Raw genomic sequence first — 460,200 nt, forward strand, 5'->3', positions numbered from 1 at the left:
GTCACCCAGGCGCTCCGCGACCTGCACGAAGCCGGTTGCGAGCTGATCACCATCACCCAGTACCTGCGCCCGACCCCCCGCCACCACCCGGTGGAGCGCTGGGTCAAGCCGGAAGAGTTCGTGGAACTGTCCGGCGAAGCCGAGGAGATCGGCTTCGCCGGAGTGATGTCCGGACCGCTCGTACGGTCCAGCTACCGCGCCGGACGCCTCTACAAGCAGGCCGTCGAAGCACGCGGCAGTATTTAGCGCTTTCAACCCCCGGACCGGGCTGTCCTTCCGGGGGTTGGACACGACTATCCTTAGGGTTATGTCGAATAAGCCCACGGACGGGGCCCAGGAGCGTCCGGGCCGCATCAAGCAGATCCGCATGGTGGCCCAGGTGCTTCGCCAGGCGGACCCCAAGGCCCTCCCGATCGTGTTCGCCTCCGCGATCGGCACCCTGGTCGTCGTCATCCTGATCGGGCTGTTGATCGGCCAGTTGTGGTTCTTCATCCCGCTGGGGCTGCTCGCGGCCGTGGCGGTCGGCATGATCGTTTTTGGCCAGATGGCGCAGCGCGCGCAGTACAAGGTGATCGCCGGGCAGCCCGGCGCCGCCGCCGCGATCCTGAAGAACATGCGCGGCGGCTGGACGGTCACCGAGGCGGTGAGCGGCAACCGCAACCTCGACATGGTGCACCGCGCGGTCGGCCGCCCCGGCGTGATCCTGGTCTCCGAGGGCCCGCGCAGCCGCGTCGGCCAGTTGCTCGGCGCCGAGAAGAAGCGCATCTCCCGTGCCGCCCAGCAGGTGCCGATCTATGACGTCCAGGTCGGTGACGACGAGGGCCAGATCCCGGTGGACAAGCTCCAGCGCCACCTCATGAAGCTCCCTCGCAACCTCACCAAGGGCCAGGTCTCCGAGCTGAACGACCGGCTCCAGGCGCTGCCCCGCTCGATGCAGATGCCGAAGGGCCCGATGCCCAAGGGCGCCAAGATGCCCAAGGGCCCGAAGCCCAAGATGCGCTGAGCGTCGACACGTACATAAGAAAGAGGCGCGTCCCCCAGGATCGGGGACGCGCCTCTTTCTCTATGTATAGAAGGTGTCAGATCGCGACGACGACGGTGTTGGCCGCGCGGTCGTGCATGCCGCGGTAGTCGCGGTCCCAGATCATGGCGGGCACCACGAGCAGCACCAGAACGGCGCGGGCCAGTGCCCAGACGGGGCCGACCGGCTTGCCGTCCAGCCGTACGACCCGGATGCCGCAGATCCGCTTGCCGAGGGTGATGCCGATCAGGCCGGTCGCGATCCACGTGTAAAGCCCGAAGATGACCAGCGTCCAGAGGCTGCGCTGCTGCGGCGACCAGTCGAACGCGCGCGTCAGGAAACTGGCGACCAGCAGGGACAGGCCCCAGTCGATGAACAGGGCGAGCAGCCGGCGCCCGTAACCGGCGATGGAGCCGCTGCCCTTCTCGGGCAGTCCGAGCCGTTCACCCGGATAGCCCAGATCGGCGCCCGCAGCGCGCGCGCCGCCCAGCCAGCTCTGCGTCCACCGGGGGCCCGCAGGCTGCTCCTTCTTACCGCCGCTCATGGCTCATACGCTATCCGGTTGCGGGTAGGAGTCGGACTCGGGGCGTGGCGAGCCCCGCACGGTGTGGTGACCTGCTCCACACTGTGATGCGTAACACAGCCGAAACATACGGGACATGGCCGGGAAACGGCCCGGTCCTAGCGTCGGAAGCCAAAAAGCGCCCCAAGGAGGCTGGATGTTCAGCAGCGCCGATGAGGTCCTGAGCTTCATCAGGAACGAAGGTGTGCGATTCGTCGACTGTCGGTTCGTGGACCTCCCAGGGAAGATGCAGCACTTCACCTTCCCCGTGGAGAGCTTCGGCGAGAGCGTCTTCACCGAGGGGCTCATGTTCGACGGGTCGTCGGTCCGCGGGTTCCAGGAGATCCACGAGTCCGACATGCTCCTGCTCCCCGACCCGGCCACCGCGGTGGTCGACCAGTTCCGTCAGCACAAGACGCTGAACATGAACTTCTTCGTCCACGACCCGCTGACGGGCGAGCCCTACAGCCGCGACCCGCGCAACGTCGCCAAGAAGGCCCAGGACTACCTGCGCGGCACCAACATCGCCGACACCTGCTACTTCGGCCCCGAGGCCGAGTTCTACATCTTCGACGACGTCCGGTTCGAGACCAAGTCGCAGGCGGGCTACTACTACCTCGACTCGATCGAGGGCGCGTGGAACACCGGCCGCGAGGAGCCGGGCGGCAACCTCGGCGCCAAGCCCCCCTACAAGGGCGGCTACTTCCCCGTACCACCGATGGACCACTACACCGACCTGCGGTCGGAGATGGTCGCGCAGCTGCTCGAGTCCGGCATCACGGTCGAGATGCAGCACCACGAGGTCGGCACGGCGGGCCAGGCGGAGATCGACTTCCGCTTCGACACGCTGCTGAAGACCGCCGACAACCTGATGCTCTACAAGTACATCGTCAAGAACGTCGCGCGCGCCGCGGGCAAGACGGTGACGTTCATGCCGAAGCCCATCTTCGGCGACAACGGCTCGGGCATGCACTGCCACCAGTCGCTGTGGAAGGACGGTTCGCCGCTCTTCTACGACGAGGTCGGCTACGCGGGCCTGTCGGACAACGCCCGCTACTACATCGGCGGCCTGCTGAAGCACGCGCCGTCGCTGCTGGCGTTCACCAACCCGACCGTCAACTCCTACCACCGCCTGGTCCCCGGCTACGAGGCCCCGGTCAACCTGGTCTACTCCCAGCGCAACCGCTCGGCGTGCATCCGCGTGCCGATCACGGGCTCCAACCCCAAGGCCAAGCGCATCGAGTTCCGCGTGCCGGACCCGTCCTGCAACCCCTACCTCGCCTTCTCGGCGATGCTGATGGCGGGCCTGGACGGCATCAAGAACAAGATCGAGCCCGCCGAGCCGGTCGACAAGGACCTCTACGAGCTCCCGCCGGAGGAGGCCCGCGCGATCCCGCAGGTCCCCGGCTCGCTCGAGGCGGTCCTGGAGTCCCTGGAGAACGACCACGACTTCCTGCTGGAGGGCGGCGTCTTCACCCCGGACCTGATCGAGACCTGGATCAGCATGAAGCGCGAGTTCGAGATCGACCCGATCCGCCTCCGCCCGCACCCGCACGAGTTCGAGCTCTACTACGACATCTAGTCCGCGGAGCAAGGCCCACGGCGCCCCGTCACCCTCCGGTGACGGGGCGCCTCCCGTTTCGGGCGGCCCCGTTCTCGATGGCGCCGTTTCGGGTGGCCCCGTTCTCGGTGGCGCCGTTTCGGGTGGACGCCGTTTCAGGTGACTCTCATCGAGTCCTGGACGCGGCCGAGGTGGCGTGTGGCGCGCCGGATACCCGGCACGCCGACGACGGCGGCCACGACGCCGAACGCGAGCATGTACGGCGCCTGCTCGGTCTGCTCGTCGCGCTCCCGTTCGAGGTCGTCACGCGTACGGGGCCCGTTGCCGGTGAGGCACATGTACGGGCTGTCCTCGGGCATCGCCTTGCCGCCGCACGTGACCGGCCGCCCCGCCTCGTACAGGTCCTGGACCCCAACAAAGATCATGACCGCGGCGGCCCCGATCAGCAGCAGGAAGACCGGCCAGAGCAGCAGCGCCGCGACCGCCCTCGGCCGGCCGCCCGGCGGCGGGGGCGGCCGGGTCCAGCCGGACGCGCCGGAGGTCACGGGCGAATGCCGACCGCTTCGAGTGCGCGGCGCTGGGCGTGGGTGAGACGGGTCGGGAAGTAGAGGTAGCAGACGCCGCCGGTGCCACTGCCGGTCGTGCCGTCGGCCTTCTTGCGCTTGGTGCGCAGCCAGATGTTCTCCCACTGGCGGCGCTTGTAGACGTGGCGTACGGCGTCGTCGCTCGGTGAGGCCGGGTCGTTGGCGATGATGTCGCCGTCCTTGGTGAACCCGATGACGGTCATCAGGTGGCCGGACGTGCCGTAGCCGGCGCCGTCCAGCTCCGACTCCAGGAACGACTGCGAGGTGATGAGCGGGATTCCGGCGCGGACCAGGGTCTCGGCGTCCGACAGCGAGCCGAGCCGGGTGATGACGCCCTGCATCTCGTGGTAGGTGGCGGCGTAGGCGGCGTTGAACGGCCAGTTGCCGCAGCCCTCGTACTGGTAGTCGTAGGTGAAGCGGGCGGCGTGGCAGACCTGCGGGTCGGCGTAGTCGGGGTTGACCCAGGCCAGGTCCTTCTTCGTCGGCTTGCGGCCCCAGTACTCGATGATCATCTGGGACGAGGTGGGGCTGCACCAGGCCTCTCCCCCGTTGTCGTACTCGGGGTACTGGCCGTGGTGGATCGACTGGGAGTAGCGCGGCACCTTGAGCTCGTGGCCGCTGGCGACGCCGGGCTTGGACGCGGGGACCTCGAAGCGGTCGGGGATGTCGGAGCCCATCGCGCCGAGGCGCCAGACCGTCGGCCCGGCATGGCTGCCCGGCTTGCGGTAGAGGGTCAGGCGCAGCCGGTACGAGACCAGGCGCAGGCCGCTGGCCGGCGTGTCGATGGAGAACGTGTCGGTCCAGATGCTGCTCTTGCCGTCGGTCTGGTCGTCCACGGAGGTGCGCCGGATGTCGCCGTCGCCGGCGGCCCACCGGCCCATGACGTACCACGGCGTCTGGGTCGCGTCGCTGTAGGTGCCGCGCAGCTCGATCTGGATCCACGTCCCGGCGGGGACGTCGGCGTTCCACGACGCGATGGCCTCGGTGGAGGGCACGCGGAGCTTGTGCGTCGGCGAGGTCCAGGTGGCGTACTCCCAGGTGGACGTCTTGCCGGTGTGCGGGTCCTTGTAGTCGAACGTGCCGAGCGGGCGCTTGATGGTGACGCCCGCGCGGTGCCCGGACGCGGGCCTGGTCCCCTCACCGTGGCCGTGCGCCCAGTCGGCGTGGCTGAGCCAGGTGTGGTCGTCCACGAGGGGCTTGGCCTTTCCGGCGCCCGGAGCGAAGGGTGACGTGGGCGAGGCGGGTGACGTGGGTGATGCGGCGGCGGCCCGGACGGGCAGTGCGGAGCCTGCCACGACGGCGAGTCCGGTGGTCAGCACGGTGCGCCGAGATACAGAGTCGGTCATGGGAGCCCCCTAGTCGGATGCGCGGCGATCAACAGTGTCCGCTCTGATCGGCACGGCGACAAGACAATCGGTGGGTCTGTCGGGGGCCGGTGGCATCATGTGCTGCGGCGAGTCGTACGGGAGGAAGCGGGCGCGATGGCGCGGGGGGAGCCGAAGGAGCTGCTGCGGCGCGGGCATGGCCTGCGCGACGCGGCGCGTACGCTGCTGGGCGATCACCGGCGCACGGTGGCCGGGGTGCAGGAGGCGCTGGCGCCGCTGCGCAAGCGGGCCGCGCGGGAGCAGCTGGCGACGATCCCGGTGGCGCGGATCAAGGACGTGACCGGCGGGCGGCTGCGGCTGTCGGTGCTGGAGGGCGCCGAGCTGGACACCGTTCAGCAGATCCTCGACACCACGCCGTACGAGCTGCAGACCCTGCCCGGCGTCGGCCCGCAGACCGCCAACCAGGTGCACGCGGCGGCGCGGCAGATCGCCGAGGCGGCGGAACGGGCCGCGACCATCCGGATCGACCCCGACCGGCGCGACACGGCGGCCGCGGAGCTGGTGCGGGCGCTGCACGTGCTGGTGAACGCGGGGCCCGACCTGCCGAGAGCGCGCGAGGCCGCGACCGAAGCCGACGAACGGCTGAGCCCGCTGCTGGCCGACGCGCGGCCGGCGATCGGCTGGCGCCGCTGGTTCACGAGCCGCACCCGGCGCGAGCAGGCGCAGGCGGCACTCGGCGAACTCGCCGAGGCGCTGCGGGAGGAAGAGGCGCGCGGCACGCCGGAGCTGATCCCGCAGGCGTCGGTCGACCTGCTGCGCCCGCGCGTGTCGGCGGACGCGGCGTGGATCGACTTCGAGCTGCGCGCCTCGGACTACTACGCGCTGCTCGCCGAGCTGGCCGCGCTCGACCCCGAACGCGACGGCGCCGAGGGGTATCTGCCCGACGAGATCTCGCGGCGGGTCAGGGAGCAGCCGCTGGACGAGACCCATCTGCGGGTGTCGCTGCGCGGCTACCAGTCGTTCGGCGCCCGGTTCGCGCTGGCGCAGGAACGCGCGATCCTCGGGGACGAGATGGGGCTCGGTAAGACCGTGCAGGCGATCGCGGCCATGGCCCACCTGGCGGCGGAGGGCGCGACGCACTTCCTGGTGGCGTGCCCGGCGAGCGTCCTCATCAACTGGATGCGCGAAATCGACGCGCGCAGCGCGCTGTCCTCGCATCCCGTGCACGGGTCCGACCGCGCCAAGGCGCTCAAGGAGTGGGCGTTCGAGGGCGGCGTCGCGGTGACGACGCTGGACGTTCTCCACACGCTGGAGGCGCCGGAGGGCGTCACGGTCGCGATGCTCGTCGTGGACGAGGCCCACTACGTGAAGAACCACGAGACCCGCCGGGCCCGAGCGGTCGCGGCGTGGTGTGCGCGGACGCAGCGGGTGCTCTTCCTGACCGGCACGCCGATGGAGAACCGCGTGGACGAGTTCCGCAACCTGGTCGCCCATCTGCGGCCCGAGCTCGTTCCGGCGATCCGGCGCAGCGACGCGGCGATGGGGCCGCGCGCGTTCCGGAGCGCGGTGGCGCCCGCCTACCTGCGGCGCAACCAGCAGGACGTGCTGGTGGAGCTGCCCGAGGTCGTGCACGTGGACGAGTGGGAGGAGTTCAGCCGGGCGGACGCGGCGGCCTACCGGCAGGCGGTCGCCTCGGGCAACTTCATGGCGATGCGCAGCGCCGCCTACGCCGATCCCCGGCGTTCCAGCAAGCTCAAGCGCGTGGTGGAGCTGATCGACGAGGCGGCGGCGAACGAGCTCAAGGTCGTGGTGTTCTCCTATTTCCGCGGCGTCCTGGCGGCGGTGCAGTCGGCGCTGGGTGAACGGGCGCTCGGCCCGATCTCCGGCGACGTCCCGCCGCCGCGCCGCCAGCAGCTGGTCGACGACTTCACCGCCGAGCCGGGGCACGCCGTCCTCCTCGCGCAGATCCAGGCGGGCGGCACCGGCCTCAACCTCCAGGCCGCCTCGGTCGTCATCATCTGCGAGCCGCAGGTCAAGCCGACGCTGGAGACCCAGGCGATCGCGCGGGCGCACCGCATGGGCCAGGTCCGCACCGTTCAGGTGCACCGCATCCTCACCACCGACAGCGTCGACCAGCGCATGCTGGACCTGCTGCGCGGCAAGGACGCCCTCTTCGACGCCTACGCCCGCCGCAGCGACGTCGCCGAGGCAGCGCCCGAGGCCGTCGACATCTCCGAACGCGAGCTCGCCCGCCAGCTCGTCGAGCAGGAACAACTGCGGCTGGAGACGGCCACAGGCTGACCGCGGCCGCCGCGAAGGCCCCCGGGGAAGATGTGGGGTGATCATCGTGTTTCGATGGAGCCACATCGGACGATCAAAGGGGACCACGATGGCGAACGTGCGGGTCGAGCGCACCGAGGACGGCTTCCAGGCGACCAACGACCGCGGCGCCCAGGTCGCGATCGGCGACGGCGACACGCCCGGGGGGTTCACGCCGGTCGAGTTGCTGCTGGCGGCGCTGGGCGGCTGCGAGCTGGTCACCGTGGAGCCGCTGACCGCCCAGCGCGGCCACCGGATGGTCCGGCTGGCGGCCACCGTCGAGGCCGAGAAGATCGCCACCAGCAAGCTGGGCACGATCACGATCACCTACGACGTCGAGCTCCCCGAGGGCGACGACAAGGCCGCCGACGTGCTCACCAAGGTCGCCCACCGTGTCCACGACAGCTACTGCACCGTCGGCAACGCCCTCAGGGAGCCCATGAAGGTCGACCAGGTCGTCCCGGTCGACTGAGACGCCGCCTAGGGGCAGGTCGATCCGTTCTGCGGGACCTTGCCGTCCAGGAGGTAGGCGTTGACGTTCTTCTGTACGCACGGGTCGCCGGTGTCGTAGGCGCCGTGGCCCTCCCCCTTGAGGGTGAGGAGCGAGGCGTCGCCGCCGAGCTCGCGGGTGAGGGCGGGCGCCCAGGCGTACGGCGTCGCCGGGTCGCCGGTGTTGCCGACGACCACGATCGGCGCCGCGTCCGGGGCGCTGACCTCCTTGGCGGCGTCGTCGCCCTTGACCGGCCAGTTCGTGCACTGCAGCAGGCTCCACGCCATGGACTGCCCGAAGACCGACGAGGCGTTCTGGAAGCGCGGCAGGTTCTTCTTGACGTCGTCCACGGTGTAGCGGTCGGTGGTGTCGGCGCAGCTGATGGCCGTGTTGGCGGCGATCAGGTTGTTGTAGCGGCCGTTCTCGCTACGCCCCTGCTGCAGGTCGGCCAGCGCGAGCAGGGTGGTGCCCTCGCCGCCCTCGACCGCCTCGTCCAGGCCCTGCGCCAGAACGGGCCACAGCTGCTTGGAGTACAGGGCAGCCGACACGCCGGTGAGGCCGAGGCTCTGGGTGAGCTCGCGGCCGCCGCTCTGGGTCGGCAGTGGATGGGCGTCCAGGTCGTTCAGGAGCTTGCCGACCGCACCCACCACCGCGCCCGAGTCGGTGCCGAGCGGGCAGGACTGCGGGCCGAGCTTGGCGCAGGCCGTGCCGAAGTTGCCCAGGGCGCGCTGGAACGCGGCGGCCTGCTGGAGATCCAGGTCGATCGCGTCGATCTTGGTGTCCACGGCGCCATCGAGCACGGCCCGCCCCACGTTCTTCGGGAGCTGGTGGGCGTAGTTGCCGCCCAGCCAAGTGCCGTAGGAGATCCCGAAGTAGTGCAGCTGCTTGTCGCCGAGGGCACCGCGGATCACGTCCATGTCGCGGGCCGCGCTCAGCGTGCCGACGTAGGGCAGGACCTTGCCCGACTTGGTCTGGCAGGCCTGGTCGTAGGTCTTCTGCTCGTCGGTGTAGGCCTGCTCCTCGGCCGCGTCGTCCGGCGAGGAGTCCATGGCCGACAGCTCGTCCATCTGCTTGTCGTCGACGCAGGTCACCGGGTCGCTGCGGCCGACCCCGCGCGGGTCGAAGCTCACCAGGTCGTAGCGGGTGCCGAGCGCCTTGTAGCCGTTGGCGGCCTGGGCGAACGTCTCCACGCCCGACCCGCCGGGCCCGCCGAAGTTGAACACCAGCGAGCCGATGCGCCGGCCCGGCTCGGTGGCCCTGGTACGGATCAGCGCGAGGGAGATCGCCTCCCCCTGGGGCTTGGAGTAGTCGAGGGGAACCCTGACACTCCCGCAGTCGAACCCTGAGGCGGGCGCGGGTTGCCCCGGTTGAGGCGACGGAAGGCCCTTGCACGGTCCCCAGGCCACGTGCTGTGACGTGATCGTCGTGGGCAGTGACACCATCCGGGCCTCGTGCGCGCCCGACGCGCCGCACCCGGCGAGACCGAATCCGGCCATGACCAGGCCAGTTGCCGCCCTCGTGACCGCCATTGGCACTGCCTGTGCCATTTGTCCCCTCCGTTCATCTCGAGGGGGGCGGTGCTGACCTACCCATCGGCTTCTATGCTGACTCCCCTGATCGATCTCCCTGTTCTCTCCCGATCGATCTCCCGTTCTCTCACCCCTGAGGGGTTGCCCTCACCCAAAAGGTCCGGGTGGCGCATGAGGGTCGTACTACTCAAGTCTGAGACGAAGACCATTCGTCGCGGTGATCTCAAAGAGGTGGCCGCACGGCAAAGATAGGTAGCATGGCCCAAATCGCCCCAGCAGCCCCCCGTGGCCAGACCCAGGAGGCCGCATCCGCCCCGAGGCGGCAAGCCGCACGCCTGCCGAAGCGGCTGACCGCGCCGCCGGTGTGGCGTGAGCTCCTGTTGATCGCGCTCTTCTACTCCGCCTATACGTTGACGCGCATCGTGCTGGTTCAGGACGGGACGGGGCCGGCGTTCCGGCACGCGGACTCGATCCTCGGCCTGGAGCGGTTCCTGGGGATCGACGTCGAGCTGCCGATGAACCAGTGGCTCCTGCAGGAGCCCTGGCTGGCCAAGGCGGCCAACGCCTTCTACGCCACCGCGCACTTCGCGGTGACGCTGGGTGTGGTGATCTGGGTCTACCGATATCGCCCACAGGCCTACCGCTGGGCCCGTACGGGGATCATGGCGGCGACCGGCGTGGCCCTGCTGGGGTTCTGGCTCTACCCGCTGGCCCCGCCGCGCTTCTTGCCGAGCTACGGCTTCGTCGACCCGGTGACGGCGCTGCACTCGTTCGGGCTGTACGCCAGCGACGCCTCCGGGAGCCTCACCAACCAGTACGCGGCGATGCCCTCGATGCACGCCGGCTGGGCGCTGTGGTGCGGGTTCCTGCTGGTCAAGCTCACCACGCAGCGCTGGGCCAAGCTGCTGGGCGTGATCTACCCCGCGACCACGGTGTTCGTGATCCTGTCGACCGCCAACCACTACCTGATGGACGCGGTGGCCGGGGTCGCGGTGATCAGCGCGGCGATGGGGCTGTCCTACATCCTGTATTACCGCTGCCCGGAAAGGGCGGCGCGGCTGTGGAGGCGGTTCACGTCCCCGCTGGTCCAGGTGTTCTACCGGGCCCTGGCGGCCGTACGCGGCGATTCGGGGGCTCCCGGTGCTGCACGCAAATCCAGCATTTGAGATCCTATAGCTCATGGCCAGGCCAGCCGGGGTGTCTCAGACCGGCGATCAGCCGGCCCGGGAAGGCCAGGAGGCCCCAGCCCGGGCCAAGGCCGTGCGGCCTCGCCTCTGGCCGGAGCTGCTGCTGATCGTGGTCGTCTACCTGGCGTACGAGATGGTCCGCAACCTCGTGCCCGCCGACCACGCGACCGCCGCGCACCGCGCCTACGAGATCCTGAACCTCGAGTACTCGCTGAACATCGACGTCGAGTACACGCTCAACCGGATCTTCACCGCGCACACCTGGCTGGTGCTGCCCGCCAACTACTTCTACTCGACGATGCACTTCATCATGACCGTCGGCGTCATGGTGTGGCTCTACTGGCGCCATCCGGACCGTTATCCGTTCTACCGGTCGCTGCTGTTCTTCACGACCCTGGTGGGCCTGGCGGGCTTCTGGCTCTTCCCGCTGGCGCCGCCGCGGATGCTGCCCGGCTTCACCGACACGGTGATCAGCTTCGGCACGTGGGGGATCTACGACTCGGGCCCGACGGGATCGGTCTCCAACCAGTACGCGGCGATGCCCTCGATGCACACGGCCTGGTCGCTCTGGTGCGCCGCCGCGATCATCGACATCACCCGGCGCCGCTGGGCGGTCGTGCTGGCGGCCCTCTACCCGGCCACCACCATCCTGGTGATCATGGGTACGGCCAACCACTACATCCTGGACGCGATCGGCGGCGCCGTCGCGCTGGCCCTCGGCTGGGCCCTCAGCCGCGGCGCCTTCCGCGCCGCCGCCCTCGCCGTCCAGCCCCGCGGCCACCCCCTGCCCTGACCACTCGCCGATCTTGCTCTGAGCGCCCTCAAACCCGTCGTCAAGGGCGCTCAGAGCAAGATCGGCGCGTTAGTCGGCGCCGTAGAAGACTCGTTCGACCACGGCTCTGGCGCGTCTGGCGTGGCGGCGGTAGTCCTCCAGCAGGTCGCCGGTGCCCGGGTAGCCCAGCAGGAGGGTGACGGCACTGCGTTCCTTGTGGTGGTCGGTCGGGAGCAGGTCGGAGGCGCGGCCCCGCACCAGCATGATCGAACCGCGGATCCGGGTGGCCAGCTCCCAGGCCTCCGACAGCACGGCGGCGTCGTCCCGGTCCAGCAGCCCCTCCCCCGCCGCGGCCTCCAGCGTGGCCAGGGTCCGGGTGGTGCGCAGCGCCGGGACGTCGTTGGCGTGCCGGAGCTGGATCAGCTGGGCGACCCACTCCACGTCCGACAGCCCGCCCGGGCCGAGCTTGGTGTGCAGGCGCCGTTCCACGCCGCGCGGCAGCCGTTCGGACTCCATCCGCGCCTTGATCCGCCGGATCTCCCGTACGGCGGTCTCGTCGACGCCGCCCTCGGGCCAGCGGACCGGGTCGATGAGGGCCCGGAACCGTTCGCGCAGCTCGGGGTCCCCGATGATCGGGTCGGCGCGGAGCAGCGCCTGGCTCTCCCAGGGCTCGGACCAGCGCGCGTAGTAGGCGGCGTACGAGGCCAGGGTGCGGACCAGCGGGCCCTGGCGTCCCTCGGGCCGCAGGTTCGGGTCGATCTCCAGGGCGGGGTCGGGCGCGGGCAGCGACAGCAGCCTGCGCAGCTCCTCGGCGACGGCGTGGGCCGCGCGGCTCGCCTCACCCTCGTCGGCGCCCGGGAGCGGGTCGTGCACGAACATCACGTCGGCGTCGCTGCCGTAGCCGAGCTCGTGCCCGCCGAACCGGCCCATCGCGACCACGGCCATCCGGGTCGGCACCGCCTCGCCCCGGGCGTTGCCCACCTTGGTCATCGCGACCCGCAGCGCCGCCTCGATCGTGACCGTGGTGATGTCGGTGAGCGCCTCGCCGACGGCCCGTACGTCCACCAGGCCGAGCAGGTCGGCGACCGCCACCCGGAACAGCTCGCGGCGCCGTAGCCCGCGCACCGCCGCGACCGCGTCCTCGGCGGCCTTGCCGCCGTTCTCCTTGGCCGCGCCTTCCCCGGCGGGCGGTTCCTTGGGGGTCCCGTCGCCGCGGCGCCCGACGGCGGCCATGGCCTCGGTACGGAGCGTCTCGTACGAGCGGGGCTTCAGCGCGCCGTCGTCGGCTCCGCCGCGGACCCGGCCCGTTCCGGCGTCCACCGGGCCGCCGAGCATGGCCACCGCGTCGGGGGCCCGCAGCAGCAGGTCGGTCGCGTAGCGGCTGGAGCCGAGCACCCAGGCCATCCGTTCGGCCACCGTGACGTTGTCGCGCAGCAGCCGCAGGTACCAGGGGGTGGTGCCGAGGGCGTCGCTGACCTGGCGGAAGCCGAGCAGGCCCGCGTCGGGGTCGGGCGCGTCGGCGAACCAGCCGAGCATCACCGGCAGCAGGGTCCGCTGGATGGCGGCACGCCGGGAGACGCCGCTGGACAGGGCCTCGATGTGGCGCAGGGCGCCCGCCGGGTCGTTGTAGCCGAGCGCCACCAGCCGGGCCCGCGCGGCCTCGGGCGTGAGCCGCGCCTCCTCCCCTGGCAGCCGGGCCACGGCCCGCAGCAGCGGCCGGTAGAACAGCTTCTCGTGGATCCGCCGGACCTCACGGGCGTGCCGGCGCCACTGCGCGGTGAACTCGCGGACCGGGTCGGCGCGCAGGCCGAGGGCCCGGCTCAGGCGGCGCAGGTCCTCGGGGTCCTCGGGCACCAGGTGGGTGCGGCGCAGCCGGTGGAGCTGGATGAGGTGCTCCACGCGGCGCAGGAACTGGTACGCCGAGGAGAGCGTGGCGGCGTCGTCGCGGCCGACGTACCCGCCGTGCGACAGGGATTCCAGCGCCTCCAGCGTGTTGGCGCTGCGCAGCGTGGCGTCCGCGCGACCGTGCACGAGCTGGAGCAGCTGAACGGCGAACTCGACGTCGCGCAGCCCGCCCGGGCCCAGCTTGAGCTGGCGTTCGGCGTCGTCGCCGCGCTGGTTGAGGTGGGCCTCGACCCGCCGCCGCATCGCCTGAACGTCCTCGACGAAGCTCTCGCCTGCGGCGGCCTGCCACACGATGGGGGCGATCGCCTCGACGTAGCGGGCGCCGAGACCTGAGTCCCCGGCGACCGGCCGGGCCTTCAGCAGGGCCTGGAACTCCCAGGTCTTGGCCCAGCGCTCGTAGTAGGCGCGGTGGCTGGCCAGGGTCCGTACGAGCGGCCCGGCCTTGCCTTCCGGGCGCAGCGCCGCGTCCACCTCCCACAGCGCGCCCTCGACCGTGCTGGCCGAGCAGGCGCGCATGACGCCGGAGGCGAGCCGGGTGGCGGCCCGCAGGGCGGTGTCCTCCGGCTGCCCCTCCTTGGCCTCCGCCACGAAGATCACGTCGACGTCGCTGACGTAGTTGAGCTCACGGCCGCCGCATTTGCCCATCCCGATGACGGCGAGGCGGCAGGTGGCGTGCTCGGGCACCTCGGCGCGGGCCACGGCGAGCCCGGCCTCCAGCGCGGCGGCGGCCAGGTCGGCGAGCTCGGCGGCGACCTGGCCGACGCCGGCCGCGCCCGTCAGGTCGCGTCCGGCCAGCCTCAGCAGGTGCCGCCGGTATTCGGCGCGCATCTCGACCAGGGTGTCGGGCGAGGCGTCGGTCGCGACCGGCTCGGGGCGGCCCGGATCGGCCCCGACCGCGCGGAGCAGGTCGTTCCGTACGGTCGCGGCGGACGGCGCTTGGAGCGCTCCATCGCCGCGCAGGACCCGCCAGTGCCCGGGGTGGCGGGAAAGATGATCACCAAGGGCGGCACTGACCCCGAGGACCGCCAGCAGGCGCGCCTGGGTCTCCGGCTCCTTGTCCAGGGCCGTACGCAGGTCGGCGGCCTGATCATCGCTTTCGGCGGCCGCGAGGAGCCGCAGGAGGCCGCTCAGGGCCAGGTCGGGGTCGGGCGTGGCGCCGAGCGCCGCCAGCAGGCCGTCGCCGATCCGTTCGCCGGGGTCCTCCTCGACGAGCATCCGCTCGGCCCGGCCGGCGTCGGTGAAGCCCAGCCTCGCCAGGCGTCCGGCCAGTGTGGGACGGCGGTCGGGAGACCCGCGATCAGGAGTCCACGGCTCTGTCACGCCTCCACCGTAATCGGGCCGCCCCGCCAGGGAAGGCGAAGGCCACAGCCGGAAGATCTCGATTGCGTAGAGACCGGCGGCCGCTTCGTCCGCGGCGTCCCATTGGCCCACTCACGACACGGAAACGTCACCGATCTCCGAAAACCACGGCGAACGACCGGTAAACCCTGAATGATCTTGGGGCGTCCTCCCTGCATCATCGATCTTCACTGGAGCTCCCCCTTCATGGCCATCAAGCATCTCCCCGTCATCGGCGCCGCGACCGGCCTCGCGGTCGCCCTCGGCACCGTCGCCGCCGTCGGCGCCACGGGCGATGACACCCAGAAGGCGGCGCCCGCCTCGGCTCCTTCGGCCGCGCTCGGCAAGGCCGCCAAGCCCGGCGACTTCAACGGCGACGGCCGCCCCGACACCGCCGGGACGACCCAGCCGGGGAACCCGGGCGGCCCGGACAAGCGCCCGGTCGGAATGATCAACGTGGTCTACACCGGCGCCAAGGGCCCGTCCCCGGTGGGACGGCAGGTCCTCACCCCCGCCGCGCTCGGCTTCCGCAAGCCCGAGGCCTACAGCGCGACCGCGCCGCTGTCGGCCGACTTCGACCGGGACGGCTACGCCGACCTGGTCGTGGCCGCGCGCGACGTCCCGAAGTCGAAGGTCGTCATCGTCTACGGCGGGCCGAAGGGCCTCACCGGGCGCAAGGTCGTCCTCACCACGCAGACCGTCGGCACCCAGTTCGAGGGCGACTCGATGGCCGTCGGTGACTTCAACGGCAACGGCAGGCCCGACATCGCCGTCCTCGGCAGCGGCCACACCTTCGTGACGTTCATGGACCCGGTCAAGCGCGCCGTCCGCGGCGTGACGACGACGGTGAAGGCCCCGAACAGCAAGGGCCTCTACCAGCTGCAGGCGGCCGACTTCAACGGCGACCACCGCGACGACCTCGTGCTCGTGGTGGCCAAGGACTCCGGCGACGGCGACGACATCCCGAACTGGGGTGAGCTGCGGCTCGGCTCCCCCAAGGGGCTGGGCCCGGGCAAGGTGTACGGCAAGAAGGGCCTCGGGTTCACCGCCGCGACCGGAGACGTCAACGGCGACGGCAAGGCCGACCTGGTCAACGAGGACCGCCCGGCCAACGTCCTCACCCGCAAGCTGGCCGTCCGCCTCGGGACCAAGACGGGCTTCGGCCCGGTCAAGACCATCACCCTGGGCAGGGACCTGGGCGGTCACATGTCCCTTGCCGACGTGAACGGCGACGGCAAGGCCGATCTGGCGACCGAGGTCCTGTCCAACGCCGTCGCCGTCCTCTTCGGCGCCAAGGGCGGCCTCACCACCAAGGGGATGCAGGCGCTGGGCCGCAAGACGCCCGGAGCCCCGAAGGGCGTGTTCGCCCGCGGCTACGTCCTCGCCGACCTCGACGGCGACCGGCTGGCCGATCTCACCGCGGGCGGCGTCCCGCCCGGTGACAGCGTCGGCACCCTCAACTTCTTCCGCGGCACCCGTTCCGGAATCACCATGCGCGGCGTCGTCACGCTGAACGGCAAGCAGCTCGACCTCGGCGCGTGGCAGATCCAGCTCGGCGCCGGCCTCATGGACTGACCCGGCTCCAAGGAGTGCTCGTGAACAAGCACATGGCCACCACGACCGCCGGAGCCGCCGCGGCCGTCGTCGCCCTCGGCGGCGTGGCCGTCCTGACCGTTCAGCAGAACAGCGCCGCCCAGCACGTCGCCCAGGCCGCCGCCACCAAGCGCAAGCCCGCGAGGCCCGGCGACTTCAACGGCGACGGGCGGGTGGACCTGGCGATCGCCGCGCCGGAGGCCACCGTCGCGGGCAAGGGCGACGCGGGCCTCGTCAGCGTCGTCTACGGCTCCCCCGCGGGCGCGGACCCCGCCCGGCACCAGCTGATCACGCAGGACTCCCCCGGTGTCCCCGGGGACGCGCGCTACCAGGCCGAGTTCGGCGCGTCCCTGGCCGGCGCCGACTTCGACCGCGACGGCTACGCCGACCTCGCCGTCGGCACCGGCCGCGCGGCCCGGTCGATCGTGATCGTGTACGGCGGGCCCCGCGGCCTGACCTCCCGCACCGTCACGCTGACGCCGCAGGGCCTGCGGTACCGCGTGCTGAAGCTGCAGGCCGGCGACTTCGACGGCAAGGACGGCCCGGACCTGGTCGCCTCTCAGGGCGGGTCGTTCTGGACGTTCGCCAACGTGCACGCCAAGGCCGTTCCCGGCGTCCGGACGGTCGTCCAGAAGGACGTCGACGAGGAGAACGGCGCGGTCGCCAACATCGTCGCCGCCGACTACAACGGCGACCACCGCACGGACCTGGTCGTGACCACCGGCATCCACAACGAGGGCTCGATCTCCAAGGCCCGCGCCGAACTGCGGCTCGGCACCCCGACCGGGCTGGGCGCGCCGAAGGTCTTCGCGCGCGGCTGGACCAGCGAGGGGTCGGGCTTCGGGGTCGGCAACGGCGCCGCGGCCGGGGACGTCAACGGGGACGGCCGGGCCGACCTGGTCGTCAACCGGGTCACCGGCGACACCAGGACCGTGGGCCTGGGCGTGTTCTTCGGGACCGGAACGGGGCTCGGCAAGCCGCAGAACGCCGTGCGGAGGACACCGGAGACCGCGACGGTGGCCGTCGGGGACGCCAACGGCGACCGGATGGCCGACGTGGCGCTCGGCGACGACCATGCCGCGGTCTCCCGGCACCCCATGGCCGGCAAGGTCACGGTGCTGAACGGAAGCAGGCGCGGCCTGGTCGCCAAGGGCGCGAAGGTCCTCACCCAGGATTCCAGGGGAGTCCCTGGCAACGCCGAGAACTACGACGCCTTCGGCTCCGCCCTGTCGTTCTATGACGCCAACGGCGACGGTAAGGCCGACCTCACCGTCGGCGTCCGCGGCGAGAACGAGACCGACGGCTGGATCTACGCCTTCCCCGGCTCGCGTGCGGGTATCACGGTGAGGGGCGTCCGGAACTTCGGCCCGCGATCCCTGGGCATCGCCAAGCTCAGCCCGGTGATCGGCGGCTACCTCCTGCCCTGAACCACACCGAAGCGGGGAGACATGAAGAAGAGAACCCTCGGGTCGGCGGCGGCCGCCGCCCTCGCGCTCGGCGGCGTGGCGGCCCTCGCCATCACGCAGAACGGCGGTGCCGGGCAGGCGGCCCAGGTCGCCCAGGTCGCCGCCGTCAAGCCGGCGCACAGGCCCGCGCTGCCCGGCGACTTCAACGGCGACGGACGCCGCGACACCGTGGCGCCCGACATGTCCGCCTTCGTCGACGGCAAGTGGGACGCCGGGCTCATCGCCGTCGTCTACAGCGGCCCCGGCGGTCCCGACCGGCGCAGGCGGCAGGCGATCACCGCGAACAGCCCCGGCGTCCCCGGGACCGTGCGGACGAACGGCTCGTTCGGTCAGGACATCGCTTCGGGCGACTTCGACCGGGACGGCTACGCCGACCTGGTGCTGACCACCGGCACCCGGTCCGCGCCGATCGTCATCGTCTACGGCGGCCCGCGAGGCCTGACCGGCCGCACGGTGACGCTCAAGATCCCCGGCAGGCTCTGGGCCGGCGCGCCCGCCGTGGGCGACTTCGGCGGCAACGGCGCGCTGGACCTGGTCGTCGCGGACGAGAAGGGCTTCTGGACGTTCCGCGACATCGGCAGGAAGGCGGTCAAGGGCACCAGGACCGCGGTGGCGAACAAGGGTTCCGAGTACGCGCCGAAGCCGATCGCGGCCGACTTCAACGGCGACCACCGCACCGACCTGGCGATGATGGTCGGCGTCTATGGCGACGGTGACTACTTCGACTCGTGGGGCGAGTTGCGGCTCGGCACCGCCAAGGGGCTGAGCACCAAGAAGACCAGGTTCGGCAAGGGCTGGCTCGGCCTCGCGGGCGCGGCGGGCGACGTGAACGGTGACGGCCGGGCCGACCTGGTGGTCGACAGCGCGAAATCGGCGGGGATCTCGGTGCTCTACGGCACCGGGACCGGCTTCGGCAGGCGTCAGCAGGTCGGCCGGACGCTGCCCGACGGGATCGGAGCGCTGGCCGTCGGCGACGTCAACGGCGACCGCAAGGCCGACGTCGCCCTCAGCACCGGCGAGGAGAACGCCGACACCGGGCAGGTGCAGCTGCGTTACGGCGCCAAGGGCGGCCTGGCCGCGAACGCGGCTCAGACGTTCTCCCTGGCGACCCCGGGCGTCCCGCACCCTCCCCGCACGGGGAAGGCGTTCGGAGCCGCCCTCACCCTCACCGACCTCACCGGCGAGGGCCTGGGCGATCTCTCGGTGGGCCTGCCCGCCGCCGACAGCGACGGTGTCGGAAGCGTCGTCTTCCTGCACGGCACCCGCAAGGGCGTGACCACCGCCGGTGCCCGCGGCGTCAGCGGAGTGGGCCTCGGCCTCGGCGGCGCGAAGCTCCGCGCCTGGGACCTCGGCGAGACCCTCCTGGACTGACCCCGTTGAGCGGCCGACCCGTTGGGCGCTCCCGTCAGAGGACGGCGATGAGGCGCTTGCGCTCGTACTCGGTGACCTGGCGGCGGAAGTCCTCCCACTCCGCGCGCTTGTTGCGCAGGAAGAAGTCGAAGACGTGCTCGCCGAGGACGTCGGCCATGAGCTCGCTGCGCTCCATGGCGTGGATGGCCTCGTCCAGGTTCTGCGGCAGCGGCTCGATGCCCAGGGCGCGGCGTTCGGCGGGGGTGAGGGCCCACACGTCGTCCTCGGCGCCCGGCGGGAGCTCGTAGCCCTCCTCGATGCCCTTGAGGCCCGCGCCCAGGATCGCCGCGAACGCCAGGTAGGGGTTGGCGGCGGTGTCGAGGGAACGGAACTCGATGCGGGTCGCGTGGCCCTTCTGGGGCTTGTACATCGGCACGCGGATGAGCGCGGAACGGTTGTTGTGGCCCCAGCAGATGTAGGAGGGGGCCTCGCCGCCCGCGGCGGCCGTCGAGCCGACGCCGCCCCACAGGCGCTTGTAGGAGTTCACCCACTGGTTGCAGACCGCGGTGATCTCGGCCGAGTGGCGTAGCACGCCGGCGATGAACGCGCGGCCGACCTTGGAGAGCTGGAACTCGGCGCCCGGCTCGTAGAAGGCGTTGCGGTCGCCCTCGAACAGCGACATGTGGGTGTGCATGCCCGAGCCGGGATGGTCGGTGAACGGCTTCGGCATGAACGAGGCGAACACCCCCTGCTCGAGGGCCACCTCCTTCATGATCAGCCGGAAGGTCATGATGTTGTCGGCGGTGGTGAGCGCGTCGGCGTAGCGCAGGTCGATCTCCTGCTGGCCGGGGGCGCCCTCGTGGTGGCTGAACTCCACCGAGATGCCCATCGCCTCGAGCATCATGATCGCGCTGCGCCGGAAGTCGTGCGCGGCGCTGTGCGGGGTGTGGTCGAAGTAGCCGCCCGAGTCGACCGGCACCGGCTCGCGGCCGTCCTCGGGCCGCTCCTGGAGCAGGAAGAACTCGATCTCGGGGTGGGTGTAGAAGGTGAACCCGAGGTCGGCGGCCCTGGCCAGGGCGCGCTTCAGCACGTAGCGGGGGTCGGCGAAGCTCGGCGTGCCGTCCGGCATCAGGATGTCGCAGAAGATGCGGGCCACGCCCGGGCCCTCCGAGCGCCAGGGCAGCACCTGGAACGTCGAGGGATCGGGCTTGGCGATCATGTCGGCCTCGTACACCCGCGCGAAGCCCTCGATCGCCGAGCCGTCGAAGCCGATGCCCTCGGCGAAGGCGCCCTCGAGCTCGGCCGGGGCGACGGCGACGGACTTCAGGAACCCGAGCACGTCGGTGAACCACAGCCGGATGAAACGGATGTCCCGCTCCTCCAGCGTGCGGAGCACGAACTCCTGCTGACGGTCCAAAGCCTTCTCCCTACACGTTCGCCTTGCCGATGCCATGCCGGCCGTCGATTTACGGGAGTTTCCGCTGGAAGCGACAGGTCCGGCTACCTTGCAGTATGCCCCGGCGCTGTTTCGTGGACGTTACAGGGCCGATACCCGGCCTCCCCGAGGGAAACCGGGCATGCTCGTACGACTGTTCCTACTGGGGTTCCTACTCCTCGCCGACCTTGGCCGGGTTGAGCACGCGGGCCAGGAACGACCTGGTCCGCTCCTGGCTCGGATTCGCGATCACCTGGGACGGCGGGCCCTGCTCGACGACGACCCCGCCGTCCATGAACACCACCCGGTCGGCGACCTCGCGGGCGAAGCTCATCTCGTGGGTGACGACGAGCATGGTCATCCCGTCCACCGCCAGCTTGCGCATGACGGCCAGCACGTCCCCGACCAGCTCGGGGTCCAGGGCCGAGGTCGGCTCGTCGAAGAGCATCACCTCGGGCCCCATCGCCAGCGCCCGCGCGATCGCGACCCGCTGCTGCTGGCCGCCCGACAGCTGCGCCGGGTAGGAGTCGACCTTGTCGGCCAGCCCGACCCGCTTCAGGTTGTCCCGGCCGATCCGCTCGGCCTCGTCCTTGTCCCGCTTCAGCACCTTGCGCTGGGCGATCGTGACGTTCCCCAGCGCGGTGAGGTGCGGGAACAGGTTGAACGACTGGAACACCATCCCGATCCGCCGCCGGGCCGCGTCGATGTCCACGTCCGGGTCGGTGAGCTCGGTCCCGCCGACCCGTACCGTGCCCGAGCTCGGCTCCTCCAGCAGGTTCACGCACCGCAGCAGCGTCGACTTGCCCGACCCGGACGGCCCGATGATGCAGACCACCTCGCCGGGCTCGACCTTGAGATCGATCCCCTTCAGCACCTCCAGGTCGCCGAACGACTTGTGCAGACCTGTGACCTCGACATCGGTGCTCATCGCGCCACCCGCTCGCTTCCGGCGCGCCTCAAGGCGCGCGCTTCCCTCGTCGCAAGCTCCTCAGTCCAGCGCACGCCGCACGCCTCCAGCTCGCTCACAGCGCCACCCGCTCGCTTCCGGCGCGCCTCAAGGCGCGCGCTTCCCTCGTCGCAGGCTCCTCAGTCCAGCGCACGCCGCACGCCTCCAGCTCGCTCATCGCTGGCCCCTCCGCTGCCGTGCCTCCAGGCGCCGGGCCAGGTAGCCCAGCGGGATGGTGATGACCAGGTAGCAGACGCCGGCGACGACGATCGGGGTGGTCGTGCCCTTCTCGTTCGCCAGGTCCTGCCCGAACTTGGCCAGCTCCCGCTGTTGCAGGGAGACGCCGATGAACAGCGCCAGGGACGAGTCCTTGAACAGCAGCACCAGTTCGTTGGTGAGCGGCGGGATCACGATCCGCAGCGCCTGCGGCAGGATGATCGACCGCATCGCCTTGCCCTGCGACATGCCGAGCGTCCGGGCGGCCTCCATCTGGCCGCGCGGCACCGCCTCGATGCCCGCCCGGATGGTCTCGGCCATGTAGGCGGCGGCGACCAGGCCGAGTGCGAGCCCGGCCTGCCCGTACACCCCGCCGGGCAGGTTGGTCCCGGGGAAGGCCAGCGGGACGCCGACGCCGACGAAGATGAAGATCAGCAGCGCCGGGAGGCCGCGGAAGATCTCGATGTAGGCCATCGCGAACCAGCGGTAGGGCAGCACCGACGACAGCCGCATGAGGGCCAGCACCAGCCCGGCGGCCAGGCCCAGCGCGAAACCGGTGACGGTGTAGATCACCGTGTTGCGCAGCCCGACCGTGATGATGTCGGGGAAGAGCTGCTTGATCTGGTGCCAGTCCAGGAAGTTGCGGTGGATGCTGCTCCAGTCGGCCAGCAGCACCAGGACGACGATGACCGCGACGAAGATCGCGTACTCGCCGCCCATGATCAGCCGGCGGCGCTGCCGGCGGGTCATACCGCCGCCGGGCGCCGCCTTGACCTCCTGAGCGGTCACGACTGAGTCTTCGGCATCGGTCCGATCCACTTCTCGTAGATCGTCTTGTACGAGCCGTCCTTCTGGGACTGGTCGATGACCTGGTTGATGATGTCCAGCAGGCCCTTGTTCTTGTCCTTGCGGACCGCGAAGCCGTACTTCTCACCGGTGTTGAAGTTGGCGACCACGGCGTAGGCGGAGTTCGCCGGGTCCTTCAGCCAGCCCGTGACCACCGGGTAGTCCTCGATGATCACATCGACCTTGCCGGTGCGCAGGCCGTTCAGAAGCGCCTGCGAGTCCTTGAAGGAGACCGAGTCGATCTTGTTGTCGTGCGCGTACTCCTCGCCGGTGGTGGAGCTCTGCGAGCCGACCTTCAGCTTCTTGGCCTTCACCTCGTCCAGCGAGGTGAACTGCTGGCCCTTCTTGCCCATGAGCGCCTGGGTGGCGTCGAAGTAGGGCTTGGTGAAGTCGATGAGCTTGGCCCGGTCCGGCTTGATCGTCATGCCGGCCGCGGCGAGGTCGCACTTGCCGGCGTTCAGCGCCGAGCCGGTCTTGATCGTCTCGAACTGGGTGTCCACGACCTTCTGGGTGACGCCGAGCTTCTTGGCCACCAGGTCGATCAGATCGACGTCGAACCCGACGACCTTGCCGCCCTGGATGGACTGGAACGGCGGGTAGGGCAGGTGGGTGCAGGTGGTCAGCTCACCCTTCTTGATGAGCTTGGCACCCTGGACCGTCACGCCGGAGTCGCCGCTGCCGCAGGCCGACGCGGTGAGCGCGAGCGCCGCCAGGCCGGCCGCCGCCAGCGCGAGGCGGCGGGGAGATCGTCCGGACACGTTTCCTCCAAAGTCGATCGAGATCACCGAATCATGCCATGTCAGCGGCGGCTCGGGGAGTCGCCGGGTCCCCCCAAGGGTCATGCCCGTTTCCCCAAAATTGACGTGGCGATCATCGGATCGTGTCCGAATCGATCACTACCGTGATGTTCATCGTGGACGTCTCTCTCCTGCTCTCGCTGACCGACCGGGTCCCCGCCCTGGGGGCGCCGTCGGTGCTGCATCCGGACGCCTGGCCGCTCGGCGAGCGGCTGGAGGCGTGGTCGCGGGCGCGCGGGCTGGTGCTCGGCGACCCGGACACCTCGCCTCTGGGGCGGGCCCGGTTCGAGCGGCTGGCGGCGCGGGTGTTCCCGACCGCCGAACTGGACCGGGTGGAGCTGTTCGCCCGCTGGCTGACCTGGGCGTTCGCGCTGGACGACGCGATCGACGAGGCGCCGCTCGGCACCAGCGCCACCGCCGTGGACGCGCTGTTCGAGGACCTGCTCAAGGCGGTCCGCCGGGGCCACGCCAGGCCCGGCGCGATGCCGCTGGAGGCCACCGGGGTCGAGCTGTGGCGGGCGACCGTGCCCGGGATGAGCCGTGACTGGCGGCGCCGGTTCCTGATGCACCTGGAGGAGCACCGGGCCGGCTGCGCCGAGGAGGCCGTCAACCGGCGGATGGGCCAGGTCCCGGGGCTGGACGACTATCCGGCGCTGCGGCGGCGGGCGGCGGCCCCGTTCCTGTTCGACCTGATCGAACCCGTGCTGGGGGTCGAGCTGCCGCCGAGCCTGCGCGGAACGCCCTCCTGGAAGGCGCTGCTGGAGGGCACGGCGGACGTTCTGGCCTGGTGCAACGACGTGGCCTCGCACGCCCGGGAGTCCGCGCGCGGCGACGTGCACAACCAGGTGACCGTCCTGGCCGAGGCCTACGGCTTCGAGACGCCGCAGGCCGCGGGCTGGGTGATCGACCATGTCGCGCACCGGGTCGGCGACGTTCAGGCCGGGGCGCGGATGATGGGCGACGACCTGGACCGGCTGCGGCTGTCGCCGGAGCAGCGGTCCGCCTCCGCCCGGGTCGTACGGGCGCTGCTGGACGCGCCCCGCGCCCACCTGGACTGGCTCACCGAGTCCGGCCGCTACCGCCCGCCGGGCAGCGATCTGAGCATCGACGGCATGCCGATGCTGGTTCCAGGACAGCGCAAGCGCCTGGACGGCCTGGCCTCACTGCGCTGAGACCAGCTTCACTCCGCTGAGGAGGCGAGGGCGTCGCCGGCCTTGGTCCGTACGTAGAGGACGCGGCGGCCTAGCCGGTGGCCGATGACCAGGCCGTTCGCCCGCAGCACGCCCAGATGCTGGCTGACCGCGCCCGGCGTCACGTTGAGGCGGCGGGCCAGCTCGGTCGTCGAGGTCGGGCTGCTCAGGACGGCCAGCAGCGTGGCCCGGCTGCGGCCGATCAGCGCGGCCAGGGCGTCCGGCGGGGCTGCCGGGGCCGACTCCCAGAGCGTCGCGACGCCGAGCGGCGGGTAGCTGAGCATCGGCTGGTACGGCGGGGCCATCACCGAGACGTTCGGCCAGACAAAGGCGCTCGGCACCAGCAGCAGGCCGCGTCCGCGCAGGTCGCTCCGCAGGTCCCAGCTGCGATCGATGTCCAGCGTGTCCTTGTGCCAGACCACCCCGGGGTGCAGGTCGGCGAAGACCCCCTCGGCGCCCTGCGCCGCCAGGCCACGGGCCCGGCGCAGCACGTCGCCCTCCAGCAGGTCCCTGATCCGTTCCCAGTACGGCTCCAGCGCGGCCGTCCAGAACGCCTCCATCTGCTCGGTCAGCAGGCGCAGGGCGGTCTCGGGACGGTCGGACATCACCGAACGGCCGCTGGCGTGCTCGAAGACCTCCAGCTCCTGCGCCACGACGTCCAGTGGGGTGGCGCGGACCGTCTCCAGCTCCATCGCGAAGTCGGGCAGCGGGGTCTCGGGCGGCGGGGTCAGGAAGTCGGCCACATAGCCCGTCGCCGGGACGCACTGGCGCAGCAGGTCCAGGTCCAGGCCGCGCAGCCGGGGCCGTACGAGATGGACCCAGGGCAGGTGGAGCGCCCGGCTGGAGGGCTCGGCGATGACGCGCAGGGCATGGATCACCTCCCACTGCGGCGAGAAGGCGAAACGCAGCCTCGCCATGTCGTCGGCACCGAACCTGAACTGGATCATTTAGCCCAGGCTAAATGAGTTTCGGCGCCTCGCGACCCGTATGAAGATCGTAAATGTGACCGCTCTGGACGACACCTCCCCCACCACCGCCACCGAGCCGTCCTCCCGCGTCGCCGCGTTCCTGCAGCCCCGGGTCGGCGGCTTCCCCCGCTCGTTCTGGACGCTCTGGGCCGGAACGCTCCTGAACCGCCTCGGCACCATGGTCGAGCCGTTCCTCGGCCTCTACCTGACCACCGCGCGCGGCCTCTCGCTCGGCGAGGCCGGCATCGTGATGGCGATCTTCGGCACCGGCTCGATCGTCGGCCAGCTGATCGGCGGCAGCATGGCCGACCGCATCGGGCGGCGTGCCACGCTGTCGTTCTCCATGGTCGCCACGGGCCTGTCGATGCTCGCGCTCGGCTACGCGCAGAGCGTGCCCGCCGTCGTCGCCGCGGCGGTCGCGCTCGGCCTCACGATCGACATGTACCGGCCCGCCTCGGACGCGATGGTGGCCGACCTGATCTCGCCCGCCGAGCGCCCGCGCGCGTACGGGCTGCTCTTCTGGGCGATCAACCTGGGCTTCACGTTCTCGATGGTGCTGGGCGGCACGCTGGCCCGGCAGGGCTATCTCACGCTGTTCTGGATCGACGCGGTCACCTGCGTGCTCTTCGGCGTCCTGGTGTGGCGGGCGCTGCCCGAGACGCGCCCGGACAAGAGCAAGGACGACGGCGAGCCCGGCGGGTTCAAGGACGTGCTGCGCGACCGGCTGATGGTCGCCTGCACGCTGACCATGCTCGCCTACACGTTCGTGCTCATGCAGTGCATGACGACGATGCCGCTGGCGATGAAGGAGCAGGGCCTCGGTCCGGCCTCGTACGGGGTCGTGATCGCCGTCAACGGCATCGTGATCGTCACTGTGCAGCCGCTGGTCGGCGCGTGGCTGTCGCGGATGAACCACAGCCTGGTGCTGTCGGTCGGCATGGCGGTCGTCGGCGTCGGGTTCGGGATGTTCGCGTTCGCCACCAGCCTGTGGGCATACGCGACGATCGTCCTGATCTGGACGATCGGCGAGATCACCGTCGCGGCGGTGGCCAAGGCCCTGGTCGCCGACCTGGCCCCGCCGCACCTGCGCGGCCGGTACGGGGGCCTGTGGGGCATGGCGTGGTCGGCGGGCTTCCTGCTGGCGCCGCTCGGCGGGACCCGGCTGCTGGAGATCGGCGCGCCCGCGCTCTGGCTGACGTGCGGCGCCCTCGGCCTGGTCGCGGGGCTGTCCCAGTGGATGCTCGCGCCGGCCATCCGGCGCCGCGCCGACTTTTCGTCACATTGACGAAACCCCGGGGTCGTCCTTTACTCTGGTGAACGTGGCTCAACTCCGGATCGCGCTCGCACAGGTGAACTCGACCGTCGGCGACCTCGACGGCAACGGCGACGTCATCGTGGAATGGTCCAGGAGGGCCGCCGAGGCCGGCGCCCACCTGGTCGTCTTCCCCGAGATGATGCTCACCGGCTACCCGGTGGAGGATCTCGCGCTGCGCAAGTCGTTCGTCGAGGCCTCCCAGCGGGCCCTCGAACGCACCGCGCGCCGCCTGGCCGACGAGGGCCTAGGCGACCTGCCCGTCATCGTCGGCTACCTGGACCGCCGCACGGTCAGCCTGGTGCGCGCGGGCCAGCCCGCCGGCTCGCCGCTCGACGCCGCCGCCTGGCTGCACGACGGCAAGGTGCTGATCCGTTCGGCCAAGCACCACCTGCCGAACTACGGCGTCTTCGACGAGTACCGCATCTTCGTGCGCGGCGACCGGCTGCCCGTCGTCCGGGTGCACGGCGTGGACGTCGCCACCGTGATCTGCGAGGACCTCTGGCAGGACGGCGGCCCGGTCAGCGTCACCGAGACCGCCAACGCCGGCCTCCTGCTCTCCCTGAACGCCTCCCCGTACGAGCGCGACAAGGAGGACTTCCGCCTCGGGCTGTGCGCCCAGCGCGCCCGCGAGGCCGGCTGCGCGCTCGCCTACGTCAACATGGTCGGCGGCCAGGACGAGCTGGTCTTCGACGGCGACTCGATCGTCGTCGGCGCCGACGGCTCGCTGCTGGCCCGCGCCCCGCAGTTCACCGAGGAACTACTGATCGCCGACCTGGCGCTCCCGGCCGCCGACCCCGCCCTGGAGCCCGGCCACTTCCCGGTGAACGCCATGGACGGCACCACGATCACCATCGACCGGCAGATCCTCTCCGAGGACCCGGGGCCCGCGTACGACGTTCTGCCGCAGCCCGTCACCGAGCCCCTCGACGATCTCGCCGAGGTCTACGCGGCCCTGGTCCTCGGCACCCGCGACTACGTGCGCAAGAACGGCTTCCGCTCGGTGATCCTCGGCCTGTCCGGCGGCATCGACTCGGCCCTGGTCGCCACGATCGCCTCCGACGCCATCGGCCCCGAGAACGTGCACGCCGTCCTGCTGCCCAGCCGCTACTCCTCCGAGGGCTCGGTCACCGACGCCGAGGACCTGGTGAAGCGCCAGGGCCTGCACTCGCGCATCGTCCCGATCGCCGACATGGTCGAGGCGTTCGAGAAGCACGTGGACCTCACCGGCCTCGCCGCCGAGAACCTCCAGGCCCGCATCCGCGCCAACGTGTGGATGGGCCTGTCCAACGAGTACGGCCACCTGGTCCTCACCGGCGGCAACAAGAGCGAGCTGGCGACCGGCTACTCCACCCTCTACGGCGACTCGGCGGGCGGCTTCGGTCCCATCAAGGACCTGGTGAAGACGATGGTCTGGAACCTGGCCCGCTGGCGCAACACCCAGGTCGGCTCGGACCTGCCGTTCCTGCACCCGTTCGAGCAGGAGCCGATCCCCGAGGTCATCATCACCAAGGAACCCTCGGCGGAGCTGCGCCCCGACCAGCGCGACAGCGATTCCCTCCCGGCCTACGACATCCTCGACCCGCTCCTCATCGACTACGTGGAACGCGACATGGGCCGCGACGCCCTGATCGCCGCCGGCCACGACCCGGCCCTGATCGAACGCGTCATCCGCCTGGTCGACCTCGCCGAGTACAAGCGCCGCCAGTACCCGCCCGGCCCGAAGATCACCCCGAAGAACTTCGGCCGCGACCGCCGGGTCCCCATCACCAACCGCTGGCGCGAACGAGCCACCGAGGACTAGCCGAGCGCTCCGCGCAGCGTCATCGCGAGGTCATTCGCGGTGGTGGTTCTCGCCGGGCCAGACGGCGGTGGGCTCGCGGGGGTCGGGGTCGACACCGGGGACGATCTGCTCGCACCAGACGACCTTGCCTGCGGCGGTGCGGCGGGTGCCCCAGCGGTGCGCGAGCTGGCTGACGACCAGGAGGCCGCGGCCGTTCTCGTCGTCGTCGGCGGCGCGGCGCAGGCGGGGCAGGGCGGCGGAACGGTCGAGGACCTCGCAGATGACGGTGCGTTCGAGGAGGAGGCGCAGCTCGATCGGGCCGGGCGCGTAGCGCAGGGCGTTGGTGATGAGCTCGGAGGCGAGCAGCTCGGTCGTGTAGGAGAGGTCGTCCAGGTCCCACTCGGCGAGCTTGGCGCGGACGAGGCCGCGGGCGCGGCGTACGGCGGCCGGGTCGGCGGGCAGCGTCCAGGAGGCGCACTGTTCCTCGGGGAGGCGGCGCAGCCGGGCGATGAGGACGGCGATGTCGTCGCGGTGCTGGTCGGCGTAGACGCCGGCGAGGGTCGCCTTGGCGAGGTCCTCCATGGGGCGGTCGGCGGTGTCCGCGCCGAAGATGCCGCGCAGGCGGGCCAGGCCGTCGTCGATGTCGCGGCCGCGGTTCTCCACCAGGCCGTCGGTGTAGATGACGAAGACGCTGCCGTCCTCGACGGTGAACTCGCGGCTCTCGATGGTCGTACCGCCGGAGACGCCCAGCGGTGGGGCGGGCGGGACGTCGAGGTAGTCGTTGGTGCCTTCGGGGCCGACCAGCAGGGGTGGGAGGTGGCCCGCGGAGGCCACTTCCAGGGAGCCCGTGGTCGCGTCGTAGACGGCGTAGACGCAGGTGGCGAAGTGGGGTTCCTGTTCGCCCAGCTCGATCATCAGCTCGTGCATGACGTGCAGCGCGTCGGCGGGTGGGAGTTCGAGGTTGGCGAGGGTGTGCAGGGCGGTGCGCAGGCGGCCCATGGTGACGGCGGCGCGCACGCCGTGACCCGCGACGTCGCCGACGATGAGGGCGACGCGGGCGCCGGGCAGCGCGATCGACTCGTACCAGTCACCACCGACCTCGACCAGCTTGCTGCCGGGCAGGTAGCGGTGCCGCACCTCGACCGAGGAGGGCGCGGACAGGCGGTTGGGCAGCAGGCTGCGCTGCAGGGTGAGGGCGGTCGCGCGCTCGCGGCTGAACAGCCGCGCGTTGTCGATGACGATCGCGGCGCGGGAGGCGAACTCCATGCCGATCTCGACGTCGTAGGCGTCGAACTTGCGGAAGCCGGGCACGCGGGTGCAGGCGATGAAGCCGAGCAGGGTGTCCTTGGCGATCAGCGGCAGCAGCACCATCGACACGCCGTTCAGCAGCTTGCCGACCGGGCTGCGCCGCCACTTGGTCGCGATGTCGTCCGCGACCTGGATGTCCACGTGCGGCAGGTGAACGGGGCGGGCGGTGTCGAGCACCTCGCGGTACGGCGTGCCCTCGGGGAACACCAGGACCTCGCCGACCGGGAACGTCGCGGTCCATGCGGGGTTGCCGTCGTCGGAGGTCACCGCGATGCGGCGCAGCACGGCCGAACCGGTCTCGCTGTGCACCTCGTCGGCGGCGACCAGGCTCTCCAGGACGAGCACGGACGCGGTCGTGCAGAAGTGCGGGACGATCACGTCGACCAGTCCCTTGGCGGTCTGGTCGAGGTCGAGCGAGGCGCCGAAGCGGGCCAGCGGATCGTCCATCAGCGCGCGTCTCATCAGCGCGGGGTCCTGATAGCGCTCGCTCGGCGGCAGCGCGACGCGCACGAACAGCAGCGCGACGGGGGTGTCGGCCGCCTCGCCGCCGACCAGCGGCTGCGCGGTCACCACCGCGTCGTCGGTCGTGTCGTCACCGCGCCGCACGCTGAGCACGGCGCGGCGTTCCTGGCCGCCCGCGACAGCCTCCAGCAGGCCCTCGAGATCGGCCTTGGAGTCGTCGTCGACGAGCGCCGACGCGGACCTGCCGATGAGATCGCCAGGCGCACGGCCGAGCACCGCCTCGGCATTCGGCCCGCACTGCACGATCTGTCCGGCGCCGTCGATACCGAGGACGAGCGTGCGCGACGCCGAGTCGGCGGCGGTCGCTTCGCCCCGCGGCGCCATGATGGATGTCACCTCACGCGCTCCAGACAGCCGATCGTTCCAACCGGTCCCCTCGCGCCAGTATGGAGCATGAAGCGGGATTGAGGGGAGAAGATCACCCCTACCACGCCGAAAACGGGGCTCGTTCGCCGCCTCCCCGTTATTCGGCGTGTCATCCGGCGTCGGTGGCGATCCCGCGCAGGAGCACCTCGACGACCGTGTCGGGGTAGTCGGCGGGCAGCTCGTCCTGCGGGGTCTTGGTGCTCATCGAGCCGGTCAGCATCGCGATCGCCACCTCCAGGTCGAGGTCGGCGCGCACCTCGCCGCGCTCGACGCCGCGGCGCAGCACCTCGCGCATGATCTCGCGGCGCGGCTCGATGACGTGCTCGCGGTAGCGCGCGTACAGCTCGGGATGCTTCTCCGCGCTGCCGACGACGTTCCAGAAGCACTTGGCGTGCTGGCGGTGCCGTTCCGAACGCATCGACCGGGCGATGGCCAGCAGGTCCTCGCGCACCGACTCGCCCGCGGGCCGCGTCAGCGGCGCCTTGACCGAGGCCAGCGCGTCGACGATCAGCGCCTCCTTGTTGGACCAGCGCCGGTAGATCGTGGTCTTGCCGGCCCCGGCACGGGCGGCCACCGCCTCGATCGACACGCCGGCCACCCCGGACTCCTCGGCGAGCAGGTCGAGGGTGGCCTCGATGATGGCCTTCTCGGCCTTCTCGCTGCGCGGACGCCCAGGCGACCGGGTGCCGCCTGGGCGTTGCGTCGTCTCAGTCATGGCTGCTCACGCTTTCACACCTCGGCGGGAGTGCGCTCGTCCTGCGGCACGGGAACGGCCGTCTCGCCCGCGGGATCCACGCTACGCCCCGGCATCCACTTCAGAACCACCATGGCGCCGAGGAACGCGATGGCGGCGGCGGCGATCGCGGCTGCGTGCATGCCGTTCATGAAGCCCTGGTTCGCGTGGTCGACCAGCGTCTGGCCCGCCGGGCCGAGGGCCTTGCCCACGTGGTTGCCGCCTTCGACGGACTGGCCGGCGGCGTCGCGCGCACCGGCCGGCAGCGACATCACGTCGTTCTTCACGCCGTCGCGGTAGAACGAGGCGACGACCGAACCGAGGACCGCGACGCCGAGCGCGACCGCGACCTGGCGTGCGGTGTTGTTGATGGCCGAGCCCGCGCCCGCCTTCTCGCGGGGAAGCGCCGACATGACCGACTCGGTCGCGGGCGGCATGACGTTGGCCATGCCGGTGCCCTGGATGAAGAAGATGACGCCGAGCACCCACAGCGGGCTGTCCACGTTCACGAACTGGTAGAGCACCAGCGCGAGGGTGACCAGGAGCAGGCCGACGGTGCAGACGGCCTTGGCGCCGAAGCGGCGCACCATGCCCGCGCTGCGGGTGGAGAAGATGAGCTGCGCCGCCGCGAACGGCAGCACCATCGCGCCGGACTCCAGCGGGCTGAGGCCGCGCACCGACTGCATGTAGAAGTTGGTGAAGAAGAACACCCCGGCTGCGGCGAAGAAGCACAGCGCGATGGAGGCGACGGCCGCCGACATCCGCGGGTCGCGGAACAGCCGTACGTCGAACGCGGGGTGCTCGGTGCGCGCCTCGTGCCAGACGAACAGCGCCAGCACCATGAAGCCCGCGGCGATCGGCCCGAGGACCGCCGGCGACAGCCAGTCGCCCTTGTCGCCGCCCTGGATGATGCCGTACGAGAGGACGACCAGGCCGACGATCGACAGCAGCACCCCGGCCGGGTCCAGGCCGCCGTGCTGCGGGTTGCGCGACTCGGGGACCAGGAACGCCATGAGCGCGAGGCCGACCGCGATGACCGGCACGTTGATCAGGAAGACCGAGCCCCACCAGAAGTGCTGCAGCAGCAGGCCGCCGGTGAGGGGGCCGATGGCGACGCCGAGGCCGACCGCGCCGGCCCAGATGCCGATCGCGCGGCCGCGCTCCTGCGGCTCGAAGACGTTGGTGATGATGGACAGCGTCTGCGGCATGATCGCGGCGCCGCCGAGGCCCATCAGCGCGCGGGCCCAGATGAGCTGTTCGGGGCTCTGGGCGTAGGCCGAGGCCAGCGAGGCGATCGCGAACAGCACCATGCCGCCCATGAGCACTCGCCTGCGCCCGAACCTGTCGCCGAGGACGCCGAAAGTAAAGAGAAGCCCCGCGAAGACCAGCGTGTAGGAGTTGATCGACCACTCGAGCTGGCTCTGCGTGGCGCCGAGCCCCTTGTCGGGGTCGGCGATGGTCTTCAGCGCGACGTTCAGGATGGTGTTGTCGAGCACCACGACGAGCAGGCTGAAGGTCAGCACGCCGAGGATGTACCAGCGTCGCCGCTGGATTGCCTGTTGATCCACTGCACTCCCCCGGAACCCCCGGGCCCTCGTACGGGCGGCCGGGAAGAACCTGCGATACGGATTCGTTTCGTAATGAAGGTACGCCCGAATTCTGCGATACGCAACCGTATCGTTTCGAAATGCCATGGCCGGTGGAGTGATCTACGGCACCCGGGTCCACAGGGGAATCCGATGGGCTATCGCAATCGTTGTGTCTATGGCATCGTCGATGCAGTCCGGGTACGCCGCAGTGGCGCCTCGAGACGTGGAGGTTTGCCGTGTCTTCTTCTGTTTCCCCTGCTCAGCCGACCGCGCTCTACGGCGGCAAGAGCAACAGGCGAGTCACCGTACGCGACATCGCCGCCGCCAAGGAACGCCACGAGAAGTGGCCCATGCTGACCGCCTACGACGCCCTCACCGCGCGGGTGTTCGACGAGGCCGGGATCCCCGTGCTGCTCGTCGGCGACTCCGCCGCGATGGTCGTCTACGGCTACGACTCGACGATCCCGGTGACCGTCGACGACCTCATCCCGCTGACCGCCGCGGTCGTCCGCGGCTCCCAGCGCGCGATGGTGGTCGCCGACCTGCCGTTCGGCTCCTACCAGGCCAGCGTCACCGAGGGCCTGGCCACCGCCACCCGCTTCCTCAAGGAGACCGGCGCGCACGCCGTGAAGCTCGAGGGCGGCCGGCGCGTGCTGCCGCAGGCCGAGGCGATGGTCGCCGCCGGCATCCCGGTGATGGGCCACCTCGGCCTCACCCCGCAGTCGGTGAACGTCTTCGGCGGCTACCGCGTGCAGGGCCGCGGCCAGGCGGGCGACGAGCTCATGGCCGACGCCAAGGCGCTGGAGGCCGCGGGCGCGTTCTCGGTCGTGCTCGAATGCGTCCCCGAGGACCTGGCCGCCAAGGTCACCGCCTCGCTGTCGATCCCGACCATCGGCATCGGCGCGGGCCCCGACACCGACGCGCAGGTGCTCGTCTGGCAGGACATGGCGGGCCTCACGCCGCACACCGCCAAGTTCGTCAAGAAGTTCGCCGACATGCAGACCGTGCTCGGCGACGCCGCTCGCGAGTACGCCGACGAGGTCGTGGGCGGGGCCTTCCCGGCCCAGGAGCACACCTACCACTGACCCACCAACACGCCGATCTTGCTCTCAGCGCCCCTTACCGCACCGAAACGGGGCGCTGAGAGCAAGATCGGCGTTTTATGTGCCGTCGGGGCGGGAGCGGGCGTGCTCCACGCGGGCACCGCCGTCGCCGTTCACCTCGTTCGGCGGCTCGCGCCGCGGCTCGGGGATCGGGATCGCCGGGGTCGTCCGGATCTCCTCCCCCAGCGCCTTCACGGCCTCGCCGACCACGTCGGGACCGGCCACGTTGATCAGCAGCAGCCCGAGGTTCAGCGCCTTCTGCCGGTCGGTCATGTCGTCGCCGCTGCCCGCCAGCGCGTCGACGGCGGTGCGCAGGTCCGCCTGCACCTCGGCCGACACGTTGGCGAGCAGCCCGAGGCAGTACGTCGGCAGAGCGAGGCGGGCCTTGGCGAACGAGATGTCCCGCATGATCTCGCTGGCCTCCTGCGCCCGGATCCGCGCCTGCATCCGGTCCACGCCGCGGTCGGCGGCCGACAGCAGCGAAGTCAGCAGCGTGCTCGGGCCGACCGCGACGTCCTCGTCGCCGACCCGCACCGTGAACACGGCACTGCGGAAGATCATCATGGAGCCGAGGCTGGCGGCCAGCACCTGGGTGGCGGCCGCGGTCGCCGCCGACTTCACCCCGAACTCCCAGTGGAAGGTGTGGAGCAGGAACAGCGAACCCGCCGCCGCGCCCCCGTTGATGAGAACGTACGCCCAGGTGCTCGGGACGCGCACCAGCTTGGCCGGGTGATCGCGGTAACGGCTGATGAGCTCGGCGACGCCGACCAGGCAGCTCAGCAGCACCGCGACGACGTATCCGATCATCAGGTCCGCCGGACCACCTCGTCGACCTCGCGTTCGACCGTGACCAGGCCGCGGTCGCGCAGCGCCTCGACGGCGTCGGCGACCTCCAGCAGGCCGAGGCCGGTCGCGTGGTGGATCTGCTCGACCGAGCGCGGGCCGCCGTCCAGCTGGTTCAGCACGCGGCGGCAGTCGTCGGGCAGACCGGCCAGGTCCCTGCGCTCAGGCTCGATGTGCGGGTTGCCCGGGCCGCCGCCCCGTCCCGAGGTCGTGAGGAACGTGCTCCACGGGTCCGCCGAGCGGCTCTGCCTCATGTCCCACCTGCCCTGTCGAATTCAGATGATACGACGCGGGGCGGGACGTTACCGTTCCTGCGGCTCCACAGTCTCGTCGTCGTCACGGGAGCCGTGGAAGCCGTGGGAGTCGTGAGCGTCGTTGTGGCGGGACTTCACGACCACGAGCCGGTCCCCCGCCCGCAACCGCGCGCACTGCTCGTCGTCGTAGGGCAGCGTCCGGCCGTCGCGGACGACGGCGAGCACGGGTTCGGGGACGGCGCGGATCGGCTCGCCGGCCTCCTCGGGGCGGATCGCCCGTTCGGCCAGGTCCAGGCCGGTGCCCTGCTCGATCAGGTCCTCGATGACCTCGCTGACGTGCGGCTGGGTCGCCGAGACGCCGAGCAGGCGCCCGGCCGCCTCGGAGGAGGTGACGACGTGGTCGGCGCCGCTCTGCCGCAGCAGCTGGAGGTTCTCCGACTCGCGCGCGGAGGCCTGGATGCCCGCCGTGGCGTTCAGGTGCCGCGCGGAGAGGGTGACGAGCACGGCGGTGTCGTCGCGGGGGGTCGCCACCACGACCTCCCTGGCGCGGTGCACGGCCGCCTGCCGCAGAACCGAGTTGCGGGTCGCGTCGCCGACGACCCCGGCGAACCCCGCCTCGGCGGCCTCGGCGACGACCCGCGGGTCGGGGTCGACCACGACGATCGCGTCGCGTTCGACGCCGCCGGCCAGCAGGGTCTTGATGGCGCTACGGCCCTTCGTGCCGTAGCCGACCACCACGATGTGATCGCGCACCCGGGTCCTCCAACGCGACAGCCGCCAGTCCTGCCGGGTGCGCTCCGCGAGCACCTCGAGGGTCGTGCCGACGAGGACGATCAGGAACAGCACCCGTACGGGCGTGATGAAGATGGTGTTGACCAGCCGGGCGGACGGGCTCACCGGCGCGATGTCGCCGTAGCCGGTCGTCGAGATGGTCACCGTGGAGTAGTAGAAGCAGTCGAGCAGGCTCAGCGGGCCGCCCGCCGAGTCCTTGTAGCCGTCGCGGTCGAAGTAGACGGCGAAGACCACGGCGAGCAGCAGCGCCGCGGCGAACCCCAGCCGGTAGAGCACCGAGCGCAACGGCCCGATCTTGGGTGAGGGCAGCAGCACGCGCGCCCGCCGCGGATCCACCCCCGTCCTCACGATCACCCACCGTACGCGTCACCGCGTGCCCGGCGGCGGATCCACGCCGAACGGCCGCGATCACACACCGCGGCCGTTTCACGCGTCGGCCCTGCCGTCACACGCAGAAGCCGCGATCACACGTCGGTGATGCGGAGGCCCGCGTGCGCCTTGTAGCGGCGGTTGATGGAGATCAGGTTGGCGGTGAACGCCTCGACCTGGTGCGCGTTGCGCAGGCGGCCGCCGTAGATGCCGCGCATGCCGGGGATGCGGGCGGCGAGGCCGCGCACGAGGTCGGTCGCGTCGCGGTCGTCGCCGAGCACCAGGACGTCCAGTTCCATCTCGTCGACCTCGGGGTCGAGCAGCAGCTTGGCCGAGACGTGGTGGAACGCGGCGACGACGCGGCTCTCGGTGAGCACGGCGGCGGCCTGCTGGGCGGCGCTGCCCTCCTCGACCGGCAGCGGGAAGGCGCCCTGCTTGTCGAAGCCCATCGGGTTCACGCAGTCGACGACGATCTTCCCGGCCAGCTCGGCGCGCAGCGACTCCAGCGTGGCCTTGTGGCCGTCCCACGGGACCGCGACGATCACGACGTCGGCCTCGCTCGCGGCGGCGTGGTTCTCCGCGCCGCGGACCGGCAGGCCCTCCCCCAGCGCGTCGGCGGCCTGCTGGGCGCGCTCGGCCTTGCGGGAGCCGATGATGACCTCGTGGCCCGCCAGCGCGAAGCGGCGCGCCAGGCCGCCGCCCTGGTCGCCGGTGCCGCCGAGGATGCCGATCTTCAGCCCGGTCACGTCCGGCAGGTCGTGGGGAGTCTTCTGCTGCTCCTGAGTCATGCTCTTGAGTTTGCCAGGTAAGGCCGAACGGGATTCCGCTGCCCTCCCCGATGCCCGTGCGGCACCATGGGTCTGGTGGACGCCGACCAGGTGACGATGCTGCGAGAAGTACTGGCCGCAACCGGCTGGCTGGAGCGGACCGGCGAGTTCGGGCGGGCGCTGCGGGCCAGCGCGCGGACGCCGGGCGGACTGCTCCTGGTGGGCACCCCGGCCGAGGACCCCTGGCATCTGGCCGCCCATCTGGACGACGAGAGCCGGCTGGCCTCGCTCCCTGGCCTGGCCCCGACGCTGGTCCGCTGGAAGCCGCCGGAGGACGCGCCGCCGCACCTGCGGATCGGCCTGGACCGGCTGGAGGCGGCGCGGCGCGGCGAGACGCTGTTCGTGGTCGCCGAGGAGGCCGCGCCCGATCCCCTGCTGGAACGGGTGGACGACGCCCGCCGCACCGGCGCGGTCATCCTGGCGCTCGAGGGCGGCGACAAGGAGTTGCAGGGGCTGGCGCACGAGGCCCTGACCGTGCCCGCCGCCGAGCCGCTGGTCTCGTTCGACGGCGCCCAGCACCTGGTCAGCATGGCCGCGGGCGACCAGCAGGAGCGGGTCAAACGCGGCGGGCTGCGCACCCGGCTGGCCCGGCTGCTGGACACGATCAGCGGGCCGGGACCCGACCGCGACGCCCCCTAAGACCGACGAAGTCGGCCCGGGGGGCGTGGGGGGTCGCCCCCCCTCGGGCAAAAACTGACCAACCTGGAAAAATGCCCGATATGAGCACATCTGAGGACTATCGGGTCCAGTTCGACGCCGAGCTGACGTTCCGTAACGGCGGCGGCCTGCGGGTCCAGGAGTTCCGGCTGGACATCCCCGGCGACGACATCTCCGACGAGGACCTCGGCGCCCTGCTCGTCCGCCACCTGGGCCTGCTCATGGTCGACAAGGTCGCGATCTCCGGCAAGACCTTGCTGCGTGAGCCCCACAAGGGGTCGCGCGGCGTCGCCCGGAGCACCGCCGGGAGCGAGGCCGCCGAACGGCGCGTGATCGACCTGAGCCACGTCCTGCGGGACGGGATCATCACCACCCCGGGGCTGCCCGGCCCGGAGATCGGCGACCACCTGCGGCGCGAGGACAGCGCGGGCAGTTACGCGCCCGGGACCAGCTTCCAGTTCGACCGGATCTCGATGATCTCGGGCACCGGCACCTACGTGGACAGCCCCAACCACCGCTTCGCCGAGGGCGCCGACGTCGCGGGCCTGCCGCTGGCGCGCCTGGCCGACCTGGACGGACTCGTCGTGCGCGTCACCGACGGCCGCCGGCCGGTCGACCGGAACGCGCTGCTCCCCTACGACGTGCGCGGCCGGGCCGTCCTCATCCAGACGGGCTGGGACCGGCACTGGAACACCCCGGACTACGCCTCGGGCGAGCACCCGTTCGTCACCCTGGACGGCGCCGCGTGGCTGGCCGCCGAGGGGGCCGTGCTGGTCGGCATCGACACGATCAACATCGACGACACCACCGACCCCGACCGCCCCGCCCACACCACGCTGCTGGCCGCCGGCATCCCCATCGTCGAGCACCTGACCGGCCTGGCCCAGCTTCCCCCCGACGGCTTCCGCTTCCACGCCGCGCCGCCCGCCGCCGAGGGCATGTCGTCGTTCACCGTCCGCGCCTACGCGGTGGTGAGCTCCTAGTCGCCGTCGAAGGCCTCGTCCTGCTTCTTCCAGGCCTCGTTGCGCTCGCGGGCCGTCGCCAGGGCGCCGGCGGCCTCCGCCTCGCTCCGGTACGGCCCCATGCGGTCCTTGTTCGGGCAGCCGGCGCCGTGCTCCACCTTCATGTGGCGGAGACAGAACCACCAGTCGCCGTCGTTGTCCAGATCGCTCATCGAAATCCTCCGATCTTGGTCATGCCTTCGGATTCGTGCCCCGAACCGCCTGACTACACTCCAGGTATATGACGACCCAACTACTCCGGCCCGGCCACGTCTCGCCCATGCGCAAGGTTCCCGCCCACATTCCGCGCCCGGAGTACGTCGGCAAGAAGCGTCCCAAGACCGGTGAGCCGGACGTCAAGACGCCCGAGATCATCGAGAAGATGCGGGTGGCCGGCAGGATCGGCGCGCAGGCGCTGGAGGAGGTCGGCAAGAGCATCAGGCCCGGGATCACCACCGACGAGCTGGACGTGATCGGGCACGAGTTCCTGCTCGACCACAACGCCTACCCCTCCACGCTGGGCTATCGCGGCTTCCCCAAGTCGCTCTGCACCTCGATCAACGAGGTGATCTGCCACGGCATCCCCGACGACACCGTGGTGCGGGACGGGGACATCATCAACATCGACATCACCGCGTTCATCGACGGCGTGCACGGCGACACCGACGCCACCTACCTGTGCGGTGACGTGGACGAGGAGTCGCGGCTGCTGGTGGAGCGCACCCGCGAGGCCATGATGCGCGGCATCAAGGCGGTCGCCCCCGGCCGCGCGCTGAACGTGATCGGCCGCGTGATCGAGTCGTACGCCAAGCGCTTCGGCTACGGCGTGGTCCGCGACTTCACCGGCCACGGGATCGGCACCACGTTCCACTCCGGCCTGGTCGTGCCGCACTACGACGACCCCTCCGCCACCACGATCATGCAGCCCGGGATGACGTTCACGATCGAGCCGATGCTGACGCTGGGAAGCTTCGACTACGACATGTGGAACGACGGCTGGACGGTCGTCACCAAGGACCGCAAGCGGACCGCGCAGTTCGAGCACACGCTGCTGGTGACCGAGGACGGCCACGAGATCCTGACCCTGCCATGACACCTGCCTGACCGAGTGTCCACATAACCCATACCGGCTCGGGAGATCACCTCCGATGAACGCCCCAGCGCCGTACGAACCGCGGGTCCCCTCCGACAGCATGCCGCCCGGCCGCGCGGCGCTGAGCGTCACCTGGGCCGCGCTGCCCTTCCTGAGCCTGGGGTACGCGACGCCCTTCACCTTCGCGGCGGCGGCGCTGTGGCGGCGCAGCGCGCATCTGGTGCTGGCCTCGCTCGCCTACATCGGGATCTTCACCCTGCTGCTGGTGCTGCTGCCCGACATCGACCAGCCGAGCACCCGCCGGGCCATCGGCATCCTGACGTTCGTGCTGGCGGTGGTGGGCTGCGGGCACGCCTTCCTGATCCGGCGCCGGGTGTTCGACCCCGACGGGCTGTCGGGCGTGGACAACGACGCGGTGATCGAACGCGTCCGGCGGCAGCGCCTGCTGCGCGACAAGGCGCGCAAGCTCGCCGCCGGCGATCCGGGCCTGGCCCGCGAGCTGCGCATCGGCCGCCCCGACCTGCCCCGGCAGTACAAGGACGGCGGCCTGATCGACGTCAACCACGCGCCCGCCGAGGCGCTCACGCTGCTGCCGGGGATCACCCCGGCGCTGGCCGTCAAGATCGAGCGGGTCCGCGCCGAGACCGGCGGGTTCGTGTCGGCCGAGGAGATGTCGGCCGTGGTCGGGCTGCCGCCCGCGCTGACCTCCGACGTGGCCGACTACGCCGTGTTCCTCCCCTGATCGGGGTAGGTGACAGGGTGTGGCCGCACCGAAGAAGGACGCCTCGAAGAAGGACGACAAGCTCGCCGACTACCGGCGCAAGCGCGACGCCGCCAAGACCCCCGAGCCCGTCCCGCCGGACCAGGCGCTCCCCAAGGGCGACGACGACACGTTCGTGATCCAGGAGCACCACGCGCGCAGCCTGCACTGGGATCTGCGGCTGGAACGCGACGGCGTGCTGGTCTCCTGGGCCGTTCCGAAGGGCATCCCGCCCGACCCCAAGGTCAACCACCTGGCCGTGCACACCGAGGACCACCCGCTGGAGTACGCCGCGTTCGAGGGCGACATCCCGCAGGGCGAGTACGGCGGCGGGACGATGCACATCTGGGATCGCGGCACGTACGAGACCGAGAAGTGGTCCGACCGCGAGGTCATGATCGTCATGCACGGCAGCCGGGTCTCGGGCAAGTACGTGCTGTTCAAGACGCGCGGCAAGAACTGGATGATCCACCGGATGGACCCGCCCGCCGATCCCGGCTTCGAGCCGCTCCCCGGCAAGCTCCAGGCGATGCGACCGGCCCAGAACAAGAGGCTCCCCCGCGACCAGGACGCCTACGGCTTCGAGTTCGCGTGGGGCGGCCGCCGGCTGCTGGCCTACATCGAGGGCGGCCGTACGCGCTGGACCGACGGCCGGGCCCGTGCCGTCGACGGGCCCGCGGGCATCGGCCCCAAGCTGGGCGAGTCGATGGGCGCCCGCCCCGTCCTGCTGGACGGCGAGCTCGCCCAGGTGGAGGGCCGCGAGACCTATCTGATCTTCGACCTGCTCCACCTGGACGGGCACCCGCTGCTGGACGAGCCCTACGAGGAACGCCGCCGGCGCCTGGACGAGCTGAAGGCCAACGGTCCCCGCTGGCAGACGACGCCCTGGTTCCCGGGCGATGGCGAAGCGGTCCGCGACGCCGCCCACGCCCAGGGCCTCGACTACCTGGCCAAGCGGCTGGACTCCCCGTACGAGCCGGGCGCCGAGAGCGACGCCTGGCGCCTGATCAGTAGGCGACGGTGATCCGGCGCCCGATCGCGGCGCCGTTCTCCAGCTCGTCCACGAGCGCGACGGAGTAGTCCTCGGCGCTGATCTGGCTCCTGCCCTTGGCGTCGAGGAGCAGCTGGTCGCCGCCCAGCCGGAACGTGCCGGTGCGCTCGCCCGGCTCGATCACCCCGGCCGGCGAGACGTACGTCCAGTCCAGGTCGCCGGCCTCCTTACGGATCACTTCGAGCAGCTCGGCCTGGGCCAGCGACTCGGCCTTGTAGATCTCCGGGAAGTGCGGGTCGTCCACGTGCCGTACGCCGGGCGCGGTCTCCAGGCTGCCCGCGCCCCCGACCACGATGAGGCGGCGCACCCCGGCCCGCCGCAGCCCGTCCAGGACGGCCCGCCCGGCGGCCAGCAGCGGCCCCTCGGCCTCCGAGCCGTCCCGCGGCGGCGCGATCGCCAGTACGACGGCATCGACGCCTTTGGCCAGGTCGGCGACGCGCGCCGCGTCCCCGGCGTCCAGGCTCTCGGTCCCCTCCTTGCCGCTCCGGGTCGTTCCGACGACCTCGTGCCCGCGTGCCCGTGCCTCGGCCGCGACCCGGCTTCCGATCATGCCGGTGGATCCGATCAGCAGCAGCTTCATGGTTCTGACCTCCAAGAACGTGTCCTCGCGATGGACAGTATCCGTTGGATACTGGTTACCTCAACGGCATTTGGTATCATTTGGAAACTATGCTGGACGGCGACGCTTTCGACCCGAACTGCCCGACCCGGCTGATCCTTGATCGCATCGGCGACAAGTGGTCGGTCCTGGTCGTGCTCTCCCTGCGCGACGGACCCCGGCGCTTCACCGAGTTGCGCGACAAGATCGGCGGCGTCACTCCCAAGGTCCTTACCCACACGCTCCGGGTCATGGAACGCGACGGCCTGCTGACCCGCCAGGTCTTCCCCGAGATCCCGCCCCACGTGGAGTACGAGCTCACTCCCCTGGGCCAGTCCCTCCAGGGGCCGATCCAGGCGGTCACCGACTGGGCCGAGGCCAACGTGAACGAAGTGATCGCCGCCCGCGAGGCCCACGAGGCCCGCGCGGCCGACAAGGGGCGCGCTCTCAACGCCACGGGAACCTGACGCCCCCGCCGCGACTCCAATCAGGTGATACCGGCGCGCCTGCGCCGGTACCGATCGTGATCAGGCTAAATTTCGGCCGTGTCGCAGAAACAGGTGAATACGCGGGTGCTCGCCGCATGATGGGTCATACGCACGCACTCAGTGGTGCGCTGGTCTGGATGGCCGCGGTTCCGGTCATCGCGCAAGAGCGGCTCCTCGGGGAGCACGCGGTCCACCTGTCACCGCAGCAGATCATGGCCGGAGCCGTGGTCTGCGCGGGTTCGGCGCTGCTGCCGGACATGGACCACCACAACGGGCGCATCGCCAACACGATGGGGCCGATCAGCCAGCACTTCTGCAAGTGGGTCGGCAAGATCTCGGGCGGGCACCGGCATGCCACGCACTCGATCCTGTTCGCGCTCGGCATCGGCTACGCGTTCGACTGGCTGGCCACGCACTACGTGTACGGCTGGTGGGTGGCGCTGTTCGTCATCGTGGGCTTCGGCCTGCGCGGCGTCGGCCTGGACTTCGAGGGCAAGGAACCGCAGTCCGCGCTCGCCGACTGCGCCCTGGCGCTGATCGCCGTCTGGCTGATGCACGGCCTGGACATGAGCTTCGTCGGCTTCGCGGTGACGCTGGGCTGCCTGGCGCACGTGGCCGGAGACTGCCTGACACCGAGAGGGTGTCCGGTCTTCTGGCCGATCCAGTGGCGCGTGGAGGTCCCGGTGATCCCTCGTACCGACGGCAACGTCGAACGCTTCGTGGTCGCGCCCCTGCTCACCATCGGCGTCGCCGTCCTGGCCGTACGGTCCGCCCTGGGCGACGAGGCCGTGAAGTGGCTCAACAAGGGTTAGCGCAGGTCGTCGAACTGGTCGCAGGTCAGGTCGCTGCTCATGGTCACCTTCACGATCTCCTCGTGCTTCCCCGGCGACACCCGCTGAACCTGGGGGCTGAGCACCACCTTCCTGATCCCTGGAATCGCCGCCGCGGTGCAGGCGAGCTGCGCGTGCGCGCGCCTGGTCCAGGCGGTGGTCTCCCTGAGCTGGACCACGAGCCGATCGGCCCCGTTGTCGGGTGCCTCGACATTGGTGAGGGTGTAAGCCTCCCTGATCTCGTCCGGCACTTCGGTGTGCAGCCCTTGACGCCGTTCGCCCTCGGTGGGCTGGACGGCGAGTTGGTCCACCGCGATATAGGGGTGCCCCGGCAGGCCCGCGCGCAGCACCGGGACAAGGTGCCCCTTGTCGTTCAGCAGGTACACCGTGATCCTCGCGACCGCGCTGGGAGAGGCGCTCGGCGGAGCGCCCGCGTCGACGATCCCCGTCTCCCGGACTCCGCAGCCGGTGAGGGTGAGGACCAAGGCCACCATGGCCGTGAGCGAGCGCAGGGGCCGGCGTCTCATCGCAGATCCTTGAACTCGTCGCAGGTCAGCTTCCGTGTGCCGTCCACGATCGCCACGACGCGCGTCGTGAGGCGCCCGGGCGGCCGGTACCTGTACCAGGGGCTCAGTATCACGCCGGCGATGCCCGGAACACCGGCCGCCGTGCACGCCAACTGCGCCAAGGCCGCCCTGGTCCAGGCCCCCCGTCCGTTCACCATGACGACCAGATCGACGCCCGCCGTCCGGCCGTCGCGGACGTCCTGGGCGAGGTGGGCCGATTCGACGGCGTCGGGCACCTCGGTTCGCAGCCCCGATCGGCGTTCGGACCCCACCGGCCGCACCGCCAGCTGGTTCAGCGCGATGTAGGGGCGGCCGGGGAGCCCGGGACGCGTCACCGAGACCAGACGGCCCTGGGCGTTCAGCAGGTACACCGTGATCCTCGCGACCGGGTTGGCGGCGTCCGGCGCGCCCCCGGCGCCGGCGATCCCGGTCGCCCGCACTCCGCACCCGGCGACGGCCGCGGTCACGGCCAGCGCCACCACGGCGGCGAACACCGGGCGGGGGGTCATGCCCCTTCTCCCTCGGCCGCGTCCTCGCCGATGGGCAGCCACAGGCTGAACACCGCCCCGCCGTCCTCGCCGTTGTCGCCCCGCAGGACGCCGCCGTGCAGCGCGGCGTTCTCCCAGGCGATCGACAGGCCGAGCCCGCTGCCCTCGCTCCGCGACCTGGCCGCCTCGACCTTCACGAACCGGTCGAAGATGGACGAGAGCACCTCGCCCGGAATGCCTGGCCCGCGGTCGGCCACGGTGACCTGGAAACCTTGCCTTCCGTGGCGTTCGGCGGGGCCGAAGTCCAGCGTGACCGGCGGCCGGCCGTGCTTGAGCGCGTTCCCTGCGAGGTTGGCCACGATCACGTCGAAGCGGCGCGGGTCGACCCGCGCGACCAGGTCCGCGGGCCCGGTCACCGCCAGCTCTCCCGTCCAGCCGCGCGCCGCCAGCGTCGCCGCGACCGCGTCGGCGATCACTACGTTGTCCGGCACCAGCGTCGCGGCGCCGGAGTCGAAGCGGCTGATCTCGATGAGATGCTCGACCAGCTGCCCGAGGCGCCGGGTCTCCTCCACGATCAGCCCGGTGGCGACCGGCGCGTCCACCGCCCGCGCGTCGTCCTCCGCCAGCAGCTCCGCGACCGCGATCATCGAGGTGAGCGGGGTGCGCAGCTCGTGCGACACGTCGGCCACGAACCGCCGTGAGGACGCCTCCATCGCGCGCAGTTCGGTGACGGTCTCCTGGAGTGTCCCGGCCATGTCGTTGAAGCTGCGGGCCAGGTCGGCGAGCTCGTCGCGCCCCTTGACCTCGACCCGGGACTGCAGCCGCCCCTCGCCGAGGTCGCGGGTCGCCGACGCCAGCCGCCGGACGGGGCGCAGCACCCCCCGGGTGGCCAGCAGGGCCAGCACCAGGGCCGCCACCACGGCGGCGCTGTCGGCCACCGTCACGGCCCAGCCGAACGAACGCAGGTCGGCGGCCTCCTTCTCCAGGCTCACCGAGACGATGACCATCGGCGGTGTCTGGCGCTCCGGCTCGTTGATCGTCGTCTGGTAGGCGGTCGGCCGCGCCGCCACGAGCAGATACGGCCGCCCGTGGCTGACGACCCGCTGGTAGACCATCGTGTCGGCGCTGCCCTGCGCCTTGGCCAGGAAGGCCGCGGCCGGTCGTACGTGCAGCCGGGACAACCCCGGCAGGGCGGGCGGGATCGGGCCGTACAGCGGCAGCGGCAGCGCGAACGCCTTGACGCGGCCGTCGGGAGAGGTGAGCGCCTGTTCCAGCTCACCGGCCAGCAGCGAGCCGGTGTCAGGCGGCAGTTCCGCCGGCACCATCCGGGAGACCGTCTGCCGCACTTGAGTGATCATCGCGTCCTGGGTGCGCTGCAGCATCGCGCGCCGCACCAGCACGTACGCGATGCCGGACGCCAGCGCGGAGGACAGCAGCGCCACGGCGGTGAACGCGGCGATCAGGCGGATGCGCAGCGGGATCACGGCGCGGTGAAGCGGTAACCGAAGCCGCGGACGGTCTGGATGAGGCGCGGCTCGGCGGGCTCGTCCTCGATCTTGGCGCGGACCCGCTGGACGCAGGCGTCCACCAGGCGCGAGTCGCCGGGATAGGTGTGCTCCCAGACCGAGGCGAGGAGGTTCTGCCTGGTCAGCGCCTGCCCGGGGCGGCGGGTCAGCTCCAGCAGCAGCCGCAGCTCGGTCGGGGTGAGCCGCACGTCGGTGCCGGCTTTGGTGACCTTGAGCGAGGTGCGGTCGATGACCAGGTCGCCGTAGGAGGAACGGTCGGTGTGGCTGCTCTCGGCGCGGCGCAGCACCGCGCGGACCCGGGCGTCCAGCACGCGCGGCTCGACCGGCTTCACCACGTAGTCGTCGGCGCCCGCCTCCAGGCCGAGCACCACGTCCAGGTCGTCGCCGCGCGCGGTGAGCAGGATCACCGGGAGCGTGTCGTCGCGGCGGATCCGGCGGCACACCTCGATCCCGTCGATGCCGGGCAGCATCACGTCCAGGACCGCGATCTCGGGGCGCCGCGAGCGCACCCGGTCCAGGCCCTCCTCCCCCGTCGCCACCGCCGTCACGCCGTGGCCCAGCCGGGTGAGGGCCAGCTCCAGCGCGACGCGGGCCGAGGGGTCGTCTTCGACGAAGAGGATGCTCGCCACCCGGCCATTATGCGGGAGCTGGTGATCTTCGCCCCGTTTGTCACGAGATCGGGACATCGTCACGAGACGCGGACATGGTCACGAGACCTGGACGGCAGCCGGACATGACGGCGACAGGGCGTCACGACGGTGGGGCTCATGTCGCTCGTGATCGCCGCCCCTTCCCCCGAAGCGCCGCCCGTTCCCGCATTGCCCACCCCGCGCCGCACTATGGCCTGGCTGCTCGCCCTGGGCTGCGTGGCGCAGGTCCTGATCCGGCTCTGGTTCGCGCAGGCGCGGACCGGCCCGGCCGCTAACCCGGACGAGACCGGCTACCTGCTCGCCGCCCGCTGGCTGGCCGGAGGGCCCGGCGGTGACCTCTCGCGCAACACCTTCTACCAGGGCGGGTACTCGCTGCTCCTCGCCCCGGCGTCCTGGGTGAGCGACGACCCGAACACCGTCTACACGCTGGTGATGGTCATCAACGCGGTGGTGGGGGCGGCGGCCTTCCCGCTCGGGGTGATGCTGCTGCGGCGGCTGGGCGTCTCCGGGCGGGCGGGAGCGGCGCTGGCCTGGGCGGCGGCGCTGCTGCCGGCCGCGACCTTCTTCGGCGGGTACGCGCTGGCCGACGCGATCCTGCCGGTCGTGGTGCTCGGATGGCTGCTCGCCCTGGACCGCTTCATTCGGGACGGCGGGCCGTACGCGGCGGCGGGGTCGAGCCTGATCGCCTGCTACGCGGACGCGGTGCACTCGCGCGGGCAAGTGCTGCTGTGCGTGCACGTGCTGGCGTTGCTGGCCTTGGTGGTGTCCCGGCGGCGCACGGATGTGGTGGGTCTGGGCACGGTGGTCGCGGGCTTCCTGGCGGTCTCGGCGCTGAACGGCGCGATGCGTTCGGCGCTGTACCCGGAGGGAACGCGGGATCTGACGGCGATCCTGCTGGCTCGGCTGACCACGTTCGACGGCCAGCTGTGGGCGCTCTCGGGAGCGGCAGGCCAGATCTGGTACCTGATCGTCTCCACCTGGGGCCTCGCCGGGGTAGGTCTGGTCGCGACGGCGGTGATGGCGGTGCGGCGATCGCCGATGGCCGCCGTGCTGCTGGTGAGCACCGCGGGGATGGCGTACGCGTCGTCGGCGGCCCTGCCCGACGAGCACCGGGTGGGCAACTTCGCCTACGGCCGCTACCTGTCGTGCGTGGCACTGGTCTACGCCCTCATCGGAATCGCCGCCCTCATGCGTTCGACCAACCGGCAGCGGGCGGTGCTGGCCGCATCCGGCGTGGGCGTTCTGGCGGTCTCCGGGCTGTGGGTGACGGCGTACGCGGGCGACCGGCTCAGCACCTACAACTACATCGGCTTCGACTTTCCGGAGACCTCGTTCCTCACCGGCGATCGTTCGGAACTCCACCTCACGCAGGCGTCGCTGGTGGCGGCGGGCCTACTGATCGCCTTCGCCGGGCTGCGGTGGCTGGGCCCGCTCGCGGTCGCCGCCGGGGTGCTCGCCCTCAGCCTGGCCGCGACCGTCTTCCTGAACGGATCTCACCCGCGGCGGGTGATGCCGGTCGCGCCGATCTCCGGCCACGGGGGCGTCGCCGTCGCCCACTCGGTGAACTGGATGGACTACACCAAGATCCTCCATCCGGTCGCCTGGACGCGGATTAGCTGGATCAACCCGACGACCGAGAGGCCCGCGCCGGGGATCTGCACCGTGGTGGTGAACCGCCCCGCCGGAACGAGTCCGGAGGCCTCCTGGCCAGGGCATCCGGCCGGCTGGCGCCCGCTTCCCGCCACCTGGCCCGCCGCCTCCTGGACGGCCTGGCGAGATTCAGCCTGCGCCTAGCCGGGTAGCGTCCGACCAATGACCAGCGCACAACTTCTCACCGACGCGTTCGAACGCATCCGAGGCGTGGTCCACGGGGCCGTGAAGGGCCTGTCCGCCGAGGATCTCGCCTACCGGGTCGACGGAACGTCCAACTCGATCGCCTGGCTGGTGTGGCATCTCACCCGCATCCAGGACGACCACATCGCCGACGCCGCGGGCCTGGACCAGGTCTGGATCGCGGGTGGCTGGGCCGAGCGGTTCGCACTGCCGCTCGACCCGCACGACACCGGGTACGGCCACGACGACGAGCAGGTGGCCTCGGTACGAGTCGAGTCCGCCGACCTCCTGACGGGCTACCACGACGCGGTGTTCGAGCAGACCGTTCGGTATGTCGGCGGACTGACCGAGGAGGACCTGCCCCGCGTCGTGGACCGGCGCTGGGACCCGCCCGTCACGCTCGCCGTGCGGCTCGTCAGCGTGGTGTCCGACGACCTCCAGCACGCGGGCCAGGCGTCCTTCGTCCGGGGCCTCCTCTAGCCGGGGACCCGGCTACGGGCGGATGACCTCGGTCGTCTCACACGCCACGAAGGTGTCCGGCTTCTCGTTGTCGCCGAAGAGGCGGATGTCGGACACGCAGTGGTCGGTGCCGGCGCCGCCGTTGATCGTGCCGCCGCCGGGCGCGGTGAGCTGGTCGTCGCCGCCCATGCCCTGGATCTGGTCGTCGCCGTTGGAGCCGCCGCTGATGACGTTCGGGCCCGCGTTCCCGATCAGCACGTCGTTCGCGGTGGTGCCTTCCAGGTTCTCGACGTCGGAGGCGATGGTGTCGCGCGCACCGGCCGGTCCGTCGTCGCTGCCGCCGTCGTCGCCGGTCGCGCCGTCCAGGTCGGCGGTGACGCCGACGCTGGTCGCCGCCCCGCCGTAGGACACCGTGTCGGACCCCGCGCCGCCCTGCATCACGTCGGCGCCGGACTCGCCGACGAGGGTGTCGTCGCCCGAGCCGCCGACCAGCTTGTCGTTGCCGGTGCCGCCCGCGAGGCGAGACGGCAGGGACGTCGCGTTGGTGATCGTGTCGTTGCCGTCCAGGCCGCGCACCGCGATCGAGAAGGACGTCGAGCACTGCGCCTGGTGCGGGGTCACCATCGTGCACCCCGGGCCGGCGGTGAACGTCGCGGTGGGGTCGGTGACCGTCATGCCGGACGCGTTGGTGGCGATGGTGATCTGGTCGTCCACGCCGACCGGGGCGTCGTACTTGAGCACGCCCGCCGTACGGACTACGCCGGGTTGGCAGTCGCCGTAACAGGGCTTGGCCATCGCGGGCGCCGCCGCGATGAACGTGGGCACGAACGCCAGTGCCGCCGCGCCTCCGAAGACGCGCATCACACGAGTGGACATCTCCCTCTCCTCACACGATCGATGCGGGGGAGTTGCATTTCACGTCACACCACGACGGCGGGAGGCGGCCGGTTCAGCGCGCGATCCACTCCAGTACGGAAGCCGCGTTGCGGAGGACCGAAATATGGCCGTCGCCCGGAGCGACGCGGAGCTCGGCCGACCGGCAGCGCTCGGCGAGCCAGCGGCCGTGCGCGACGGGCGCGATCCGGTCGGCGTCGCCGTGCAGGATCAGGACCGGCGCGGTCACCTGAGCGGGGTCGAATCCCCACGGGGCGACGTAGGCGAGGTCGTCGGCGATCAGCCCGCCCGGACCGGCCTCGATGGCGGGCCCGACGACCGAGTCGAACCAGGACCACTCCCCCTTCAGCGCGGCGTGGTCCTCGGGCGTGAACATCTCCGGGTCGAACTCGGCGGCGGCCTCGTGCCGTTCCTTGGCCTCGCGTCCCTGTGCGGCGGCGCGCAGGGACGCCTCGCCGGCGGGCGCCATGCCCGCGAACCAGTCGAGGCCGTCGGCGTCGTAGGGGGCCAGGCCCGACATGCTGAGCACGGCCGACACGCGGCCGGGCATCAATGCGCCGCACGCGAGCGCGTGCGGGCCCCCGCCCGAATGGCCCATGACCGCGAACCGTTCGATGCCCAGCGCGTCGGCGACCGCGGCGGTGCAGGCGGCCGCGGACGCCACGTCCCGGCCCGGGCAGGGGGTCGAGCTCCCGTACCCGGGCCGGTCGAAGGAGACCCAGCGGACGCCGAGCCGGTCCGCCGCGGGGAACAGCGGCGCGGGCGGCGCGCCGAGGTTCGGCGTGCCGTGGTGCCAGAGGACGACCGTCCGCCCCTCGCCCCCGGAGTCGTAGACGTGCAGCGTGCGCCCGTCGGCGAGGACGAGGTCGGTTTCGATCATCCGCTCACCGTAGCGGCGGAATGTTCTGGTTGATGTGGAAGGTGTTGTCGGGGTCGTAGTGGCCCTTGACCCTGGTGAGCCGGTCGTAGTTGTGCCGGTAGGACGCCTTGACGCGCTCCTGGCCCTCCTCCATGAGGAAGTTCACGTACGCGCCGCCGGCCGACATCGGGTGCAGCGCGTCCCAGTAGGCGCGCGCCCAGTCGGAGATGAGGCCGGCGTTGGCCGGGTCGGGGTCGACGCCGACGATGATGCCCGCCCAGCCGCCGTCCCGGTAGGCGAACGCGGTGCCGTCCGCGGGCACGCGGGCGGCGGCGCCGTCGATCGGGTAGAGGTGCATCGTGGAGTGCCCGGTCGGCAGCTGCTCGCCGAACTTCAGGTGCACGTCGATCGAGGCGTCGGAGATCTCGTTGAAGAAGTCCGCCCGCCAGTACCACTGGAGCCCCGCCGGGTAGAGGCCGTCGAACGCGCTCTGCAGCATCGTGAACGGCATCTCGTGCAGCCCCATGAGCAGCGGCGAGCCGAACGTCTTGACCGGCTCCAGGATGCGGTCGGCCTGGTCGTGCGCCCCGGTGTAGCACCACACGATGACACTGGCCTTGCGTCCCCACAGCTCCTCGGGGAACGGCGGCGCGGGCGGCACGGTGATCAGCCCGAACCAGCCGCTCAGCTCCTCGGGCAGCGTCGGCAGCAGCTCGCGGTACCAGCGCAGCACGTCGGGGGTGTCGGCCAGGTCATAGATGACCGGGCCGCCGATGATGACGCCGTTCTCCCCGATGTCGTGGCAGCGGAAGGTGAACGAGGTGACCGCGCCGAAGTTGCCGCCGCCGCCCCGCAGCGCCCAGAACAGGTCGCCGTGGGAGGTCTCGCTCGCGGTGACGAACGAGCCGTCGGCGAGCACCACGTCGGCGGACAGCAGGTTGTCGACGGTGAGGCCGAAGCGGCGCGACAGGTAGCCGATGCCGCCGCCCAGCGTCAGCCCGGCCACGCCGGTCGAGGACAGGAAGCCCGACGGGGTGGCCATGCCGAACCCGACGGTCGCGTGGTCGACGTCGCCCCACGTACAGCCGGCGTCGACGCGGACGGTCCGGGCGACCGGGTCGACGGTGGTGCCGCGCATCTCCGACATGTCGATGACCAGCGCGCCGTCGGCGACCCCGAGGCCGGCGGCGTTGTGGCCGCCGCCGCGTACCGCCAGGTCGATGCCGTGCTCGCGGCCGAACCGCACGCAGGCGATGACGTCGACGGTGTCGCGGCAGCGCGCGATCGCGGCGGGACGCTTGTCGATCATGGCGTTGTAGACCGCGCGGGCGTGGTCGTAGGCGAGGTCTTCGGGCAGGATCAGGTCGCCGCGCAGGGCGGCGGCCAGCGAGTCGTACGGCGCCACGGTCACGCCGTCCGAGGTGGTGCTCATGGGTCCCCCTCCAAGTGCGTCGCCGGGAAATCCCGGGCTTGACGCACGCTAGGAACCGCAGCGTTCGCGGAGCGTTCGCGCATGGAACGACCGCGTTCGGCGAGGTCGCGTTCGCAGCGCCGCAGCAGCGCGAGGCTGCCGTGCGCCGAGGCCAGCTGCGCGGCCGAACGCAGCCGCGAGACGGCGGAGCCTTCGTCGCCGAGGGCCGCGCGCATCCTCAAGGCCTCGGGCAGCCACCACAGGTCCTCGCGCGCCTGGCCGCCCGCCAGCGCGGCGTCAAGGGTCGCCAGCGCGACGTCCGGCAGGCCGTGCCGGGCAGACAGGTCTGCCAGCAACGACAGCCAGTACGGCATCCGCACCAGCGACCCCTGCTCCCTGAGGTTGCCGATGCCCTGCCGGGCAAGGCGAAGTCCGTCCTCACCCGAACGGCACCAGCCGTCCAGGATCACCCCCCACTCGCGGTAGTAGGCGAAGTCGTGCCGTTCGCACAGCTCTCGCAGCTCACCGGCCGTCTCGCGCAGCTCGGGCATCGCGCCGCACATCTGGTACGTGATGGCGCCATAGGCCAGCGCCACGGCCAGGCTGTAGGGATGCCGCAGGGCCCGGGCGTTCCCGATGGCCTCCCGGCAGGCGGCCAGCGCCTCGTGGTCGTGCCCGAGAAGCCAGTGGGCGTGGGCCGCCCACGCCACGCCCTGCACTTCGGGCCGGACCCCGACGCTCAGCGCGAACGCCCCGCCCGTGACGCGGTCGAAGTGCCGCAGCGCCTCCGCGGGCCGCCCCAGGCAGAACGCCGACCCGCCGACGGCGAAGTGGGCCGTGCCGCTCATCTCCGTCCCCGGATCGACCAGCGCGAGGGCGCGTACGGCCGTGCGGTAGGCCTCGGGCACGCGCCCCTGGACGATCCGCGAGGTCCACAGCGCGACCAGGCCGGTGCTCAGCGACTCCTTGCGGTCCAGCGACTCGGCCAGCTCGACCGAACGCTCCAGAGTCCGCTGCAGCTCGGGCGAGGCGAACCCATGGCGGGCGTTCAGCGGCGCCGCCATGGCCTCCAGCAGGGCGAGCTCCTCCAGGTCGCGGCCGCTGCCGGGCGGGCGTTCGCGGACGAGGGCGAGGGCCAGCCGGTTGAGCCGTACGGCCTCGGCGTGGGCGAACAGGCCCGCCGCGACGTCGGCCGCGCGCCGGTAGTAGGCCACCGCGCGGTCGGGACGTCCGCCGCGCAGGTACTGCTCGGCGAGCTGGGCCGAGACGGTGCCGGTGTCGTCGGCGTGCATCAGCTCCAGGGCCTGCGCGACGCGGCGGTGCAGCAGCCATCGCTTGGGCGGGCTGACCTGCGCGTACGCCGCGTCCCGCAGCAGGTCGTGGGAGAAGTCGTAGCCGTCACCCAGCTCGTGCACGATCCGGCGGCGCCACAGCTCGTCGACGGCCTCCACGACGGCCCCGGCCTGCAGGTCGCTCGCCTCGGTCAGCAGGTCCAGGGAGAAGTCGGTGCCGACGGCCGCCGCGAGACCGGCGACGTCGCGGGCGGGCGCGGTCGCCGCCTGCAGCCGTACGCGCAGCACCGAGGCCAGGTCGCCGCCGGGACCCGGCCGGGCGCCGCCGCGCACCGCCTCGATGACGTACAGCGGGAACCCGCCGGTCGCCGCCTGGAGCAGGTCCGCGTCGTCCGCGCTGAGCGGGCGCCCGCGGATCGCCTCGGCCAGCTCGGCCGCGTCGCCGGCCTCCAGCGGGCTGAGGCGCAGCTCGGTGAGCAGCCCGGCGGCCCGCATCCGCGCGGTCCAGCCGGCCAGGTCGGCGTCCTCATCGCCGTCGTCGTCGCGGAGGGTTCCGGCGACCATGAGGCGGGCGCCGGGGTCCAGCCGCAGGCAGAACGTGACGAACGCCAGCGTCTCCAGGTCGCACCACTGCAGGTTGTCCAGGACCAGCAGCACCGGCCGCCCGACCCCGATCAGCGCCCGCGCCAGCCCCTCGAAGAACCGGTGCCGCTGCCAGGGGTCCTCCATCGCGTCGTCCGGCCCGCTCTCGGCCGCGTGCACCGACGGCGCCGACCGGGCCGACCGGGCCGACGGCACCAAGCGGTCGACCTCGGCGCGCCAGGCCGCGTCCAGCCGCGGAACGCCCGCCTGAACGGCCGGGTCGCGCATCCAGTCGGCCACCGGGGCGAGCGCGAGCCGTCCCGAGGCCCCGAAGCACTGGCTGACCGCGACCACCGCGCCGTCCCGCCGCGCCGTCTCGGCCAGCTCGTTCACCAGCCGGGTCTTGCCGACGCCGGCGCCGCCCCACACCAGCGCGAAGCCCGGCCGTCCGTCGGCGGCGGCCCTCCAGACGTCCTCCAGCGCGCCCAGCTCCGCCAGCCTGCCGACGAGCCGGTGCGCGGCGAACCCCGACCGCCGGGCCGCGGGCCCCTCGGCGCGGGCCATCAGGCGCTGGAACAGCCGCCGCGTCGCAGGGTCCGGGAGAACCCCGAGCTCGCGTTCCAGGACCGAGGCGCAGTGGTGGTAGGTGGTGACGGCGCCCGCGCGGTCGCCCAGGTCGGCAAGGACCTGCATCAGCGTGCGGTAGCCGACCTCCTCCAGCGGCTGGAGGCGGACCCGGCGGCGCGCGGAGGCCACGGCTCCGGTCAGATCGCCGGTACGCGCCCGCGCGGCGGTGGCCAGGTCGCACATCTCCACGCACTGGCGCTGGAGCTCGGCCCTGGCCTCCAGCAGCCAGTCGTCGTAGAGGCCGGGCAGCAGCTCGCCCTTGTAGAGGTCGATCGCGGCCGTGGCGTGGATCAGGGCCTGCTCGCCGTCGCCGGTCGCCATCGCGTCCAGCGCGGCGCCGCGTTCGACGTCGAAGGCACGCGCGTCCACGTGGCACGTCGGGCTGTCACGCCAGCACAGGTCCCTGGAGGTGACCACCAGGGACGGCTCCTGGCCGAGGATCTGGCGCAGGTGGTGAAGCTCCCGGCGCAGGTTGGTCAGCGCCTGCGCGTCGCTGGAGTCCGGCCAGAACAGCCCGGCGATCCGCCGCCGCGCCTGGGGCGAGCCCTCATGGACGGCCAGCAGCCCAAGGAGGGCGACCGTACGCGGCGACCCCGTCTGGACGCCGGTCCCGTCGTCGCTGATCGTCTGCTCGCCCAGGAGCGACACATGCAGCATGTCGACATGGCCTCCTGCCCCACCTCAGGTTAGACCGGGCGGGGCCGAAGGCCGTGCCGAACGTCAGGCCGTGCCGAACGTCCTTGCCGCAACCGCGCCACAACCGCTTAGAAGCGGGTGACGAGCGCGATCCGGTCGTGGTCGACCAGGAAGCCGTCGGACACGAACGTGACCTCGCCGCCGTACTCCAGCGCGGTCTCGATGATGTTGTCGACCACGTCGTCCACCACGTCGGCGCCCTTCAGCGCGCCGAGCGGCCCCTCGACCGGGACCAGTTCGCCGTCGGTCTTGACCGCCGGGGCGTAGTAGCCGCGCTCGACCACCAGGTGCTCGCCGCGGCCCTCCTCGACCAGGGTCATGACCTCGGTGACGCCGGAGGCGTAGCGCTGGATGCTGCGGGCCGCCTCCAGCTCGGTGAGCACGGCGACCTCGCGGAAGTCCTCGTAGGCGTGCAGGACCGGCCGGGCCAGCTCGGCGAGCTGGGGCCCGGTGGCGCCCTCGTAGCTGCCGTCGACGCGGCCCGCGACGGTGACGCCGTTCCCGGCGACCTCGTCGAAGATGGCCTGGTGGCGGGTGACGCCCGCGACGATCACGGGCCGCCGGTCGCGCTTCAGCACGGTGGTGAGGGCGTCCACGACCTCGCGCATCAGCTGCCGGTGCTGCTCGTCGCCGTGGCGGGCGCCACGCGCCGAGGACCGGGGCGTGCGCTCGTCCTCGTGGGCGGCGGGCTCGATCGGGAAGCCGCCGCGCGAGATCTCGGTCAGCTCCTCGCCGTGGCCGTCCCACAGGCGCGTGGACAGGTCGGAGATCGACAGCAGCCAGTAGCGGGACGTGCGGGTGTAGGCGGCGACCAGGTCGCGGGTGGCGAACGTGGTGTCGACGATCACCCGTTCGTCGATGTGCTGGTCCACCATGAAGGCGTGGTGTTCGCCGTCGGGCGCCGCGAACAGGACCAGTCCGTCCTCGGCGTGCCGGAGGTCGACCTCCTGCGCGGCCCGTTCGAGGCCGCGCACGACCTCGTCCACGGCGGCGGGCGCGACCCGGGTGTCCTCGCGCAGCCGCTTGCGCACCTCGGCGAGCAGGTTCCGCAGCCGGATGGGGTCCTGCTTGTTCTCCGGGGCGCGGCGGAAGGTCGGCATCAGCACCGAGACCGCCGGGAAGGTGCGCGGCTTGCGCAGTTCGGACAGAGTGACGGCGTCCATGATCCCCCGATCAGTTGGCTTGTCCCTGCAGTCCCATTCATAACGAATCGCAGGTAAACGAGGCGTAAGACGTGATTGAGATCGCGGCCTGTTAAAGCCAGAACCAAGATCGTGAACCTCCCGCGCGGCGGGGGATGTGGAGCGCGTCACAGGGGGAGAACCTCCTCGCGGAGGTGAGCTTCGGTGAAGCTGATTCACGGTTCGGTGTACGGTGCGGCGGCCGCCACGGCCGGGATCCTGCTCCTGGCGGGGTGCAGCGGCGGGGGCGACGACAAGGACGCGACCAAGGCGGCGGCGACGGTGAGCCCGACCGTCGACTCCGGCGGGGCCGCCGCCCAGACCGAACAACAGTTCGAGAAGGTGGTCAACAGCGTGCTGCCCTCGGTGGTCCAGATCCAGACCGACCAGGGCGAGGGCTCGGGCGTGGTCTACGACGACCAGGGCGACATCGTCACCAACGCCCACGTCGTCGCGGGCGCCAAGAAGATCGAGGTGACCGCGGCCAGCGGCGGCACGCCGCTCCAGGCGACGCTGGTGGGCGCCTTCAACGCCGACGACATCGCGGTGGTGAAGGTCTCGGGCGGCAACCTGCGGCCCGCCGCGTTCGGCGACTCCAGCCAGCTGAAGGTCGGCCAGATGGTGCTGGCCATGGGCAACCCGCTCGGCCTGACCGGCAGCGTGTCCGACGGCATCGTCTCGGCGCTCGGCCGCACGGTCTCCACCAAGCAGGAGGGCGACTTCCCCGGCTCGACGGTCGCCAACGCCGTCCAGACCAGCGCCGCGATCAACCCGGGCAACAGCGGCGGCGCCCTGGTCAACCTGAACGCCCAGGTCATCGGCATCCCGACCGCCGCGGCCTCCGACCCGCAGATGGGCGGGGCGGCCGTCGGCATCGGGTTCGCCACGCCGAGCAACACGGTGAAGTCGATCGCGCCGCAGCTGATCCAGACGGGCAAGGTCTCCAACTCCGGCCGCGCCGCCCTGGGCGTCAGCGTCCGCACGGTCGTGGACCCGAACAGCGGGCAGCAGACCGCGGTCGGCGTCGTCGAGGTCACCAAGGGCGGCCCGGCCGACAAGGCCGGGATCAAGCCCGACGACCTGATCCTGTCGGTGAACGGCACCCCGACGCCGAACCAGACCGCGCTGTCGGAGACGCTCGCCAAGCAGAAGCCGGGCGACGTCGCCAAGGTGCAGATCCAGTCGCCGGACGGCTCGAAGAAGACCGTCGACGTGACGCTGGGTCAGCTGCCGGGCTGATCGGGACGCGGTTCGGCGGTTCGGCGGTTCGGCGGTTCAGACGAGGACGCCGGGGTTGAGGATCCCGGCCGGGTCGACCGCCGCCTTGGCTCCGCGCAGGGCGGCGGCGAACGGCTCGGGCCGCTGCCGTTCGTACCAGGGACGGTGGTCGCGGCCGACGGCGTGGTGGTGGGTGATGGTGCCGCCCGCCGCCAGGATCGCCTCCGACGCCGCCCGCTTGATGGCGTCCCACTGCTCGATCTCGGCGCCGCGCCGGGCCGGGGCGAGAACGGTGAAGTACGGGGCGGCTCCGTCGGGGTAGGCGAACGCCAGCCGGCAGGTGACGATCCCGCCGCCGTGCAGCGCGTCCCGTGCGGCCCCGATCACGGCGGTGTGGAACGCGGCGAACCGGTCCCAGGTCACCGCGGTCTCGAATGTCTCCGCCACAAGGCCGATCGACGGGTAGGCGTTGCGCAGGTAGGGCATGCGCAGGAACGCGTTCCGCCAGGCCCCGCCCTGTCCCCCGGTGCCGTGCTCGCCGCCTCCGCCGCCGTTCTGGATCTCCTCCCAGGCGCCGCCGCACAGCCGCGCGAGCTCCAGCGCCCGGTCCAGCAGAGCGTCCACGGGGTGATCGGCGGACTCGAAGGCCAGCATGAGCAGCGCGTACGTGCCGTCGCCGCCGGAGGTCAGCCACGCCTCGGTCGGGTCGAGCAGCCGGCAGTTGGAGGGGTGGAGCCCCGACTGCGCGATCGCCAGCACCGCCTCGGCGCCGCGCTCGAACGAGGGGAACGTGACGGTCGTGGAGACGCGGAAGTCCGGGCGCGGCCTGACCCGCATCCACGCCTCGGTGATGACGCCGAGCGCGCCCTCCGAGCCCAGCAGCATCCGGTCCGGTGACACCCCGGCACCCGAGGCGGGCAGCCGCCGCGACTCCCAGACGCCGCGCGGGGTGACGGCGCGGATCGACTCGACGTGGTCGTCGATGTGCGTTCCCAGGGTCGCGAAATGCCCGCCCGCGCGGGTGGCCAGCCAGCCGCCGAGCGTCGACAGCTCGTAGGACTGCGGGTAGTGCCGCAGCGTGAGGCCCTCTTCGGCCAGCCGCCGGTCGATCGCGGGCCCGAGCATGCCCGCCTGGATCCGGGCGGCGCGCGAGAGCGGATCGATCTCCAGGATCTGGTCCAGCCCGGTCAGGTCGAGGCTGACGACCGGCCCGAGGTCGCGCGGCTCCACTCCCCCGACCACGCTCGTGCCGCCGCCGTACGGGACGACCGCCACGCCCGCGTTCTCCGCCCACTCCAGGACGTGCATGACCTCGCGTTCGTCGCGCGGCCTGGCGACGACGTCGGGCGGCGAGTCGAACCGGCCGCGGAAGGCGCGCACCAGGTCGCGGTAGGCCTGACCGTAGGTGTGGGTGATCCGCGCGTACGGCTCGGTCGTGCAGCACTCCAGCGGCGGCGGCTCCACCCGCGGCGCGGGCAGTTCCACCGCGTCCAGCGGCACGGGCTCCTCGATCTCGCCGTCGAGCCGGAACCCGGTGACCGCCGTCATCAGCTCGGCGGTCGCGGCGAGCTCGTCCGCCGCCGGTTCTTCGTCGGCGTACCCCCAGGCCCAGTGGCTCCGCCGCCGCACCCCGTCCATGCCCACCGTCCCCATCGTCCCTAGCGCAGCCGTTCGATCACGGGCCCGAACACGTCCAGGAACGGCCCGTGCACGGTGAAGTAGCTGAACCCGAAGCGTTCGCGCGCCGCACGGATCTGCTCGGCGATCTCGGCCTCGGTCCCGATCAGCAGGAACGGCGTCTCCAGGATCTCCTCGACGCCGAGGTTCGGCATCATCGCCGCCATTTCCTCCGCCGCCGCGCGCCGGTCCCTGGTGACCACGACCCGCTGGACGAGGACGTTCCATTCCAGCTCGTCCGCGCGTTCACCGGCATGCTCGCGCACGAACGCGACCCGCTCCGCCGCCTGCTCGGCGGTGCCCAGCAACAGCGTGCCGGGCGGCTTGCCCTTGGCCTGGTAGGTCCCCGCGATGCCCACGATGCCGGCGTGCGCGGCCGCGAGCCGCAGCACGGTGTCGCCCGTGCCGCCGATCAGCAGCGGCGGCCCCGACCCGTTGAACCCGATCCGCTGCTCCGGCGCCAACGGAGCGAGCCCGTAGTGGTCGCTCACCGGCTTGCTCTGCTCGTAGCCGTCCGCGGCGAAGAGCCGCCCGAGCTCCTCGATGGTCGCGGCCAGCCGGTCCACCCTTTCGCCGAACGGCTGCCACGGGATCCCGGCCTCGTCGAACTCCCACTTCATGTGCCCGGCGCCGAGCCCGAGCTCCACCCGACCGCCGGTCAGCCGGTCGGCGGAGGCGACCTCGCGGGCCAGCAGATGCGCGTTCCAGAACCCGGCGTTCAGCACCAGCGTGCCGACCCGCAGCCGCTCGGTCGCGTCCGCCGCCGCGACCATCGTCGAGAACGGCGCCGGAACGCCCAGGTGATCGGGAACCAGCGCCACGTCGAACCCGAACCGCTCGGCGCGGCGGCACCGCTCGGCGAAGTCCTCACGGGATCGGAGATCGAAGAAGTTGAACCCGAAGCGGAAGTCCCTCATGCCGATCATCTTCTCCCGCGCGCCCCCGAACCTGAACCCCGTTGCGCGCCGGGCGAAACCGCCGGCCGAAACCGCCCGGTCGGCTAGCCGGGGGTGATGAAGCCGGTCTCGTAGGCGAGGATGACGGCCTGGGTCCGGTCGCGGGCCTGGAGCTTGCCGAGCACGTTGCCGACGTGGGTCTTCACGGTCTGCGGGCTGACGAACAGCTCCTGGGCGATCTCGGCGTTCGAGCGGCCCTTGGCCATCAGGCGCAGCACGTCGGCCTCCCGCTCGGTGAGCTGGCCGTGCCAGCGGGCGCCCGTTCCGCCGCCCGTGCCGCCGGTCCCGTGCTCGGCGGCCAGCGCGCGGATCGCGGCCGGGAACAGCAGCGTGTCCCCGTGGGCGACCATGCGGATGGCCTGGAGGATCTCCTCTGGCCGCGTCCGCTTGAGCAGGAACCCGCTCGCGCCCGCCTTCAGCGCGTCGTAGACGTACTCGTCGTTCTCGAACGTGGTCACCACGATGATCCGCGGCGGCTCGGCCATCGTCTCGATGATCCGGCGGGTGGCCTGGATGCCGTCCAGCTTCGGCATCCGCACGTCCATGAGGATCACGTCCGGCCGCAGCCGGTTGACCTCGGCCGGCACGTCGGCGCCGTCGGCCGCCTCCCCGACCACCGCCAGGTCCGGCTCGGCGTTGATGATCGCCGCCAGCCCGGCCCGGATCAGCCGCTCGTCGTCGACGAGGAGAACGTTGATGCTCATGAGCCGGACCTTAGCGGGAGCGAGACGTCCATACGCCACTGGCCGTCGTCGGGGCCCGCGGTCATGGCGCCCTTGAGGACGGTGACGCGCTCGCGGATCCCGCCGAGGCCGCGGCCGCCGCTGTGGTGCCCGGCGGAGGCTCCGCCGAGGGGGTTGCTCACGTTGATCTCCAGCCGGTTGTCGCGGATGCGCACGCGCAGGCGGACCGGGACCTTGCCGGCGTGCCGCAGGGCGTTGGTGAGGGCCTCCTGGATGATGCGGTAGGCCTCGCGGGAGACCGACGCGGGGACGTGGTCGATGCCCGCGTCCGCCTCGGCGTCGAGCTTCACGCCCGCGATGCGGGTCTGCTCCAGCAGGCGGTCCAGGTCGGCGAGAGTGGGTTGGGGCGCCGTACGGGAGGCGTCCTCGCGCAGCAGGCCGAGCACGTGGTCGAGGTCCTCCAGGGCCGAACGGGCCGACTCCTCGATCGCGCCGAGGGCCTCGCGGGCGAACTCGGGATCGCTGTCCAGCACGCGGCCCGCGGCCCCGGCCTGCAGCGTCACCACGCTGAGGGCGTGGCCGACCGAGTCGTGCAGCTCGCGGGCCAGGCGGTTGCGCTCGGCGAGGCGTACGGCCTTGCTCTCCAGCTCGGCGAGCCTCTCGTCGGCGGACGGGCCGAGGAAGCGGGGCGCCAGGCGGCTGAGGCCCTCACCGGCCAGGATGATCAGCCCGACGAGGACGATGAGCATCAAGAGGCCCGCGGGCGGGCCGAGCCATGAGGCCCAGCTCTCCTTCCATCCGCGCAGCGGCGAGTGCTCGTTGGTGAAGCCCCTCCAGTTCACGATCGGGAGGAGCATCAGCGCGGCGGCGAACGGCGGGATCGCCAGGCTGAACGCGGCGATCACCACGCCGGCGTGCAGGTGGATGGCGAACCAGGCGCCGGTACGGGTCCTGGACTCCCAGGAGGCCGACGGGAGCGGGTTCAGGTCGCTGCTGGAGCCGCGCAGGAGCTCGCGTGCCGCCGCGCCCTCCAGCGGCCGTACGGTCGGGACGAGGCCGGTCACGAACGCGCCGGCGATCGGCAGGACGATGACGAACAGGCCCGTCAGCAGGCCGTTGGGGAACAGGTTCGGGACCGTGACCATGCCCAGGAACCAGTACGGCATGAGCAGCGCGCCGCCGACGACCAGGTAGGACCACCGCTGCCAGGTGGTCTTGCTGATCAGCAGGCGCAGAATCTTGGGCACATCCCGATAATCCCAGACCGCCCCTGGTCAGGGCTCCCTCGCAGGTCCGGAACCTCTCCCCCGTTCGGGTGAGATCGGCTCGGCCGGCGCCGAGATCAGCTCGGGCGGCTCTTCTCGTCCCGTTCGGCGAGCTTGGCCAGCCGCGCGTTGTAGGCCGACAGCTCGTCCTCCTCCTGCCGAGCTTCGGCGGCGTCGGCCTTGCGGTCCTCGCGCTTGGCCAGGCGCTGGTCGTCCAGGAACCACTGACAGGCCAGCACGATCAGCACGATGAACGTGGGGATCTCGCCGAACGCCCAGGCGATGGCGCCGCCGGTGTGCTGGTCCTTCAGGATCGAGGTCCCCCAGGGCGGCAGCACGGCCCGGTACCAGCCCTCCGCGATCGGCTGGCTCATGTTCATCAGGGCGATGCCGAAGAACGCGTGGAACGGCATCGTGACGAACAGCAGCAGGATCCGCGCCGGGTACGGGAGCTTCTTCGGCGCCGGGTCGACGCCGATCAGCACCCAGAAGAACAGGCTCCCCGACAGCAGGAAGTGCAGCATCATCGCGATGTGCCCGAGGTGGTTGCGCATCGCGGACTCGAACAGCGGCGTGAAGTACAGCACGAACGTGCTGGCCACGAAGATGATCGTCGCGACCGCCGGGTGGGCGATGACCGCCAGCGTCCGGCTGTGCAGGGTCGCGGTCAGCCACTCGCGCGGCCCGCGGTCGCCGCGGATCTTGGCGGGCTTCAGCGCCCGCAGCGCCAGCGTCACCGGCGCGCCCATCACCAGGAAGATCGGCGACAGCATGGACAGCACCATGTGCTGGACCATGTGGACGCTGAACAGGATCGGCGCGTAGCGGGCGACGCCGGTCTCGGTCACCGCGACGATCGTGAGCAGGCCGAAGAACCAGGCGGCGGTCCGCCCGGCCGACCAGGAGTCGCCGCGCCGCCGCAGCCGGACGACCCCGGCGATGTAGAGGCCGGCGAGCGCGACCACGAGGGCGGCGAAGAAGAGGTCGAACGTCCACAGCGACGCCAGCCGCGCGGGCGTGATCTTGGCGGGCAGGTCGAAGCCGATCAGGCCCTTGATCGGCGATTCCTCGGTGGTGGGCGGCGGCGGGGCGGTCCGGGCCAGCGCGACCGCCAGGCCCATCGTGGCTGCCATCACGGCCACCTCGACCGTCGCCAGCCGGGCGAAGGCCAGCGGCTTGCGCTCGGCGACCGCCGGGAGCGTCCGCTCGCGGTGCATCCAGCCGAACCAGCCCAGGATGCCGAACGCGACGATCTTGCCGAGGGCCAGCCGCCCGTAGTCGGTGTTGACCAGCTCGGCCGGGTCGGGCAGCCGGGAGATCACGTTCACCAGGCCGCTGGCGCCGACGATGATGTAGCACCACAGCGCCATCCGGCTGAACCGGCTCGCCATGATGTCCAGCCGGCCCTTGCCGAGCGAGGCGTGCACGACCAGCATGGCCAGCCCGCCGACCCACGGCGCGACGGCGGCGACGTGCAGGGCGACGCCGGTGACGGCGACGGAGTGGTTGGCGGCCGAGGCCGAGTGCCCGGTGAGCGGCGCGGGCAGCAGCGCGATGCCCGCCATCACCATGAGCCCGAACGCCGCGCCCGGCGTGGTGGTCGTACGGGCGAGCAGCGCGACCACGACCGCGAGCAGGACGACCAGCATCAGCGCGGTGCCCTGCGGCAGCTGCCCGACGTAGCTGCTCAGCTCGCTGCCGGTGATGATGTCGCTGACCGGCTGCCCGAGCACGTCGGCGACCGTGTAGACCAGGGTGGCCGCCGCGGCGGCGGCCCAGGCGGCGGCGCACCAGGAGGCGGCCCGCAGGTAGCCGATCGCGTCGTCGGACAGCCGCAGGGCGTTCTTGCCGCCCTCGATCGGCAGCAGCACGACGGCGGCCAGCAGCGCCCCGACCGTGACCGCGCCGCCGAGGTCCATCAGCATCCGGGAGATCGGCAGTCCCCACCGGGTCACGACCCCGGCGTCACCGAGCCCGGGGATGACCTTCTCGGCGACGGCTCCGCCGAGCACCAGCCCGGCGACCAGCATGGCGACCGAGGCCGCGACGGCCAGTGCCGCCGTGCGCAGTACGGCCAGCGTGCCCTTATTCACCGCAGTTCACCGTCACTTACCGCCGGATGCCGGCCCGTGCTTGCGCTTGGCCCGCCACACGATGCCGAGCCCGATTCCGATCCCGATCAGCAGGCCGACCACGATGATCACCCAGGTCGCGCCGCCGGAGGAAGAGGAGGAGGACTTCTCCGCCGCAGGCGAGGCCTTGACGACGTCGGTCGCGGTCGCCGCGGGCGCCGAAGCGGAAGCCGGTGACGAGGCCGACGCGGCCGGGGACTCGGTCGCGGCCACCACGAACTTCAGGTCGTCGCCCGTGATCCGGTGACCGTCCTCGCCCACCACCGCGTACTTCACCGTGTAGTTCCCGGCGGGGAGGGCGCCGTCGAGCGCCTGGGTCACCTTGGTGCCCGAGTGCTCGGCCTTGCCCTTCTGGAAGTCGTGGTTCTTCTCGTCGACGACCGCCACCTCGGCGAAGCCGATCTTGTCGCTGAACACCAGCTCGACCTTGCCGACCGGGGGCGTCGTCGCGTCCTTGCCCGGGTTGCTGCTGACCAGCCGGGTGTGCGCGAGCGCGGGCGCGGCGAAGACTGCGCCGAGCGCGACGAGCAGGGCGGTGACGACGCCGAGACGCCGGATCGATTGGATCATCATGCGGGGCCGGGATTCTCCAGGGTGTGCGGAACGGGGCCTCCATCACCCTACTGACGCTTTCCCGTGGCCGTGTCGCGGGTCAATAAAGGACGTGGGCGCGCCCGTTCGCGGTGAATTCGGCCTTGAGCGCTTCGGCCGCCGAGGCGTCCAGCCGTTCGTAGGCCAGATCCCGCCCCGGACGCCGCCAGACCTGGTCTTGCGTGTCCCAGCGTTCCCGCCGCAGCGGCTTCTTGTCGACCTTGCCGGTGGCCGTCAGGGGCATCGACGGTACGACGCGGACGAAGCGCGGCGCCCATTTGGTGCCCAGGTCGGGCTGGGCCGCCAGGAACGCCGCCAGCGCGGCCGGGTCGAAGTCCCCGGCGACCTCCAGGGCGGCCATCACCTGATCGCCCGTACGGGGGTCGGGCACCGGGAAGACGGCGCACATCACGACCGGCTCCCAGCGCGCCAGAATGCGTTCCACGGGGGCGGCGGCGAAGTTCTCGCTGTCGACCCGCAGCCAGTCGGTGCCGCGCCCGGCGAAGTAGAAGAAGCCCTTGTCGTCGCGGTAGCCGAGGTCGCCGCTCCAGTACTTGCCGTCGCGGACGCGTTCGGCGTCGGCCTCGGGGTTGTTGTAGTAGCCCTCGAACGCGGCGGCGACGTTCAGGCCGACGATCTCGCCGATGGCCTCGTCGGGGTTGGCCAGGCCGCCGTGCTCGTCGAACCGCACGCGCGGGCACTCGGCGCCGGTCTCGGGGTCCAGAACGGCGATCTCGACGTCGGGCGGGGCGACGCCGAGCGCGTCGGGCGGGGTGTCGGGCGTCTTGCGGAGCGAGATCGCGCCCTCGCTGGAGCCGTACCCCTCGATGATGTGGCAGCCGAAGCGTTCGCCGAACCGGGCCATGTCCTGCGCGGACGCCTCGGTGCCGAAGCAGGCCTGGAGGGTGTTGCGGGCGTCGTCCTCGCCCCTTGGCGTGGCGAGGATGTAGGCCAGCGCCCGTCCCACGTAGTTGAAGTAGGTCACGCCGTACCGGCGCACGTCGGGCAGGAAGCCCGAGGCCGAGAACTTGCGCCGCAGGACGACGGTCGCCCCGGCGTGCACCGCGAAGGAGAAGTTGGCCATGACCGCGTTGCCGTGGAAGAGCGGCATGGCGACGTAGGTGACCGAGTCGCGGCCGATGCCCATCATCGCCGACATGCACGCGATGGAGGCCAGTCGTCCCTGCCCGCAGGCGACCGCCTTGGGCGCGCCCGTCGAGCCGGACGTGAAGAGCAGCAGGAGCCGGTCCTCGGGCCGTACGGGCAAGGGCTCGGCGGGCTCGGGCAGGACGTAGTCGGCGGAGTCGACGCGCAGCACCCGGTCGACGCCCAGATCCAGGCCGTGCAGCAGCGAGGCGTGCGCGGTGTCGGTGACGATCAGCTCGCAGTCGGTGTGCCGGATGTCGGCGGCCAGCTCGGCGCCGCGACGGGTCGGGTTGATCCCCACCACCGTGGCGCCCGCGAGCGCCGCCGCGCCGATCCAGAAGACGTACTCCGGCACGTTCTCCAGCAGCACCCCGACATGGGGCCGGCCCGCGCCGAGCAGCGCGGCCCGGCGCCGGGCCGCCTCGACGACCTCGGCCCAGGTGTAGGTCTCGTCCTCGAACCGCAGGCCCACGTGATCGTCGTCGGCCCGCTCCAGCAACAGCCCCGCGAAGGTCTCGCTCGCCACCCCGCGAGGGTGTCACCCAAGCGATCGCTTGGTCAAGGCCCGTCAGCAGTCACAGCCACAGTCGCAGCAGTCGCAGTTCTCACAGCAGTTGCAGCAGTCACAGCACGAACTGTCGCAGCACGAACCGTCACAGCCGTTGTCACAGGCGCGCGTGCACCAGCACCGGTCGCTGCAGCCCTTGCCCGCGTGCTCGCTCCAGTCGGGCTGGTAGACGCCGCAGCTGGCGCAGACGCAGGCACCCGCGATGCACGGAATCGGGAAACCGGGACGCCCCCGCCTCCCGTTCCCGCCGTGACCACCGAACCCGCCACCGCCACCGTGACCGCCATGGCCTCCATGACCGCCGAAGCCGCCGTCCTTGCCGCTCGACATGACCCACTCGCCGCCACCCTGCGGCGGCGGACCGTACGGCCCCTGCTGCCCCTGCGGGCCATACGGGCCCTGCGGCGGCGGGCCACCCGGGTACGCGGCGAACACGGTGTCCACCGACCGGCGGACCTCGCGGCCCAGCAGCGCCCGGACGAGCCGCCGGTTCTCAAGATCCAGGTCGGCGACGGCCAGCCGCAGCCCGTGCAGCGCGTCGTCGCAGTGCCGGCGGGCCTCGGCGGGCGAGGTCCCGGTCGCCAGCAGCGGGTTGTACGCCCCGGCCTCCCGGTCCTCGGCCAGGTCCTCGACGGCGTCGATGAGGTGCGCCAGCCGCCCGAAGAAGCGGCCCGCCTCGGCGAGCGCCTCGGCGTTCTGCTCCTTGGCCGCCAGGACGGCGGTGTGCGCGAAGACGGCCGCGACGGCTGTCTCGGCCGGCTCGGTCAGCTCCAGCAGGCCGAGCCCGCCGGCAGCCTCCAGCTCGGGCTGGCGCGCCACCGCGTCCCGCAGCACGCGCGGGTCGAAGCCGACCTTGGCGCCCGTACGGGATCCGGCCGAGTCCCAGCGCTCGGCCATCCGCCCGGCCGCGGCGGCCACCAGCCGCCGGCCGTACGGCCCGTCGCCGTCGGAGACGTGGTCGCGGGTCTTACCCGCCGCGAGCAGCAGCGAGGCGGCCGCGGCGAGCTGGGCGCCCTGCGCGCGGGCGTCGACGACCTGCGCCGGCTTCATCCCGCGCAGCGCGCACGGCCCGGCCTTGCGGCGCGGCGACAGCTCCGGGCTCTGGGCCTCGACCAGGACCGAGACCAGCAGCCCGTCGTAGTTGGTCACCAGGCGCGCCGCGTGCCCGTGCTCGGCGCGCAGCGTCAGGCAGAGCCCGCACAGGTGCGCCAGCCAGTCCTCGAACAGCGACCCGCACAGGACATGACGGCATGGCCGTACGACACCGAACACTCAGCCACTCGCCTCTCAGCTTCTCTCGAGGGGGGACGACCCCCCACGCCCCCCGGCCGACTTCGTCGGACTCATACGCCGGCGCAGGTGAGGGCGCGACGGTAGGCGGCCAGCCGGGGCTCTTCGGCGGCTCCGGTCTCGGCGAGCAGCTCGGCGAGGTCGAACCAGGCCTGGGCGGCCTCCCTGGTGGACTCCATGTCCTCCAGGTGGGTGGCGGCCCGGGTGAGGACGTCCACGGCCCGGTCGCGGCGGCCGAGCCGTACGCAGGCCTCGCCGAGGACGGTCAGCGCGGACGCGGTGGCGCGCCGCGGCGAGTCGCCGAGCAGGTCGAGGGCGGCCTCGGCCAGGTCCACCGCCTCGCCGGGACGGCCGACGGCGGTCTCGGCGCGGGCCAGCTCGGTGAGGCACCAGGCGACGTCGATCTCGCCGGCGGCGCTGGTGTTGATCTCGTCGCGGACGCGGCCGAGCAGCTCGCGGGCCTGGCTCGCCTGGTCGGGGCGGGCGCGCAGCAGCAGCCCGGCGTAGGCGATGCGCAGGCGGTGCACGTTGCGGGGGTCGGTCGCCGGGCCGACGGCCTCCTCGCCCGCGAGCGCCAGCGCGCGCTCGGCGAGCGTGACGCCCTCCTCGTACTCGCCGCGCACCTCGGCCACGTAGGCGGCCTCCCAGTAGGCGGCCATGCGGGCGCGCGGGCTGCCGATGCGCTCGGAACGTTCGATCAGCTGGTCGGCGAGCTGGCGGGCGCGCACCAGGTCGCCGCGTTCGATGAACGCGGCCAGCAGCGCGGCGCCCAGGTGGACGGCGGCGTCGGTCGAGTCGGCGCCGATCGCGATGAGGTGCCGCAGCGCCTCCTCGGCGACCTGCACGCTGGCGCTGATGTCGCCGCGCTCGCGCAGGCAGCGGCTGAGCGCGACGTGCACCTTGGACCAGTGGTCCAGGTCGCCGTCGGCGGAGGCCTCGGCGGTGAGGTCGCGCAGCCCGGCGATCGCCTCCTCCAGCTCGCCGGCCGCCTCCAGGGCCAGGGCGTGGCCCCAGCGCGCCTGGTGCAGCATGTCGGGCAGCGCGACGGCGTCGGCGTTGGCCAGCACGTCGGCGAACCGGGCGCGGGCCTCGGCGGCGGCGCCGTTCTGCAACGCGATCTCGGCGTAGTCCAGCGTGACGCGCAGCTCGTCGACCACGTCCTCGCTGACCCCGCTGACCAGGTAGGTCGGCGAGCAGCTGAGCTTGGCGGCCAGCAGCTCGATGACGCTCGGCGCGGGCACCCGCTTGTCGCTCTCGATCAGCGAGATGTAGCTGTCGGACAGCTCCGGAAAGGCCAGCTGGGCCTGGCTGACGCCCTGCCTGATGCGCAGGGCCCGGATGCGCTGCCCCAGTGTCTCCCGATCCATCGTGTGACCACCTACCGCCTACGCCGTTCTCACCGCTGCGTCGCGCGCAGGGCGAGGAAGAAATCGACCCGATCTTCCAGTGTGCCCAAATCCCGACCCGTAAGTTCCTCGATTCGCCTGATCCGGTACCGAAGCGTGTTCACATGGACATGCAATCGGGTTGCGGTCCGGCTCCAGGAACCCGAACAGGCGAGGAACATCTCGAGAGTATGGACCAGATCGGCGCGCTTGTCCGAGTCGTACTCCTCCAGCGCACCGAGCATGCGATCGCGGAACGACCAGCGCATCCGCTCGGGCACCGAGGCCAGGAGCAGCGCATACGAGTCCACCTCGCCCGCCAACTCTCGCATTCGCACCAAGGCAGGCTATAGCGGACGCGATCCGTCGCACCAGAAGGGGGTACCGGTTCGACCGCAACGAGTAACGGGAAGTTAGTCTGTGCCGACTTCACATGATCACAGACCCGCCAGGTCCTTGCCCGCACAGGGAGCGCACGCCATGTCCCATCCGACGACCGGAGCGACCGCAGACACACCGCCCGGTGGTGCACGCGGCCCGCTGGACCGCTTCTTCGACCTGACGGGGCGCGGGACCACCGTGCCCCGGGAGCTGCGTGGCGGCGTCACCACGTTCTTCGCGATGGCCTACATCATCCTGCTGAACCCGATCATCCTGGGCGGGGCGAAGGACGTCACCGGCGCCCAGCTGTCGGTGCCGCAGCTCACCACGATGACCGCGCTGTCGGCCGCCATCGCCACGGTGATCATGGGTCTGGTCGGGAACGCTCCACTGGCGGTCGCGGCGGGCCTGGGCATCAACGCGGTGGTCGCCTTCCAGGCGGCGCCCCAGATGACCTGGCCGCAGGCCATGGGCCTGGTGGTGCTGGAGGGCATCATCATCGTGCTGCTGGCCATCTCCGGCGTGCGAGAACGGATCATGAACGCGATCCCGCTGGCGCTGAAGCACGCGATCGCGGTCGGCATCGGCTGCTTCATCGCCCTGGTCGGCCTGGTCGACTCGGGCTTCGTCACCTCCAGCAAGGAGAGCCCGCCGCTCGCCCTCGGCACCGGCGGCCACCTGCAGACCTGGCCGACCCTGGTGTTCGCGCTCTCGCTGCTGCTGATGATCGTGCTGTACGTGCGCAAGGTGCCCGGCGCGATCCTGATCAGCATCGTCGTCGCCACCGTGGTCGCGGTGATCATCCAGGAGAACGCCGCCATCGCCAAGGGCGGCTGGGGCATCGTCACCCCGGACATGCCCGACAAGCTCTTCGCCAGCCCCGACTTCGGCCTGTTCGGCGAGGTCGACATCTTCGGCGCGTTCGGCAAGGCCGGGGTCATCACCACCCTGGTCGTGCTGTTCACCCTGGTCCTGTCGGGCTTCTTCGACGCGATGGGCACGATCCTGGGGATCGCCGACGAGGCCGGCCTGGTCAACGAGCGCGGCGAGGTCCCGCGCCTCGGCCGCATCCTCACCGTGGACGGCCTGTCGGCCGCGCTCGGCGGCGTCACCAGCTCCTCGGCCAACACCGTGTTCGTCGAGTCGGCGGCGGGCGTCGGCGAGGGCGCCCGTACGGGCCTGGCCAACATGGCGACCGGCCTGCTGTTCGCGGTGACGCTGTTCCTCACCCCGCTCGCGGCCACGGTCCCGGCCCAGGCCGCCGCGCCCGCCCTGGTCCTGGTCGGCGCGCTGATGATGACGCAGGTCGCCAAGCTCAACTGGGACGACCTGGAGATGGCGATCCCGGCGTTCCTGACGATCGTCTTCATGCCGTTCACGTACTCGATCACGACCGGCATCGGGATGGGCGTGGTGAGCTACGCCGTCATCAAGGCCGCGCGGGGCAAGTGGCGCGAGGTCTCCATCTGGCTCTGGCCGGTGGTCGTCCTCTTCGTCATCTTCTTCGCGATCTCCCCGATCGAGGACTGGCTGGGCGTGAAATAGCCGATCGGGTGCGAAAGGAGCACCTTTCTGGGGCGCGTCCTTCGATTTTCAACCGTCGCGGGAGTTTGTGGGTGTCAAATAGTGCCTTCATGGCGTAAGGAGAAGGTAGAGCCTTACCCCCGGCATTGAAAGGCGCGTGACAGCGGTGTCCGCGGACTCTCCCCCCGATCCACCCCTGCGCGGTCACGTCCTGCTCGCGCCGGACCGGTTCAAGGGGTGTCTGACCGCGCCCGCGGTGGCGCGGCATCTCGCCACCGGACTGCGCCGGGCCCGGCCGGACGTGCCCGTGCTGGAGCTGCCGATAGCGGCGGGCGGCGACGGGACCGCCGAGGCGGCGATCGCGGCCGGCTGGCGGCGGGTCGAGGTCGAGGTGTCCGGGCCGACCGGCCAGCCGGTGAACGCGAGCCTGGCGATGGACGGCACCACCGCGCTGGTCGAGCTGGCCGAGGCCTCGGGGCTGCGGCGGCTTCCGGGCGGCAAGCCGCGGCCGCTCACCTCGACCAGCCTCGGTGCCGGGCAGCTGATCGCGCACGCGCTGCGGCTCGGCGCCCGGCGCGTCGTCCTCGCGGTGAACGACGCCGCCTGCACCGACGGCGGCGCCGGGCTCGTCCAGGGGCTCGGCGGGCGGCTGCTGGACGGCCTCGGCAAGGACCTGCCGCCTGGCGGGGCGGCGCTGCGTTCGCTGCACGCGCTGGACCTGCGCGCGCTGCCCGACCTGTCGGGCGTCACGGTCGTACTGTCGGGCGACGGTCCCGGCGGGCCCCTGCTCGGCCACAACGGCGCCGCCGCCGTCGGCCCCCGGATGGGCGCGAGCCGGGAGGAGGTGCGGATGCTGGACGCGGGGCTGCGCCGCTGGGCCGATCTGGCCGAGGCGGCGTCGCGTACCTCGGTACGGGACGAGCCCGGCGCCGGGGCGGGAGGCGGCGTCGGATTCGCCGCGCTGGCCTTCCTCGGCGCCCGGTTTCAGCCCGGCATGGGCCTCCTGCTTGACCTGCTCGGCTTCAGCGAGAAGGCCCGCGGCGCCAGCCTGGTCGTCACCGGCGAGGGATCCCTGGACGTTCAGACCCTGCGCGGCAGGCCGTCGGTCGCGGTGGCGCGGGCCGCCGCACGCGCCGGGGTGCCGGTCATCGCGGTGGCCTGCCGCCGCGGCCTCACCGGCGAGCAGGTGCGCCGGGCCCGCATCCAGGCCGCCTACGCGCTGGCCGACATCGAGCCCGATCCGGTGCGCTGCATGCAGCTGGCCGGGACCCTGCTGGAGCAGCTGACCGTCGCGATCGCCGACGAGTGGCTGCCCCCGAAGAGGTTCTAGGTCAGGTGTTGAACGAGAAGAGGGTGGCCGCCAGCAGCAGGCCCATGACCACCGGCAGGTAGAAGATCTTGGGCAGCAGGTTGCCCCGCCGGCCGAGGATCCCGCCCGCGAACCGCGTCGACATCAGCAGGGCGTTCAGCGCGACCAGCACGATCACCAGGTAGAGCGCGGCGTAGAACCACTCCAGATAGACGAAGCCCGACTGGTCGCCGGTCGCCTCGCGGACGGAGTTGTGCTGAACGGTGATGACCAGCAGCATCGACACCGCCGACCCGATCACGCCGCTGACCGAGAAGCCGGTCAGCCCGCGCCGCTCGGCGTGCAGCGTGACCGCGAACAGCGACGCGAAGATCAGCAGCGCGATGAACGCCACCGGGACCAGGCGGGAGATCAGCGGCTCCACGAAGTCGCGGCTCACGCCGAGGTTGAAGTACAGCTCCGGGGTGGGCCGCTCGTCGCCGTAGCGGGCGGTGCCGAAGCTGGAGGTGTAGTCGTTCGGCACGTAGCTGAACGCGGTGTACTTGGTGCGCCAGCCGCCGTTCACGAAGCCGGGGTCCAGGCCGTACTTGCGGTCGGTGCGCCAGGGCGGGTAGGAGGAGAAGTCGGGCACGACGGCCGCGTCCTGGGTGACGTCGGCGGGCCGCATCCGCAGCCAGACGCTCTGCGCGTCCAGCGGGTAGCGCTCGTAGTCGAACCGCTCGCGCAGCGTCGCCTGGAAGTTCCAGCCGATCGTCTCCACCCCGTTCCGCTCGGTGCGGTAGACCTCCTTGGCCGACCACGAGTCGCCCGCCTCGGGGAAGGCCACCCCGCGCCGCAGCGCTCTGGGCACGTCAGGGGCGTAGCGCTGCCAGACCACGCCGGTGACGTCCACGTCGTTGGCGCCGCTGAACTTCACCGACTGCATGAACACCCCGGTCGGGATGCGCGGCACTCCCCCGGACTGCGGCCCGAGCGCGCCGTCGAGGTAGCGCGAGGCCTCCGCGTCGTTGTCGACCCGTACGCCGGGGACCGCCTGGAGCCCGTCGTTGCGGAACTCCAGCGCCCAGACGGCGGTGGTCCCGGCCAGGCAGAGCGCGGCGAACAGCGTGCTGCTCGCCCAGATCCGCCAGGTGGTCCCCTTGTGAGGCCGGATGAGCATGTTGCCGAGGGTGGAGGCGAGCACGACCGCCGAGCCGAGGATCCAGGCCAGGCCGCCGATGCCGCCGTGCAGGTCGAGCTGCTGGTGGTGGCGGCCCAGGTGGTGGAACGTGGCGCCGGTCAGCACGCCGGCCGCCCCGATCGCGATGATCACGTTCAGCAGCCGGGCGCGTCGCCGCCACATCCGCAGTCCCGGCCGGGGCCGCGGCCGGCGCGGGCCGCTCCGTCCGGCGGGTTCCCGCGCGTCCACCGGCGTCCGCGGGCCGGGCACGGTCGGCGGCGCGATCTGCTCCAGCTTCATGATCATGAAAGTTAGCCGACCCTCGGTTACATGATCATCATTCTCTGTGATCATGCGTGTCGGCCGCGCGAGGGCCGGAGCGCAGGGAACAACCGCCCCGCCTGGAGCGCTTTACATAGTGTCAGCAATACTGAAGACACCTGTACACCTTGCACGTAGCAGGTGGTCGCCGCCACACCGCACCCTGTAGGCGTACATCCTGGTCATACCCCTGGTCAACGGAGACCCCGGGCACTGTCGGAGGACATCGTGAAGGTCGGCGTTCCGCGCGAAATCAAGAACAACGAGTTCCGGGTGGCCATCACCCCGGCAGGCGTGCACGAGCTCTCCCGCCACGGCCACGACGTGTTCGTCGAGCGCGGGGCGGGGCTGGGGTCGGCCATCCCCGACGAGGAGTTCACCGCCGCCGGGGCCAAGATCCTCGACGGCGCCGACGAGGTCTGGGCCGAGGGCGACCTGATCCTCAAGGTCAAGGAGCCGATCGCGCCGGAGTTCCACCGGATGCGCCGCGGCCAGACCCTGTTCACCTACCTGCACCTGGCCGCCTCACGCGAGTGCACCGACGCGCTGCTGAGCTCCGGCATCACCGCGATCGCCTACGAGACCGTCCAGCTGCCCAGCGGGTCGCTGCCGCTGCTGGCCCCCATGTCCGAGGTGGCCGGGCGGCTGGCCCCGCAGGTCGGCGCGTACAACCTCATGGCCTTCAACGGCGGCCGCGGCGTGCTCCCCGGCGGCGTTCCGGGCGTCGCCCCCGGCAAGGTCGTGATCATCGGCGGCGGGGTCTCGGGCCTGAACGCCGCCCAGATCGCCGTCGGCATGGGCTTCGACGTCACGATCCTGGACGTCAACGTCGACCGGCTCCGCCACATCGACGCGATCTACCAGGGCCGGCTGAAGACGCTGGTCTCCAACGCGTACACGATCGAGCAGGAGGCGCGCGCCGCTGACCTGGTCGTCGGCGCGGTGCTGATCCCGGGCGCCAAGGCCCCGACGCTCATCTCCAACGAGCTGGTCTCGCGCATGAAGGCGGGCTCGGTGCTCGTCGACATCGCCATCGACCAGGGCGGCTGCTTCGAGGACTCCCGGCCCACCACGCACGCCGACCCCACCTACAAGGTGCACGAGTCGGTCTTCTACTGCGTGGCCAACATGCCGGGCTCGGTGCCGAACACCTCCACCTACGCGCTCACCAACGTGACGCTCCCCTACGCGGTCGCGATCGCCGACAAGGGCTGGAAGAACGCCCTCTACGACGACCCGGCGCTGACCCTGGGCCTCAACACCCACGACGGCAGGCTCACCTACGACCACGTCGCCGAGGCGCACGGCCTGCCCTACACCCCTGTCGAGTCCGTCCTGGTCTGATCTTCCGTCGGAGGCCTCCCGTAGAGTTGGCCTCATGGGGGAATTGATCATCCTGAGGCACGGCGAGACCGAGTGGAGCCGGGCCCGGCGCCACACCGGGCGGACCGACCTGCCGCTGACCGAGCGCGGCGAGGAGCAGGCCCGCGCGGTGACGGAGCTGGTGGCCCGGCGTTCCATCGTGCGGACCATCAGCAGCCCCGCCGAGCGGGCCCGGCGCACCGCCGAGCTCGCCGGCCTCACCGTGGACGAGGTCGACCCGAACCTGTGGGAGTGGGACTACGGCGGCTACGAGGGGATCACCACCGCCGACATCCAGCGTGAACGCCCGGGCTGGTACCTGTGGACCGACGGCGTGGTCCCCGGCGACGCCGAGCATCCGGGCGAGTCCGTCGAGCAGGTCGGCAAGCGCGTGGACGCGGTGCTGGAGCGCGCCCGGCCGCTGCTGGCCGACGGCGACGTGGCCCTGGTCGCGCACGGCCACCTGCTGCGCATCCTGACGGCCCGCTGGCTGGAGCTGGAGGCCGCGCAGGGGCGGCTGTTCGCGCTGGACACCGGTACCCTGTCCACGCTCGGGACCGAGCACGACCGGCCCGTCATCACCTCATGGAACGTCCCCCCGGGCTGAGCCAAGGGGAATATCCAGGGCACCGGATACGATACCCCTAGGGGGTTGGACGGGCGCCGGCGAAGCGGCTCGGACCCCCTGATCGAAGGCGAGGACGACGATGGCGACCAGCGAGACGCCCACCCGCGGCTACACCGCGACCAAGGACCAGCTCCAGACCCGCCTGCGCCGCATCGAGGGCCAGGTGCGCGGGGTCGAGCGGATGGTCGACGACGACCGCTACTGCATCGACGTCCTGACCCAGATCAGCGCCATCCAGGCCGCGCTCGACAAGGTCGCCCTCGGGCTCCTGGACGGGCACGTGCGGCACTGCGTCGCCGAGGGGGCCGAGGAGGGCAAGGGGGACGTGATGTCCACCGAGCTCATGGCCGCGGTCGGTCGCCTCATGCGGCGGGGATGATCTCGCCCGCCCCAAGTCCCGTTATGTCTTGAAGTGCGGTAGGGCCCCGTGATGCACTGCCAGTGAGCGGATCGGGGGTCCGGGGAGCACCGTCTCGAGGCAAGGGGTCCTGAGCATGACCGAACGTTCTCCCGTTACGCCCTCTGCGACCGCGGAAGACCAGAAACCCGTCGACAGCGCGCCACCGCCGCAGGGGCTCGACCGCGAGATCATCATCCTCGGCCTGGTCATCGTGTCCGGCACGGTGATGGCGATCCTCGACACCACCATCGTGAACGTGGCCCTGCGCACGCTCGGCACGGACTTCACCGCCCCGCTCTCCACGATCCAGTGGGTCGTGACCGGCTACATGCTCGCGATGGGCTCGGTCATCCCCCTCACCGGCTGGGCCATCGACCGGTTCGGCGCCCGCCGGATCTGGATGACCTCCATCGTGCTGTTCGTTCTCGGTTCCGCACTGTGCGGCGCCGCCTGGAACATCGAGAGCCTCATCGCGTTCCGCGCCCTGCAGGGCGTCGGCGGCGGCATGCTCATGCCGACCGGGATGTCGATCCTCACCATGGCCGCGGGCCCGCAGCGGATGGGCCGCGTCATGAGCATCATCGGCATCCCGATGCTGCTCGGCCCGGTCCTGGGCCCGGTCCTCGGCGGCTGGCTGGTCGGGGTGGACTGGCGCTGGATCTTCTTCGTGAACCTGCCGGTCGGCGCGATGGCCCTGGCGCTGGCCTGGTGGAAGATCCCCGGTGGCCGGGCCGAGGGCGCGTCCACCGCGCTGGACCTGCGCGGCCTGGTGCTGCTGCCGCCCGGCTTCGTCCTGATCATCTACGGCATGTCGCAGGCGAGCAGCCACGGCGGGTTCGGCAAGCCCTCGACCATCGCGTGGATCGTGGGCGGCATCGCCCTCATCGCGCTGTTCGTCGTGCACAGCCTCCAGCGCCGCGAGAAGGCGCTGATCGACGTGCGGCTGTTCGCCAACAGGACGTTCGCGGCCGCCGCGATCGCGGTGTTCTTCGTCGGTATCGCGCTGCTCGGGTCGCTGCTGCTGCTCCCGCTCTACTTCCAGGTCGCCCGCGGCGAGGACGCCCTGGCCGCAGGCCTGCTGCTGGCGCCGCAGGGCCTCGGCGCCGCGACGGCGATGCCCGTCGCCGGTTTCCTCACCGACAAGGTGGGCGCGGGGCGGGTCGTGCCGTTCGGCATCATCATCCTGGTGCTCGGCACCGTGCCGTTCACGATGGTCGGGTCCGACACCTCGTACTGGTTGCTCGGCGGCGCGCTGTACGTGCGCGGCCTCGGCCTCGGCTGCACGATGATGCCGACGATGTCCGCGGCGATGACCACGCTGACCAGGTCGGCGGTCTCGCGCGCCACCAGCTCGCTCAACATCATCATGCAGCTCGGCGGCTCGTTCGGCGCCGCGCTGCTGGCCGTCGTGCTGTCCCGCGAGATCTCTTCGCAGCTGCCCGCCCAGGCCAAGGGCGGCGGTGGCGGCGGCGGTCAGGTCTCGGAGATCCCCGAGGCCGTACGCCAGAAGGTCGCGCCGATGCTGGCGGACGCGTTCGGCAACACGTTCTGGGTCGCGCTGGGGCTGACCGCCGTGCTCATCATCCCCGCGCTGTTCCTGCCCAGGAAAGGCACAAACAGCAGCCCCCCACCCCCCGTGGGCTGACCACCACGCCGATCTTGCTCTCAGCGCCCTTCCCGGCACCGGGACAGGGCGCTGAGAGCAAGATCGGCGTAGTAACTAGGACGCGATCGAGAGGTCGACGTTGTTTTCCTGGTGCGCGCGGGTCAAGGCCCGCGCGCGCTTGGCGTCCGGCGTGTAGCGCAGGCGTTCGGGCAGGACGTGCGTGGTGCGGTAGAGACCCTTCAACGTCAGTGTCGCCGCCAGATCCGAGGTCGGCAGGCCCGGCATCCCGTACATGCGGCGCGCCCAGCGCGGCAGCGTCGAGACCACCAGCAGCCCGATGCCCGGGGCCGCGAGCTTGAGCGGCAGCATCTGCCGGGGCACGTTCGGGTTGAACATGCGGCGCAGGCCGACGCGGGCCTCGCGGCACGCCCAGATCTTCGGCCGCATCTCCTCGTAGTAGGCCTTCATCTCGGCGACCGAGGACGGCACGCCGGCCGGGTCGAGGCCGACGACCTCGGCCGCGCGGCGCTGCTCGTCCACGAAGGCGTCGGCGTCGGCGTCCGAGAGCCGCACGCCGGCGCGCCGCGCCACGTCCAGGTAGGAGTCGACCTCGCCCATGTGCACCCAGAGCAGGTTCTCCACCTCGTCGACGCGGAACGTCTCGCCGGTGCGCATGTCGAGCCCGGTCAGCTTGGAGTGCAGCTTGCGCACCCGGCGGCCGACGCGCTCGACCTCCTCGTGCGTGCCGTAGGTCCGCACGCGCACGAACTCGACGGTCCGGCCGAGGCGGGCCCAGGCGGCGTCGGGGTCCATCAGCTCGGAGTTCTGCGCGGTCCCCCACATCGACCGCGGGTGCAGCGCCTGGAGCAGCAGGGCACGGATGCCGCCGACCATCAGCACAGGCTCGCCCATGACCCGCCAGGTCACCGAGCCGGGCCCGAACAGCCCATAGTCCTCGTCACGCACCGTGCATACCCCTTAACCATCCGCAGGGTCCCCCACTCAGGTCAACACGGGACCGGGGCCGAGGGAACCACATCCACCGATGTAATTACATACTTATTGCCCGCTTATGGGCAGGGTCACACGGAACGCTTGCTCAGTCGACGGCGGCGTCGTCGACCGCCTCGTCCATCTCGGCGGGCTCGGTCTGCTCCGACATCCAGGCCAGGTAGTCCATGCTGCCCGCGACGACCGGGGTCGCGATGATCTCCGGGGTGTCGTAGGAGTGCTCCTCGGAGATCAGGCTGGCCAGCTCGTCGAACCGGTCGGCGGTGGTCTTGAAGACCACCATCCACTCCTCGGCCGACTCGATCTCGCCCTCCCACCAGTACGTGCTGGCGATCGGGCCGACCAGCTGGGCGCAGGCGGCCAGCCGCTCGGCCACCGCGGCCTTGGCGAGCTCCGCCGCCTCCGCCCGTGAGTCCGTGGTGGTGGTCACCTGAACGTAAGCCTGTGCCATGGCACGACTCCTTCCCCCCACCACGATCGTAGTCTCGGCCATCGGCGCTATCTGGCCGGGCGTACGACCAGGGCGGATCCGCCGCCCCTGCGGGTGGGTTCGGCCACCGCCTGGACCAGGCCGGGGGCCAGGAACTCCAGGCCCGCGGCGGCGCCGATGGTGCCGACCGGCGGGCCGGGGAAGAGCTGGAAGGTGTGGCCGCGGGCGGCCAGGTCCTTGCCGTACTTGTCGATGAAGGCCTGTTCGGCGAAGACCTGCGGGGTGTTGCGCTGGGTGGCGCGCGGGGCGGCGAGGGCGGCGGGCAGGTCCATGCCGAGGTCGAGCCGGTTGAGCAGGATCTGCAGGACCGTCGTGATGATGGTGGAGCCGCCGGGGGTGCCGATGGCGAGCATCGGGCGGCCGTTCTTCAGCACGATCGTCGGCGCCATGCTGCTGCGCGGGCGCTTGCCGGGCGCGGGCAGGTTCGGGTCGGGCGTCGCGCCGGGCGCGGGCGGCTGGAGGGTGAAGTCGGTCAGCTCGTTGTTGAGCAGGAAGCCGCGGCCCGGGACGGTGAGGCCGCTGCCGCCGAACTGCTCGATCGTGACGGTGTAGGAGACGACGTTCCCCTGCTTGTCGGCGACGACCATGTGCGTGGTCTGCGGCCCCTCGTAGGCGAGGGCGCGGGTGCTGTGGCCGGGCGGGATGCACGGGTCGTACCGGCCGTCGGGCGAGCCGGGCGCGACCGGCGCCGTGGCGGCCTCGGTCGGCTTGATCAGGCAGGCGCGCTCGCGGGCGAAGCCGCCCGACAGCAGCTCGTCGGTGGGCACGTTCACCTTGGCCGGGTCGCCGACGTAGCGGCCGCGGTCGGCGTAGGCGAGCTTGCTGGCCTCCAGGTAGTAGTGCAGCGCCCGGACCGGGTCCTTCGGGCTGAAGTGGAAGTTGCCGAGAATGTTGAGCGCCTCGCCGACGGTGGTGCCGCCCGAGGAGGACGGCGGCTCGCCATAGACGTCCAGGCCCCGGTAGTTCACGTGCGTCGGCTTCTTCTGCAGCGCCCCGTAGGCGGCCAGGTCGCGCGTGTCCATCAGGCCCGGCCGCACGTTGCGGGTCGCGGCGGGGTCGACCGGCGGCTTCTTGACCGTCTGGACGATCTCCCTGCCGAGGCCGCCGTCGTACAGCCAGCCGGGGCCGCGCTTGGCGAGTTCGCGGTAGGTGCGGGCCAGGTCGGGGTTGCGGAACGTGGAGCCGACGGCGGGGAGCTGCCCGTTCGGCAGGAAGAGCTCGCGCGTCGGCACGATGTCGCGGAAGCGCGCCTCGTTGACGGCCGTCTGGTCGCGGAACTCCTGGTCGACCGTGAAGCCGTGGTCGGCGATCTTGATGGCGGGCTTCAGCAGCGTGCGCAGGTCGCGGGTGCCGAACCGGCGCAGCCCGAGCTCCCACTGGGAGAGCGTGCCGGGGACGCCGACGCTGAGCCCGCTGGTCACGGCCTGGTCGAACGGCAGCGCCTTGCCGGTCGCCGGGTCGACGAAGGAGTCCTCCTTCATCGCGCCGGGCGCGGTCTCGCGGCCGTCGAACGCGTAGACCTTGCGGCTCTTGGCGTCGTAGTAGGTGAGGTAACCGCCGCCGCCGATCGCCGCGACGAACGGCTCGGTCACGCCGAGGGTGGCGGCCGCCGCGACGGCCGCGTCCATGGCGTTGCCGCCGCGCTTCAGGACCTCCAGGGCCGTGCCGCTGGCGCCCGGGTCGACGGTCGAGACCGCGCCCCCGTAGCCGGTGGCGACCGGCTGACGATCCGGTTGTCCCGCCGTGGGCACGGCGATCGGACTGGACGCCGAAGCGGCGTTTGTGACCGATTGACCGGTAACGGCCAGGGAAACGGTAGTGAAAGCGGCGGTGGCCAGCGCGACAATGCGACGGGGCACGCGATGTGACACGAAACCTCCTGAAGGCGGAACCTCCTGAAGAGCGGGGCGGCCCTACCGTCCCATCGATCTACGCCGCCCGCCAGCGTCTCGGCCGACCCCGGCCGGTGGCACCGGTGAACGGGGCGGCGAAGGGGAACGTCGATGCGTCCGGTGCAGGACCGATATGGAGCTAATCAAGGGAAAACGTTGCGGTTTTACCTAAACGTGGTGAATTCTTGGGGACTTCGACAAGTTCTGTCTCGCGAACAGCGGCGCGGGTTCAGGCCTGGGGGAGTTACCTATGACCTGGGACATCCGCATGCGTAACGACATGTTCCGGCGCCTGCCGGTCGAGCAGGCCACCGGGCAGCTCTATGGAGGACGGCACCGGCTCCGCGTGGTCTACCGGACCCGCGACCTGATCGTGCTCGGCCTCGGCGTGATGATCGGCGCGGGGATCTTCAAGATCTCCGGGCAGCAGGCGGCCGGTTCGGCCGGCCCGGCGGTGATCATTTCGTTCGTGGTGGCCGGGATCGTGTGCCTGCTCGCCGCGCTGTCCTACGCCGAGCTGTCGTCCATCGTGCCGGTCGCGGGCAGCGCCTACTCCTTCAGCTACGTCGCGTTCGGCGAGATCTGGGCGTGGGTGGTCGGCTGGGCGCTGATCCTGGAGCTGCTGCTGGCCGCCTCGGTGCTGGCCCGGGCCTGGTCGGCCTATCTGACGCAGACGCTGGTGGACTTCCACGTCAAGATCCCCTCGTTCCTGGCCGACATCATCGGCCAGCAGAAGGGCTTCGACCTCTTCGCGCTGCTGATCCTGCTCCTGGTCGTCGGCATGCTGGCCACCGGCAGCCGGATGGGCCTGCGCACCCTCTGGTACATGGTGCTGGCCAAGCTGATCGTCATCGCGCTGGTCATCGCCACGGGCCTGAAGTTCTTCCACCCGGCCAACCTGACCAGCCCGTTCATCCCGCCCGCGCAGTCGGCCGCCGGCACCGGCAACCAGACCGTGCTGGACGCCATCTGGGGCGCGCTCACCGGCGGCGACCCGAAGGTGTTCGGCATCTGGGGCATCCTCGCCGCCACCCCCGCGATCGCGTTCGGCTACATCGGCTTCGACCTCATCGCGACCGCCTCGGAGGAGACCGAGGACGCGCCCCGCAAGGTGCCGCGCGGCATGATCTCGGCCCTGCTCATCACGATCGTGCTCTACATCGGCATCGCGATCGCCTCGCTCGGAATGGTCTCCTACAAGCGGCTCGATCCGCAGAACGCGCTGCTGGCCTCAGAATTCGGCAAGGTCGGCGCGGACTCGATGGGCAAGATCATCGACGTCGGCGTGGTGCTCGGCCTCACCACCGTCATCCTGGTGCTCATCATCAGCCTCACCCGCGTGATCTTCTCGATGTCGCGCGACGGGCTGCTGCCCCGCCCGATCGCCGGGATGAGCCGGTTCAAGGTGCCCTCGCGCGCGACGCTGGTCGCGGGCGCCGCCGCGATCCTGATGTCGCAGACGATCGACGTGCTGACGCTGGAGCAGATGGTCGTCATCGGAACGCTCTTCGCGTTCCTGTTCGTGGCCGCCGCCGTGCTGGCGCTCCGCCGCGACCGGCCCGACCTGCACCGCCCCTTCAAGGTCCCCGCGGCGCCGCTGACCGTGCTGCTGACGATCCTGGCGACCGGCTGGCTGATGCTCAACCTGCAGGTCAAGACGTGGGGCTACTTCACGATCTGGATGGCGTTCGGCGTCGTCGCCTACGTCGCGTACGGGCGCCGCAAGAGCCAGCTGCGCGACCTGCTCAAGCAGGCGGCGAACGGGCCGCGCCCGATGGCCTCGGTCGCGCTGTCGGCGCCGCCGCCCGGGACGATGCCGCCCGGCACCATGGTCCAGGGCACGATGCCGCGCAGCGCGCTGCCGCCCGGCGTCGCCCCCCTCGGTCCCCCGCACGGCGCGCCGCCCGGTCCCCCGCCGGCGCGGCAGTCGACCGGCGCGTACTCCAGCGGCGCCTACTCCCGCGACCCGTACTCGTTCAATCCGCCGCCGCAACAGCCGCAGGATCCCTACCAACAGCCTCGGCAGCAGCAGCCGCCTCAGCAACCGCAACCGCAACCGCAGCCACCGCAACCGCAGGAGACGGGCCAGTTCCCGGCCGGCCGCTACTCGACCGGGCCGACCGGGCGCTTCCCCAGCGGCCAGTACCAGCGCGACCCGAACAGCCCGTACGACCCGAACGGGCCCTACGGCGACAACGACCCGTACGCCGATCCCTACGGCAACCGCTACGACGACGACTGGCCCGACCAGCCGAATTCCGGCGGCCGTCACCGCCGCTGAGGCTTCCGCGTCCACTGACTGTCGGTCATATTGCCGACTGCTCACGCGGAGGCTTGATCCCTACGCTCGGCCATGTCCACCGGGAGAAGGGATCAAGCGCATGGACGTGACCGTGGCCAGCTCCGCGGAACACCTCACCGCCAGCCGCGACGACCTGCTCGCGCCGGGCGAGATGGTCGAGCTCGCCATCTCCCCCGGCCTCACCACCTCGTGCGTGGGCGGGCACTGCACCTGCGCCGCGGTGTCCTCATGGGACGACATCGAGGCCCCTGGCACGCCCGAGGGCGACGCCACGGCCTGATCGCAACCTCCGCGTCACCTGCCTTCTTCCTGCCGGGGCCGGTGGCGCGGTCCCATGCCGGGAGACCGCCGGGAGGCGCTTCATGTCCGATCCGGAGACCTGGACCGACCCGTTCCAGCGGGCGATCCTGGCCAACTCGCTCATCTCGGTGGACCGGGCGTTCGAGTCGACGGGGTTCCGTACGGCGGCCACCCGCTACCGGGCCGGGACGACCTCCGCGCAGGACCAGCTGGCCGACCTGTTCCTGCTGAACACCGGCATCGAACGGCACGACCACGAGGCACAGGCGAGCGTGCGGGGCTACTTCATCGACTCCGGCCTCACGATGCTGAGCCACAACGGCCGCGAGGCGATCGATGCGGTCGTGCGCGTTCCGCTGCCCGACCCGAGCCCCCTGGACGCGTCGCTGGCCGACTGCCTGCGGCGGCGCCGGAGCAGGCGCCGCTTCTCCGGCGGCAGCGTCGGGCGGGCCGACCTGTCGGCGCTGCTGTGGGCCGCCGCCGGGATCACCGCGCGCGCCCGCGTCGAGGTGCCGGGCAGCGACGACACCGTGGAGATGCTCTGGCGCACCGCACCCTCCCCCGGCGGTCTGTACGGCGTCGACCTGCACGTCGCGGCGGCGAACGTCGAGGGCCTGGAACGCGGGCTCTACCGCTTCGACCCGCGCGGCGGCGCGCTCTGGCTGGTGGACGGCGAGGCGGCGATGGAACGGGCGCTGGAGGCGTGCTGCTTCAGCGAGGAGATGATCTCGGTCTCGCAGGCCGGGGCCGCGCTGTTCCTGTGCGGGCGCCCGCCCAAGCTCTACCGCAAGTACGGCGACCGCGGCCTGCGCTACCTGTTCCTGGAGGCCGGGGAGATCGTGCAGAACGTCCATCTGGCCGTGACCGCGCTCGGCCTCGGCGACGTCGAGACGGCCGGGTTCTACGACCAGGAGGTCAACGAGGCGCTGGGCCTCGACGGCCTCACCGCCACCCTCGTCCACACCGTCGTCGTGGGCGTCCTCGAGGAGCACCGTGACCGCACCGAGTGAGGCAGTGCCGGAGCCCGGCGACCGGCCCCGCGTGAAGACCCAGTACTCCGTCGTCGTGCACGGCCCGGACCTGGTCGAGCTGCGCGAGGGCGTCTGGAACGCCACCTCGGTGACGCTGACCGACGACGCGGGCGGCGGCCGGCTGCTCGCGGTGATCGACGCGCTGGACGGCACCTCGACCGTCGCCGAGATCGCCGCGCGGACCGGGGTGCGCGTCGCCGACGTCCAGGACGTGTGCGCGCGGCTGCTGTCGGCCCGCGCGGCCGAGCTGGCGCCCTCCAGCGCGCTCGACCACTACGTGGCGACGCTGATGGCGGGCGACGAGCTCGCGCCCGTCACGGCCCGTACGGCACTCGTGCTGGGCGACGGGGAGATCGCGGCGCAGACGCATGAGCACCTGGCCGCCTCCGCCGAGGCCGCGTCGGTCGAGCGTTTCGCCGACGACGCGCTGTGGCGGCGGCTCTGCCAGGACAACCTGGCCGGGCGCGAGGGCGACGCGCTGCACGGCGAACGGCTCCTCGACGAGTTCGCGACGTTCCGGGACACGCTCCTGGTCGCCGCGCTCGACGTCGTCAACCCGATCCTGCTGCGCAACCTCAACAGGATCGCCATCGGGCTGAACGTCCCGTGGGTCCACGCGGCCTCCGACGGCCCCTTCCTCGTCGTCGGCCCGACCGTGGTCCCGGGACGTTCCCCCTGCTACGAGTGCTTCGAGCGGCGGGTGGCGCTCAACATGCGCGAGAGCGACTCCTACGTCCGGTACAAGCGCGCGCTCGCCCAGGGGCAGGTGCGGCTCGGCCGCCCGGTCCTGCCCGCGCCGGTACGGTCACTGGTCGCCTCGCTGGTCAGCCTGGAGGCCGTCAACCACCTCGTGGCCGGATCGACGTTCACGATCGGGAAGGCGCTGACGGTGTACCTGCCGACCATGGAGTTCTGCTACCACGACGTGCTGCGCCTGCCGAGCTGCCGGGTGTGCGTGCCGCGCCGAGAGGCGGTCCAGCGGCAGCTCCATTTCGACGTGCGCACCTACCTCAACCAGGTGGCCCGATGATCGCCTCGGTGGCCCATCGCGGCGGGCTGGAGCCGGGCGCGCAGGAGTACCTGGAACGGCTGGTGAGCCCGCTGACCGGCCTGCAGAAGAACCTGGTCGTGTCGTTGCGGGACGAGGTCTCGCCCAAGGTCGCGGTGCTCACCGGGCAGCTCACGAACGTGCACCGGCTGCTCGGCATGGAGAAGGCGCTGTCGTACCACATCGGCGGGTACGGAACGAGCGTCGAGGAGGCGATGATGCGGGTGCTCGGCGAGACCGTCGAGCGCTACGCCCACATGGTCCATCCGGTCGACCGGAGCCGGCCCGCCGAGCGCGGCACGCTCGCCGAGATGGTCGAACGGCACGGCGCCGAGCAGGTGCTCGCGGTCGACGGCCTGCGGTTCTTCTCCGACGAGCAGCTCGCGCGGCCCGGCTTCCCGTTCCGGCGCTGGCGCCCGGACGCCGAGCTGGGCTGGACGTGCGGCGTGGACGTCGCGACCGGCGAGCCGCTCTGGATCCCCGCCCAGCTCGCGATCGTCGGCTACCTGCCGCCGCGCCCCGACGTCGAGCCGCGCATCGTCCCCGGCATCACCACCGGGACCGCAGCGCACACCAGGCCGCCGCTCGCGCTGCGTTCGGCGCTGTACGAGCTCGTCCAGGGGCACGTGACGACCGGCCACTGGTACTCGGGGCGGGTCGCGCCGGAGATCGTGATGGACGAGCGGACGCCCGCGCTCGCGCGCATCGTCCGCCGGACGCTCCCCCGCAACCGGGCCCGGCTGCGCTTCCACCATCTGGGCGGGCAGGAGTTCGGGCTGCACGTCATCGCGGGCGTCATGGAGAGCACGCTGGAGGGCGAGGTCCCGGCGGCCGTGGTGGGCAACGGCGCGGACAGCGATCTTGAGGCCGCGATGTACAAGGCGTTCATCGAATGCTCGGCGATGCCGCACATGGCGATCGTGAGCTTCGCGCAGGAGGGGCGCCGGGCCGAGGGCGGCGGGGAGGGCATCGACAACCTCGACGACAACGTCTTCCTCTACTCGCTGCCCGAGAACCGCAAGGTGCTGGACGAGAAGTTCACCCCGGACGTGCGCGTCCCCGCCTCGCTGCTGCCCGACTTCTCCCGCACCGACGTGGCCTCGGTGACGCGCGCGATCCTGCAGCCGCAAGGCACGCGGGGCGGGCAGGGCACGCAGGGCGCCCGGCTGGCGCTGCTGGACATGACGAGCCCGGAGATCGCTGACCTGGGCTTCTGCGTCTTCCGCTTCTACACGCCCGACCTGCTGCCGTTCGGGCTGCCGTCCTACCCGCCCGCCGCGCACCCGGCGTTCGCCGCGTTCGGCGGGCTGACCCACGAGCGCCCGCACCCCTACGCCTGAACGGTCCTACGCCTGAACGGTCCGGCGCCTGAACCGCCCGGCGCCTGAACGGTCTCACCACTGATCGTTGCGCAGTATCCCCACGGCGGCGGCCCGCGAGTGCAGGCCGTGTTTCTTGAAGATCCGTTCCAGGTGGGTGCGGACGGTCCGCCGCGAGATGCCGAGGGTGCGGGCGATCTGGTCGTCCGTCATCCCCTCGGCGACGCGGCGGAGCACTTCGATCTCCCGGGGTGAGCACGAGGTCTTCGCGTTCCGGCGGTCGGGGAGCATCCGGTGGTCTCCTCTTCGAGGGCCCGTTGTGCGGGTCTTGGAGTACTTTCTGTGCTTGATCGCCGACTGTCAAGCCTCTGTCAATGAAGTGCGGGTGGACATCTCCCACCCTCCTGGCGTACGTTCTTCTCAGAACGAGATTTACTCAATATGAGACCTTCTCAGGAAGAGGGCGACGTGATGACGCCGGACCCGCAGCGGGACGAGCAGGAGTTCCTCGCGAACTACGATCCGCGCGACTACGACCCGGTCTCGGTGACCGTGGACGTCGTGGCGCTGACCATTCGCGACGGCGCCCTGCACGTCCTGCTGGTCCGCCGCGGCAACGCGCCGTTCGCCGGGAGCTGGGCGCTGCCCGGCGGCTTCGTGCACAGCGTCCGCGACGCCGAGGACCTGCCCGACGCGGCCGTACGCGAGCTGGCCGAGGAGACCGGACTCAGCGCCAAGGGCGGCGCGCTCGGCCGCGTCCACCTGGAGCAGCTCGGCACGTACGGCAGGCCCGGCCGCGACCCCCGGATGCGCGTCATCTCCGTCGCCTACCTGGCGTTCGCGCCCGAGCTGCCCGACCCCGAGGCGGGCGGCGACGCCGCCGACGCGGCCTGGGTCCCGGTCGAGGCGCTCGGCCTCACCGAGGACGCCGGCCAGCGGCCCGGCACGACCCGCAGGCTCGCCTTCGACCACGCGCGCATCCTCAGCGACGGCCTCGAGCGCGCCCGCTCCAAGCTGGAGTACACCCCGCTCGCGACGGCGTTCTGCACGCCCGAGTTCACCGTCCCCGAGCTGCGCGCGGTCTACGAGGCCGTCTGGGGCGAGGAACTGCACGCGGGCAACTTCCATCGCAAGGTCCTGTCGGTCCCCGGGTTCGTGGAGTCGACCGGGACCACCTCCGACCGTGGCGGCCGCCGCGGCGGCCCCCGGCCCAAGCTCTACCGCGCGGGCGACGCCCGCCTGCTGCATCCCGCCCTGCTCCGGCCCAGCCGGGAGGAGGAGATCAGGCCAACTACCTGGCTCTGAAGGAGTCCGAGTTTGCAGCTCATGACAATCCCTGACGAGAGGACGGTGACACGGCCGCATGGGGCATGTTGACGAATACCCACGCCACTCGTGCCCGTGTTCGCACGTTCACGGCGGCGATGTGGTCGGCCGGGCCGGCGAGCCCGCAGACCACGCAGCAGAAAGTGTCCCTGGTGGGACGGTTCTTACGGGAGACGTGCCCGCAGCGCGGGCATGTCTGGGATGTGTAGTGGGCGTCCACCGTCACCATGGGCACTCCCGCGCGCAGAGCCTTGTAGGTGAGGTGCTGCCCGAGTTGGTGGAACGGCCAGGACGAGTGGGTGGCCCGCTGGTGCCGTGGAACCCTTGTCCGGTCACGAATGCCCTGCAGATCTTCCAGGGCGATTCCGCGTCCGGTGCGTTCGGCATCGGCCACCACGCTCTTGGCGATCGCGTGGTTGACGTGCGTGGCGTGCCGGGCCTCCCGGCGCGCCCGCTTCTTCAGCTTGCGCTTGGCCGAGCGGGTGCCTTTGGCCTGCAACTCTGCCCGCACACGGGCCATCCGCCGCCGATACCTCTCCAAGCCCCGGCCCTGATAGTTCGTACCATCGGAGGTGGTAGCCAAGTTGACAATCCCCCGATCCACTCCAACCCAGTCGCGCGGCTCGTACGGCTGAGTCTCGGGGATCTCGCAGGTCGCGACCAGAAACCACATTCCGTCGCGGACCAGCAGATCCGACTCGCCTCGGCGATGCTCGGCCAGGGTCTTCAGCTGCATAGCCGACCCGGTGAAGGCCACGCCCTTCAAGCGACCGTGAACGGTCCAGATCGACACCGTCCGCGCGTCGTACCGCCAGGACAGGATTCGGTCGTCATAGGCGTGCGCAGCGTTCGAGCGGAACGTGACCGACTTGGACTCTGCCTTGGCCCGACGTGGCGAGCCCTCCTTGCCCAGCCGCCCGGCGCTAATGGCGGCTCGCAACGTGGCATAAGCGTCGACGACTTTCTTGATCGCCCGAACGGCGGCCTGCGCACCCAGCCCCCGCGACCTCAACTCGGCGTACACGGCGCGATGCAAGGGGACTTGCCTGGCCTTCAGCCCGAACTCGCGGAACGCCACCCCCGACGCATAGTTGGCCGCCGCGTTACAGGTATGCAGGGTCGCCGCCAGAGCCGCCGCCTGCTCGGGCGTCGGCAGCAGCTTCACCTGCACCACGATCTTCACACTCGGAACGTTAACCAACAGCACCGACAAAACCACTCACCGCAACCATCCCGAAGGGTGATGACCATGGTGCACCGCGCCGCGTTTCCTCGCTTCCCTGAAGGACGGGGTCCCGACGCTGTAGGCATCAGATGAACGTTCTGGAAGGCGACCTGGCCGACCTCTACCGCGTGCCGAGCACTGGCTCGCGCTCGCGCGACGCCTTGGTCAAGCTGCCGCGCGACCCGCGCGACAGCGACCTCATCGAACGCGAGGCGGTGGCGCTGCGCCAGCTGCCCAAGGACGGCGACGGCCGCTACCTGCCGTACGTGCCGCGCCTGTACGAGTCGTTCGAGCATCGCGACCCGGCCACCGGCGAGCGCCGTACGGCCAACGCGATCGGCGCGCTGGACGGCTTCCACAGCCTCGCCGAGGTGCGCGCCGCGCACCCCGGCGGCCTCGACCCGCGCGACGCCGCGTGGATGTGGCGGCGGCTGCTGGTCGGGCTCGGCTTCGCGCACCGCGCGGTCGTGCTGCACGGCGCCGTCCTGCCCGACCACGTGCTCATCCATCCCGGGAAGCACGGCGTGGTCCTGGTCGACTGGTGCTACTCGGTCCCCGGCTGCTACGCCCGCGTCGACTCCAGCGGCCGCGTCCCGGCCATGGTCAACCGCTACGCCGACTGGTATCCGCCCGAGGTTTCGGGGCGGCGGCAGGCGAGCGCGGCGACCGACCTCTACATGGCCACCCGCTGCATGACCTACCTGATGGGCGACCAGGCGCCCAAGCCGCTCCAGCTGTTCGCCAAGGGCTGCCTGCTGTCGGCCCAGAACCGCCGCCCGAACGACGCCTGGCGGCTGCTCGGCGAGCTGGACGAGGTCCTGGAGCGCCTCTACGGCCCGCGCCGATTCCGTCCCTTCACGATGCCGGCCCCTCGGTGACAAAGGAGAACACCATGGGAAGCGGAAACTGGTCCACCAACGTCTACGACGCCGCCGCGCACTACCGGGCGGCCAACGGTGTCAGCGCGTTCGCCTACAGCGACAGCGGCGCCACCTCCGTCCACCCCGACCTCGACCCGCGCGGCGTGCGAGCGCGGGAGAGCAGGGACTCGGTCGACCATCCCGAGTCGCTCGCGATCGCCGTGCTGTTCGACGTGACCGGCTCGATGGGCACCGTGCCGCGGCGGCTGCAGGAGAAGCTGCCCGACCTGCTCGGCCTGCTGCTGCGCAAGGGCTACGTCGAGCACCCGCACGTCATGTTCGGCGCGGTCGGCGACGCCACCTGCGACCGGGCGCCGCTGCAGATCGGCCAGTTCGAGGCCGACAACCGGATGGACGACGACCTCGGCAAGATCTACCTCGAGGGCGGTGGCGGCGGGCAGATGCGCGAGTCGTACGAGCTCGGCATGTACTTCATGGCCCGCCACACCTCGATCGACTGCTTCGAGAAGCGCGGCAAGCGCGGCTACCTGTTCATGATCGGCGACGAGCTGGCCTACCCGAAGGTCAGCGGCCGCCAGGTGCGGCACGTCATCGGCGGCGAGGGCGTGCCCGAGGACATCGGCGTCGAGCAGATCCTGCGCGAGCTGCAGCGCATGTACGAGGTCTACTTCATCATCCCCGAGGGCGCCTACCACTCCGGCAACCGCAAGCTGAAGGACTTCTGGCAGGGCCTGCTCGGCCAGCACGTCCTCTACCTCGACGACCTGAACGCCGTCAGCGAGACGATCGCGCTGACGATCGGGCTCGCCGAGGAGGCCATCGACCTGGACGAGGGCCTGGCGCACCTCGACGAGGTCGGCTCGGACGCGGGCGCCTCGGTCTCCCGCGCGCTCTCCCCGATGAACGCCGCCGTCACTCGGTTGTAAGGCGATGGCGCACACGATCGTCGTCGACCTCGGCTTCGGGGACGCCGGCAAGGGCACGGTGGTGGATCGGCTCAGCTCACGGGGGCTTGAGCCGGTCCACGCCGTGGTCCGCTTCAACGGCGGCGCCCAGGCGGCCCACAACGTCGTCACGCCGGGCGGGCGGCACCACACGTTCGCCCAGTTCGGCTCGGGCACGTTCACGCCGGGCGTCCGCACGCACCTGTCGCGCTTCATGATGGCCGACCCGCTGGCGCTCGCCGCCGAGGCCGCCCACCTGCGCGACGTGGGCGTGCCGGACGCCCTGGACCGCCTCACGGTCGACCGCGACGCGCTGCTCACCACGCCGTACCACCGGGCCGCCGGCCGCGCGCGTGAACTCGCGCGCGGCGCGGCCCGGCACGGCTCCTGCGGCATGGGCGTCGGCGAGACCGCCGCCTACGCCCTCGCCTACGACGACGCCCCGCGCGCGGGCGACTGCCTCTCCCCCGCCCGCCTGCGCCGCCGCCTCACCGCCCTCCGCGACTGGTGCCGGGAGGCCTTCCCCGAGAGCGAGCTTCCGCCGGTCGAGGATTGCGCGGATGCGTTCGTGGCGTTCGGTGAACGGGTGCGGATCGTGGACGGGACGCACCTGCACGGGCTGCTGCGGGCCGGGAACGTGGTGTTCGAGGGGGCGCAGGGCGTGCTGCTGGACGAGTGGCACGGCTTCCACCCGTACACGACCTGGTCAACGACCACGTTCGCCAACGCCGAGACCCTGCTGGCGGAGGCGGGCGAGAGCGCGACGCGGCTGGGCGTGCTGCGGGCCTACGCGACGCGCCACGGGCCCGGCCCGTTCGTCACCGAGGACAAGGTGCTGACGGGCGCGCTCCCGGATCCGCACAACGGCACGGGACGCTGGCAGGGCTCGTTCCGCGTCGGCCATCTGGACCTCGTCGCCCTCCGCTACGCCCTCGACGTCGTCGGCGGCGTGGACGAGCTCGCGGTCACCCATCTGGACGTCGCGCGGGCGCGCCCCGACCTGATGGTCTGCCGGGCGTACGAGGGCATGGGCCCGCTCCAGGCGGGCCCGCCCGGCGATCTGGCACGCCAGGAGGCGCTCACCGGACGCCTCCTGACCGCCCGGCCGGTGCTCGAACCGCTCGGCGATCCGGTCCGGGTGATCGAGGAGGCGTCCGGCGCGCCGGTCACCCTGGAGTCCTACGGCCCGACGTCGTCCGACAAGCTCCTGACCCTGCGCAGCACCGCGTAGAGGACGGCGGCGATCACGAACCCGACGGCGAAGGTGATGTCGCCGAACGAGGGCCAGTGGTCGGGCACCGGCCCCACGTACTTCTGCTGGTTGGAGAACAGCCACACCGAGATCACCACGCCGGCGGCCATCGCGATCGGCCCGGCCCAGTCGCGGTGGCGCTTGTCGAACAGCATCGCCTCGCTCGGCGGCGTACCGCGCCGCAGCCACTGGTCGGTCAGCACCACGCCCAGCCAGGGACCGATCCAATAAGCGATGACCAGGAGGAACGACTCGTAGGAGTGGCCCGCGTCGTCCAGCCCGAAGTAGGCGACCACCAGCCCGATGATCCCGAACGCCAGCGCCGCGACGGCCCGCTGCAGGTGCACCGGCAGCCGGATGCCGAGCGTGACGAACGACATCGCGCCCGAGTAGATGTTGATGGCGTTCGCGCAGATGGCGCCGAGCGTGATGGCCAGCAGCGTGAGCTTGGCGACGACGGTCGGCATGTGCCCGGTGAACGCGCCGGTCGGGTCGCCGAGGGCGTCGCCGCCGATGGTCGCCGACGCCGATCCGACGATCTGCAGGAGCGTGCAGCCGAGGAAGACGCCGAGCCCCGCGTACAGGCCGGTCGCGCGCTTGTCGGTGTCGGGCGGCAGGTAGCGGGTGTAGTCGGCGGCATAAGGATTCCAGCCCGCCGCGTAACCGAACGCCGCGGCCGTGGCGATGATGAACGCCCCGAGCCCGCCGCCAGGCCCGCCCGCCGACCCGAAGTGGGCCTTGCCGAGGATGATGATCCCGCCGATCGCGAAGACCACCGCGAGCACGGGAAAGGCGTACCGCTCGACCGTGTGCACCAGGTTGTGGCCGAGGTAGGCGATCGCGACCTGCGTGATCACCACCGCGACCAGGCACAGCGGCTTGGGCAGGTCGGTCAGGGTGGAGAGCGCGAACGTGGCGCTCACGCTGTTGACCGCGAACCACCCCACGCCGCCCGCGACGGTGTTGAGACCGGCGGGCAGGACGTTGCCCCGGAAGCCGAACGGGACCCGGCTGAGCACCATCTGCGCGACGCCGTGTTCAGGTCCGCGCGCCGACAGGATGCCGTGCGTGATCGCGCCGAGCCCGGAGCCCAGCGCGGCGGCCGCGACCGCCTGCCAGAAGTTCAGCCCGAACGCGGCGACGGCGAGCACGCCGAGGAAGACGGTCGCGAACTCCAGGTTGGGCGAGGTCCAGGTCCACAGCAGCTTCAACGGAGTGCCGTGCCGCTGGTCGTACGGGATGAACTCGGCGCCGCCGGGCTCCACGGCGGCCAGCCGGTCGCCGTACTCCTCCTCGCGGACGAGAACGCCTTCCGGCGGGTCGGGACGGTGCTGGCTGTCTTCAAGCGAGGTCATGGGGGGCTCCCGGTCAGCCGATCGTGATGGCGTCGAGGCGTTCGAGCAGGAAGTCATGGGCGCGCACGGGCTGGTGCGCGACCCGGCCGACGGGCGGTGCGAGCGACTCGATCAGGGCGTCCGGGTCGCATTCGTAGAAGAAGATGAGCGACACCAGTTCCTCGTCGGGTGCGCTCGGGTCGGGCGGCAGCACGCGGTGCCGGTTGGACTTCCACCGGTCGCCCGACCAGCGGGCGAGCAGGTCGCCGGTGTTGATGGTGAACGAGTCCTCGACGTAGGGCGCGTTCACCCAGCCGCTCTCGTCGGAGTAGACCTGCAGCCCGCCGACGCCGTCCTGGCGGTCGAGCACGGTCACCGTGCCGAAGTCGGTGTGCGGCCCGATGCGGAACTGCCCGGGCTCGGGCGCGCCGAGCTGCGACATCGGCGGGTACCGGTTGATGTTCATGGTGTACGAGGCGTTGCGGGTCCGGGAGGTGAAGTAGCCCGCGTCCAGTTCGAGCGCGGCCGCGCACAGCTTCAGCAGGTCGTCCGACAACGCCCGCATCCGCGCCAGGTAATCAGTCAGCAGCCCCTCCAGTTCGGGGACCTCCCCCGGCCACACGTTCGGCAGGAACCACTCCCGGTCGAACAGCTCGTTCCCGATCGGCCGGTCCGCCCCGACGGCGAACGTCTCCTTCAGATCGGGCGGCGTCTCGGTCCCCTCCGCGTACCCGTTCGCCTCCACGCCGGGCGGCAGCCACCCCCGTTCACCGACCGTCACCGCGTACGCCCGCTTGACGTCCTCCGGGAGCGCGAAGAACCGCTTGGCCGCCGCCCGTATCTTCGTCCGAACGTCGGCCGGAACCCCATGTCCCGTCACCACGAGGAACCCGATATCGGTCAGCGCCTGATCGACACGTTCGGCCACCTCCCGGCGGTCGCTGGCGTCACCCTCTGACCACGGGGTGAGATCGATGATCGGAACGGAGTCCATGTCGCGTGCCTTCCGACGATGACGCAGGTGACGCGCTCACTATCCATCGAGATCGGAGGCCGGGAAAGACCGCGAAACCGACTGGAAACGCGGGACCGTCAGATTTAACGAGCGTGGAATGAACGCTCTGTGACGGCTGGCTGACCGGGCGGGCGGTGAACGCCGGGTGTCTGAGATGATCCGGGCATGTTGCAGGTCTGTCCGAACGGCTCGCGCGAGAAGGGCGTGCCGCTCTCCCCCGCGGAGGTCGCCGCGGCGGTGCGCGAGGCCGTGATCGCGGGCGCCGAGGACGTCCACCTTCATCCGAAGGACGAGGACGGCGCCGACACCCTTGAGCCGCGCCAGGTGGCCGCGGTGATCCAGGCCGTGCGCGAGGCCGCGCCGGGGATCCAGGTCGGCGTCACCACCGGGGCCTGGACCGAGCCCGACCCGCGCAAGCGCGCCGCGCTCGTGCAGTCGTGGAAGGTGCTGCCCGACCACGCGTCGGTGAACTGGCACGAGGAAGGCGCCGAGCTGGTCGCCGACGCTCTTCTTGACCACGGGGTCGGGATCGAGGCGGGCATCTACTCCGGCACCGAGGCCGCCGCGCGCTTCCTGGCGTGGGCCTCTGGGAAGCGGGTGCTGCGCGTTCTGGCCGAGGTCGTGGACACCGATCCGCAGACGGCCGCCGTGACCGGCGCGGCTCTTTTGGAGGAGCTCGGCGAGGCCCATGGGCGGCCGATCCTCGTGCACGGGGAGGAAGGCGGCGCCTGGCCGGTCCTGCGCCTCGCGGCCGAACGCGGGCTGGACGCGCGCATCGGCCTGGAGGACACGGTCTCGCTGCCGGACGGGGAACCGGCGCCGAGCAACGCCGCCCTGGTCAGGGCCGCGCGCGAGATCCTCAGCCGGCCTCGGAGTCCGGAGGACGGTTGAGCATGACGCTGTAGACGACCATGTGCAGTTCGAGGCGCTGCCCGGGGTCGGCGATGTCCTTGCCGAGCAGCTCCTCCAGCTGGCGCATCCGGTAGCGGATCGTCTGCGGGTGGACCTGGAGGCGGGCGGCGACCTCGGTGGCGTTGAAACCGCATTCGATGGCCGCCAGAAGGGTTTCGGCCAACCTGTAGCGGCCCGCGGGACGGACCTCCATCAGGGGGGCCAGGCGTCGGGCGGCGACGCGTTCGACCAGCTCGCGGTCCTGGGTGAGCACAAGGACCGGCATGTTGTCCTCGGCCACGACCAGGCCCGAGCCGTCGATGAGACCGCGACGGGCCAGGTCCAGCGCCCGGCGGGCCAGGCTCAGCGACTTGGCGGACTCGGGCGGCGAGACGGTCGGGCCCACGGCGGCGATCCAGCCGCGCAGTCCTGTCTCCAGGAGGTGGCGGCGGCCGGGTCCGTCCGGGTCGGGCAGCACCAGGCACGGCTCGTCCAGGTGCAGGCCGATCAGCGCGTCGGGCGGCAGCACGGGCCGTCCGGTGGTGCCGCCGCGTTCGACCAGCGCCACGGCCGCGACCGACTCCGGCACCCGCCACTGCGCCTCGTCGGCCCGTTCCCTGATCGCGCGCGGCTGCGGGGCCGGGTCGCCGATCAGCAGCTCCAGCAGGTCGCGGCGGCGGCCCTGGAGCATCCCCGCGGCACGCGAGGACGCCTCGGCGTGGCCCTCGGCGACGGCGATCGCGATCTGGTCCAGGTAGGCGAAGACCGCCTGGGCGACCATGCCGGTGGCGGCGGGCGTGAAGCCCTGGGCGGCGCGTTCGGACTCGGCGGTGAGGCGCTGTACCGCGACCCCGGCGCCGATCCGCATCGCGGCCTGCCAGGTGTCCAGGCTGCGGCCCTCGCGCGCCTCGCCCATGCCGATCCCGCGGAAGAACAGCAGGATCTCGTCGGAGGAACGGTCCGGGTCCATCATCAGGTCGATGAAGTGCCCTATCACCCACTCGACCGCCTGGCCGATCACCTTGCCGTAGCGGGGGTCGTGCGGGCGGACGTAGTCGGGCAGCTCGCGCTCGATCTCGCGCACCGCCTCCTGGGCGATGCGCGGGACATGCCTGCGCAGCGCCGCGGCCTTCTCCGGGACGCCGTCCACGGGAAGCCGCAGCTCGATCAGCCGATCGGACGTACCCACGAGATCTACTTGTAACGGACGTGACAACCGGCACTCAAGGGATACGGCGTACTCCATTCGGTGATCAGGCGTACTCCATTCGGTGATCAAGGCCCGTCACGGTCGTCAGCGGGCCAGTCCGGCCTTGCGCCAGAGCCCGCCGGCCGCCCCGGCGACCAGGCCGAGCTCGCTCAGGAACGGCACGATCTTCTCCCCCATCCACAGCCGGGTCTCGCGGTAGTGCGGGTTGGCCAGGGCGATCTCCCGGCCGGTCCTGGGCGGGAGGCCGACGCAGCGGTAGACCTCCGGGTCGATCATGAACTCCATCGCGGCGGTCGCCCCGAACGCGGTGACGAACCGGTGCAGCCCGCGCCGGGCGGCGGCGAGCCGTTCCTGGCCGAGCCCGGCCATGCTCCGCGCGATCTCCTCGCGGGCGTACCGCACGTGCCGCGCCTCCTCGACCACGTGGATGCGGCTGATCTCGCGGACGATCGGCTGGACGCGCTCGTCGTCCATGGTGGCGCGCTGGAACCGGTCGAACAGTTCCTCGCCGACCAGGAAGATCGCCCACATGGAGGGGCCGCCACCGAGCGCCTTGAACGCCCGCCCCACGTTGTGCACCGCCCTCGGTACCCCGTACGACGGCGTCCCGAGCTTGGTGAGCAGGCGGCCGAACATGATCGAGTGCCGGGTCTCGTCGCCCACCTCGGTGAGCGCGAACTGCGCGTGCGCCGTACGCGGGTCCAGGTCGTAGATGTGCCGCATGAACAGCTGCATCAGGTTGAGCTCCAGCCAGATGCCGACCGCCGTCAGGCTGGCGAGCTCGTGCTTGGACAGCTCGATGCGCTGCAGCGTGCTCAGCCGGTCCCAGGCGGCGGTGCCGTACAGCGAGACCCGCTCGAGCGGCATGTACGGCATGGTGGGATCGAACGGGGCGTCCCAGTCGACCGCGATGTCGGGGTCGAAGGACGCCCGCGCGGCTGAACGCAGCAGCCGGACCGCGGTGACCTCGCGGTCCTTGATTCGGCCGGCGGGCACCATGGGCGTCTCCTCGGCGTGGCGTGCACGGACAGATCTGACATACGGATATGTCAGACGAACTGACACGTCACGATGTCAGTTGGCCCGCGAGGGTCTCTACTCACTCTTTGAAGGGAGCCGGCGGTGGCCGACGCAGTTCCGGACAACTCCCGGCGGTACCGGGGCCTGAACGCCGGGCAGCGCCAGAGCGCGCGGCGCGGGCAGCTGCTGGCGGCCGGGCTGGAGCTGTTCGGGACGGCCGGGCAGTCGGCCGTCTCGGTCAAGCAGGTCTGCCGCCAGGCCGGGCTCACCGAGCGGTACTTCTACGAGTCGTTCAAGGACCGCGAGGACCTGCTGCGAGCGGTCTTCGAGGAGCAGATCCGGGTCGTACGGGAGGCCACGTTCGGGGCCGTCGGGGGCGCGGCGAACGACATCGAGGCGCAGGCGAGGGCGGGCATGAACGCCTTCATCCGGGCCGTCGCGGGCGACCCGCGCATCGCCCGTGTGATCTTCCTTGAGGTCGTCGGCGTGAGCCCGGCCCTGGAGGAACGGCGGCGCCGCGCGATCCACGAGTTCGCCCACTTCAACGCCGAGCTCGCGGCGGGCCATCTGGGAATCGAGGCCACCCGGCGGCTGCGCATGGGCGCGCTGGCGCTGTCCGGCGGGATCATCGAGGTGATGGTCGACTGGACGCTCGGCTACCGCGAGGCCACCCTCGACGAGATCGTCGACCTGCTCACCACCCTCTTCATGGCCGCCTACCGGCAGTTCGCAAGCGAGGTGGGCTAGTCACTACGCCGATCTTGCTCTCAGCGCCCTTTCCGGCGCCAAGCCGGGGCGCTCAGAGCAAGATCGGCGCATGGACGAGCCCCGGGGCCGGACACCGGCCCCGGGGCTGCTGTGCCGTGGGAAGGGGATAAGGGGAAGGGGATAAGGGGATGGCGATCAGAGGGGATCCTGACCGGGGGGCCGGTTAGAAGACGTGCATCCCGTACGCGGAGAGGGGTTCGGTGACCGGCTGGAAGAAGGTCGTTCCGCCGCTGGAGCAGTTGCCGCTGCCGCCGGAGGTCAGACCGAGCGCGGTCGAGCCGGAGTACAGGGAGCCGCCGCTGTCGCCGGGCTCGGCGCAGACGTTGGTCTTGATCAGGCCGGAGACGGTGCCCTCGGCGTAGCGGACGGTCTGGTTGACGGCCTGCACGGTGCCGCTGTGCACGCCGGTGGTGCTGCCGCTGCGGCGGACGGACTGGCCGACCACGGCGTTGCCGGACGTGGTGATGTCCTGCGAGCCGCTGTAGGTGTAGACGGTGCCGCTGGCGGTGACCGAGCCGGTGTAGCGCACCAGGCCGTAGTCGTTGCCGGGGAAGCTGGTGCCCGCCCGGCTGCCGATCACGGTCGTGTGGCTGGAGTTGGTCCACCAGGTGGCGCCGATGTTGGTGCAGTGCCCGGCGGTGAGGAAGTAGTTCGCGCCGGCGCTGTTCTTGACGTTGAAGCCGAGCGAGCAGCGGGCGCTGCTGGTGTAGATGGCCTGGCCACCGGCGATGAGCGTGCGGAACGTGCCGGCGACGTGCTCCAGCCGTACCGCGGAACCCTGCTTGGCGGCGGCGGCGCGGACCTTGGCGAGCGCGGAGCCGGTGACCGAGTCGTCGTAGGACAGCACGACCTGGTTGGACGCCGCGTCGACGCCCCAGGAGGTGCCGGAGACCTTGACGGAACGGTTGATCGCCGAGCTGACCTTGTTCAGGGCCGCGCCGCTGCGGGCGACGGTCCTCGGGGTGGCGCCGGCGGCACGTACCGTGGCGGCCGCGCCGGTGTCCGACACGGTGACCACGAGTTTGCCGCCGGACAGGTAGGAGCCCGCGCTGCGCGTGCCGAGCTTGGTGGCCAGCGCCGTCGCCACCTGCCCGTTGTCGGACTGGATGGCGGGGGCCGCGGCCTGGGCCTGCGCGGCGGGAGCGGCGGACAGCGCGGCCGCGGCGGTGGCGGCGGTCGCACAGATGACAGTGGCGGGGCGGATGGGTCGCATCCTCACTGTTCCTCCAGTGAGTCAAGCCGCGTCCGGATGACGCGCCCTTGAGTCACCGTGAATCGTGAAGATGCCTCAGAAACACCACAAGACCGAGAAGTTGCCCAATTCTCTGACCGACCCTGGCAAACCTGCGCAAGAGCCAAGTCAGAGCGGGGTGATCACAGTCGGCGATGGCCGGATCCGGCCACGCCGTCAGGGAACTCTCACACCGATTTCTCACCTTCGGGCGGCCCGGCTCACTCCCGGGCGGACTCGATCCGCCCCCGCACCATCCGCGGATGGAAGTAGCTGATCGGCATCTTGCCCGCCTTGGTGACGCAGAAGATCTGGTAGCCGTTCCGGCCGTCCTCGTCCGGATCGGCGAACTCGACCGGGTCGAAGACGCCGTCGTCCACCATCGAGCGGAACCAGCGCCCGAGCGCGAACTCGTCGGTGAAGGCCTCCTGCCCGGAGCCGCGGCGGCCGAGCTGGTAGTGCACCTCGTAGGTGCAGCCGTCGGGAGGGAACCTCATATCACGCCCGATCCGTGGCACACGCCGCAGTCGCGCGCACCGTCGTCGCTCTTGCCCGAGCCCTTGCAGAACGGGCAGGTCTTCGTTGGCGGCGGGCTGTGCTTTCCCACGCGAGCACCCCTCCTGGCCGGTCCGTCAGGCCCAGATCGTAGGGCCTCCACGCCGATGCCACAGCCGCAACGCCACCGTTCGGACCTGACGCGTCCGGGCGCGGCGGCCTACGGCTCAGCCGGGCGCGGCTAGGGTCGCGGTCATGAGTCAACGCGAGCGGCTGCTGGAGGCGGCCAAGCGCTGCCTGGAGGAACGCGGCTTCGCACGGACGAGCTCGCGCGACATCGCGGCGGCCGCCGGGGCCAATCACGCCGCGATCAACTACCACTACGGCTCCAAGGACGGGCTGCTGATCGCGGCCCTGATGGAGACCGTCGAGGCCTGGGGCGACACGCTCGTGAAGCCCGGCACGGACGAGCCCGCCGAGGCGAGCCTGCGGCGGACGGTCGAGTCGTACCCCGAGAACCGACCCATGATCGTCTCGGCGCTGGAGTCGCTGGCCCAGGCCGAGCGGATTCCGGAGGTGCGGGAGGCGACCGCCGAGGCGTTCGAGCGGCACCGCGTCCAGCTCGCCCGGGACGTCTACGGCTACGAGGGCGATGAGCGGACGGCGCGGGCCATGGGCTCGATCCACATGGCGCTGACGGCGGGCCTGGCGGAGCAGTTCCTGATCGATCCCGAACGCGCGCCGACGGGCGAGGAGGTCGCACTGGGACTCCGAGCGATCTTTAACCAAATGGTTTAACCAACTGGATGGTATGAGAGTAGGGTCGGCGCCATGCGCTCCGCCCTTCCCTTCGCACACCTGCACGTGCACACCGAGTACTCCCTGCTCGACGGCGCCGCCCGGCTCGGCGACATGGTCCGCGCGACCGGCGACCTCGGCATGTCCGCGATCGCGATGACCGACCACGGCAACCTGCACGGGCTCTACGACTTCCACACCCGCGCCGCCGAGGCCGGGATCACGCCGGTCCCGGGCATCGAGGCGTACGTGGCGCCCTCGCATCGCGGCCATCAGAAGCCGGTGCGCTGGGGCACCCCGGCGCAGAAGCGCGACGACGTGTCCGGGGCGGGCGCGTACACCCACATGACGATCTGGGCGTACAACGCGACCGGCCTGCACAACCTCTTCCGCCTCCAGTCGCGGGCGGCGCTGGAGGGCCACTTCCGCAAGCCGCGCATGGACCGCGAGCTGCTCGCGCAGTACGGCGAGGGCCTCATCGCCACCACCGGCTGCCCGTCCGGCGAGGTCTCCACGCGCATCCGGCTCGGCCAGGCCGACGAGGCGCTGCGGGCGGCGGGCGAGTTCCAGGACATCTTCGGCAAGGACAACTTCTTCGTCGAGCTGATGGACCACGGCATCGACATCGACCGGCGGGCGCGCGGCGGGCTGGAGGAGATCGCCGGGCGGCTCGGCGCTCCGTTCGTGGTCACCAACGACTCGCACTACACCTACGAGAACGAGGCGACCGCGCACTCGGCGCTGCTGTGCGTGCAGACCGGCTCCACGCTGGACGCGCCGGCGTTCGCGTTCGAGGGGTCGGGCTACTTCCTCAAGTCGCCCGAGCAGATGTACGCCGTCGACTCCTCGCGGGCCTGGCAGGAGGGCTGCCGCAACAGCGCGCTCATCGCCGAGCGAGTGGACACCGGCGGCATGTTCGCGCGGCGCGACCTGCTGCCGCGCTTCCCGGTGCCGGACGGCGAGACCGAGGAGAGCTGGTTCCGCGCGGAGGTGTGGCGCGGCCTGCGGCGCCGGTTCCCCGGCGGCTACGGCGACGACTACCGCGAACGCGCCGAGTACGAGATGGGCATCGTCGCCGAGATGGGCTTCCCGTCGTACTTCCTGGTCGTGGCCGACTTCATCATGTGGGCCAAGAACAACGGGATCGCGGTCGGCCCCGGGCGGGGCTCGGCGGCCGGGTCGCTGGTCGCGTACGCGATGGGCATCACCGACCTCGACCCGCTCCCCCACGGCCTGATCTTCGAACGGTTCCTCAACCCCGAGCGCGTCTCGATGCCCGACATCGACGTGGACTTCGACGAACGCCGCCGCGGCGAGGTCATCCGCTACGTCACCGGCAGGTACGGCGCCGACAAGGTCGCGCAGATCGTCACGTTCGGCGTCATCAAGGCCAAGGCGGCGGTCAAGGACGCGTGCCGGATCCTCGGCCACCCGTACGCGCTCGGCGACCGCATCACCAAGGCGATGCCCGCCGACCTGGGTGGCAAGGGCATCCCGCTGTCGGGCATCACCGACGCCGCGCATCCGCGGCACGCCGAGGCGGGCGAGGTGCGGGCGCTGTACGAGAACGAGCCGGACGTCCGCACGGTCATCGAGACGGCGCGCGGCATCGAGGGCCTCATCCGGCAGACCGGCGTGCACGCGGCGGGCGTCATCATGAGCGCCGAGCCGCTCACCGACCACGTCCCGGTCTTCATGCGCCCGCAGGACGGCGTCGTGATCACGCAGTTCGACTACCCGACGTGCGAGACGCTCGGCCTGCTCAAGATGGACTTCCTCGGGCTCCGCAACCTCACGATCATGGACGACGCGGTGAAGGCGGTCGAGCGGCGCCGCGGTTCCCCGCTGAACCTGCTGGACATCCCGCTGGACGACGGGGCGACGTACGCTCTGTTCGCGCGCGGCGACACGCTCGGGGTGTTCCAGTTCGACGGCAGCGCGATGCGGTCGCTGCTGCGGCTGATGAGGCCGGACGAGTTCGCCGACATCATCGCCGTGAGCGCGCTCTACCGGCCGGGCCCGATGGGCATGAACTCCCACACCAACTACGCGCTCCGCAAGAACGCCCAGCAGGAGATCACGCCGATCCATCCCGAGCTGGAGGAGCCGCTGCGCGACATCCTCGGCGAGACGTACGGGCTGTTCGTCTACCAGGAGCAGGTGCAGCTGGCCGCGCAGAAGCTCGCGGGCTACTCGCTGGGGCAGGCCGACCTGCTGCGGCGGGCGATGGGCAAGAAGAAGAAAGAGATCCTGGACAGGGAGTTCGTCCCGTTCCAGCGGGGCTGCCGCGAGCACGGCTATTCCGACGCGGCGATCCAGACCGTGTGGGACGTGCTCGTACCGTTCGCCGGCTACGCGTTCAACAAGGCGCACGCCGCCACCTACGCGCTCGTGTCGTACTGGACCGCCTACCTCAAGGCCAACCACCCGGCCGAGTACATGGCGGCGCTGCTCACCAGCGTGCGGGACGACAAGGACAAGATGGCCGTCTACCTGGGTGAATGCCGCCGCATGAACATCCAGGTGCTGCCGCCGGACGTGAACGAGTCGGACTCCGGCTTCACGCCGCAGAGCGACACGCAGATCCGCTTCGGCCTCACCGCCGTGCGCAACGTCGGCGCGAACGTCGTCGAGTCGATCATCGCCACCCGCGAGGCCGCCGGCTCCTACGGTTCGTTCCCCGACTTCCTCGACAAGGTCGAGGTGGTCGTCTGCAACAAGCGCACCATCGAGTCGCTCATCAAGGCCGGCGCGTTCGACTCGCTCGGGCACACCCGCAAGGGCCTCGCCGAGCAGCACGAGCAGGCCGTCGACGCGGTCATCGGCGTGAAACGCAGCCGGGCGTACGGGCAGGACGACCTGTTCGGGCTCGGCACGGCCGAGGGCGACACGGCGGACGGCGACGGCGGCCCCGCGTTCGGGCTGGGCCTGGAGTTCTCCGGCGAGGAGTGGGACAAGCCGTACCGGCTCGCACAGGAACGCGACATGCTCGGCCTGTACGTCTCCGACCACCCCCTCAAAGGCCTCGACGGCTTCCTCCAGGCGCGCGCCGACCATCCGATCGCCGCGCTCACCACCGACGACTCGCTGCCGGACGGGATGACGCTCACGATCGCCGGCATCGTCTCCGGCCTCCAGCGCAAGATGACCAAGCAGGGCAAGCCCTGGGCCATCGCCACGATCGAGGACCTCGCCGGAACGATCGACTGCCTGTTCTTCCCGTCGGCCTACCTGCTCGCCGGGTCCGGCCTGGCCGAGGACACCGTGGTCCTGGTCAAGGGGCGCCTGGACAAGCGCGAGGACGTGCCGCGCCTGATCGCCATGGAGATGCAGGTGCCCGAACTGCCGGACGGCGACTCCCCCGCGTTCACCATCACGCTGCCCGAGCACCGCGTCACGCGGCCCGTCGTCGACCGCCTCAAGGAGATCCTGCTCGCGCATGCCGGCACGACCGAGGTGCGGATCGCGCTCACCATGCCGCGCAAGACCGTGCTCATGCGCATCGACGCCCGCTACCACGTGACGCCGACCACCGCCCTCAAGAGCGAGCTGAAGGCCGCGTTCGGTCCGGACGCGATCTGAACAAGCGCGATTGAGGCGAAAGCACGCATCCGCTCGTACCCCTGGGCATGACGGAGACGGGAACTCCCTACCGGCGGCGGCCGCTGACCGCCCTCGCCCTCGGCGCGACGCTCGGTGCCACGCTGGTCGTGAGCAGCGCCTGCAACCTCGACGTGCAGAGCTCACGGCCCGCCTCCGCGAACGGTGCCGGCCCCGCACCGGTCGAGACCACTCCCGCTCCGCCACCGCCGCCGAAGCCGCTCGGCACCAGTGCGCCGGTCGGCTTCAACGAGACCGAGTTCCGCGACGACATGAACACCGCGGTCAACGTGGTGGACGCGTTCTGGCGACGGCACTGGACCAAGCTGTTCACCGGCTCCTACACCTCGCCGCACGTCCTCGGCCTGTACAACGGGCGCAACCCCGCCACCGCCCCCAAGTGCGCCGGCAAGCCTCTCAGCAGGGACAACGCGGAATACTGCCCGGCGGGCGACTTCGTCGCCTGGGATTCGCACCTGATGCGCACCGGCTACGCGCACGGCGACGCCTGGGTCTACATGGTGATCGCCCACGAGTGGGGGCACGCGATCCAGAACCGGCTGACCCGCGAGCTGGTCTCCCCCGCCGCCGAGTTGCAGGCCGACTGCCTGGCCGGTGCCGCGCTGTACGGTGCGGCGGCCGACGGGGACCTGCGTTTCGAGGCGGGCGACCGGCAGGAGATCGTGACGGGCTTCCGCGTGATCGGCGACAGCTCACCCTGGACCAAGCCCGGCGATCACGGCAGCGCGGCGCAGCGGCTGGGCTCGTTCGGGCAGGGACGTGACGGCGGTGCACGGGCCTGCTTCCGGCGTTGAAGTCACCGCTGTTGCCCGAGATTCAGAAAGAATCTCCGGCGTAAGGGCTTGGCAACCATGAGTACTCGCGCGATGCTTCTGTGTTACCGGACGCACAAGCGAGGGCAGCCATGAAGGACACCGTCGTCGACATGGTCGTCGTGGACAGCGAGCGCCACATCACGGTGCTGCTGAGCGGCGAACTCGACCGCGCCACCGCTCCCGGGGCGCGGGACCGGCTCATGGACCTGGCGAGCACGGCCGACCGCCCCCTGCTGCTCGATCTGGGCGGCATCTCGTTCTTCGACGCCGAGGGCATGCGCGCGATCTCCGCCGTGGCCCGCGCCTGCGAGCGGCACGGCCTCGCCGTGGTCGGCCTGCGCCCGTTCGCCGCGAAGATGTTCCGCATCCTGCACCTGCACGAGTCGATCCCGCTCTGCGCGACCCAGCAGGAGGCCCTGTGGTGCCTGCTCCCCCGCACCGACACCGAGATCGCCGACTGGCTCAACTGACGAGGCAGAACGCCGGGATGTCAGTCCTGCGCCAGGTGGCGTTCGATGGTCTCGACCTTGGCGGTGAGCGCGCCGGTCGTGCCGGGGCGGATGTCGGCCTTCACGACCAGGCTGACCCGGGGCGAACGAGCGGCGACGGCGTCGGTGGCGGCCTTGACGACGGCCATCACCTCGTCCCACTCGCCCTCGATCGTGGTGAACATGGCGTCGGTCCGGTTGGGCAGGCCGCTGGCGCGCACGACGCGCACGGCCTCCGCGACGAGCTCTCCGACGTCCTCCCCCGTGCCGAGCGGGGTCACCGAAAAAGCGACGAGCATCCCTCACACCTCCTGGTCGGGCTTGACCACCTCCCGCACAACGATCTCATCCAGGCGGCGCTCGACGATCGTGCCGGGGGGCCAGTCGCGCACCAGGCAGCGCAGCTCGGCGGCCTCGTGGTCGGCGTAGGAGGCGTCGTAGCCCTGCTGCTCGAGGCTGGAGCGGATCGCCAGGACGTAGTCCTCGTCGGTGAAGCCCGGAACCTCCCGGACGATCGCGGTCGTGGTGGCCCGGTGCGAGTTGAGGCCGGCGAACGCGCGGCCGCAGCCGCACCCGCCGTCCGGGTCGTCCTGGTCGCGGGCGCAGACGACGCCGATGTGCACCAGCTCGCCCTCGACGCACCAGTCGAAGTCGGTCTCGCGGAATCCCTGAGTGTTGGTGGTGGCGGTCAGCAGCTTCAAGGGCACCCCTTCGAGTAGCGGGACCCGCCCACGGTACGACGCGGGTCCGACATTCACCCCGGGTTCGGCGTAGCGTCGGTGACATGAGTGATGTGCTGGTCCAACGCGACGGCCCGATGACGACGATCACCATGAACCGGCCGCAGCGGCGCAATGCCCTCTCGCGGGAGTTCTTGCTGACCCTGACGGAGGCGTTCCGCGACGCCGGGGACACGGACGCGCTCGGGATCGTGCTGGCGGCGAACGGGCCCGTCTTCTCGGCGGGGCACGACTTCGTCGACATGGCCGGGGCCTCGCACGCCGACGTGCGGAGCCTCCTGCAGACCTGCACCGAGCTCATGCGGACGATCCAGTCCGTTCCGCAGATCGTGGTCGCGCGGGTGCACGCGCTGGCGACGGCGGCCGGGTGCCAGCTGGCGTCCACCTGCGACCTGATCGTGGCGGCCGAGACGGCCGGGTTCGCCACGCCCGGCGGGAAGGGCGGCTGGTTCTGCCACACGCCGATGGTCGCGGTGTCGCACAACATCGGCCGCAAGCGGGCGATGGAGATGGCGCTCACCGGCGAGATCGTGGACGCGCGGACGGCGCAGGAGTGGGGCCTGGTCAACCGCGTCGTTCCGGAGGCCGAGCTGGACAAGGCGACCCGGGACCTGCTGGAGCGCGCCACGCAGGGCAGCCCGCGCAGCAAGGCGCTGGGCAAGCAGGCGATGTACGCGATGCTCGACCGGACCGAGCAGGACGCCTACGCCTACGCCATCGAGGTGATGGCCGCCTCCAGCCAGACCCCGGAGGCGCAGGAGGGCATGCGGTCGTTCCTGGAGAAGCGCAAGCCGGAGTGGCCCGCCTAGCGGGCGTCAACCATCTCACCTGGGCTGACCTGGGCGTCTCACGGGCAGTGCGCGGTGCCGCACGCTGGGCACCTTCAAGATTGTCCAAAAACGGGAACGCCCGCGCCGCGTCCGGACAAGACCATTACGCGGATGTGCCAGGGTTGGTCGAACGGGGCGAAACGCCCAAAGTGGGACGGGATCGGGGGATCTTGTGCGGGTGCTGGGTGCTGTCGCGGGGTTGGCGCTGGCCGCGACGGTGGCGACGGGATGCGGCGAAACGTCACGGAGCGTGCACGGCCAGGCGGGCGGCGGCAAGGTCGATCCGCCCAAGACGGGACACGAACCGGGACACGAGACGGGCCGCCCGGCCGCGGCCCCCGCGTCCACCATCGACTGCTGGGCCAAGGGCGCCAAGTGCATCGCGCTCACCTTCGACGACGGTCCCGGCCCGTACACGGCCAAGCTCCTGGACACGCTCAAGCAGCAGAACGTCCGGGCCACGTTCTTCGTCGTCGGCAAGAACGCCAAGGCCGACCCCGACCTGGTGAAGCGGGAGGCCGCCGAGGGCCACGAGATCGAGAACCACTCGATGTCGCACCCCGACCTGGCCAAGGAGTCCAAGACCGGTCTCACCGAGCAGATCGACGGCACCAATGACGTCGTCAAGCAGCTCACCGGCGCCACGCCCCGCTACCTGCGCCCGCCCTACGGCGCGACCGACGGGCAGGTCGCCGCGCACGTCAAGAAGCTCGGCATGACGCAGATCTTCTGGGGGATCGACGCGTTCGACTGGAAGCACCCGGACGCGTCCTACGTCTCGGACCAGATCGTGAGCGACGCGGCGCCGAAGGGCATCGTGCTGCTGCACGACATCCACCCGACGAGCGTGGACGCCGTGCCGAAGATCATCGAGGGGCTCAGGGCCAAGGGCTACACGTTCGTCACCGTCTCCGAGCTGGTCGGCGCGCACGTCCCGGTCGGCGGCCGCTACGGCGGCGCTCCGGGGCGTAAGGAGTAGCCGCGGGATAGGGTGATGGACTGTGTCCGATCGCCAGATGCTCATCCTCAAGGCGGCCGTCCGCATGATCGCCAAGAAGGGCGTGCGGGGCCTGCGCGTGGAGGAGCTGGCGGCCGAGGCGGGCGTGTCCACGGCGCTCATCTACTACCACTTCGGTGACCGCGCGGGCCTGCTGCGGCGCACGCTGGAGTACGTCAGCGAACGCGCCGAGCGCTACACCGCCGAGGCCATGGAACGCTCGGACGACGCCCGCACGCAGCTCACCGACATGCTGCTGCTGGAGCTGCAGGACGACCCGGCCATCATCGAGAACTCCTCGGCCTGGGGCGAGCTGCGGGCCAGCGCGATCTTCGACCCGGACCTGCGCGCCCAGCTCGGCGACTCGACCCGCACCTGGGTGGACGACCTGTCCGAGCTGATCGACCAGGCCCGTTCCGACGGCACCGCGCACGAGGACACCGACGCCCGCGCGAGCGCCGAACGGCTGACCGCGCTGATCGAGGGGCTGAGCAACCGCTGGCTGAGCGGCTCGACACCGCTGGGGCGCGCCCAGGACCTGGTCCGCCAGGCGGTCTCGCTGGAGCTGGACTCCAAGCGATAGAACGACCCCTGACTGGTTTTTCAGTCAACCCCCGCCGCGAGGCCCGCCCGTCACCCCTGGTTAGGCTGGCGTCACGTACACGGATCGGGGGAACGTGTCCGGTAGACATCGCGCGCCGGCGCCCGCGCTGGGGTCGGCGCTGGGGGCGGCTTTGGTCCTGGCGCTGGTCGCCGCCGCCTTCGTCGCAGCCCAGGCGGCGATCGGCGACCTGCGCGTCCCGCTCGACCTGGACGAGGCCGTCTACTCCAGCCAGTTCGCCTCGGACGTCCCCCATTTCGCCTACGCGGCTCACCGTTCGGTCGGCCCGGGCCTGGTCGTCGCCCCGATCACGGCCTTCACCTCGTCCGTGACAGCACTCCGCGTCTATCTGGCCGTCCTTTCCGGCGTGGCGCTCTTCTTCGCCTTCTTCCCCTGGCGGCGCCTCATCCCCGGCACCACGGCCGCCCTGGCCGCCGCGCTCTTCGCCTTCTCCTGGGTGGCCCTCCGCTTCGGAGACACCGTCCTGCCCAACTATCTGGTCGCCCTGGGTGCCGTGGCCGCGATCCCGCTCCTCTTCCGCGACAAACGGCTGCCCCTCTTCCTGCTCTTCGCGGCGTTGTCCCTCATCCGCCCCACGGACGCGGTCTACCTGGCGATCCCCCTGCTGGCGGCGGCTCTCCTGCGGAAGAAGCACTACACCGCCCTGTCCCTCGCCTTCGGCCTGGCGGCCGGCTGGCTCTACTGGGTGGTCGAGTCGTTCATCCGCTTCAACGGTCCCCGCGCACGCCTGTCGGCCATCGCCCACGTCAACGACGCCAGCGGCCTGCACTTCGGCCTGCCGCGCTACCTGGCCGCCCTGAACGGCAAGGAGACCTGCCTGCCCACCGCGTCCTGCGGCTCCATCACCCCGACCGTGGCCACCTGGTGGCTGATAACGGCGGCGCTGGTCGCGTTCGCCCTCTACACGACCCGCAACAAGGCTCTCCTCCTGACCACCGTCATCACAGCGCTCTTCTTCGCGGCCTCCTACCTCCTGCTCTCCAACTGGGCAGTCCCCCGGTACGTGCTCCCCACCATCGCCCTGCTATCAGTTCCCGCCGCCGTCGGCCTGATGACCCTGGTCCGCCAGAGCAGGGTCCTGGCCGTCGCGGCCTTGGCCCTGGTCGCCCTCTACATCGGCGTTCAAACGACGACCGCCGCCCAGGCCGCCACCAGAACGTCTCGTTCGCTAACTCTGCCCCTGAATTCAGCGCGCGCCCTCAGCCGCGCCGACATCTGGGGCAACTGCGCGGTGGTCGGCCGCTTCGCCCCGCAGATCGCCTACCTGCGCCGCTGCGTGGCCGCGGACATGCGCGACGGCCTCCACGACGCGTACGGCAAGACCACCCTGGCCAACCTGACCCGCCTCCAGCGCCAGGGCCTGCGCGTCATCGTCTCCACGAGCACCCGCAAGCCCCGCCCCGACCTGGCGTCCTGGCGAACCGTCACCGTTCCGGGCCCGGGCCACCTCCGCCTGTACCTGTCCCCCGGCCACGCAGCCCGTTCATGAGGCCGCGGTACCAGTGCGCGCTCTGCTTGAGCGTGCGCCGGCCGGAGGCGCGATCGACGGAGACCAAACCGAACGTCGGGCCGTAGCCGTGGGCCCATTCGAAGTTGTCCAGGAGCGTCCACACGAAGTAGCCGCGCACGTCCACGCCCTGGGCATGGGCCTCGGCGACGGCGGCGATGTGCGCGCGCAGGAACTCGCGCCGTGTCGCGTTCGGGCCAGCCGCCCGCGTCCTCCAACTCCTGCGGCAGGTCCCAGTGGTAGAGCGTGATCCACGGGTCGACCCCGGCTGCCAGCAGCTCGTCCACGAGCCGGTCGTAGAAGTCCAGGCCGGCCGCGTTGACGGGACCGCGCCCGCCCGGCTGCACCCGGGGCCAGGACACCGAGAAGCGGTAGTTGTCCACGCCCAGGTCCGCGATCAGGGCCACGTCCTCGGGCATCCGGCGGTAGTGGTCGCAGGCGACGTCGCCGGTCGCGCCGCCCGCCACGGCGCCCGGCCGGCGGCTGAACGTGTCCCAGATGGAGGCCGTGCGGCCGTCCGCGTCCGTCGCGCCCTCGATCTGGTACGCGGAGGTCGCGACGCCCCAGCGGAAGCTGGGCGGCAGCCCGGAGATGTCGGTCACCGGCCTCACCCTAGAAAGCCGGCGCCGCCCTGTCTATAGAACGTTCTAGTTGGCGTTCAGCTGGACCGCGAGCGCGATCATCGGACAAGGGCGCCGAGGTCGCTCACACGTTCAACACCGGGAGGAGGTAGATTGGCTCCTCGCATGGTCAGGGGTGTCGGGGACGTGACAAGAAGGCGGTCGTCGCTGTGACGCAGACGGGTTCGGCCGGCAAGGAGCGCAGGGCGACCATCAAGGACGTCGCGGCGCGGGCCGGCGTCTCGCCGTCGGCGGTCTCGATCGCGCTGCACGACCGGCCGGGCGTCTCGGCCTCGACCAAGAAGCGCATCATGAAGGCCGCCGAGGAGCTCGGCTGGCGCCCGAACCTGGCCGCCGCCTCGCTGTCGGGGCACGCGGTGCACACCGTCGGCCTCGCCATCGCCCGGCCCGCGCGGCTGCTCGGCCTCGAGCCGTTCTACATGGAGTTCATCTCCGGGATAGAGAGCGTGCTCAGCCGCCGCTCGTGCTCGCTGCTGCTGCGCGTGATCGAGGCGGACGAGGAGATCGACGTCCACCGCGAGTGGTGGCAGGGCGGCCGGGTGAACGGCAGCATCCTGGTCGACCTCAAGGTGGACGACCCGCGGATCCCCGCGCTCGCCGAGATCGGGCTGCCCGCGGTGGTCGTCGGCCATCCCTCGCTCGCGGGCCCGTTCGCGTCGGTGTGGACCGACGACGCGGCGGCCATCGGCGAGGCGGTGCGCTACCTGGCCGCGCTCGGGCACCGGCGCATCGGCCGGGTGAGCGGACCGGCCGAACTCGGCCACTCGGTCATCCGCACCGAGGCGTTCGACCGGGTGACCGCCGAGCTGGGGATCCAGGGCACGACCGCCGTCGCGGACTTCTCCCCCGACCAGGGCGGACGCGCCTGCCGGAGCCTGCTGCTGGCGCCCGAACGGCCCACCGCGATCATCTTCGACAACGACATCATGGCGGTCGCGGCGCTCGGCGTCGCCGACGAGTTCGGCCTGTCGGTGCCGGGCGACCTGTCGCTGCTGGCCTGGGACGACTCCCAGCTCTGCCAGCTCACCCGGCCCGCGCTGTCGGCGATGCAGCACGACGTCTACTCCTTCGGCGCGGACGTGACCAGGGCGCTGTTCGAGGTCATGCAGGGCGACGGCCATCCCTCGCACGCGACGCAGTCGCCCAGCCTGGTCCCCCGGTCCTCCACCGGGCGCGCAGCGAACTAATTCGTTTTAGTAAATCTATTGACACTCTCGTAGCACGCCCTTAGCTTCCTGGGCATTGGACGCTGCCATCCCGTGATGCAACGTTCAACCTCACAACCCGCCCCAGCCTGAGGAAGTGGTATGCCGTGCGAGGAACACGCGTGACAGCAGCAGGGACGGCGGCGGCGACGGCCCTGGCACTCGGCCTCACCGCCTGCGGCGGGACCGGCGGCGGATCCAAGGACTCCAGTGTCGTGCCGGTCCCCACCGACCCGGCCACGGTGACCGGATCGATCACCGTGCTGACCAACCGCACCGACCAGGTGCAGGACGGCACGCTGAAGGGCTACGCGGCGGCGTTCAACAAGATCTACCCCAAGGTCAAGGTGGAGTTCCAGGGCCTCACCGACTACGAGGGCGACGTCAAGATCCGCATGAACAGCAAGGACTACGGCGACGTCCTGTCCATCCCGAACGCCGTGCCGACCAGCCAGTACCCCTCGTTCTTCTCCCCGCTCGGCACCGCCGGCGAGCTGTCGAAGAAGTACGACTTCACCGAGAAGGCCACGGTCGGCGGCAAGGTCTACGGCATCTCCAACATCGAGACCGCCAACGGCTTCGTCTACAACAAGGCGGTCTGGAAGCAGGCCGGGATCACCGCCTGGCCGACGACGACCGCCGCGTTCCTCGACGACCTCAAGGCGATCAAGGCGCGCACCGGCGCCACCCCGTACTACACCAACTACAAGGACGGCTGGCCGATGACGAACTGGGGCAACGCCCTCGGTTCGCCGAGCTGCGACTCCACCGCCAACGACAAGCTCGTCTCGACCAAGGAGCCCTGGGCGGCCGGCCAGGACCTGAACGTCGTCGACACGCTCCTGCACGACATCGTGCACGACAAGCTGTCGGAGGCCGACCCCAACACCACCAACTGGGAGAACTCCAAGAACCTCATCGGCACCGGCAAGATCGCCACGATGTGGCTCGGCTCCTGGGCCGTGGTGCAGATGCGCGAGGCCGCGCAGAAGGCCGGGCGCAACCCCGACGACATCGGGTTCATGCCGTTCCCCCAGCAGGTGAACGGCGCGTTCTGCACCGTCGTCCGGCCCGACTACCAGTACGCGATCAACGCGCACAGCAACGCCAAGCCCGCCGCCCGCGCCTGGATCGACTGGTACATCAACAAGTCCGGCGACGCGCAGAAGTCCCTGTCGATCTCCTCGGTCAAGGGCACTCCCCTGCCGTCCAGCCTGCAGCCGTTCAAGGACCAGGGCGTCCGGTTCATCCAGCTCAGCTACGCCAAGAACACCCAGGTCAACGACATCGACAAGGCGTCCGAGGTCGGCCTGAACGCCCAGGACTACCCGCAGCGCATCGTCGACGTCGCGCGCGGGGCCGCCAAGGGGAACCTCCAGGACGTCTTCAAGGATCTCAACGGCAAGTGGTCCGAGGCCCAGGGCACGATCGGCGGCTGACGGCATGCGGTTCCTGGCCGGCCTGCGCGCCTGGCCCTACCTGCTCGCGCCGATGGTCCTGCTGGTGGCGTTCACCTACATCCCCGTCGTGAACATGCTCCTCTACAGCTTCACCGACTGGGACGGGCTCAGCCCGACGCGCGACTACGTGGGACTCGACAACTACGTGGACCTGTTCAGCAGGCCGCAGCTCTTCCAGGTCTTCACCGTCAGCCTCTTCTACCTGGCGGGCGCGGCGGTCCAGATCGTCGTGGCGCTGTACTTCGCGACAGTGCTGAGCTTCCAGACCCGCTTCCGCAACCTGTTCAAGGGGATCCTGTTCTTCCCCTACCTGATCAACGGCGTCGCGATCGGGTTCGTGTTCCTCTACTTCTTCCAGCCCGGCGGGACGCTCGACTCGGTCCTCGGCGCGTTCGGCGTCGGGCCGCAGCTGTGGCTCGGCGATCCCGACCTGGTCAACACCTCGCTCGCGGGCGTCTCGGTGTGGCGGTTCATGGGCCTGAACATGGTGCTGTTCATCGGCGCGATCCAGTCGATCCCGCCGGAGCTGTACGAGGCCGCCGAGCTGGACGGCGCGAGCCGGTGGCAGCAGTTCCGCTACATCATCGCGCCGGGCATCAGGCCCATCATCAGCCTGAGCGCGATCCTCGCGGTGTCGGGCGCGCTCTCGGTCTTCGAGATCCCGTTCATCATGACCGGCGGCTCCAACAACAGCGAGACGTTCGTCATCCAGACGATCAAGCTCGCGTTCACCTTCAACAAGGTCGGCCTCGCGTCGTCGGCGGCCGTCGTGCTGCTGGCGATCGTCCTGCTCGCGACCTGGCTGCAGCGGCTCCTGGTGCCCGACGAGAAGGTGCGGCTCACATGAGGGCGATCACCGTGCCCGCCCGTCCCCGGCACGCCGCGGCCGACCGCCGGGCGCCGGCCCTCCGCGGCGCGCTCGCCACGTGCCTGAAGTACGTGTCGCTGGTCGCGGCGAGCGCCGTCGTGGTGGTGCCGCTGCTGGCGGTCCTGCTGACCTCGCTGCGCACCGGCGCGGAGATGGCGGCCGACCCGAGCCCGCTGTCGGCGCCCGGGCACTGGTTCAACCTGCACAACTACCGGGTCGCCTTCAGCAACGGCCACATGCTCCGGGCGCTGTGGAACACCTCGTTCATCCTGGTGTTCTCGCTCACCGGAACGGTCTTCATCGGCTCGATGACCGCGTACGCGATCGACCGGTTCGACTTCGCCGGCAAGCGGCTCGTGCTCGCGCTGTTCCTGGTCGCCGCGCTGGTGCCGAGCGTGACCACCCAGGTCGCGACCTTCCAGGTCGTCAGCGAGCTCGGCGTGATGAACACCCGGTGGGCGCCGATCCTGCTCTACATGGGCACCGACATCGTGTCCATCTCCATCTTCCTGCAGTTCATCCGCTCCATCCCGATCTCGCTGGACGAGGCGGCGCGGCTGGACGGCGCGAACTCGCTGACCATCTACTGGCGCGTCATCCTGCCGCTGCTGAAGCCCGCGATCGCGACCGTGGTCATCGTCAAGGGCGTCGCGATCTACAACGACTTCTACATCCCGTTCCTCTACATGCCCTCCGACCACCTCGGCACGGTCTCCACGTCGCTGTTCCGCTTCAAGGGGCCGTTCGGCGCGCACTGGGAGGTCATCTCGGCGGGCGCGGCCCTGGTGATCCTGCCGAGCCTGGTCGTCTTCATCGCCCTCCAGCGCTTCATCTACAACGGCCTGTCCTCCGGCGCCACTCGATAAGGAGTCACGGTTGAGCAAGCAGAGCACGCCCCTCGCCTCGGGATGGACCCTTCACCTGGCCGACGGCGGAAGCATCCCCGCCACGGTTCCCGGGTCGTCCCACATCGACCTGCTGGCCGCCGGGCTGATCGAGGATCCGTACGCGGGGCGCAACGAGCTCGACGTGGCCTGGGTCGGGCGCGCCGACTGGCGCTACGACACCGTCCTGCCGAACGTTCCGGAGGGCTGCGAGCAGACGGACCTGGTCTTCGAGGGCCTCGACACGGTCGCGACCGTGACGCTGGACGGGGTCGAGCTCGGCCGGACGCGCAACATGCACCGCTCCTACCGCTTCGACGTCACCGGGCTCGCACGCGGGGGCACCCCGCTGTCGGTCTTCCTCACTTCGGCGTACACCGAGGCCGAGGCGCTGCGGGAACGGCTCGGCCCGCGGCCGAACGCCTATCCCGTGCCGTTCAACTACATCCGCAAGATGGCGTGCAGCTTCGGCTGGGACTGGGGCCCGACCCTGGTGACCGCCGGGATGTGGCGTCCGGTCCGGGTGGAGAGCTGGAACACCGCGCGGCTGGCCTCCGTACGGCCGCTGGTGACCGTCGCGGACGGCGTCGGCCGGGTCGAGGCGCACCTGGCGGTGGAACGGACCGAGCCCGGCGAGGCTCGTCCCCTCCTGGTCACCCTGGAGGTCGACGGTGTCCTCGCCACCACGCGCGTCCCCGCCGGATCGACGTCTTCGACCGCCGAAGTGCAGGTGCCCGACCCGGCTCTGTGGTGGCCGCGCGGCTACGGCGACCAGCCGCTCTATACCTGCCGTGTGGTCCTCGCCGATGCCGGGACGGGCGCCGAGCTGGACGTGTGGGAGCGCCGGATCGGCTTCCGTTCCGTACGGCTGGACCAGAACGAGGACGCCCACGGCACCGCGTTCACCATCACCGTGAACGGAACGCCCGTCTTCGCACGCGGAGTGAACTGGATCCCCGACGATGCCCTGCCCGCGCGCGTCACCCCTGACCGTTACCGGCATCGCTTGCGCCAGGCGGCCGAAGCGGGCGTCAACCTGGTGCGCGTCTGGGGCGGCGGCATCTACGAGGACGACGCCTTCTATGACGCCTGCGACGAGCTGGGACTGCTGGCCTGGCAGGACTTTCTGTTCGCCTGCGCCACCTACCCCGAGGAACAGCCCCTGCGCGGTGAGGTGGAGGCCGAGGCCCGCGAGAACGTCGTCCGCCTCATGCCGCACCCAAGCCTCGTCCTGTGGAACGGCAACAACGAGAACCTCTGGGGTTTCCGCGACTGGCAATGGGAGGACGAGCTCGCGGGCGACAGCTGGGGTGAGGGCTACTACCTCGGGCTGCTCCCCCGGATCGTCGCCGAACTGGACCCGACCCGCCCCTACTACGCGGGCAGTCCCTGGTCCGGCTCATGGGACCACCACCCCAACGACCCCGCCCACGGCACCTCCCACTTCTGGGAAGTGTGGAACCGCCGCGACTACACCGACTACCTCAAGGACGTTCCCCGCTTCGCCGCCGAGTTCGGCTGGCAGGCGCCGCCCGCCTACGCCACCCTGCGCCAAGCCCTTCCCGACGAGGACCTCGCCCCTGACTCGCCGGGCGTTCTCCATCACCAGAAGGCCGAGGACGGCAACGGCAAGCTGAACCGCGGCCTCGCCCAGCACTTCTCCGCACCGGCGACCTTCGACGACTGGCACTACCTGACCCAGGTCAACCAGGCCCGGGCCATCGCCACCGGCGTCGCGCACTGGCGTTCCCACTGGCCGGTGTGCGCGGGCACGGTCGTGTGGCAGCTGAACGACTGCTGGCCGGTCACGTCATGGGCGGCGATCGACGGCGCGGGACGCCTCAAGCCGCTCTACCACGAGCTGCGCCGCCTCTACGCGGATCGCCTGCTGACCTTCCAGACCCGCGAGGGCGCCCGCGTTCTGGCCGTCGACAACCAGTCGCCCGAGCCCTGGGCCGGCAACGCGAACGTCCGGCGGCTGCAGGTGGACGGCACAGCGCTCGCCGAGGAGACGATCGCCTTCACGGTCCCGCCTCGTTCCGTCGCCACGTTCCCCGTGACCACCGAGATCAAGGACCGCCACCGCGAGCTCCTGGTGGCCGACGCGGGCGAGCTCCGCGACATCGCGCTCGACTGCGAGGACCACGAGTTCGCCTATCCCCCCGCCGAGATGACCCTCGTTCCCGCCCCGGCCGCCGACGGCTTCACCCTCGCCGTCACCGCCGGCACCCTCGTCCGCGACCTGCTCCTTCAAGCCGACCGCCTGGCGCCCTCCGCCCAGGCCGACACGGGCCTCATGACGCTCCTGCCAGGCGAGACCCGCACCCTCACGGTGACCGGCGTCAGCCTCTCCGACCTGACTCCCGGCGCGCTCCGCGCAGCCCTCTTCACCGTGAACGAGACGTAGCACCCAAGCCTCGGGGGACAGCACCGATTGGAGAAGGAACCGTGCACTCGATCCGCATGCGCAGAATCCAGGCCGTCCTCGCCACCGGACTGGCGGCCCTCGCCCTCACCGCCGCACCCGCGCCCGCCCACGCCTTCCCGGCGTCCTCCAATCAGGTCGTCCTCAACTACCTGAACTCCATCACCGGCCGCTACGTCGTCTCGGGCCAGCACAACAAGGAGCCCGCCGACCAGCCGAGCCAGTACACCGCGCAGGTCAAGGCGGTCACCGGCCAGTACCCGGGCCTGTGGGGCGGCGACCTGATGTTCCTGCCCGCCGACGTCGCGAACCGGCAGCGCGTCATCGACCAGGCCAAGCTCGAGTGGTCGCACGGCTCGCTGGTCGCGTTCACCTGGCACGTCTGCACCCCGACCGGCGGCAGCACGTGCCAGTTCGACGGCGGCGTGAAGACGAGCATCTCCGACGACCAGTTCAGGCAGATCGTCACCGACGGCACCGCTCTCAACGCCGCGTGGAAGCGCCGCCTGGACGAGGCCGTCCCCTACCTCACCCAGCTCAAGAACGCCGGCGTCCCGGTGCTGTTCCGCCCGCTGCACGAGATGAACGAGTCGTGGAACTGGTGGGGCCACCGACCGGGCTCCTCCGGCAGCGCCCGGCTCTACCAGATCACCCACGACTACCTGCTCGGCAAGGGCCTCACCAACCTGATCTGGGTCTGGAACGTCCAGGACAACCCGGCGGGCGGCTGGTCCTCCTACTACCCGGGCTCCTCGTACGTGGACGTCGTCAGCCTCGACGCCTGGTACAAGAACTACCCGAGCCAGGCCGACTACCAGCAGATCCAGAACATCGCCGGCTCCAAGCCGATCGCGATCGCCGAGATGGGCAAGGTCCCGAACGCGTCCCTGCTGGAGAGCCAGACCCGCTGGACGTACTTCATGCTGTGGTCGGAGCAGCTGCGCGGCAACAACACCAACGCCGAGATCCAGGCCTGCTACTTCCACCCCCGCGTCCTCAACCAGGGCGAACTGGCCCTGCCCGCGAGCCTTCATCGCCCGCTCATGGTCCGTCCGGCACCATCGGGGTTCGCCCCCTCCGGAGGACGGCCATGATCACTCTCGCGCTCGACATCGGCGGGACGAAGTTCGCCGCCGCGCACATCACTCCGGACGGCGCCCTGCTGGCCCACGCCGAGCGCCCGATCGGCCCCGACCCGGCCGCCACCCTCGGCGACCTGGTCGCCGACTTCGCCGTCCCCGGCCTCACGGCGGTCGGCATCGGCTCGGCCGGTCCGCTGAACGTCCTGGCGGGCACGGTCTCGCCCGTCAACATCCCCGCCTGGCGCGGCTTCCCCCTGGTCGACACGGTCTACCGGGCCACCGACCTGCCCGTGTTCCTGGCGGGCGACGCCCAGTGCATGGCCGCCGGCGAGTGGTGGCTCGGCGGCCACGACGTCTCGTCCCTCCTCGGGATCGTCGTCTCCACGGGCATCGGCGGCGGCCTGGTCCTGAACGGCGATCCCCTCCTGGGCGCCACCGGGAACGCCGGGCACATCGGTCACGTCATCATCGACCGGGACGGCGAGCCCTGCCCGTGCGGCGCCCGCGGCTGCCTGGAGACCATCGCGAGCGGCCCGAGCATGGTCCGCTGGGCACGCGCCCACGGCTGGAACGGCCAGACGGCCTTCGACCTGGCGGCCGGCGCCCGTTCCGGCCACATCACCGCGCTGTCCGCGTTCAACCGTGCCGCCGACGCCCTGGCGACCGCCATCTGCAACACCGCCGCCGTCCTGGACGTCCACGACGTGGTGATCGGAGGCGGCGTCGCCGCGACCGGCGACCTCCTCCTGTCGCCCCTGCGCCGGGCCCTGGCCACCCGGGCGGGCATGGACTTCCTCCAGGACATCACCGTCACCGGCACGACGCTGGGCAGGAACGCAGGCCTCTACGGCGCCGCCGCCCTGGCCCTGCAAACCGAGGGCGCGCCGCCGGCCACCCGGTCACGTCCGGCGGTTGACGCGGTCGAAGAGAGCGTCGCCGCCGGTGGTCTCCAGGGCCTCGTCTCCGATGAGCCTCCCGTCGTGGAGCATGACGATGCGATCGCAGCAGGCGGCGACCTCAGGGTTGTGCGACTCGCGCAGCCGCAGCAGCAGGTCGGCGCGTCCAAGACCGGCTGATGGTCAGATGGCCTTGCCGACGTCGTTGACGGCCAGCTGGGTGCAGGCTCGTTCGGCCAGGGCGGCGATGGTCATCGAGGGGTTGCAGGCGGCGGTGCTGCCCGGGACCAGGGCGCCGTCCAGCACGTAGAGGCCGCGATGGCCTTGGACCCGGCCGTCCAGGTCGCAGACGGTGCCCATGGGCGCGCCGCCGAGCGGGTGCCAGGTCGAGGGGACGACGGAGTTGGTGTCCAGGAGGAGGGACGACGGCCCGGCGATCTTCTCCGCACGTTGCTGGATGCGTTGGTAGAGGGTGGCGTCGCCGTTGGACGGCCAGTGCGGGACGGCGTCGTCCTTGTTCGGGTCGTACACGAAGCGCCCGCGGCCCTCGCTGATGCCGTAACCGACGAGCATGGTGGAACGCAGGTTGGCGGGCAGCGGCGGCAGGGACGCCTGGATGAGGGTGTTGGCGGTGGCGGGGTCGTCCCACTCCTTGCTGCCGTAGACGACCGGACCCCCTTGTGGAGTGCCGAAGTCGTCGGCGAAGTCGGTCCAGGTGTAGATGCGGTCGCCGTTCGTGCCGAAGCCCGAGCCCAGACCGTCGGGCAGGTCGGGGATGTCGCCGTGTGCGGCGGCCCGCATGAGGAGGCGGGTGGTGTTGACGGTCCCGGCGGCCATGACCAGCGCCCCGGCCGTGATGACCTTCTTCTCCAGGACGGTGCCGTCGGTGGCGATGCGGTCGGCGTGGACGTTCCATGAACCGTCGGGATTCATGGCGACGCGGGTGACGTTGTGGCGCGTCGCGACCTCGACGAGCCCGGTGGCCTCGGCGGCGGCGATGTAGGTGACGTCGACGGAGTGCTTGCCGCCGTTGTTCACGCCCAGCGCGCAGTCGCCGTTGGTGTACGACGCCTTCATCTCGCCCCTGAGCTCGCGCTGGGCGAACGTCCAGTCGATCGGCATCGGGATCTTGGAGACCGCGTAGCCCTCGCGTTCGGCCTGGCGCTTGAAGATGCGCGAGGGAAGGTAGGTCGGGCTGCCGATCACCTCGTCCGGCGCGGCCTGGACCCCCAGCATGCGGGCCACCCGCGGGTAGTAGACCTCGGCCATGCGGGTGTAGTCGATGCCCTTGGGCATCGTGGCCTCGAACAGCTCCCGGGTGGGCTGCAGCGTCATCCCCTGGTAGACGAGGGAGCCGCCGCCGACGCCCGCCGCGCAGACGATGTTCATGCCCTCCCCGCGGACGAGCTCCAGCAGGCCGGTGTACGGGTCGTGCGGCGGTACGGGCATGCCGAAGATCTCCGGGGCCAGTCCCATCCAGAACGCGCGCTCGTCCAGGTTCGCGGCCGTGGGGAACGTCGAGGCGTTCGGCCCGGTGCGCCAGCGGATGCCACGTTCCAGCACGAGCGAGGGAACGCCGACCTGGGCGAATCGCAGCGCCGCCACGCCGCCGCCGAAGCCCGAGCCGACGATGACCAGGCGGCGTTTCTCCCGGCGCACGCGCACGCTCCCGCGCACCCGGGCCCGAGCACGGGCGGTCCCCGCCCCCAGGGGTGACAGTCCTGCGGCCATGCCACAGGCAAGGACGGTACGGCGAGGGATCGCGGACATGACACTCCTGGGGGTGCGGCGGGGCAGGCCGGTCGGGGGCGGGTCAGGGCTGGCGGGGCAGGGAGGCGCAGGTGCCGGCGGCGGGCTTGCCGTTCAGGCGGTCGGTGAGCCAGGCGATCGCGTCCGTCTGGTCGGTGAGGAGCGGCGCCAGGTGGTTGGTGAGGATCTTGTTGCCGAGGTTGGGGAGCTTGACCGGCACGTACGTGACGTTCGCGCCCTTGGCGCACCAGTCGACGGCCAGCCGCCGCGACTGCGCGTGCACGACGAGGTCGTCCTGAACGCCGGTGGTGACGCGGACCGGGCCGGCGGGCCTCAGCGAACCGAGGCGCTCGCGGGCCAGGACCTTGCGCGCGACCGGGCTGGTGGCGATGACCTCCGAGATCGAGCGCCCGTCGGTGGTCCACTGCTTGCTGGTGGCGAACGCGTAGCCGAAGATCGCGTCGCCCACGCACATGGTCGACAGGTCCTTCAGCGCCGCACGCCCCTTGGCCGCGATGTGCGCGTCGACGACCCGCTTGAGGGCCGGGTAGGTGCGGGTCAGCGCGTTGATCGACCAGCCCGCGGCCGCGGCGAGCGCGCTGCCCTCGGTGCCCTTGAGGACCACGGTGAGGTCGGCCGGCGGCGCACCGGCGTAGGTGCCCGACAAGTGGAGCTCGGGAGCGTAACGAGGCTGGAGCTCGACCGCCGACGCCGTGGCGCCGCCGCCCTGGCTGTAGCCGTACAAGCCGACGCGCGACCCGGCGCGCAGCGACGTGCCGCGCAGGCGGAAGGCGGCCCGGACCGCGTCGAGCACCGCGTGCGCCTGGTCGAACCGCTCGACGTAGGTGTGCACGCGATCGGTCGTGCCGAGCCCGATGTAGTCGGTGACCACGACCGCGACGCCCTCGCTGAGCAGCCGGTAGATCCCGATGTCCTCGTAGCCGACGCTGATGGTCTGGCCGTTGAACGCGATCGGGTTCTGGAGGGCGAGCGAGGGCGCGCACTGGTCGCCCTGCCCCTGCGTTCCGGCGGCCAGCGCGACCAGCGGACGCGGGCCGCGCCCCTTCCACGCGGCGGTCGGCTCGATGTACGCGCCGGTGACGGCGACCGGCCCGCCGTTCGCGTCGGTGGACTTGTACATCAGCCGGGTGGCGCGGCCGGGCAAGGGCCCCTTGGTGTCGGACAGCGTGATCGCGAGCGGCAGCGGCTCGGTCCGGATCAGCGCGCCGTTCTGCTTCGGCAGGTGCTTGGGCGGGTCGTAGAACGGCGGGATCGTCACGCCACGGGACACCTCCCGGGGGCTCGCGGACGCGCCGGCCGCCCCTGGCACTCCGGACGCGGCGAGCACCGCCGCCGCGCCGGTCACCGACAGGACCCGCAGGCCGCGCCGGCTCCACACGGTCTCTCGCACCATCGACACTCCTCCATCACTGGTTACCGACCAGTAGGATAAGTAGCCGATTACTCGATGGCAAGATAGCCGATCGGCTATTTTCCGGCTAGCCGATCGGCTACCTCGGCGCGTTGCTAAGATCGGCGGATGACCCAGCGGAGCCGGCCTGGGGAGGCCCGTCGGCGGGTTCTGCACGCGGCCCTGGAACTGTTCGCCCGGCACGGCGTCGGCGGCACCTCGCTGCAGATGATCGCCAACGAGATGGGCGTCACCAAGGCGGCCGTCTACCACCAGTTCCACACCAAGGACGACATCGTCCGCGCCCTCATCACCCCCGCGCTGGACCGGCTCACCCAGCTCACCGACCTGGCTGAGCGCAAGCGCACCCGGACCGCCCGCGCCGAGGCCGTGCTGTCGGGCATCGTCGACCTCGTCGTGGCCAACCGCGACCTCACGGGCCTCCTCCAGTCGGACCCGGCCATCCTCGACATGCTCCGCGGTACGCCCGAGATGCAGGCGATCGAACGGCGCGTCTTCCACCTGCTCGCCGGCCCGGACCCCGAACCCGAGATGCTCGTGGCGGCGGTCATGGCGAGCGGCGCCCTCATGGCGGCCGCCACCGGCCAGCGCCTGGACGGTTTCGACGACGAATCGCTGCGCCGCCACCTCATGGCCAACGCCCGCCGCCTGCTGCGACTCCGAAATCCGCGTGAGGCCTGAGGGGGCTCCCCTTCCGCTTGTGGCCACGGTGCAGACGCAGCTCTCCGGACACGTTCTACTACTGGCGGTAGCCGAATCCATGCGCCGAAGGGTCACCGATGAGACCGTTCCTCAGAAGCCTGTGCCTGCTCGCCAGCGCCGCCCTCATCCTCTGCGGGCTCTCCATACCGGCGCTGGCGGATCCGCCCGAAGTGGAGGTCACCGCCTCCAGAACGACGGCCTCGCCCGGCGACACCGTCACCGTGACCGTGAAGGTCACCAACGTCCACAGCTTCACGATCCTCGGCGCCCACGCCCAGCTGCTCAGCAACCCCGGCCCCCTCACCTCGCAGACCACCCTGGAGGGCTGCACGGGAGGAACGGGCCCCTGCACCACGTTCAACAACGGCAGCGACCCCGTCGGCTATGAGGCGCCCGTCGGCAGCATCTCGGGCGGCGGCTCGGCCACGGTGGTCTTCACACTGAAGGTCGCGTCCGGCGCCACCGCGGGCGCGCAGGTCCTGCAGGGAGCGATCTCGGGCAGCAACTACGGGACGTTCCCCTTCGACGGCCCGACCCTGAACGTCATCACCGATGCCGACGCCGCCGTCCGGCTGACCGCGGCGCCGCGCCTGGGCATCCTGGTCCCGCGCATCGACTTCACGGTGAAGGTGACCGGCAACGGCCCGGCCGACCTGAACTCCGCGCAGGTCACCACCACGCTTCCGCCCGGGACCTCCGGATCGGGCTGCACGCCCGCCGCGGGCAAGGTGACCTGCTCGTTCGGTCACATCGCCGTGGGTTCGAGCTCGAGCTCGTCGTTCAGTGTCCCGCTCGGACTGCTGAACATCGGCGTGCCCTACACGTTCACGGCGACCCGCACCGCCTCAAGCCCGCACGACCCGACGCCGGGCAACGACGTGTCGACCGTCCAGTGCACGGTCGTCACCCTGCTCCTGGTCACCTGCCAGCCCTGACGCAGGGGCGCTCAGCCGGAGGGGGCGGCGACCGTGGCCACGAACTCGCGCAGGATGGTCGCCGCCACCGCCGAGGGCACCTCGCTGGCCGCCTTCTGGGCCAGGTCGCGCGCGTGCCGGCAGGCCTGCGCGGCGGCGGTCAGGGCTGCTGAACGGCGGCGCTCGGTCTCCAGGTCGGCGACGGTGAGCTCGGGTTCTCCCAGCAGGCCGGGCAGCGCGCTGACCCGGCCTTCGAGGAGTGCGGGCAGGGTGATGTCGAGGCGTGTCCGTTCGCCTCGCAGGGCGAGGATGTCCTCGGCGTGCAGGAGTGCGCGGCCGCACTGGCCTCCGAAGTTCCGTACGGCGTGAACGGTGGCCGGATCGGCGCCTCCCAGGGTGGCGCCGATCCGGGCCGGGAACTCCAGCAGCGCGGCGAAGACCTCGGCCGCCTCCGCCGGGCGGTCGGGGTCGAGGCGTTCGGCGCGCAGCCTGGTCAGCTCGCCGAGCCACTCCGAGAACGCCCAGGACGCCTCGGGCGCCGACTCGGCCACGAGCCTGGAGGCCTGGGCGAGCAGGAAGTCGCCCGCGAGGACCGTGGTCGCCGAGGCCCAGTCGACGCCGCGCGGCGCACCGGGCGACGGCCGGGCCGGCGGGCCGAGGAAGGCGAGCGCGCCCAGGGTGGCCAGCTCGATCGCGGCCCCCACGGGCGCGTACTCGACCTTCGGCACGGTGCCCGCAGCGGCCATGGCGGCGAAGAAGAGCGTCGCGGGCCGCAGCCCGCGGCGCGTCGCCCCGGTGATCGCCAGCCGCGCCAGGAACGGCCATTCGTTCCGTACGGTCGCCACCGAGACCTCGTCGCACGCGGCCAGGAACGGCAGCAGCACCAGTTCCTCACCGCCCGGCAGCGACGGCTCGTCCTCGCTCCCGAGCCCGGCCAGGCCGCCGGGCAGCAGGATGGCCCGCCGCCCCTTGGCATAGAACGGATGCGGGCTGCCGGAGGTCGCCGCCAGGATCCGCCAGGCCAGGTGGTAGCGGCGTGAGGCGTGCCGCGCGCTCTCGAAGTAGCCGACGAACGCGCGGGCGAGGGCGCCCCTGTAGTCCTCGCGTGCCGCCTCGGGTTCGCCCGGGTGCGCGCCGATGGCTTCGGCCGCCAGCAAACCGCTCTGGATCGCGTAACTCAGCCCCTCTCCGGTGAACGGATTGACCAGCCCTGCCGCGTCCCCGACCAGCAGCGCGCCGTGATGCAGGGCCCGGTCAGGTGTGAACGCCCCGCTCACCAGGCCCGTGGCCTCCGGACCGGCCGGTCGCAGCGCGCCCAGCCCCATCGCGGTGAGGAGCTCGGGAAGGTCGGGCGGTGTCCCGCCGAGCCGAGCGGCCGCCACGGTGCAGGTGCCGTCCGTGCCGGGCAGGATCCAGACCGGCGTTGGCTGCGCCCTTGGCGAGTTGCTCTCCGGAGTGGGAAACCACAGCCGCATCCGCGGTCCGATGTCGCCCAAGTAGCGCCTGGCCCGTACGACTCCGGTGGCGTGCGAGGCAGGCTCGGGCGTCAGCGGTCCGCTGCCGCCCGAGGCGACGACGACATGATCGGCCGCGATCGCGTCGCCACCGGCCAGCACGGCACCGCCCGGATGCACGGCCGTCACCTCGCTTGAGACGAGCCGTACACCGGCCGCGTCGAGCAACCGCCGCAGCGCGGCGATCAGGTCGGCACGATCGCACACCCCGCCGCCGAGCCCGGTGTAGGTTTCCCCCTCCCCCGAGCCGAACCGCACCTCCAGACCGTCCAGCGGCCGTACGAGCGAACGATCCCAACCCGGCAGCGTGTCCAGGGCCTGCAGTGCCGGGCCGGTGAGCACGATGTCGTGGTCGCCCTCATCCGGCCGCGGCAGATCCGCGACCGTCACCGGCACGCCGCGTGCGGCCAGGGCCAGCGCCGTCACCGCGCCCGCAGGACCGCAGCCCGCCACGAAGACCCCGGTCATGCCGCCGGACTCCATGCCGAATCGGCGACCTGGACCAGCGTTCGCCGCGCGGGGCCGTACGGCATCCCGTCGAGGATCTCCATGGCACGCCGCCGGTGCCGTGCGGCCAGCTCGTACGCCTCCGCCAGGCCTCCCCGCTCGGCCACCAGCAGGCGCAGCCGCGGCAGGTCGCCGATGCCGAACGAGGGTGACAGCAGCAGTTCGGTCAGCTCACCCGAACCGTCGCGGCGCAACGCGCACAGCGTCGGCGCCCCGAACAGGCCGAGCAGGTGGTCGGTGCCCAGCGGCTTGCCCGAGGAGGCACCGTCAAGGTCCAGGCAGTCGTCCAGGATCTGGAACGCCATGCCGAAGCCCATCCCGAAGTCACCCAGAGCGCGTACGGCGTCGATGTCCAGCCCGGCCACGGCGGCGCCCAGCGCGCAGCCGAGCCGGAAGAGCTCCCCGGTCTTGCGGGCGATCAGTTCCTCGTAGTCGGGCAGCGGCAGGCCGGTGTCGAAGGCCCGCTCGACGTCCAGCAGCTCGCCGTACGCCAGCTCCGACACCGTTCGGCTCACCGCAAGCTCGAGACCCTCGTCGGCCGCGCGGGTGCCCGCGAGCGCCAGGCACGCCAGGCCGGACAGCATCGCGACGTCGCCGCCCACGACCGTGTGGGCGGCGGGACGGCCGCGCCGTTGCGCCGCCCGGTCGATCACGTCGTCGTGCATGAGCGTCGCCAGGTGGATCAGCTCGACGAGCGCGCCCAGGCCCGCCGTGCGTTCAGGATCGGGCGGGCCGAACCCGGCGCACGCGGCCAGCAGCGTGCCCCGCAGGCACTTGCCCGGGTTGCCGGCCAGCTCCCTGGCCGGCCCGCCGAGCGGCTCGGGCAGCCCGGCGGCCAGCTCGGCCAGCCGGGCCTGCATCCGGTCCCGCGCCCTCGGCAGATCAGTCACCGAGACCCGGCGCGATCATGTCGAGGGTCGTGATGTTCTTCAGCCCGGTGTAGACCTTGTCGTAGACGGCCGGATCGTTCATGTAGGCGAGGAGCTCGTTGTAGCCCATCCCGACCGTCTTGGACAGGACCGAGGCGTACAGCGCGCGGAACCCGGTGACCTCGGCCGGCAGCAGCCGCTGGAACTGGCCCAGCCCGTTGAGCGCCATCAACGTGTCGTTCAGGTACTTCTGCTGGATCTTCTCGGTCGAGTGCTCCGGATCGGCCATGATCCTGGTGAACAGGTCGTGGTAGAGCGTGTAGTACTGGCCGGCCCCCGACTTCTCGCTGCTCCCGGCCGCTCGCTTGGCCCGCTCGGTGATCAGGTCGAGGTTGGCGTACGTGGCGCGGATCAGCAGCCGGCCGACCTTGCTGCTCGTCAGGAAACCGTCGCGCGCCTTGTCCACCAGCGCCTGGTCCTGCGTCACCGGAAGGTCGTAGAGCCCCTGAACGGTCGACAGCAGCTGGCACTGGGCCGGGAGGTAAGGGCCGCCGACATTGCCGTTCCCACCGAGGAGGACGGCGGCGCCGTGGTCGGGGCCCGGGCTCGCGAACCCCAGGTCTACCTGGACCAGATCGTCGAAGTAGTAGCGAGTGCCATCGACTCTGACCGGAGTCACCCCCATCGCCACGATGGGCCGGGAGGTGTATTTGGAGAACGAGCTCACCTTCTCGACGTTGTCGTTGAAGTCGGAGAAGCCGATCGCGTCCTCGTTGGGGCAGTTCAGCAGCTTGACGTTGAGGTCGGCCAGCACCCGCTCGATCCGCATGTAGAGCGCCGAGCCGTCACTCGAGGTGGCGAGCAGCATCCCCACGATCTGGTGCTGCGCGGAGATGGGCTTGTCGCCCATCAACCCCAGCGCGATACGGGTACTGATCCCGAGGTCGGGCTTCAGCTCGACGAGCCCGGCGTCGACCCGGTTGAGGACGTCGGGATTGTCAGGGCCGACCATCGGAATGAAACGCTTGAGCGTGCCGATCTGATCGGCCGGATCCTTGGACCCGTACGGCTGGGCGATGGAGTCGCCGACGCCCCCGCCCTTCCCGAAGCCCACGGCCCTGCCGGTCGTCAGCGCGCACAGCTTGCCGTCGGTCTTGTCGATGACCAGGCAGCAGAAGGTCCCGGACGACCCGACGCTCGGGTTGCCGAGACGGCAGCCCTGCAGCATCGGGCGAAACCGCCCGCTGATGGTGGGATCGTCCGCCGCCTGCGCCGCCGGGTCATCGAAGGTGAATCGCGCGGCCTGGATGACGTCGATCCCGTAGGCGCGGCCCTCGGTATGCACGGTGGCAGGCAGCAGGCGCCTCGTCGAGACATAGCCCTGGGGCCGTTTCTTGGCCACCGATACGATCACCACGGGTTCGTCGGTGATCTCGCCGCGGCGCCTGCGGAAGCCGTACCCGACCGTGGTGACGTCCGGATGCGCGCGCAGGTCGTCGAGCAGGCCCGACTTGGCCTGCCGCAGTCCGGGCAGATGCTGTGCTTCTAGCTTCATGACCGTCCCTTGTCAGCTCTCGGGCCTCAGCCGTCCGACGGCACGCGGACGTTGCCGTTGCCGCCGAGGAGCACGGCGGCGCCCTGGTCGCCCGCGAGCACGAACCCGTTGTCGACCTGCACCAGATCGTCGAAGTTGTAGTAGGTGTCGCCGATCTGCACGGGGGTCGCGCCCATGCCGACGATCACGCTGGAGGTGTAGCGGCTCGCGGCCCCGACCTTCTCGACGTTCGCGCCGAAGGTGGACTGCCCGATCACGTCGGTGTTCGGGCAGTTCAGCAGCTGGACGTTCATCTCCTGGAGCACCCGCTCGATCCGCATGTACAGCGCCGAGCCGTCCGAGGCGGTGTACAGGTGCAAGCCGACGATCTTGTGAGCGGGCGTGAGCGGCGCCATGAGGTCGAGCGCGATCAGCTCGGTCGCCCCGATCTGCCCGGGCAGCTCGACGAGCGCCGCGTCCACGGTGTTGACCCGGTCCGTGCGCAGGGTCGTGATGCGTTTGATCTTGCCGATGAAGTTCTGGCCGTTCGGCTGGAGGACCTGGCCGCCGGGCCCGGCACCGGTGCGCGAGCCCAGGGCGATGCCCGCGGTCAGCAGGCAGAGGGTGCCGTCGGTCTTGTCGATGACGACGCATCCGGCCGTGCCCGCCGCCGTGGTCGGGTTGTTCGTGATCATGCAGCCGGGCCGGACCGGGCGGATCACGTCCCCGATCGGGTCGACGGCGGCGGCCTTGGCCGAGGCCGAGGCCGCCGCCGAGCCGCTGAGCTCGAACCGGGCCGCCTGGATGACGTCGACGCCGTGCTGCTCGCCACCGACGGTCACCGTGCCGGGTACGAGCCGGCCAGCGGGGACCTGATCGCGGGGAAGCTTGCGTGCCACCGACACGATGACCACGGGCTCGCCCGTCACCGCGCCGCCTCGGCGGCGGAACCCGTACGCCACCGCCGTGCAGTCGGGGTTGGTGCGCACGGTGGTCAGCAGGGTCCGCTTGCCGCGCTCCAGGGTGGTGCGCTGCCGCGCGGTGAGCGGCCGCGGCTGGTTCTTCGTCAGCATTGGGCCTCTCCTGCCTGAGCGGGCACGTTCACCGCGTCCCACGCGTCCTTCACGGCCTTGTATCCGGCACAGCCGTCGGTGGACGCCCAGATGAGCGCCGCCTCCAGCGACGCACGGCGCACGTCCGCATAGCCCCAGTTCTGGAACTTGCGATTGAGCGTCTCCATGAAGATCTGTCCGGCGTGCCGGATCCCGACGCCCTTCACCTGCTTGCCGTTGCACGTGGGGCTGTTCGGCCTGTTGTGCGCGGCGTCATCGGGATTGGATCCCTCCGCCAGCAGGTAGAACCAGTGGTTCTGGACGCCGCCGCCCGCGTGCGGCTCCATGTACGGGACGTCCGCGGAGAAGCAGTCGGGGTCGCCGAGCTGGGACGGCTTGAACATGCTGCGGATCGGGCCGGGACCGACCAGGTCGACCTGCTCGGCGACCAGGTAGTCCGGGGTGTCCGGGGACGGCGGCGAATCGCCGTACCACTCGGTCAGCGTGCCGAAGATGTCGGCGGACGACTCGTTGAGCGCATGGGTCTCGGTGGTTCCCAACGCGCCGCCCGGCGTCTGCTGGTAGACCGCGTGACCCAGCTCGTGGGCGATCACGTCGATCGCGGTCGCCTGCTTGGTGCCGGCGCTGTTGTGGCCGAACGCGGCGTAGCCGATGTCCCAGTAGGCGTTGGTGTCGTTCAAGCCGACCCGCATGGGGAATCCGCGTCCTTCCCCGTCGTGCCCGTCGCGGCCGAGCCAGTCCCGCAGCATGTTCCATTCGCGTGCCGCCGCGTACATGGCGTCCGTGCAGGCCGTCTCCAGGTCCGTACCGCTGCCGTTGCCCCAGACGTTGTCGGTGCCGGAGTAGGTGCGGCCGTCCATCCCGCCGCAGCGCACGCCCGGCCGCAGCGGGTCCGACAGGCCGTAGCTGCGGCCGGAGAACGTGGTGTCGATGATGCGGGGCCCGTTGTAGAAGGTGTTCGCGGTGCCCTTGGCCGGGGTCGAGTCGGCGAGGACCTCGTCCCAGCGCATCAGCTCCTTGCCGGTCTGGGCGTCCACCAGCACGTGCGGGCGGCTGGGCATCCCGCTCCGGGTTCCGGCGAGGACGGTCTCGTACGCCAGCCGACCACCTTGGCGGTCGTGGTCGGCCAGGACGACGAGCCGGGGCTGCACGGACACCGCGAGCCCCTTCAGGCCGCGGGTCCTGGTGCGGGTCGTGGTGAGCGCGGCGGCGGCCGTGACGTTCGGGGCGGTGGCGACCGACAGCGGCGCGGACTGGCCGCCGCTGACATCGGTCACCTGGCCCGTCTTGTCGGTGACCACGACGAAGTCGCCGCCGTAGACCTTCAGGCCCGCGTACGTCCGGTCGTAGGCGACGTACTGGGTGCCGCGGGCTCCGGACACCACGCCCAGCCGCCTGATCTGATCGTGGGGCGAACGATGGATCCGGCCCGGTTGAGTGGCGATGAGATGGTCTGCGGCGTTGACGGCGAGCGTGCGCGGCGCAGGCTCGGCCCGTGCCACGGGGGCGGTGAACGCGACGATCAGACCGGCGGCCGCCAGGGCCGCGCTCTCGCGCCTCATCCGCGGACCCGGGAGGCGTTCGGGCAGTCGAGCGGCTCCTGTCCCTTGGCCGGGACGGCGACCGCGTTCCATGCCGCGCGGACGGTCTCCCACTCGGCGCAGGAGTTCGGGTACAGCTGCGCGGTCGCCTCCAGCGAGAAGAACCGCGCGGTCGGGTAGTCCCAGTAACTGAGCTTGCGGTTCAGCGTCTCCATGTAGATCGTCGCCGCCTTCCGCCGGCCGAGGCCGGTGATCGTGCTGTTGTCGCAGGTGGGGCTGTTCGGCCTGCCGTGCGCGGGATCGTTGGGCTTGGAGCCCTCGGCCAGCAGGTAGAACCAGTGGTTCTGGGGTCCGGCGGCGGTGTGCTCCTCCATGCCGGTGACCGAGTCGCTGTAGCAGTCGGGGTCGGGAACGCCGCTCCGGACCTTCTCCGAGGGCTTCCACATGTAGCGGTCCGCCGAGCCGAACTGCTCGAACATCATGTAGTCGGGCGGATCGGCCGGGACGCCCGCGTACCACTCGGTGAGCGTGCCGAGGATGTCGCCGGTCGACTCGTTCAGCGCCTGCTTCTCGGAGTTGTAGTGCTCGTCGCCGCCCGGCGTGTACTTGAAGACCGAGTGGCCGAACTCGTGGGCGACGACGTCGATGGAGGCCTGCCAGCCGGTGCCGCCACGACCGAGTTCCACCCGCCTGTCGTCCGACAGCCAGTGCGCGTTGGACTGGTCCCAGCCCACGCGGACGGGGAACGCGCGGCCGTGGGCGTCGAAGCCGTTCCGGTTGAACCACTCGCGGAGCAGGTCCCATTCGCGTTCGGCGCCGAACATCGCGTCCGCGCACGCGGTCTCCAGGCTGGAGGCGCTGCCGTCGCCCCAGGCGTTGTCCGGGCTGACGAACGTGCGGCCGTCCATGCCGCCGCAGCGCAGCCCGGGGCGGGTCGCGTCGTACAGCCCGTACTGCGTGCCGTCGAACGTGGCCTCGATGTTCTGCGTGCCGCTGTAGTGGGTGTTCGCCGAGCCGAGCGCGTCGCTGACCTCGCCCGTCCAGCTGCCCGCCGTCGCACCCGTGCGCGCGTCGGTCAGGACGTGCACGGTGGTGGGCGCCGCGCCGCGCCCGCCACCGTGGACCGTGGTCTCGTAGACGAGACGGCCGCTCCCGGTGGCCAGCACGGTCAGCCGCGGCGCCGAGGTGCCGGCGACGTCACCGGCCTTGACCTGCGCGGCCTTGGCCTGCGCCGCCCGGGTCGCGTCCGCCGGTGTGATCTTCGGGGTGGTCGGCGCTGACAGCACGGCGGCCTGGTTCACCGACGTGCTGAGCACCGTGCCCCCGGCGTCGGTGACGACCACGAAGTCACCGCCGATCACCGGCAGGCCCGCGTAGGTCCGCTCGTACGAGACGTACTGGAGGCCGGACGTTCCGGAGACGACGTCCTGGCGCACGAACCCGTCCCGGGACGACCGGCGGATCCGGGCGGGCTGGGTGGCGATCAGCCGTTCGGCGGCGGCGACCGCCAGGCCCTGCGGGCCCGGCCCGGCCTCCGCCCGCGCAGCCGGAACGGACATGAGGGCGGCCACGACGGCGGGCAGGGCCGCGACGGCGGCGAGATCGCGCCTGTTCACGGCCGCCGCCGCTGGGCCGCCAGGTCATGGGCGCCGCGGACGACGTTGCACCACTGTGCCGCGATCCAATCGTCGTCAGGCGCGAAGTGCTCGCAGATGACCGACACGGCCAGCGCCACGACCGCGACCAGGTCCGGGGGCGCCTGCTTCCCGGTCTGCTCGGCGACTCCGTCGAGGAAGCGCTGCCCGGTGACGCCCGGCAGCCCGGCCGTGATCAGCCGCCGCGCACCGGCGCGGGCCAGCTCGGCGCGGGCGGTCGGCAGCCCGTTCGTCGCCGTGTCCATCCGCGCGCTCGTGGCTCGGCCGGTCGCCGGGCCCGACTCCCAGTACTCGGGGAACGCGACCGGGAAGACCGCGACGGCGCGGGCGAGCTGCAGCACCATCGCCGACTCCTCGGCGGTGAACTCGCCGGTCGCCGCCGTCGCGGACGCGGCGGGCACGGCCGTGGCGGCGGTGGCGGCGAGCGTGACGGTGCCGGTCACGCCGGTCGCGCGCAGGAAACTACGCCTGGAAATGCCTCCGGGGAAAGGCACGCCAGGCCTTTCAGACTCACTCATCCGAACTGACTCCATTCCGGACCGAACAGCGCAGCGAGAAGAACTGTGTGCGTAGGGTGGGCGTTTCTCGCATCAGAATTGCTGGGACGGCGCAGGTGACTGCCGTTCAGAACAGGGGGTGACTAGCCGTTTCTCACCTTAACCCAGCTGATCCACAACGGCCCCGATGAACATTTCGAAGTTCATTGAACTGTAGGGACGCCGATACGAATAGCGACGCGGGGCCGCTCAGGCGGAGAAGAGCTCCACGAGTGCGGAGCCGCGCCCGGTTCGCTGCACATGGATCTCGCGGCCGTCCCGGCGGCGCGCGATGAGCCCGGCCGACTCCAGCCGGTCGCAGTGATAGGTCACCACGCTGGGCGCGTACTGGACGCGCCGCGCCAGAGTCCCCATCGTGAGCGGCCGGTCCAGCCCGGCCAGGATGCGGGCGCGCACCTCGCCCATGACGACCGCCAGCATGTCCTGCCGGGGCGTGGGCGCGGCGTCCGGCACGGCATCGGCCAGGGCGCCGGCCAGCCCCGGCAGCGGGTAACCGATCCACACCGCGTCCGGGCTGTCGAGGCGGGCGATCAGTGCGTCCGGGCCCGCGAGCATCGGCATCAGCACCAGGCCGCGCGACCCGATCGTGAACCTCTCGGGCTCGAAGTCGGGGAAGCTGAAGGTTCCGTCGCGGAAGCTGCAGCCGCCGTGCAGGTCGTCGAGCACGACGTCCAGCGACCTGCGGGCGGTCGCCACGGCCACGCGCTCGACCTCGCGGTCCAGCAGCGGCCGCATCCGCGTCCACAGCGGGCACAGCGCCGTCCAGGTCTCCTCGACGAGGTCGGCGTAGCCGTGCAGCCAGCGCTTCGGGTCGTCCACCGCCTCCCGCCAGTGCACCGGCGGCGTGCCGCGGGTGATGACCTCCAGCTCGGCGAGCAGCGTGTCCGGCGGCGCCTCGTGCAGCATCGCCACCTGCGAGGGGACGTCCAGGTCCTGGGTGAAGTCGCCCGGCAGCACCACGTCGGGCAGCACGCTGAACCCGGGCCAGGCCAGCGACCGCACCACCATGTCGTCCTGCGCCGCGGCGGTCGACCGCACCAGCCGCCGCCAGCTCTCGGGAGCGCCGCGGGCACGCCCCGACAGCGCATCGGTGATCAGCGCCAGCATCGACAGCGCCGGCGTCAAGGTGATCGACACGGGGACCCGTTCAAGCCGTTCCATCACCAAGCTCGTCCGCATCACACATCCGCGATACTAAAAGGGTGAGCCGCCCCCGCAATCATCAAGGATGAATGGCCATTCATGCCACCCCGATGAGCGTCTATCCGCGCGGCCTGCGGTCGTGGAACGTGCGGCGTAGGTCGCTCACCCACTCGCCGGGAATCTCCCAGGGGATGAAGTGGCCGCCATGGTCGTGGGCGTTGACGTTCACGTGGTTGAACCAGCCGGCCTGCGGGCCGCCCTCGAACGCCCGGACGCGTTCCTCGGTGCCATGGACGCCGGGCGGGTTCTCGTAGGTGACGAACGTGAGCCCGACCGGCGCCTGCACGACCGGGCTCCGGTCATGGGCGGGCGCCCACGGGTACCGGTTGGCGTTGGCGTAGTAGCGCATCGACGTGGCGATGGAGTTGTTCACCCAGTAGATCGTGGCGTGGGTGAGCAGGTCGTCCTTGGTGAAGACCGACTCGACGTCGCCACCGCTGTCGCTCCAGGCGTTCCAGCGCTCCAGCAGCCAGGCGAGCAGCCCGGCGGGCGAGTCGCTCAGCCCGTGTGCCAGGGTGGCGCCGTCGAGCATGTGCACGTTCAGGTGCGACGCCGAACGGCGGTCCATCTCGATGATGCGGGCCCGGATCTCGGCGGGCTGGTCATCGGTGAGGGGCCGGTTCCGGGCGAAGTCCCAGGCGCGCGGCCCGTTGAAGAAATCGAGCGGCAGCCCCGAGCCGATGTGGATCCCGTACAGCTCGCCGGGGTACTTGTGGCCGAGCTGGCTGGAGACGATCCCGCCGATGTCGCAGCCCCCGGCGGCGTACCTGTCGTACCCCAGGATCTCGGTCATCAGGCTGTGCCAGAGGTCGGCGACCTTCCAGAAGTTGACGTCGGGGAAGCCGGTGAGCGGCCCGGGGAACCCGAAGCCCGGCAGCGACGGCACGATGACGTCGAACGCGTCGGCGGGGTCGCCGCCGAACGCCGCCGGGTCCGCGAGCGGGTCGATCACCTTCGACCAGTGCCAGAACGTCCACGGCCATCCGTGCGTGAGGATCAGCGGGATCGGGCGCGGCCCGCGACCGGGTTTGCGCATGAAGTGCACCGGGACACCGTCGACGCTCACCCGGTAGTGCTCGTAGGCGTTGATCGCGGCCTCGGCCTTGCGCCAGTCGTACTCGTCCCGCCAGTACGCGACCAGCTCGCGCAGGTAGGCGGCCGGGACGCCGTACGACCAGTCCTCGTTCCCCTCGTCCAGCGGCGGACGAGTCAGCCCGAGCCGGACGCGCAGATCCTCCAGCACCTCGTCGGGCACATGGATCGGCGTCGGCTCCAGCGGGAAGGCGCGTGAAGTGCTCATAGAAAATGGATCATATGCCCGCCTGGGGGTGAACCATGAAGTACCGATCGGTATCCGTCAGCGCCGTCGCCACGTTGCTTCTATCCGGATTTGCCGAACTCTGCCCAGCTGACGGTGAAAGGTGATTCTTTGTGTCATGTGACCGGTCCTACGGGGGCTTCTGCCAGGACCATGGCCACCATCACGGAACCATCGACGAATGGATCGGAACGACGACATGCCACTAGGAGATCGCGCGCGCTCATCCAGCGCGGTCGCGGCCCTTCTCGGGCGGAACCGCGAGATCGCCGGCAGTCCTTCCCTTGTGACCATCGAGCGGAAATCCCGGAACTGGAACGAGCAGGGGATCGTCGTGCGCGGCGTCAAGGTCACACCGGTGGCGAGGTCGACTGCTCACGATCTCCTTCGGCAGAAGACCAGGCGCGTGAGCCGGGAGTTCGCCGAGTCGTTCTGGGCCGTCCTCTACCGGATCGCCGACCAGGACCCTGAGCTGGACACCGCCACCATGCACTCACTGCGGGAGCTGCGCGCCTGCTTCGCCCAGGCCCGCACGGCGGATGCCGACACGCCGCCCGGCCTGATGCACAGGTCGGCTCCGGGCGATGACGACGACCCCGAGTCGTCCCTGTGGACGGGCCTGGGCCTGCGGAAGGTGGACAGCCCCGGCCAGCACGACCGCGTCTACCAGGCGACCGTGCGGATGCTGATCCGCGCCCACCTGGCCGATGCCTGGTGGCGCGACCACGAAGACGCCATGCCCGCGGGGTTCGGCGCGTACCTGACGCTGGAACGGGAGGCCAGCGGCATCCGCACCCATGCCCCCGACCACATTCCGGGCCTGCTGCAGACCGAGGACTACGCCCGGCATTCCATCCGGCAGAACTTCCCCGGCCTCGACGAACCGACCAGGGAGCGACGGGTCGAGCTGCAGATGATGCGGAGGCAGGTGCTACGGCGTTCCGACCCGCCCGCCTACTGGGCCATCATCGGCCCGCGCGCACTCCGTGACCGGACCGTGCCGGCCCAGGTCATGCGCCGCCAGGTGGAGCATCTGCTCACCATGGCGAACTTCACCAACGTCAGGGTCCAGCTCGTCACCGATCCGGACGCCGACCGCCTGCTGCCGTCGGCGACGACGATCATGCGCTTCTACGAGCAGGGCTATTCGGACCTGGTCTATCAGGAACACGACGATTTCGGCACCTACCACGTCAACGGTGCGGAGGTCGCGGATTTCCAGCTCCGGTACAGCAGGCTCCTGATCAAGGCGCTGCGGCCCGAGCAGACGCTGCGCACGCTCCTTGAGATGCGCGCCCGATTCCGGTCATGAGGTCGTTGATACGTGCGCCGTTGCCGGATGTTTGGTGTTATGTGAATTACCGCACCTGGCCGCCTGGCACGGAGGATCGAGATGACCACCGAGAATCCCGGGAAACCAGAAATCGACACCACCGTGCCCCACTCGGCGCGGATCTGGAACTACTGGCTGGGGGGAAAGGACAACTTCCCCGTGGACCGCGAGGCCGGCGACAAATACGCCGAGACCTTCCCCGGCATCTTCGACATGGCCCGCGCCTCCCGCGAGTACATCGGCCGCGCCGTCACGTTCCTGGCCGCCGAACGGGGCGTCCGCCAGTTCCTGGACATCGGCACCGGGCTGCCCACCGAGAACAACACCCACCAGGTCGCCCAGCGAGCCGCGCCCGAGTCCCGCATCGTCTACGTCGACAACGACCCGCTCGTCCTCGGCCACGCCCGCGCCCTGCTGACCAGCAGGCCCGAGGGCGCCACGTTCTACCTCGACGCGGACCTGGAGGAGCCCGAAAAGATCCTCGAGCAGGTGACCGAGCTGCTGGACTTCTCCCAGCCCGTCGCCCTCATGCTCATGGGGATCCTCGGCCACATCCGTGACTACGAGAAGGTCACCGCCATCGTCGGCCGCCTGCTGCAGGCCCTGCCGCCGGGCAGCTATCTGGCCGTCTACGACGGGACGGCCACCGACCCCGACCTGCTCAAGGCCCAGGAGGACTACGACGACACCGGAGCCGAGCCCTACCGCCTGCGCTCCCCCGAACAGCTGACCGCGCTGTTCACCGGGCTCGAACTGGAAGAGCCCGGCGTCGTCCCGATCACCCACTGGCACCCGGAGCCGAGCCCGCTCCCGCCCCTGGAGGTCAACGCCTACGGCGGCGTGGCCCGCAAACCCTGAGAGTCACCGGCGAACGGGAACGGTTGATGAAACCCGACGGATCACACCGTCGGTCCCCCATACAGGGCCTTTGACGCTAGGCTTCAAGCCTTGCCCACTTCCCGTCGAAACCGCCAGCGTGCCACCGAAAGAGCTCACCGGCCTCATTTCTTCGAGGCTTGCACATAAGCACCGGGTGAGTGAGGCCGCCGAGGAGCGGTACGGGAAATGGGCAGCGACACTTCAAAGCGTGACAAACCGTGAAATATGACCGCGAATTGGCGACGCCTCCGCGTGACGGTGACCCGGATCGTCAACAGCAGTCAATGAAACGAATTACACGCGTGTGACCTGCTAGTTTGGCCACAACGGACACATGAACCTGGCGGCCGGGTCATTGAAAATGACCATGGAAAATGCCCATTATTGAGACAGTGGTAGACACAATTCGCAGACCTAACGGCCATTGCTTTAGACCAATTCCTTGATAGCTCTTGCCGATCGACACGCCCATCTGCCTATAGTCCCGAGAACAGGCCACGACACCCGAACGCAAGGTTCGGCTCCCACTGTCGGGCCCAGATTCTCGAGGGCGGTGAAATGGGCTCAGTACGCCGTACGCGGTCAGCGAAGCGAATGATTGTGTCCCTGTTGGTCCTGCCATTGACGGCTCTGCTGCTGCTGTGGGGATTCGTCGTTGTCTTCGCGATCGGCGACAGTATGCGGCTGGTCAATGCGAACACCTTCGACAGCAAGGTGGTGCGGCCGACCGAGTCGCTCATCTCCGAGTTGCAGAACGAGCGCCGGATGTCGCTGGCGTTCCTGGCCGACGACCCGTTCATCGGCCGGGTCGGCTTCGACGCCCAGCGGGTGCGCACCGACCAGGCGCGCGACCGGTTCGCCGCCGCCGCCAAGAGCGGCGACCTGGACGGGGCGACCACCGAGGAGACCCGCCAGCGGATGCGGACGCTGGTCGCCAAGCTCGGCGACCTGCCGCCGGTCCGCCAGAACGTGGACAACAAGCGGGTCTCCAGCCCCGAGGTGCTGAACGACTACACCGGGCTGATCGAGGCGGCCGGAGCGATCTATGACGCGGCCTACCCCGGTGAGCCCGACATCGGCCGTGACACCAGGACCCTGATCGGCTTCCAGACGGCCCGCGAGCACATCAGCTACGAGGACGCGCTGATCACCGGTGCGCTCGCCAGGAACCGGCCGACCCCGGGCGAGCAGTCCGAGTTCGCCCGGCGGGTCGGCGCCCACCGGCTGCGCTACGCCGAGCTCGCCCAGGCGCTGCCGGCCGCGGACCGCCGGCGGCTGGCCGAGCTGGTCGGCAGCCCGGCCTACCGCGAGCTGTCCGCCCTGGAGGACCAGGTGATCGCCTGGCAGGCGGTCGACATCGGCGCCTGGCACGACCGGTCCGACGCGGCCGTCAAGGCCATCGACGCGTTCAAGAACCAGATCCGCAGCCGGCGGCCGGGCGACATGGAGGCCTGGCGCGAGAAGTCCGAGGCCGCGGTCAAGTCCATCGACGAGATCGGCAAGTTCCGGCAGCAGACGATGGAGCGGCAGCCGGTCGACCTCGGCGCCTGGCACGCCAAGTCCGAGGCGGCCATGAACGCCATGGTCGACTTCGAGGACCAGACCCGCCACGGCATCTCGGGCCGTGCCGCCGCGCACGCCCGCGGCGTGCTGATCCGGCTCGGCCTGGCCGGCGGCATCGGCCTCGCGGCCGTGATCGTCTCCGCGATCGTCGGGGTTCGGCTGGGCCGCCGCCTGGTCGCGGAGAACCGCGAGATGGTCCACACGGTGGAGAACTTCGCCACCAAGCAGCTGCCCGCCCTGGCGGGACGCATCCAGAAGGGCGAGCACGTCGATCCCGACGCCGACTCGCCCCCGAACAGCTTCGAGCTGCGCGAGATCTCGCAGGTCTACGAGGCGTTCGCCGAGGCCAGGCGCGCGGTCGTGCAGGCGACCGTCGCCGAGGCCGCGACCCGGCGCGGGCTGGGCGAGGTGTTCGTCAACCTGGCCCGCCGCAACCAGGTGCTGCTGCAGCGCGTGCTGAAGCTGCTGGACGGCATGGAACGCCAGGCCAAGAGCCCCGACGAGCTGGCCGAGCTGTTCACCATCGACCACCTGGTCACCCGCATGCGGCGGCACGCCGAGGGCCTGGTCATCCTGGCCGGCCGTTCCGCCGGACGCACCTGGAACGCTCCCGTCCCGATCGTCGACGCGGTCCGCGCCGCGGTCTCGGAGATCGAGCAGTACCAGCGGGTCAAGGTCCAGCCGATGCCCGAGACGCACGCGCTGTCGGGCACCTCGGCCGCGGACGTCATCCACCTGCTGGCCGAGCTGATCGAGAACGCGGTCATGTACTCCCCGCCCGGCACCCAGGTCACCGTGACCGCCCAGACCGCCGCGCACGGCGTCGCCGTCGAGGTGGAGGACCGCGGCCTCGGGCTTGACCCCGACAAGATGGCGATGCTCAACCAGACCCTCTACGAGGCTCCCGACTTCGACCTGTTCGACAGTGCCCGGCTCGGCCTGTTCGTCGTCGCGCGGCTGGCCGCCAAGCACGACATCCGGGTGCTCCTGCGGGCCTCGCCGTACGGCGGCACGACCGCGATCGTCCTGCTGCCCGACAGCATGCTCGCCGACCCCGACGCGGACACCGGCGTCGAGGTGGACGCGCAGGGACCCCTCGTTCAGGTGCCACTGCCCTCCCTCCCGCCCGAGCTCGAGTCCGACCGGCAGCCCCTCCCGCTGGAACAGGGCGGCGGCGAGCGGCCGCGGCTCCAGCTCGACCCGGTGGACGAGTCCGTCGGGACCGATGACGACGAGCTCCCCCAGCGGACCAGGCAGCAGAACCTGGATCCCCGGCTGCGGGACCGCCAGCCCACCGCCCAGGAGGCGATGCCGGTGCCCGCCGCCGCGGATCGCCCGACGGAGCAGCTCCGCAGCCGGCTCTCGGCGATGCAGGACGGCTGGAAGCGCGGGAGGGAAGCGGCAGAGCAAGAACGACGGTCAGGCAAATGACACTGAGGAGGCCGAAGATGACCGGTAAGACCACCACCAACCGCGAGCTCAACTGGCTGCTCGATTCGATGCTCGACCGGGTCGTCTCGGCCCGGCACCTCGTGGTCCTGTCAGGAGACGGGCTGCGCATCGCCTCCTCGTGCGGCATCAGCCGGGAGGACGCCGAGCACCTGTCGGCCGTCGCGGCCGGGTTCCAGAGCCTGGCCCGCGGCGCCGCGGAGCATTTCCACGGCGGCGGCGTGCGCCAGACGATCGTGGAGATGGACCACGGTTTCCTGTTCATCACCGCCGCCGGCCAGGGCGCCTGCCTGGCGCTGCTCGCCCACGGTGACGCCGACGTCGGGGTCATCGCCTACGAGATGGCGCTGCTGGTCAGCCGGGTCGGCGAGCACCTGTCGGTCGGCAGCAGGGTGCTGGGCGGCTCCTGATGCCCGGGCCGTCGCACGAGGAGGACCCAGATGCCCGAACCATTTCGCGAGGAGGACCCAGGCCCGATCGTGCGTCCGTACACGCTGACCGGGGGCCGCACCCGCACTGACGCCGAGGAAGCGTTCGACCTGGTCAGCCTGATCGAGACCACCGCCGACCCGGTCCTGCCCACCATGGACCTCGGTCCCGAGCACCTGAAGATCCGGGACATCTGCGCCCGCCCGCTCTCGGTGGCGGAGGTCGCCTCCGACCTGGATCTGCCGGTCGACGTCGTCCGGGTGCTGCTCGGCGACCTCCTGGGGCACCACTTGATCCGTTCGCGCCGGGCGGCGGCCGGCTCCCAGGTGCCGGACGACCGACTGCTGAAGGAAGTCATCGATGGACTCAATGAGCTCTGATCAAGAGGATCAGATCGCCATCAAGATCATGATCGCGGGCGGCTTCGGGGTCGGCAAGACCACCCTGGTCGGCGCGATCAGCGAGATCCGCACCCTCCGCACCGAGTCGTCCATGACCAAGCGGAGCGAGGGGGTGGACGACACCGGCCTGGTGCCGGAGAAGACCACCACGACCGTGGCCATGGACTTCGGCCGGATCACGCTGCGGGAAGGGCTCAGCATCTACCTGTTCGGCACGCCGGGACAGGACCGTTTCTGGTTCATGTGGGACGAGCTGGCGACCGGCGCGCTCGGCGCGGTGGTGCTCGCCGACACCCGCCGGCTCACCGACTGCTTCCCCGCGGTCGACTACTTCGAGCAGCGGGGCCTGCCCTTTCTCGTGGCGGTCAACCAGTTCGACGGCGCGCGTACTTACGACCCGGAGAGGGTGAAGACCGCTCTCGACCTGGAGCCGCACGTGCCGGTCCTGATCTGCGACGCCCGCGAGCGCACGTCGGCGAAACAGACCCTGGTCTCCCTCGTCAAGCACGTCATGAAAGAGAAGGAGCGGACGGCATCATGAGAACGACCAGGGCCATCGCCCTCGCCCTGCTGCTGGGACTTCCCCTCGCGTCCTGTTCCGCGCAGAGCGAGGTCGCCGTGAAGGAGGGGACGCCCGGGATCACCGAGAAGGCGTGCCCGAACGCGGTGAACAAGAACCACGGCTGCATCTATCTCGGCTTCGTCACCGACCAGAGCAGCGCCAACTTCAAGGCGCTCGCCACGATCGCCACCGAGGCCCAGCGCGCGTTCTGGCACCGGGTCAACCTCCAGGGCGGCATCGGCGGCTACGACATCGACGCCACCTCGTACGTGCTCGACAACGGGTACGACCCGGCCAAGAACCTGAGCGACGTCCGCGCGACCGAGAACAAGGTGTTCGCCTACGCCCAGATGTTCGGCTCGGTGCCGATCGCCAACGCCCTCCCGGAGCTGAAGCGGGAGAACATGATCGCGGTGCCGGCGAGCTTCACCTCGGGCTGGGTGTTCTCCGAGAACGTCCTGGAGACGGCGGCGAGCTACTGCATCGAGGCCATGAACGGCGTCGACTACGCGGCCGACACCTTCCCCGGGAAGGGCTTCAAGGTCAAGAGCGTGATCGCCGTCCACTATCCGGGCGACTACGGCGGCGACGCCGCGGGCGGCGCGAAGCGGGCCGCGCAGCAGAACGGGCTGAAGTTCGAGGACGTCCCGGTCGCGCCCGGGCTGAAGCCGGACTCCCCCGCGATCCAGAAGATCATCGATGAGCAGCCGAGCCTGGTGATGCTCTCGGTCGGGGCGCCGGACACCGCGATGGTCGTCGGCGCCGCGAGCAAGGGCGGCTACCGCGGCCGGTACATCGGCAGCAACCCCGGCTGGTCGCCCGCGCTGCTGCAGACGCCGGCGGGCCCGGCCTTCGAGAAGCAGTACTGGCAGGCCACGGTCGCGCGCGAGTTCGCGACCGACTCCCCCGGCCACGCGGCGATGCGCAAGGCGCTCAAGGATGTGGAGCCCAGCGACAACTACGTCAGCGGCTGGATCCTCTCCTATCCGCTCAAGGCCGCCCTGGAACAGGCCGCCGCGAGCGGGCAGCTCTCCCGCGAGAGCCTCATGGAGGCCGTACGCCATCTGAAGCCGGTCGACTACGAGGGCATGCTGCCTCCCAATGACCCCGGCTCACGGCGCGGGCGGCGGGAGAGCACGATCGGCCACGCCGACCCGAGCCAGTACTCCGGCATCCGGTCCGACGCCGACTTCTTCGAGGGCCCCACCTCCAAGAAGTTCTCGTTCGACAAGCCCTGCTACCAGACCTGATCGCGCTTCAGCGCTGTGGCCTGCCGCGACCGAGTCGCGGCAGGCCACAGCGCATCATGGCGTCATGGCGTCATGGCGTCAGACCATCTCCCTGTCGCAGCCGGTGCCGGTGTCGCAGTCGCTGTCATCGGCGTCCGCGTTGGCCTTGGCGCCGGCGCACTTCAGCGTGAAGACCAGGCTGACCACGCACGGGTCGGTGCGCTTGGTGGTGGTGGCGCCGAGCCGCGTCATGAACGTCACGGCACGGCGGTTCTCGGCGACCACGTGTGCCATGACCCGGTCGAAGCCCGCCTCCCGGGCCGCCTTCAGCAGCAGCTCGCAGACGGCCTGGCCGATGCCGCGTCCCTGCCACTCGTCGGCCACCAGCAGCCCCATCTCGACGGCGCACGCCTCGTCGGTGAACGCCAGCCCGCACAGGCCCACCATCTGGCCTTCGGGTTCGTGCACCGCCAGGTAGAGGCCCTTCGTACGGTCGGTCATGTTGACGAGCATCGACGGAGTCGGCTGGATGAGCCCGCAGTGGTAACGGCGATAGCGGGTGGCGTCCGAGCACCGCAGATGCAGGTCACGGATCTCGTCGTGGTCGGTGTCGGCGGTCGGCCTCGCGACGACCACGCCTCCCTTCACCGGAACCCGCGCGGCGGGAGTCCGGCCGAGCGCCGCCCGCCGCGGATCGACCGCCACGGCGTCGTCCGCCGGGGGCCGGGTGGCCGGTATCCGGCCGAGTGCCTCTTGCCGCGGATCGGTCATCGTGCCTCCGCACTCTGGAATGCCGGCGCCGGAACGAGGCGGACGGCCGCGCCCTCGACGAGCCCCGACTTCACGCCGTCGACGGTCATCAGCAGGTCGCCCCGCACCATCGGGTACGGGTCGCCGGTGACCTCGGTGACGAACAGCTCGCACTCGTACAGGCGGTTGGCGGGGATCGCTTGGTCCCGGAACCTGACCTTCATCGGCTGTTCCGGCACGATGTCGAACTCCCAGTCCTCGCGCCCCGCGGTGTGACCGAGCGCGGCGAGGTAGAACGACGCCGCCTGGAAGCCGTACTGGCACATGAGGTTGCCGGGCATGACGGGGTCGTCGGGGAAGTGCGCGTCGAAGTACCAGTCGTCGGGCGCGAGCGGGAACGCGGCGCGCAGGTACCCGCGATGCGGATCGAACTCGGGCACCTCGCGGAGCACGCTCAGCGGTCCGCGCCGCAGCATCGGCAGGTCGAACGCGGCGATGCCCGCCTGGCCGAACGCACGCGAGACGCCGGGCCTGCCACCGGGCTTGGGCTCCCAGACCAGGCCGCCGCCCATGGCCTCCCCGGTGCGCGCGAAGACGGCCACGCGGCCCTTGCGCAGGCTCATCCGCAGCTCGTCGCCGACGTAGGACTCGCCGCTGACCGCGACCAGGATCATGCCGTCGTGCTCGAAATGCTCCTCGACCCGGGTCACGTGCCGCAGGGTCTCCCCCACGCGCGGGCGGGGACCGTGGTAGACGACCTCCTGGTCGAGCAGCCGCGCCGACTGATCGCCCGTTCCGGGGTCGAGTCCGAGCCAGCTGATCAGGGCGAGTGCGCCCTGCTGTGCCTCGGCCATGAGCCCGGCGGGCATCCGCCCGCCCGCGTCGAGGAACCAGCTGTCGGCCCGGACGTCGGTCTCGGAATGGATCGTTCCACTGCCGCGTGACATCGGCACCGCGTGCACCGCCGTCACCCGGTCGAGCAGGAGCATGCGGTCTCTGGGCAGCCGGACCCGGTGGCGCAGGCCGTCCAGGTGGGAGTGGTCGGGGCCGAACGCCGCCGACGGCCGGCCCTGGGCCAGCTCGTTCAGCCCCGTCCGGTCCAGCACCGGGCCCGGCTGCGGCAGTACGGGAGGCGGCGCGGGCGGCGGCACCATCACCTGCCGTGCCTGCGCCGAAATCCGTGCCTGCGCCGAAGCCCGCGACAGTGCCCGGGCCACGGCGGCGGCGTCGACGTCGATCCCGGCGGCGATCAGGTCCGCGACCGTGCGCCAGAGCCGTTCAACGCCGCGTCCCGGCTCGTCCATCGCCACCGCGACATGGTCACGGCCCTCCAGGATCCGGTCGATGAAGCCGGTGCACTGGCGGCGCGGGCCCATCTCGATGAACGTGCGGACCCCGTCGGCGTAGGCCCGTTCGATCAGGGCGGGGAAGTCGACCGGCCGCAGATGCAGACCGGTCATCGCCTCGGCGATCCGTTCCGGGCTCACCTCGTAGGGCCGCGCGGTCACCCCGCTGTAGAAGCGCGGGCCACCCTTCATGGGGTGCACGGGACCGGTGAAGCCGCACCGCACCCGGTCGGCGATACCGGCGAGCTCCGGCACGTGCGCGGCGAGCTCGTGGTCGATCGGCAGCGCGTCCTCGCCGAACAGCCCGCCCGTTCTGGCGGTCGCCGCGGCCTCGCCGCCGATCACGAACAGGCCGGGTGCGCTGACCAGCAGCAGATGAACGGCGGGTTCGGCGCCGATCGCCGCGTCCAGCCGGGCTCGGTCGTCCGTGCGGACCAGGAGACTGGCCCAGCGGTCGCCCTCGATCCCGGCGTCACGCCAGGCCGTACGGACCGCGCGGAGTTCCCCGGCCATGTCGCTGGTGTAGAGGCTCCCCCCGCACAGCCCGGCCATGAGCCGTTCGGGGTCCTGCCAGACCTCCAGGGCGAGCAGCGCGACGGTCTCGCCGAACGAGTAGCCGATCGCGGCGTCGGGCCGCAGCCCGAACAGCGTCCGCACGATCGCGGTGTGCAGTGAGCCGAGCCGGGCGCAGTCCAGGAGCTGGCCGAGCACGCCGGACTCTCCCCCGTCGCCCACGGACGTGCTGGTCAGGCCCGGCAGCGCCGCGCGGAGTTCCCGTCCCATCCCGTCGTAGAAGGCGGCCCCGTTGGTGTAGACGAAGGCGACCTCGCCGCTGATCGGCGTCTCCCGGAAGGCCACGCCCCGAGGCTGTGGCCCTCCGTTCCGCAGCCAGCGCGCGGCCCGTTCGGCGTCGGCGGACTCGATGAGCACCAGCCGGGCCGGGCCGGTGTCGGACTGCCGGCCCGCCTCCAGTGCCGCCAGCACCCCGGCACGGTCGGTGCCGGAGAAGACGCGGAGCCTCATGACGGCCTCAGCACGAGCTCAAGGTCGCGGAGCTCCGCGAACGGCTCACCGTCGCCGGTCGCCAGCGCGACATGGCACTGCGCGTGGTCCCCGTTCGCCGGAACGGCACGGACCGTACAGCTGAACCCGCCGTCGGCCGAGCCGACGCGGTACGCGCGGAACTCCCCCAGCGCCATCGGCAGGGTCGCGCCGCCGAGCAGGGCCTCGGCCCACACGACCGCGAGCTGCAACGCGCCGTCGATCGCCGCCGGGTCGGTCTGCCAGTCGCCGTCCTGCCAGCCCAGGTCGCCGAGACCGATGACCGAGCCGCGAGCACCGGCCGACGACATGCCGTCTATACGGGTCAGCGACTGGAACAGCGGCCCGTGGAACAGCGTCTCGCCGTCGTAGATCTCTTCTCTGCGCGAGGGTTCGAGACCTTCCAGCGGGTGCTGTGCCTCCATCGGCTGGGGCTCGGGCTCGATCCGCGCCCGGTAGTGCGGGTGCTTCCCGTCGCCGTGCAGTTCGGCGACGGCTCCGCCTGCGGACCCCGACAGGGTGAAGCCGTGCCCGGCCTCGTTCAGCTCGGGCAGTGGCGCGCCGCGCAGCACCCGGACGTCGCGCAGCACGACCTGTGCGGCGTCGGGGTGCCAGGAACGCGCCGCGCCGGTGAGCCACTCCAGCGCCTGCGCCATCGGCAGGACCGGAGTGCCCGCGATCACGTGGTCGGCCAGGTGCGGATGGCTCCGCGCGGTCACCGTGATCTGGGCCCGGATCGGCTCGTCCGGACGGCCGAGCGCCTCGGCGGAACGAGGCGAGCCGTCGGTGGCGCTGATCAGCACTCGGGAGCCCCGGCCGGCGGTGAGTTCCGCGACGAAGGCCTCCGCGCCCTCGGCCTGCGGCAGCAGCGGTACGCCCGCGCGGGTGAAGTGAGCGGCCAGCGCCGGTGTGACCATGCCGCCGTCCCACGGCCCCCAGGCGATCGAGCTGACGTGGCATTCGGGACGACGCGCCGCCTCCGCCGACGCCACGTGGGCGAGGACCTCGTTGGCCATCGCGTAGTCGCTCTGGCCCTGGTTGCCGAACGTTCCCGCGACGGAGGAGAAGACGCACAGGGTGGTCAGCGGGTCCTTGGAGGTGGCCTCCAGCAACGTGGACAGGCCCACGGCCTTGGTGTCGAAGACCCCGTCGAACTGGGCGTCGGTCTTCTCCGCCATGTAGCGGTCGGCGAGACGGCCGGCGGCGTGCACCACGGCGGTGATCGGCCCCCAGTCGGCCCGTACCTCCTCCAGCGCCATGGACAGTGCCCCGGCGTCGGTGGCGTCCACGGACAGGTAGCGGGCGGGCGAACCCGCCTCCGCGAGCGCCGCGAGCGTGCCGCGGATCTCGCGTACCGCCATGATCTGGCGCACCCGCGCGGCCAGCTTCGCGGGCGACACCGGCCCGTCAGCGAGCCGTGCCAGCTCTCGGGTGAGGGTCTGCTCGTCCGCGTCCTGCGGCAGGCCGGGTGGCTCGTCCGCCAGTTCGGTCCTGCCCAGCAGGGCGAGGCGGGGCTTGCACACCCGGGCCAGTTCGATCAGGGCGGCGGCGGTGACGCCTCGCGCTCCGCCGGTGACGACCATCACCGAGTCCGGCCCGATCCTGCCCCGGCCGGCCGGCTCGGGCTGGGCGGGCTCCAACTCTGCGGGCCTGGGACGCGGCGTCACCCGCGTACCGTCGGAACGCAGCCCGACGTCCAGCAACGGGCCGCCCCGCAGCAGTTCCGCCGTGATGGCCTCGGCCAGTTCGCCGGAGGTACGTTCCGCCCTGGCGCAGTCGATCGCCTTGACCGCCGCCTGCGGCCACTCCTTAGCGGCGGTCCTGGCCAGGGCCGCGAACCCGCCGACCCAGGCCCGCTCCCCCGTACCGGCCAGCCCGAAGTCACCGCCGGTGTCCTGAACGGTGACGAACAGGCCGCCCGCGCTGCCGAGCGTCGGCGCGAGCCGCCGGGCCAGCTGGAAGGCCGTGCGCTGGTGCCGGAACCCGTCCGCCGGTTCGGCGACCCGGGCCATCCCGCCGAGCAGCACGACTCCCCCGGCGTCGTCGGGAACCTCCTCGCAGTAGCCGATCGGCATCGCCGACACGCCCTGTGCCTGCAGCAGCTCGGCGAGCAGACCGGCGAGCCCGGCCCCCTCGTCCACGATGAACAGCCGGGCGTCGCTCAGGCCGTACATCGTCAGCCCGGTGGGCGGTGCCGGGGCCGCGACCATCTCCTGCCGGAGGACACGGTCGGCGGCCGGGGTCTCCGCGGCGCGTTCGGGCTGCGCCGCTAGGGGGCTTTTCCCGGCACCACCGCCGTCTGGAGCCGGTCGATGATCTGCCGCAGGGTCCGCAGTGAGCCCAGCTCGGCCGCGGGGACGTCCAGGTCGCCCAGCTTCCCCTTGACCCCGGAGAAGATCTCGACCCGCTTGATCGAGTCGATGCCCAGGTCGGCCTCCACCTCCATGTCCGGGTCCAGCATCTCCACCGGGTAGCCGGTCCGGTCGGCCACCACCGCCATCAGCACGGCCGCCGGATCGGGGCCGTTCTTGCTGGTCCGCACGGGCGGGGCCGGCGCCTCCGAAGGCGCCGGTGGCGCTGGAGCGGGGATGGCGGGCGCCGATACGGCCGGAGCCTGGACGGCCGGTGTCGCGGTCTTGGCGGCGGGCGCCGGAGCGAGCATGTCGGCGGCGGGCCGCGGCGGCTGCGCGGGTACGAGCGGCGCGAGCACCGTCTCGTCGCTGAGCGCCTGCTGAGAGAACTGAAGGAACGCCAGGTGGGCATCCGTCATCAGGCGTTGGTAGTCGGCATGCGTGTCGCCGGCGCGACGCAGAATCTCATCCCGGGCAGTCATCGGTTCTCCTTCGGTGGCTTCCAGGTCCGGGGCCGTCTCCCGCTGCTCGGGGACGGGCTCCGGTGTGACGCTTGGGTCCGGCACGGGCGGCAGCGTCCCGATGGCCGGTGGGTAGGGGCGGTCGCGGTTGCCGCCGTCGATCCTGACGGCCAGCCTCGGCGCCGGCGCGGCGGGCCGAACGGGCCCGTACGGCTGCCAGTGCGCCGCCCAGTCGAGCGCGAGACCGTGCACGGCCAGCCGGCCGAGCCCCTGGTACAGGGCGTTCATGCCGTCCCGGCCCGCGCGGTCGAGCGAGACCGCCAGGTGGGGCCGGTCCGCCAGGACCCGCTTGACCAGGCCGGTCAGCGGGCCGGACGCGCCGACCTCGACGAAGGTGCGGACGCCCGCCGCGTACATCGCCTCGATCTGCTCGGCGAACAGCACGGGCGAGGCGAGGTGGCCGCTGATCCGCGAACGGATCTCGTCCGGGTCGGCCGGGTAGAGGCTCGCGTCCGCGTTGGCGTAGACGTCGAGCGCGGGCGCACCGACCTCGACCGTGCCGAGGAAGGCGGCGAACGGCTCGCAGGCCGAGGCGACCAGCGGGCTGTGGAACGCGGCCGCGGCGCGCAGCTTGGTGGTGGACACCTGACGGCGTGCCAGGTGCGCCGCCATCGACTCCAGCCCGTCGAGCGAGCCGGACAGGATCGTCTGCTCGGGTGCGTTGCTGTTGGCGATCCACACCTCGGGCACGCCGCTCGCGGCCAGCTCGGCCTCGGTCTCCTCGCGGGAGAGCGCGACCGCGAGCATCCCGCCCGGACGCTGGGCGGCGTCGCGCATCAGCTCGCCCCGGCGGCGCGCGATCCGCATCAGGGTGGCGGCGTCGTACGCCCCGGCGACCTGCAGCGCGACCAGCTCGCCGAAGCTGTGGCCGCCCACGCAGTCGGGCGTGAGGCCGAGCTCGGTGAGCACCGCGTACAGGGACAGGCTGTGCGCGGCGAGCGCGGGCTGCGCCCACTCGGTGGCGGTCACGCGGTCCTGCTGGCCGGCTCGGTCCTCGGGCGTGAACGCGGGCGGCGGGAACACGACCCGGTGCAGCGGCTCGCCGCCCAACTCCAGCGTGCCGAGCTCGTCCCAGACGCGGCGGGCGGCGGGCAGTTCGACCGCGACCGAGGCGCCCATGCCGGGATACTGCGCGCCCTGGCCGGGGAACAGGAACGCGACCTTCCCCCGGTCCGGCGTGCCGGTGGCGTAGTGCACACCCGGGCCGCCCAGGGACGCGAGGCGTTCGCGCAGGGTCTCCAGGCCGTCGGCCACCACGGCCAGCCGGTGCGCGGCGGCCGGGTCGAAGCTCTCCTGGCTGGCGCGCGCGAGCGTCACCAGATCGTTCGCCTCGCCGGCCTCCCGCATCCGCTCGCGCAGCCGGGCCTCAGACTCGGCGCTCAGCAGCACGAGCTCGGCGGGCGAGGTCCTGATCCGGTACGGGCGGCGGCCCTTCTTGCCCGCGTACTCCTCGACGGTCAGGTGGTAGTTGCTGCCGCCGAACCCGAAGCTCGACACCGCGGCGCGGCGCGGGTGGGCGGCGTCCTGGATCCAGGGCCGGGTCTCGGTGTTGACGTAGAACGGGCTGGTCTCGACGGCGAGATCGGGGTTGGGCCGGTCCACCTTGATCGTGCCGGGCAGCACCCCGTGGTGCAGCGCGAGGATCGCCTTCAGCAGCCCGGCCGCTCCGGCCGCGCCCTTGGCGTGGCCGATCTGCGACTTGACCGAACCGAGCGCGCACCACTGACCGGAGCCGGTTTCCGCGGCCGCCTCGGAGAAGACCGAACGCAGCGCGGAGAACTCGGCCTTGTCGCCCGCCCGGGTGCCGGTGCCGTGCGCCTCGACCAGCCCGACGGTCTCCGGCCCATACCCGGCGAACTCGTAGGCGCGGCGCAGCGCCCGCTGCTGGCCCTCGGGAAGCGGCGCGTAGATCGCGTTGCTCCGGCCGTCCGAGGACGTGCCGAGCCCGGTGATCACCGAGTAGATCTGGTCGCCGTCGCGTTCGGCGTCGGCCAGCCGCTTCAGCGCGAACATCACGATGCCCTCGCCGAGGATCGTTCCGTCGGCGGCGTCGGAGAACGGGCGGCAGTCCCCCGTGCGCGACAGCGCCGGAGTCTTGCTGAAGCACAGGAACAGGAGTTCGTCGTTGACCGTGTCGATGCCGCCCGCCAGGACCAGGTCCGCGCGGCCGACCGACAGTTCGTCCACCGCGGTCGACAGCGCGGCCAGCGAGCTGGCGCACGCGGCGTCGGTGGTGTGGTTGGTCCCGTGGAGGTCGAACCGGTTGGCGATCCGTCCGGCCGCGACGTTCGGCAGCAGGCCGGGGAAGCTCGCCTCCTGCCACGGCACGAACGTGTCGGAGATGTTCTGGCAGACCTCCTGCGCCTGCGATTCCGGCACGCCCGCCGCACGGAGTCCCGCCAGCCAGTGCGGGCGCGCGTTCCGAGCCGCCATGTGCGCGGCCAGCGGCAGGTAGCCGGTCGCCCCGAGGATCACGCTGATCCGGTCCCGGTCCAGCTCGCCGGTGCCGCCCGCGTCCGCCAGCACCTGGTCGGCGACCATCAACGCGAGCAACTGCGAGGAGTCGGTGGCCTGCATCGTGCTCGGCGGGATGCCGTACGCGAGCGGGTCGAAGTCGACCCTCGGCAGGAAGCCGCCGCGCTTGGCGTAGGTCCGGTCGGGCGCCTGCGGATCGGGGTCGTAGTAGTCGTCGACCAGCCAGCGGTCGGCGGGCACCTCGCGGATCTGGTCCGTCCCGGCGAGGATCATCCGCCAGGACGCTTCCACGTCGGCGGCGCCGGGCAGGATCGCGCCGACGCCCACGACGGCGATCGGCTGTGGTCTGGGCTTCCTCGTCATGACCGGCTCCTTAGTCGAGCGGGCGGGGCTCGTAGGCGAACGCCGCATGAGGGACGGCCACGCCGTGGGTGCGCAGCTGCTGGGCGCGGGTGATCACCGCGGCGCCCTCGAGGAGGTTGCGGGCGATCTGCACGACCGACCGGTCGGCGGGTTCGGCCAGGAAGCCGCCGGCCGCCCAGTCGTTGAACGCCCCCATCGCCGGTCCGCACCAGATCTGGTAGTCCGTGCGGCGCGTGCCGTCGTTCTGGACCGCCCAGCGGCTGGACATCCCGAGGTACCAGCGGAACACCAACGCCATCTGGTGGCGCGGGTCCCGTTCGGCCTTGGCGATCTGCTCGGGCTCGCGGTCCAGCCAGAACGCCCTGGTCCCGGCCCACACGTCGGCGTAGGACGCGCGGAGCTGGGTGCGTTCGATCTTGGCCCGGGTCTGTTCCGGCACCTCGTCCCAGGACCCGTAGGAGGTGTAGACCTGGTGCAGCTGGGCGGCCCTGAAGGCGAACATCGTGCCCCGGCGCAGCACCTGCAGCTTCACGCCGAGCTCGAACATGTCGGCCGCCGGGGCCATCACCACGTCGGCCATGCCCGCGCCGCTCAGCATGGCCTTGCCGTCCTCGGACATGCCCGACTCGACGCTCGCCTGGTTGATCGAGCCGGTGACCACGTACGCGGCGCCGAGCGCGAAGGCGGCGGCGACCGCGCCCGGCGTTCCGAGCCCGCCCGCCGCGCCGACCCGGATCGGCCGGTCGTAGCGGTGCTCCTTCGCCAGCCTGGCGCGGAGCGCGAGCATGATCGGCAGCACGACGGTGAGCGCGCGGTTGTCGGTGTGCCCGCCGCTGTCGGCCTCGACCGTGATGTCCTCGGCCACCGGCACCGACGCGGCCAGCTCGGCCTCGGCCTCGGTGAGGTGGCCGCGTTCGACGAGGGCACGCAGCAGGTGCGCCGGGGCGGGCCGCATGAACTGCTCGGCCACCTCGGGCCTGGACACCTTGGCGAACAGCCGGGTCCTGCGCCGCACCCTGCCACCGGGATCCCGGGTCAGACCGTGCGCGGCCAGCCGTACGACGGCGGGCGTGAGCTCCATGAACGCCGACGCCGACACGGCGGGCACCTCGGCCGCCAGCAGCAGCGCGGCGACGGCCTCTTCGGTGGCGGGTTCCGCCGGGGAGTGGATGAGGTTCACGCCCCAGTTGGTCCGGCCGGGCAGGGCCGCCTTCAGCTCGGCGACGGCCTGCTCCACCCGTTCCACGGACAGCCCACCCGCGCCGAAGAAACCGAGCATGTCCGCGCGAGCCATCGCGATGACCATGGCCGTGGTGGCGATGCCGCCCGCCATCTCGCCCGCGACATAGGGGAACCGGGCGCCGTGCGCCTCGTTGAAGGACCGGTCGCCCAGCCATTCGGGGTACAGCGCGGGAAGCATCCCGACGAGCCGGTGCCCTTCCGCGCCGTCGCCGGGTCCCTCCGCGGCGATTCCGGCAGTGATCGTTCCGCCGATGCCGACCCCGATGCCGTGGCCGGTGGTCGAGGCCACCAGGTGCAGCGGCTCCCGGATCCGTGCGGCGTACGCGGTGATCTGATCGCCGCGGAACACCGCGGGCCTGCCGTCCGGAACCCAGACCGTCGTCGTCCGGGCCGGTGATGGCGCGAGAACGTCCGTGCCCATCGTCCCCCTCACTTCTGGAAGTCACGATGAGGCTGTCATCAGGGCGCTGAAATGCCTCTGATCAGCGGCTGACGAAACGCTGATCGAGATCGTCCAATTCGGAGGACTGGGTGAGGATGGCCTGCACCCTGCTCTGGATGCCCGGCCCGGGCACGATGCCGAGCCGTTCGGCCAGCTGGCGCCGGAGCCTGTCGTACACCGCGAGCGCCTGCGCCTGCCTGCCGCTGCGGTACAGAGCGAGCATGAGCAGATCCTGCAGCGCCTCTTCCAGCGGGTGCGCGGTGGCCAGTTCCTGCAGGTCCGGAATGACCTCCGCGTGCTCGCCGCGCCGCAGTCTGAGCTCGTACAGGTAGGTGACGGTGAGCAACCGGAGGTCCATCAGCACCGAGGCCGCGGCGGCGCAGATCGGTCCCTCGGCCGCGTCGAGCAGCGCCGGTCCCCGCCACAGCCGCAGCCCGCGTTCCAGCAGGTCGATCGCCTCTGACGGACTGCGCGACGGTTCGTAGGCCTGCCGCCGCAGCTCCTTGAACCGCAGGACGTCGACCTCGTCCGGAACGACCGCGAGGGCGTAGCCGCCGGGGGTCGCCGTGAGCCTTTCGCGTCCGGCGTCCTCCGGCTCCCAGGCGTCCAGGTACTTGCGCAGCCTGGACACGTGCGCGTGCAGCGCGTTCTCCACGTGGGCCGGCGGCTCCTGCGTCCAGAGCTCCTCGACCAGTTCGTCGAACCTGACCCCGTCGCCCGCCCGCAGTACGAGGACGGCGAACAGCCTGCGCAGGATCGCGCTCAGCCGGTCCCCCCGGCCTGGTCCGCCGACGATCTCGACGGGTCCGAGCAGGCGAATTTCGAGCATGACCTCTCCCAAAACAGAAGGTGGGGTTCGCTCGGGACGGCACACCGAGTCGGCAAGATCATATAAGTTTCTACGATCTCTGTTCAGGACGACACCTGGAACCGGCCGTCAAGCCTGCTCAGACGCCGACGACATTCTTCGCACATTTATCGAAGGCCACATTTTCCATTGACGCGGAAGCGCGATTATGTGGCCGACCGGAAAGACCTTCAGAGACGAGGGATTCCCTGGCATCGTCGGTGGCAAGGATGGGGTGTGACCCCCGGCCGGAGGAGGACCCCCATGCTCAACCTGGCGACCGTGCTGGAGGACAGCGCGCGCGAGGCACCGGACCAGGCGGCACTCGTTCTCGGCGAGACCCGCTACCCGTACTCGTTGGTGAACGCGGTGGCCTGCCAGGTCGCCAACCTGCTGGTCTCGCGCGGCATCGGCAAGGGCGACAAGGTGGCGCTGGCGTGCCCGAACGTGCCGTACTTCCCGTTCGTGTACTACGGCATCCTCAAGGCCGGTGCGACGGTCGTCCCGCTGAACGTCCTCTTCCAGCCGCGCGAGATCACCTACCACCTCGACGACAGCGACGCCAAGGCGCTGTTCTGCTTCGAGGGCACCCCTCAGCTGCCGCTGGGCGAACGCGGCAAGGCGGGTTTCGCCGAGGCCGCCACCGAGCACTTCATCGTGCTTCCCGCGACGCCGGGAGCGCTGGAGTCGGAGTACGGCGAGACCCTGTGGGCCGCGCTCGATGGCATGTCCCCGGAGTTCTCGACCGTTCAGACGTCGGGCGACGACACGGCCGTCATCCTCTACACCAGCGGAACGACCGGCCAGCCCAAGGGCGCCGAGCTGACCCACCAGAACATGCTGCTCAACGCCATCATCTCCGACGAGATCTTCCCGCGCTCTGAGGCTTCGGAGCGGGACACCTACCTGGTCACGCTCCCGCTCTTCCACTCGTTCGGGCAGACCACGCTGCTGAACGGGGGGTTCCGCCGCAGGGCGACCCTCGTCCTGCTCCCCCGCTTCGATCCCGCCGCGGCGCTGGAGCTCATGCGCCGCGAGAACGTCACGATCTTCGCGGGCGTCCCGACGATGTACTGGGCGATGCTGACCTTGCTCCACACCGACGGCGGCGAGGTCCCCACGTCCGTGCGGGGCGCGATCTCCGGAGGCTCGGCCGCGCCGGTCGAGCTGCTCAAGGACTTCCAGGCCACCTTCGGCCTGCCGATCAACGAGGGCTACGGCCTGTCGGAGACCTCACCGGTCGCCAGCTTCAACCAGCCCGGCCGCCCCGGCAAGGCCGGTTCGATCGGCTGGCCGGTCTGGGGCGTCGAGATGAAGCTCATCGACGACAAGTGGAACACCGTCGAGGGCGAGGGCCCCGGCGAGATCGCCATCCGCGGCCACAACGTCATGAAGGGCTACTACAAGCGTCCCGAGGCCACCGACGAGACCATGCGCGACGGCTGGTTCCGCACCGGCGACCTGGCGACCCGCGACGGCGACGGCTACTACTTCATCGTCGACCGCGCCAAGGACCTCATCATCCGCGGCGGCTTCAACGTCTACCCCCGCGAGATCGAGGACGGCCTCACCACCCACCCCGAGGTCTCCCTCGCCGCCGTCGTCGGCATCCCGCACCCCTCGCACGGCGAAGAGATCAAGGCGTACATCATCCGTACCCCGGGCGCCTCGGTCACCGAGGACGAGCTGCTCGCCTGGTGCAAGGAGACCTTCGCGGCCTACAAGTACCCCCGCTCCATCGAGTTCCGCGACACCCTCCCCATGACCGCCACCGGCAAGATCCTCAAACGCGAACTCCGCTAGCCCTCCACTCGGGAGCAGTCCGCCCCGACCGCCCGCGCTAGGTGTCGAAGAGGTTGGGGAGGCCGGTGCGGAAGCGTTGTGCGTCCAGTTTCTTGAGGCCGTCCAGCTCCGGTGGCTGGTAGAGCTTCCACAGGTCGGCGGGCTTGGCCGGGGAGTCCGCGGCGTCCAGGAGGGCGTTGGCGGCGGCGCGGCCGGACTCGTTCGCGCCCTCCATGGTCGCCAGGTCCATGTTGGTCTGGACGTAGTCGCCCGCCATGAAGAGGTTGGGGATCCTCGTGCGCGAGCGCGGACGCTTCGCCCAGCTGCCGACGGTGTTGACCATGAGGGGCTCGTCGTTGGTGTTGCGGCGGGTGGCGGCGTTCCAGGCGATCGCCGGGTCGAGGAACCAGGAGTGCAGGAGGCCGTCGGGCAGGACGGAACGGCCCGTGTCCTCCAGGTGATCCTTCATCTGCGCCCAGCATTCCTTGGCCACCTCTGCCGGGCTGCACTCCTTGGCGGGGCGGCCGGTGACGATTCCCGGGGTGTCCCAGTCGGAGATGTCCAGGGACAGGCAGTCGGTGACCTGGCCGTCGCCGTAGTCGCGGGGGAAGTCGCGGTTCCAGAGGCGGCTCTGCAGAACGGCGGTGAGCTGCCAGGGAGAGTCCATGAAGTTGACCTCCTGGTCGATCCCGTGCGGGCTCTTGCGCAGGAAGAACTGCAGGCCGTTCATCCACTCGGTGTGCAGGTCGTTCATGCCGGCCAGGGAAGGGTCCAGGGCCAGGATCGCGGGAGACAGCAGGGCACGGGCGCGTTCGACCGGCATCGCGCAGACGAACCAGTCGGCCTCGGCCGTGCGTCGCTTGCCCTGAGCGTCGATGAGGTGCGCGGAACGGATTCGGCCGGAGGCGACGTCCAGGGCTTCGACCGTCTGGCCTACTTCGAAGCGGACACCTCGGCTGCGCAGATAGGTCACCCAGGGGTCGATCCACGCCTCGTTGGTGGGCGCGTTCAGCATCCGCGCCAGGCCGCCGTCCGCGCCCAGGCCGAGGCCGGACAGGAGGAACGCCTGGCCCATCGCGCCGACGGTACGCGTGCTGGCGACCTCTTCCTTCACTGCGACCAGGCCTCGGGTGAGAAAGCGCGCCACGATCGCGCGGTAGTCCTTGGACTTGCCCTCGGCCTTGACGTAGTCCCACCACGGCAGGCGCTCCCACTGGCCGAGGCGGCGTTCGTCGCTGCTGGTGAGGTAGACGATGAAGCGGTTGACGAAGAGGGACAGCTCGGAGGCGGGGATCGCGGCGACCTGTTCGGTGAGCCCGGTGAGGGTCTCCTTGAGGACGTCGAGGTCGAGCCCCGTACCGCCGGGCCTGGTCAACTCGGGAACGATGATGTCCGAGCGTCCGGCGTTGCGGGAGATCCGGGTGGACGTCAGGTCGATCATGTTGTCGTGTACGCCGTTGGCGTTCCCGGGCACCGGGATGCGGCGCATCGTGTCGGGGACGTTGCGGTAGAAGCCCGGGAAGAAGCGGAACCCGTGCTCGCCCTGGAGGTCGCGCCTGCCCTGCTTGCCCGTGCCGGGGACGGGGATGCTGCGGGCCTTGCCGCCGAGGGCCTTGCGTTCGAAGACCGTGACGTTGAAGCCGCGTTCGATGAGCTCGTGCGCGGCGGCCAGTCCCGACATGCCGCCGCCCAGGACGACGACCGTCTTCTTACCGGCCGACTTCGTGCCGGCCGCCGCGGCGCGTGCGGGTTGGAGGGGAAGGAGCGTGACCGCCCCTGCGGCGGCCGTGCCGTAGAGCACCTGGCGGCGGGACATGCCGGGGCGCGGGTGACCGTTGATGGGCTGCTCGTTGGAGGGCTTGTCGTCGTCTGAACGGGACATCGGCGCCGTCCTTAGGAGTGCGGCAGGCGGGGTGGGAGCGTGCGGATGTGCTCGATCAGGCCGAGCGAGCCGGGGACGGTGCGGCCGAGCGATTCGGGCAGGGCGAGCAGGCCGGTGTCCAGGATGAACGGGTCCACGACGGTGAAGGTCTTGTCGAGCCCCGGCCTCTTGCCCTTCAGGCCTTGCGGCGTGGCCAGCAGCGAGGACGGGCAGGTCAGCCTGGTGGTGTTCGGATAGGAGAAGAGCCCGGAGACCTTCCAGTCGGAGAGCTTGACGGTGCTCATGCATCCGTACGTCTCGCGCTTGGTCACCCGGCCGACCACGCCCTGCCAGGTGCCGTCGCCCTTGACCACGCCGCCGAGCAGTGTCGCGGTGCCGTCGGGCTCGTGGGAGACGCCCCACTCCCAGCCGGAGTACCGCTGGTCGATGACGCTGAACTTGCCCCAGTTGTGGTCGTGGTAGCCGCGCCAGCCGTTCACGTTCAGCGGGGCGGACGAGCCGGGCGGCTGCACCCAGCCCGTCACGCGGCTCGTACCGACGGGCGCGCTCCAGTACATCGTCTGGTCGCCGTCGTAGCGGATCGGCCCGCCCGTGACGCCGGGCAGCGCGTGGTCGAACCAGATGTCGGCCTTGGCGAAGAGCCCGTGCCAGGTGAGGTGGTAGGCGCCGCGGGCCTTGTCGTACACCAGGCTGCCCGCGCTGCTGGTGACCGTCGGGCCGGCGGACGCCTTCACCTCGGCGACCGGCTCCGGCAGAACGAGCTTCTGGCCCTTCTCCGGGTACCAGAAGATGACGCCGGTGGGGACGGGCGCGGTGAAGAGCATCGCGATGAACGTGCGGTGGGTGGCCGGGTCCATGACGTGCGAGTACCACCATTCGGTGGTGGAGCCGGGGTGCGGGCCGTCGTCGGAGGGCTCGGCGAGCTTGCCGGGCACCGGGGTGAGATCGGACCGCTTGACGTCGGTGTGCGGAATCCCGGACCCGGGATCGTCGCGTACGGCCGAGACCTGAGCACCCGCGCGTGAGGTGGTGGCGGAGGTCCGAGCCTCTGCACGCGGGGTGGTGGCGGAGGCCAGCGCCGCGACCACCAGGGTCAGCACGGCGATGGCCTTGCGATGACGGACCACGTTGAGCCTCCTAGGCCGAGCCCCCGTGACGTCCTGTGCTTGTCGATGAGCAGTGGACCGAGTGTGATTCGGTTGTTGGCGATATGTCAACAGAGTGTCGACACTCTGTCCGATCAAGGCCCCGGCGGGGTACCCTGCGGCCATGCCATCCACCACGACGCAGGCGCGCAGGAAGGTCCGGGAGCGGCGCGAGGACGTCCGGCGCCGCGTGCTGCGGACGGCCACGGAGATGATGGCCGACGGGACGCCGTACACCGAGCTGCCCATCCAGCGCATCGCCGAGCGCGCGGAGGTCGCGCGCTCGACCTTCTACCTGCACTTCCCGGACAAGAGCCACCTGCTCATCGCGCTGGCGGAGGAGGCGGTCGACGCGCTCTTCGCGGAGGCCGTCATCTGGTGGCGCGCCGACCACACCGGCGGCGAGGAGGGCGTCGCGCACGCCATGCGGCAGATGCTCGCCGCCTATCGCGAGCATCGCCGCGTCCTGAACGCACTGGGAGAGGTGGGCGGCTACGACCCGGACGTCGCGGCGTTCTGGCGCGGCCGGATGCGCGGCTTCTCCGACGTCGTTCAGGAACGGCTCAACGCCGAACAGCGCACGGGCACGGTCGAGGCCGCCATGGACACGGCCTCGACCGCGCAGGTCCTGATCTGGATGGTGGAACGCACCATCTCGGCGCACTGCCGCCACGACGAAGGCTCGCGAGACGAGCAGATCGCGCGCACCCTGGCCCATTCGATCTGGCTGACCGTCTACGGCACGTCACCCGAGGCGCCCGTCCACCGCCACCGCCCCCGCGCCTGATCGCGGGCGGCGGGCGTCAGGCTCCGCAGCGGCCGGACGCGGGGAGCCTGCCGGTGATGAGGTAGTCGCTCTCCACCTGGCGCGCGCAGGCGGAGTTGAAGTACGCGGTGTGGCCGATGACGTCGGCGACGAGCAGTCCACTGCCCTTGATCTCGCGGTGCAGGCCCTGTGCCCAGACCAGCGGGGTGGACGGGTCGTCCTTGGTGCTGGCCACCAGGATCGGCGGCGTGCCTTCGATCTTCTGCGGGCCCCACGGATCGGTCGGGGGAACGGGCCAGTCCGCGCACAACAGCGTCATCAGCCACGCTTCAGAGGCCCCGCCGGTGTGCGGGGACAGTGCGCGGACCTTCTTCAGCCGGTCGGCGATGTCACCGTAGCCGTGCAGCTGGGGCGGGAAGTCCTGGCAGCCCACCGCGGCGTAGGCGTCCTGAGGCTGTCCGACGGAGGAGTTGTCGGCCAGCAGTGACGCGTCGCCGGCCTGCGCCTGGGCGAGCGCCTTGCCCAGCTCCGGCCAGGTGGAGGGCAGCAGGGAGCTGGTCGGACCGAACAGCAGCAGGTTGGGCAGGACCATCCGGATCGCGTCCGCGTTCACCGTCGTCGGGCCGCCCGCAGCGTGCGGAGCCGGGATCGGCGTACGCGCGGCCCGGGCCAGCAGCTTGTCCCAGACTTCGGTCACGTTCTTGCCGTGCAGGGCGCACGACGTCGACGCGCCGCACCACCGGGCGAACTCGCCGAACACCTTCGACAGCGCGGAGGCCTCCTGGTTCAGGAACGTGCGCGGCCCGACCGCGTGGTCCATCGCCCCGTCGAGCACCATCGTGCGGACACGGCGCGGATACAGCCGGGCGTAGGTCTGCCCCAGGAACGTCCCGTACGACACGCCCAGGAAACTGATCTGCCGTTCCCCGAGCGCGGTGCGGATCGCCTCCATGTCACGCGCCGCACTCACGGTGTCGACGTTGGCGATCAGACCGGCCTGGGATCCCTTGACGCACGAAGCGCCGTACGTCGCGCTCTGCCGCTTGATCGCCGCGAACTCCGCCTTGGAACGGGGAAACACCGGGACCTGGGGAGACAGAGCCGCGCCCGAGCACTTCACGGCGGTGCTGTCTCCCACGCCGCGCGGGTCGAAGCCGATGATGTCGAACCGCTGCTGTACGGCGGCGGGCATCAGTTCCCGCCCCCTGAGAGCGATCACCGCGGCACCCGCGCCGCCCGGCCCACCCGGGTTGAACAGCATCGACCCGATGCGGTGCCCGCCGTCCAGAGCGCGCAGCCGCGACAGGCGCAGCGAGATCTTCGGCCCCTTCGGATCGGCCCAGGACAACGGCACCTGAATGTCCGCGCACTCGGCCGGGCTCGTCTGTCCCTCGTAAGAGCACGGGCCCCACGTGACCGGGCCCGTCTCCCAGACCGCTGACGGCACCGCCGCCGCGGCGTTCCCTCCGAGGAGGCTCGCAGCAACGGCGAGCCCGGCGATCCCACACGCGACCCAACGCGATCTCAGCATGCACCGACGCTATCCAGCCCGCCCCGCTTGATCATCACTCCACGGTCGTATCGCCGCTCATCCGATCAGATGACGCCGCGCGGGCGGCGTCTCCCCGGACGCCCGGCCCGCCATTCGCAATCGCCCCAAAATGAATCCGCAACACAATCGGACGCTAGTTCCGTGCAGGTCAGGACAGGAGTACGTTCACCTGATAAGGAAGATCACAAGCGGAGAAAGGGCGGCTGCGACACCCAACAGACCTCGTTCCACGCCTCGCCGAACAATTGGCCCGCTACGGGCTCCGTTCGGCCAGGAAGGAGACGGATCATGGAAAACAAGATCCGATGGCTGATCGGAGCGATCATCCTCCTCGTCAGCCTGCTGGTGGGCATCTGCGGAGGCGTCATCTATTGGGTGACATCCCACTCCATCCCCAATGCGATCACGACCGGAGCCGGCGTGTTCGCCGCGACGGCGCTCTTCATCGCGGGCTTCATCTCCTACGTGAAGCAACTCTGACGGCGGGAGGCACGGCTCGGCCGGGGCCAAATTGGTCCTTCACCAGACCCCGAGATCGGACCTCAGGGTGTGTACCGATTCCTGTCAGGCTGAGTGGCATGACGACGACAACGACAGCGACTGCGACCCGCTTCGCCGGCCAGGTCCTCACGCCCGGTGACGCCGACTACGACGCCGCCCGTACCGTCTGGAACGCCATGATCGACCGGCGTCCACGCATGATCGTCCGCGCGGCGGGCGTCGCCGACGTGGTCGCCGCCGTACGGCTGGCCCGGGACCTGGACCTGGAGATCGGCGTCCGCTGCGGCGGCCACAACGCCGCAGGCTTCGCCGTGCCCGACGGCGGGCTCATGATCGACCTGACGCCCATGGGCGGCGTCCGGATCGACCCGGCCCGCCGCCGGGCCCGGGTGCAGGGCGGGGCACTGCTCGGCGCACTGGACCGGGCCGCCCAGGCGTACGGCCTGGCCACCACCGCCGGCAACGTCTCGCACACCGGCGTCGGCGGGCTCACGCTCGGCGGCGGCATGGGCTGGCTGGCCCGCCAGTACGGCCTGGCCTGTGACAACGTCGTCTCGTACACGGTGGTCACCGCCGAGGGAGACATCGTCACCGCGAGCCGTACCGAGAACCCCGACCTGTTCTGGGGCCTGCGCGGCGGTGGCGGCAACTTCGGCATCGTGACCGAGTTCGAGTTCCAGCTGCACCGCACCGGCACGCGAACGCTGGTCGCCGAGTTCGACTTCCGCGCCGAGGACGCCGTCCCGGTCATGGAGGGCTGGCGCGACCTGAACGCCGTCGCGCCCCGGCAGGCGACGTTCACCGCCGAAGTCGGCAGCGGTCCCACCGGCCCGATCGCCACACTCGGGTTCGTGTACGTCGGCGACCCGGAGCAGGGCCGCCGGCTGCTTCCGGCGATGCGCGCCCTCGGGCGTCCCCTCGCGTCGCGCGTCACCACGCCGTCCTATCTCGACCTTCAGCAGCGCAACGACTCCACCGGCGGCCACGCCTACCGCCGCTACTCCAACGGCCACTACCTGCGGCGCTTCCCGACCGTGGCGATCGAGGCGTTCCTGCTGCGCGGCGGCACCGACCTGAGCTCGGACCCGTACCTGCCGAGCGTGGACCTGCAGGCGCACGGCGGCGCGATCGCCGACGTCCCCGAGGCGGACGCGGCGTTCAGCCACCGCGGCACGATGTTCGAGTTCGGCGCCGGCTCCCGCTGGACCGACCCGGCCGAGGACGACGCCAGGATGAGCGCCGCCCGCACCGCCGGTGCCTCGCTGGAGCCCTACGCGAGCGGGGTGTACGTCAACTCGCTGACCGCCGACGAACTGGCCGACGGACGGCGCGGCGTACGGCGCGCCTACTCGGCCGCGAAGCTGGCCCGGCTGACCGCGCTGAAGACCGCGTACGACCCGGCCAACGTGTTCCACCTGAACCAGAACATCCGCCCGGCACGCTGACGCGCATGCGCACTGCGAGTGACCCGCATGCGCCGCCGCGCCGGATCAGGACCCCACGGAATCAGGCCACGCGGGATCAGGCCACGCGGGATCAGGACCCCCGTACCTCCCGGATGGCCCTCGCCAGCAACGCGACCCCCTCGCCGATGGCGCTCTCGCCGAGGATGGCGTAACCGAAGATGAGTCCGCCCGGTCCAGGACCCGCGATCCTGTACGGGCCGACGCCGTTGATGCCGAGCCCGTGCCGGGCGGCGGCCGCAACCACCGCCGCCTCCTCGAGATCGGGCGGGAGCCAGGCGACCACGTGCTGCCCGGCGGCGACCCCGGCCGGTTCCAGATCGGGCAGGCGAGTGCGCAGGGCGTTCAGCAGCGCGTCACGGCGGCGGCGGTACACCGGACGCATCCGGCGCAGATGGCGGTCGAACTCGCCGCGCATGAGGAAGTCGGCGAACGTCAACTGGTCGATGACCGGCGACCCCCGGTCGGCGAGCACCTTCGCCGCGGTGACATCGGCGACCAGGTGGGGAGGCAGCACCATCCAGCCGAGCCGCAGCCCCGGCGCGAGCGTCTTGCTGGCCGTTCCGCAGTAGACGATGTCGTCCGGCGCCAGGCCCTGCATGGCGCCCACCGGCGACCGGTCGTAGCGGTACTCCGCGTCGTAGTCGTCCTCGACCACGATCGCGCCGCGCCGCCTCGCCCAGCGGATCACCTCCGCCCTCGCGCCGGCCGGCAGCACTCCCCCGGTGGGCCACTGATGCGACGGCGTGAGCACGACCGCGTCCGCGTCGGTCTGATGGAGCGCGTCGACCTGGACCCCGTTCGGGCCCACCGGGATCCCGACCACGTCCAGACCGGCGGCGCCGGCCAGCACCCGGGCGTCGTCGTTGGCCGACGGGTCCTCCAGGGCGATCCGCCTGGCGCCGTGCCGGACGAGCACCTGGATCAGCAGCGAGATGCCCTGCCCGTAGCCGTTGCAGATCACCATGTTGCCCGGGACGGCCGACGTGCCGCGCACCCGGTTGAGGTAGTCGCACAGAGCCTCGTGCAGCTCCGGCACCCCCCGCCCGTCAAGGTAGGCGAACCGGTCGTTCGGCGCAGTCGCGAGCACGGTACGGACCGAGCGCAGCCAGGCCGCCCGCGGGAACTGCGACACGTCCGTACGCCCGTACCCGAAGTCGATCCTGAGACCGGTGCCGCGCGCGACCGGCCGCGACGCCGGAGCCGCGTCGGGCGGCATGGACGCGGCGACCTGCGTGTAACCGCCCGACCGGCTGGTGAGGTAGCCCTCGGCGACGAGCTGCTGGTAGGCCTCCACGACCACCCCACGAGAGACCCCGAGACCGGCCGCGAGCGTACGAGTGGGCGGCAGCGAAGCCTCCGCCCGCAGCCGTCCCGCCCGGATGCTCGCCCGGATGGACATCTCGATCTGCCGATGCAGAGGCACCCCGCCATCGCGATCCAGCTCGATGAGCAGGTCCTCCGCCGGCCCCGAATTCGTCCTCGATCGGCCCACAGAACCGGACCCTATCCGCGCACGCTCACAACGGCTCGGGAAGCTCGGGCTTCCCGCTCAGGCGGGGCGTCCCAGTTCTTTGCGGAAGAGGTGATGGACGTTCTCGCCCATGATCTTCAGGATGTCGGACTCGGGGTGGCCGCGGCGGAGGAGTGCCTCGGTGACCAGGGGCATGCCGCGCGGGCCGTCGAGGCCGGGGACGACGGCGTTGGTGTCGAAACCGGCCAGGGCGCTGAGGTCCTCGCAGCAGGGCGGGGTGAGCTCGAGCTTGACCTCGCGGATGAAGTCGGGGCCGAGGCCGACGTGGTCGATTCCCGCGACGGAGGCCACGTGCTCGATGTGGTCGACGAGGCGGTCGATGGTGTAGCCGCCGGGATCCTCGCTGAGGAAGCCCGCGAGGAAGTTGACGCACACCACCCCGCCGGTCGCGGCCACACCTCGGAGCTGGTCGTCGGTGAGGTTGCGGTGATGGTCGCGCAAGGCCCGGGCCGAGGAATGCGTCGCCATGACCGGACGCGTGGCCAGCTCCAGGACGTGCGCGACGCCGGACGCCCCCAGATGCGAGACATCGAAGATCACGCCCAGCCGTTCCAGCTCGGCCAGCGCCTCGACCCCGGCGCCGGTCAGGCGGCTGCCGGTGGCGTCCTCCCCGCTGCCGTCGGCCAATGGCGTACGGCCCCAGTGCGCGATCGAGGCCACCCGCACGCCCAGCCGATGCAGAGTGGAGAACAGCTCCACGTTCGCGTCCAGGCCGGGGGCGCTCTCCAGGGCCAGCACCAGGGCGATCTTCCCCTCCCCCAGCGCCCGGTCGATCTCCTCCCCGTCGCGGCACAGGCTCACCTCGTCGGCGTTCCCCTCGGCGAGCACATGCGCCGCCTCGACCATCCGCAGCGTCTCGCGCAACGACCCCTCAGGCCGGAACTGCTCGTCGATGAAGACCGGGAGAACCTGCAGGTCCACGCCTCCGTCGCGCAGCTGAGGCAACCAGCGTTCCCGAAAGAACTCGGCCCACTGCGCAGGCGGGCGGGCGGCCACGACCATCAGCAGGTCATTGTGGGTGTCGGCCACGACGGCCCGGCGATGCAGCTCAGCGGACATCTCAGTTCCCTCCTCTACCGGCGAGAGGCAGCCTATGGCCGCCGGCCGCGGCGGAGGTAGGTCGAAGATCGCGGATGGCCACGTGCGCTGCGCGCCGTGCGGCACCCCGGCCAGAGGTGATCAGTGGAGTGCCGGACGGCCCGAACGTCCTGGCGGAACGGGACGTCCGCCCTACGCTCCGCCGTCGGCAGGCCCGTCCGGCAGAGGCTTCCGCACCTGCCGCACCCTGTTCGGCCCTGCCTACCGTCGTCTCGGAACGTTCGGGAGGAGCGATGAAGCGACCGAGAACTCACAGGGCTTGGAAAAGGCTGGACCGAGTCCGGCGCCGCCTCGGACTCGACCGCAACGAGCTGCGGCGGGAGATCGACCACACCCAGTGGACGATCGGCTTCGTGATGCTGGTCGTGTACCTGGCGGTGGCGCCGCCGGTCTCGGTACGGGCCGGCGAGGCGGCCTACCACGCGGGACTGCGGTCGGAGCGAAACCAGGCGGCCACCCGCCACCAAGTCCTCGCGACCGTCGCGCGGATCAAGACGTCGAACGGACCGTACGGGCAGGACGACACCTACCTGACCTGGACGGCGCCCGACGGCACCTCCCGCACCGCCGCGACGGCCGTGCAGCCGTCCGACAAGCCGGGCTCCCAGCGACTCGTCTGGGTGAACGAGGCGGGGCGGCCGACGACCAAGCCGAAGGTCGGTTCGCAGACCGTCTCTGACGCCGCGTTCGCCACCGGCACCGTCGCCGGGGTGACCGGGGCACCGTTCCTGGTCGTCTACCTGCTCGTGCGGCGCCGCTGCGACCGCCGCCGCGCCGAACTCTGGGAGCAGAGCTGGGAACGGCTCGATCGGCGTCGCATCAACTGACGGCACGCCCCGCCTGCCTCGCGGGGGCGATCGTTCTCGGCACCCCGTCGTCGCCCCCAGACCGAACGTCCCGCTCGGTGAGGACGTTCGACCGGCTGACCGTACGGCCGGTCCGGGCGACGCTGACCGGGAGAAGCGGACGTCCCGATCGCGACTACGCGAGCCGGACAAACTGAACCTCATCACCCACCCGCACCCCTGGCAAGACCACCTCGGCGTCCACCTTCCGCCACACTGCCACCGGCGGGGCCACCGGCTGGGTCACCGGCAGAGCCACCGGCGCCGAGCCGCCCGAGTCGAGCCGGAACGTTGCCCGGGTCGAGCGGCAACGGTCGCCCAGTCGGGCGGGAACGGTCGCCCGGTCGAGTGGGAACGGTCAGGGCGCCTCGAGGACGGCCGACACCGGCCGGCGCGGCGAGGAGGGCGCGGGCGGGCCGTACCCGAAGCGGATCATCGCCTGGAGGTGCAGGTCGTGCTCGTTCTCCGCCCAGGGCAGGCGCATGTCCTGCAGGTCGAGCGGCTGGGTGAAGAGCGAGGTGGCCACCCCGTTGGCCGTGGCCGTCAGCAGAACGCGCTGGAGCGCCTGACCGGCCGCCAGCCAGATCGCGGGCCCCTCCCCCATCGTCGCGAGAGACGCCAGCTGCGGCGTCCGTTCGAACCGGACGCCGGGACGCTCGGTGTGCCACCAGTCCAGCCCGAAGTCACGCATCGGCGGCTCGCCGGGGCCCGGCCGAGGACCGAACGCGTACCGCGGCACCCCGTCGAGGCGGTGCCGGTCGGCGGTCCACAGGTCCAGTTCGTTCCGGTAGTCGGGGTCGGCGACGAGCTCCTGCTCAGCGTTACGGATGACGTCCTGCAGCTCGCGGGCCACATCGCGGTCGGCCGCCCACAGCTGGGCGCCCTCGGCGATCGCGGCCTCGATCATCTCCTTCACGACCGTGTCCGGCACCTGGCGTTCCTCGAACGGCAGCCTGTTGCTGCGCCGCCGGGCGATGGCCGTGAACAGCCTGGCGTCCTCCTCCGACCGCTCGGCCGGAACGCCCGAACGCACCTCGGCGAGCAGCGTGCCGCCGCCCTCGCCGGCGGTGACGGTCACTTCGGGCCGCCGGCCCGCCGCCACCATCGCCAGCCGGAGGTTGAGCAGCGCCGCGCCGCAGCTGATCAGCATCGCCCTCCCGCGCGGGTCCAGCACGTTCAACCGCCGATCCGGATCGCTGTGCAGCTCCAGGACGGGGCCGGACCGCAGAACGAAGCGCCACGGCTGGGTGTTGTGCACCGAGGGCGCCAGGATCGCCGCTGACAGCAGGCTCCGCACCGATGCGTGATTCTCCAGAGGATTCGACATGACGCGTCTCCTTGTCCTGAGCTTCCGCCCGCCGCCGGCGGACCGTCACCGCCGCCGGCGGACCGTCATGAGCCGCTACCTGAAGGTCTTCGCCTCACACCTGCCTGGGGGCCTTACCGGTCCAGGTGGCCCAGCGGCGCAGGACCTTGTGCCCGGTGTCGGCGGTGGGGTCGAACATCAGCGGGCATCCGCCGTCGATCACCGTCATCCCGTGCTGACGCCCGTACTCGACGGCCGTCGCCGAAACGCTCCCCGCCCCATAGAGGCGGTGCATCCACACGTGCCTGATACCGAGGTCGGCGCATTCGCGGACGGTGTCGTCGGCCGTCTCGGGTCTGGTGCCGATCACCACCGCGTCGACGCCACCGGGGACCGACTTCAGGTCCGAGTAACACCGGTCGCCCTCGACCTCCGCGGCGTTCGGGTTGATCGCGAACACCGTGTGGCCGCGAGCCCGCAACCGCTGGTACACCATGTTGGCGCCGTGGTCCTTCGGGCTCCGGGACACCCCTGTCACCGCGATGCGCTTGTTGGCCAGGAACTGCGCCGCGGCCTGCTTCATCGTGATCATGGAATCGTCCTCTCCTTTCCGGAAGGCCTCCGACGTCGCGTCCGCACGTGGCAGCCGGAAATGTGGACCGGATCGATGCGCACGCACACGTCATCGCGGCCCGGAGGCCACGGCTTGATCAGGTCGTCCAGCAACCAGACCGTGGCGGGCTCGGCGACGCGTTCGGCCATCCCGGTCACCTGCACGCTCCAGTAGTCCCGGTCGGCCTCGGCGACGCGTTCGACCTCGAAGCCGATCAGTCCCGCACCCGCGACCGAGGCGAGCTCCGACCCCTCGGGCGCGCGGAAGACGATCGCATCGCCGAACATGACGAAGTGGACCGGGATCGCCGCCCGGCCGTGGGCCGTCGAGACCAGGACCCGGCCGGCCCCACCGGGCTTCAGCAGTTGGCCGCACTCCTCCGCACCCAGACCGCGGACGGTCCTCAGAGCGGAATCGCGCGGCCGTTCCAGGCTGGCGAGATTCTTCATCGGACTCACCTCTCAGCCCGAGCATCTCGCCCACCCACTGCTCGGTCAGTAGGCCGAACGGCCGCTTCTCGACGTCCACAAGCCCTCTGACCAGGGGCGAAAGTCCCTAGGGCTGTCACACCGAGCCGAGGGACCGTGGAGTCATGAAGAAGAAGCGGATCGTGATTCTTGGGGCGGGGACCGGCGGCACACTCGTCGCCAACCGGTTGCGGCGCGTCTACACCGAGGACGAGGCGAAGATCGTCGTGGTCGACCAGGACGACGACCACGTCTACCAGCCGGGCCTGTTGTTCGTGCCGTTCGGGCTCGCCGAGCCGGATGAGATCGTCCGGCCCCGGCACCGCCAGCTGCACGACGGGATCCTGTTCCGCCGGTCCGCGGTCGACCGGGTGGATCTGGAGGCCCGCAACGTGCGCCTGGCCGATGGGACGATCTTCAGCTACGACGTGCTGGTGGTGGCCACCGGTTCCGTCCTGATGCCGGAGGAGACCGAGGGCCTGACCGGGCCTGGGTGGATGGAGAAGGTCTTCACCTTCTACGACCTCCAGGGCGCGGTCGGCCTGCACGACGCCCTCAAGGCCTTCCGTGGCGGCCGGCTGGTGGTCAACGTCGTCGACATGCCGATCAAGTGCCCGGTCGCGCCGCTGGAGTTCTGCTTCCTGGCCGACTGGTACTTCCGGCGGCGCGGGATCCGGGACCGGGTCGAGCTGACCTACGTGACGCCGCTGGACGCCGCGTTCACCAAGCCGGTGGCCGCCAAGACCCTCGGTGGCCTGCTGGAGGCCAAGGACATCCAGCTGGTGACCGAGTTCAACACCGGCACCGTGGAGGTCGGCGGTGGCGGCGACCTTCAGGGGCGGCTGATCTCCTACGACGAGCGCGAGGTGGATTTCGATCTGGGAGTCGTCGTCCCCGTGCACGGCGGTGCCGCCTACATCGAACGCTCGCCGGGACTCGGCGACGAGCTCGGATTCGTTCCGGTGGACGAGCACACGCTGCAGTCGCACGTCAGCCCGAACGTCTTCGCCATCGGCGACGCCGCGGGCGTGCCGACCTCCAAGGCCGGCTCGGTCACCCACTTCGAGGGCGAGGTCCTGGTGGAGAACGTGCGGCGCTTCCTGGCGGGAAAGCCGCTGGACGCCTCGTTCGACGGGCACGCCAACTGCTTCATCGAGACCGGCTTCCACAAGGCCCTGCTGATCGACTTCAACTACGACACCGAACCGCTGCCCGGTCACTTCCCGGCCGCGGCGGGGCTGCCGTTGCTGCGGGAGTCGCACCTGAACCATCTCGGCAAGCTGATGTTCCAGTGGTTCTACTGGCACGGCCTGCTGCCCGGCCACGGGATCCCCGGTATCGGCTCGGCGATGCCCGAACGCGGCAAACACCACGAGCCCGCCTGACGGCCATCCCGCCTGACGGCCATGGCGCCCCGCCGCAAAGACCCGACAACGAGCCGCCCATAACGAGTCGCCCGAAAGGAAGGTGCCCCCATGCCGACCGCCAGCTACTCCCACAAGACCGTCAGCCTCACCGACGACGGCTTCTTCGAAGACCCCGCCCAGTGGACCGAGGACATGGCCCCTGAGATCGCCAAGACCGCCGGCATCGACGAGCTCACCGAGCAGCACTGGCAGGTCATCAGGTTCATGCGCGCCAAGTACGACACCGACGGCACCGGCCCCAGCGTGCGTGCCCTGGGAAAGACGTCCGGGGTCACCGTCAAGGAGCTCTATCAGCTCTTCCCCAAGGGCCCGGCCAAGCTCGCCGCGAAGATCGCCGGTATCCCCAAGCCCCGCGGCTGCATCTGAGAGGAGCGTCTCGTCATGAGCATGGAGAAGATCTCGATCATCGTGTCCAAGGGCTCCCTGGAAGGGATCTACCCGGCACTGATCATGGCCAACGGCGCGCGCGCCGAAGGCATCGAGGCCAACCTGTTCTTCACCTTCTTCGGCCTGGACGCCGTCTCCACGAAGCGCAGCGGGCACGTCAAGATCGGCGCCGTCGGCAACCCAGGTCTGCATCTGGCCACGTTCATCGGCGCGCTGCCCGGCGTATCGGGCCTGATGACCCGTTACATGGCGCGCAAGATGGACCGGCTCGACATTCCCCCGATCCCCGAGTTCATCGAGATGATCTCCGACACCGGTGCCGGGCTCTACGCCTGCAAGGCGGCCTGCGACCTGTTCGGCCTGACCAAGGACGACCTGGTTCCCCAGGTCAAGGACATCATCACGGTCGGAGAGTTCTACGAGATCGCGGAAGGCGGGCAGATCGTCTACACCTGACCGCTGGTCACGGCACCCGGACAAGGAGGCCTCAGCGTCACGCCGACGGCGTCGGCGCCATGCCGACGATCCATCGTGCGCCATGCCGACGATCCGTCATGCGTCATGCGTCATGCGTCATGCGTCATGCCGACGATCCGTCATGCCGACGATGCGTCAGAATACCCAGACCGGGTATGGCATGGCCTTGCGTGAGCTGGAGGCGAGGTGGTCGTGATGGGCGAGGTCGGGCGGGCCCTGGCGCTGGCCGGGTCGATGACCTGGGAGATCCTGTGGGCGCTCATCCTCGGTTTCGCGCTGTCGGCGGTCGTGCAGGCGGTCGTACGGCGGGCGGCGATCGTGCGGATGCTGGGCGATGACCGGCCCCGGACACTGGCGGTCGCGACCGGGCTGGGGGCGATGTCGTCGTCGTGCTCGTACGCCGCGGTCGCGCTGGCGCGGTCGCTGTTCCGCAAGGGCGCGAGCTTCACCGCGGCGATGGCGTTCGAGATCGGCTCCACCAACCTGGTCATCGAGCTCGGCGTCATCCTGGCGCTGCTGATGGGCTGGCAGTTCACCGCCGCCGAGTTCATCGGCGGCCCCCTGATGATCGTCTTCCTCGCCGTGCTGTTCCGGCTCTTCCTGCGCGAGAGACTGGTCAGGCAGGCCCGCGAGCAGGCCGAACGCGGGGTCGCGGGCTCGATGGAGGGGCACGCCGCCATGGACATGTCGGTCCAGAGGCGGGGCGGCTTCTGGACCCGGCTGGCCTCTGGCGAGGGCTTCACCTCGGTGTCGCACGTGTTCGTGATGGAGTGGGCCGCGATCCTGCGCGACCTGGTGATCGGCCTGCTCATCGCCGGTGCGGTCGCCGCCTGGGTGCCCGACTCGTTCTGGAACGGGCTCTTCCTCACCGGTCACCCCGCGCTGGCCAAGCTCTGGGGACCGCTGATCGGCCCGGTGGTGGCGGTGCTGTCGTTCGTCTGCTCGATCGGCAACGTCCCGCTGGCCGCCGTGCTGTGGAACGGCGGGATCAGCTTCGGCGGCGTGGTCGCCTTCATCTTCGCCGACCTGATCATCGTGCCGATCATCAACATCTACCGGAAGTACTACGGCCTGCGGACCGCCCTGTTCATCACCGCCACCTTCTACGCCTCCATGGTCGCCGCCGGATACGCCGTCGAGCTCCTGTTCGGCGCGGCCGGCCTCATCCCCACCGAACGCTCCGCGACCGCCGTGATGGAACCGCACATCTCCTGGAACTACACCACCTGGCTGAACCTGGCCTTCCTGGCGCTCGCGGCCCTGCTGGTGGTCCGGTTCGTGCGCACGGGCGGCGTCCCCATGCTCGAGATGATGGGCGGCTCCCCCGACGACGACTCGCCCGACGGCGACTCGCCCGACGGCGGCGACTCGCCCCACGGCGGGCACGGGGCCCATGAGGCGCGCGACCCTCACTCCTCATGAGCACTCGTCTTCGCCTGACATATCAGCCCGCCAGCATCCGTTCCAGGCGAGCCGGGTCGTTCAGGTAGACCTCGCCCGCACCGGCGGAGGCATCGTCCGGCCAGATCGTCGTGTCGCCGCGGGCGACGCCTGCCACGATGCGGGAGGCCACCACGCGCGGATCGGCCTTCTCGGCCTCGACCCCGGCGAGCATGTCGGTGTCGATTCCGCCCGGGTAGGCGCCGACGACCTGGACACCGTCGCCGGCGACAGCCGACCGCAAGGCCTGGGTCATGGAGTGGGCGGCCGCCTTGGAAGCGCTGTAGCCCGCCATCGGACCGGCGGGCGCAAGTGCGATCAACGTCAGGACGTTCACGATCGCGGTGTCCCCACCGTGCCGCAGAGCGGGCAGGAACGCCCGGGCGACCCGCAGCGCGCCCATGTAGTTCGTCCGCATGTCGCGTTCGAACAGATCCAGATCACCGTCGAGCACCGAGCCGAACCCCAGCACACCGGCGTTGTTGACCAGCAGGGTCACATCCGGTGCCGCTTTGGCGGCCGCCTCCACGCTCTCGGGCTCGGTGACGTCCAGGCTGATGACCTGGACGCGCGGGTCGTCGACGGTGACCGGGCCGCGCGAGGCCAGGTACACCTTGCTCGCTCCCTGGCGCAGCAACTCATCGACCAGGCAGGCGCCGAGACCGCGATTGCCGCCGGTGACCAGCGCAATGGAACCGTTGATGTTCATCGATCCTCCATGGACTAGCTCGTCTCCTCACCGTAGAAAGCCCAGCCGCGAAGATCGATGCCCGTCAGTCCCATTCTCTTGTCCCAGAAGCTCACACACGAGCCGCGAGATACCTTGGCCTCATGGATCCGCTCACCGATGCGCTGGACGTGGCGCAGGTACGCGGCACGGTCGCCGCGACCGTCCATGCCGGGGACGCATGGGGACTGGACATCGCCGACATCCCCGGCGCCGCCTTCCACGCGGTCACCGAAGGCACGGCCTGGCTCTGCCTCGACGACCGCGAACCGCTCCGGCTCATGCCCGGCGACCTCGCGCTGCTCCCCGCCGGGACACCGCACCGGCTGGCCAGCGACCCCGGCCGGCCCTGCGACCCGTTCGACCACGTGGCCGCCCGGCAGGCCCTGGGAACGGGCGGGCGCCTCACCGTCGGCACCGGCCCGGCACGCACCCGGATCCTGTGCGCCTCGTACCACCAGGAAACCGCGCTGGTGCTGGGCCTGCTGCCGGACCTGGTCCACCTGCCCGCGGACCCCGAAGCACCGATCGAGCACGTCCTGCGGCTCCTCGGCCACGAGATCCGCCGCCCTCGGGTGGGCGCCCCGACCGTCCTCGACCGCCTCCTGGACGTCCTGCTCGTCCACATCATGCGGACGTGGCTGGAGAGCGAGGACGCCGGCCGAGTGCCACCCTCATGGCTGGCGGCCCTACGGGACCCGACGGTCGCCGCCGCACTCACCGCACTGCACACCGAACCGGCCCGGAACTGGACCCTCGAAACCCTCGCCCGGCGCGCAGGCGTCTCGCGCGCCACCCTGCTCCGCCGGTTCCCCGCCCTCGTCGGCCAGCCGCCCCTGGCCTACCTCGCCCGCTGGCGCATGGAACTGGCCGCGCGGCAGCTGCGCACCACCGACGACGCCATCGGCCCGATCGCCCGATCGGTCGGATACACCAGCGAGTACGCGTTCAACCGCGCGTTCAGCAGAATCCGCGGCACCACACCAGGCCGATACCGAGCCCACCACCGCCTATAGCCTCCCCGACGGCCTCGCGATCGTCTGCGACGAATCCATCGACCGCACCGTCTTCGCCGCCTGACGCAGCCGCCCCATAGACCGCTGCAGGAGGCGATCAGAAAACCATTGCGAGCAGGTCGGCGAACAGCTCCTGTTCGTCGACCTCAAACCCGCGGTTGGTGAACCACGTGGCCATGTTGTGGCAGTCGCGCATCAGAAAGTCCATGCCCTGAGGGTTGCCGACGACGTCGACGACCTGGGGCAGGTCGATCATCACGATCCGTTCGGCCTGCGCGAGGACGTTGTACGGCGACAGGTCGCCGTGCGCGAGCCCCGCGCGCGCCAGTTCACGCATGCCATCGCGGAGCTGCTCGAAGTACGCGCCCAGCAGCTCTTTGGCCGGCCGGACCTGGGCGAGCCGGGGCGCGGCACCGCCCTCGCCGTCGTCGATGAACTCCATCAGCAGCTCGGTGCCGTCCACCTGCACGGGATAGGGCACCGGAACGCCGACCTGCCACAACATGTTGAGGGCATCCCATTCGGCGTACGCCCACTGACCGGCCGCGACATTCCGACCATGCGCGGTCTTCTTCGCCATCGCCCGGCTATCGCGGCTGTTGCGAGTTCGGCGGCCTTCGACATACGACGTACTGCGGTGGAAAGACCGGTGTTCCTCGCCGCGGTACCGTTTCGCGGCCATCAGACATGACTTCGCCGGATTGTCGCCGATCGCCTCCACGGCCCGTTCCAGCAGGAAGACATCGGCTTCCTTACCGGTCTTCAGGACGCCGAGCTCGGTGTCGATCGCGGCCTGTTCCGTCACCACCCACGACGGTCGTGGTTCCGGTCCGCGCGAACCACGCTCGACCTCCAGCCAGGTGGACCATCGCTGATCCGGGCCCAGCTTCTCGCCGACCGATTGGAACGCGAAGACGAAGTCGTCGCCTGCCGAAGCCTCATCAGCAGAGGCATCGGACCGGCGGGAGTCAAGGTCGGAGTAGGTCTCGGAGAGTTCGTACTCGGAAGACAACGGGTGTGCTCCTGAACAAAGAGGTGGGACTGATGCGGACATGCCGCAGCACAGTGATGGCCATCCGTCAGCCCTCCTTAGTCCAGGCAGCGCTCTCCGCCGCTCGATCGACCAGCATGCCCGCCCCGTCCGGCCCTCGCAACGCATTTAAAGAGAGCCAGGAGCCCCCGCTTCCGGTCAGTCCAGCGCTCGGCCTCAGGACAGTTTCGCTTCAGGGGCGAAGGCGGGCAGCTTCTCCAGACTGCTGCGCACAGCCTCGGCGCCGTACTCGAACATCTGCCGCTCATAGTCGCCGACCGCTCCGAGCAGATCCTGGCGGCCCTCATCTACGTCGATCAGGCAGCGACGCAGCAGGTCGGCATCGCGCAACGCGGTGTTCGCGCCGTTGCCGCCGGTCGGAGACGTGGCGTGGATCGCGTCGCCGAGCAGCGTGACCGGACCAGAGGCCCAGCGCTCGCCGGGCTTGACCACCCGGATGGACAGCAGCGTGCTGTTGTCCGGGTCGGCCTGCTCGATCAGCGCGCGCAGCTCCGGATGCCACCCGCCCATCCTGGACAGCACGGCCTCCTGCGCGGTCAGGTCCTCCAGCGAGCCGTTCGGCGGAAGGATCATGGCCCAGCGCACGTAGTCGCCGATGTCGGGCAGCGTGACCTCGGGCGCCAGCTGCTCGGCGGCCTGCTTAGGCGGCATACGAAACCGCATCGCGCCGAGCAGCAGGCTGACGCCGTCACCGGCGATCTTCGAGCCGTACGCCTTGGACAGACCGGCGAACTCGTCGGTCAACGGCGTGCGGCCGATGACGAACCGAACGCCGGTGTCAGTCGGCACAGTCTCCGGCGACAACACCCCGCGCACCGCCGAAGTAACGCCGTCCGCCCCCACAAGCAGGTCAGCAGCGACCGAATCCCGTTGGCCGAACCGCGCCCGAACACCACCGTCGCCCAGCACGTCGTAGCCGGTCAGCGCGGCATCGGTGTGCACCGTGAGGCCGGTCAGCAACAAGTGCCGCAGCACCTGCCGGTCGACCACGATGCCGGTCCGCCCCGCGCCGAGCCTGCCGATCTCGTTCAGCTGCGGATCCAGAACGAGCTGCTCAGCGGAGGCGTCCATGACGATCTCGTCCAGCAGCGGGTGCCAGCGCACCGGCAGGCAGTCGCGCACAGCCTGGAACCCGATCGGATTCAGCACGAGCCGGTATCCCTGGAAACGCGCCGCGATCCCCGGATCGCGCTCGAACACCTCGGCCTCGATCCCGGCCCCACGCAGACCCTGCGCGAGAGCCAGACCCCCCAGACCAGCCCCAACAACAGAAACCCGCATCCCACACCCCCGGACGATCGATGAACTAAGTTCTTCCTACTGAACTAAGTTCTATCAACCGAACTTAGTTCATGTCAACTGACACCGCTCCGAGGATGTGACCGAGGACCAAGAACACGCTCGCCAGCGAGATGGCCGGCAGACCCTGGACGTCGTCAAGGAGCCGTGCCGTAGGGCCCGGGTCGAGCCCAATGCGTGCGGCCGGCACGCCGATCGCGATCGTTCCCGGCATCAGCGTCAGCATGGCGACAAGGGTGAGCCAGACCACGGCGCCTTGGGGCCCTGGTGAGCGGCGACCTTGCCGGCGGAGTCGTCGGTGGTGGAAGAGGGCAGGACACCGCGCAGGATCGCGACGGCCAGCGGGCCGATGGGAATGAGCAGCGCGAGCACCGCAGCGGTACGGCCACCGCACGAAGCCTCAGCCCGCACCGTACCCAGACACATGCGCCGCGGCCGTCGGCGGCCGGGAGATCCTCCCGGGCCTCGTGGGAGCCCGCACCAATAACGAACGCGGGGCAGTCGCGTCGCACCTCAACCGGCATCTACGTGCGGGCTGCCCGCCCTGCCTACCGGGGTCATCTGCGAGCAAGAGCAGACGCAACGGCATGCCGAGGTGGAGCGGTGGCGACAGCGGGTCTGGAACGTCGAGTTGGGCCTGGCCGGCCAGCTCTTCGGCCTTACGGAGTCGGAGTTGAGGCCCCTCCGTGCGCTGCGCGACTTGGTAAAGTCGGAAATGCTCAACCCGGACGCCTGTCATAGATCTTGGTTGCGCCACCAAGCAGAAATGGCAGGCCATTCGCCTGAGGGAAAAGCAGGTGGAGCGTCGACTAAGAGGGGCCAACGTGGACCCCCTCTTGAGCGATGAGAGCTAGGCGATGCGATCTGCCACGGATCGTTCTGGCTGCCCTGGGACTGCCCGTAACGGGTACGGGAGACAGGGCCTACCTGGCAGAAGGAGGGGCAGGGTGACCGTATGCGTGCACCCTCGGTGGTGTACGCCTAGCTGGGATCCCCGGCCTGGCGTCGAGTGCAGCAGCGATCAAGGGGAACACCCCCGTGGCGATCACTGCACTAACGATTGCGATCACCTATGTCGGCCTGATCGCGTGGGTCGCCTTCAAGGCGAACCGCACCAAGGCCACCCCAGCCGCCCGCAAGGCGGCCCTCGAAACACTTCGGATCTTGACAGGCCAGACTCAGCCTCCGGCCCCTGATCCCCCACCGGCTCAGCCCGCGGTCGATCCGCCGGCTCAGCGGGGAGGGGGTTCGCCGTGAGTCCTGGCCGAAGTAGTCGGGCCCCACCCTGAAGCCCAGGCCCCCGCGTTACCGGAGGCTTCTTCATGCCTGCGGGCACCCCACGCGGCAGCGCCAGCTCTGCCAGATGGTCAGCCACCGCCCGCTGCTGAACGATCAGGTGCCTCTACCACCCACGGGAGGGCCAAATGACCAGTTTGAGTCCCCGACTCCCCTAGTCATACGGCCCCAATTGGGAGGCCTCGGGACTAGGTGATCCGGAGTTTCGCCTGGTGGAAGCGCGTTTGGTAGGGCGGGCGGGACTCGAACCCGCGACCCAGGGATTATGAGTCCCCGACCCAACCTCACCTCCGCCAGGCTCCAGATCACCAAGACCCAAAACCCTGACACTTACCCGGAACCTACCACCCGACCTGCAACTTTGCCGCTCGCAGAGCGCTCCCTCACACACTCTAAGAACGTGTGAGAAGTCTCGGAGTCCCTCAGCCGTCCAGCGCCTGAGTTCCCCAGTCGGCAAGGTCGGACCCCACGGCGCGCGTCGTGATCTCCGAAAAGATCGGGCGCTTACTCATACCGGCTCGGCGACGCCGCCACCGGCGTGGTTCTCCCCCTCCACAGCGCCAACGACTCGCCCTCACCCAAAACCGCCGCCTGGCCAGCGTGACCCATGCTCCGATTCTGGGGGCGAGTCAGGTCGTGCCGACGCGTTGCAGGGTTAGCCGGAGATACCTGGTCCGGGTGAACGCCTGCCAGAACTGGAGTGCATTACCGGCCGGCTCCACCTCTAACCATGCGGTATCGCCAGGCAGTACCGAGAACGCAAGGGCAGGGCGCCCGCTCCAGTCGATGTGAGCTTGCAAGCTGTGGGTTCCCGGATGGACGTCGATGGCTTGTCGCTCCCCGGCCTTGATCACGGCGACACGGTGACCATTCAACTCGATCCGGTACTTGCGAACAGCGTCTCGGTACCGACCACCTGGTCGACGAACCACAACCCGGGAGGGGGTAATCATGCGCGTCATGGTCTCAGACCAGTTTGCTCCGACCACCCTTCGACCATCGACCACTGCGGCGGTCGTTCGTAGCTGACCCGGTCAGTGGTAGCCGAGTTCGCGGCGTCGCTCGCCGAGGAAGCTGGCCGCCTCCTCCTTCAGTTCCTGCCGGAGGCGGCGTGGCCCTTCGCGGTGAAGTCGTGGAAATGCTCTAGAAGTTGGTGTTCGAGCCCGATGAACACGTCGTAGCGTACAAGGCGTATCGCAGCTTCAAGAACCCGAGCTGCTGGAACGGGACGTGGTGCTCGTGCACACGTGGTCAGGCGCCGCTCGTCCTCACCGTCTACACCAAGAAGAGCCGGTACCCGAAGGTCGGCATGTTCATCGTCGCCCGGTAGACGTTGACGCTCGAACCGGATGACGAACGGTCCGTCCACCTGATGGCCAGACCGTTCGTCGCCGAGCCACATCCCGCTGGCGGTCACGCTAGTCCAGGTCACCCACGGCGGACCGTGTTACAGACCTTCAGATAGAGAGCCTCGCCATTAGGATAGGTATTGCCCATCAGCTTGCCACCTTTGAGCAGATCATCACAGGAAAGACTCTTTGGCATCTGCGATATCACCTTACGAAGCGCCGCCACGGTGACATCATTTCCTGCAGCCTCGTCGTGATAGACGACCAACTCTTGAGCGGGGCTCGAGGGACTGACACGCGCGACGATAGTTCCGCTGGACACCGGTGACCCTGAGGTGCTTTTGCCGTCCGAGCTTCCACCACACCCAGCGAGAGAGGTGGCAGCCAACGTCAGCGACAAAATAGTTAGAGATCTCAGCAAATTGAATTCCCTTATAAAGAAACTCTCGATGACGATGCTGTTAGTTGAAAGCGAAGGCATTTCCCTGCCCAGCAATCAGCAGCAGTCAGCGCTCCACTCGGCCTTCCCTGTAACCAGATTTACAGCAAGGAATCATATCCATATATACAGCCGAACAGCAATATCCACCCCAAACGCCCCTCCATTTAGAGAGCAGCCGTTGACTGGCTCACACATTTAGCAGTCAGGTTCAGTCATTAATCCGTTCGGCCGCTTCAAGCAATCGCCGAGGCAATTTTGAATCGGCACCCAGGACCTCTATGCCAATGAGCCTTCCATCTTCGTCAAAGTCAAGATTGATCATCCCCTCGACTTCGACTGGATCACATGGATACATGCGCGCCACCCGGGAATTACCTTCCGGGTCGGCCAGATAGATGTATGCGGCGTTCGCCTTCTGGTCATAGGTAATTTTGAGATCCGCCACGGTTAACCCCCCGCAAGGCGATCGATATAGGCTTGAGTCACATCAACCATCACTGTGTTCACATTTCCATCGATCGTCTTCGCCACAAATACCTTGGTCCCAGGATCATAGTAACCAAGTTTCCACTGCCCGTCATGGCGGTAAGAGAAGGGATCTCTACCAAGCACAGACTGTGCATCTTCCGCCGAAACCCCACGGTTCTTCAGACGCTGCGTAGCATGGCGCGTAAAATCATCGACCTCAGTAGCGTCTGGAACTGGCGGCTCACTGAGAACGGGCTCTTCACCTCGGGCGCAGAGACAGCTCGGATGGTGTCCGTCAATCCAGCCCGCACAGTTATGCACGAGCACAGGCGTTGAGCCCGCAAGCACATAGAAGGTGTGCATGTCCGCAACGGTGAGATCGTAAACGACTGGCAGAGAAAGACTGTTGGCGGTCTGCGTAACCCGGATCGATCGTCCGCTTGGGGTGCGAACGGACTCACCCTGTCGAAGGCTGTCGGCACGGATCCAGCTGTGGCGGTCGGGGTCCCAGAAGAGGTGGTGTTCGGTGGCGCTGACGACGCCGGTGCCGATGGTCAACTGGACGACGTTCTTGTAATGCTTGCCAGAGAATCTGGCTGTGACGATCTTGGCTGTGGTCTTGCCGGTTCTGGGGTTGGTGGAGAGGACTTTGTCACCGGGTTTGACCTCACTGATGGGTTTCGATTTGCCATTGGCCAGCAGGACTCTCGTGTTGGGTGTGAAGCTGTTGAGAGCGCATGAGCCGGCGGACTCGAGGGCTTCTTCGGCGACCTTGAGCTCTCGGCGGGCTTTGATCCAGTCCTTGATGCCGGCGACGACTTCCTTGGTAGCGCTGTAGAGGCTCTTGACCAGGCGCGCCGCCTTGCGCCATTTGAGACCGTATTTGGCGACGAGCTTGCCAGCGAGGCCTCCGGCGAAGGAGGAGATCACGTTGAGGGCGGTTTCACCGCAGGAGCTGAGGTCGCCGGTGGTGAGGCAATCGAGGCCCGCGGTGATGCCGAGTTCGTCTGCAGCGATCTTGGCGATCACTTGGGCGGCGTTGGCCAGGCGTGACTGTGCCTTGGCGACCCGGGCGCGCATGGCTCTGGCGGCCTGTTCCAGCGCTTGACGGCGAGCAGCAGCCGCTTCGGCGTCCGATGATCCGCCGCGACCTGTCCAGTAGGCGTTGCCATTGCGGTGGTCACTGTTGCCCTTACGGAGTGTCCATCGGTCGGACCCGGTCTGGGAGTTGGCTCCAGTTCCGTTTCCGGGGCTGCCGGGGTATTCGCACTGGCTTCCGTCGCGGTGGCACGGGGAAAGGCCGCTGGGATCGGACAGGGTTTCGGGGTTGTTGTTGGCGTAGGCGTAACCGTTCATCTGCGCCGGGTCGGTCGGGTCGAAGACCGGGTCGGTGGAGGCGAAGCGGCCGGTGTCGGGGTCGTATTCGCGGGCCCCGAGATGGACCATCGAGGTGTTGGGGTCGGGTGTTCCACCGACGAAGGACTTGGTGCCGGGCCAGCTGTCGGGGTTGGTGCGCAGCTGGCCGAACGGCAGGTAGCGGCGCCGGGTGATGTTCTGTGTCTTGGCGTCGATGGCGATCTGGGCACTGCCCTGACGCTCGGGGATAAGCCAGGAAACACCCTTGGCGGTGCGGACCGCGATGGTGTTGTCGCCGTGGCTGTAGTAGCGGGTGGCTGCCACCGTGCCCGCTCTGTCCATGGCGAGTTCCTGGCCGTCCAGGAAGAGGGTCTTGGAGCTGTTGGCGTCACTGCGGATCAGCAGGTTGCCGTTGGCGTCGTAGAGGTAGGTGCTGGTCTTCGTACCGCCGCTGCCGTCGGGTTCAGTGACCTTGCTCAGGCGGCCCTCGGCGTCCCAGCTCAGTTTCTGGTCGTCGCCGCCGATCTTGCGGGTGGTGGTGTTGCCGACCTTGTCGTAGCCGTAGGTGTTCTGGGCGGTGCCGCTTTCGGGGATGCCGTCGCCGCCCCAGCTGGTGGTCATCGAGGCCAGCGTGTGGGGCTGGCTGGAGGTGTTGTAGTCGTAGGTGCTGTTGTGGTCCTTGGTGGTGTCGCCGGTGACGTCGTGATCGGCGCTGGCGGTGCGGTTACCGATGTTGTCGTAGGAGTAGGTCTGCCAGTACGGCTGGGCGCCGCCGATGATCTGCTTGGCGTTGTCCTTCGTCGGGGCCTGCGCGCAGTTGTCGGTGGCGGTCCACGCCTGGGTGAGGCGCTGGAGGTTGTCCTGCTGGAAGCACTGGACGTCGGCGGCTGCGCTGGTGGGGGTGTCGGCGATTTTGGTGATGTTGCCGGCGGCGTCGTAGCTGTAGTTGACGTCGTCGTCGCCGACGGGCTGGTCCTGCCGGTCGGTGCGTGAGCGTTGGAGGCGGCGGGTGCCGTCCTCGTAGTAATTGGTGAGCCAGACCCGCTTGGAGGTGAACGTGCCGAGCGACAGCTGGGAGAGTTCACCGAAGTCGGTGTAGGCCGCGCCTTGAGCGTAGGCGTCCAGGCCGCTGACTGTGGTGGCCTGGCCGAGGGCGTTGTAGTTGCTGGTGACGGTCTCCTTGGCCAGTCCTCCGGCCGCGGGCATGGTCAGGGTGTCGACACTGCCGTCGGGGTCGTAGGTGAGGCTGGTCTGGTAGGTCTTGCCGAGGTTGCCCTCGGTGGTGGGGATGGTGACCTGGCTTTCCAGCGGCCGGTACGCGGCGTCGTACTTGGTGACCTCCTGGGTGTAGGCCTGCCCGCCCGACCAGCGGATCGACTTGGCGGGCATCCCCTTGCCGCCGGTAACGGTGTCGTAGGTCCACTCGGCGAGCTTGGTCTCGGTGCCGTCAGTGGCGACCTGGTGCTCGAAGGTCCTACGGCCGAGCGCGTCGTAGGTGAACTTCAGCGTGCGGTTCTCGGCGTCGGTGGTCTTGGCGATGCCGCCTGCGGCGTTGTAGTCGACCTTGGTCAGACCCTTGTCTGGGTCGTCGAGGGTCTTCTTGTTGCCGTGCAGGTCGTAGGTGTACTTCCACTGGTTTCCTGCGGCGTCGGTGACCGCCGACAGTTCACCGGCGGGGGTGTAAGCGTACTTGGTGGCGTTGTAGTCGGCCGGGTCGTCGCTGACCGTTCCGTTCTTGTACTGCCGCTGCTCGACCGTCTTCCCGCGCGCATCGGTGATCGCGGTGGTCATGATTCCGCCCTTGGGCGGGGTGACGGTGGTGCGGTCACCGCCATAGGCGGTCGTGGTGTGCCACTGCTCGGTCGCGTAGCTGTAGAGAGTGCTGACGACCGGGCGTTCTGCACCGTCGTAGGTGATGATCGTCTGGCCCGGCACCGAGTTGTCCTGGGTCGGCGTCAGCAGGGTGGTGCCCGGCGTTCCGGTCTTGTCGACGTAGGGCTGGTTGGTCTTCCAGACCAGACCGCGGCTGTCGTAGTAAGTGTCGGTGACAACTCGGTAGGTGGAGGCGCTGGGTTCCTGCGTCTGACGCGGCCGGAGCAGACCGTCGAGCAGCTGGTAGCTGGTCTTCTGCTGCCCGTTGGGCATCAGCTCTTTGGTGGTGATGGCCGTCGCCGCGTTCTGGGTCATCTGGTAGGCGAACTCGGCGTTCGGCGTCTTGTCGGTCGTACGGCCCGGCCCCCAGGCCTTCACGACCCGGCCGAGGGAGTCGTATTGGGTCGTGGAGGTGTTGCCGTTGGCGTCCTTGGTGGTGACCGGCAAGCCCCAGGACGGCTCGATCGTCTGGGTGGAGGCCTGGTTGAGCGCGTTGGTGACAGTACGGCCGGTGACCAGGCTGGTCCCGGTGTAAGTAGTGCTGGTCTTGTTATTCAACCCGTCGAAGGTGTCCTTGGGACGGCCCAGCGAGTCGTAGGTGGTCTGCGTCGTGGTGACGTAGGTCGGCGTCGAGCCGGAATAGGAGTCGGCCTCTTCAGTCTTGGTCGGCTCGCCGTAGCTGAGGTCGTAGGTCGTCTTGGTGTCCGAGACCGCGTCATCGGGATACTTGGGATCCTGGCCACACGGCTTGGCTACTGTCCACACCCGTTCGGGCAGGGACGTGATGCCCTTGGCGGAGTTGCCGGTGTAGGTGGTCTGGGTGCATTTATCATCGCCGTCACCGACCGCAGAGCCCGTGTCGCCCTTGTCCCACTGCTGCTTGACCGTGCCGTCGTCGTTGAATTCCTTGACGAGTTCGGTGCGCTGGTACGAGCCGGGCGCGTTCAGCGCGGTCCGCGACCTGGTCCGGGCCGTGTCGATCATCCACGCTGTGGTCTTGCCCTGGGTGGAGGTCGGGCCGTGCTCCCAAGGGGTGTTGATGGTCCCGGACAGCTCTCCGCCCGAGACCTCCTTGTATTGGATCCGCTCACGCAGGTAACCCTGGAGCCGTTCCCGGTCGTCGAACTCAGTACCCTCGGAGTCAACGATCTTCGCCGTCTTGGTCTGCGTGCCATCGGCGTTGGCGCGGTCTCCGTCCATTCCACGGAAATACAGATAGTCGGTTCGCGTCTGCTTTCCGGACGGTGAGCCGTGCAGGACGCGCACCTGCGAGTAGCCACGCCACTGCGACCAGGTCCGCAGCCGGGCTGGCACCAGAGCGTCATCGTCGGCATAGTGCCAGGCAGGCTTGTCCAGATACTTGTAGTGCGTATCTTCAGCGGAAGCGCCACCGACGTAGTCGGCGTTACTGACGTCGGTGACGACGTACTTGTGCATCCAGTCGGTGATCAGGTCTTTCGGGTCGGTGGCTCCCGGGCGGATGATCCGCTGCGGGAAGCACAATCGCGTATTGTCCTGCGGCGACGGCAGCGAGTCCTTGGTGCAGTCGCTCGGCGAGTAGGTGATGTTGGTGCCGCCACCGGACTCGTTGTCGATGTTGACCAGACGCCACTTGAGGAACGCGGGCAACGAGTCCCCGATACCGTCCACCCGGTTGGGCATCTGGGTGTACCCGAACTTGACCTTCGGCAGCGAAATGGCACCGCCGACGACCCCCGTGCCGGTCGCCTTGCCGGTATGTGTGATCCCGTTCAACCGCAGCGACGGGTCGGAGGTGTCTCCAGCGGCCACGATCGACTGGTCGAACGCCCAGGTGTCGACCGGCTTGTAAGTCGTCCCGTTCAGGATCTGCGTGGTGATGCCGGCCAGCCGCTTACGCGTCCAGAACGTCGGAGAGAACTTGTTGCTGCATGTAGCGTCCTTGGCGCAGTTCTGGTCGACCGGGACGTCCGGCCAGTTGGCACGGTTGGCCACGGTGAACTTGGCGTCGGCGCACTCGGTAGCACCCTTGAAACAGCGCTCCTGAACATCGAATACGACCTGCTGCGGCGCCTTGGCCGTGAAGAGATTGTCCTTGGCCAGGCCATAGTCGATCCGCGACAAGTAGCCGCCCCGGGTGTAGGGGCTGGCGGGACTGGCGGTCTTGTTCTTGGCGTAGTAGTTGGTCTCAGCGCCGTACCACAGCGACATCGCGTTGCCGCGCGGGTCGACGACATAGTCCAGGTTCCACCGCCACGCCTGGTTGCAGAACGAATCCTTGAAACCGGTCGATGCGTAGCAGGGCTCCCCAGAGTCGTCACCGGCCACCGGGACCGTCCAGGTCGAGTTCGTCTCGGTCTTGCCCGAGGCCCAGCCCGGCAGATGGTTGAGTCCGAAGTAGTACTGGGTGCCGTCCGCGGTGGTGACCCGCCAGTGCTCACCCACGTCCCACGAGCCGCCCTCGTCACCGTTCGCGGCACCGGACAGCCATTCGATCTTGGAACCGTCGTCGTCCTTGGGGCGCCACTTGCCGGTCGAGTCGTCCCTCACCAGCTCGAGCGACGAGCCGTTCAACGAGAGGGTGGCGTGATAGTCATCCCAGCACTGGTCGCCCGGCGGCGGAGTACCGGTCTGACCATCGTCCGAGCAGGACTTGAACTTGCGCTCGACATAACCGGGCCAGTAGTCGAAGCCCTCCCCCAGCCAGGACGTCTGGTTGTTGGTAGAGGACGTCCGGCCATCCACGGCACCCGAAGAGTAGGAAAGACCGATGGTGGGGGTGGGACCCGCCAGAGACGGCGGGACCCGCAGAGGATAAGACCAGGAGAACGCGCCGGACTGGTTGGAGACCTGCCACGTAGACGACGGCGACAACGACGAGGCCGAGTAGTCACCGGCCGGGCCGGAGGAACCCGCCACCGCTGCCAGGAGCATCGGCTGCTGAGTGGCGGCGGGAACGTCCAGATCCGCACTGAGCCGGCTGGCGCGCGCGTCATTGCTCGAACCGGCCAGCGGTTGCGGCTGGCATCCCGTACGGCGCGGGCTGGTCAGCGCACACTCGGGAAGTTTCACCAGGTGGAGGCGCTGCGCCCAGCCGGCACCGCCCATGCCACGAAAACCCGAATAATCCAGCGACAGCGAAACCCTGCCCCCGGCCGCCGCGGCGGTGGCTCCCGTCTGAGCGGTCGCGGAAGCATCGGCTCCGACCTTCATCACCACGCCGTACAGCCCGGCGCCTGTCGCAGTCTTAGAGTCCAACACCTGAACCTTCACGCGGCCCGGCATGACAGCGCCCGAAGGCAGCTTGGCCTGCTGCTGCGGACGTCCGATCCAAACCGGCAGGGACCCGGCTCGCACTGGTTGCTGCGGCGCAGCCACCTGGGAAGTCGGCGCCGTCCGGGCAGCAGGGCTGGGGGACGTCGCTGTGCGAGGGCTTGATGCTGAGGCACTGGGGCTGGACGTCGCCTGTCCCTGCTCCTGGTCCTTCTGCGCGTTCACCGATGGAGCGAAGTCGACTACCGCGCTGCCCGGCTTGGGCCAGCTCCCGCGCAAGTCGGGACGCGCACCCTTTGACGTGTCGATGTCGTGCGGCTTCGCTCTCACCTTGCGGGTCTTGACCGCATGCTCTTTCTGCGTCTTGGGCCGTTCACCGGTCTGCGGCTTGGCCACCGCGGACGCCGGCAGCGCCGCAACCACCTGAGCAGTCACCGCGACAGAAACCACCATGGCCAGAAGTGCCATCAAGCGACCCGACCACCAGGGCTTCATCAACCACCCGCGCACGATTCCTCCGAGCCCATACCACGTCGAGTTCTCGTCAAATGGGCGCGGAGGGGTGGCAAGCGGGCCGCGCGCCCGGCGGCCCGCCCACATCAGTTGCGTTGTCGTCAGGGATTCGGCACTGGCAGGCGAATATTGCGATTCGCGTCCGCCAGGATCATTCCGTCCGACGTCGTGGTGAATGCACCCGGGTAGATGTGCAGATCCTGGATAGAACCATCCAGATAGTCGGTGTACTTGTCGTTGTACCAGTTCCGGCCCACCTGGAGGCTGCCGCCTGCTGTCCAGCTCGCACGGAAACCGTTGGTCTCCACGACGTCGGTCTCACCCACGCTCTTCCCGTTCATGTAGAGATTGAGCGTTCCCTTGCTGGATTCGTAGACAGCGGCCAGATGAGTCCACGTGTCCTGTTGCGCGGGATAGTCACTGTTGGAGATCGAACGACGTGAGACGTACTTCGGATCGGACGGCAGCACGTCACTCTTCGTCATCAGGAACGACCAGTATTTCTCGGTGTCGCTGATGTATTTGTAATAAAGCGAAAACCCGGGACCGTGGTTACCGCTTTGGCTGACCACGACCATGTTGTGCTTGGGGAGACTCCTCAGGTTGACCCAGGCGGTCACGGTAAAGCTCAGGTCGGTTCGTATGACCGGGACCTTGTTGGTGGTGTTATTGCTGTTCGGGCAGGCGACCACGGCGGTGTTGGTGTTGCCGCAGGCGCTCAGACCGTCGAACCCAATGGCCTTGCCGAGGTCCGGGCGGCCATCGGTCCAGTACGCAGGTGCGCCGAACATCAAAGTGTGATTGTTGCCGGACTGGTCCTGGCTGACCGCGCCGGTGCCCTCTCCGAGTGACCAGAACCCGGCACTGATCTGGGGACAGACGATGTAGGCGTTCTCTCCACAGCTAGGCGCCTGAACAAAGAAGGTCTTTGAGAACAGGGACTTCTTGTCGTCGGTGTTGCCGACCGCGTCATAAGCCTTGACATAGAGCACCGTCGGCCCGAACGTCGGGGGCGTGATCTGAACCCGCGCGGTACGGTCCGCATCGGTCCCCGCAGTCACCTGAGCGGTCGGCTGATCAGTGCCGATGGAGTATTTGTAGTACGCGACGTCATTGGTCGCGCCGACCTGCGGGGCCTTTAGCTCGAACCAGCCCGGTTTGTTGATGGCACCAGCCCATGTGTCGTCCGGGTATACGGGAGCAGACTCGCCAGGTCCTGCCACCGGATTGATCGTCACGACCTCGTCCGGGATCGTGGTGTCGACTCTGAAGAAGCACGGGTTGCTCCAATAGCTGACCCCCTGCTCGTCGGTCTTCCAGGTGTCGTAGGAGCGAGCCTTGACGTAGTAGGTCCCGTCCGCCAACGACCGGGTGTTGTCCTGCGGGATGCGGGTACTCCAGGTTCTCCCCGAGGCGTACTGATGAGGGTCGATCGGGGAACCAATCTTGGTCATCACCTTCGTAGTGGGGTCATACGATCCCCACTCGAACTCCATCGACGTCAGCTGCTGTCCCTTGGCGCCGTCGGGGTCCGTTCCCACGGCCGTCACCTCGGGAGCCTCACGATCCGAAATCTTCCCGATCAACGGCCACGTCGTGGCCGAGCAGGTCTTACCACTGACCTTCAGCTGGGACGGCTGATCCGGACGCTGGTTGTAGAAGATGGTCAGCTTCGGGTCGAGCTTGAACCGCATCCACGAACTGTCGCTGCCCTCACTGTCGCTGGGCGCCTTCAGACCAAGAGCCAGACTGTTCCATCCGCCTGAAGACGCCCGGCGGGCCGCGGCCAGGGCGTTGAACTCCAGCTTCTTCTCGCCGCAACCGGTGTGCCCGAGGGAGGCGTTCTGGGTGTCCTGCCGGACCAGCCAGTGGTCGGACCCGGTGAAGTTGTTCCAGGTCTCGTTGCCGTTGATGGTGTAGGTCTGCCACAACTCGACATCAGGCGTGGCCGTGCATGACCAGTCAGACGTCCAGGACCCAGTGATAGTGAAGGTCGCCTCTCCAACAAAGGCACCCTTGGGTAGCGGATCCACGTCCATCAAGAACATCGACCGGATCGGGCCCGCGCCACCGTAGCTTCCCGAACGCGGTGGGTACGGCGTCCCGTTGGAGTACTTACACGAGTTGTCCCAGCAGACATTGCTCGGATAAGCCTTGTCGATGTAACCCCAGTGGTTACGGTTCCCAGTGAAGTCGGGATCGATGTACACGGGATACTTCGTCGCGGGGTCCTTCAACATCTCCTGATCAGGCGTGATGGTCAGGGTCCCCGCGCCGACCTGGGTCGGCATCTCTACGGGAGGTTTCTCAACCTGAGATTGCTCGCTTCCCGAGGGCATGCTGTTGCGCGGCTGAGCCGACTGCGAGCCAGCGGCTTCCTTGTTCGAGTCCCACATCGTGGGGGTGTTGGCGTGAAAGACACGGCGGCCCACGGTGTCGACCGCGTCCACTCCGTTGTGGCTGTCGGTTCGCAGCGTCACGCCGGTCGTCTGCGTGGTGAACTGGATCTTCGCAAGCGCTGGGTTCTTGGCCGCCTCAGGAGTCTTGACGACCAAGACCTCGCTGTAGCCGAACATCGTTGCAGTGATCTTCAGGTCCACGTCCGGCAGAACCGCGGCATAGGTCGCCGTCGGCCCGTTGACCGTCGGCTTCGGGAGACTTGCCTTCCAGCCAAGACGCAGCGATCGGCTACGGCTGCGGTCGGTGAAGCTCACCAGCGGAGCGGCTCCCCCACCCGAGAAGACCACATCGGCGGGACTGGCCGCGGGAGCCAGTGAACCGTCCGCTCGCTGCTTGAGCGTCAGATCAATGCCGCTCCACGTGCCGTCTGCCCGGCGCACCCGCTGGGGCAGGGCGGTGATCTCAAGCTTGGCGTTGCCGTCTGGATTGACCCAGGTCGTCGACGTTTCCGTCCGCAACAACGTGGCCTCGACCGGCTTCCCGGTCTTCTTCGCCTCCAAAGCAGCCGCCGTCTCGGAGCCCTTCACCGGCGCAGGCGGGCCGTCCGCCTTGGCAGGGGTGCCGCCGATCGTCTGAAGTCCCACTGCGGCCATGACGGTCACCACAGTTCCAGCGATGACCTCACGCCCAAGCCGACGAGCCGCGCCCCGTCGCGGGGTGTGGAACACGCCCTGGGGTTCAGATCCGGGACTGCGCAAGCGGGCACGAAGGGGCACAGACGCTCCTGAGAGGGGGTAAGCCGAATCAAAGTCGGCTTAACGTAGCGTCACCATCTTCCGTTAGGGAAGTTAACAGTTCCCAGAAATAATGTGATCTACAACACTCTCAAGTGGCGTAAACCAGGACACCTGGGCACCCGTCTTTCCTTTCTGGCCCAGAGACCCCGGCGGCCAAGCCAGGGGTCGATTACTCAGCGCAACATCTCGAGAAGGAACAGACCGCGTGCCGACCCCCCGCTCCCTCGCATGCATCTCGGTAATGGCCCTGCTCACCTCGGGCGCGCTCCCGCCCGGGTCGGCCACCGCGAACGCCCGACCGGGTTTCCGAGTCAACGTCCTGCCTCAGCGATTCGTGATCGCGCACCGGGGCTCCGGATCGTTCATGGCCCCGGAGAACACCCAGGCCGCGCTGGACCGCGGAGTGAGCGACCCGAACGCCGACTTGCTGGAGTTCGACATCCAGGTGCTCAAGGACGGCGTCGGCGGGGTCTGGCACGACCCGACGGTCGACCGCATCTCCACCTCGTCAGGGCCAGTCACGGCTCTCGACAGCACAGCGTTTAAGAAGCTGGTGATCGACGCCCCCGCCTGGTTCGGAGGAAAGGGCGCAGCGAGCCACCCGCTGCTGCTGGACGAACTGCTCGACCAGTACGCCGGGCGCAAGCTACTGCTCGCCCACCCCAAGGACACCCAGGCCATGCAACTGGCCATCGACACCCTGACCCGGCGTGGCCTGCAGGACGTCGTGCAGATCCAGACCTTCTCCCGCTCTGACGCTGTCCTGGCCAAGAACGCCGGCTTCGTCGTTCAGGTGCTGGTCGGATCCGCCAACCAAGCGACCATCGACACGCCCCAAGCCATCCAGGCCGACGGAATCCAGCGAGTCTCCATCTGGCAGGGCCTACCCGACGCCACCATCCGCAGTTATGTCGCGGCGGGCCTGACCGTGGCCGCCTATGACGTCAACCGGCACTACCGCCGCGACCAGCTCTACGCCCTCGGGGTACACGGCCTGGACACCGACGACCCCACCTACATCCGCGGCGACTCGGCCCGCTACCGCCGCACCAGTGATCCTTTCGGCTACCAGACCTGGTGGTACGGACACCTCGGCCAAGTCCAGACCCCCTCCCGCCTCGCCGCCGAGCACCCAGACCGGGGATCCTTCATCGCCCCCAACTGGTGGACCGTTCCGCGCGGGAGCTATCCCCTGTTCGTCCGGCAAGGCTGGGCCCAGCTGAACAAGACTCAAGAGCTGCGCGTCTGGATGCAGGCCACCGCACTTGGCGCCGACACGACCCGCTGGGCAGGCCTCTACTTCTCCGCGCAACGCGACAACGCCTACGCCGACGCCAGCGCTGACCCGCTCAACGCCGGATACTCCCTCATCCTCCGCCAGAACGGGCAACTCCAGCTCTACCGCAAGGACCCCACTCGCACCGTCCTGCTCAAGACCATCAACACCCCGGCACTCCGAACCGGAACCCTCGCCAAGATCCAAATCAAGATCACCAGCACCGGCATCTACATCCGCCGATACGACATCACATCCACAGGCGCCACCATCCGCGACACCCACTACCGCGGGACCTACCTCTACCTCGGCCGTTCCGCCTACACCGGACACCAAGGCCCAGGCATCGCCTTCCGCGTCTCCACCCGGTAAACAAGCAGCACCGTCGGCCAGTACCTGTGCGACGGATCCGGCCCGCTCCCTCTGCGTACGGGCAAGAAACAGAACCAGCCAAGCGGTGGGCAGCAACAAACGGCGACTCGCCCCGGACCTCCGCCCGGGGCGGGCAGCTTTACTCGCAGCAGCCTCTCCCAGCGGTGCGGCGGCACAGCCGGCGTCCAGCAGGATCCGCCACCACGGCTCAGCCGACCTGCACACCAACCTGCCGCTACGACCCCCATCAGCGCGATCGTGCTTGTGCGGCCCGTCACCGACAACAGGTCCACCGCGATTCACAGACGCTCGCCTTCATCGACCTGCGCGACTGCCCGACGGATCAAGGTCAGCGGATCTGGCAGTAGGGGTAGGTCCCTCAACGGCATGAAGTCGCCGCCAGCACCAACTCGGCACACGCCAAGGTCGTCTCTCCAAGGCGGCCGTCCAGACTGGCCCGGGGTCGATCCTCCCCCAGCCCCAGCAGGTGGAGTCTCCTCCTGCTGAGCGACTTCCACCCCCGCGGTGCCAGGCCCGGGCACGACCTCCGCATGGCAGGGCAACACCAGGTCGCAGGTCCTCTAGGCTCGGATCGAACGTCTCGGTCGGCACCAATCGCAGCACCACACATTTCCTCAGCGCTCGCGAGCTGAGCCGCCCGCGCACCGCGGAGACCGCGAGCTAAGCGGCCATGAGCACGCACAAGACCGACCGTACGGGTGTCTTCCCCCTCCGGAGTTCCACAGCGGAAGCACGGGCATTGACCTGAAGACGCAGGGCTTCACTCCCCAAGTATTTGTCGGCCTACAGCGGGGTCACCGACCTCGGTTGGTCGTGGGCGGCTAGCGAGGTGGTCGTCCCGGCAGAAGAGCGCGACCACCTTCGAGTCGCAGTGGGCCTCCATGCCCTACCTCGGCAGCGCCTCTGGTCTGACCGCTGCCAGCCCCATCGTTAGAGTGCGACTCTCCCCGTGGGCCCCGACCGCACGTGGTCTGCCAGGCTCCAAAGGTCTTCTCATTAGACCGAACCTTACGGACCTGGCAGAGGGGCTCTCAGCGCAGAGCTGACAAGGGCCTGGGTAGCCGGCCACACCGGCTTCCGGGGTTTCAGACTTCGCTCTCAAGGCCCGGGAGGAGCATCCGCGGGCATGGACGAAAATGCCCGCCCGAGGGCCTTGGTTTGGGCCGTGTCAGTGCGTCGAATCACGAACAGGGTCGCCAGAGCAAGGACGCTCGGGCCCGCGAACAGGCCAGCCAACCAGACCTGATTATGTAGCCCTAGGACGACCGCGCCGCCCAGCATCCCAAGGACGATCACGAACCCCGCATACAGCCCAGTCATGTAGAGCCTGTGACTGTTCTTGAGCTGCATCATCCGGTACTCGTGTTCGCGGGCGAGTTGAGGATCAAGAGCCCGGAGCGCGATCTCAAGGTGTTCGGGCGGTAGCTGAGCCCACTGCCTTGCCAGGTCGAGTGCACTTGGTACCTCTGGCCTGCCTTCAACATCCTCAGCCATTAGAAGCGCCCGCTCTCGTCTACGCGGGATGCGCTTTGCGTAGCGGGGGGTGAACCGAGCCGCAGGAATAGGTCATTCAATCCCACGACCATCCCAAGGGCGGCATCCGGGACATCGGGGGAATCGGGCAGACCTATAAAGAGAAAGCGCGACTGCGGGGCAGAGATCCACGCTCGCTGATAAGGACCCATATAGACGTCCTCTACGTAGGCAATGGCATCTCTTGACAGCCTAAATTTCTCAACTGCCTCTCTCGCGAAACTTCTTCGCTCGATACGTCGTTGCCGAATGACAAAGCCAGTGATCCAAACACATGCAATAAATGAACTAGCTACTATCCATACGAAAGGGGACCCTGGATGGTTTACTAGGGCCGTCACCAATCCCAGGAGCAAAATGCCAGCAGCGGATGTGAGGGTGAGGAGATGTAGCCAAAATTGCCTTCTTTCTCGCCTCTCTCGCTTCACAAGTTCCACCACCTTCCAGAGTTCCACCGGTTGGTGATTGTCTGGTGACCGCTCCCAAGGAAAACGACGCTCCTCGTCTGCATCCACCTAGACTGCCGTCCTTCCCGACTTAGCCGAACTGGCCTCTCCAGGGTAGCGGGGACGGAGGCGCTTTGTCTTTGCCAAACTTTACGGAGTCTGTCGATGCGGGAGAACCCAGTCTGGCCTTGCCAAAACACCCTGCCACCTTGGGCCTGGCTCTACCCTCCAACCAGGTGCTTTAATTCGAGAATCCGGCGAGATCCCCTGCACCACAGGAGTTTCAGTACAGCGGACCCAGTCGGCGCTTGGCGGACATGGCACGCTGCTCGGCCTTCTCCTTGGCGTAGATCTGCCCCATGGCGGTCGGGTCGGCTCATCCGTTGTGTTCGCCCAGGTCGTTCAGAGATCCGCCGTTGTCCAGGAACAGGTGCGAGAAGGTGTGGCGGAACATGTGCGAGGTCGCGTGGTCGCCATAGCCGAGGCGCTTGCAGCGGCGTGTCAGCATCAGGCGCAGCCCGTTGTACTCCAGCGGTAGCGGGGAATTGCCCAGCCAGAGCCGGCCAGGGTGCTCATCCGCGAGCGGATGCTCAGCACGGACGCGCAGATAGGCATGCAGCGCCCGAACAGTGTCGATCTCCAGCCAGATCTGCCGCCCCGATTCGTCGTCCCACTGGCGAGCGCCCTTCTTGGGCGTCACGGTGATGATCGGGTTGTCGAGCGGCGGCACGTCTTCTGGGGCCATGGACAGCACTTCCGCGGCCCGCATTCCCTCCAGAAGGCACCCGATCAGCGCCTCGTCCCGGTAATCGGTGAAGGTCCGCTTCTTGCCCGTAGGACGGCAGGAGTCGATCAGTTCCCGCAGGAACGTCACCGGGAGCACCTTGGGCCGGGTCTTGCGGGGCACATAGAGGTTCACTTCCCCGGCCGTGATGGGATTGGGGGCCCCGGTCTCCTTCTCGACCCATTTGAAGAAGTTGCGAAGGTTGCGCCGCAGCACGATGGTGCCGTTGGTGCCGTGGGGCTTGCCGTTATTGGGGTTGGACGCATCGTGATACCAGCGCAGAAACAGGTTCAGCGAGGCGTCATCGCAGGTCAGATCGCCCGGAAGCTTGGATTCGTCCATCCTTTTCGACAGGATTCCGACAGTGCGCATCTAGGCCCGGATCGTGGCCGGGTCGAAGGGGCGGCCGTTACGGTTCGTGGCAACCTTCAAATACTGCTCGTAGTGGTCGGCCATCAGCTCTCTGGCCCTGGCTCGCTTGCGCTTGGCCTTGGTGGGCTCGACAATGTCTTGAGCCCCGTGTCCGAAGATCGACTTTCCGCCCATGGCATGCCCCTCACGGCCTGGGGGATGACCGGTTTAGTCCACAAGTCACCTGGTCACCTGCCCCGGATTGCGACCGAGATCCCCAGCGACATGCCAACTTTGCCCAGGTCAGACCATGTGTTGTAGGGCGGGCGGGACTCGAACCCGCGACCCAGGGATTATGAGTCCCCTGCTCTGACCAGCTGAGCTACCGCCCCAGGCGTCCCTGTGAGAAGTGGTAAGGCAAACCGGGGCGCGCCGCGGCAATGATAGCGGCGTGGTCTTTGGCGGGGCCACCTTGAAAGGCGGGGTCACCCGGCGGGTGAGGGCTTGTCCGCCTTGCGGATGGCCGAGATGTCATACCTGGTGGCGAGTGACGGGGACGGTGACCGGTCGGTAGGGTCCGCCTATGTCCAGACGACGTGTACGTCTCGTCGCGATCGCTCCGGTGGCCCTTGCGCTGACCTTGAGTGCGTGCAACGGCGGGGATGACAAGGGTTCCAAGGTGTCGGCGAACCAGCCTCAGGGGCAGGCGACGCTCCAGCAGGCGTCGACGGCGATGGCGGGGCTCAAGAGCATCGCCTTCACGCTGTCGACGGAGGGTAAGCCGTCGATCCCGGTGAAGAGCGGGGACATCAAGCTCCTCAAGAGCGGTGACGCCGAGGGGACGCTCACGATCTCGCAGCTGGGCAAGAACCTGGAGATGAAGGTCGTCGCTCTGGGTGACCAGTATTACGTGAAGGGCCTGACCGGGAACTGGCAGAAGTTCTCCAAGGCGATGGCCTCGACGGTCTTCAACTATGACCCTTCTGCGGTGCTGGACCCCGATCGTGGGATTCCGAAGCTTTTGAATTCGGTGTCCGCACCTACGACCGAGGCCACCGAGAAGGTCAATGGGAAGGACGCCTACCGCATCAAGGCGACGCTGACCAAGGACGCGGTCGGCGGGCTGATCCCGGGTGTCGACTCCAATATCCAGGGGCTCATCTGGGTGGGGAAGGCCGATCATCGGCTGCTGAAGGTCAAGGGCGACCTGCCCGCGGGACCGGACGGGGACAAGGGGTCGGTGATCATCAACTTCACCGAGTTCGACGCCCCGTACCAGATCAAGGCGCCGCAGTAGGCCATGGGCAATCGCCGGATCGCGATCGGGGTCGGCGGCGCGGTGGTGCTGCTGGCCGCGCTGGACGCGTATGTGATCACGACGATCCTGGTCACCGTTGTCGATGACCTCGGGATCCCGATCAATCACCTGGAGCGGATCACGCCGGTTCTGACCGGGTTCCTGCTCGGGTATGTGGCGGCGATGCCGTTGCTGGGGCAGCTGTCGGATCGGTTCGGGCGGCGGGCTGTTCTGCAGGCTTGTTTGGCGTTCTTCGCTGTGGGGTCGGCGGTTACGGCCTATGCCAAGGGTGTGCCGCTGCTGACCACCGGGCGGGTCATTCAGGGGGTCGCGGGCGGCGCACTGTTGCCGGTGACGATGGCGCTGGCCGGTGATCTTTGGGAGGAACGCAAGCGTCCGGTGGTCTTGGGCGCGGTGGGTGCGGCGCAGGAGCTCGGGAGCGTTCTCGGGCCTCTGTACGGGGTGGGGATCGCGGCCGCATTCGGGTGGCGCTGGATCTTCTGGATCAACCTGCCGCTGGCCGTGGCGGCGATGGTGGCGGTGCACTTCACCGTTCCGGGCGGACGCAAGGAGGGCGAAGAGCGGCCGGGCGTTGATGTGGTGGGCGGGGCGTTGCTGGCGCTTGGCCTGGGATTGCTCGTGACGGGGCTTTACAACCCGCATCCGGATGAGACGGCCATGCCCTCGTGGGGGCTGCCGACGATCGCGGGCGGGGTGGTCGTTCTGATCGCCTTCGTGGTCTGGGAGGCACGGACCCGGACGAAACTGCTCGATCTGAGTGGCGTACGGCGTGGGCCGCTGTTCGCGACGCTCGGCGTGAGCCTGCTGTCGGGCGCGGCGCTGATGGTGACGCTCGTCGACGTCGTCCTGGTCGCCCAGACCATCCTCGACAAGAGCTCGACCGAGGGCGCGCTGATGCTGACGCGCTTCCTGGTCGCGCTGCCGATCGCCGCGGTGGCGGGCGGGTTCGTGGCGCACCGGTACGGCGAGCGCTGGCCGATGGTCGCGGGCATGCTGATCTCGGCGGCCGGCTTCCTGCTGATCGCGGGCTGGCCGGCGGACCTGGAAAACGCCTCGTACGGGCCGATCCCCCGCATGGACGCCGACCTGGTGCTGACCGGGCTCGGCCTGGGGCTGGTGATCGCGCCGGTCTCGTCGGCGGTGCTGCGATTCGTTCCGGCGGCGCAGCACGGGGTGGCGTCGGCGGCCGTGGTGGTCGCGCGGATGATGGGGATGCTGCTCGGCATCTCGGCGCTGTCGGCGTGGGGCTTCTACCGCTTCCGGTCGCTGACCGAGAACCTCCAGATGCCGCTGCCGTTCGACTCCGGGTTCAAGGCCAAGCTCGCGGCGTACGAGGCGGCGGTCAAGGACGCGCTGCGGACCGAGTACCAGGAGATCTTCTGGGTGACGGCCGCCCTTTGTGTGCTGGGCGCCCTGCTGGCGCTGGCGATCTCCACTCACCGCGATGACAAGAACAGCGTGGAGACTCAGTCAGAACGAGCCTTGACGCAGTGATCAACGGAATGCGAAATTGACCTCCGGGGGTAACAAGTGACCGCTCGGTAAGGGCCGTCCACGCACCATCGGGGAGGCGCCGCAGATGGGCCCTGTCATCGAAGCACGCCCTGGCACGACCATCCGTGCCAGGCTCGCGGCCCGGGGGCTGAAGACCGCCGTCCGGCCGATGCTCACGTACTGGCCGCTCAGCTACCGGAGCCTGCGTCCCGCGTTCGCGATCGATCTCGCGGCGCCGCTCGCGCTGCCCGCGCCGCGCTGGGCCGATGTGGAACGCGTGCCCTTTCGCGACTTCCGCGCCGAGTGGGTACGGGCGCCCGAGTGCGCCGAGGACCGCGTGGTCCTGTACTTCCACGGCGGCGGCTTCTTCTCGTGCGGGCTGCGCACCCACCGGCGGATGATCGCCCGCATCGCTTCCACCGCGGGCGCGCCCGTGCTGTCGGTCGCCTACCGGCAGCTTCCGGCGGCGCCGCTGGCGGTGTCGATCGCCGACTGCGTGCACGCCTACCGCTTCCTGCTGGAGAAGGGGTACGACCCGGAGCGCATCGTTCTCGCGGGCGACTCGGCGGGCGGGTTCCTGGCGTTCGCCGCCACACAGCAGGCACTCGCCGAGGGGCTGCCGTCGCCCGCCGCGATCGTCGCGCTGGCGCCGCTCACCGACCTGGACCACACCGCCAAGGTCGCGCACGCCAACGCCAAGCTGGACGCCTACCTCCCGGCCCGCCGGGTGGAACGGCTGGCACAGCTGCTCACTGACGGCGACGTCCCGCTGGACCCGATGGTCTCGCCGGTGAACGGCGATCTGTCCGGCCTGCCGCCGGTGCTGATCCAGGTCGGGTCGACGGAGATGCTGCGCGTGGACGCCGAGTTGATGGCCGAACGGCTGGAGGACGCCGGCGTGCCGTGCCGCCTCCAGGTCTGGGAAGGCCAGGTGCACGTCTTCCAGGTGTTCGCCGACCTGGTGCCCGAGGGCCTGGCCGCGCTGCACGAGGTCGGCGCGTTCATCCGCGAGCACTCCACGCCGCGCGTACGCCCGACCCGGCGCCGCTTCACCCGCCGCAAGCCCAAGTCCATCGCCGCATAAAGCACCAACGACCATCGCCGCCTGAGCGCCCGGACCATCGTCGGCTGAGCGCCCGGACCATCGCCGCCTGAGCGCCCGGACCATCGTCGGCTGAGCAAGGTGACCATGTCATTTGCTCACTAGCCGCGTCCCCGTATTGCCGCCGAATCCGATTGGACGGAGCATCGGCGGGAAGCCCTTAGGACTTCCCCCGACGACGGACGACGGACGGACGGACATGGAACGCATGAGCGGCCTGGACGCGGGCTTCTACTTCGCCGAATCCGAGAACAACCCCCTGCACATCGCGTCGGTGACGGTCTTCGAGGGGCCGGTTCCGACGTACGGCGAGGTGATCCGGGCGATCATCGCCAAGATCCCGCAGGTGCCGCGCTACCGCCAGCGCGTCCGTACCGTTCCGCTGCATCTCGGCCGCCCGATCTGGGTGGACGACCCCTACTTCAACATCCTCTACCACGTGCGCCACACGGCCGTTCCGAAGCCCGGCGGCCCCGAGGAGCTGCGCAACCTGGCCGGCCGCGTGCTGTCGCAACGCCTGGACATGGACAAGCCGCTCTGGGAGATCTGGCTGGTCGAGGGCCTGGAGGACGGGCGCTGGGCGCTCATCAGCAAGGTCCACCACAGCGTCGTGGACGGGGTCGGCGGCGTGGACCTGATGACCTCGCTGTTCGACCTGTCCGCCGACGTCGAGCATCCCGTCATGGTGGAGATCCCCAAGCCCGAACCCGAGCCCTCCGCCGTGGACTTCCTGGTCGACACCGCGCAGTCGGCGATCGGCGAGCCGCTGCGCGCGGCGGCCGGGCTGCCGGGCGCGGCCCGCCGCCTGGCGAGCACGGGCACGCTGCGCACGCTCGGCGTCGAGCTGCCCAAGTTCGTCGGCCGCCTGTCGCGCCCGACGACCGGGTCGCTGAACGGGACGATCGGGCCGCACCGCCGCTGGATGTGGACGCACGCCGACCTCGACGAGATCCGCCAGGTGCGCAAGGCGTTCGGCGGCACCGTGAACGATGTCGTGCTGACCGCGGTCGCCGGGGGCTTCCACGCGTTGCTGGAGTCGCGCGGCGAACTGGAGGAGGACACGCGGGTGCGCACCCTCGTTCCGGTGTCGGTGCGGGCGCGGGACGAGCGCGGCGACGTCAACAACCGGGTGTCGGGCGTGCTGGTGACGCTGCCGGTGGGCGAGGCCGACCCGCGCCGCCGCCTCTTCGAGATCCGCAGCCAGATGAACGACGTCAAGCGCACCCACCACGCCGCGCCCGGCGAGGCGCTCGGCCGGCTGGCCGGGTTCGCGCCGACGCTGATGGCGCTCGGTTCGCGGTACGCGCTGAGCCACAGCCAGCCGTGGGTGCAGACGGTGGTGACGAACGTGCCGGGGCCGCCGTTCCCGCTGTACGTGCTGGGCCGGCGGCTGACGGGCCTGTATCCGTTCGTGCCGCTGGCGGCGGGCCTGCGCGTCGGGATCGCCGTCTTCTCCTACGAGGGCCGCTTCACGTTCGGGCTCACGGGCGACTTCGACGGGATGCCCGACCTGGACGTGCTGGCGAGCGGGATCCGCGGCGGCTTCGACGAGCTGGTCGAACAGGCCTCGTAAACCGACATGGTCAGAGGTGGCCGGATCCGGCCACTCATCCCAAAGAACGTCGTTCACAGCGACCGCACTTGTCACTTGGGTGACACATCGCCCGGTTAGCGTGACTTTTCGACCCCATCGAACGTTCACCGGACTGAGGACCGATCTCGTTCCGGTCGGCCGAAACAGCGGTCAAGTGAGTCAGATGGTTTGTCAGGGATGGCCCCCGGTGTTACCTCTATCCCCATCAGCCCCCTGCCCCTCCCCCATCCCCCGAGAACGAAAGACGGTGAGGCCGTGCATCGGATGAGCGGACTGGACGCAAGCTTCTACCTCCTGGAGAACGAGAACACCCCACTGCACGTGGCCTCGGTGGTCGTCTTCGAGGGCCCCGCGCCCTCCTACGGCGACCTCGTGCGGGCGATCGTCGCCAAGCTGCCGCTCGTCCCGCGCTACCGGCAGCGCGTCCGCTCGGTGCCACTGCATCTGGGGCGGCCCGTCTGGGCCGACGACCCGCACTTCCAGGTGCTCTACCACGTCCGTCACACCGCGCTTCCGGCACCGGGCAACGACGAGCAGCTGCGCAACCTGGCGGGCAGGGTGCTCGCGCAGCGGCTCGACCCCGACAAGCCGCTCTGGGAGATCTGGCTGGTCGAGGGGCTGACCGACGACCGCTGGGCGATGATCGCCAAGGTCCACCACTGCATGGTCGACGGCGTCGCCGGCATGGACCTGGCGACCGTGCTGTTCGACCTCGGCCCGGACTACGAGCCGCCGGGCGAGCCCGAGGAGTGGGAGCCCGCGCCCGAGCCGTCGGCCCTGGAACTGCTGGCCGACTCGGCGCAGCGCAGCGTCACCCAGCCCGTCCGGCAGGCCAACGACGTCGTACGGGGGCTGAGCTCGCTCGGCACCTCGCTCGGGCTGGGCAACACCTGGGGCGTGTCGGTCGCCGAGACGCTCGGGGCGGGGCGGGCGCGCGGGCTGCGCGACTTCGCGATGGGGCTCAGCCGCGTCGCCGGGCGCTTCACCCATCCCTCGGCCGGGTCGCTGAACGGCCCGATCGGGCCGCATCGCCGCTGGTGCTGGCAGCAGCTGTCGCTGGACGACGCCAAGACGATCCGCAAGGCGCTCGGCGGGACGATCAACGACGTCGTCCTCGCCGCCGTCACGGCCGGCTACCGCGACCTGCTGAACGCCCGCGACGAGCTCACCCACGACACCTGCGTGCGTTCGGCCGTGCCGGTCTCGGTCCGTTCGACCGACGAGCAGGGCGAGCTGAACAACCGCGTCGCGGCGGTCTTCGTCAACCTGCCGGTCGGCGTCGACGATCCGCTGGAACGGCTCCGCCGCATCCGCGAGCAGACCGACGACGTCAAGGGCAGCAACCAGGCGACCGGCACCAAGGCGCTGACCCGGCTGACCGACACCGCGGTCGCGCCGGCGCTGCTGTCGCTGGCGGCGCGCCTGCCGGTGCGGCTGCGCCAGGACCTGGTGCAGACGGTCACCACCAACGTTCCGGGCCCCGGCTTCCCGCTCTACATGATGGGACGCCGCGTTCTGGAGCTGCACCCCTACGTTCCGCTCACGGGAGGCATCAGGGTCGCGACCGCGATCATCTCCTACTGCGGAGCACTGCACTTCGGCATCACGGGCGACTTCGACGGCATGCCGGACCTGGACCTGCTCGCCAAGGGCATTCAGGCCGGCTTCGACGAGCTGCTCACCGAGGCCGGAAAGAGGTGACGGCGGGGCGGGTGCGGTGACCGGACCCGGACATCGCACCCGCCCGGACGTTCCGCCCACCGTTTCCAACAGCCCGTTCGGCGAAAACCTGAGCCTGGCCGGTGCCCGATCTCCTCGCAGAGGAATATCCTGGGAAAAGATGGCTAAAGGCCTCTTACCGGGAGGGCACCCCCTCCGGGGAGGTGAAGAACGATGCGCAAAACCCGCGTCGGCAAGGATTGCTCGCGGCTCAGGCGGCTGTGGCGCCGCTGTGGGCTGGAGCGGAACGAGCTGCGCAGGCGCATCGACCGCATGCAGCGCTTCTTCGCGTTCGCCTTGCTGATCTTGTTCCTGGCCGCCGCCCCGCCCGTCGCCGCCTACTGCACCCACTGGTCGTACGACTCGGGCATGAAGGCCGAGCAGCAGGAGCGCACGCACCGGCACGCGGTCACCGCGACCGTGCTGTCCACCGGCGGCATCGGCTCCTCCGGTGACCGCTACGTGCACGAGACCGTGCGCGCGCAGTGGGTCTGGCCGGCCGGAAAGACCCACGTCGACTCGCTCCCCGCCTGGAAGAACGCCAAGATCGGCTCGGCGCAGCGGATCTGGGTCGACGACGCGGGCAAGGTCGCGGTCCGGCCCCGGCCGCACAGCCGTACGGTGACCGACGCCGTCTACGCGGCGGGCGCGGCGGTGCTGGGCGTGGCGTTCCCGATCCTGGTGGCCTACGGCCTGGTCAGGCGGCGCTGCGACCGGCGGCGCGACGACCTGTGGGAAGCCGACTGGGCGCGCATGGACGCCGACGCGGGCCACAACCGCCCGTCCTGACCCCAAGAGCCCCTGCCCCTGCCCCTGCCTGCCCCTGCCTGCCCCTGCCTGCCCCTGGCCCTGAGCCCCCAGCTCGGGTGTTCCCGGAGCCACGGATCGGCTCTCCTGAGCCACGGGTTACATCACCCCGGCATGTCAGTGTTTACTTATTCGCATGGGTGATCCACGGGTGGTCATCGTCGGCGCGGGCATGTCCGGCCTGTGCATGGCGATCAAGCTGAAGCAGGCCGGCCTCCACGACGTCACGCTCTACGAGAAGGCCGACGCTCTCGGCGGTACCTGGCGCGACAACACCTATCCCGGCCTGACCTGCGACGTTCCGTCGCGCTTCTATCAGTTCTCGTTCGCGACCAACCCCGGCTGGACCCACCTGTACTCCCCCGGTCCCGAGATCCGCGACTACCTGGAACGGATCGCCGACCGCTACGGCATCCGCGAGCAGATCGTCTTCGGCACCGAGGTCACCGCCGCCCGCCACGACGACGGCCGCTGGCGCATCACGACCTCGCGCGGCCCCGACGAGGCCGACTTCCTCCTCACCGCGACCGGTGTGCTGCACCACCCGCGGCTCCCCGACATCCCTGGCCTGGACGCCTTCGAGGGCCCGACGTTCCACTCCGCGCGCTGGGATCACGACGTGCCGCTGAAGGGCAGACGCGTCGCCGTCGTCGGAACGGGCTCCACCGGCGTGCAGATCACCTCCGACCTCGCCGGGACCCCGAGCAGGCTGTTGCTCTTCCAGCGCACCGCGCAGTGGATCCTGCCCGCGCCGAACCGTGAGTACGGCCGCCTGACCCGTGCCGCCCATCGCCGCATGCCCGTTCTGGACCGCCTCGGTTACCGGTGGCATGAGGCCGTCATCAGCCACGTGCTCTCCCAGGCGCTGATCAAGCCCGGCTGGCAGCGCCGCCTCATCGGCGCGCTGTGCCGCCGCAACCTCAACAAGGTCACCGACCCGGACCTGCGCGCCCGCCTGACCCCGCCCGACGAGCCGATGTGCAAGCGCCTCATCGCCTCCGGCGGCTTCTACGACGCCGTCCAGCGGCCCGACGTCGAGGTGGTGACCGACGCGATCGACCACGTCGAGGCGCGCGGCGTCGTCACCGCCGACGGCCGCCTGCACGAGATCGACGTCCTGGTCCTGGCGACCGGCTTCGACGCGCACGCCTACGTTCGCCCGATGGACCTGACCACCTCGGACGGCCGGACGCTGGAGGCCGCCTGGCAGGACGGCCCGCGCGCCTACCAGACCGTCGCGCTGCCCGGCTTTCCCAACTTCTTCATGCTGATGGGCCCGCACAGCCCGATCGGCAACTACTCGCTCATCGCCATCGCCGAGGCGCAGGCCGACTACATCCTCGGCTGGATCCGCCGCTGGCGGGCGGGTCTGGTCGCCAGCATGGCGCCGACGGCCGACGCGACCGAACGCTTCAACTCCGACATGCGCGAGGCGCTCCCCCGGACGATCTGGACCTCGGGCTGCGCCAGCTGGTACCTGGGCAAGGACGGCCTTCCCGAGCTGTGGCCGTGGACGCCGCGCGAGCACGCCTCCATGCTCCGCACCCCGGTCTTCGACGACTTCGAAACGACCGGCTAAGGCCGCGGGGCCACAGCGCTGAAGCGGCGCCGTGGCTAGGGCGGCGCCGTGGCTAGAGCGGCGCCGCGAACGACCAGCCGCGGGCGAGCAGTTCGTCCACCGCGCCGGCCGCCGCCGCGAGGCGCCGCTCGTGCGGGCCGGTGACGACGATGAACGGCCCGCCGCGGCGGTCGAGCTCGGCGCGGAACCGTTCGGACATGCCCTCCCGGATGGCCTCGCCGTCGCGCCAGCCGTCCTGCTCGAACGGGACGCCGGCGTGGTCGGTCACGATCCACAGGTCGTGCCGCGCCCGCGCCGGGACCGGGCCGAGCTCGCCCAGGTAGCGCTCCTGCCAGAGCGCGGTGGCGAACGCGTCGGTGTCGCAGATCAGGACGGGTGAGCCGACGCGGGCGGCGGCGTCCTCCCAGTCGAGCTGGCGTTCGGCGATGAGCGCGAAGTCGGCGGGCGTCCACTCGATGTCGTCGAGCCAGGCGCCGGGGCGGCCGAGGGCGGCGAGCCGTTCCTCGCAGTAGGTCCGCCCGTACTCCGGCACCCAGCGCGTCGCGGCGAACGGGCCGCCCCGCCCGGCGTAGTGCTCGGCGAGGGCACGGGCGAGCGTGGTCGTCCCGGTCGACTCCGCTCCGACGACCACGACCCGCCGGGCGAGCGCGGCACGTACGGGCGGAGCAAGAAAGCCCCAGGTGGCGACGGGATCGGCGCGCACGGCGGTGCCGCTCACGGGGAACCGGTCGCGGGGCTCGTCCACGTCGTGCGCGACGGCGCCGAACCAGCGGGCCAGTTCCTTGCCGTACGCCTCGGAGCTGAAGACCACGTCGATCTTCGGGTCCTCGCCCCACAGCTGCCGCAGCCCGTGCCGGAACGCCTCGACGTGCAGCCGCCACACGTCCTGGTCGGTGTAGTCGATCTCGTGCTCGTCCGTCACCGGCGCGAAGTTCACGTGCGGCTGCGGATGCGTCTCGCGCAGCCAGGCGACCCGGTCGGCGAGCGGGACGCTCTCCACCGACGAGGCGGCGACGACCACCGACAGCCGGTCGCAGTGCGCGGCGGCGGTGTCGATCAGGTGGTGGTGACCGGCGTGCGGCGGATAGAACTTGCCGACCACCAGACCATGCCGCCCGCTGCTCATGCGCCGGCCAGCGCGGCGTCGCCGCCGCGGGCGGCCAGGTCGCGGCGCCAGGCGACCAGCCCGGCGACGCACAGCGCCAGGAAGACCACGTACAGCGCGGAGGTCAGGTAGAGCTCCTTGTAGGAGTACAGCGGGATGTAGATCAGGTCGGCCGCGATCCAGAGCCACCACGACTCCACCAGCTTGCGGCACTGCCCGTAGGTCGCGGCCAGCGAGATCGCGGTGGTCAGCGCGTCCCAGAACGGCACGGTCGACGCGGTCCAGTTGACCAGCACCCAGTACATGACGGCGGTGGCGGCGAACCCGGCGACCGCGATCGCGGCCCATTCGCTGCGCCCGGTGCGACGGACGACCTCGGCGGTACGGTCGGTGCCGCCATGGAGCCAGGCCCACCAGCCGTACACCTGGAGCACCACGTACACGACCTGCAGCGACGCGTCCGCGTACAGCCCGCTGTCCAGGAAGATCAGCCCGAGCAGCACGACGTTGGCGATGCCGAGCGGCCAGTTGAGGATGTGCTGGCGGACGACCAGGGCCACGTTCGCCGCGCCCGTCGCGAACCCGAGCAGCTCGCCCCACGAGGTGGGCGTGCCGCCGATCGTGAACGCGGGCTGCAGCAGCGGGTCGATCAGGTCGTGCGGCGTCACGGGCGTCTCCGGGGTGATCGTCGAGCCAGGTGACGATATAGCAGGCTAGGAGTCCTCGACCATACGGGCCACAATGCGGTCGAGCGCGGCCAGGTCCTCGGGCGGCAGCTCGTACACGATCGGCGGCGGGCTGCCGAGGATGCGCTCGGCCTCGGCCACCACCTCGGCGCCCGCCTCGGTGAGCGTCACCAGCTTGGAACGGCGGTCGGCCGGGTTGGGCGTGCGCTCGACGAGGCCGCGGGTGGCCAGGTCGTCCACCACCAGCGAGGTGTACGGGCGGTCGGTGAGCAGCAGCTCGGCCAGGTCGCGCAGGGCGATCGGGCCCTTGGCGATCCGGCGCAGTGCCTTGATCCGGAAGAAGCTCATGCCGAGCGCCTCGGTCACCTCGCGGCGGTAGTCGCCGCGTTCGTGCAGCAGGACGCGCAGGTTCTGCCAGGCGCGGCGGGCGGCGTCCTCGCGGGCGACATCTTCGTCAGTGCTCATGGTCAGACCGGGACCTTGTTCTCTCCGGGCTCGAACAGGGCGGCGGTGTGGGCGGCGGTGGCCTGCGCGCGGCGGCCGGTGGTGAGCGTACCGAGCACCAGCACCGCGACGCCGCAGCCCGCGATGATCCAGTACGCGGGGCGGCTCGCGTCCGCGTACGAGGTCGTCGAGAGGGCGGAGGCGGCGCTGGAGCTGAGCACGGCGCCGATCACCGCGACGCCGAGTCCCTGGCCGATCTGGCGGCTGGTGGAGGCGACCGCGGCGGCGACGCCGGCCTGGGAACGCGGCATGCCCGACACGGCCGTGTTGGTGATCGGGGCGTTCACCATCCCGAAGCCGATGCCGAACAGCACGTAGGCGACGAACAGCAGCGGCGTGCTGGTCTCGGCCTCGAACACCGCGAACATCAGCCCGCTCGCCGCCATCCCGACGCCGGCGATCTGCAGCGAGACGCGGGGCCCGTACGAGCCGATCATGCGTCCCGAGAGCGGGGCGCAGATGCCGGCCATCGCGGCCATCGGCAGCATGTAGAGCCCGGCGTGCAGCGCCGACAGGCCCCGGACGTCCTGCAGGTAGAGGGCGTTCAGGAAGAGGAAGCCGCCGAGCGAGGCGAACGCGCAGACCGCGATCAGGGTGGCGCCGCTGAACGGCGTGCTGCGGAAGAAGCGCAGGTCGATGAGCGGTTCGGTGCGGCGGCGCTCGTACGCGACGAACCCGGCGAGGGCGAGCGCGGCCAGCCCAGCGGTGGTCAGGATCACCGGCGTGGTCCAGCCCTTCGACGGCCCCTCGATGATCGTGTACGTCAGCGACGCGAGCAGCACGATCATCAGCAGCTGCCCGACAGGGTCGGGGCGGCGCGGGCGCGGGGCGCGGGACTCGGGCACGTAGAGCGCGGTGAGCACGAGCGCGGCCAGCCCGATCGGCAGGTTGATCCAGAAGATCGAGCGCCAGCCGACCGTCTCCACCAGCAGCCCGCCGACGACGGGCCCGGCGGCCATGCTGAGGCCGACCACGCCGCCCCAGACGCCGATGGCGCGGGCCCGCTCGCGCGGGTCGGTGAACACGTTGGTGATGATCGACATCGCCACCGGGTTCAGCATGCAGCCGCCGATCGCCTGCACGATCCGCGCGGCGATCAGCCAGCCGAGCGACGGCGCCAGGCTGCACAACAGCGAGCCCAGAGTGAAGATCGCCAGCCCGGTCTGGAAGGTGACGCGGCGGCCGACCCGGTCGGCGGTCGCCCCGGCCAGCATCAGCAGCGAGGCGAGCACGATGAGGTAGGCGTCGATCGTCCACTGCAGGCCGGAGATCGAGGAGTGGAACTCCTTCTGCATCGACGGCAGCGCGACGTTCAGGATCGTGTTGTCCAGGCTCACGATCAGGAGGCTCATGCAGCAGATCCCGAGGATGAGCATCCGCCGCCGGTAGGTGAGCTCGGGCACCCGTGACCCTCCTCACATAGTTGTACTAATAAAACGATTGTAACTATACAACGATTCCGAAGTTCAGCAACCAGTGGGCGAATCGCCCCTGTCCGGTAACCCGCCCCCCTTAGCGTCCGCAAGGGCTCGCCCGCGTCCAGCGCGCTGGCGACCGAGAAGACCGTCTACGCGGGCACGTGGGACGGGCGGCTGCTCGCTCTCGACCGCGCGACCGGCCGTGTCGTCGGCTCGTACGACCTCGGCGGCGGCGTGGCGTCCGCACTGACCATCGACGGCGGGCGGCTCTACGCCCTCACACCGACGGCACGATCCACGCCCTCAGCGCTAGGGCGTGACCCAGGATCGGGGCGCCGCGGGAATCACCAGCGGCGTCCCGGTCTCCGGGCAGTCGATGACCCGGCAGGGCAGCCCGAAGACGTCCTTCACCAGGTCGGCGGTGACCACCTCGCCCGGGTCGCCCTCGGCCACGATCCGCCCCTCGCGCATCGCGATCAGGTGGGTGGCGTAGCGGGCGGCGTGGTTCAGCTCGTGCAGCACGGCCACCACCGTGCGGCCCTCCTCGTGCAGGCGGGCGCACAGATCCAGGATCTCGATCTGGTGGGCGATGTCGAGGTAGGTCGTCGGCTCGTCCAGCAGCAGCAGCGGCGTCTCCTGGGCCAGCGCCATCGCGATCCACACGCGCTGCCGCTGCCCGCCCGACAGCTCGTCGACGTAGCGGTCGGCGAGGTCCTCGACGCCGGTCGCCTCCATCGACTCCCGTACGATCCGCTCGTCGTCGCGCGACCACTGCCGCAGCAGGCCCTGGTGCGGGTACCGGCCGCGCGCCACCAGGTCGGCGACGGTGATGCCCTCGGGCGCGATCGAGGTCTGCGGGAGCAGGCCGAGCGTGCGCGCCAGCTTCTTGGCCGGCCACGCGCCGATCTTCTCGCCGTCCAGCAGTACGGAACCGGCGGCGGGCTTCAGGATCCGGGCGAGCGCGCGCAGCAGCGTCGACTTGCCGCAGGCGTTCGGCCCCACGATCACGGTGAACGACCCGTCCGGCACCACCACGTCCAGGTCCTCGGCGATGGTGCGGCGGTCGTAGGCGAGCGTGAGCCCTTCGCCGCTGAGGCGCGCGTCCGTGTTCACCGTCGGCTCCGTCTTCACAGTCAGATCCGTCCCGTCTTGCGTTCCGTAGCGAGCAACCAGATCAGGTAGCCGCCGCCGAGCAGTCCGGTCACCACGCCGACCGGGAGCTGGTGGCCGGGGAAGAGCCGCTGCCCCGCCCAGTCCGAGGCGATCAGCAGCACGGCGCCCACGCACATCGCGGGTGCCAGGTTCGGGCCCGGCGTGCGGGTCAGGCGGCGGGCGAGCTGCGGCGCGGTCAGCGCAACGAACGACACCGGCCCGGCAGCGGCGGCGGCGAACGCGGCGAGCAGCACGGCCGCGCCGAGCAGCACCATCCGGACCCGTTCGATGGGCACGCCCAGGCCGTGCGCGGCGTCGTCGCCCATCTCCAGCATGCGCAGCGCCCGGCCGCAGCCGATCAGGACGAGCGGGACCAGCACCGCGAGCGCGATCAGCACCGGCGCCGCGTCCGCCCAGTCGCGCCCGTCGACGCTGCCGGTCAGCCACAGCACCGCGCGGGCCGCCTCGGTGATCTTCGCCTGCGTGATGAGGTAGCCGTTCACGCCGGTGAGGATCGCGGCCACCCCGATGCCGACCAGCACGAACCGCTGGCCGTGCGCGCCGTTCCACCCGGTCAGCGCGAAGATGATGACGCCGGTCACCACCCCGCCGACCACCGCGCCGAACGCCGCCAGGGTGCTGCTCGCGCCGAAGAGCACGATCGCGGTGAGCACGCCGGTGGAGGCGCCCTGGGTGAAGCCCAGCAGGTCCGGGCTGCCGAGCGGGTTGCGGGCCAGCGACTGGAAGATCGCCCCCGCCAGGCCGAGCGCCGCGCCGACCGCGAGGGCGGTGACCGCGCGCGGCAGCCGCACCTCGTTCACGATGAACGCGTCGGCCGGAGCGCCGTTGCCGAGCAGCGTCCGCACGACGTCGGCCGGGCTCATCGGGAAGTCGCCACTGCCGCTGCCGATCACCACCACGGCCAGGCCCAGCGCCAGGACCGCGCAGCCCACCGTGACCAGGATCGCCCGCGGCCGGAACCGCAGCGACCACCCATCGCCCCGCATCACACCGTTCATCCCGTGCATGCCGTTCATGCCGCCGCAATCCTTCGCGCCCGTACGAAATAGAGGAAGAACGGGCCGCCGAGCACGACCGTGATGACGCCGACCTGGACCTCCGACGGCCGCGCGATCACGCGTCCGATCACGTCCGCGCCCAGCATCAGCGCGGGCGACAGGACCGCGCAGAACGGCAGCATCCAGCGCAGGTCGGGACCGGTGACCGCACGCACCATGTGCGGCACCATCAGCCCGACGAAGACGATCGGCCCGCAGGCCGCCGTCGCGGCGCCGCACAGCAGCGTCACCGCGACCATCGCCCCGGCGCGCGTCCACGCCGGGTTGGACCCGAGCGCACGCGCCGACTCGTCGCCCATCGCCACCGCGTTCAGCGGCCGTGCGAGCAGCAGCGCCAGCACGAGCCCGACGGCGATGAACGGGAGGACGCGCACGACGGTGCCGGACTGGGCCGCGCCGAGCGAGCCGACCGACCAGAACCGCATCTTGTCGAGCGAGGCGGTGTCGAGCAGCGAGACCGCGTTGACGTAGGAGTAGAGCGCCGCGTTCACCGCCGCTCCCGCGAGCGCCAGCCGCGCGGGCGTCGCGCTCCGGCCCCCACCGACCGCGTACACCCCGACCGACACGATGGCGGCGCCGAGAAAGGCGAACCACACGTACCCGAGGAACGAGCCGACGCCGAGGAACGAGATCGCCGAGACGACGGCCGCCGCCGCGCCCGCGTTGATGCCGAGGATCCCGGGGTCGCCGAGCGGGTTGCGCGTCGCCGACTGCATGACCGCGCCCGCGAGGCCGAGCGCCGCACCGGCCAGCAGCCCCAGGAGGGTGCGCGGCAGCCGCATGTCGTGGACGACGGTGTGGCCGGACGAGCCGGAGTCCGTCAGTCCGCTCCACACCTCGCCGAGCGAGAGCGGTTTGGCGCCCACGGCGAGGCTGAGCAGGAGAACGCCGATCAGGAGCGCCAGCGCACCGATCAGCCAGGGGGCCTTCTTCAGCATGATTAGGTTAGGCTAACCTACCTGGCGAATCAGGTCACCCAGGGCCCCTTTGCCACAGGAGCGTACAAAAGCCATGTCTGCACTGCATCTCTCCCGCCGCGGCCTCCTCTCCGCGGGCGGCGCCGTCGCCCTCGGCGCGTTCCTCAGCGCCTGTGGCGGAGACTCCGGCTCCGGATCGGCGAAGGCGGAGAGCAGCGGCGGCGGCAGCTGGACGTTCACCGACGACCGCGGCAAGGCCGTCTCGGCGAAGAGCAAGCCCAAGCGCATCGTCGCCTACGCCGGCTCCGCTGCGGTCCTTCAGGACTACGGCCTCGGCGACCGGATCGTCGGCACCTTCGGCCCGACCAAGCTCAAGGACGGCAAGCCCGACCCCCAGGTCGGCGACGTCGACGTGAACAAGGTCACGATCATCGGCAACGCCTACGGCGAGTTCAACATCGAGAAGTACGCGGCGCTGCGCCCCGACCTGCTCGTCGCCCACATGTTCGTCGGCCAGGACCTGTTCTACGTCCCGGCCGAGAGCAAGGACAAGATCTACGGCCTGGCCCCGCAGGTGGGCATCTCCACCGGCGCCTCCCCGTTCCCCAAGCCGCTGGCGCGCTACGCCGCCCTCGCCGCCTCGCTCGGCGCAGACCTGAACGCCCCCGCCGTCACCCAGGCCAAGGCCCGCTACGACAAGGCCGTCGAGGCCGTGAAGAAGGCGGCCCAGGCCAACAAGGGCCTGAAGGTCCTGGCCTGCTCGGCGACCCCGGACCTCTTCTACGCCTCCAGCCCGAACAAGAACAGCGACCTGATCTTCTTCAAGGAGCTGGGCGTGGACATCATCCTTCCCAACAAGCTCGACAAGGACGACTACTTCGAGGGCCTGAGCTGGGAGAACTCCGACAAGTACAAGGCCGACCTGCTGCTGCTGGACGCCCGTACGCAGGCCCTGCAGCCCAAGGACCTGGCCTCCAAGCCCGGCTGGAAGCAGCTTCCGGCGGTCAAGGCCAGCCAGGTCCTCGGCTGGCAGGCCGAGCCGCGCTTCTCCTACGCCGGCTTCGCCCCGATCCTCGAGCAGCTCGCCCAGACGATCACGTCCGCCAAGAAGCTCGCCTGAGCTGAAGAAAGCCCGCCTGAGCTGAGAAGCCCGCCCGACAGGAGGCCCGGTGTTCGACTTCTTCGACCTGCAGGTCGTGCGCACGCAACGGATCAGCCCCAGCCTGATGCGCATCACCTACGGCGGCGACCTCGACACGTTCGTCACCGGCGGCCGTGACCAGCGCTTCAAGCTGTTCCTGCCGCATCCCCACCAGGAGACCCCGGTCGTTCCGCGGTCCGAGGACTGGTTCGCCGAGTGGCGCGCGCTCGACCCGGCCGAACGCGGCGTCATGCGCAGCTACACCGTGCGCGAGGCCCGCCCGGGCGAGGTGGACGTCGACTTCGTCCTGCACGGCCCGGCCGGGCCCGCGGGCACGTGGGCGGCCGAGGCCAAGGTCGGCGACCGGGTCGTGATCCTCGGCCCGACCGCCGAGGAGAACGGCGGCTTCGACTTCCACCCGCCCGAGGGCACCCGTACGGTCCTGCTCGCCGGGGACGAGACCGCCCTCCCGGCCATCGCGGGCAACCTCGCCTGGCTTCCGTCCCAGATGCGGGCGCTGGTGTGGATCGAGGTCCCGCACACCGGCGACCACCAGAACCTCCCCACCCGGGCCGACGCCGACATCACCTGGCTGCCGAGCGGGAGCCTGCTCGACACCGTCCGCGCCGCCGACCTCCCGGACTCCGGCCTCTACGCGTGGATCGCGGGCGAGGCGAGCACGATCCGCGCGCTCCGCCGCCACCTGGTGAACGAGCGGGGCATGGACCGCAGGTCCGTCACGTTCACCGGCTACTGGCGGCGCGGCGCGGCCGAGGAGGACCTGCTCGCCGAGGTCATGGAGGGCAAGGACCCGCACACCGGCGAGGACTGAAATCGAGATGAGCGCCGGCCCGCCCCGATGACATGATCTTCGAATGGACGGATGTGTGATCGTTACGGGGGTGCCGGGGGCCGGGAAATCCACGGTGACGCCGCTGGTGGCGGCCCGGTTCGCGCGGGCCGCCCACATCGACGGGGACGTGATCTCCTACCTGGTGACGCGGGGCCGGGTCTCGCCGATCGGGCGGCCGGTCGAGGAGTCGCGGCGGCAGACGCGGCTGCTGTTCCGCAACATGTGCATGCTCGCGGCCAACTTCGCCGGTGAGGACATCACGCCCGTCATGGAGTACGTCGTTCCGGACCGGTGGACGCTGGACTTCATGGTCGAGCAGCTGCGGCCGCTTCCGGTGATGTTCGTGGTCCTGGCGCCGCCGCTGGAGGTGTGCGAGCGCCGGAACGCGGGGCGGTCGGAGCGGGAACGGGTCGACTACGACTTCGGCGACCTCTACCGGTCGATGCGGGAGGAGCTGGGCGAGGTGGGCTGGTGGCTGGACACCGCGGACCTCACCCCCGAGGAGACCGCCGCCATCATCGCCGAGGGTGCGCCGGACCAGGCTTTGGTGTGACGCGGGTGATGTGAGTGTGACGCGGGTGATGTGGGTGTGACGCGGGTGTGACGGATCACAACGGGCGGCCGTAAACGCGTTCCGAAGAGACAGCCGACGGGCCGCCCGCGCAGGCTTAGCATCCACGGCATGCGCCTCATCCACTTGGGACCCCGTCAGCTCACCCGGCCTCACGACGACTTCAGCCTCTTCGAGGTACGGCCCGTGACCGGGCTCATCGGCGCCGAGATCCACGGCGTCGATCTCGCCGAGCCGTTCGGCGACGATGTGGCGGCCGAGCTGCGCCGGGCCCTGCGCGAGTGGAAGGTCGTCTTCTTCCGCGACCAGGACCTCACGCCGGACCGGCACCTGGAGATCGCGCGGCTCTGGGGCGAGCCGGAGTCCAACCCGTTCTTCCCGGCCGGCGACAAGGTCGGGATCTCGCGGCTGGCCAAGGACTCCCAGGCCATCGGCATGGAGAACATCTGGCACTCCGACCACTCGTTCCTCGCCCAGCCCGCCCGCGGCTCGGTGCTGCGCGCGATCGAGGCCCCTCCGCACGCCGGGGACACGATGTGGGCCGACATGGCGGCCGCGTACGACAACCTCCCGGCGGACGTGAAGTCGCGGATCGACGGGCTGGAGGCCGAGCACGACTGGGTCGCCTCCTGGGGCCTGCTGATGAACGAGGAGCAGATCGCCGAGCTGCGCGAGCGGCTGCCGACCGTACGGCACCCGATCGTGAAGAAGCACCCGGAGACCGGGCGGCCCACGCTGTACGTCAACGAGCCGTTCACCACGCGGATCGTGGGGATGCCGGAGGCCGAGAGCGAGGAGCTTCTGGAGTTCCTGCGCGCGCAGGCACGTGTTCCGGAGTACCAGGTCCGTTTCCGGTGGGCGCCGGGCTCGGTGGCGATCTGGGACAACTGGGCCGTCCAGCACTACGCGATCAACGACTACCACCCGCAGCGCCGCGTCATGGAGCGGGTCGCGATCGCGGGCGACGGCTGGGACTGACGGGGCCTGGCGGAGCCTGGGGGACCTGAGTCGGCGGACCCTGGGGCGCGGCTGGACTGACACTCGACCGGCGAAGTACCTATACGTGACAGATTCGCCCTCCGGGCTGCGGTTCTAGCGTCAGAACCGTCAGTCGAACGGGAGGTGCTGATCATGTGCGGACACCGACCCACGTGCCCGTCAGCCGACTCCCCCGCGCGTGGAGCAGCGCGAGTGAAGTCGGCCCATCCCGAACAGGGATGGAGCCTGCTCTGCAATGGCGTGGTCCTTTTCGAGGACACCGGCGCACTGCTGCCCTCCGGGCGTAGTGTCGCTCCTCGGGAGGGTTCGCGATGCGTCGTCAAGTGAGGATCCGCAAACCGAAGAAGTCCACTCGGACGCCGCTGGACCTGCGCACCCCTTCAGGCAAGGCCCTGCCCTACTAGGCGAGGGCGGCCAGGCCCTGCGAGGTGAGGGCGGCCAGATCCTTGCGGGACTGGACGCCCAGCTTCGGATACGCCTTGTAGAGGTGGTATCCGATGGTCCTTGGGCTGAGGAAGAGCTGGGCTGCGATCTCGCGGTTGGACATGCCCTGTGCCGCCAGCCGGATGATCTGCAGTTCCTGCGGGGTGAGCGTGGCCAGCGGCCCCGGTGCGGCCACCTCCGCGGGTGCGCCCGACGCGGTCAGTTCCGTACGGGCGCGCTCCGCCCAGGGCGCGGCGCCGAGGGCGGCGAAGGCGTCCAGCGCGGCCTGCAGGTGAACGCGCGCCTCGGTCCGGTGGCGCTCGCGGCGGAGCGCCTCGCCCCGCAGCAGTGCCGTACGGGCCTTCTCGAACGGGCGGGACGCCGGCTTGAGTGCGGCGGCGTAGCGTTCGTCGGCGGCCTGTGGTTCGGGTGCGAGCAGCCCTTCGCAGCGCAGGACCAGCGCGTCGGCCCACGGGCGGCGCACGACCTCGGCCCAGCGCTTGAAGTGGGCGAACGGCTCGGCGACCCGTTCAGGCTCGTCGCCGAGGCGGACGGCCGCCTCCAGCAGGTCGGGGATGCAGCGTACGGCGGCGACGTGGTAGCGCTGCGGCCCTGTGGCGAGCTCTTCCAGACGCGCCACGGCGTCCTCGGCACGCCCCTGACCCAGGTCGAGAATCCCCAGCGCCCACTGTGCCCACGGCCTGCCGGCCGCCAGTCCCACGCCGGTGTCGGCGAGCGCCTCGGACGCCAGCTCGCGGCAGCGTTCGGCCTCACCGGCCAGGGCCGCCAGGTAGGCCAGGAAGCTGGAGAGCTGGCTGATCCATTGCCGCTGGCCGGTGTCCTGCGCGATCCGCAGCCCCTCGGCGGCGGTGGCCAGCGCGTCGCGGTGATGCCCTTGGAAGAGCTCGGCTTCGGCGAGGAAGAACAGCATCGTGGGCAGCAGGCCGATGCTGCCCTGCTCCCGGGCCTCGGCCGCCAGCCCGCGCGCCAGCTCGTACGTCGCGGAGTCGTCGCCGAGGATCAGCGTCGCGCCCACCAGCTGAACCAGCTCCTGCGGGCCCGCGCCGCCTGCACGCGCCCGCGCGACGGCCTCGACCGGCGAGCCCGCCTCGGGAAGCGGCATGTCCAGCACGGTGCGCAGCGTGCCCAGCAGGTAGTCCACCAGCGGCGCCAGCTCGGCGGGCACGTCGATGGCGAGGAGCCGTTCGGTCGATTCGGCAAGCTGTTCCGCACCCAGATACCAACCGGTATGCAGCGCCTGGATCAGCATCCGCACGGCGCCCGCCGGTGAGCCCGCGATCAGCTCGGCGCCGTCCAGCAGCAGGCGGTGCGCGGTGCTGAACGGCCCCTGCATGAACTGTGCGAGGGCGCGTACGTGCATCAGCCTGGCCTGCTGACCCGGGTCGTCCGCCTGCCGGGAGGCTCGTTCGGCAAGCGCCGCCGCCCGCGCCACATCGCCCGCGCCGACCGCCGCCTCGGCCGCCAGCGTGAGCCGCCGCGTCTGCGCCTCCCGGCCCGGGCTGACCCTCGCCGCACGTTCATAAGCCGAGGCCGCGGCCGCGTATCCGGCCCGCTCGCGCGCCCGCGCCGCGCTGTGCTCCAGCTCGGCGGCGACGTCCTCGTCCGGACCGGCCAGCGACGCGGCGCGATGCCACGCCCGCCGGTCGGCCTGCTGCGGCCCGGAGAGCGCGTCGCCGAGCGCGCGATGCGCGGCGAGCCGCTGCGCGAGCGGCGCCCGCTGGTAGACGGCCGCGCGCACGAGCGGATGCCGGAACGCCAGCGACGACCCGGCCTGCTGAACGAGCCCGGTCTCCTCGGCGGGCAGCAGCGCGTCGACGTCCGCGCCCAGCGCCGCGGCCGCCGCGAGCACCACGTCCAGCTCGCCGGTCTCCTCGGCGGCCGCGACCAGCAGCAGGGTCCGCGTCGCGGCGGGCAGCCGGCTCACCTGCCCGTGAAAGGCCACCTGCAGCCGCGAGGTCAGCGGAACGGACCCTTCGCCGCCGGGCCGTTCGCGCGCCAGAGCACTCGGAAGCTCGATCAAGGCCAGCGGGTTGCCGCGCGCCTCGTTCAGCACCCGCTGCCGGACGTCGGCGTCCATGGGCGCGCCCGACTCCAGCAGGGCCTGCGCGGCCTCGTCGGGCAGCCCGTTCACCGCCAGCTCGGGCAGCCCGGGCGCGGCGAACGAGCCGTCCCGCGCCGCCATCAGCAGGCAGATCCCCTCGGCGTGCAGCCGCCGCGCGGCCAGCAGCAGCGCCTCCGCCGACGCCCGGTCCAGCCACTGCGCGTCGTCCACCACGCACAGCATCGGCCCGTCCTCAGCGAGCTCGGCCAGCAGCGACAGAACGGCCAGCCCCACCAGCAACCGGTCCGACGGCGGCTGCGGACCGAGCCCGAAAGCCCCCTCCAAAGCGGCCCGCTGCGGCCCTGGAATGCCCGCGAGCCCGTCCAGTCCCGACGCCAGCAGCAGGTGAAGCCCGGCGAAGGGCAGCTCCGACTCGGCCTCGTAGCCCGCGCCGCGGATCACCCGCATCTCGCCGGCCTCGGACACGGCCGCGTCGAGCAGGGAGGACTTACCGATGCCCGGTTCCCCCCGCAGCACCAGCACCCCGCTCTGCCCGTCCCGGGCACCGTTCAGCAGCGCCGAGATCGCCGAACGCTCCGCGTCCCGCCCGTACAGCATGTGACGACGCTACCTAAGCCGCCCGCGCAGAGCCCGTCATGGATTACCTATCCGCGACAGATTCGCGTTCGCCGCGCCGTTTCTAACTTCGAGGCATGAACGAGAACGCGATCCAAGACCTGATCGGCCGCTACCTCACCGCATGGAACGAGCCGTGCGCCAAGTCGCGCGGTGCGCTCATGGAGGAGCTCTGCACCGAGGACGTCCGCTACGTCGACCCGCTGATGGACGTCACCGGCCCCGCCGCGCTCAGCGCCACGATCTCCCTCACACAGGCGCAGTTCCCCGGCATGACGTTCCGCCTCGGCGCGGTCGACGCCCACCACGACATCGCCCGCTTCACCTGGCACCTCGTCCCCGAGGACGGCAACGGTGACGGCAGCGGCAGCGGCAGCGGTGACGGCAGCGGCAGCGGCGAGGTGCTCACCGGCTTCAACGTGGTCGCCGTCGCCGCCGACGGCCGCATCCGCCAGGTCCACGGCTTCCTCGACGAGACGCCCTAGAACCAGTCGCCTGACCCACACGAAAGCAGCCGTGACCACGCGAAGCCGCCCGCCCCGTGGTCACGGCCCTTGTGTGCGTTTTGTGGGCCACGCTCGGCCATCTACTTGCTGAAGGACCACTTTGTCGCGCCGTGGGGTTCTGCGGTTGCCACGCCTACGGCGGCGGTGACGGTGAGGTGGTAGAGGTTCCAGGGGCCGGGGCCCGCGCTGGGGGCGCTGAACGGGGCGGTCAGGGCCTCGCCGTTGGATTCGGCGGGCCAGCCCATGTCGGCGTAGACGGCCGCTACGCGCTTGAGGGTTTCGGGGTCGGTGACGCGGTGGGCTTCGCCTTCGAAGACCATGTCCACGTCCGGCAGGCGGATGCTCAGGGTGCAGGGCGGGTTGGCTTCCAGGTTGCGGGACTTGCGGGTGGCGGGGCCGCTGGTGAAGTAGAGCTCACCGTCCACGTAGGCGGCGCCAACCCCTGCGGAGTGGGGGCGGCCGTCGGGGCCGGCGGTGCCCAGGAAGACCGGGGTCTCCATTTGCGGAAGGCTCGTGGGGAGCGCGTCGCGGGCTCGGCTCCATTCGAGCGGCGGGTTGTCATAGATGTCCAGGTTGGACGCTGTGGTGGGTTCCATGGAGAGTCAGACTTTCTCGGCGGCCGGAACTCATCGGTCATGCGACGGTGCGGTGTTCCTTGCCGGAGACCAGCCGCAACCGGACGGCGGTGGGCAGCGTGTCCAGGTCGAGGGCGTTGCGCAGGCGGGCCACCGCGCCGTCGCTGATGCCGCGGCGCAACGCGTTGAGGTCGGCTTGGGCGCCGTAGGTGACGGTGAGCATGAGGCGAGGATGCTTGCCGCTGCCGAGCATGCGGGCACGTGCGCGGCGAACGCCGGGGAGTTCGCTGACTTCTTCTTCCAGGGCTGAGGTTGCCGCCTTGGCCGAGATGGTGGTCGTGCTGCCGTCCTCGTCCGGGTCGGAGGTGAGGCCGGTGATTTTCTCTGAACGGCCCTGGGCGAGCAGCCACGCCAGGCCCAGGAGAGCCAGAACGCATGCGGCTGCCGCTACTACCGGCCAGAACCATGAATGGCTGGCGGGATAGTCGCGCAGCCAGTCCTCTAGGAGCGGGGTCGTCTTGGATCCCCAGAAACCTGTGGCGCGGGCTAGGGCGGCGCCTCCTCCGGCGATGAGGAGCAGGCCGACCAGGGCCAGGCCTATGCGGTTGATGCGTGCTGCCCGGCGGTCCATGGCTAGGCCCCCTTGTGCCGTACGGTGACCGTTCCGCCCTCCAGGGCACCGAGCTCGTCCAGGCGCGAACGCACGGCGGCGGCGACGGTCTCCTTGAGGTCACCGCTGCGGACCGGGGACGAGATGGCGAGAGTGACGCGTTTTCCGTGCACCTTGACGCGGCGGACGTCGCTGACCAGGTCGACGCTGTGAGCGGCGTCGGCGACGGCCGTGCGCAGGCCTTTGCGGGTCACGCCCAGCACCAGGTCGGGATCGTCGCTGCGCAGCCGCACGAGGCTCGTGTGGCCGGGAACGACGCCCTCCAGCAGGAAGAACAGGCCGAGGACGATCAGTCCGGCCGCGATCGCCACGGCGGCCACGGCGTTCCAGCTCGTCTCGGTGAGCCAGTTCGTGATCTTCTCGTACGGGAAGAGCTTCGTGGGGTGGCCGGCCAGGGTGGAGATCACCTCGATGGCCACCACGGCGCCGACGGCGGTCAGCAGGATCGCGGCCACCAGGGCGGGCCACAGGCGGCGCGGGCGGAAGACGCGCCGCGCGCCCTTGCGCGCCGCCCGATCGGCTTGCGGGAGCCGCCCGACGGCCGTGGTCACGACGTCCCCCGGGTCATCGCGACCACGTCGATGTCGACTCGTCCCGCCGGAACGCCGGTGAGCGCCTCGACGCGTTCACGGACGGCCGCGCGGGCGCGCCGGGCCGCCTCGCGCGCCGGGGACGGGTAGGCCACGGAGATCTTCAGGCTGATGCCGTCGTCGGAGCTGCCCGCGTCCCGCGTCCGGACGCCGTCGGCCTCGCCCGCGGCCCTGCGGGCGATCCGCCCGAGCGCGCGGTCGGAGATCTCGGTGACGCCCCGCGCGGACGTCAGCCGCGTGGTCATGACTTACGGCCCGCCGTGCCGCGGCCGGACGAACCGAACAGGCCGCTCAGGTCGAGCTCGCCCTCGATCGCGCGCCCGGCCAGGAAGCCGACGACGCCGAAGAAGAGCACCAGCAGGAAGGGGCCGAAGCCTCCGAACCCGGCGGCCAGGCCCAGCACGGTCCCGTACGCGAGGCCGATCACCGGCCACACCTTGAAGTCACGCATCTCGTTCCTCCTTACACGGCTGCCTCAGGACACTGCGACTACCTCAGGACACTGCGGCTACCTCAGGACACGCGGCGTACGGGCTTGTCCTGTACGTCCGCGACGACCACGTGCACCGGCCGTCCATCCGCGAGCGGCGCGACGGCGGCGCCCACGTCCTCGGCCGTCTCCAGGACGGGCCGGTCGGTGGCCGCGACCACGCACACCGTGATCTCGCCGTCGCCGACCACGACGCCGCGCACCGGCGTTCCGGCGCGGTAGGTGACGTACTTCCCGCCCTCGGCCGACAGCCCCTCGACGCCGGTGCACGCCTGCGCGGCCGCCGCGATCCGGTCGGACAGGTCGTCGGTCATTGGACCCGCGGGTCCCGGTCCTCGTCGCTCGCGTCGTCGTCGCCGGGCAGGTGGATGTCGTCGACGGTGATGTTGACCTCGACGACCTCGAGCCCGCACATGTGCTCGACGGCGCGGATGACGTTCTCCCGTACGGCCCCGGCGAGCTTCGGAATGGCGACGCCGTACTCCACCACGACGTCGATGTCGACGGCCGCCTGGCGTTCGCCGACCTCGACCGAGACGCCCTGCGCGATGCTCTTTCCCATGCCGGGAATGTGCTCGCGCACCGAGCCGATGGTGCGTCCCATTCCGTCGCCCATGGCGTAGACGCCGCCGACCTCGCGGGCCGCCATTCCCACGATCTTCGCGACGACCGCGTCGGCGATGGTGGTCCGGCCCGTGGAGGTGACCAGCGCGCCCGCATCGGTGTCCTGCGAGGCCACGTCCGTACGCTTCGTTCCTTGCTGCCCCTGCTGGGGCTCCTGCTTGGTCCCTGGTTGCTGCGGAACCTCGGAGCGTTCCCGGGTCGCTGTCTTCCCGTTCTCCTGGCTCACGGCGTCTCCCCCGATCGACCTTCGCCGACCTTCATCGTTCATCGACGTTCAAGGACGTACCGGAGGAATTCCTACCCTCTAAAACCCCGATATCCGTCCGGTCGCCACATATGGCGGAACAATTACCAAATGCGGGCAGAATTTCTGTCCCATTGCCCGAGAATTAGGTCTCGCCGATCGCGGTGCGGATGGCCTCGGCCAGGCGGGCGGCGGGCTCGGAGAGCGGTCCGGGCAGGCGGGCCAGCAGGAGACGCCGCTCCTCGCGGGGGCCGCCCCGTACGGGCAGGACGCGGACGCCCGGCGGGACGGCGGGGGCCATGGACGGCGTCACCGTCGTCACACCGCATCCGGCGGCGACCAGGTGGAGCTTGGCCAGCCAGTCGCGGGCCGTGTGCACGATCTGGGGGCGTTCGTCCAGGCCGGGCCAGACGCCCATCAGCAGATCCTCGCCCGAACGGGGCGCGGCGATCCAGCGCTGGCCGCGCAGGTCGGCGATGTCGACGTGATCGGCGCGGGCCAGCGGATGCGACTCTGGAACGGCCAGGCGCAGGCTGCGTTCGGCCAGGACCTCCAGCTCGAGGGCGGGCGTCTCGGTGTCGAGCGGGCGGAACGGGGGCGCCGAGGCGACCAGCGCCAGATCGACGGCGCCTGCACGGAGGGCGCGCACGAGCGCGGGTGTGCTGCCCTCGCGGGTGATGACGGTGATCGCGGGATGCGTGCGGCGCAGGGCCTCCAACGCGTGGGGAACGAGCACGGCCCCGGCGCTGGCGAACCAGCCGAGCCGGGCCTTGCCGCGCTGGTCGGGCAGTCCGGCGAGCTCACGCGCGGTCGCGTCGATCTGGTCGATGACCTCGGCGGCGTGGCGTACGACGATGTGGCCGGCGGGCGTCAGGCGCACGCCGTCGTGGCGGCGTTCGAGAAGCGCGGCGCCCGCGGCGCGTTCGAGGGAGGCGATCTGCCGCGAGACGGCGGACTGGGTGTACCCGAGCGCGTCGGCGGCGGCGGTGAGCGTGCCGCGCTCGGCGACCTCGCGGAACACGCGCAGGGACGTCAGCGAGGCGTCGGTGAAGGCCATGACGTCTACGCATACCAGACCTGACGATCTGTCGCTGTACGCATGGTCCGGAGCTTCCTAGGCTGGAGATCATCTACAGCGAAGCGGATCCCGAAGAGGATCCCGAAGGGAATCTCATGACCGCCAAAGTCGCCCTTGTCACCGGCGCGACGCAGGGTCTCGGGCTGGCGCTCGTCGACGGGCTCGCCCGCCGCCTGGGCCCCGAGGACACCGTCTACCTCACCGGGCGCAGCGCCGATCGCGTGAAGCAGGCCGTGGCCGACCTCGGGCACGCGAACGTACGCGGCGAGGTGCTGGACGTGGCCACCGACGCCCCCGCGCGGCTCGCCGAGACGCTCCGCGAGCGCCACGGCGGCGTCGACATCGTCTTCAACAACGCCGTGATGCGCGTCGGCCCCGACGACGACCCGCGCGAGATCATCGACGAGTACGCCGAGGTCAACAACCTCGGCACGACTCGTGTACTGCGCGCCTTCGCGCCGCTGCTGCGCGACGGCGGGCGCCTGATCGTCGTCGCCAGCTCGTTCGGCAGCCTGCGGCACCTGGCCCCGTCGCTGCACAAGCGGTTCGACGGCCTGACCTCGCTCGACGAGGTGGACGCGCAGGTCGAGGCCTGGAAGAACGCGATCAAGGACGGTTCGGCGCGCGCGGGGGCCTGGCCGGGCTTCGTCAACATCCCCTCGAAGATCGCCCAGGTCGCCGCCGTCCGCGCGCTCGCCTCGCAGCGCCGCGAGCAGGACGCCGAACGGGACATCCTGCTCGCCGCCTCCTGCCCCGGGATGATCAACACGCCGACCTCGGGTCTGTGGTGGGACGTCAGCGACGCGCCCAGCCCCGACGAGGCCGCCCTCAGCCTGCTGAGCCTGGCGCTCGACCCCATCGACCCCGCCCATTACGGCCAGCTCGTGCGCAAGGGCGAAGTCCTGCCGTGGAAGTGAGCTCCTGCCATGGAAGTGAGGCGTCGGTAGGTCAGCGGAGGCGGACGCGGCGCCGCCACAACAGGGTCGCGGCCCCGCCGAGCACGAGGGCGTACGCGATGGCGTGCAGGACCAGCGGCCAGGCCACCGGATCCGGCCGGGTCTCGTCGGTGAAGCGCAGCAGCGCGTAGAACGGCAGCCACTCCCCCACCGGGCCGGGCGCGGTCGGCGAGATCCCCGCGATGCCGATGAGGATGAGCACGGCCTCCAGTTCGTGCGGCACGAGCACAGCGACGACCCAGCCGAGCGTCACCGCGACGACCGCGCCCAGGCCGAGCCCGAGCAGCACGTTCAGCAGATTGTGCGGCCACGAGAAGACCAGGATGAGCAGGGTGAACGCGGTGGCGGTCGCCAGCGCGAGGCCGAGCAGCACCGCCAGCCGCCCGAGCAGCAGGTCGCGGGGCCGGTACCCCGCCTGGACGAGCCGGGGGTCGATGCGGCGGCTGCCGAGCACCGCGAACAGCGCCGCCGCCCCGCTCGTCCAACCGGTCGCCAGCGCCCCCGCGCCGACCGCCCAGGGCTGCCCGGCGGCACGTTCCGCCAGATACCAACCGGCCGGCAACGCGAACAGCAGCGCGAGCGCCAGCCAGCGTCCGGCCAGGTCGCGGGCCTGCGCCTCGGCGAGGGTCAGCCAACGGGGCATGGCGGCACCTCGATCACCCGGTCGGCACGCCACAGCTCGGCGAGCAGGTGCGTGGCGATGAGGACGCTCTTGCCGCGGTCGCGCCACGCGCCGACCCATTGCCAGAAGTCGGCGTAGGCGCCGTGGTCGAACCCTTGGTACGGCTCGTCCAGCAAGATGACGTCGGGGTCGCCGAGCAGGGACAGTACGAGGTTGAGCTTCTGCCGGCCCCCGCCAGACAGATGCCGCACCGCGATACGTCCCTGCCCGGCAAAGGCGAAGCCCAGCGCGTCCAGGGCACGCGCTCCCTCGGTAAGGGCCGGGCCTCGTTCCAGGCCGACCGCGCCCCCGAACAGAACGAGATGGTCGCGTGCGGAAAGCCGTTCGAGAAGAGCAGGTTCCTGGGGGCAGTAGCCCACCCGCCCTCGCGTGCTCACCAAACCCCTGTCGGGCCGCAGCAGCCCCGCGCAGATCCGCAGCAACGTGGTCTTGCCCGCACCGTTCTCCCCTACGAGCGCGACCACCTCGCCCGGGCTGACCGCCAGGTCGGCCCCCGACAGGACGACCCGGCGGCCGAAACGCTTGCCGATCCCCGTGGCGGTCAGCGCGGGACTCATGCCGTGGCCAGCTCGCTCCGCGCCGACCAGGCAAGGAAGGCGCCCGTCAGGCCGAGCACCATGCCGGCCGTGACCGTGAAGTAGACCCAGCCGGGCGCACCGATGAAGTACGCCGGGATGCCGAGGGCCACCGCCGAGAGGATCCGGGTCGCGACCATGAGCGGGACACCACTGAAGCGTCCCGACATCGCCAGCAGCACGCCCGCTATGGTCGCGAGGCCGAGGAGGGCGCTGGCGATGCCCACCCCCGCGGGAGGGCCGTCGGACTCGAACAGGGAGATGACCCCGTCCACGTTGAAGAGTGCGGACACGGTGCACAGCACCAGCCCGAGCTGGAAACGGTTCATGGCAGCTCTCCCTTGCCTCGTTCGTTCTCCATGGCGTGTTCCGTCGCGCGCTCTATGGAGTTCTCCATGGCCATGACCGTAGGAATCGGGCAGGCTACGGGCATCAGGGGAACCACTCAGCGGGGTACTCAACATGTTCGTGGGCCGCGAGCGTGAACTCGCCTTCCTCACCGCACGGCTGGATGAGGCACGCGCAGGCGACGGCGGCCTCGTCCTCATCGAGGGCGAGGCAGGGGCCGGAAAGACCGCATTGGCGCACGCGCTGACCCGCGGCGTCCGCGCTGCCTGGGGCACCTGCCTCGATGGTGAGGGCGGAACGCCCTTCCGCCCCTGGACCCAGTTGTTCCGCTCCCTCGGCCGGCCGTTCGACGTGACCGGCGACAGCCGGGCGCGTCTGTTCGACGAGGCCGTCGAGGCGCTCGCCGGCGCCGGCTCGGCCCTGCTGGTGATCGACGACCTGCACTGGGCCGACCCGTCCTCGCTGGCGTTGCTCCAGACGGTCGCGGCCGAGCTGCCTGACATGCCGCTCCTGCTGGTCGGCCTCTACCGCGGGCCGGAGTCACCGGAGCTGCGTTCACTCCTGCGCGGCCGTGCGTGCTCCTCGCTGACCCTGACCGGCCTCAGCCCCGGCGAGGTGAGCAAGCTCGCGGCGCTCACCCTGGGCCACGACCTGACCCCCAAAACCCTCGACGGCCTGCGGGAACGCTCCGGCGGCAACCCTCTGTTCGTGCTCGAGCTGCTCAAGCTGAAGGACGGCCACGGCGTGCCGAACGGCGTCCGCGAGGTCATCGAGCAACGCGTGGCAGGTCTGGGCGAGCCCACGGCCCGCCTCCTCTCCCATGCGGCCGTCCTGGGCCAGGAGTTCTCACTCGCCACGTTCTCGACCATCACCGAGCAGCCACCCGAAGCCCTCACCCCCGCCGCCCGCGCGGGCCTGGTCCGCATCTCCTCAGAGAACGCGTCGTTCTCCCACGCACTCGTCCAGGAAGCGCTCTACGCCACCCTCGACTCTGCCGAACGCCGCCGCCTCCACGCCCTGGCGGCACCCGCCGTGGCGACCGTAGAGGCGCGCGCACACCACCTGCGCGAGGCGCAGCACGAGCAAGCGCTGGACTCCACCCTGCAAGCCGCCCGCCATGCCGAGGCGCGCCTCGCCTACGAGCACGCCGCCCAGCAGTACCGTGCCGCCCTGCGCCTCCCGGGCCCGCCCCAACCCGGCCTGCTCCTCGACCTGGCCCGCTGCGAGTTCCGCAGCGGCAACGTCGAGGAGGCCTGGAGCCGTTGCCGCGAGGCCGCCGACCTAGGTCGTGCCCAGCACAACGCCCGGATCCTCGCCGACGCAGCCGTGATCCCTCGCGGCATCGCCTTCTCGCCCCTCACCGCGGAGATCCACGCCCTCTGCCGCGAGGCGCTCCGCAACGACCTGGATCCCCAGCGCGAAGCACGCGTCCTGGCCCAGCTGGCGATCACCGCGGACCCATGGGCGCCCGACACCGAACCGACGGCCGAACGCGCCCTCGCCGCAGCAAGCGACCCCGACACCCGCCTGCTCGCCCTGGAGGCCCGGCGGACCGAACTGAGCAACGCCCGCCACGTGCACGAACGCCTGGACCTCGGCGCGCGCGCCATCGAGCTGGGCAATCCCCTCATCGGCCATGTCTGGCGTATGGACGCCTTCGGCGAGCTGGGCCTCCGCATCCCGTTCGAAGCCGAACTGGCCGCGTTCACCGCGCACGTCCGCCGCTCCCGCGAGCCCCTCTGGCGATGGCACCTCACCCTCGTTCAGGCCGCTCTCGCCCACCTGGAAGGCCGGTTCGCCGACGGCCGTGACCTGGCCGCCGAGGCCCTGGCCATCGGCCGCCGCTGCGGCCACGAGGGCGCCGAGCACCTGGACCTGATCTTCGCGTCCCACTACGCCATGGAAACCGGCGAGGGCCTGGCCGAGATCGAGACCCGCGTCCGGGCCTTCGCCGAACGGGGCCCGTTCTTCGCCCGCGCCTGGCTGGCCCGCATCCTCGCCCAGCTGGACCGCCGCGACGAGGCCGCCCGCCTCTGGCACGCCCTGCTCCCCCACCTCGCTCACGTCCCCGAACGAGTTCCCGAGTGGCTCATCATCTCGATGGGCAACGCCCAGATGCTCGCCCTCCTCAACGAGACCGAAGGCGCCGACACCCTCTACACAACGTTGCTCCCCTTCGCGGGACGCCAGGCCAACGGCCCGTCCCACACGCCCTGGGGCGGCCCCATATCTCTCCACCTGGGCCGCCTGGCCCTCCTCCTCAACGACAAACAAGCAGCCCAAAACCACCTCACCAACGCCCTCGACGAAAGCAAGGCCCTCGACTCTCCCCCGTACCAAGCCCTGGCCCACCTAGAGCTAGCCCGCCTAGGCAAACCCCAAGCCGCAGCCCAAGCCCTCCAAGAAGCAGAACGCCTGGGCATGGCCCCCCTCGCGGCCCGCGCCCGCACCCTCCTAGGCCCAGGCCCCCTATCCAGCCGCGAAAACCAGGTCGCCGCCCTGATAGCCGAGGGCCTCACCAACCGCCAGATCGCGACCCGCCTTCACCTCTCCGAGCGCACCGTCGAGAACCACGTCTCCCACATCCTCGACAAGCTCGGAGTCCCCAATCGCACCCTCATAGCGACCTGGCTCAAGAAGTAGCCCAGCGATCCTCGACCCGTCCCGGAGACCCTCAACACCAATCCGGGAGGGCCTACATGCCAAACAAAAGATCGGCGCTGCGCTTCATCCAGATCGGCCTCATGTACCTAGGGGCGAACGCATGGCCCTGCGCCGAGGTCTACCACGCCCTCCGCGCCGCCACCGCCGAGGGCAAAGAACCCACCCTCAGCGACTATGAACACAGCGTCCTCATGGCCCTAGAGCAACAGTTCACCGACCCCACAGTCCCCGCCCCCCGCCACCCCACCGACTGACCGCACCCCTCAGAGTGGTCTTGTTACTCAGTGTTGTTACTCACCACAGCACAAAGGCCGGTCTCCGCACACGGAAACCGGCCTCAGCTGGGATTAGGGAAGCTCCCGCGATTGGACTCGAACGGGCAGCACATGTTCGGAGCAGGTGGACGGCATGCGTGACCTGCGCTCGAGGACCTGCCCGTCGCTGTCGGCGTCGAGGCGGTCCAGGACGCTTGAGGAGCGGACGAGGAGGTCACTCCCGTCGCATAGTCCGAAACTGGCCAGCTCCTCGCATTTGCGGGAAATCGGAGTGGACTGGTCGACCTTGCCATGGTTCAGTGAACGCCGACACATGATCATTCCGGTACGGGAGTAACATGAACAGGTCTGCAAAGGCAGTCGCGCTCGGAATCTCAGGTCTCGCTATCGCCGCCTTGGGAACTACCTACACCGCCGCCAATGCGAGCTCACCCAGCCGAACTTCCTACCGAGCCGCCGCCCCGGCGGTAGGGGATGTTTACACTGCTCGTAGGACCGTTAATCTAACCTCTGACTACACCGACGTTGTCACTCTCTCATTGCCTGCCGGCAACTACACGGTAAATGCCAGCGTGTACGTCAGCTACTCCAAGATGGCCTTCTGCAGGCTGACCGGTCTCGTCACGCTTCTGCACGCTCGCAACCTGGCCGGCTACAGCGAGGCTTCATTGAGCGGTGCGTCAACGGTCGCGCTCACCGCACCCGGCAAGGTGTCGCTGTCATGCTCCAGTTCGGAGGTGCTCACTGGCTCGCAGATTCCCGGAGCCAACGGCACACTCATCGCCACCAAGGTCGGCGCGATCAACACTCAGAGTGGCGCCTGACCTGAATTAAAGACCGCCATCATAGGCCGATGCTTTGACTGGTCTGAGGCGAGTAAGCACGCTCGGAAATGCGCCAATACGCGGTCATCGCCTTGCTCGCCGGGACCAGAACAGAGGAGCTATACAAGCTCGGCTGGCCTCACGTCGTCGCTTTCGACAAAAGAAGAGGCAGGACCCCAGTCCACGAAGCCGGATGGAACCACGAAGAACTCGCGACCTACATCTGGCGCTCCGTACGGGCCCATGAGGACATCAAGACCAGGCCGTCCCGTTCGGACTTCCGGAGCGGTGGGCGATGGCGCTGCGCGAGCTCTAGTTCAGCTTGCCTGAGCCCCCGGCGCGCCGGGGGCTCAGATCCGGACGGACAGGTTCGGCACGCGATGACCGCGCTGCGGACGTTCCGGCGGGACGCCGTGGGCCTGGCTGGACTGGTTCCGGAGGACAGGCTTAGTTACTCAGTTTGTTACTCACCACAGCACAAAGGCCGGTTTCCGCGCGCGGGAACCGGCCTGAGCTGGGGTTTTGAGAGTCTGGTGAAGCTCCCGCGATTGGACTCGAACCAATAACCTGCCGGTTAACAGCCGGCTGCTCTGCCGATTGAGCTACGCGGGATCGTGCCTGCGTGCGGGGGTTTCGCTCCCCGCCAGCGGGTCTAGATTAGCGCATCCTGGGACCTGTTCGCGCAGGCATATCGGGTGGGGGGACTGGGCGCGGGGTTCCTGGGTATGCCTGGGGTCACGATTCCTGAAGGCCGGGGGTGGCCCATGAAGTACCGCGTTCCGTTCATTGCGGGCGCGGCGATCGGTTACGTCCTGGGGACGAAGGCCGGTCGCGAGCGATACGAGCAGATCAAGAACGCCTCCAAGAAGGTGGCGGAGAGCCAGAAGGTGCACGAGACCGCCGGGTTGATCATGACCAAGGGCGGGGAGATCGCCGAGGTCGCCAAGGTCAAGGCGGTCGGGGCGGGGCACAAGGTGGGCGAGAAGGTGCGGCGTTCGCCGGTGCCCGAAGAGGAGCTCGACCCGGAGCAGGTGCCGGTCAAGTCGTGATCTTAGAGGCCGGTCTGGCGGCGGAGGTCTTCGAGGGCCTGCTCGGCTTGGGCGCGGAGGCCGGGGTCGTTGGGGTCCAGGCCGCTCTCGAAGACGAAGGTCCAGCGCACCTCGCCGCCGGTCGCCGGGCGGCGGCCCGCGATGCGGACGCTGCTGCCGTCGGCGAGCTTGGCGTGGTGGTTGACCGCGATGGTGGCGGTGACGCGCTCCCGGACCGTCTCGGGGACCGAACCCGGTTCGGTGAGCCGGACGTGGTGCTCGGGGCCCGAAGAGGTCTCGTGGACGTGGAGCCAGCCTTCCTTCCACGAGGCCTGGTCGACGCACTCCCAGGGCAGGCGGAGAAAGTCGCCGGACTCGGTGGGCAGGTGCAGCGCCGTGGTGGTGGCGACGACGTGTGAGCCGCCCCTCGTGGGGGCGTGAGCCAGCACGCGCTCTCGGGCGTGCAGGGTGATCTTGTCGCGGAACGGCTGGCGGCGCATGGGCCCAGCTTAGGCGGCTTGGGGGGCTCTGCGGGCTCCTAGGAGGTCGAGGATGAGGGCCGCCGACCAGCTGTAGTCGTGGCTGCCGCGGCCGGTGCCGTCGAACGGGTCGAAGTACTCGCGGAAGCCCGACTGGCGGACCAGGCGGAGGGTGGAGCCGTAGAGCAGGTCGGCGATCACGGTGAGGTCGTGGCCCAGGGCGCCGTACCACAGGAGCCAGTTGGTGTTGATCCAGGTGGGGCCGCGCCAGTAGCCGCCGCGGTCGAACGCGGGGGCCTGGATGTCGCAGGACGGGACGGGGTAGCCCGCGGCGCCGGCGAAGCGGGCGGAGAGCATCAGGTCGACGAGGTTGCGTACCACTGTGCCGGGGAGTTCGGGGTCCAGGAGCGGGCCGAACGTGGAGATCGTCACTACGGGCAGGAGGCGGTCGTCGCGGAGGTCGCGGGCCCTGAAGCAGCCGGTGTCGCGGTCCCAGAGGCGTGCGAGCAGGGCTTGGTGGATGAGGTCGGCGGCCTCGCGGTGGGGGGTGGGGTCGCGGCCTATCGCGACGGCGATGTCGGCCAGGGCGTGGGTGGAGGCCAGATAGGTGGCGTTGACCAGGGGGTCCTCTACGGCGAACGGGTGTTCGTCGCGCAGGTAGGCCGATGAGTAGCCGGAGTCGCGCAGAATGCTGACCAGCCATACGTACCGGTCGTAGTCCTCGCCTGTGGGCAAGTTGCGAGGGACTCGGCGGGGCGCGTAGCCGGTGGGCGGGAGTTGCAGGGCTCCCAGGGGGCGGTCCCAGGCGGGGCTGTTGTCCAGGCCCGATTCCCAGGGGTGGCAGATGGCCATGAGACCTGCGCCCCCGATGTCGCGGCTGCAGGCGATGTAGCGGTGCTGGGCCTCCAGCTTGGGATAGATGTGCTCCAGGAAGGCACGGCTGTGCTCGGCGTCCGCCGAGGCTTCGTGCAGGCGGAGTGCGGCCAGGGCGTGCAGGGGCGGGTGGGTCAGGCCGGAGGTCTGCACGTTGTGCGGGCCGGCGGCCTGGCGGTCCGAGCGCCAGAGCTCGGGGCCGGGGAAGTAGGCGAGGCGCGCCTCGCTGGCGTTGAAGACGATGTGCGGCAGCAGGCCGTCGGCCCACTGGCCGCGGAACAGCGACAGCAGCTCGTTCTCGGCGCGTTCGCGGCTGTGCCTCGCCAGGCCCATGGCGACGAACGCCGAGTCCCAGCTCCACTGGTGCGGATACAGGCCCGGTGACGGTACGGTCGCCGCCCCGGTCCAGTTGGCGTCGAGCACCCGGGCCGCTGCCTGCCACAGCGCGCTCTCGTCGCCGGTCAGACGGGGACTCATGATGGTTGGCATGACCTCCGTTCTGGCCCGTCCTACGACGGGACGGGCTCGCAGGTGATCTCGTGGACGCGGGCGACCAGGCCCGCCCATCTGCCCGGATCCTGATGGAACGGTCCCATCAGGGTGACGCGCCGGCACAGCGCGCCGTACCGCCGCACCAGCAGGTCGGCGATCTCCTCGGCCGCCTCCCGGCCCGCGACGTTGAACGGCGCCGCCACCAGGAACGGCGGCGCGACGACCTCGATGTCGTCCCAGTCGCGGCCGGACCGGCGCAGCCCGCGTTCCAGCGCCGGAACGGTGACGTCGCGCAGGTGGCGTTCGCCGGGGAAGCCGTTCAGTACGAGCCCGTCGGCGATCTCACCCGCCAGCTGCGCGGTGCGTGGGCCGGTGCCGGTGAGGTGGATCGCCGGCGGGCCGTACGGGTGCGGCGGCGGCCGGAAGAACGAGGTCATCGCGGTGTGCCGGTAGTGCTCGCCGAGGAACGCGAGCGCCTCGCCGTCGCCCCACGTCCGCCAGATCGCGCGCAGCGCCTGGACGGCGTCGCGCATCCTGGTGGGCGGGCCGAGCGCGAGCACGAACCGGCCGCGCGAGTATTCCTGCAGGTCGTTGGCGATGTGCGCGAGGTTCACCGGGCTGCGCGCCGCCGAGACGGCGACGGAGGTGCCGAGCCGGATCCTGGTCGTGTGCTCGGCGGCCCTGGCGAGCGGGAGGAACGGGTCGTGGCGCGCCTCGGCCGTGTGGAGGCCGTCGAAGCCGATGTCCTCGGCCAGCCTGGCCAGCGAGGAGATCTCCCGCAGCTCAGGCCCGGTCACCGCCACGTCGACCTTCATGCCGCGCCTCCGGGTGTGGTCGCGCACCGTGGGTTAACGCGATTGTGACCGGAGAAACGCATCCCGACGACCCCCTAGTCGCCGTCGGTTCTCTTCGTTCACGCGCCGTTCTCGGTGAATGAGCACACCCGGCCGAGCAGCCAGCCGGCGATTTCCTCCCCGGCGGCGATGCCGCGCGCCGCCGTGACGGCGGCTCCGGTCCAGCCGGTGTCGTGCAGTTCGCCGTGCGCGGGCCGGATCGCGGCGTCGGCGGCCTGCAGCAACTCGGTGTCGAGCAGCGAGTCGCCGGCGGCCAGCATGAGCCGTGCGCCGACGCGGCCCGCGATCTCGGCGGCCGCGGTGGCCTTGCTCAGCGTCTCGGGCAGGCAGTAGACCTTGCGGCCTTGCAGCGACGTACGCCAGCCACGGTCTTCGCACCAACCGGTCAGGTCCTCGATCCAGCCGGCGGGCAGCGCGGCGCGGTCGACGACGGCGTAGGCGAACAGGTCCGAGGCGGTGCGCAGCTTCAGCACGAAGTCCCCACCCGTCACCTCAAGGCGTTCACGCACCTCCTCCAGCGCGGCGCCCGTCTCGGTGACGCGCGCGTGGACGGCCGCCGCCCAGTCCTGGTCGTCGACGCCGCCCGCGATGATGCGGCCGCCGTTGGCGCAGATGGCGTACTCGGGCGGCTTCTCCAGCAGGTGAACGCGCGCGTACTGCTCGGGCGTCCGCGTCGTCGTCGGTACGAGGGCCGCGGCGGCCGCGAGCCGTTCCAGCCGCCGCGCCGCCTCCTCCGTCACGTACGACAGCGGCGCGCCCTGGTAGAGCTCCACGCACAGCAGCCGCGGCAGGTCGGCGTCGGGCCGCGGCGCGGCGCCCTCCGGCCACAGCGCCGCCTGCGAGTAGATGAGTGTCCGGTCGAGGTCTGAACAGACCAGCACGGTCACTGAACGGCTCCCTTGCCGAAGCTCGGATGGATCAGCCCGACGCACGCGTACGGCAGCGCGTCCGGCTCGACGTCGATCACGGGCACGCCGCGTTCGCGCGCCAGCAGGCGGATGTGGCGCAGGTCGTCGCCCGCGTCCGAACGCGCGAGCACCTTCCACGGAACGCGGCGCAGCAGCACCCGCGTCGTCTCCCCCACCCCGGGCTTGATCAGGTTGAGGTCGTCCACGCCGTGCTCCTGCCCGACCCGCCGCACGGCCTCCCAGCCCAACCAGTCCGGCGTACGGTCGGCCGCGATCAGCTCGGGGGCGTCCTTGGCGACCCGTTCCGCCACGTCGCCGAACCGTGCGCAGATCGCCGCCAGGAACACTCCCGACACGTCCGCGCCGGCCAGCTCGGCGTAGAACTTGGCGCCGTGGAAGTCGTCGGGCCCGATCAGCTCGTCGTTCAGCACCGTACGGCTGACCAGCCCGGACACCGTCGAGTTGAGGCAGGCCGACGGGATCAGGAAGTCGTCGCGCGTCCCGTAGACGGGCGTGCAGCGCCCCGGGTCGGCCAGCACCGCGAGCCGCGGCGAGAAACCGCCGCCGTGCGCCTCCAGCGCCGCGCCGAGCTCCTTGGTGATCGCGCCCTTGCCGGTCCAGCCGTCCACGAACATCACGTTCGCCGGGTCGTGATGGGCCACCAGGTAGCGCAGCGCCACCTCGTCGATGCCCCTCCCCCGCACGATGCTGACCGCGTAGTGCGGCAGGTCGAGGCCGTGCGCGAACCGCGCCCAGCGCCGCACCAGCACGCCGACCGGGGTCCCGGCTCGCGCCAGCGACACCAGCACGGCGTCGGGTCCGCGCTCGGCGAGGATCATCTCGGTGATCAGCCCGACCGCGTACGCCAGCCGTTCCGCCGACGCCTTCAGCGCCTCGTGGAACAGCCGCTGGTAGGCGGCGCCCGGCTGGTACTCCATCGGCAGCGACTCAGCGTAATGCGCCGTGCCCGCCTGGATCGCGGCCTCGCGCTCCTCGGTCGGCGCCTCCAGCCGTACGTCCGACAGATCCTTGAGCAGCCACGCCACGTCGTCCGCCGCATAGCTGCCGAACTGCGGGCCGTAGAGCGGCTCCGGCAGCGTCATGTCCGTTCCCCCTGCCCCCGATACGCGGGAATCGTGGCCACCGTGACCGGCGCGAGCTCCCGCAGCCGCGCCAGCAGCCCCCCGTCCTGCACCGCGACGTCGTCCACGACCAGCACGATCGAGTCGAAGCTCTGATCGACGTTGTAGGCGTAGCGTTCGCCACCGCCACCGCCACCGCCACCGCCGTCGCCGCCACCGCCGTCGCCACCGCCGTCGCCTTCGTCGAGCGCGGGGAACGACAGGCGCGATCGGATCGCATAGCCCGGGTCGTCCACCGCCAGCACGGGTGAACGCGTCGTCGTCGAATACCGGACCGCGACGTCCGGATGCGCGTCCGCCAGCGCCTCGGCCAGCCGCAACGGCGCGTACATCAGTTCCTCGAAGCCCAGCACCAGCACGCGCCGCCCCAGCACGGGCAGCCGCGCCGCCATGCGCGGAAGCTCCTCCTCCAGCCGCACGCGATGCTCGGGCGTGAAGCCGTGGCGCCCGCCGTCCGGCAGCCCCTCCGGCCAGCCGATGTCCACCCGTTCGACCTCGAACGCGCCCCTGCCGCGGCGGTCCTCGGCGTGCAGCCCGGCGACGAGCTTCTGCCCGGCCTCCAGCACGCCGCCCGGCAGCCGTACGGTCCCGCGCGCCAGCGCCACCGCGTCGATCCGCGTGTTGAGCCGCCGCGCCAGCGCGTCCATCCGTGCCTCGTCCGCACCGCTCCGCAGATCGACCAGGGCCGCGACGACGTAGTGGCGGCGCGGCCGGACCGCGTGCAGTTCCTCGATCGTGTTGAGCACGGTCCGGCCGGTGGACAGCTCGTCGTCGACCAGCACGAGCGGCACGTCGCGGTCCAGCTCCCCCGGATCGCCCGGCAGCATCAGATGACTGGTCGCGTGACTGTGCTCCTCCTCGAAGCCGCCGTACGTCGCGAATCCGGGCACGGCCCGCCGCGTGGAGTGCAGGTAGTAGGCGCCGCCGAGCGAGTCGGCGACCGCGTGGCCGAGCGCCGTGGCGGTCTCGGCGTATCCCAGGACCGCCGCGTCCACCGGTGCCCGCGGCGCGCGGAAGAGGTCGCGCAGCCCGGCCGCCGCGCCCGGACGGCCCTTGAGCGCCTCGGACAGCAGCCCGCCGTGATCGACGGTGCCGCCGAGCAGCGCAACCCGGACCAGGTCGCCCAGCAGCAGGCCCGACCCGTACACCAGGCGCGGGTCGGTCGGCACGTGCTTGCCCAGCACGGTCGACACCAGCAGGTGAGCGCGCTTGGGGTTGCGCCGTACGGCCAGCCCGACCAGGTCGGACAGGCCCGCGCCGACCGGCCGCGCCCCGTCCTCGAGCCGCACGCCGAGCCGCTCGGCCACCCACTCGCCGGGCCAGCGCGCAGCCTCCTCGCCGGGCCGGCGCGTGTCCTCGCTCATCGGCCGCCCGCGTTCCCGCTCATCGGCCGCCCGCGGCTTCGAGCAGCTCGACGAACGTGACGTCCTGCGCGGCCACGCCGAAGACCCGGGCGCGCAGCAGCAGCCGTTCGGCCCAGGCGCGGTGCGGCCCGGCCTCGTTCATCTTGTTGGCGTACGAGGAGGCCATCGCGCCGCCGCCGCTCACCCCGAGGATGTCGGCGGCGTCGCAGTACTCCTCGTGCGTCACGACCGACAGGGCATGAACTGCGGCCACATGCGTCGGGTGGATGACGGTCTTGCCGGTGAGGCCGTTGGCCTTGTCCAGGTGGACCTCGCGGATCAGCCCGTCCAGGTCGGAGGTGATCAGCTGCTGGCGCAGCGGCGCGGCCCGGTGGGCGTCGAACGGCGACTGGCGCAGCTGGGGCTTGAACATCCGCTCGCCGGCCGAGAAGTACTCCCAGACCGGCCCGGTGACCACGAAGCCGGTGCCGTCGGCCCGGCCGAGCACGTTCACCACGTCGGAGATCACCCCGGCGACCGGCTGGATGTCGTAGATCGTGAGGTCGGGCGGGCGGCGCAGCCCGTACGCGGCGGACAGGTCGGTCGCGCCCAGCCGTACGGCCAGGATCCGCTCGCGGTGCTTGGCGAGCAGCCGGGACACGTCCTGGAGCAGCTCGTTGCGGGTCTCGCGGTAGACCGCCTCGCGGCTCTCGATCACCGGCATGGCCAGCAGCCGCCGCCCGGTGCGTTCGGCGGTGGCGGCCAGGGCCTCCAGGTACGCGTCCCCCGTCGAGGCGGTGAACTTGGGCAGCACGAACCCGGTGACCAGGTCGGCGGCCTCGCCGAGCCGGTCGATCATGTCGGCGATCTGGTCCTCGTGGCGGACCCGGATGAACAGCAGCGGCGGCTCGCCGGCCCGCTCGTACACCAGCCGGAGCTGCTCGGCGGCGTTGGCCTCGGCGGCGGCCACGTCCTCGTCGGGGATGGCGTCCTCGAGGCAGATGACCATGCTGGTCACCCCGCGGCGGGCCGCCTTGGCGATGTCGTCGGCCAGCGTGGGCCGGATGGCGGGGCTGTAGAGCGTGGCACCGAGCGCCACCGCGAGGACCTCGGGGTCGTCGTGGCGTCCGAAACGGCGTGGGTGCCGAAAGAACAAATGCTTCCGGTAGGCAGTGTCGATGTGATCAAAGTGCCGCATGCACGCTGGGTCCCTTTCCCATCCGTCGGAACCTCTGGGCCCCCGCGGGCGAACGATATCCAGGGTAAGACGGTGAAACGGCTGATTCGGACACAGAGAAAACGCCGGTGAGCACCCAAAAATGCCCACCGGCGCCCGAACGTCCCATTCCGCTTGTTCAGAACAGAGCGCAAACCCCTACAGGTGTGGCGATACCGGCATCGCCGCAGGTGCGGCGAACCGCCCTACAGGTGCGGGGAAACCGCGCCGAGCAGGTGCTGGACGGTGCGGCCGTTGGCGGTGACCCCGATCGCGGTCATCGACCAGCCCTCACCATCGCGGGAGACCTTGGCCATGATCTGGGCGTTGTGCTCCCCGGAGCCGCTCAGGTCGTAGCGGGCGATCTCCTCGCCGGTCGTCTCGTCCACCAGGCGGCAGAACGCGTTCGCGATCTGCGAGAAGTCCTGCCCGGTGAACGAGTTGACCGTGAAGACCAGCTGGGTGACGTTGGCCGGGACCTGCTGCAGGTCCACGTTGATCACCTCGTCGTCGCCCTCGCCCTCACCGGTCAGGTTGTCGCCGGTGTGCAGGATCGAGCCGTCCTTGCTGCGCAGCTGCTTGAACCACACGGTGTCGGTGTGGTTGCCGCTGGCGTCGAAGAGCAGGCACGACGCGTCGAGGTCGATGGTCTGGGTCTTGCCCTTGCCGAACAGGCCCTTCTTGGTCACGGCGTCCCAGCCCAGGCCCATCTTGACGCGGCTGAGAGAGCCGCCGCCTGCCTTGGCCAGCGAGACCTTCTGGCCCTTCTGAAGCGAGATCGACATTGGTCGCCTCCATTGAGGGGGGATCACGGACGCGCGGGGTGACAGTTGTGGCGGAGCCTTAGGCGGAAGGGGCGGGACGGAGGGCTAGACGCCCGACGAGTGCAGCTCCTTGTCGGCTGAGCTCTGGTTCTTGCCGTCCTCGTTGCGGTTGCGGACCACCGAGCTGAGGAACGCCGCGATGATCAGGCCGGCACCGAGCCCGCCTGTGATCCATTCGGGCACGTGGTGGCCGATGCTGACCAGCATGCAGAACGCCAGGGCGCCGATGGCCCACATCGCGCCGTGCTCGAGGTAGACGTACTCGTGCAGGGTGCCCTTGCGGACCAGGAAGACCGTCAGCGAACGGATGTACATGGCGCCGATGCCGAGGCCCAGCGCGATGATGATCAGGTTGGTGCTGATCGCGAACGCGCCGATCACGCCGTCGAAGGAGAATGAGGCGTCCAGGACCTCCAGATAGAGGAACAGGAAGAACGCCGCCTTCCCGGTCGCCACCGCCAGCCCGTTCGGGCCCCGCTTGACGTCCTCGCTGTCCTCGTCGACGTCGCCCGCGCCCTCGAAGAGGTCGCCCAGCCCGTTCACCAGGATGTAGGTGACCATGCCGAGCACGCCGGCGATCATCACGTCGCCGGGGTCGTCGGCGAAGAAGCCGCCGGCGATCGCCAGCGCCCCGCCCGCGATCACCACCGAGAGCTGGTTCAGCTTGCCGATCCTGGCGAGCGGCCGCTCCAGCCAGGCCAGCCACTCGTACTCGTGCTCCTCGAAGACGAAGTCCAGGAAGAGCATGAGCAGGAACATGCCGCCGAACGCCGCGATCATCGGGTAGGCCGACTCGAGCGCGTGGGCGTACTTCTCCTGGTCGTTCAGCGCCAGGTCGAGCGCCTCGAACGGGCTCATGTTCGCGGTGATGGCGACGATGGCGAGGGGAAAGACCAGCCGCATGCCGAACACCGCGATCGCGATGCCCACGGTCAGGAAGATCCGCTGCCAGAACGCGCTCATCCGTTCCAGCACCTTGGCGTTGACCACGGCGTTGTCGAACGAGAGCGAGATCTCGAGGATGGCCAGCACGGCCACCAGGCCGAGCGCCGTCGTCCCCTCGTAGAGGAAGGCGGCCAGCAGGCCGAGGGCGGTGATGGCGAAGGACCACCCGAACGTGCGAAGAATCATGAGTGCGTTTCTGCTAGGCGGGGGTGCGAGGCGGGGAGAACAGGCACCGGGGCACCGCGGGGGTGCCCGCTAACCGACGTTGACGCCGAAGTCGGTGGCGATTCCGGCGAGGCCCGAGGCGTACCCCTGGCCGACGGCGCGGAACTTCCACTCGCCGCCGTGCCGGTAGAGCTCGCCGAACACCATGGCCGTCTCGGTGGAGGCGTCCTCGGTGAGGTCGAAGCGGGCGAGCTCGTTGTTGTCGGAACGGTCGACGATGCGGATGAAGGCGTTGCGGACCTGGCCGAAGTTCTGGGACCTGTTGTCGGCGTCGTAGATCGACACCGGGAACACGATCCGCTCGCACTCGGCCGGGACGCCGGTGAGGTCGACGTTGATCGACTCGTCGTCGCCCTCGCCCTCACCCGTGAGGTTGTCGCCGGTGTGCTCGACCGAGCCGTCCGGGCTCTTCAGGTTGTTGAAGAACACGAAGTGCTGGTCGGACATGACCTTGCCGCCGCTGTTCAGCAGCAGCGCGGACGCGTCCAGGTCGAAGTCGGCCCCGGTCGTGGCGCGCACGTCCCAGCCGAGCCCGACCGACACGGCGGTGAGGTTCGGTGCGGCCTTCGTCAGCGAGACGTTGCCGCCCTTGGCCAGCGATACTCCCATGATCGACTGCTCCCTGGTCGTTCGTTACGGGGTTGCTCTCTGCTCTGCTAGATGCTCACGCCGAAGTCCATGGCGATGCCCGCGAGACCCGAGGCGTACCCCTGGCCCACCGCCCTGAACTTCCACTCGGCGCCGTTGCGGTAGAGCTCGCCGAAGACCATCGCGGTCTCGGTGGAGGCGTCCTCGCTGAGGTCGTAGCGGGCGAGCTCGGAGTTGTCGGCCTGGTTGACCACGCGGATGAACGCGTTGCGCACCTGGCCGAAGTTCTGGCTGCGGGTGTCGGCGTCGTAGATCGACACGGCGAACGCGACCCGCTCGGCCTCGGGGGGCATGGCGGCGAAGTTGATCTTGATCTGCTCGTCGTCGCCCTCGCCCGCGCCGGTGGTGTTGTCGCCGGTGTGCTCGACGCCGCCGTCGGGGGTGCGCAGGTTGTTGAAGAACACGAAGTGCCGGTCGGTGACGATCTTGCCGGAGGCGTCCAGGACCAGCGCGGAGGCGTCCAGGTCGAAATCGGTGCCGGTGGTGGTCCGCAGGTCCCAGCCGAGCCCGACGGTGACCGCGGTCAGCCCCGGCGCCTGCTTGGTGAGAGAGACGTTCCCGCCCTTGCTGAGGCTGACGCCCACAATTCCTCCAAGATCGAATCTTTGCCACGCCGTCCGGCGTCTCGCTATAACGACGCTGGAAGTGATGCTATCCGTTCCCTCACGACGCTCTGGATCGATCAGAAGTCCCGAAATGGGCAAGTAGTCCTGCGTAGACGGCCGGGTGAGGGTGAACACATCGCGCGGGAGGGGCCAGACTAGAGGTGGCCCGGGATCAGGGCCCGCCGGCCCGGAACCGGGGCCGGCTCCGAAGGGGAGGCAGCGTTGCGGGGACCGGGCGACCAGCGCCGGCGGGGGCGTGGCTCCGGGCGAGAGGCGCAGGCGGCGGACGCCGCGGTCGAGGCCAGGGAGGCCGCCGCGGCCGCGTTCTATGACATGGACCAGGCGCAGAAGTACCTGGCGGGCCGTGTCACGGTCTTCAGCGACCTCGACCAGGCCGCGGGCGCGACCGCGCAGCGCGAGTTCGCCGGGCTGAGCGACGCCGCCGACGCCGCCTCGGTCGCCTACATCGGCGTGATGGACGCCCACGACGTGGCCGACCCCGGCCGTTCGGTCGCCGAGTACGACTCGGCCAGGCGCGCGTTCCTGGCGGTGTCCGAACGCCTCCGCAAGATCAACCACGACCTGAACGGCTTCGCCGAGCGGCTCGCGCCCACGATGGCCCGGCTGGAGGCCGCGCTCGACCAGCTGCCGCCCCGCCTGACCGCCGCCCGCGACGCGGTCGCGGCGGCCGACGCGGCGATCGGCGCGGCCCGGCAGGCGGGGATGGACGCCTCCGACCCCGAGGCCGAGCTGGCGCAGGCCAAGGAGGCGCTGGCGACGCTGAGCTCGCAGGGGCTCGGCGGACTCGGGCTGTCGGGGGCGATCGACAAGGCCGAGGAGGTCGCCCGGATCGCCGAGAGCGCCCGGGAGGCCGCCGAGGAGCTGCCCAAGCTGGGCGAGAAGGTCCGCAACTCCCTGGCCTCGGTCCGTACCCGCGTGGACATCGTCGCGGGCCGCGTGGGACCGGTCCGGGAGGCGATGACCACGCTGCTGCGCGGCTACTCGCAGGCCTGCTGGCAGGACCTCAAGGGTGCGCCCGAGTCGATCGAGTCGGGCGTGACGCGCGCCCGCGAGCGGCTGAACGAGGCCAGCACGCTGCTCGGCCGCAACGAGTGGAAGCAGGCGCAGACCGCGCTCACCGCCGCCCGTACCGAGCTGAACTCCGCCGACCGGCGTGCCGGGCAGGTGACCGGCCGGGTGACCGAGCTGGCCGCGGTCGCCGCCGACCCGTCCGCGCCCGCCGAGGCCGTGCGCTTCGCCGTACGGGACGCGCAGAAGCTGGCGATGGCGCAGCCGGGCGGCGCGGCGCCGCAGCACGCGCGGGCGCTGGACTCCCTCGTCGAACGGCTGGAACGGGCGCCGCAGCGGCTGAGCGGCGCGCACCCCGACTACTGGGCCTACCTCCAGGAGCTGGAGTCGATCAAGACCGCCGCCGGCGACGTCGTCACGCGCATCCGCGCCGAGCGGGCCGCCGGCCACTAGCCGGGCGGCCGTGTAGGTCACGCGAAGAGGGTGTCGCCCCAGTAGCCGCCCTCACGCACCCCCGGGGGGCACGCGTAGACGCCCGAGCCGACGTGCTGGATGTACTCGTTCAGCGCGTCGGACGACAGGTTGGTCTGGATCGGGATGAACCCGGTCCGCGGGTCGCGCTGATAGGCGATGAAGAACAGCCCCGCCTCCAGGCGGCCGAGCCCGTCCGTTCCGTCGGTGAACGAGTAGCCGCGCCGCAGGATCCGCGAGCCCTTGTTGGAGTCGGGGTGGGCCAGCCGTACGTGCGCGTCGGGCTTCATGTTGGCCAGAACGGGCTTGTCGCGTTCACGCTTGAGGCCCTTGGGAGCGCCCTCGCCCTTGTCGCGGCCGAAGATGTCCTCCTGCTCGCGCAGCGACGTACGGTCCCAGGTCTCGATGTGCATGCGGATGCGCCGGGCCACCATGTACGAGCCGCCCGCCATCCAGTCGGCGCCCTCGCCCTTGCCCGCCCAGACGTGCTTGTTGAGCAGGGCGGCCTCGGTGCCCGCGATGTTCTCCGTACCGTCCTTGAAGCCCATGAGGTTGCGCGGGGTCTGCGCGTCGGGCGTGGTGGAGGAGGTCTTGCCGAAGCCCAGCTGCGACCAGCGGACCGCGACGACCCCGAACCCGATGCGGGCCAGGTTGCGGATCGCGTGCACGGCCACCTGCGGGTCGTCGGCGCAGGCCTGAACGGCGATGTCGCCGCCGCTGCGGTCGGCGTCGAGGTTGTCGCCCGGGAAATGCGGCAGGTCGACCAGGGCGGTCGGCCGCTTGCCCTTGATCCCGAAGCGGTCCTTGCCGTCCTTCTCGAACAGGCTCGGCCCGAAGCCGATCGTCAGCGTGAGCCGCGAGGCGGGCAGGCCGAGCGCCTCGCCGGTGTCGTCCGGCGGCGCGACCGCGACCGCGGGGACCGCCCCCTCGCCGACCGCGTGCCCCTGGCACATGGCGGCCGCGGCGGCGGTCCAGTCCTTCAGCATCTTGACCAGCTTGGCGCGGTCGTTCGTGGTGACGTCGAACGTGGCGAAGTGCAGCCGGTCCTGAACGGGAGTCGCGATCCCGGCCTGGTTGGCGCCGTGGAAGGTGATCGCGCTCGCCTCGGAGGACTTCTCCCCCGTCTCGGCCGACGCCACCCGGTCCAGGCCCGCACCGGCGGCGGCCCCGACCAGCAGGCTCGCCCCGGAGAAGCCGAGCATCCGGCGCCGCGACAGCCTGCCGCCGTTCCTCTCGGCGGCCGCCGTCTTCTCGGCGGCTGCCGCCTTCTCCGTGGCGTCTGAGCTGCTCTTCTCGCGATCGGTCACTTGGCCACCACTCCCCCAAGCTTGGACAGCGGCTCGCCCAGCGCGTTCACGGCGTCGGCGAGTTCCTTGCGGTCGGCCTTACCGACCTTGTCATACGAGACGTAGGTGTCGCCCTTCTCGTGCTTCTTCAGCAGGGTCTGGACGGCGGCGAAGTTGTCGTCCAGCTCCTTGGCCAGGGCGGCGTCCTTCTCCTGAACGACCGGCTTCAGCAGCGTGTAGACCTTCTCGGCGCCGTCCACGTTGGCCTTGAAGTCGACCAGGTCGGTGTGGCTGAACGCCTCCTCCTCGCCGGTGACCTTGCCGGTCGCGACCTCGTCGAGGAGCTCCTTGGCGCCGCCCGCCATGTCGTTCACCGGGTCCAGCGTCAGACCGGGCAGGCGCGACTTCAGGGTCTCCAGATTCGCCATGAGCTCGTCGGCGATCTTGTCGTTGCCCTTGGCCTTGCCGTCCTTCCAGAGCTGCTTCTCCAGGTAGTGCCAGCCGCCCCAGGCCGCCTTCTCGTCGGGCTTCAGGTCGGCCTCGCGGGCGTCGACCTTCGGGTCGATGTCGCCGAACTTCTCCGCGACCGGCTCGATGGTCTCCCAGCCGACGCGGGACGGGGCGTACAGCTCCTTGGCCTTGGCGACGTCGCCCGCCTTCACGGCGGCCACGAACTCGCCGGTCTTGGCGAGGGTGTCATCGACCTTCACGGTGACGTAGGCCTTGTAGTCGGTGGCGGCCTGGGCGAGGCGAGGGTCGGTGCCGGTCGCCGCGCCGGTGCCGCTGACGGTGAGGTCCTGGGTCGGGCCCTTGCCGGTCTGCCCGGCGCTGCACAGCGCCTTGTAGGCGCCGGCGGGCAGGTTCACGACGAAGTCGACGGTCGTGCCGGGGCCGATGTTCTCCCGCTCGGACAGGATCTTGCCGTCGGACTTCAGGATCTCGAACTCGTTGGGCTTGCCGCCCTTGTTGGTGACCTTGAAGGTGGTCTTGCCCGCGGGCAGGTCCTTCTTGGCGACCTCGCACTTGTCGTCGGACGCGGTGACCTTGACGGCGCCGCTCGCGTCCGCCTTGTCGTCACCGCCGCATCCCGCGAGGACGGACAGGGACAGGGCGGTGACGCCCGCGAAGGCGAGAACGTGGGCAGGACGCATCGAGGTCTCCAGGACATGACATGTGGTTAGGCTCGCCTAAATTAGCTAAAGCTAACCTCAGCACGTCAAGTCGGACAATGCCCCGTCGGCCAGTGAGTCCTGCCACTCCCGCGTTTCCGCAGCTCAGGCCTTGATCCTCAGCGCCCCACCTCGATAACGAACCGGTCACCGAGGGCGGTCGTTGACCCCTATGGTCATGTTGCGCGCCGCCATCGGCGCGCCGCCCGGGGCACCCTGCGGGTCGCCGTACGCCTGCCCGGCCACCGGCTGCTGCTGCGGCATCGTCGCCGAGTGCCCCTGCTGCACGCGCGCCGCCTCGGCCCAGACGGCCGTCCCGTACGCGCACACCTCATTGCCCCCACCGCCCAGCGTCGCGGTGTCGAAGGTCATGCCCACGACCGCGTTCGCGCCCTTGCGCCGCGCCTCCTCCGCGAGGCGTTCCACCGCCTCGCGCCGGGTCGCCGCCAGGCCGACGCCGACCTGCTCGCCCGTCACCCGGAACGTGGAGCTGGACTGCCCGTGCGGCGCGTGCGCCTGATCCGTCTGGACGGCCACCCCCAGGACCTCACCGAGCACGCTGCGGATCTCGTACCCGGCCAGGCCGTCAGTCGTCACGATCAGCATGTCCCCAAGGTAATGGAACGACGCCGGAAATGTGACCTCATGTTCCTTCCGGGACCTCTTCGACCGCGCTCACGCCCGATCCGTCCTTCGACTCCCACTCCCAGGACTCCTCGAAGCGCAGCCGCCCGTCCGGCAACACCACGATCGCGGAGACACAGTGACCGTTAGAGGTCTCCCCGTCCACGTTCAACTGGCTGTACCGAAAGTCGAGGACGTCCCCCCGGCGCGTCCCGACCAGATGCCCACGCCGGATCTTGCCGCCCGCGTACTCGGCCCAGATCTCCCCGTCCGCCTCGTGATAAGCGAAGAGCGTCTCCGGAACGATCTCACCCCCGGCCACGTCCGCGACCGCCCGAAACCGCCGCCCGTCGACCGAAGGCGCCACCTGTTCTCCCTGCATGGCCGCAGCCTAGGGTCAACGGCCCAGAGCGGCCGGAGCGGGGTGGCGTCACGTAGCGTTGGAGCACATGAAGGTCACAGTCGTCGTCGCCTCCCGCCCGAACCGCCCGCCCGACGAAGATCTGCTCACCGCGTCCGCCGCCGACCGCCACGGCTATCCGGAGGTGTGGGTCGGCGAGGGCTTCGTGTGGGACTCGTTCGCGCTCGCCACCGCGATCGGCCTGGCCACCGACCGGGTCGACCTCACCATCGGGCCGATCCCCGTGACCGTACGGGATCCCACCTCGATCGCCCGCGCCGCCGCCTCGACCGAGGCTCTGGTACGCCGGCCGGTGAACGTGGCGCTCGGCAGCTCGTCGATCCGGGTCGTCGAACGCATGCACGGCCGGTCCCGTTCGCGGCCGATCACCGCGCTGGGCGAGAGCGCCCAGGTCCTGCGGCGCCTGTTCGCCGGAGAGGTCGCCGACTTCCAGGGCGAGGTGCTGTCCTCGCACGACTACAAGCTGCGGATGACCCCGCCGTCGGGCGACATCACGCTCGCCGCGTTCGGCGACCGCGCCATCAAGACGGCCGCGCGGTACGCCGACCGGATGGTCCTCGACCTGGTCTCGCCCGAGCTGGCCGCCAGGTTCCGCGCCAAGCTGGACACCGCCGCGCGCGAGGTGGGCCGCCCGGCGCCCCGCCTGGCCGCGTGGATCCCGGCCGCCGTCGACCCGAACCCCGCCTCGTACGCCCAGATCATGTGGAGCTTGGTCGGCTACCTGGAGGTCGCGGGGTACGGCGAGATGTTCACCGAGGCCGGCTTCGGCAAGGCCGTGGAACTCGCCGCGTCGGGCGCCCCGCAGGACGAGCTCCTGTCGGCGCTGCCACTCGACGCGGCGAGCAAGGTCGGCCTGGTCGGCGATCTGGCGACCGTACGGAAGCAGCTGCGCGCCTACGAGGAAGCCGGCCTCGACGAGGTCGCCCTCGTTCCGGCAACGGACGGCGACCCCGGCGGCGAGAAGACCCTCAGCGCCCTCGCCCCCTGACCGGAGGCCGCGTAAACGCGGGACTCCGCCGTGATCACGCGACCGGGGTGGTCATCACGTGATCACGGCGGAGTGCCGTGTCCGCCCTAGTCCAGATACTCGCGGAGCATCTGGGCGCGGGAGGGGTGACGCAACTTGGCCAGGGTCTTGGATTCGATCTGGCGGATCCGTTCCCTGGTGACGCCGAACTCCCGGCCGACCTCTTCGAGGGTGCGCGGATGTCCGTCCGTCAGGCCGAAGCGCAGCTGGATGATGCGCTGCTCACGGTCCGACAGCGTCCCCAGGATGTCCTCGAGCTGGTCCTGCAGAAGAATGAACGCCGCGGCCTCGATCGGCACGACGGCGTCCGCGTCCTCTATGAAGTCACCGAGGTCGGAGTCTTCCTCCCCGATCGGCGATTGCAGGGATACCGGCTCTTGGGCGATCCGTTGGATCTCCACGACCCTGATGGGCGACAGGCCCATCTCGAGGCCGATCTCGTCGGGGGTGGGTTCGCGACCGAGGTCCTGGTGCAGCTGACGTTGCACGCGGACCAGCTTGTTGATGGTCTCCACCATGTGCACGGGAATCCGGATGGTGCGCGCCTGATCGGCGATCGCCCTCGTGATCGCCTGCCGGATCCACCAGGTGGCGTACGTCGAGAACTTGAATCCCTTGGTGTAGTCGAATTTCTCGACCGCACGGATCAGTCCGAGATTTCCCTCCTGGATGAGGTCGAGGAAGAGCATTCCCCGGCCCACATAGCGTTTGGCGATCGACACCACCAGGCGCAGGTTGGCCTCGATCAGGCGTTGCTTCGCCCGCACCCCATCGCGGGAGAGCAGTTCGAGGTCGAGCTGTTCCATCCGGGAGAGGATGGCGGTGTGCGCCAGCTTCTCCTCGGCGAACAGACCCGCCTCGATCGATTTCGCTAGTTCTACTTCATCTTCTGCCGTGAGAAGCGGTACGCGACCGATTTCTCTCAGATAGATCCTGACCAGGTCGCTCGTCGGCGCCCGCTTGCCGAGGTCTCCCTCGTCCGCTCGCGTGACGTCCTCGGTCTCTTGTTGAGACTCGAGAACCTCTACCCCCTGCTCTGCGAGCATCCGGACGACTCTTTCCAGGGAGTCGTCCGGCAAGTCGGAGCGATCGAGTGCAGCAGCAACGTCATCGACGGTCACACCGCCGCGTTCTCTGCCACGTGCGACAAGGTCTGCCACCTGATCAACCGATGGCGCCTCGCTAGGCAGCACCGAAGGGCCCACGGAGACAGTCTGCGACACCAAGGCCCTAGATCACAGGACCCATTTTGCGGTCTCTTGACTTACTGGGACCCAAGCCCTCGCTCGCGCCACTCCCGTCTCTGCTGCTCAAGAGCGACAAGATCGCCGAAGAGCTTGTTGTACTCCTCGGCCTGCTCGACCGGATTCAGCCGTCCGAGTTTAGATTTCACGTCCGCGATCATGCGTGTGAGCTGCCGTTCCTTAATTCGGGCCAGCAGTTCACCCGCATAACGGTCATCCGCTTCCTGCGCGGACCGTGTCGGCTCCACCGCAAGCTGCGTAATCAGGCCCCTGACCTGCTCGTCCGCGGCGTTCTCATGCAGCAATGCCACCCATTCAGCCGCACCCGCCACAACCGTCACACCTCCGACAGCCGCGATGACTCCCCGGACCGCCTGGTGTGGAGGCGCCATAAACGCCTCGGCCGGAATCTCGTCGAACACCGGACCCAAAAGCGCCGGTCGCTGTACGGCGAGCTTCAGCAGCTCCCTCTCGCGCAGCACCTCCGGATCGTTGGGGTCATAAGCAGGACGCTCGGGAACCGCCGCCGGTTCCTGCCCGTTCCGCCGGCCGTGCTCCCTGGCGGCCAGCTCCCTGACCCGCCGCAGCACGAACTGCTCGTCCATGATCCCGAGCCACCGGTCCAGGCTCACCGCGTACATCTGCCGCAGCGCCCGGTCCTTGATCCGCGCCACGATCGGCGCCGCCGCGTCCAGCGCCGCCAGCCGCCCCTCAGCCGTGTCCAGGTTGTGCTGCGAAATCGCGCTCCGCACCGCGAACTCGAACAGCGGCTGCCGAGACGCCACCAGATCCCGAACGGCCGCATCCCCATGACGAATCCGCAGGTCACAAGGGTCAAGCCCGTCCGCCTGCACCGCCACGAACGTCTGCGTGACGAACTTCTGCTCATCCGCGAACGCCCTCAAGGCAGCCTTCTGACCAGCCGAGTCCCCGTCAAAGGTGAAGATCACCTCACCCCGGAACTCATCCTGGTCCATCAGCAGACGCCGCAGAATCTTGATGTGGTCGTCCCCAAAGGACGTTCCGCACGTCGCGATAGCGGTCGGCACCCCGCTCAGGTGCGCCGCCATGACGTCCGTGTACCCCTCCACCACAACGGCCTGCCGCCGCTTGGCGATCTCCTTCTTGGCCAGATCCGCCCCGTACAGCACCGACCCCTTGTGGAAGATCGGCGACTCGGGCGTGTTCAGGTACTTCGGCCCGTCATCGTCGTCGTAGAGCTTCCGGGCCCCGAACCCGATGACGTCCCCGCCCAGATCCCGGATCGGCCACATGAGCCGCCCACGGAACCGGTCGATGGGCCCTCGCCGCCCCTCCTTGGCCAGCCCGCCCGCGACCAGCTCCTTGTCGGCGAACCCCCGCCCCCGCATGTGCCGGACGAGCGCCTCCCACTCCCGAGGCGCGAACCCCACCCCGAAATGAGCCGCGTCCGCCGCCTCGAACCCCCGCTCCGACAGGAACTTCCGCCCGATGACGGCCTCACCCGACATCATCTGCTCGGCGTAGTACTCCGCCGCCACCCTGTGCGCCTCGACCAGCCGGGCCCGCTGCCCGCTGTCCTGCCGAGGCGTGAACCCGCCCTCCTCGTACCGAAGCTGGATCCCGGCCTTGGTGGCCAGCCGCTCCACCGACTCCGAGAACGACAGATGCTCCATGTCCTGCACGAACTTGATGACATCGCCACCAGCGGAGCAGCCAAAGCAGTGGTAGAGACCGCGGACGGGCGTGACATTGAACGATGGTGACTTCTCATCGTGGAACGGGCACAGGCCCTTGAGGTTCCCCCCGCCCGCGCTGCGAAGCTGCAGGTACTCACCGATCACTTCATCGATCGGTGATCGCTCCCGTACGAGCGCGATGTCCTCATTGCGAATCCGGCCTGCCACGACGATGGAGTCTAATCTCGCCCCACGACATCCGGCGCATCACGCCAGAACCGGTCCGCCGGTGGCGCCCACGAGGATGTTGTCCTCAATGGCCAGCCCGCCACCTTTCCGCATGACCGGCACGAAGAGCCGCTCCGCACGGACGCCCTCCGTCACGGATCTGACGACCCAGCCCCGACGGGCGTACGCCTTGGTGGCCGCTCGAAACCTGACGAGGTGCTCGTCGAGCAGGAAGAACCTCTCCGTCATGTCCTCATTGACGAAATGCACGCGGAAGATGGAGCTGGGCTCGCGCCCGGGAAACCCCTCTCTCACCTGCTCTGTGATCCCGTACGTGCCGATGCCGAGGCGCGTGCACACGACCCGCACATACTCGAGCACGGCGCGCTGGGCACAGTTGAGCATGACCGTCCCGTCCTTGGACACATGGCCGTCGGCTGCCAGGTAGCCGGCAAGCCACCCGCTCAGATACGACACCGACTCGTCGAGCGGCGGCAGCCTCCTGAAGTACGCAGGTAAGTGATGAACCAGGAGCTGTGGCCGCTCCTTGATGCTCCGGGTCACTCGGCTGTTGGGGAACCACTTCAGGAGGCCGATGTCCTTGACCGAGTCCAGGGTGGCCATGCTCCCGGTGCCGTTCATCGTTCCGTCGCCGAACGTGATGCCATGCGCGATACCGAAGGGAGACGGCGTCGTCAGCTGGACCCGGCTGCCTGGAAAGACGACCGCCAGGCGATGGCCTCGCCGCAGCCGAGCCGTCGTGAGCTCCCGCTTCTTGCCTCCCGTGTTGCTCTCTCGCACGAACCAGACCTGCTCCGGCGCCGCGAACAGCTCCTTGACCTGACGATTGCGGCCTACTGTCACCTGAAGTGGCGTCCCCGGCTCACTGCCGTCGAAGAACGCCGTATGCCACTGAGCGTCCCGGCCCAGCACTCGCTGAGTCGAGTCAGCGAGGTCGCCGATCGGGCGAGCTCCCTCCCAGGTGATGACCCTCGTCTCTGCGGTGAATCCGATCGATCCGTCCATGTGCGTAACCGTACGAACACCGTCTGACATTTTCGGTGGCTCCGCCCGAGAGGCTGGGCGGGTGGGCTGATCACCCTGAACGTCGCCTACTAGAGTGCGATTCGGGTTGGGTCGGGCCGGTCGGATCGGTCGGGCTGGTCGAGGGTCGGGGCGAGGAGAGGACGAGCAGATGCAGGAGATCGCGGCGGCGGTGGGGCTTCCGATCGGGCGGCTGGGCGGCGGGTTCATGATCTCGCGGGAGGCGAAGGGCTTCTCGGAGGCGACGGGACTGAAGGGCTGGGCGCCTTATTTCCGGGGGCGCTTTGGCGTTCTGGGTGATGTGGATGCGGATGTGGTCGCGGCGGCGGCCGGGTTCTTTCCTGCCGAGACCGTTCGGAGCGCGTGGGAGGCGGGGTCGGATCTGCCTGCGGCGATCGCGGCCGAGCAGTATGCGGGGGTGGCGCACGCGTACGGGCGTCGGGTCCTGGGTGACTTCGGCGAGGCGGGGCGGCTGGCCGAGCTGCTGGAGATGGTCGTGGGCGCCGGGGATGTGATCGGCGCGCCGGTCTTCGCGGGGTGGCGGGCGGTGGCGCTGCCGAGTGATGCTCCGGCGCGGGCAATCCAGCTCGCTCATATCGTACGGGAGCTGCGGAACGGGCTGCACATCGTCGCGGTGCTGGGGAGCGGGCTGTCGCCGCTGGAGGCCGTGCTGAGCGGCACGTCGGCGCTCCTGCCCAGTGGTGAGCCGAACGCCGAGTACTTCGGGTGGCCCCGGCCGTTCCCCGAGGTGACCGAGGAGGTGCGGGAGCGGCGTGCGGAGGCTGAACGGCTGACCGATCAGCTGATGGCGCCCGCCTTTGCCTCGTTGGACAAGGGCGAGGCCGAGGAGTTGGTGGCGCTGGCTCAGAAGGCGGACCGGGTCGTCTTCGGCTGATGCCGTTCGCGGACGAGATGGCTTCGCCGCTCGCGGTGGTCGAGCATCGGGACGAGTGGGCCCGGGAGTTCGAGGAGCTGGCCGGGCGGTTGTGGGTCGCTCTGGGCGGGGCGGCCTTGGCGATCGACCATGTGGGGTCGACCTCGGTGCCGGGGCTTGCGGCCAAGGACTGCATCGACGTGCAGGTACGGGTCGAGAGGCTTGATGAGCGCGTGAGCGCGTTGATGGCCGAGATCGGGTTCCGGGAACGGCCTGAGCCGTGGAATCGGATCGAGGTCTCGGGTGGTGTGGAGTGCCGGAAGGTGGTTTTCGCGCCGCCTGTGGGGGCGCGTAGATGCAACGTTCATGTGCGGGAGGACGGCGGTGCCAACGCTCGGTACGCGTTGTTGTTCCGCGACTATCTGCGTGCCGATGAGGTGGCGCGGGAGGCGTGGGGCGCGTTCAAGCAGAGGCTCGCGGTGAGCGTGCCGGATCTTTTCGACTACGGGCAGATCAAGGCGTCGGTGATGCCGGTGCTGATGGGCTCGGCCGAACGGTGGGCGGCGGCCACCGGGTGGGTAGGAGGTCGCCATGACTGAGGTCGTGTGGGTGAAGCCCGAGGGCGCGGAGATCGCGAACGTCTCGTTCGGGGACGGTCGGATGTCCGCCACGGGGATGGCGATCGGTGGCGATCCGCTGCCGTACCGGCTGGAGTACGAGCTGACCACGGGTGACCGGTGGGTAACCGCGCGGCTGCTGGTGGAGGCGCACGGGGACGGGTGGCGGCGTTCGCTGGAGCTGATCAACCGGCCCGAGGGCGAGTGGACGATCAGCGCGCGGGCGGCGGGGAAGGTGAAGATGCCGCCGCCGGGCGGGGACGTGAACGAGCTGAAGGGCGCGCTGGACTGCGATCTGGGGTTGTCGCCTCTGACCAACACGATGCCGGTGCTGCGGGAGGGGTTGTTGGAGGGCGGCCAGCAGGAGTTCCTGATGGCGTGGGTTTCCGTGCCCGATCTAAGGGTGACGCCGTCCCGGCAGACGTACACCTTCGTCCGCCGGGACGTCGTCAATTATTCGAGCCCGGGCTTCACCCGCGACATCGTCTTTGGAACGGACGGGATCGTGGAGGACTACCCGGACATCGGGAGCAGGGTCAGGCCCTGACCCCTCGGCCAGGCCCTAGCCCCCTCGGTCAGACCTTGAACTTCTCGAAGAGGCGGTACATGAAGTCGGTGCCCTGGTTGAGGGCCTCTACGGAGATGCGTTCGTCGGTGCCGTGCATGGTGACGAGCTGGTCGTTGTTCAGGACGTAGGGGTAGACGCCGTAGCCGGGCAGGCCGCGGGACGTCCAGGGGGCGAGGCTCGTGCCCGCCTCGAAGAGGGCCGGGGCGAAGACCGCGTCCGGGTAGGTCTTGGTGGCCGAGTCCCTGATGGCCTCGAAGAGCGGGCTGTCGATGGAGGACGGTGGCTTGGCAGAGGTTTCGTCCAGGCGCTTGAGGGCGTCCTCCTCGGTCTCCCCCGGGTTGCCTACGAGGGTGACCTTGACGTCTACCAGCTTGCGGATCGTGGCCAGGAAGTCGCGGGGGCGCTGTCCGGCGGGGATGGCCCTGCAGTTGAGCCGCACTGTGGCGGTGGAGGGGATGACGTTCTCCTTGTAGCCCGCGTTCTCGATGACGAAGGCGTGGGTGGTGCGCAGCAGGGCGCGGTGCAGCCACGGGTAGCTGCTGCGCTTGACCACCAGGTCTGCCGCCCGCTCGCGCAGGGGTTGGGTCTTGGCGTTCAGGAGCAGCTCTATGGCGCGCTTGAACGAGTGGTCGTGGGTGGCGCGGGCCATGGCCGAGAAGTACTCGCGGGTGACCGGGGTGAGGGTGACCGGGGCCAGCCAGCCGTCGAGCCTCGCGACCGCGCGGGAGAGCTTGGCGATGGCGGAGTCGGGGTTGGGCTTGGAGGAGTGGGTGGCGGTGCCGTCGGCGACGAGGTCGAGGTTGAAGTAGACCTTGTCCTGGCGGGTCACCGTGATGAGCATGGGCGTCGCGCGGTCCTTCTGCGCGAGGAACCAGCCGCCCTCGGTCAGCACCATGCCCGCGTTGATCTTGTCCCAGTGGGTCTTGGCGAGCCAGCTGGAACCGTAGTTGCCGGCCTCCTCGTCGCAGTCGGTGAGGACGATGATGTCGCGGTCGAAGCGCGCCTTCTCGCCCAGGTGGCGGAGCAGGGCGGTGATGAACGCGGCGTTCGCGCCCTTCATGTCGAGCGAGCCGCGGCCGTAGATCTCGCCGTTCTTGACGATGCCGGCGAACGGGTCGACGGTCCATTTGGATCGTTCCACCGGCACGACGTCGGAGTGGCCGAGCAGCAGCAGCGGGGGCGCGGCGGTCGTGCCCTTGATCCGCGCGACCAGGTGGACGTTGTCGGCCTTGGGGGTCGGGATGATCTCGGCGGAGACGCCGGCCGAGTCCCAGAGCGCCTTCAGCATCTCGGCGTGCGGCCGCGTGACGCCGCCGTCGCCGAAGTTCTGGGTGTCGAACGCGAGCATCTTCTTCAGGAGCGGGAGCGGTTCGAGGTCGGCCGGGGCCAGCCCCAGTGCGCCCGCGGTGCCCGCGGTCGCCGCTTCGGGGGCGGCGGACGCGGCGGCGCCCATCAGGGCGGGACCGGCGATCAGGCCGCCTCCCACGAGGGCGCCCGTACGGCCGAGGAACGCGCGGCGGGACAACGGAGTCGGGGAAGTCGGGGATGGAGTCGGGGGGTGCTGGGACATGTGTCTCCTTCTCCATGGGGGGAGTACGCCCCGGTGGAAATGGAGGGCCACCCGGGCGCGCTCGGCTCCGGTCACCGGTGCCAGAAGGCGACGATCACGTCCCTGGGAGCGAGCCCTCGGCCTCCAGGCTCACGGTGATCATCTTCAGCACATTGATCGCTGACGGCCCGGCAGTCAATGCCCATAGCGGTTAGCAGCGGGTTTTTCGGGACTTTTAAGACCCATGGGTCTTAAGAGACCCGCGAGGCTATGGCGCGTCCTGGGTCTTGCAGAGGTCGTGGCAGGAGGCCTCGAGGCTGCAACACAGCGAGCAGATGACGCCGTGGTGGAACGGGCAGTCCGCGACGTCGGGCCGTTCATAGGCCTGCCCGCACACCACGCAGGTCAGCAACGCGCCCGGCGGCAGGTCGCGCTCACGCGCGAGGTAGTAGCGGCCGCGCGTCGCCAGCGCCAGCAGCGGCGCGAGCGCGATCGCCAGCCCGAGCGCGATGAACGGTGAGAAGGCGTGCGCGAGTTCGCCGAACGCGCCGAAGTAGGCCGCCAGCGACACCGCCGAGGCGATCACCATCGAGCCGAAGCCGACAGGGTTGATGGTGTGCAGGTAGGCGCGCTTGAACTCCACGCCGCGCGGGCTGAGCCCGAGCGGCTTGTTGATGGCCAGGTCGGCCGACACCGCGCCGATCCACGCGATCGCGACGTTGGAGTAGAAGCCCAGCACGGTGTTGAGCAGCCCGAAGACGCCGAGCTCCATCAGCGCCAGCGCGATCCCCACGTTGAAGAAGATCCAGACCACCCGGCCGGGGTGGCGGTGCAGCGTGCGCGCGAAGAAGTTGGCCCACGAGAGCGAGCCGGAGTAGGCGTTCGTCACGTTGATCTTGATCTGGGACAGCACCACGAAGAAGACCGCGAGCGCCGTGACGCCGATGCCCGCGCGGTACTGCTCCATCGGCTGTACGGCGCGCTCCGGGCCGACCCGGTCGACGATCTCCACCGCCAGCAGCGCCCCGCCGAGCTGCTTCAGCGCGCCGAGCACCACCCATCCGGGCCCTGCGGCCAGCACGGCGGCCCACCAGCCGATCCGACCGCGGCCGGCGCGGCGTTCGGGCATGAAGCGCAGGTAGTCCGCCTGCTCCCCGATCTGCGCGATCAGCGACAGCGCGACGCCCGCCCCGAGCCCGAAACCGACCAGCGTGAACCCACCGCCGTCCCCGCTGCCATCCCCGCCGCCGACCCCGCCGCTCCCGTGCCACTCCCCCGGCGGCCGCGTGACGAACGGGATCACCATCAGCGCCAGCCACACCGGCTGCGTCCACAGCTGGAGCCGCGACAGCGCGGTCATCCCGTACACCACGACCGGGATCACCACCAGCGCGCAGACCAGGTACCCGAGCTGCAGCGGAACGCCGAGCCCGGCGGCCAGCGCCTGGGCCATGATCGAGCCCTCCAGCGCGAAGAAGATGAACGTGAAGCTGGCGTAGATCAGCGAGGTGAGCGTCGAGCCGAGGTAGCCGAAGCCCGCGCCGCGCGTCAGCAGGTCCATGTCGATCGCGTACCGCGCCGAGTAGACCGCGATCGGGATGCCGGTCAGGAAGATGACGAGCGCCGCCGCGCAGATCGCCGCGACCGCGTTGGTCATCCCGTACGTCACGGCGATGGAGCCGCCGATCGCGAAGTCGGCGAGGTAGGCGATGGAGCCGAGCGCCGTCACCGCGACCGCGTACGGCGACCACCTCCGGTAGGACACCGGCGCGTACCGCAGCGAGTAGTCCTCGATCGCCTCGCGCGAGGCCCACCCGCCATACCGCCGCACCAAACCCAAAGTCGCCTTAACACTCAGCGATGCACTCATTACTCTCAGTATGAGTACGCCTCGCTGGGTACACCAGACCCAGGCGACCGTGAGGCCGTTCACAGGCCTTGTGAAATGCAAGTTAAATCCGCAACTGGACGTTCAGGAACACCCGGTGTCGGGTCTACCGTCGGGAGCTGTGCTGATCACTCCACACGAGCAGGAGCGCCTGCTGATCCACGTCGCCGCGCAGGTGGCGCGTGAACGGCGGGCGCGCGGTCTGCGCCTCAACCATCCCGAGGCCACCGCCATCATCGCGGTCCACATCCTCGAGGGCGCCCGCGACGGGCGCACCGTGGCCGAGCTCATGGAGTCCGGCCGTACGGTCCTCACCCGGGAGGACGTCATGGAGGGCATCCCCGAGATGCTGGACTCGGTCCAGATGGAGGCGACCTTCCCCGACGGCACCAAGCTCGTCACCGTCCATCGGCCGATCCCATGACCGGCAACCCAGACCTGTCCCCCGGACAGGCCTCCGAAGAGACGTCACCCCGCCAAGGCCTCATCCCAGGCGAGGTCATTCCCGGCGCGGAACCGGTCGAGCTCAACCCCGGCCGCCCGCGCATCGCGCTCACCGTCGTGAACACCGGCGACCGCCCCGTCCAGGTGGGCTCGCACTACCACTTCGCCGCCGCCAACCCCGCGCTCGATTTCGACCGCGACGCGGCGCGCGGCCACCGGCTCGACGTGCCCGCCGGAACGGCCGTGCGCTTCGAGCCGGGCATCACCCGCGAGGTCACCCTCGTACCTCTCGCCGGGAACCGCGTCGTTCCCGGCCTGCGCAAGGACGGAACCCTGGATGGCTGAGCTGAGCCGCGCCCGCTACGCCGAGCTGTACGGCCCGACGACCGGCGACCGGATCCGCCTCGCCGACACCGACCTGTTCATCGAGGTCACCGAGGACCGCAGCCGCGGCGCCGCGGGCTCCGGGGCGGGCGACGAGGCGGTGTTCGGCGGCGGGAAGGTGATCCGCGAGTCGATGGGGCAGGCCCGTACGACCCGGGCCGACGGCGCGCTCGACCTGGTCATCACGGGCGCGATCGTGCTCGACCACTGGGGCGTCATCAAGGCCGACATCGGCATCCGCGACGGCCGGATCGTGGCGCTCGGCAAGGCCGGGAACCCCGACATCATGGACGGCGTCCACCCGAACCTGGTCATCGGCCCCACCACCGAGGTCCTCGCGGGCAACGGCAAGATCCTCACCGCGGGCGCGGTCGACTCGCACGTTCACCTGATCTGCCCCCAGCTCATCGAGGAGGCGCTCGGCGCGGGCGTGACGACCCTCATCGGCGGCGGTACGGGCCCGGCCGAGGGCACGAAGGCGACCACCGTGACGGGCGTCTGGTACCTGCACCGCATGCTGGAGTCGCTCGACTCCTGGCCGGTGAACGTGGCGCTGCTCGGCAAGGGCAACACCGTCGGCGAGGAGGCGCTCTGGGAGCAGTTGCGCGCCGGCGCGTCCGGCTTCAAGCTGCACGAGGACTGGGGCTCGACGCCCGCCGCGATCGACGCCTGTCTCCGCGTCGCCGACGCGTCCGGCACTCAGGTGGCCCTGCACTCCGACACCCTCAACGAGGCGGGCTACGTGGAGTCCACCCTCAATGCGATCGCGGGTCGCTCGATCCACGCCTACCACACCGAAGGCGCAGGTGGCGGGCACGCGCCCGACATCATCACGGTCGCCTCACACCCCAACGTCCTCCCCTCCTCGACCAACCCGACCCGCCCGCACACGGTCAACACCCTCGACGAGCACCTCGACATGCTCATGGTGTGCCACCACCTGAACCCCTCGGTCCCTGAGGACCTGGCGTTCGCCGAGTCGCGCATCCGCCCGACGACCATGGCGGCGGAGGACGTCCTGCACGACCTCGGCGCGATCTCGATCATCGGCTCCGACTCCCAGGCCATGGGCCGCATCGGCGAGACCGTGATCCGCACCTGGCAGACCGCCCACGCGATGAAGCGCCGCCGCGGCGCCCTGCCCGGCGACTCCGGCGCCGACAACCTGCGCGCCCGCCGCTACGTCGCCAAGTACACGATCAACCCCGCCGTCGCGCACGGCCTGGACGCCGAGATCGGCTCCGTCGAGCCCGGCAAGCTCGCCGACCTCGTCCTGTGGGACCCGGCCTTCTTCGGCGTACGCCCCCACGTCGTCGTCAAGGGCGGCATGATCGCCTGGGCCGCGATGGGCGACGCCAACGCGTCCATCCCCACGCCCCAGCCCGTTCTGCCCCGCCCCATGTTCGGCGCCAACGTGGCAGCCCGCACCTCCCTCCACTTCGTCTCCGAGGCCGCTCTGGAGAGCGACCTGGCCTCCCAGATCGCCGTCGAGCGCCCACTGCTCCCAGTCCGCAACACCCGCGCCCTCACCAAGCAGGACATGCGCCTGAACGACGCCCTGCCCAGGATCGAGGTGGACCCGGACACCTTCACCGTCTCCATCGACGGCGACGAGGTGGAGCCCGCCCCCGCCACCGAGCTCCCCATGGCCCAGCGCTACTTCCTGTTCTGATGATCCCCACCGCGCTTCTTCTCCTGGCCGACTCCCGCCTCCCCGCCGGAGGCCACGCCCACTCCGGCGGCCTGGAACCCGCCGTGACCTCCGGCGCCGTCCACGACCTCCTTTCCCTCAAGTCCTTCCTCAGCGGCCGCCTAGCCACTACGGCCCTGGTAACCGCCTCCCTAACCGCCGCCGCCTGCGCCCACGCCCACAAGACCCGTGGCGTGGGCGAGGGCGCGTCAACGCAGCACGAGCGTGCTGCTGGCGGTGGCACGGTCACATCGGCTGCGAGCGCTGCCGGAGCGAGCGGCCCTGGCCGCGCAGGTGAGAGCACGGCGGCGCAGCATGGGCGTGCTGCTGGCGGCGTGGCCACCTTGGCTGGGGTGGGCGGTCTTGCGGGTGAGGGGGGTTGGGGGGTGTTGGATGCGGAGGTGGATGCTCGGACGCCTTCGCCTGCTCAGCGGGCGGCTTCGCGGGCTCAGGGGCGGGCGTTGCTGAGGGCGGCTCGTACGACGTGGCCGGGGAATGGGGAGCTGGATGCGCTCACCGAGGCCGTTGCCGCCCCTCACCATGCCGTGGTGCTGGGCGCGGCGGCCGCTGCCGCGGATGCGACGCCGCGGCAGGCGGCTACGGTGGCCGCCTATCAGGCGGTGACTGGTCCTGCTTCTGCTGCCGTACGCCTCCTGGGGCTCGATCCGTTGGCGGTTCATCGGCTGCTCGCCGAGCTGGCGCCTGAGGTTGATGCCACGGCCGGGCGGGCGGCCGAGGCGGGAGCGAACGAGTGGGCGCGGCTGCCGGCCTTGTCCGCGCCCTTGCTTGACCTGCACGCAGAGCTCCACGTCCGCGCGGACCTGCGCCTCTTCGAATCCTGACCACCTGGAGGTGCTCATGGGAGCCAACCACGACCACGACCCGCACACGGCCGGGCCCAGGCATGGGCGCGCCCTGCGCCTGGGCATCGGCGGCCCGGTGGGCAGCGGCAAGACCGCGCTCACGGCCGCGTTGTGCCGCACGCTGCGCGAGGAGCTCGACCTCGCCGTCGTGACGAATGACATCTACACGACCGAGGACGCCGACTTCCTCAGGCGCGAGGCGGTGCTGTCGGACGACCGCATCACCGCCGTACGGACCGGGTGCTGCCCGCACACCGCGATCCGCGACGACATCTCCGCCAACCTGGACGCGGTTGAAGAGCTGGAGGCCCGCCACCCCCATCTCGACCTCGTCATCGTAGAGAGCGGGGGTGACAATCTGACCGCGCTCTTCAGCCAGGGCCTCGCGGACCGGCAGATCTTCGTGCTGGACGTGGCGGGCGGCGACGACGTTCCGCGCAAGGGTGGGCTGGGGGTGGCGAAGGCCGATCTGCTGGTCATCAACAAGACCGATCTCGCGCCGTTCGTCGGCAGCGACCTTGAGCTGATGGAACGGGATGCCGCGCGCGTCAGGGACGGCAAGCCGGTCAGCCTCAGCTCGCTGCGCGAACGGCCCGGCGCGCCCGAGGTCGCCGACTGGGTGCGGACGATCCTCAAGGCGCCCGCGCTCGCATGACGCGTCTCTACACGGCCCGCGCCGGGTTGGCCGCTGAACGGTCCGGAGACACGACCCGGGTGACTCGGCTGCGTTCGGACGGGCCGATAGCGCTGCGCGAGACGGCTGAGGCGGTCTACCTGGTGGGCGCGGCGGCCGGACCCTTGGGCGGCGATGACCTGGAGCTGGACATCGTGGTCGGGCCGGGTGCGCGGCTGAACGTTCGGTCGACCGCGGCCGCCCTCGCCCTGCCCGGCAGGGGAGAGTCCTGCCTGGCCATACGGGCGACGGTCGGAGAGGGCGGGCATCTGGACTTCGCGCCCGAACCGACTGTTGCGGCTAAGGGCTGCCATCACCGGGCGGTCGCTGACATCGCGCTGGGAGAAGGGGCGACATTGCGGTGGCGGGAGGAGCTGATTCTTGGGCGGCATAAGGAAGTCCCGGGCCGCCACAGCAGCCGCTTCGACGTGACCATCGAGGGCGTTCCGCTGCTCCGGCACGAACTGTGCCTGCACGACCCGGATGTCTTCGCCACCAGCGCGGTCCTCGGGGACGCCAAGGCGGTGGGCAGCCTCCTGCTCGTCGGAACGGGTCTCCCCCGCGATCCCTATGCCGCCGATGGCGTTTCCGTACTTCCGCTAGCGGGTCCAGGCGTGCTCATAACGGTGACCGCGGACGACTCCGCTGAGCTCCGGCGCCGGCTCGACCGCGCTGAGGCGGCACAAGTAGCGTGACGGGGTGACTCGGCGCGCTCTCGTTCTCCCCATCGTCCTGCTGCCGTTCCTCACCTTCCCCCTGACGATCACGGGCGCGTCGGTCGCGCTGCCGGATATCAGGGACGACCTGCATTCCAGCCTGGCGGCGACGCAGTGGGTGGTGAACGGCTACAACGCCACGTTCGCCAGCTTCCTGGTGCTGGCCGGGTCCCTGGCGGACGTCCTCGGCAGGCGCCGGGTCTTCGCGTCGGGCGTGGTGCTGTTCTTCGGCTCGGCGGTGGTGTGCTCGCTGGCCGGGGACATCGTGCTGCTGAACGCCGTGCGCCTGCTCGGCGGGATCGGCGCGGCGGCGACGGTGACCAGCGGGTCGTCGATCATCGCGGACACGTTCACCGGTCAGGCGCGGGTGAAGGCGTTCGGGCTGGTCGGAACCACGCTCGGAGTCGGGCTCGCGTTCGGCCCCACGGTCGGCGGCGCGCTGGTGGACGCGTTCGGCTGGCGCGGCGTGTTCGCGGTCCCGGCGGCGCTCGCCGGGCTCGTGCTGCTGGGCGTTCCCGCGCTGCCCAAGGCCGCGGGCGCGCACGGGCGGCGGGTCGACTGGCTGGGCGCGGCGCTGTTCACCGGCGGGCTGCTGCTGGTGATCTTCGCGTTCGTCCAAGGCCCGGAGCTGGGCTTCGGGCATCCGGTGATCGTCGCGGCGTTCGTGGGCGGGATAGCGCTGGGCGCCCTGTTCACCTATGTCGAACGCCGGGTGGACGATCCGATGTTCGAGCTCGGCCTGCTGGCCAACCCGCGCTTCCTGTCGATGGCCATCGCGGCGGCGGCGATCGTGGTCGTTCTCGTACCGCTGCTGGTCTACCTGCCCTCTTATCTGATCGCGAACGTCGGGCTGGACGCCGGCACCGCAGGCATCTGGCTGCTCATGCTGACCGCGCCGACCGTTCTGCTGCCGACGGCCGGGGCGGCGCTGGCCAAGCGGGTGCCGATCATTTGGCTGGTCGCGGGCTCGGTGGCGGTGACCAGCGTCGGCGTCCTGTCGTTGACCACGATCGGCCCGGACAGCACGCCGCTGACGCTCGCCGTCCCGCTCGCGCTGACCGGCGCGGGCTTCGGCCTGTCGACGGGCCTGATGGACGGCCTGGCGATCGGCGCGGTCGAACCCGAGCAGGCCGGTACGGCGTCCGGGATGTTCAGCGCCGCACGCCTGGCCAGCGAGACCGTCGGGATCGCCGTGGTCGGCGCGATCCTGGCCTCGCTCAGCGGTGACCTGCTCGAAGGGCCCGACTACACGAGCGCGCTCCACACGGTCTGCCTGGCGCTCGGCGGCTTCGGCGTGGTCGCGACAGCGGCCGTCGTGGCGGTGTCACGGCGTGGCGGAACCTCACAGGGGGTGACCGGACCCGTCACCCCTCCAGTCAAGAACGAGCAGGCCAGACCATGTTGAACGACCTCCGTCGAACCCTGGACAAAACAGCGAACGCGCGGTGAGATCGGCGGGCCGGACTTTTCGCCAGTCCCGAGGTGGCCCCGATGACCGATGTGGTGCTCGACGGTGTCAACAAGGTGTATCCGGGCGACCAGCACGCGGTACGAGACCTCGGGCTGCGCATTCGCGACGGAGAGCTCTTCGTGCTGCTCGGGCCGTCGGGCTGCGGCAAGTCGACCGTGCTCCGCATGATCGCCGGGCTTGAGGAGATCACCTCGGGCGACCTGTGGCTCGGCGGAACGATGGCCAACGAGCTGCCGCCGCGCGAGCGGAACGTGGCAATGGTCTTTCAGAACGGCGCGCTCTACCCGCACCGCAGCGTGCGCGGCAACATGATGTTCCCGCTGGAGGTCAGCAAGGACGACCCGGCGGGCGCGCGCGGCAAGGTCGTGGAACTGGCAAGAGCCCTCGGCCTCGACTCGATGCTGGACCGGCTGCCTGGGACGCTGTCGGGCGGCCAGCGGCAGCGGGTCGCGATGGGCCGGGCGCTGATCCGCGAGCCGTCAGTGTTCCTGATGGACGAGCCGCTCTCCAGCCTGGACGCGGGCCTGCGCGCCGAGCTGCGCGTGGAGATCGCCGCGCTGGTCCGCGCGACCGGCGCGACCACGGTGTACGTCACGCACGACCAGGTCGAGGCGATGACGATGGCCGACCGGATCGCGGTGCTGCGCGACGGCATCCTGGAGGACGTGGGAACGCCTGAGCAGATCTACCACGACCCGGCCACGGTGTTCGTCGCCGCGTTCCTCAGCTCGCCGCCGATCAACCTGCTGCGCGCCACGGCGTGGGCCGTTCAGGACCAGGGCGTGATCCTGGAGCTCGGCCCGCACCAGCTCAGGCTGCCGTGGGACGACCCGCGCGCGACCGGCCTCATCAGCCACCACGGACGGCCGATCATCGTGGGCCTGCGCGCCGACGCGCTCACCACGGTCACCGGCCCGGCGCATGGGCCGGAGCTGACCGGCCAGGTCCGGACACTGGAGTTCCACGGCCACGAGTGGCTCGCGTACGCCGAGGCGGGCATCGCCCTGGTCGACGCGCACGACGTCGCCCCCGAACGCGCCGCCGTCCCGGCCGCCGCGCACCAGCTCGGCCTGGGCGACCGGATGCGCGCGATGCTGGGCCGCCCGGTGAACGACCCCGACCCGGGCCCCGAGCACACCGGCCACCACCGCCGCACGGACCTGATCTTCCGCATCACCACCGGCGACCGCCCGGCCCGCGGCGACCAGGTCCGCCTCTCCGTCGACCTCGACCGCCTGCTCGTCTTCTCCCCCGACGGCCGCCGAGTGGACCCCGTCCGCCGCTGACCCCGAGGGCCAGGCGCCCGGAGCAGACGCGGCCGCTGCCCCGCCCGGGGTCAGGCGAGGGCGACGGTGGCTTCTACCAGGCGTTGCAGGTCGGCGGCGGCGTGGGTCTCGCCGGCGGTGAGGTGGTTCTGGGCCAGGCCGTCGAAGCCCGCGAGGAAGAAGCGGGCGATCGCGGTGGCCTCGATGCGCAGGGAGCGGCCGGTCTGTTCGGCCAGCTCGTTGATGAGCGCGGCTGCCGTCTCGTGCATGTGCTTCTGGTGGGCCGCGATCACGTCGAGCATCTCCGGGTTGCGGTAGGCGTGCGTGGCCAGTTCCACGTACAGCACGTACCGGCCGGGCTGCTTGCGCATGCCTTCCCACAGGGCCTCGGCCATCACACGCAGCGAGCTCTCGAAGTCGAGGTTCTCGGGGGCGGCGGCGCAGACCTGGTCGACCAGGTCGGCCGTCATCTGCTCCATCACCGCGCGGTAGAGGTCGCGCTTGCTGCCGAACGTGTAGTGCACCGTCGCCTGGGCCACGCCCAGCTCGGCCGCGATGGCGCGGGTGCTGCCGGCCTCCAGCCCCTCGCGGGCCATCAGCTCGATGGCTGCCTGAACGAGTTGCGGGCGGCGCTCGGCGGCGGGGACGTGGGCCATGACCCAAGCGTAGCGCCGCATCAGTGTGATTTGAGCCACTGACTTAGTCATTCGACTTTGTCACTCGACCAAGTCGCTCGTATAGTCCCGCTCATGGCGACTTTTCTGCAGCGGATCGGCCGGTTCTCCTACCGGCGGCGCATCCTCGTCCTGAGCCTGTGGCTGGTGGTGCTGGCCGCGCTCGGCGGCGCGGCGGGCGCGTTCTCCGGCAAGACCAGCGACGAGTTCCGCGTGCCGGGCACCGAGGCCCAGGCGACGATGGACAAGATCTCCGGCGCACTCCCCCAGTACGCCGACTCCTCCGGCCAGGTGGTCTTCGCCGCCGAGCCGGGTGAACGGCTCGACCCCGCCAAGGTGGCCCCGGCCGTTCAGGCGATCGGCAAGGTCGAGGGTGTGACCGGCGTCCTGGACCCGTTCAAGGCCCACGCGGTCTCCAAGGACGGGCGCATCGCGTTCGCCCAGGTGACCTTCGACCGCAAGACCGACGACCTGAGCGAGGCGACACGGCAGGCCGTCAAGGACGCCTCCCACGTGCCGGGCGTGCAGGTGGAGTACGGCGGCGACGCGTTCCAGCCGTCCGTCGAGGTGGGCGGCGGCGAGGTGATCGGTGTGGGCGTCGCGGTGCTCGTGCTGCTCATCACGTTCGGCACGCTCATCGCGGCCGGGCTGCCACTGCTCAGCGCGATCGTCGGCGTCGGCGTCTCGATCACCGCGCTGATGGCGCTCACCGGCCGGTTCGAGATCATCTCGACCGCGCCCGTGCTGGCCGTCATGATCGGCATGGCCGTCGGCATCGACTACGCGCTGTTCATCGTCTCGCGCCACCTCCAGAACCTGCGGAACGGCATGGCCCCCGAGGACGCCGCCGCGCTCGCCAACGGCACCGCGGGCAGCGCGGTGATCTTCGCCGGTGGAACGGTCGTCGTCGCGCTCGCCGGGCTGACCGTCGCCGGCGTACCGTTCCTGACCGCGATGGGCCTGTCGGCGGCGGGCGCGGTGGTGGTCGCGATGCTGGTGGCGGTGACCCTGCTGCCCGCGCTGCTCGGCTTCGCCGGCCGCCGCGTCGAACGCCTCCGCATCCCCGGCCTCCGCATCCCCGGCCTACGCATCCCCGGCCTACGCCTTCCCGGCCTACGCCTTCCCGGCCTACGCCTTCCCGGCCTCAGCCGCCGCCAGCGCGGTGAGGATGGCAGCAATACCGGCAACGCCGGTGAACGCTGGGCTCGCTTCGTCGTTCGCCGGCCCTGGGCGGTCCTGGTCGCTGGGCTCTCGGTCCTCGGCGTGCTGGCGATCCCGGCCACTGACCTGCGGCTCGGCCTTCCGAGCGGCGGCTCGTACGCCGAGGGCACCTCGCCCCGCAAGGCCTACGACCTGATCAGCGACGGCTTCGGGCCCGGCTTCAACGGCCCGCTCCTCGCCGTCACCGACGTACGCAACGCCCAGCCGGTGGCCCAGAAGCTCGCCACGATGCCCGACGTGGCGACCATCCTCGAGCCCTCCACCTCAGGCGACACCGCCGTGATCACCGTGATCCCCAAGGGCGGCCCGAACGACGAGTCGACCGAGGACCTGGTCTCCTCGATCCGCGACCTGCCGGACGTCTCCGTCACCGGAACGGCCGCCGCCAACATCGACATCTCCAAGAAGCTCGGCGACGCCCTGCCTCCGTTCCTCGCCGTGGTCGTCGGGATCTCGCTGCTGCTCCTGGCCCTGGCGTTCCGTTCGATCCTGGTCCCGATCACGGCGATCGCGGGCTTCCTGCTGAGCATCGCCGCCTCGACCGGCGCGGTCGTGGCCGTCTACCAGTGGGGCTGGCTGACCGAGATCTTCCCGGTGACCAAGGTCGGTCCGATCGCCAGCTTCCTGCCGATCCTGCTGATCGGCGTGCTGTTCGGCCTCGCCATGGACTACCAGCTCTTCCTGGTCTCGCGGATGAAGGAGGAGCACGCCCACGGCGCCGACCCGCGCACGGCCGTCGTCACCGGCTTCGGCAACGGCGCCCGCGTGGTCACCGCCGCCGCGCTCATCATGATCTCGGTGTTCGGCAGCTTCGCGTTCGGGCACGACCCCGGCGTGCAGCCGATCGGGTTCGCGCTCGCCGTCGGCGTGCTCGTGGACGCGTTCCTCGTGCGGATGGCGCTGGTCCCGGCCGTGATGGCGCTGCTGGGCCGCGCGGCCTGGTGGTTCCCGCGTTCCCTCGAACGGGCCGTGCCCAACGTGGACATGGAGGGCACGGCCCTGGAGCGCGACGTGGACCGTCAGCCGGAGCTGGCCTCGCGCTGACGTACGGGCCCCGGCTCCGGCTCCGCGGCCGCATCCGCATCCGCATCCGCGGGAGCAGCGGAACCAGCGGGAGCGGCAGGAGCGCCGGAAGCGGTCGTCGTGGCCGGGGACAGCAGCGCGGGAAGCGCCGCTGCCAGGGCCACGGCGGCCGCGACCCACATCGCGGGCACGAAGCCGTCGATGAACGAGCCGGGCGAGGCGTAGCTCCCCGCGTTCGCGAACACCAGCGCGATGATCGCGACGCCGAAGACGCTGCCCAGCTCCCGCATCGCGCTGTTGACGCCCGCCGCGACGCCCGCGTCCTCGTCCGGCAGCGAGCCGGTGACCAGGTTCGCGACCGTCGGGAAGACCATCGAGATGCCCACGCCCGCGACGATCAGTGGCACGACCAGGCTCCCGTACCCGACCCCGTCCTCCACGCTCGCCGCCAGCCAGGCGAGGCCGCCCGCCTGCATGAGCACGCCGAGGACCATGAACGGCCTGTTCCCGTACCGGTCCGCCAGCGCGCCCGCGATCGGCGCGGTGACCATCAGCGTGCCGTTCCACACCAGGATCCGCAGGCCCGCCTGCAGCGGCGAGTAGCCGAGCCCGATCTGGAACAGCTGCGAGATGATGAACAGCGATCCGATCAGCGAGACGTTCTGGATGAACGCCACTGCGTTCGCCATCGCGAAGCCGCGCCGCCGGAAGTAGGCGAGCGGCACCATCGGATGCCGCGACCGCCGTTCCCACACCAGGAACGCGGCGACCTGCACCGCCCCGGCGGCCAGCGCGCCGATCACCTCGGCGCTGCCCCAGCCGGCCGACGGCGCCCGCGCGGGCGCCCAGACCAGCGCGAAGACCCCCGCACCCGCCAGGATCAGCCCGACGATGTCCAATTCCGTACGCGCCCCGCGGCTCTCCTTCAGCTTGAGCGCCGACAGCACGGCGACCGCGAGGCCGACCGGCACGTTCACCCAGAAGATCCACTGCCAGGACAGGCCCTCGGTGATCGCGCCGCCGACCACCGGCCCGGCCGCGACGCCGAGGCCCGACACGCCGCCCCAGATCCCGATCGCCATCCCGCGCTTCCCGGCGGGGAACGCCTGGGTGATCAGGGTCAGCGTCAGCGGCAGCACCACGGCCGCGCCCACGCCCTGCACCACGCGCGCGACGATGAGCTGCTCGGCGCTCGTCGACAGCGCCTCCGCGGCCGACGCCAGGCTGAACACCGTCAGCCCCGCCACGTACATCCGCCGCCGCCCGAACCGGTCGCCGAGCGCCGCGCCGGTCAGCATCAGGCACGCGAACACCAGGTTGTAGGCGTTGATCGTCCATTCGAGGTCGGCGAGGCTCGCGCCGAGCTTGGTGCGCAGCACCGGCAGCGCCGTCGCCACGACCACCACGTCGAGCGAGGTGAGGAACACCCCGATCGGCGCGAGGACCATGGTCCACTTTCGTTCCGACATCTTCGGCCACTCCGTTTCGTCTCAGCCGTCTACTGGTTGAGACCCCGGCGGGTGGCGTCGATTCATCACACCAGCGTCGACGGCAAGCCGAAAATCGCGAAGATCCCTGGATCGAGGAACGCGGTGATGCGCGTGATCCCCCGCGCGGTCACCGTGAGGACCTGGATGGACTCGGCCTCATGGGTTCCGTCCGGGTTGCGCCGGTACGCCGCGAGCGCGGGCTGCCCATTGGCTGAGACCTGGATCGTCCGGTACCTCGCCTCTCCGTCGAGGCACTTGGTCTTCAGGAACGCCAGCAGCATCTCGCGGCCCCGGAACCAGGTGGCGAACGGCGGCATCTCCACCACCGCGTCGGAGACCAGCAGCTCCCGCAGCCCTTCCAGGTCGGCGTTCTCGAACGCCTTGGTGTAGCGGTCGAGCACAGCGCGCACCCCGCTCGGCTCGCTGACCTCCTCCTCGTCCACCAGCGACTCGGCGACCTGTGCCCGCGCCCGCTGCAGCAGGCTGTTGACTGCGGCGGGCGTCGTACCGAGCACCTCGGCGACCTCGGCCGCGGGCCACTCCAGCACCTCACGCATGATCAGGACCGCGCGCTGCCGCGCCGACAGATGCTGCATCGCCGCGACCAGCGCGAGCCGCAGACTTCCCCGCGCCGTGACGACCGCCGCCGGGTCCGCCGGCTCGGCCACGAACAGCGCGTCCGGAACGGGCTCCAGCCAGCTGATCTCGGGCCGTTCCGCCAGCTCGGCGTGCACGTCGTCACTCGGACCGCCCAGCCCCGACGGCAACGGCCTGCGCCCCCGCCGCTCGATCGCCGTCAGGCACCGGTTGGTCGCGATCCTGTAGAGCCAGTTGCGCAGCGACGACCGCCCTTGGAAGCCGTCGAACGACCGCCAGGCGCGCAGATAGGTCTCCTGCACCGCGTCCTCGGCATCGTGAACCGACCCCAGCATCCGGTAGCAGTGCGCCAGCAGCCCCGGCCGGAACGGATCAACGAGCCGGGTGAACTCCTCGTCGGACAACCCCATGCCTGTAGAGACCCACGAGCGCCCACGAAGTCATCGCGCAGCGGCTAACCCACGTGGCCGATGTGAATGTCGCCGTTGTTCTCCGCAAGGACATGGCCGACACGCAGGTCGCCGTCGTTCTCCGCGGCCGTATGGCTGCCGACGTGCAGGGTGCCGTTGGTCGTCGCGGTCGCATGCCCGACGTAGAGGTCACCGTTGGTCGCCGCGAGGGCCACACCGCCGACCGCGATCAAGAGCAGAACGACCATTACGCCCAGCACCGCCGCCAGCGCGATGATCACAACTTGGCCGACTCTCATGGAACGCCCCCTTCTCCTACCTGTAGGGCGTTCCATCCCGTTCCACTCAGGCGATCAGCCGGAGGGCGATCAGCCGGGCGTCGGGCAGTCCTGGTCCTTCAGCTCCTCATAGAAGCCGATCTTCCACTTGATGTGCTCCTGCTGGGCGCGCAGCACCGCGATCTGCTCGTCGATCCGCTGGTCGTGCGACTGCAGCAGGTCCAGCCGCTCCTGAACGGTCTCGTTGCCGCCCCGCGCCAGCTCCGAGTAGCGCAGCATCTCGGCGATCGGCATCCCGGTGTCGCGCAGGCAGCGCAGCATTCCCAGCCACGCCAGGTCGCCGTCGCTGAACACACGCCGCCCGGACGCGTTCCGGGCGATGTCCGACAGCAGCCCGATCTTCTCGTAGTACCGGAGGGTGTCGATGCTGAAGCCGCTCTTCACGGCCGTCTCGCCAGGAGAGTAGGTGCTCACGCCCCCAGCAAATCACCTGGAGTCCACTCCAGGTCAATGCGGCCGGGCGGAGTCGGCCGATCCGGGGGCCACCAGGCCGGACTCGTACGCCAGCACCACGAGCTGGGCGCGGTCGCGCGCCTGCAGCTTGATCATGGCCCGGTTGACGTGGGTCTTCGCCGTCATCGGGCTGATCGCCATGCGGTCGGCGATCTGGTCGTTCGACAGGCCCTGCGCGACCAGGACGACGGCCTCGCGTTCGCGATTGGTCAGCTCGTTCAGCGCGGCCCCGGCGGCCGGGGTGAGCGGCTGCGCGACGTACCGGCCGATCAGCATCCTCGTGATCGACGGCGCCAGCAGAGCATCGCCGCGCGCCGCGACCCGCACCGAGTGCAGGAAGTCGTCCGGCTCGATGTCCTTCACCAGGAACCCGGCGGCCCCGGCGCGCAGCGCGTTGAAGACGTACTCGTCGAGGCCGAAGTTGGTCAGGATCACCACGTGCACCCCGGCCAGCTCCGGATCGGCGGCGATCCGCCGGGTCGCCTCGATGCCGTCCATGACCGGCATCTGGATGTCGACGAGCGCGATGTCGGGCCGGTGCTCCCTGATCAGCTTCAGTCCCGCCCTGCCGTCCGCCGCCTCGGCCACCACCTCAATGTCGTCCTCGGCCTCCAGCAACGCCCGAAACCCGCCCCGCAAAAGCTGCTGGTCATCGACCAGCACAACCCGAATCACGACGCCTCCCCCACGGGCGCCTCAGACGCCTCCCGCACCAGTGGCTCGCCCCGCTCGGACGGCACGCCCCGCTCGGACGGCTTGGACGCCTGGGACGGCTCGGCCAGCGGGAATTCGGCTTGGACGCTGAAGCCGCCTTCGCTGCGGGGCTCGGCGCGGAGGCGGCCGCCGAGGGCGGCGACGCGTTCGCGCATGCCGAGCAGGCCGGTGCCCGGCACGGGGTCGGTGCCCGGCTCGGCCTTGCCGTCGTCGTCGACGCGGATCGTGAGGGTGCCGGGGCGGTAGTCGATCAGGATGAACGCGCTGTCGGCCGCCGCGTGGCGCGCGGTATTGGTGAGGGACTCCTGAACGATCCGGTAGGCGGCCCTGTCCACCTCGACAGGCACGGGCACGTCCGGCCGTTCCCCTTCGATCATCAGGGTCGTCTTCAGGCCCGTGCCGCGGGCGCGTTCCACCAGGTCAGGAACGTGGTCGAGCCCGTGCGACGGCGTACCGCCGGTATTGTCCTCGCGGAGCGTCTCAAGGGTCGCTCGCAGCTCGCGGGTCGCCTCGTGGCTGGCCTCCTGGATGGTCACCAGCGCGTCCGGCACCTGCTCGCCCCTCTTGCGGGCCAGGTGAACGGCAACACCGGCCTGCACCTTGATGATCGAGATCTGGTGGGTGAGCGAGTCGTGCAGCTCCCGCGCGATGTGCAGCCGTTCCTCGCTCGCGCGCAGCCGTGCGGTCTCCTCGCGCGTGCGTTCGGCCTCGTCAGCACGCCGTTCGGCCTGCCGCAACGCCTCGCCGGCGGCACCCGCGGCCACCAGCCACGCGATCTCGACCGCGCCACGCGCCTGCGTGAAGGCTTCGCTGAGGGACGGGTCCGTCGGGGAGATCAGCGCCGCGACCGGGAGGGCGGCCAGCAGCACCACGCTCACCGCCACGGTGACGGTCCGGTGGCCCGCCCGTACGGCCGCGTACACCGCGATCAGGTACGCGACGCCGGGCACATCGAAGCCCGCCGCCTGATACCCCAGCGCGAACACCGCGGTCGCGACCAGCACGACGACCGGCGCCCGGCGTACACCCGCCAGCGCCAGCCCGCTCGCCAACAGCAGCGCATAGCCGAGCACGTCGACCTCGCTGGTGGAACGGTCCTCGACCAGCGCGGTGAACAGCAGCGTCGCCGCCACACCGATCGCGATCAGCCAGTTGCCGCTCCTGGACAGCACGCCGGACAGCGCAGTTCTCACGGGCGTCGCACCTCGACCAGCTCTGATGGGTGCACCTCGACCAGCTCTCACGGACGCACCTCGACCAGCACTGATGGGCGCAACTCGACCAGCCTCATAGCCGCACCCTAACCAGGACTCGCCGCGCGCGACTCCTGCCCGCGGACGAGCGGCCCGCTACCGCACGCGCGGTAGATCCGCCGATTCTGCGGCGCCCGCCGCAGCGCGAAGTGCGTCCGCCAGGCCGACGACCTAAGCGGCGACCGGCGACCACGATCGGGCTCATGAAGGAATCCGAGAATCCCCGTACGGACGGGGCTCTGGCGGGGCTGGCCCGTTTCTGCCACCGGCGGCGCCGGCTGGTCCTGCTGCTGTGGGTCGCGGGCGTGCTCGCCGTGGCGTTCGCCGGCTTCGGCTACGGCGCCGCCTCCGACAACGACTTCTCCGGCGGAGACTCCGGCTCCGCCCACGCCCAGCGCCTGATCGAGAAACATTTCCCCGAACGGCAGGGCGACACCCTCACCCTCGCCATCAAGGCGGACAAGGGCATCGACGACCCCGCCGCCCGGCAGAAGATCGAGAAGGTCGTCGCCGACCTGGACGCCTCGCCCATCACCGGCCCGGTCGCCTCGCCCTACCAGGACAAGGACCTGGTGACGGCGGACCGGCGCATCGCCCGTACGACCATCCCGCTGACCGACAAGGACCCGAAGAACTCCGCGGTCAAGCCGCTGGTGAACACGGTCAAGGACGCCTCGGGCGGCGGCGTCACGCTCGGCCTCGCCGGTGACCTGGCGGAGAAGGCCGAGGTCCCCCAGCAGGGACCGGCCGAGGGCGTCGGCGTCCTGGCCGCGGCCGTCATCCTGTTCATCGCGTTCGGGTCACTCGTGGCGACCGGCCTGCCGATCGTGACCGCGCTGATGGCGATCGTCGGGGGCATCGCTCTCACCAAGCTGGTGGGCTACATCTTCCCCTCGCCCGACTTCACCGTGATCGTCGCCGCGTTGATCGGGCTCGGCGTCGGCATCGACTACGCGCTGTTCATCGTGACCCGCTTCAAGGAGGGCCTCCAGAACGGCGAGGACCCCGAGCACGCCACCGTCACCGCCATCACGACCGCGGGCCGCGCCGTTCTCTTCGCCGGAACGACCGTGGTCATCGCCCTGTTCGGCCTGATCGCCATGAACCAGCGCCTGATGACCGGCGTGGCGATCGCCGCCTCGATCACGGTCCTCATAACAATGATCGCCGCAGTCACGCTGCTCCCCGCGTTCCTGGGCTTCACCGGCCACAGGATCAACAGCCTCCGCCTGCCCCGCCGCCGCAACGGCGCCGTCCCCTCCCTCGAACGCCGCACCCTCGCCGAACGCTGGGCCGGAGCCGTTCACCGCAGGCCATGGGCAGCCGCCGTCCTAGCCACCACAGGCCTGCTGATCCTCGCCGCCCCAACCCTCTCGATGCGCCTGAGCCTCCCCGACGCCAGCGTTCAACCCCACGACCGGAGCAGCTACGTCGCGCACACGATCCTGTCCGAGGGCTTCGGCCCCGGCTACGGCGCGCCCCTGATCTTCACCGCCCAGAACACCGACCTGCGTCCCGTGATCCAGTCGGTCGCCAAGACCAACGGCATCGCCCACGTGACACCGCCCCAGATGAGCCGCGACGGCCAGGCCGCCACCTTCATGGCGTTCCCCACCACCGGCTACCAGGACAAGGCGACCCCCGACCTGGTCCACCGGCTCCGCGCCGACGTACTGCCCAAGAACGTCTACGTAGGCGGCCCGAACGCCGTCACCATCGACTTCTCCGACGACATCGGCTCGCGCCTGCCCCTGATGATCGCCATCGTCATCGCGATGTCCCTGGTCCTCCTGATCGCCCTGGTCCGCTCGGTCACCATCGCGATCCAGGCCGCCGTCCTCAACCTGCTCTCCATCGGCGCCGCCTACGGCGTACTGGTGGCGATCGTCCAATGGGGATGGCTGGGCCACGCGCTCGGCTTCACAACGACCATGCCGGTCACCACCTGGGTGCCGATGATGATGTTCCCGCTCCTGTTCGGCCTGTCCATGGACTACGAGGTCTTCCTGATCTCCCGCGTCCGTGAGGAGTACGAACGCACCGGCGACACCAGAACGGCCGTCACCCGAGGCATGGCACGTACCGCCAAGGTCATCACGGCCGCCGCCGCCATCATGGTCGCCGTCTTCACGACGTCCCTGCTGGGCCCCGACGTCGCCGTCAAGCAGATCGGCCTGGGCATGGCCGTCGCCGTCCTCATCGACGCCACCATCGTCCGCATGATCCTGGTCCCGGCCGTCATGGAACTCTGCGGCAAGGCCAACTGGTGGATGCCCGGCCGCCGTCAACCGAAGACCGCACCCCTGCCGAAGGTCAGCGCAAACGCTTGATCGCCCCGGTCAACGCCCGGAAGTCGGCCACGCTGACCGCCAGCCGTGGCCCTTCCGGGTCCTTACTGTCCCGAATACCGATGAAACTCTGGAGATCAGCAACCTCGACGCAGGTACTGTCTGCCTCTCCGCTGCTGTAACTGCTCTTGCGCCACTGAACGGGGGGAACGTCGTTCACAGGCTCTCCAACTCCTGACGGATTCGCGCCTCCGATGGTCCAAACGAAAGCGCCTCGCCCTTGATCTCTTCCCACCGTACTGCAAGGCGCTGCAGGCGCTCGGGGATCTGAATCATGGTTCCGTTGCCCCCGGTGGCGTCGACGTAGCCGAGTGACCCTCCTTCTGGAAAATCCAGAAGCGTGAACGGGCTCGGCACATGGACGGGCGCGCCCCACGGAACGATTTGCACGGAGACATTCGGCTTCTCGTTGAACTCCAGGAGCCTCGCAAGCTGTGCCTTCATGATCTCCGGACTGCCCACCGGGTTGCGGATCGCGGTTTCCGAGAGCAGGACGAAGATGCGAGGCGGCTCGTCCCGGTCGAGGATCTTCTGGCGGCTCATCCGCGAAGCAACGTCGTGTTCGAGGTCATCCGGTGGTGAAAAGCCGCGCAGAATCTCTCGCGCATAGTCCTCGTGCTGAAAGAGACCAGGCACGTAGAGCGGGTCGTACATGCGAATGTGAGACGCCCGGTCCTCTTCCTTCACGTACTGGACGTACTGCGGCGAGAGCTCCAACTCGGAGATGACGAGAGGATGCAGTCCCGCGAAGAATTCGTCCAGATTATAGAGATCATCGAGGCCCTCTGAGACGTCCATTGTGGGGACTCGGCGGCAGTTCTCGTAATGGCCGTAGAGCTGCGGCGAGACGGTGACGTGGCGGGCCACTTCCTCTTGCTTGAGACCGGCCTTGGTGCGTTCTCGGCGCATGCGGAGCGCGTAATAGCCGAACGGCGACTTGGTGGGGTCGGGGGTTTGTCGATCGGGCATCGGGGGGCCTCCGTTCAGCGTGGAGTGCGGAACCTGTGGCAGAGCGTAGGCCGATCACACGACGATGTCAGGAGATCACCCAAAGCGACGACGGGGCGGGGACCGAGACATGATCGTGGACCCGGCCGAGCGGCCCGAGCTGCTCGCCTGGCTGGCCATCGAGCTGGAGCCGCACGGGCTCCGCCCCAAGATCGTCGGCCCGTGTTCGGGGCCGGTGCTGCGGGTGATCACCCGGCGGTCCGACCGCGTCCGGTTCATCGCGTGCGTGCCCGCGCCGCAGGAACGGACCTGGGCGTGGGTGTGGCCGTTCGGGTGGGCGCTGGTCACCGACCCGCGCGCCATCGCGATGATCGTGGAGGCAATGGACGCATGATGACCTGGACCGTGCTCGGCTCGGCGAGACTGCCGGCCGTCCCCCTGAGCGTGGCCGCCGCGCGCCGGTTCGCCGCGGGGCTGGTCCCCGGCGACGACACGCTGATCCTGCTGGTCAGCGAGTTGGCGACCAACAGCGTGACGCATTCGGACTCGCGGCACGGCGGCGAGTTCACGCTGACGCTGTACGACGTCGGCGGCGGCACGATCCGTACCGAGGTGGTGGACGCCGGGGGCTCCACGCTGCCCAGCCGGTGCGAGACCGACGAGCTGTCGACGTGCGGGCGAGGGATGATCCTCATCGAGGATCTGGCCGCACGTTCGGGGTTCTTCGTCGACGACGCGGGGGGGGCTCCATACGTGGTTCGAGCTGTGATCAACCGGCGGTCGCGTCCGGGCGTTGCGGCGGGCACTCGCCGCCGGGTTTCGTCGCCAGTTCGTAGTGCCACATCTCGTTGGCGTAGGTCTGACAGAGCCCGAACGCGGCGCCGTGCCGGCCGAGCCAGCTGTCGGCGTCGGTCGGTCCGATGTCGACGGCTCGGCCTTTCACGTGAGCGGATTTCTCCGGGCTCAGAACGAAACGCTTTGCCTCTTCTCGGCTTCCGTATCGGGTGACGGCCTGCTCCATCAACTCGCGCTGATACCTCTCGCTGCGCCATCCGGAGTTGACGACGAAATGAACGCCATCGCGTTCGGCGTGGGTGGCCGCCTTCTGAAGGGCGGCCAGGAGCGCCTTGTTGAGGTTGCGGATCGCCGGGTGGTTCACGTCAAAAGGCGTCGGCTTGTGCGCGTCGTCTATGCGTCCGTCGTCCTGAGCGGTGGACGCGCTGGGAAACGTTGAGGCGCCCGTGGAACTCATCGAGCAGGCCGTGAGCGCCAGCCCTGCGGCAACGGTCAATGCGGGAACGAAGCTGCGTGATCTCATGGCCTCTAATGCACCGCAGGCGATGTTGCGAGGCCGTATGGATTTCCGCATACGTTTTCGATATAGAACCCCGCATAACATGAATCCCATGCGGGTGCTCATCGTCGAGGACGAGATCTATATGGCGGAGGCGATCCAGGCGGGGCTGCGCCTGGAGGCGATCGCCGCCGACATCGCGGGCGACGGCGACGCCGCGCTCGAACGCCTCGGTGTCACCGGCTACGACGTGGTCGTGCTCGACCGCGACCTCCCCGGCGTGCACGGCGACGAGGTCTGCCGAACGATCGTCGCCCGAGGCCTCGGCTGCCGCGTCCTCATGCTCACCGCCGCGGGCGACCTCGCCGACAAGATCACCGGCTTCGAGCTCGGCGCGGACGACTACCTGACCAAGCCGTTCGACCTCCCCGAACTGGTCGTCCGCCTGCGTTCGCTGGCCCGCCGTCCCGCGCAGGGCGCTCCGCCGGTGCTGGAGCACGCGGGGATCACCCTCGACCCGTTCCGCCGCGAGGTCTACCGCGCGGGCCGGCACGTCTCGCTCAGCCGCAAGCAGTTCGCCGTCCTGGAGATCCTCATGACCGCCCGCGGCGGCGTGGTCAGCGCCGAGACCCTGCTGGAACGGGCCTGGGACGAGAACGCCGACCCGTTCACCAACGCCATCCGGATCACGATCTCGGCCCTGCGCAGCCGCCTCGGCGCCCCGGCTGTGATCCACACCGTTCCCGGCGTCGGCTACCGGCTGGACGCGCGATGACCGCCCGCCTGCGCCTCACCCTCAGCTACGCCCTCTTCGCCGTCCTCACCGGCGCGGTCATGCTCGCGATCATCTACCTGGCGATGCGCTGGGTGCCGAACTACCCGCTGACCGCCGCCAACCCGCGCGACACCTCGCCCGCGCCGTCCCGGCAGGAGATCCTCGACACCCTCCTGCGCATCTCGGGCTACGCGCTCGGCGCGCTCGCGGTGATCGGGCTGGCGGGCGGCTGGATCATCGCGGGGCGCGTGCTCAGCCCGTTGAAGCAGCTGAACGAGGCCGCCCGCATCGCCGCCGAGGGCTCGCTCGGCCACCGCATCGCCATGACCGGCCGCCGCGACGAGTTCACCGACCTCGCCGACACCTTCGACGCGATGCTCGACCGGCTCCAGCGCTCGTTCGAACGCCAGCAGCGCTTCGCCGCCAACGCCTCCCACGAGCTGCGCACCCCGCTGTCGATCACCCGCACGATGCTGGACGTCGCGGTCGCCGATCCCGGGGGCCAGGACTATGGGCGCCTGACGTCCCGCCTCCAGAAGACCAACCAGCGTTCCATCGAGATCGTCGAGGCGCTGCTCCAGCTGTCCGCCCTGGGCCGTACGCCTTTGTCCCTGGAGCCGACCGACTTGGCCGAGGTGACCGCTGAGGCCCTGGAAACGGTGCGCAAAGAGGCCGAGACCCGGGAAATCACCATCTCCGCAGACCTCGCCCCCGCCCCAGTCCTAGGTGACCCCGCCCTCCTTCGCCAACTGGCGCTCAACCTGCTGGAGAACGCCCTACGCCACAACGTGCCAGGCGGCGCAGTAACAGTCTCGGTCGCCCCATCCCGCCTGACCGTGAGCAATACCGGCCCGCTGATCCCGCCGGACGCCGTCGACGTCTACTTGGAGCCGTTCGCCCGAGGCAAGGCCCGCACCGCAGGCGGCGGGCACGGCCTAGGCCTCACTTTGGTCGCCGACATCATTCAGGCCCACCAAGGCCGTCTGCGCCTGGCCCCCAACCCGACCGGCGGCCTAACCGCCGAGGCGGCGCTCATGGGAGTAGAGGCGATTCGCGAGCCCATCGAGCATCGCCCGTAGCCCCAGTTCGAAGCTGTCCTCTGGCGCCGCGCCGTACTCCTCGGCCGCAGGGCCGTCCAGCCTTTCCCGCAGCCGGGGGAACTCCATCGCCACCTCGCGCGCCTTGGCCATCGTCTCCCCGAGGCTCTTTTCGGCGTCGTTCCCCGCCCGGGTGAGCTTCCGGCTCAGAGCCGCGTTGGCCGACTCCCCCACCGCGTTCCCGAGCACGTACATGAACGTGGCCGCGGAGGCCTGATCGGCCTCGGCCCCCGAGAACCCCGCCGCCTCGTACACCCACAGGCTGTGGTCATCGTGCCGGGCCTTGCCCGGTCCGTAGGAGACCTGCGAGGCGATCGCCTGCACCACCCACGGATGCCGCTTGAACATCGCCAGCAGGCTGGTCGCCATCACCGCGGCGGCCTCTCGCCACCCCACGGCCTCCACGTCGGGCAACGCGATCTCGTTCCACACCTGATCGCTGGCCAGCCGCAGCAGGTTGTCCTTGCTCTTCACATGCCAGTAGACGGCCGTGGCCGCCGAGTCGAGCCGCTGCCCCAAGGCCCGCATGTTGAGCCCCTCAAGCCCCTCCGCATCCAGCAGCTCAATGGCGGTCCCGACGATCTGGTCCTTGGTCAACGTGTCCCGTGGCATGCCGGCCACCCTACTTGCACAAAGTTCAAGAAACCACTTGCACAAAGTTCAAGTGATCACCTAATCTTCACTTGAACAAAGTACAAGTCACCGGAGGAACCCCATGTACGTCATCGCCGCCACCGCCCAACTGCTGGTCGCCGCCTCGTTCCTGAGCATCCCCGCACTCCGCCACCGCTTCGGCGCCTCCACCGCCAAGGCCAACGCCGAGGCCGAACTGACCCGCCAGGGCTTCCCGACCACGGTCCTCGCCGAGAACAAGCTCACCTTCGACGCCTCCGGCCACGAAACAGCCGTCCCCGCCACCGTCGCAGCCCTCATGATCATCGCCGCGGCGTTCAACCTCATCGACCCGCACTGGGGCCAGCTCCTGACCTGGGTCTTCTCCTCCCTGATCCTGCTCGGCAACGCCCTGATCCTCTGGAGCCAGCTCACCGCCGTTCAGTCCGTAGAGAAGGCCTTCCAGCGCAAGGGCGACCCCACCCTCCAGCGCATCGACGTCCGCGCCCTCCTCAAGGCCGCCGAGAGCGGCTTCCCCACCTGGACCCCCACCCTCCAAAAGGCCCGCCACACCACCGTCTTCGCCGCCTCCCTCATCGCCCTCCTCACCGTCACCTTCGCCTGACCCACCCCCGCCCCCGAACGCCGGAGGCAAGGCGTGCTTCCACGAATCCAGCTGGGCGGAGCGGTCTTGACATCGGGTGGATTTCGGCGAAGCACCTCTGGTGTCCTCGATCTATCAAATGGGGTTGATGTATTGTCGGGTTATGGGGTCCTCGGATCCAGCGACACCGGCGTTCCTTCAGCTGGCCGCCCATCCGCTGCGGTGGCGGCTGCTGGCCGAGCTGGGCCAGGGGGATCTGCGGGTCCGCGAGTTGATGGAACGGGTCGGCGAGCCACAGAACCTGGTCTCGTACCACCTGCGCCAGCTGCGTCGTGGGGGCCTGGTCAGCGCTGGCCGCAGCAGCTTTGACGGGCGGGACAGCTACTACCACCTCGATCTTGAACGTTGTGCAAGTGCCCTGACCGGGGTGGGCACGGCCCTCCATCCGGCGCTGGCGAGGGAGCCGGTCTTCGGGGGCTATCGGGCGCCTGTGCTGTTCACGTGCACCGGCAACAGCGCGCGGTCGTTGATCGCTGAGAGTCTCCTTCGCCATCGGACGGGCGGGCGGGTTGAGGTGACCAGCGCCGGCAGCCATCCCAAGCGGGCCGTCAGCGGCAACGCCGTCCGGGTCCTGCGTGAGCGGTACGGGGTGGACGTCGCCGGTCGCAGGCCTCAGCACTTGAACACTGTGCAAGACCGTTCCTTCGGCTACGTGATCAGCCTGTGCGACAAGGTGCGGGAGGCGCAGCCCGCCTTCCCCGGTGACCCCGAGCTCGTCCACTGGAGCATCCCCGAGCCGACTGGCTACCCCGCCTTCGTCCGTACGGCAGCGGAGATCGACACCCGCATCCGCCATCTGCTTCCCGTGCTCGACACCAGGGAGGATTCGTCATGAGCACAGAAGAATTCGCCAGCGTCCGCTACATCGTCGACGACGTGCAGGCGGCCGTGGACTTCTACACGACCCACTTCGGCTTCACGGTCCGCATGAACCGGGCGCCGGGCTTCGCCGACGTGGTCCGCGGGCCGCTCCGCCTGCTGCTGTCGGGCCCCGGCAGCTCCGGATCGCTGGCGACGCCCCCGGGCACGCCCGCCGGGCGCAACCGCATCCACCTCGCCGTCGAGGACCTGGACGCCGAGATCAAGCGGCTCGACCAGGCCGGCGTGCCCTTCCTGGGCGAGGCCGTCTCCGGCCCCGGCGGACGGCAAATCCTGGTCACCGACCCGGCCGGCAACCTGATTGAGATCTTCGAACCCGCCCAAGATCAGGCACAGTGAGGGGTATGAGACTGCTGATGCTGGGCGGCACCCACTTCGTGGGACGAGCCGTCACCGAGGAAGCGCTGGCCAGAGGCTGGCAGGTCACCACGTTCAACCGTGGCCGGACGGAGCCTCCGCCCGGCGTCAGCACGCTCATCGGGGACCGCACCGGCGACCTGTCGGCGCTGGAGAACGGCGAGTGGGACGTCGTCGTCGACACCTGGTCGGGCGCCCCGACCATCGTCCGCGACGCCGCGAACCTCCTGAGCGGCAGGGCCGCCCAGTACATCTACGTCTCCAGCCGCTCGGTCCATCCCTTTCCGACGCCCCCGAACGCGACGGAGGATGCTCCGGTCGTGGACGGGTCGCCTGACGCGGGCGAAGTCGGCTACGCCGAGGACAAGAGAGGCGGGGAGTTGGCCGCCGAGCAGGCCTTCGGCGACCGGGCCCTGTTCGTGCGGGCCGGCCTGATCCTCGGCCCGTACGAGGACATCGGCCGCCTCCCCTGGTGGCTCAACCGGATGGCCCGCGGCGGCCCCGTCCTGGCGCCCGCCCCGGCCGACTCGGGCCTGCAGTACATCGACGTCCGCGACCTCGCCACCTGGACCGTCGACGCCGCCGAACAGAAGCTCGGCGGCCCGTACAACATGGTCAGCACCCCCGGCCACACCACGATGCGCGAGCTCCTGGAGGCCTGCATCAGCGTGACCGGCTCCGACGCCGAGCTGCGCTGGACCGACCCGGACGCCATCCTCGCCGCCGGGGTGGAGCCGTGGAGCAATCTCCCCGTCTGGCTCCCGCAGGGCGAGCTCTACGACACCCTCCACATGGGCAACGTCGACAAGGCCCTCGCCACCGGCCTGCGCTGCCGCCCCGTTCAGGAGACCGTCGCCGACACCTGGGCCTGGCTCCAGACCCTCGGCGGTCAAGCCCCCCAGCGCCCCGACCGACCGCCCGTAGGCCTGGACCCCGACCTGGAAGCCAAGGTCCTGGCCCAGCACAGCTGAGTCACCACGCGTGAGTCGCTTCCACGATGCGTCCCGGCCGGGTCGCGAGTGTGTTCTGGTGATCGCCGCCGAACGGCCCGGCCGGCACGCCGCCCCGGCCGTCGACCAGACCGCCAGGTAGAGCCCGCGACCAACTCCTGCTCCGAGAGAAGGCCCAAACCCGCGAGGACGACGCCCTCACCACTGCCCGCCGATGGTGGAGCACGACGGAACGGTCAAGGTCGTCGGCCTCGACGGCCCGATCCCGTTCATCGACCTGTTCCAGGGCCGAACCGGCTGATCCGCACCTTTGTTGAGCGATTGGACCACACCGCCGGCTATTCTTTTTCCCGGCCCCGAGTCCAACGCCGGCGTGCCGAAAAGCGCGAAGGGCTGGGACCGATTCTCCCGCCGGAACGCTGTGCGCTATTCGGGAACGATCCATGCGCCTTCGCGCATGAGGGTGCGGCCCTTGAGTTCGTTGGCCTCTCGCCAGACTTGGAGGCGCAAGGGGCGCACTCGGTAGTAGTGGTAGGCGTCGCCGTCGGCGCGGGGGTCGAAGCCGGTCTTGGCGGCGAAAGCGTCGCCTTCGCCGGGGGCGAGGTCTGCGGCGGTGAGGCTTTCCACCGTGCCTTCGATGAGGACCACATCGCGAGTAGGGCCCAGGCCTAGGCGGACGATGTTGTTAGCCACCAAGTTGCGGCCTGTCGGGCTGCTCGCGGGGGTGGACAGGAGCAGGGTGCTGCCGTCCCAGAGGAACGAGAGCGGCACCAGGTAGGGGCCGTCGGCATCGGACGAGGCGACCCACAGGTCGATGTCATGCTCCAGGCGGTATAGGGCGTCCTTCTTGCGCTGCTCGGGTGAACGGGGCGCCTCGGCCATGGCGGCACTTCCTTTGATCGACGACTGTGCCGATCCTTCCAGGTCAAGGAGGGATCGGCACAGATCGGCCGGCCGCGGGAGGCCGGGGAAGGCCGCGGGGGCCAGGGAGGCCGCGCAGGGCCGGGTGGCCGCGGGAGGCTCAGGGAGTGGATCAAGCCAGGGTGGCCACCAGGACGGCCTTGATGGTGTGCAGACGGTTCTCTGCCTGGTCGAAGACGATGCTCGCGGGTGAGGTGAAGACCTCGTCGGTGACCTCCAGACCGTTGGTCATGCCGACGTGGGTCATGATCTCGTTTCCGACGGTGGTGCCGGTGTTGTGGAACGCGGGCAGGCAGTGCATGAACTTCACCGAGGAGTTCCCCGCCTTGTCCAGGAGAGCGGCGTTCACCTGGTAGGGAGCCAGGAGCTTGACCCGGTCCGCCCACACGTCCTTGGCCTCACCCATGGAGACCCAGACGTCGGTGTGGATGAAGTCGACCCCGCCTACGGCTTCCTGAGGGTTGTCGGTGATGGTGATGCGGGCGCCCGTACGGGAAGCGATGTCCTCTGCGATCGCGACGACGTCCTTGGGCGGGTGCAGTTCGGCAGGCCCGGCAAGGCGTACGTCGCTGCCCATGATGGCGCCCATGACCAGCAGGGAACGCCCCATGTTGAAGCGGCAGTCCCCCATGAACACGTAGGAGAGCTTGTCGAACGCCTCGCCGCTCGCCTCGTGCATGGTCAGGAAGTCGGCCAGCATCTGGGTGGGGTGCCATTCGTTGGTCAGCCCGTTGTAGACCGGCACTCCCGCATGCAGGGCAAGAGCCTCGACGTCCGCCTGCTCGTTGCCCCTGAACTCGATGGCGTCGTACATGCGGCCCAGGACCGAAGCGGTGTCGGCGACGGTCTCCTTATGGCCGAGCTGCGAACCGGTCGGGTCGAGGTAGGTGACGTGCGCGCCCTGGTCGAACGCGGCGACCTCGAAGGCCGAACGGGTGCGCGTTGAGGTCTTCTCGAAGATGAGGGCGATTTCCTTGCCCGTCAGGCGCGGCACCTCGTTGCCGGCGTACTTGGCCAGCTTGAGCGCCTCGGCCAGCCGCAGAAGGAAGCGCATCTCGTGAGGTTGGAAGTCGATTTCCTTGAGGAAGCTGCGATTGCGCAGGCTGTAGGACATGAGGGACTCCAAAGAGGCCGATCAGCGCGGGCCGGCGCGAGCCGGTGCGGCGGGTGCGGTCAGGGCGGGCCGGTGCCGTCAGCGCGGGCCAGTGCCGTCAGCGCGGGCCAGTGCCGTCAGCGCGGGCCAGTGCCGTCAGCGCGGGCCAGTGCCGTCGGCGCGGTTAGAAGGCGGGGTCGCGTTGGAGGGGGCAGGTCATGCAGTGCGAGCCGCCCCGGCCTCGGCCTAGTTCGAAGCCCTCGATCGGGATGACCTCGATTCCCTCGCGGCGGAGAGCCTCGTTGGTGCCGGTGTTGCGCTCGTAGCCGATGACGACGCCGGGCTCCAGGGCGACGACGTTGTTGCCGTCGTCCCACTGCTCGCGTTCGGCCTCGAACGAGTCGCCGCCGGTCGGCACGACCCGCATCCGTTCGACGCCCAGGGCCTCGGCCATCAGCTCGGGCAGCGGGCGGCGCTGCTCGGCGACGACCAGGTCGTCCGGCGACTCGCCGGGGCGGATCGCCCACGTACGGGCACCGTCCACGACCTGCGGGAACATCGTGACCAGGTCGCGGTCGCACATGGTGATGACCGTGTCGAGGTGCATGTAGCTGCGCGACTTCGGCAGGTGAACGGCCAGGACGAGCTGCGCCGACCCGGCCCGGAACAGCGACCGCGCGATCCACAGCACGGCTTGGGGCGTGGTCCGCTCCCCCATGCCGATCATCACGGCGCCGTTGCCGATCGGCTGGACGTCGCCGCCCTCGACATGGGCGCGGCCCCAGTCCTCGCCCGCGCCGCCGAGCCAGATCGGGAACTTCTCCGAGGCGAACATCGGGTGGAACCCGTAGATCGCCTCCATGATCATCGTCTCGGGCTTGCGGGCGGGCTTGGTCATCGGGTTGAGGGTGACGCCGTCGTAGATCCAGCAGGACGGGTCGCGCTGGAAGAGCAGGTTCGGCAGCGGCGGCAGCAGCATGCCGGCCGGGTCGGCCGACTCCCACTCCAGGCCCAGGTCCTCGGCGACGTCCGCCTTGGTGATCCCGCCGATCAGGAACTCGGCGACCTCGGCCGCCGGCGCCTCGGTCGCCCAGGTGCGGGCGCGGTCGGCCGCTGCGACGCCGACCTCGCGCTCGTTCAGCACGTGGTCGCTGATCCAGCCGCGCGCCTCGGGGTTGGCCAGCGCCTCGGTGAGCAGCCGCTCGGCGAGGTACACCTCGACGCCGCGCTCGCGCATGACCTCGCGGAACGCGTCGTGCTCGGCCTGGGCCCTGCTGACCCACAGGACGTCGTCGAACAGCAGTTCCTCGGCGTTCGACGGGGTGAGGCGGCGGTGCTCCAGGCCGGGCCGGTGCACCATCACCTTCCGCAGCATGCCGACCTCGGAGTTCACGCCGAATGACATGTCGATCTCTCCTCGCTCGTGGCGGGCGCCGCCGCGCGCGGCGGGCGGTCGTGATCGCAGGATCCGGCGGCGCGACCCGGCCACGCCTCACCCCGCATGGGTGAGCCGCGCCCGCAGGTGAACGGGTGATCGTCCGATGAGCGGACGGGCCCACCGGCCCCCGCGGACCTATGGAGGAGAGGCCCGTGCGGATCGTGATCGCGCTCGGCGGCAACGCGCTGCTGCGGCGTTCGGACCCGATGACCACCGAGGTACAGCGCCGGAACGTGCGGATCGCGGCGGAGGCCATCACCCCGCTGGTCGCCGAGCACAGCGTCGTGATCGTGCATGGGAACGGCCCGCAGGTCGGGCTCCTGTCCCTCCAGGCAGAGGCCTACCAGGGCGCCGAGCCCTACCCGCTGGACGTCCTGGACGCCGGAACGCAGGGCATGATCGGCTACCTGATCCAGCAGGAGATGCGGAGCCTGCTCCCGCAGGAGACCCAGGTGGTCACCCTGCTCACCATGATCGCCGTGGACCCGGGCGACCCGGCGTTCGCCGACCCGACCAAGTTCGTCGGCCCGGTCTACGCCAAGGAGGCCGCCGACAAGCTGGCCGCCGAGAAGGACTGGGTGTTCCGGCAGGACGGCCGGGCATGGCGGCGCGTGGTCGCCTCGCCGCGCCCCCGCCGCATCCTGGAGATCCAGCCGATCATGTGGCTGCTGGACCACGGCGCCGTGGTGATCTGCGCGGGCGGCGGCGGCATCCCGACCGTGCTGCCCGCCTCGGGCCCGGCCTCCTCGGGAGCCGGCGAGGTGGTCGGCGTCGAGGCCGTGATCGACAAGGACTTCGCCAGCGAGCTGCTCGCCGAGGACGTCGGCGCCGAGCTGTTCGTGATGGCGACCGACGTGGACGGCGCGTACGTCGACTGGGGCCGCCCCGAGCAGCGCCTGCTGAGCCAGGTGACGCCGGGCGAGCTCGCCGGGTACGACTTCGCCGCCGGCTCGATGGGCCCCAAGGTCGAGGCCGCGTCCCGCTTCGCCGCCAAGACCGGCCGCCGCGCCGCGATCGGCTCGCTGAACGACATCACCGCCATCGTCGAAGGCAAAGCCGGCACGAACGTCGTCCCGGGAGCCCCCGAGGGGTCGGGGGGTGGGCGGTGAGTACGGCTACCAGGGGTGCTGCCTCGTGGCACACGTTGAGTGTTGAGGCGGTGTTGCGGGAGGAGAAGGTCAGCCGGGAGCGCGGGCTTACGTCGGCCGAGGCGGCTGAACGGGCTTCGCAGTACGGGCCGAACGCGTTCACCACGGTTAAGGCGGAGCCTCGGTGGCGGGCGTTCGTGCGGCAGTACGCCGACACGATGCAGATCGTGCTGCTGGTGGCGGGGCTGGGGAGCCTCTACCCGCTCAAGGAGTGGGAGACCGGCATCATGCTGGTGCTCCTGACGCTGTTCAACGCCGTTCTGGGCCTGCGCCAGGAGGGCAAGGCGGCCGCGGCGGTCGCGGCCCTGCAGAAGATGATGATCATCAAGGCGCGGGTGACGCGGGACGGGCGGCTGGAGCAGATCCCGGCCGAGGAGCTGGTCCCCGGCGACGTCGTGTCGATCGAGGCGGGCGACGTCGTTCCGGCGGACGGGCGGCTGCTGCGCGCGGCGACGCTGGAGATCGCCGAGTCCGCGCTCACCGGCGAGAGCCTGCCGGTGACCAAGGGCACCGACCCCGTCCAGGGAGACGACACCCCGCTCGGCGACCGGGCCGACATGGTCTACATGAACACCAACGTCACGCGCGGCTCGGGCGAGTTCGTGGTGACCGCGACCGGGATGGGCACCGAGGTCGGCCACATCTCGGACATGCTGCACGCGGAGAAGGCGGGCAAGACGCCGCTCACCCGGCAGCTCGACCGGCTCACCCGGCAGATCCTCTGGATCGCCGGGGCCGCGCTGATCATCTCGATGGTCCTGAACCTGGCGCGCGGCGACTCGTTCACCGTGGTCTTCACGGCGGCGGTCGCGTTCGCCGTCGGCGCGCTGCCGGAGAACCTGCCCGCGGTGGTCACCACGATCCTGGCGTTCGGTACGCAGACGCTCGCCAGGGCTGGGGCGATCATGAAGCGGCTGCAGTCGACCGAGACGCTCGGCTCGACGTCGGCGATCAACTCCGACAAGACCGGGACGCTCACCCTCAACCAGATGACCGCCGTGCAGATGGCGGTCGTCGGCCGCCGGTACGCGGTGGAGGGCCAGGGCTATGCGACCAGCGGCCAGATCACCCGGGTCGCGGGCCAGGAGCCGATCCCGCTCGACCCGTTCCTGCTGCCGATGGTGCTGGCCGCGGACGCGGTCATCAACGAGGGCGAGCTGATCGGCGACCCGACCGAGGGCGCGCTGGTCGCGCTCGCGGCCAAGGGCGGCGTGGACGCGGTCTCGACCCGGGAGGCCTACCCGCGGATCGCCGAGCTGCCGTTCGACGCCGCCTACAAGCTGATGGCCACGTTCCACCTCATGCGGGACGACGCGGGCGCCGACGTCATCCGCTGCTACGTGAAGGGGGCGCCGGACCAGCTGCTCGCCCGCGCCGCGACCGTGCTGGACGCCGACACCGGGCCGGTGCCCGCCGACGGCGAGTTCCGCGAGCTCTACCTGGCCGAGAACCGCCGCCTCGGCGAGCAGGGCCTGCGCGTGATGGCGACCGCGCGCCGCGACCTCGATCCGGCCACGTTCGACCCCACCGGTGACCTGCTCAGCCTGGTGAACGAGCTGGAACTGCTGTCGCTGGTCGGCATCGTCGACCCGCCGCGTCCCGCCGCCAAGTCGTCCATCGCGACCGCACAGGCGGCGGGCATCCGGATCCGGATGATCACCGGTGACCACGCGGTGACGGCCGCCGCGATCGCCGGGCAGCTCGGCATCGACGGCCAGGTGATCACCGGGGCGGAGTTCGGGGCGATGAGCGACGAGGAGGCGCTGGCCCGCATCGACGACATCGGCGTGATCGCCCGCGTGACGCCCGAGCACAAGGTGCGCCTGGTCGACATGCTGAAGAAGCGCGGCGAGATCGTGGCGATGACCGGCGACGGGGTGAACGACGCGCCCGCGCTCAAGAAGGCCGACATCGGCATCGCGATGGGCATCACCGGCACCGAGGTGACCAAGGAAGCCGCGGTGATGGTGCTGACCGACGACGACTTCTCCACGATCGTCAAGGCGGTCGAGCTCGGCCGTGGGCTCTACGACAACCTGGTGAAGTACGTCCGGTTCCAGATGGGGTGCCTGTTCGGCTTCATCACCGCCTTCCTCGGCGCGAGCATCTTCAACGTCACCGGCGGCGTCCCGTTCCTGCCGCTCCAGACGCTGTGGATCAACTTCACGACGCTGCTGTTCCAGGCGATCGGGCTCGGCTACGGCGAACCCGCCGGCGACCTGATGGAACGCAAGCCCCGCAAACCCGACCAGCCGATCCTGCCGCGCGCGCAGATGACCTGGCTGATCGTGGTCGGCCTGATCATCGGCGCCGGAACGCTCGGCGTCATCGCCTGGGCCGACCACGAGCACGGCCGCGAGGTCGCGCAGACGATGGGCGTGGTCACGTTCTCGCTGTACGCGCTGCTGTTCTCGATCGCGACCAAGGACGAACGCCTCACGGTCTTCTCCCTCGACACCTTCACCGACCGCAAGTTCACGACCTGGACCGGGGTCTCGGTCCTCACGCTCTTCCTGGCCACGTCGCTGACGCCGTTCCAGAAGATCCTCGACACCACCGAACTGAACGCCCGCCAGTGGGTCATCTGCGCGGGCACCGCACTGTCGATCATCGTCGTCGCCGAGCTCCGCAAGGCGATGCTGCGCAGCAGGGAACGAACATGACAGACGACGTGGACACCGCCGCCCGGCCCACCGAGGCCGAGGCGCCGCAACGGTTCGGCCTGACGACGGCGATCGCGCTGATCGTCGGCAGCATCATCGGGGTCGGCGTCTTCAACCTGCCCACCTCGCTCGCCGCCTACGGGCCGATCAGCCTGCTGTCGATGGCGCTCACCACGGTCGGCGCGGTCGTGCTGGCGCTGCTGTTCGCGGCCCTGTCCCGCCGGCTGCCGGCCGACGGCGGGCCGTACGCCTACGCGCGCGTCGCGTTCGGCAACAAGCTCGGCTTCGCGAACGCCTGGTCGTACTGGATCACGGTCTGGGCGGGCAACGCGGCCATCGCGGTCGGGTGGGTGCTGTACGTCGAGCACTTCATCAACAAGGACCACCAGCGCGGCTGGTCGATGCTGCTCGTCCTGGTCGGCCTCTGGATCCCGGCGGCCATCAACCTCTCCGGCGTCAAGAACATGGGCGTGATCCAGGTGTGGACCACGGCCCTCAAGTTCATCGTCCTGGCCTTCATGTCGACCGTCGGGCTGTTCTTCATCTCCACGGCCAACTACACGCCGTGGAACGTCAGCGACGAGGGCGCGGTCGGGGCGGTCGGCGGCGGCATGGCCATCGCCCTGTTCAGCTACCTCGGCGTCGAGACGGCCGCCGTCGCCGCCGCCAAGGTCCGCGACCCCGACCGCAACGTCCCCCGCGCCACCGTCCTGGGAACGCTCGGCACCGCCGTCGTCTACATGCTGTCGCTGACCGCCGTCTTCGGCATCCTGCCGACCAGCAAGCTGGCCGACGCGACCGCCCCGTTCTCCGACGCCGCGAACGAGATCTTCGGCGGTACGTGGGCGGGCGACGTGATGGCGATCGCCGTCATCATCTCCGGCTTCGGGGCGCTGAACGGCTGGACGATGATCTGCGCCGAGATGCCGCTGGCCGCCGCCAAGGACGGCCTCTTCCCCGAACGCTTCAAGAAGATGTCCAAGAACGGCGTGCCCGCGTTCGGGATCATCGCCTCCACCGTGCTCGCCTCGATCGCCATGGTGATCAACTACCTCGGCTCGGGCGGCGCGACCGCGTTCACCACGCTCGTCCTGATGACGGGCATCACCTCGGCGATCCCCTACGGCTTCTCGGCGCTCGCGCAGATCAAGTGGCGCCTGGCCGACCGCCGCGAGCTGGACACCCCGCGCTTCACCCGGGACATGATCGTCGCCGTGGTCTCGCTGATCTTCGCGATCCTGTTCATCTGGTACTCGCGCAACACGGGCCACAAGTTCTGGGTCTATTGGGGCCCGTTCTTCATGGCGGGCGGCGCGCTGCTGCTCGGCATCCCCGTCTACCAGGCACGCCGCGGCAGCATGACCGAGCCACCGCCCGTGCCGCCTCATCGCTGAGCCGGCCGAACGAGTCCGGCTCAACTGAACGAATCGAGCACGACATGGCATCGCTGTCGGTACGGCAGGCCGCTTTCATCGGTGTCGGGGCGATGGTGGGCGCGGGGATCTTCGCGCTCCTCGGGGCCGCCGGGGAGGTGGCGGGCGCCGCGGTCTGGCTGTCGTTCCTGATCGCGGGGGTCATCGCAGCCCTGCAGGGCTACTCGTTCGCCAAGTTCGGCGCGCGCTATCCGACGGCCGGCGGGCTGCTGGAGTACGTCGCGAAGGGCTTCGGCAACGGCCACATGACCGGGGTCACCGCGTGGCTGACCTACTCGGCGAACGCCATCGTGACCGCGATGGTCGCCGTGTCGTTCGGCAGCTACGCCAGCGACATGTTCACCGACAAGAGCCACGCGTGGGCCAAGGTCTTCGCGGCGCTCGTCATCGTCGTGATGACCGCCGTCAACATCGTGGGCTCGACGCTGGTCGCGCGTGCCCAGACTGTCATCGTCTACGTCGTGCTCGGCATCCTGATCGTCTTCGCGGTGGTCACGATCGCCGACATGAAGCCGTCGCTGCTGGCGTTCTCCGGATACCCGCCGTTCCACGACATCATCTCGGCCGTGGCGCTGACGTTCTTCGCGTTCCTCGGCTTCGGCATCATCACCTTCACCGCCAAGGACCTGCCCCGCCCGGAGAAGCAGCTCCCCCGCGCGATGTTCCTGGCGCTCGGCATCGCGACCGTCATCTACGTGGCCATCGCGCTCGGCGTGTTCGGCACGCTGACGGTCGACAAGGTGATCTCGTCCGGCGGCACCGCGCTGGCGGTGGCCGCCGAGCCCTCACTCGGTAAGTTCGGCTACTGGCTCATGAGCGTGACGGCCCTGTTCTCCACAGCGGGAGCCACCAACGCGGGCCTCTATCCGGCCGCCGGGCTGTCCGACCGGCTCGTCGAGACCGGCCAGTTCCCCGGGGTGATGGCCCGCCGCCTCCGCGGACGGGCCTCCTACGGGCTGCTGATCCAGGCGGTGGCCTGCCTGATCCTGGCCGTCGCGTTCAAGCTCGACGCGATCGCCTCGATCGGCAGCGCGGTCGCTCTGCTGATCTTCACCCTCATCACCGCCGCCCACCTGCGCGTCCGCGACGAGACCGGGGCGAACGTGATCATCCTCGTCGTCGCGATCGTCGCCGCCGCGGCCGTCCTGATCACCTTCGTCTTCACGACGCTGATCCACGAACGGGCCTCGATCGTGACGCTGCTGATCATCCTGGCGCTCAGCGTCCTGCTGGACGTCGGCTGGAAGCGCCGTGCCGGAGCGGGCGGCGCGGGCCCGGCGACCGAGGCGCGGCCTCCGGGCGGAGCCGCGCCTCCTGGCCATGGTCAGCCCCAGGTCTGACCGGCGGGCTCCTCGATCGTCGCGTTCAGCCGGTTGAACATGTTGGTCACCGTGATGGTGAGGATGATCGCCGACAGCTCCTTCTCGTCGTAGTGGTCGGCGACCCGGTCCCACAGCTCGTCCGACACCGCCTTGCCGGAACGGTCGGCCATCCGGGTGACGTGCTCGGTCAGCTCCAGCGCGGCCTGCTCGGCCTCGGTGAAGAACGGGGCCTCGCGCCAGGCCGCCACGGTCGCGATGCGCTCCTCCGACGAGCCCGCCTTCCGGAGGCTCTGAACGTGGGCCAGCGTGCAGGCGCTGCACCCGTTGATCTGGCTGGCGCGCAGGCCCACGAGCTCCTGCAGCTCCTGCGAGATGCCGCCCTGGTTGATGCCCTTGAAGATGTTCTGGATGCCCTTGAGGGCGTCGGGGAGAACGTAGGCCGGGTTCTTCATGCGAGCTTCCATGACTGTCTCCTTAGTTGGTCCCAGCCGGCCGGCTTAGCCGGCTTCAGCTGGTCTTTCTGGTCGGTCACAGCACTGACGGAGCCCGCCAGGCGAGTGTGACCGGACGAGCGAGAAAACTTCAGAAATCTCCGTGGGCCGCGATCCGGCAGCGCATCCGGGTCACGGCGAGCTGCCGCAGGGCCAGGGAGCCGTGCTCGATCACCGGTTCCCAGGGCTCGATCCCGGTGACGGCGACCTCGACGACGGCCTGGTCGGGCGCCCCCGCCATCGGCTGGGCGACGACCCGCGCCGTGCCGCGCGCGGTGAACGCCAGGCTCCCCTCGGCCAGGATCAGCACGGCCACCTCCGGCGGCCCGTCCAATCCGCGCAGGGCGGACGCCTGGGCGCCGTGGACGCTCAGCAGGATCGTCCGCCCGTCCGCCCGTACGGGCTCCGACACCGGGATCAGCATCGGGGCGTCCAGGTGCACCACGGCCAGGACGGCGACCGTACGGGCGGGCCACGAGGGCAGGACGGTCATGCGCGGACCTTCCCGTTCGGCCACCAGACGCGCGGGCCGATCTCCAGCGCGAGCGCGGGGATGAGCAGGCTGCGGACGATGAAGGTGTCCAGCAGCACGCCGACCGCGATCAGCAGGCCCTGCTGCAGCGCGCCGACGGTCGGGACCACGGCGAGCATCATGAACGTTCCGGCGAGCACCAGCCCGGCCGAGGTGATCACGCCGCCGGTCACGCTCAGCCCGGTGAGCACGCCCTCGCGATGCCCGAGCCGCGGGACCTCCTCCCGCACACGCGTCATCAGGAAGATCGTGTAGTCGACGCCGAGCGCCACCAGGAAGAGGAAGCCGAACAGCAGCAGTCCCCGGTCGATCCGCGGATGCCCGAGCGCCTGGAACAGCAGGGCCGCCGCGCCGAGCGCCGCCGCGTACGACAGCACGACCGACGCCAGCAGCATGATCGGCGCCGCGACCGATCGCAGCAGCGCGATCAGCATCACCAGCACGATGCCCAAGATCAGCGGGATCAGCAGCCGTTCCTCGTCGCCCTCGGCCTTGTGCCGGTCGAGCGCCACCGCGCTCTCGCCGCCCACGACCGCCGAACGGGCCCCGCCGTGATCGAGCGCCGTACGGACGCGTTCGACGGCCTGCCGGGCGTCCTTGGTCTCGGGTGCACCGGCCAGGACGACGCTGACGTGCGTCCAGCCGCCCGCCGACCCGGCCTGCGTCGCCGAGCTGACGCCCGGCACCTTCTGCACGGTGCTCACCGCCGCGGCGGCCTCCCCGGCCCGCACGTACAGGTCGGCCGGTGCGGACGATCCCGCCGGGAAGTGCCTGGCGAGGGTCTCCTGCCCGACGACCGAGTCGGTCTTCTTGGTGAACTGCTCGGCCTGCGTGAGGCCCGTCGACAGCCCGGTCGACCCGAACGCCAGGGCCACCAGCACGAGCAGCGCGCCGATCCAGATCGGCCTCGGCGCCCGTCCCACGGTCCGCGCCACGCGCGCCCACAGGCCCGTGCCCCGCTCGCCCGCTCCCCCGTAACCCTGGTCACCCGGGTCACCCGGGTCGTAGCGCGGGATCAGCGGCCAGAACGCCCAGCGCCCGAGGATGACCAGCAGGGCGGGCAGCAGCGAGATCATCGCCGCGAACACCACCGCGACGCCGATCGCCACGACCGGTCCGAGGCCCCGGGTGGAGTTCAGGCTGCCGAAGACCAGGCACAGCGTCGCGACGCCGACGGTCGCGGCCGATGCCGCGATGGCGGGCAGGCATCCGCGCACCGCGTGCGCCATGGCCTCATGCCGGTCCGCATGGCGGTGCAGCTCCTCCCGATAGCGGGCGATGAGCAGCAGCGCGTAGTCGGTGCCGACCCCCAGCGCCAGAACGATCAGGATGTAGGAGCTCTGCCCGTCCACCGCCAGCCCCGCGTGCTTGGCCAGCAGATAGACCACCGCGGCGGCGACCTGGGCGGCCAGGCCCACGGCGAGCAACGGGATCAGCCACAGCACCGGGCTGCGATAGGTGACCAGCAACAGCAGCGCGACGATCCCGAGCGTGACGCCGAGGAGCACCCCGTCCATGCCGGAGTACACCCTGATGAAGTCGGCGATGCTGCCCGCCTCACCGGTGACCTTGACGTCGAGCCCGCCCGGTACGCCCGTCCCGGCCACGTCCTGGACCCGGTCGACGCCGTCGGCCAGCACCGCGTTGTCGTTCTCGGCCGTACGGACGGGGACGCTGATGAACGCGGCCTTGCGGTCCCCGGACACCTTCACCGCCGAGGCCTTGAGCGCCCCGCGGTCGTTCTCGACCTTCGCCAGGTCCGCCGCCGTCAGCCCGCCGTCGCGGCTGTAGACGACCACGGCCGTGCTGACGTCCTTCTCGGCGAAGTGCTTCTCCGCGACCTCGACGGCCTTGGTCGATTGAGAGCTGGCGGGCAGCCAGCTCACCGGGTCGTTGTCCTGTACCGAGCCCAGCTTGGCGGCGAGCGAGCCGCCCACCGCCATCAGCACCAGCCAGATCGCCAGCACGGCCCATGTGGACCGGCGCCCGGCCACGAGGCCGCCGTACCGGCCGGGCGGCGGCCCGACCTCCTGGGCCTCTCGTGTCAGCGTGGACACGTCGTCACTCCTAGGGGGGAATTCTGGACACTCAATATCCAGGTTGATGATCCACTGGCCCCGGTTTCTTCGGGCCCAGCGGCGGTCAGGTCAGCCGGTGGTCAGATCAAGCGGTCGTCAGGCCGAACGAACTCGGCTACTTGCGCTGGTTGACCCGAATGAGGTTGCCCGACGGGTCGCGGAAGGCGCAGTCGCGCATGCCGTACGCCTGGTCCATGGGCTCCTGGAGCACCTCGGCGCCGGTCTTGCGCACCCGCTCGAACGTGGCGTCCACATCGTCGCTGGAAAAGGCGACCCCGCGAAGCATGCCCTTGGCCAGCAGTTCCTCCAGCGCCTTCTTGTCGGCCGCCGAGGTGGCCGGGTCCGCGCTCGCCGGTTCGAGAACGATCTCGAGCTCGGGCTGCGTGGGCGACACCAGCGTCACCCAGCGGAACCCTTCGAACCCGACGTCGTTGCGCACCTCCAGCCCGAGCGCGTCCCGGTAGAAGGCCAGTGCCTGCTCGTGATCGTGAACTGCGATGAAGCAGTGAGAAACCCTGAGATCCATGCAGCTCACGCTACGGGCGGGGACCCCTTCTTGGCTTCTCCGTTCCTGACCGGTCGCGTGTAAAGCTTGGCGTAACACGCGGGAATGGCCGCCCCATCGGCGTGATCGCGCTTCAGGTAGGCGCTCGGGCTCTCCCCCACCAGCTCGGTGAACCGGGTGCTGAACGAGCCCAGCGACGAACACCCGACCTCGAAGCAGACCTCGGTCACGCTCAGGTCGCCGCGCCGCAGCAGAGCCTTGGCCCGCTCGATCCGCCGCGTCATCAGGTAGCTGTAAGGCGTCTCGCCGAACGCCGCCCGGAAGCTCCGCGAGAAGTGCCCGGGCGACATGAGGGCGCCCCGCGCCAGCGCCGGCACGTCCAGCGGCTGCGCGTAGTCGCGGTCCATCTGGTCGCGAGCCCGCCGCAACAGGACCAGATCCTCCGGATTCACGCTTCCATCCTCGCACGCCCCTGCCTCGCGGCGGCGGCCACGGCACCCACCGCGCAGATCACCACAAGTCCCACCAGCACCGCGAGCAGCGGATTGACGAACCCGGGCACCGCCTCGGACCCGCAGGTCGTGTCGCTCAGCGGCAGCAGACTCGTGTGCCCGTCCGGGTCGTACGAGCCCCCGAAGCGGCACGAGTCACCGGGATCCAGCGCGAAGGTCCCCTTGGCGCGGGTCAGCCCATACCCGTACACCGAGATCGCCGCCAGCAGCCACGTCCACGACAACCGCACCCACGTCGCCCGGGCCGCCTCAGGCCCCGGCTTCAGCCCGGACCGTACGGCCAGCGCCCCGACCACGACCGCGCCCACCCCGACGACCGGCCAGGCCACCAGCGTCACGAACACCGCCAGGAAGACCCCCGCCAGCAACCCACGGGGGTCGGTGGCACCGGCGAACACCAGCGCCGCGGCGATCACGCCCAGCACCCACCACCGCAGCCGCCCGAGGAGGCCCGGCCGCACTGCGCGCAACGGCAGCAGAACGGCCAGCACCACCATCAGCAGCAGCGTTCCAACAACGATCACGCGGGCCATTATCCAGGCAAAACACAACGAAAGGCCCATCCGGCAGCGGATGGGCCCTCGTCACACGGATCATGCCGGATCATTGCGCGGGGTTGGTGTCCTTGCCGTCGAGCCAGAGGGTGTCGGAGGCGTCGCGGTGGGCGCCGGCGGCCCCGACGTGCTTGGCGCCGATCGTGGGACCCTTCTTGATCACGTGGACGAGCGCCATGGCGTGGCCGCGGCCGAGGTCATAGTCCTCCTTGAGCCAGTCGACGATGGCTCCCGCCTTGGTGGAGGGGGCGTCCAGGCCGCGCTCACGGGCGAGATCGATGAACTGGCGGGGCGTGAGACCGGTCTTGCCTTCGATGTTGTCAAGGTAGGCCTGGAAGGACATGTCGTGCTCCTGTGAGATGTATGGCGTGCGTTTTGATGGTGGCAGATCGGGTTGTCAGGCGGAACGGCGGTAGTGGGCGGCCACTGCGGAGATCCAGAGCATGGCGGTGATGGCGCCGATCGCCAGGGTGAGGGAGCCGGCTTTCCCACCGGTCATCGGCCATGCGTTGCCCAGCAGGAGGGCCGTTCCGGCGACGCGGGAGGCGACGGCGCGGGCACGGTCGCCCGAACGGCCGAAGTGGCGGCCCAGCACGTAGCAGGCGGCTATCAGGGCGGTGAAGGCGATCGAGCCGGAGATCATGTGGCCGTAGCTGTGCCAGCTCATCGAGGCTGGCATCCCTGCGGGGGTTCCGACGGGGAACCCGTCGGCCGGGTCCATGACCAGGAGCCCGGCGGCGAACATCCCCGCGCCGTTGACCGCGACCAGGCGCGGGGCCCACTTGCTCGGGAGGACGCGGCGGAGGCCGACCGCGCCGGCGATGGTGAGGACGCCGCAGACGAGGAAGTTGGTGATCTGCAGCCAGCCCAGAGCTCCGTCGCTCAGCGCGCTCAGGGGATGGCGGGTGATGTCGAAGCCCTCGCGGGTCGCCGCCTGGGCGAGCGAGACCGTGGCCCACAGCGGCGCGGAGATCACGGCGGCGGCCAGGAGGGAACGGGTCGAGATCGCGGAGGAGCGGGCGGCAACGGTCTTGCGGGTGATGGTGGGCCGGTACGTGGTGGTCATGTCCTTGCCTCTCTCGTGTTCGGTTCGCTTGCCTGGACGTCGATCTGGAGATATGACAGGGAATGAGACCGTTCCCTGTCACATCGGCTTGTTCGACGTGTGGGCAAGCGACCGGGTCACAGCGGCTCGGACGACGGACAGAGGGAGATCCCCATGCGTTACCTGATGATGAGCAAGTCGACCGACACGACCCCGGCCCCCGACGAGAGGCTGTTCGCCGAGATGGCCGCGTTCGTCGAGGAGCTGAGCGCCTCGGGCGTGCTGCTGGCCACCGGCGGCCTGGCCCCCGAGGGCGTCCAGATGGTCTCGGCCGGCGACGAGATCACCGTGACGGACGGACCGTTCGCCGAGGCCAAGGAGGCCGTCGCCGGGTTCGCCCTGGTCGAGGTCCGCAGCAAGGAGGAGGCCCTGGAGCTCGCCCGCCGGTTCCGCAAGATCGTGGGCGACGGCGTGAGCATCATCCAGGAGGTGTTCTGACGGACGCCCATGCCGCGATCGACGGCGTCTGGAAGTTCGAGTCGGCGAAGATCATCGCGACGCTGACCCGGATGGTGAACGACGTCGGGCTCGCCGAGGAGCTGGCCCAGGACGCCCTGGTGGCGGCCCTGGAGCAGTGGCCGGAGTCCGGCGTCCCCGACAACCCCGGCGCCTGGCTGATGACCACCGCCAAGCGCCGGGCCGTCGATCACATCAGGCGCTCCCAGCGGCTCGAGCGCAAGCAGGAGCAGCTGGCCCGCGAGCTGGACGAGGAGGAGCGCGAGCCCGAGCAGGACGACGTGCTCCGCCTCATGTTCATCTCGTGCCACCCGGTGCTGCCCACGGCGGCCCGGGTGGCCTTGACGCTGCGGCTGCTCGGCGGCCTGACCGCCGCGGAGATCGCGCGGGCGTTCCTGGTGAACGAGCAGCGGATCGCCCAGCGGATCGCCGCGGCCAAGCAGACCCTCGCCGAGCATCGGGTGCCGTTCGACCTGCCCGAGGGCGACGAGCTGGGCGAACGGCTGAGCGCGGTCCTCGGGGTCATCTACCTGATCTTCAACGAGGGGTACTCGGCGACGTCGGGCGCGGACCTGATGCGGCCGGGCCTGTGCCTGGAGGCGCTGCGGCTCGGGCGGCTGCTGGCCGAGCTGGCGCCCGACGAGCCCGAGGTGCACGGCCTCGTGGCGCTGATGGAGATCCACGCGTCACGGCTGGCGGCCCGTACGGGCCCGTCGGGCGAGCCGATCCAGCTGCACGAGCAGAACCGGGGGCGCTGGGACCAGCTGCTGATCCGGCGCGGGTTCACCGCGATGCTGCGGGCCCGCGAGCTGAGGCGCCCGCCCGGCCCGTACGTGCTGCAGGCCGCGATCGCCGTCACGCACGCACAGGCGCGCACGGCCGAGGCGACCGACTGGGCCCAGATCGCGGCCCTGTACGAGGCCCTCGTACGCCAGCTGCCGACGCCGATCGTGCGGCTCAACCGGGCGGTGGCGATCGGACGGGCGCAGGGGCCGCAGGTGGCGCTGGACCTGGTGGACGAGCTCCAGGCCGACCCTGCGCTGCGCGACTACCACCTGCTGCCGAGCATCCGGGGCGACCTGCTGCTGCGGCTGGATCGGGCGAGCGAGGCCCGGCTGGAGTTCGAACGTGCCGCCTCGCTGACCCGCAACGATGCCGAACGGGACTTCCTGCTGGCGCGAGCCGCGGATCTGCCTGCCGGCGAAGGGGTGGCCCTTGCCGACGCGGCCGAGGAGTTCCTCGCGACCCTGGCGCCCGCGACGGCCCATTCGTACGGCCAGACCCTCACCAGGCTGCGCCGCTCGCTCGGCGGCCGAACTCCCCTGGCGTCACTGACCCCAGGCAAGGTGGCGCAGGTCTTCGAGACCGCTTGGAGCACCGCCGCCGCCAAGACCTGGAACCGGCACCGCTCGGCCGTCAAGTCGTTCGGCGAATGGGCCTCCCTCGACGACCTGGCCGGAGCGCTGGAACGCCGCCCCGAGCACACCGGGCCCAAGCAGGCTGGCCCCAAGCCCTCACAGCGCCCGCTGAACGACCTCTGGGAACGCGACCTCCCGCTGCGCGAACGCACGCTCTACCGCCTCCTGTACGAGTCGGGAGCCCCCATCACCACCGTTCTGGCCCTCGACGTCGACGACCTCGACCTGGACGACCGCCGGTCCCGCGACGGCAAGGTGGCCTGGCGTTCGGCGACCGCCCGCCTGCTCCCCGACCTGATCGGCGACCGGACCCGAGGCCCGCTCTTCCTGTCCGATCGCCGCCCCGCGCCCGCCCGTACGCCGGCGCCCGAGAACCTCTGCCCTGACACAGGCAGGCGCCGGCTCTCCTATGAACGCGCCGAATACCTCTTCAAGAAATCGACCGGATTCACCCTGCATGCCCTCAAGGGTTGACCTGGAGCGCGCTCCAGGTAGCAAAGTGAGACGCATGCGCATTGGCCTTCAGATTCCCAGCTTCACCTTCTCGGGCGGGCAGGAGCAGATCGCGCCCGAGTTCAGCCGGATCGCCCGCGAGGCGGACCAGGGCGGCCTCCGCTCGCTCTGGGTCATGGACCACTTCTTCCAGATCGGCATGGTCGGCCCGCCCGAGGACCCGATGCTGGAGGGCTACACCGCGCTGTCGTACGCGGCGGCGCAGACCGAGCGAATCCTGCTCGGCACGATGGTCACCGGCGTGACCTACCGGCACCCCGGCGTCCTCGCCAAGACGGTCACCACCCTCGACGTGCTGTCGGGCGGGCGGGCGATCCTCGGCATCGGGGCCGCCTGGAACGACGAGGAGTCGCGCGGGCTCGGCATCCCGTTCCCGCCGATCGCCGAGCGGTTCGAACGGCTCGAGGAGACGCTGCGGATCTTCCACCAGATGCGGTCCGGCGACGAGAAGGCCTTCGACGGCAAGCACTACCAGCTGGAGCGGCCCCTCAACTCGCCCGCGCCGCTGCACCGGCCGCACCTGCCGATCCTCATCGGCGGCGGCGGTGAGAAGAAGACGCTGCGGTTCGTCGCCAAGTACGCCGACGCGACCAACCTGTTCGACTCGCCGGAGCTGGCCCACAAGCTGCAGGTGCTCCAGGAGCACTGCGGGCGCGAGGGCCGCGACTACGCCGAGATCGAGAAGACCGCGCTGACGTTCTTCCGCACCGAGAAGCCGTCGGTCGACCAGGCCGTGGAGACCGTCGGCCGGCTCGCCGAGGCGGGCATCGATCAGGCGATCTTCTCGCAGGGCACCGGTCAGGACCTGGCGGGCATCCTCGCCGAGACCGTTCAGCAGACCAAGGACATCGTTCCCTCGGGCCGTTAGCGGTTGAGCTGCAGGCTGGTCTGGGCGAGGTAGCCGACGACGCCCAGCACGATGAAGACGATGAGGAGCGTGCGCCCGTTGCTGCTGACGAGCAGCGGGCGCGTGGCCGAGGCGCGCGGCTGGGCGGCCTGCGGGCTGTCCTGGTCTCCGAACGGGCCCTTGGGGTAGGCGGAGGTCAGCAGCATCACGTACGCGTTGTAGCGCATCGCGTAGCGCTGTACCGCCGCCGTCGCCTCGAACAGCGCCTGCGGCATGGAGCCGTTGATCAGCACGAACAGCCAGATGACGAAGCCGGCGACCTGCCAGCCGTAGCTGAGAAGGGCGCTGAGGATGGCGGCCGGGATGAGCAGGATGAAACGGAAGAACACCGCGAGGCGGTTGAGCGGGCCCGGCCGCACCTCGATCCGAACCGTGTAGTCGGGCGCCCGCATGGCGAACGGCGGGTACTGGTCGACCAGCAGGGTGCCGTACGCGCTCACGCGAGTCCACCAGCTCAGATAGCCGGTCAGGAACTCGGCGGCCCAGTCGGGCAGGCGCCCCATGAACAGCGCCGCGAACCAGCCGATCACCTGCACGAAGAACGCGGCGATGCTGACGAAGATGAGCACGAACCACTGCGGGATCAGCAGGATCAGCCGGAAGAACACGGTGACGCGCGATTGCGGCGCGGGCCCGTCGACGTCGAGTTGGGGAAGGAACTCCCCGGCGGTGGGTGCGGTGGCAGACGCCATGGCGTTCTCCTGCGGAGAGGGCGAGCGCGGGGAGCGGAAAGGGTGCATGGAAGGTACCCCTCAGCCGGCCTGCCGGAGACTCCGCGTCCGACAGCGGTCACCCTGCGTCCGGATCCGGCCTTTCCATGGCGCCTTCCAGGGCCTCTGTGAGTGGTCCATCGCGTACGACGCGCCCGCCGCGCAGCTCCACCACGCGGCCGCACATGCGCGCCACCACGTCCTCGTCGCGCGAGATGAGCAGCAGGCCGGTGCGGCGCTCGGTCACCAGCCAGTCGATCAGTTCCAGCACGCCGGCGTCGCGTGTGGTGGCGGGTTCGTCGCAGATCAGCGTGGCGGGGTCGCGGGCCAGGGCGAGCGCCAGCGCGACCCGCTGCCGTTGCCATTGCGGCAGGTCGCGCGGGTAGGCGCCGGACACGTCCGGGCCGACCTCGACGCGCCGCAGCAGCGCGGCCGTCCGGGTCCTGGCCTCGGCTCTCGACAGGCCGCGGTGCTGCCGCACGGCCAGCATGACCTGCCGCCCCACGCGCAGCTTGGGGTCCAGCCCGTTCATCGGCTCCTGGGACACCATCGCCACGCGGTCGCCGCGCAGCCGCGCCAGCTCGCGTTCCCGCATGCCGAGAACGTCGCGCGGGCCGCCCAGCACATGCCCGCCGACCAGCACGCGGCCGCCGACCAGGACCCGCCCCGACGTCCGCGCGTCCCCGGGCAGCAACCCCATGACCGCCAGCGCCGTGAGCGACTTGCCCGCCCCGGGCGCGCCGGTCAGCCCGACCCGTTCGCCCGGCGCGACCGACAGCGACACCCGCCGCAGAACGGGCGGCCGGTCGCCGAGCCGCACGGTCAGCCCGTCGATCTCGATCATCCGGGGCTCGCGGGGACCGGCGCGGCCGACAGCAGCTCCTTGGTGTACTCGTGCCGGGGCGAGGCGTAGACCTCGCCGGCATCCGCGAGCTCCACGACCTTGCCCTGGCGCATGACGGCGACCCGGTCGCTGACCTGCCGTACGACCGCCAGATCGTGCGAGACGAACACCAGCGTGAGGTCCAGGTCCTCCTGAAGCTCGGCGAGCAGCGCGAGCACCTGGGCCTGCGTCGTGACGTCCAGCGAGGTGACCGGCTCGTCGCAGACCAGCAGCCGGGGCTTCGGCGCCAGCGCCCGCGCGATGCCGACCCGCTGCCGCTGCCCGCCCGAGAACTCATGCGGGTAGGCGTCGTAGCGGCCGGGGTCGAGGCCGACGCGTTCCATCAGGTCCCGCGCGGCCTTCACCGGCTCGGCCTCGCCCAGCACGCGCAGCGGGTCGGCGATGCTCTCGCCGACCGTCCGGCGCGGGTTGAGCGAGGCGACCGGATCCTGGAAGACCATCTGCAGGTCCCGGCGGACGGCCCGGAGCCGCCGTTCGCCCAGCGCGCCGAGGTCCTGGCCGGCGAACTCGATCCGCCCGGACGTGGGCTCCAGCAGCCGGACGAGCATCCGCGCGAGCGTCGACTTGCCGCTGCCGCTCTCCCCCACGACCCCGAGCGTCTCGCCGCGCCGCACGTCGAAGGTGACCCCGTCGACCGCGTGCAGGGTCTCGCGGCGCAGCGGCGGCCCGGACACGAAGTCCCGCCGCAGTTCCGACACCTCCATCAGCACCTCGTCGCCGCGCCCGGACCGCTCCGCGGGTGGAGCATCGAGGCGAGGCACGGCGGCGAGCAGTTCGCGGGTGTACGGCTCGGACGGATCGTCCAGCACCGAGGCTGCCGGACCCTGCTCGACGGCCTGCCCGTCCCGCATCACCAGGATCTCGTCGGCGGCCCGCGCCACCACACCGAAGTCGTGGCTGACCAGCAGCAACGCCATCCCGGTCTCGGCGCGCAGCTCGTTCAGCAGATCCAGCAGCCGGGCCTGAACGGTCACGTCGAGCGCGGTCGTCGGCTCGTCGGCGACCAGCACGCGCGGCTCCAGGGCCAGTGCCATCGCGATGAGCGCCCGCTGTCGCATGCCGCCTGAGAACTCGTGCGGATAGGCGCGTGCCCGCCGCACCGGGATGCCGACGCGTTCGAGCACCTCCACCGCCTTGGCGCGCGCCTCCCGCCGTGTGACCGAATGGTGGGCGCGGTACACCTCGGCGATCTGGTCGCCCACCCGCAGATACGGGTCGAGCGAGGACAGCGGGTCCTGGAACACCATCGCGATCCGGCCGCCGCGCAGCCGCCGCAGCTCCTCACCGGAGGCGGCCAGCACGTCGACGCCGCCGGCCAGGATCTCCCCCTCGACCTCGGCCGCCGACCCGTGCAGGCGCAGCAGGGACAGCGCGAGCGTCGACTTGCCGCTGCCGCTCTCCCCCACGACCCCGAGCGCCCGCCCCGGCTCCAGGTCGAACGAGACTCCCTTGAGCGCCTCCCGCCCGCCGTCGCCGCCGTACCGGACCCGCAGGTCCCGCACCGAAAGTGCCGGAGTCGTCATGCGAGCTTCACTCTCGGATCGATGGCCGCGTGCAGCAGGTCGGCGGCGGTGTTGGCGAGCACGACAAGCGTCCCGGCGAGCACGGTCACCCCGACGACCACCGGCAGGTCGACGTTGTTGACCGACTCGACCGTCAGCTTGCCGATGCCGGGCAGGCCGAACATGGTCTCGGTGAGCACGGCGGCCGTCATCATCTGGGCGACCTCGACGGCGGTGAGGGTGACGACCGGGGTGAGGGCGCCGCGCATCGCGTGCCGGGCGATCACCTGCCGCTCCCTGATCCCGTACGCGCGGAACGTGCGGATGTGGTCCTCCACCAGCGTCTCCAGCGCGCCCGCCCGGGTGATCCGCGCGTACACCGCGGCCTCGATCAGCGCCAGCGACGCCCACGGCAGGATGAGGTTGCGCGCCCACGCGGCCGGGTCGTCGGTCAGCGGCACGTACGCCGGGAACGGCAGCCACCGCAGGTACGCGCAGAAGATCAGCAGCAGGACGAGCCCGATCAGGAACACCGGGGTCGAGAACCCGAGCAGCGTCACCCCGGTCAGCAGCCGTTCGCTCAGCCGCCCGCGCCGCAGCGCCGACTGGAGCCCGGCCGAGATGCCCAGCACCAGCGACAGCAGCGTCGCGCCCAGCGTGAGCGACAGCGATACGGGCAGGCGGTCGAGCAGCATCTGCGTCACGGGCTGGTCGGTCTGGAACGAGTAGCCGAGGCAGGGCGCCGGGCAGTGGCTCACGTCCGTCCCCGCCGAGTAGTCCCGGCCGACGACCAGCCCCTCCAGGAAATGCCAGTACTGCAGGTAGACGGACTCGTCCAGGCCGAGCTTGTGCTCGGTCAGGGCCAGCCGTTCGGCGTTGCAGCCCTTGCCGCACGCCAGCACGGCCGGATCGCCGGGCGTCAGGTAGAAGAGCACGTAAACGATCGCCGACAGCGCCAGCAGCACCGCGACCGTGGCGCCGAGCCGGCGCACCGAATACCAGGTCATGAACGGGCGCTCCAGCGGGGGTCCATGGCCTTGCGCACCGCGTCGGCGAGCACCGTGAAGGCCAGCAGCGTGACGAACAGCAGCCCGCCCGGGACGATCACGTACATCGGGTCGGTGCGGAACCACGTCGTGGCCGACGACAGCATCTGCCCCCACGAGGGCGTCGGCGGCCGTACGCCCGCGCCGAGGAACGACAGCGCCGCCTCGTTCACCATGTTCGTCGGGACCTTCAGCGCGCCGACCGCCAGCAGCGGCGACGCCAGGCCCGGCAGGATCTCGCGGAGCGCGATGCGCGACCGCCGCGCGCCGGTCAGGCGGGCCGCGTCCACGTACTCGCGCGTGCGCAGCGTCTGCGTCTGGTTGCGGGTCAGGCGCGCGATGTTTCCCCAGTTGACGGCGGCGATGACGCAGCCCACCAGCAGCGGGCGCGGCACCGACTGCGGCACGATCGCCATGAGCGCCAGCGCGAGCAGGAAGTAGGGGAAGGCCAGCGACAGATCGGTCACCCGGCTGAGCACGCCGTCGGCCCACCGGCCGCCGAACCCGGCGGCCAGCCCGATCGTGATGCCGATGACCAGCTCCAGCACGGTCGCCCCGAGCGCGACGCCGAGCGAGACGCGGGCTCCGTAGACGACGCGCGCGAACACGTCGCGGCCCGTGCCGGGCTCCACGCCGAGCCAGTGGTCGGCACTGATCCCGCCGAGCGCGCCCTTGGGCAGGCCGCCGCGCTCGGAGTCGAGCAGGCCGCTGTGGAACGTGGTGGGGTCCTGCCCCTCCAGCGCGGCCAGCAGCGGCGCGGCCAGCGCGGCCACGACCATCGCCGCCACGACGGCCAGGGCCGCCATCGCGGCACGGTCGGACCGCAGCCGCCGCCAGGTCTGCCGCCGCCGGGGCGGAGCCTCCCGTACGGACTCCGCCCCGGCACCGGCCTCGGATTCGAGAACGCTCACCGCGCGGGCTTACTTCACCGAGACCGAGGAGACGTCGTACCAGCCGCGCCACTCGTCGGTGTAGGTGTTCTTCACGCTCTTGCCGAACAGCGCGACCGTCTTCGGGTGGATCAGCGGCACGAGCGTCGCCTGCTTGCCGACGGTCGCGTCCAGCGCGCCCCAGCGCGGTGCTGCCTGCGCCAGGTCGGTGATCTTGTTGATCGCGTCGATCTCCTTGTTGACCGCCGGGTCGTTCAGCTGCGCGAGGTTGTAGTTGCCGCCGTCCTTGAGGATCTGCCGGCCGTCGTAGATCGGGATGAGGAACGGCCCGCCGGCGGGCCAGTCGGCGCCCCACGACTGGAGGCTCAGCGCGGGCTGCGTGGCGGGCTTGCCGGTGATCGTGCGGTAGTCCTCCTCGCTGTAGGACTTGGGGTTGACGGTGATGCCCGCCTGCTTCAGCGCGTCCTGGACCGCCGCGGCGACCTTGGGGCCGTAGAGGTCGGAGTCCCAGTTCGGGAAGGCCAGATCGGTCTTCAGGCCGTTCGGATAACCGGCCTGGGCCAGCAGTTCCTTGGCCTTGGCGGCGTTGCCGCTCTCGCCCGCCGGGAAGTAGTCGTAGGGCTGCTGGCCGAACGCCTTGCCCTCGGGCAGGAACGTGGTCGCCGGGGACGCCAGCGCCGAGCCGCCGACCGCGTTGACCACCGACTGCCGGTTGACCGCGTAGGCGACCGCCTGGCGCACCCGGATGTCGTTGAACGGCTTCTTGGTGGTGTCGAACGCGATGTACTTGGTCTCGCCGAAGATCCCGCGCGAGACCCGCTTGGCCAGCGCCGGGTCGCCGGCGAGCTGGGCGAGCTGCTGCGGGCCCGCGCTGGTGTCGGTGGTGATGGCACGGGAGTCGGCGCCCGCGCTGCTGGCGAGCCGCTGGTTGATCACGGCCGTGTCCAGCCCGGCGGTGACCTCGATGCGGTCCGGGCAGGCGAGGCGCTGGGTGTCGACGGCCCGCGACCAGTAGGTGTTGCGGACCAGGACCAGCTTCTTGCCCAGCTCGTACTTCTCGACCTTGTAGGGGCCGCTGGAGACCGGGGCGTTCTGGTACTTGGTACCGGTGTCCTTGGCCTTCGGGACCGGCGCGAACTGGGTGGCGGTGGCCAGGTAGGGGAAGTCGCCGTGCGGCTGCCGCAGCTTGAAGACGATCGTCTTGTCGTCGGGCGTCTCGATCGACTTCAGGTCGGCGCCGCCCTTGTAGGGGCCCTTGTAGTCGGCGGCGTCGACCAGCCAGTCGTGCAGGTAGGGCGCGCCGCCCGGCAGGTCGGGCGAGAACGAGCGCTCGATGCCGTACTTGACGTCCTTGGAGGTGATCGGCGTGCCGTCGTCGAACTTCAGCCCGTCGCGCAGCGTGTACTTCCAGGTCTTGGCGTCGTCGCTCGGGGTGCCGAGGTCGGTGGCCAGGTCGGGGACCGGCTTGGTGCCCGCCTCCCCCGCGACCCGCTGCCGGGTGGTCAGCGTGCGGTAGACCAGCGTCGGCAGCGCCCCGCCGCCGGAGGTGTAGAGCGTGGCCGGGTCGAACTTGGCCAGGCCGCTCTGGTTGAGCACGGTGAGCGTGCCGCCCTGGCAGGTCTTGGGGTCGAACGCCGCCGACGACGATCCACCAGATCCGCTGTCGTCACCGCCGCACGCGGCGGCGGTGGAAGTGATCGCCAGCAGCGCGGCGCCAAGCAGCAGGGTCGGTCTCAAGCTCATGGGGGATGCCTCTTTCGGACTAGGTGCGCGCCCGAACCTAACGCCCACCCTCCCAAATAGCAACTTTTCCTACCTATTTAGTCGCCTTACGTCGATCTTGTTACCACGCCGATCTTGCTCTGAGCGCCCTCAAACAGCACCCTTAAGGGCGCTCAGAGCAAGATCGGCGTATTCGGGGGTTGGGTGAGGAGGGGGTTGGGGGGAGGGGGGAGGGGGTTAGGCGGGGGCGGGGGTGAAGATCCACTTCTTGTACGACCAGTAGCGGAACGCCGAGCCCAGGGCGAGCCCGACCAGCAGGCCGATGTTGTAGGAGATCCCGCCGTGCAGGCCCAGCGTGTAGTAGGTGAACCCGGTGATCAGCACCTGGATGCCCATGCCGATGCCGTTCAGCCCGAAGAAGACCACGACCTCGCGGCCCGAGCCGTCGCTGCCGGAGTCGCGGAAGGTCCAGTAGCGGTTGGCGAGGTAGGAGACCAGCGTCGAGGCCACGGTCGGGATGACCACGCTGGTGACGGGGCTGCCGCCGAGCCAGGCGCGCATCAGGTTGGCGCCGCCGATCGTGATCACCGTGCCGACGAACCCCACGAAGCCGAAAGAGAGCAGTTCGCGAAGGAACGTGCGGTACTGGGGAGCGATTTCGACCGTTTTAGCCGGTCTTGACCGCTGCATGGTGCTCACTCGCCCAGACATTACCGGAACACCTCATATGCCCAGCGCACAACCCGCCAATAACCCGATCAACGTCCGGCCGTGGCCGCGGCGCCGGAGATGGGCACGATCGCCGCGGCGAGGACCACCGGCACCGCCAGGGCCCATGGCAGGCCGACGCCCTGGGCGACGAAGCCCAGCACCGGAGGGCCGCCCAGCAGGCCGAGGTAGCCGACCGCCGTCACCCGCCCGATCCCGGCGGCGGCCGGCACGCCCGGCAGGTTGCCCGCCGCGCTGAACGTGATCGGCGCCACCGGGGCGATCCCCAGCCCGAACACCGTGAATCCGATCACCGCGGCGGCCGGATGGGAGCCGAGCAGGCCGAGCCCGAGCCCGGCGGCGGCGATCACCGACCCGTACCGCAGCACCGGCACCGGCCCCAGGCGCGCGACCAGCCAGTCCCCCGACAGCCGCCCCACCGCCATCGCGACCGCGCAGCCCGCGTAGCCGAGGCCCGCGATGCCCGGCCCGGTGCCCAGCGTCTCGCGCAGGTAGACGGCACTCCAGTCGGCCATGGCGCCCTCCCCCACGAACGAGCACAGCCCGATCACGCCCAGCATCGCCAGCACCCACCGGCCCGAGCCCACGCCCGAGCCCGCCTCGCCGTCCTCCTCGGGCACCACATCGGCGGAACGGTCCAAAAGCCCGCGACAGCACACCGCCAGCACGCCGACCAGCACCACGGCGACCACGCTCAGATGCAGCCGGACCGGCACATGCGCGTGCGCGGCGGCCGAGCCGACCAGGGCGGAGGCCAGCGTGCCGAGGCTGTACGCGCCGTGCAGCCCGGACATGATCGGACGGCCGTAGCCGCGCTCGATCGCCACGCCCTGGGCGTTCATCGCCACGTCCATCAGGCCGAGCGAGCCGCCCATCAGCACCAATGCGGCGATCAAGGCGCCCATGTTCCAGGCCAGGCCGATCGGCACCGGCGACAGCGCGGCGACCGTCCCGGCCACCAGTGTCGTCGCCCGGCTGCCCCAGCGGGCCACGATCCACCCGGCGAACCGGACCGCGACCGCCACGCCCACCGGCGCGCCCAGCAGCGCGACGCCGAGTGAGCCCGCGCTCAGCCCGAGATGCTCCTTGATCTGCGGGATCCGCGCCACCCAGGCCGCGCCGGTCAGCCCGTGCACGACGAACGCCGCGGTGACCGCGAACCGCGCCCGCCGCAGCGTCCCGCCCGCCGTCCCGCCCGCCGTTCCGCCAGCCGTCCCGGTGATCACCACCCGGACGACTCTAGGAGGTCCCGGCCGGGTCAGGCCAGATCGGCCAGGGGGACCTTGGTGTCGGTGAGGCGGGCGGTGTCGACCACGCGGTCGGACTTGATGAGGGCCTGGACGTCGTCGGTCACGTCCCAGACGTTGACGTTCATGCCCGCGACCACCTGGCCGCCGGCCAGCCAGAACGCGATGAACTCCAGCGCGTCCACGTCACCGCGGTAGACGACCTCGTCGTACTCCCCCGGCACGACCAGGCCCGACAGTTCCATGCCCAGCTCGTACTGGTCGGTGAAGAAGTAGGGGACGCGGTCGTAGGACACCGCCTGGCCGAGCATCGCGCGGGCGGCGGCCGGGCCGCCGTTCAGCGCGTTCGCCCAGTGCTCGACGCGGATCCGTCGGCCGAGCGCCGGGTTGTAGGCCCCCGCGACGTCGCCCGCCGCGAAGATGTCGGGGTCGGAGGTGCGCAGCGACTGGTCGACCACGATCCCATCGTTCACCTCAAGGCCTGCCTGCTCGGCGAGCTCGGTGTTGGGCCTGGCACCGATGCCGACGATCACCACGTCCGCCGGGACCTCGGCGCCGCCCGCGGTGACCACGGCCGAGACCTGCCCGGCGCCCCAGAAGCCCGCCACGCCCTCGTCCAGGCGCAGGTTCACGCCGTGCTTGCGGTGCAGCGCGGCGAAGATCTCGCCCACCTCGGGGCCGACCGCCGCGTGCAGCGGGGTCGGCTGGGGCTCGATCACGGTCACGTCGTTGCCGTACTCGCGTGCCGCGGCGGCGGTCTCCAGGCCGATCCAGCCCCCGCCCGCGACCACGACCCGGCGCCCGCCGGGCGACAGCGCCTCGCGGAGCTTGGCCGAGTCGCCCATGGTGCGCAGGTAGTGGATGCCCTCGAGCTTGGCGCCGGGGACGTCCAGCCGGCGCGGCGAGGAGCCGGTGGCCAGCAGCAGCCGGTCGTAGCGGACCGGTTCGCCGCCGGCGGGCCAGACCTGGTGGCCGTCCCGGTCGATGCGGTCGACGGCCGTGCCCAGCCGCAGCTCGACGTCGTGCTTCTCGTACCAGTCGGCGGGATGGACATGAGCCTTGTCCCTGGGTTCCTTGCCCAGCATGAAGCCCTTGGACAGCGGGGGCCGCTCGTAGGGTCGCTCGATCTCCTCACCCATGAGCACGATCCGGCCCTGGAAGCCCTCTTCCCGCAACGTCTCCGCGGCCTTGGCACCGGCCAGGCTCGCACCGACGATGACGAACGTCTCCTCGGGCATCGCTCTCTCTCCTCCGCGTGGCGCTGCGTCCTTCAATCCCTACAGCGACCTGACTAACGAGACAAGGGCGGCGTGCAGGGACTACTCCAGACGATTCCCCGTGTGAAGTGGATCACCCCCGCAGGCGACGATGGCGTTCGATCGCGGAGATATCGGTGAGCGAGGCGATCTGGTCGACGATGGCGCGCAGCCGGGCCGCGTCGTCGGTGGCGCCGGTGTAGGCGGCGCGGAACGCCGGGTCCAGGGTGCCGGGCGCGCCGCGTTCGATCAGCTCGGCCAGCTCCATGATCAGCTCGCGCTGGCGGGCCCGCCGCTCCTCGTGACTGATCCACACGTAGTGGGCCGTGACGCCCTTCAGCAGCGCGCACTCCAGCCGCTGGGCGCGCGGCACGATCAGGTCGGCGGCGTAGCGCGTGAGCGGCCGGTCGCCGTGGGCGGCCCGGGTCGCCTGCTCGGCGGCCAGGCAGAACCGGCCGATCAGCGTGCTGGTGAGGTTCTTCAGCGCGGCCAGGCTGCGCTGGGTGCCGTCGTAGCGGTCCGGCCAGTACGGCTCGGCCAGCAGCCGGGTGAAGCGCTCCTCCAGCTCGGCGACCGGGACGTCGTCGCAGTAGAGCTTGATCGTCGTCTCGGCGATCACCTTGCGCTCGTGCGGGTCGGCCAGCACCCCGAAGTCGACGTGCCCGGCGACCAGGGCGTCCTCCAGATCGTGGACGGAGTAGGCGACGTCGTCGCTCCAGTCCATCACCTGGGCCTCGAAGCAGGCCTTGCCGTCGGGAACGCCCAGCCGCACCCAGCGGGCCACGTCGGCGTCGTCCTCGTAGACGCCGAACTTGCCGTTCACGGCCTCCGACTGGGGCCAGGGGTACTTCATCGAGCCGTCCAGCGCGGCGCGGGTCAGGTTGAGGCCGACGCTGCGGCCCTCCAGCGGCGGGCCGGGCGGCGCGAACGACTTGGGCTCCAGCCTGGTCAGCACCCGCAGGCTCTGCGCGTTGCCCTCGAAGCCGCCGCAGTCGCGCGCGACCACGTCCAGGGCGGTCTCGCCGTTGTGGCCGAACGGCGGGTGCCCGATGTCGTGCGACAGGCACGCGGTCTCGACCAGATCGGGGTCGCAGCCGAGCGATTTGCCCAGCTCACGGCCCACCTGGGCGCATTCGAGGGAGTGGGTCAGCCTGGTCCGCAGGCTCTGCACGTTGTCGGCGCCGGCGTCCGCGCCGGGCGAGGCCACCTGCGTCTTGGCCGCCAGCCGCCGCAGCGCCGCGCTGTGCAGGACGCGGGCGCGGTCGCGCTCGAAGGCGGTGCGGTCGCGGCGCTTGGGCGGCTCGGGGGCCCAGCGGCGCCGGTCGTGGTCCGAATAGTCCGTCATTTGCTTACCAGCGTATTCGGCGCGGGCGGCGTTCGCGGAAAATCCCGAGGTCAACGCGGCGACGGATCGGTGGAACCCTTGATCGTCTCGCTGGGCGTCTTCAGGCTCTTGCCGAAGAAGATGTAGGACAGGTAGCCGCCCGTCTCGCGGACGATGTAGTGGAACTGGGTGTCGCGGGTCTGCACGCTCGGGCCGCTGCGGGTCGGCGAGGCCGCCGCCTTGATCCCGTTGTCCTCGGCCATCCGCTTGGCGCGCAGGCCGTGCGGCGGGTCGGTGACGATGACGCCCGAGTGCAGGCCGAGCTGCTTGAACCGGGCCCCGACGGCCTTCATGCTCTGCAGCGTGTCGCGCCCCTCGGGCACGGCGATCACCTTGGCGGACGGCATCCCGCCCTTGGTGATCAGCCACTTGCGGCCCGACTCGGCCTCGGTGAAGTTGTCGCTCGGCTGCTTGCCGCCGACGGTGACGATGCGCGGGGCGACGCCCTGCCGGTAAAGGTCCAGCGCGTGCTGGAGCCGCCACTTGAGCGTCGGGGACGGTACGCCGTTGTACTGGGCCGCGCCCAGCACGATGATCGCGTCCGACTTCGGCCGCTCGTCCTGGCGGGCCTGGTACCAGACCCGGAACCCGACGGTCAGCGGCGTCAGGATCACGACCGCGAGCAGGCCCAGGATCACGCTCACCGTGATCGTGAACGCGCGCGACCGCCGCCTGCGCACCTTTTTCCGGCCGCGGCGGTCGTCCGGGTGCTCCTCGGACTCCTCCGGCTCCTGCGCCTGTTCCGGCAACTCCACTTCCAACGTCATCGCATCGGACACGTTAGTTAGATGGTCCGCCGCACACGGGAAGTTCACAACTTCCGGCGTGGCGGCCCCAGCCCGCACGCGAGCGCGCTACCTGCCGCCGGGGCACTAAGCCGGAGGCGAGTGCCCCGGCGGCAGATCGCGAAGCGATGTCGCGCTCGCCCGCGTTCTTGGGTTGCAGCCGAGCCGCTAGGCGAGGCTGTAGCCCGAGGACGCCATCAACACAGCGCGGCCCGCCTCCAGCCGGGCGACCGGCACCCGGAACGGTGAGCAGGACACGTAGTCCAGGCCGACCTCGTGGCAGAAGTGCACCGACTCGGGGTCGCCGCCGTGCTCGCCGCAGATGCCGAGCTTCAGGCCCGGCCTGGTCTTGCGGCCCTCTTCGGTGGCGATCCGGATCAGCCGGCCGACGCCCTCCCGGTCCAGGGTCTCGAACGGCGACACGCCGAAGATGCCGAGGTCCAGGTAACGGGAGAAGAAAGCCGCCTCGACGTCGTCGCGGGAGAAGCCCCAGGTGGTCTGGGTGAGGTCGTTGGTACCGAACGAGAAGAACTCGGCCGCCTCGGCGATCTGGCCGGCGGTGAGCGCCGCCCGCGGCAGCTCGATCATGGTGCCGATGAGCGCCGGCACGTCCACGCCGGTGTGCTCCCTGACCTGCGCGAGGACCTGCTCGGCCTCCTCGCGGACGGCCTCCAGCTCCTGGACCGCCCCGACCAGCGGGATCATGATTTCCGGCTTCGGGTCACCGCCCGCACGCCTGCGTTCGGCGGCCGCCTCGGCGATCGCCCTCACCTGCATCGAGAACAGGCCAGGAATCACCAAACCAAGCCGCACTCCGCGGAGTCCGAGCATAGGGTTCTGCTCGTGCAGCCGGTTAACGGCCTCGAGCAGCCTCCGGTCCTGGGGGGTCGCGTCGTCACCGGCGAGCGCCACCTTGACCGAGAGCTCGGTGAGGTCAGGGAGGAATTCGTGCAGGGGCGGGTCGATGAGGCGGATCGTGACCGGCAGCCCGTCCATGGCCTCGAAGATGCCCTCGAAGTCCTGCTTCTGCAGGGGCTCGAGCGCGTCGAGCGCGGTCTGCCGCTCCTCCGCGTTCTCGGCGAGGATCAGCTCCTCGACCAGCTGCCGCCGGTCGCCCAGGAACATGTGCTCGGTACGGCACAGCCCGATCCCCTGCGCGCCGAACCGGCGGGCCCGCGCGGAGTCCTCGGGGTTGTCGGAGTTGGCCCGGACCTTCAGGCGGGCGCGCTCGTCGGCGTGGCTCATCAGCCGGTCCACGGCCTTGACCAGCTCGTCGCCGTCGGCGGCGGCGAGCTCGCCCTCGAAGTAGCGCACGACCGGCGAGTTCTCGACCGGGACCTCGCCCAGGTAGACCTCGCCCGAGCTGCCGTCGATCGAGATCACCTCGCCCTCGCGGACGGTCACGTCGCCGGGCGCGGTGAACACCCCGGCCTTGACGTCGACGTCGAGCTCCTCGGCGCCGCAGACGCAGGTCTTGCCCATGCCGCGGGCGACGACCGCCGCGTGCGAGGTCTTGCCGCCGCGCGAGGTCAGCACGCCCTTGGCCGCGACCATGCCCGAGAGGTCGTCGGGGTTGGTCTCGCGGCGCACCAGGATGACGTCCTCGCCCTGGGCGGCGAGCTCGACGGCCCGCGGCGAGGTGAAGACCACCTTGCCGACGGCCGCGCCGGGCGAGGCGTTCATGCCCTTGGTCAGCTTGGTGACGCCGTCCAGCCGGGCCTGGTCGAAGCGCGGGAACATCAGCTGCGCGAGCTGGTCGCCGGTGACGCGCCGGGCGGCCTCGTCGGCGTCGATCAGGCCCTGGTCGAGCAGCTGGGTGGCGATGCGGAACGCCGCGGCGGCGGTCCGCTTGCCTACTCGGGTCTGGAGCATCCACAGCTTGCCGCGCTCGATCGTGAACTCGATGTCGCACATGTCGAGGTAGTGGTTCTCCAGCGTCTCCATGATCTCGAGAAGCTGGTCATAGGAGGTCTTGTCGATCTGCTCGAGCTCGGTCAGCGGCACAGTGTTGCGGATGCCGGCGACGACGTCCTCACCCTGGGCGTTCTGCAGGTAGTCGCCGTAGACGCCCTGCTGGCCGGTGGCGGGGTCGCGGGTGAACGCCACCCCGGTGCCCGACTCCAGGTCCATGTTGCCGAAGACCATGGAGCAGATGTTCACCGCGGTGCCGAGGTCGACAGGGATGCGTTCCTGGCGGCGGTAGAGGATCGCGCGGTCGGCGTTCCAGGAGTCGAAGACGGCCATCATGGCCAGCTTCATCTGCTCGCGCGGCTCGGTCGGGAAGTCACGGCCGGCCTGTTCGCGGATGATGCCCTTGAAGGCGTCGACCAGGCCCCGGACGTCCTCGGCCCCGAGGTCGGCGTCGTGCTTGGCGCCGCTGCGCTCCTTGGCCGCCTCGATGGCGTCCTCGAAGAGGTCGCCGTCGATGTCCAGCACGGTCTTGCCGAACATCTGGATCAGGCGCCTGTAGGAGTCCCAGGCGAAACGCTCGTCTCCGGCCTGGGCCGCGAGGCCGGTAACGGACTCGTCGTTCAGCCCGATGTTGAGTACCGTCTCCATCATGCCGGGCATGCTGAATTTGGCCCCGGACCGTACGCTGACCAGCAGTGGGTCGTCGGCCTGGCCGAGGCGCTTGCCCATCGCGGCCTCCAGGGCCGCCAGATGCCGATCGATCTCACGCTCGAGGCCCTCGGGAAGGGTCCCGTGCTCGAGGTAGTGCTGGCAGGCCTCCGTAGTGATCGTGAACCCAGGGGGGACCGGCAGGCCGAGGTTGGTCATCTCGGCCAGATTGGCGCCCTTGCCACCCAGCAGATCCTTGAGGTCCTTGTTTCCCTCTGTGAAGTCATAAACGAACTTCGGCACGGGGAGCTCCTTCTCGCTCCGATTCCACCCAAGCGCGGAGCGGCCGGGTCTCCTCCTGAGGTAAGAGCCCGATGCCCCGCTTGCCGGGACTGTACCCGCGATTGCGCGGGTCGCTCGTCGCCCGGTCGTTCACGACAAGTCTTCCCAGCTCAGGACCGGTTTAGTGGTCTATTCCAATGCGGACATTCCAGACAGATGTCGCTGGAAACGACGCTGAGACATGGCTTCGCCATTGCACTGGAGAGGGAATGATGGATCAAGGAGGTGAGGTTGTGAGGCCGATGGTCGCCGGAGGCAGGGCGGGAGATCCGTTCGCCCCTATCGCCGATTACGGGTTCCTGTCCGACTGCGAGACGACCGCGCTGGTGGCTCCGAGCGGGAACATCGAATGGATGTGCCTGCCCAAGATGGACTCCCCCAGCGTGTTCGGGTCGATCCTGGACCGTGACGCGGGCTATTTCAGGGTCGGGCCGGCGGGCGTGGAGGTGCCCGCCGCGCAGCGGTACATCCCGGGCACGATGGTGATGGAGACCACCTGGTGGACCCATGGCGGCTGGCTGGTGGTGACCGACGCCCTGCTGATGGGGCCGTGGCACCACGAGACCGAGCGGTCGCACACCCACCGGCGGGCCCCCACCGACTACGACGCCGACCACGTGCTGCTGCGCATGGTGCGGTGCGTGAACGGCCAGGTCCAGGTGCGCCTGGACTGCATGCCGGTGTTCGATTACGGCCAGACGCCGGCCCAGTGGGAGCACTCGGGCGCCGGCTACCACGAGGCCGTGGCGCGCGGGAACGGCATCAACCTGCGCCTGACCACCGACATGAACGTGGGCTTCGAGGGGTCCCTGGCCACCTCGCGCACGCTGCTCAAGCAGGGTGAGGCGCGGTTCGTGGCCCTGTCCTGGAGCGAGCACGCGGCGCCGCAGGAGTACGCCGACGCGCACGAGCGGCTCGTCTGGACCGTTCACCACTGGCAGCACTGGCTGGACCGGGGCCGCTTCCCCGACCACCCGTGGCGCAGCCACCTGCAGCGCAGCGCCCTGACGCTGAAGGGCCTGACGTTCGCCCCGTCCGGGGCCGTCGCGGCGGCCGCGACCACGTCGCTGCCCGAGACGCCCGGCGGCGACCGCAACTGGGACTACCGCTACACCTGGATCCGTGACTCCACGATGGCCCTGTGGGCCTTCTACACGCTGGGGTACGACTGGGAGGCCAACGACTTCTTCTACTTCATCACCGACGTCGCCGAGGCCTCCGAGGGCAAGCTCCAGATCATGTACGGCCTGGACGGCCGCGAGGAGCTGCCCGAGTCGACCCTCGACCACCTGAGCGGCTACGACAATGCCAAGCCGGTCAGGATCGGCAACGAGGCCTACATGCAGGCCCAGCACGACGTGTGGGGAGCCATCATCGGCTCCATCTATCTCTTCGTGCGCAAACGCGACCGCCTGGACGACCGCCTCTGGAAGATCGTCGTCAAGCAGGTAGAGGACGCGCTCTCCAACTGGCAGCAGCCCGACTGCGGCATGTGGGAGGTGCGGGGCGAGCCCCAGCACTTCACCTCGTCCAAGGTCTTCTGCTGGGTCGCCGCCGAGCGCGGCGCCCGCCTGGCCCGCATCCGCGGCGACGAAGAAAGAGCCGTTCGCTGGCAGGAGGCCGCCGACGAGATCCACGCCGACGTGCTGGCCAACGCGCTGGACGAACGCGGGGTCTTCACCGCCCACTACGGCGCCCCGGCCCTGGACGCCTCGGCCCTGCTCATCCCGCTGCTGGGCTTCCTGCCGGCCGATGACAAGCGCGTCCGCGAGACGGTCCTGGCGATAGCGGACGAGCTGTCCGAGGACGACCTGGTGCTGCGCTACCGGGCCGCCGAGACCGACGACGGCTTCGAGTCCGAAGAGGGCACGTTCACGATCTGCTCGTTCTGGCTCGTCAGCGCGCTGGTGATGGTCGGTGAGCTGGAGCGGGCCAGGGCCCTGTGCGAGAAGCTGCTGTCCTACGCCAGCCCACTCCAGCTGTACGCCGAGGAGATCGATCCGCACACCGGCCGGCACCTGGGGAACTTCCCCCAGGCCTTCACCCACCTCGCGCTGATCAACGCGGTCATGCAGGTGATCCAGGCCGAGGCCGACCAGAACCCGCCGCCCCTGGCGTGAGGCGGCGGGCGACCGCGGCGCCCTAGCGTGAGGCGACGCGGTCCAGCGGCGCGGGAGTGATCGTCTTCCGCGCCTTGAGGTAGGCGACGAACGCCTCGTGGTCGGGCAGGTCATTACGGTAGGCCTGCCCGAACCCGTTGAACGCCGTGTACCCGTCGGCGCCGATCAGCGTGTAGGCGAGCGCCGCGAGCCGGTACGTGCGGCTCACGTCCAGCGGCTTGCCGTCGATGAGCACGTCCTTGGGGCCGGCCCGGTCGCCCTCGGGTCGGCTCGCGTCGTAGGTGTAGCGGACGTTCTTCGAGACGCCGAACGGCGCGAACTCGCCGCCCTGCCACTGCTGCTCCAGCGCCTGGTGAAGCTGCTCGCCGGTCACGGTGACGGTCAGGATCGGGTTGCCGTAGCCGTAGGCGGTCCAGGCCTACTGGTAGGTGGTCGCGCCGTCGGCGGGCAGGTCGCCCAGCGTGCTCTCGCCCTGCGCGTTGGCCGTACGGGTGAACGCGCCGTCCTGCTTGGCGACCACCTCGGCGGCGCGCTTGTCGCCGCGCGACTTCCAGTAGTCGGCGATCTTCTGGACGGCCGGGTCGGGCGCGATGTCGCGGGTGGTCGGATGGTTGACCGCGGTGGTCTTGTCGCGGAGCACCTCGCCGCTGAGCGGGTCGAGCTTCAGGTCGAGCCGACCAGGGTGTCGGGCACGGTCAGGTTGATGAAGCCGACCGGTGTGACGTGCTGGGATAGGCTGAACGCCCGGATGCTGCGGCGGTCTAAGAGGAGACGACTTGTCGGCAATCTTCGACTGGGCGAAGGGCGAGAATCTTCAGCCAGAGCCCATCACCGTCGAGATCTGGAAGCAGCTCCCTGAGGAATTCTGCCGTCAGGTCGAGGTGCTCAACGGCGAGGCGATCAGGGCAGAGTCACCGTCCAGAGAGCACCAGAAAGCAGCACGCAGGCTGGCAGACATGATCGAGTCCGCCGCCGAGGAGCACATGAGGCGACACGATGGGTCTTGCCTGGATGTCAGCAGCGACTTCGACGTCCTGCTCTGGCAGTTTCCCAGCGCGACCATCCGCCGGCCTGACGTGGCGTTGTTCGAGTGCGCGCCACCCGATGAGAGACCCCTGCGGGTTCACCGCGTGAAGCTCGCCGTCGAGGTCGTCTCCCCGGGGAGCGAGAAGACTGACACGGCCGACAAGAAGGCCGAGTACGCGCTGGCAGGCATCCCTTGGTACTGGCTGGTGTGGGTCGCCGACAATCAGGTGACCTCGATCGAGGTCCATGTCCTGGACCACGCCTTCGATCAGTATCGACCGCATGTCGTCCTCGAACCCGTGTCCGATCGCACGACCATCGACGTGCCGATTCGGGTCCACATCGACTGGCGGCGGCTCGCCGAACTGTCGCGCTGACGGTGCGGGGGCCGTGGCCTGTGGGTTAGGTGGTCCTGGCTGTGAAAAACGCGAATGTGTCTCATGGCGCCAGACCAAGGTCGTCATGAGGCATTGCCGGGGCAGTAAAGGCGAATTATTTTCACGATGCCAGCTCCCAACCGAACGAAGGAGTTTCGGTGGCATCTGTAAGAACTCTCGTCACAGTCGGCGCCGCGGTCGTTGCCGCGGCGGCCCTCGCCGCCCCGCCCGCCTCCGCCGCCGCCACGACGATCCGCAAGGGCTCGGCGACCGCCGACGCCTACTCCGGCAACGTGCAGGCATCACTGCTCGGGACCGCCGAGGTCTCCACCTCCCTCGGCGGCGGCTCGTGCAACCAGTCCACGATGACCGGCTCGACCGGCTCGGACGGGACCAACCTCAACATCAGCGCGGCCACGTTCGCCAACGACCCGGGCCCCGGCTGCCCGGGCGGCGGCGGCACGGTCACCGTGTCCACCGAGAACCTGCCCTGGTCGGGCGGCAGCGCCGTCTTCGACGGGTCGCACGCCGGCGGCCGGGACGCGGTCATCACGATCGCTGGCTTCCGCGTCAAGGCGGTCGCCAGCATCCTCGGCGGGATCACCTGCTACTACGGCGGCTCCCTCACCGCCGACGGCTTCAACCCCGACAACCCCGGAAGGACCGACACCGGCGTCGCCGAGGCGCAGGTGAGCGTGAAGGGCGCGACCGTACAGAAGCAGGACGGCGGCAACGCCCTCTGCCCCGCCACCGCGACGGTCACCGCCAACTACAAGCTGCTCGGCGAGAAGACCGCCGGGTCCGGCACGTTCGACCAGACGCTCTACATCACCGGCTGACCGTCCCGCGGCCGGCCGTCCCACCCCTCGGCGGGAACCGTGTGATCCCCGGCGGTAACCCCGCCTGACCTGGGACGAAAGGCCGTACGACCCCTCAGCGGACGACCGCGTGACGCCCCATCCCCGTCACGCGGTCGTCCGCTGCCGGGACAGCGGTCCGTCCGAAAACGCGAGGGTGTCTCAATCCGGCCAGACCAAGGTCGTCACAAACCCTTGCTCGGCCAGTAAAGGCGAATTACTTTCACGATGCCCACCCCGAACCGGACAAGGGAGCTTCCGGTGGCACGTATCAGACAGTTCGCTTCAGTCGGCATCGCAGCGACCGCCGCGGTCGCCATCGCCGTCCCCTCCGCATCCGCCGCGACCACCACCATCCGCCGCGACAGCGCCACCGGCGCCGCCTACTCGGGCAACGTACGGGCCTCGCTGCTCGGCAGCGCCACCGTGTCGACCTCGATCGGCAGCGGCAGCTGCAACGAGTCGGTCATGAACGGGTCCGTCAGCTCGAACGGCACCGGCCTCAGCGTCAGCAACGCCACGTTCAGCAGCAACGGCGGCGGCGCCTGCACGGGCACCACCACCGCCACCATCACCGCCCAGAACCTCCCCTGGAGCGGTGGCAACGTCACCTTCGACTCCGCCCACACCGGCAACCGTGACGCCTCCGTCACGATCGCCAACTTCCGCGTCAAGGCGGTCGTGAACATCTTCGGCGGGATCACCTGCATCTACGGCGGCTCCCTCACCGCCAACGGCTACAACCGCGACAACACCCACCGCCCGGTGACCACCAACAACCAGGCCCAGGTCGGCATCACGAACGCGACCGTGAACAAGGTCTCGTCCGGCAGTAACTTCCTCTGCCCGGGCACCGCCAGCGTCACCGCCAACTACCAGCTCCAAGGTGAGGTGACCGCCGGAGGCGGGAACTTCACCCAGGCTCTCTACGTGACGTCCTGATGTGCGCCGGGTCGCGGTCCACTGACCCCGGCCACGCACGCGAGCGCGTTACCTGAGTCTCGGGCGCGACGCCGAAGGCGAGCGCCCGGGACTCAGATCGCGAAGCGATGTCGCGCTCGCCGCTTTGGCGGTTCGGGGGCCGAGCCGCCAGACTCCGCCCCCGAGGCCGCGAAAGCCGATAAAGAGGGCCGCCCCTCTGCTGGAGCAGGGGCGGCCCTTGCCGTTCGCCGATGGTCTTCCGGCGGCTAGCAGCCGATCAGCTGGGCGGCGAGGAAGGACTCGACCTGGCCGAGCGCGATGCGCTCCTGGCTCATCGTGTCCCGCTCCCGCACCGTCACCGCGTCGTCCTCGAGGGTGTCGAAGTCGACCGTGACGCAGAACGGGGTGCCGATCTCGTCCTGGCGGCGGTAGCGGCGGCCGATCGCGCCCGCGTCGTCGAAGTCCACGTTCCAGTTGCGGCGCAGCTGCGCGGCGAGGTCGCGGGCCTTCGGCGACAGGTCGGCGTTGCGCGACAGCGGCAGCACCGCCACCTTCACCGGGGCGAGGCGGCGGTCCAGCCGCATGACCGTGCGCTTCTCCAGCTTGCCCTTGGCGTTCGGCGCCTCGTCCTCGGCATAGGCGTCCATCATGAACGTCAGCGTGCAGCGGTCGACGCCGGCCGCCGGCTCGATGACGTACGGGACGAAGCGGTCACCGGCCTCCTGGTCGAAGAACGACAGGTCGGCGCCGGAGGCCTTGGAGTGCGTGGTCAGGTCGTAGTCCGTGCGGTTGGCGATGCCCTCCAGCTCGCCCCACTCGCTGCCGACGAAGTCGAAGCGGTACTCCACGTCCACGGTCCGCTTGGAGTAGTGCGACAGCTTGTCCTGCGGGTGCTCGAACAGGCGCAGGTTCTCCTTGTTGATGCCCAGGTCGACGTACCACTGCAGGCGCTCGTCGATCCAGTACTGGTGCCACTCCTCGTCGGTGCCCGGCTTGACGAAGAACTCCATCTCCATCTGCTCGAACTCGCGGGTGCGGAAGATGAAGTTGCCCGGCGTGATCTCGTTACGGAACGACTTGCCGATCTGGCCGATGCCGAACGGGACCTTGCGGCGCGCGGACTGCTCGACGTTCTTGTAGTTGATGAAGATGCCCTGCGCGGTCTCGGGCCGCAGGTAGGCCAGGCCCGACTCGTCCTCGACCGGGCCGAGGTAGGTCTTCAGCAGCCCGTTGAACATCTTCGGCTCGGTGAAGGCGCCCTTCACCCCGCAGTTGGGGCAGCTGATGTCGGCCAGGCCGCCCGCGGGAGCCTTGCCGTGCTTCTCCTCGTAGGCCTCCTCCAGGTGGTCGGCCCGGAAGCGCTTGTGGCAGGACTGGCACTCGGTCAGCGGGTCGACGAACGCCTGGACGTGGCCGCTGGCCTCCCAGACCTCGCGGGCCAGGATCACGCACGAGTCGAGGCCGACGACGTCGTCGCGGCCCTGGACCATGGACTTCCACCACTGCCGCTTGACGTTGTTCTTCAGCTCGACGCCGAGCGGCCCGTAGTCCCAGGAGGCGCGCAGGCCGCCGTAGATCTCGCTCGACGGGTAGACCAGGCCTCGCCGCTTGGCCAGGTTGACGATCGTGTCCATCACGTCGGAACGGCGTGCCATATGAGTTCTCCATCCAACTGGCGGTCGGCGGGATAGTTCGGATGCCTCGCCCGCCCCCGGCATGAAGGCGGCGGCGAAGCGCGATTGAGATCCCCGGTGTGATGCCCCCGGACGCACGTGTCCCCGGCGCCGAAGAGCGTTTCCGAGTCTAGGGCACGGGTCTGACCACGTGGACGTCGACTCGGTGAATCCGAACGGTCACAGTCCGTCACCGTTCGGCTCCCGCGTTCAGTAGACCCGCCCGTCGACGATGTTGCTGTCGACGTTCAGGGTGATGCCGCCGTGCTTCTCGTTGTGGCCGCCCTTGTACTGCTTGATCCGCTTGTGCGGCTGCCACCAGGAGTCGGGCAGGTACGGGCTGCCGATCGTGCGGGCCTTGCCGTCCCAGTGCGCGAACCAGATGGACTTGGGCTTGGTGATGCCGGTGGCCCAGCCGAGGTCGCGGACCGCCGCGCCGGCGCTGCTGTAGACGCCGGAGACGTAGTGGCGGGCCTTCAGCCCGGTCGACCAGGAGTGCAGGAAGGTCAGGACGGCCTGGCGGCACTTGGTCTTGCGGCTGTCGTAGGCCTCGATGTCGAAGTAGATCGGCTTCTTGCGCGGGATGCCGAGGGCCCTGGCACGGCTGACGGCGTCGGCTGCGGCCTTGCGTCCCTCGGTCGCCGCGTTCTTGGTGGTGAAGCGGCTGCGGAACTTGGTGCAGGGCGCCTGGAGCCCCACGTACGTCGGGATCAGGCGATAGCCCATCCGCCGCACCGACCGCACCCAGGTGCTGGTCAGGTTGGGCTGGTAGCAGCCGCGCGCCGCGCCGCCGATGTAGATGTTGCTGATTCCGTACGTGCGGCGCCAGGCGGCCATCGTCGTCAGCGAGGGTGCCGCGCAGGTGTCGAAACCTTTGCCGGTGGCCCATTTGCGCAGCTTCGTCTCGACGCGCACCGGCCCCGTCCTGCGTTCGGAGGAAGCCTCGGGCCTCCATGACGACGACAGCCGCATGCCACGGATCGCCGACTGCAGCGCAGCCGGGTCGGCGCCGTACGAGGCATCGATCGACACGCCCGCCTCGGGCAGGTCGAGCCGGAAGCTGTGGTCGTCGTCAGGCCGTACGACCTGGGTCGCGAGCCGGTCGGCCCGCACCGGGGCGCGCCGCCGTTGCGCCGAGGGAGAGGCTCCGCCGAGCGGCCCGATCCGCATCGTCTCGGCGCCGCCGATCAGGCGCGCCGGGCAGTCGGGCTGAGCTCCGGGCCGGCCGAGGTAGATCGCCGGCCGGTCCAGCCGTACGCAGCGCGTCGGATCGCGGTCGAGCCGGTGGACCTCCCACCCGGCCGGGACCGGGATGCGCGCGCCCCGGTACTCGACCGTCCTGGCGCCCTTCGAGGCGGCCCGTTCCGACGACCCGGCCCGCTCTAGCGCGGCGGGCGGGTGGGCCGGGGCCCCCGCGGCGGCCGGGCCGACGGCGGCGACGAGAGGGGCGAGTACGACCGCCCCGAGCGTTCCACTGAGTACCGGACCATGCCGCATCACAATCCCCCCGTGTCACGGTGTCGGAGGAGAAGATGACCGTCACGGACGGTGACCAAACGGGAGCTACGCGTTCTTTTCCCTGCGCTGCCGTTCGTTGACGACCTCGTAGGCGCCCGGCTCGTCCACCGCCATCGTCGCCAGCGGGATGAACTCCAGCCGTACCTCGTAGGCGCCGAGCGCCCGCCGGTAGTAGCCCGCGCCCTCCCACTCGGTGACGATCGCCCACAGGTCGGGCTCGTCCACCGTGCGCGCCAGCCGTCCCGACACGTAGCCATCGCTCGCGGCGAGCAGGTCGAGCACCGAGGTCATCCGGCGGACGAACTCGTCGGACTCCGCGTCCGGCACGCGGTACCGGGTAATGGCGATCATCGGGCCATCCTCCCAGGGCCCGGGATACGTTGGGCCCGTGAACACACAGGGTGAAGCCACCGGGATGCGCGGGGCGGTCGAGCGCTGGAGCGCCAGGCCGGTGGTGTTCTTGCACACACTCCCCCGCTGGGTCCTGCTCGCCGTCGTCTTCGTCCTGCTGGTGGTCGGCATGTGGGGCACCGGCTGGGTCGGGGCGGCGGGACTGCTGGTCCTGCTGGTCTTCCTGGCCTGGTTCGCCTACCTCAACTGGCCCGCCCTGGACACCTCGGGCCGCGCCCTCCGCGTGGCCGCGATGGCCGTTTTGACGGCGTTCGCCCTGGGTCACGCGCTTGGACGGTTTTGACAACGGTTTTCATCTTCGTCCACACTTGAGGGGTGTTCACCTCCTCGAAGCGCGTCCCCGCCCTGATCGCCACCGCCGCCGCGGCCGCGCTCGGCCTGACCGCCTGCGGCGGCAGCGCCGACGCCGAGAAGTCCGCCGACGGCAAGACCAAGGTGATCGCCGGCTTCTACCCGATGGCGTGGCTGACCGAGAAGGTCGGCGGCGACAAGGTGTCGGTCCAGACCCTGACCAAGCCCGGCGCCGAGCCCCACGACCTGGAGCTCACAGCCCGGCAGACCGCCGACGTGAGCAAGGCCGGGTTCGTCACCTACGTCAAGGGGCTGCAGCCCGCCGTCGACGACGCGGTGGCCAAGAACGGCAAGGACAAGTCGCTGGACGCCGCGAGCGTCGTGAAGACCCTCCCGCCGCCCTCTGGCGCCGAGGAGGAGGGGCACGACCACCCGAGCTACGACCCGCACATCTGGCTCGACCCGGCGCGGATGGCGACGATCGCCACGGCCCTCGGCGACAAGCTCGCCGCCGCCGACCCGGCCGACGCCACGACCTACAAGGACAACGCCAAGAAGGTCGTGACCCAGCTGAACGCGCTGGACCAGCAGTACCAGAGCGGCCTGAAGAACTGTCAGCAGAAGAACATCGTCACCGCGCACGCCGCGTTCGGCTACATGGCCGACCACTACGGCCTCAAGCAGGTCTCCATCGCCGGTGTCGACCCCACCAACGAGCCCTCCCCCAAGCGCCTCGCCGAGCTGACGCAGCAGATCAAGGCGACGGGCGCGACCACGGTGTTCACCGAGACGCTCGTCAGCCCCAAGGTCGCCGAGACCCTGGCCAGGGAGGCGGGCGTGAAGACCGCCGTCCTGGACCCGATCGAGGGCGTGTGGAAGGGCTCCACCGACGACTACGCCTCGCTGATGGCCAAGAACCTCCAGACCCTGAAGACCGCCCTGGGGTGCTCATGAGCAAGACCGGCGAGATCCCGTTCGAGATGACCGGCGGCCGCGTCAGGCTGGACGGTCGCGAGGTCCTGGCCGGCGTCGACCTGCGCGTCGAGCCCGGCGACGTGCTGGCCGTGATGGGTCCGAACGGGGCCGGCAAGTCCACCCTCGTCAAGGCCCTGCTGGGCCTGATCCCGCTGTCGGGCGGCCGCACCGAGATCTACGGCGCGGCCCCGGCCCGGTTCCGCGACTGGAAGCGCGTCGGCTACGTGCCGCAGCGGCTGCCCATGGGCGGCGGCGTGCCCTCGACCGTACGGGAGGTCGTGGCGTCCGGCCGGGTCGCGCGGCAGTCGCGCTGGCGGCCCACCTCGGCCGCCGACCGCGCCGCGGTCGACCGCGCGCTGGAGACGGTCGGCCTCACCGACCGGGCGCGCGACTCCGCGCACCTGCTGTCGGGCGGCCAGCAGCAGCGCGTGCTCATCGCCCGCGCGCTCGCCGGCGAGCCGGACGTGTTCGTGATGGACGAGCCCACCGCGGGCGTGGACGCGGCCAGCCAGGCCGCGCTCGCCGCGACGCTGCGCGACCTGACCGGGGACGCAGGCCGGACGATCGTCCTGGTGACCCACGGCCTGGGCCCGATGGAGTCGTTCGTCGACCGCGCGCTCGTCCTCGAACACGGCCACGTCGTCCACGACGGCGCCCCGCAGACGACCATGGGAGCGGCGGGATGAGCGACATGCTGCAGTACGAGTTCATGCGCATCGCCCTGGTGATGGCGGTGCTCATCGGCCTGACCGCGCCCGCCGTCGGCACGTTCATCGTGCAGCGCAAGCTGTCGCTGCTCGGCGACGGCATCGGCCACATCGCGCTGACCGGCATCGGGCTGGGCCTGCTGACCAGCACCTCGCCGGTGCTCGGCGCGCTGGTGGTGTCGGTGCTCGGGGCGGTGGCGATCGAGGTCCTGCGCGCCCGCAGCCGCAGCGGCGCCGACGTCGCGCTGGCCCTGCTCTTCTACGGCGGGCTCGCGGGCGGCGTCATGCTCACCAACGCCCAGGGCGGCAGCGCGAGCCTGCAGTCCTATCTCTTCGGCTCGATCAGCAGCGTGTCGGCCTCCGATCTCTACGTCGTCGCGGGCCTGGCCGTCGTCGTGCTGGCGATCGTCGCCGTCTTCGGCCGCGAGCTGTTCCTGCTGTGCCAGGACGAGGAGGTGGCGCGGGCCGCGGGGCTGCCGGTGCGCTTCCTCAGCATCCTCATCGCGGCGACCGCCGCGGTGACCGTGGTGATCTCGATGCGGGCGATCGGGCTGCTGCTGGTCAGCGCGCTGATGATCGTGCCGGTCGCGGCGGCGCAGCAGGTCACGCGGGGCTTCAAGAGCACGATGCTGCTCGCCATGGGCATCGGTGTACTGTCGGCGGTGACGGGCCTCGCGGGCTCGTTCCAGTACGATCTTCCTCCTGGCCCCTCGATCGTTCTGCTGGCCCTGGCGGTGTTCGTGGCCGCGGTGCTCGGGGGCACGGTGGTGCGGCGCAGACGCGCCCGTACGCAGGCGGAACCGGTCCGGGCCGAGCCGAGCGGAGCCCGGGCGGCGACGACCAGGGAAGCCGAAGCGGAGGTGCTTGGGGGATGACGGCACGCCGGGACGCGGTGCGCGAAGCGCTGGCCGAGTGCCAGGGGTTCCGCAGCGCCCAGGACATCTACGCGGACCTGCGCTCGGACGGGTCCAAGATCGGCCTCACCACGGTCTACCGCGCGCTGCAGGCGCTGAGCGACTCCGGCGAGGTCGACGTGCTGCGCACCGCCGACGGCGAGGCCGTCTACCGCGCCTGCCGCACCGACGAGCACCACCACCATCTGGTCTGCCGCGCCTGCGGCCGTACGGTCGAGGTCGAGGGCCCGGCCGTGGAGAAGTGGGCCGAGGCGATCGGCGCCGAGCACGGCTTCGTGGAGATCACCCACACCGTCGAGGTGTTCGGTACCTGCGCCGACTGCGTGCCCGGCGTTCGGACCGGCTGAGTCCGGGGCCGCCAAGCCCGCCCCACCTGCCACTTACCGCGACACAAGACGCACTCTTCGCAGTCTTTGGTCCGGTATTTCGTGCATTTCTCACAAGCACAACATCGTCCTCTTATGTCATAAATGTTCCCCGTCGCCACGGCGGGCCCAAGGACGGGCCTGGGGGGAGCTGGGCGCTCGTACGAGAGGGCGTTCATGAGAAGACGATCGGCACTCCTGGCCTCGGCGGTCCTGCTCGGCGGAGCGGGCCTGGCCGTCCCGGCCGCCGCGGCCGCGCAGCCACAGTCACCGCAGGCGCCGCCCGGACCGCAGGCCATCGCCGCCCGCGCCCTCAGCGCCGTCGCCGGCCGCGCCGCGGACGTGCGCGGCGGCGGCGACCAGAAGTTCAAGGCGATCGGCACCGCGACCGACCGCGACGGCACCACGCACACCCGCATGACACGCACGTTCCGAAACCTGCCGGTCCTCGGCGGCGACATCATCGTCCACCAGGCCGCCTCCGGCGCCTGGCGCGGCAGCTCCCTCACCCTCGCCAAGGCGCCGGTCAAGGCGTCCGCCAAGCTGTCGGCCACGACCGCGCGCAAGAAGGCCGCCGCCAAGAACCGCAAGGTCCGCGACGGCGCCGCGCTGGTGTACGAGGCCCGCACCACCGACCACAAGCCGCACCTGGCCTGGCGCGTCGAGGTCGACGGCCGGCAGGCCGACGGCACGCCGAGCCGCCAGCTCGTCTCGATCGACGCGGCGACCGGCAAGGTCCTGCTGCGCGAGGAGACGGTGAAGAGCGAGGCCGGCGACGGCAAGTCCCTCTACACCGGAACGGTCCCGCTGGAGGCCACCAAGTCCGGCAGCACGTACCAGCTGAAGGACCCGACGCGCGGCAACACCTACACCGGCGACGCGGCGGGCCAGACCGACTTCTGCATCCTGACGTTCTGCCTGTGGCGCGCCCCGGCGACGATCTTCACCGACGCCGACAACCACTGGGGCAACGGCACCACCTCCGACAAGGCCACCGTGGCCGTGGACGCGCAGTTCGGCACCAACGAGACCTGGGACTTCTACAAGAACGTCTTCGGCCGCGTCGGCATCGGCGGCGACGGCAAGGGCTCGTTCAACCGCGTGCACTACGGCAACAAGTACGCCAACGCCTTCTGGGACGACTCGTGCTTCTGCATGACCTACGGCGACGGTGACGGCACCAGCCTCGGCCCGCTGACCAGCCTGGACGTCGCGGCGCACGAGATGAGCCACGGCGTGACCAGCAAGACCGCCAACCTCACCTACAGCGGCGAGTCCGGCGGCCTGAACGAGGGCACCTCCGACATCATGGCCGCGGCCGTGGAGTTCTACGCCAACAACTCCAGCGACCCCGGCGACTACCTGGTCGGCGAGAAGGTCGTCCTGCCCGGCCTCGGCCAGCCCGCGCTGCGCTTCATGGACAAGCCCAGCAAGGACGGCAAGTCCGCCGACGCCTGGTCGACCGGCACCAAGAACCTGGACGTGCACTACTCGTCCGGCGTGGCGAACCATTTCTTCTACCTGCTGTCGGAGGGCAGCGGCAAGAAGACCATCAACGGCGTCAACTACGACAGCCCGACCTCCAACGGGTCGACCGTCGCCGGCATCGGCCGCGACGCCGCCACCAAGATCTGGTTCCGCGCGCTGACCACGTACATGACCTCCAGCACCGACTACAAGGCCGCGCGCACCGCGACGCTGAACGCGGCCAAGGACCTGTTCGGTGCCGGTAGCGCCCAGTACAACGGGGTCGCCGCCGCCTGGTCGGCCGTGAACGTGAGCTGATCCCCCCAGGTCCCTTACACGAGGAGCCGCCCCGGCCAACAGGCCGGGGCGTCTTCATGTGACGCACGGGTAATAAGCAACAATCACCGTATGGCTACTACACGCACCGCGAACGCACACTGGGAAGGCCCGCTGATGGGCGGCCAGGGCACGGTCTCCCTGGACTCCTCGAAGGTCGGCACCTTCGAGGTGAACTGGCCGTCGCGGGCCGAGACGCCGGACGGCAAGACCAGCCCGGAGGAGCTCATCGCCGCGGCCCACTCGACCTGCTACTCGATGGCCCTGTCGCACGGCCTCGCGGGCGCCGGGACGCCGCCGGAGAAGGTCGACACCAAGGCCGACGTGACCTTCCAGCCCGGCGAGGGCATCACCGGCATCCACCTGACGGTCCGCGCCAGCGTGCCGGGCCTGTCCGCCGCCGACTTCGAGAAGGCCGCGCAGAACGCCAAGGAGAACTGCCCGGTCAGCCAGGCCCTCGCCGGCACCAAGATCACCCTGGACGCGGCGCTCGCCTGACGCACGCTCCCAGAAGAAGAGGCCGGGGTCGCCGACCCCGGCCTTTTCCGCGCCCCGGTCCCCTAGCGGGGGCGGACGACGCGGGACTCCTCCCAGACTGGCTCGGCGGACTCGTAGACCGAGCCGTCGGTGCCGAAGACCAGGAAGCGGTCCAGGGATCGGGCGAACCACCGGTCGTGGGTGACGGTCACGACCGTGCCCTCGTAGGACTCCAGGCCCTCCTGCAGCGCCTCGGCGCTGGCGAGGTCGAGGTTGTCGGTCGGCTCGTCCAGGAGCAGCAGCGTCGCGCCGCCGAGCTCCAGGAGCAGGATCTGGAGGCGGGCCTGCTGGCCGCCCGAGAGCGTGTCGAACGGCTGCTCCGCGGCGCCTTGCAGCTCGTAGCGGGCCAGGGCGTTCATCGCGTCGTTGCGGAGCCGGGCGTGCTCGGTCATGACGATCTCGCACGGCGTGCGGCCGGCGAGGTCGGGGCGTGCGTGCGTCTGGGCGAACAGCCCGGGCAGCACCCGTGCCCCAAGCCGCCCGGTCCCGGTGTGCGCGACCGGGTCCACCGGGGTCGCGCCGCGAGGCAGCTGATCCGCCACGGCTGCCAGGAGGCGGAGGAAGTGCGACTTGCCCGAGCCGTTGGAGCCCAGCACCCCGACGCGCTCGCCGTACCAGATCTCGGTGTCGAACGGCTTCATGAGGCCGGTCAGCTCCAGGGCCTCGCAGATCACCGCGCGCTTGCCGGTACGGCCGCCGCGCAGGCGCATCTTGATGCTCTGCTCGCGCGGCGCGACCTCCGGCGGCCCGGCCTCCTCGAACTTGCGGAGGCGGGTCTGCGCGGCCTGGTAGCGAGACGACAGACCGTCGTTGTAGGCCGCCTTCTGCCTGAGGGTGTGGACCAGTTCCTTGAGCTTGGCGTGCTCCTCGTCCCACCGCCGCCGCAGCTCCTCCAGGCGGTCGTTGCGGTCGCGGCGCGCCTCGGCGTAGGTGGCGAAGCCGCCGCCGTGGACCCAGGACCTGCCGGCCTCGACGGTGACGATCCGTTCGGCGGTGCGGCCGAGCAGCTCACGGTCGTGCGAGACGAGCAGGACGGTCTTGGCGGTCTCGCGGAGCCGTTCCTCCAGCCATTGCTTGCCCGGCACGTCGAGGTAGTTGTCGGGCTCGTCGAGCAGCAGCACCTCATCCGGACCGCGCAGCAGCGCCTCAAGGACCAGCCGCTTCTGCTCGCCGCCCGACAGGGTGCGGACCTCCCTCCAGCGGCACGAGTCGTAGGGGACGCCGAGCGCGGCCACGCAGCAGGCGTCCCAGAGCACCTCGGCGTCGTAGCCGCCCGCGTCGCCCCAGCCCCCGAGCGCGTTGGCGTAGCGGAGCTGGGTCGGCTCGTCCTCGCGTTCCATCATCGCCAGTTCGGCGGCCTCCAGCTCCGCGGCCGCCTCCCGCACCCGCGGCGGCGCGACCGACAGCAGCAGGTCGTGGACGGTGGACTCGTCGCGCACGTTGCCGACGAACTGCCGCATCACCCCGAGCCCGCCGCTGTGCGCGACCGTGCCCTCCTGCGGAGTGAGGTCGCCGGAGATCAACCGCAGGAGCGTGGTCTTGCCCGCGCCGTTCGGCCCGACCAGAGCCGCGACCGCCCCGTCGCCGACCCGGAAGGAGACGTCGTCGAGCAGTTGCCGCCCGTCCGACAGGGCATGCCGGATGTGCCCGGCCTCGACGTGCCCCACGGGTCCCCCTCGCTCGACGGTCAAAGTCACCAGTCTGCGAACGGTACCGCCACCGGGGCAAACCAATTTCCCTCGGGTCAGTTGAGGCTCAGGGTCCCGTCGGCGAGCAGCTGGTCGAGGTCGACGTGGATCAGGGCCTGGGTGCCGGTGAACGGGTCGTCGCGGCGCTCGTCACGGCGCTCGTCGCCGGCGTGCTGGACGGTGTCCTTGTCGTCGTTCATGTGAACGACCCCCTTGGTGTCGAACGTTGCCGATCACTAAGGAGACGAGGTTGAGGGGCCCGAACGTGACATGTTCGGGGGCCGGAAATGGTGTGCTCTGCACCACGGTGACCCCTTGTGTTGTATGGATCGATCGATACAATCGCCTCATGTCTGCTGAGGTGCTCCTTTCCGTGCGCGGGAGGGTGGCTGTGGTGACGCTCAACCGGCCGCAGGTGCGCAACGCCCTGTCGGGCGAGGCCTTGAAGCTGCTGTACGAGCGGCTCGACGAGGCGTTCGGAGCCCCGGACGTCCGCGCCGTCGTGCTGACGGGCGCGGGCCCGGCGTTCTGCGCGGGCGACGACCTGCGCGAGGCGGCCGGGTTGGACGAGAACGCCTTCGCCGGAACGGTCGAGTCCTGGCAGCGCATCACCGAGGTCATGCTCCGCTCCCCCGTGCCGGTGATCGCCGCGATCAACGGACCGGCGATCGGCGGCGGCCTGGAGATCACCCTGGCCTGCGACGTGCGCGTCGCGTCCAGCGCGGCGTTCTTCGCCTGCCCGGAGGTGAGCCTCGGCCTCACCGCCACCAACGGCGCGTCCGTCCTGCTGCCCGCGCTGATCGGCATGGGACGGGCGAGTGAGATGCTGATCGGCGGCAGGCGCCACGACGCGGACTGGGCGTTGTCCGCGGGCCTCGTGAGCGCGGTCGTCGCCCCGAACGCCCTCGAACCGCACGCCATGGAGCTCGCCGAGCTCATCGCCTCCCACTCGCCCGCAGCCGTCCGGCTCACCCGTGACCTCCTCCGCAGCCCCTCCGCCCCGGCCCTCCGTGAAGCGCTCGAACAGGAAGCGAACGCATGCGTCACCGCCTTTCGGAGCAGCGATTCCGAACGCTGGCCGATCACGTCGAATCGCACGCGCTGACCCGTCCCGACCGCGTCGCCCTGCGGGTGGACGATCAGGCCCTCACCTACGCCCGGCTGCACGACCAGGCCGTCCGGGTCGCCGGCGGGCTGGCGGCTGCCGGTGTCGAACGCGGTGACCGTGTCGTTCTCCTGCTGCCCAACCGCACCGAGTTCGTGGTGGCGTGGCTCGCGCTGTGCCGGCTCGGAGCCGTCGCCGCCGCGCTGAACACCGCGTTCAGCGGCGAGGCCCTCGCGCGGGCGATCGAGCTCACGCAGGCCGAGGTCTTCATCGTGGACCGGGAGTTCGTGGCTTCGGTGGGTGACCGGGCGGCGGTGTTCGTGCCCGGTGAGAAGACCTGGGCCGAGCTGGTCGCCCACTCCCCCACGGCCCCGCGTGCGGAGGTGTCCGGCGGCGATCCCGCGATGCTGCTGTTCACCTCGGGCAGCACGGGCCGTTCCAAGGCGTGCGTGCTGCCGCAGCGCTACATCGTCCGGCAGGCGCAGATCTTCGCCGAGCAGGTCGGGCTGCGAACCGACGACGTGTTGTTCTGCCCGTTCCCGCTGTTCCACGTCGATGCCGCCATCTTCACCGTCGCGCCGGCGTTCATCCTGGGCACGACGGCCGCGCTGGCACGCCGCTTCTCGGTGAGCGCGTTCTGGGACCAGATCCGCGAGCACGAGGCGACGGTCTTCGACTTCATGGGCGCGACCCTGTCGATGCTCTACAAGCAGCCGCCCGCCGTAGGCGACGCCGACAATCCGGCACGGCTGGGCTGGGGTGTGCCCCTGCCGGGGTGGGCCGACGACTTCGAGCGGCGCTTCGGCATTGAGCTGGTCGAGCTGTACGGCCTGACCGATGCCGGAGCCGTGCTCTTCAACACGCCAGGGAAACCCCGCCGGACCGGCTCATGCGGCAAGGCCGTCGAGCCGTTCGAGGTGCGCATCCTGAACGAGGAGGGCTTCGAGGTTCCCGCCGGGACCGTGGGCGAGCTCTGCATACGCTCCCGCGAGCCCCACGTGATGATGACCGAATACCTCGGCATACCCGAGGAGACGCTCCGCGCCTTCGCCGGGCTGTGGTTCCACACCGGCGACCTGGCCTACCGCGACGACGACGGCTACTTCTACTTCGTCGGCCGGAACAAGGACGTGATCAGGCGCCGGGGTGAGAACATCTCCGCGTTCGAGATCGAGGAGTTCCTGGAGCGGCATCCGGCGATCCTCGAGGTGGCCGCCTTCGGCGTTCCCAGCGAGCTGACCGAGGAGGACGTGATGGTCGCCGCCGTTCTACGGCCGGGTCATGTCCTCAGCGCCGCGGATCTGATCGAATTCTGCGAGGACCATCTGCCGCGGCACATGGTCCCGCGCTACGTCGAGTTCGCCGCGGCGCTGCCCAGGACGCCCACCGAGAAGGTCGAGAAGCACCGCCTCGCCGAACGCGGCGTCACCGCGGCTACCCACGACCGAGGAGACCGGCCATGACCGAACGCCCGCCCACCCCGGTACGCCTGCGGACGGCGGCGGTGGAGCTCTTCGCCGAGCGCGGGTTCAACGGGACCGGCATCCGCGACATCGCCACCAGGGCCGAGACGACGCTGTCCTCGCTCTACCACCACTGCGGCAGCAAGGACGATCTCCTCGTCGACATCATGTTCACGACCATCGAGCCGCTGCTGCGGGCGGCCGAGAAGGTCCGCGCGACCCTCGCCGGGCCCGCCGAGCAGCTGTCGATGATCGTCGAACAGCACGTGTGGGCGCACGGCGTCGACCCGCAGGCCAACATCGTCAGCGACACCGAGGTCCGCGCCCTCAGCGGCGAACGCCGCGACCAGATCATCGTCCTGCGCGACGCCTACGAGGAGTTCTGGCAGGAGACCGTGGCCGAAGGCGTCCAGGACGGCTCGTTCGACGTCGAGCACCCGAGGATCGTCACGCGGGCACTACTGGAGATGTGCACCAGCGTCTCCCACTGGTACCGGCCCACCGGCGAACTGGCCCTGGACGACCTGAGCCACCTCTACGCCGACAGAGCGCTCGCCCTCATGGGCGCGCGCAGTCGCCGCAGCGACCTACAGATCCCCGAGCCCGCTCACTTCCTCGGCTGAGGCAGCAGCATCCCGCACAGGTCCGTCCAGACCCGCAGGATCGTCTCGGTCCGATCCGTACGCGGCCCGTCCGGCACGAGCACGCCGACGAGGTCACGCACCATCGTGGACCGGTCGTGGTGACCTATGAGGTTGATGGAGGCGAGGCCGGCGAGGGCCGTCGCACGCAGGAACGGTTCGTCATCATCGCTGCGGACGGCCTCGACCACCTCGTTGATCAGCGCGAGCGCCCGCTCGCGCTCACCGGCCTGAGCAGCGACCCAGCCAAAGGCGACGAGAACGCACACCTCCATGAAGTCGTCGCCGGCCAGGTCGTCTTCGAGCTCGTCAAGGATCTCCCGTGCCTGCTCGCCGGCTCCCCACTGGGCGCCGATCCAGGCGAGGGCGAGAAGGGCGATCGTCCCCGGCTCGTCCCTCGTCACCGCGCCGATCAGTTCGGCGGCAGCCTCGACCAGGGCGGACATCGACCCCGGCCGCTCAAGCCCCCTCACCCATTCGAGGGCGAACCGGACCACCGAGCGATCTTCACGGTCGGAGACGGAGTCGACCGCATCGCTCGCCTTTTCCAGCCACTGGCCGTACGTGTCGAGATAACCCGCCATGTGCGCCACCAGAGCCGCCCCTACGGACACCATGGGCCCGACATACGGAGCGGTGTCTGAGGGAACCTCCTCCTCGGCCACCTCCGCGCCCGTGAGCGCCTGGCCCCCGTGCCCCACGTGCGCCGCCAGACCTGCCGTGATCAGCCGCAGCTTGGCGCGGTCCTTGAAGCCGGTCTCGGCGTCGGCGCCTTCGCTGTTGGCCAGGGCCTTGTCGAAAAGCTCGCGAGCCCTGGACGAATCGCCCGCGCAGACCGCCAACCAGCCCATGACCGCATGGAAATATCCGTCTCCGGACCGCGCTTCCACCGCGATGGACTCCTCGGCCAAGGCGATCAGCCGAAGAGCCTGGTCGAGATCGGACAGCCGGATCCACACCCAGGCGATCAGAAGCCGAACGGCCTCCCGCTCGTTCTCTTCGAGCTCCACGCTCTCGGCCTCGTGGAGCAGCGTCCGCGCCTGCTCGTCGTGACCGGCCGAGGCCGCGATCCAGGCCACCCCGCTGAGGCAGGTGGCCCGCGTCCAGGGGTCGTCCGAGACGAGCACCACCAGCTTGGACGCGTTGACCGTGATGTCGTGCACGGTGTCGCGTTCGCCGAGCAGCAGCGCGACCCAATCGACGACCAGGGCGGTGACGAGGTCCCACAGCTCCGGTGAGCCGCGCGATGGCTCCGGGGGCTCGCGGATCCAGTCCGGCAGGTCGGGCGCACCGGCGCCGTCCCCCATCAGCTTGCGCAGCAGGGTGTATCCGGCGGCCGCCATGGCCCGGTAGTGGCCGGACCCGATGACGCGCAGCAGATCCGGCGCGCGTTCGAACGCCGCGGCGGCCCGTTCCTGGTCGCCGGCCTGTGTCGCGAGCCAGCCCACGCCCAGCCGCACCGCGAGCTCTCCCAGCGGGTTCCCGACGATCCGCTCGGCCAGGGCCAGGGCGTCGTCCAGGAGCGGCAGCGGGTCGGGCAGCACCCAGCTCTTCACGGCGACGCTCACGTCCCCGGCGGGACCGGTCAGCGCGACCGTGCCCTCCACCGCCCCGGGCTCGGACGGAACGGCGGTGACCACCAGGCGGTCGCCGTCGATCCAGGCCCGGATGCCCTCGTCGGCCCGTACGGTCGACAGCCGGGCCAGCGGCGGCCCGCCGAGCTCCACCACGGCCGGTGTGACGGCGGCGCCCGGCCTCAGCAGACCCAGGTCCACGCTCGTGGACGGCAGCTGGATCCGGGTGTCGTCGAGTTCCTTGGTGGCGGCCTGCGAGGCGCGGCGGCTGTCGTCGTCGGCCAGTTCCTCCAGCATCCGGCGTGCCGTCAGCGCGAGCGACAGATCCTCACCGGCGGCGAGCTGCCCGAGGTCCTTGATGCCGATCTCGCGTACGCGGGCGTCCCTGCTGTCGAGCAGCTTGGTCACCTCGCCCGGCAGCTCGCCCGGCGCGACGCGGCGGCGCGGGCTGCGGGCGATGTAGAGGTCGCCCTGGACGTCGAACTCCCACTTGCGCGGCGTCTGGGTGGGCGACTCGATCCGGACGCGGTCCCGGACGTAGTCGTACAGCTCCTGGAGCGAGATCCGGCCGTCCTCGTCGCGGTCGGCCTCCCCCGATGCGATGCCCTCGACCAATGCACGCGTGAAGAACGATGAGCTCGGCTCGCCGCGGTGGGCCGCGCCGTCCTTCTCGAACGTCCACTCCATCGCGCTGGAGGCGGTCAGCACGGCCAGGCCACGCCCGCCCGACAACGTTCCGTCGACGCGCGTCGCGAGGTCGAGGTCGCTGGGCGCGGCCCTCGCCAGCATGCCGCGTGCGAACGCGCCGCCGAAGCAGCAGTCGAGCAGCAGGATGACGCTTCCGGCGTCGCTCATGCGCATCATGCGGGTGATGGCCGCGCTGTCGACGCCGGTCGACAGCAGGCGCTTCGGGACGGTGTTGTGCGCCGCGAGGTAAAGGCCGCCGCCGTCGTCCTTCAGCCCGTGGCACCCGAAGTGGAGCAGGACGACATCGTCGGAACGGCTGTCGGCGAGGACCTCTTCGACCTTCTCGGTGATGGCATGGGAGGTCGCGTCCGCCAGGATCTCGACCTCGAACCCGCCCAGGGACTCGTCGGCCAGCACCTCGGCCAGCGCGTGGGCGTCCTTCACGGGGGCCTTCAGCGCGGGCAGCCGTTCGTCCTCGTAGGCGTCGACGGCGACCAGCAGTGCCCGTCGGCGACCGGCCATGTCAGTCCCGCGGGACGGCGGCGAGGAAGTCCTCCACCAGCCGTTCCTGTTGTGCCTTCGTCGCGTCGGTGAGCTTCAGCTTCCGGCCGTCGATCTCGATCTCGACGGTCCGCGCGGGCCGCCGTTCGCGCCAGGCCTTCAGGACGCCGATGACGCTGCGGAGCATGACGGCGACCGCGCCGACCGTCACGACCAGCTCGCCGGCGATGCTCCCGTCCGGGGCACGCGCGCCGGGCGGGGCTTCGGAGGCGGCGAGGGCGACGGACGAGGCGGCGGAGGCCAGCAGCTCGTCGCGGACGACCGTGGTCAGCTCTTCGAGCCGTTCGGAACTGACGTCGGGGTCGCTCAACCGCACGGTCGCGGTCACCTCGCCCACGGACTCGATCTCCATAGGCGAATGATGCCAGTCAGATCACCGCGGAAGCAGCGGAAAAGTACCAGTTGGCCACGCTCGGTCCCTGACTATGCGACGGGGACGGGCCGGGCTCCGGCGACGGTGACGTTGTGGAGGCGGCGGGGGCGGTCGCCGAAGTCGTTGACGATGCGGTGCTGGGTGGCGCGGTTGTCCCAGATCGCCACGTCGCCGGGCGCCCAGCGCCAGCGGACGGTGTTCTCCAGCCGGGTGACGTACTCCTGGAAGAGCTTGATGAGCGCCCCGGCGTCGGCCTGCTCGCTGAGCCCGGCGATCGAACGGGCGAAGCCGCCGAGCAGGATCGCGCGTTCGCCGGTCTCGGGGTGGACGTGGACGACCGGGTGCTTGGTCTCCAGCGATCCGGCGGCGGCGCTGTGGACGGCCCACAGCCGGTCGGCCAGGTCGCGCAGCTCGACCGGGAGGTCCTCGTAGGCGGTGACGGTGTTGGCCCAGACGGTGTCGCCGCCGAACTCGGGGACCTGGAGTGCGCGCTGCACCGTGGCGAGCGGCGGCCGTTCCAGGAACGTGGCGTCGGCGTGCCAGGCCTCCAGCGACGGGATGACCACGTCCGGGTCGATCAGGTCGCCGAGACGGCGGGCGAACGCGGCCTGGCCGGCCGCGTCCAGTCCGAACTGGTCGCGGAAGAAGATCACCTTGTGCCGGAGCAGCGCGTGCCGGATCTCCCCCAGGGCCCGTTCGGGCAGGTCGAGGCCGAGGTCCACGCCGGAGACGACGGCGCCGATCCGGCCGCTCACCGGGGCGATGTCCAGGCGCACGGGTTCCAGGGTCTGCTGCGACATGCCTACGAACGTAGGCAGCGCGACCCTATAAGTCAACTATTCAAGTAGGAAATGATTGGTTAAGACGAGGCACCCGGCTCCACGGAGTTGGGCACGGCGCCGCCGTAGCGCCGGTCGCGGGAGGCGAAGATCTCGCACGCGTGCCACAGATGGCGCCGGTCGAAGTCGGGCCACAGCGTGTCGAGGAAGACGAACTCGGCGTAGGCCGACTGCCAGAGCAGGTAGTTGGAGAAGCGCTGCTCCCCCGACGAACGCAGGAACAGGTCGACGTCCGGAATCCCCGGTTCGTCGAGGTAGCGGGCGAACACCTTCTCGGTGATCTTGTCGGGGTTGAGCTTCCCGTCCCGCACGTCCCTGGCGATCGCGGCGGCGGCGTCGGTGATCTCGGCGCGGCCGCCGTAGTTGACGCAGAACTGGAGCGTCAGCACGTCGTTGTCCTTGGTCATCTCCTCTGCCGTCTCCAGCTCCTTGATGACGCTGCGCCAGAGCTTGGGCCGCCGGCCCGCCCACCGGACCCGCACCCCCATCGAGTGCAGCTGGTCGCGGCGGCGCCGGATCACGTCCCGGTTGAAGCCCATCAGGAAGCGGACCTCATCGGGAGAGCGCTTCCAGTTCTCGGTGGAGAACGCGTACGCCGACAGGTTGGGGATGCCCAGCTCGATCGCGCCCATGATCACGTCGAAGAGGGACTCCTCCCCCATCTTGTGGCCCTCGATCCGCGGCAGCCCGCGCTGCTTGGCCCAGCGCCCGTTGCCGTCCATCACGATGGCGACGTGCTCGGGGACCAGCTCACCCGGAATCTTGGGCGGCGTGGCGCCGTCCTTGTGCGGGTACGGCGGCTGAACGGCCCTTCTCACACTGTCTCCCTGTCGCTGTTGTCGTCACTGGTGTCGTCGCTGTCGTCGTCGCTTCTGCCACGTTCCTCCGCGCCGCGCTCCACATGGCGCAGCGAGCGGATGCCGTGCTCCAGATGCCACTGCAGGTAGGCGGCGACCAGGCCGCTGCACTCCACCCGGTGGCGCTGCTCGGTCCCGTCGGCGTACTCCCAGTCCCCGCGCAGCAGCGCCAGCATCAGCGCGAACGTCGGCGGCGCCGGGGTCGCGGCGCCCGGCTGGCGGCACCGCGCACAGACCGCGCCGCCCGCCGCGATCGCGAACCCGCGCAGCTGCCCGCGCTCGCCGCAGCGGCAGCACTCGTCGATCGCGGGCGCCCAGCCCGCCACCGACAGGGAGCGCAGCAGGAACGCGTCCAGCACCAGCCGGGAGTCGTGGTCACGTTCCACCAGGGTCCGCAGCGCGCCGACCAGCAGCAGGAACTGGCGCAGCGACGGCTCGCGCTCCTCGGTGAGCTTGTCGGTGGTCTCCAGCATCGCCATCCCGGCGGTGTAGCGGGGATAGTCGGCGACCAGCGGCTCGCCGTAGGGCCGGAGCGTCTCGGCCTGCGTGATCAGGTCCAGCGAGCGCCGCTCGTACAGCTGCAGGTCCACGTGCGTGAACGGCTCCAGCCGCGCGCCGAAGCGGGACTTGGTCTTGCGGACCCCCTTGGCGGCCGCGCGCAGCTTGCCGGTGCGGCGGGTCAGCACCGTCACGATGCGGTCGGCCTCGCCCAGCTTCTGCGTTCGCAGGACGATGCCTTCGTCTCGGTAGAGGGACACATCATCATTCTCGCCCACGTGGCGCGGTGCGCGGCTCGCCGGGACCCGACCTTCACGACATCCCCACAGGTTCTCCGCAAGGTTCCGCGCCATCACCGTCAGTGACCGGAATTGGTCGCAAAGGAGCGGCCAAAGCTGTGGCCTGAGTCACATTCGGGTGGCAGCGTGGCCGTATGAGATGCACCATCGTGCCCCCGCACATCCTGGAGCGCGTGGCCCGCGAGGCGACGGACCCCGACCTGCGCGCCATGGCCCGCCGCACCCTCGTCCTCAGCGCCGCGCAACGGGTCGAGCGCCGTTCGACCGCTCTCGGCGCGGCTCCCGCTCCCTCCGAGGACTTCACCCCGAACCGCACCATCAACGACGCCGAGCATCGTGAGGACCTGCCCGGCAAGAAGGTCCGATCCGAGGGCGGCGACGCCAGCGGCGACCAGACGGTGGACCGGGCCTACGAGTGGCTCGGGGTGACCTTCGACTTCTACGAGGCCGCCAACAAGCGCAACTCGATCGACGGCGCCGGCCTGCCGCTGATCTCGACCGTGCACTACGGCAAGAACTACGACAACGCCTTCTGGAACGGCGAGCAGATGGTCTATGGGGACGGCGACGGCCAGCTGTTCACCGACTTCACCTATCCTCTCGACGTCACCGGGCACGAGCTCACCCACGGCGTCACCCAGTACACCGCGGGCCTGGAGTACTTCGGGCAGTCCGGCGCGCTGAACGAGTCGGTCTCCGACGTGTTCGGCTCGCTGATCAAGCAGTGGCACCTCGGCCAGACCGCCGACCAGGCCGACTGGCTGATCGGCCAGGGCCTGCTCGCCGAGGGCGTCCACGGCGTCGCGCTGCGGTCCATGAAGGAGCCCGGCACCGCCTACGACGACCCCCAGCTGGGCAAGGACCCGCAGCCCGCCGACATGGACCACTACGTCGACACCTACCAGGACAACGGCGGCGTCCACATCAACTCGGGCATCCCGAACCACGCCTTCTACCTGGCCTCCGCGGCGATCGGCGGCCACGCGTGGGAGAAGGCGGGCCGGATCTGGTACGTGACGCTCACCGGTGGCAAGCTCAAGTCCGACGCGGACTTCACGGCGTTCGCCGCGGCGACGGTCGCCACCGCGACCGAGCTCTACGGCGCGGACGGCAGCGAGACCGCAGCGGTACGCGACGCCTGGACGGGGGTAGGCGTCTCGACGTGAGGCAGACGACGTGAAGGTGACAGTGGTCCGCAGCGGCGGATTCGCGGGGATCCAGCAGCGGGGCGAGTCCGACACCGGCTCGGACCCGATGCTGCGGCGCCTGGTCGCCCGGGTGGACCTGGGCACGGTGCCGCCGCCCGGCCGGATCCCCGACCAGTTCCTGTACGACATCGACATCGACGGCGACACCGCGACGGTCGGTGAGGCCCAGCTCAACGGCCCCCTGCGCGAGCTGGTCCACCACGTCCTAGGTCGTACAGACCGCTAGCCGTACAGACCGCCAGCCGTACGGACCGCCAGCCGTACGGACCGCCAGCCACGCCGATCTTGCTCTCAGCGCCCTCATTTCGGCTGTTGAAGGGCGCTGAGAGCAAGATCGGCGTATTAGAGGAGCCACGCGGCGGTGTCGGGCGGCAGGGTGCCGTCGGGTGTCGGGGCGCTGGAGAGCAGGATGTTGCCGCGCGGAAGGGGGGTGGGGGCCTCGCCGAGGTTGACGACGCAGGTGAGGCCGGAGTCGCGGGTGAACGCGAGCACGTTCTCCTCGCCGGGCAGCCAGGTCAGGTTCCCGTCGCCGAGCTCGCGGCGGCGGATGCGCAGGGCCTCCCGGTAGAGGCTGAGCATCGAGGACGGGTCGTCCTGCTGGGCCTCTACGGTGAGGTCGCGCCAGTCCGCCGGTTGCGGGAGCCACGGCTGGCCCTCGCCCTTTCCGAAGCCGAACGGGGGTTCGGCGCCCGACCAGGGCATCGGGACGCGGCAGCCGTCGCGGCCGGGGTCGGTGCGGCCGGAACGTTCCCAAATCGGATCTTGGAGTAGCTCGCCGGGGATGTCCTCGACCTCGGGCAGGCCGAGCTCCTCGCCCTGGTAGATGTAGACCGAGCCGGGCAGCGCCATCGCCAGCAGCGCGGCCGCGCGGGCCCGCCTGGTGCCGAGCGCCCGGTCCGACGGCTCGCCGAGGCGCCGGTCCTGGAGGTCGAACGAGGTGTCGCCACGCCCGTAACGGGTCACCGGCCGCACCACGTCGTGGTTGGACAGCACCCAGGTCGGCGGGGCGCCGAGCGGCACGTGCGTGGACAGCGTCGTGTCGATCACCTTGCGGAGCGCGGCGGGCTCCCACGGGCAGTTGAGGAAGTCGAAGTTGAACGCGGTGTGCATCTCGTCCGGCCGCAGGTAGCGGGCCAGGCGCTCCTGGTCGGGCAGCCACACCTCGCCGACCAGCATCCGGTCGGGGTAGGCGTCGGTGACCTTGCGCCAGCCGCGGTAGACCTCGTGGACGCCGTCGCGGTCCTCGTAGGGGTGCAGGCCGTCCGGCTCGGCGTCGGGGTCCTTGACCAGCAGCGCCGCCGAGTCGATGCGGATGCCGTCCACGCCCCGCTCGTACCAGAACCGCAGCACGTCGTGGAACTCGCGGACCACCTCGGGGCTGTTCCAGTTGAAGTCGGGCTGCTCGGGGGCGAACAGGTGCAGGTACCACTCGCCGTCGGGCACCCGCGTCCAGGCCGGGCCGCCGAAGATCGACTGCCAGTCGTTCGGCGGGCCGTCGGCCAGGCCCTGCCGGAACCAGAACCGTTCCCTGGCGGGCGAGCCTGGACCGGCCTCCAGCGCCTCGCGGAACCAGGCCTGCCGGTCCGAGCCGTGGTTCGGCACCACGTCCAGGATGACGCGCAGCCCGGCGTCGTGCGCCTCCCCGATGAAGGCCTCCGCCTCGGCCAGCGTGCCGAACACCGGCTCGATGCCCCGGTAGTCGGCCACGTCGTAGCCGCCGTCGGCCATCGGCGAGGGATACCAGGGGTTGAGCCACAACGCGTCCACGCCGAGCCCGGCGAGATAGGGCAGGCGCGCGCGCAGCCCGGCGATGTCGCCGACGCCGTCGCCGTCGCCGTCGGCGAAGCTGCGCGGGTAGACCTGGTAGATCACGGCTCCGCGCCACCAAGATTCGGGCATGCTCAACACAGCTCCTTACGTGTTCTGCAGGGACGGGGCCGGGAGTCAGCCCTTGAGTCCGCCGGCGGTGAGGCCGGCCATGATGTGCCTCTGGAAGATGAAGAAGACGACGATGGTGGGCAGGCTGGCGATGACCAGCGAGCCGATCAGCACGTTCTGCGGCACCTGCACCGCGAGCGAGGAGATCGCCACGCTGACCGTGCGCTTCTGCGAGTCGGGCAGCACCAGCAGCGGCCAGACGAAGTCGCGCCAGACGTTCACCACCGAGAAGATCGACACCACCCCGAGGATCGGCCGCGACACCGGCAGCACGATCGACCAGAGGATCCGCAGCGGCGAGGCGCCGTCGACCTCGGCGGCGTCGATCAGCTCGGTCGGGATCGAGTCGAAGAACCGCTTCAGCAGGAAGATGTTGAACGCGTTGGCGGCGGCCGGCAGCCAGATCGCCCACGGGGTGTTCAGCAGGTTCACGTGCAGCAGCGGCAGGTCCTTCACGGTCAGGTAGGCCGGCAGCAGGATGACCATCGGCGGGATCATCAGCGTGGCCAGCATCATCGCCAGGATCGCCTTGCCCAGCAGCGGGCGCAGCTTGGACAGCGCGTACGCCGCCGTGACGTCGATCCCGAGCGTGAACAGCCACGCCCCGAGCGCGTAGATGAAGGTGTTGCGCAGGTAGAGGCCGAGGTCGAGCTGGTGCCAGGCCTCCTTGTAGCCGGCGAAGCTCGCGTGCTTGGGGAACACGTCCGGCGGCACCTGGGCCAGTTCGTTCGGCGACTTCATCGCGCCGGTGACCATCCAGTACAGCGGGAAGACGAACACGAACGTGAACGTCACCATCACCACGGCCCACAGCAGCCAGTAGACGGTCTTCCCGCGTCCGGTGTTGAGGGCGCGGCTGGAGATCAGCGTGCGCGTGCCCGCGCTCTGAAAGGCGGCCTTGGAAGCCATGACTACCGCGCCTCCTCTCGCGAAACGCGCAGATAGATGGCCGAGAACACCATCAGCACGAGCATGAGCATCAGCCCGAGCGCGCCGCCCCCGCCGAAGTTGTTGAAGTTGAAGGCGTACTGGTACATCAGGTAGGCGACCGTGACGGTCGAGTCCTCCGGGCCGCCGCCGGTCAGCAGGTACGGCTCGATGAACACCTGCATGGTCGCGATGATCTGCAGAAGCAGCATCACCAGCAGGATCAGCCGCGTCTGCGGGATCGTGATGTGCCGGATCCGGCGGAAGAGCCCGGCCCCGTCCAGCTCCGCCGCCTCGTACAGCTCCCCGGGAATGGTCTGCAGCGCGGCCAGGTAGATCAGCGTGCCGCTGCCCAGGTTCATCCAGGTGGAGACCAGCACCAGCGAGATCAGCGCGGTGTCGGTCGAGTCCAGCCAGCTCAGCCCCGGCAGCTGCGCCGCGTGCAGGATCTGGTTGAACAGGCCCGGCCCCGGGTCGTAGAACCACTTGAAGAGCAGCACCGCGGCCGCGGGCGGCAGCATCACCGGCAGGTAGACCACGAAGCGCAGGTAGGCGCGGGCGTGGCGCAACTCGTTCAGCACGATCGCGATGACGAACGGCACCGCGTACCCGACGACCAGCGCCAGCAGGGTGAACGCGGCGGTGTTCAGCCAGGCGTCGTTGAAGACCGGGTCGGCGATGACCGTCGTGAAGTTGTCGAGGCCGACCCACGTCGGCGCACCGACGAAGTTGGTCTTCTGGAAACTGAGCAGCACCTCCCGGACGATCGGGTACCAGGAGAAGATCGCGAAGCAGATCAGGGCGCCGCACAGGAACCCGTAGGCGGTCAGATTGCGCTGCACCCCCCGCCGGCGACGCGGCGACATGCGTGCCGTCGTCGCCCGGCGGAGTCGTGCCGCGATCGGGGCGGTCGTCATGCTCAACTGGCCCTGGCCAGAACGGCGTCGGCCTTCTTCTGTGCGTCGCCGAGCAGCTGGTCGATGTTGGCGTCCTGCCTGGTCAGCACGGCGGAGACGACGCTGTCGAGGATCGCGTAGAGCTGCTGGGCGTGGCCGGGCTCGAGCTTGCCGGGGACGGTGTTGTAGGCGTCCTCGTACGGCTTGAAGTTGCCGACGGGCAGGTTCGCGGAGGCGGCGCGGAGCTGGCGGTCCTGCTGGCCGACCGCGTTCGCGGCGAAGAGCTTCGGCTGCGGAAGGCCGACCGGGCGGCCGTCGGTCTTGGCGCGCGCGTAGTTGAGCTGACCCTGGCCCGGGGTGAGGCAGTAGTAGTCCAGCCACAGCAGCCCAGCCTTGATCTTCTCCGGGGAGGCCTTGGCGTTGAACATGTAGCCGTCGCCGCCCATGAGCGTGCCGGTCGAGCCGGGGATCGGGGCCATGCCGAAGTCGTCGTACTTGGCCTTGAACTGGTCGACGAGCGCGGTCGCGTTGTCGGGCGCGCCGAGGTACATGCCGAGCTTGCCCGCGGCCATCATCCGCTGGATGTCGGCGTCGATGAGCAGCTGCTTGGTGCCCATCGAGTTGTCGGTCCAGCGCATGTCCTTGAGGTTCTGCAGTACGGCCTTGCCCTGCGGGGTGTTGAAGGCCGCCTTCTTGCCGTCGGCCGACACCATGTCGCCGCCCTGGCTGTAGACCGAGGTGGTGAAGTGCCAGCCGCCCTGGTTCTTGGCGCTCAGCTCGGCGTACCCGGTGATCCCGTCGCCGAGGGCGCTGATCTTCTTGGCGGCGTCGCGCACCTCGGCCCAGCTCTTGGGCGGGGTGTCGGGGTTCAGGCCGGCCTTCCTGAAGAGCGCGCGGTTGTAGAACAGGCCCATCGAGTAGTTCTGGCGCGGCAGGCCGTAGACCTTGTCGCCGTCCTTGAAGACCTTCTCGACCGCCGGGTCCACGCTCGGGTACTGCTTCGAGAGGCCGATGTACGGCGTGATGTCGGCGGCCTGCCGGTTGTTGATGATGCTGCGCGAGTCGGTGAAGTAGACGTAGAAGACGTCCTCGAGCTGGTTACCGGCGAGCTTGGCCTGGAAGGTGTTCGGGTCCTGGCAGGGGAAGGCGTCCTTGCCGTCGATCGTGATGTTCGGATGCAGCTTCTGGAACGCGGCGACGTCCTCGAGCCATTCCTTGCGCTGGGCGGTCTGGCTCTTGGCGGGCATGCAGCCGACCGAGATCGTCACCTTGGCGTCGGCGGCGAGCGGCTGGTCCTTCTTGGTCTTGCTGTCGGAGTCGTCCCCGCCGCAGGCGGCGAGGGTCGCTCCGAGGGAAGCGACGAGCAGGGGCGCGAGAATCCGGGATCTCGTGAAGGTCATCGGGGTGGTTTCCCTTCTGGACGTCAGCCAGGTGCGAGAAACATACAGAGACCTACATCACGGAGCAATAGATGAATTAACTTACGCAAAAAGCTGACATTCAGCCTCGCGGGGCCGGTCCCGTCGACGCCCTGACCACCAGCTCCGGCTCGTAGAGCAGCTCCTCGGCGGCGACCGTGCCGCCCTCGACCTGCCCGGTCAGCAGCGTCACCGCGGCCCGCCCGATCGCCTCGATCGGCTGCCGCACGGTGGTGAGCGGCGGGTTCACGCAGTTCATGAACGCCGAGTCGTCGTAGCCGACCACCGAGACGTCCTCGGGCACCGAGAGCCCGAGCCGGCGGACCGCGCGGATCACGCCGAGCGCCAGCGGGTCGCTCGCGCAGATGATCCCGGTGACGCCCGCGCTGATCAACGCCCCGGTCACGGCCTGGCCGCCCTCCAGCGAGAACATGCTGCGCTTCACCCAGGCGTCGGGGATCTCGATCCCGGCCTGGCCCGCCGCGGCGCGCGCGGCGGCGAGCTTGCGGGCGCTCGGCACGTGGTCCTCGGGGCCGAGCACCAGCCCGATCCGCTCGTGCCCGAGCGAGTGCAGGTGCGCGAACGACTGCTCGGCCGCGACCGCGTCGTCGGCTGAGACCTGCGGAAAGTCCAGCTTGTCGGCCGCCGCGTTCACCAGCACGACCGGCAGCCGCACCTCGATCAGCCTGCGGTAGTGCTCGTGCGAGGCGTCGGCCTCGGCGTACAGCCCGCCCTCGAAGACGACCCCCGAGGCCTGCTGCTGGAGCAGCATCTCCACGTAGTCGGCCTCCGACAGGCCGCCCGGCGTGAGCGCGCACAGCACCGGCGTGAACCCGCGCTGCGCCAGCGCTCCCCCGATCACCTCGGCCAGCGCCGGAAAGATCGGGTTGCCCAGCTCGGGCACCACGAGCCCGACCAGCCGGGCCCGCTCGCCGCGCAGCTGCGTCGGCCGCTCGTACCCCAGCACGTCCAGCGCGGTCAGCACCGCCGCCCTGGTGGAGTCGGAGACCCCCGGCTTCCCGTTCAGCACCCGGCTGACGGTGGCCTCACTGACCCCGACCTTTTTCGCGACCTCGGCGAGACGACGTGTCATGCCGGAAACCTTACGACAGATCGACGCAAGCTGCTTGCGTGACTTTGCGAAAAAACTCGACGAGAACCCGGGAGGCAACACAGAACGCCCCCGATCACGAGGTCATCACGATCGGGGGCGTTCAGCGACCACACACGGCGGATCACACCGTTGTGATCGGGCTTGGGTCCGGACGCGCGGGCTTATGGCCGCGCGCGGCGGATGTTCGGGGAGCTCTGCGTCGGGCGCGTCAGGCGGTACGGGAGACGCGGTTGACGGCGGAGAGCATGGCCTTGAGCGAGGCGGTGACGATGTTGTGGTCGATGCCGACGCCCCAGACCGTGGTGCCGTCCACGTCGCACTCGACGTAGGCGGCGGCGCGGGCGTCGCCGCCGGCGCTGAGGGCGTGCTCGGCGTAGTCCAGGACGCGGACGTTCACGCCGACCGAGGCGAGCGCGTCCTCGAAGGCCGACACCGGGCCGTTGCCGACGCCCTCGATCTCGCGGATCTCGCCGTCCACGCGGACGTCGCAGGACAGGCGGTCCTTCTCGTCCACGCGGGACACCGCGCGGTGCGCCAGCAGACCGGCGCGCGGGCCGTTCGCCAGGAACTCGGCCTCGAAGATCTGCCACATGCGCTCGCCGGTGACCTCGCCGCCCTCGTCGTCGGTGTGGCTCTGCACGACGCGGGAGAACTCGATCTGGAGGCGCCGCGGCAGCTCCAGCGAGTGCTCGGTCTTCATGATGTAGGCGACGCCGCCCTTGCCCGACTGGCTGTTGACCCGGATCACGGCCTCGTAGCTGCGGCCGACGTCCTTGGGGTCGATGGGCAGGTACGGGACCTCCCACTGGTAGGCGTCCACCTCGACGCCCGCCTCTTCGGCGTCCTTGCGCAGGTGGTCGAAGCCCTTGTTGATCGCGTCCTGGTGCGAGCCGGAGAACGCGGTGTAGACCAGGTCGCCGCCGTAGGGGTGGCGCTCGTGCACCGGCAGCTGGTTGCAATACTCGACGGTGCGGCGGATCTCGTCGATGTCGGAGAAGTCGATCTGCGGGTCGACGCCCTGGGTGAACAGGTTCAGGCCGAGGGTGACCAGGCATACGTTGCCGGTGCGCTCGCCGTTGCCGAACAGGCAGCCCTCGATGCGGTCGGCGCCCGCCATGAAGCCGAGCTCGGCGGCGGCGACGGCGGTGCCGCGGTCGTTGTGCGGGTGCAGCGACAGCACGACCGAGTCGCGGTAGGCCAGGTTGCGGTGCATCCACTCGATCTGGTCGGCGTAGACGTTCGGCGTCGCCATCTCGACCGTGGCCGGCAGGTTGACGATCACCTTGCGGTCGGGGGTCGGCTGCCACACGTCGTTGACCGCGTTGCAGACCTCGACCGCGTACTCCAGCTCGGTGCCGGTGAACGACTCGGGCGAGTACTGGAAGTAGATCTGCGTGTCGCCCATGTCGTCGGCGAGCTTCTTGACCAGCTTGGCGCCCTCGACCGCGATCGCGGTGATGCCGTCCTTGTCCTGGCCGAACACCACCCGGCGCTGCAGCGTGGAGGTGGAGTTGTACAGGTGCACGATCGCCTGCTTGGCGCCGCGCACCGACTCGAAGGTCCGCTCGATCAGCTCGGGCCTGGCCTGGGTCAGCACCTGGATCACCACGTCGTCGGGGATCCGGTCCTCTTCGATGATCTGCCGGACGAAGTCGAAGTCGGTCTGGCTGGCCGCCGGGAACCCGACCTCGATCTCCTTGTAGCCCATCCGTACCAGCAGCTCGAACATCTGGAGCTTGCGGTGGGAGTCCATCGGGTCGATCAGGGCCTGGTTGCCGTCGCGGAGGTCCACCGCGCACCAGCGAGGCGCCTCAGTGATCACCTGGTCGGGCCACGTCCGGTCCGTGAGCTTGATCGGCGCGAACGGCCGGTAGCGCTCGAACGGCATGCCGGAGGACTGCTGTTGCGGATACATCCCTGTGGGTTCCCTCTGCTCGGATCTGCGGCCGACGTCCACGTCAAAGTCCCGCAGCGAGGGAGCCGACCCGGTTACAGGCCCCCGCTGCGGCCGCTAAGGAGGAGCAGCTCACGCAACACGCTGGCCAAGTTATCAGTTGCCATCCAAGTTACGGAAACAAAGTCCGCCATTTGAGACGCCTCCGCGCACGCTCCGTCCGCATGATGAACGACGCGAACGCCCCCGCCCATTCCCGGGCGGGGGCGTTCACGCTGATCAAAGGGCCTGATCAGACGGCCAGAAGCCGCTTGACGTCGGCGTCGCGGAGGTCCTCGGCGGTGCCGGCGCGCCGGACCGCGCCGCCCTCGATGATCACGAATCCGTCGGCCAGCCGGAGGACCAGCTCCAGGTACTGCTCGACCAGCAGGACCGCCAGCCCCTTCTCCTTGTTGAGCCGCTCGATGGCCGCCTCGATCTCGGCGACGATCGAGGGCTGGATGCCCTCGGTCGGCTCGTCCAGGATCAGCATGCGCGGGCGGGTGACCAGTGCGCGGGCGATCGCGAGCTGCTGTTGCTGGCCGCCCGACAGGAAGCCCGCCTTGCGGCCGAGCATCTCGGTCAGGCGCGGGAAGACCTCCAGCGCCTCGTCGATCGCGGCCCTGTCCTTGTGCCGCGACGCCTCCAGCGTGACCCGCAGGTTCTCGGCCACGGTGAGCTGCGGGAACGTCTCGTGCCCCTGCGGCACGTAGCCCATCCCGCGCCGCACCCGCTCGTAGGTGGGCAGCCTGGTCACGTCCTCGCCGTCGAAGACGATCTTCCCCGCGGTGGGCGCCAGCACGCCCATGATCGAGTTGAGGAGGGTGGTCTTGCCGACGCCGTTGCGGCCCATGACGCACATGAGCGTCCCGGCCTCGACCGTGACGTCCACCCCGAACAGCACGCGGGCGCGCCCGTAGGCGGCCTGCAATCCGGTGACTTCGAGCATCGGGCTCATGCGGCCTCCTCGCGGCTGCGGCCCAGGTAGACCTCCTGAACGCGGGGATCCTTCTGGACGGTGGCGACGTCGCCCTCGACCAGCACGGTGCCCTCGTGCAGCACCGTCACCTGCGAGGCGTACCGGCGCAGGAACTCCATGTCATGCTCCACCACGACCACCGTGTGGTCCTTGGCGATCTCGGTGAGCAGCTCGCCGGTGCGCTCCCGCTCGTCCTGGCTCATGCCCGCGACCGGCTCGTCCAGCAGCAGCAGCCTGGGCTGCTGCGCGATGAGCATGCCGATCTCCAGCCACTGCCGCTGCCCGTGCGACAGCACCCCGGCGGGCCTGTCCGCCAGTTCGCCGAGCCCGATCGTGTCCAGCACGGACGCGACGGTGTCGGACACCCCGCGCCGCTGGCGGAACAGGCTGACGAGCGGGCGGCGGAAGCTCACCGCCAGGTCGAGGTTCTCCAGAACGGTCAGCTCCTCGAAGACGACCGAGGTCTGGAACGTGCGGCCGATGCCGAGCCGCACGATCCTGTGCTCCTTGCGCCCGGTCAGCTCCGTGCCGCCGAACCGGACCGTCCCGGCGGCAGGCCTGGTCAGCCCGGTGATGACGTCGATGAGCGTGGTCTTGCCCGCGCCGTTCGGGCCGATGAGGAAGCGCAGCTCCCCCTCCCCCACCGTCAGGTCCACGCCGTTGATCGCGCGGAAGCCGTCGAAGACGACCTCCAGCCCGCGGATCTCCAGCAGCGTTCCCTCACTCACGCGGCCACCTCCTCCTTGACCGTGGCCGCGACCCGCGGGGGCGCCTCGCGGCGGCGGGCGATCGCGTCGCGGATCTGCTCGTACACCCCGACCGCGCCCTTCGGGGCCAGCGTCATCACCAGGATGAACAGCGCGCCCTCCAGGTAGAGCCAGCCGCCCGCCCACTGCTCGCTGAACGAGGTCTTGGCGTAGTTCATGAGCACGGCGCCGAGGATCGCTCCGGCGAGGGCGTACCGGCCGCCGACCGCGACCGCCACGACCAGCTCCAGCGACGGCACGACACCGAGCAGCGACGGCGAGATGATCCCGACCACCGGCACGAACAGCGCCCCGGCGATGCCCGCCATCCCCGCCGAGACCGCGAACGTGATCGTCTTGACCGTGGCGGGGTTGTAGCCGAGGAAGCGCACCCGGTCCTCACCGTCGCGCACCGCCACCAGCAGCCGCCCGAACCGGCTCTTCACCAGCTGCCGGGCACCCAGGTAGAGGATCCCGAGCACGACGGCGGTCACGAAGTAGGTGATCCGCTGGGTGCTCTCTGCCTCGGGGTCCTTGCCGAAGAAGTCGTAGAAGTTGGTCATGCCGTTCGTGCCGCCGGTGAGGCCCTGCCGGCCGACCAGCAGGATGACGAACGCCGCCGCGAGCGCCTGCGTCAGGATCGCGAAGTAGGCGCCGCGCACCCGCTGCCGGAACACCAGCACGCCGAGCGCGACCGCGACCAGCACCGGGACGACGATCACCGCGGCGAGCGCGAAGCCCACGTTGGAGAACGGCTTCCAGATGAGCGGCAGCTTCTCCACGCCACTCCAGGTCATGAAGTCGGGCAGGTCGCCGCCCGCGTCGTGCAGCTTCAGGTACATCGCCATGGCGTAGCCGCCGAGGCCGAAGAACACGCCCTGGCCGAGGGTCAGCATGCCGCCCTGACCCCAGGCCAGGCCGATGCCGAGGGCGGCGATGGCGAAGCACAGGTACTTGGCCAGCTCGTCCAGCCGGAAGGCGGGCAGCGCGACCGGCGCCACCACCAGCACCAGGACGGCGACCGAGGCGAAGAGCGCGTATCCGCGTAGCCGCGCGCTCATGTCAGCGCCCGAGAACGAAGAACGAACAGGCCCTGCGGACGGAACTGCAGGAACGCGATGACGACCGCGAAGACGATCACCTTGGCCAGGCTCGCGTCGGTCCAGAACTCGGCGTAGGAGTTCAGCATCCCGAGCGCGACCGCCGCGATCACCGCGCCGCGCAGCTGGCCGAGGCCGCCCGCGACGACCACCAGGAACGCGTCCACGATGTAGTAGGTGCCGATCGACGGGCCGACCGGGCCGATCAGGGTCAGCGCGACCCCGGCCACCCCGGCCAGGCCCGAGCCGATGAAGAAGGTCAGCTGGTCGGTGCGGGCGGTCGCGACGCCGCTGCACGCGGCCAGCTCGCGGTTCTGCATCACCGCGCGCATCCGGCGGCCCTGCGCCGAGCGGTTCATGTACGCCCAGACGCCGACCACGCAGGCGAGCGCCAGGCCCATGATGAACAGCCGCGCGTACGGCAGATTGCCGCCGAGCAGCTCGACCCGGCCGGTCAGCCAGCCCGGCGAGACGACCTGGACGTTCGGCGCGCCGAACAGGTCGCGCGCGGCCTGCTGGAGCACCAGGCTGACGCCCCAGGTGAGCAGCAGCGTGTCCAGCGGACGGCCGTAGAAGTGCCGCACGGCCAGGCGTTCCAGCAGCCAGCCCATCACGCCCGCCACCGCGAACGCGACCGGCAGGGCGACGATCACCGCCTGCGAGCCCGCCCAGTCCTGCAGCATGTAGGCGGTGTAGGAGCCCGCCATGATGAACTCGCCGTGGGCCATGTTGATCACGCCCATCTGGCCGAACGTGAACGTCAGGCCGAGCGCGACCAGCAGCAGCACCGCGCCGATGCTGAGCCCGATCGGCAGCTGGTTGATCAAGGATTCCATGCTCGCTCCTCGGGACGCTCAGGACGAGGCGAGGCCGGACGCCCAGGGGTAGCCCTTGAGATAGGGGTCGGGCTTGATCGGCTCGCCCGAGCTCCAGACCTCCTTGATGAGCCCGTCCGGCTGAATCACGCCGATCCGCGCGGTCTTGTAGACGTGCTGGTTGGAGCCGTCGATGGTGACCTTGCCCTCGGGCAGGTCCAGGGACAGGCCCGCCGCGGCGGCCTTGACCTTGGCGACGTCGATGGAGCCGGCCTTGGTGACGGCCGCGGCCCACAGGTGGACGGCGTTGTAGCCCGCCTCCATCGGGTCGGAGGTCACCGCGCCCTTGTGCTTGGCCGTGAAGGCCTTCACGAAGTCCTCGTTGACCTTGCCCTTGGTGGTCTCGTAGTAGTTCCAGGCCACCGGCTGGCCGGAGATGTTGGCGACGCCGATGCCCTTGACCTCCTCCTCGGCGATGCTCACCGACATCACCGGCATCTTGGCCGGGTCGCCGAGACCGGCGCTCTTCAATTGCTTGAAGAACGCGACATTGCTGTCTCCGTTGAGCGTGTTGAACACCGCGTCCGGCTTGGCCTGAGAGATCTTGTTGACCAGAGTGCTGTATTCGGTGTGCCCGAGCGGCGTGTACTCCTCGCCCAGGATCTCCATTCCATTGGCCTTCGCATAGGCCTTGATGATTTTGTTCGCGGTGCGCGGGAAGACGTAGTCGCTGCCGACCAGATAGATCTTCTTCTTGCCCTTTTCCTTGAGATAGTCGAGGCCGGGCACGATCTGCTGGTTGGTGGTGGCGCCGGTGTAGAAGATGTACGGGGATGACTCCAGTCCCTCGTACTGCACCGGGTACCACAGCAGCGCCTTGTTGCGTTCGAAGACCGGCAGCATCGCCTTGCGGCTGGCCGAGGTCCAGCCGCCGAAGACGGTCGCGACCTTGTCCTTCTTGATGAGCTTCTGGGCCTTCTGCGCGAACGTCGGCCAGTCGGAGGCGCCGTCCTCGACGACCGGCTGGATCTTCTTGCCGAGAACGCCGCCCTTGGTGTTGATCTCGTCGATGGCGAGCATCTCGGAGTTCTTCACCGTGACCTCGCTGATGGACATCGTTCCGCTCAGCGAGTGCAGGATGCCCACCTTGATGGTGTTACCGCCACCGCCGGAACTCGACGAGGAGTCCTTGGAATCTCCGCCGCAGGCCGTCAGAAGCGCGGCGGGCAGGAGAGCCGCCGCGACCAGCGGTCGCCACATTGAATTGCGCAACTATGGACTCCTCACAGAACGGGCCCCGTGCCTTCGTTTTCTGTGACAAGTCTCCGGAATGAGATTTCCGCCCAAGATCCTTCGTGTTACAAGCGATTTACGAAGATCTCACCGGTATGGGCGTTGCGCTGTGCGATCGTCCGTTTAGGGGACCAGCACCGACAGGCAGGTGACGCAGCCCTCCAGGGCCTCGAACTCGCCGATGTCGACGGTCGTGACCCGCAGGCCGTCGGCGGCGAGGAGGTCTGCGGTACGGGGCGCGGAGGTCGACAGGAGGACGTGGTCCTCGCCCAGGACGACGACGTGGGCGCCGGCGGGCTCGGGGGCGACCCGGAGGCCGGGCAGGGCGGTGGTGTCGATCCATTCGGGCACGCCGATGAGGGTGCCGTCGGGCAGGGCGGTCATCGCCGACTTCAGGTGCAGGCACCCCTCGACGTCCACCGGGACCACCCGCCGCCCGCCGAGCAGGTGGGCGAGCTGGCAGATGCCCTCCTCGTTCGTGCGGCCGCTGCGGCCGACGTAGACGGTGTCGCCCGCCTGGAGCACGTCGCCGCCGTCCAGGGTGCCGGGCTCGGTGATCCACTCGACCCGCAGGCCCAGGTCGCGGACGGCCTTCTCGGCGCCGTCGGCCTCGTCGCGGCGTTCGGGCGCGCCGGAACGGCCCATGACCGCGATGCCGCCGCTGACGACGGCCATGTCCTCGACGAAGACCGCGTCCGGGCAGGCGTCGGCCGGGGCGACCGCGCGGATCCGCCAGCCCGCCGAGCGCAGGGCCGCCACGTACGCCTCGTGCTGGCGCGCGGCGAGCCCGGCATCGATCGGGCGGCGTTCCAGGTGCGTGACGATGCCGTCGGAGAGCCGAGGGCCGGGGCGCCGGACCAGGGCCGTGCCCGCGGCCGTCACCGGGCCGCGCCCTCGGTGGTGACGATGACGCCGAGCGCGTGCGCGCGCGACATGCCCAGCAGGTGCGCGACGTGATGGAGGGCCTGCCGCTCGGTGTCGCTGAGCGGCCCGTCGGCCAGGCCGACCCGGACCGCCTGGGACAGGAACCACTCCTTGGCCTCGACGGCGAGCTGGGCGCCCGCGAGGGACACCTCCTCCTCGAGGAACTCGGCGCGCAGGCTCAGGTCGGCCTCGACCGCCTCGTCGTCGTACCGGCGCTCGCCATAGCCCTGAACGGCCTCGATGGCGCGCCTGCGAGCCTCGACCGACTCCGCGTCGCCCGCCCGCAGGGTGAGGCTGGCGGCGGCGCGCATCCCGGCGGGGAGGGCGGCGGCCAGCTGCTGCGTGGTGGGGGCGCGGAGCACCGAGACGCCGAAGCGGGTCCGGCAGGTGCGGCACTCGACCGCCTCGCCGACCCTGTTCAGGGGGATCGCGGGGAGGAAGAACAGCGTGAACCAGCGGCGCCCGGCGCGGCGCCGGTAGGCCCTGTCCCCGCCGCACTGGGGGCAATGGAACGTCCCCTCACTTACCGTGCGGAAGAACACCGAAAAGCCAAAAATAAGCAACAACGGAGCTCTCCTCCCAAACCGGTCTCCCCCACAACGTACCGATCCTCGGCACCCGACGTGGCCGACCCGGTCAAGCCGGTCCCGCCCCTTACGCTGTGTTCATGAGCAGTGACCTGGGCTCGAACAGGCCGTCCTCGCGCCCGCGACCGGATTTCCTACCGCCCGAGGAAGACGCCGGAGGAGCCTCCGCCGCGCCCGCCATCGAGGCCGACGACGAGGTCACGGCCGATTCCGCCGAGGACGGCGAGGGCCGCGAGGCCCGTGAGCGGCGGCCCGGACGGCGCCGCCCGGGGATCTGGTGGAACCTCGCGATGATCGTTTCGGCGGCGGGCTTGCTCGTGTCGGCGTTCCTGCCGTGGGTCAGCGCCCAGGTGACGGTCGACGCGTTCGACCAGACGGTGGTCCAGGATCTCGGCGACGCGGCGGGCATCGAGGTGGACACCATGGTCGTGGTCGTCCCGCTGCTCGCGCTCGCCGCGATGGCGATGGCCTTCTGGGGGCTGGTCGCCCGCGACTCCCGGGTCACCGCGCTCACCGCGATCCCCGGCGCGCTGGCGCTGCTCAGCTGCGGGATCTTCCTGATGCGGCTCGGCGACGCCCGGGACGAGATGAACGACCAGCGGCTGATGCCGTTCGACATCTCCCCCGCCTACGGCTGGTACGTCGCGCTGGGCACCGCGCTGCTGGTGCTCGGCCTCGGGCTGGTCGGCCCGCTGGTCAGTCGAAGAAGCCCAGGCGGCGCAGCTGCTTCGGATCGCGCTGCCAGTCCTTCAGCACCTTGATCCGCAGGTCCAGGAAGACCTTGGTGCCGAGCAGGGCCTCGATCTGCTTGCGCGCCCGGGTGCCGACCTCGCGCAGCCGCTCGCCCTTGTGGCCGATCACGATGCCCTTCTGGCTGGGCCGCTCGACGAACAGGTGCGCATAGATGTTGATCATGTCGTCGCGGCCCTCGCGCGGGCCCATCTCGTCCACCACGACGGCGATCGAGTGCGGCAGCTCGTCCCGCACGCCCTCCAAGGACGCCTCGCGGATCAGCTCGGCGATCAGGATCTGCTCGGGCTCGTCGGTGAGGTCGCCCTCGGGGTAGAGCGGATAGCCCTCGGGCAGGTGCGAGATCAGCACGTCCGCCACCGTCCCGACCTGGAAGTCACCCGCGGCCGAGCACGGCACGATGTCGGCGAACTCGCCCAGCTCCCCCACCGCCAGCAGCTGCTCGGCGACGCGTTCGGGCGGGACCAGGTCGGTCTTGGTCACGATCGCCACGATCGGGGTCTTCTTGATCCCGGCCAGCTCGCGGGCGATGTACTTGTCGCCGGGGCCGATCTTCTCGTCGGCGGGCACGCAGAACCCGATCGCGTCCACCTCGGTCAGGGTGGAGCGGACCAGGCTGTCCAGCCGCTCGCCGAGCAGGGTGCGCGGCTTGTGCAGGCCGGGGGTGTCCACGACGATCAGCTGGGCGTCGGGCCGGTGCACGATGCCGCGGATCGCCCGCCGGGTGGTCTGCGGCCGGTTGCTGGTGATCGCCACCTTGGTGCCGACCAGGGCGTTCATCAGGGTCGACTTGCCCACGTTCGGCCGCCCGACGAAGCAGGCGAAGCCCGATCGGAAGCCCTCGGCACTAGTCTCGGCAGTCACCCGACCAGGATCTCACGCGGCCGGGGTGCCGAGTCCGTCCAGGGACTCGCGTGCCGTGCCGGCCCAGTGAACGGCGCCGATGCGCTCGGCCACGGCGGCGGCCTGCCGATAGTGCCCGGCGGCGGCCACCGGACGGTCGAGGAAGACCGCCAGGTCGCCGAGGATCTGGCCGACCGGGCCGATCGAGGCGACGGCGCAGGCCCCGCCGGTGACGTGGTCCTCGTACGGCAGCAGCGCCTCGTACACCTCGGCCGCGGTGACCCGGTCGTTCAGCGCGAGCGCGCGCAGGCCGCGGAACGCCATGACCAGGTCGAAGAAGTAGTCGCGCCGGACCGGGCCGAGGCCCGTGACGATCCGGCGGGCCTCGTCGTCCCGCCCCACCGCGGCCAGGGTCAGGGCGTAGAGGTCGGCGGTGGCGCTGACGTGCGGCCAGCGCCGCCACAGCCACTCGGCCTCGTCGAGGAGCTCGCCGAGCCGGCCCTGCGCGAGGCGGATGCTGTAGATGCCGACCAGTTCCATGCCGCGCTCGTTGCTCCAGATGCCGGTACGGCCGATCGCCGTGCTGACCTCCTCGTAGGCCTGCGCGGCCTCGTCCAGGCGCGCCCCGTACACGTGCGAGAGGGCGCCGAACCAGCCCGCGATCATCCCGAGCAGGGGCAGGCCGTGCTGTTCGGCGAGCCGGAGCCCGATCTCCTTGTGGCGGCGCGCCGCCTCGTGGTCCAGGCAGGCCAGCGAAGAGAACTGCAGCTGGAAATGGGCCAGCACGCGGTAGGTGTCCAGGTCGTGGGCGGTGGCCAGGTCGAGCAGCTCAGCGGCGGTGCGGCGCCGTTCGTACCGGTCGCCCGCGGTCCGGTAGCTGTTCAGGTAGAGCCCGTTGAGCGCGACGGCCAGCAGCTCGGGGACGCCCAGGGCCCGCGCCGCCCGGACCGCCTCGCGGGCCGTTTCGAGGGGGCGTTCGCCGGGCTCGCCCTCCAGCTCGATGGCGAGGCTGTTCAGCAGCCGTACGCGCAGGTCCTCGTCGCGCTCGTCGTACCCGTCCAGCCCGGCCAGGGCCTCGTCGACGGCGGCGATGACCTGGGGATCGACCGTGCCGTACTCGCGTGAGGTCCACAGCGTCGGCACATCGAAGCAGACGATGCTGCGGCCGAGGAGCCGCGGATCGCCGGTCGCGGCGGCCGCGGCGATGGTGTCGCGGCGCCGCTCGCGGGCCGCGACGACGTGGCCGGACAGCGCCAGGGCGCGGATCGCGGCGATGTCCAGCTCCAGCCGGTCGACCGGCCCGGCGATCTCGGCGGCGCGTTCCCAGAGGTCGGCGGCGGCCTGGAAGGCGTAGCGGGCCTCGGCGGCCTCGGCGGCGAGCCGCGCGTAGTGGACAGCCTTGGCCGGGTCGTCGCCCGCCTCCAGCAGGTGGTGGGCGATCGCGGCGGACTCGTCCGGGCGGCGCTTCTCCAGGGCGGCCGCGACCCTGCCGTGCACGCGCGTGCGGCGCATCTGGGAGAGCCCGTCGTAGAGGGTGTCGCGGACCAGCGCGTGCGCGAACCGCACCCGTCCCGGCCCGGGCTCGGTGACCAGGCCCGCGGCGAGCCCGGCCTCCACGGCGTCGATCACCGCGTCCTCGTCGCCGCCGGACACGTCGGTGAGGACGCCCAGATCGACGTCGCGGCCGGCGACGGCGGCGTTGCGCAGCACGGACTGGGCCGGGACGGGCAGCACGCCGACCCGGCGGCGCAGCACGTCGCCGACGCCCGTGGGCACGCTCCGGGTGGCCGCGCCCGCTCCCTCGGCGTCCAGGAGGCGGGCGGTCTCGCGGGTGAAGAACGGGTTGCCGCCGGTCCGTTCGGCGATCGCGGCGAGCTCGACGGCGCCGACCTCGGCCGAGCAGAACGCCCGGACCAGCTCGGCCACCTCGGCCCCGGCCAGGCCGTCCAGCTCCAGGCGCAGCGGCTCCAGGCGGGCGAGCACGGCCAGCGCGGCCGCGAGCGGCCCGCCGGTCTCGGTCGTACGGAACGTCCCGACGATCAGGACGCGATGGTCGCGCAGGCGGGCCGGGAGCTGGCTGAGGAGCGCCAGCGTCCCCTCGTCGGCCCAGTGGAGATCGTCCAGGACGATCAGGAGCGGGGCCCGGTCGGCGAGGCCTCCGAGGTAGTCGGCGACGGCCAGGTGGAGGCGGAACCGGCCGGTGAGCATGTCGGACGACCCGCCGTCGGCGGCGGTCGCGTCGTCGAGGAGGGGCCGCAGGCGCTCACCGAGATCGCCTTGGGGCGGCGCGGCGGCCGTCAGCTCGTTCAGCAGTTCGGTCCAGGGCCAGGCGGCGGGGGCGCCGCCGGTCTCCGGGGCCCTCCCCCAGGCGCAGGTCCAGCCGTCGCCGGACAGGTCCGCGGTGAGCTGCTCGATCAGAGCGGTCTTGCCCATGCCCGCGTCGCCGCTGACCAGGACCAGCCCGGATCGGCCCTCCGCGGCGTCCCGTGCGGCGGCTTGGAGGCGTGCCGCCTCGTCCAGGCGGCCGACGAACAGCGGTGGCGGCTGTTGCCTCGGTGCCGTGGCGGCGGGCGCTGGGGCTCTGGTGGGTTCGAGAACCGGTGCCTGAGCGAGGATGTCGGCTTCCACGCGCCGGAGCGCGGGGCCTGGATCGACGCCCAGTTCGTCGGCGAGCGCCTGGCGGGCCCGGCGGAGCGCGCCCAGGGCGTCGCCCTGGCGGCCCGTCCGGTAGAGGGCCAGGGCCAGCAGGCGCCAGGCGTCCTCGCGGAGCGGATTGGCCGCCACGTGGGATTCCAGGTCGGGCACCGCCTCGGCGGCGGCTCCGAGGCCCAGCATGGCCTCCGCGCGGCGTTCGAGGGCGATCCGGAGGCGTTCCTCAAGGCGGGACGCCTCGGTGGCGGCCCAGGACAGCTCGGTGAACTCGGCGTACGCGGGGCCGCGCCATTCGGTCAGCGCCCGTTCGGCGCGGCTGCGGGCGGCCTGGAGATCACCCGCCTGGAGCAGCTCTCCGGCCTCGTCGACGGCTGCGTCGAACCGCCACACGTCCACGTGCTCGGCCGGAAGACGCAGCGCATAGCCGGGCGGGGCCGTCACCAGGACCTGGGCGGGCGTACGGGGCGGGCGGCCGGGCTCGAGGGCGCGGCGCAGGTGGGAGACGAACGACTGGAGCCCGGCGGACGCGCGCGGCGGCGCCTCCCCCACCCAGAGATCGTCGACGAGACGTTCGGCGGGCACCATCTGGCCACGGGCGACCACGAGCCTGGCCAGCACCGAGCGCTGGCGCGGCCCGCCGAGATCGGCCGTCTCCCCGTTCACTGAGGCTTCGAACGGCCCCAGAACCCGTACATCCGCCACAATGCGACCAGCCTAAACCGCCTCGGCCGAGGTGCCGCGCCGGGTGGGCGTGCCGCAGAACCACGCCGATCTTGCTCTCAGCGCCCTATTCGCCCCCGGGAAAGGGCGCTGAGAGCAAGATCGGCGAGTTGGGAGGGGTCAGGCGTTGGTGAGCTGCTTGTCGGCGCTCTGGTGGGTGGGGTCGCCGCCGTGCATGTCGATCTTGGGCAGCATCCGGTCGAGCCAGCCCGGCAGCCACCAGTTGGCCTTGCCCAGCAGCGACATCGTGGCGGGTACCAGTACGAGCCGTACCAGCGTGGCGTCCAGCGCGACCGCGACCGCCAGGCCCACGCCCATCTGCTTGATCACCAGGCCCGGGTCCAGCGCGAACCCGAGGAACACCGCGACCATGATCAGTGCCGCGCTGGAGATCACCCGGCCGGTCGCGCCCAGGCCCGTGGTGACCGAGCCGCGCGCGTCGCCGGTGCGCAGCCACTCCTCTCTGACCCGCGAGAGCAGGAACACCTCGTAGTCCATCGAGACGCCGAACAGCACCGCGAACATCAGCAGCAGGATGAAGCTGGACACCGGCACGCTGTGCGGCAACCCGAGCAGCTCGGCGCCCCACCCCCACTGGAAGATCGCGGTGAGCACGCCGTACGCGGCGCCGATCGACAGCAGGTTCATCGCGGCGGCCTTGAGCGGCGCGAGCAGCGACCTGAAGACGATCATCAGCATGACGAACGAGGTGGCCACCACGACGCCGATCACCGGCCAGAGCCGTTCACCGAGCACGCGGGAGAGGTCCACGTAGGCCGCCGTGTAGCCGGTGACCTCGGCCCCGTCGGGCAGTGCGTCCGCTCTGATCCGGTTGACCAGGTCGGTCACCTTCTCGTCCTGCGGGCCGAACTTCGGCGTCACCACGATGACCGCGGCGCTGCGGTCCGGGGCGTACTGAGGCGGCATGACCGCCGCGACGCCGTCGGTCTTGGCGAGCTTGGCGCCGACCGAGGGCAGCGCGTCCGGGGAGACCTTCTTCAGGTCGGCGGCGATGATCAGCGGCGCGTTGGCGCCCGGCCCGTACGCGGAGTCGATCAGGTCGTACGCGCGCCGGACGGTGTTGGAGGTCGGCTCGCTGCTGGCGTCGCTCGGCCAGGTCCGCATGCCGATCGCGGGGGCGGCCAGCGTCAGCATCAGGATCAGCGCGGTCAGCAGCCAGGCCCAGGGGCGCCGCGCGACGTTGTCCGCCCACTTGCGCACCCGCGGGGAGTCGGCATGGATCACCGCGCCGGGCGCGCGGTCGCGCTTGCGCAGCACGCGGCGCCCGGCGAGGCCGAGGACGGCGGGCAGCAGGGTCACCGCGCTCGCCACGGTCGCGGCGACCACCAGGCCGGTGGCGAAGCCCATCGTGATGAAGACCGGGATGCGCGAGAGCACCAGGCCGCACAGCGCCAGCAGCACGGTGAACCCCGCGAAGATCACCGACTGGCCGGCGGTCGCGGTCGCCCGTCCGACCGACTCGGGCACGTCGAGCCCCTGCGCCAGGCCCTCGCGATGCCGGGTGAGGATGAAGAGCGCGTAGTCGATGCCGACGCCGAGGCCCACCATGACGGCCAGGGTCGGCGCGGTGTTGGCCACGTCGGTGAACGCCGCCAGGATCGTGATCCCCGAGACCCCGGCGCCGAGCCCGGCGAGCGCGACCGCCAGCGGCAGCCCCGCCGCCACGATCGACCCGAACGCCAGGAAGAGGATCACCAGCGCCGCCACGATCCCGACCGACTCGGCCACGCCCCCGGGCGCGGTGACGTTCTCGGGCACCTGCCCGCCGAACTCCACCTTGTAGCCGGCCGCCTTGAGATCCGTGGAGGCGTCCTTCAGATGATCCAGCGTCGTGCTCGGCGTCAGCTCGGTGACCGGGACGTCGTAGCGGACCGTGAGCATCGTCGTCCTGCCGTCCGCGCTCGGCGGTACGGCGTCGACCTCGCTCACGTGCGGCAGCTTCCGCATGTTCGCGCCCGCCGCCTGGACCTTGGCCTGATCGACCTTGCCCGCGTCGCTGTGGATCACCACGCGCCCGTCGGCCCCCGACAGCGCCGGGAAGCGTTCCTTCAGCAGATCGGTGGCCTCCTGGGACCCGGTCCCCTTCAGCCGGTAGTTGTCGTGCAGGGATCCCCCGGCGACGAAGGAGATCCCGGCCACGACCCCGACGACGAGGACCCAGACCGAGATGACCCGCCAGGGCCGCCGCGCGGAGGCGCTGCCCAGGCGATAGAGCAAACGAGACATCGATAACCCCAACCAGCGTCACGTCCAGTAGAGGTTCCGAGCGTGCCCCGGGGCTCTTGGCGCCCACTTGCCGCCGACTTGCGCTGTGCTTATTGAAAGCCCGGCCTACGGCCTCGCCTGGCGGCTCGGCCTAACCGAGCTTTCGGCGAGCGCTGCATCGCTTCGCGATCTAGCCTCGTTCCTCGGCTAGACCTTCGGACGCGCTCGCGCGGTGGCTGATCGCTTGCGAACACGCCCTAGGCTTGGGGCCGTGAGCGAGCTGAACGCCGAGGACGCGAAGATCATCACGTTGGCCAGGGCGGCGCGCGCCCGTACGGGCGCGGCCGAGGGTGCGGCGGTACGGGACGAGACCGGCCGGACCTACTCGGCGACGAGCGTCGATCTGCCGTCGCTGAAGCTGACCGCGCTGCAGGTCGCGGTCGCGATGGCGGTGTCCAGCGGCGCCGAGGACCTGGAGGCGGCGGCCCTGGTCACCGCGGACGAGACCGCCCGCGAGTCCGACGTGGCCGCCGTCCGCGACGTCGGGTCCAAGGCCCCGGTGCTGGTCGCGGGCCCCGACGGGGCCCTGCGCACGACCGTCGCCTAGCCGGTCACTCCCAGCCGGTCACTCCTGGTCGTCGCCCTGGTGGTGGCGATGGTGCTTCTTGTGCTTGTGGGCACGGTGCACGGGCACGGGAGCCTTGGTGTCGTCCAGGGTGAGCTTCCCGGCGTGCACGGCGCGCAGCTTGGTGAGCGCCTTGGCGGCCACGCCCTCGGCGACCCCGGCCCCGGCCGGTGAGTCGAACGCGCCAGGCGCGTCGACCACGAGCAGGTCGTCGCCGACCGCCGCCATGATCACGTCGATGCCGATGCCGTCGCGCTGGTCGGCGTAGCGGATCGCCAGCGCGCCCTTCAGGGCCTTCGGCCGGAGCACGCCCGCGCGGCGCATCCGCAGCTCTCCTGCGGGCCTGGCGGGCGGCGCGGCCTCGTCGTGCTTGTGGCGGTGGCGGCGCTTGTGGTGGCCGCCGTTCTCGTCCTGGTCGTCGGCGCTGAGCTGGTCGGCGCTCACGCCGCCGTCACCGCTCGCGTCGGCGGACTGATCATCGCCGGACTGATCGTCGTCGTCGCTCGCGCCGCCGTCGCCGTCGCTGTCGGCCCCCGGGCCGTCCGCGGCGACCATCATCCGCGGGCACTTCGCGGCGGCCGTACGGGCCTGGGCGATGCGCTGCGCGGCCATGCCGGGCGGCAGGTGGAACACGTGCTGGGCGAGGCTGGAGACCGGCTGGGCGCGGTAGAACACCGCGTGCGCCTGCGGCGCGTCGCCCGCGCCGTCGAGATCCTTGGACTCGTCCGCGTCGGCCAGCTCCAGCAGCCGGGCGCAGTCCGGGTCGGCCGGACGCAGCCCCTGGAAGACCCGCTGGTTCTCCGCGGGCGCGTAGCCCGCGGGCAGATCACGGTCCGACAGCACTGCGGCGGCCATGCTGGCCGCCGGCTTGACGGCGGCCGGTGGAGGCCCTTCCTGCCCGCAGCCGGCGACCACCACGGACAGTGTGGTGGCGGCGGTCGCGAGCAGGGTCCCCCGAACGATGCGCGACATGAGATCCCCCCGAATCCCTCAGCGCACATGATCGTTCCCAAAGGGTCACCGACTACACCTGGTCGCTGACCTCCGGCCGCTCCTTCGAGGGCTGGGGAACCCTCCTGACCAGCACCGATCCGATCCGGTTGCGGCGCCCGGCGATGCCCTCGGCCGTCAGCGCCAGCCCCGCCACCTCGGCGGTGGACGACTCGATCGGGACGCGGCCGAGCGCGTGCGCCAGCAGGCCGCCCACGGTCTCGACCTCCTCGACCTCGATCTCGCGCCCGAACAGCTCGGCGAGGTCCTCGACCGGCAGCCGCGCGGTGACGCGGGCGGTGTCGTCGTCCAGCCACTCCACCCGGGGCGCCTCGACGTCGTACTCGTCGGCGATCTCGCCCACGATCTCCTCGAGGATGTCCTCGATGGTGACCAGCCCGGCGGTGCCGCCGTACTCGTCGATCACGATGGCCACGTGGATCTGCCGCGCCTGCATCTCGCGCAGCAGCTCGTCGATCGGCTTGCTGTCGGGAACGTAGGTGGCCGGGCGCATCACCGACTCGACCCGCTCGACCGTCTCGACCTCGCGGTTCTCGTGGCTGCGCCGGACGATGTCCTTCAGGTAGGCGATGCCGACGACGTCGTCCTCGTTCTCGCCGACCACCGGGATCCGCGAGAACCCGCTGCGCAGCGCCAGCGACATGGCCTGGCGCAGCGTCTTGCCGCGTTCGATGAACACGATGTCGGTGCGCGGCACCATGACCTCGCGGACGATGGTGTCGCCGAGCTCGAAGACCGAGTGGATCATCTCCCGCTCGTCCGGCTCGATCATGCTGCGCTGCTCGGCCAGGTCGACCAGGTCCCTGAGCTCGGCCTCGGAGGCGAACGGGCCCTCGCGGAACCCCTTGCCCGGCGTCAGCGCGTTCCCCAGCAGGATCAGCAGCTTGGGCAGCGGCCCGAACACCCGGGTCACCGGGGCCATGATCGCCGCGCCGGCCAGCGCGATCCGGTCGGCGTGCTGCAGCCCCAGCGTGCGCGGCCCGACCCCGACCACGACGTAGCTGACCACGATCATGATCACCGCGGCCGTGACGTAGGCGCCCCACGTCTCGTCCAGCCAGGCGATGCACAGGTCCGCCACGATCACGGTCGCCGCCAGCTCGCAGCTGATCCGCAGCAGCAGGATCATGTTGAGGTAGCGGGCCGGGTCGGCGACCACCTCGGCCAGCCGCGGCGCCCCGCGCCGCCTCTCCCGGACCAGTTCCTCGACCCGCACGCGCGACACCCGCGCCAGCGCCGCCTCGGCGCCCGCGAGCAGCCCCGCCAGAACGACCAGGCCCGCCGCCAGGGCGAGCAGCCAGATCTGCTGCGTGCTCACCACCGTCCTCCAGCCCCCGCCCGGACGCCTGTCAACGGACGAGCTCGGCCCGGCTCACATTCTCCAGTCCCCTTTAAGGGAAGAGAGATCATGGCTTGCGCTTCTCCTGCCAGGAGGCGAGCAGCTCGGCCTGGAGACCGAACATCTCCTTGTGCTCCTCGGGCTCGGCGTGGTCGTAGCCGAGCAGGTGCAGGATGCCGTGCGTGCACAGCAGCTCCAGCTCGTCCTGCGTCGAGTGGCCCGCCTTGGCGCCCTGGCGTTCGGCGACTGCGGGACACAGCACCACGTCGCCGAGCAGCGCCGGATCGGACTCCTCGTCGTCGGCGCCGCCGCCCGAGCCGGGCTGGCCGGGGCGCAGCTCGTCCATCGGGAAGGCCAGCACGTCGGTCGGCCCGGGCTCGCCCATCCACTTCTCGTGGAGCTCGCTCATCGCCGGCTCGTCCACCAGCAGCAGCGACAGCTCGGCCAGCGGATGCACGCGCATGCCGTCCAGGACGTGCCGGGCGAGGTCGACCAGGTCCTTCTCGCCGACCGGCACGCCCGACTCGTTCAACACCTCGATGCTCATCTAACGCCCCCGTTTGCGGGACGAGCCACGCCCCGCCGCCCCCTGCTTGATCTCCGACACCCGCGACTCGTCATAGCGGCTGTAGGCGTCCACGATGTCGGTCACCAGCTTGTGGCGGACGACGTCGTGGCTGTTCAGCCTGCAGAAGTGGATGTCGTCGATGCCCTCCAGGATGCCCTGGACCACGCGCAGCCCGCTGTCCTGCCCGTTCGGCAGGTCGACCTGGGTCACGTCGCCGGTCACCACGACCTTGGAGCCGAAGCCCAGGCGGGTGAGGAACATCTTCATCTGTTCCGGGGAGGTGTTCTGCGCCTCGTCCAGGATGATGAACGAGTCGTTCAGCGTGCGGCCGCGCATGTAGGCCAGCGGCGCGACCTCGATCGTGCCGGCGGCCATCAGGCGCGGGATCGAGTCGGGGTCGACCATGTCGTGCAGCGCGTCGTAGAGCGGCCGCAGGTAGGGGTCGATCTTCTCGTAGAGGGTGCCGGGCAGGAAGCCCAGCCGCTCCCCCGCCTCGACCGCGGGCCGGGTGAGGATGATCCGGTTGACCTTCTTGTCCTGGAGCGCCTTCACGGCCTTGGCCATGGCCAGGTAGGTCTTGCCGGTGCCGGCGGGGCCGATCCCGAACACGACCGTGTGCTTGTCGATCGCGTCGACGTAGCGCTTCTGGTTGAGGGTCTTGGGGCGGATCGTGCGGCCCCGGCTCGACAGCACGTCGAGGGTGAGCACCTCGGCCGGGCGCTCCTTGGTGTCGGTGCGAAGCATCGCCAGGCTGCGCTCCACCGCGTCCGGGGTGAGCTGGGTGCCGCCCTTCAGCAGGTCGATCAGCTCGGCGAAGAGGCGGGACACCAGCTCGGTCTCGGCCTCGGCGCCGGTCACGGTGATCTCGTTGCCGCGGACGTGGATGTCGCTGTGGAAGGCGCGTTCGATGACGTGGAGCAACTCATCCCGGGAGCCCAGCAGGCTCACCATCGAATGGTCGTCGGGCACCACGATCTTGACCTGGGAGGGCGAGGTGGTCCGGGCGCCCTGTCCCCGTTCAGTTGATTCGACCATCAGCCGGGCCTTGCGGCCTCTCCGACCTGCCTTCTGTCTGCTCCGGTTGTCCAGCGTCTGACTGATTCCATGATACTGGGGACCGGTGACATCCCGCGGCCCCATTTATTCGCGTGAGCGCGCGCGAACCGGCCGCCCCGGCCGGACGGCGCGTTCATTACGTGTGCGGAACCGTGCCACCCGAGCACGGTACGGCCCCTATCCGGGCGGCCAGTTGAGGCCACGTCCGCCCAGAACATGGGCGTGCACGTGGAAGACCGTCTGGCCCGCGCCGGAGCCGGTGTTGAACACGACCCGGTAGCCGCTGTCGGCGACCCCGTCGCCCTCCGCGACCGCGTGGGCCTCCCGGAGAACGGCCGCCAGAAGATCGGCGTCGGCCGCCGCCAGCTCGCCCACGTTCGGGTGGTGGTCCTTCGGAATGACCAGCACATGCGTCGGGGCCTGCGGATTGATGTCGCGGAACGCGAGCGTCCTGTCGGTCTCCCGGACGACCTTCGCGGGCACTTCCCCTGAAACGATCTTGCAGAACAGGCAGTCCGTCATCTGTCTCGTTCCCCTCCCGTTCCCCTCCACCGGCGGACCCGCGAATCCTATCGATGCCCAGTGGTGACGTAGATTGCACCACCCCTCGCCAGGTAAGGTTCGCTGATCAACCTGCGAGGGTTCGGCGGCATTTCCGCCGTTCTCTCGTTAAGGTTGCAACTCAGGCGTTCCCCCCGGGCCTGAAGCACTTGCGCCCTGTTGCTTCACCGGAGCGGGTTCGCCCATCCACGCCGTACCGAGGCGACCATCCGAAAGGGTGGCCGGGGGACGGCAAAGGCGGCGGATAGGTGACTGAGGCAAGACAGAACATGCCCTTTCGTAAACCCGACGATGAGGGTGCGCGTCCTACTGACGTGACCGAGACCCTCGTGGCCAGGGGCACTGTTGCCGGGGCCGTGGCCGTCGCCTGGGATGCCGACCAGGCGGTGACAGCCCTCTACAGCGCCAACTATCGCTCGCTCGTACGCCTTGCGGCCATGCTGGTGCGCGACGCGGGCACGGCCGAAGAGGTCGTCCAGGACGCGTTCGTCGCCATGCATGGCGGATGGCGGCGTCTGCGCGACCCGGACAAGGCCCTGTCCTACCTGCGCCAGTCGGTGGTCAACAGGTCACGGTCGGTGCTGCGACACCGCGCTGTGGTGGAGAAGTACGCCCCCAAGGGGCTTCCGGACGCGCCCAGCGCGGAGGCCGGGGCCATCGGCGAGCTCGAACGCTCGGCGGTGGTCAAGGCGCTGCACAAGCTCCCCAACCGGCAGCGCGAAGCGCTCGTGCTCCGGTACTACGCCGACCTGTCCGAAGCCGAGATCGCCCACGCCATGGGGATCAGCCGCGGCGCCGTGAAGAGTCACACGGCCCGGGGCATGGCAGCGCTACGCAATGTGTTGGAGCAGTTCTCATGACCACCGATCCCCACGAGGAGCACGGCGAGATCCTGCGCCGCGCCCTGAACGCGGAGGCGGACACGGTCATCCCATCCGTCGACGGCCTGGACCAGATCCGGGCCCGCATCGAGCAACGCCGGCAACGGCGTTTCGGATGGGCCTGGTTCACCGCCGGTTGGGCGCGTCCCATCCTGGCCGTCGGTGCCGCCGTCGCCATCGCCGGCGTCGGTGTCTCCGCCCCGCAGACGTTCAACCTGATCTCACCGGCCGGTAACAAGGGCCCGTCCGCCGACCAGCGGCACCAGCCCGGCGACGGCTCCACCGAGGGCGAGCAGGGCCGGCCCGGCGGCACCCAGGCCGGGTCGCCGCCCGGCGCCAGCCCGAGCGGCACCAACTCCTCGTCGGAGTCGCCGGTCACGATCAGCTCGTCTCCGTCGCCGTCCTGCACTCCCGCCCCCGCCAAGCACGGCGGCGGCTCGCCGTCCAAGACCACCACCGCGCCCTCGCCGGGCGCGACGGTCCCGGGCACCGCGGCCACGCCCTGCCCGTCGCCGTCGACGAGCACCACCCCGCCCACCACGCCGCCGACGTCGGAGAAGCCGACGGACAAGCCCACCGAGAACCCGGACCCGACCCCGTCGGTCACCCCGTCGGCGGCGTCCTCGGCCAGCTCCGAGACCAAGAGCGACACCGGCACCACCACGCCGTAACGGCACCTCTGCGCACACGGCGACGCCCCCCGCCGGTCCCGAGACCGGCGGGGGGCGTCGCCGTTGTCGTACGGGGCCTACCAGCGGCCGGTGGCGGCGAGCAGGACCGAGGCCGCGGCGACCCCGGCGGTCGAGGTCCGCAGGACCGTCGGGCCCAGCAGCACGGCCTGGGCTCCCGCCTCGGTGAAGCGGGCGATCTCCTCGTCGCTGATCCCGCCCTCGGGCCCCACCACGATGACGATCTCGCCGTTCGGCGGCGGCTTGATCGCGCTGAGCGGCGCGCTCGCCTCCTCGTGCAAGATCAACGGGCTGGAGGCGGCGGCGAGCCGTTCGGCCACCCGGGCGGTCGTGGCGAGGTCGGCGACCTCCGGCAGCCACGCCCGGCGGGCCTGCTTGGCGGCCTCCCGGGCGGTCGAACGCCAGCGGCCGAGCGACTTCTCGCGGCGTTCGGGCTTCCACTGCGTGACGCAGCGAGAGGCCGCCCAGGGCACGATCTCGTCCACCCCGACCTCCGTCATGGTCTCGACCGCCAACTCGCCCCTGTCGCCCTTCGGGAGCGCCTGAACGACCACCAGGCGCGGCTCGGGTCGTGGATGGGCGTGCCGTTCCCGGACCTCCAGCGTGAGCGAGGACTTGTCGGCGGTGATCACGGTGCACCCGGCCATCAGGCCCTGCCCGTCGGTCAGGTCGACGCGCTCGCCGGGGCGCAGCCGCCGCACGGTAGCGGCATGGCGGCCCTCAGGGCCGTCCAGCACGACGCGGTCGCCGCCCGCCAGCAGGTCGGGGTCGGCCAGGAACACCGGCGGGCTCATCTGATCTCCCGGAAAACGAGACCGCCGTGACCGGCGTGCTGCCGGTCACGGCGGGGGGTCGTCGCCGTAACGGCCCTGGTGGTAGGACCGCACCGCTTCTCTTCAGTGCTGGTTGAACACGTCCCGCAGGCGCGAGAACACCCCGCGCTGGCCCGGGGCGAACTTGCCGGGAGGACGCTCCTCGCCGCGCAGCTTGGCCAGGGTGCGCAGCAGCTCCTCCTGCTCCTCGTCGAGCTTGCCGGGCGTCTCCACGTTGACGTGGATGTTGAGGTCGCCGCGGCCGCTCTCGTTGAGGTGCCGTACGCCCCGGCCGTAGAGGGTGATGACCTGGCCGGACTGCGTGCCCGGCTTGATGTCGATCTCCTCGGCGCCGTCCAGGGTCTCGATCGTGACGCCGGTGCCGAGGGCGGCGGCCGTCATCGGGATCTCGACCGTGCAGTGCAGGTCGTCGGCCTCGCGGGCGAAGATCGCGTGCTGCTTCTCGACGATCTCCAGGAACAGGTCGCCGGGCGGGCCGCCGCCGGGGCCGACCTCGCCCTCGCCGGCCAGCTGGATGTGGATGCCGTTCTCCACGCCCGCCGGGATCTTGACCTTGACCGTACGGCGCGTACGGACCCGGCCGTCGCCCGAGCACTCCGGGCACGGCGTGCGGATCACCGAGCCGAACCCGCCGCACTGCGGGCACGGGCGCGCCGTCATCACCTGGCCGAGGAACGAGCGCTGCACCTGCTGCACCTCGCCGCGGCCGTGACAGGTCTCACACGTCTCGGGGTGAGTGCCGGGGGCACAGCCCGAGCCTGTGCAGCTGGTGCAGACGACCGCGGTGTCGATGGACAGCTCGCGGGTCGTGCCGAACGCCGTCTCCTGCAGGTCGAGCTCGACGCGCAGCGTGGCGTTGCGGCCGCGCCGGGCGCGGCTGCGCGGCCCGCGGGAGGTCGCGGTGCCGAAGAAGGCGTCCATGATGTCGCTGAAGGGGAACCCGGCACCGCCGAAGCCGCCCGCCCCCGCGCCGCCGCCGGGCGCGAACGGGTCCGCGCCCAGGTCGTACATCTCGCGCTTCTTGGGGTCGGAGAGCACCTCGTAGGCCTGGGTGATCTCCTTGAACTTCTCCTGCGTCTCCGGGTCGGGGTTGACGTCCGGGTGGAGTTCGCGCGCCAGGCGCCGGTAGGCCTTCTTGACCTCGTCCGCGCTCGCGTCGCGGCGAACCCCGAGGGTCGCGTAGTAGTCGTTGGCCACTTACGACCCCGCCAGGATCTGTCCCACGTAGCGTGCCACTGCCCGTACCGCTCCCATCGTGCTGGGGTAATCCATGCGTGTCGGCCCGAGCACTCCAAGCCGGGCCAGGGTCTGGTCGCCGACTCCGTAGTCGGCGGCGACGACGGAGGTGGACCGGAGCCCCTCGTCGGGGTTCTCGGTGCCGATCCGCACCGTAAGGGTAGAGGAATCACCGGTTTCGCCGAGCAGCCGCATCAGGACCACCTGCTCCTCCAGTGCCTCCAGGACATTGCGCAGGCTCGGCGAGAAGTCGACCGCGGCCAGGTTGGCCGCCCCCGCGAACACGATCTTCTCCTCGTGCCGCTCGACGAGCGTCTCGAGGAGGACCGACAGCACCGAGGCCGCCACCGGCCGGTCGTCCGCCGGGACCTGCTGCGGCAGTTCGGCCACCGCGACCGGCACCTCGCCGAGTCCGATCCCGTCGAGGCACGTGTTGAGCAACGCCCGCAGGTGGGCGATCGATTCCTCGGAGAGGTCGTTCTGGGTCTCGATGACCCGCTGCTCGACCCGGCCGGTGTTGGTGATCAGTACCAGCAGGAGCCTGCCGGAGGCCACCGGGACCAGCTCCACGTGGCGTACCGAGGAACGGGTGAGCGAGGGGTACTGCACCACCGCCACCTGGCGGGTCAGCTGGGCCAGGAGACGCACGGTGCGGCCGACCACGTCGTCGAGGTCGTAGGCGCCGTTCAGGAAGGTCTCGATCGCGCGGCGCTCGGCCCCCGACAGCGGCTTCACCGCCGACAGCCGGTCGACGAACAGCCGGTAGCCCTTGTCGGTCGGGATGCGGCCCGCGCTGGTGTGCGGCTGGGCGATGTAGCCCTGCTCCTCGAGCACGGCCATGTCGTTGCGGATCGTCGCCGAGGACACGCCGAGGTTGTGGCGGTCCACCAAGGCCTTGGAACCGACGGGCTCGTTGGTGGAGACGTAGTCCTCGACGATGGCGCGCAGCACCGCGAGCTTGCGGTCGTCGAGCACGTGATCACCTCCCCTTCGCCCCCGTGCTTGCGCTCCTCTGGCACTCAGCACAACTGAGTGCCAGTAAGTGTACGGCCCAGCGGGGACGCCTTGGAGGATGCCGGGGCGACCGACAGTCGTTAGAGTGCCGAGCCGTGCAGAGCAAGGACTATGGCGACGACGTTCTGGCGGGCGACTGGCGGCGGCCACGCAAGGGGCAGATCCCCGAGATCCCGGCGGAGATCGACCTGGTGGTCGAGGATCCCGACAGCGGCTTCTGCGGCGCGGTGATCGGCTGCGACAAGTTCGGGGTCACGCTGGAAGATCGTTTCGGCAAGCGCCGCGTCTTCCCGCTGACCAAGGCCGGTTTCCTGATCGACGGCAAGCCGGTGACCCTCGTCCGGCCCACGGCCGCGCCCAAGGGGCCCGCGCGCTCGGCGTCCGGGTCGATCACGGTGCAGGGCCTGCGGGCGCAGGTGGCCAAGGAGAGCCGGATCTACGTCGAGGGCCTCCACGACGCCGAGCTGGTGGAAAAGATCTGGGGCCATGACCTGCGGGTCGAGGGCGTCGTCGTGGAGTACCTGGAGGGCATCGACGACCTCCCCGCGATCGTCGAGGAGTTCGGGCCCGAGGAGGACCGCAGGCTCGGCGTGCTCGTCGACCACCTCGTACAGGGGTCCAAGGAGACCAGGATCGCCGCGCAGGTCTCCTCGCCGTACGTGTTGATCACCGGCCACCCCTACATCGACATCTGGGAGGCCGTGAAACCGGCCGCGGTGGGGATTTCCGCCTGGCCGCGCGTGCCGCGCGGCGTACCCTGGAAGGAGGGGGTGCTCGCCGCACTGGGCTGGGGGGACAACGTGGGCGCAGGATGGAAGCGGATCCTCGGATCGGTGTCCACTTACACCGATCTGGAACCGGAGCTCCTCGGACGCGTCGAAGAACTGATCGACTTCGTCACCGTCCCCTGACCTGACCCCCTGACCCTCGCCGCCGCCAGCGACCCGAAGAGGAGCACGCGATGACGTACGGTCCCCCTGAGCAGCCCGAGCACGGGCACGACCAGCCCGGCTACGGACAGCAGCCCGGGTACGGGCAGCAGCAACAGCCCGGCTATGGCCAGCAGCCTGGTTACGGACAGCAGCCCGGGTACGGGCAGGACTCCGGCTATGGGCAGCAGCCGGGCTATGGCCAGCAGCAGCCCGGGTACGGCCAGCAGCCCGGCTACGGGCAGCAACAGCAGTCCGGCTACGGCCAGGTCCCCGGTTACGGCCAGCAGCCCGGCTACGGCGGGCAGATGCAGCCGTACGCGCAGGGCTACGGCTACGTCGTGACCTCCGATGACCGGACCTGGGCGCTCATGGCCCACCTCGGCCAGTTCCTGCTCGGCTTCGTCGCGCCGCTGATCGTCTATCTGACCAAGAAGGACGAGTCGCCGTTCCTGCGGCACCACGGCGCGCAGGGCCTCAACTTCGCCATCACGCAGGTCGTCTACGTCTTCATCAACATCCTGCTGTGCTTCATCCTCATCGGGTTCCTGACGTTCTTCGCGCAGTTCATCGCGCAGATCGTCTTCTTGATCATGGCCGCGATGGCCGGGAACAGGGGCGAGTACTACCAGTTCCCGTCGTTCATGGCCTGGCCGATGATCAAGTGACCTGCCCGGACCTCTAGGGAGATCAGGTCAGGTCGCGGACCACGGCGTCGGCGAGCAGGCGGCCGCGCAGCGTCAGCACGGCGCGGCCGCGCTCGTACGGGCCCGCCTCGACCAGCCCGTCGTCGATCATGCGCCGTACCGCCGCGTCGTCCAGCAGCTCGGCGGGGCAGCCCGCGGCCAGCCGCAGCTCCAGCATGATCCGTTCGATGTGCCGGTCCTCGGCGGTGAGGATCTCGCGGGCGTGCGCCGGCGTGGTCCCCTCGGCGAGGCGGGCGGCGTACGCGGCCGGGTGCTTGACGTTCCACCAGCGGGTGCCGCCGACGTGGCTGTGCGCGCCCGGCCCGACGCCCCACCAGTCGGCGCCGGTCCAGTAGAGCTCGTTGTGGCGGCAGGCGGCCTCCGGGCTCACGGCCCAGTTGGAGATCTCGTACCAGTTCAGGCCGTGCCCGCTCAGCAGCTCGTCGGCCAGCAGGTAGCGGTCGGCCATCGCGTCGTCGTCGGGCGTGGCCAGCTCGCCCCGCCGCACCTGGGCCGCCAGCCGCGTCCCGTCCTCGACGATCAGCGCGTACGCCGAGACGTGGTCGGGCCCGGCGGCGAGCGCGGCCTCGAGCGAGGCCCGCCAGTCGTCGTCGCTCTCCCCCGGCGTGCCGTAGATCAGGTCGAGGTTGACGTGCGCGAACCCGGCCTCGCGCGCCCAGGCTGCCACCTGCGGGACCCGGCCAGGGGTGTGGGTGCGCTCCAGCACGCGCAGGACGTGCTCGCGGGCGCTCTGCATGCCGAACGAGACGCGCGTGAAGCCGGCGGCGCGCAGCTTGCCGAGGTAGGCCTCGTCGACGGACTCGGGGTTGGCCTCGGTGGTCACCTCGGCGCCCTCGGCCAGGCCGAACTCGGCGTCGATGGCGGCCAGGATCCTGCCGAGGTCATCCGGCGGGAGCAGCGTCGGCGTCCCGCCGCCCACGAACACCGTCTCGACCGGCAGGTCGGCATCGCCGAGGACGCGGCGGGCCATCGCGACCTCGCGTACGGCGGTGTCGGCGTAGGAGTCGCGGCTCGCGCCGGGGCCGAGCTCGGTGGCGGTGTAGGTGTTGAAGTCGCAGTAGCCGCAGCGCGTCACGCAGAACGGCACGTGCACGTAGAACGCGAACGGCCGTTGCCCCAGGCCCTCCAGGGCGCTGTGCGGCAGCGCGCCGTCGGCGGGTACGGGGTCACCATCGGGAAGCGTCGCGGGCACGTTTCAAGTCTGCCCTGTCCCGGGGGCTGCCCCGACCTTCCGCGGGCTCAGATGATCTTGATGAGGAGCGCCTTGAGCTCCTCCAGGCCCTCGCCCGTCAGGCGTTCGGCCACCTCGGCGTGGATGCGGTCGGTGATCTCGCGGGCCCTCGCCAGGACCGCACGGCCCTCCGCGGTGAGGCGCAGGACGTGCTCGCGCCGGTCGTCGGGCTTGCGGTCGCGTTCGATGAAGCCCTCGTGGTGGAGGGTGTGGACGGCGCCCACGACGGCGGGGCTGCTCACCGCCATCTCCCTGGCCACCTGCTGCTGCGAGCACGGCTCCAGGGCGGCGATGATCGCCAGCACGCCGAAGTCGCGGGGATCGATGCCGAGCACGCGCATCTCCGCCAGGCCCCGCTCGCGGAGCTGGAGGTGGGTGGCCGCCAGCAGGTAGCCGGTCCGGCCCGCGAACCGTTCGGGCGGCTCGGCGGAGTCGGGGAGCAACCGGGTCAGCAGCTCGACGAGGCGTTGATGCTCGGCGGGCGTGAGCGCCGAGACCAGCTCCGCCTCGCCGTGCACCGCCGCCTTTCCCATCTCGGCGAGCGCCTCGGTCGCCGCAGGAAGGGGGGTCACCCGGTAGGAGCGCCGGTCGTCGGGGTCGCGCTCGCGGCTGACCAGCCCGCCGCGCTCCATGCCGTCGATCAGCTTGACCATGATCGTCCGGTTGACGCCGAGGACCTCGCCGAGCTTCCGCTGGGAGATCGGGCCGCGTTCGCTCAGCACCGAGAGCACCCCGAGCTCGCGCGGCACCCGCCCGTCCGGCATCGCCGCCCGGCCACAGGCGCTGGCCCGCTTGAACGCGCGCGACAGCAGGTAGCCGAGGTAGTCGGCGAGCGCGGAGGCCGGCGGGGCCACGGGCGGGGTGAAGTCGTCGTCGTCATCGGTCGTCACGGTGCGCACAGGGTACCAAAGCAGATTGATCGATAAAGACGTTGATGATTAAGCATGTTGACGATTAAGCCCGGTGACTTTACGGTGAGGGCATCTTCTTCGAAAGGGTTCTCAGATGGCCCGCAAGTGGTGGACTCTCATCGCGGTCGTCGTGGGCGTGTTCATGCTGTTGCTGGACGTGACGATCGTTAACGTCGCCCTTCCCGACATCCAGAAATCGTTCGACGCCTCGCTGTCGGACCTGCAGTGGGTGCTGGACGCCTACGCCCTGGCCCTGGCGGCCGGGCTGCTCACCGCCGGCTCGCTCGCCGACCGCTACGGCCGCCGGGCGCTCTTCGTCGTCGGCACCGTGATCTTCACGACCGGGTCGCTGCTGTGCGGCCTGGCGACCGGCCCGATGTTCCTCAACCTGGCCCGCGGCGGCCAGGGCATCGGCGGCGCGATCATGTTCGCGACCTCGCTCGCGCTGCTCACCGACGCGTTCCGCGGCAAGGACCGCGGCGTCGCGTTCGGCGTCTTCGGCGCCGTCACCGGCATCGCGGTCGCGGTCGGCCCGGTGCTCGGCGGCCTCATCACCAGCGGCCTGTCGTGGCGCTGGATCTTCCTGGTCAACATCCCGATCGGCGTCGCCGCCGTCGCGGTCACGCTGCTGCGGGTGAACGAGTCGCGCGACCCCGACGCCGCCCGGCTCGACTGGGCCGGCCTGGTGACCTTCACCGGCGGGCTCGCCGCCCTCGTCTACGGGCTGATCTCCAGCGCGGACGGCTGGGGCGAGACCAAGGTGGTCGTCAGCCTGGCGTTCGCGGCCCTGCTGCTGGTGGCGTTCGGCGTCGTGGAGGCGGTGCAGCGGAGGCCGATGCTGGACCTGTCGCTGTTCCGCAAGCCCACGTTCAGCGGCGGTCTGATCGCGGCGTTCGCCATCTCGGCGTCGCTGTTCTCGCTGCTCACCTACGTCGTGCTCTACCTGCAGAACCAGCTCGGCTTCTCGGCGCTGGACACCGGCCTGCGCACGCTCTTCCTGACCGGCGCGATCTTCCTCACCGCCGGGATCGCCGGGCGCCTCACCACCGTCGTCCCGGTGCGCGTGATGATCTCGGCGGGCTTCGTGCTGATCGGCACCGGCCTGCTGCTCATGCACGGCGTCACCACCACGTCCGGGTGGACGCACCTGATCCCGGGCCTGATCCTGGCCGGTGTCGGCGCCGGGCTGGTGAACGTGCCGCTCGCCTCCACCGCCGTCGGCGTCGTCGAGCCCGCCCGCGCCGGGATGGCGTCCGGCATCAACGCCACCCTGCGGCAGGTCGGCATCGCCACCGGCATCGCGACGCTCGGCTCGCTGTTCAGCGCGCAGATCCGCGACACCGTCACCGACCGGCTGCGGCAGTCGCCGCTCGCACCCCAGGCCCACCAGATCGCCGACGGCATCGGCGGGGGCGCCTTCGGCGGCGGGTCCGGCGGTGCGGGCGGCCCCGGCGGTGAGCAGGGCCGCCGGATCATCGGCTCGGCGGCGCGGGCCGGGTTCGTCGACGGCCTGAACGAGATCCTGCTCGTCGGCGCGGGCATCGCCCTGGTCGCCGCCGTCACCTCGCTGCTGCTGATCCGCGGCCGCGACTTCGTCGAGGAGCCCGACGCCGACTCGCCTCCCGCGTCCGGCACCGCGTCCGGCACCGAGTCCGGCACCGCGCCGAACGGCGCAGGCGCGCCGGGCGCTTCGGGCACTCCCCAGCCGTCCCATTCGTGAGCGGAGAAACGACCATGACCGAGATCGACTTCACGCCCATGCTCGCGGCGCACGACGCGTTCCGCCGCGACCTCGACCGGCTGGTGGCCGCCGCCGAGGCCGGCCTCGGCGGCCACCCGACCGTACGGTCGGGCTGGCAGACCTTCCAGGAACAGCTCGACATCCACCACAAGGCCGAGGACGAGGCGCTGTGGCCGCGGATGCGCACCCGCCTGGCCGACCGTCCCACCGACCTCGCGCTGCTGGACGCCATGGAGGCCGAGCACGCCTGCGTCGACCCGCTGCTCGACGCCGTCGACTCGGCGCTCGGCACCCCGGGACCCGCGCTGAGCGAGGCGGCGGAGAAGCTGTCGGCGGCGCTGCGCGAGCACCTGGAGCACGAGGAACGCGACACGCTCGCGTTGATCACCGAGGAGGAGTGGAAGGCGTTCAGCTCGCACGTCCGCAAGACCCAAGGGCTGAGCGGCGCGGCCGAGTTCTTCCCCTGGCTCATGGACGACGCCACCCCGACCGGCAGGCGCGGCGCCTTTCTGGCCTCGCTGCCGCTCCCGGCCCGGTTGGTCTTCAAGCTGCGGTGGCAGCCCCGCTACTCAAGGGCTCACCGCTGGGCCGCCCTGACCATGGCCACCTCCGCCTGACCCGGTCGGCCGAAAATTCGAGGCCGCGCCCTTCCATCTCCCTGGGCGCGGCCTCGTTCTGTTTTCGGGTCTGGTCTAGGCGTCGCGGAGCTTGGCCCTTAGCCAGGAAGGGATGTGCTCGTCGGACCTCGGGAAGCGTTCCAGGTCCAGGGCATAGGCGGACGGGGTGAGCGGCGGCGTGAACTCGGGCTCCCCGTCGTAGTCGAACTCTGCGCTGAAGCGGCCGGAGCGTTCGACCTCCAGGCGCGCGGTGAACCAGGCGCCCTTGCCGCGCTGGTACATGACGCGGCGCAGCTCGTCCATCTTCCCGACGGCCTGGCCGGGCGGCAGCGCGGTCCGCGCCGACCCGTCGGCGTTCACGACCTCCAGCGAGGCGCTGTCGATCCCGATGGTCGCGCGGAACTCGAACCCGAGCCGTTCCCAGCCCGCGGGCGCGGCCGAACGCAGCGCGCGGACCGCGCCGTTCACCGCCTCCCGTTCCTTGGGCGTGCGCAGAACCTGCTCGGAGTGGGTCACCGTACGAACCTCCCGAACCTCGGCGCCACCGCATCCGACCGTACCGACATATCGGCCCAGGCCAAGCAACCCCGCCGTGTCGCGCGCAACAGCCGCCCGGTTCGCGGGGGACGATCTAGGACGTTCACGTCCGATCGGGGCGGCGAGGCGCCGACCGGATCCGGCCGCGTCCGGATAGGGTCGGCGGGTGCGCAACGAGGGTGCGAAGGTGTTCGGACGGCTGCCCGTCCGTGTTCTCCTGCGCGGCGGCCCGGACGGCTGGCACTACGTCGTCGTCGACAAGGAGGGCGGCGAGGAGCGCACCGACCTCCGCGTCCCCGGCTCGGCCTGGCACAAGGGAGACCCCGAGCCCGCGTGGTGGGGCCGTCGCCTGACCGAGACGGCCGAGGGACTGCGCGACCGTCTCGGCCGGGCGCTGACCGACCGGACGTTCGACGAGCTCGGGCTCGAGGCCGACATCTCCTGGTTCGCGGTCGAGGAACCGCTGGAGTGGGAGGGCCTGGTCACGCTGCGGGACGCCGACCCGGCGCGGTTCCCCGGCGAGGTCGCCCCGTACGTCGTCGCCCTGGAGCCCGGTCGCGGCGCGATCCTGCCCGAGGCGCACCTGCTCTTCTCCACCCTCGCCACCGACGCCTGGTCGACGCTGAGGACGGTCGCCGACGAGTGCGGCACCCCGGCGCCGCGCGCCTCGTTCCTCTGCGGCTGGGCGGATCACCGCAGCGTCCGCGTGGGCCGCGGCCTCCTGGCCCTGTCGACGTCGCGGCGTTCGGACGGCTCGGAACGCCTCGCGGAGATCTATGGGGAACGTTCTCCCGGCTGGGGCGGCAACCCCGAGCTGCGCTTCCGCCTGGACGGCATCGACCTGCTCGACGAGCCTGCCGCCGACGTCATCGCGCTGTTCCGCGACCTCGGCCACGCGCCCGTCCACCGGGGACGCACCTGGCACCTGTCCACAATCGGACTGACCCTCTACGAGCCGGAGAACCCTTACGGCTCGTTCACCGGCGTGGCCCTCCGCCCGACCTGTTGAGAATCAACCGTCCCGTCCCCCTGGCGGACACTGTTCTTTATCCAGCCGCAATCTGGCGTCTCTAGCTTCCCCGATCATGAGACGTCAGATCTCGATTCCCCTCGCCGCCCTCGCCGGCATCCCCCTCATCGCCTCCCCCGCGCTCGCCTCCCCCGCGCTCGCCTCCCCCGCGCTCGCCTCCCCCGCGCTCGCCTCCCCCGCGCTCGCCTCCCCCGCGCTCGCCTCACCCGCCTCGGGGTCGACGATCAACGTCGACCGCGGCGGTCACGCCCGCACCGTGAAGTTCACCGCGCGGCACGACGGCGAGGCGTTCATCCATTTCAAGGCCTCCGCGCCCGGGGTCTCCTGGGCCACCCCGTTCAAGGAGTCGGCGATCGTCTCCATCTCCGTGGACGGCCGCCGCGTCACCGACCTCCTGGTCCCGACGTCCTCCCCCATCGACCGCAGCCTCGCCCTCGGCTCGGTCCGCCGCGGCAAGCACAAGGTGACCTTCACGTTCACCCGCGGCAACGTCGCCCGCGTGAAGCTCGCCCGCACCCGCGTCACCGAGTCCAACGACCCCGCCATGCGCTATGCCCCCATCGTGGTCGGCCGCTCCCTGCCCGACCCGAACCAGAACGCCTACACCGACGCGCCCCTCATCGCCTGGCACGAGACGCTGCCCGCCACCACCCCGGGCCACAAGTTCTACGAGTACTCGGTCGTGTGGAGCAACGAGGACGGCGGCACCGACACCCCCGCCCTCATGGCCCGCTGGGGCCGCACCACCGACATCGAGTGGATCTACCGCGTCGAGGTGGACGCCAAGGGCAGGCGCGTCGACAGCGGCGTCTACCAGGCCGCCAACCACCAGACCCTGAAGTTCAGCGGCAAGTACCAGGGCACGCACCCGATCCTGCAGACCTGCACGCTGAACAACAACATGTGCGACCAGGTCGGCAACGAGTCGCTGCGCTTCTTCCTGGACAGCACGCCGGGCAAGCCGGCCGACCGCGCCCGCGAGGTCGTCATGGACCGCCAGCCCTGGACGTACCAGATCATGGCCCAGGAGATGATCCGCGAGGGCAAGATCGAGAACCCCTCCTCGCCCGCCACCGAGGCCGTCGGCGACCAGCGCACCTACCTGTTCATCGAGTTCGCCAAGACGACCGGCGCCCCCACCGGAACCGGCTCCGGCCCCGGCGTCGCCCTCGGCATCAAGCTGAAGAACGACGCCACCCTCTACCGGTCCGACCACGACCAACCCACCTGGTCGATCGAACGCGACATCCCCGCCGCCACCACCGTCGAGCTCCCCGCCGGCAAGACCACCGCCGACATCGAGAGCATCACGGCCATCCGCCGGCCCCTCGGAACCGGCGACAACGGGGCCCCCTCCACCGTCACCTCGATCAACCGGGGCTTCTTCCTCGACAAGAACTACCTGCCCACCCCCTCCACCCTCACGTGGCAGGGATCGGTGACCCTCACCCCCCAATCCCCCACCGCCGTTCTCTGGCACTCCTGAAACCAGCCGGGCGACGGGAACCATGGAACTCCCGGGGCGTCGAAGGAGTCGTACACTTCAACAACGCGCACCCGAGAGGACACAAGCCATGGCCTACGGGCCTCCCCCGTCGCCCGGCCAGCCTCCACAGCAACCGGGCGGACCCTGGCAACAGCCGCAGCAGCAGGGCAACTGGCAGCAGCCCCCGCAGCAAGGCAACTGGCAGCAGCCTCCGTCGCAACAGCAGTCCTGGCAGCAGCCGCCGCAGGCCCCTGACGCCTCCTGGCAACAGCCGCAGCAGGGCCGCAACACGGCGCAGATGCCGGGGAGCTTCGGCCCGGTGAGCCACGACGACACGACCTGGGCGCTCATGGCCTACCTGGGCCAGTTCGTCGTAGGCGCCATCGCCCCGGCCGTGGTCTACCTCGGCAAGGCCCGTTCCCCCTTCGTGCGCAAGCACGCCGCGCAGGGCCTCAACATGGGCATCGCCGCCATAGGCGTCTGGCTGGTGGGCGCGCTCCTCATGATGGCCATCGACGCCATCGTCTGGGTCCCCCTGGCCTTCACCGCGGTCAGCCTCTTCTACCTGGTGTACGCCGCGCGAGCCGCCAACCGGGGCGAGTTCCGCAAGGTCCCCACCCCCGTAGCCTGGCCCATCATCAAGTAACCGCACGCAAGACGACGGCCCCGGCGCGCGAGCGCCGGGGCCGTCGTGTAGTGCTCAGGTGTCCTCTGTGGGGACGCCGGGGCCGGGGAGGATGGTCATGGTGCCGGGCTCGCCGGGCGGCTGGTCGAGGCGGACGACGCGGCCGGGGTAGGCGCGTTCGGCGATGGCCACGTCGCGTTCGTCCCACTCGCCGTAGAAGACGGGGCACCCGTCCCAGAGCTCGACCTTCTCGGCGCCGGTCGGCCAGCGGTGGCCGAACGCGTCGATCAGGATCGGGTCCTCGCAGTGGGGCAGGTCGGGGCCGGTGCGGGTGGCGTTGTCCATGATCCCTCTCCTCGGGGCGGCGCGGCGGGGCAGGCGGTCGAAGATCTGGTCCGGCGCGAGCTCGATCGGGAACGGGCTGCTCAGCGTGCACGAGCGGCCCCAGGTGACGCGGGCTTCCTCGGCGTAGCGGCCGTCGTCGCTCAGCTCGAAGACCTGGACCTCGGGCTCGTCGCCCTTGAGGTCGACCACCCAGTAGGAGGGGACCTCGTAGCGCTCGTACATGTCCTTCTTGGCGCCGAGGTCGACCTCGCGCGAGGCCTCGGTGGTCACCTCGACGGCGAGGAGGGGTGCCCCGGTGTCCCGGTCGACGATCAGGTCGGGGCTGAGCCAGGTGTCGTTGGCCAGAACGGCGCCGGCGCCGGTGGCGGGCATGGTGTCCAGCGGGCCCGCGAGCCCGATCGGGACCACCAGGTCAGAGACGAGAACCTGATGCAGCAACGTGTGGGTCACAACGCCCAGTGTCCTCGCGGGGACTCGGCGTGACCACCGTTTTGCGATATCTAAACTTAATCTGGAACGAGCTACTTCTTCGGTCTACTTCTTCGGCTTCGGTCTACTTCTTCGGCTTCTCGGCAGACGACTCGCCCGTGGAGAGGGCCGCGACGAAGGCCTCCTGGGGTACGTCGACCCGCCCGATGGTCTTCATGCGCTTCTTGCCCTCCTTCTGCTTCTCCAGGAGCTTGCGCTTACGGGAGATGTCGCCGCCGTAGCACTTGGCCAGCACGTCCTTGCGGATGGCGCGGATGTTCTCGCGGGCGATGATGCGGGCGCCGATCGCGGCCTGGATGGGCACCTCGTACTGCTGCCGCGGGATGAGCTCCTTGAGCTTGGCCGTCATCATCAGGCCGTACTCGCGCGCCTTGTCCTTGTGAACGATCTGGCTGAACGCGTCGACGGACTCGCCCTGCAGGAGGATGTCGACCTTGACCAGGTCGGACTCCTGCTCGCCGCTGGGCTCGTAGTCGAGCGAGGCGTACCCGCGCGTGCGGGACTTCAGCTGGTCGAAGAAGTCGAAGATGATCTCGGCGAGCGGGAGGGTGTAGCGGATCTCGACGCGATCCTCGGAGAGGTAGTCCATGCCGTGCAGCACGCCGCGGCGGCCCTGGCAGAGCTCCATGATCGCGCCGATGTGGTCGGACGGGGAGAGCAGCGTCGCCTTCACCACCGGCTCGTACACGTTGCCGATCTTGCCCTCGGGGAACTCGCTGGGGTTGGTGACGATGTGCTCGGTGCCGTCCTCCATCACCACGCGGTAGACCACGTTCGGCGCCGTCGAGATCAGCGAGAGGTCGAACTCGCGCTCCAGCCGTTCCCGAACGATCTCCATGTGCAGCAGGCCGAGGAAGCCGCACCGGAAGCCGAAGCCGAGCGCCGCCGAGGTCTCCGGCTCGTACACCAGCGCCGCGTCGTTCAGCCGCAGCTTGTCGAGCGCGTCGCGCAGGTCCGGGTACTGGTCGCCGTCGACCGGGTAGAGGCCCGAGAACACCATGGGCTTCGGGTCCTGGTAGCCGCCGAGCGGCTCGGGCATCGGCGGCGAGGCGCTGGTCACGGTGTCGCCGACGCGGGCCTGGCGGACGTCCTTCACGCCGGTGATCAGGTAGCCGACCTCGCCGACGCCCAGGCCGTTCACGGGCTTCGGCTCCGGGGAGATCACGCCGACCTCGAGCGTCTCGTGCGCCGCGCCGGTCGACATCATCACGGTCTTCTCGCGGCGGTCCAGCCGGCCGTCCACGATCCGGACGTAGGTGACGACGCCGCGGTAGGTGTCGTACACCGAGTCGAAGATCAGCGCGCGCGCCGGGGCGTCGGGGTCGCCGACCGGCGCCGGCACGGTCTCGACGATGTTGTTCAGCAGCTCGGTGACGCCCTCGCCGGTCTTGCCGGACACGCGCAGCACGTCGGACGGCTCACAGCCGATGATCCCGGCGATCTCGTCGGCGTACTTGTCGGGTTGGGCGGCGGGCAGGTCGATCTTGTTGAGGACCGGGATGATGTGCAGGTCCGCCTCGAGCGCCAGGTAGAGGTTGGCCAGCGTCTGCGCCTCGATGCCCTGCGCCGCGTCCACCAGCAGCACCGCGCCCTCGCAGGCGGCCAGCGAACGGGAGACCTCGTAGGAGAAGTCCACGTGACCCGGCGTGTCGATCAGGTTGAGCACGAAGTCGGTGCCGTCCGGACCGGTCCACGGCAGCCGTACGGCCTGGCTCTTGATCGTGATGCCGCGCTCGCGCTCGATGTCCATGCGATCGAGGTACTGCGCGCGCATCTGGCGCGCGTCGACCACACCGGTCAGCTGCAACATGCGGTCGGCGAGCGTCGACTTGCCATGGTCGATGTGCGCGATGATGCAGAAGTTCCGGATGATCGCGGGGTCGGTCTTGTTGGGCTCAGGCGCAGGCACCGGGGTCCGTTCGCAAACTCACTGGGACATGGATGTGGCAGATCTTGCCGTATTCCATAGTCCCACGTCCCGCGCCGTGCTCGGTCCCCTAGTCTTGTGATGCAGCCCCCTGCTCCGAGTCCCCTGCCCGCTGGTTTTGGGCAGTGCGGTGGAATTGGTAAGCTGTGCGACTGCGTGTGGCGTTGCGTCGTGCCGTGGGGCACCGCGGCTCGCCGCCCGCTCGCGAAGCGGGCGAACGCAACCCATGTAACCAACGACTTTCAAGCTGAGGCTCTTCGACGTGGCGAACATCAAGTCCCAGATCAAGCGGAACAAGCAGAACGAGAAGGCTCGTCTGCGCAACAAGGCCGTCAAGTCCGAGCTGAAGACGGCCATCCGCAAGTTCCGCGAGGCCGCCGAGGCCGGCAACGTCGACGACGCGGTCGCGGCCCAGCGCCACGCGGCCAAGAAGCTCGACGTGGCCGTCAGCAAGGGCGTCATCCACAAGAACCAGGCCGCCAACCGCAAGTCGGCGATCGCCAAGCAGGCCGCCGCCCTCCAGGCCAAGTAAGACCGCAGGCGTTTCACGAACGCCGTGCTCCCTCAGGGGGCGCGGCGTTTTCGTGCTTCCAAAAACCAGGTGCCCCCGCCCAAGATCAACCCGTACCGTGGCAGCACGATGACCATTGACGACCGCAGAACGGTCAGGATCTCCAAGTACCTGGCCAAGCATCTGCGCCACGAACCCGAACGCATCGGGCTCACCCTCGACTCCGCCGGCTGGACCTCGGTCGCCGCCCTGCTCGCCGCCGCCGAACGCCACGGCTTCCCGTTCACCCGCGCCGAGCTCGACCACGTGGTGGTGAGCAACGACAAGCGGCGGTACGCCTTCGACGAGACCGGCGAGCGCATCCGTGCCAGCCAGGGCCACTCGATCAAGGTCGACCTGGACCTCCCCGTGCAGCCACCGCCGCCCGTCCTCTTCCACGGAACGGTCGGCCGCTTCCTGGACTCGATCCGGTCCGAGGGCCTGCGGCCCATGAACCGCCACGACGTCCACCTCTCCCCCGACCGCGAGACCGCCGACCGCGTCGGCACCCGCCGCGGCAAGCCCGTCATCCTCGTGATCGACGCCGCCCGGATGGCCGCCGACGGCCACGAGTTCCGCGTCAGCGCCAACGGCGTCTGGCTCGTGAACGCCGTTCCCCCGGCCTATCTCACGTTCCCCTAGACCTCCGCCCCCGCCACCGACGATCATTGCGATCATGCACTTCGAGATCACCGTGGAGATCAAGGCATCGGCCGAGACCGTCTGGAACGTCCTGACCGACGTGGAGACCTGGCCGCAGATGACCGACTCCATCGAGAAGGTCGAGATCCAGGGCTCCGGCCCGTTCGGCAAGGGCAGCACCGCCCGCGTGAAGCAGCCCCGCCTCCCCGCCGCCGAGTGGACCGTCACCGACTTCGAGACCGGCAAGAACTTCACCTGGGCCTCCAAGAGCCCCGGCGTCACCACCACCGCCGGCCACGTCCTCACCGAGCAGCCCGGCGGCACCGTCACCGTCCGCCACATCCTCGACCAAACCGGCCCCCTGGCCCCCCTAACGGCCCTCCTCCTGGGCCGCCTCTCCCGCCGCTACGTAGAAATGGAAGCCCAAGGCCTAAAACGCAAATCCGAATCCGCCTAACCCTCGCCACACAGCCCAGCACCCGCACAGCCCGACGAACGCACAGACCCCCGCGCGCAGTTCGCCGCAGCGACGCACGGCGCAGCAGCCCGCGTGCAGCCTCAACGCACGAACCGACGCCGCTCACGCAGACCAGCGCTCAGGCGGACCGGCGCACAGGCGACGCAGCGCTCGAACGGACCGGCGCGCGGACGAAGCAGCGCACGGGCGGACCAGCACTCGGGCGACGCAGCGCACAGACGAAGCAGCACTCGGATGGACCGGCGCACGGGCGGACCGGCGCACAGGCGACGCAACGCACAGGCGAACCGGCGCACGGGCGAACCGGCGCACAGGCGACGCAACGCCCGGACGGACCGGCGCGCGGACGAAGCAGCGCACGGGCGGACCAGCACTCGGGCGAAGCAGCGCACAGGCGAAGCAGCACTCGGATGGACCGGCGCTCGGGCCGAGCGGCACTCGGGGTTGCGTGGGCGGCGGGGGCTATCTGCCTCGGGCGGCGACGATTTCGGAGACGGCCTTTTCCAGGGCGTAGGCGGCGTCGGCGGCGCCGCCCTTGACCTGCTCGTCGGCCGCGGCGACCGTACGGAGGGCCTGGGCCACACCGTCACCGGACCAGCCGCGCAGCTGGCGCTGGACGCGGTCGATCTTCCAGGGTGGCATGCCCAGGTCCTTGGCGAGGGATGCGCCCCGGGCGCCGCGCGGTGCGCCGCCGACCTTGGCGAGCCCCCGTACGCCCTGGGCCAGGGCGCTCACGATCAAGACAGGCGCCACGCCAGTCGCCAGGGCCCAGCGCAGCTGCTCCAAAGCATCGGCGAGCTGCCCCTCGATCGCCTTGTCCGCCACCGTGAAGCCCGACACCTCGGCCCGGCCCCGGTAGTAGCGCGCGACCGCGGCGTCGTCGATCTTGCCGCCGGTGTCGGCGACCAGCTGGCTGCACGCCCCGGCCAGCTCGCGCAGGTCGTTCCCCACCGCGTCGAGCAGGTTCCGGGCGCCGTCGGCGGAGATCTTGCCGCCGTGCCGCCGGATCTCGGCGCGGACGAAGTCGATCCGCTCCCCCATCTTGGTGACCTTGGGGCATGTGACCTTGCGCGCGCCGGCCTTGGTCAGCCCGTCCACCAGCGCCTTGCCCTTGGCCCCACCGTGGTGAACGGCGACCAGCGCGACGTCGGGCGCCGGGTCCTTGGCGTACTTGAGCAGCTCGGCGGTCAGGTCCTTGCCCAGATCCTGCGCGGACCGCAGCACCAGAACCTTGCCGCCGCCGAACAGTGACGGCGAGGTCAGCTCGGCCAGCCTCCCCGATTCCAGGCCAGTGATCTCGGTGACCTCGGTATCCGGGTCGTCCACCCGAGCCGAGGCGACGACCTCGCCGATCGCGCGCTCCGCGAGCAGCTCTTCTTCACCGATGATCAGCGTGATGGGGTCCGCAGGCACCCATGCAGCATGCCACGCCCCCACCCCTCCCCGCGCCGCGACCGCACGGGTCAAACCCAACACCACGGCCAGAACGCAAAGGCCCGGTCCAGAACGTGAAGACCCTGGCCGAACCACGACCGCAAGACAAGCCCCGACCACGCGGGCAGGACCACGACCGTGGGCCAGGACGTGAAAGCGCACGCCAGCCCGCGACAGGGGTCAGGACGTGGAAGCCGGGCCAGGACATGATGGCCCCGACCGGATCACGCGAGCCGGACTACGACCGCGCGAGCCAGAACGCGAAGGCACGGACCGGGACATGATGCCCGGGCCGGACCGCCACCACGCGAGCCACGACGTGTAGTCGCGCGCCAGAACGTGATGGCCCAGGCCGGAACACGACCGCGAGCCGTGCCACAACTGCGGGCCAGGACGTAAAGGCGCACGCCAGCACGCGACAGGGCGAGCCAGGGCGTAGAGGCCCGGGCCAGGACGTGATGACCCTGGCCGGACCGATCACGACCCCGCGAGCCAGGACGTGCAGGCGCGTGCCAGCAGGCGACCGCGAGGGCCAGGACACGGCGGTGTGGATCAGATGCGGCCACGCCCATCGGGAGGCGACGGCGTGGGTCAGGGCGTGGTGGCTGGGGTTGGGACGCCGATGTCGAGGAGGGCGGTGACCAAGCGCCTCAGGTCGGCTGGGTCGTCGGTGGGGACCGTGCCCGGTGTGGTGATCAGCGAGGCGATGATGCGGTAGCCCCATTCGACCAGTTGGCGGGCGTCGACCTCCGGGAACTGCCGGTCGGTGATGGCCCTCGCGATGCGCGGTACGAAGAAGCCGTTCGCGCGGGCCAGGAAGATCCTCGCCCGGGTCGTGAACCATGGAACGACCAGCTCAGGGTCGTCACGCAGCCCCTTCTGCAGGAGGGCGTGCTCCCTGGCGTACCCGACGATGAAGACGACCGTCTCGATGAAGCGCTCGCGCAGCGGTCCCGGTTGCGTCAGAACGGGCTCGGTCGCGGCGAAGAAGCGCGTGACCTCGCGGTGCAGCAGCGCCTCGACGATCGCGGTCTGGTCCCCGACGTACTTGTAAACGGTCGGACGCGACAGGCCGGCCCGTTCGGCGATCACGGCGTGCAGGCGCGCGGTGTACCCCGACTCCAGGAGGCACTGTTCGGCGGCGTCGAGGACCCGCTCGCGGATCCCTTCGTCACTCGACACGGGTGAGCTCCCTCGGCTGATGAACGGTGACCTGGACCACACCCGGAGTGCATCACCCGAGGCCACCGCTTACGAACGCGACGCGAACGTAAATTCTAGCCTTGACCTCCGCACCCCGGGCCCTTTACGTTCAGCCCAGAAACGTAAATCCCCACGTCGGAGGGGGCTGGCATGGCCCGCACTCAGAAGATCGTCGACCGCGAGGCCTCGGCCGAACGGCTGCTGAACGGTTCGGTCAAGCGCTCGTACGACCCGGTCGTCGACATCGACTGGGACGCGCCGCTCGACCCCGACAAGTACTTCCTGCCGCCCAAGCTCATCTCCCTCTACGGAACGCCGATGTGGGACGGCATGACCCGCGCGCAAAGGATCGAGCTGTCGCGCCAGGAGATGGCCAACATCATGAGCGTCGGGATCTGGTTCGAGAACATCCTCAACCAGGCCCTGCTCCGCCGGATCTTCGAGCAGGACCCGACGTCCAGGCACGTTCAGTACGCCCTCACCGAGATGGGCGACGAGTGCCGGCACATGCTGATGTTCGCCAAGCTCATCGACGCCGTCGGCGCCCGCCCGTTCCGCCAGGACCCCGTCCGCCACCGCGTCGCCAAGAACCTCCCGTTCCTCTTCCGCGGCAACATGCTGTGGGTCGCCGCGCTGATCGGCGAGGAGATCTTCGACGCGCTCCAGCGGCAGATGATGAGCGACCCCGAACTCCAGCCGATCGTTCACCAGGCGATGCGCATCCACGTCGCCGAAGAGGCCCGCCACATCCGCTACGCCCGCGAGAGCATCGTCCGCCGCCTGCGCCACGCGAACCGCGCCGAGAAGGAGATCGTCGGCCGCCTGCTGGGGCTCGGCGGCCCCGTTCTGGCGCACCAGTTCGTCAACCGCGAGATGTACGAGCGCGCCGGCCTGGACGCCGCCGAGGCCGTACGCCAGGCCAAGGCCAACCCGCACCACAAGGCCGCCAAGCAACTGGGCTTCGCCAAGCTGCTGGCCTTCTTCGACGAGAACGACCTGATGCGAGGCCGTTCCAAGTCCCTCTGGCGAGCGACGGGCTTCGTAGCGTGACCAACTCACCCACCCCCACCAACCACCCCGTCCCGCAACCTGGCCCCGCGCAAGACATCGTCGGCGTGCCGCTTCCAGCCGCGGGAGGCTCCGCGCCTCGCGCAGCCGACGACGGCGCGTCCGGCCCAGCCGACAGACCGACGCGCTCCAGCCACGGGCCGTCATCCGGCGGGCGGCGGCGTCATTCCGTGGTCATCGTCGGGGCGGGCTTCGGCGGGCTGTGCATGGCGATCCGGCTCAAGCAGGCGGGGGTCGAGGACTTCGTCGTGCTGGAGAAGGCGGACGACGTCGGCGGCACGTGGCGGGAGAACACCTATCCCGGCTGCGGGTGCGACGTCATGTCGCTCATGTACTCCTACTCGTTCGCCCCCAACCGCAAGTGGACGCGCATGTACGCGCGCCAGCAGGAGATCCTCGACTACATACGCCGGACCGTGGACGACTACGACGTCCGCTCCCACATCCGCTTCGGCAGCGAGGCCACCGGCTACGAGTTCGACGAGGCCACCGACGAGTGGGAGATCCAGACCTCCCAAGGCCCCTACCGGGCGCGCATCGTCGTGGCAGGCCCCGGCCCGCTCCACGTCCCGCACGTCCCCGAGTTCCCCGGCCTCCCCATTTTCGACGGAACGATCTTCCACTCGGCCGAGTGGGACCACTCGTACGACCTCACCGGCAAACGCGTCGCGGTGATCGGCACCGGCGCGTCCGCGGTCCAGTTCGTACCGCGGATCGCCAAGACCGCCGCGCACGTCGAGGTCTTCCAGCGCACCCCGCACTGGCTGATCCCCAAGCTCGACCGCCGCCTCAGCGCTCCCGAACGCTGGCTGTTCCGGAACGTGCCGGGCGTGCAGAAGGCCTACCGCTACGCGATCTACTGGAGTCACGAGAGCTCGATCGTGGCGTTCATGAACCCTCGCTGGATGAAGGGCCTTGAGCTGCTCGCCCGCAACCAGCTCGAACGCCAGGTCAAGGACCCCGAGCTACGCCGCCGCCTCACGCCCGACTACACCATCGGCTGCAAGCGCATCCTGATCTCCAGCGACTTCTACCCGGCTCTCCAACGCCCCAACGTCGACCTCATCACCTCCCCCATTGAAGCCGTCACCACCGACAAAATCCGTACCACCGACGGCCAGGACCACGCCGTCGACGCCATGGTCATGGCCACCGGTTTCGAGATCGGCGACCGTTTCGCAGACGAACACCTCGTGGGCCGCGGTGGCCTGCGCATCCAGGACGCCTGGCAGAACGGCATGGAGGCCCACCTGGGCGTGGCCGTCCATGGCTTCCCCAACTTCTTCCTCCTGATGGGCCCCAACTCCGGCGGCGGCAACCAGTCGATCGTCTTCGTCATCGAGGCCCAGGTCCGCTACATCCTCGGCTGCCTGCGCATGATGGAACGCTCCGGTGCCACCCGCATCGAGGTCCGCCGCAGCGTCCAGCGCGCCTTCAACCAGTGGGTCCACCGCCGCCTCGCCGGCTCCGTCTGGAACGCCGGCGGCTGCGACAGCTGGTACCTGGACGACCAGGGCGTCAACCGCGCCGCCTGGCCCGGCTCGAGCGCCTCGTACTGGCGCCGCATGCGCACCCCCGACCATCACGAGTACGACCTGACCAACGCCTCCTCCCGTACCGACGAGGACACCTACCGGGGCCCGGCGACCCTCATCACCCCCGACGAGGAGCTCCCCATCGAGGTCCACCTGTCCGGCCACCTGCAGCCCATCGACGGCAGCTTCCGCTGGTACGGCCGCATCACCGCCGATGACAAGCTGGCCGCCCTCTCCACTAACCAGATCCACCTCCGCATAGCCGATGGCCCCGCAACCCCCGCCCGCCTCACCGAGCAAGACCCCTGGGGCAACACCCGAGTAACCGGAACCGGCCCACCTCCCTACGCCCCCGCCTAACAGCCCGACATGTTGTTGGGCGCGGGTGCGGGGTTAGGTGTGGTGGGGGACGACGGCCAGGCCGCCTGCTGTACGGGTGACCGCTAGGTCTCCGCTCTGGTCCGTTCGGTAGACGTGGGTGCCGAGCTTTTGCAGCAGCGCGATCGTGGACGGGGCCGGGTGGCCGTAGTCGTTGTCGCGGCCCACCGACACGATGGAGATGCTCGCGTGCGCGGCGGCGAGGAACGCCGGGTCCTGGCTTCTGGATCCGTGGTGCGGCACTTTCAGGACCTGAACGTGCGGGACGCTCGCCGCCAAGGCCCGCTGTGCCTCGGTCTCCACGTCACCGGGCAGCAGCACGCTGAACCCGGGCCGCCGGGCCACCATTACGACGCTCGCATTGTTGACGGTCGTCCCGTCGTCGTTGAACAAGAGACGGGGCCCATCCGTCATCGGCCCCAGCACCTCCAAGGTCAGATCCCCGACGGTCCACCGTTGACCGGCCGCTGCGACCCGCATGATCAGGCCCGACACGAACCTCGTCTCCCGGCCCGACGTTCGCGGCGTCGTCACGACGGTCCCGACCGTCCGTCCATGCCGTACGCCGGCCGCGCCGTCCACGTGGTCGGCGTGAGGATGGCTGAACACCAGCAACGGCACGTCCCGTACGCGCAACCTCGTCAAGCAGGCGTCCATCAACGCGGGGTCAGGGCCGGCATCGACGACCACCGCCTGGCCCGGTCCCGCCGCCAGGACGAGGCCATCACCCTGGCCGACGTCACATGCCACGAAGAACCAGCCGGGCGGCGGCCAGCCCGGGGCGAACACTCGCAACCCGACCACGGCGACCAGCACACCGGCCATCGCCGCGCCGCCGATCATGCGTACCCGCCGCCAGCGCAGCACGATCACCGCACAGCAGCCGCCCACGATCAGGGTCATCGCGCCCAGCGCACCGCCCGGCCAGGGCACCACCGCGTACGGGAGGCCAGACGCGGTCCGCGCCACCCACACGATCCAGCCGACCGCGAGACCGGCAGGCCACACCACGACCCGCGCCACGGGTAACGCGAACGGCGCGGTCACCCCTCCGATCACGCCCAGCAGAGTCGCGGGCGCCACCGCCGGAGCGGCCAGCAGGTTGGCGACGATCGACACCAGCCCGACCTCACCCGACAGCATCACCAGCACCGGCGCGACGGCGACCTCGGCGGCCCCGGCGACCGCCAGCGCCTCCGCCGCGAACGCGGGCATCCGCCGCCGCAGCCGTTCACGCCACATCGGCGCCAGTATGAGCAGTCCGGCTGTGGCGAGCACCGACAGGGCGAACCCGTACGACCGCGCCAACGACGGATCGATCAGCACCAGGAACAACACGGCCGCGCACAACGCGGGCAGCCCCTGGCGCCGGCGTCCGGTCAGCATCGCCAGGAGCCCGATCACTCCCATCACGGTCGCCCGCAGCACGCTCGGCTCCGGCCGTGCGACGACCACGAACGCCGCCACCGCCAGGCCCGCCGCCAGAGGAGCCAGCCTCCGGCCGAACCCCAGCCATCGACACGCCCAGAGCACTCCCCCGATGACGATCGCCAGGTTCGCTCCCGAGACGACCAGCAGGTGGCTCAGTCCGGCCGTACGGAACTCCTCGGCCAAACGAGGATCCAGCTGCGACGTGTCGCCTACGACCATCCCTGGCAACACACCCCGCTGGTCCTTCGGCAGGCGCTCGACCGCCCGCCGCAGACTGGCCCGTACTTTCTCGGCGCCCCGCTGCAGGGCCGACGGTGGCCCGAGCACGATCGGCGGTCCCCGTACGATCGCCGTGGCAGCCAGCAGCTCGGCCCCACGCGGCGGCGTCAGCCGGGCCATGAACCGCACCCGCTGGCTCGGCACCATCCCGAGCCACCGCCGGTCCGCCGCGATGAGCAGGACCGGCACCCGGACGCCCACCCGCCGCCCTCGTACGGACACGACTTCCGCCCGCGCCCGCACGAGAACGACCCGCTTGACGGCCTGCGGATCTCCGGTGACGACGGCCTCGACCACCGAGCTCCGCCCAGCGTTCGCCAGCTCCCGTACGGGCCCGGACGCGACCGCCGACCCACGTAATCCGACCCCCAGAGCCGACGCGGCCGCGCAAGCCAGCACCGCCACGACCAGGTCGCCCACCCGAGTCCGACCACGCCCTGGGCCGTTCACCCGAATCCGACCTAGCAATGGGCCGTTCACCCAGGTCCCACCGCGCTGTGGGCCGTTCACCCGGGCCCCACCGCTCAATGGAGCGCCTGCCCAGGTCCGACCGCGCACTGGACTGTTCACCCGGGTCCGTCGCATTCTGACCAGCACGAACACCAGGGCCGCAGCACCCGCTCCGGCAAGGCCGTACGCGACGACCGGTCTCAGGCCGAGCGTCACACCCGCCGCCAGCCACGCCGCCAACGCCGGCCCCAGGAGCCGCAGATCATGCCGCTGCCGCGGCATCTCGCCCAACTCGCTCATGCCTACCTCCCATCGACGATCGACGCCTCTCGAACCCCCTCCACCCGCCGACACACGCACAGCGCTCCCGGAGCCCCATCACTCCGCACCAAACCCCGGTCCGTCCGCATCAGCTCGCGCCCGCACGGGACTTGGAGTGGGTGGACCGGACGTGCCCGACCCGGGGTGGGGGGACGTGGGCGTACCGGACCTGGAATGGGCGGACGCGGCTGGGCCGGGCTTGGGGAGGATGGGCGTGGGCATGTTGGGCTCGGGTGGATTAGACGCGGACTAGGGGTTTTAGGTCGGTGAAGCGGCGGTTGCCTATGCCGGAGACTTCCTGGAGTTGGTCCACTGTGCGGAAGCCGCCGTGCTGGGTGCGGTAGGCGACGATGCGCTGGGCTAGGACCGGGCCTACGCCTGGTAGAGCGGAATCCAACTGGTCTGCGGTCGCGGTGTTGAGGTCGATGGGGGTGCCGGGGGCTCCTGATGTGGACGGGGCGGGGGCTTCGGGGGTCGGGGCGCGGATGCCTACGGGGATCTGCTCGCCGTCCACGACCTTGCGGGCGAGGTTGAGCGCGCCGGTCGCGGTGCCTGGGCGGACGCCGCCGGCGGCCTTGATGGCGTCGGCTACGCGGGCGCCGTTGGGCAGGGTGAAGACGCCGGGGCGGCGGACCTTGCCGGAGACGTCGACGACGACCTGTGCCGCCGCCTGGGTGGTGATGGGCGGTGGGCTCAACGTTGCGGGAGAAGGCGCCTGGGCCGGCTCTGGGCGGGGGCGTGCCATCCAGAGGTATCCGGCGGCGGCCAGGGCGGCGATGACGGCCACCAGAGCTAGCGTCTTGGCGCCGGAGGGGCCGGGATCCAGGCGTGGTGCCGGGTCGTCCGGCAGGTCAGGCGGCGAACGTAAGTAGACCGCGGGCGGCTCTGCGGGGGCCAGGCCTGGGATGCGGGCCAGCAGCGCGCGGAGCCTGTCGGAGGCTCCGTTGTGGTGTCTCATGCCGTACGACGCTAGGTGGGGTCAGAAGCCCGCGACAGACCTCGGCGAGATTGTGGATAACTGGCCGGTGCGGGCCGTCTCGACGACGTCCGGGCCGTTCTGACGACCTGAGACGGGCGTGTTTCGGGGACCAATTCGGCCATGGCGTAAAAGATCTTGAGGGGGTTTAATGAGGTGACGGGGCCGTTGGGTGCAGTCCAATCCATGAGACACGCGTCGGAGAGCGGATGCGCGGCCTATGAGTGTGGACGGTCGGTCGACCTTGGGGCGGATCGTCTCGCCCCTGCTGGTGGGGCGGGACGCCGAGATGGCGCGGCTGCTGGCCGCGGTTCACCGGGCTCCCGCGGCGGTGGTGATCACGGGCGAGGCCGGCATCGGCAAGACGCGGCTGGTGGCGGAGATGGCCGCCCATCCGGAGCTGCGCGGGGTGCGGGTGCTGACCGGCACGTGCCGTCCGATCCGTGAGCCGTTCCCGCTCGGGCCGATCGTCGAGGTACTGCGCGACGCCGGGCCGGCGCTGGAGGACGCGGCGGCTGCCGGGGCGGAGCTTTCGCGGGTCGCCGGGGCGCTGCGGCCGCTGCTGCCGGAGCTGGAGGACGTGCTGCCGCCCGCGCCGCAGCCGCTCGGCGACCGGGCGGCGGAACGGCATCGGATCTTCCGTGGCCTGGCCGAGGTCTTCGCGGCACTCGGCCGGTCTGTGCTGGTGGTGGAGGACGCGCACTGGGCGGACGAGCAGACGCTCGAGTTCATGGACTACCTGCTGGCGGGTCCGCCGCCCGCGCTGTCGGTGGTGGTGACCTACCGGGACGAGAGTGCGGGGCCCGACCTGCGGCTGGTGACGGCACGGCCCGCGGCGCAGGTCACGCGCGTACTGCTGGAGCTGGCCCCGCTGGACGTGCAGCGCACGCGCGAGCTGGCGCAGGCGATCCTGGGCGCCGAACGGATCACCGAGGAGCTGGCTGTCTTCCTGTGCGAGCGCGGTTCCGGTGTGCCGCTGGCCGTTCAGGAGCTGCTGGCGCTGCTGCGCGAACGCGGCACGCTGGCGTGGCGGCGGGGCCGGTGGGCGCGCCGGGTGGTCGCGGAGCTGGACGTGCCGGCGCGGGTGCGGGACTCGGTGCTGGAACGGGTGGCGCGCCTGTCCGAGGGCGCGCGGGCGGTCGCGGAGGCCGCCGCGGTCCTGATGACCGACGTTCCGCAGGCCGTGCTGCTGTCGGCCTCCCGGGACGGCACCGCCGACGGCCTCGACGAGGCGGTCGAGTCGGGCCTGATCGCCGAGCGGGGCGCGGACTTCGGGTTCCGGCACGTACTGGCGGCGCAGGCGGTGTACGAGGACATCCCGGCCCCGCGGCGCCGCGACCTGCACGGCCGCGCCGCCGACGCGGTGCGGAACCTGGACCGGGTGCCGCTCGGCGTGCTGGCGCACCAGCTGCGCAAGTCCGGCCGTGAACGGGAGTGGGTCGAGGTCGCGGTGCGGGCCGCCGAGCAGGCGATCGAGCTCCGGGACGACGCCGAGGCCGTGCGCCTGCTGGAGAGCGTGCTGCGCGACGCCGACCTCACCCCGGTCCGCCGCGCGGAACTGGCGGTGCTGCTGGCGCGGGCGTCGTTCGAGATGCTGCACGTGCCCGATCTGCGCGAGGTGTTCACGCGCGCTCTCGACCCGGGCCTGCCGCGGCGGCTGTGGGCCGAGCTGCGTTTCCGGTACGGCCTGCATCTGGACGCGATGGGCCTCGACCCGGACGAGAAGTGGGCGACCGTACTGGAAACGGTGGAGGACCTGGACCACCGCTCGGGCCTGGCGGCGTGGGCGATGCTCGCGCTCGGCATGCCCACCGAGCCCACCGGCCTGGACGTGGCCGAACGCGCGAGCTGGATCGACCGCGCCATCACGATCCTGCCGGACATCGAGGACCCGGCCCAGCGGCAGTTCGTGCTGGGCAAGCTGGCGATGGCCAGGGTGATCACCGGCGATCCGCGCTGGACCGACCTCGCCGAACGGCTGCGCTCCGGCCCGGCCGAACTCGACTCGCGGCGGGCGAACGGGTTCTACTCGTTCGGGCTCAGCGCCGCGTACGCGGGCCATCACGAGTCCGCGCGCGAGTCGCTGCGGACCGCGCTGGACATCAGCACCGAGGTGGACCCCACTGGCGGGATCGCCTACCGCAGCCGCTCGGCGCTGCTGCTGGTCTCCTACCTGCGCGGCGAGTGGGAGGGGCAGGCCGACGCCGTCCCGGAGGTGCTCGACGGGCTCAGCGACCGGAGCGAATGGATGTTCGCCGAGGTGGCGGCGGCCTGCCTGGACCTGGCGGCCGGGCGGTCCACCGGGTTGGCCGAACGGCTGCGCGCGCTCGGCGACGCGGCCACGCCGGGCGACGGAACGCTGCTGCCGATCATCGTGGAGGCGTGGCTGCGTTCGGCGATCGCGTGCGGTGAGGCCGGCGAGGCGCTCGCCGCCACGGTCGCGCACGTCGCGCTGTGGGAGGCGCGCGGCATGTGGCCGGTCGGCGTACGGGCCGTCCCGGCTCTGGCGGAGGCCATGATCGCGGTCGGCCGCGGGGACGACGCCCGCGCACTGGTTCGCCGGTACGCCGCCCGGTTGGACGGTCTGGACGCGCCGCTCGCCGCCGCCGCGCTCCGGTACGCGCAGGGGTTGCTCGCCGCCACCGACGGCGCGGGGGCGCGGGCGGCGGCCGAGAGCCTCGCCGCCGCCGACCTCTACGAGCGGCTCCCGGCGCCGTACGAGGCGGCCAGGGCGCGTGAGCACGCGGCCGTGGCGCTGCGCGAGACCGACGCCGCGGCCGCCGCTGCCGCGCTGACCGACGCCGTCGCCGCGTTCGAACGGCTGGGCGCCCGCTGGGACCTGGAACGAGCCGCGCGGACGGCCCGGCGATGGGGAATCGACACCGCCGTCCGTCCGGCCGCCCGTCGCGGCCCGCGCGGGTACGGGGGCGCACTCTCCCCCCGCGAGCGAGAGGTAGCGGAACTCGCCGCGACCGGCCTGACCAACCGCGACATCGCGAGCCGCCTGTTCGTCTCCCCGAAGACCGTGGAGAAGCACCTGGCCTCCGCGCTGCGCAAGCTCGGCCTCCGCTCACGGGCCGCCCTGGCCGCCCACCTCGCCGAAGCACCGGACACGGCGGACGAACCGGACGCAGCAACGGGCTGACCCCACCCAGCCGAGGCCGACCCCGCCCAGGCCGCCGCCAACCGCACAGCCCGGGGCCAACCACACAGCCCGGGGCCAACCACACAGCCCGGGGCCGACCACCCGGCCCGCGGCTAACCCCACTCGGCCCGGGGCCGATCTTGCCCGGCCCGCCGCTAACCAGTCGGCCCGCCGCTGAACCCGCCCAGCCCGCCGCTAACCACACAGCGCGCGGCTGCTGACCCCACCCGGCGTCCGGCTAACCGCCCGGCCCGCGGCTGACCCCACCCGGCCCGGGATCTGCCGCCCCACTAACCATCCGGCGCGCGGCCGACCCCACCCGGCCCGGGGCTGCTTGCGCCAGCCCGGGACATGCCGCCCCCACCAGGGCGCCGGGACCTGCTGGTCTTCATGGCGTGCGGCCGATCTTCGGGGACCCCCATTGGTTTCCGGGCGGTCGGGGGATCCGCCGAATGGGTGATCTCCCCCATGTTCCGGTGCCTTGCTCGCCGCGATTCTGACGCCATGTCCAATTCTCATCGCGATTGCCTGCTCGAGCCTGACGAGGCGGATGAGACAGACGATCCCGAAGCGGATGACGAGGAATGGGTGGACGCCTGAGCCCACCGCACGTGATCCGAGGAACGGCAGGAGGATCTGTGTCCAGATTTCGGCTGACCGCCGCGCTCTCCCGAGCGCGGCGACCATGGCAGAACGATCTACAACGACGGCGTGGGACGGCAGGGGTCGCGGTCGGCGTGACCGTGGTGCTGGCGGGGGCGGCCGCCGGGACTGCGACGGCGCAACCCGGGGAGTCCGCCCCGAAGCCACCGACGCGGCAACCGGTGGCACCGTTCGCGACACCCGCCGCGAAGGTGGTGAAGAGCGCGGACGTGACGCTGGTGACCGGCGACCGCTTCCGTGTGGACGTGGCGGAGGACGGGAGCCAGCAGGCCAGCCCACTGACCGCCGGTAAGAAGAGCAGCACGTTCGCCCAGTTCAGCTATGGCGGGGACACCTACGTGATCCCGGCGAAGGCCGCTCCGTACCTCGGTACGACGCTGGACCCGCGGCTGTTCGACGTCGGCTACCTGGTGCGGGCGAAGCTCGACGACAAGCACGCCAAGACGCTGCCGGTGACGCTGAAGTCGACCGCCGCGAAGGCAGAGGCTCTGCCCGGCACGAGCGTCACCTCGTCCTCCGGCGGAACGGTCCGCGCGAAGGTCGCCAAGAAGGAGTCGGCGAAGCTCGGCGCCCTGCTGGCCAAGAACTGGCGCACGGCGGCCAAGGGCGGCTCCGTCCCCGCACTGGCCGGTGTGAAGCAGGTCGGGGTGGCGGTCCCGAGCGGCGCGCCGAAGCTGCCCGCCGCTCCGCCGCTGGCGCAGTCGGCGACGGCCAAGGCGGTCCCACAGGCGGCGGCGCAAGGTGTGCGCTTCCACAACCTGACGGTCGACTCCGTCGATCTGGACGGGAAGCCGGGCGTGGTGGTCGGGTTCGTCCACAACGTGAACAGCCTCAGCCTGGGGAACTTCGCCCTCGACTATCCCGGCGACGGCAAGCGCGCCTTCAGCGTTCCGGAGGGGACGTACAGCATCGAGGCGAGCGTGTTCACCGGCCCGGCCAGCGACCTGAGCAACCGGGCCGCACTGGTCATCGAGCCTGAGATCACGGTGAGCAAGGACACGACGGTCACGCTGGACGCCCGCAAGGCGGTTCAGTACAAGCCGACCCTCGCCGCGCCCCCGAGGCCGGACATGCCCCGCATCGACTTCATGTCGTTCATCCGCGAGGACGCGCTCGGCAACCAGACGGGCGTCCCCGCGAACGGGATGGGCGCGGTCGCCGGCTTCTTCAACATGCGGATCGGTTCGGCCTCCAGCAACGGCTCCCCGAACCTGTACGTCACCCCGACCAAGCCGGTCACCAAGGGCAAGCTGCACTTCCTGGGGGTGACCTCGTTGACCTCGGGCACCGGGGAGGAGATCGGTGCGGGCCCGACCTACAAGATGGTGCTCCCGTCCGAGGGCGCGATCTCCGCGAACCAGGCACCCGTTCTGGCCGCCTCGGACTTCACCACGGTGAAGGCACGGTTGCACGACCTGCCGTCGGACGACCCGACGAACGGGCCGTTGGGCTACTGGGCCACCGCGTTCCTGCCCTGGACGTGGACATCGATCGGGTTCACCGACACCCTGCCCGCTGGGGATCGCACCGACTACCTGTACAGCAGTGCCCCCGACCAGGTGGTGTGGGAGTGGTCGGACAACCTCAACGCGGGCATGCGGCTCAACGACCTGCGGAGGACGGTCAAACCGGGCCAGGTGATCGAGCAGGACTGGAACGGCGCGCCGCTGACGCCGTCCATCGCGGCGGACTACGTCCTGACCACCGGGTTCAACCTCGTCGCCGGCTCCCACGACGGCAAGGACACCAAGGCCCCGGTCGCCCAGATGTGCGCGGCGTGCCGCCAGGACGACCTCGCCGCGCTGTACCTAAAGGGCGGCGGCGACAACGACCCGACGCACCACTACTACTGGGCCACGACCGGTAACCGGGTCCGGTTCTACCGGAACGGCGAGCTCGCCTACACCTCCGACATCGAGCCCGAGGCTCCGAACCTTGGACCCACGAACCTGCCGATGCTGCCGCGCGCCGCGGACTACCGGCTGATCTGGAGCGCCAACGACGAGAACGCCCCGGGAGCGGTCAGCACCACCGACTGGACGTTCAGGTCCGCGCCGGGCGGCGCGGCGGCGACGCTGCCGAAGACGGCGTTCTGCGGTGTGGACACCTCGCGCGGATGCTCGTTCGTGCCGCTGCTGTTCGTCAACTACGACCTGACGCTGGACGAGCACTCCCGCGCCAAGGCAGGGCAGGCGTTCGACGTCGGGTTCCGGGTGTCGCACCAGCAGTACCAGGCGGCACCGACCGGCGTCACGGCGACCGTGGAGGTCTCCTACGACGACGGCGACACCTGGTCCAAGCCGGTCGACGCCGCGGCGAACGCGGCCGGCGTCTTCCACGCGCAGATCACGCATCCGGCGTACGACCAGGAGCACCGCTGGGTGTCGCTGAGGGTCACCGCGCACGGTACCGACGGCGCGTCCGTCACGCAGACGAACATCCACGCCTACCGGCTCGACGGCTGAGCGGGAGAGCGACTGACATGAAGATTTCCAGGAAGAAGCCGGCCGCGCTGGCGGCCGCCGGAGCACTGGCCGTACTGGCCGCGCTGTCATCCCCGGCGTCGGCGTCCCTCTCGACGTCCACGACCGCGACGGCGGCGGCAAAGGGAGCCTCACCGCAGGGGCGCCCGGTCTGCGCCGCCGACGACGCCAAGACCGACTGCATGCTGCGCGTCAAGCCCTCGAAGCCCCGCTCCGCGAAGGCCTCGGTCAAGGACGCCCCGCCCGGCGGGCTGACGGCGGCCGATCTTCAGGACGCCTACAAGCTGCCCAGCGACCTGCTGGGCGGCGGGAGCACGATCGCGGTGGTGGTCCCGTTCGGCAACACCTCCGCCGAGAAGGACCTGGCCATCTACCGGGCGGCCAGCGGCATGCACGCCTGCGACGACGAGTTCCCCTGCTTCCGCAGGATCAACCAGCAGGGCGGGACGACCCCGCCGCCCGCCAGCCTGAACTGGACGCTGCACGCCGCGGTCGGACTGGACATGGCGTCGGCGGCCTGCCCGAACTGCCGTCTCCTCCTGGTCGAGGCCGACGACGACACGCTGGCGAACCAGGGCACCGCGGTCGACCAGGCGGTGGCGCAGGGCGCGCGCACGGTCGTGGTCATGAACGGCTGGTTCCCCGAGTACGAGGGCCAGGACGCGCAGGCGGCGCACTTCGACCACAAGGGCGTGGCGATCGTCGCCGCCTCGGGGAACTCCTACTTCAACGGCGGGGGCCGGGAGGCCCTGCCCGCCGCCTACCCGTCGGTCGTGGCGGTCGGCGGGACCAACCTCTACCGGGACCCCTCGGCGAAGCGGGGCTGGGCCGAGACGGCCTGGCGGAGCACCACGTCCGGCTGCTCGCTGTACGAGAAGCGGCCCGCTTGGCAGCGCAAGGGCGACTGCGGCGACCGCCGCACCGTCGCCGACGTCGCGGCCGTCGCCGCGGACTACACACCCGTCGCGGCCTACGACTCCGCGAACTCGGGCTGGGTCCAGGTGTCCGGCGCACCGGTGGCGTCGGCGCTGATCGCCGGGGTGTACGGGCTGGCGGGCAACACCTCGTCCACACCGGCGCCCCGACGGCTCTACTCGAGCGCCCGGTACCTGTTCGACCTCACCAGCGGGGCGAACGGCTCGTGCGCCGGCAGCTACCTGTGCACCGCCGGCCGGGGCTACGACGGCCCGAGCGGCATGGGCGCCCCCAACGGCACCGGCGCCTTCTAGGAGACGACTCATGCGAACCATGCGAAACCTCATCCCCCTCCCACGTCCCCGGCCCGGCCGCGCACGCCCCGGCCGCGCACGCCGTGTGGCGGCTCTGGCGGGCCTCACCACGCTGCTCACCGGTGCGGTCACCGGCGTCCTCTCCGCCGGTACGACACTCCCCGCGAACGCGGGCTGCGTTCCCAAGTGGAAGCTCGAAACGTCCCCGGCCGACTCGACGGACGTGCAGGACGTCGACGCGCTGTCGGCCACGGACGTCCGGTTCTCCGCGAACGTCTCCAGCTTGCTGGGCGGCGGCCTGTCGCAGACGGCCTGGGACGGCGCGAAGGTCACCGACGCCGGGCCGCAGATTCCCGTCGCGCCGAAGCACCCCAGGGTCATGGTGACCACCAGCTCGTACGACTCCGCGTCCAGCGGCTGGACCGTCACCTACCCGAGCGCCGGTCTCGCCGACGTGGCGAGGTCGGTGATGGCCCGCTGGGACGGCGGCCGGTGGACGCTCACGCCGACCGCGGTCTCGCCGAGCCCGGAATCGACCCGCCCGTCCATCCTGGACGTCCTGTCCCTCTCTCCGGACAACGCCTGGGCCGTGGGTTACCTCGACGAGTCCGGCGCCCTCATCGAGCACTGGGACGGCACCGAGTGGAAGGTGGTCGACAACCCGGCGGCCACGACCCCCAACACGCAACTGTTGAAGATCCACGGCTCCTCTCCCACCGACCTGTGGGCGGTCGGGTGGCAGTATCCGCCGAACGGCGGACTGCACAGGCTGTACGCGCAGCACTATGACGGCTCGAAGTGGAGCGAGGTCACGATGCCGGACGTCGGTGCTCCCGACGCCGCCGCGTCCGCCGTCGTGGTGAAGGGCCCGAACGACGTCTGGGTCGGCGGCATCCGGGGCACCTGGGCCGACTTCAACGGTTACCGGGGCGTCGTCATGCACTGGGACGGCAAGACGTGGACCGTCGACACCGGGCCCGGCGACGTGGCCCAAGGCGACATGGTGAACGGCCTCTACATCGCGGGCCCGAACGACATCTGGGCCATCGCGGGCAAAGGCCTGATGCACCGCACCGGTACGACGTGGACGAAGGTCGTGCCCGAAGGGGCTCAGCCCGGAGGCGTCGCCCACTACTACCGGGCCATCAGCGGCACCGGACCGTCGGACGTGTGGGCGGTCGGCCTGTACGAGACCACTGAGGCGTCCAACGTCCCGGGCACGACGCTCGGGTTCGACCACCCTCTTCTCGCCCACCTGACCTGCGGAAGGCGATAAGCCATGCGGTTCACGAGAATGACCGCCGGGTTCGCCTCGGCGGTGGTGTGCGCGGCGTCCCTGGTGGCGGCCTCGCCCGCGCAGGGCTCGGCACAGGCCTCGGCCAAGGCGGCGCCGGTGTCGCCCGCGTCCAAGCTCGACAGCACGGTGCTCTCCACGTACGCCCAGGGAGGCACGGCGAACGTCTGGGTGCGGATGGCCGCCAAGGCCGACCTGTCCGGCGCCAAGAAGATCAAGGATCGTACGGCCCGCGGCCGGACTGTCATGAACGACCTGAAGTCGGAGGCCGACCGTTCCCAAAGCCCGGTTCAGAAGGTGCTGAAGGCGGCGGGCCTGACCGGCCGGACGTACTGGGCGACCAACGCGATCTACGTCCCCGGCCTCCCCGAATCGGTGGCGCGGAAGATCGCCGCGATGCAGGGGGTGGCGGAGATCCGCCAGTCCCGGACGTTCCAGCTGCCGAAGCCGATGCCGAGCAAGGCCACCGCGCACAGCGCCGCGAACGAGCTGCCGTGGGGCCTGACCGACATCAAGGCCGACCAGGTGTGGAGCCAGACCGGACGGCGGGGCGAGGGCGTCGTCGTCGCGAGCGTGGACAGCGGCGTCCAGTACGACCACCCGGCGCTCGTCCGGCAGTACCGCGGCAACAACGGCGACGGCACGTTCACCAACGACTACAACTGGTTCGACCCGGCCGGCATCTGCAAGGAGGTCGCTCCCTGCGACAACAACGAGCACGGGACCCACACGATGGGCACCATGGTCGGGGACGACGGGAAGGGCACCCAGGTCGGCGTCGCGCCCGGCGCCAAGTGGATCGCCGCGAAGGGCTGCGAGACCAGCGGCTGCAGTGACACCAGCCTGCTGGCGTCGCTGCAGTGGATGCTCGCCCCGACCGACCACGACAACCAGAACCCCGACCCGGCCAAGCGGCCGGACATCGTGAACAACTCCTGGGGTTCGCAGCCGTCCAACGACCCGATGTTCGAGGACGTCCAGCTCGCCTGGGCGGCCGCGGGGATCATGGGCGTGTGGGCCAACGGCAACGACGGCCCGAACTGCGAGACGTCGGGCGCGCCGGGCAGCCGCACGGTCAACTACTCGGTCGGCGCGTACGGCAGCGACCACAAGATCGCCTCGTTCTCGAGCCGGGGGCCGGGCCAGGACGGGGAGGTCAAGCCGAACCTGTCCGCGCCCGGCGTCGCCGTCCGCTCGTCGGTGCCCGGCGGCAAGTACGCCGAGCTGGACGGCACCTCGATGGCGACCCCGCACGTCGCGGGGGCGGTCGCGCTTCTGTGGTCGGCGCGGCCGGAGTACCAGCGTGACCTGGCCAAGACCAGGGAACTGCTGAACATCAGCGCGATCGACACGCCCGACACGCAGTGCGGCGGCACCCCCGCCAACAACAACGTCTACGGCGAGGGCCGGCTCGACGCGCTCGCGCTGGTCACCATGGGCACGGCCGGTCTCGGCACCCTGTCGGGCACCGTCACCGACGCCACCACGAAACAGCCCATGGCGGGCGCGACCGTGCACGCCGAAGGGCCGATGGACCGCACCTTCACCACCGGGGCCGACGGGAAGTTCACGTTCCGGGTGAGCGCCGGCGACTACAAGCTCACGACCACCGCGTTCGGCTTCCAGACCGGCACGGCCACCGTCACGCTGTCGAAGGACGGATCGCTCACCCAGAACGTCTCCCTGACGCCCGCCCAGCGGGTGAACGTCACCGGAAAGGTCACCGACGGCTCCGGCAAGGGCGGCGGCCTGCCGGCGAAGATCGTCGCCAACGACGGCGACGGTCACACCTGGACGACGACCGCCTCCGACGACGGCGCCTACACCCTGCCCCTGGTCCCGAACCTCTCCTACAAGCTCACCTTCACCTCCACCGCACCCGGCTACGACCCCGCCACCCGCGAGATCAAGCTCGGCGAGGCCGCGCAGACGCTCGACGTCGGCCTCACCGTCAGGCTCGCCTGCGACGCCAAGGGCTACCAGGTGAAGCGCGACGGCAGCGTCGAGGCCTTCGGCACCGGCCGCCTGCCCAAGGGGTGGAAGGTGACCAACGTCGACCCCCGGATCCCTCATTACTCCTACCAGCCCGGATGGGTGTTCAACGACCCCGGTAAGCGCGGCAACCACACCGGCGGCAGCGGCACATTCGCGGTCGTCGACTCCCTCCACACCGGGGCCGGGCATGTCCAGGACACCTACCTGACCAGCCCGTCCTACAACCTGTCCAAGCGCACCAAGGCGACGATCGAGTTCTCGAACGACCTGAAGCCGGCCATCAACTCCACGACGTCCGCCGACGTCAGCCTCGACGGAGGCAGGACGTGGACGAATGTATGGACGGCCAAGGGCTTCCCCGGAGCCACAGGCCCGGCCACTCAGGTCATCCCGATCCCGCAGGCGAACGGCAAGTCCGACGTCCGCTACCGGCTCCACTACCGAGGCCAGCTCTCCGGCTGGTGGGCCGTGGACGACGCGTTCGCGGGCGACCGCACCTGCGTCGTCGCCAACAGCTGACACACCCGCAATGAAGGCGCCCGGACCTCCCGGTCCGGGCGCCTTCGCGTCAGCTTCAGCGTCAGCTTCAGTCCAACTGAGGGGCCACGACGACGCCGATCATGCCGGGCCCCACGTGGGCGCTGATCACTGGCCCGGCCTCGCCCACGTAGACGTCGTCGACGTTGGGGATGCGCTCGCGGAGCCGTTCGGCCAGGGCCTCGGCGCGCGGGGCCGCTGCCACGTGCTGAACGGCCAGGTCGACGCGGCTGTCAGCGGCCTGCGCGACCGCCAGTTCCTCCAGCCGCGACAGAGCACGCGAGGAGGTACGGACCTTCTCCAGCGGGGCGATCCTGCCGTCGACGATGTTGAGCAGCGGCTTCACCATGAGGGCCGAGCCCAAGAGCGTAGCGGCGGCGCCGATGCGGCCACCTCGGCGTAGGTGCTCCAGGGTGTCGACGTAGAAGAGAGAGTGAGAGGACTTCGCGCGCCTGGCGGCAGCGTCGGCGACCGTGTCCGCGTCCGCGCCCTGGAGGGCCAGGTCGGCGGCGGAGAGGGCGGCGAGCCCCAGACCCATGCCGATGGTCCCGGAGTCGACCACCTTGACGGGAACGGGCGCGTCCTCGGCGGCCAGGGTCGCGGCCTCGATCGTGCCGGACATGGCAGACGACAGGTGGATCGACACGATGGTGGTCGCGCCGGTGGCGGCGGCCTCCTTGAACGTCTGCGCGAAACGTTCGGGAGACGGGCGCGAGGTGGTGACGGGATGCCACTCCTTGAGCGCCTGCGCGGCCTCGGCCGCGGTGATCTCACCCTCGTTCCGCACGGCACCGCCGATGGCGATCTGCATGGGAACGATCGTGAGCTCATGGCGTTCGGCCAGGCCCGGTGGAAGGTAGGAGGTGGAGTCCGTCACGACCGCGACCGCACTGCCCATGAGGGGAGATTACCCCCTTACCTGTTACGCGTGCGTATCGGCAGGTAACAGGTTGTTCGGCGGGCTCACGGTCGGGGTGCTTGCCGTCGGAGGGCTTGCGGCCGGGCTTACGGCTGTACGGGAACGCCGCCTCGCCAGACTCGCAGCGCGCGGAGTCCGAAGGCCCACGCGAACGCGCCCTCGTGGTCGGCGTCCCACAGCACGATGTCGGCGAGCATGCCCGGGGCCAGCGAGCCGCGGTCGCCCACGCGGAGCGCGGCGGCTCCGCCCAGCGTGGCGGCGCGGAGGGCCTCGGTGACGCTCAGGCCGAACATCGCGACCGACAGGCCGATGACGAGCGGCATGGACGTGATGCCGCACTGGCCCGGGTTATGGTCGGTGCCGAGGGCGACGGTGACGCCGCGGTCGAGCATGGCGCGTACGGGAGCCGGCGGGCGGGCGCTGTTCAGCGCGCTGCCCGGGCAGACCGTGGCGGTGACGCCGGCGTGCGCGAGGGCCTTGATGTCGTCGTCGTTCGCCTGCGTGAGCAGGTCGGCGGACGCGCAGCCGACCTCGGCCGCGACCTGTGCGGCGCCGACGCGCTCGTTGGCGCAGGCGTGCATGCGGGCCTTCAGCCCGGCGCGCTTGCCGGTGAGCAGGAGGGCACGCGCCTCTTCGGCGGTGAAGTGGCCCTCGTCGCAGTAGACGTCGATCGAGTCGGCGCCCGCGGCGGCGGCGTCGCCGGCCCAGAGGCGGACGGCCTCGATGTAGTCGCGGCGGCGGCCGAAGAACTCGGGCGGCAGGATGTGCGCGGCGAGGAACGTCGCGTGGATCCGCGGCATCGACGGCTCGCCCTCGAGCGACCGGAGCATGCGGATGTCGGCGAGCTCACCGTCGCGGGTGAGGTGGTAGCCGGTCTTGGCCTCGACGGTCGTGGTGCCGGCGAGGATCCACTGGCGCAGGCGCTCGCGCACGGCGTTGCACAGGGTCCACGGGTCGGTCCCGCGGGTCACGGTGACGGTGGAGTTCACGCCGCCGCCCGCGGCCGCGATCGCCGAGTGCGAGGAGCCGCTGGTGCGCATCGCCAGCTCGGCCCAGCGGTTGCCCGCGTACACCGGGTGCGAGTGGGCGTCGATCAGGCCGGGCGTGACCAGGCCGCCGCCGAGGTTCTCCACGTGGTCGACGTCGACGATGTCGTCGATGATGCCGGGCACGCTCTGCGGAAGATCGGAGGCGGGGCCGGCCCAGACGATGCGGTCGTCGTGGATGAGCACGGCGGCATTGCTGCAGACATCGGTGCCCGTCCAGAGCCTGCCGATGTTCGTCAACAGCCGTACCGTCATAGGGTCACCGACCCGAGTGGATCAAAGCGCGCCGCGGCGCCGGACCTGACACCATCTGGAGGGCCACCTGCTCTCGATCCGAAACACCGACTGGGTGCCGGTGAATCACCACTGGAGGGTTGGGTGATCGTCTGACCACCTTGAGCAACGAGACCGGAGATATCGGTTTCGTCACGGTAGTGCACCGACGCCCCGGCCGACAACCTCTGGCCAACAAACCACGAATGACGCGGTCGCTCCCCATCGATGCCATCACCCGTCCCTTTGACCTTCGACCGTACGGACTCCCGCAGACTCGTCAAGCGGAATTCAGAAGCTGTCACCGTCAGGCGACCACCATGAGGTGTCGAAAGCGGCATTCCGCCGTGTTCGACACGCACCGGGCGCCCGCCAAACGTGACGCACCGGAACAGTGACCGTCGAGAACGGTGACCTTCCTGAACAGTGACGCACATCGACGGGATCCGGTTGTCGGCCGTACGAAAGATCGATGGACTCTCTTCCGGCGACGCCCGATCGACGCCCGATCACCGTCCGAGAGCTGGGAGCCCCACCAGACCCCTAGATGTTCGCCCACCAGCAACGTTACGCCCGTTCCCGCGATTGAGCAGCCATTCACGCAAAACCGCGGGACGAGGCGTCAGGTGGTGGGGGCCAGGTCCTGCTGGTAGCGCTCCAGCTCGCCCGCGAGGTCCGCGGGGACGCGGGCCTGAAGGACGGTGCCTTCGGCCACGTGCTCCTGCTTGAGCACCTCGCCGCGCTCGTGCACCTGCGCGACCAGGTCGCCGCGGTCGTACGGGAGCAGGACGCGCAGCTCGCGCTCCAGGCCCGGCAGGTCGCGCTCGATCGCGTGGCGCAGCTCTTCCATGCCTTCGCCCGTACGGGCCGAGACGACGACGCTGTTGGGCTCGCGGCGCTGCAGGCGGGCGATCACCAGCGGGTCGGCGGCGTCGGCCTTGTTGATGACCACGAGCTCGGGCAGGTCGCTCGCGCCGATCTCGCGGAACACCTCGCGCACCGCGTCGATCTGGGCCTCGGGGTTGGCGTCGGAGCCGTCCACCACGTGCAGCACCAGGCCGGCGTCGGTGACCTCTTCCAGCGTGGAACGGAACGCCTCGACGAGCTGGTGCGGCAGGTGCCGGACGAACCCGACGGTGTCGGCCAGCGTGTAGGCGCGGCCGCTCGGCGTCTCGGCCTTGCGCACGGTCGGGTCGAGGGTGGCGAACAGCGCGTTCTCCACCAGCACGCCCGCGCCGGTGAGGCGGTTCAGCAAGGACGACTTGCCAGCGTTGGTGTAGCCGGCGATCGCGACGGCCGGAACGTCGTTGCGGCGGCGCTCGCTGCGCTTGGTGTCGCGGGCCGTGGACATCTCGGCGATCTGGCGGCGCAGCTTGGCCATCCGCGTGCGGATCCGGCGCCGGTCCAGCTCGATCTTGGTCTCACCGGGGCCTCGGCCGCCGATGCCGACGCCGCCCGCGGCGCGGCCGCCGACCTGGCGGGACAGGTTCCCGCCCCAGCCGCGCAGGCGCGGCAGGAGGTAGTCGAGCTGGGCGAGCTCGACCTGGGCCTTGCCCTCGCGGCTCTTGGCGTGCTGGGCGAAGATGTCGAGGATCAGGGCGGTCCGGTCGATCACCTTGACCTGGACGATCTCCTCCAGGTGGCGCAGCTGGCTCGGCGCCAGCTCGCCGTCGCAGATGACGGTGTCGGCGCCGGTGGAGATCACGACGTCGCGGAGCTCGGCCGCCTTGCCGGAGCCGATGTAGGTGGCCGCGTCCGGGCGGGTGCGGCGCTGGGACAGGCCCTCCAGGACCTCCGAGCCCGCGGTCTCGGCGAGAAGCGCCAGCTCGCGCAGGGAGCTCTCGGCCTCCTCGGCCGTGCCCTCGGTCCAGACGCCCACCAGGACGACCCGTTCGAGTCGCAGGGCGCGGTATTCGACCTCGGTGACGTCGGTCAGTTCGGTGGACAACCCGGCGACCCGCCGCAGCGCCCGCCTGTCCTCGAGGTCCAGCTCGCCCGTCATGGGCTCGTGGCCGGTGTCGAAGGCGTTCGGCTCGTCGAACTCGTTCTCGAACTCGTCGCGAATGTCGGGCTCCCGGTCTGCGGAAAAAGCTTGGTTCATGTCTACCTGTGTCGAACGTCGCAGGGCGACCTTCTCTTCCCGTCGATCGTCTCACGCGCCGTGTCGGCGGTCACTCGAATATCCCCACGTGGTGGGGGGATACCCCGGGAAGGCGGCAGGTCGGCGGCTTTTGACCGGGTCGATACTGACGAGTAGCGTTCTCCACGGAACAGAACTGAGATTTCACCATACGAAAGGGCAGGCAGATGGCTGCACTTGAGGGCATCGAGGTCACCGGGCCCCTCCGCGAGCGGTACGACGAGATCCTCACGCCCGAGGCGCTGAGCCTGCTCGCCACCCTCCAGCGCGAGTTCGGCGCCCGCCGCAAGGAGCTTCTGCAGGCCCGCGCCGACCGCCAGGCCCGCATCTCGGCGGGCGGCACGCTCGACTTCCTGCCCGAGACCGCCGAGGTCCGCGCGAACGAGACCTGGCGCGTGGCCCAGCCCGCCCCGGGCCTGGAGGACCGCCGGGTCGAGATCACCGGCCCGACCGACCGGAAGATGACGATCAACGCGCTCAACTCGGGCGCGAAGGTGTGGCTGGCCGACTTCGAGGACGCCAACACCCCGCTCTGGGACAACATGATCGAGGGTCAGCTCAACCTGCGCGACGCCCTCGACCGGACGATCGACTTCACCGACCCCAAGTCGGGCAAGTCGTACGCGCTGAAGGGCGACGACGAGCTGGCCACCATCGTGGTCCGCCCGCGCGGCTGGCACATGGAGGAGAAGCACCTCCTCGTCGACGGCGAGCCCATGTCCGGCTCCCTCTTCGACTTCGGCCTCTACCTCTTCCACAGCGCCCGCCGGCAGCTGGAGAAGGGCAAGGGTCCCTACTTCTACCTGCCGAAGATGGAGAGCCACCTCGAGGCGCGGCTCTGGAACGACGCGTTCAACCTCGCCCAGGACTCCCTGGAGATCCCGCGCGGCACCGTCCGCGCGACGGTCCTCATCGAGACCATCCCGGCCGCGTTCGAGATGGAGGAGATCCTCTTCGAGCTCCGCGACCACTCCGCAGGCCTGAACGCCGGCCGCTGGGACTACCTCTTCTCGGTCATCAAGAAGTTCCGTGAGCGCGGCGCCGAATACGTGCTGCCCGAGCGGAACGCCATCACGATGACCGCCCCGTTCATGCGCGCCTACACCGAGCTGCTGGTCCGCACGTGCCACAAGCGCGGCGCGCACGCCATCGGCGGCATGGCCGCGTTCATCCCGTCCCGCAAGGACGAGGCGGTCAACAAGGTCGCCCTGGAGAAGGTGCGGGCCGACAAGACCCGCGAGTCCGGCGACGGCTTCGACGGCTCCTGGGTCGCCCACCCCGACCTGGTCCCGGTCTGCCGCGAGGTCTTCGACGGCGTGCTCGGCGACAAGCCGAACCAGCGCGACCGGCTCCGCGAGGACGTGAAGGTCTCCGCCTCCGACCTGCTGAACGTGGCGGCCACCCCGGGCGACATCACCGAGGCGGGCCTGCGCGGCAACGTCGACGTCGCGCTGCGCTACCTGGCCACCTGGCTGAACGGGTCGGGCGCCGTGGCGATCCACAACCTGATGGAGGACGCCGCCACCGCGGAGATCTCCCGCTCCCAGGTGTGGCAGTGGATCTACAACGGGATCTCCCTCAAGGAGGGCCCGAAGGTCACCAAGGAGCTCGTCGAGCAGATCCTGGACGAGGAGCTGGCCAACATCCGCGCCGAGCTCGGCGACGCCTACAACGAGCCGCGCTACGACCAGGCCGTCGCGCTGTTCAAGCAGGTCACCCTGGCCGACGACTACCAGGAGTTCCTGACCACCCCGGCCTACGTCACCTTCCCGTAGGCGACGACGCGAGAACGGCTGCGAGATCGACCCCGGACGAGGGGATCTTGCAGCCGTTCCGCGTCACACCAGGGCGAGCTTCCGGCGCGCGCCGCCCCGTCCGTCGATCACCAAATCTGGTGATCTTGCGGTGGTCCGCTCCCCAGGGGGAAGGTGGAGGGTGATGGAAACGACACTCCAGGCGCTGGCCGGACGCTGCGCCGAGCTGCTCGGGGCCGAGGCGGTCATCACCGACCCGGTCCGGCTCCGCACGTACGAGTGCGACGGGCTGACCAACCACCGCGCGACGCCCGCCGTGGTCGTGCTGCCCGACACCGCCGAGCAGATCGCGGCGGTCGTCAGGGCGTGCGCCGAGGCGAAGGTGCCGTACGTGGCGCGCGGCTCGGGCACCGGCCTGTCGGGCGGCGCGCTGCCCCGCACCGACGGCGTCCTGATCGTCACCTCCAGGATGCGCCGCATCCTGGAGATCGACATCCCGAACCAGCGCGCGGTGGTCGAGCCCGGTGTGATCAACCTGGACGTCAGCCGCGCCACCCGCCCGTACGGCTACTACTTCGCCCCCGACCCGTCCAGCCAGCAGATCTGCTCGGTCGGCGGCAACGTGGCCGAGAACTCCGGCGGCGCGCACTGCCTGAAGTACGGCTTCACCGCCCACCACGTCCTCGCCTGCGAGATCGTCACGCCCGACGGGGACCTGGTCACGCTGCGGGCGGGCGACCCCGGGTTCGACCTGCTCGGCGCGTTCGTCGGCTCCGAGGGAACGCTCGGCATCACCACCAAGATCACGGTGCGGCTGACCCGCGTTCCGGAGACCGTGCAGACGCTGCTGGCGGCCTACGACTCGATCGGCGCGGCCGGTGCGGCCGTCTCGGCGATCATCGGAGCGGGCGTGGTCCCGGCCGCGATCGAGATGATGGACGCGCTGTCCATCGAGGCCGCCGAGGCCTCGGTCGCCTGCGGCTACCCGCCCGGCGCGGGGGCCGTGCTCATCGTGGAGCTGGACGGCCCGGACACCGAGGTGGCGGCCCAGTTCACCGATGTCGAACGGCTCTGCCTGGAGGCGGGCGCGTTCGAGATCCGCATCGCCGCCGACGACGCCGAACGCGCGCTCATCTGGAAGGGCCGCAAGTCCGCGTTCGCAGCGGTCGGGCGCATCAGCCCGGCCTACATCGTGCAGGACGGCGTCATCCCCCGCACCGCGCTCCACAAGGTCCTGGACCGCATCGACGCGCTCTCGGCCGAGTCGGGTGTACGCGTCGCCAACGTCTTCCATGCCGGTGACGGCAACCTGCATCCGCTGGTGCTCTTCGACGATGCCGAGGAGGGCGCCGCCGAACGGGCCGAAGAGGTCTCCGGCAAGATCCTCGACCTGTGCATCGAGCACGGCGGCTCCATCACGGGAGAGCACGGCGTCGGGGTCGACAAGTCCCGCTACATGCCGCGCATGTTCACCGACACCGATCTGGACACCATGCAGATGGTGCGGTGCGGCTTCGACCCGGAGAACCTCTGCAACCCGGGGAAGGTCTTCCCGACCCCCCGCCTGTGCGGGGAGGTGCCCGGCGTGCGTAAGGGCCCGCATCCGTACGAAGGAAAGGCGGACATCTTCTAATGCCCTCGCAGGAGGATGCCCCCAAAGACGAGGCGCCCAAGAGCAAGGCCCCCAAGGCCCCTAAGGCCCCTAAGGCCAAGGCCAGCAAGAGCACGGCCCCCAGGAGCAAGGCCTCCCCCAAGGCTCCTAAGGACGCGGCTCCTCAAGGGCCGCTGGATGCGCTGGCGAAGGTCTGCGCGAACGTGAGGCCGGCGGACGCCGCGGAAGGCGTCCTCGGGGTCGCCCCGCGCTTCGTGGCCGAGCCGTCGTCCGTTGCCGAAGCGGCAGAGGTCATGCGGGTCGCAGCCGAACACGGCCTCGCCGTCGTACCGCGCGGCGGTGAGACGCGTCTGGAGTGGGGAATGCCGCCCAGCCGCTGCGACCTCCTCGTGGACACCGTCCGCCTGGACAAGGTCATCGAACACGCGGCCGGGGACCTGGTGGTGAAGGCCGAGGCTGGCCTTTCCATGGAACGCCTGGCAGAAGTCCTCGCCGAACGCGGTCAGCGCCTCGCCCTGGACACGCCCCTTCCCGGTTCGACCATCGGCGGAACGATCGCCACCGGCGCCGCGGGACCCCTGCGCCTCCTCTACGGATCCCCTCGCGACCTGGTGATCGGCCTGACCTTCATCCGCGCGGACGGCCAGATCGCCCGTTCCGGCGGCAAGGTGGTCAAGAACGTCGCGGGCTACGACCTGGGCAGGCTCTTTTCCGGCTCGTACGGGACGCTCGGCCTCATCGTGGAGGCCGTCTTCCGCCTCCACCCCATTCCCACGGCCCACGCCTACGTCACCGCTCCCGTCGCGGACCCGTCCCAGGCCCACGAGGCAGTTCAGGCCGTCCTCCACTCCCCCGTGGCCCCCAGTGCCCTCGAATGCGACGCGTCCGCCTCAGGGACCGCGATCGGCGTCCTCATCGAAGGCGTCCCAGACGGAGTGGCGGCCCGTTCGACACAAGTGGCGGACCTGCTGGGCGCCCAGGCGCACATCAGCCAGGAGCCGCCCAGCTGGTGGGGCGCCTACCCGGACGGAACGACCCTCGTCGAGGTCACCGCACCGCCCACCGCACTCCGCCCGCTCCTCGCCGAGGCCCAACAGCAATCTCCGGTGCGCTGGTCCGCGACCGGCAAGGGCTTCGTCGGCATGGAAGGCCCCGCGGACGAGGTAGCAGACACCCTGGCCCGGCTACGTTCCGCCCTGGCCAGGCATAACGGCGGCGCAGTGATCCGCTACGCACCCGAAGACGTACGGGCTCAGGCCGACGTCTGGGGGCCGGTGGCCGCACTGACCCTCATGAGACGCGTCAAAGACCAATTCGACCCGGACCACCGGCTCTCCCCCGGCCGCTTCGTTGGAGGCATCTGATGACCGCGTCTGACGAGGAAATGCCCAAGCTGCTGGGCGACTGCGTGCACTGCGGGTTCTGCCTGCCCACCTGCCCCACGTACGTACTGTGGGGCGAGGAGATGGACTCCCCGCGCGGGCGCATCCACCTGATGCAGCAGCACGCCGAGGGCGAGCCCCTCAGCCTGCCCATGGTCCAGCACTTCGACCGGTGTCTCGGCTGCATGGCGTGCGTGACGGCATGCCCGTCCGGTGTTCAGTACGACCGGCTCATCGAGACCACCCGGGCTCAGGTGGAGCTGGAGCATCCCCGTACCCCGGCCGAACGAGCCATGCGCGAGGCTGTCTTCAAGCTCTTCCCCTACCCCCGGCGCCTGCGCGCCCTACGCGGACCCTTGCGCGCCTACCAGAAGTCCTGCCTGGACAAGCTCATCCGCCGCACAGGCCTCCTGGACCGCCTGTCCCCCACCCTGGCCGCCATGGAGCGCCTCGCGCCGCCTCTGGGCCGTACGCCGCGCCTGCCCGAGCGTGTGGCCGCACGGGGGGAACGCCGCGCCACGGTAGGCATGCTCACCGGCTGCGTGCAGGGCGAGTTCTTCCCGGGGGTGAACGCGGCCACCGCACGCGTTCTCGCCATGGAGGGCTGCGACGTCGTCATCCCCAAGGGGCAAGGCTGCTGCGGGGCCCTCTCGCTGCACTCCGGTCGCGAGGAGGAGGCCCGCGCCTTCGCCCGCCGCACGATCGTGGCCTTCGAGGCCGTGGACGTCATCGTCGTCAATTCAGCGGGATGCGGTTCGGCCATGAAGGAGTACGTCCGCCTTCTCGCCGATGAGCCCACCTGGGCGGGCAGGGCCGAGGCCCTGTCGGTGAAGACGCGTGACCTCGCCGAATACGTGGCCGAGCTGGGGCCCCGGGCGGAGCGCAAACCGCTCCCGGTCACGGTGGCCTACCACGACGCCTGCCACCTCTCCCATGCTCAGGGCATCCGCAGCCAGCCCCGCGCCCTGCTGGCCGGGATTCCGGAGCTGACCGTACGGGAGATCGCCGACCCCGACATCTGCTGCGGCTCGGCGGGCACCTACAACATCTTCCAGCCCGAGGCGGCAGCCGAGCTGGGCGATCGCAAGGCGGCCAACGTCCGTGCGACCGACGCCGAGCTCCTGGTCGCCGCCAACCCCGGCTGCTCCATGCAGATCGCCGGGGCGCTCGGTCGCCAGGGCGTCGACATCGCGGTCGCGCACACCGCCGAGGTACTGGACGCGTCCCTGCGCGGCCTGGGCCGCGGCAGCCTCGTCCAGAGGCCGCAGTGAGCCGTGCGGCGGCGGCCGCACTTACCCCTGAGTAAGGGCTTGTTCAGCACGCTGAGTAAGTACCGTCGGCCCGCATGCCTCCTGGACCGCGAACCGTAGCGCGCTGACCTGCTATTTCCGCCTATATCCCACAAGGCGACGCATTGTCACGATCATTTCGATCGTCCTGTATCGTGACCCTCCCTGGGACAGGAGACGCTTACTGAGTGGGTAGCACGGCGTTGTGCTTCGTCAGGCGTCCCGGAGGCCTGAGCCCGGGGACATCGACCCTAGGACTGTGCTGGAGAGCCTGAGGGAGCACGGAGACCATGTCCAACAGCTACCGTTCACACCGCAGGCGCAAGAAGAGCAGCGCCGGAAAGCTCGGCCTGGCCGGCGCCCTCACCGGCGCCGTGGGAATCGCCGCGGTGGCGGTCGGCATCGTGATGCTCCGCCCCGACGCGAGCGACGGCAAGGCGGCCACGCCGACCCTGGCGAGCCAGGGCGACGGGGCCGCCGGGAGCGCGCCGTCCCCGGACGCCGGGCCGACCCTGAACGTCACCACCCCAGAGGGCTACGGCTACGGCCTCGCCGCCGCCAAGTCGGGCACCGACGCCCGCCCCCTCCCGACCAGCAGCCCGGCCCCGTCGGGCTCGACCTACGCCTACGCCGACTACGTCCTCACCAACACCCAGAAGAGGCCGGTCCTGCTGGACTACCCGGCGGACCTGTTCCTCCCGCGTTCCGAGGTCCCGGCCGACGAGCGCGACCGGTGTATGCCCCAGCCGGGCGTACCGGACGACATGTGCACCCTGCCCAACCACAGCAAGGTCACGGCCCGGCTGAACAACTCCAAGCCGCCCATCTCCGACAACGGGGACGCGATGATCCCCGCCGGGGCGTCCTACCTGGTGCGCATCGCCACCGACCTGCCGGTGAAGGACGGTCTGAAGACCGACGCCGTCAAGCTCTACATCTGGGACGCTCGCTTCACCAGCGACCGCAAGGGCATCGAGCTCAACTTCCCCAATTCCTAGCTCCACCCAAGCCGCACAGCTGAACGGCCGGGCGATTGCCCGGCCGTTCAGCGTTTCCAGACAGGTCCCGTTCCAGACAGGTCCCGCAAGCCCTGCCGTCATGCGACCTGGGCCGGGGCGGGGATGGAGTCGTCCGCGCGAGCATGCGACGGGCGAGGGGTGTTCATGACGATGCCCACGATGACCGCGCCCACGGCGATGATGCCGGCCGCCCAGGCGCTCGCGGACGTGAAGCCCTCGACCATGCCCGCCTTGGCGAACGCCGGGCTGTGCGGGTGCGAGGCCAGGTAGTCGGCGGTGGCGCTGGTGGCGAGGGTGTTGAGCAGCGCGGTGCCGATCGAGCCGCCGACCTGCTGGGCGGTGTTGACGCTCGCCGAGGCCACGCCGGCGTCCTCGGGCGCCACGCCGTGGGTCGCGTAGTTGACCGCCACCGGCATGATCAGGCCCATCCCGAAGCCGAGCAGGATCTGCGCGGTCATGACGCCCTCGGCGTAGCCGCTGCCGACCTCCAGCGTGGTCATCCACACCATCCCGCAGGCCGCGATGAGCATGCCCGGGACGATCAGCGCGCGCGGCGGCACCTTGGGCAGCAGCCGGGCGGAGATCCCGCCCGCGCCGACGAGCACGGCGGTCATCATCGGCAGGAAGGCGACGCCGGTCTTGACGGGCGAGTATCCCTTGACGACCTGCAGGTAGTAGGTGACGAACAGGAACGCGCCGAACATCCCGATCACCGCGAGCGCCACCGCGAGGTAGGCGCCGCCTCGGGTCCGGTTCCGCAGGACACGCAGGGGCAGCAGCGGCTGGGAGACCCGGCTCTCCACGGCCAGGAACGCCGCCAGGAGCACCGCGCCGCCGATGAGGAGGCCCAGGACCGCCGCCGAGCTCCAGCCGTCCTCCTCGGCCCTGCTGCACCCGTACACGATGGCCACCAGGCCGCCGCTGACCAGCAGCGTGCCGGGGACGTCGAACCGTGCCCGGCCCTCGGGGCGGTCGCCGTTCAGCAACGCGTACCCGCCGACGGCGGCGATCAGGGCGACCGGGATGTTCACGTACAGGCACCAGCGCCAGTCCAGGTACTCGGTCAGCAGCCCGCCGATGAGCAGGCCGATCGCGCCGCCGCCGGCCGCGATGCCGCCGAAGATGCCGAACGCCTTGGCGCGTTCGCGCGCCTCGGTGAAGGTGACCGCGATCAGGGACAGCGCGGACGGCGCCAGCAGCGCGCCGAACATGCCCTGCAGCACGCGTGCCGCCAGCAGCAGCTCGAACGACCCGGCGGCGCCGCCCAGGGCCGACGCCCCGGCGAAGCCCACGAGGGAGACGAGGAAGGCCCGTTTGCGGCCGGTGTAGTCGGCGATCCGGCCGCCCAGGAACAGCAGGCCGCCGAACGCCAGCGTGTATCCGGTGATGACCCACTGCCGGTTGGCGTCGGAGATGTCCAGGTCGCTCTGCAGCGACGGCAGGGCGATGTTCACGATGGTGATGTCCAGGACGATCATCAGCTGGGCGAGCCCGATGAAGACCAGCGCCAGCCAGCGCCGGGATCCGGTGTCGTTCATGGCCTGCTCCCTTCCCACAGTCAAAACGAATGTTCGTTCTCTTTGATGGGGCAAGCGTCTCCCCGGCGCGTCCGTTTGTCAAGAACGAACATTCGTTTTACATTGAGGGCATGCCAAGAGTCAGCGAGGAGCACCTCGAACGGCGCAGGACCCAGATCCTGGACGCCGCGCGGACCTGTTTCGTCCGCAAGGGCTTCCACGAGACGTCCATGCAGGACATCTTCGCCGAGTCCGGGATGTCCGCGGGGGCCGTCTATCGCTACTTCAAGAGCAAGACCGAGATTATCCAGGCCCTGGCCTCCGACGCCATCGGCGGTCTGGCCGTATACGTGGCCGACGTCCTCGCCGAAGACCCGGTCCCGCCCCTGGACGACGCCGTGGGGCGCCTCACGAGCAGGATCACCTCCATGACCGACGGCCTGGGCGCCACCATGCGCCTGGCCCCGCAGGCCTGGGCCCTCGCCCTCTACAACGAGGAGTTCGGCGACTACGTGCGCGAACGCATGACCGGCTTCCGCGAGCTCTGGGTCATCTACGTCGAACGGCTGCGCGACGCGGGCATGGTCCCGGCGGACACCGACTGCCGGGCGGCGGGCAAGGCCCTGTTCGGCATGCTCCCCGGTTTCGTTATCCAATACTTGCTTGTAGGTGACATCACGCCGGAGGAGTTCCGCCGTGGCCTGCGCGCGCTCGCCTCGTCGACGGCCCTCGCACCCGATCCCGCCTGATCCCGCTTGATCCCGCCTGATCCCAGCCGATCTGGGCCGATCTCCTGAGCTGGGCGATCTCAACGAGTCCCACCTGATCCAGGAGCCCCACCAGGCCCGTACATCCCACCGGCCACACCCCGCCGCGGGTGACCCTAATTCCCTCCGTGCACCCCAGACCGCCCCGCCCTCCGCGCGGGGCGGTCTGGCATCTCTCCGCAGGCCGGCGTGGTGAACGGGCCTGACGGGCAGCACGAGGCGTGCGTACGCGGACGCGCGGAGCAACGGATCTCACCGTGCCGCTACCGGGGATTCGGACGTTCAACGCCGCGGCGGGACGCCGAGTCTGCCCCGCACACGGCCCACCGCCGCCACAACGGCTCCATAACGACCCGTTTCGACGCGTTCGGGCACTTGCACGGGACGTAAGACAGGGCAACTCTCGGCAGAATGAAGTCCCACTGTCCTGAGGCGGTCGCCCCTGCGTCATCAGGACATGACCACAACGCTTTACCATTCCATTACTTTTGACTCGGGGAGCGCGCATGGTCACCGTCAGGCACGACCGAAGGACCGCGGCCCGGGGAGCGATAGCGCTCGCCGTGGCGGCGGTCCTGGTCGTGTCCGCGTCCCTCGTGCTGGGGCTGTGGGTCCCGGCGAGCGAACGGATGGTCTGGTGGCACCCGGAGATAGTCATCGCCCTGTTCTGGACACCCGTGGCCGCGTTCCTGCTCCGTCATCGCCCCGGCCTGCGGGTCGGCTGGCTGATGCTGGTGGCGGGCTTCAGCGCGGCGATCTACACCCTCACCCTCAACCTCGGCCCGTGGCTCGAACACCACGACTGGACAGGGGCGGACCTGGTCACCTGGCTGAGCCACTGGCTCTGGGCGATCGACACGTTCGCCCTCACCCTGGTGCTGCCGCTGATCTTCCCGGACGGGAAGCTGGTCTCGCGCCGGTTCCGGCCGGTGCTGTGGCTGGCCTGCGCGGTGCCGCTGATCGTCGCGGTGCACCTGACGATCGACCCGGGCGCACGCCGCTTCCATAACGGCGTGTCGGTCTACCCGCTCCAGGACGTCCCGTGGCCGATCAGCGCGACGATCCTCGGCACGCTGGTGCTGAGCATGGTGTCGGTGATCGTGCGGTTCGTGCAGGCGCCGCCGGACGTCAAGCGGCAGATCGCGTGGGTGATCTACCCCGGGATCATCGCGCAGGCGATCATCTGGGTCGGTGAGGTCACCCCGATCGGCGACCCGCTGCGCAACATCACGATCGCCGCGATCCCGATCTGCATCGCGATCGCGATCACCCGGTTCCGGCTGTACGACATCGACCTGGTGATCAACCGGACGCTGGTCTACGCCGGCGTCGGCGTCATCATGACCGGCGTCTACTTCGCGCTCGTCGGCACCACGAGCCTGCTGGTCGCCGACCGCGGTCCGCTGGCCGGACTGGCGGGGGCGCTCGCCGCGGGCGCGGTCTTCGAGCCCGCGCGGCGGCGCCTGCAGCGCGGCGTGGACCACGTTCTGCACGGCGAGCGCGACCCGTACCGGATCGCCGACCGGCTCAGCCTGCGGCTGCAGGCCTCCCCGAACCCCGCCGCCGCGCTGTCGGTCGCCGCCGAGGCGGTACGGGAGGCGCTGCACGCCGAGGGCGTCGTGATCGAGGTGCTGGACCGCGACGGCCGGGCGGCCAGCGCCGAGGACGGCGTCATGGGCGACGACCCGGAGATCATCGCGCTGACCTGGCACGGCGAGCCCGTCGGGCGGCTGCTGTTCTCGCAGCGGCGCGAGCCCGACCTGCGGCTCGCCACGATCCTGGCGCGCAACCTGGCCGAGCTCGCCAGCGCCGCCCGCCTCGCCGCCGACGTACAGCGGTCCCGGGAACGTATCCTGCGCACCCGTGAGGAGGAGCGGCGCCGCCTGCGCCGCGACCTGCACGACGGCCTCGGCCCGACGCTGGCCAGCTTCGCCCTCGCCCTGGACACCGCGCGCCTCACGCTGAAGCGCGATCCGGACGAGGTCGACAAGCTCCTGGAGGAGCTGCGCACCACGATGGGCCAGACGATGGGCGACGTCCGCGACCTGGTCTACGACCTGCGTCCGCCGGCGCTGGACGACCTGGGCCTCGCCGGGGCCATCCAGGCGCTCGGCCTGGTCGTGTCCACCGAGGACGGCCCGAACGTGGCGGTCCAGGTCGAGGGCGACCTGTCGTGCCTGCCCGCCGCCGCCGAGGTCGCCGCGTACCGCATCGTCCAGGAGGCCCTCACCAACGTGCACAGGCACGCCAGGGCGCGCGAGGTGGAGGTCCGCCTCAACCTGAACGGCGACCTGCACGTCAGCGTGGGCGACGACGGCGTGGGGCTCTCCCCCGACGCCAGGTCCGGGATCGGCATGTCCTCGATGCGCGAACGAGCGGCCGAACTCGGCGGCTCCTGCTCGGTGGGCCCGGGCCCGGGCGGCGGAACGATGGTCCGCGCCCGCCTCCCCATCCCGCCGTGATCCCGCAAGGGGTGTTACAGCGGACGCGGGATCACGGCGGAGAGGTACGCACCTCCTGGGAAGGCCAGGCCCTCATCCATGTGGTCGGCATTGCCACCACATGGTTGAGGGCCGGTGACCGCCCCCCGCCAAGAAGGTCGCCACCGGCCCTCGGGCTCCGCCTCGGCTCCGGGGCTCCCATCCCGGACCGCGCGGGCCTTTCCACCAGGAGGTGTGCAAGTTCGAAGTTATGCCGTTCGGGGTCCCGGCGATGAGGGACAAACGTCCCGAACCTTCCGGGACGATCGGACCAAATCCCGCCAGCGCCCCCTGTCCTGCGAGAACGCCACCAAACGATCATAACCTCCGACAGAAAGGGCGTCACGGGTCCTAGCGGGTGGTGGGGGCGGCCAGCCAGTCGGCGCGGAGCTCGCCTTCGGCGACGATGACGGCGGGGCCCTTCAGGTGGCTGGTCCGGCCGTCGAGGGTGACGGTCACGCGGCCGCCGGGGATGTCCACGGACCACTCGCCCCGCGGCAGCTTCCCCCCGGCCATGGCGTACGCGTCGTACGGCTCGGCCGACCCCACGGCCGCGGCCACCGCGACGGCCACGGTTCCGGTGCCGCATGAACGGGTCTCTCCCGAGCCCCTCTCGTACACGCGCATCTCCACGTGGTGGTCGCCCACGGGCCGGTAGAACTCGACGTTCACGCCCTCAGGGAACGCGGCGGGGTCGAAGGACGGCGCGCGGCACAGGTCCAGGACGGCGACGGGTTCGTCGATGCGGCAAGCCAGATGCGGGTTGCCCATGGAGACGTGCCTGCCCTGATAGGCCTGCCCTGCCACGGAGGCCTCTCCGGCCCCCAGCAGGCGCGGCGGGCCCATGTCCACGCTCACGTCGCCCGTGGCGCCGAGTGAGATGCCGCGTACCCCGGCACGCGTGGCCAGGCCCCATTCCCCCGGCGAGGCCAGACCGGCCTCGACCAGGTAGCGCGCGAAGACCCGGGTGCCGTTGCCGCACATCTCGGCGATCGACCCGTCGGCGTTGCGGTAGTCCATGAACCACTCGGCCTCGCCCGCGAGGGCCTCCACGGCCGGTTCCCCGGCCGCCTTGGTCCGTACGACCCGCAGGACGCCGTCCGCGCCGATCCCCGCCCGCCGGTCGCAGATCCGCGCGACCGTCTCCGCCGTGAGGTCCAGCGCCCCGTCCGGATCGGGCAAGATCACAAAGTCGTTCTCGGTCCCGTGACCCTTGAGAAACCGCATGCCAACGATCGTATGGCCTCAGCGGCCAGACCGTTCGACGGCCTCCAGCGCGCGGTCCGCCAGGTCGGGCGCGTCGTACGGCAGCCAGTGCACGCGCGGATCGCGCCGGAACCACGACTCCTGCCGCCGCGCGAACCGCCGGGTGGCCCGTACGGTCTCCTCCTTGGCCTGCTCCTCGGTCCACTCCCCCGCCAGGAACCGCAGCACCTGCGCGTAGCCGAGGGCGCGTCCGGCGGTCAGGCCGTCCCGCAGGCCCTCCCCCTCGAGTTTTCGGACCTCGTCCACGAGCCCGGCGTCCCACATCCGGTCGACCCGCAGGGTGATCCGCTCGTCCAGCTCGGGCCGCGGCACGGTCAGGCCGATCTGCGCGGCGTCGTAGCGGTAGCGGCGCTCGGGCATGGTCGCGGTGAACGGCCGCCCGGTGATCTCGATGACCTCCAGCGCCCGCACGATCCGCCGCCCGTTGCTGGGCAGGATCGCGTCCGCCGCCTTGGGGTCCTGCCGCTTCAGGCGCTCGTACAGAACGCCGGTCCCCTCGGCCGCCAGCTCCTCTTCCAGCCGCGCCCGCACGGCCGGATCGGTCCCCGGGAACTCCAGATGGTCGAGCGCGGCCCGTACGTAGAGCCCGGAACCGCCCACCAGCACGGGGATCCGCCCGCGCCCATGGATCTCGTCGATCGCCCCGGCGCTCAGCCGCTGGAACTCCGCCACCGTCGCGGTGACCGTCACGTCCCACATGTCCAAGAGATGGTGCGGAACGCCCCGCATCTCGGCCAAGGAGAGCTTGGCGGTGCCGATGTCCATGCCCCGGTAGAACTGCATGGAGTCGGCGTTGACCGCCTCGCCGCCGAGCCGCAGGGCGAGCTCGACGGCCAGATCGGACTTGCCGGCGGCGGTCGGGCCGATCACCGCGAGCACGTTTGGTGAGGTCACAGGCTTAATTCTGGCCACAGTTTGGGTATAGATCCGAATGCAGGGGCGTCGGACGGGATCCGATCGGCGCCATTCGGACGAGGGATCGGGGGGTCCATATGTCCATCGTCGACAAGGTTAAGGAAATGTTCGGCGGCCACGCCGACAAGGCCAAGGACGCCGTCGACAAGGCCGGCGACATGGTCGACGACAAGACCGGTGGCAAGTACGCCGACAAGGTCGACATGGCGCAGGACAAGGCCAAGGATTTCATCGAGGGCGCCAAGCCGAAGAGCGACGGCGGACAGTCCGCCCAGTAACTCACCCGGATCGCCGCCAGCTCGCCGCGAGGTAGCCGACACCGTACGGAGCCTCGTCCGCCAGCAGGCGCGCACCGAAACGGTCCCCGCCCGCCGCGCCGGCGAGGACCTGCCACGCCGCCCGTCCGGCCACCACCAGATCCCGGCACAGCCCGGGGTCCAGTTCGGCCAGCGAGGCGGCGTCGGCATTCCCGAACGCCCGCGCGACGCCCGCGTCGAAGGGCTCGGCGCGCCCGTCCAGGTAGCCGGGCGCCTTCTCTGAACGGCACGCCGACGCGTCCCCCATGACCAGCAGGGCCACCCGTTCGGCCGAGCCCGCCAGCTCGTGCCCGAGCCGCAGGCACTCGCCGGGCTCCGCGTCCTCCGCCACCGCCTGGTACCGGACGTCCTGGGGAACGTCCTCCGGCGACCGCGTGAGCAGCCAGCACCCGATCGTCAGTGACAGCGGCAGCCGCTCCCGCCGCACCGTCCCCTTGGGGTGGGTGAAAGTGAGGTCCAGTCCGTACGGGCGCAGATCGCCGTACGCGTCCGGCCCGTACCGCCGCGTCTCCGGCCCGCCCCCCACCACGATCAACGTGTCCACGACAGTGTCGCCGGTGTCGGTGTCGGTGTCGGTGCTCAGTTCGCGTACGGCCTGATCACATGCGTCGCGCAGCCCGTCGAGCTCGGGCGCGGCCCCGCCCGACACCTCCGGAACCAGGAGAGGCGGATGCGGGCACACCGCCGCAGAGATCAGCACGCAGCTCTCCTACCCCGTCGTGTCAGATAGCGCATCAGCGCTCACTTATTTAGCAGCGGGCTCACTATGCCCTCCCGCCACCCCAACATACGATCTTCGCCCCATAGGCCGTTGCCGCCGCTCAAGGGACGCTCCCATGCACCGATCCGCCCGCCTCGCCCTCGCAGCCGCGTCGGCGGCCCTCGTATCGACCGCCATCGGCACGAACGCCGCCCACGCACAGCAGGCCACGGCCATGGCGCTCCCGAGCGTGTCGTGGAAGCAGTCCTGGTCGTCGGAGTTCAACGGCAAGGGCGGCATCCCACCTGAGTGGCTTCCGCTCACCGGCAACGGGACCGACGGCTGGTCCCACCGCGCGTTGCAGTACTACCAGAAGGAGAACGTCTCCCAGGACGGCAAGGGAAACCTCGTCATCGCGGCGAAACAGACCTCCGCCTGGGACTGGTTCCAGCACACCGTCAACAACACCGGGAATCGCTGCTGGAACGGCGCCTGCCAGTACACCTCGGGACGCGTGCAGACCTCTGGGAAGTTCTCGCAGGCGTACGGACGGTTCGCCGCCCGCATCAAGCTCCCCACGGGGAACGGCACGTGGCCCACGTTCTGGATGCAGCGCGACAAGCCGCCATACGCCGAGGTGGACGTCGTCGAGGCGGTCGGGCGCTTCCCCAACCTCGTCCAGGGCTACGCGCACACCGAAGGGCGCGACGGCGGCGGCCAGCACGACCTGGGCAAGCCGCTGTCGGCCGGCTATCACGTCTACGGCGTCGACTGGACCCCGGACAAGATCGTCTGGTGGGTGGACTACCAGCCGTACGCCGAGTTCAAGACCGCCGGCTCCGCGTTCAACGCGCCGTTCTACCTGATCCTCAGCCTCGGTATCGGCGGCGACTTCGCCGGCGACCCGTGGTTCACCGGCTTCCCGCAGTCGATGCAGGTCGACTGGATCCGCGCCTACAAGGCCGCCTGACCCTGGCTATGGGCAGGTGGAGCAGCCCTGGGAAGCGGGGGCGGCCTCCGGGCGGTCCGGGCGCCCGATGGACGGCATGCCCAGCGAGACGCCCTTGGGGTCCTCGTCCCGCGCCTGCCGCGCCTCCCAGGCGTCGCCCGCCCGCGTACGGCGGACCGCGACGGACGGCTTGTCGGCGACCAGGTGGTGCGGGGCCGCGTACGTCACCTCGACCGTGACCATGTCGCCGGGCCGTACGGGCTCGTCGGGCGCGCGGAAGTGCACGAGCCGGTTGTCGGCCGCGCGGCCCGACAGGCGCCGCGTCGCGCCGTCCTTGCGGCCCTCGCCCTCGGCGACCAGCACCTCCAGAGTGCGGCCGAGCTGCTTCTTGTTCTCCGCCCAGGAGATCTCCTCCTGGAGGGCGACCAGCCGCTCGTACCGCTCCTGCACGACCTCCTTGGGCACCTGGCCGTCCATGGTCGCGGCGGGCGTGCCGGGGCGCTTGGAGTACTGGAAGGTGAACGCCGAGGCGAACCGGGCCTCGCGGACCACGTGCAGCGTCTGCTCGAAGTCCTCCTCGGTCTCGCCCGGGAAGCCCACGATGATGTCGGTGGTGATCGCGGCGTCCGGCATCGCGGCCCGCACCCGGTCGATGATCCCCAGGTAGCGCTCCTGGCGGTAGGAGCGGCGCATCGCCTTCAGCACGGCGTCCGAACCGGACTGCAGCGGCATGTGCAGGGAGTGCGTCACGTTCGGCGTCTCGGCCATCGCGGCGATCACGTCGTCGGTGAAGTCCTTCGGGTGGGGCGAGGTGAAGCGGACCCGCTCCAGGCCCTCGATGTCACCGCAGGCCCGCAGCAGCCCGGCGAACGCCGACTGCCCGCCCGCGGTCATCTCGCGCACCTCGTCCGGCGCCGTCGCGAGCGAGCCGAAGCCCGAGCCGTAGGCGTTCACGTTCTGCCCGAGCAGGGTGATCTCCAGGACGCCGTCGGCGACCAGCGCCTGCGCCTCGGCGAGGATCTCGCCCGGCCGGCGGTCCCTCTCCTTGCCGCGCAGCGCCGGGACGATGCAGAACGTGCAGGTGTTGTTGCAGCCCACCGAGATCGACACCCACGCGGCGTACGGCGACTCGCGGCGCGTCGGCAGCATCGAGGGGAAGGTCACCAGGGACTCTTCGATCTCGACCTGCGCCTCCTCCTGGACGCGGGCGCGCTCCAGCAGCACCGGCAGCGAGCCGATGTTGTGCGTGCCGAAGACCACGTCCACCCAGGGGGCGCGCTTGACGATGGTGTCCCGGTCCTTCTGCGCCAGGCACCCGCCGACCGCGATCTGCATCCCGGGATGGCCGTCCTTGACGGGCCGCAGGTGGCCGAGGTTGCCGTAGAGGCGGTTGTCGGCGTTCTCCCGTACGGCACAGGTGTTGAACACCACGACGTCGGGCTCGGCGTCGCCGGCGCGCACGTAGCCGGCCGATTCCAGCAGCCCGGACAGGCGCTCGGAGTCGTGGACGTTCATCTGGCACCCGTAGGTACGGATCTCGTACGTGCGGGGGCTCTGCGTGGGCTTCTGAGTGAGCCTCTGGGCGGGCTGAGTGGGCACAGTCATGACAGTCCCCAAGCGTAGGCGACCGGCGCGTCCGTTACGCGCACCCCTGATGATCACCAAGGGATAACAAGGCGGTCACCATCTGAGACGTGCGCGTCACCCGTTTCCGGAGCGTCACCATGAGAACAGAACGGAATCCCCTTGCCCACGTGGGGATTCGTGATCGGATCGGTACCCCGGGGAGGGTTGCTCATTGCTAATGATGACGTAAAGTCCGGGCCCATGACGGACATCGACAAGGCGCCGGTCGACGAGGACACGCCCGGTGGTGGCCCCCTCGTGGTGCTTGAGAAAGTCAACAAGCACTTCGGCGAACTGCATGTTCTCAGGGACATCAACCTCACCATTCAGCGGGGTGAGGTCGTCGTCGTGATCGGGCCGTCCGGAGGCGGCAAGTCGACCCTGTGCCGGTCGATCAACCGGCTGGAGCCGATCGACGACGGCACCATTCTGGTGGACGGAAAGAAGCTCCCCGAGGAGGGGAAGGAACTGGCCCGGCTCCGTTCGGACGTCGGCATGGTGTTCCAGTCCTTCAACCTGTTCGCCCACAAGACGATCCTGCAGAACGTCACCCTCGGGCCGATCAAGGTCCGCAAGGTCGGCAAGCAGGAGGCCGAGAAGCACGCCATGGAGCTGCTCGACCGCGTGGGCATCGCGAATCAGGCCGAGAAGTACCCCGCGCAGCTGTCCGGCGGACAGCAGCAGCGCGCCGCGATCGCCAGGGCGCTGGCGATGAAGCCGAAGGTGATGCTCTTCGACGAGCCCACCTCGGCGCTCGACCCGGAGATGGTCAAGGAAGTGCTCGACGTCATGACGAGCCTGGCCCAGGAGGGGATGACCATGATCGTGGTCACCCACGAGATGGGCTTCGCACGCCGCGCCGCGCAGAAGGTCGTCTTCATGGCGGACGGCCAGATCGTCGAGGAGAGCACTCCCGACGAGTTCTTCACCAACGCGCGCACCGATCGCGCCAAGGACTTCCTCTCCAAGATCCTCACGCACTGAGCCGTCGGGGCTCCGGCAGAAAAGCAAAGGTAGGACGACAATGCGTGTACGTACTTACGGGGTGGCCCTGGCGGCGGTGGCCGCGGGCGCCATGGTGGTCTCTGGCTGTAGCGCCAAGAAGGACTCCACCATCGACGGCAAGAAGACCCTCGTCGTCGGCGTGAAGGCCGACCAGCCGGGAATGGGCCTGCAGACCCCGCAGGGCTTCCAGGGCATCGACGTCGACGTCTCCGCCTACATCGCCAAGAAGCTCGGCGCGACGAAGGTCGAGTACAAGGAGGCCAAGTCGGCCAACCGCGAGTCGTTCCTGGCCAACGGCACGGTCGACATGGTGGTGGCGAGCTACTCGATCACCCCTGAGCGTCTCCCCAAGGTCACCTTCGGCGGCCCGTGGGTGGTCACGCACCAGGACCTGCTGGTCCGCGCGAACGAGAACTCGATCAAGACCGTCCAGGACCTCAAGGGCAGGAAGATCTGCCAGGTGCAGGGCTCCAACTCCTGGAAGCGCGTCACCGAGGACAACAAGGTCGCCGCCAAGCTCGTGCCCGTGCAGGGCTACGAGGACTGCATCACCAAGCTGAAGAGCGGCACCCTGGACGCGGTCACCACCGACGCCACCATCCTGGCCGGCTACGCCCAGCGCGAGGGCGCCGCCCTGAAGCTCGTCAACGCCCCCTTCACCGACGAGAAGTACGGCGTCGGCATCAAGAAGGGCGACAAGAAGGGCTGTGAGGCCGTCAACAAGGCCATCACGGACATGTACAAGGACGGCACGGCCCAGCAGCTGTGGACCAAGTGGTTCGGCAAGACGAACCTGAAGTTCGACCCGACGCAGCCGCCGGCTCAGGGCTGCGCGTAATCGACTCCTTCCGGTGCCGGGGCGGTGCCGGGAGACCTGTCCGTCACCGCCTCGGTGCCGGTGGGAGCGTCGTCGTACGCTCCCACCGGCGCCCGGCCAGAGGATGAAGCGGCATGAACTGGGACGTTCTTCTTGACTTCAGCCCGTTCGCCAAAGAGTCCGACAAGGTACTCGAGGCGTTCTGGGCGACCATCCGGCTCTCGTTGATGTGCGGCCTGCTGTCGCTGATCTGGGGCACGATCCTGGTCGGCATGCGGGTGTCGCCGACGCCGGTGCTGCGCGCGGCCGGAACGTTCTACGTCAACACGTTCCGGAACACCCCGCTGACCCTGATCCTGGTGTTCGTCAGCCTGGGCGTGAGCGACACGCTGAAGATCAATTTCTCCGACGAGACCTCGCTGAACAGCTACTGGCTGGCGACCATCGGCTTCTCCGCCTACACCTCGGCGTTCGTCTGCGAGTCGCTGCGGGCGGGCATCAACACCGTGCCGATGGGCCAGGCCGAGGCGGCGCGGGCGATCGGCCTGCCGTTCACCCAGTCGCTGCGCCTGGTGATCCTGCCGCAGGCCTTCCGCGCCTCGATCGCACCGCTCGGCAGCGTCATGATCGCCATGATCAAGAACTCGACCGTGGTGCTGGTCGCCGGCTACATCGAGGCGGCCGCGCAGATGAAGCAGATGTTCGAGGACTACGGAGCCACCTTGCCGATCTTCCTGGGCTTCGCACTCGGGTTCATGGTGCTGACGCTGCCGGCCGGTCTGCTGACCAGCTACCTGAGCAAGCGGCTGGCGGTGGCCCGATGACCACCGCCACCGACACCGCGCCCGCCGTCCGCAAGCCGCGCCGCCGCATCGGCAAGGAGCCGTCGGTCCTGTTCGACGCGCCCGGCCCGCGCGCACGGGTGCGCAACAACATCCTCACCGGCGTCGCGGTCGTCGTCCTGCTCGCCATCGCGTACGCGGTCATCGCCCGCCTCGACGACCGCGGCCAGTTCGAGGGCAAGCTGTGGAGCCCGTTCACCAAGGTCTCCACCTGGACCGACTTCATCCTTCCCGGCCTGCGCAACACGCTCAAGGCGAGCGCCGTCGCCGCCGTGCTGGCGTTGCTGTTCGGCGTGGTCTTCGGCCTCGGCCGGATGTCGGACCACGCGTGGGTCCGCGTTCCGTGCGCGGTCGTGATCGAGTTCTTCCGGGCGATCCCGCTGCTCCTGCTGATCTTCTTCATCTTCTCCGGCCCGGCGACCATCGCCGACGGGCTCGGGCGGGAAGCACCTCAGGTCACCGCGTTCCAGGCCGTGGTCATCGGCCTGATGCTCTACAACGGCTCGGTGCTGGCGGAGATCTTCCGGGCGGGCATCCAGTCGCTGCCGAAGGGCCAGTCCGAGGCGGCCTACGCGATCGGGCTCCGCAAGAACGGCGTGATGCGGCTGATCCTGGTGCCGCAGGCGACCACCGCGATGATGCCGGCGATCGTGAGCCAGCTCATCGTCCTCAACAAGGACACCGCACTCGGCTACATCATCGCCTACACCGAGCTCCTCAACGAGGGCTTCAAGATCATCCCGGCCAACTACGGCAACCTGCTCCCGGCGGCCATCGTGATCACGGTCATCTACATCGCGATGAACCTGGCGCTCGGCTACCTGGCGAGCTGGCTGGAGCGCCGTTCGCGCCGCAGCAAGAAGTCCGCGGGCACGACCATGGGCGCCGGCGGTCCCGCTCCTGCACCCGGCATGACCATCACGGGCCAGACCACCGGCGACACCGGCGGCATCTAGGCCCCCATCGCCCTGCGGAAGAGGCGCCACCGGATCTCCGGTGGCGCCTCTTCTCGTCGGGAATCGCGGGGGCGGCCTGGAGGTTCTGTGAGTGTGATCAGCGAAGTCGACACCGTGGTGATCGGGGCGGGGCAGGCGGGGCTCTCGGCCGGGTACTTCCTGCGCCGGCACGAGATGGACTTCGTGATGCTGGACCACTCGCCGCGGGCGGGCGGGGCCTGGCAGTTCCGCTGGCCGACGCTGACGCTGGGCACGACGCACCGGATCAACGACCTGCCGGGGATGGCGCTCGAGGAGTCCGACTCGTCGCGGCCCGCTTCCGAGGTCGTGTCGGAGTACTTCGCGCGGTACGAGCGCGAGTTCGAACTGGACGTGCACCGCCCGGTCGACGTCACCTCCGTCCGCGAGGCCGACGCAACGGGGGGCGGCGGGCTTGAGGGCGGCGGGCTTGAGGGCGGCGGGCTTGAGGGCGGCGGGCTTGAGGGCGGCGGCTCCGGGGGCAGCGGGCTTGGGGACGGCGGTTTCGGGGGCGACGGCGGGCGGTTGGTCGTGGAGAGCTCTGAGGGCGTCTATGCGGCTCGAGCCCTGATCAATGCGACCGGGACTTGGGACCGGCCGTTCTGGCCCCGCTACAAGGGGATGGAGACGTTCGGGGGACGGCAGCTGCACACGGCGGACTACCGGGGGCCGCAGGAGTTCGCGGGCAAGCGCGTGCTCGTCGTCGGCGGCGGCGCCTCGGGCGTTCAGGCGCTGATGGAGATCGCGCCGGTCGCGGCGGCCACCACCTGGGTCACGCGGCGCGAGCCGGTGTGGGTCGAGGGGCCGTTCGACGGGCGCGTCGCGGTCGCGCGGGTGGCGGAACGGGTGCGGCGCGGACTGCCGCCGGGCAGCGTGGTGAGCGCCACCGGGCTGATGCTCACGCCCGAGGTGCGGGCGGCGCGGGAGAGCGGCGTGCTGCGGCGCTTCCCGATCTTCGAACGGGTGACTCCGGAGGGCGTCGTCTGGCCGGACGGACGGTCTGCCGAGTTTGATGTGATCTTGTGGGCGACCGGGTTCCGCGCGGCATTGGATCATTTGGCTCCGCTGCGGCTGCGCGGGCCGGGCGGCGGGATCGCGATGGACGGCACGCGGGTCGCGGCCGATCCCCGGATCCACCTGCTCGGGTACGGGCCCTCTGCCAGCACGATCGGTGCGAACCGGGCGGGCCGGGTCGCGGTACGCGAGGTCAGAGCCCTGCTCGGCCGTTTGGACCGTTCAGGGGTCCGGGGCGCGATCGGTGCCTGAGTCCGCACCAGTGACCGGCTTGTATCTTTCCGAATTCAACTCCTCCGTCATGGCCCCAACCGATCCCCGTATGCGGGACGATTCCGTGTATGACCGCTCGTGCGACGCTTCCCTACGGCTCCTGGCCCTCCCCCATCTCCGCAGCCGATGTCGCCCGCGCCCGGCTGCGCCTCAGCTTCCCCACCGTTCACAACAACGACGTGTGGTGGCAGGAGACGCGTCCAGAGGAAGGCGGGCGAACTACGGTCATCCACTTGCAGGGCGGGCATCGCACCGAACTCCTGCAGGCCCCGTGGGACGCCCGTACCCGCGTGCACGAGTACGGCGGGCGGTCATACCTGCCGGTCCGCACCGGGGACGGCCATGCGATCGTCTTCTCCAACTACGAGGACCAGCGGCTGCACCGGTTGGACCCGGGCGACCCCAAGCCGCGGCCGCTGACGCCTGAGCCTGCCGAGCCGGGCGGTCTTCGTTATGCCGACTATGTGCTCTCCCCTGACGCGTCCGAGATCTGGTGCGTCTGTGAGGGGCACACCCCGGACGGCATCCGCCGGGCCATCGTCGCCATTCCGCTGGACGGGAGCGCGGCCGACGACCCTGCTGCCATTCGCGAGTTGGTCACGGGAGCGCATTTCTATGCCAGCCCGGCGCCGTCGCCGAGTGGCGGGCATCTGGCGTGGGTGCAGTGGAGCCACCCGCGCATGCCCTGGGACGGCACCGAGGTACGCGTGGCGGTCATCGAGAACGGCAAGGCCGTCTCGCCACGCACGGTCAAGGGCGGGCTCACCGAATCCGCGCTCGCGCCGCTCTGGCGCGACGACAGCGGCCTCTACGTCATCTCGGACTGGCCCGGCTGGTGGAACATCTACGAGGTGGGCCTGTACGGGGAGTCGCCCCAGGCGCTCTACCCGGCCGAGGAGGAGTTCGCCGGGCCGCTGTGGACTCTGGGCGGCATGCCGTACGCGCTCCTGGAGGACGGCCGCCTCGCGGTGCTCCACGGCGAGGGCGACCAGCGGCTGGGCATCTATGACCCGGAGACGCTGGAGCTGACCGACCTGGAGGTTCCCTACGACGACTGGCAACTCGCCCTGTCGGCGCACGGTTCCACCATCGTCGGCATAGCGGGCGGCGCCACCGTGCCCCCTTCCGTCGTACGGATCGACACGACGACCGGGCGCGTGGAGGGTTTGCGGCGGGAGCTCGCCGAACTGCCTGACATCGCATACCTGCCCAAGCCGCGGTACGAGCGGCTGGAGGGACCGTTCGGGCGGCCCGTGCACGCCTACATCTACCCGCCGTCCAACCCCGAGGCCACTGCTCCCGAGGGCGAGCTGCCGCCGTACGTGGTCTTCGTGCACGGCGGGCCCACCGGGCGGTCGTCGAAGGTGCTCAGCCTGGAGCGGGCGTTCTTCACCAGCCGGGGCGTCGGGGTCGTGGACGTCAACTACGGCGGGTCGGCCGGCTATGGGCGCGCCTACCGGGAACGGCTGCGCCGCCAGTGGGGCGTCGTGGACGTGGAGGACGCCATCGCGGCGGCCCAGGCCCTCGTGGACGGCGGCATCGCCGACCCCGCGCGGCTGGCGATCCGGGGCGGCAGCGCGGGCGGCTGGACCACCCTGGCGGCCGTCACCCAGACCGAGGTCTTCAAGGCCGCGACGTCGTACTTCGGCATCAGCGACCTGGCCAGCTTCGCATCGGGCACCCACGACTTCGAGTCGCACTATCTGTTCGGCCTGATCGGGCCCCTGCCCGGCTTCGAGCGCGCGTACGAGGAGCGTTCGCCCCTCAACCACGCCGACAAGACGGCCTGCCCGGTACTATTGCTTCAGGGCCTGGACGACCCCATCGTGCTGCCCGACCAGTCGGAGCGGTTCGCGGTCGCCTTGGCCGAGAAGAAGATGCCGTACGCCTACCTGACGTTCGAGGGCGAGTCGCACGGCTTCCGGCGCGCGCAGACCACCATCAAGTGCCTGGAGTCCGAGCTCGCCTTCTACGGGCAGACCCTGGGCTTCCAGCCGCGAGGCGTGGACCCGATCGACCTGACGATCGGCTGACACGCCGCTCCCGCTCCGAGCAACAAGAAAGGGACGCCCGAGGGCGTCCCTTTCTTCATGCCATGTATCGGCGTCTGATGCCGTCCAGCCGCCTCGTGCCGTCTACGCGTGCTTGTCGGTCCAGGCGCGCATGTTGTAGACGTCCTTGTCGAAGTACGGCGTGTAGGAGATGTTCGGCGAGTTGCCGCCGCCCTGGTAGCCGCCGATGACGCCGTTGATGTAGCCGGTGTGGGTCTTGGAACTGACGTTCAGCAGCCAGGGGCTCCCGCTCGTACCGCCGAAGAAGCCCGTGCAGTCCATGCGCAGCTGGTAGCGCGACTGGCGCTTGGTCTTCACCGTGCAGTAGATCGGGCGGTCGCGCTTGTCCCAGGCGATGCGCGGGTAGCCGGTCACGGTCACCCAGCGGCCCACGCCCTGGTTGATGGCCAGCTTGTTGGCGCCGACGACGCCCTGGATGTTGCGGCCACTGCGCGAGTTGAGGGAGATGAACCCGAAGTCGAGGTCGGCGTCGCTGTTGCGCTGCCAGCGCTGGTCCACGACCAGGCGGCGGGCCGTCCAGGTGCCGTACGGCCGCTTGCCCTTGTCGTAGCGCGGCACGAACGCGACCTTGGTGGCGTAGTGCCCGCCCTTGCCGCCGTGGATGCAGTGCGCGGCGGTCAGGAGCAGCCTCTTGGAGTAGCTGTTCACCACGCTGGCGCTGCAGTAGTGGTCGCCGTTCCCGTTGTTGAAGAAGACCGCTCCAACGGTCGGCACGCCGCCGTAAGCGGTCGCATGCGCGGCCTGAGCCGACGCCTGCGTGCTCCGCACTCCCACGGTGTTGCTGCGGCCGTCCACCGGCGTGGCCTTGGACATCCGCTGCGCGGTCCAGTACTGCTCGGTCTTACCGGCGTCCGCGGAGCTGATCTCCGCGCTCGCCATCATGTCGACGGCATGGGTCTTGGCGGTGGCCCCGCCCGACGCGTACGCAACCGCCCCGACTCCCGCCGCGACGACCCCCGTGGAGGCGACGACCGCAGCCGTCACCCGCTTCCGACCCAGATGCATTTGCCAGAAACTACCGAGTATTCATCCTCTTCACAACGCGAATGATCAGTCTCGTCCCGGAAGACGCCTCCCGTTAACCCGGGCGTCTCCCGTACCAGGATCTTGAGCTGGGGATCAGCGCGCGAACTCGATGGCGCGGGACTCGCGGACGACGGTGACGCGGATCTGGCCGGGGTAGGTCAGCTCGTCCTCGACCTGCTTGGCGATGTCGCGGGCGATCACCTGGGCCTGGATGTCGTCGACGGCGTCCGGCTTGACCATCACGCGGATCTCCCGGCCGGCCTGCATCGCGAAGACCTTCTCCACGCCCTCGTGCTTGTCGCGGGCGATCTCCTCCAGGCGTTCCAGCCGCTTGACGTAGGCCTCCAGCGACTCGCGCCGCGCGCCCGGCCGGCTGCCGCTGATCGCGTCCGCCGCCTGCGTGAGGACGGCCTCGACGGTACGGACCTCGACCTCGTTGTGGTGGGCCTCGATGGCGTGCACCACGTCCTCGTGCTCGCCGTACCGCCGGGCGATCTCGGCGCCGATCAGCGCGTGGCTGCCCTCGACCTCGTGGGTGAGGGCCTTGCCGATGTCGTGCAGCAGCGTGCAGCGCTTGGCCTGCTCCACCGGCAGCCGCAGCTCGCTGGCCATGATCCCGGCGATGTGGGCCGACTCGATCAGGTGCTTGAGCACGTTCTGCCCGTACGACGTCCGGTACCTCAGCTGCCCGAGCAGGGCGATGAGCTCGGGGTGCATGTCGGCGACGCTGAGCTCCACCAGCGCGTCCTCGCCCGCGCGCACGCACAGCTGCTCGACGTCGCTCTTGCTCCGCTCGTAGATCTCCTCGATCCGCTGCGGGTGGATGCGCCCGTCCAGGACGAGCTTCTCCAGCGTCAGCCGCCCGACCTCCCGGCGCACCGGGTCGAAGCAGCTCAGCAGCACAGCCTCGGGCGTGTCGTCAATAATGAGATTTACACCCGTAGTGGACTCGAAGGCGCGGATGTTGCGCCCCTCACGCCCGATGATCCGGCCCTTCATCTCGTCGCTCGGCAGGTGGAGCACCGACACGACCGACTCGGCGGTCTGCTCGCTCGCCACCCGCTGGATCGCCAGCGTGACGATCTTGCGGGCCCGCTTCTCGCCCTCGGCGCGGGCGGCGTTCTCGATCTCCCGGGTGATCGGGATGGCCTCGCGCTTGGCCTGGTTCTCCAGGGAGCCCACGAGCTCGTGCTTGGCCTCCTCGGCGGTCAGCCCGGCCGTCCGCTCCAGAAGCTGCTTGCGCTCGTCCTCGGCCTCTTTGAGGGCCTCCTTGCGCTCGTCCAGGGCCCGCTTGCTCTCGGCGAGCTTGTCGCCCCACTCCTCAAGCCTGCGCACTTCCCCGTCGAGCCGCTGCTCCCGCTCCGCGAGGCGGCTCTCCCTGCGTTCCAGGTCCTCACGCAGGGTCCGGAGGTCATCACGGAGCTCTTTGCCCTCGGCGTCCAGCTCTTCACGCGCCGCACGAACGATCTGCTGAGCCTGCCCCTCGGCCTTCTCCAGAACGTCCTGGGCGTCGACCTTGGCCTTGGCCCGGATCTCGTCGGCCTCCTGGTGCACCTGGCCGAGCTCGTCCTCGGCCCGCTTCTTGGAGACGGGCCGGGTCAGGACCACGATTATCAGGGCGACAAGGGTCCCCAGCAGCGCGGCTCCGAGCACGACGCTCTCCATGGGGCAGACCCTTCCTCGCCCGCGGGCCCCATCGGGGATTGGGACCCTGTTGCGCGAGGAATCACCCGCGTTCCGGTGGACCACCGAACGACCGGCAACGGGTACACGCCAATGCCCGGGCGCCCGTCGCACAGAACCCGAGGCCGGTGGTCCTCTATGCCTTTCAGCTGCAAGAACGTCTCAGTCGTATGGCAATCCGCGGTTCGCGGAGTTACTCCTCACTGCCGTAACGGTAAGCGGCATAGAGGTAATGAGCAAGCAAACCACGGGCATTCCGGACTAACCGAACGCCCGCGTGAGTACTTACTTACCGACTCCTCGTTCCCATTCTCAACCCACCCACCTGCCCGCATGCCCCTTCCCCAAGAGTCAGGCCCCAGTAAGGACACCGTCAGGTATCCCGTCATTCACCCGGCGTGTCGCCCCATCCCCCACTCCACCCCTAACCCCCAGGTAAGCCTCCCCCGCACCCACCTCACACCGCCCGGCCCGCTCTCCCACCAACGCCGCCGCCCCCTGGCCGGGCTCCCTCCAGCACCCCCGAAAACCGCAGCACCCCAGAAGCAGCAGCGGCCTGGAAGCGGGAGCGGCCTGGAAGCGGGAGCGACCTGGAAGCGGCAGCACCCCAGAGATGGCAACGCCCTGGGATCGGCAGCGCCCTAGAGATGGCAACGCCCTGGGCGGGCACCCTTCGACGCCCTGGAGGTCGCAGACCTTGGGGGCCGGGCGTCTGGGGCTATTCGTTGTCCCAGGTGGGATCATCAGGGAGGTCTTCGAGGTCGGCGCCCTCTTCGGCGAGGGCCTCTTTCACTACGCGGTAGGCCAAGCCAGGCGAGTAGCCCTTGCGGGCGAGCATGCCGACCAGGCGGCGAGTGCGCTTGGTGGGCTCGACGCCGCGCGTGGAGGCCAGCTTGCGGTCGATGAGCTCCCGCGCGGTGCGTTCCTCCTGCTCGGAGTCGAGCGTCTGCACGGCGTCCTTCACGGTCTCGTCGGCGACGCCGCGCTGGCGGAGTTCGGCCGCCAGGGCCCGCTTGGCCAGCCCTCGCCCCGTGTGGCGGGACTGCACCCAGGCCTGGGCGAACGCCTCGTCGTCGATCAGCCCGACGTCGGTGAAGCGCCCCAGCACGGCCTCGGCGACATCGTCCGGAACGTTCTTGCGCCGGAGCGCCTCCGCCAGCTGGGCCCGGGTCTTGGGGCCCATGGTGAGCATCCGCAGGCACGCGTCACGCGCGACCGCCTCCGGATCTGCAGGCGGCGCATCCGCCGCAGGACTACCGTCCGCAGGCCCCTCAGGCCCACGCCGCCGCCTCCGCCGATAACCGCTCACACCCACCCCCACAAGTCCACCCGCACACGACCCGATCAACTGCGTCCCACCCACCGAGGGCCAGACTCTCCCCTGCAACCCGACCACACACCGGCCTGCAGATCCCAGACCACGCACCGCCCGGTAGACCCCGACCGAGGCCAGCGGACCTCAGCCACGCACAGACCGGTGGATCCGACCCGGCCAGCAGACCTCAGCCACGCACAGACCGGTAGGTCCGACCCGGCCAGCAGACCTCAGCCACGCACAGACCGGTGAATCCGACCTGGGACAGCGAGCCTTAGCCGCGCACGGACCGGTAGATCCCGCCCCGGGGAAGCGGACCCCGACCATGCACGGACCGACAGGTCCCCGGCCCGGGCCAGCGGAGCTCGGGCCCCGCATGCGCCGGCAGATCCCGACCGGGTGCACGAACCTCAGCCACACACCGGCCGATAGGTCCCGCCTCGGGGAGGCGGATCTCGACCACGCATGGGCCGATAGGTCCCCGACCTGGGACACGGACCTCAGCCACGCACGCGTCGGCAGGTCCCGACCTGGGACAGCGAACCCCCAGCCCCGCGCAGACCGGTAGATCCCAACCGGGGGCCGCGGACCTCGGCCACGCACGCGGGTGCGTTACCTGAGCTGTGGGCCTGACGCCGGAGGCGAGGGCCCACAGCTCAGATCGCGAAGCGATGTCGCGCCCGCCGCTTGTGCGGTTCGGGGTCCGAGCCGCTAGGCGAGGACCCCGAGGCCGCAGAAGCCATAAAAGCGGCGGCGCCATCGGGGAAGGACCGGACACCGGTCGATCGGTGCCGGATAAGGCGCCGCCGCCCTACATACGGGATCATCGCTCACACACCGTCAAGAGTCACCCAGATCAGAAGATTCCTTGTCAGGAATCACCTGGCTTGGGGGTCTTAGAACCCTTACGAGTCGGAGCGGCGGCGGGAGCGGCCGGGGGCGTGGCTGCGGCCCCGGCGGTCTCCGGGGCCTCCTTGTCGACCTTGGGGCCGACGCCCAGCTTCTCCTTGATCTTCTTCTCGATCTCGTCGGCCATGTCCGGATTGACCTTGAGGAAGTTGCGGGCGTTCTCCTTGCCCTGGCCCAGCTGGTCGCCGTCGTAGGTGTACCAGGCGCCGGACTTGCGGACGAAGCCGTTCTCCACGCCGAGGTCGATCAGGCCGCCCTCGCGGCTGATGCCCTGGCCGTAGAGGAGGTCGAAGTCGGCCACCCGGAAGGGCGGGGCCATCTTGTTCTTGACGACCTTCACGCGGACGCGGTTGCCGACCGCCTCGGTGCCGTCCTTGAGGGTCTCGATGCGGCGCACGTCCAGGCGCACGGAGGCATAGAACTTCAGCGCCCGGCCACCGGTGGTGGTCTCGGGTGAGCCGAACATGACGCCGATCTTCTCGCGGAGCTGGTTGATGAAGATGGCGGTGGTCTTGGTCTGGTTGATGGCGCCGGTCATCTTGCGGAGGGCCTGCGACATCAGCCGGGCCTGGAGGCCGACGTGGCTGTCGCCCATCTCGCCCTCGATCTCCGCGCGGGGAACGAGCGCGGCGACCGAGTCGATGACCACGATGTCGACCGCGCCGGAGCGGATCAGCATGTCGGTGATCTCCAGCGCCTGCTCGCCGGTGTCGGGCTGGGAGACCAGGAGCGCGTCGATGTCCACGCCGAGCTTGCTGGCGTACTCGGGGTCGAGCGCGTGCTCGGCGTCGACGAACGCGGCGATGCCGCCGTTCTTTTGAACGCTGGCCACGGCGTGCAGCGCGATGGAGGTCTTGCCGGAGCCTTCCGGGCCGTACACCTCCACGACGCGGCCGCGCGGGAGACCGCCGATGCCGAGCGCGATGTCGAGGGAGATCGCGCCGGTCGCGATCACCTCGACCGGCACCCGCGCCTCGTCGCCCATCCGCATGACCGAGCCCTTGCCGAACTGCCGCTCGATCTGGGCGAGGGCGGTCTCGAGAGCCTTCTCCCGGTCGTTCGCTGCCATTGCTTGCCCCTGTCCTGTCTGGTCGCCGGCCTGCCGGCTCTCGTCCGGCCCGGGCAGTGCTGTTGCGATGTCGACGGCGACGTTACGGGGGGCCACCGACACTTTTCGAGACCCCGGCGCAGCTGTGGACAACGTCGCGTACCGACGACACCTTACCGAACACTCGTTCGATCATGTGTGCGTGGCCCGAATTGCCCATGAATCTCCGTGCGCATCGGGCCGGAAAACCCGTACGCTGGCGCCGTCCACGGAGGGCTGCCCCATGACGCTGACCGTTCTCTTCTGCGTCGATCCGCTCCACCCCCGGCGCGTCGATCCCCACTATTCCCGTGAGGCGGCCGCCGTACGGGACCACTACGGCGAAATAGCCCTGGTCGATCACGACGCGTTGCAGCGCGGTGACGTGCTCGGGGCGATCGACGGGGTGTCCGCGGAACTGGGCCCCGTCTGGTACCGCGGCTGGATGATGACCAGCGGGGAGTACGCGGCGATGGCCTCGGCCCTCAAGGAACGCGGCACTCTGCTGCTCACGCATCCCGAGGACTATAGGCGCGCGCACGAGCTGCCCGGGTGGCACGACACGTTCGCCGGGCTGACGCCCTCCAGCGTGTGGCGTCCGCTGGCCCCGCGCGAGGTTCCGGCCGACCTCAGTGAGCTCGTACGCCCGCTCAACGCCGGGCCCGGAGTCGTCAAGGATTACGTGAAGTCGCGTAAGCACGAGTGGGACGAGGCGTGCTTCGTCCCTGACGTGCATAACCTGACGCAGCTCCGCGATGTCGTGACCAAGATGATCGCGCTTCAGGACGACTTCCTCGCGGGCGGGCTGGTCGTACGGGAGTACGAGGATTACGGCGACGGCGGCGAGGCCCGCGTGTGGTGGGTGGACGGCGAGCCGGCCCTGGTCGGCCCCCACCCCGACAGCCCCGAGGTGGAGCCCGACCCCGATCTGGACTCCGTGGCCCCCGCCGTACGCGCCCTGGGGTGCCGGTTCATCACCACCGACCTCGCCCGGCGTTCAGACGGGGAGTGGCGCGTGGTGGAGGTGGGAGACGGGCAGGTGAGCGATCTGCCCACCACCGTCGACCCCATGGACCTCTACGCCCATCTCCCCGTTCCCGACTGACCCACGGGGGCTCGGCCCGGTCCGTTCCGAACAAGGTGGACGGATCGGCCGGAAATTCATGAGAACCGGAATGTGCCCTTCTTCCGTCTGAGTGAGGAACAGCCCCTAAGGTTCCCTGCAGTCTCACTTCGAAGGGCGTGCATCCCGTTGCCACCACAGGAGTCCCGGCGTCGGCTCAGTTCCCGCGCGGTTCAGATCGGCATGGTCGGTGCCCTCTCGCTCACGGTCGCGGCATGCTCTTCCTCTGATGACGACGGCGGCACCACCGCCGACGGGGAGGACGTCACCGCGTATTGCGTGGTGCAGAACGACGGGACGGTGACGACGTCTCCGTCGCCTACGAGCAGCCCCACTCCCACGCCTAGTTCCACGGTGACGCCCGGCGATGGCTACGCCGTTGTGGACGACAGCAATTGCGACGATTCCTCGGGCGGGTCCACGACGTCCACGAGGCATTACCACTCGCACAACAGTTACTTCTGGTACTACGGCGGCACACGGCTGGCCAGTGGCCGCGTCAGCGGGGGAAGCTCCACCATGCCGCTCACCGGGGGCATCACCTCGGCGAGCGGCAAGACCATCCGCGCCAGCTCGTCGTACGGCAACAGCAGCAGTAGCGGGTCGGGCGGCGGAAGTTCCTCCTCGGGAGACGATGGAGGCACCAGTCGCGGGGGCTTCGGTGGCTCGTCGAGCCATTCCTCCGGCGGGTAGCCGTCACTCCCGGCTCACCCGCTGGAAACCGAGAGTGCCCAAGGTGTGACGGAACCGGTATAAGGCTCGCTTTCGCCGCAGGCCAGTCGCCCTCTAGGCTATGGCTCCGCGATGCCGGATTCCTTCCAGTAAGGGCTCCCGATCCGGCCGTCCGGAACTCCCCGGATGCTTGTCGTCTCGTTTCGAAGGACGTGTACCCGTTGCCTCCACAGGAGCCTCAGCGCCGCCTCAGCTCCCGTTCGGTCAAGGTCGGGATGGTCGGCGCGCTGTCCCTCACACTGGTCGCCTGCGGCTCGAAGTCGACCACCGCCTGGTGCGTCGACCGGTGGGCCCCCTCGGTGGGGCAGACCAAGGGCGGCTACAAGGTGGTCCCCGACAGCCTCTGCAACACCTCCGAGATCGACCGTGGCACCAGCGGCTACGGTCGCTACTTCTGGTACTACGGCGGCAAGCGCCACTACTCCGGCGGTAGCAGCTACATCTCCGGCGGCCGTACGTACCGGCCGAGCAACGTCAGCAAGGTGAAGTCGAGCACGGGGCACACCCTGCGCGGCGGCTTCGGCGGTCACGGCCACAGCGGGAGCTGAACGAACGTGCGACGCGAGCACTCGACGCCGCGGGACGACTGGGCCGAGAAGATCGAGTCCCAGGGGCTCGCCTTCCACCGGACCGCGCACCCCGAGCACCTCACGCGCCCGTACTGGGACGAGTCCGTGCACTACGTCTTCGAGATGGACGAGGTGCTGGCCCTGGAGGAGGTCGTCGAAGAGCTCCACCAGATGTGCCTCAAGGCCGTCGAGCACGTGGTGACCACCGGGCGCTACAACGTCCTGGGCATCCCCGACTGGGTGGCGCCGCTCATCGAAGAGTCGTGGCGGCGCGGCGACCCGCACCTGTACGGGCGGTTCGACCTTCGCTACGACGGCGAGAGCCCGGCCAAGCTGCTGGAGTACAACGCCGACACCCCGACCGCCCTGGTCGAGAGCGCCATCGTGCAGTGGTACTGGCTCAAGGACGTCTACCCGAACGACGACCAGTGGAACTCCATCCACGAGCGCCTCGTGGCGCGGTGGAAGGAGATGGCCCCCAAGCTCCCCGAGGCCCCGGCGCACTTCGGCTGGACGCACGCCGACGAGACGGGCGAGGAGGTCATGACGATCGCGTACATGCAGGAGACCGCCGAGGAGGCGGGTCTGCCGGGCATCGCGATCGCCATGGAGGACATCGGCTGGAGCGGCAGCCGCGGGCGGTTCGTCGACCTGGAAGAGCGGGAGATCAACACGCTCTGCAAGCTCTACCCCTGGGAATGGATCGTTTCCGAGCCGTTCGGCCGGAACCTGCCCGGCGCCCCCACGACCTGGATCGAGCCCATCTGGAAGATGGTGCTCTCCAACAAGGCGCTCCTGGTGCTCCTATGGGAGCTCTTCCCCGGCCACCCCAACCTCCTGCCGACCTATCTCAACACGCCAGGCTCGCTCACCTCGTACGTGCAGAAGCCCCTGCTGGGCCGTGAGGGCGCGAGCATGCGGATCGTCACGCCGGACGGCGACGAGCTCCGCACCGAAGGCGAGTACGGGCGTGAGGGCTTCGTCTTCCAGGAGTTCTGCGCGCTGCCCGACTTCGATGGGGAACACCCGGTGCTGGGCGCCTGGGTCGTTCACGACGAGTCCGCGGGCCTCGGCATCCGCGAGACCGCTGGGCTCGTCACCGACGACACCTCGTCCTTCGTTCCCCACCGGATCCCCCTGTAGTGCCCTGCCCCGCAGTGCCCCCCTGCCCTGCCTACCCCCCTGTTGAAGGAGTCCCATGACAACGGTTCTGGCTGCGAACGACAACGACCCCCTCGGCCAAGTCCTGCTGGAGGGCAGTGGGGCGCTCCTGGCCTATGCCGCTGTCGGCCTGGTGCTGTTCATCGTCGGCTTCTACATGACCGACCTGGCCACCCCCGGGCGCCTCATCACGGTCATCCGTGAGCACCGCAACCCGAACGCGACCCTGCTGGCGGCGGCCTCCACGGTCGGCGTGGGCCTGATCGTCGGGGTGTCCATCTTCGCCGCGCACGGCAGCCTGGCCGAGGGCCTCGCGCGCACGCTGGTCTTCGGCGCCGTCGGCATCGTCGCCATGACGGTCGCCACCCAGGTCTTCGACCGCGTGATCGGCATCAGCATCAAGCAGCTCGCCGACGACGAGGAGGACAAGCTGGAGCCGGCGGCGGTCCTGCTCGCCGTGGCCAACCTGATGATCGGCTTCGTCACCGCCGTCGCGACCTACTGACGCCCCGGCTACCGACACCCCGGCTACTGACACCCGGCCGCACATACGCCGGGCCGCACAAACGCCGCATGCCCGCCTCCGTTCACGGGGGCGGGCGGTCGCGTTTCTTAGAGCTGTTCGCGGTGGGGAAGGCCTAGCGGAGGGTCTGCGGGACGTCGAACGTGGCGCACACGGCCTGCCAGACGCGCTTGGCGGCCTCTCCGTCGGCCAGTGCCTGCTCGACCGTGCGGCCGCCCAAATCAGCGATGACGTAGTCCTTGGCCACGCTCTGCGCGTAGGCCTCTCCGAACTGCTGGTTCATTCGATCCCAGAAAACTGTGAGCCGCACCCCGCAACGCTATCCGACAGAGTCGGACACCTCGTCCGGGACGGACGGAGGACGGCCCTGCAGATACTGCCGGTGCAGCCCGGTCAGGTAGCGTTCCACGCCTTCCACCACCCGCGCCGTACGGTACGAGGGGAAGACGTCGAAGGCGTGCTGCCCGCCCTTCATCTCCGCGTAGAGCACGGGCGCGTCCGACACGTCCCGCAGCTTCTTCACGAAGCGGCGGGCTTCGGGAACCGGGATGAGGGTGTCCTTGCTGCCGTGAATGACGAAGAACGGCGGGGCGTCCTGCCGTAGATAGGAAACGGGCGACGCTGCGGCGAAGGCCTCGGGCTCGTCCTTGAAGGACCGCTTGACCATCATCCGTTCGACCAGGGCGTTGGCGCCGAACGGGATCGGCCACGGCCCGGCCTCCACGAAGTCATAGACCCCGTAGAACGGCACCGCGCCGCGCACGCTGGTGTCCACGTCCTCGAAGCCGGGCTGGAACTCCGGCTCGTTCGCGCTCAAGGCCACCATCGCCGCCAGGTGGCCCCCGGCCGAGCCTCCCGTCACGCACAGGAAGTCCGGGTCGGCCCCATATTCGGCCGCGTGCTCGCGGTACCAGGCGATGAAGTGCTTGAGGTCGAGCAGGTGTTCCGGCCACGTCGCCCGGGGGCTCAGCCTGTAATTGACGTTGAAGCCCACCCATCCCTGCACGGCCATGTGGTTCAGCAGGGGAAGGCCCTGCTCGCGCTTATCTCCGATGACCCAGCCGCCGCCATGGATCTGCATGAGGCCCGGCCGCAGCGTCCCGTCCGTCTTGGGCTCCGTCATGCGCTCCGTCTTGGGCCGGTAGACGTCCAGTTTCAGCCGTAGCCGCCCCTCCTCGCGGAAGACCACGTTCCGTACGACCTGCACACCGCGGCGCGGGATCAGGCACAGCTGCGGCACGACGAGGTGGGAGAACGGGTAGCGCGGAGCGCCTTCCGGGTCGAGGTCCAGCGGCACATCGGAATCCCGCAGAGTGACGACGGTCCGCCGGGACGCGACGATCGTCGCCACGGTCCCCGCGATGCCCACGAGCCCCGCGATCAGGCCGATCCAGCCGGGCCAGGCGTCCAGTCCCCCGTACGCCGCCAGCAGCCCTAGACCGGCCGCCTCCAGCACCAGCAGCTGCGGGGCCATCTCGATGGTGAGCCAGCTGGAGAAGAAGCCCGGGATGACCAGGGCCATGAAGCGGCGGGGCGGCCACAGGGCGTTGAGGGCGAGGACCAGCGACACCAGACCAACGGCCAGCAGGGCGTACGACATGAAGGCTCCTTGCGGCTGCGACACCGCTCCCAGAATGTCCCTAACAAGCACTTGCTTACAATGTGACCGCGGTCACCCGGTCCGGTTTTGTCGGAGGGGCGAGGCAGGATGGGGGCATGACCGGTGACGTGCTCGAACGCTTCTCCCCGGCCACGCGTGCGTGGTTCTCGGGGGCCTTCGCCGCGCCCACCGCGGCGCAGGCGGGGGCGTGGGAGTCGATCTCGGACGGCGACAACACCCTGGTCGTCGCGCCGACCGGCTCCGGCAAGACCCTGGCCGCGTTCCTGTGGTCGCTGGACCGGCTGGCCGCCGCACCGGCCGCCGACCCCAAGCAGCGCTGCCGGGTGCTGTACGTGTCGCCGCTCAAGGCCCTCGCGGTCGACGTCGAGCGCAACCTGCGCGCGCCGCTCACCGGCATCCGCCAGGCCTCCCGCCGCCTGGACCTGCCCGAGCCCGACGTGCGGGTCGGCATCCGTTCCGGCGACACCCCGGCCGACGAACGCCGCCGCCTGGCCACCAAGCCGCCGGACATCCTGATCACCACGCCCGAGTCGCTCTTCCTGATCCTGACCTCGCAGGCACGCGAGTCGCTGCGCGGCGTCGACACGGTGATCGTGGACGAGGTGCACGCCGTGGCCGGCACCAAGCGCGGCGCCCACCTCGCGCTCTCTCTCGAACGCCTCGACGCGCTGCTGGAGCGCCCCGCGCAGCGCATCGGCCTGTCCGCGACCGTACGGCCGGTGGACGAGGTCGCCGCCTTCCTCGGCGGCCCGCGCCCCGCGAGGGTCGTCCAGCCGCCGTCGGACAAGGTCTTCGACCTCGACATCGTCGTCCCGGTGGAGGATCTCGGCGAGATCGCGCAGTTCGTCGACCAGTCCGGCGACACCGACCCGCGCCAGCGCTCCATCTGGCCGCACGTCGAGGACCGCCTGCTCGACTTGATCCAGGCGCACCGTTCCACCCTGGTCTTCGCCAACTCCCGCCGCCTCGCCGAGCGCCTGTGCGGCCGGCTGAACGAGCTGGCCTACGAACGAGCCGTGGGCGACATGTTCACCAAGGACGAGGACGATCCCGGGCCCGGCGACCGCGAACCCCGCCCCATCAGCGCCGACGACATCGAACGAGCCCTGGGCCTGACCCCTGATGACTCACCGCCGCCCGATGCCGACACCGACGCCGAGAGACGGTCGCCAGCCGACACCGACCCCCCGAGGCGGTCGAGCGGCGGCACACCCGCGCAGCTGATGGCGCAGGCCGGGGCGGCCAAGGGCGTTCCGGCGGAGATCGCGCGGGCGCACCACGGGTCGGTGTCCAAGGAGGAACGCGCCGGGATCGAGGACGCGCTCAAGCAGGGCCGCCTGCCCGCGGTCGTCGCGACGTCCAGCCTCGAACTCGGCATCGACATGGGCGCGGTCGACCTCGTCGTGCAGGTCGAGTCGCCGCCCTCGGTCGCCAGCGGCCTGCAGCGCGTCGGCCGCGCCGGGCACCAGGTCGGCGCGGTCTCCAAGGGCGTGATCTTCCCCAAGTACCGCGGCGACCTCGTGCAGACCGCCGTGGTCGCCGAACGGATGCGCGGCGGCGAGATCGAGGAGCTGCACTACCCGCGCAACCCCCTCGACGTCCTCGCCCAGCAGATCGTCGCGATGGTCGCCATGGACGAGTGGACGGTCGACGACCTGGAGGCCGTCCTCAAGCGCGCCGCCCCGTACGGCACCATGCCGCGCTCGGCGCTGGAGGCGACCCTGGACATGCTCGCCGGCCGCTACCCGAGCGACGAGTTCGGCGAGCTGCGCCCGCGCCTGGTGTGGGACCGCGTCACCGGCGTCCTGCGCGAACGCCCCGGAGCCCAGCGCCTCGCGGTGACCAGCGGCGGAACGATCCCCGACCGCGGCCTGTTCGGCGTCTTCCTCGTCGGTGAGAAGGCCTCGCGCGTGGGCGAGCTCGACGAGGAGATGGTCTACGAGTCCCGCGTCGGCGACGTGTTCGTGCTGGGCGCGAGCTCGTGGCGGATCGAGGACATCACCCCCGACCGTGTCCTGGTCTCCCCCGCCCCCGGCCAGCCCGGCAAGCTCCCGTTCTGGCACGGTGACACCCTCGGCCGCCCCGCCGAGCTCGGCAAAGCGCTCGGCGCGTTCACCCGCGAGCTCGTCCAGCTGAAGCCCGACACCGCCCGCGAACGCGTCACCGCCGCCGGCCTGGACGCCTGGGCCGCCGCCAACCTGGTCTCCTACCTCACCGAACAGCGCGAGGCGACCGGCCACGTGCCCGACGACCGCACGCTCGTGGTCGAACGCTTCCGCGACGAGCTCGGCGACTGGCGGATGGTCGTCCACTCGCCGCTCGGCGCCCGCATCCACGCCCCCTGGGCCCTGGCCATCGCGGGCCGCCTCCGCGAGCGCTACGGGGTCGACGCGCAGGCCATGCACGCCGACGACGGCATCGTCATCCGCATCCCCGACATGGACGAGCCGCCCAGCCTCGATCTGGCCGTCTTCGACCCCGAGGACATCGAGCGCATCGTCGTCGACGAACTGGGCGGCTCGGCCCTGTTCGCCGCGCGCTTCCGCGAGTGCGCCGCCCGTTCGCTGCTGCTCCCCCGGCGCCGCCCCGACAAGCGCATGCCGCTGTGGCAGCAGCGCCAGCGCGCGGCCCAGCTCCTGGCGGTCGCGAGCAAGTACCCCTCGTTCCCGATCGTGCTCGAGACGATGCGCGAGTGCCTGCAGGACGTGTTCGACGTGCCGGGCCTGGTGCAGCTCATGCGCGACGTCTCCGGCCGCAAGTCGCGCCTGGTCGAGGTCGAGACCCCCGAGCCCTCCCCGTACGCGCGCTCCCTGCTGTTCCATTACGTCGGCGCGTTCATGTACGAGGGCGACTCGCCGCTGGCCGAACGCCGAGCACAGGCCCTCGCGTTGGACTCCACCCTGCTGGCGGAGCTGCTGGGCCAGGCCGACCTCCGCGAGCTCCTCGACCCCGAGGTCGTCGCCGAGACCGAACTCGAGCTCCAGCGCCTGGCCCCCGACCGCCGTGCCCGAGACCTCGAAGGCATAGCCGATCTCCTCCGTACTCTCGGCCCCTTGACCACCGCCGAAGCAGCCGCCCGCACGGTGGACCCGACCGACCGAGAAGCCGCCCCCGCCGACCCACCGGCCTCCAACGGCCCGGGCACGCAGGGTGAGCCGACCGCACGGACCACCCAACCCACATCCGACGAGCCGGAGACGGCCACCAAACCGCCGACACCGGCCGACGGTCGGCCCAGCGCGGGGGCGGAGCAGGCTGCCGCGCGGTGGCTGGTCGAGCTGGAGGAGACCCGGCGCGCCGTCCGCGTACGCATCGCGGGCGAGGAACGGTGGGCCGCGATCGAGGACGCGGGGCGACTGCGTGACGCGCTCGGGGCGCCGCTGCCCGTCGGCATTCCGGAGGCCTTCCTCGAACCGGTCGACGATCCGCTCGCCGACCTCATCTCGCGCTATGCCCGTACGCACGGCCCGTTCCGTACCACCGACATCGCCACCCGTTTCGGCCTCGGCACCGCCGTCGTCCTGGAAACGCTGCGCCGCCTGCGCGCGGACGGACGCGTGATCGAGGGCGAGTTCCTGCCGGTCGAGGCGGTCTCCGGCCCGCTGACCAGCGAGTGGTGCGACGCAGGCGTCCTCCGTACGCTCCGCCGCCGTTCCCTGGCCCGCCTGCGCGCCGAGGTCGAGCCGTCGCCTCCCGAGGCGCTCGGCCGCTTCCTGCCCGCCTGGCACGGCATCACGGGCGGCAGCCGCCCGCGCGGCATCGACGCCCTCGTTCAGTCGATCGAACAGCTGCAAGGCGCCGCCGTACCGTCCTCCGCGCTCGAGTCCCTGATCCTCCCCTCGCGCGTCCCCGGCTACTCCCCCACCGACCTCGACGAGCTCACCTCCGCCGGGGAGGTCGTCTGGGCGGGTCAGGGCGGTCTGCCCGGCGGCGACGGCTGGGTGTCGCTCTACCTCGCCGACACCGCCCCGCTCCTCATGCCCGAGCCCTCGAAGATCACGCTCACCCCCGCCCACCAGGCCGTTCTCGACGCCCTGTCCGACGGCGGCGCGCTGTTCTTCCGCACGCTCTCCGACCGCGTCAACGCCACCGAAAAGGTCAACGACCAGGACCTGGCGACCGCGGTCTGGGACCTGGTCTGGGCAGGCCACCTCACCAACGACACCCTCGCGCCCCTGCGCGCCTCGATCGGCTCAGGCCGCCCGGCGCACCGTACGCGCGCCACCCGACGCGGCCGCCCGGTGCTCCCCTCACGGACCGGACCGCCCACCATGGCCGGCCGCTGGTGGCTGCTGCCCGAACGCGAATCCCCAGGCACCCGCCGCTCGCACGCCCTGGCCGAGGCCCTGCTGGAGCGCTACGGCATCGTGATCCGCGGCGCCGTGGCCGCAGAACGCACCCCAGGCGGCTTCGCAGCCGTCTACCCGGTCCTGCGCGCCTTCGAAGACACCGGCCGCTGCCGCCGCGGCTACTTCGTCGAAGGACTGGGCGCCGCCCAGTTCGCCCTCCCCGGCGCGGTCGACCGCCTACGTTCCATGCGCCCGACCTCACCCACCCCGACCGACTCGTTCGCCGACCCCTGGCCGGTCGCCCCGCCGGAGCCCGAACGCCGTCGCGCCCTGGTCCTGGCCGCCGCCGACCCCGCCAACCCGTACGGCGCCGCCCTCCCCTGGCCCGAACGCGACGATGAGGTGGCCAGCGGCCACAAGCCCGGCCGCAAGGCCGGTGCCCTGGTCGTCCTGGTAGACGGCCGCCTCCTGCTCTACGTAGAACGCGGCGGCAAGACCCTGCTGACCTGGGACGACGACCCCGAGGTCCTGCAGCCCGCCGTGGACGCTCTGGCCCTCGCCGTACGCGAGGGCGCCCTGGGCAAGCTCACCGTCGAACGCGCCGACGGCGAGTCCATCAACGACTCCCCCCTGGCAGCCGCCCTAGAAGCCGCAGGCTTCCACCCCACCCCCCGAGGCCTCCGCCTCCGCAACTAACCCCCACCGACCCAAGGCAGCCCGCGCACCCGTACGGCCCGACACCAGCCCGCAAGACCCGCGCACCGTACGTACAACCAGGTCTCGCCCCGCGCGCAAATCACCAGGCCCACCCCAACCAGTAATCCCCCGGGGCCGAGGGTGGGGTGGGGCGAGGTGGCTGGGGTGGGGTTAGTTTGCGGGGGTTGTGTCGGGGTGGCGTTGGGGGTGGGGTGCGACGGGCGGGGCGGTGGGTGGGGTTGGGCGGCGGTGGATCATGAGGACGGCGGCGGCGCAGATGAGGACGCCTAGCAGGGAGAGCGGGGCTAGGGCGGCGCCGAACGCTAGCCAGGACCAGGCCATGGTGGCGGGGGGCGTCAGGTAGAGCAGGGCGGAGACTCGGGCTACGCCGCTGCGGGCCAGGTTGATCCAGTAGAGGCCGTAGCCGCCGAGCATGGCCACCAGGACGAGGACGGCTATGGCTATCCAGAACCTGGGGGCCGCCGGTGGGGTAAGGGTGTTGGTCGCCGCGGCGAGAGTGGTGAAGATGGCGGCGCTGACGCCTGCCTGAACGGTCAGAGCATCGGTGAGGGCCAGGCGGGGGCGGGTCCTGCGCTCGAAGAGGGTGGCTGCCACCAGGGAGAGCATGGCGCCTATGGGGAGGGCGTACGCGAGGAACGGCACTCCTGGGTTGGCGCCTAGGTCGGCCCCGACCACCAGGGCTACGCCCAGGATGCCTAGGGCGAAGCCTGCCATTTGCCGGGTGGTGACGGATTCGCCCAGGAGAGGGACTGCCAAGGTGACGGCGACTATGGGCTGCAAGGCGCAGATCAGGGCGGTGGTGCCGGCGGGGACGCCTTGGTCCACGGCGGCGAACACTCCGTAGAGGTAGCCGACCTGGCCCAGGACGCCGATGGTGATGTGGAGGGCCAGCTCGCGCAGCGGGATGCGGCGGCGGCGCAGGAGGGTCCAGGCGCCCAGGAACGCGAACGCGATGATGAAGCGCCAGGCGAGCAGGGATGAAGCCGGGGCGCTGCGGGCTCCCAGATCGGCTCCGATGAAGCCGGAACTCCACGTGACCACGAACGCGGCCCCTAGGAGAGCGTCAATGCGGGGCGCCATCAAACCTCCTGAGGTATACATACCGGTATAGTTACTAGGTATACCGGTGTGTATAGTGGTGTCAAATGAGGAGGGCTGATGACGGATCGTCCGCTGACACCTGCCGCCAAGCGGGTGCTCGAGGTCGCCAGCGACCTCTTCTACAACCGCGGCATCGGCGGGGTCGGCATGGAGCTCATCGCCGCCGAGGCGGGAGTGACGAAGAAGACGGTGTACGACCGCTTCGGCTCCAAGGAGGCCTTGGTCCTGGCCTATCTACGCGGGCGGGATGAGCGGTGGCGCGGCTACCTGACCGGACGGCTGGAGCAGGTCGGGGGGCCGCGTGAACGGATCCTCGCCACGTTCGACGCCCTCGGGGACTGGTTGCGGACCGAGAGCGCACGCGGGTGTTCCATGGTGAACGCCCTGGCCGAACTGCCAGATCAGGCTCACCCGGGGCATCAGGCCGCCGCCGATCAGAAGGCCTGGATTCGCGAGCTTTATGCGGGCTTGGCGGCCGAGGCCGGAGTTGAGGATCCGGGCAAGCTGGCCGATCAGCTGCTCATCATCCATGAGGGCGCCGTGGTGGCGTTCAGCGTTGCCAACAAGGCCGACGCCGCGGCGACGGCGAGGGAGACCGCCGAGATACTGCTTGCCCGGTGACCCCTACTTTCTGGCCTTGCGGCGGAACATGGCGATGAGGCCGCGCAGGGCTCGTTCATCCAGCGAGCCGAACGGGTTGTCGTGCACCAGGTAGGTCCACGTGGCAGAGGGACGCTTCAGGCCCGCGTTGGAAAGGTCCACGCCGTCAGGGGTGGCGGTCAGGGTCTCGAAGGTCTCCGTTGTACGTTCCACGGCGCGGCCTAGGAGGCGCTTGCCCGCCGGAACGGCCTCACGGTTGAACTCACTCAGGGGGTCGAGACCACGGCCCAGGGAGCGCAGGTGGATGCCCTCGCGGAGGTCGGTGAGGAACGCCAGGTGTTCCGTCCAGCAGCGGTCCAGGTGGTAGAGGGCCACCTGGCGTGAGGCTTCGGCGACAGCCTTTTCGCCTGCTATCTCGGTGAGTTCGGCGTGCTTCTCGGGGCAGCGTTCCGCCATGACGCGGTCGGCATGGTCGGCCAGGAGAAGTTGCTCGCGTTCAACAAGAAGCTCGCGGCGCTGAAGGCCGATCAGCTGGT

404 protein-coding genes, 2 tRNA genes and 7 pseudogenes (1 of these 413 only partly in view) are annotated in these 460,200 nt (G+C 70.4%); 185 read left to right on the forward strand and 228 right to left on the reverse strand.

Features of this window, described 5'->3' with window-relative positions; all coding sequences use genetic code 11:
• Both J4573_RS03915 and J4573_RS03920 read left to right on the forward strand, forming a co-directional pair.
• Positions 1-246: pseudogene (locus J4573_RS03915) on the forward strand (lipoyl synthase); the annotation flags it as partial.
• A 61-nt stretch (positions 247-307) separates the two neighbouring features.
• Positions 308-1,003, forward strand: a complete 696-nt coding sequence (locus J4573_RS03920; protein WP_208253850.1) for a DUF4191 domain-containing protein — start codon at positions 308-310, stop codon at positions 1,001-1,003.
• Positions 1,004-1,079: 76 nt separating this feature from the next.
• On the opposite strand, the gene J4573_RS03925 is transcribed toward J4573_RS03920, so the two are convergent.
• Positions 1,080-1,565, reverse strand: coding sequence for an RDD family protein (locus J4573_RS03925; RefSeq protein WP_208253851.1), 486 nt, complete (start codon positions 1,563-1,565; stop codon positions 1,080-1,082).
• A gap of 175 nt (positions 1,566-1,740) precedes the next feature.
• Between J4573_RS03925 and glnA the strand changes: the two genes are divergently transcribed.
• Positions 1,741-3,165 (forward strand): type I glutamate--ammonia ligase, encoded by a 1,425-nt coding sequence (gene glnA, locus J4573_RS03930; protein ID WP_208253852.1) that lies wholly within the window; start codon positions 1,741-1,743, stop codon positions 3,163-3,165.
• Positions 3,166-3,299: 134 nt separating this feature from the next.
• Here the strand turns inward: glnA and J4573_RS03935 are convergent, their stop codons facing one another.
• Together J4573_RS03935 and J4573_RS03940 are read right to left on the reverse strand one after the other, a co-directional pair.
• On the reverse strand, positions 3,300-3,689 hold the full coding sequence (locus J4573_RS03935) for a hypothetical protein (RefSeq protein WP_208253853.1): 390 nt from the start codon (positions 3,687-3,689) through the stop codon (positions 3,300-3,302).
• A complete protein-coding gene (locus tag J4573_RS03940) occupies positions 3,686-5,074 on the reverse strand; it encodes a C39 family peptidase (protein ID WP_208253854.1) in 1,389 nt (462 codons plus the stop codon). The genes J4573_RS03935 and J4573_RS03940 overlap by 4 nt, the downstream gene beginning before the upstream one ends.
• A 135-nt stretch (positions 5,075-5,209) precedes the next feature.
• On the opposite strand from J4573_RS03940, the gene J4573_RS03945 reads away from it, so the two are divergent.
• Positions 5,210-7,354: a DEAD/DEAH box helicase gene (locus J4573_RS03945; protein WP_208253855.1), complete on the forward strand. Its 2,145-nt coding sequence runs from the start codon at positions 5,210-5,212 to the stop codon at positions 7,352-7,354.
• 88 nt (positions 7,355-7,442) lie between these two features.
• Entirely contained in the window at positions 7,443-7,844 is a 402-nt protein-coding gene (locus J4573_RS03950) for an OsmC family protein (RefSeq protein ID WP_208253856.1), read from the forward strand.
• Between the two features lie 8 nt (positions 7,845-7,852).
• Here the strand turns inward: J4573_RS03950 and J4573_RS03955 are convergent, their stop codons facing one another.
• The gene (locus J4573_RS03955) at positions 7,853-9,391 is read right to left on the reverse strand and encodes an alpha/beta hydrolase (protein WP_208253857.1); all 1,539 of its coding nucleotides are present in this window, start codon (positions 9,389-9,391) and stop codon (positions 7,853-7,855) included.
• Positions 9,392-9,648: 257 nt separating this feature from the next.
• Between J4573_RS03955 and J4573_RS03960 the strand changes: the two genes are divergently transcribed.
• A complete protein-coding gene (locus tag J4573_RS03960) occupies positions 9,649-10,557 on the forward strand; it encodes a phosphatase PAP2 family protein (RefSeq protein ID WP_243772465.1) in 909 nt (302 codons plus the stop codon).
• Positions 10,558-10,570: 13 nt separating this feature from the next.
• Complete coding sequence (locus J4573_RS03965; RefSeq protein ID WP_208253858.1) at positions 10,571-11,371, forward strand: phosphatase PAP2 family protein; 801 nt, start codon at positions 10,571-10,573, stop codon at positions 11,369-11,371.
• A 69-nt stretch (positions 11,372-11,440) separates the two neighbouring features.
• Here J4573_RS03965 and J4573_RS03970 read toward each other — a convergent pair whose 3' ends face one another.
• Complete coding sequence (locus tag J4573_RS03970) at positions 11,441-14,575, reverse strand: bifunctional [glutamine synthetase] adenylyltransferase/[glutamine synthetase]-adenylyl-L-tyrosine phosphorylase (RefSeq protein WP_208253859.1); 3,135 nt, start codon at positions 14,573-14,575, stop codon at positions 11,441-11,443.
• A gap of 225 nt (positions 14,576-14,800) precedes the next feature.
• Between J4573_RS03970 and J4573_RS03975 the strand changes: the two genes are divergently transcribed.
• The 3 genes from J4573_RS03975 to J4573_RS03985 are packed head-to-tail and all read left to right on the forward strand — an operon-like array spanning position 14,801 to position 19,023.
• Positions 14,801-16,168 (forward strand): FG-GAP repeat domain-containing protein, encoded by a 1,368-nt coding sequence (locus J4573_RS03975; RefSeq protein ID WP_208253860.1) that lies wholly within the window; start codon positions 14,801-14,803, stop codon positions 16,166-16,168.
• Between the two features lie 20 nt (positions 16,169-16,188).
• Positions 16,189-17,613 carry an FG-GAP-like repeat-containing protein gene (locus J4573_RS03980; RefSeq protein WP_208253861.1) on the forward strand — a complete coding sequence of 475 codons (1,425 nt, stop codon included), beginning with the start codon at positions 16,189-16,191 and terminating at the stop codon, positions 17,611-17,613.
• A gap of 21 nt (positions 17,614-17,634) precedes the next feature.
• A complete protein-coding gene (locus J4573_RS03985) occupies positions 17,635-19,023 on the forward strand; it encodes an FG-GAP repeat domain-containing protein (protein WP_208253862.1) in 1,389 nt (462 codons plus the stop codon).
• Positions 19,024-19,057: 34 nt separating this feature from the next.
• Here the strand turns inward: J4573_RS03985 and J4573_RS03990 are convergent, their stop codons facing one another.
• The 4 genes from J4573_RS03990 to J4573_RS04005 form a co-directional block, all read right to left on the reverse strand.
• The gene (locus J4573_RS03990) at positions 19,058-20,419 is read right to left on the reverse strand and encodes a glutamine synthetase family protein (protein WP_208253863.1); all 1,362 of its coding nucleotides are present in this window, start codon (positions 20,417-20,419) and stop codon (positions 19,058-19,060) included.
• Between the two features lie 190 nt (positions 20,420-20,609).
• Positions 20,610-21,365, reverse strand: coding sequence for an amino acid ABC transporter ATP-binding protein (locus J4573_RS03995; RefSeq protein ID WP_208253864.1), 756 nt, complete (start codon positions 21,363-21,365; stop codon positions 20,610-20,612).
• 192 nt (positions 21,366-21,557) lie between these two features.
• On the reverse strand, positions 21,558-22,388 hold the full coding sequence (locus tag J4573_RS04000) for an amino acid ABC transporter permease (RefSeq protein WP_307796479.1): 831 nt from the start codon (positions 22,386-22,388) through the stop codon (positions 21,558-21,560).
• Complete coding sequence (locus J4573_RS04005; protein ID WP_307796480.1) at positions 22,385-23,203, reverse strand: ABC transporter substrate-binding protein; 819 nt, start codon at positions 23,201-23,203, stop codon at positions 22,385-22,387. Before J4573_RS04005 ends, J4573_RS04000 begins: the two co-directional genes overlap by 4 nt.
• A gap of 122 nt (positions 23,204-23,325) precedes the next feature.
• On the opposite strand from J4573_RS04005, the gene J4573_RS04010 reads away from it, so the two are divergent.
• Positions 23,326-24,414, forward strand: coding sequence for a terpene synthase family protein (locus J4573_RS04010; RefSeq protein ID WP_208253866.1), 1,089 nt, complete (start codon positions 23,326-23,328; stop codon positions 24,412-24,414).
• 8 nt (positions 24,415-24,422) lie between these two features.
• Here the strand turns inward: J4573_RS04010 and J4573_RS04015 are convergent, their stop codons facing one another.
• A complete protein-coding gene (locus tag J4573_RS04015; RefSeq protein ID WP_208253867.1) occupies positions 24,423-25,379 on the reverse strand; it encodes a DUF5937 family protein in 957 nt (318 codons plus the stop codon).
• A 55-nt stretch (positions 25,380-25,434) separates the two neighbouring features.
• Here J4573_RS04015 and J4573_RS04020 point away from each other — a divergent pair, with 55 nt between their 5' ends.
• Positions 25,435-26,685, forward strand: coding sequence for an MDR family MFS transporter (locus J4573_RS04020; protein WP_307796481.1), 1,251 nt, complete (start codon positions 25,435-25,437; stop codon positions 26,683-26,685).
• A gap of 34 nt (positions 26,686-26,719) precedes the next feature.
• A complete protein-coding gene (locus J4573_RS04025; RefSeq protein ID WP_208253869.1) occupies positions 26,720-28,516 on the forward strand; it encodes an NAD+ synthase in 1,797 nt (598 codons plus the stop codon).
• A 30-nt stretch (positions 28,517-28,546) separates the two neighbouring features.
• On the opposite strand, the gene J4573_RS04030 is transcribed toward J4573_RS04025, so the two are convergent.
• The 3 genes from J4573_RS04030 to J4573_RS04040 all read right to left on the reverse strand — a co-directional run bounded on the left by J4573_RS04030 (position 28,547) and on the right by J4573_RS04040 (position 32,992).
• Positions 28,547-30,649: a SpoIIE family protein phosphatase gene (locus J4573_RS04030; protein WP_208253870.1), complete on the reverse strand. Its 2,103-nt coding sequence runs from the start codon at positions 30,647-30,649 to the stop codon at positions 28,547-28,549.
• Between the two features lie 151 nt (positions 30,650-30,800).
• Entirely contained in the window at positions 30,801-31,406 is a 606-nt protein-coding gene (locus J4573_RS04035) for a TetR/AcrR family transcriptional regulator (protein WP_208253871.1), read from the reverse strand.
• 14 nt (positions 31,407-31,420) lie between these two features.
• Positions 31,421-32,992, reverse strand: a complete 1,572-nt coding sequence (locus tag J4573_RS04040) for an MFS transporter (protein ID WP_307796482.1) — start codon at positions 32,990-32,992, stop codon at positions 31,421-31,423.
• 257 nt (positions 32,993-33,249) lie between these two features.
• On the opposite strand from J4573_RS04040, the gene panB reads away from it, so the two are divergent.
• The gene (gene panB, locus J4573_RS04045) at positions 33,250-34,098 is read left to right on the forward strand and encodes a 3-methyl-2-oxobutanoate hydroxymethyltransferase (RefSeq protein WP_208253873.1); all 849 of its coding nucleotides are present in this window, start codon (positions 33,250-33,252) and stop codon (positions 34,096-34,098) included.
• Positions 34,099-34,173: 75 nt separating this feature from the next.
• Here the strand turns inward: panB and J4573_RS04050 are convergent, their stop codons facing one another.
• The 4 genes from J4573_RS04050 to npdG form a co-directional block, all read right to left on the reverse strand.
• On the reverse strand, positions 34,174-34,923 hold the full coding sequence (locus tag J4573_RS04050) for a hypothetical protein (protein ID WP_243772466.1): 750 nt from the start codon (positions 34,921-34,923) through the stop codon (positions 34,174-34,176).
• Positions 34,923-35,213: a hypothetical protein gene (locus tag J4573_RS04055; protein WP_208253874.1), complete on the reverse strand. Its 291-nt coding sequence runs from the start codon at positions 35,211-35,213 to the stop codon at positions 34,923-34,925. The genes J4573_RS04050 and J4573_RS04055 overlap by 1 nt, the downstream gene beginning before the upstream one ends.
• A gap of 48 nt (positions 35,214-35,261) precedes the next feature.
• The gene (locus J4573_RS04060; RefSeq protein WP_307796483.1) at positions 35,262-36,353 is read right to left on the reverse strand and encodes a potassium channel family protein; all 1,092 of its coding nucleotides are present in this window, start codon (positions 36,351-36,353) and stop codon (positions 35,262-35,264) included.
• A 116-nt stretch (positions 36,354-36,469) separates the two neighbouring features.
• Positions 36,470-37,162 (reverse strand): NADPH-dependent F420 reductase, encoded by a 693-nt coding sequence (gene npdG, locus J4573_RS04065; RefSeq protein WP_208253875.1) that lies wholly within the window; start codon positions 37,160-37,162, stop codon positions 36,470-36,472.
• Between the two features lie 66 nt (positions 37,163-37,228).
• Between npdG and J4573_RS04070 the strand changes: the two genes are divergently transcribed.
• Together J4573_RS04070 and J4573_RS04075 are read left to right on the forward strand one after the other, a co-directional pair.
• Positions 37,229-37,840: a hypothetical protein gene (locus J4573_RS04070; RefSeq protein ID WP_208253876.1), complete on the forward strand. Its 612-nt coding sequence runs from the start codon at positions 37,229-37,231 to the stop codon at positions 37,838-37,840.
• 80 nt (positions 37,841-37,920) lie between these two features.
• The gene (locus J4573_RS04075) at positions 37,921-38,841 is read left to right on the forward strand and encodes a cyclase family protein (RefSeq protein ID WP_307796484.1); all 921 of its coding nucleotides are present in this window, start codon (positions 37,921-37,923) and stop codon (positions 38,839-38,841) included.
• Here J4573_RS04075 and J4573_RS04080 read toward each other — a convergent pair.
• Complete coding sequence (locus J4573_RS04080; RefSeq protein ID WP_208253877.1) at positions 38,838-39,032, reverse strand: hypothetical protein; 195 nt, start codon at positions 39,030-39,032, stop codon at positions 38,838-38,840. The two genes, J4573_RS04075 and J4573_RS04080, sit on opposite strands and share 4 nt — an antisense overlap.
• 68 nt (positions 39,033-39,100) lie before the next feature.
• Between J4573_RS04080 and map the strand changes: the two genes are divergently transcribed.
• From map to J4573_RS04095, 3 genes are read left to right on the forward strand one after another with little or no spacing between them, the layout of a single operon-like run.
• A complete protein-coding gene (gene map, locus J4573_RS04085; RefSeq protein WP_208253878.1) occupies positions 39,101-39,952 on the forward strand; it encodes a type I methionyl aminopeptidase in 852 nt (283 codons plus the stop codon).
• A 55-nt stretch (positions 39,953-40,007) separates the two neighbouring features.
• Positions 40,008-40,694, forward strand: coding sequence for a ComEA family DNA-binding protein (locus tag J4573_RS04090; RefSeq protein ID WP_208253879.1), 687 nt, complete (start codon positions 40,008-40,010; stop codon positions 40,692-40,694).
• A gap of 19 nt (positions 40,695-40,713) precedes the next feature.
• Positions 40,714-41,736, forward strand: coding sequence for a DNA polymerase ligase N-terminal domain-containing protein (locus J4573_RS04095; protein ID WP_208253880.1), 1,023 nt, complete (start codon positions 40,714-40,716; stop codon positions 41,734-41,736).
• Here J4573_RS04095 and J4573_RS04100 read toward each other — a convergent pair.
• Positions 41,720-42,343, reverse strand: coding sequence for an NAD(P)-dependent oxidoreductase (locus J4573_RS04100; protein WP_208253881.1), 624 nt, complete (start codon positions 42,341-42,343; stop codon positions 41,720-41,722). The genes J4573_RS04095 and J4573_RS04100 overlap by 17 nt on opposite strands.
• Positions 42,344-42,432: 89 nt before the next feature.
• Between J4573_RS04100 and J4573_RS04105 the strand changes: the two genes are divergently transcribed.
• Both J4573_RS04105 and J4573_RS04110 read left to right on the forward strand, forming a co-directional pair.
• Positions 42,433-42,828 (forward strand): winged helix-turn-helix transcriptional regulator, encoded by a 396-nt coding sequence (locus J4573_RS04105; RefSeq protein WP_208253882.1) that lies wholly within the window; start codon positions 42,433-42,435, stop codon positions 42,826-42,828.
• 119 nt (positions 42,829-42,947) lie between these two features.
• Positions 42,948-43,661, forward strand: coding sequence for a metal-dependent hydrolase (locus J4573_RS04110; protein ID WP_279575360.1), 714 nt, complete (start codon positions 42,948-42,950; stop codon positions 43,659-43,661).
• Here J4573_RS04110 and J4573_RS04115 read toward each other — a convergent pair.
• From J4573_RS04115 to J4573_RS04130, 4 genes are read right to left on the reverse strand one after another with little or no spacing between them, the layout of a single operon-like run.
• A complete protein-coding gene (locus tag J4573_RS04115; RefSeq protein ID WP_208253884.1) occupies positions 43,658-44,206 on the reverse strand; it encodes a hypothetical protein in 549 nt (182 codons plus the stop codon). The genes J4573_RS04110 and J4573_RS04115 overlap by 4 nt on opposite strands.
• Positions 44,203-44,754 carry a GerMN domain-containing protein gene (locus tag J4573_RS04120; RefSeq protein ID WP_208253885.1) on the reverse strand — a complete coding sequence of 184 codons (552 nt, stop codon included), beginning with the start codon at positions 44,752-44,754 and terminating at the stop codon, positions 44,203-44,205. The genes J4573_RS04115 and J4573_RS04120 overlap by 4 nt, the downstream gene beginning before the upstream one ends.
• Positions 44,751-46,217 (reverse strand): sensor histidine kinase, encoded by a 1,467-nt coding sequence (locus J4573_RS04125; protein WP_208253886.1) that lies wholly within the window; start codon positions 46,215-46,217, stop codon positions 44,751-44,753. The genes J4573_RS04120 and J4573_RS04125 overlap by 4 nt, the downstream gene beginning before the upstream one ends.
• Positions 46,214-46,888 (reverse strand): response regulator, encoded by a 675-nt coding sequence (locus J4573_RS04130; RefSeq protein WP_208253887.1) that lies wholly within the window; start codon positions 46,886-46,888, stop codon positions 46,214-46,216. Before J4573_RS04130 ends, J4573_RS04125 begins: the two co-directional genes overlap by 4 nt.
• 138 nt (positions 46,889-47,026) lie before the next feature.
• On the opposite strand from J4573_RS04130, the gene J4573_RS04135 reads away from it, so the two are divergent.
• Complete coding sequence (locus tag J4573_RS04135) at positions 47,027-48,703, forward strand: hypothetical protein (protein WP_208253888.1); 1,677 nt, start codon at positions 47,027-47,029, stop codon at positions 48,701-48,703.
• An 18-nt stretch (positions 48,704-48,721) separates the two neighbouring features.
• Complete coding sequence (locus J4573_RS04140; protein ID WP_208253889.1) at positions 48,722-49,222, forward strand: mycothiol transferase; 501 nt, start codon at positions 48,722-48,724, stop codon at positions 49,220-49,222.
• Between the two features lie 12 nt (positions 49,223-49,234).
• Here the strand turns inward: J4573_RS04140 and J4573_RS04145 are convergent, their stop codons facing one another.
• The 5 genes from J4573_RS04145 to J4573_RS04165 form a co-directional block, all read right to left on the reverse strand.
• Positions 49,235-50,077 (reverse strand): calcium-binding protein, encoded by an 843-nt coding sequence (locus tag J4573_RS04145; protein ID WP_208253890.1) that lies wholly within the window; start codon positions 50,075-50,077, stop codon positions 49,235-49,237.
• 73 nt (positions 50,078-50,150) lie between these two features.
• Entirely contained in the window at positions 50,151-50,975 is an 825-nt protein-coding gene (locus tag J4573_RS04150) for an alpha/beta fold hydrolase (RefSeq protein WP_208253891.1), read from the reverse strand.
• 4 nt (positions 50,976-50,979) lie between these two features.
• A complete protein-coding gene (locus J4573_RS04155; RefSeq protein WP_208253892.1) occupies positions 50,980-52,386 on the reverse strand; it encodes an FAD-binding oxidoreductase in 1,407 nt (468 codons plus the stop codon).
• Positions 52,383-55,523 carry an ATP-binding protein gene (locus J4573_RS04160; RefSeq protein WP_208253893.1) on the reverse strand — a complete coding sequence of 1,047 codons (3,141 nt, stop codon included), beginning with the start codon at positions 55,521-55,523 and terminating at the stop codon, positions 52,383-52,385. The genes J4573_RS04155 and J4573_RS04160 overlap by 4 nt, the downstream gene beginning before the upstream one ends.
• Positions 55,524-55,630: 107 nt before the next feature.
• Positions 55,631-56,725, reverse strand: a complete 1,095-nt coding sequence (locus tag J4573_RS04165) for a baeRF3 domain-containing protein (RefSeq protein WP_208253894.1) — start codon at positions 56,723-56,725, stop codon at positions 55,631-55,633.
• 183 nt (positions 56,726-56,908) lie between these two features.
• Between J4573_RS04165 and J4573_RS04170 the strand changes: the two genes are divergently transcribed.
• Positions 56,909-57,982 (forward strand): S1C family serine protease, encoded by a 1,074-nt coding sequence (locus J4573_RS04170; RefSeq protein WP_208253895.1) that lies wholly within the window; start codon positions 56,909-56,911, stop codon positions 57,980-57,982.
• Between the two features lie 36 nt (positions 57,983-58,018).
• Here J4573_RS04170 and J4573_RS04175 read toward each other — a convergent pair whose 3' ends face one another.
• The 10 genes and pseudogenes from J4573_RS04175 to J4573_RS04220 all read right to left on the reverse strand — a co-directional run.
• Positions 58,019-59,614, reverse strand: a complete 1,596-nt coding sequence (locus tag J4573_RS04175) for an FAD-binding oxidoreductase (protein WP_243772469.1) — start codon at positions 59,612-59,614, stop codon at positions 58,019-58,021.
• Between the two features lie 5 nt (positions 59,615-59,619).
• Entirely contained in the window at positions 59,620-60,555 is a 936-nt protein-coding gene (locus J4573_RS04180; protein ID WP_208253896.1) for an LLM class F420-dependent oxidoreductase, read from the reverse strand.
• Positions 60,556-60,638: 83 nt separating this feature from the next.
• Positions 60,639-61,298 carry a response regulator gene (locus J4573_RS04185; protein ID WP_208253897.1) on the reverse strand — a complete coding sequence of 220 codons (660 nt, stop codon included), beginning with the start codon at positions 61,296-61,298 and terminating at the stop codon, positions 60,639-60,641.
• A complete protein-coding gene (locus J4573_RS04190; protein ID WP_307796485.1) occupies positions 61,295-62,524 on the reverse strand; it encodes a sensor histidine kinase in 1,230 nt (409 codons plus the stop codon). Before J4573_RS04190 ends, J4573_RS04185 begins: the two co-directional genes overlap by 4 nt.
• A gap of 95 nt (positions 62,525-62,619) precedes the next feature.
• A complete protein-coding gene (locus J4573_RS04195) occupies positions 62,620-64,635 on the reverse strand; it encodes a bifunctional copper resistance protein CopD/cytochrome c oxidase assembly protein (protein WP_307796486.1) in 2,016 nt (671 codons plus the stop codon).
• Positions 64,636-64,647: 12 nt separating this feature from the next.
• On the reverse strand, positions 64,648-65,247 hold the full coding sequence (locus J4573_RS04200; protein ID WP_208253898.1) for a copper resistance CopC family protein: 600 nt from the start codon (positions 65,245-65,247) through the stop codon (positions 64,648-64,650).
• Positions 65,248-65,326: 79 nt separating this feature from the next.
• Positions 65,327-66,937 (reverse strand): AMP-binding protein, encoded by a 1,611-nt coding sequence (locus tag J4573_RS04205; RefSeq protein ID WP_208253899.1) that lies wholly within the window; start codon positions 66,935-66,937, stop codon positions 65,327-65,329.
• Positions 66,938-66,979: 42 nt separating this feature from the next.
• Positions 66,980-68,251, reverse strand: coding sequence for a DUF5685 family protein (locus tag J4573_RS04210; RefSeq protein ID WP_208253900.1), 1,272 nt, complete (start codon positions 68,249-68,251; stop codon positions 66,980-66,982).
• Between the two features lie 71 nt (positions 68,252-68,322).
• Complete coding sequence (locus J4573_RS04215; RefSeq protein WP_208253901.1) at positions 68,323-69,636, reverse strand: helix-turn-helix domain-containing protein; 1,314 nt, start codon at positions 69,634-69,636, stop codon at positions 68,323-68,325.
• A 29-nt stretch (positions 69,637-69,665) separates the two neighbouring features.
• Positions 69,666-69,989 (reverse strand): annotated as a pseudogene (locus J4573_RS04220) (PucR family transcriptional regulator); the annotation flags it as partial.
• A 145-nt stretch (positions 69,990-70,134) separates the two neighbouring features.
• On the opposite strand from J4573_RS04220, the gene J4573_RS04225 reads away from it, so the two are divergent.
• Together J4573_RS04225 and J4573_RS04230 are read left to right on the forward strand one after the other, a co-directional pair.
• Positions 70,135-71,580: an NCS2 family permease gene (locus tag J4573_RS04225; RefSeq protein ID WP_208253902.1), complete on the forward strand. Its 1,446-nt coding sequence runs from the start codon at positions 70,135-70,137 to the stop codon at positions 71,578-71,580.
• Between the two features lie 136 nt (positions 71,581-71,716).
• Positions 71,717-72,889, forward strand: a complete 1,173-nt coding sequence (locus J4573_RS04230) for a glycerate kinase (RefSeq protein ID WP_307796487.1) — start codon at positions 71,717-71,719, stop codon at positions 72,887-72,889.
• Between the two features lies 1 nt (position 72,890).
• Here J4573_RS04230 and J4573_RS04235 read toward each other — a convergent pair whose 3' ends face one another.
• Positions 72,891-74,327 (reverse strand): hypothetical protein, encoded by a 1,437-nt coding sequence (locus tag J4573_RS04235; RefSeq protein WP_208253903.1) that lies wholly within the window; start codon positions 74,325-74,327, stop codon positions 72,891-72,893.
• A 249-nt stretch (positions 74,328-74,576) separates the two neighbouring features.
• On the opposite strand from J4573_RS04235, the gene ald reads away from it, so the two are divergent.
• The 4 genes from ald (at position 74,577) to J4573_RS04255 (ending at position 78,383) form a co-directional block, all read left to right on the forward strand.
• Positions 74,577-75,692, forward strand: coding sequence for an alanine dehydrogenase (gene ald / locus J4573_RS04240; RefSeq protein ID WP_208253904.1), 1,116 nt, complete (start codon positions 74,577-74,579; stop codon positions 75,690-75,692).
• A gap of 34 nt (positions 75,693-75,726) precedes the next feature.
• Positions 75,727-76,317: a histidine phosphatase family protein gene (locus J4573_RS04245; RefSeq protein ID WP_208253905.1), complete on the forward strand. Its 591-nt coding sequence runs from the start codon at positions 75,727-75,729 to the stop codon at positions 76,315-76,317.
• A gap of 100 nt (positions 76,318-76,417) precedes the next feature.
• Positions 76,418-76,717, forward strand: a complete 300-nt coding sequence (locus tag J4573_RS04250) for a metal-sensitive transcriptional regulator (RefSeq protein ID WP_208253906.1) — start codon at positions 76,418-76,420, stop codon at positions 76,715-76,717.
• Between the two features lie 115 nt (positions 76,718-76,832).
• Positions 76,833-78,383 carry a DHA2 family efflux MFS transporter permease subunit gene (locus tag J4573_RS04255; RefSeq protein WP_208253907.1) on the forward strand — a complete coding sequence of 517 codons (1,551 nt, stop codon included), beginning with the start codon at positions 76,833-76,835 and terminating at the stop codon, positions 78,381-78,383.
• 75 nt (positions 78,384-78,458) lie between these two features.
• On the opposite strand, the gene J4573_RS04260 is transcribed toward J4573_RS04255, so the two are convergent.
• The 3 genes from J4573_RS04260 to ggt form a co-directional block, all read right to left on the reverse strand.
• Entirely contained in the window at positions 78,459-79,310 is an 852-nt protein-coding gene (locus J4573_RS04260) for an oxygenase MpaB family protein (protein WP_307796488.1), read from the reverse strand.
• A 133-nt stretch (positions 79,311-79,443) separates the two neighbouring features.
• Positions 79,444-79,806 (reverse strand): divalent-cation tolerance protein CutA, encoded by a 363-nt coding sequence (cutA, locus tag J4573_RS04265; RefSeq protein WP_208253908.1) that lies wholly within the window; start codon positions 79,804-79,806, stop codon positions 79,444-79,446.
• A gap of 47 nt (positions 79,807-79,853) precedes the next feature.
• On the reverse strand, positions 79,854-81,596 hold the full coding sequence (ggt, locus tag J4573_RS04270; RefSeq protein WP_307796489.1) for a gamma-glutamyltransferase: 1,743 nt from the start codon (positions 81,594-81,596) through the stop codon (positions 79,854-79,856).
• Positions 81,597-81,987: 391 nt separating this feature from the next.
• Between ggt and J4573_RS04275 the strand changes: the two genes are divergently transcribed.
• The 5 genes from J4573_RS04275 to J4573_RS04295 all read left to right on the forward strand — a co-directional run bounded on the left by J4573_RS04275 (position 81,988) and on the right by J4573_RS04295 (position 87,758).
• A complete protein-coding gene (locus tag J4573_RS04275) occupies positions 81,988-84,018 on the forward strand; it encodes an APC family permease (protein ID WP_243772470.1) in 2,031 nt (676 codons plus the stop codon).
• Positions 84,019-84,118: 100 nt separating this feature from the next.
• Entirely contained in the window at positions 84,119-84,319 is a 201-nt protein-coding gene (locus J4573_RS04280; RefSeq protein ID WP_208253909.1) for a hypothetical protein, read from the forward strand.
• A gap of 82 nt (positions 84,320-84,401) precedes the next feature.
• The gene (locus tag J4573_RS04285; protein ID WP_208253910.1) at positions 84,402-85,349 is read left to right on the forward strand and encodes a SagB family peptide dehydrogenase; all 948 of its coding nucleotides are present in this window, start codon (positions 84,402-84,404) and stop codon (positions 85,347-85,349) included.
• Positions 85,333-86,400: a TOMM precursor leader peptide-binding protein gene (locus tag J4573_RS04290; protein WP_208253911.1), complete on the forward strand. Its 1,068-nt coding sequence runs from the start codon at positions 85,333-85,335 to the stop codon at positions 86,398-86,400. The genes J4573_RS04285 and J4573_RS04290 overlap by 17 nt, the downstream gene beginning before the upstream one ends.
• Positions 86,397-87,758, forward strand: coding sequence for a YcaO-like family protein (locus tag J4573_RS04295; protein ID WP_208253912.1), 1,362 nt, complete (start codon positions 86,397-86,399; stop codon positions 87,756-87,758). Before J4573_RS04290 ends, J4573_RS04295 begins: the two co-directional genes overlap by 4 nt.
• 54 nt (positions 87,759-87,812) lie before the next feature.
• Here the strand turns inward: J4573_RS04295 and J4573_RS04300 are convergent, their stop codons facing one another.
• On the reverse strand, positions 87,813-88,028 hold the full coding sequence (locus J4573_RS04300; protein WP_208253913.1) for a response regulator transcription factor: 216 nt from the start codon (positions 88,026-88,028) through the stop codon (positions 87,813-87,815).
• Between the two features lie 150 nt (positions 88,029-88,178).
• On the opposite strand from J4573_RS04300, the gene J4573_RS04305 reads away from it, so the two are divergent.
• A complete protein-coding gene (locus tag J4573_RS04305; protein WP_243772471.1) occupies positions 88,179-89,042 on the forward strand; it encodes an NUDIX hydrolase in 864 nt (287 codons plus the stop codon).
• Positions 89,043-89,061: 19 nt separating this feature from the next.
• On the opposite strand, the gene J4573_RS04310 is transcribed toward J4573_RS04305, so the two are convergent.
• Positions 89,062-90,246, reverse strand: coding sequence for an RNA-guided endonuclease InsQ/TnpB family protein (locus J4573_RS04310; RefSeq protein ID WP_208253914.1), 1,185 nt, complete (start codon positions 90,244-90,246; stop codon positions 89,062-89,064).
• A 131-nt stretch (positions 90,247-90,377) separates the two neighbouring features.
• Between J4573_RS04310 and J4573_RS04315 the strand changes: the two genes are divergently transcribed.
• Genes J4573_RS04315 through J4573_RS04325 form a run of 3 tightly spaced genes read left to right on the forward strand, consistent with a single transcriptional unit; the run spans position 90,378 to position 93,344 of the window.
• A complete protein-coding gene (locus J4573_RS04315; RefSeq protein ID WP_208253915.1) occupies positions 90,378-91,166 on the forward strand; it encodes a serine/threonine-protein kinase in 789 nt (262 codons plus the stop codon).
• Positions 91,167-91,180: 14 nt separating this feature from the next.
• The gene (locus J4573_RS04320) at positions 91,181-92,095 is read left to right on the forward strand and encodes a hypothetical protein (protein ID WP_208253916.1); all 915 of its coding nucleotides are present in this window, start codon (positions 91,181-91,183) and stop codon (positions 92,093-92,095) included.
• A gap of 4 nt (positions 92,096-92,099) precedes the next feature.
• The gene (locus J4573_RS04325) at positions 92,100-93,344 is read left to right on the forward strand and encodes an adenylosuccinate synthetase (protein ID WP_208253917.1); all 1,245 of its coding nucleotides are present in this window, start codon (positions 92,100-92,102) and stop codon (positions 93,342-93,344) included.
• Here the strand turns inward: J4573_RS04325 and J4573_RS04330 are convergent.
• The gene (locus J4573_RS04330; protein WP_208253918.1) at positions 93,293-94,720 is read right to left on the reverse strand and encodes a purine-cytosine permease family protein; all 1,428 of its coding nucleotides are present in this window, start codon (positions 94,718-94,720) and stop codon (positions 93,293-93,295) included. The genes J4573_RS04325 and J4573_RS04330 overlap by 52 nt on opposite strands.
• Positions 94,721-94,733: 13 nt before the next feature.
• Positions 94,734-95,693, reverse strand: a complete 960-nt coding sequence (locus J4573_RS04335; RefSeq protein ID WP_208253919.1) for an isopenicillin N synthase family dioxygenase — start codon at positions 95,691-95,693, stop codon at positions 94,734-94,736.
• Between the two features lie 186 nt (positions 95,694-95,879).
• On the opposite strand from J4573_RS04335, the gene J4573_RS04340 reads away from it, so the two are divergent.
• On the forward strand, positions 95,880-96,605 hold the full coding sequence (locus J4573_RS04340; protein ID WP_208253920.1) for a 3-keto-5-aminohexanoate cleavage protein: 726 nt from the start codon (positions 95,880-95,882) through the stop codon (positions 96,603-96,605).
• Here the strand turns inward: J4573_RS04340 and J4573_RS04345 are convergent.
• Together J4573_RS04345 and J4573_RS04350 are read right to left on the reverse strand one after the other, a co-directional pair.
• On the reverse strand, positions 96,574-97,794 hold the full coding sequence (locus J4573_RS04345) for a PucR family transcriptional regulator (protein WP_307796490.1): 1,221 nt from the start codon (positions 97,792-97,794) through the stop codon (positions 96,574-96,576). The two genes, J4573_RS04340 and J4573_RS04345, sit on opposite strands and share 32 nt — an antisense overlap.
• 105 nt (positions 97,795-97,899) lie before the next feature.
• A complete protein-coding gene (locus J4573_RS04350; protein ID WP_208253922.1) occupies positions 97,900-98,814 on the reverse strand; it encodes an AurF N-oxygenase family protein in 915 nt (304 codons plus the stop codon).
• 123 nt (positions 98,815-98,937) lie between these two features.
• Between J4573_RS04350 and J4573_RS04355 the strand changes: the two genes are divergently transcribed.
• Positions 98,938-99,582 (forward strand): TetR/AcrR family transcriptional regulator, encoded by a 645-nt coding sequence (locus tag J4573_RS04355; RefSeq protein ID WP_208253923.1) that lies wholly within the window; start codon positions 98,938-98,940, stop codon positions 99,580-99,582.
• Between the two features lie 184 nt (positions 99,583-99,766).
• On the opposite strand, the gene J4573_RS04360 is transcribed toward J4573_RS04355, so the two are convergent.
• On the reverse strand, positions 99,767-100,816 hold the full coding sequence (locus J4573_RS04360; RefSeq protein ID WP_208253924.1) for a S1 family peptidase: 1,050 nt from the start codon (positions 100,814-100,816) through the stop codon (positions 99,767-99,769).
• A gap of 239 nt (positions 100,817-101,055) precedes the next feature.
• Positions 101,056-101,331 carry a hypothetical protein gene (locus J4573_RS04365; protein WP_208253925.1) on the reverse strand — a complete coding sequence of 92 codons (276 nt, stop codon included), beginning with the start codon at positions 101,329-101,331 and terminating at the stop codon, positions 101,056-101,058.
• 253 nt (positions 101,332-101,584) lie between these two features.
• Between J4573_RS04365 and J4573_RS04370 the strand changes: the two genes are divergently transcribed.
• The 4 genes from J4573_RS04370 to J4573_RS04385 all read left to right on the forward strand — a co-directional run bounded on the left by J4573_RS04370 (position 101,585) and on the right by J4573_RS04385 (position 107,033).
• A complete protein-coding gene (locus tag J4573_RS04370; RefSeq protein WP_208253926.1) occupies positions 101,585-102,127 on the forward strand; it encodes a TetR/AcrR family transcriptional regulator in 543 nt (180 codons plus the stop codon).
• A 33-nt stretch (positions 102,128-102,160) separates the two neighbouring features.
• The gene (dnaE, locus tag J4573_RS04375; RefSeq protein ID WP_208253927.1) at positions 102,161-105,709 is read left to right on the forward strand and encodes a DNA polymerase III subunit alpha; all 3,549 of its coding nucleotides are present in this window, start codon (positions 102,161-102,163) and stop codon (positions 105,707-105,709) included.
• 47 nt (positions 105,710-105,756) lie between these two features.
• A complete protein-coding gene (locus J4573_RS04380; RefSeq protein WP_208253928.1) occupies positions 105,757-106,542 on the forward strand; it encodes a neutral zinc metallopeptidase in 786 nt (261 codons plus the stop codon).
• Between the two features lie 110 nt (positions 106,543-106,652).
• Complete coding sequence (locus tag J4573_RS04385; RefSeq protein ID WP_208253929.1) at positions 106,653-107,033, forward strand: STAS domain-containing protein; 381 nt, start codon at positions 106,653-106,655, stop codon at positions 107,031-107,033.
• 20 nt (positions 107,034-107,053) lie between these two features.
• Here the strand turns inward: J4573_RS04385 and J4573_RS04390 are convergent, their stop codons facing one another.
• Together J4573_RS04390 and J4573_RS04395 are read right to left on the reverse strand one after the other, a co-directional pair.
• A complete protein-coding gene (locus J4573_RS04390; protein WP_208253930.1) occupies positions 107,054-107,350 on the reverse strand; it encodes an MTH1187 family thiamine-binding protein in 297 nt (98 codons plus the stop codon).
• A gap of 3 nt (positions 107,351-107,353) precedes the next feature.
• Entirely contained in the window at positions 107,354-107,752 is a 399-nt protein-coding gene (locus J4573_RS04395; RefSeq protein ID WP_208253931.1) for a DUF7715 family protein, read from the reverse strand.
• Between the two features lie 83 nt (positions 107,753-107,835).
• On the opposite strand from J4573_RS04395, the gene J4573_RS04400 reads away from it, so the two are divergent.
• From J4573_RS04400 to J4573_RS53625, 4 genes are all read left to right on the forward strand, one after another.
• A complete protein-coding gene (locus tag J4573_RS04400; protein ID WP_208253932.1) occupies positions 107,836-108,600 on the forward strand; it encodes an enoyl-CoA hydratase-related protein in 765 nt (254 codons plus the stop codon).
• Positions 108,601-108,799: 199 nt separating this feature from the next.
• Positions 108,800-109,600, forward strand: coding sequence for a polysaccharide deacetylase family protein (locus J4573_RS04405; RefSeq protein ID WP_208253933.1), 801 nt, complete (start codon positions 108,800-108,802; stop codon positions 109,598-109,600).
• A 22-nt stretch (positions 109,601-109,622) separates the two neighbouring features.
• Positions 109,623-110,201, forward strand: a complete 579-nt coding sequence (locus J4573_RS04410; protein WP_208253934.1) for a TetR/AcrR family transcriptional regulator — start codon at positions 109,623-109,625, stop codon at positions 110,199-110,201.
• Between the two features lie 94 nt (positions 110,202-110,295).
• Positions 110,296-111,729 (forward strand): hypothetical protein, encoded by a 1,434-nt coding sequence (locus tag J4573_RS53625; protein ID WP_243772472.1) that lies wholly within the window; start codon positions 110,296-110,298, stop codon positions 111,727-111,729.
• Here J4573_RS53625 and J4573_RS53630 read toward each other — a convergent pair.
• Together J4573_RS53630 and J4573_RS53635 are read right to left on the reverse strand one after the other, a co-directional pair.
• Positions 111,665-111,874: a family 1 glycosylhydrolase gene (locus J4573_RS53630; protein WP_307796491.1), complete on the reverse strand. Its 210-nt coding sequence runs from the start codon at positions 111,872-111,874 to the stop codon at positions 111,665-111,667. The two genes, J4573_RS53625 and J4573_RS53630, sit on opposite strands and share 65 nt — an antisense overlap.
• A gap of 52 nt (positions 111,875-111,926) precedes the next feature.
• Positions 111,927-112,286: pseudogene (locus J4573_RS53635) on the reverse strand (family 1 glycosylhydrolase); the annotation flags it as partial.
• Between J4573_RS53635 and J4573_RS55925 the strand changes: the two are divergent.
• From J4573_RS55925 to J4573_RS04450, 8 genes are all read left to right on the forward strand, one after another.
• Entirely contained in the window at positions 112,246-112,398 is a 153-nt protein-coding gene (locus J4573_RS55925; RefSeq protein WP_307796492.1) for a hypothetical protein, read from the forward strand. The pseudogene J4573_RS53635 and the gene J4573_RS55925 sit on opposite strands and share 41 nt — an antisense overlap.
• A gap of 139 nt (positions 112,399-112,537) precedes the next feature.
• On the forward strand, positions 112,538-113,575 hold the full coding sequence (locus tag J4573_RS04420) for a LacI family DNA-binding transcriptional regulator (RefSeq protein ID WP_208253936.1): 1,038 nt from the start codon (positions 112,538-112,540) through the stop codon (positions 113,573-113,575).
• 140 nt (positions 113,576-113,715) lie between these two features.
• Entirely contained in the window at positions 113,716-115,032 is a 1,317-nt protein-coding gene (locus J4573_RS04425; protein WP_208253937.1) for an ABC transporter substrate-binding protein, read from the forward strand.
• Between the two features lie 4 nt (positions 115,033-115,036).
• Positions 115,037-115,900, forward strand: a complete 864-nt coding sequence (locus tag J4573_RS04430) for a carbohydrate ABC transporter permease (RefSeq protein WP_208253938.1) — start codon at positions 115,037-115,039, stop codon at positions 115,898-115,900.
• Complete coding sequence (locus J4573_RS04435; RefSeq protein ID WP_208253939.1) at positions 115,897-116,787, forward strand: carbohydrate ABC transporter permease; 891 nt, start codon at positions 115,897-115,899, stop codon at positions 116,785-116,787. Before J4573_RS04430 ends, J4573_RS04435 begins: the two co-directional genes overlap by 4 nt.
• A gap of 10 nt (positions 116,788-116,797) precedes the next feature.
• A complete protein-coding gene (locus tag J4573_RS04440) occupies positions 116,798-119,212 on the forward strand; it encodes a glycoside hydrolase family 2 protein (RefSeq protein WP_208253940.1) in 2,415 nt (804 codons plus the stop codon).
• Between the two features lie 41 nt (positions 119,213-119,253).
• Positions 119,254-120,324 (forward strand): glycosyl hydrolase, encoded by a 1,071-nt coding sequence (locus tag J4573_RS04445; RefSeq protein ID WP_208253941.1) that lies wholly within the window; start codon positions 119,254-119,256, stop codon positions 120,322-120,324.
• Positions 120,321-121,388 (forward strand): ROK family protein, encoded by a 1,068-nt coding sequence (locus J4573_RS04450; protein ID WP_208253942.1) that lies wholly within the window; start codon positions 120,321-120,323, stop codon positions 121,386-121,388. The genes J4573_RS04445 and J4573_RS04450 overlap by 4 nt, the downstream gene beginning before the upstream one ends.
• A gap of 3 nt (positions 121,389-121,391) precedes the next feature.
• On the opposite strand, the gene J4573_RS53640 is transcribed toward J4573_RS04450, so the two are convergent.
• Both J4573_RS53640 and J4573_RS04460 read right to left on the reverse strand, forming a co-directional pair.
• Positions 121,392-122,867 carry a GMC oxidoreductase gene (locus tag J4573_RS53640; RefSeq protein ID WP_307796493.1) on the reverse strand — a complete coding sequence of 492 codons (1,476 nt, stop codon included), beginning with the start codon at positions 122,865-122,867 and terminating at the stop codon, positions 121,392-121,394.
• 154 nt (positions 122,868-123,021) lie between these two features.
• On the reverse strand, positions 123,022-124,371 hold the full coding sequence (locus J4573_RS04460) for a lipase family protein (RefSeq protein WP_208253943.1): 1,350 nt from the start codon (positions 124,369-124,371) through the stop codon (positions 123,022-123,024).
• A gap of 126 nt (positions 124,372-124,497) precedes the next feature.
• Here J4573_RS04460 and J4573_RS04465 point away from each other — a divergent pair, with 126 nt between their 5' ends.
• Positions 124,498-125,070, forward strand: coding sequence for a TetR/AcrR family transcriptional regulator (locus J4573_RS04465; RefSeq protein WP_208253944.1), 573 nt, complete (start codon positions 124,498-124,500; stop codon positions 125,068-125,070).
• A 98-nt stretch (positions 125,071-125,168) separates the two neighbouring features.
• Positions 125,169-126,026 carry a DUF11 domain-containing protein gene (locus J4573_RS04470; RefSeq protein ID WP_208253945.1) on the forward strand — a complete coding sequence of 286 codons (858 nt, stop codon included), beginning with the start codon at positions 125,169-125,171 and terminating at the stop codon, positions 126,024-126,026.
• A gap of 11 nt (positions 126,027-126,037) precedes the next feature.
• Here J4573_RS04470 and J4573_RS04475 read toward each other — a convergent pair whose 3' ends face one another.
• The 9 genes from J4573_RS04475 to J4573_RS04515 form a co-directional block, all read right to left on the reverse strand.
• On the reverse strand, positions 126,038-127,987 hold the full coding sequence (locus J4573_RS04475) for a hypothetical protein (RefSeq protein WP_208253946.1): 1,950 nt from the start codon (positions 127,985-127,987) through the stop codon (positions 126,038-126,040).
• The gene (locus J4573_RS04480) at positions 127,984-128,916 is read right to left on the reverse strand and encodes a polyprenyl synthetase family protein (RefSeq protein ID WP_307796494.1); all 933 of its coding nucleotides are present in this window, start codon (positions 128,914-128,916) and stop codon (positions 127,984-127,986) included. The genes J4573_RS04475 and J4573_RS04480 overlap by 4 nt, the downstream gene beginning before the upstream one ends.
• Positions 128,909-130,450, reverse strand: a complete 1,542-nt coding sequence (locus J4573_RS04485) for a hypothetical protein (protein ID WP_208253947.1) — start codon at positions 130,448-130,450, stop codon at positions 128,909-128,911. Before J4573_RS04485 ends, J4573_RS04480 begins: the two co-directional genes overlap by 8 nt.
• A gap of 26 nt (positions 130,451-130,476) precedes the next feature.
• Complete coding sequence (locus J4573_RS04490; RefSeq protein ID WP_208253948.1) at positions 130,477-131,502, reverse strand: hypothetical protein; 1,026 nt, start codon at positions 131,500-131,502, stop codon at positions 130,477-130,479.
• A complete protein-coding gene (locus J4573_RS04495; RefSeq protein WP_208253949.1) occupies positions 131,496-133,064 on the reverse strand; it encodes a M4 family metallopeptidase in 1,569 nt (522 codons plus the stop codon). The genes J4573_RS04490 and J4573_RS04495 overlap by 7 nt, the downstream gene beginning before the upstream one ends.
• Positions 133,061-134,659, reverse strand: a complete 1,599-nt coding sequence (locus tag J4573_RS04500; RefSeq protein ID WP_208253950.1) for a M4 family metallopeptidase — start codon at positions 134,657-134,659, stop codon at positions 133,061-133,063. The genes J4573_RS04495 and J4573_RS04500 overlap by 4 nt, the downstream gene beginning before the upstream one ends.
• Positions 134,656-135,141 carry a hypothetical protein gene (locus tag J4573_RS04505; protein WP_208253951.1) on the reverse strand — a complete coding sequence of 162 codons (486 nt, stop codon included), beginning with the start codon at positions 135,139-135,141 and terminating at the stop codon, positions 134,656-134,658. Before J4573_RS04505 ends, J4573_RS04500 begins: the two co-directional genes overlap by 4 nt.
• 303 nt (positions 135,142-135,444) lie before the next feature.
• Positions 135,445-136,434: a winged helix-turn-helix domain-containing protein gene (locus J4573_RS04510; RefSeq protein WP_208253952.1), complete on the reverse strand. Its 990-nt coding sequence runs from the start codon at positions 136,432-136,434 to the stop codon at positions 135,445-135,447.
• 82 nt (positions 136,435-136,516) lie between these two features.
• Positions 136,517-137,758 carry an epoxide hydrolase family protein gene (locus tag J4573_RS04515; RefSeq protein WP_208253953.1) on the reverse strand — a complete coding sequence of 414 codons (1,242 nt, stop codon included), beginning with the start codon at positions 137,756-137,758 and terminating at the stop codon, positions 136,517-136,519.
• Positions 137,759-137,957: 199 nt separating this feature from the next.
• On the opposite strand from J4573_RS04515, the gene J4573_RS04520 reads away from it, so the two are divergent.
• The 7 genes from J4573_RS04520 (at position 137,958) to J4573_RS04550 (ending at position 145,642) form a co-directional block, all read left to right on the forward strand.
• A complete protein-coding gene (locus J4573_RS04520; protein WP_208253954.1) occupies positions 137,958-139,088 on the forward strand; it encodes a DUF5753 domain-containing protein in 1,131 nt (376 codons plus the stop codon).
• 81 nt (positions 139,089-139,169) lie between these two features.
• A complete protein-coding gene (locus tag J4573_RS04525) occupies positions 139,170-139,967 on the forward strand; it encodes an SAM-dependent methyltransferase (RefSeq protein WP_208253955.1) in 798 nt (265 codons plus the stop codon).
• Between the two features lie 630 nt (positions 139,968-140,597).
• Complete coding sequence (locus J4573_RS04530) at positions 140,598-142,982, forward strand: sensor histidine kinase (protein WP_208253956.1); 2,385 nt, start codon at positions 140,598-140,600, stop codon at positions 142,980-142,982.
• A gap of 17 nt (positions 142,983-142,999) precedes the next feature.
• The gene (locus J4573_RS04535; protein WP_208253957.1) at positions 143,000-143,410 is read left to right on the forward strand and encodes a roadblock/LC7 domain-containing protein; all 411 of its coding nucleotides are present in this window, start codon (positions 143,000-143,002) and stop codon (positions 143,408-143,410) included.
• A gap of 30 nt (positions 143,411-143,440) precedes the next feature.
• The gene (locus J4573_RS04540) at positions 143,441-143,809 is read left to right on the forward strand and encodes a DUF742 domain-containing protein (protein WP_208253958.1); all 369 of its coding nucleotides are present in this window, start codon (positions 143,441-143,443) and stop codon (positions 143,807-143,809) included.
• Entirely contained in the window at positions 143,790-144,371 is a 582-nt protein-coding gene (locus J4573_RS04545; RefSeq protein ID WP_208253959.1) for a GTP-binding protein, read from the forward strand. Before J4573_RS04540 ends, J4573_RS04545 begins: the two co-directional genes overlap by 20 nt.
• The gene (locus tag J4573_RS04550) at positions 144,368-145,642 is read left to right on the forward strand and encodes an ABC transporter substrate-binding protein (RefSeq protein WP_208253960.1); all 1,275 of its coding nucleotides are present in this window, start codon (positions 144,368-144,370) and stop codon (positions 145,640-145,642) included. Before J4573_RS04545 ends, J4573_RS04550 begins: the two co-directional genes overlap by 4 nt.
• Before the next feature lie 78 nt (positions 145,643-145,720).
• On the opposite strand, the gene J4573_RS04555 is transcribed toward J4573_RS04550, so the two are convergent.
• The 6 genes from J4573_RS04555 to J4573_RS04580 form a co-directional block, all read right to left on the reverse strand.
• The gene (locus J4573_RS04555; protein ID WP_208253961.1) at positions 145,721-146,392 is read right to left on the reverse strand and encodes a GNAT family N-acetyltransferase; all 672 of its coding nucleotides are present in this window, start codon (positions 146,390-146,392) and stop codon (positions 145,721-145,723) included.
• Positions 146,389-148,740, reverse strand: a complete 2,352-nt coding sequence (locus J4573_RS04560) for a hypothetical protein (protein ID WP_208253962.1) — start codon at positions 148,738-148,740, stop codon at positions 146,389-146,391. The genes J4573_RS04555 and J4573_RS04560 overlap by 4 nt, the downstream gene beginning before the upstream one ends.
• Positions 148,737-150,968, reverse strand: a complete 2,232-nt coding sequence (locus J4573_RS04565; RefSeq protein WP_208253963.1) for an SDR family oxidoreductase — start codon at positions 150,966-150,968, stop codon at positions 148,737-148,739. Before J4573_RS04565 ends, J4573_RS04560 begins: the two co-directional genes overlap by 4 nt.
• A 59-nt stretch (positions 150,969-151,027) precedes the next feature.
• Complete coding sequence (locus tag J4573_RS04570; protein WP_208253964.1) at positions 151,028-154,468, reverse strand: type I polyketide synthase; 3,441 nt, start codon at positions 154,466-154,468, stop codon at positions 151,028-151,030.
• Positions 154,469-154,478: 10 nt separating this feature from the next.
• Complete coding sequence (locus J4573_RS04575; protein WP_208253965.1) at positions 154,479-156,131, reverse strand: PfaD family polyunsaturated fatty acid/polyketide biosynthesis protein; 1,653 nt, start codon at positions 156,129-156,131, stop codon at positions 154,479-154,481.
• Between the two features lie 61 nt (positions 156,132-156,192).
• Positions 156,193-156,981 carry an AfsR/SARP family transcriptional regulator gene (locus J4573_RS04580; protein WP_208253966.1) on the reverse strand — a complete coding sequence of 263 codons (789 nt, stop codon included), beginning with the start codon at positions 156,979-156,981 and terminating at the stop codon, positions 156,193-156,195.
• 282 nt (positions 156,982-157,263) lie between these two features.
• On the opposite strand from J4573_RS04580, the gene J4573_RS04585 reads away from it, so the two are divergent.
• Positions 157,264-158,802 carry a long-chain-fatty-acid--CoA ligase gene (locus J4573_RS04585; RefSeq protein ID WP_208253967.1) on the forward strand — a complete coding sequence of 513 codons (1,539 nt, stop codon included), beginning with the start codon at positions 157,264-157,266 and terminating at the stop codon, positions 158,800-158,802.
• Positions 158,803-158,839: 37 nt separating this feature from the next.
• Here J4573_RS04585 and J4573_RS04590 read toward each other — a convergent pair whose 3' ends face one another.
• Positions 158,840-160,663, reverse strand: coding sequence for a hydroxysqualene dehydroxylase (locus tag J4573_RS04590; protein WP_208253968.1), 1,824 nt, complete (start codon positions 160,661-160,663; stop codon positions 158,840-158,842).
• Between the two features lie 11 nt (positions 160,664-160,674).
• Positions 160,675-161,790 carry a hypothetical protein gene (locus J4573_RS04595; RefSeq protein ID WP_208253969.1) on the reverse strand — a complete coding sequence of 372 codons (1,116 nt, stop codon included), beginning with the start codon at positions 161,788-161,790 and terminating at the stop codon, positions 160,675-160,677.
• Between the two features lie 142 nt (positions 161,791-161,932).
• On the opposite strand from J4573_RS04595, the gene J4573_RS04600 reads away from it, so the two are divergent.
• On the forward strand, positions 161,933-162,595 hold the full coding sequence (locus J4573_RS04600) for a TetR/AcrR family transcriptional regulator (protein WP_208253970.1): 663 nt from the start codon (positions 161,933-161,935) through the stop codon (positions 162,593-162,595).
• Positions 162,596-162,611: 16 nt separating this feature from the next.
• On the opposite strand, the gene J4573_RS04605 is transcribed toward J4573_RS04600, so the two are convergent.
• Entirely contained in the window at positions 162,612-164,105 is a 1,494-nt protein-coding gene (locus J4573_RS04605; protein ID WP_208253971.1) for an alpha/beta hydrolase, read from the reverse strand.
• A gap of 309 nt (positions 164,106-164,414) precedes the next feature.
• On the opposite strand from J4573_RS04605, the gene J4573_RS04610 reads away from it, so the two are divergent.
• The gene (locus J4573_RS04610; RefSeq protein ID WP_208253972.1) at positions 164,415-164,606 is read left to right on the forward strand and encodes a hypothetical protein; all 192 of its coding nucleotides are present in this window, start codon (positions 164,415-164,417) and stop codon (positions 164,604-164,606) included.
• Positions 164,607-164,704: 98 nt separating this feature from the next.
• Positions 164,705-166,072: an FAD-binding oxidoreductase gene (locus tag J4573_RS04615; protein WP_208253973.1), complete on the forward strand. Its 1,368-nt coding sequence runs from the start codon at positions 164,705-164,707 to the stop codon at positions 166,070-166,072.
• A gap of 91 nt (positions 166,073-166,163) precedes the next feature.
• Here J4573_RS04615 and pdxR read toward each other — a convergent pair whose 3' ends face one another.
• Together pdxR and J4573_RS04625 are read right to left on the reverse strand one after the other, a co-directional pair.
• Positions 166,164-167,516, reverse strand: a complete 1,353-nt coding sequence (gene pdxR, locus J4573_RS04620) for a MocR-like pyridoxine biosynthesis transcription factor PdxR (RefSeq protein WP_208253974.1) — start codon at positions 167,514-167,516, stop codon at positions 166,164-166,166.
• 126 nt (positions 167,517-167,642) lie between these two features.
• The gene (locus J4573_RS04625; protein WP_208253975.1) at positions 167,643-168,683 is read right to left on the reverse strand and encodes a dipeptidase; all 1,041 of its coding nucleotides are present in this window, start codon (positions 168,681-168,683) and stop codon (positions 167,643-167,645) included.
• Between the two features lie 272 nt (positions 168,684-168,955).
• On the opposite strand from J4573_RS04625, the gene J4573_RS04630 reads away from it, so the two are divergent.
• The gene (locus J4573_RS04630; protein ID WP_208253976.1) at positions 168,956-169,549 is read left to right on the forward strand and encodes an Rv1733c family protein; all 594 of its coding nucleotides are present in this window, start codon (positions 168,956-168,958) and stop codon (positions 169,547-169,549) included.
• Between the two features lie 376 nt (positions 169,550-169,925).
• Here J4573_RS04630 and J4573_RS04635 read toward each other — a convergent pair whose 3' ends face one another.
• The 3 genes from J4573_RS04635 to J4573_RS04645 form a co-directional block, all read right to left on the reverse strand.
• On the reverse strand, positions 169,926-170,894 hold the full coding sequence (locus J4573_RS04635; protein WP_208253977.1) for an Acg family FMN-binding oxidoreductase: 969 nt from the start codon (positions 170,892-170,894) through the stop codon (positions 169,926-169,928).
• Between the two features lie 94 nt (positions 170,895-170,988).
• On the reverse strand, positions 170,989-171,465 hold the full coding sequence (locus J4573_RS04640; protein WP_208253978.1) for a CoA-binding protein: 477 nt from the start codon (positions 171,463-171,465) through the stop codon (positions 170,989-170,991).
• Positions 171,462-171,935: a pyridoxamine 5'-phosphate oxidase family protein gene (locus J4573_RS04645; RefSeq protein WP_208253979.1), complete on the reverse strand. Its 474-nt coding sequence runs from the start codon at positions 171,933-171,935 to the stop codon at positions 171,462-171,464. Before J4573_RS04645 ends, J4573_RS04640 begins: the two co-directional genes overlap by 4 nt.
• A 143-nt stretch (positions 171,936-172,078) precedes the next feature.
• Between J4573_RS04645 and sqr the strand changes: the two genes are divergently transcribed.
• From sqr to J4573_RS04665, 4 genes are all read left to right on the forward strand, one after another.
• On the forward strand, positions 172,079-173,338 hold the full coding sequence (sqr, locus tag J4573_RS04650) for a type III sulfide quinone reductase, selenoprotein subtype (RefSeq protein WP_208253980.1): 1,260 nt from the start codon (positions 172,079-172,081) through the stop codon (positions 173,336-173,338).
• 90 nt (positions 173,339-173,428) lie between these two features.
• Positions 173,429-173,746, forward strand: a complete 318-nt coding sequence (locus J4573_RS04655; protein WP_208253981.1) for a TusE/DsrC/DsvC family sulfur relay protein — start codon at positions 173,429-173,431, stop codon at positions 173,744-173,746.
• Between the two features lie 15 nt (positions 173,747-173,761).
• Positions 173,762-174,223 carry a DsrE/DsrF/DrsH-like family protein gene (locus tag J4573_RS04660; protein ID WP_208253982.1) on the forward strand — a complete coding sequence of 154 codons (462 nt, stop codon included), beginning with the start codon at positions 173,762-173,764 and terminating at the stop codon, positions 174,221-174,223.
• Between the two features lie 216 nt (positions 174,224-174,439).
• Entirely contained in the window at positions 174,440-175,666 is a 1,227-nt protein-coding gene (locus J4573_RS04665; RefSeq protein WP_208253983.1) for a permease, read from the forward strand.
• A 22-nt stretch (positions 175,667-175,688) separates the two neighbouring features.
• Here J4573_RS04665 and J4573_RS04670 read toward each other — a convergent pair whose 3' ends face one another.
• On the reverse strand, positions 175,689-176,393 hold the full coding sequence (locus J4573_RS04670) for an SDR family NAD(P)-dependent oxidoreductase (RefSeq protein WP_208253984.1): 705 nt from the start codon (positions 176,391-176,393) through the stop codon (positions 175,689-175,691).
• Between the two features lie 122 nt (positions 176,394-176,515).
• Between J4573_RS04670 and J4573_RS04675 the strand changes: the two genes are divergently transcribed.
• Positions 176,516-177,427, forward strand: coding sequence for an AraC family transcriptional regulator (locus tag J4573_RS04675; RefSeq protein ID WP_208253985.1), 912 nt, complete (start codon positions 176,516-176,518; stop codon positions 177,425-177,427).
• Between the two features lie 97 nt (positions 177,428-177,524).
• Here the strand turns inward: J4573_RS04675 and J4573_RS04680 are convergent, their stop codons facing one another.
• The 5 genes and pseudogenes from J4573_RS04680 to J4573_RS04695 all read right to left on the reverse strand — a co-directional run bounded on the left by J4573_RS04680 (position 177,525) and on the right by J4573_RS04695 (position 181,927).
• Complete coding sequence (locus tag J4573_RS04680) at positions 177,525-178,439, reverse strand: serine protein kinase RIO (protein WP_243772473.1); 915 nt, start codon at positions 178,437-178,439, stop codon at positions 177,525-177,527.
• Positions 178,440-178,634: 195 nt separating this feature from the next.
• Positions 178,635-179,627 carry an FAD-dependent oxidoreductase gene (locus J4573_RS04685; RefSeq protein WP_307796495.1) on the reverse strand — a complete coding sequence of 331 codons (993 nt, stop codon included), beginning with the start codon at positions 179,625-179,627 and terminating at the stop codon, positions 178,635-178,637.
• Between the two features lie 15 nt (positions 179,628-179,642).
• Positions 179,643-179,759 (reverse strand): annotated as a pseudogene (locus J4573_RS56610) (NAD(P)-binding protein); the annotation flags it as partial.
• Positions 179,760-179,823: 64 nt separating this feature from the next.
• Positions 179,824-180,003 (reverse strand): hypothetical protein, encoded by a 180-nt coding sequence (locus J4573_RS04690; RefSeq protein ID WP_208253988.1) that lies wholly within the window; start codon positions 180,001-180,003, stop codon positions 179,824-179,826.
• Between the two features lie 1,699 nt (positions 180,004-181,702).
• On the reverse strand, positions 181,703-181,927 hold the full coding sequence (locus J4573_RS04695) for a hypothetical protein (protein WP_208253989.1): 225 nt from the start codon (positions 181,925-181,927) through the stop codon (positions 181,703-181,705).
• A 299-nt stretch (positions 181,928-182,226) separates the two neighbouring features.
• Here J4573_RS04695 and J4573_RS04700 point away from each other — a divergent pair, with 299 nt between their 5' ends.
• Positions 182,227-182,403: a hypothetical protein gene (locus J4573_RS04700; protein WP_208253990.1), complete on the forward strand. Its 177-nt coding sequence runs from the start codon at positions 182,227-182,229 to the stop codon at positions 182,401-182,403.
• Between the two features lie 98 nt (positions 182,404-182,501).
• Here J4573_RS04700 and J4573_RS04705 read toward each other — a convergent pair whose 3' ends face one another.
• The 4 genes from J4573_RS04705 to J4573_RS04720 all read right to left on the reverse strand — a co-directional run bounded on the left by J4573_RS04705 (position 182,502) and on the right by J4573_RS04720 (position 193,378).
• The gene (locus tag J4573_RS04705; RefSeq protein WP_208253991.1) at positions 182,502-182,903 is read right to left on the reverse strand and encodes a hypothetical protein; all 402 of its coding nucleotides are present in this window, start codon (positions 182,901-182,903) and stop codon (positions 182,502-182,504) included.
• A gap of 169 nt (positions 182,904-183,072) precedes the next feature.
• Entirely contained in the window at positions 183,073-183,309 is a 237-nt protein-coding gene (locus J4573_RS04710; protein ID WP_208253992.1) for a DUF2283 domain-containing protein, read from the reverse strand.
• A 2-nt stretch (positions 183,310-183,311) separates the two neighbouring features.
• Complete coding sequence (locus tag J4573_RS04715; protein WP_208253993.1) at positions 183,312-190,280, reverse strand: polymorphic toxin-type HINT domain-containing protein; 6,969 nt, start codon at positions 190,278-190,280, stop codon at positions 183,312-183,314.
• A 146-nt stretch (positions 190,281-190,426) separates the two neighbouring features.
• A complete protein-coding gene (locus J4573_RS04720; RefSeq protein WP_243772543.1) occupies positions 190,427-193,378 on the reverse strand; it encodes a LamG domain-containing protein in 2,952 nt (983 codons plus the stop codon).
• 349 nt (positions 193,379-193,727) lie between these two features.
• Here J4573_RS04720 and J4573_RS04725 point away from each other — a divergent pair, with 349 nt between their 5' ends.
• Positions 193,728-195,170: a glycerophosphodiester phosphodiesterase gene (locus tag J4573_RS04725; RefSeq protein WP_208253995.1), complete on the forward strand. Its 1,443-nt coding sequence runs from the start codon at positions 193,728-193,730 to the stop codon at positions 195,168-195,170.
• A 2,376-nt stretch (positions 195,171-197,546) separates the two neighbouring features.
• On the opposite strand, the gene J4573_RS04730 is transcribed toward J4573_RS04725, so the two are convergent.
• The 3 genes from J4573_RS04730 to J4573_RS04740 form a co-directional block, all read right to left on the reverse strand.
• Positions 197,547-198,296 carry a tyrosine-type recombinase/integrase gene (locus J4573_RS04730; RefSeq protein ID WP_208253996.1) on the reverse strand — a complete coding sequence of 250 codons (750 nt, stop codon included), beginning with the start codon at positions 198,294-198,296 and terminating at the stop codon, positions 197,547-197,549.
• A gap of 30 nt (positions 198,297-198,326) precedes the next feature.
• Entirely contained in the window at positions 198,327-198,500 is a 174-nt protein-coding gene (locus J4573_RS04735; protein WP_208253997.1) for a hypothetical protein, read from the reverse strand.
• A 123-nt stretch (positions 198,501-198,623) separates the two neighbouring features.
• Positions 198,624-198,697: transfer RNA gene (locus J4573_RS04740), tRNA-Ile, on the reverse strand.
• Between the two features lie 191 nt (positions 198,698-198,888).
• Between J4573_RS04740 and J4573_RS04745 the strand changes: the two genes are divergently transcribed.
• The 7 genes from J4573_RS04745 (at position 198,889) to J4573_RS04775 (ending at position 207,918) form a co-directional block, all read left to right on the forward strand.
• Positions 198,889-199,602 (forward strand): LppX_LprAFG lipoprotein, encoded by a 714-nt coding sequence (locus J4573_RS04745; RefSeq protein WP_208253998.1) that lies wholly within the window; start codon positions 198,889-198,891, stop codon positions 199,600-199,602.
• A 3-nt stretch (positions 199,603-199,605) separates the two neighbouring features.
• Positions 199,606-201,117 (forward strand): MFS transporter, encoded by a 1,512-nt coding sequence (locus J4573_RS04750; protein WP_208253999.1) that lies wholly within the window; start codon positions 199,606-199,608, stop codon positions 201,115-201,117.
• A gap of 85 nt (positions 201,118-201,202) precedes the next feature.
• On the forward strand, positions 201,203-202,201 hold the full coding sequence (locus J4573_RS04755; protein ID WP_208254000.1) for an alpha/beta hydrolase: 999 nt from the start codon (positions 201,203-201,205) through the stop codon (positions 202,199-202,201).
• A 217-nt stretch (positions 202,202-202,418) separates the two neighbouring features.
• Positions 202,419-203,792 carry a WS/DGAT/MGAT family O-acyltransferase gene (locus tag J4573_RS04760; RefSeq protein ID WP_243772474.1) on the forward strand — a complete coding sequence of 458 codons (1,374 nt, stop codon included), beginning with the start codon at positions 202,419-202,421 and terminating at the stop codon, positions 203,790-203,792.
• 285 nt (positions 203,793-204,077) lie between these two features.
• Positions 204,078-205,514, forward strand: coding sequence for a WS/DGAT/MGAT family O-acyltransferase (locus J4573_RS04765; protein ID WP_208254001.1), 1,437 nt, complete (start codon positions 204,078-204,080; stop codon positions 205,512-205,514).
• 192 nt (positions 205,515-205,706) lie between these two features.
• Positions 205,707-206,321, forward strand: a complete 615-nt coding sequence (locus J4573_RS04770) for an Rv1733c family protein (protein ID WP_208254002.1) — start codon at positions 205,707-205,709, stop codon at positions 206,319-206,321.
• A gap of 154 nt (positions 206,322-206,475) precedes the next feature.
• A complete protein-coding gene (locus tag J4573_RS04775) occupies positions 206,476-207,918 on the forward strand; it encodes a flavin-containing monooxygenase (protein ID WP_208254003.1) in 1,443 nt (480 codons plus the stop codon).
• A 52-nt stretch (positions 207,919-207,970) separates the two neighbouring features.
• Here J4573_RS04775 and J4573_RS04780 read toward each other — a convergent pair whose 3' ends face one another.
• The 7 genes from J4573_RS04780 to J4573_RS04815 form a co-directional block, all read right to left on the reverse strand.
• Positions 207,971-209,044 carry an AAA family ATPase gene (locus J4573_RS04780; protein WP_208254004.1) on the reverse strand — a complete coding sequence of 358 codons (1,074 nt, stop codon included), beginning with the start codon at positions 209,042-209,044 and terminating at the stop codon, positions 207,971-207,973.
• Positions 209,041-209,691, reverse strand: a complete 651-nt coding sequence (pnuC, locus tag J4573_RS04785) for a nicotinamide riboside transporter PnuC (protein ID WP_208254005.1) — start codon at positions 209,689-209,691, stop codon at positions 209,041-209,043. The genes J4573_RS04780 and pnuC overlap by 4 nt, the downstream gene beginning before the upstream one ends.
• A 45-nt stretch (positions 209,692-209,736) precedes the next feature.
• Positions 209,737-210,174, reverse strand: coding sequence for a MarR family winged helix-turn-helix transcriptional regulator (locus J4573_RS04790; RefSeq protein ID WP_208254006.1), 438 nt, complete (start codon positions 210,172-210,174; stop codon positions 209,737-209,739).
• 2 nt (positions 210,175-210,176) lie between these two features.
• Positions 210,177-211,616 (reverse strand): MFS transporter, encoded by a 1,440-nt coding sequence (locus J4573_RS04795; RefSeq protein WP_307796497.1) that lies wholly within the window; start codon positions 211,614-211,616, stop codon positions 210,177-210,179.
• A gap of 324 nt (positions 211,617-211,940) precedes the next feature.
• The gene (locus J4573_RS04805; RefSeq protein WP_208254007.1) at positions 211,941-212,744 is read right to left on the reverse strand and encodes an ABC transporter ATP-binding protein; all 804 of its coding nucleotides are present in this window, start codon (positions 212,742-212,744) and stop codon (positions 211,941-211,943) included.
• Positions 212,745-212,764: 20 nt separating this feature from the next.
• Complete coding sequence (locus J4573_RS04810) at positions 212,765-213,820, reverse strand: FecCD family ABC transporter permease (RefSeq protein WP_243772475.1); 1,056 nt, start codon at positions 213,818-213,820, stop codon at positions 212,765-212,767.
• Entirely contained in the window at positions 213,817-214,800 is a 984-nt protein-coding gene (locus J4573_RS04815; protein ID WP_208254008.1) for a FecCD family ABC transporter permease, read from the reverse strand. The genes J4573_RS04810 and J4573_RS04815 overlap by 4 nt, the downstream gene beginning before the upstream one ends.
• 73 nt (positions 214,801-214,873) lie before the next feature.
• Between J4573_RS04815 and J4573_RS04820 the strand changes: the two genes are divergently transcribed.
• From J4573_RS04820 to J4573_RS53655, 5 genes are all read left to right on the forward strand, one after another.
• A complete protein-coding gene (locus J4573_RS04820) occupies positions 214,874-215,899 on the forward strand; it encodes an ABC transporter substrate-binding protein (RefSeq protein WP_208254009.1) in 1,026 nt (341 codons plus the stop codon).
• 49 nt (positions 215,900-215,948) lie between these two features.
• The gene (locus J4573_RS04825) at positions 215,949-216,752 is read left to right on the forward strand and encodes a siderophore-interacting protein (RefSeq protein ID WP_307796498.1); all 804 of its coding nucleotides are present in this window, start codon (positions 215,949-215,951) and stop codon (positions 216,750-216,752) included.
• Positions 216,753-216,807: 55 nt separating this feature from the next.
• On the forward strand, positions 216,808-217,326 hold the full coding sequence (locus tag J4573_RS04830) for a P-loop nucleotide/nucleoside kinase family protein (RefSeq protein WP_307796499.1): 519 nt from the start codon (positions 216,808-216,810) through the stop codon (positions 217,324-217,326).
• A 129-nt stretch (positions 217,327-217,455) separates the two neighbouring features.
• The gene (locus tag J4573_RS04835; RefSeq protein WP_208254011.1) at positions 217,456-218,322 is read left to right on the forward strand and encodes a TauD/TfdA dioxygenase family protein; all 867 of its coding nucleotides are present in this window, start codon (positions 217,456-217,458) and stop codon (positions 218,320-218,322) included.
• 153 nt (positions 218,323-218,475) lie between these two features.
• The gene (locus J4573_RS53655; protein WP_243772476.1) at positions 218,476-218,670 is read left to right on the forward strand and encodes a DUF5999 family protein; all 195 of its coding nucleotides are present in this window, start codon (positions 218,476-218,478) and stop codon (positions 218,668-218,670) included.
• Between the two features lie 73 nt (positions 218,671-218,743).
• Here the strand turns inward: J4573_RS53655 and J4573_RS04840 are convergent, their stop codons facing one another.
• Positions 218,744-221,446 carry an ATP-binding protein gene (locus J4573_RS04840; protein ID WP_208254012.1) on the reverse strand — a complete coding sequence of 901 codons (2,703 nt, stop codon included), beginning with the start codon at positions 221,444-221,446 and terminating at the stop codon, positions 218,744-218,746.
• A 95-nt stretch (positions 221,447-221,541) separates the two neighbouring features.
• Here J4573_RS04840 and J4573_RS04845 point away from each other — a divergent pair, with 95 nt between their 5' ends.
• Positions 221,542-221,949 carry a nuclear transport factor 2 family protein gene (locus tag J4573_RS04845; protein ID WP_208254013.1) on the forward strand — a complete coding sequence of 136 codons (408 nt, stop codon included), beginning with the start codon at positions 221,542-221,544 and terminating at the stop codon, positions 221,947-221,949.
• Positions 221,950-222,050: 101 nt separating this feature from the next.
• On the opposite strand, the gene J4573_RS04850 is transcribed toward J4573_RS04845, so the two are convergent.
• The 8 genes from J4573_RS04850 to J4573_RS04885 form a co-directional block, all read right to left on the reverse strand.
• Positions 222,051-222,566: a pyridoxamine 5'-phosphate oxidase family protein gene (locus J4573_RS04850; protein WP_208254014.1), complete on the reverse strand. Its 516-nt coding sequence runs from the start codon at positions 222,564-222,566 to the stop codon at positions 222,051-222,053.
• 37 nt (positions 222,567-222,603) lie between these two features.
• Positions 222,604-223,176: an alkaline shock response membrane anchor protein AmaP gene (amaP, locus tag J4573_RS04855; RefSeq protein WP_208254015.1), complete on the reverse strand. Its 573-nt coding sequence runs from the start codon at positions 223,174-223,176 to the stop codon at positions 222,604-222,606.
• Positions 223,177-223,178: 2 nt separating this feature from the next.
• Positions 223,179-223,766: a DUF6286 domain-containing protein gene (locus tag J4573_RS55930; RefSeq protein ID WP_208254016.1), complete on the reverse strand. Its 588-nt coding sequence runs from the start codon at positions 223,764-223,766 to the stop codon at positions 223,179-223,181.
• Positions 223,763-224,050 carry a hypothetical protein gene (locus J4573_RS04865; protein ID WP_208254017.1) on the reverse strand — a complete coding sequence of 96 codons (288 nt, stop codon included), beginning with the start codon at positions 224,048-224,050 and terminating at the stop codon, positions 223,763-223,765. The genes J4573_RS55930 and J4573_RS04865 overlap by 4 nt, the downstream gene beginning before the upstream one ends.
• On the reverse strand, positions 224,047-224,241 hold the full coding sequence (locus J4573_RS04870; RefSeq protein ID WP_208254436.1) for a hypothetical protein: 195 nt from the start codon (positions 224,239-224,241) through the stop codon (positions 224,047-224,049). Before J4573_RS04870 ends, J4573_RS04865 begins: the two co-directional genes overlap by 4 nt.
• Before the next feature lie 77 nt (positions 224,242-224,318).
• Entirely contained in the window at positions 224,319-224,609 is a 291-nt protein-coding gene (locus J4573_RS04875; protein ID WP_208254018.1) for a hypothetical protein, read from the reverse strand.
• On the reverse strand, positions 224,606-225,034 hold the full coding sequence (locus J4573_RS04880) for an Asp23/Gls24 family envelope stress response protein (RefSeq protein WP_307796518.1): 429 nt from the start codon (positions 225,032-225,034) through the stop codon (positions 224,606-224,608). Before J4573_RS04880 ends, J4573_RS04875 begins: the two co-directional genes overlap by 4 nt.
• A gap of 274 nt (positions 225,035-225,308) precedes the next feature.
• Positions 225,309-226,220 carry a LysR family transcriptional regulator gene (locus J4573_RS04885; protein ID WP_208254020.1) on the reverse strand — a complete coding sequence of 304 codons (912 nt, stop codon included), beginning with the start codon at positions 226,218-226,220 and terminating at the stop codon, positions 225,309-225,311.
• Between the two features lie 116 nt (positions 226,221-226,336).
• Between J4573_RS04885 and J4573_RS04890 the strand changes: the two genes are divergently transcribed.
• Positions 226,337-227,158: an SDR family NAD(P)-dependent oxidoreductase gene (locus J4573_RS04890; RefSeq protein ID WP_208254021.1), complete on the forward strand. Its 822-nt coding sequence runs from the start codon at positions 226,337-226,339 to the stop codon at positions 227,156-227,158.
• Between the two features lie 31 nt (positions 227,159-227,189).
• Here the strand turns inward: J4573_RS04890 and J4573_RS04895 are convergent, their stop codons facing one another.
• Genes J4573_RS04895 through J4573_RS04905 form a run of 3 tightly spaced genes read right to left on the reverse strand, consistent with a single transcriptional unit; the run spans position 227,190 to position 228,783 of the window.
• Positions 227,190-227,840, reverse strand: coding sequence for a hypothetical protein (locus tag J4573_RS04895; RefSeq protein ID WP_208254022.1), 651 nt, complete (start codon positions 227,838-227,840; stop codon positions 227,190-227,192).
• Positions 227,825-228,436 carry an ABC transporter ATP-binding protein gene (locus J4573_RS04900; protein WP_208254023.1) on the reverse strand — a complete coding sequence of 204 codons (612 nt, stop codon included), beginning with the start codon at positions 228,434-228,436 and terminating at the stop codon, positions 227,825-227,827. The genes J4573_RS04895 and J4573_RS04900 overlap by 16 nt, the downstream gene beginning before the upstream one ends.
• On the reverse strand, positions 228,433-228,783 hold the full coding sequence (locus J4573_RS04905; protein WP_208254024.1) for a hypothetical protein: 351 nt from the start codon (positions 228,781-228,783) through the stop codon (positions 228,433-228,435). The genes J4573_RS04900 and J4573_RS04905 overlap by 4 nt, the downstream gene beginning before the upstream one ends.
• Positions 228,784-228,916: 133 nt before the next feature.
• On the opposite strand from J4573_RS04905, the gene J4573_RS04910 reads away from it, so the two are divergent.
• From J4573_RS04910 to J4573_RS04920, 3 genes are all read left to right on the forward strand, one after another.
• On the forward strand, positions 228,917-231,445 hold the full coding sequence (locus J4573_RS04910) for an ATP-binding protein (protein WP_208254025.1): 2,529 nt from the start codon (positions 228,917-228,919) through the stop codon (positions 231,443-231,445).
• A gap of 56 nt (positions 231,446-231,501) precedes the next feature.
• A complete protein-coding gene (locus J4573_RS04915) occupies positions 231,502-231,720 on the forward strand; it encodes a hypothetical protein (RefSeq protein ID WP_208254026.1) in 219 nt (72 codons plus the stop codon).
• A 593-nt stretch (positions 231,721-232,313) separates the two neighbouring features.
• Complete coding sequence (locus J4573_RS04920; RefSeq protein WP_208254027.1) at positions 232,314-232,565, forward strand: hypothetical protein; 252 nt, start codon at positions 232,314-232,316, stop codon at positions 232,563-232,565.
• Positions 232,566-233,104: 539 nt separating this feature from the next.
• Here the strand turns inward: J4573_RS04920 and J4573_RS04925 are convergent.
• Positions 233,105-233,177, reverse strand: a tRNA-Asn gene (locus J4573_RS04925).
• A 152-nt stretch (positions 233,178-233,329) separates the two neighbouring features.
• On the opposite strand from J4573_RS04925, the gene J4573_RS04930 reads away from it, so the two are divergent.
• Positions 233,330-233,614: a YtxH domain-containing protein gene (locus J4573_RS04930; RefSeq protein WP_208254028.1), complete on the forward strand. Its 285-nt coding sequence runs from the start codon at positions 233,330-233,332 to the stop codon at positions 233,612-233,614.
• A gap of 2 nt (positions 233,615-233,616) precedes the next feature.
• Here the strand turns inward: J4573_RS04930 and J4573_RS04935 are convergent, their stop codons facing one another.
• From J4573_RS04935 to J4573_RS04985, 11 genes are all read right to left on the reverse strand, one after another.
• Positions 233,617-234,093: a hypothetical protein gene (locus J4573_RS04935; protein WP_208254029.1), complete on the reverse strand. Its 477-nt coding sequence runs from the start codon at positions 234,091-234,093 to the stop codon at positions 233,617-233,619.
• A 9-nt stretch (positions 234,094-234,102) separates the two neighbouring features.
• Complete coding sequence (locus J4573_RS04940; RefSeq protein WP_208254030.1) at positions 234,103-235,422, reverse strand: MGH1-like glycoside hydrolase domain-containing protein; 1,320 nt, start codon at positions 235,420-235,422, stop codon at positions 234,103-234,105.
• A gap of 32 nt (positions 235,423-235,454) precedes the next feature.
• Positions 235,455-236,252: an LLM class flavin-dependent oxidoreductase gene (locus tag J4573_RS04945; protein WP_208254031.1), complete on the reverse strand. Its 798-nt coding sequence runs from the start codon at positions 236,250-236,252 to the stop codon at positions 235,455-235,457.
• A gap of 98 nt (positions 236,253-236,350) precedes the next feature.
• Complete coding sequence (locus J4573_RS04950; protein ID WP_208254032.1) at positions 236,351-237,178, reverse strand: HAD family hydrolase; 828 nt, start codon at positions 237,176-237,178, stop codon at positions 236,351-236,353.
• Positions 237,175-238,302, reverse strand: coding sequence for a cysteine protease StiP family protein (locus J4573_RS04955; protein WP_208254033.1), 1,128 nt, complete (start codon positions 238,300-238,302; stop codon positions 237,175-237,177). The genes J4573_RS04950 and J4573_RS04955 overlap by 4 nt, the downstream gene beginning before the upstream one ends.
• Entirely contained in the window at positions 238,299-239,705 is a 1,407-nt protein-coding gene (locus J4573_RS04960) for a phosphoribosyltransferase family protein (RefSeq protein ID WP_208254034.1), read from the reverse strand. Before J4573_RS04960 ends, J4573_RS04955 begins: the two co-directional genes overlap by 4 nt.
• 19 nt (positions 239,706-239,724) lie before the next feature.
• Positions 239,725-240,882, reverse strand: a complete 1,158-nt coding sequence (locus J4573_RS04965) for an HpcH/HpaI aldolase/citrate lyase family protein (RefSeq protein WP_208254035.1) — start codon at positions 240,880-240,882, stop codon at positions 239,725-239,727.
• Positions 240,883-241,106: 224 nt separating this feature from the next.
• The gene (locus J4573_RS04970; RefSeq protein WP_208254036.1) at positions 241,107-241,685 is read right to left on the reverse strand and encodes a TerD family protein; all 579 of its coding nucleotides are present in this window, start codon (positions 241,683-241,685) and stop codon (positions 241,107-241,109) included.
• A gap of 84 nt (positions 241,686-241,769) precedes the next feature.
• Positions 241,770-242,855 carry a DUF475 domain-containing protein gene (locus J4573_RS04975; protein WP_208254037.1) on the reverse strand — a complete coding sequence of 362 codons (1,086 nt, stop codon included), beginning with the start codon at positions 242,853-242,855 and terminating at the stop codon, positions 241,770-241,772.
• 69 nt (positions 242,856-242,924) lie between these two features.
• Positions 242,925-243,503 (reverse strand): TerD family protein, encoded by a 579-nt coding sequence (locus J4573_RS04980; RefSeq protein ID WP_208254038.1) that lies wholly within the window; start codon positions 243,501-243,503, stop codon positions 242,925-242,927.
• A 47-nt stretch (positions 243,504-243,550) separates the two neighbouring features.
• Entirely contained in the window at positions 243,551-244,126 is a 576-nt protein-coding gene (locus tag J4573_RS04985; RefSeq protein ID WP_208254039.1) for a TerD family protein, read from the reverse strand.
• 243 nt (positions 244,127-244,369) lie between these two features.
• On the opposite strand from J4573_RS04985, the gene J4573_RS04990 reads away from it, so the two are divergent.
• Complete coding sequence (locus tag J4573_RS04990) at positions 244,370-245,629, forward strand: molecular chaperone DnaJ (RefSeq protein ID WP_208254040.1); 1,260 nt, start codon at positions 244,370-244,372, stop codon at positions 245,627-245,629.
• 17 nt (positions 245,630-245,646) lie between these two features.
• Here J4573_RS04990 and efeB read toward each other — a convergent pair whose 3' ends face one another.
• The 4 genes from efeB to J4573_RS05010 form a co-directional block, all read right to left on the reverse strand.
• Positions 245,647-246,954 (reverse strand): iron uptake transporter deferrochelatase/peroxidase subunit, encoded by a 1,308-nt coding sequence (gene efeB / locus J4573_RS04995; protein WP_307796501.1) that lies wholly within the window; start codon positions 246,952-246,954, stop codon positions 245,647-245,649.
• The gene (efeO, locus tag J4573_RS05000; RefSeq protein WP_208254041.1) at positions 246,951-248,084 is read right to left on the reverse strand and encodes an iron uptake system protein EfeO; all 1,134 of its coding nucleotides are present in this window, start codon (positions 248,082-248,084) and stop codon (positions 246,951-246,953) included. The genes efeB and efeO overlap by 4 nt, the downstream gene beginning before the upstream one ends.
• A gap of 165 nt (positions 248,085-248,249) precedes the next feature.
• Positions 248,250-248,708, reverse strand: coding sequence for a YbjQ family protein (locus J4573_RS05005; protein ID WP_208254042.1), 459 nt, complete (start codon positions 248,706-248,708; stop codon positions 248,250-248,252).
• Between the two features lie 37 nt (positions 248,709-248,745).
• A complete protein-coding gene (locus J4573_RS05010) occupies positions 248,746-249,108 on the reverse strand; it encodes an avidin-fold protein (protein WP_243772478.1) in 363 nt (120 codons plus the stop codon).
• Between the two features lie 67 nt (positions 249,109-249,175).
• Between J4573_RS05010 and J4573_RS05015 the strand changes: the two genes are divergently transcribed.
• Positions 249,176-250,135 carry an LLM class F420-dependent oxidoreductase gene (locus J4573_RS05015; protein WP_208254043.1) on the forward strand — a complete coding sequence of 320 codons (960 nt, stop codon included), beginning with the start codon at positions 249,176-249,178 and terminating at the stop codon, positions 250,133-250,135.
• Positions 250,136-250,221: 86 nt separating this feature from the next.
• Here the strand turns inward: J4573_RS05015 and rpoD are convergent, their stop codons facing one another.
• The 3 genes from rpoD to J4573_RS05030 form a co-directional block, all read right to left on the reverse strand.
• Positions 250,222-251,367: an RNA polymerase sigma factor RpoD gene (gene rpoD / locus J4573_RS05020; protein ID WP_208254439.1), complete on the reverse strand. Its 1,146-nt coding sequence runs from the start codon at positions 251,365-251,367 to the stop codon at positions 250,222-250,224.
• Positions 251,368-251,438: 71 nt separating this feature from the next.
• Positions 251,439-253,304 (reverse strand): DNA primase, encoded by a 1,866-nt coding sequence (dnaG, locus tag J4573_RS05025; protein WP_208254044.1) that lies wholly within the window; start codon positions 253,302-253,304, stop codon positions 251,439-251,441.
• 39 nt (positions 253,305-253,343) lie between these two features.
• On the reverse strand, positions 253,344-254,330 hold the full coding sequence (locus J4573_RS05030; protein ID WP_243772479.1) for an LAGLIDADG family homing endonuclease: 987 nt from the start codon (positions 254,328-254,330) through the stop codon (positions 253,344-253,346).
• A gap of 169 nt (positions 254,331-254,499) precedes the next feature.
• Here J4573_RS05030 and J4573_RS05035 point away from each other — a divergent pair, with 169 nt between their 5' ends.
• The 3 genes from J4573_RS05035 to J4573_RS05045 are packed head-to-tail and all read left to right on the forward strand — an operon-like array spanning position 254,500 to position 256,386.
• Positions 254,500-255,243 (forward strand): SCO6745 family protein, encoded by a 744-nt coding sequence (locus J4573_RS05035; RefSeq protein WP_208254046.1) that lies wholly within the window; start codon positions 254,500-254,502, stop codon positions 255,241-255,243.
• The gene (locus J4573_RS05040; RefSeq protein ID WP_208254047.1) at positions 255,243-255,821 is read left to right on the forward strand and encodes a GrpB family protein; all 579 of its coding nucleotides are present in this window, start codon (positions 255,243-255,245) and stop codon (positions 255,819-255,821) included. The genes J4573_RS05035 and J4573_RS05040 overlap by 1 nt, the downstream gene beginning before the upstream one ends.
• Positions 255,814-256,386 (forward strand): putative glycolipid-binding domain-containing protein, encoded by a 573-nt coding sequence (locus tag J4573_RS05045; protein WP_208254048.1) that lies wholly within the window; start codon positions 255,814-255,816, stop codon positions 256,384-256,386. Before J4573_RS05040 ends, J4573_RS05045 begins: the two co-directional genes overlap by 8 nt.
• Positions 256,387-256,414: 28 nt before the next feature.
• Here the strand turns inward: J4573_RS05045 and J4573_RS05050 are convergent, their stop codons facing one another.
• Together J4573_RS05050 and J4573_RS05055 are read right to left on the reverse strand one after the other, a co-directional pair.
• Positions 256,415-257,977, reverse strand: a complete 1,563-nt coding sequence (locus J4573_RS05050; protein WP_208254049.1) for a M20/M25/M40 family metallo-hydrolase — start codon at positions 257,975-257,977, stop codon at positions 256,415-256,417.
• Between the two features lie 247 nt (positions 257,978-258,224).
• The gene (locus J4573_RS05055; RefSeq protein ID WP_243772480.1) at positions 258,225-259,787 is read right to left on the reverse strand and encodes a purine-cytosine permease family protein; all 1,563 of its coding nucleotides are present in this window, start codon (positions 259,785-259,787) and stop codon (positions 258,225-258,227) included.
• 178 nt (positions 259,788-259,965) lie between these two features.
• On the opposite strand from J4573_RS05055, the gene J4573_RS05060 reads away from it, so the two are divergent.
• From J4573_RS05060 to J4573_RS05095, 8 genes are all read left to right on the forward strand, one after another.
• Entirely contained in the window at positions 259,966-260,268 is a 303-nt protein-coding gene (locus tag J4573_RS05060; protein WP_208254051.1) for an urease subunit gamma, read from the forward strand.
• Positions 260,265-260,633, forward strand: coding sequence for an urease subunit beta (locus J4573_RS05065; RefSeq protein WP_208254052.1), 369 nt, complete (start codon positions 260,265-260,267; stop codon positions 260,631-260,633). The genes J4573_RS05060 and J4573_RS05065 overlap by 4 nt, the downstream gene beginning before the upstream one ends.
• Positions 260,626-262,344, forward strand: a complete 1,719-nt coding sequence (locus J4573_RS05070; RefSeq protein ID WP_208254053.1) for an urease subunit alpha — start codon at positions 260,626-260,628, stop codon at positions 262,342-262,344. Before J4573_RS05065 ends, J4573_RS05070 begins: the two co-directional genes overlap by 8 nt.
• A complete protein-coding gene (locus J4573_RS05075; protein WP_243772481.1) occupies positions 262,344-263,204 on the forward strand; it encodes an urease accessory protein UreF in 861 nt (286 codons plus the stop codon). Before J4573_RS05070 ends, J4573_RS05075 begins: the two co-directional genes overlap by 1 nt.
• Before the next feature lie 16 nt (positions 263,205-263,220).
• A complete protein-coding gene (gene ureG, locus J4573_RS05080; RefSeq protein WP_208254054.1) occupies positions 263,221-263,880 on the forward strand; it encodes an urease accessory protein UreG in 660 nt (219 codons plus the stop codon).
• Positions 263,877-264,593, forward strand: a complete 717-nt coding sequence (locus J4573_RS05085) for an urease accessory protein UreD (RefSeq protein WP_208254055.1) — start codon at positions 263,877-263,879, stop codon at positions 264,591-264,593. Before ureG ends, J4573_RS05085 begins: the two co-directional genes overlap by 4 nt.
• Before the next feature lie 4 nt (positions 264,594-264,597).
• Entirely contained in the window at positions 264,598-266,019 is a 1,422-nt protein-coding gene (locus J4573_RS05090; protein ID WP_208254056.1) for an MFS transporter, read from the forward strand.
• Positions 266,020-266,105: 86 nt separating this feature from the next.
• A complete protein-coding gene (locus tag J4573_RS05095; protein WP_208254057.1) occupies positions 266,106-267,371 on the forward strand; it encodes an ABC transporter ATP-binding protein in 1,266 nt (421 codons plus the stop codon).
• A 50-nt stretch (positions 267,372-267,421) separates the two neighbouring features.
• Here J4573_RS05095 and J4573_RS05100 read toward each other — a convergent pair whose 3' ends face one another.
• Entirely contained in the window at positions 267,422-268,006 is a 585-nt protein-coding gene (locus J4573_RS05100) for a TetR/AcrR family transcriptional regulator (RefSeq protein WP_208254058.1), read from the reverse strand.
• 93 nt (positions 268,007-268,099) lie between these two features.
• Here J4573_RS05100 and J4573_RS05105 point away from each other — a divergent pair, with 93 nt between their 5' ends.
• On the forward strand, positions 268,100-270,289 hold the full coding sequence (locus tag J4573_RS05105; protein WP_208254059.1) for an MMPL family transporter: 2,190 nt from the start codon (positions 268,100-268,102) through the stop codon (positions 270,287-270,289).
• Here the strand turns inward: J4573_RS05105 and J4573_RS05110 are convergent.
• The 6 genes from J4573_RS05110 to J4573_RS05135 form a co-directional block, all read right to left on the reverse strand.
• On the reverse strand, positions 270,265-271,737 hold the full coding sequence (locus J4573_RS05110) for an MFS transporter (protein ID WP_208254060.1): 1,473 nt from the start codon (positions 271,735-271,737) through the stop codon (positions 270,265-270,267). The two genes, J4573_RS05105 and J4573_RS05110, sit on opposite strands and share 25 nt — an antisense overlap.
• A gap of 65 nt (positions 271,738-271,802) precedes the next feature.
• A complete protein-coding gene (locus tag J4573_RS05115) occupies positions 271,803-272,765 on the reverse strand; it encodes a sigma-70 family RNA polymerase sigma factor (RefSeq protein ID WP_208254061.1) in 963 nt (320 codons plus the stop codon).
• A gap of 44 nt (positions 272,766-272,809) precedes the next feature.
• A complete protein-coding gene (locus J4573_RS05120; protein ID WP_208254062.1) occupies positions 272,810-273,064 on the reverse strand; it encodes a hypothetical protein in 255 nt (84 codons plus the stop codon).
• 69 nt (positions 273,065-273,133) lie between these two features.
• Positions 273,134-273,517 carry a MerR family transcriptional regulator gene (locus tag J4573_RS55155; RefSeq protein ID WP_208254063.1) on the reverse strand — a complete coding sequence of 128 codons (384 nt, stop codon included), beginning with the start codon at positions 273,515-273,517 and terminating at the stop codon, positions 273,134-273,136.
• Positions 273,518-273,550: 33 nt separating this feature from the next.
• Positions 273,551-274,231 carry a response regulator gene (locus tag J4573_RS05130; RefSeq protein WP_208254064.1) on the reverse strand — a complete coding sequence of 227 codons (681 nt, stop codon included), beginning with the start codon at positions 274,229-274,231 and terminating at the stop codon, positions 273,551-273,553.
• Positions 274,228-275,463: a sensor histidine kinase gene (locus J4573_RS05135; RefSeq protein WP_307796502.1), complete on the reverse strand. Its 1,236-nt coding sequence runs from the start codon at positions 275,461-275,463 to the stop codon at positions 274,228-274,230. The genes J4573_RS05130 and J4573_RS05135 overlap by 4 nt, the downstream gene beginning before the upstream one ends.
• A 263-nt stretch (positions 275,464-275,726) precedes the next feature.
• Here J4573_RS05135 and J4573_RS05140 point away from each other — a divergent pair, with 263 nt between their 5' ends.
• On the forward strand, positions 275,727-277,853 hold the full coding sequence (locus J4573_RS05140) for an MMPL family transporter (RefSeq protein ID WP_208254065.1): 2,127 nt from the start codon (positions 275,727-275,729) through the stop codon (positions 277,851-277,853).
• Here J4573_RS05140 and J4573_RS05145 read toward each other — a convergent pair.
• Positions 277,837-278,031, reverse strand: a complete 195-nt coding sequence (locus J4573_RS05145) for a DUF397 domain-containing protein (RefSeq protein WP_208254066.1) — start codon at positions 278,029-278,031, stop codon at positions 277,837-277,839. The genes J4573_RS05140 and J4573_RS05145 overlap by 17 nt on opposite strands.
• Positions 278,028-278,840: a helix-turn-helix domain-containing protein gene (locus J4573_RS05150; RefSeq protein WP_208254067.1), complete on the reverse strand. Its 813-nt coding sequence runs from the start codon at positions 278,838-278,840 to the stop codon at positions 278,028-278,030. Before J4573_RS05150 ends, J4573_RS05145 begins: the two co-directional genes overlap by 4 nt.
• A gap of 109 nt (positions 278,841-278,949) precedes the next feature.
• Here J4573_RS05150 and J4573_RS05155 point away from each other — a divergent pair, with 109 nt between their 5' ends.
• Positions 278,950-279,213: a hypothetical protein gene (locus J4573_RS05155; protein ID WP_208254068.1), complete on the forward strand. Its 264-nt coding sequence runs from the start codon at positions 278,950-278,952 to the stop codon at positions 279,211-279,213.
• Positions 279,213-279,515 (forward strand): annotated as a pseudogene (locus J4573_RS56620) (ATP-binding protein); the annotation flags it as partial. The gene J4573_RS05155 and the pseudogene J4573_RS56620, both read left to right, overlap by 1 nt.
• Before the next feature lie 73 nt (positions 279,516-279,588).
• On the opposite strand, the gene J4573_RS05160 reads toward J4573_RS56620, so the two are convergent.
• Positions 279,589-280,137, reverse strand: coding sequence for a M15 family metallopeptidase (locus J4573_RS05160; RefSeq protein ID WP_243772482.1), 549 nt, complete (start codon positions 280,135-280,137; stop codon positions 279,589-279,591).
• An 88-nt stretch (positions 280,138-280,225) separates the two neighbouring features.
• Between J4573_RS05160 and J4573_RS05165 the strand changes: the two genes are divergently transcribed.
• Both J4573_RS05165 and J4573_RS05170 read left to right on the forward strand, forming a co-directional pair.
• Positions 280,226-280,888, forward strand: a complete 663-nt coding sequence (locus J4573_RS05165) for a response regulator transcription factor (protein ID WP_208254069.1) — start codon at positions 280,226-280,228, stop codon at positions 280,886-280,888.
• Complete coding sequence (locus tag J4573_RS05170) at positions 280,885-281,967, forward strand: sensor histidine kinase (RefSeq protein WP_208254070.1); 1,083 nt, start codon at positions 280,885-280,887, stop codon at positions 281,965-281,967. Before J4573_RS05165 ends, J4573_RS05170 begins: the two co-directional genes overlap by 4 nt.
• Here the strand turns inward: J4573_RS05170 and J4573_RS05175 are convergent.
• Positions 281,902-282,597 carry a TetR/AcrR family transcriptional regulator gene (locus J4573_RS05175; RefSeq protein WP_208254071.1) on the reverse strand — a complete coding sequence of 232 codons (696 nt, stop codon included), beginning with the start codon at positions 282,595-282,597 and terminating at the stop codon, positions 281,902-281,904. The genes J4573_RS05170 and J4573_RS05175 overlap by 66 nt on opposite strands.
• Positions 282,598-282,700: 103 nt before the next feature.
• Between J4573_RS05175 and J4573_RS05180 the strand changes: the two genes are divergently transcribed.
• The 4 genes from J4573_RS05180 to J4573_RS05195 all read left to right on the forward strand — a co-directional run bounded on the left by J4573_RS05180 (position 282,701) and on the right by J4573_RS05195 (position 285,468).
• On the forward strand, positions 282,701-283,222 hold the full coding sequence (locus J4573_RS05180) for a hypothetical protein (protein ID WP_208254072.1): 522 nt from the start codon (positions 282,701-282,703) through the stop codon (positions 283,220-283,222).
• A gap of 142 nt (positions 283,223-283,364) precedes the next feature.
• Positions 283,365-284,096, forward strand: coding sequence for an arsenate reductase/protein-tyrosine-phosphatase family protein (locus tag J4573_RS05185; protein WP_208254073.1), 732 nt, complete (start codon positions 283,365-283,367; stop codon positions 284,094-284,096).
• Positions 284,093-284,479, forward strand: coding sequence for a VOC family protein (locus tag J4573_RS05190; RefSeq protein WP_208254074.1), 387 nt, complete (start codon positions 284,093-284,095; stop codon positions 284,477-284,479). The genes J4573_RS05185 and J4573_RS05190 overlap by 4 nt, the downstream gene beginning before the upstream one ends.
• A gap of 5 nt (positions 284,480-284,484) precedes the next feature.
• Entirely contained in the window at positions 284,485-285,468 is a 984-nt protein-coding gene (locus tag J4573_RS05195) for an NAD-dependent epimerase/dehydratase family protein (RefSeq protein WP_208254075.1), read from the forward strand.
• A 405-nt stretch (positions 285,469-285,873) separates the two neighbouring features.
• On the opposite strand, the gene J4573_RS05200 is transcribed toward J4573_RS05195, so the two are convergent.
• The 3 genes from J4573_RS05200 to J4573_RS05210 form a co-directional block, all read right to left on the reverse strand.
• Complete coding sequence (locus J4573_RS05200) at positions 285,874-286,329, reverse strand: pyridoxamine 5'-phosphate oxidase family protein (protein WP_208254076.1); 456 nt, start codon at positions 286,327-286,329, stop codon at positions 285,874-285,876.
• 151 nt (positions 286,330-286,480) lie between these two features.
• Entirely contained in the window at positions 286,481-287,482 is a 1,002-nt protein-coding gene (gene argF / locus J4573_RS05205; protein ID WP_208254077.1) for an ornithine carbamoyltransferase, read from the reverse strand.
• A gap of 163 nt (positions 287,483-287,645) precedes the next feature.
• Positions 287,646-288,866, reverse strand: a complete 1,221-nt coding sequence (locus tag J4573_RS05210; protein WP_208254078.1) for an arginine deiminase — start codon at positions 288,864-288,866, stop codon at positions 287,646-287,648.
• A 185-nt stretch (positions 288,867-289,051) separates the two neighbouring features.
• On the opposite strand from J4573_RS05210, the gene arcC reads away from it, so the two are divergent.
• Genes arcC through J4573_RS05230 form a run of 4 tightly spaced genes read left to right on the forward strand, consistent with a single transcriptional unit; the run spans position 289,052 to position 295,483 of the window.
• Entirely contained in the window at positions 289,052-290,008 is a 957-nt protein-coding gene (gene arcC, locus J4573_RS05215) for a carbamate kinase (protein WP_307796504.1), read from the forward strand.
• The gene (locus J4573_RS05220) at positions 290,005-292,710 is read left to right on the forward strand and encodes a cation-translocating P-type ATPase (RefSeq protein ID WP_307796505.1); all 2,706 of its coding nucleotides are present in this window, start codon (positions 290,005-290,007) and stop codon (positions 292,708-292,710) included. Before arcC ends, J4573_RS05220 begins: the two co-directional genes overlap by 4 nt.
• A complete protein-coding gene (locus tag J4573_RS05225) occupies positions 292,707-294,104 on the forward strand; it encodes an amino acid permease (RefSeq protein ID WP_208254081.1) in 1,398 nt (465 codons plus the stop codon). Before J4573_RS05220 ends, J4573_RS05225 begins: the two co-directional genes overlap by 4 nt.
• Positions 294,105-294,148: 44 nt before the next feature.
• On the forward strand, positions 294,149-295,483 hold the full coding sequence (locus tag J4573_RS05230) for an APC family permease (RefSeq protein ID WP_208254082.1): 1,335 nt from the start codon (positions 294,149-294,151) through the stop codon (positions 295,481-295,483).
• On the opposite strand, the gene J4573_RS05235 is transcribed toward J4573_RS05230, so the two are convergent.
• From J4573_RS05235 to J4573_RS05270, 8 genes are all read right to left on the reverse strand, one after another.
• On the reverse strand, positions 295,468-295,929 hold the full coding sequence (locus J4573_RS05235) for a carboxymuconolactone decarboxylase family protein (protein ID WP_208254083.1): 462 nt from the start codon (positions 295,927-295,929) through the stop codon (positions 295,468-295,470). The two genes, J4573_RS05230 and J4573_RS05235, sit on opposite strands and share 16 nt — an antisense overlap.
• 118 nt (positions 295,930-296,047) lie before the next feature.
• Positions 296,048-296,449 (reverse strand): hypothetical protein, encoded by a 402-nt coding sequence (locus J4573_RS05240; protein ID WP_208254084.1) that lies wholly within the window; start codon positions 296,447-296,449, stop codon positions 296,048-296,050.
• Positions 296,446-298,545, reverse strand: a complete 2,100-nt coding sequence (locus J4573_RS05245; RefSeq protein ID WP_208254085.1) for an MMPL family transporter — start codon at positions 298,543-298,545, stop codon at positions 296,446-296,448. Before J4573_RS05245 ends, J4573_RS05240 begins: the two co-directional genes overlap by 4 nt.
• A gap of 136 nt (positions 298,546-298,681) precedes the next feature.
• The gene (locus tag J4573_RS05250; RefSeq protein ID WP_208254086.1) at positions 298,682-299,092 is read right to left on the reverse strand and encodes a VOC family protein; all 411 of its coding nucleotides are present in this window, start codon (positions 299,090-299,092) and stop codon (positions 298,682-298,684) included.
• A gap of 5 nt (positions 299,093-299,097) precedes the next feature.
• Positions 299,098-299,478, reverse strand: coding sequence for a helix-turn-helix transcriptional regulator (locus J4573_RS05255; RefSeq protein ID WP_208254443.1), 381 nt, complete (start codon positions 299,476-299,478; stop codon positions 299,098-299,100).
• 41 nt (positions 299,479-299,519) lie between these two features.
• Entirely contained in the window at positions 299,520-300,107 is a 588-nt protein-coding gene (locus J4573_RS05260; protein ID WP_208254087.1) for a hypothetical protein, read from the reverse strand.
• A 79-nt stretch (positions 300,108-300,186) separates the two neighbouring features.
• Entirely contained in the window at positions 300,187-300,480 is a 294-nt protein-coding gene (locus tag J4573_RS05265; RefSeq protein WP_208254088.1) for a DUF4287 domain-containing protein, read from the reverse strand.
• A gap of 54 nt (positions 300,481-300,534) precedes the next feature.
• A complete protein-coding gene (locus J4573_RS05270; RefSeq protein ID WP_208254089.1) occupies positions 300,535-301,203 on the reverse strand; it encodes a DUF998 domain-containing protein in 669 nt (222 codons plus the stop codon).
• 153 nt (positions 301,204-301,356) lie between these two features.
• Here J4573_RS05270 and J4573_RS53675 point away from each other — a divergent pair, with 153 nt between their 5' ends.
• From J4573_RS53675 to J4573_RS05280, 4 genes and pseudogenes are all read left to right on the forward strand, one after another.
• The gene (locus tag J4573_RS53675) at positions 301,357-301,680 is read left to right on the forward strand and encodes a YciI family protein (RefSeq protein WP_243772483.1); all 324 of its coding nucleotides are present in this window, start codon (positions 301,357-301,359) and stop codon (positions 301,678-301,680) included.
• A 71-nt stretch (positions 301,681-301,751) separates the two neighbouring features.
• Positions 301,752-302,882 (forward strand): annotated as a pseudogene (locus tag J4573_RS56625) (RNA polymerase sigma factor); the annotation flags it as partial.
• Positions 302,883-302,906: 24 nt separating this feature from the next.
• Entirely contained in the window at positions 302,907-303,590 is a 684-nt protein-coding gene (locus tag J4573_RS56630; protein ID WP_372442813.1) for a site-specific integrase, read from the forward strand.
• 34 nt (positions 303,591-303,624) lie between these two features.
• Complete coding sequence (locus J4573_RS05280; protein WP_208254091.1) at positions 303,625-304,497, forward strand: LLM class F420-dependent oxidoreductase; 873 nt, start codon at positions 303,625-303,627, stop codon at positions 304,495-304,497.
• On the opposite strand, the gene J4573_RS05285 is transcribed toward J4573_RS05280, so the two are convergent.
• The 12 genes from J4573_RS05285 to ppdK all read right to left on the reverse strand — a co-directional run bounded on the left by J4573_RS05285 (position 304,494) and on the right by ppdK (position 319,573).
• Positions 304,494-305,228 carry a DUF4389 domain-containing protein gene (locus tag J4573_RS05285; protein WP_208254092.1) on the reverse strand — a complete coding sequence of 245 codons (735 nt, stop codon included), beginning with the start codon at positions 305,226-305,228 and terminating at the stop codon, positions 304,494-304,496. The genes J4573_RS05280 and J4573_RS05285 overlap by 4 nt on opposite strands.
• Positions 305,229-305,325: 97 nt before the next feature.
• On the reverse strand, positions 305,326-306,090 hold the full coding sequence (locus J4573_RS05290; protein WP_208254093.1) for an ATP-binding cassette domain-containing protein: 765 nt from the start codon (positions 306,088-306,090) through the stop codon (positions 305,326-305,328).
• On the reverse strand, positions 306,087-307,673 hold the full coding sequence (locus J4573_RS05295) for an ABC transporter ATP-binding protein (RefSeq protein WP_208254094.1): 1,587 nt from the start codon (positions 307,671-307,673) through the stop codon (positions 306,087-306,089). The genes J4573_RS05290 and J4573_RS05295 overlap by 4 nt, the downstream gene beginning before the upstream one ends.
• Positions 307,670-308,659 (reverse strand): ABC transporter permease, encoded by a 990-nt coding sequence (locus J4573_RS05300; protein ID WP_208254095.1) that lies wholly within the window; start codon positions 308,657-308,659, stop codon positions 307,670-307,672. Before J4573_RS05300 ends, J4573_RS05295 begins: the two co-directional genes overlap by 4 nt.
• Positions 308,656-309,609 carry an ABC transporter permease gene (locus tag J4573_RS05305; protein ID WP_208254096.1) on the reverse strand — a complete coding sequence of 318 codons (954 nt, stop codon included), beginning with the start codon at positions 309,607-309,609 and terminating at the stop codon, positions 308,656-308,658. Before J4573_RS05305 ends, J4573_RS05300 begins: the two co-directional genes overlap by 4 nt.
• 9 nt (positions 309,610-309,618) lie before the next feature.
• On the reverse strand, positions 309,619-311,331 hold the full coding sequence (locus J4573_RS05310; protein WP_208254097.1) for an ABC transporter substrate-binding protein: 1,713 nt from the start codon (positions 311,329-311,331) through the stop codon (positions 309,619-309,621).
• 216 nt (positions 311,332-311,547) lie between these two features.
• Positions 311,548-312,000: a GtrA family protein gene (locus J4573_RS05315; RefSeq protein ID WP_243772561.1), complete on the reverse strand. Its 453-nt coding sequence runs from the start codon at positions 311,998-312,000 to the stop codon at positions 311,548-311,550.
• A 68-nt stretch (positions 312,001-312,068) separates the two neighbouring features.
• Positions 312,069-313,268 carry an MFS transporter gene (locus J4573_RS05320; protein ID WP_307796506.1) on the reverse strand — a complete coding sequence of 400 codons (1,200 nt, stop codon included), beginning with the start codon at positions 313,266-313,268 and terminating at the stop codon, positions 312,069-312,071.
• Between the two features lie 29 nt (positions 313,269-313,297).
• A complete protein-coding gene (locus tag J4573_RS05325; protein WP_208254099.1) occupies positions 313,298-314,524 on the reverse strand; it encodes an NAD(P)/FAD-dependent oxidoreductase in 1,227 nt (408 codons plus the stop codon).
• A 112-nt stretch (positions 314,525-314,636) separates the two neighbouring features.
• The gene (locus J4573_RS05330) at positions 314,637-315,887 is read right to left on the reverse strand and encodes a deoxyguanosinetriphosphate triphosphohydrolase (RefSeq protein WP_208254100.1); all 1,251 of its coding nucleotides are present in this window, start codon (positions 315,885-315,887) and stop codon (positions 314,637-314,639) included.
• A 50-nt stretch (positions 315,888-315,937) separates the two neighbouring features.
• Positions 315,938-316,693 carry a YdcF family protein gene (locus J4573_RS05335; protein WP_208254101.1) on the reverse strand — a complete coding sequence of 252 codons (756 nt, stop codon included), beginning with the start codon at positions 316,691-316,693 and terminating at the stop codon, positions 315,938-315,940.
• Positions 316,694-316,879: 186 nt separating this feature from the next.
• Positions 316,880-319,573 (reverse strand): pyruvate, phosphate dikinase, encoded by a 2,694-nt coding sequence (gene ppdK / locus J4573_RS05340; protein ID WP_208254102.1) that lies wholly within the window; start codon positions 319,571-319,573, stop codon positions 316,880-316,882.
• A 281-nt stretch (positions 319,574-319,854) separates the two neighbouring features.
• Between ppdK and J4573_RS05345 the strand changes: the two genes are divergently transcribed.
• Positions 319,855-321,732, forward strand: a complete 1,878-nt coding sequence (locus J4573_RS05345) for a glycoside hydrolase family 15 protein (RefSeq protein ID WP_208254445.1) — start codon at positions 319,855-319,857, stop codon at positions 321,730-321,732.
• Positions 321,733-321,754: 22 nt separating this feature from the next.
• Here the strand turns inward: J4573_RS05345 and J4573_RS05350 are convergent.
• Both J4573_RS05350 and J4573_RS05355 read right to left on the reverse strand, forming a co-directional pair.
• Positions 321,755-322,132: pseudogene (locus J4573_RS05350) on the reverse strand (5'-nucleotidase C-terminal domain-containing protein); the annotation flags it as partial.
• Between the two features lie 18 nt (positions 322,133-322,150).
• A complete protein-coding gene (locus J4573_RS05355; protein ID WP_208254104.1) occupies positions 322,151-322,372 on the reverse strand; it encodes a hypothetical protein in 222 nt (73 codons plus the stop codon).
• A 136-nt stretch (positions 322,373-322,508) separates the two neighbouring features.
• On the opposite strand from J4573_RS05355, the gene J4573_RS05360 reads away from it, so the two are divergent.
• The 3 genes from J4573_RS05360 to J4573_RS05370 all read left to right on the forward strand — a co-directional run bounded on the left by J4573_RS05360 (position 322,509) and on the right by J4573_RS05370 (position 324,934).
• Positions 322,509-323,135, forward strand: coding sequence for a Uma2 family endonuclease (locus tag J4573_RS05360; protein WP_208254105.1), 627 nt, complete (start codon positions 322,509-322,511; stop codon positions 323,133-323,135).
• Positions 323,136-323,293: 158 nt separating this feature from the next.
• Entirely contained in the window at positions 323,294-323,974 is a 681-nt protein-coding gene (locus J4573_RS05365) for a hypothetical protein (RefSeq protein WP_208254106.1), read from the forward strand.
• A gap of 279 nt (positions 323,975-324,253) precedes the next feature.
• Positions 324,254-324,934 carry a hypothetical protein gene (locus tag J4573_RS05370; RefSeq protein ID WP_208254107.1) on the forward strand — a complete coding sequence of 227 codons (681 nt, stop codon included), beginning with the start codon at positions 324,254-324,256 and terminating at the stop codon, positions 324,932-324,934.
• A gap of 245 nt (positions 324,935-325,179) precedes the next feature.
• Here the strand turns inward: J4573_RS05370 and J4573_RS05375 are convergent, their stop codons facing one another.
• The 3 genes from J4573_RS05375 to J4573_RS05385 all read right to left on the reverse strand — a co-directional run bounded on the left by J4573_RS05375 (position 325,180) and on the right by J4573_RS05385 (position 328,455).
• Complete coding sequence (locus J4573_RS05375; protein ID WP_208254108.1) at positions 325,180-326,568, reverse strand: glycine--tRNA ligase; 1,389 nt, start codon at positions 326,566-326,568, stop codon at positions 325,180-325,182.
• A 228-nt stretch (positions 326,569-326,796) separates the two neighbouring features.
• The gene (locus tag J4573_RS05380; RefSeq protein ID WP_208254109.1) at positions 326,797-328,083 is read right to left on the reverse strand and encodes a DUF1906 domain-containing protein; all 1,287 of its coding nucleotides are present in this window, start codon (positions 328,081-328,083) and stop codon (positions 326,797-326,799) included.
• 66 nt (positions 328,084-328,149) lie between these two features.
• Positions 328,150-328,455, reverse strand: a complete 306-nt coding sequence (locus J4573_RS05385; RefSeq protein WP_208254110.1) for an antibiotic biosynthesis monooxygenase family protein — start codon at positions 328,453-328,455, stop codon at positions 328,150-328,152.
• A 37-nt stretch (positions 328,456-328,492) separates the two neighbouring features.
• Between J4573_RS05385 and J4573_RS05390 the strand changes: the two genes are divergently transcribed.
• From J4573_RS05390 to J4573_RS05420, 7 genes are all read left to right on the forward strand, one after another.
• A complete protein-coding gene (locus tag J4573_RS05390) occupies positions 328,493-328,798 on the forward strand; it encodes a DUF6703 family protein (protein WP_208254111.1) in 306 nt (101 codons plus the stop codon).
• Between the two features lie 32 nt (positions 328,799-328,830).
• Positions 328,831-329,760: a metal ABC transporter substrate-binding protein gene (locus J4573_RS05395; protein WP_208254112.1), complete on the forward strand. Its 930-nt coding sequence runs from the start codon at positions 328,831-328,833 to the stop codon at positions 329,758-329,760.
• The gene (locus J4573_RS05400) at positions 329,757-330,467 is read left to right on the forward strand and encodes a metal ABC transporter ATP-binding protein (RefSeq protein ID WP_243772485.1); all 711 of its coding nucleotides are present in this window, start codon (positions 329,757-329,759) and stop codon (positions 330,465-330,467) included. Before J4573_RS05395 ends, J4573_RS05400 begins: the two co-directional genes overlap by 4 nt.
• A complete protein-coding gene (locus J4573_RS05405; protein ID WP_208254113.1) occupies positions 330,464-331,363 on the forward strand; it encodes a metal ABC transporter permease in 900 nt (299 codons plus the stop codon). The genes J4573_RS05400 and J4573_RS05405 overlap by 4 nt, the downstream gene beginning before the upstream one ends.
• Entirely contained in the window at positions 331,360-331,749 is a 390-nt protein-coding gene (locus J4573_RS05410) for a Fur family transcriptional regulator (protein WP_208254114.1), read from the forward strand. Before J4573_RS05405 ends, J4573_RS05410 begins: the two co-directional genes overlap by 4 nt.
• Before the next feature lie 195 nt (positions 331,750-331,944).
• Complete coding sequence (locus J4573_RS05415) at positions 331,945-333,552, forward strand: M4 family metallopeptidase (RefSeq protein WP_208254115.1); 1,608 nt, start codon at positions 331,945-331,947, stop codon at positions 333,550-333,552.
• A gap of 90 nt (positions 333,553-333,642) precedes the next feature.
• Entirely contained in the window at positions 333,643-334,068 is a 426-nt protein-coding gene (locus J4573_RS05420) for an OsmC family protein (RefSeq protein WP_208254116.1), read from the forward strand.
• 62 nt (positions 334,069-334,130) lie between these two features.
• Here the strand turns inward: J4573_RS05420 and J4573_RS05425 are convergent, their stop codons facing one another.
• Positions 334,131-335,774 (reverse strand): ABC-F family ATP-binding cassette domain-containing protein, encoded by a 1,644-nt coding sequence (locus J4573_RS05425; protein ID WP_208254117.1) that lies wholly within the window; start codon positions 335,772-335,774, stop codon positions 334,131-334,133.
• Between the two features lie 77 nt (positions 335,775-335,851).
• On the reverse strand, positions 335,852-335,995 hold the full coding sequence (locus tag J4573_RS05430; protein WP_208254118.1) for a hypothetical protein: 144 nt from the start codon (positions 335,993-335,995) through the stop codon (positions 335,852-335,854).
• A gap of 149 nt (positions 335,996-336,144) precedes the next feature.
• On the opposite strand from J4573_RS05430, the gene J4573_RS05435 reads away from it, so the two are divergent.
• Genes J4573_RS05435 through J4573_RS05445 form a run of 3 tightly spaced genes read left to right on the forward strand, consistent with a single transcriptional unit; the run spans position 336,145 to position 338,986 of the window.
• Entirely contained in the window at positions 336,145-336,900 is a 756-nt protein-coding gene (locus J4573_RS05435) for an enoyl-CoA hydratase/isomerase family protein (protein ID WP_208254119.1), read from the forward strand.
• Positions 336,834-338,363 carry an AMP-binding protein gene (locus J4573_RS05440; protein WP_208254120.1) on the forward strand — a complete coding sequence of 510 codons (1,530 nt, stop codon included), beginning with the start codon at positions 336,834-336,836 and terminating at the stop codon, positions 338,361-338,363. The genes J4573_RS05435 and J4573_RS05440 overlap by 67 nt, the downstream gene beginning before the upstream one ends.
• Positions 338,360-338,986, forward strand: a complete 627-nt coding sequence (locus J4573_RS05445; RefSeq protein ID WP_208254121.1) for a TetR/AcrR family transcriptional regulator — start codon at positions 338,360-338,362, stop codon at positions 338,984-338,986. Before J4573_RS05440 ends, J4573_RS05445 begins: the two co-directional genes overlap by 4 nt.
• Here the strand turns inward: J4573_RS05445 and J4573_RS05450 are convergent.
• The 5 genes from J4573_RS05450 to recO all read right to left on the reverse strand — a co-directional run bounded on the left by J4573_RS05450 (position 338,971) and on the right by recO (position 344,653).
• Positions 338,971-341,787, reverse strand: coding sequence for a caspase family protein (locus tag J4573_RS05450; RefSeq protein WP_208254122.1), 2,817 nt, complete (start codon positions 341,785-341,787; stop codon positions 338,971-338,973). The two genes, J4573_RS05445 and J4573_RS05450, sit on opposite strands and share 16 nt — an antisense overlap.
• 1 nt (position 341,788) lies before the next feature.
• Positions 341,789-342,178: an effector-associated constant component EACC1 gene (locus J4573_RS05455; protein ID WP_208254123.1), complete on the reverse strand. Its 390-nt coding sequence runs from the start codon at positions 342,176-342,178 to the stop codon at positions 341,789-341,791.
• Positions 342,179-342,249: 71 nt separating this feature from the next.
• Positions 342,250-342,999, reverse strand: coding sequence for a TauD/TfdA dioxygenase family protein (locus J4573_RS05460; RefSeq protein WP_208254124.1), 750 nt, complete (start codon positions 342,997-342,999; stop codon positions 342,250-342,252).
• Positions 343,000-343,058: 59 nt separating this feature from the next.
• Positions 343,059-343,856: an isoprenyl transferase gene (locus J4573_RS05465; RefSeq protein WP_208254125.1), complete on the reverse strand. Its 798-nt coding sequence runs from the start codon at positions 343,854-343,856 to the stop codon at positions 343,059-343,061.
• Positions 343,853-344,653, reverse strand: coding sequence for a DNA repair protein RecO (gene recO / locus J4573_RS05470; protein WP_208254126.1), 801 nt, complete (start codon positions 344,651-344,653; stop codon positions 343,853-343,855). The genes J4573_RS05465 and recO overlap by 4 nt, the downstream gene beginning before the upstream one ends.
• Positions 344,654-344,826: 173 nt before the next feature.
• Here recO and J4573_RS05475 point away from each other — a divergent pair, with 173 nt between their 5' ends.
• On the forward strand, positions 344,827-345,858 hold the full coding sequence (locus tag J4573_RS05475; protein WP_208254127.1) for a M4 family metallopeptidase: 1,032 nt from the start codon (positions 344,827-344,829) through the stop codon (positions 345,856-345,858).
• 10 nt (positions 345,859-345,868) lie between these two features.
• Positions 345,869-346,126 (forward strand): protealysin inhibitor emfourin, encoded by a 258-nt coding sequence (locus J4573_RS05480; RefSeq protein WP_243772486.1) that lies wholly within the window; start codon positions 345,869-345,871, stop codon positions 346,124-346,126.
• 116 nt (positions 346,127-346,242) lie between these two features.
• On the opposite strand, the gene J4573_RS05485 is transcribed toward J4573_RS05480, so the two are convergent.
• The 13 genes from J4573_RS05485 to J4573_RS55935 form a co-directional block, all read right to left on the reverse strand.
• Entirely contained in the window at positions 346,243-347,799 is a 1,557-nt protein-coding gene (locus tag J4573_RS05485) for a glycoside hydrolase family 13 protein (RefSeq protein ID WP_208254128.1), read from the reverse strand.
• 45 nt (positions 347,800-347,844) lie between these two features.
• Positions 347,845-348,747: a carbohydrate ABC transporter permease gene (locus J4573_RS05490; RefSeq protein WP_208254129.1), complete on the reverse strand. Its 903-nt coding sequence runs from the start codon at positions 348,745-348,747 to the stop codon at positions 347,845-347,847.
• Between the two features lie 2 nt (positions 348,748-348,749).
• Entirely contained in the window at positions 348,750-349,682 is a 933-nt protein-coding gene (locus tag J4573_RS05495; RefSeq protein WP_243772487.1) for a carbohydrate ABC transporter permease, read from the reverse strand.
• A 2-nt stretch (positions 349,683-349,684) separates the two neighbouring features.
• Complete coding sequence (locus J4573_RS05500) at positions 349,685-351,061, reverse strand: ABC transporter substrate-binding protein (RefSeq protein ID WP_208254130.1); 1,377 nt, start codon at positions 351,059-351,061, stop codon at positions 349,685-349,687.
• Positions 351,062-351,161: 100 nt separating this feature from the next.
• On the reverse strand, positions 351,162-352,172 hold the full coding sequence (locus J4573_RS05505; protein ID WP_208254131.1) for a LacI family DNA-binding transcriptional regulator: 1,011 nt from the start codon (positions 352,170-352,172) through the stop codon (positions 351,162-351,164).
• 229 nt (positions 352,173-352,401) lie between these two features.
• A complete protein-coding gene (leuA, locus tag J4573_RS05510; protein WP_208254132.1) occupies positions 352,402-354,108 on the reverse strand; it encodes a 2-isopropylmalate synthase in 1,707 nt (568 codons plus the stop codon).
• A gap of 271 nt (positions 354,109-354,379) precedes the next feature.
• Positions 354,380-355,075, reverse strand: coding sequence for an urea ABC transporter ATP-binding subunit UrtE (gene urtE / locus J4573_RS05515; RefSeq protein ID WP_372442814.1), 696 nt, complete (start codon positions 355,073-355,075; stop codon positions 354,380-354,382).
• A 5-nt stretch (positions 355,076-355,080) separates the two neighbouring features.
• Positions 355,081-355,833 carry an urea ABC transporter ATP-binding protein UrtD gene (gene urtD, locus J4573_RS05520; RefSeq protein WP_208254134.1) on the reverse strand — a complete coding sequence of 251 codons (753 nt, stop codon included), beginning with the start codon at positions 355,831-355,833 and terminating at the stop codon, positions 355,081-355,083.
• The gene (gene urtC, locus J4573_RS05525; RefSeq protein ID WP_208254135.1) at positions 355,830-356,912 is read right to left on the reverse strand and encodes an urea ABC transporter permease subunit UrtC; all 1,083 of its coding nucleotides are present in this window, start codon (positions 356,910-356,912) and stop codon (positions 355,830-355,832) included. Before urtC ends, urtD begins: the two co-directional genes overlap by 4 nt.
• Entirely contained in the window at positions 356,909-357,787 is an 879-nt protein-coding gene (gene urtB / locus J4573_RS05530) for an urea ABC transporter permease subunit UrtB (RefSeq protein WP_208254136.1), read from the reverse strand. The genes urtC and urtB overlap by 4 nt, the downstream gene beginning before the upstream one ends.
• A gap of 18 nt (positions 357,788-357,805) precedes the next feature.
• A complete protein-coding gene (gene urtA / locus J4573_RS05535; RefSeq protein WP_208254449.1) occupies positions 357,806-359,026 on the reverse strand; it encodes an urea ABC transporter substrate-binding protein in 1,221 nt (406 codons plus the stop codon).
• 156 nt (positions 359,027-359,182) lie between these two features.
• A complete protein-coding gene (ddaH, locus tag J4573_RS05540; RefSeq protein ID WP_208254137.1) occupies positions 359,183-359,941 on the reverse strand; it encodes a dimethylargininase in 759 nt (252 codons plus the stop codon).
• The gene (locus J4573_RS55935) at positions 359,938-360,525 is read right to left on the reverse strand and encodes a TerB family tellurite resistance protein (protein WP_208254138.1); all 588 of its coding nucleotides are present in this window, start codon (positions 360,523-360,525) and stop codon (positions 359,938-359,940) included. Before J4573_RS55935 ends, ddaH begins: the two co-directional genes overlap by 4 nt.
• A 125-nt stretch (positions 360,526-360,650) precedes the next feature.
• Between J4573_RS55935 and J4573_RS05550 the strand changes: the two genes are divergently transcribed.
• Positions 360,651-361,331, forward strand: a complete 681-nt coding sequence (locus J4573_RS05550; RefSeq protein ID WP_208254139.1) for a hypothetical protein — start codon at positions 360,651-360,653, stop codon at positions 361,329-361,331.
• Here the strand turns inward: J4573_RS05550 and era are convergent.
• The 3 genes from era to J4573_RS05565 all read right to left on the reverse strand — a co-directional run bounded on the left by era (position 361,267) and on the right by J4573_RS05565 (position 367,782).
• On the reverse strand, positions 361,267-362,184 hold the full coding sequence (gene era, locus J4573_RS05555; RefSeq protein ID WP_208254140.1) for a GTPase Era: 918 nt from the start codon (positions 362,182-362,184) through the stop codon (positions 361,267-361,269). The genes J4573_RS05550 and era overlap by 65 nt on opposite strands.
• A gap of 12 nt (positions 362,185-362,196) precedes the next feature.
• Entirely contained in the window at positions 362,197-365,478 is a 3,282-nt protein-coding gene (locus J4573_RS05560; protein WP_208254141.1) for an ATP-binding protein, read from the reverse strand.
• 177 nt (positions 365,479-365,655) lie between these two features.
• Positions 365,656-367,782, reverse strand: a complete 2,127-nt coding sequence (locus J4573_RS05565; protein WP_208254142.1) for an MMPL family transporter — start codon at positions 367,780-367,782, stop codon at positions 365,656-365,658.
• Positions 367,783-368,032: 250 nt separating this feature from the next.
• Here J4573_RS05565 and J4573_RS05570 point away from each other — a divergent pair, with 250 nt between their 5' ends.
• Positions 368,033-368,368, forward strand: coding sequence for a cytidine deaminase-like protein (locus J4573_RS05570; RefSeq protein ID WP_208254143.1), 336 nt, complete (start codon positions 368,033-368,035; stop codon positions 368,366-368,368).
• Between the two features lie 18 nt (positions 368,369-368,386).
• On the opposite strand, the gene J4573_RS05575 is transcribed toward J4573_RS05570, so the two are convergent.
• From J4573_RS05575 to J4573_RS05595, 5 genes are all read right to left on the reverse strand, one after another.
• Entirely contained in the window at positions 368,387-369,358 is a 972-nt protein-coding gene (locus tag J4573_RS05575; RefSeq protein ID WP_208254144.1) for a hypothetical protein, read from the reverse strand.
• Between the two features lie 52 nt (positions 369,359-369,410).
• Positions 369,411-370,715, reverse strand: coding sequence for a hemolysin family protein (locus tag J4573_RS05580; RefSeq protein WP_208254145.1), 1,305 nt, complete (start codon positions 370,713-370,715; stop codon positions 369,411-369,413).
• Positions 370,716-370,803: 88 nt separating this feature from the next.
• Positions 370,804-371,283 carry an rRNA maturation RNase YbeY gene (ybeY, locus tag J4573_RS05585; RefSeq protein ID WP_208254146.1) on the reverse strand — a complete coding sequence of 160 codons (480 nt, stop codon included), beginning with the start codon at positions 371,281-371,283 and terminating at the stop codon, positions 370,804-370,806.
• Positions 371,284-372,339 carry a PhoH family protein gene (locus J4573_RS05590; RefSeq protein ID WP_208254147.1) on the reverse strand — a complete coding sequence of 352 codons (1,056 nt, stop codon included), beginning with the start codon at positions 372,337-372,339 and terminating at the stop codon, positions 371,284-371,286. It lies immediately after the preceding gene.
• A 198-nt stretch (positions 372,340-372,537) separates the two neighbouring features.
• Positions 372,538-372,882: a histidine triad nucleotide-binding protein gene (locus J4573_RS05595; protein WP_208254148.1), complete on the reverse strand. Its 345-nt coding sequence runs from the start codon at positions 372,880-372,882 to the stop codon at positions 372,538-372,540.
• Positions 372,883-373,235: 353 nt separating this feature from the next.
• On the opposite strand from J4573_RS05595, the gene J4573_RS05600 reads away from it, so the two are divergent.
• Both J4573_RS05600 and J4573_RS05605 read left to right on the forward strand, forming a co-directional pair.
• A complete protein-coding gene (locus tag J4573_RS05600) occupies positions 373,236-373,781 on the forward strand; it encodes a SigE family RNA polymerase sigma factor (RefSeq protein WP_307796507.1) in 546 nt (181 codons plus the stop codon).
• On the forward strand, positions 373,778-374,473 hold the full coding sequence (locus J4573_RS05605) for a hypothetical protein (RefSeq protein ID WP_208254149.1): 696 nt from the start codon (positions 373,778-373,780) through the stop codon (positions 374,471-374,473). The genes J4573_RS05600 and J4573_RS05605 overlap by 4 nt, the downstream gene beginning before the upstream one ends.
• A gap of 77 nt (positions 374,474-374,550) precedes the next feature.
• On the opposite strand, the gene J4573_RS05610 is transcribed toward J4573_RS05605, so the two are convergent.
• From J4573_RS05610 to hrcA, 3 genes are all read right to left on the reverse strand, one after another.
• On the reverse strand, positions 374,551-375,285 hold the full coding sequence (locus J4573_RS05610; RefSeq protein WP_208254150.1) for a 16S rRNA (uracil(1498)-N(3))-methyltransferase: 735 nt from the start codon (positions 375,283-375,285) through the stop codon (positions 374,551-374,553).
• Positions 375,286-375,387: 102 nt separating this feature from the next.
• Entirely contained in the window at positions 375,388-376,521 is a 1,134-nt protein-coding gene (gene dnaJ / locus J4573_RS05615) for a molecular chaperone DnaJ (RefSeq protein ID WP_208254151.1), read from the reverse strand.
• Positions 376,522-377,535, reverse strand: a complete 1,014-nt coding sequence (gene hrcA / locus J4573_RS05620; protein WP_208254152.1) for a heat-inducible transcriptional repressor HrcA — start codon at positions 377,533-377,535, stop codon at positions 376,522-376,524.
• A 134-nt stretch (positions 377,536-377,669) separates the two neighbouring features.
• Between hrcA and J4573_RS05625 the strand changes: the two genes are divergently transcribed.
• Both J4573_RS05625 and J4573_RS05630 read left to right on the forward strand, forming a co-directional pair.
• Positions 377,670-378,485 (forward strand): DUF3097 domain-containing protein, encoded by an 816-nt coding sequence (locus J4573_RS05625; protein ID WP_208254153.1) that lies wholly within the window; start codon positions 377,670-377,672, stop codon positions 378,483-378,485.
• Positions 378,486-378,535: 50 nt separating this feature from the next.
• Positions 378,536-379,171 (forward strand): DUF4870 domain-containing protein, encoded by a 636-nt coding sequence (locus J4573_RS05630; RefSeq protein ID WP_208254154.1) that lies wholly within the window; start codon positions 378,536-378,538, stop codon positions 379,169-379,171.
• Positions 379,172-379,193: 22 nt separating this feature from the next.
• Here J4573_RS05630 and hemW read toward each other — a convergent pair whose 3' ends face one another.
• Both hemW and J4573_RS05640 read right to left on the reverse strand, forming a co-directional pair.
• Entirely contained in the window at positions 379,194-380,402 is a 1,209-nt protein-coding gene (gene hemW / locus J4573_RS05635) for a radical SAM family heme chaperone HemW (protein ID WP_208254155.1), read from the reverse strand.
• Between the two features lie 47 nt (positions 380,403-380,449).
• A complete protein-coding gene (locus tag J4573_RS05640; protein ID WP_208254156.1) occupies positions 380,450-381,331 on the reverse strand; it encodes a MarR family winged helix-turn-helix transcriptional regulator in 882 nt (293 codons plus the stop codon).
• Between the two features lie 115 nt (positions 381,332-381,446).
• Here J4573_RS05640 and J4573_RS05645 point away from each other — a divergent pair, with 115 nt between their 5' ends.
• Complete coding sequence (locus J4573_RS05645) at positions 381,447-383,072, forward strand: MFS transporter (protein ID WP_208254157.1); 1,626 nt, start codon at positions 381,447-381,449, stop codon at positions 383,070-383,072.
• Positions 383,073-383,086: 14 nt separating this feature from the next.
• Positions 383,087-383,710 carry a hemerythrin domain-containing protein gene (locus J4573_RS05650; RefSeq protein ID WP_208254158.1) on the forward strand — a complete coding sequence of 208 codons (624 nt, stop codon included), beginning with the start codon at positions 383,087-383,089 and terminating at the stop codon, positions 383,708-383,710.
• A gap of 75 nt (positions 383,711-383,785) precedes the next feature.
• Here J4573_RS05650 and J4573_RS05655 read toward each other — a convergent pair whose 3' ends face one another.
• Positions 383,786-384,226 (reverse strand): antitoxin YezG family protein, encoded by a 441-nt coding sequence (locus J4573_RS05655; RefSeq protein ID WP_208254159.1) that lies wholly within the window; start codon positions 384,224-384,226, stop codon positions 383,786-383,788.
• Positions 384,227-384,413: 187 nt separating this feature from the next.
• Between J4573_RS05655 and J4573_RS05660 the strand changes: the two genes are divergently transcribed.
• From J4573_RS05660 to J4573_RS05670, 3 genes are all read left to right on the forward strand, one after another.
• Positions 384,414-385,256, forward strand: a complete 843-nt coding sequence (locus tag J4573_RS05660) for a hypothetical protein (RefSeq protein WP_208254160.1) — start codon at positions 384,414-384,416, stop codon at positions 385,254-385,256.
• A 76-nt stretch (positions 385,257-385,332) separates the two neighbouring features.
• Positions 385,333-386,763 (forward strand): hypothetical protein, encoded by a 1,431-nt coding sequence (locus J4573_RS05665; RefSeq protein ID WP_208254161.1) that lies wholly within the window; start codon positions 385,333-385,335, stop codon positions 386,761-386,763.
• 88 nt (positions 386,764-386,851) lie between these two features.
• A complete protein-coding gene (locus J4573_RS05670; protein ID WP_208254162.1) occupies positions 386,852-387,409 on the forward strand; it encodes a DUF4870 domain-containing protein in 558 nt (185 codons plus the stop codon).
• Between the two features lie 54 nt (positions 387,410-387,463).
• On the opposite strand, the gene J4573_RS05675 is transcribed toward J4573_RS05670, so the two are convergent.
• Both J4573_RS05675 and lepA read right to left on the reverse strand, forming a co-directional pair.
• Entirely contained in the window at positions 387,464-388,183 is a 720-nt protein-coding gene (locus J4573_RS05675; RefSeq protein ID WP_208254163.1) for a Uma2 family endonuclease, read from the reverse strand.
• Positions 388,184-388,286: 103 nt separating this feature from the next.
• Positions 388,287-390,131: a translation elongation factor 4 gene (gene lepA / locus J4573_RS05680; RefSeq protein ID WP_208254164.1), complete on the reverse strand. Its 1,845-nt coding sequence runs from the start codon at positions 390,129-390,131 to the stop codon at positions 388,287-388,289.
• Positions 390,132-390,411: 280 nt separating this feature from the next.
• Here lepA and rpsT point away from each other — a divergent pair, with 280 nt between their 5' ends.
• The 3 genes from rpsT (at position 390,412) to J4573_RS05695 (ending at position 391,798) form a co-directional block, all read left to right on the forward strand.
• A complete protein-coding gene (gene rpsT / locus J4573_RS05685; RefSeq protein WP_208254165.1) occupies positions 390,412-390,681 on the forward strand; it encodes a 30S ribosomal protein S20 in 270 nt (89 codons plus the stop codon).
• A 108-nt stretch (positions 390,682-390,789) separates the two neighbouring features.
• The gene (locus tag J4573_RS05690) at positions 390,790-391,341 is read left to right on the forward strand and encodes an RNA 2'-phosphotransferase (RefSeq protein WP_243772489.1); all 552 of its coding nucleotides are present in this window, start codon (positions 390,790-390,792) and stop codon (positions 391,339-391,341) included.
• 34 nt (positions 391,342-391,375) lie between these two features.
• On the forward strand, positions 391,376-391,798 hold the full coding sequence (locus J4573_RS05695) for an SRPBCC family protein (RefSeq protein ID WP_208254166.1): 423 nt from the start codon (positions 391,376-391,378) through the stop codon (positions 391,796-391,798).
• 483 nt (positions 391,799-392,281) lie between these two features.
• On the opposite strand, the gene holA is transcribed toward J4573_RS05695, so the two are convergent.
• On the reverse strand, positions 392,282-393,232 hold the full coding sequence (gene holA / locus J4573_RS05700; RefSeq protein ID WP_208254167.1) for a DNA polymerase III subunit delta: 951 nt from the start codon (positions 393,230-393,232) through the stop codon (positions 392,282-392,284).
• Positions 393,233-393,844: 612 nt separating this feature from the next.
• Entirely contained in the window at positions 393,845-394,435 is a 591-nt protein-coding gene (locus J4573_RS05705) for a TetR/AcrR family transcriptional regulator (protein ID WP_208254168.1), read from the reverse strand.
• Between the two features lie 171 nt (positions 394,436-394,606).
• Here J4573_RS05705 and J4573_RS05710 point away from each other — a divergent pair, with 171 nt between their 5' ends.
• On the forward strand, positions 394,607-395,506 hold the full coding sequence (locus tag J4573_RS05710) for an AurF N-oxygenase family protein (protein WP_208254169.1): 900 nt from the start codon (positions 394,607-394,609) through the stop codon (positions 395,504-395,506).
• A gap of 188 nt (positions 395,507-395,694) precedes the next feature.
• Positions 395,695-397,419, forward strand: a complete 1,725-nt coding sequence (locus tag J4573_RS05715; protein ID WP_307796508.1) for a DUF4873 domain-containing protein — start codon at positions 395,695-395,697, stop codon at positions 397,417-397,419.
• A 33-nt stretch (positions 397,420-397,452) separates the two neighbouring features.
• Here J4573_RS05715 and J4573_RS05720 read toward each other — a convergent pair whose 3' ends face one another.
• Complete coding sequence (locus tag J4573_RS05720; RefSeq protein WP_307796509.1) at positions 397,453-399,444, reverse strand: ComEC/Rec2 family competence protein; 1,992 nt, start codon at positions 399,442-399,444, stop codon at positions 397,453-397,455.
• Between the two features lie 712 nt (positions 399,445-400,156).
• Positions 400,157-400,876, reverse strand: coding sequence for a ComEA family DNA-binding protein (locus J4573_RS05725; protein ID WP_208254172.1), 720 nt, complete (start codon positions 400,874-400,876; stop codon positions 400,157-400,159).
• 238 nt (positions 400,877-401,114) lie between these two features.
• On the opposite strand from J4573_RS05725, the gene J4573_RS05730 reads away from it, so the two are divergent.
• The 5 genes from J4573_RS05730 (at position 401,115) to J4573_RS05750 (ending at position 412,222) form a co-directional block, all read left to right on the forward strand.
• Complete coding sequence (locus tag J4573_RS05730) at positions 401,115-404,039, forward strand: ATP-binding protein (RefSeq protein ID WP_208254173.1); 2,925 nt, start codon at positions 401,115-401,117, stop codon at positions 404,037-404,039.
• 857 nt (positions 404,040-404,896) lie between these two features.
• On the forward strand, positions 404,897-407,167 hold the full coding sequence (locus tag J4573_RS05735; RefSeq protein ID WP_208254174.1) for a hypothetical protein: 2,271 nt from the start codon (positions 404,897-404,899) through the stop codon (positions 407,165-407,167).
• 17 nt (positions 407,168-407,184) lie between these two features.
• Positions 407,185-408,414: a S8/S53 family peptidase gene (locus J4573_RS05740; protein ID WP_208254175.1), complete on the forward strand. Its 1,230-nt coding sequence runs from the start codon at positions 407,185-407,187 to the stop codon at positions 408,412-408,414.
• Positions 408,415-408,424: 10 nt separating this feature from the next.
• On the forward strand, positions 408,425-409,690 hold the full coding sequence (locus J4573_RS05745) for a beta propeller repeat protein (protein ID WP_208254176.1): 1,266 nt from the start codon (positions 408,425-408,427) through the stop codon (positions 409,688-409,690).
• 3 nt (positions 409,691-409,693) lie between these two features.
• Complete coding sequence (locus tag J4573_RS05750) at positions 409,694-412,222, forward strand: S8 family serine peptidase (RefSeq protein WP_208254177.1); 2,529 nt, start codon at positions 409,694-409,696, stop codon at positions 412,220-412,222.
• A 67-nt stretch (positions 412,223-412,289) separates the two neighbouring features.
• On the opposite strand, the gene J4573_RS05755 is transcribed toward J4573_RS05750, so the two are convergent.
• The 3 genes from J4573_RS05755 to hflX all read right to left on the reverse strand — a co-directional run bounded on the left by J4573_RS05755 (position 412,290) and on the right by hflX (position 416,579).
• Entirely contained in the window at positions 412,290-413,138 is an 849-nt protein-coding gene (locus J4573_RS05755; protein WP_208254178.1) for a DegV family protein, read from the reverse strand.
• 107 nt (positions 413,139-413,245) lie between these two features.
• Complete coding sequence (hutI, locus tag J4573_RS05760) at positions 413,246-414,460, reverse strand: imidazolonepropionase (RefSeq protein WP_151564577.1); 1,215 nt, start codon at positions 414,458-414,460, stop codon at positions 413,246-413,248.
• A 640-nt stretch (positions 414,461-415,100) separates the two neighbouring features.
• Positions 415,101-416,579, reverse strand: coding sequence for a GTPase HflX (gene hflX, locus J4573_RS05765; protein ID WP_208254179.1), 1,479 nt, complete (start codon positions 416,577-416,579; stop codon positions 415,101-415,103).
• Between the two features lie 206 nt (positions 416,580-416,785).
• On the opposite strand from hflX, the gene aceB reads away from it, so the two are divergent.
• From aceB to J4573_RS05790, 5 genes are all read left to right on the forward strand, one after another.
• On the forward strand, positions 416,786-418,393 hold the full coding sequence (gene aceB / locus J4573_RS05770) for a malate synthase A (protein ID WP_208254180.1): 1,608 nt from the start codon (positions 416,786-416,788) through the stop codon (positions 418,391-418,393).
• A 163-nt stretch (positions 418,394-418,556) separates the two neighbouring features.
• On the forward strand, positions 418,557-420,005 hold the full coding sequence (locus J4573_RS05775) for an FAD-linked oxidase C-terminal domain-containing protein (RefSeq protein WP_208254181.1): 1,449 nt from the start codon (positions 418,557-418,559) through the stop codon (positions 420,003-420,005).
• Positions 420,005-421,348: an FAD-binding oxidoreductase gene (locus J4573_RS05780; protein WP_208254182.1), complete on the forward strand. Its 1,344-nt coding sequence runs from the start codon at positions 420,005-420,007 to the stop codon at positions 421,346-421,348. Before J4573_RS05775 ends, J4573_RS05780 begins: the two co-directional genes overlap by 1 nt.
• Positions 421,348-422,637 carry a (Fe-S)-binding protein gene (locus J4573_RS05785; RefSeq protein ID WP_208254183.1) on the forward strand — a complete coding sequence of 430 codons (1,290 nt, stop codon included), beginning with the start codon at positions 421,348-421,350 and terminating at the stop codon, positions 422,635-422,637. Before J4573_RS05780 ends, J4573_RS05785 begins: the two co-directional genes overlap by 1 nt.
• Positions 422,638-422,945: 308 nt before the next feature.
• Positions 422,946-423,653, forward strand: coding sequence for a hypothetical protein (locus J4573_RS05790; RefSeq protein ID WP_208254184.1), 708 nt, complete (start codon positions 422,946-422,948; stop codon positions 423,651-423,653).
• A gap of 98 nt (positions 423,654-423,751) precedes the next feature.
• Here J4573_RS05790 and J4573_RS05795 read toward each other — a convergent pair whose 3' ends face one another.
• Complete coding sequence (locus J4573_RS05795) at positions 423,752-425,212, reverse strand: DHA2 family efflux MFS transporter permease subunit (protein ID WP_208254185.1); 1,461 nt, start codon at positions 425,210-425,212, stop codon at positions 423,752-423,754.
• A gap of 110 nt (positions 425,213-425,322) precedes the next feature.
• Between J4573_RS05795 and J4573_RS05800 the strand changes: the two genes are divergently transcribed.
• Together J4573_RS05800 and J4573_RS05805 are read left to right on the forward strand one after the other, a co-directional pair.
• On the forward strand, positions 425,323-425,940 hold the full coding sequence (locus J4573_RS05800) for a TetR/AcrR family transcriptional regulator (protein WP_208254186.1): 618 nt from the start codon (positions 425,323-425,325) through the stop codon (positions 425,938-425,940).
• A 524-nt stretch (positions 425,941-426,464) separates the two neighbouring features.
• Positions 426,465-428,420, forward strand: a complete 1,956-nt coding sequence (locus tag J4573_RS05805; RefSeq protein ID WP_208254187.1) for a sensor histidine kinase — start codon at positions 426,465-426,467, stop codon at positions 428,418-428,420.
• Positions 428,421-428,789: 369 nt separating this feature from the next.
• Here the strand turns inward: J4573_RS05805 and dapF are convergent, their stop codons facing one another.
• Positions 428,790-429,665 (reverse strand): diaminopimelate epimerase, encoded by an 876-nt coding sequence (gene dapF / locus J4573_RS05810; RefSeq protein ID WP_208254188.1) that lies wholly within the window; start codon positions 429,663-429,665, stop codon positions 428,790-428,792.
• 18 nt (positions 429,666-429,683) lie between these two features.
• The gene (miaA, locus tag J4573_RS05815) at positions 429,684-430,583 is read right to left on the reverse strand and encodes a tRNA (adenosine(37)-N6)-dimethylallyltransferase MiaA (protein ID WP_208254452.1); all 900 of its coding nucleotides are present in this window, start codon (positions 430,581-430,583) and stop codon (positions 429,684-429,686) included.
• Between the two features lie 113 nt (positions 430,584-430,696).
• Here miaA and J4573_RS05820 point away from each other — a divergent pair, with 113 nt between their 5' ends.
• Positions 430,697-430,897, forward strand: coding sequence for an antitoxin (locus tag J4573_RS05820; protein ID WP_208254189.1), 201 nt, complete (start codon positions 430,697-430,699; stop codon positions 430,895-430,897).
• Position 430,898: 1 nt separating this feature from the next.
• Here J4573_RS05820 and J4573_RS05825 read toward each other — a convergent pair whose 3' ends face one another.
• Positions 430,899-431,636: a class III extradiol dioxygenase subunit B-like domain-containing protein gene (locus J4573_RS05825; protein WP_208254190.1), complete on the reverse strand. Its 738-nt coding sequence runs from the start codon at positions 431,634-431,636 to the stop codon at positions 430,899-430,901.
• Between the two features lie 136 nt (positions 431,637-431,772).
• On the opposite strand from J4573_RS05825, the gene J4573_RS05830 reads away from it, so the two are divergent.
• A complete protein-coding gene (locus J4573_RS05830; protein WP_208254191.1) occupies positions 431,773-432,606 on the forward strand; it encodes a glycoside hydrolase family 16 protein in 834 nt (277 codons plus the stop codon).
• Positions 432,607-432,612: 6 nt separating this feature from the next.
• Here J4573_RS05830 and miaB read toward each other — a convergent pair whose 3' ends face one another.
• Positions 432,613-434,190 (reverse strand): tRNA (N6-isopentenyl adenosine(37)-C2)-methylthiotransferase MiaB, encoded by a 1,578-nt coding sequence (miaB, locus tag J4573_RS05835; protein ID WP_208254192.1) that lies wholly within the window; start codon positions 434,188-434,190, stop codon positions 432,613-432,615.
• Between the two features lie 222 nt (positions 434,191-434,412).
• Between miaB and J4573_RS05840 the strand changes: the two genes are divergently transcribed.
• From J4573_RS05840 to J4573_RS05865, 6 genes are all read left to right on the forward strand, one after another.
• Positions 434,413-435,195 (forward strand): amino acid ABC transporter ATP-binding protein, encoded by a 783-nt coding sequence (locus J4573_RS05840; protein WP_208254193.1) that lies wholly within the window; start codon positions 434,413-434,415, stop codon positions 435,193-435,195.
• 40 nt (positions 435,196-435,235) lie between these two features.
• Complete coding sequence (locus tag J4573_RS05845) at positions 435,236-436,054, forward strand: glutamate ABC transporter substrate-binding protein (RefSeq protein ID WP_208254194.1); 819 nt, start codon at positions 435,236-435,238, stop codon at positions 436,052-436,054.
• Between the two features lie 113 nt (positions 436,055-436,167).
• On the forward strand, positions 436,168-436,857 hold the full coding sequence (locus tag J4573_RS05850) for an amino acid ABC transporter permease (protein WP_208254195.1): 690 nt from the start codon (positions 436,168-436,170) through the stop codon (positions 436,855-436,857).
• Positions 436,854-437,831, forward strand: a complete 978-nt coding sequence (locus J4573_RS05855) for an amino acid ABC transporter permease (RefSeq protein WP_208254196.1) — start codon at positions 436,854-436,856, stop codon at positions 437,829-437,831. Before J4573_RS05850 ends, J4573_RS05855 begins: the two co-directional genes overlap by 4 nt.
• Before the next feature lie 93 nt (positions 437,832-437,924).
• Complete coding sequence (locus tag J4573_RS05860; protein ID WP_208254197.1) at positions 437,925-439,115, forward strand: NAD(P)-binding domain-containing protein; 1,191 nt, start codon at positions 437,925-437,927, stop codon at positions 439,113-439,115.
• An 89-nt stretch (positions 439,116-439,204) separates the two neighbouring features.
• Positions 439,205-441,169 (forward strand): prolyl oligopeptidase family serine peptidase, encoded by a 1,965-nt coding sequence (locus J4573_RS05865; protein ID WP_208254198.1) that lies wholly within the window; start codon positions 439,205-439,207, stop codon positions 441,167-441,169.
• A gap of 102 nt (positions 441,170-441,271) precedes the next feature.
• Here the strand turns inward: J4573_RS05865 and J4573_RS05870 are convergent, their stop codons facing one another.
• The 4 genes from J4573_RS05870 to recA all read right to left on the reverse strand — a co-directional run bounded on the left by J4573_RS05870 (position 441,272) and on the right by recA (position 447,210).
• The gene (locus J4573_RS05870; protein WP_208254199.1) at positions 441,272-442,213 is read right to left on the reverse strand and encodes a trypsin-like serine peptidase; all 942 of its coding nucleotides are present in this window, start codon (positions 442,211-442,213) and stop codon (positions 441,272-441,274) included.
• 114 nt (positions 442,214-442,327) lie between these two features.
• Positions 442,328-443,899 (reverse strand): ribonuclease Y, encoded by a 1,572-nt coding sequence (gene rny, locus J4573_RS05875; RefSeq protein ID WP_208254200.1) that lies wholly within the window; start codon positions 443,897-443,899, stop codon positions 442,328-442,330.
• Positions 443,900-444,635: 736 nt separating this feature from the next.
• Entirely contained in the window at positions 444,636-445,343 is a 708-nt protein-coding gene (gene recX, locus J4573_RS05880; RefSeq protein WP_307796510.1) for a recombination regulator RecX, read from the reverse strand.
• A 760-nt stretch (positions 445,344-446,103) separates the two neighbouring features.
• Positions 446,104-447,210, reverse strand: coding sequence for a recombinase RecA (gene recA / locus J4573_RS05885; protein WP_208254202.1), 1,107 nt, complete (start codon positions 447,208-447,210; stop codon positions 446,104-446,106).
• 262 nt (positions 447,211-447,472) lie between these two features.
• Here recA and J4573_RS05890 point away from each other — a divergent pair, with 262 nt between their 5' ends.
• Positions 447,473-448,333 (forward strand): ATP-grasp domain-containing protein, encoded by an 861-nt coding sequence (locus J4573_RS05890; RefSeq protein WP_208254203.1) that lies wholly within the window; start codon positions 447,473-447,475, stop codon positions 448,331-448,333.
• A 485-nt stretch (positions 448,334-448,818) separates the two neighbouring features.
• On the opposite strand, the gene J4573_RS05895 is transcribed toward J4573_RS05890, so the two are convergent.
• The gene (locus J4573_RS05895; protein ID WP_208254204.1) at positions 448,819-448,995 is read right to left on the reverse strand and encodes a hypothetical protein; all 177 of its coding nucleotides are present in this window, start codon (positions 448,993-448,995) and stop codon (positions 448,819-448,821) included.
• A 249-nt stretch (positions 448,996-449,244) separates the two neighbouring features.
• On the opposite strand from J4573_RS05895, the gene J4573_RS05900 reads away from it, so the two are divergent.
• From J4573_RS05900 to J4573_RS05910, 3 genes are read left to right on the forward strand one after another with little or no spacing between them, the layout of a single operon-like run.
• Entirely contained in the window at positions 449,245-449,631 is a 387-nt protein-coding gene (locus tag J4573_RS05900; RefSeq protein ID WP_243772490.1) for a hypothetical protein, read from the forward strand.
• Positions 449,632-449,637: 6 nt separating this feature from the next.
• On the forward strand, positions 449,638-450,795 hold the full coding sequence (locus J4573_RS05905) for a glutathionylspermidine synthase family protein (RefSeq protein ID WP_208254205.1): 1,158 nt from the start codon (positions 449,638-449,640) through the stop codon (positions 450,793-450,795).
• Between the two features lie 55 nt (positions 450,796-450,850).
• On the forward strand, positions 450,851-451,318 hold the full coding sequence (locus J4573_RS05910) for a DUF350 domain-containing protein (RefSeq protein ID WP_208254206.1): 468 nt from the start codon (positions 450,851-450,853) through the stop codon (positions 451,316-451,318).
• Positions 451,319-451,451: 133 nt separating this feature from the next.
• Here J4573_RS05910 and J4573_RS05915 read toward each other — a convergent pair whose 3' ends face one another.
• On the reverse strand, positions 451,452-451,646 hold the full coding sequence (locus J4573_RS05915; RefSeq protein ID WP_208254207.1) for a DUF3046 domain-containing protein: 195 nt from the start codon (positions 451,644-451,646) through the stop codon (positions 451,452-451,454).
• 9 nt (positions 451,647-451,655) lie between these two features.
• Positions 451,656-452,936 (reverse strand): alpha/beta hydrolase, encoded by a 1,281-nt coding sequence (locus tag J4573_RS05920; RefSeq protein WP_208254208.1) that lies wholly within the window; start codon positions 452,934-452,936, stop codon positions 451,656-451,658.
• A gap of 116 nt (positions 452,937-453,052) precedes the next feature.
• On the opposite strand from J4573_RS05920, the gene J4573_RS05925 reads away from it, so the two are divergent.
• On the forward strand, positions 453,053-457,942 hold the full coding sequence (locus J4573_RS05925) for an Lhr family helicase (protein WP_208254209.1): 4,890 nt from the start codon (positions 453,053-453,055) through the stop codon (positions 457,940-457,942).
• A 171-nt stretch (positions 457,943-458,113) separates the two neighbouring features.
• Here the strand turns inward: J4573_RS05925 and J4573_RS05930 are convergent, their stop codons facing one another.
• Positions 458,114-459,043 (reverse strand): DMT family transporter, encoded by a 930-nt coding sequence (locus tag J4573_RS05930; protein ID WP_243772492.1) that lies wholly within the window; start codon positions 459,041-459,043, stop codon positions 458,114-458,116.
• A 78-nt stretch (positions 459,044-459,121) separates the two neighbouring features.
• On the opposite strand from J4573_RS05930, the gene J4573_RS05935 reads away from it, so the two are divergent.
• Entirely contained in the window at positions 459,122-459,685 is a 564-nt protein-coding gene (locus J4573_RS05935; protein ID WP_208254211.1) for a TetR/AcrR family transcriptional regulator, read from the forward strand.
• Between the two features lie 3 nt (positions 459,686-459,688).
• Here the strand turns inward: J4573_RS05935 and secA2 are convergent, their stop codons facing one another.
• Positions 459,689-460,200: the 3' end of an accessory Sec system translocase SecA2 gene (gene secA2 / locus J4573_RS05940; protein WP_208254212.1), read on the reverse strand. The gene runs 2,017 nt beyond the window's last position; only the last 512 of its 2,529 coding nucleotides appear in the window; its start codon lies beyond the right edge, outside the window; its stop codon occupies positions 459,689-459,691.

The sequence above is a fragment of the Actinomadura barringtoniae genome, from assembly GCF_017573505.1.
Classification (GTDB): Bacteria; Actinomycetota; Actinomycetes; order Streptosporangiales; family Streptosporangiaceae; genus Spirillospora; species Spirillospora barringtoniae.

Coding starts and splice junctions, on each gene's coding strand:
- leuA (WP_208254132.1), bottom strand. CDS start 354,108: ATGTATCCGCAACAGCAGTCCTCCGGCATGCCGTTCGAGCGCTACCGG.
- J4573_RS04450 (WP_208253942.1), top strand. CDS start 120,321: ATGATCACTCTCGCGCTCGACATCGGCGGGACGAAGTTCGCCGCCGCG.
- J4573_RS04510 (WP_208253952.1), bottom strand. CDS start 136,434: ATGCGGACGAGCTTGGTGATGGAACGGCTTGAACGGGTCCCCGTGTCG.
- J4573_RS04705 (WP_208253991.1), bottom strand. CDS start 182,903: ATGCCTTCGCTTTCAACTAACAGCATCGTCATCGAGAGTTTCTTTATA.
- J4573_RS05315 (WP_243772561.1), bottom strand. CDS start 312,000: ATGCAGCGGTCAAGACCGGCTAAAACGGTCGAAATCGCTCCCCAGTAC.
- J4573_RS04570 (WP_208253964.1), bottom strand. CDS start 154,468: ATGACGAGGAAGCCCAGACCACAGCCGATCGCCGTCGTGGGCGTCGGC.
- J4573_RS04600 (WP_208253970.1), top strand. CDS start 161,933: ATGCCATCCACCACGACGCAGGCGCGCAGGAAGGTCCGGGAGCGGCGC.
- J4573_RS04845 (WP_208254013.1), top strand. CDS start 221,542: ATGAACGAGAACGCGATCCAAGACCTGATCGGCCGCTACCTCACCGCA.
- J4573_RS05910 (WP_208254206.1), top strand. CDS start 450,851: ATGACAACGGTTCTGGCTGCGAACGACAACGACCCCCTCGGCCAAGTC.
- J4573_RS03950 (WP_208253856.1), top strand. CDS start 7,443: ATGGCGAACGTGCGGGTCGAGCGCACCGAGGACGGCTTCCAGGCGACC.
- J4573_RS05325 (WP_208254099.1), bottom strand. CDS start 314,524: ATGCCCGAGGAGACGTTCGTCATCGTCGGTGCGAGCCTGGCCGGTGCC.
- J4573_RS05385 (WP_208254110.1), bottom strand. CDS start 328,455: ATGATCGCCATTACCCGGTACCGCGTGCCGGACGCGGAGTCCGACGAG.
- J4573_RS05270 (WP_208254089.1), bottom strand. CDS start 301,203: ATGACCACCACGTACCGGCCCACCATCACCCGCAAGACCGTTGCCGCC.
- J4573_RS04075 (WP_307796484.1), top strand. CDS start 37,921: ATGAGCACATCTGAGGACTATCGGGTCCAGTTCGACGCCGAGCTGACG.
- J4573_RS05095 (WP_208254057.1), top strand. CDS start 266,106: ATGACCGATGTGGTGCTCGACGGTGTCAACAAGGTGTATCCGGGCGAC.
- J4573_RS04525 (WP_208253955.1), top strand. CDS start 139,170: ATGACCACCGAGAATCCCGGGAAACCAGAAATCGACACCACCGTGCCC.
- J4573_RS04255 (WP_208253907.1), top strand. CDS start 76,833: ATGACCGAACGTTCTCCCGTTACGCCCTCTGCGACCGCGGAAGACCAG.
- J4573_RS05805 (WP_208254187.1), top strand. CDS start 426,465: ATGGTCACCGTCAGGCACGACCGAAGGACCGCGGCCCGGGGAGCGATA.
- J4573_RS04340 (WP_208253920.1), top strand. CDS start 95,880: ATGTTGCAGGTCTGTCCGAACGGCTCGCGCGAGAAGGGCGTGCCGCTC.
- J4573_RS05070 (WP_208254053.1), top strand. CDS start 260,626: ATGGCTGAGCTGAGCCGCGCCCGCTACGCCGAGCTGTACGGCCCGACG.
- recA (WP_208254202.1), bottom strand. CDS start 447,210: ATGGCAGCGAACGACCGGGAGAAGGCTCTCGAGACCGCCCTCGCCCAG.
- J4573_RS05310 (WP_208254097.1), bottom strand. CDS start 311,331: ATGAGCTTGAGACCGACCCTGCTGCTTGGCGCCGCGCTGCTGGCGATC.
- J4573_RS05450 (WP_208254122.1), bottom strand. CDS start 341,787: ATGGCCGGTCGCCGACGGGCACTGCTGGTCGCCGTCGACGCCTACGAG.
- J4573_RS05495 (WP_243772487.1), bottom strand. CDS start 349,682: ATGACGACCGCCCCGATCGCGGCACGACTCCGCCGGGCGACGACGGCA.
- J4573_RS05565 (WP_208254142.1), bottom strand. CDS start 367,782: ATGTCTCGTTTGCTCTATCGCCTGGGCAGCGCCTCCGCGCGGCGGCCC.
- J4573_RS04540 (WP_208253958.1), top strand. CDS start 143,441: ATGCCCGAACCATTTCGCGAGGAGGACCCAGGCCCGATCGTGCGTCCG.
- J4573_RS05170 (WP_208254070.1), top strand. CDS start 280,885: ATGACCGCCCGCCTGCGCCTCACCCTCAGCTACGCCCTCTTCGCCGTC.
- urtC (WP_208254135.1), bottom strand. CDS start 356,912: ATGAGCGCGCGGCTACGCGGATACGCGCTCTTCGCCTCGGTCGCCGTC.
- J4573_RS05280 (WP_208254091.1), top strand. CDS start 303,625: ATGCGCATTGGCCTTCAGATTCCCAGCTTCACCTTCTCGGGCGGGCAG.
- J4573_RS04915 (WP_208254026.1), top strand. CDS start 231,502: ATGCCAAACAAAAGATCGGCGCTGCGCTTCATCCAGATCGGCCTCATG.
- J4573_RS04350 (WP_208253922.1), bottom strand. CDS start 98,814: ATGGTGCCCGCCGGCCGAATCAAGGACCGCGAGGTCACCGCGGTCCGG.
- J4573_RS04155 (WP_208253892.1), bottom strand. CDS start 52,386: ATGAGCACCACCTCGGACGGCGTGACCGTGGCGCCGTACGACTCGCTG.
- J4573_RS05740 (WP_208254175.1), top strand. CDS start 407,185: ATGAAGATTTCCAGGAAGAAGCCGGCCGCGCTGGCGGCCGCCGGAGCA.
- J4573_RS05255 (WP_208254443.1), bottom strand. CDS start 299,478: ATGGACCGCGACTACGCGCAGCCGCTGGACGTGCCGGCGCTGGCGCGG.
- J4573_RS04070 (WP_208253876.1), top strand. CDS start 37,229: ATGGGTCTGGTGGACGCCGACCAGGTGACGATGCTGCGAGAAGTACTG.
- J4573_RS05400 (WP_243772485.1), top strand. CDS start 329,757: ATGAGCAAGACCGGCGAGATCCCGTTCGAGATGACCGGCGGCCGCGTC.
- J4573_RS04485 (WP_208253947.1), bottom strand. CDS start 130,450: ATGAAGCTAGAAGCACAGCATCTGCCCGGACTGCGGCAGGCCAAGTCG.
- J4573_RS04495 (WP_208253949.1), bottom strand. CDS start 133,064: ATGAGGCGCGAGAGCGCGGCCCTGGCGGCCGCCGGTCTGATCGTCGCG.
- J4573_RS04015 (WP_208253867.1), bottom strand. CDS start 25,379: ATGATCCAGTTCAGGTTCGGTGCCGACGACATGGCGAGGCTGCGTTTC.
- J4573_RS05115 (WP_208254061.1), bottom strand. CDS start 272,765: ATGGGGTTGTCCGACGAGGAGTTCACCCGGCTCGTTGATCCGTTCCGG.
- J4573_RS04400 (WP_208253932.1), top strand. CDS start 107,836: ATGAGTGATGTGCTGGTCCAACGCGACGGCCCGATGACGACGATCACC.
- J4573_RS04645 (WP_208253979.1), bottom strand. CDS start 171,935: ATGAAGAATCTCGCCAGCCTGGAACGGCCGCGCGATTCCGCTCTGAGG.
- J4573_RS05420 (WP_208254116.1), top strand. CDS start 333,643: ATGGCTACTACACGCACCGCGAACGCACACTGGGAAGGCCCGCTGATG.
- J4573_RS03920 (WP_208253850.1), top strand. CDS start 308: ATGTCGAATAAGCCCACGGACGGGGCCCAGGAGCGTCCGGGCCGCATC.
- ybeY (WP_208254146.1), bottom strand. CDS start 371,283: ATGAGCATCGAGGTGTTGAACGAGTCGGGCGTGCCGGTCGGCGAGAAG.
- J4573_RS04460 (WP_208253943.1), bottom strand. CDS start 124,371: ATGGTGCGAGAGACCGTGTGGAGCCGGCGCGGCCTGCGGGTCCTGTCG.
- aceB (WP_208254180.1), top strand. CDS start 416,786: ATGGCTGCACTTGAGGGCATCGAGGTCACCGGGCCCCTCCGCGAGCGG.
- J4573_RS04720 (WP_243772543.1), bottom strand. CDS start 193,378: ATGGCCGCAGTGGGACTTCAGACGATCGGCGGCACCCCTGCCAAGGCG.
- J4573_RS04975 (WP_208254037.1), bottom strand. CDS start 242,855: ATGATTCTTCGCACGTTCGGGTGGTCCTTCGCCATCACCGCCCTCGGC.
- J4573_RS04895 (WP_208254022.1), bottom strand. CDS start 227,840: ATGCCCCGTTGGCTGACCCTCGCCGAGGCGCAGGCCCGCGACCTGGCC.
- J4573_RS04385 (WP_208253929.1), top strand. CDS start 106,653: ATGAAGGACACCGTCGTCGACATGGTCGTCGTGGACAGCGAGCGCCAC.
- J4573_RS05435 (WP_208254119.1), top strand. CDS start 336,145: ATGTCTGCTGAGGTGCTCCTTTCCGTGCGCGGGAGGGTGGCTGTGGTG.
- J4573_RS04930 (WP_208254028.1), top strand. CDS start 233,330: ATGAAGTACCGCGTTCCGTTCATTGCGGGCGCGGCGATCGGTTACGTC.
- J4573_RS04185 (WP_208253897.1), bottom strand. CDS start 61,298: ATGAGCATCAACGTTCTCCTCGTCGACGACGAGCGGCTGATCCGGGCC.
- J4573_RS05695 (WP_208254166.1), top strand. CDS start 391,376: ATGCACTTCGAGATCACCGTGGAGATCAAGGCATCGGCCGAGACCGTC.
- J4573_RS04285 (WP_208253910.1), top strand. CDS start 84,402: ATGTCCGATCCGGAGACCTGGACCGACCCGTTCCAGCGGGCGATCCTG.
- J4573_RS05190 (WP_208254074.1), top strand. CDS start 284,093: ATGAGCACAGAAGAATTCGCCAGCGTCCGCTACATCGTCGACGACGTG.
- argF (WP_208254077.1), bottom strand. CDS start 287,482: ATGTCCTACAGCCTGCGCAATCGCAGCTTCCTCAAGGAAATCGACTTC.
- J4573_RS05065 (WP_208254052.1), top strand. CDS start 260,265: ATGACCGGCAACCCAGACCTGTCCCCCGGACAGGCCTCCGAAGAGACG.
- J4573_RS04690 (WP_208253988.1), bottom strand. CDS start 180,003: ATGCTGACGCTGATGCCGGGAACGATCGCGATCGGCGTGCCGGCCGCA.
- J4573_RS05235 (WP_208254083.1), bottom strand. CDS start 295,929: ATGGAAGCTCGCATGAAGAACCCGGCCTACGTTCTCCCCGACGCCCTC.
- efeO (WP_208254041.1), bottom strand. CDS start 248,084: ATGCGTCCTGCCCACGTTCTCGCCTTCGCGGGCGTCACCGCCCTGTCC.
- J4573_RS05240 (WP_208254084.1), bottom strand. CDS start 296,449: ATGACCGTCCTGCCCTCGTGGCCCGCCCGTACGGTCGCCGTCCTGGCC.
- J4573_RS55925 (WP_307796492.1), top strand. CDS start 112,246: ATGGAGGCCGTGCGGCCGTCCGCGTCCGTCGCGCCCTCGATCTGGTAC.
- J4573_RS05920 (WP_208254208.1), bottom strand. CDS start 452,936: ATGTCGTACGCCCTGCTGGCCGTTGGTCTGGTGTCGCTGGTCCTCGCC.
- J4573_RS04670 (WP_208253984.1), bottom strand. CDS start 176,393: ATGAACATCAACGGTTCCATTGCGCTGGTCACCGGCGGCAATCGCGGT.
- J4573_RS04475 (WP_208253946.1), bottom strand. CDS start 127,987: ATGACCGGGGTCTTCGTGGCGGGCTGCGGTCCTGCGGGCGCGGTGACG.
- J4573_RS05665 (WP_208254161.1), top strand. CDS start 385,333: ATGAGACGTCAGATCTCGATTCCCCTCGCCGCCCTCGCCGGCATCCCC.
- J4573_RS05440 (WP_208254120.1), top strand. CDS start 336,834: ATGCGTCACCGCCTTTCGGAGCAGCGATTCCGAACGCTGGCCGATCAC.
- J4573_RS05500 (WP_208254130.1), bottom strand. CDS start 351,061: ATGACCTTCACGAGATCCCGGATTCTCGCGCCCCTGCTCGTCGCTTCC.
- J4573_RS04575 (WP_208253965.1), bottom strand. CDS start 156,131: ATGGGCACGGACGTTCTCGCGCCATCACCGGCCCGGACGACGACGGTC.
- J4573_RS05150 (WP_208254067.1), bottom strand. CDS start 278,840: ATGCCCGATCGACAAACCCCCGACCCCACCAAGTCGCCGTTCGGCTAT.
- urtA (WP_208254449.1), bottom strand. CDS start 359,026: ATGTGGCGACCGCTGGTCGCGGCGGCTCTCCTGCCCGCCGCGCTTCTG.
- J4573_RS04965 (WP_208254035.1), bottom strand. CDS start 240,882: ATGCGGCACTTTGATCACATCGACACTGCCTACCGGAAGCATTTGTTC.
- J4573_RS05410 (WP_208254114.1), top strand. CDS start 331,360: ATGACGGCACGCCGGGACGCGGTGCGCGAAGCGCTGGCCGAGTGCCAG.
- J4573_RS05415 (WP_208254115.1), top strand. CDS start 331,945: ATGAGAAGACGATCGGCACTCCTGGCCTCGGCGGTCCTGCTCGGCGGA.
- J4573_RS04140 (WP_208253889.1), top strand. CDS start 48,722: ATGACCAGCGCACAACTTCTCACCGACGCGTTCGAACGCATCCGAGGC.
- dapF (WP_208254188.1), bottom strand. CDS start 429,665: ATGCGGTTTCTCAAGGGTCACGGGACCGAGAACGACTTTGTGATCTTG.
- J4573_RS05755 (WP_208254178.1), bottom strand. CDS start 413,138: ATGGGCAGTGCGGTCGCGGTCGTGACGGACTCCACCTCCTACCTTCCA.
- J4573_RS04790 (WP_208254006.1), bottom strand. CDS start 210,174: ATGAGCACTGACGAAGATGTCGCCCGCGAGGACGCCGCCCGCCGCGCC.
- J4573_RS04735 (WP_208253997.1), bottom strand. CDS start 198,500: ATGGGCGGAAAGTCGATCTTCGGACACGGGGCTCAAGACATTGTCGAG.
- J4573_RS04180 (WP_208253896.1), bottom strand. CDS start 60,555: ATGAGGGACTTCCGCTTCGGGTTCAACTTCTTCGATCTCCGATCCCGT.
- J4573_RS04110 (WP_279575360.1), top strand. CDS start 42,948: ATGGGTCATACGCACGCACTCAGTGGTGCGCTGGTCTGGATGGCCGCG.
- J4573_RS04100 (WP_208253881.1), bottom strand. CDS start 42,343: ATGAAGCTGCTGCTGATCGGATCCACCGGCATGATCGGAAGCCGGGTC.
- J4573_RS04910 (WP_208254025.1), top strand. CDS start 228,917: ATGTTCGTGGGCCGCGAGCGTGAACTCGCCTTCCTCACCGCACGGCTG.
- J4573_RS04955 (WP_208254033.1), bottom strand. CDS start 238,302: ATGACGCTGCCGGAGCCGCTCTACGGCCCGCAGTTCGGCAGCTATGCG.
- J4573_RS04900 (WP_208254023.1), bottom strand. CDS start 228,436: ATGAGTCCCGCGCTGACCGCCACGGGGATCGGCAAGCGTTTCGGCCGC.
- J4573_RS04945 (WP_208254031.1), bottom strand. CDS start 236,252: ATGAAGGTCGACGTGGCGGTGACCGGGCCTGAGCTGCGGGAGATCTCC.
- J4573_RS04585 (WP_208253967.1), top strand. CDS start 157,264: ATGCTCAACCTGGCGACCGTGCTGGAGGACAGCGCGCGCGAGGCACCG.
- J4573_RS05840 (WP_208254193.1), top strand. CDS start 434,413: ATGACGGACATCGACAAGGCGCCGGTCGACGAGGACACGCCCGGTGGT.
- J4573_RS05645 (WP_208254157.1), top strand. CDS start 381,447: ATGGCCCGCAAGTGGTGGACTCTCATCGCGGTCGTCGTGGGCGTGTTC.
- sqr (WP_208253980.1), top strand. CDS start 172,079: ATGAAGAAGAAGCGGATCGTGATTCTTGGGGCGGGGACCGGCGGCACA.
- J4573_RS04435 (WP_208253939.1), top strand. CDS start 115,897: ATGAGGGCGATCACCGTGCCCGCCCGTCCCCGGCACGCCGCGGCCGAC.
- J4573_RS03940 (WP_208253854.1), bottom strand. CDS start 5,074: ATGACCGACTCTGTATCTCGGCGCACCGTGCTGACCACCGGACTCGCC.
- J4573_RS05710 (WP_208254169.1), top strand. CDS start 394,607: ATGGCCCGCACTCAGAAGATCGTCGACCGCGAGGCCTCGGCCGAACGG.
- J4573_RS04835 (WP_208254011.1), top strand. CDS start 217,456: ATGCGCCTCATCCACTTGGGACCCCGTCAGCTCACCCGGCCTCACGAC.
- J4573_RS04030 (WP_208253870.1), bottom strand. CDS start 30,649: ATGGCGCCGCGGGGCGAAGCGACCGCCGCCGACTCGGCGTCGCGCACG.
- J4573_RS05930 (WP_243772492.1), bottom strand. CDS start 459,043: ATGGCGCCCCGCATTGACGCTCTCCTAGGGGCCGCGTTCGTGGTCACG.
- J4573_RS04875 (WP_208254018.1), bottom strand. CDS start 224,609: ATGACCGACGACCTGTCCGACCGGATCGCGGCGGCCGCGCAGGCGTGC.
- J4573_RS04370 (WP_208253926.1), top strand. CDS start 101,585: ATGAGTCAACGCGAGCGGCTGCTGGAGGCGGCCAAGCGCTGCCTGGAG.
- npdG (WP_208253875.1), bottom strand. CDS start 37,162: ATGACTCAGGAGCAGCAGAAGACTCCCCACGACCTGCCGGACGTGACC.
- J4573_RS03925 (WP_208253851.1), bottom strand. CDS start 1,565: ATGAGCGGCGGTAAGAAGGAGCAGCCTGCGGGCCCCCGGTGGACGCAG.
- J4573_RS53675 (WP_243772483.1), top strand. CDS start 301,357: ATGCGTTACCTGATGATGAGCAAGTCGACCGACACGACCCCGGCCCCC.
- J4573_RS04715 (WP_208253993.1), bottom strand. CDS start 190,280: ATGGCACTTCTGGCCATGGTGGTTTCTGTCGCGGTGACTGCTCAGGTG.
- J4573_RS05195 (WP_208254075.1), top strand. CDS start 284,485: ATGAGACTGCTGATGCTGGGCGGCACCCACTTCGTGGGACGAGCCGTC.
- J4573_RS05155 (WP_208254068.1), top strand. CDS start 278,950: ATGATCGTGGACCCGGCCGAGCGGCCCGAGCTGCTCGCCTGGCTGGCC.
- J4573_RS04225 (WP_208253902.1), top strand. CDS start 70,135: ATGTCCCATCCGACGACCGGAGCGACCGCAGACACACCGCCCGGTGGT.
- J4573_RS05250 (WP_208254086.1), bottom strand. CDS start 299,092: ATGGATCTCAGGGTTTCTCACTGCTTCATCGCAGTTCACGATCACGAG.
- J4573_RS05050 (WP_208254049.1), bottom strand. CDS start 257,977: ATGTCCCAGCACCCCCCGACTCCATCCCCGACTTCCCCGACTCCGTTG.
- J4573_RS05800 (WP_208254186.1), top strand. CDS start 425,323: ATGCCAAGAGTCAGCGAGGAGCACCTCGAACGGCGCAGGACCCAGATC.
- J4573_RS04565 (WP_208253963.1), bottom strand. CDS start 150,968: ATGGTCGCGGCCCCGGCACCGCCCACCGGGCTGACGATGTACGGCCTG.
- J4573_RS05085 (WP_208254055.1), top strand. CDS start 263,877: ATGACGCGTCTCTACACGGCCCGCGCCGGGTTGGCCGCTGAACGGTCC.
- hflX (WP_208254179.1), bottom strand. CDS start 416,579: ATGAACCAAGCTTTTTCCGCAGACCGGGAGCCCGACATTCGCGACGAG.
- J4573_RS04640 (WP_208253978.1), bottom strand. CDS start 171,465: ATGATCACGATGAAGCAGGCCGCGGCGCAGTTCCTGGCCAACAAGCGC.
- miaB (WP_208254192.1), bottom strand. CDS start 434,190: ATGACTGTGCCCACTCAGCCCGCCCAGAGGCTCACTCAGAAGCCCACG.
- J4573_RS05820 (WP_208254189.1), top strand. CDS start 430,697: ATGTCCATCGTCGACAAGGTTAAGGAAATGTTCGGCGGCCACGCCGAC.
- J4573_RS04675 (WP_208253985.1), top strand. CDS start 176,516: ATGGATCCGCTCACCGATGCGCTGGACGTGGCGCAGGTACGCGGCACG.
- J4573_RS05375 (WP_208254108.1), bottom strand. CDS start 326,568: ATGGCACGCCGTTCCGACGTGATGGACACGATCGTCAACCTGGCCAAG.
- J4573_RS04145 (WP_208253890.1), bottom strand. CDS start 50,077: ATGTCCACTCGTGTGATGCGCGTCTTCGGAGGCGCGGCGGCACTGGCG.
- J4573_RS04380 (WP_208253928.1), top strand. CDS start 105,757: ATGACGGAGACGGGAACTCCCTACCGGCGGCGGCCGCTGACCGCCCTC.
- glnA (WP_208253852.1), top strand. CDS start 1,741: ATGTTCAGCAGCGCCGATGAGGTCCTGAGCTTCATCAGGAACGAAGGT.
- J4573_RS04150 (WP_208253891.1), bottom strand. CDS start 50,975: ATGATCGAAACCGACCTCGTCCTCGCCGACGGGCGCACGCTGCACGTC.
- J4573_RS05380 (WP_208254109.1), bottom strand. CDS start 328,083: ATGCGGCATGGTCCGGTACTCAGTGGAACGCTCGGGGCGGTCGTACTC.
- J4573_RS05475 (WP_208254127.1), top strand. CDS start 344,827: ATGAGATGCACCATCGTGCCCCCGCACATCCTGGAGCGCGTGGCCCGC.
- J4573_RS04090 (WP_208253879.1), top strand. CDS start 40,008: ATGAACGCCCCAGCGCCGTACGAACCGCGGGTCCCCTCCGACAGCATG.
- J4573_RS05040 (WP_208254047.1), top strand. CDS start 255,243: ATGCCGTTCGCGGACGAGATGGCTTCGCCGCTCGCGGTGGTCGAGCAT.
- J4573_RS04360 (WP_208253924.1), bottom strand. CDS start 100,816: ATGCGACCCATCCGCCCCGCCACTGTCATCTGTGCGACCGCCGCCACC.
- J4573_RS05100 (WP_208254058.1), bottom strand. CDS start 268,006: ATGGCCCACGTCCCCGCCGCCGAGCGCCGCCCGCAACTCGTTCAGGCA.
- J4573_RS05830 (WP_208254191.1), top strand. CDS start 431,773: ATGCACCGATCCGCCCGCCTCGCCCTCGCAGCCGCGTCGGCGGCCCTC.
- J4573_RS05865 (WP_208254198.1), top strand. CDS start 439,205: ATGACCGCTCGTGCGACGCTTCCCTACGGCTCCTGGCCCTCCCCCATC.
- J4573_RS04815 (WP_208254008.1), bottom strand. CDS start 214,800: ATGCTGAAGAAGGCCCCCTGGCTGATCGGTGCGCTGGCGCTCCTGATC.
- J4573_RS05795 (WP_208254185.1), bottom strand. CDS start 425,212: ATGAACGACACCGGATCCCGGCGCTGGCTGGCGCTGGTCTTCATCGGG.
- J4573_RS05935 (WP_208254211.1), top strand. CDS start 459,122: ATGACGGATCGTCCGCTGACACCTGCCGCCAAGCGGGTGCTCGAGGTC.
- J4573_RS04175 (WP_243772469.1), bottom strand. CDS start 59,614: ATGGGGACGGTGGGCATGGACGGGGTGCGGCGGCGGAGCCACTGGGCC.
- J4573_RS04610 (WP_208253972.1), top strand. CDS start 164,415: ATGGAAAACAAGATCCGATGGCTGATCGGAGCGATCATCCTCCTCGTC.
- J4573_RS04780 (WP_208254004.1), bottom strand. CDS start 209,044: ATGAGCAGCGGGCGGCATGGTCTGGTGGTCGGCAAGTTCTATCCGCCG.
- J4573_RS05105 (WP_208254059.1), top strand. CDS start 268,100: ATGGCGACTTTTCTGCAGCGGATCGGCCGGTTCTCCTACCGGCGGCGC.
- J4573_RS04165 (WP_208253894.1), bottom strand. CDS start 56,725: ATGGACGCCGTCACTCTGTCCGAACTGCGCAAGCCGCGCACCTTCCCG.
- J4573_RS05175 (WP_208254071.1), bottom strand. CDS start 282,597: ATGCCACGGGACACGTTGACCAAGGACCAGATCGTCGGGACCGCCATT.
- J4573_RS04430 (WP_208253938.1), top strand. CDS start 115,037: ATGCGGTTCCTGGCCGGCCTGCGCGCCTGGCCCTACCTGCTCGCGCCG.
- J4573_RS04760 (WP_243772474.1), top strand. CDS start 202,419: ATGGAACGCATGAGCGGCCTGGACGCGGGCTTCTACTTCGCCGAATCC.
- J4573_RS05300 (WP_208254095.1), bottom strand. CDS start 308,659: ATGACCTGGTATTCGGTGCGCCGGCTCGGCGCCACGGTCGCGGTGCTG.
- J4573_RS04275 (WP_243772470.1), top strand. CDS start 81,988: ATGACCTGGGACATCCGCATGCGTAACGACATGTTCCGGCGCCTGCCG.
- J4573_RS04235 (WP_208253903.1), bottom strand. CDS start 74,327: ATGAAGCTGGAGCAGATCGCGCCGCCGACCGTGCCCGGCCCGCGGACG.
- J4573_RS05925 (WP_208254209.1), top strand. CDS start 453,053: ATGACCGGTGACGTGCTCGAACGCTTCTCCCCGGCCACGCGTGCGTGG.
- J4573_RS03965 (WP_208253858.1), top strand. CDS start 10,571: ATGGCCAGGCCAGCCGGGGTGTCTCAGACCGGCGATCAGCCGGCCCGG.
- J4573_RS04960 (WP_208254034.1), bottom strand. CDS start 239,705: ATGAGCGAGGACACGCGCCGGCCCGGCGAGGAGGCTGCGCGCTGGCCC.
- J4573_RS04315 (WP_208253915.1), top strand. CDS start 90,378: ATGAACGTTCTGGAAGGCGACCTGGCCGACCTCTACCGCGTGCCGAGC.
- J4573_RS04520 (WP_208253954.1), top strand. CDS start 137,958: ATGGATCGGAACGACGACATGCCACTAGGAGATCGCGCGCGCTCATCC.
- J4573_RS05200 (WP_208254076.1), bottom strand. CDS start 286,329: ATGGCCGAGGCGCCCCGTTCACCCGAGCAGCGCAAGAAGGACGCCCTA.
- J4573_RS05595 (WP_208254148.1), bottom strand. CDS start 372,882: ATGACGGACTGCCTGTTCTGCAAGATCGTTTCAGGGGAAGTGCCCGCG.
- J4573_RS05110 (WP_208254060.1), bottom strand. CDS start 271,737: ATGTCGGAACGAAAGTGGACCATGGTCCTCGCGCCGATCGGGGTGTTC.
- J4573_RS04325 (WP_208253917.1), top strand. CDS start 92,100: ATGGCGCACACGATCGTCGTCGACCTCGGCTTCGGGGACGCCGGCAAG.
- J4573_RS05180 (WP_208254072.1), top strand. CDS start 282,701: ATGTACGTCATCGCCGCCACCGCCCAACTGCTGGTCGCCGCCTCGTTC.
- J4573_RS05610 (WP_208254150.1), bottom strand. CDS start 375,285: ATGAGCCCGCCGGTGTTCCTGGCCGACCCCGACCTGCTGGCGGGCGGC.
- J4573_RS05505 (WP_208254131.1), bottom strand. CDS start 352,172: ATGACACGTCGTCTCGCCGAGGTCGCGAAAAAGGTCGGGGTCAGTGAG.
- J4573_RS04750 (WP_208253999.1), top strand. CDS start 199,606: ATGGGCAATCGCCGGATCGCGATCGGGGTCGGCGGCGCGGTGGTGCTG.
- J4573_RS05690 (WP_243772489.1), top strand. CDS start 390,790: ATGACCATTGACGACCGCAGAACGGTCAGGATCTCCAAGTACCTGGCC.
- J4573_RS05035 (WP_208254046.1), top strand. CDS start 254,500: ATGCAGGAGATCGCGGCGGCGGTGGGGCTTCCGATCGGGCGGCTGGGC.
- J4573_RS04730 (WP_208253996.1), bottom strand. CDS start 198,296: ATGGACGAATCCAAGCTTCCGGGCGATCTGACCTGCGATGACGCCTCG.
- J4573_RS05855 (WP_208254196.1), top strand. CDS start 436,854: ATGACCACCGCCACCGACACCGCGCCCGCCGTCCGCAAGCCGCGCCGC.
- J4573_RS05185 (WP_208254073.1), top strand. CDS start 283,365: ATGGGGTCCTCGGATCCAGCGACACCGGCGTTCCTTCAGCTGGCCGCC.
- J4573_RS05445 (WP_208254121.1), top strand. CDS start 338,360: ATGACCGAACGCCCGCCCACCCCGGTACGCCTGCGGACGGCGGCGGTG.
- J4573_RS03945 (WP_208253855.1), top strand. CDS start 5,210: ATGGCGCGGGGGGAGCCGAAGGAGCTGCTGCGGCGCGGGCATGGCCTG.
- J4573_RS04810 (WP_243772475.1), bottom strand. CDS start 213,820: ATGAACGGCATGCACGGGATGAACGGTGTGATGCGGGGCGATGGGTGG.
- J4573_RS04885 (WP_208254020.1), bottom strand. CDS start 226,220: ATGGCCTTCACCGACGCCTCGCTGACGTCCCTGCGCGTGTTCCGCGAG.
- J4573_RS04970 (WP_208254036.1), bottom strand. CDS start 241,685: ATGTCGATCTCGCTTCAGAAGGGCCAGAAGGTCTCGCTGGCCAAGGCA.
- J4573_RS04935 (WP_208254029.1), bottom strand. CDS start 234,093: ATGCGCCGCCAGCCGTTCCGCGACAAGATCACCCTGCACGCCCGAGAG.
- J4573_RS04055 (WP_208253874.1), bottom strand. CDS start 35,213: ATGAGGCAGAGCCGCTCGGCGGACCCGTGGAGCACGTTCCTCACGACC.
- J4573_RS05550 (WP_208254139.1), top strand. CDS start 360,651: ATGAGCAGTGACCTGGGCTCGAACAGGCCGTCCTCGCGCCCGCGACCG.
- J4573_RS03975 (WP_208253860.1), top strand. CDS start 14,801: ATGGCCATCAAGCATCTCCCCGTCATCGGCGCCGCGACCGGCCTCGCG.
- J4573_RS05210 (WP_208254078.1), bottom strand. CDS start 288,866: ATGTCATTCGGCGTGAACTCCGAGGTCGGCATGCTGCGGAAGGTGATG.
- J4573_RS05225 (WP_208254081.1), top strand. CDS start 292,707: ATGACAGACGACGTGGACACCGCCGCCCGGCCCACCGAGGCCGAGGCG.
- cutA (WP_208253908.1), bottom strand. CDS start 79,806: ATGGCACAGGCTTACGTTCAGGTGACCACCACCACGGACTCACGGGCG.
- J4573_RS05230 (WP_208254082.1), top strand. CDS start 294,149: ATGGCATCGCTGTCGGTACGGCAGGCCGCTTTCATCGGTGTCGGGGCG.
- J4573_RS04335 (WP_208253919.1), bottom strand. CDS start 95,693: ATGGACTCCGTTCCGATCATCGATCTCACCCCGTGGTCAGAGGGTGAC.
- J4573_RS04465 (WP_208253944.1), top strand. CDS start 124,498: ATGACCCAGCGGAGCCGGCCTGGGGAGGCCCGTCGGCGGGTTCTGCAC.
- J4573_RS04535 (WP_208253957.1), top strand. CDS start 143,000: ATGACCGGTAAGACCACCACCAACCGCGAGCTCAACTGGCTGCTCGAT.
- J4573_RS05775 (WP_208254181.1), top strand. CDS start 418,557: ATGGAAACGACACTCCAGGCGCTGGCCGGACGCTGCGCCGAGCTGCTC.
- J4573_RS05490 (WP_208254129.1), bottom strand. CDS start 348,747: ATGGCTTCCAAGGCCGCCTTTCAGAGCGCGGGCACGCGCACGCTGATC.
- J4573_RS05745 (WP_208254176.1), top strand. CDS start 408,425: ATGCGAACCATGCGAAACCTCATCCCCCTCCCACGTCCCCGGCCCGGC.
- J4573_RS03960 (WP_243772465.1), top strand. CDS start 9,649: ATGGCCCAAATCGCCCCAGCAGCCCCCCGTGGCCAGACCCAGGAGGCC.
- J4573_RS04305 (WP_243772471.1), top strand. CDS start 88,179: ATGAGACCTTCTCAGGAAGAGGGCGACGTGATGACGCCGGACCCGCAG.
- J4573_RS04215 (WP_208253901.1), bottom strand. CDS start 69,636: ATGGATCGGGAGACACTGGGGCAGCGCATCCGGGCCCTGCGCATCAGG.
- J4573_RS04980 (WP_208254038.1), bottom strand. CDS start 243,503: ATGGGAGTATCGCTGGCCAAGGGCGGCAACGTCTCGCTGACGAAGGCC.
- J4573_RS04200 (WP_208253898.1), bottom strand. CDS start 65,247: ATGATGATCCAATCGATCCGGCGTCTCGGCGTCGTCACCGCCCTGCTC.
- J4573_RS04555 (WP_208253961.1), bottom strand. CDS start 146,392: ATGACCGATCCGCGGCAAGAGGCACTCGGCCGGATACCGGCCACCCGG.
- hutI (WP_151564577.1), bottom strand. CDS start 414,460: ATGACGGTACGGCTGTTGACGAACATCGGCAGGCTCTGGACGGGCACC.
- J4573_RS04115 (WP_208253884.1), bottom strand. CDS start 44,206: ATGAGACGCCGGCCCCTGCGCTCGCTCACGGCCATGGTGGCCTTGGTC.
- J4573_RS05455 (WP_208254123.1), bottom strand. CDS start 342,178: ATGGAGATCGAGTCCGTGGGCGAGGTGACCGCGACCGTGCGGTTGAGC.
- J4573_RS04615 (WP_208253973.1), top strand. CDS start 164,705: ATGACGACGACAACGACAGCGACTGCGACCCGCTTCGCCGGCCAGGTC.
- J4573_RS04890 (WP_208254021.1), top strand. CDS start 226,337: ATGACCGCCAAAGTCGCCCTTGTCACCGGCGCGACGCAGGGTCTCGGG.
- J4573_RS04850 (WP_208254014.1), bottom strand. CDS start 222,566: ATGGAACCCACCACAGCGTCCAACCTGGACATCTATGACAACCCGCCG.
- J4573_RS05750 (WP_208254177.1), top strand. CDS start 409,694: ATGCGGTTCACGAGAATGACCGCCGGGTTCGCCTCGGCGGTGGTGTGC.
- J4573_RS05485 (WP_208254128.1), bottom strand. CDS start 347,799: ATGCCCGAATCTTGGTGGCGCGGAGCCGTGATCTACCAGGTCTACCCG.
- J4573_RS05295 (WP_208254094.1), bottom strand. CDS start 307,673: ATGACGACTCCGGCACTTTCGGTGCGGGACCTGCGGGTCCGGTACGGC.
- J4573_RS04515 (WP_208253953.1), bottom strand. CDS start 137,758: ATGAGCACTTCACGCGCCTTCCCGCTGGAGCCGACGCCGATCCATGTG.
- J4573_RS04550 (WP_208253960.1), top strand. CDS start 144,368: ATGAGAACGACCAGGGCCATCGCCCTCGCCCTGCTGCTGGGACTTCCC.
- J4573_RS04080 (WP_208253877.1), bottom strand. CDS start 39,032: ATGAGCGATCTGGACAACGACGGCGACTGGTGGTTCTGTCTCCGCCAC.
- J4573_RS04660 (WP_208253982.1), top strand. CDS start 173,762: ATGAGCATGGAGAAGATCTCGATCATCGTGTCCAAGGGCTCCCTGGAA.
- dnaE (WP_208253927.1), top strand. CDS start 102,161: ATGCGCTCCGCCCTTCCCTTCGCACACCTGCACGTGCACACCGAGTAC.
- J4573_RS04105 (WP_208253882.1), top strand. CDS start 42,433: ATGCTGGACGGCGACGCTTTCGACCCGAACTGCCCGACCCGGCTGATC.
- J4573_RS03955 (WP_208253857.1), bottom strand. CDS start 9,391: ATGGCGGTCACGAGGGCGGCAACTGGCCTGGTCATGGCCGGATTCGGT.
- J4573_RS05630 (WP_208254154.1), top strand. CDS start 378,536: ATGACGTACGGTCCCCCTGAGCAGCCCGAGCACGGGCACGACCAGCCC.
- map (WP_208253878.1), top strand. CDS start 39,101: ATGACGACCCAACTACTCCGGCCCGGCCACGTCTCGCCCATGCGCAAG.
- J4573_RS05030 (WP_243772479.1), bottom strand. CDS start 254,330: ATGGACGGATCGATCGGATTCACCGCAGAGACGAGGGTCATCACCTGG.
- J4573_RS05405 (WP_208254113.1), top strand. CDS start 330,464: ATGAGCGACATGCTGCAGTACGAGTTCATGCGCATCGCCCTGGTGATG.
- J4573_RS04940 (WP_208254030.1), bottom strand. CDS start 235,422: ATGAGTCCCCGTCTGACCGGCGACGAGAGCGCGCTGTGGCAGGCAGCG.
- J4573_RS04470 (WP_208253945.1), top strand. CDS start 125,169: ATGAGACCGTTCCTCAGAAGCCTGTGCCTGCTCGCCAGCGCCGCCCTC.
- J4573_RS05330 (WP_208254100.1), bottom strand. CDS start 315,887: ATGACGGACTATTCGGACCACGACCGGCGCCGCTGGGCCCCCGAGCCG.
- J4573_RS05845 (WP_208254194.1), top strand. CDS start 435,236: ATGCGTGTACGTACTTACGGGGTGGCCCTGGCGGCGGTGGCCGCGGGC.
- J4573_RS04300 (WP_208253913.1), bottom strand. CDS start 88,028: ATGCTCCCCGACCGCCGGAACGCGAAGACCTCGTGCTCACCCCGGGAG.
- J4573_RS05575 (WP_208254144.1), bottom strand. CDS start 369,358: ATGTCGCGCATCGTTCGGGGGACCCTGCTCGCGACCGCCGCCACCACA.
- J4573_RS04050 (WP_243772466.1), bottom strand. CDS start 34,923: ATGATCGGATACGTCGTCGCGGTGCTGCTGAGCTGCCTGGTCGGCGTC.
- J4573_RS05725 (WP_208254172.1), bottom strand. CDS start 400,876: ATGAGACACCACAACGGAGCCTCCGACAGGCTCCGCGCGCTGCTGGCC.
- J4573_RS05730 (WP_208254173.1), top strand. CDS start 401,115: ATGAGTGTGGACGGTCGGTCGACCTTGGGGCGGATCGTCTCGCCCCTG.
- J4573_RS04625 (WP_208253975.1), bottom strand. CDS start 168,683: ATGTCCGCTGAGCTGCATCGCCGGGCCGTCGTGGCCGACACCCACAAT.
- J4573_RS05265 (WP_208254088.1), bottom strand. CDS start 300,480: ATGTCCTTCCAGGCCTACCTTGACAACATCGAAGGCAAGACCGGTCTC.
- J4573_RS05850 (WP_208254195.1), top strand. CDS start 436,168: ATGAACTGGGACGTTCTTCTTGACTTCAGCCCGTTCGCCAAAGAGTCC.
- rny (WP_208254200.1), bottom strand. CDS start 443,899: ATGGAGAGCGTCGTGCTCGGAGCCGCGCTGCTGGGGACCCTTGTCGCC.
- J4573_RS04160 (WP_208253893.1), bottom strand. CDS start 55,523: ATGCTGCATGTGTCGCTCCTGGGCGAGCAGACGATCAGCGACGACGGG.
- J4573_RS04135 (WP_208253888.1), top strand. CDS start 47,027: ATGTCGCTCGTGATCGCCGCCCCTTCCCCCGAAGCGCCGCCCGTTCCC.
- J4573_RS04630 (WP_208253976.1), top strand. CDS start 168,956: ATGAAGCGACCGAGAACTCACAGGGCTTGGAAAAGGCTGGACCGAGTC.
- J4573_RS05430 (WP_208254118.1), bottom strand. CDS start 335,995: ATGAACGACGACAAGGACACCGTCCAGCACGCCGGCGACGAGCGCCGT.
- J4573_RS04545 (WP_208253959.1), top strand. CDS start 143,790: ATGGACTCAATGAGCTCTGATCAAGAGGATCAGATCGCCATCAAGATC.
- J4573_RS03985 (WP_208253862.1), top strand. CDS start 17,635: ATGAAGAAGAGAACCCTCGGGTCGGCGGCGGCCGCCGCCCTCGCGCTC.
- urtB (WP_208254136.1), bottom strand. CDS start 357,787: ATGGAATCCTTGATCAACCAGCTGCCGATCGGGCTCAGCATCGGCGCG.
- J4573_RS04250 (WP_208253906.1), top strand. CDS start 76,418: ATGGCGACCAGCGAGACGCCCACCCGCGGCTACACCGCGACCAAGGAC.
- J4573_RS04770 (WP_208254002.1), top strand. CDS start 205,707: ATGCGCAAAACCCGCGTCGGCAAGGATTGCTCGCGGCTCAGGCGGCTG.
- J4573_RS04035 (WP_208253871.1), bottom strand. CDS start 31,406: ATGACTGAGACGACGCAACGCCCAGGCGGCACCCGGTCGCCTGGGCGT.
- J4573_RS05780 (WP_208254182.1), top strand. CDS start 420,005: ATGCCCTCGCAGGAGGATGCCCCCAAAGACGAGGCGCCCAAGAGCAAG.
- J4573_RS05345 (WP_208254445.1), top strand. CDS start 319,855: ATGGTCGCCGGAGGCAGGGCGGGAGATCCGTTCGCCCCTATCGCCGAT.
- J4573_RS04120 (WP_208253885.1), bottom strand. CDS start 44,754: ATGACCCCCCGCCCGGTGTTCGCCGCCGTGGTGGCGCTGGCCGTGACC.
- J4573_RS04665 (WP_208253983.1), top strand. CDS start 174,440: ATGGGCGAGGTCGGGCGGGCCCTGGCGCTGGCCGGGTCGATGACCTGG.
- J4573_RS05075 (WP_243772481.1), top strand. CDS start 262,344: ATGATCCCCACCGCGCTTCTTCTCCTGGCCGACTCCCGCCTCCCCGCC.
- J4573_RS04490 (WP_208253948.1), bottom strand. CDS start 131,502: ATGCTGACGAAGAACCAGCCGCGGCCGCTCACCGCGCGGCAGCGCACC.
- J4573_RS04635 (WP_208253977.1), bottom strand. CDS start 170,894: ATGTCGAATCCTCTGGAGAATCACGCATCGGTGCGGAGCCTGCTGTCA.
- J4573_RS05140 (WP_208254065.1), top strand. CDS start 275,727: ATGAAGGAATCCGAGAATCCCCGTACGGACGGGGCTCTGGCGGGGCTG.
- J4573_RS04655 (WP_208253981.1), top strand. CDS start 173,429: ATGCCGACCGCCAGCTACTCCCACAAGACCGTCAGCCTCACCGACGAC.
- J4573_RS04280 (WP_208253909.1), top strand. CDS start 84,119: ATGGACGTGACCGTGGCCAGCTCCGCGGAACACCTCACCGCCAGCCGC.
- J4573_RS05670 (WP_208254162.1), top strand. CDS start 386,852: ATGGCCTACGGGCCTCCCCCGTCGCCCGGCCAGCCTCCACAGCAACCG.
- J4573_RS04365 (WP_208253925.1), bottom strand. CDS start 101,331: ATGAGGTTCCCTCCCGACGGCTGCACCTACGAGGTGCACTACCAGCTC.
- urtE (WP_372442814.1), bottom strand. CDS start 355,075: ATGCTCGAAGTCACCGGATTGCAGGCCGCCTACGGGCGCGCCCGCGTG.
- J4573_RS04840 (WP_208254012.1), bottom strand. CDS start 221,446: ATGCTGTACGGGCGGGACGCGGAGCGTTCGGCGATCTCGGCGCTGCTG.
- J4573_RS04580 (WP_208253966.1), bottom strand. CDS start 156,981: ATGCTCGAAATTCGCCTGCTCGGACCCGTCGAGATCGTCGGCGGACCA.
- J4573_RS05165 (WP_208254069.1), top strand. CDS start 280,226: ATGCGGGTGCTCATCGTCGAGGACGAGATCTATATGGCGGAGGCGATC.
- J4573_RS05870 (WP_208254199.1), bottom strand. CDS start 442,213: ATGCATCTGGGTCGGAAGCGGGTGACGGCTGCGGTCGTCGCCTCCACG.
- J4573_RS05045 (WP_208254048.1), top strand. CDS start 255,814: ATGACTGAGGTCGTGTGGGTGAAGCCCGAGGGCGCGGAGATCGCGAAC.
- J4573_RS05890 (WP_208254203.1), top strand. CDS start 447,473: ATGACGCTGACCGTTCTCTTCTGCGTCGATCCGCTCCACCCCCGGCGC.
- J4573_RS05005 (WP_208254042.1), bottom strand. CDS start 248,708: ATGCTGATCGTGACGACTGACGGCCTGGCCGGGTACGAGATCCGCAGC.
- J4573_RS05335 (WP_208254101.1), bottom strand. CDS start 316,693: ATGACGTTGGAAGTGGAGTTGCCGGAACAGGCGCAGGAGCCGGAGGAG.
- J4573_RS05160 (WP_243772482.1), bottom strand. CDS start 280,137: ATGAGATCACGCAGCTTCGTTCCCGCATTGACCGTTGCCGCAGGGCTG.
- J4573_RS04775 (WP_208254003.1), top strand. CDS start 206,476: ATGGGTGATCCACGGGTGGTCATCGTCGGCGCGGGCATGTCCGGCCTG.
- J4573_RS04820 (WP_208254009.1), top strand. CDS start 214,874: ATGTCTGCACTGCATCTCTCCCGCCGCGGCCTCCTCTCCGCGGGCGGC.
- amaP (WP_208254015.1), bottom strand. CDS start 223,176: ATGGACCGCCGGGCAGCACGCATCAACCGCATAGGCCTGGCCCTGGTC.
- J4573_RS04560 (WP_208253962.1), bottom strand. CDS start 148,740: ATGAGGCTCCGCGTCTTCTCCGGCACCGACCGTGCCGGGGTGCTGGCG.
- J4573_RS04755 (WP_208254000.1), top strand. CDS start 201,203: ATGGGCCCTGTCATCGAAGCACGCCCTGGCACGACCATCCGTGCCAGG.
- J4573_RS04605 (WP_208253971.1), bottom strand. CDS start 164,105: ATGCTGAGATCGCGTTGGGTCGCGTGTGGGATCGCCGGGCTCGCCGTT.
- J4573_RS04295 (WP_208253912.1), top strand. CDS start 86,397: ATGATCGCCTCGGTGGCCCATCGCGGCGGGCTGGAGCCGGGCGCGCAG.
- J4573_RS05015 (WP_208254043.1), top strand. CDS start 249,176: ATGAAGGTCACAGTCGTCGTCGCCTCCCGCCCGAACCGCCCGCCCGAC.
- J4573_RS04590 (WP_208253968.1), bottom strand. CDS start 160,663: ATGTCCCGTTCAGACGACGACAAGCCCTCCAACGAGCAGCCCATCAAC.
- J4573_RS05460 (WP_208254124.1), bottom strand. CDS start 342,999: ATGTCGCAGCAGACCCTGGAACCCGTGCGCCTGGACATCGCCCCGGTG.
- J4573_RS03995 (WP_208253864.1), bottom strand. CDS start 21,365: ATGAGCACCGATGTCGAGGTCACAGGTCTGCACAAGTCGTTCGGCGAC.
- J4573_RS05285 (WP_208254092.1), bottom strand. CDS start 305,228: ATGGCGTCTGCCACCGCACCCACCGCCGGGGAGTTCCTTCCCCAACTC.
- J4573_RS04245 (WP_208253905.1), top strand. CDS start 75,727: ATGGGGGAATTGATCATCCTGAGGCACGGCGAGACCGAGTGGAGCCGG.
- J4573_RS05650 (WP_208254158.1), top strand. CDS start 383,087: ATGACCGAGATCGACTTCACGCCCATGCTCGCGGCGCACGACGCGTTC.
- J4573_RS04320 (WP_208253916.1), top strand. CDS start 91,181: ATGGGAAGCGGAAACTGGTCCACCAACGTCTACGACGCCGCCGCGCAC.
- J4573_RS04765 (WP_208254001.1), top strand. CDS start 204,078: ATGAGCGGACTGGACGCAAGCTTCTACCTCCTGGAGAACGAGAACACC.
- J4573_RS05790 (WP_208254184.1), top strand. CDS start 422,946: ATGTCCAACAGCTACCGTTCACACCGCAGGCGCAAGAAGAGCAGCGCC.
- J4573_RS53655 (WP_243772476.1), top strand. CDS start 218,476: ATGTGCGGACACCGACCCACGTGCCCGTCAGCCGACTCCCCCGCGCGT.
- J4573_RS05590 (WP_208254147.1), bottom strand. CDS start 372,339: ATGGTCGAATCAACTGAACGGGGACAGGGCGCCCGGACCACCTCGCCC.
- J4573_RS04745 (WP_208253998.1), top strand. CDS start 198,889: ATGTCCAGACGACGTGTACGTCTCGTCGCGATCGCTCCGGTGGCCCTT.
- J4573_RS05290 (WP_208254093.1), bottom strand. CDS start 306,090: ATGATCGAGATCGACGGGCTGACCGTGCGGCTCGGCGACCGGCCGCCC.
- J4573_RS04905 (WP_208254024.1), bottom strand. CDS start 228,783: ATGAACCGTTTCCAGCTCGGGCTGGTGCTGTGCACCGTGTCCGCACTC.
- ureG (WP_208254054.1), top strand. CDS start 263,221: ATGGGAGCCAACCACGACCACGACCCGCACACGGCCGGGCCCAGGCAT.
- J4573_RS05120 (WP_208254062.1), bottom strand. CDS start 273,064: ATGAGAGTCGGCCAAGTTGTGATCATCGCGCTGGCGGCGGTGCTGGGC.
- J4573_RS05785 (WP_208254183.1), top strand. CDS start 421,348: ATGACCGCGTCTGACGAGGAAATGCCCAAGCTGCTGGGCGACTGCGTG.
- J4573_RS05605 (WP_208254149.1), top strand. CDS start 373,778: ATGACCACCGATCCCCACGAGGAGCACGGCGAGATCCTGCGCCGCGCC.
- J4573_RS04330 (WP_208253918.1), bottom strand. CDS start 94,720: ATGACCTCGCTTGAAGACAGCCAGCACCGTCCCGACCCGCCGGAAGGC.
- J4573_RS04865 (WP_208254017.1), bottom strand. CDS start 224,050: ATGACCACGCGGCTGACGTCCGCGCGGGGCGTCACCGAGATCTCCGAC.
- J4573_RS04390 (WP_208253930.1), bottom strand. CDS start 107,350: ATGCTCGTCGCTTTTTCGGTGACCCCGCTCGGCACGGGGGAGGACGTC.
- J4573_RS05010 (WP_243772478.1), bottom strand. CDS start 249,108: ATGCAGGGAGAACAGGTGGCGCCTTCGGTCGACGGGCGGCGGTTTCGG.